This window comes from Solibacillus sp. FSL K6-1523 (genome assembly GCF_038005225.1).
Lineage (GTDB): Bacteria > Bacillota > Bacilli > Bacillales_A > Planococcaceae > Solibacillus.
Genome location: NZ_JBBOSU010000001.1, coordinates 1,263,432 through 1,724,804, shown reverse-complemented (window position 1 = coordinate 1,724,804; position 461,373 = coordinate 1,263,432). Strand labels below are relative to the sequence as shown.

The window sequence follows — 461,373 nt, the reverse complement described above, 5'->3', positions numbered from 1 at the left end:
CTCACAGTAAACGGGAAAGAGTATGGAACGAAACTTTCTCAACTGCATGATGGGAACAATCAGCTTGAAATTTCTCTTTCTCAAGGGGATCTTGATTTATCTTTTAGATAAAAATTCAACGTTACAAAAAGGGCATCCGCTAAAAATGTGGAGAGCCTCTTTTTGTCTTTCTTATAACAAAAATTAATCTGGAAATATATCCACATGCCCATTGTTTCTATTTCCCCAATAGTGTACGATATACACTATAAAGAAAACGGGGTGATTATGTGAATGATTTATTGAATTCACTCACGACTGAATTGCGAAGAGGCACATTGACACTTGCCGTATTAAGCCAGTTACACGAACCGCAATACGGCTATTCTTTAGTCCAATTGTTAGAAGAGTCTGGTATTGCGATTGACCAAAGTACGCTGTATCCCCTACTCCGCCGTTTAGAAAAGCAAGAATTATTAACGAGTAGCTGGGACACGACAGAAAGCCGCCCGCGAAAATATTATGTACTGAGTGATTATGGAAAAACAGTATTTGGTGCGTTGAAAACCGAATGGGAAAAGACTTCTAATGAGTTAGCCTTACTACTTAAAGGAGCTGAAAAAGATGGAACGGATTAACTTGTACATTTATGAAGTGACAAGAAGATTGCCTGAAAAATTACGTGCAGACATTGAAATGGAATTGCATTCGACGATTTTGGATATGATGCCGGATGACTATACAGCGGATGATGTAGATGCCGTGCTCACAAAGTTGGGTAATCCAGCAAAATTGGCAGATCAGTACCGCGAAAAACCTAATTATTTGATCGGTCCGATGTTATTTGATTCGTATATGTCGATTTTAAAAATGGTAGTACCCATTGCCCTTCTCGTTTATGTGATTGTACTTACTGTTCAATATGTCACAGGTTTTACAATGGATATGCCGCTATACAATTCGATTAATGATGTGATAAGGAACGTTATAACTGGAAGTATCGAAGTTTTAACCCAAGTATTTATATGGGTGACGATTATTTTCGTCATTATTGAACGCACGACCGATGATGGCGCAAAAAAATCAATGCAGTCAAAACCTTGGACTCCAAATGATTTAAAGCATATCGTGCCCGTAGAAAAAAAGAAACGCATTGCCAAAACGGAAGTATTTTTTGCATTACTTTGGGTAATCATTTGGGCTACTTTTTATTTTAAAGCATCCGATATGATTGGCATTTACGAAAAAACCACACATGACCAACTTCAATTTGTCATTCCCCTATTCAATCGAGATGTATTACTCACTTTATGGCCGGTCGTAGGAGCGCTCATTTTATTTGAAATTGGGTTAATTTTGTATAAGTGGGTTATTGGCAAATGGACGTATAAAATAGCGGTGTGGAATATGATTTACCATATTGCGTTCATTATTGTCACGATTGTATTCGTGAAACAAACTGGTTTATTTAATGTTGAATTTATCCGCTATACAGGGAAAGTATTTGATATAGTAAGTGATGCAGCCCTGCTGAATTGGTGGAATAACATCATTTGGGTATTCGTTGCGGTGTCCATCATTATTTCGGTTATCGATATTTTCAATGGTTTTAGAAAAGCAAAAATATAAATCGCAAGGGCCTAGGACATTCTAGGCTCTTTTTTTATTGTTTATAAAGTGCTATTTATATTTCTTCAAAAATATATAAAGAGTAAGGTACAAATATCAATTACGCCAAGGCGTAATTGCGTCCAGATTTTTTCGAGCAAGCTCGAAAAACTTCCCTAAAAAAATCTGTGACATCCGCTGGAGCTTATCTTAAATCAGCAAATACATTTGCAGATTTAAGATAAACAAATCATTAACACTTCAAATTTTAGCAAATGATATAATTATAGAATATTCAGTATATAAGGAGGGGTTCTTTGAAATTAACAAGAGAAGAAAAGTCCTGGATACTTTACGATTGTGGGAACTCTGCGTACTCAATGGCTATAACGACCGCCCTCTTTCCTATTGTCTTTGGCATGTTTGATGGTGTGAACCATATGGATCTTGGGTATTTTAATTCGCTCGCTAGTATTTTAGTTGCTTTATTAAGCCCCATTTTAGGTGCACTTGCCGATTACAAAGATAAAAAAATGCGCTTCTTTACGTTCTTTGCTTTGCTTGGATTTATCGCAACCTTTTCCTTTGCCTTCATTTCTCCAGCTAGTGGTCAGTGGCAATTATTAATTGTCGTCTATGTGATGTCATGTATTGGATTTGCTGGGGCGAATATTTTTTATGACTCCTTTTTAGTCGACGTGACAACGGATGAACGCATGGATAAAGTATCTACAAGTGGTTTTGCTTTCGGTTATATTTCAAGTGTCATTCCATTCGGCATTAGCCTTGCTGTCATATTCTTTATGGGCATGGATTTAGCAATTGGCTATCAAATCGGATTTTTTATTACAGCATTATGGTGGGGATTATTTACGATTCCAATGATTAAAGATGTAAGACAACGTCATTATATCGAACCAGAACCGAATTTAGTTGGCAATAGCTTTAAACGGTTAGCAACGACTTTTTTGCAAATTAAAAATTACAAAATCGTGTTCATTTTTTTAATTGCTTACTTCTGCTACATTGATGGTGTCGATACGATTATAAAAATGGTCGTACCTTATGCGACAAGTGTTTTAGGCTCAGATTCATTCAATACCTTTATGTTACTCGCGATTTTATTAGTCATTCAAATTATTGCGTTCCCATGTGCATTGCTGTACGGGTCTCTCGCTAAAAAATATTCAACTCGGTCCATGATTATTGTAGGTATTTTAACGTATATCGTGGCTTGTATCGCTGCTTTCTTTATTTCTGAAATGTGGCATATATTTGTTCTTGGTGCGATGATCGGTTCTGCACAAGGCGGGATTCAAGCATTAAGCCGCTCCTATTATGGCAAAATTATTCCGAAAGAGCGTTCGAATGAATTTTTCGGCTTTTATAATATTTTCGGTAAATTTGCGGCGATTATCGGACCATTTTTAATGGCATTCACGACAACTGTGACTGGTGTGGCGAAGTATAGTATTTTATCGATTATCCCGCTCTTTATTATTGGTTTACTCGTGTTTTTACTACTTCCAAAAGATCCAGTAGCAAATGTCGAAATAGTGAGGTGATTTTATGCATGCTAAACAAAATTATGTCATCGTCATTTCCTATGATGCTTTTTCAAAAGACAATTGGGACAGTGCAAAAACTTTGCCTAATTTAGCGCAGTTGATTGCAAATGGCGCATCGACCAATCGGGTAAAAAGCATCTATCCAACATTGACGTATGTCATTCACAGTTCCTATGTCACGGGGGTTTATCCGAATAAGCATGGGGTATTTCACAATAACCCGTTTCAACCTTTTGTACTTGAAAACGAACAAAATTGGCATTGGTATCGGGATGATTTGAAAATGCCAACCGTTTATGAAGCAGCGCGCAGCAAAGGCTTAACTACAGCCGGGATTTTATGGCCCGTTACAGGAAAAGCAACGATTCATTATAATATTCCTGAAATAAAAGCCGTTCGAAATGAAAATCAAGCATTGAAAATCATAAAAAATGGCAGTAAACGCTTTACGCTGGCGATGGAATGGAAATATGGGAAAGTACGTCGAGGGATTGCGCAGCCTTATTTAGATGATTTCATTACAAAGTGCGCGGTTGATACGATTTTAAACAAGAAGCCGAATTTATTGCTCATGCATTTAATCGATCTCGATGATTCGAAGCATTTGCATGGCACAAAAGGTCCACATATTGAAGCCGTGCTAAAACGCATGGATTGTCGCATTGGCGAACTGATGAAAGCTGTTGAAGATGCGGGCATTCGCGACGAAACAACCTTCTTAATTGTTGGGGATCATGGACAGCTCGATGTGCGTTATAAAATTTATTTAAATCGGCTATTTTTTGATAATGACCTCATTTATGAAGAAAACGGTGAAATGAAATGGCGCGCCTATGTTCAAGGTGCGGGTGGCGCGGCATATTTGCATATTCAACAAGATGATGAAGAAGCAAAAGCTACGGCATTATCTCTACTGGGAGATTTAGCGAAAAAAGCTGAATACGGGATTGAAGCGATTTATTCTAGAAAAGAACTCGATAAACTACACGTAGATGAGCGGTTCGAATTCATGATTGAAGCACGGGAAGGCTATTGTTTTGAGGATGACTATACAAATGAAGTCATTGTTGATTTACATGCGCGCGGTCAAAAATATGCAACACATGGCTACTCCCCTGAAAAGCCCAATTATACAAGCAATTTAATAATTTCAGGCGAGGGGGTTAAAGCTGGATATGATATCGGTGAAGTGAGCGTTGTCGATATCGGGCCAACGATTGCGCATATGTTAAAGCTCCCGTTTAATAATGTTGACGGGCGCGCTTTAGTAGAGATTTTTAACTAATATGAAGGGCCAGAGATGAATTTTGTCCCTGGCTCTTTTTTTATTCCTTCGCTCTTTCAACAAATGGAATATTTTTTGCGTTTGCCAAATTGTAAATATAACTCGTTACATGTGATTTATTTTCTGGAATGATAAATCGCTGTCCATCCGCCATTTTAAATATATAATCCCCTAAGTCACCCGGAATATATTCAAAGACTACTTCATCCATATCCGCCCATTCCACCGATTCCTCTGACCATACATTTTTCACTTTAATTTGTTCGAAGTCAATGACCGTATACATTTGTGACGTACTATAAAGAGCAAAAATCCCACCTGCTACAATAAGCGTGCTTAGTAAAAATGTCACTTTCTTTCGTTTCCAAAACAATAACAAACACGCCCCTGCAAACAAAACAAAGGCAAAAACAATAATTTTCGCACTTGTGATAAAAGGATAAATATAGAGCCTTGTTGGATCTTTAAAAAATGTTTCGATCAGTATAATTGGCATAAGAATTGCAACAAACGGTGAAATAATGAGCATTGTAATGGCTGCCATCGAAAAGAATAAACGTGGTGAAGTATTTTTAAACATCGTACGCCCCCTAATCCATGTTATTATTTCAATTATATACCAAACGAAATGTTATTTTAAGACAATTCGCGCATCTTTTTTGAATTGATAATTGCGGCATTAATCAAATCCGCTTCCTTTTTTAATTTCAGATAATATACATACCAAATGATAAAGAAAATCACACTTGTCAAAATGAAATATAAGAAGAAATGTAAATAAGACATTGATACGAACTTTAACCAAACAGATACGATTAAAATTGCACTAATTGTTGTGGCATAATGAATGAACACTTGCATTTTATACTTTATGTTAAATTGATAAATGACATGTCCAAATCCTCCTCCAATAAGGGATACGATAAAAATTCCGAGGACGATAAAGTCAAATCTCGTTTGAATTAAATTATATATTTCATCCCCCATTTCCCAATATGACACACAAAGTGATAGCATAAAAATCATACATCCTATCGCAAATGACTGGACTGTCGTTGAAATGGCTTTTTGCATCATTTTACACCCCTAACTTTTTCTTGAAATCTGCTTTGTACTTTCGACTAATAACATCTTCTTGCCCGTTTTCTAACAAAATATCTAACGTTCCACTAAAAGATGCTTTCACCGACTGAACCGCTGATAAATTAACAATGGTGCTTTTGGAAATCCGAATAAAGTTTTCTCCCAATAATTTCTCGAAATCCACTAATGGTGTTTTCGTTTCGTACCACTCCCCTTTCGCATCATAAACAATGACTTTTCCTACTTCTGTTCGTACAAGTTGAATGGACGATTTTTCGATTAGGATAATCTCCTTCCCTTGATAAATGGGTATTTTCCCACCGAAATCTTCTTTCTCTAATAACTCAACTGCTTTTTCGATTGTTGACGTTAATTGATTCGTTTTAATTTCTGCAACTGGTTCAACATACTCTGGCGCAATTAACACTTCTACTTTCACATTTCGCACCTCCTAAAAAAAGTATAGCAAAGTCAATTGCAAAAAAAAGGCATGTTACAAGTAAAAATGGACCACTTAGCATTCAAATAAAGTTGTTTTAACAGGAATAAGTTAGATATCGGAGTTATTTGGAATAATTAATCAGAGTCGAACAATCACTAATTTGAAAAAATGCTTGACCAAAAGGTGTTATCATACTATAATTTCGTTTATTATTCTAAATATTAAATGAGCGATGACGAGAACATATTAAGCCAGATTTCCCTGTTGGCAGAGAGTCAGTGGTTGGTGGAAACTGATACAAAGATCTGTGTGAATTTCATTCTTCGAGCTTTTTTTATACTGCATATATTTTTTTCAAGCGTGTTCGAAAAAAATCTGGACACAACTTTGCCTTGGCATAGTTGATACTACGTGGTATGAAAACGGATTAAACCGTTACTTAATCAAGTGGGAAACGCATTTTGTTTCCAATTAGGGTGGTACCGCGTGAACAGCCACGTCCCTATCGTTATAGATAGAGACGTGGCTGTTTATTTTTTTCTATCTGAAATAATAACAACAGATTGGATTGATTAGCATTCAAACATCACAGCAATGGTCATCAAAAATTGGTTTTATTTTATCTGCTGCTGGATCAGCTATAGGAGTAGGCGCCATTTGGAAGCTTCCCTATGTTACTGGCGTTAGTGGAGGAGGAGCATTCTTTCTTCTATTCATTTTATTCTCATTATTTATTGGTTTTCCGTTATTATTAGCAGAATTCATTATTGGGAGAAGCACACAAAAAGAAGCAGTTAGTGCTTATCGTAGTTTAGCACCGAATACGAAATGGCATTGGATTGGTAAACTCGGCGTATTTACTTGTTTCCTATTATTATCGTTCTATAGTGTCATTGGTGGATGGATTGTCATTTATTTTGTCAAAGGGATGTTTGGTGGCATTATTACTGACAGTGCCGATTATGCTACTGTCTTTAACGAGACAATTGGAAATCCACTTTTAGTGATGGGCGCTCAATTTGCCTTTTTAGCATTTACAGTACTAGTCGTTGCGAAAGGGATTCAAAACGGGATTGAAAAGGCGAGTAAAATTTTAATGCCGGCATTATTTATTTTATTTTTCGTATTAATCGTTCGTTCATTAACGCTTGATAATGCAATGGAAGGTGTTATGTTCTTCTTAGCTCCTGACTTCTCAAACATTACATCAGAAAGTATTCTGTTTGCGATGGGGCAAGCTTTCTTCTCATTAAGCATTGGTGTATCAGTAATGGTTACGTATAGTTCTTATTTATCGAAAAAAGAAAGCCTGATTCAACCAGCGATTTCAATCGTTTCCATGAATTTATTCATCGCTTTATTAGCAGGATTAGCAATCTTCCCAGCTGTTTTCTCACTTGGTTTAGAACCAGATGAAGGACCTGGTTTACTGTTTGTCGTATTACCTGCTGTATTTAATCAAATTATTTTTGGTGAAGCGTTCCTGCTAGGGTTTTTAGCATTATTTTTATTTGCTACATTAACTTCTGCCTTTTCAATGTTAGAAATTATTGTTGCTTCTCTTGTAAAAGGTAAAGAAGAAAATCGTACAAAATATGCGTACATTGTTGGTATTTTAATTTTCGCAGTAGGTGTACCTTCTGCATTGTCATATAGTATTTTTGCAGATGTATCAATTTTCTCGAAAAGCATTTTTGACTCAGCTGACTATTTAGTAAGTAATATTTTAATGCCACTTGGTGTATTTTTAATCGCGATTTTTGTACCAAGAAAGATTGAGAAAAGTAAATTACGCGAAGAACTATTACAGCATTCTCGCTTAGGCGCAACTGCTTTTAATATTTGGTTCTTCATTATGAAGTATATTATTCCACTCGTTATTTTTATCGTATTCCTTGATATTACAGGCATACTCGATAAAATTATGGCATTGTTCTAAAACAAGAGATGAACGCTTGCAGAATTTCTGCCAAACGTTCATCTCTTTTTTTGTTTAAGGATGTAACTGTGCTGTTTTTTGCACATGAAGCGCTTTTCGATATACGAATATACTACTTAACATGACGATTGAAATAATAACATACATCCAATCAACAGTTACAATGAGTAACCACCCACCTACAATAGGACCGATAAAACCACCGATATTTTTTAGTTGCCCTGCCCCTAAGTAAATGCCTTTTTGATCAATTGGTGCAATTTCTTCAATCACGGCGTTCATCATTGGGAAACAAAAAATTTCTCCAATTGAAAAAATCATCATACTGCCAATAAACATCCACGTGTTTTCGGATAATCCAAGCAATAATAAACCAGCTGAAAAAATCACGATGCCGATTTTTAGAGAAGTATAGATGGCCATTTTCTCAATCATAATCGTTAACGGGAGTTGTAATGTTAACACAGTAATCGAGTTGGCTACGATGACGTATGAAAACAGCTTTATCCCGTCCTCTACTCGCATATCAATCAATTGTGGCAATGTCGAATCAAATTGCGCATAACCAAATGTAATCAATATTCCACCTGCGATAAAATAAAGCAATTTTTGGTCTTTTCTCACTGCACTAAAGATGGTCCCGATTCGATGATCTGCCGCTAATTTTTGTTGCTTCATTTCATAACGATTCAGCACAATAATTAAAAAGACTCCGTAAATTGCGTACATAATACCGGTAATCATAAATGGCATCGCTGCGCTCGACATGTTCGAAATCCAAACACCCAACAACGGTCCCATTACCGCGGCAATATTAATCGCAGTGTACCGGACAGAAAACAGTCTGCGCTTTTTGGCGTCCTCGGTAAAATCAATCATTAGCGCTTGTGTCCCTGGCTCAAAAAATGAACGACATAGCCCATTTAACGCATTTAACAAAACAAAATAAAGGGCTGATGGTGCAAAAGCAAATCCGAAAAATGTTAGACTCCAAACAAATACCGTACAAATAATGACATTCTTTCGATCAAAACGATCTGTTAAGTATCCGCCTATAAGACCACCAAACGTAGCAAACAGCGGCGCGATCCCAACTGTTAATCCAATAAGTAAAGGAGAAGCCTGTAGTTGATTATGTAAATATAGGGCTAAAAAAGGGATGGCCATGAAACTAGCCGTGCGAGCAAATATAGTCCCACTTAATATAATCCAAACAAGCGGGTGAAAATAATTGAAGATTGATTTCATTTTGTGGAGCCTCTTTCATCAGATATGACATTTCATTCAATCCATTGCGCTTTGGTATACTTAAAGCCCAAAATGATGGCTATTCTACTAAAACCACTTTAGATTGAGAGTATTAATAAATTTAATAGAATACCCTAAAATTGTCAATGATATTTGAAGGAGTTTCTCTAGTTCACTTATTCAACAATACTTTTCGACTTTTTAAAGTGCCGCGACCAAATTGAGGCTAGCAATGCATTGTCATGTAGCATGTGCGGTTGTTATGGAAAGTTTTAAGAATTGACGTTTTACATTAGTTAGGAATGATATACATCGGAAAGTGTTTTTGAATCGGCGAAATCGGCTCTTAAACGTGGAAATTTGGCTAATAAAACGCGAATTGGCTCTTAACTGCTTTAATTTGGCTAATTATCGATGTATTTTGGCTAGTAATGCTAAAAATTTGGCTATTATTATCTAGTTAATGGCTAATAACAGCAGAAAAATGGCTAATATCCAATACAAATTGGCTTGTATTACCGAGGGAGTTTGAAATCTTAATTACGGAGATCTGTATTAAGAAAATCTAACTAAGCATCCGCCCCTTCCATGGGAGTGGTGCACTAAATACATAAATCCCCAGATTTCCAAACTTAAGAAGGCTGGCTTGCTACATATGCAAAGCCAACCTAAACAAAATCATGATCTAAACTTCTGCAACTTGTTCTTGAAGCTTTGCCGCAAAATATTTACGCGCATCTGCCGTTAAAATCGGTAAACATACAACTTCCTTCCGCTCAAACTCGACAAACATTCCACTTAAATTTTCATATACATTGTGGACTTTGAAACCCTTTTCTAAATAGTCACTGACTTGCTCCATTTCATCCACACTTAATAAATAATCCGACATGCACTCACCTCATCTTTTTTCGTTAATTGTGTCCACCTCGTCTGGCGCGAATTACGGTCACTTATCTTCCGTGACAATATCGTCCCAATCATGCCCTACTGTAATCCCTAAATACTTTTCATCACTCGGATCATCTAGTTCCGCTTGTGGGTACTGTTTGAACCACCAATATTTCGCCAACACATAATAAATGATTGCCCCCGCGAAGAAACCTACTAATGAAGAATAAGTTGGGAATATATTCGCTAAAATACCACCGATTATCCAAGCGATTAACCCTGCTAAATTAAAGCCATTCATATATTTAAATTGACCATCTAATTCGTAAAGTTCTTTTACGTTGACGCGACGTTTACGGATTAAATAATAATCGGCAAATAAAATACCTACAATAGCTGTTAAAATACCACCAATGATTAATAGTGCATCGACCAAAATATCGAATAAGTTCCACGGCTGCGCCAAAATTCCAATAATCCCAGCTATAATAACCCCAACCCAGAAAGGCACTTTTGGTCCACCAATGTTGGAGAAAATTGTTGCTGCTGGAATGACGTTTGCAGATGTATTCGTAGACCATTGCGCTAACACAATCATTAGTAATAAGACCCCTAAAATAAAGCCGCTCGCACTTTGTTGTAACGCATTTACAGGATCAGCTGATGCGACCGCCATATAACAAACTGCTCCGATTGCGACGATAAATGTATTCGTAATCGGCATGACGATTAATGAACCGACTAATTGTGTTTTATTACGTTTGAACCAATTCCGTTCATTTTTTGGTGCTTTAAAGAAACGTGAAAGGGATGGCATATCAGCGGCAAGTGTTGCCCAGAATCCCATGTTTGCCATAATTACGACCATGAAAGCTGTAAATGCGGCCATTCCCGTTGTTGGTGATTCTACCCATGACCAAACATTTTTCCCTTGTGTCGTTGCATGATCTGCTAGTGTGATGTACATCCAGCATGAAATTAAAATAATAATTGGTGCTGCTAAATCTGCAAAGCGTTCAATGGATTTAATGCCGAGAGATGTATTAAATAATTGCAATGCCGCAAAAACTAAGAAACATAAAAACCAATTATCAAAGCCAAATAATAAGTTCAAAATCCCATTGATTGCAAGCGCACCAAAATAAGTGTTAATCCCAAACCAACACGCAGCTGTAACGCCACGAACAAGCGACGGTATATGCGTGCCAATCGTACCGAATGGCGCACGCATATAAACCGGGAAGGATAAGCCATGTTCGATGCCGATATCACCGATTAATGTCATAAATATACCGATTAAAACCGAACCGATGATTGTCGCTAAAATAACCATCGGCAACGACAAACTGATAATTCCTGCTCCACCAATTGCAAAGGCGGCTAATACGATGGCCATCCCAACCCAAATTACTGCAAATCCAAATGTCCCAATACTTCTTTGTTGATGTGTCACTGGAAGTAAATCTGGTGATTTTAAATAATCCCCACCACTTGCCATCCAAGTCTCTCCCTTATTTTAAATTTCCAGTTCACGAACAAACAAACAAACAAACAAACAAACAAACAAACAAACAACCTCTTTTTATTTACCGAAATTACTAATCAATGATTGACGTTCATTCCATGTCATTGGCGCTATATTCGATTTTCTTTCAACCATCGAAATCGCACCGTCCACTGGGCATACAATCGAGCATAAATTACATCCTACACAATCTTGCTCACGAACTTTTAGCATCGGACGACCACTTTCTGTGTACAAATCGATACATTGATGTGACGTATCTTCACACGCAATATGACATTTATTACAGTTAATGCATACATCATTATTAATTTCAGCGACCACTTTATAGTTTAAATCTAAGTCTCCCCAGTCGGAATATCGTGGTACCGACCTGCCGACTAAATCCATGACTGAAGCTATACCTTTATCATCTAGGTAGTTATTTAACCCATCAATCATGTCCTCTACAATACTAAAGCCGTGGTGCATCGCCGCTGTACAAACCTGTACGCCTGTTGCTCCCATCAATATGAATTCCGCAGCATCTTGCCAGTTTGAAATCCCTCCGATACCCGAGATCGGCACATTGAAGAACGGATTGCGCGCACACTCTGCGACCATATTGAGTGCAATTGGTTTTACAGCAGGACCACAATAGCCACCGTGCGCCCCTTTCCCACCAACATGCGGTATCGTGTTCCATGAATCTAAATCTACACCCGCCAAGCTGTTAATCGTATTAATCATACTGATCGCGTCTGCTCCGCCACGTGCTGCCGCTTCTGCTGTCATCGTAATATCAGTAATGTTCGGTGTTAGCTTTACAATGACTGGCGTTTGTGCCACCTCTTTGACCCAAAACGTTTGCTTTTCAACCAATTCTGGGACTTGACCAGAAGCAGCACCCATTCCGCGTTCGGCCATTCCATGTGGACATCCAAAGTTAAGCTCAAGACCATCGACACCAACAGCTTCTACTTTTTTGACAATTTCATGCCATTTTTCTTGCTGTGGCTCTACCATTAACGACACAATAATGGCATGGTCCGGAAACCTTTTTTTCGTTTCATAAATTTCTTGTAAATTGACCTCTAATGGACGATCCGTAATGAGTTCAATATTATTAAAACCCGCTACTCTTTGTCCGTTAAAGCTGACTGCCGCAAAACGTGAAGAAACATTTAGAATCGGTTCACCTAATGTTTTCCAAACCGCGCCACCCCAGCCTGCTTCAAATGCACGTTGTACTTGATAACCTGAATTCGTCGGTGGTGCGGATGCTAGCCAAAATGGATTCGGTGATTTAATGCCTGCTAAGTCAATTCGTAAGTCTGCCATGTCGTATCCCTCCTATGCAATTTCACTCGTCTTTTTTAATTGTTCATGAATGATGTACGCTGCGTCTTTCCCTTGTTGCGCGGCTGTTACAACCATCGCTTCCCCTTGACCGTTTCCGAACACAACATCGCCACAGGCAAATACTTTCGCATTCGATGTTTGCATTGTCGTTTCATCAATATCGACTACACCGTTTATATGCTGTAAACCGAATGCTTCAATGAGCGAAACGAAACGTGTTTGCCCAATTGCTTTAATAACCGCGTCCACTTCCATAATAAATTCAGATCCTTCAACCACTTCAGGTCTTTGTCGACCATCTGCACCTGCTTCGCCTAGCTTCATTTTGACGCATTCAAGCGCCATTACTTTTCCTGCTTCGTCACCGATAATTTTCGTCGGCGCTGTTAGCCACTTAAATCCAACGCCATCTTGCTTAGCAAATTCATATTCAAATTGGTAGGCCGTCATTTCTTTTTCAGTTCTGCGGTAAAGAATTTCTACTTGTTCAGCACCTAATCGTTTCGCACAAGTTGCTCCATCAATCGCTGTATTTCCAGCACCGATAACGACAACCCGTTTACCGATTAAATCTTCAGTAAGAGCGCCAACTTTCGTGTTCTTTACAAACTCGATGGCATCATGCACGCCGTCTAGTGGTTCGCCTTCGATACCAAGATTCGGTACAGCCCCCATCCCAATTGCTAAAATAACACGATCATATTGTGCTAAAATTTCATTAGGTGTAATATCTACGCCAACTGTTGTATTTGTTTTTATTTCCACACCAAGCTTTACAATTTGCTCCACTTCCCAATCCACGACCTCATTTGGTAAGCGGAATGATACGATTCCATAGCTTCCTAAACCGCCTGCTTTTGCTTCAGCTTCAAAAATTGTGACAGCATAGCCAAAACGACTTAGTTCACGTGCTGCAGATAAACCAGCAGGACCCGAACCAATAATCGCTATTTTTTGCCCATTTGTTTGACCTTTTTTAAATAGCTCCACGCCCGATTCGATCGCCCAATCGGTTGCGTAACGTTGTAAGTGACCGATTTTGATTGGTTTTGTAGAAGCATTTAAAACACATGCTCCCTCACACAATTCTTCTGTCGGACAAACTCTCGCACAGCTCGCACCAATCGGATTCGCATCCATAATCGTCATCGCTGAACCTTTCATATTACTTGAAGCAATTTTTTTAATGAAATTTGGAATTGGAATACTTGTCGGACAAGCTGTAATACAAGGTGCGTCATAGCAGTAAAGACAACGGTTCGCCTCTTCAATCGCTTCATTTTTTGTCATCCTGCTATTCATTTCAACAAAGTTTCGCTTCAGTTGTGCAGACATTGCATTTTCTTGAATCGGATTCATTTCCACATCCCCCTTATGCATTCGTTTTTCATTGTTTATTCGCGTTCTAACTAGGCGTTAAATGTTGATTGCTTCTACAGTAGCTGGTGTTAATTGACGTTTAATATATTGTCCACTACCTAACACCCCTACAAATTCTTTATTCTTAATGACGTACTCGCCGCGCACAAGTACACTAATCGGATCACCTGTCACTTCCCAACCTTCATATGGGTTATAATCCACATTCATATGATGTGTATTCGCTGAAATAACTCGTTTTACTGTCGGATCAAAAAGTACGATATCTGCATCAGAGCCAATTGCGATTGTGCCTTTTTGCGGGTATAAACCGAAAATTTTTGCAGCACTCGTCGAAGTCATATCGACGAATTCATTAATTGAAATCTTCCCTTTCGCTACACCTTCTGAATATAAAATGGCACAGCGATCTTCAATAAACGGACCCCCGTTTGGAATTTTAGAGAAATCATTCAAACCTAATTGTTTCTTCCCATTAAAGCTAAATGAACATTGATCCGAGCCGATTGTTTGCAGTTGTTTCGCTTTTAGAGCGTTCCATAAATGCGTTTGATGCGATTTTGGACGAAGTGGTGGTGACCAAACATATTTCGCGCCCTCAAAACCTGGCTGTGCTAAAGCCGATTGATCAAGCGTTAAATAGGGAGGACATGTTTCCCCGTACACGTCATATCCTTTTTCACGCGCTGCAATAATTTCATCTACTGCCTCTTTGCAAGTAACGTGTACAACGTAAAGCTTGGCACCTGCAATATGTGCCAACTCAATTGCACGTTTTGTCGCTTCGCCTTCTAATTCCGCTGGACGCGTCAGTGCATGATAAATTGGCGCTGTATGCCCCGCTTGCTTTGCTTCCTCTACTAGTTCATCGATAACGGAGCCATTTTCACAGTGCACCATTACGATAGCCCCCGCCTCTTTTGCAATTTTAAATGCTTTAAAAAGGGTGCGGTCTGTCGCTTGGAATTCTTTCGCGTAAGCCATAAACACTTTCACCGACGTAATTCCTTCTTGCTCTAGTAATACCGGTAATTCCGCTTCTGTTTCAGGCGTTAAATCACCAATCATCAAATGAAAGCCGTAATCAATCGCCGCGTTGCCTTTTGCTTTTTCATGCCACTTCTCAACAGCTGTTCCCAGTTTCTCTTCACCAGCAGTTAAACAAAAATCTAAAATCGTTGTCGTACCACCGAATGCGGCCGCAATCGTACCAGATTTCCAATCATCGTCTGTCACTGTGTTATTAAACGGCATATCCAAGTGCGTATGTGGATCAATTCCCCCTGGCATAACGTATTTACCAGTTGCATCGATGATTTCTGCACCTTCTGCTAATAGTTTTTTTCCTATTTGAATAACTTTTCCGTTTTCTATTAATAAATCTGCCTCATATACATCTGTTGCCGTTGTAATTAATCCACCTGTAATCAATTTTTTCACGATACCCTCACCCTTCATTTCATTAATTTGTAATGTGTATCTCGCCAATGCTGAACTTTGTTTGCAGTGTCAAAACGGTTGCTAGTAACACATCTGCACCCTTTGCACAGTCTTCAAACGTCGTCTCTTCCTCTTCACAATGACTTTTACCGCTAATGCTTGGCACGAAAATCATCGCGGACGGGATAAAGCTTGCGATATACTGCGCATCATGACCCGCGCCACTAAACATACGATGATAAGAATAGCCAAAATCCTCACATGACTCTTCCACTTCATTACAAATTGCAGCGTCAAAAAATACAGTATCTCTTCCCCATAACTTAGCTGGTTGAATGTTACAGCCATTTTGCTCAGTAGGTAAACCTTTTAAGATTTCTTCCACTTTGCGCATTACTGCTGGATCTTGGTGACGTGAATCGATCGTAAATGTTACTTTATTTGGAATGACTGTATGGATATTTGGCGAAACGTTCATTCGACCAAATGTGTAAACGAGCTGTTCATCTATTTTGCCAAGCTCGTCATGTAAATTTGTAATAATACTTGCCGCTACACGCATTGGGTCTTTGCGCATTGTCATCGGTGTCGTTCCCGCATGATTGGACTCCCCTGTAACCGTCACTTCATAACAAACCATGCCTAACACACCTTCAACGACACCAATCTCCAGTTGCTTCGCTTCTAATACGGGGCCTTGCTCAATATGCAGTTCAATATATGCAAGCGCTTCCGTTAATCGGTTTTCTTTTTCTCCCATATACCCACTACCTAGGAGCGCATCTTTAAAGGTAATTCCATTTTTATCAACCGATTGCAACATTTCGTCTTTGTTAAACTTTGAAGAAATCACACCAGAACTCATCATCGCTGGATCAAAGCGCGCCCCTTCTTCATTCGTAAAATTCACAATCATTAATGGAATATCTAGTTCAATGTCATTTTCTTTTAGCGTTCTAATCACCTCTAATGCGGTCAAAACGCCTAACACACCATCAAACTTGCCCCCTTTTTCCACCGAATCTAAATGCGAACCCATAACAATTGGCGGTAAATCCTTATTCCCAGGTAAAATCGCATAAATATTCGCCATATCGTCTACCTTAATTTCCATACCTAAATCTTTACAGCATTCGCAAAAATAATCTCTCGCTAATACGTCCTCTTTCGATAGAGTTAAACGAGTTACGCCACCATTTACAGTTGCTCCAAATTGACTAAATTGTTCAAGTGACTCTTGCAATCGACTACTGTTACATTTATACATATGCTAGTCCCCACTTTCATATTAGTTAAGATGTATTTAGATAAATTAGAAAGCCTTTACTATATATATCTATAAATCTTTAAAATTATGTGCATATGTATTTTTTATATGGTAAATTATTCCATAATATGAAGTTGGTATAGACATGTTGCTCGGTCTAGGAGGAGGAAGATATGAATGATTTTTCACTTACTGTATCAGAAGTGATGACGAAGAAATTATTTAGTAGCGCTCGGTTAATTGCCGGTGCGAAAGGACAACTCAATGTCATCAAATGGGTGCATATTGTCGAAAGTCTGGATGCTGCCAAGTTATTAAAGGGCAATGAATTAATTTTGACGACGGGTATTCATTTGAAAGATAATGAAGAAATTTTTAAACAGTTCATTCACCAATTAATTGCGTCAAAAGCTGCCGGACTGTGCATTGAACTAGGTAATTCCATTCAAGAAATCCCTCATTTTATTCAACAGATGGCTACAGACTATCAATTTCCACTGATTATTTTTCACAAGGAAGTCGCATTTGTTGAAATTACACAAGACATACACAGCATGTTAATCAATCAGCAATATGAAATGATAAAAAACTTGGAAGACTACGCGCAACAACTGAATAAATATACACTTACAGTTAACAACTACGAACAAATTTTGATGCATTTATATAAACATCTCGGCTTGCAAGTGATCTTTACGTTCAACGGGCAAAAACCTATTTTCATCCCGAATATATATCAGGAAAAGTACGAGGCGATGCAACAAGCAAATCCCGATGATGTAGAAAACCATTTCATACAGTGTGATGTCAATATTTTCAACCAATATTATGGAGAAGTTTGTTTGTTCTCTTCGCAGCGCGTGCTCAATGAATACGATGCACTCATTTTAGATCGTACGGTTATTGCCCTATCACAATATTTGCTGCGAGAATTGTATATTGAAGAGAAGAAAGGTATGGAGGATCGTGAAATTTTAGATAACTGGCTGAATGGAAAAGCGACGATTGAAGAGTTAACGCATTTTATGCAAGACCACCATGCAAGTAGCGCTTCGAATCGATGGATTGTCATGATTCACCAAATTCAAAAAAGGAAAAGTAGTGATGTCACATACTATAAGTTATTTGCGCGCAATGTGCTTGAGAAGTTTGGCTTCTATCCGTTTATTTTAGAAAAAAATAGCCAACTTATTTTTATTTTGGCGGATTTACGCGAGCAAGAATCCTATAAGCAACGCATCGAACAAGCGCTTGCACAAATTCATGATAATAATAGCAAATATAAATATGCCGATTTAAACTTTTTATATGCTGTTGGCAAATACGTTTCACATATACAAACCGTCAAAAATAGCTACACTACAGCAAATGACACGTTAGAAATTCGTTGGAAATCACAAGAGCTTTCCTGTTTCTACGAAGATTTACACCTCCATCATTTAATTTTACACTTACAAAAAAGTCCATCCGTTATGGATATGATTGCTGAAACGATATATCCACTCATTGAATACGATCAAAAACATAACAGTCAATTAGTTGAAACGTTAAAAGTTTATTTGCAAACAAATGGGCTAAAAAAGGAAACGTCTGAGCGCCTTTTTATAGTCAGACAAACGCTGTATCATCGCTTGGAAAAAATCGAGCAGCTACTCGGTCATGATTTCATGAAGCCAGAAAAACGATTAACACTAGAATTGATGCTCTTTGCAAGTGAATTATTACCAGTTGTACATGAATAAAAATCAATTACGCCGAGGCGTAATTGCGTCCAGATTTTTTTCGAGCTCGCTCGAAAAACTTCCCTTAAAAATCTGTGACATCCGCCGGGGCTTAACTTGATTTAGCTGGGGCTTGAACCCCTGCTGAATCAAGTTATAGAATTACCTTTATGTGAAAGGTAATCCTTCATTTATTTGACATTTTGTATAATGCTTATTCCCCTCAAAAATTGAATAATAGAGTTATAGCGAAAAGGGAGTGGTGATTTCCAATGACGAATTTAACAAATCAAAATTGGCAAGTAAAGGATCAACAATATGTTTGGCATTCGATGAAACCGTACAATCCAAATGCAACGATGATCGTCCAAAAATCAAAAGGTGCATGGATTACTGACATCGATGGCAAGCGTTACTTAGATGCGATGGCTGGATTATGGTGTGTAAACGTCGGATATGGGCGAGAGGAAATTGCGAAAGTAGCCTACGAGCAATTACTTGAAAATTCCTATACTCCCCTATCTGTAGGTCACACTCCTGCCATCCAATTGAGCGAAAAAATTAGTGAGTTATTAGGTGATGATTACGTTGTCTTTTTCTCAAATAGTGGCTCTGAGGCAAACGAAACAGCTTTTAAAATCGCGCGTCAATACCATCAGCAAAAAGGGCAAACAGGTCGAACTAAATTTATTTCCCGTTATCGTGCCTATCACGGCAACACGATGGGCGCATTGGCTGCGACTGGTCAAGCACAGCGAAAATATAAATACGAACCGTTAGCAGCGGGCTTCCTCCATGTTGCACCACCTGATGCTTACCGCGCAAATGAAGACCATATTACTGACCCAGCTGCCCTACCATCCGTTCAGGCAATTGATAACGTCATGACTTGGGAATTACCTGAGACGATTGCTGGCGTCATTATGGAGCCGATTATTACGGGTGGCGGCGTTATTATGCCACATGAAGATTATTTACGCGGGGTAAAAGCGGTCTGTGAAAAACACGGCGCCCTTCTCATCGTGGACGAAGTAATTTGTGGCTTTGGACGTACAGGTAAAGCATTTGGCTTCCAAAACTATGGCATTCAGCCGGATATTGTGACGATGGCGAAAGGGTTAACGAGTGCATATATGCCACTTTCGGCAACAGCGGTTCGACGTGAAATTTATGAGGCATTTGCGGGTAGCGATGAATACGACTTCTTCCGCCATGTCAACACATTCGGCGGCTCTCCAGCTGCTTGTGCTGTTGCCCTTAAAAACATCGAAATAATGGAAAATGAAAATTTATTTGCACGTTCTGAAGAAATGGGCGCGATTATCCATGCAGAATTACAAGCACGTTTGAAAGATCATCCTAATGTAGGGGATATCCGCGGCAAAGGCTTACTTATTGGGGTTGAGCTTGTGAGCGACAAAACTAGTAAAGCACCACTAGCCGTTGCTGATGTTAATAAAGTCATTGCATTATGTAAAGAACAAGGTTTAATCATCGGTAAAAATGGTGTAACCGTTGCAGGCTTTAACAATATTCTCACACTTTCACCGCCACTAATCATCTCGTTAGAAGAAAAAGATTTGATTGTGAAAACATTTACCGACGCTTTAAACACGCTTTTGCAACAGTCTTAAATCATATGGAAACTAAGGGGGAATTAGATTTATGGTAACGAATACAGAAGTAAAAGAACTGGGACATTTTATTAACGGGGCAATCGTTCCAGGTAAAAGCGGAAAATTCTCAGATGTTTACAATCCAAGTTTAGGTACAGTCATTGCACGTGTTCCGATTGCTTCTAAAGAAGAAACGCAGCAAGCAATTGCAACAGCAAAAGCAGCATTTCCAGTATGGCGTGCCTTGTCTGTTGGGAAACGCGCTGAAATTGTTCTGAAGTTCCGTCAATTATTAACAGAGCGTTCAGACGAATTAATGGAGTTGATTTGTACGGAAAGCGGGAAAACAAAGGAAGATGCAAAGGGAGAAATTACACGTGGATTAGAGTCCGTTGACTTAGCAATCAATGCTCCTCACCTATTAAAAGGCGAATATTCCGTCAATGTTGGCGGGAATATTAATGCATACTCAACAAAAGCACCACTCGGCGTTGTTGCAGCAATTTCCCCATTCAATTTCCCTGTGATGGTGCCGCTTGCAATTACGAGTATGGCGGTGGCAGTCGGCAATTCAGTTATATTGAAACCGTCTGAGCGCGTTCCTTGCTCTGCACTATTTTTATCGGAACTATGGAAGGAAGCGGGCTTACCAGATGGCATTTGGACGGTCATCAATGGTGATAAAGATACTGTAAACGAACTATTAGAAAGTCCAGCTATTGAAGCGATTTCATTCGTTGGTTCAACACCCGTTGCCGATTATATTTTTGCAACGGGTTCAAAATATGGGAAACGCGTCACAGCATTAGGTGGCGGGAAAAACAATATGATTGTCATGCCTGATGCTGATTTAGAACAAGTGTCAAACGCATTTTTAGGCGCTGCTTACGGGGCTGCTTCCCAACGTTGCATGGCCATTTCAACAATCATACCTGTTGGCGAAAAAACAGCGAATAACCTTGTTAAAGTATTGGCTGATAAAATCTCAAAATTAAAAGTAGGTCCATACACAGATCCAGAGGTTGATTTTGGACCAGTTATTACCCAACACTCAAAAGATACTGTTATTGGTTTTATCGACCGTAGCCTAAAAGAAGGCGCTACGATCGTATGTGATGGCCGTAACCCAGACATCGCGAAAGACTCAAATGGCTTCTATTTAGGACCTACACTTCTCGATCACGTGAAACCTGGCATGGAAATTTACGAACAAGAGGTGTTTGGTCCAGCTCGTAATGTGGTCCGTGTCGATACTTTAGAGGAAGCAATCGAGTTAATTAATGTGCATGAGCTAGGAAATGGCGTCACGATTTTCACAAATAATGGCGCTGCTGCCCGCAAATTCACATCTGAAATCGAAGTCGGCATGGTCGGTGTGAACGTACCCATCCCAATTCCTGTTGGCTACCATAACTTTGCTGGCTGGAAACGCTCGAGATTCGGTGAGGGGCATATGTTTGGACCAGACCAAGTTCGTTTCTTCACAAAAACAAAAACGATTTCAGAAAAATGGTTTGAAGAAGATAGCGAATCGGTATCAACATTTGCATTCCCGAGTAATAATGACTAAATTGCTAGAAATGGATATTCTATATCGGTAGTTACCTTTATTACTAAAATAATTGAATCTTAAAATGCCGAAACGCTGTTAAATCAACGTTTCGGCATTTTTTATTTCGTACTTTTTGAGGCAAGTAGCTCAATTAATGAACCTACGACCTCCATTGGATTTTTCTCGCCCTGTGGATTTGCTTCTGAAATAACATTTTGTGGGTCGAATAAATGAACTTCAATTCCATTGTCTTTCTCTTCTTCTGCAACAGTTTTCATAAGGGATTCAACACCTGCTTTACTTGCTGAATAAGCACTAAATCCGTCCACATAGAATTGAGCCATGCCAGAAGTAACAGAAATGATCTTTCCATTTTCATTATTGCGTAAGGTAGGTAAAAATGCTTTTGTTACTAGAAACTGACTCGTCAGATTTTTGTCCATCACTTGTTGCCATTGTTCTAGCGTCATTTCAGTGATCCTTCCAGTTGCAGGTACCCCACCAACATTATTTACTAGCACATTTAATTTTCCATCTGTTAATTCTAATAATCTACTTTTTAATGCTTGAACGCTTTTCTCATTTGTTACATCAGCTGGAATAACGATAGCCTTATCCTCACCAATCTCTTTTTCTACTTCACGCAATTTTTCTTCACGTCTGCCATTTAAAACAACAATAAATCCTTCATTTGCTAAAGACTTTGCAATGGCTCTACCTAAACCAGTCCCTGCACCTGTAACAAGCGCTACTTGATTCATTAATTTTGTCATTGTGTATAATCTCCCTTACTAAATGATTGAGTATTTCGATTTCCATAATTACTATATAATGTATATTATAAATATATAAGTATGCACATTTTTGTAACTAAGTATCAAAAAGAATACTAATGGGGGATGGATAATATGAAAAATGAAACAAATCCTAATCACTGTCAGGTCGTGACCGCACTTAATACATTTGTAGGTAAATGGAAGCCAATTATTTTGCTTCATTTATTTGTAGATGGAACACTCCGATTTAATGAACTAAGAAGACGAATCCCAGATGTTACGCAACGAATGTTAACACTTCAACTGCGTGAACTTGAAGAACAAGATTTAATAACACGTGTTGTATACGCACAGGTCCCACCCAAAGTAGAATACTCCCTTACAAAGTACGGCGAAACTCTTGGTCCACTTATGATTGCTTTAAATGAATGGGGCGGAAATCACCTAAAGCACCTTGAAAATAGAAAAAGTTCAATTTTACTTGGTGACCTAAATTCGTAACGAAATCGCGCCCTAAAAGGAAAAAGAGCGCTAATCCAAATTCTTGGATTGCGCTCGATCATTATATAATTTGGTTAAAATGACATGGAACGTCCATGCCTTGCTAAATACGCTTCTTTTTCTTTATAATCTGGCATGATACTTCCAACAAGTCTCCAAAATGAACGATCATGATTCATATGACTTAAATGACATAGTTCATGGATTACTACATAATCAATGACTTCGATTGGAGCCATAGCTAATCGATAATTAAACGTGAGCTTTCTCTCTGAACTACAGCTACCCCACTTTGTTTTAGATTCTACAATTTCAAAAGATTTTGGTTTTACTTTTAATTGTTGTCGATATATTTTTATTCGTTCACCTACAATTTTTTTGAGGCTATTAATATAGTACCTTTTGAGATTTTTTTTTAAGTGTTTCTTCATCCAATTCACCTATGTCTATTAATTCATGTAGGAAATACTCTTTCCCGAGGTGTAAAAACTTACCTCCTTCATAAAACCCTCTTGCTTTAGGGTTTTCTCTAGCTAATTCCATTTCATGAATTCTCTCTAATATCAACGTCCCATTACTTTCTATTGCACTTATAATCACTTCTTCACTTGTATTATTGGGCGCTTTAACCGTAATAAAGCCAAAAGAATCAATATGGATCGATAACTTCTTTCTATTTCCATACTGAACGATAAAATCTATTGTTTCATTTTCAAATTCAACTTTCATAACGAACCTCTTTTTCCTAGTGTATTCTAACTAGGATAGTATAAATTTTCTCGCATGCATACTAAAAGTAAGAAATTTAATTTTTCACATACTGAGTGCATCAACAAAAAGAGTAGCACCATCTGGGATTATGAAAAAAGATTAAAGACGAGTCCCATTGCATTGAGCTCGTCTTTAATCTTTAAAATTTTTTCACTATTTATTTTCCTTATCGTATAAAATCTCTTCAGCAAATTGTGCTAATTGTTGAGCTTTTAAGCTTATTTCTTGAATCGTTGCAGAAAACTCATGGATTGAACTAGATTGTGTATTTGTTAATGTATTTACATCGGCGAATGATTGATTCAATGCATTTAAAAGCTGTTGTATGTTAATTGTAATATGATTAATTTGATCTGCATTTTGCTTCGAATTTGTAGCAAGCTTACGGACTTCATCTGCAACGACCGCAAATCCCCTACCATGTTCGCCTGCACGTGCAGCCTCAATTGCAGCATTTAAACCTAATAAGTTACTTTGATCTGAAATTCCTTTTACTACAGAAGATATTTGACCAATTTCCTCCGCACTTGAACTTACATCTTTCATTGAAGTAGTCATATTTTTCATGCGGTCGGATAAATTGCCTACTGAGCCACTAATTTCTTCAATAGAAGCAGCCGTTTGCTCTACAATCGCAGAAAAACTTTCAGCCATTTCAAATAATCTATGCGCCTTTTCCAAACTCGTTCCGATACCAACCCCACCAATTACTTTCCCAGTACTATCATGAAGCGGGATAGCTCTTGCAATAAGCGGGAAGCCGAATAATTCTTTCGGTACAACCGCTGATAAGGATTTATTCGTTTTAATCGCATTTGTGATTACATCGCCTTCAACAAGTGGGTCCCCTGGCTTAACGTTTAAAGAAAATGTCTTCGCTGGAATATTTATGATTAATTTCTCAGTATCGTAAATACCCAAAGTAATATCGTCTTGAATAAGTCCATTTAACAAAGGGGCTACCTTAATAAACGCGCTAATTACATCAGTTTCTTGCATTTCTCCACTCCTATATCCTTAATAAGGTAAATTCCTTTGACCATAGTTTACAGAAATCCATTTTATCGTTGTAAACTCTTCAAGACTCCATTCACCATTTAAGCGACCAATACCTGATTGTTTTTCGCCACCAAATGCAACAGTTGGTTCATCATTGATTGTTAAATCATTTACATGGATCATACCTGTATGTACTTTCTTCGCCATTTCTACGCCACGTTCAAGGTTGGCAGTATGAATGGCACCACTTAATCCAAAGCGAGTATCATTTGCAATTTGAATCGCTTCTTCTTCCGTTTCGAATGGAATAATACAAACAACCGGGCCAAATAGCTCTTCTTGTGCCACACTCATGTCTGTTGTTACATCTACTAAAATAGTTGGCTCTACCATTCTGCCTTTAATATTCCCTTTAAGAATGGCTTTAGCACCTTCCGCAATACCATTTTCAATCATGGCTTCTAGGGTAGCTGCTTGGCGGTCATTAATTACTGGACCAATGATTGTTTCAGGATCTCTTGGATCACCCACTTTAAGTGAAGCAACTTTCGCAACAAACTTATCAAGAAACTCATTATAAATCGACTTTTGCACTAAAATGCGGTTTGTTGACATACAAATTTGCCCTTGGTGTGTGAATCGACTAAATGTCGCAGCATTCACAGCATAATCCATATCTGCATCCTCTAATACGATAAAGGCACTATTGCCACCTAACTCTAATAATGGCTTTTTGAAGTTTTTAATTGCTACTTGACCAATGTAACTCCCTACCTTTGTTGAACCTGTGAAGGAAATAATTCTTGGAATCGGGTGTTCAACAAATGCATCCCCGATTTCTGCAATATCCGTTACAACAACATTTATTAATCCTTTTGGTACACCTGCCTCTTCAAAAATCTTACCAATTAATGTTCCGCCTGAAATAGGTGTATCTTCATGCGGCTTTAACACAACACCATTTCCAGCGCCTAATGCAGGTGCTACAGATTTCATAGATAAAAAGAATGGGAAGTTAAATGGACTGATTACACCTACAACGCCTGCCGGAATACGATACAGTCGGTTTTCTACATCATCGATTGTTGAAGGTAAAATCTTCCCTTCCATACGAATTGGAAACGTTGCAGCCTCTTTAATCATATTTTTAACAAGTCCAATTTCAAAAGCAGCCTTTAATCTTGTTCCACCTAATTCATCCATAATTATCGATGTAATGGCTTCTTCATTTTCTTCAATATATTTCACTGCATTTTCAAGAATATCTCGTTTTTTAAATGGATTTACTTTGTCCCATTCTTGTTTTGCTTGCCAGGCAGCTTGATAAGCATGATCAATATCAGAAACATTTGCTAATTTAATTTCTGTTATTACTTCATTGTTATAGGGATTTATATTATGTAAAAGACTACTACTTTGCCCTTCTCTCCATTCTCCACCTATAAATTGTTTTCCTAAATTATTCATATCCATTTCAAAACCTCCAAATTGAATTAATATGTACAATAGGAATATCGACCAATTTAGTGGAAAATTTATCATATAAGTGGAAATTTTGTTTTTTTATTTTAATTTCTATTCGTTTAGATAATTCTTTGTACTTATTACTAAAATCAATTACACCTCGGCGTAATCGTGCACACATGAGATGTTAATGTATTTATATAAAAATAGAATAGATTCGCTCCTTGTTCGTTTGGAATCTACCCTATTTCTCAATATGTGATTATTCCGTCATTAAACTATAAGCAGAAATTTTCTTGATTTTTAATGATACAAACATCGCAACAATGTAGCCTACTATAAAAATCCCCGTACAAAGGATTAGTATCGTCGGTAAATGAACGGTAAAATCCAAACGTTTGACCCCTACACTTGAAAGTAAGACGGAAAGCATAGGATTTGTATAAAAATAGCCTAGTACTCCACCAATGGCCACCCCTGTAATCATTACAGGTACGAAGCTAATGGATATTTGATGCATCAATTGAATTGTTGAGTAGCCTATTGCTTTCATTACGCCAAACTCTTTTTTACGCTTGATAATCATCATTTTAATGACTAAATACAAAATCATTACTACAACTAGTACCGTAATTGCCAGAACCATTACCATAACTGCAAACACTGCCGTTGTATAAATACCGGTTTGGCTCTCTATATTTTCATCTATATTTAACGTTTCAACGATATAATCTCCGTACTGTTTCTGGACTTTCTTAATAAAGCTTTCGTTGGATATTCCATCTAAATACACATAAAGCGTCATGCCTTTATAATCGGATTGTAGTTGCTGAATTCCATCCATTGTTAATGCGGATATTTGACCTAAATTACCAATCGATTGACTAAGCCCCGTTACGAGAAAACGAGTGGCTTCCGTGCCATATTCTACTTCAACCGTATCCCCAATTCCTTTATTAATTTGGTTTGATACAACCCAAGAGATGGATATTTCATTTTCATATTTCGGTTGACGACCTTCGTAAACAACATTATTTTCTAACTGGTCATAATTATCCGTAACAGTATTATAAACGGTTTGATTATCAATTTTTATTGGGATAAGATCAAATATTTCCGCTTTCCTTACTTGATCCATTTGTTTAATATGACCTAAAAGTTCCTTTGTACTTGCATCTGGCTGAACAGTTATCAAAACATTTCCCGGCTCTGCACCGAATAAGTTAACGAATGCAGTTTTGTCTGAAGCGATGTTGTAATAAAGCACCACTGAAAAAACAGAGGCGAACGTTAATGCGATAATAATGAACAGGATCATGAAGTTCTGTTTTACATTCGACAGCATCGACTTAATCGCAAGTGAAAAATGAAGCCCAGCCCTCATCTTCTCCAATGGAAAATGATTTCGTCTAAAATTATGCGTTTGAATACCGCCACGGAGCGCCATAATCGGTGTAATTTTTCGAACACGGAAGGCGGAAATTAATGTAACGATTACAACACACAAAGTAACAATGAAAATATTCGCTAAATTAATCATCATATCAAATTTCTGATTCCATACTAATCCAGATAAAGATGAAATAATGTTTCCGATAAACGGCATAAGACCATATGACAAAGCAACACCAACCAAACTTGCACTAAGAGCAATTAAAACAAACTGTAAATTTATTGATGATAAAATTTGCCCATTCGTATAACCGATTGCTTTTAAAACGCCTATATTTTTCATTCCGTCTTCTATGCTATTGGACACCCGATACTTAATAACAATTAGTGAAACTAGGACGATAATGGCTGCAAAAGCGACTAGTATCATAGCGATGATGTTAATCGTCAATGTGCTCACATTTTTCACCATATCAATATCTAATGTCCAAAAAAAAGAATTTGTATCACCTGCAGATAACCCGGGATACGCCTTCGTAAAATCATTTATCAAATTTGTCGATTGTATTTTGTCTTCCATCATTGCAGATAGGACTAATCCTTCCATTTGTTTGTCTAGTTCATCTGCAAATATTTCATAAGAAATTGCTGGTAACATGAATTTCATAATTCCAACACTCGTCGTACCCATCATGGCTGTTTCGAAAAAACCAGCAACGCGAAAATCATAGTTCTTATTTTGATAAGTGATTGTAAATTCTTCACCTAACTCATAATTACCATTTGTTTTAAAAATGTTGGGAATAAAAATATCGTTAGTACTTGAATTATTTAGCTTTTCAACCAACTTCAATTTTCCAATAGTACGATGATTTTCTGCATTAAAAATAGCGGCACTACTCGTTAAATCATTATCACCAAAATTATATTTGGCAAGGTTCATGAGGATAGCCTCTTCCGTTTCTGTCTCCGTTACCCCTGGGTAGTTCGTTATAAATTCTCCATATTTTGAATGATAACTTGCATGATCCATCATGATGATTGCATGAGGGTCTTTTAATTGTTCTGCTTTACTATCAAAAAACGCATTTATTTGCGTAATAACCATAAGACCGATATTCAGAAGGAGCGCTGCAACTAAAATAAAAATAAATAAAGAAACTGTTGCAGATTTACTTTTTCTAATATTCGATAAGGCTAGATTCATGATTTTCACCTTACCACCCCATTTCTACTAGGAAATGTTGGAGTTTTTCATGCCGTTCGAGATTATTTTGTTCGCTGTATGCACCTAACTGCAGGTCACCGCAAATGACGCCATCACGTAAATATAAAATTCGATTTCCGCGCAATGCCGTCTTCATATCATGCGTGACCATCACAATACTTTGCCCATTTCGATTTTCATTTGTTAAAACATCTAATACACTATCACCTGATGCAGAGTTTAATGCACCGGTTGGCTCATCTGCAAAAAGTATTTTCGGACTGTTAATCAAAGCACGAACAATTCCAACTCGTTGCGCCTCACCACCAGATAGTTGTGTCGGAAATTTAGCCCAAGCGTTTTCAGTGATCCCTACTTGTATTAATAATTCCTTTGCTTTTTGTACGAGTTCACGCTTATTTTTATTTACTAAAAGACCACTTGCCAGTACATTATCGAGCACACTCATATTATCTAGTAAATAAATTTGTTGAAAGACAAAACCGCAATTATTCCTTCTAAATATCGCTAATTGATCATTGTTTAGTTTGGCTAAATTTTTCCCAGCAAAATCGATTTCACCTAATGTTGGTTTATCCATTCCACTAATCGCATAAAGTAGCGTGGACTTCCCAGAACCTGAACTGCCCATTATAACTGTAAAATCTCCTTCGACTAAACTAATATCTAGATTTTTTAAAACATGCTGTTGAACGCCACCGCTCGAAAAAGTTTTACATAACTTCTCCGTTTTAATAAGGATCTTTGCCATTTGTTCGCACTCTCCCTTTTTAAAGCTCCTATTTGTATTTCCATCCAAAGAAAAAAGACCGTAATGAAGCTTACAGTCTTATCATACAAAATGAATTCTTATTAAATCTTTATGCAATTCTTATCTAATTCTTAATTATTATGCCAGCTTAATTTTCAACACTACTGTAAAACCATCATTTCGGATGGTACAGCTAATATGGCCCCCCATATTTTCCATGAAGTACTTCGATATGAATAGACCAAGGCCCGAACCATTCTTCCCCCCGACATTTTTCCCGCGGTAATATTTATTGAACAGTAGCGGCAATTCATCCTCGCTCATGCCAGTTCCGAAGTCACTCATGTGGAGTTCGAGATAGCCTTGATTAATTTGAGATTTAATCATAATCTCCGTTCCTGCATATTTATAGGAATTGCTAATAATATTGTCGATTACTTGTTGCATACGTACGGGATCTATTAAAATAATACATTGTGGAATGGCGTCATACACAATTTGATGATCATAATTGACATTTTCAATCATTTCAGTAAGTACTTCGCTCGATTGTTCCGTTACGATTAACTCTAACTGTTGCAGTTCTTCTAAAGTAGCGTAAAACATATCCGTAACAAGTAAGTCAATTTGCTCTGCTTTTGAATTGATGATATTCACTTGCTTCATAAGCTTTTCATCCTTAACTTGCATAAGCATCAATTCACTAACTGCTTTGATTGAAGCGACAGGCGTCTTAATATCATGACTTAATGTGGCCACGAGCTCCTTCTTACTACGGTTGGTTTCATACTCTCTTTGACGAGCAGCATCAAGTTCCTCACGCAATAAATCAAAACTTTCTGTGAATGCACCAAAGTAATTGTTCTTGTCCATATTTAAAGGTATATCCAGATTTCCCCTAGCCACATTTACTGCGAAATTCTGAAGCTGCTGAAATGGCTTTAATAATGTTGTGTAAATGTAGATAATATACAGAATACTAATCAGCATGACCACACCAAAAATCAAACTTATCGATGTGATGAGCTCCCTTTTCAGTTGTTCTATTACTTCTCGTTCATTATTACGGATAATTATTTTCCCTACAATTTCATTATTTTGCTTCACATCTATGACTATATCTCTATTTTTTATAGCATCGTAAATCGTATGAAAGTGATTGCCCGGTGTTTGGTAAATGACGTTTTCTGAATGGTCTATAATAGAAAATGATTTTTTAATATCACTGTTATGAAAAGTTTCTTCACGAATTTGTCCCCAATTTTTTTCGACCGTTTTAACGACATCATTTATAGCTACTAAGTCCACTTCTGTACTATTTTTATTGTGAATAATGAGGATTGAAGAAATAATTCCTGCAGTAAAAACAACTAAAATAATCACGATTAGCCATTTTATTCTCATTCGTTTGCATCCTCTAAAACATATCCAGTACCCCATACCGTTTTTATAAATTGCGGGTCCTTTGGATTACGTTCAATTTTCTCACGTAAATGACGGATATGCACATTTAGGGTCCCATCCCCGACAAAGGAATCTTTCCATACGTTGCGAAACAATTCATCTTTTGTAATAATACGATTTTTATTTTTCACCAAATAATGCAGAAGTTTAAATTCCATCGTTTTCAATTGAATTTCAGTACCATCTACTCGAATCCGATGAAGCTGCGTATCAAGTTGAATATGTCCAAACTGTAAAATTTCTTGTTGGTTGCTGGGGCCACTGCTATATCTTTTAAGTACTGCCTTTACTTTTGCTAATAAAATACTTAATGAATATGGCTTTTGTATGTAATCATCGCCACCTATGTTAAGCGCAATGAGAACATCGTCATCGCTGGAACGTGCGCTTATAAACAAGATTGGGATTTGCGTTATTTTACGCAATTTTTTACACAAATCAAATCCTGATTCATCCCCGAGATTGATATCTAAAAGAATTAAGGATGGTTCATGTTCCTCCAAATAACGTTCACACGCCTCTGCACTTGTCACATATGCCGTTTTGACTTCAAATAGATTAAAATATTCACAAGTTGTTTCAGCTAAAGCAATTTCATCATCAACAATTAAACAGTCTAATTTCATCGTCAATCTCCTAGAAAAAATACTTTCCTACCAGTTAAACAGGATACATATAGTATACATTAAATTGGAAATTGTCGTGTAAAATTATGGATGTAATTACTTAATAGAGAGAATACCCCTCTATTTTTATGCTACAATTTACTATAATTGAGGAAGGTGTCTTATGAAAATATCTGTTTATGTTGCAAATGCATTTAGCAAGGATCATAAAGGGAGGAAATAAAGTAGGAGTGGTATTTAATGGTCGGACGGTAGTAAACCATCCAAATCCCAAATAAGGGACAATCGGATGATAAATTTACACTAAAAACACCATTCGAACAATGGTTTTCACCGATTTCCTCCACAAAGATTGCGGATTTTGATTGGTACGACACTAAATCGCGCTGATTGTCTACTGTTTAAATGTACTAGCTCAGCTCAACACGAATAGCCCAAGGACTTACTTCCAAATCTGTCAATAGCTAAAAGCTGCCCCATGAAAACCAGCACATATTTGGATTCGAAAAATAGAAGGAAAAGCCGTCCCATAAAATTTTCTAACTGTTGTCGCACTCGTCAAAAGTTATATTAAAAAATGAATGATTACTACCTCTGCGTAAGTGTCTTCGTTTTCATCTTAAATAGGAAATTAAGATAATGGAAAATTCATTTGGAGTTTATGCGACGGTAGTGGTATTACAAGCCAATTCAATACTTTAATATCTTTTTTAGTTTAATATGATTTCAGCAAAATCATATTATTCACGATATTTTTCCAGTAACATAATACAATTAGCTAGTTCATATTCTAATTTTAGTTTTATTAATTCACGTTTTGAACCTATCCCTACACATATTGGAAGTGTTGATATAAAATTTTTAACTTCTAATAAAGGAACATCTAAATTTTTTCGCAACAAATGCATAGCATTAGATCTTTTTTCACCAATTTGCAAAATGTGCAAACTCCAGATGTTAGTATCTGTAACATTGCAGTCAGTCACTTCATTCTCCATCTTCATAAACAAATCCATCGGTACTAGAGCAATATTATACTCATCAAAATCGCCTTCTAAAATTGCTATTTTCAAGCCAAACTGCCTAACTTGGTTGTCAAAACAATTCAATAATAACGGAATATATTCTCCTCTTTTAACTTGATTATGCTGCAATTTCCTTTTAATAGTTGTATCATTTAATTTTATATTGGAATATCCATATTGTTTTAGTCGTGAATGCAAAAATCTTTTTATTTGACCAGGATATTCTTCACCACTCCAATCCGTTGTTTCAACATACCTAATAATAGACAAATAGAAGATGAGTGTATGTAATTCCAGATTACTATTATTGTTGTCAATGTAAAACTCTTCTGTTTCGGTACGGTTGATAAATCTCCTTTGCTTCTTAATAAATTCATGAGTTTCAAGTTTTTGATAGTCAAATAAAAGTTGCTCCACTTCTTTCTTATGTCCTTCGTTAAGTGACGGGTAAATAGCTTCAAATAATTTCATAATTCCTAGCATTCCTTTCGCTTCACGCAGGGTTATTAATATCATCTACAAAGATATGAACTGGATTTATATTTCAACAGCCTCTATTGCTTCTATTACTTCTAATTGCCCTAGTTCATTTAACAAATTGCTACATTTACTAAATTCGGCTCTATCTAATTCTGATACTATAAAACGTCCTCACCTATTAACTCCTAAAAAAAACAACCTTACTAAACAAACTTCACCTTATCATATTCATTCGAAATTTCAATCACTTTATCGAGACTTTATTCCATTAAATGCCCGTTGTTGAATAAGAAAACACAACCTAAATTTACTTTGAGGTCGTTCTGAAGGAAACGGATCATAAGTAATTAGCCTAATTATAGTTAGTCCAATAATAATGAAATCTTTTCCATTACATTCACCCATAACTTTACATTAATTGTAAATATAAGGAAAGATTAATAGTTATTGTTCGATATTTGAATCTATCTAACTATAATTCACAAATCCTCACTTTCACATGCGCTCCACCAATTTCACGATTATTGACATGAATCTCTCCGCCGTGTTTCTTTACAATTTCCTTTGCAATATACAGCCCTAAGCCTGAGAGTCCATTAACTTCTGATTCCTTACTTTTTTCCTGATAATATTTATCGAACACATCTTGTTTCTGATCACTAGAAAAACCAGGGCCATTATCGAAAATGTCGAACGTGATACTTTGATCTGGATTCATCGTTATCATCCATTCAACATGTCCATTAACAGGTGTGTAACGAATACTATTCGTCACAATATTATCAAGTATTTGTGATATTCTCTCTTGATCAATCATTCTTATGTAGATTTCTTCATTCTTCATCCGATATTGAAAGTCGATACATTTCTTCGCACATAGCCTTTCATATTCTTTACCTTTCATTTGCACAAATTCATTAATTGATGTTCGTTTTGGATTTAAGGTGAACGTTGGCTTCTCAATAAGCGCCATTTCATTTAACTCGGCTATTAAATGGCTCGCATAATTTGTGTTTCGAATAATCGTTTGTAAATACGGCTCTAATCGTTCTGGACGCCTTTTTCCACTTTCTAATAACCCTTCCGCATGCCCTTGAATAATTGTTAATGGATTTCGCAAATCATGGGAAATAGCAGCAATCATTTCTTTTCGCTCTTGCTCTAGCTGTAGTTGACGGTCCAATGACTCTTTTAATGCGGACCTCATATCTTCAAAAGCTTGCACCAGTTGTTCCAATTCAACCGAATAATTAATTCTCGGTAAAGTGAAATCTAAATCCTGTTCTTTAATTTTTTTCGTACTTTCAATCATTTCATTAAATGGTCGTTCAAACTCTCGACTTAGCCTTTTCCCAGAGAAATATGAAAACAGATAAAAAAAGATGAATGGTGCGAAAATGAAAAAAAATATGATACTTAAAAATAAAATCATCCATTGATTATGTGGATTTGAAGTGAGCACGCTAAGGCCATACTTAAAAACAACAGCCCCTTGCAATATTCCTTGATCATTTTTAATCGGATAGAATTTAATAAAACCGCCATCTTTTTTTGCAGATCTAGTTGCAATGTTTCGCTTTAATTCCTCTTCGTTACTTACTAACTTAGCCTGGTAAGTACCATAAACAATCTGACCGTCTAAATCCATTACTTGATAATCCATTCCATCTAAAGGTATGACTGATTCAAAAAGGTTTTGACTATTTGATGAAAGTATAGACGCCCCAGCAGCATCAATATACTTTTCAATCGTAGGCAATTTCTTTTCATAATAGTTCGCAGGGTTTAGCTTATTCGTCGAAAACAACATAGTTATAGAAAAAATTAATACTATCCATGTTAAAATGGTCGCTACAATGCTTTTAAATAACACAAAGTGAAATGAAGTGATAAATTTGCTCCGTAACGTTTGATTATTTCGGTTCACTTTTCCCATCGATAACCTCTTCCCCAAACCGTTGAAATAATGGAATCTTGTTCCCCTGCTTTTTGAAGCTTTGCACGAATATTTTTAATATGCTCATTGATCGTTATCGAATCACCTGTTGCTTCTAATCCCCATACTTTCTCATAAATTTGCTCACGCGTAAGTGCTTGTCCACAATTGATGGCCAAATATTGAACAATTTCAAACTCTCTCATCGTTAAAGACACTTCCCTCGCATCATAAAACAATTGGCAGCTTTTAAGGTCAATATGTATCTTCCCGAAATATAAACATTTTTGCTGATTCCTGCTTTTTCTTTCTTCGCGGCGCAAATGGGCATGTACGCGCATTTTTAATTCTCTGAGGCTAAATGGTTTTACTAAATAATCATCGCCACCAACTAGCAATCCTTGGACACGGTCATTTTCTGTTTGCTTAGCACTTAGAAATAAAATGGGCACGTCTACACTTTTTCTTATTTGTTCACATAACTCAAAACCGCTCATCCCCGGCATCATCACATCCAGAATCAACAAATCTGGTCCATATTTTAATTGTTTGAATGCTTCCTCGCTATTCGCAGCTTTTAAAACTTGGTAGCCCTCATCTTCTAATGCATCATACAAAAAAGTGAGTATCTCTATTTCATCATCAATAATTAAGATTTTCTCATTCATGTTTCATCATCCTATTCATATACTTTTCTCCTTAACTTTACCTTATAAATATCAAGAAAAAATAAAGTACGGTGCTTTATCCTTTCTTGATATTTATCGTTTACAGTTTCATTATTAAATATTTTTCAAAGGATGGATAGTAATGGAACAGAAAGTTTCGCCTATTTCAGGAAAAGATCGCCTCGAAACAATCGATATGCTTAGAGGTTTCGCGCTCCTCGGAATTATTATAGCAAATATTGTTTGGTATCTTTATCCTGCGTATCTACAGCAAGAACCTTCATTTAAAAATGAATGGACCTCTTTCTGGAATCAATCCGATTTCGCCGCGCAATCTGCTCTTGATATGTTTGTTATTGGGAAGTTTGTCTTGCTGTTTTCGATGTTATTTGGTTTTGGGATGGTCATTATGCAGGAAAGAATCGCAATCAAACAGTTAAACTTCTGGGGAATTTATTCTCGCCGACTTATCGCTTTATTCATTTTCGGTAGTATCCATGCGTACTTCATCTGGTTTGGCGATATTTTAACGGACTACGCAATTTTGGGATTCGTACTGCTACTCATGCATAAGTTAAAACCGAAGATACTGTTAATTATAAGCATCACTTTATACAGCTTATTAATTATTCTAATTACACTAGGTTCTCTATCAGGCGATTCTGCTGCGATGTTGGCGCGCATATCAGAAGAAGATCAAAAGCTCATCCAAACAACAATCGAAGTACATCAATCTGGAAACATGGAACAATTGATCGAAGCGAACATCGCAGAAAGAACCTATTATACGATGAGAAACGGACTTTATGCCCTATACTCAGGCATGCCACTTGCTTATTTAATTTCAAATCTTCCTTTTCTACTCATCTTTATGTTTGGAGCAGCCATTGCGAAGAAAAAGTGGGTCCACTATTTCCAACAATATAGAAAAGGGTTTTTCATCACCTGGCTTTTTACTTTATTAACGGGAGGCACGTTAAATTGGATTTTACCATTTATCGTAGAGGATCAATACGCTGTTCAAACGATTCAATATATTAGCTCACCGCTAATCACAATTTTTTATGCCATTAGCCTCCTCTTCATCTATCACACTATAAAAGGAAAGAAAGTTTTACAATGGTTCACTTTCCCTGGAAGAATGGCGTTTACAAACTATATTAGTCAATCCATTATTTGTACATTCCTATTTGGCCCTTTTGCATTCGGTGTGTACGGAAAACTATCATTAACGACCGCTATACTAATTGCGATTACCATCTATATTGTCCAAATGTTCTTTAGTAAATGGTGGTTAGCCAAATTCCGCTTTGGACCTTTAGAATATATTTGGAGAACGATTACTTATTGGGGGATTAGAAGTTAAATAATTTTGGGGCTGCCATTGAGTTAACTTTTGGTACAGCCCCCTTCTTGAATAGCTATACAAAAAACTTACTTTATTAGCTGTTTACTTATTTTTTTATCTTTATCGTTATAAAATGTAGCATAATCGCAGTTCAATCAATATTGCTTTTCTGATTCTTTATACAAAAGAAGCTACTATTTGGTTGAATCGATCTCGCTCCTCTAAAAAAGCGCAATGACCGCTGTATTGAAACGGAACAAGCGTTGAATTTTTGATCAGCTTATTTGTTTCCTCCGCTTGGCTAAACGGAACGATCTTATCATGAATTCCGTGAATAATTAATGTAGGTGCATCGATCTGACCGAGATCATTGTAAACATTTTCATCTCGAAGCGTGACCATAATGGCGGAAGTGGACCAATTCGCCGCTTGTAATCCCATTAAAACAAACCAATCAGATTTCGGTTCGGAAATATTTTGAAAGAAAAAACTTCTCTGTTGGTCTTGCAGCATTTGCGGTCGGTCTTGATTTGTCTCTTCAATGATTTTGTTTGTAAATTCTTTAGGAACGCTAGATGGGGAGGCAGCGTCAATTAGGACAAGTTTAGATACCCCATACCCTTTGTAACGAGCCATATAACGAATCGATATAGCGCCGCCTGTAGAGTGTCCTGCCAATGTTATATTTCTTAACTGTAACGTCTCGATGACTATACGAAGATCATCTGCTAATCTATCGAAACTATACCCGCTAAAAGGTTTATCCGAATTGCCATATCCCCTCCAATCTATTCCAATACAACGATACCCAAGCGTTGGAAGGTAATTGAACTGATATTCAAACTGATTATGATTTAGCGGCCATCCATGAATAAAAAGTATCGTTTTATTTCCCATCGGATTGATGTCTTCTATATATACATTGACACCGGGTTCGACCGTTACATAGTAGCCCATGTGTAACACCTCTTTTTAATAAGTAAATTCCCATTAAGTTATTCACCTATGTCGTAATATGTGCCTAATTTTCACCTTAATCTTAGTTAAGTTCGTACGAAGAGCATTTCCTCATTTGTAGAAAATTTTAGGGTGTCAGATAATAATATATAACCTGTGAATTGAATGATTAATTTTTAAGAAATATAAGAAAAAGACAGAATCATTGAATTAACAACGTTTCTGTCTTTTCAATTTTATGTGAGTTTACTTCAAAAGGGACCTATGATGCATACCCTTTTTCCCACCACTTATCTTACATCATAATATATTTCAAATGCGATATTAAGAGGAAATGATTTTTAAAATGAGCTAGTTATTATCAGAACGTACTAAGCCGCAGTTCATAAAAATACTGGACAATCGGATGCTTTAACTTCATCTTCTTGGCCATGTTTAAAAGTCGTTTTTTTCCAACCCGTCTGTCCACTAAAGCTAAAATATTCAATAGGATATCATTGCTTTCTAAACTTTCTTCTATCGGAGTAGATAAAAACTTAGTCGCTACTACGGTAAAATTGGACTTACTTAATGAGGACTGAGCTGTAAAAATTCCTTTTGCACATTCTGAAAGTTTTCTACTCCTAGCCATTACTTGTAGACGATCTTCCGGGACACTTCCGTTTGTTTCTATTCTTATCGCATCAATTTCCTCATTGTTGATCGGAATTTGGATATTTGAATCGTTCTTAATTTCTTGCTCTGTCTGATACCATTTGATTTGGGTAGTTGTATCGCGCATATTGAGAACATTGTTTTTATCTACTGCAATATAACAAAGTCCTGCTTTATCAGGTAAATAGCGGTATCCAGTTGCACGGTATTCAACCCTTCCATTTAATGCGGGACTAAGGAAACTCTCCAAATTTTGCTTTAATTTGCTCCAGCTCATGTCTTTCTCCTTCATTGTCAATTCTTGAATATTTATTGTGATAGTCGTTCCATTATCTATTGTACAATACCATACGATCAATCATACTAGCCCTTAATATGACTGCTCTTTTCTGGATCCGGCTTGAATTTATCACTAGCTGATACAAGCGGAATGCTCTTAATAAATAATGCAATGATAACTGCAATGAGCATAATGATTGCACCCGATAAAAATACCGTTGTCAACGCATCACTGAAAACCTCTCTTACAATAGTAACCATTTGATCAGCCGTTGGACGAAGGTTCAAAGGCATCTGATTCAATGTTTGTTCCAATTTGGGTTGATCCAGTAAAATTTGGGGATTTAACAGTTCACTCATTTGTTTTGCCTGATCAGAAGCGAGAGTTGGGTATCCTGCTGCAGTGCTATCAAAAAGCAGTTCATTCATCTTCGTAGCCATACGCGAGCTCATAACGATGCCAAATATGCCAATCCCTATCGTGTTGCCCAATGAACGAAATAATTGTGAAGAAGCTGATGCAACACCTAATTGACTTAAAGGAACTGCATTTTGTACCGTCAGTGAAAAAACGGGCATGCTTGCACCAAGACCTATTCCAACGATACACAAGTATATAATAAGCAAGTACACAGGGGTTTCTATATTAATGAAGTAAAGCAAACCGATTCCGACAAATGTAATACTTAAACCAGTGATTGCCAAACCTTTATATTTTCCAGTCTTCGTCATAAATTGACCAGCAAAAGCCGTCGCAAAAACCATAAAAATGGACATTGGCATCATAATATAGCCTGATCCACTAGGTGAAATTCCTTTTATACCTTGAATAAATAAGGGGACATATATCATTACGCCCATCATACCCGCGCCAAGAAGAAAGCCCGCAATATTCGATAACGTTACAATACTATTTTTAAATAAAGAAAGTGGAAGTACCGGAGTTTTTACTTTGGTTTCCGTAAAAATAAACGCCATTAGCCCAAAAAGTGTCAGACCAAACAATCCGATAATCTGCCATGATGTCCATGCATATTTTCCAGTTCCTTCACCAGCTAAACTAAATGCCATTAATAAAGAGACAACGGTGATTGTTATAAACAAGGAGCCAAAATAATCAATGGATTCCCCTTCTCTTTTTGAAACCTTAGGAAATAACACAAAGATCATTGCAAATGCAACAACCCCGAACGGTAGGAATACCCAAAACACCCAATGCCAATCTAGATGATCGACAATATACCCACCCATTAAAGGACCAAGAACACTGGAAATTCCAAATATCCCGCTCATCATTCCTGTCCATCGAGCCCTTTCTCTTGGGAGGTACAAATCACCAATTGCTGTAAAGGATGTTGACATGATCATACCTGCACCGAAGCCTGTTACAGCACGGAAGGCTATTAACTGGAAAATATTCGTTGATAAACCTGACAAAAAGGCACCGATCGTAAATAAACCAATCCCCACTAAAATGAAAGGCTTTCTTCCATATATATCTGAAAGCTTACCAACAAGAATGGTAGCTACAGCCGTTGTTAGCAAATAGATCGTAATTGCCCAAGTATAATAATCCATTCCACCAAGGCTGGCGATAATCCTTGGCATAGCTACACCAATAATTGTTTGATTAATGGCGGAGAAAAACATCGCAACCATTATTGCAATCATAATCATTACTTTTTTCCTCTCAGCTAGATGAATCATTTATCAATCTCCTTTCGAATGTTGTTTAAATTGCTTGCTGCCTGTTCAAACACGTGAACAATATGATCTAAGTCTGTTTCGGATAAATGACTAAACACAGTTCGCATTGCTATTCTGCCTTCATCCCGAACTGTTTTCAGGCTTTCCCCTGCTTTATCCGTCAATTTCAAGTAAACAACCCGACGATCTTCCTCATTTCGAGTGCGCTCAATATATCCTTGGCAAATTAATTTGTCGGAAGCAACAGTAACTGCTCCAGGAGTAAGATTAAGTGAATCAGCTAATTCGCTCATCTTCAGGGGACCACTTCGCTCCAAGACAAACAAAATATGTGACTGTGATCCAGGAAAACGTTGCTCAAAAATATCTTTCCATACGTAACTCATATTTCTATTCAAATGCCAATACAATTTCTCAAATCGAGTAAATAGCTCTTCATCCGATGCCAATTCCCTCACCTCTTCAATCCAATTTACTTTAACAATTTAACACTTTAACTGTTAAAGTATTTTTATTTTAAATCCTTTTTTTTACAGTGTCAATCTTTTTTTAGTGTTCACCTAACCAAAACAAGCACTTCATTTCTAGCGCAAATAACCTCTTCATCCGTACAACAAAAGACCCTTCTGTATGGGATCAGAAGGGTTCGTATTACAAGTATAGTCAATAATAATAGACGCTAGTTATATGTCATAAGCTCGTAAAAAAGGGGAACGATAGAAAGTCTATGAAAATGACTTTCTATCGTTCCCTTTCTTAGTTAGTTCATTTAACTTTGTGAACTAATACTAGGTGAAAAGTAAGATTCAAATTATATTTCTTATTTCGCTTTATCTACATGAAAACGACCACTCAATACATAAGTTAACGTTATAAAGATATAAATCGCTAATGTAATACCTGTAACGATAATAGATGTTGTGAAAATAATTCCAATTAGAATTGCGCTTAAAGCGATAATCGCAATCCAAGTTGTATAAGGGAACCATTTTACTGCATAGGCACTTGGTTTATCTGATTGTTTTTTACGTGATTTCACATGGGCAATCGCAATGATTAACCAAATAAATAATACTGTGTACCCTAGTGAACCCATTAGGAATTCAAATGTTTTCTCCCCTGCAAATAACGAAATAATTACCCCCGTATACATGGCTAACGTACACATTAATATCGCATACACTGGAACTTTCTTTTTCGATAAATAAGCAAAGACTTTCGGGATACGCCCGTCCATCGCTTGTGTATACAGTACGCGTGATGAACCGTATAAACCTGAGTTCATCGATGAAACAATCGCAAGTATTACAACTGCATTCATAATATGGTCCGCGCCTGGAATCCCAATCATTTTAAAGACCATCACAAATGGACTTTCTGGTACCCCGTTTACTTCATTCCAAGGAATTAAACTTACAATAATAAAGAACGGCAGTAAATAAAATGTAATAATGCGCACTAATGTACTGCGAACAGCTTTCGGTACTGCTTTTTCAGGATTTTTCGTTTCAGCTAACGTAATCCCAATAATTTCAGTGCCACCATAAGAGTAAATAACGACAAGCATTGCCGCAATTAAGCCTGTTGGTCCATTTGGTAAAAATCCACCGTGTTCCGTTAAGTTCGAAAATCCAACCGCTGTATGATTACCAAATGTGACAAGTAGTAATGCTAATCCTGCAATAATAAATACGATAATTACAAAAATTTTAATTAACGCAAGCCAAAATTCCGTTTCTGCAAAAACTTTTACAGATAATAAATTAATAGCTGTAACGAATACAGCAACCGTTAAAGCAAGTATCCAAATTGGATATTGTGGTAACCAATATTGAATGAAAATTGCTGCAACTACCGATTCAGCTGCAATATTTAAAACCCACATTTTCCAGTAAATCCAGTCTAAAAAATACGCGGGATATTTTCCTAAAATTGATTGTACTAAATCTCTAAATGTTCTTGCCTCGCTATTACGAACGGCCATTTCTGCTAAGCCTTGCATTACAAATAACAGAATAATACCACCTAGTAAATACGCAATAAGTACTGCTGGACCAGCTAAATCAATCGCTGAACTGCTCCCTTTAAATAACCCTGCACCAATGGCACCACCTAATGCCATCATCGTAATATGGCGCGTGGTCATTGTTCTCTGTAATGTCTTGCTGCTGTTTCCCATGTTATTTTCCTCCTAAATCAACTATCCCTCGGCTTAATCAGTAACCAAAAAAGGCATATCGTCTCTTCCATCATTATCTAATGAAAAAAGAGACGATATGCCTTTAGCAAACCGCGGTACCACTCTAATTGGTCCTTTATGAACCCTACTTAAAAACCTGATAACGAAGGTTAGTCGTTAGTGTAAATAGCATCATTCATTCTATTTACATTACCACTCCTAGGTAAGTTCAAAGTATTATTGGACTGCGTTACACCAACCCGCAGCTCTCTTAACCAAATAATGAACTTTTACTACTCCTACTCATTGCGTTTATTTATCATATTTTAGTTGTCTTCTTCCGCTGAAAAACAAAAAAGCATATCGTCTCTTTCATCATGATCTAATGAAAAAAGAGACGATATGCCTTTAGCAAACCGCGGTACCACTCTAATTGGTCCTTTATGAACCCTACTTAAAACCTGGTAACGAAGGTTAATCGTTAATGCAAATAAAATTGTATAGCCATTTTATTCACTTTACCACTCCTAGGTAAGTTCAAAGTATTACCCGCCTGCGTTGCACCGACCCGCAGCTCTCTTCACCGAATAATGAACTTTTACTACTCCTACTCATTGCGTTTGTTAAAAATAAATTTTTATGTTTTATCTAATATTCATCACTATACGTTCCTGTTATAATTTTGTCAATACTTTATTTTACTATAACTTTCAAAAGATTCGTATTTACGAATTTTATTCATAGTTTTTATAAGCGACCTCAAGGATGAATGATCACTTGTGTCCCAATAGGCACAATTCGAGCTAATTCTTCAACATCCTTATTATGCATACGAATACAGCCATGTGATACAGCGTGACCGATGGAGCTCGGATTATTTGTTCCGTGAATCCCGTAATGTTCTTTCGACAAACTCATCCACATCGTACCGAATGGACCGCCTGGATTTGGCTCTTTGTTGACAATAATATAATTCCCTAATGGCGTTTTAGTAAGCATTTTTCCAACGGCAATAGGATATTGTTTTTGCAACACACCACTTTTATATAAGCGTAACCATCGATTGTTGACAGAAACCTCAATTTGAAAAGGCGTCGTATTTGGAAATCCTGGTATGATGATTTGCTGTCCAACATAAAGAACGTCTGGATTAATCCCTTGATTTGCTTGAATGATTGCCGATAAAGGTGTTCGAAAATCCCTCGCTATTTGCGTTAATGTATCGCCAGCTTTCACCGTATATATCAATAAACTCATCTCCAAAACTAAAAGTTGTTACCGTATATTATGCATAGGATGAGGAAAGTTTTAACGGTTTACATATGTCGTTGCAACAAACAATGATTGCTCCTTTAAACTTTTTATAAATTGTAGTAGTATACATACATACTTAAAAAGTACGTAGTGTATTTTTAGTTACTTTTGAATAATACAGGGGGTTCACGATGCAGAAAGTTTATAATATTGGTGTTGAAGCGACACTCGAAGTAATTGGCGGTAAATGGAAACCTATTATTTTATGTCATCTGAATCACCATGGTCAAATACGTACGAACGAATTTCGTCGATTAATTCCAGGCATTTCACAAAAAATGTTGACGAATCAATTACGAGAATTAGAACAAAGCGGATTAATCAATCGTAAAGTTTTCAATCAAGTCCCACCAAAAGTTGAATATTCATTAACACCATATGGTCATAAGATGGAACCCGTGCTTAACTTACTTTGCACTTGGGGCGAAAATCATATTGAGAAATTAATACATGATGGGGAAGATGTCGTCCTTATGCAGCGAGATGAAGACATTGCTAATAGTTAAAAAAGAAAGCCTTAAGGAATAGTACATAATCCTTAAGGCTTTCTCTGTTACATTTTAAAATCAAACTCTGCTGGGTTTGGACCTACACGTTTTTCTAAATTCATCTCATTTATTACTTGCATTTCTTCATCAGTAAGGCTGAAATCAAAGATGTCTGCATTTTGAATCATGCGTTCTTTACGCACTGATTTTGGAATCGTTACAACACCATTTTGAACATCCCAACGTAAAATAACTTGCGCGTTTGATTTTCCATATTTCGTTGCGATTTCTGCAATTGTAGGATCTTCAAGAAGTCCACCTTGCATTAAAGGCGCCCAAGCTTCTAATTGGATATTGCGCTCTTTACAAAATGCGCGTAATTCCACTTGTTGTAAACGTGGGTGGAATTCTACTTGGTTAATAACCGGTACGACGCGAGCTGTTTTTAATAAATCTTGTAAGTGCGATACGTTAAAGTTACATACGCCGATTGCTTTGATTTTTCCTGCTTTATATAAATCCTCTAGCGCTTTCCAAGATTCTGCATATTTATTGTTACCTGGCCAGTGAATTAAGTATAAATCTAAGTAATCTAAGCCTAATTTTTGTAGGCTATCTTCATAAGCAGCAACCGTTTCGTCGTAGCTTAAACCATCATTCCAAACTTTCGATGTAATGAATAAATCTTCACGTTTTAGTCCAGTAGATGCAAGAGCTTGCTTAATACCTTCACCTACACCCGCTTCGTTACCATAGATAGCTGCAGTATCAATGCTGCGGTAGCCAACTTCAATCCCGTTTTTTACGATTTCTGCTGTTGCATCATTTGGTACTTGGAAAACACCTAGTCCAAATCCTGGCATAGCGATTCCATTATTTAATTGGATTGTATCTTGTAAATTTTTAATCATAATAGTTCCTCCTATTTACGTTGTTTTGTCTTTGCTATTTCATTATGCTCCATTGCATCCATAAATAAAAGTACGCACTTTTTTGTTTCATAGAAACGCATAGGTTCCTATTGTGTAGTATCAATCGTTTTCGCGTGAAAAAGTGTTGAATGGTTTGATTAAAATTCCCTTTCATTCCTTCTCTCAAAAAAATATTATATGGTATGATACTTAGGTTGTTTTATACTAAGGTAAATTTACATTCATCTAAGAAAAGAGGTACTTATGCACTCCACACAATTAACGAAGCGACATTGGTTGCTCATCTTCACACTTACTTTATTAACATTTGTTCTCGGGACAAGTGAATTTATGATTGTCGGAATCTTAACCGATATTTCCTCAAGTTTGCATATAACAAATGCTCAAGCAGGTACGCTTGTTTCTGCATTTGCTATTACGTTTGCCATTGCCACACCGCTCGTGATGTCAACAACAAGTCATTTTCCAAAGCGGAAATGGATGTTGGTATTGCTAGGATTTTTCATCGTCTTCAACGCTTTATGTGTCATTTCAACGAATTACGTTATGCTTCTTGTACTACGAATGATGACAGCGATTGTAACGGGCGTATTAATTTCCCTTGCAATGATTGTTGCTAGTGAAACAATGCCTGATAACAAACGCGGACTTGCAATATCATTTGTTTTCGGTGGCTTTACAATGGCAAATGTCGTGGGAGTACCCATAGGGATTGTCATTGCGAAATCATTCGGTTGGAATGCTACTTTCATGTTAACTACATTCCTAGGCGCATTGGCCTTTTTGATATCCTTTTTCGTCTTGCCTAGCGGACTTAGCCAAATACGCAGTTCAATACGAGATCAAGTCTCTTTATTGACCAACCCAAGAATATTAATGGCCTTTTTCATTCCCGCGCTCGGATTTGGTGCAACGTATACGATTTTTACGTACCTCGTTCCCATTTTACAAGGAATGGAAGTGCCAAATCAATCGGTTAGTTTAGTATTATTTGCATATGGATTTATTTCGATTTTCAGTAATATACTTGCTGGTAAAATCGCCAGCCATAATGCAATCGGTCGCCTTCGATTTGTTTTTCTTGTACAAGCTATTGTTCTGACGAGTTTATTTTGGACGACCAATCATTTTACGTTAGGTCTCATCAATATTGGATTCATGTCGTTAATGGCTATCATGTTAACAACATCTACTCAGCTTTATTTAATCGACCTTGCTGAAATTTATCAGCCAAAAGCAACAGGCCTCGCTGCTTCTCTAATGCCAGTAGCAAGTAATGTCGGGATCGCTTTCGGTTCTGCATTAGGTGGCATTGTCTACCATCAGGGGAATTTAATGAATGTCACATGGGTCGGTGGAATCGTGGCAGTTTGTGCGGCTTTGCTCACATTTATTAGTCACCGTCTAGATCAAAAACAGAAGAAAGTAGCTTAAACAACATGTGGTAAATGGTTGGCTTGCCATCCTATACATTTTCAAAAAGAAGGATCAAGGACGTTTAGCTCCTTGATCCTTCTTTTAATAGCTATACTTTCGATTTCTGTTGAGGTTATAGCTTTTTAGGAAATTATTCGTTTTACAACTTCCATTCCTCACCCTATTTCTTAATTTTTTTTGCATTTATAAAAAATGCTGTTCCTATTATAAATATGCCTAAACAAACGAACATTGCTATCCCTGAATATTCATCATCAAATATTGTTGTGCTAGCCAAAATAACGAACATCATTAATACAAGTGATACATACAAGCCTTTAATGTAATTCAAAACTTACGCCTCCTCATTAAACTTTAATAGCAATTATGTGTAAAAAAATAGTCCGGCCACTATTAAATGAAGTCTTTCCAAAAGCTCGATATTTTCAAATAAGAATATTCTATAAAGGGGACGCGCATATACGCATCTCCATGATCTAAATATACAGGAAAATTCTATCTAATAGCACATACTGAATCAATTACACCTCGGCGTAATTGCGTCCATATTTTTTCAAGCTCGCTCGAAAAACTTACCATCAAATGGTCTAGTTGTAGTTATTTCATCCCCCATAATCGATTATTCACCAGTTTTGTTAACGTCGAACCTTCATTTAAACTTAATAGTAAATAAAGTTAATTTCCCAAAAAAGAATGGATGACGAGTTTTTATTCAGAATTTTTTATCACATTTCAATTAAAATTTGCATTATACTAAATAGGAATTTTTATTCCTAATAACTAATTTTCATACAAATACACATCTTATCATTCTCTTATGTTATATATCATAATTATTATCGCAATATATTCGTTTATAGCAATCCAAATAATTCATTCAACCCTATAAAGATAGCTGTACTAATACAAAAATTTATTCACAACTTCTCAAAAGAATATACAATTTTATTTCCTAAAATAATTTCACACTATTTTTTGTAAGCCTTTTCATTTGTTTAATATTATTCTCATATGCATAATCAAAGTATAAAGTTCATTCAACTTTAAATACGAGATTTATGATAGGAGTTTTATATAATGATTTATTCTAACCCTAACACTGCTGGTGCAGTAGTAAACTTCAAAGAGCAATACGAAAACTTTATCGGAGGCGAATGGGTAGCTCCGGTTGGTGGCGAATACTTTGACGTAAAATCTCCTATAACTGGGAAGGTATATACAAAAGTAGCACGCTCTAAAGAAGCAGATATTGAATTAGCACTTGATGCAGCACATGCAGCAAAAGACGCTTGGGCGATGACTTCAGTTGCTTACCGTGCAAACATTTTAAATAAAATTGCAGACCGCATTGAACAAAATTTAGAAATGATTGCTGTTGCAGAAACTTGGGACAACGGTAAAGCAGTACGTGAAACGTTAAACGCGGATATTCCACTTGCAATTGATCACTTCCGTTACTTTGCTGGTGCAATCCGTGCGCAAGAAGGCGGTATTTCTCAAATTGATAACGATACAGTAGCATACCATTTCAATGAGCCAATCGGTGTTGTAGGTCAAATCATTCCTTGGAACTTCCCATTATTAATGGCTGTTTGGAAAATCGCTCCTGCATTAGCTGCTGGTAATACAATCGTCATGAAACCAGCTGAACAAACACCTGCTTCAATCTTAGTATTAGTTGAATTAATTCAAGACTTATTACCAAAAGGTGTATTTAACATTGTAAACGGTTACGGTGTAGAAGTTGGTAAACCACTTGCTACAAACCCACGTATTAATAAAGTTGCTTTCACTGGATCAACAGGTGTTGGGCGTTTAATTATGCAATACGCTACAGAGAATATTATTCCTGTAACATTAGAACTTGGTGGTAAATCACCAAACGTCTTCTTCCCAGATGTAATGGATGCAGATGATGAGTACTTAGATAAAGCAATTGAAGGTTTAGTCATGTTCGCATTAAACTCTGGCGAAATTTGTACTTGTCCTTCTCGTGCATTAATTCATGAATCAATCTATGACAAATTCATGGAGCGTGTATTAGAGCGCGTAAAAGCTATTAAAATTGGTAACCCACTAGATTCAGAGGTAATGATGGGTGCACAAGCGTCTAACGAACAATTAACAAAAATTCTTTCTTATATTGAAATTGGTAAAGAAGAAGGCGCTGAATTATTAATCGGTGGTTACCAAAATAAATTAGATGAAGATCAAGAAGGCGGATACTATGTTGCACCTACAATTTTCAAAGGTGACAATAAAATGCGTATTTTCCAAGAAGAAATCTTCGGTCCAGTATTATCTGTAACGACATTCTCTAATTTTGAAGAAGCAATGGAAATCGCGAACGATACGGAATTCGGTTTAGGTGCGGGTGTATGGTCTCGTAACATGGATACAGCTTACCGCGCAGTTCGTGGCATCCAAGCGGGTCGTGTGTGGACAAATACGTACCACCAATATCCTGCACACGCTGCATTCGGCGGATTCAAAAAATCAGGTATTGGCCGTGAGAACCACTTAATGATGTTAGAGCATTACCAACAAACGAAATGTATGTTAGTAAGCTACAACAAATCACCACAAGGTTTCTTCTAAGCCGTTAATCTACTAATCTATCCCCCGTTTTTATTAGACGGGGGATTTTTCAACATAATTTCAGGGGGTGAATTCAAATGGAGAAATTAATCGCAACTGAAAAAGCATTGGAAGTGATCGAACTACTAAAAAATAAGCATGGCAATATTTTATTCGAACAATCTGCGGGCTGCTGTGACGGTACAGTTCCAATGTGCTACCAAGCAGACGGGCATTATATAAGTAGTCAAAATGTAGTCGTCGGTGAAATTGCGGGTGTGCCCTACTATATCGATAAAACGCAATATGTGTATATGGAGCATATGCAAATCATTGTCGATGCAATCGAAGGCCAGGGTGCTTCCTTTTCACTTGAAAGCGTTGAGGGCTTTGCGTTTATTGTGCGCTCGAAAGTCCTTAAAAATTAGCAATGAATAAATTATATCTTATATAAAAAAACGCACCTCCGATTTTGGAAGTGCGTTTTTTTATGCCCTTTTCTTTGGTTTACGAAACCATGTAAAAATGATCGTAATAATTAATGCAAATCCTAAATAACCCATCGTTGAATACACTTTTCCAACCAAAGTTGTGAAACCTACTAAACTTACTAAAAGACCAAGTAATCCTACGAAAACGACAGCAGGTTTAAACAGTCGATCTTTTGGTCCAACAAAACGAACTGCAAATGCATAAATCATGCCAACCGCTGTATTGTACATCATACCAAGTAGTACAAACGCCATTAGAACCCCTATTACAGGATGAATTTGTTTTGCCAATTCAAGCGTAGGCATATCCACCCCTGCCACAACATCCATTTTTACTAACATCGTTACATTAATTAATATGATTAAGGCACCTAGCATAATACCACCCAATATACCACCCATGCCGGCTACTTTACGATTTTTTACTGTTCCCCCCATGACAATTAACATCGCCGCACCTGCCGCTAAGTTATACGAAACATAAAGTAATGTACTAACAAACCAGTTAGATGCCGCAGAAGTTTGTGTAAGCGCTATTTCATTTGCCTCAAATAGAGAAATTTCCATTGTAAATAAAGAATAGATTAATATGACAAAAATGATCGTCATTAAATATGGTGTAAGGAGCGCGATTAAATTAATGATACTTTTTACATTTAAAAATAAACTAATGATGGTCACTACTACCATAATAGTGCTGCCAATCTTCGCTTCAATATTAAACATTTGCTCAAATGTAGCGCCCGCGCCAGCAAACATAACAACAGCTACACCAAATAACAAAACTGTAATTAAAAAGTCTAAAATGAGTCCAATATAACGTCCACCTAAATAATAAACGACCTCTTTGTGAGACGTTGTTTGAAAATCTGAACCTAGCTGTGCGAGCGTCATTCCTAACACTGCAAAGGCAATTGTAGCAATTACCCCACCGAGTATCCCCTTAAGCCCGAAGCTTGTAAAATATTGCATGATTTCTTGTCCAGATGCAAAACCCGCACCAACAACCATCCCAACAAATGCTCCACCAATTTGCATACTTTTCTTCATTAGTTCACCTTCTAATCAAGTTAACGAATCCAAAACAACTCATAAGCACCTTATTCGTTTTTAAAGATTTATATGACATTTCCAAGCGCTTTTTATTAGCAAAATAGGTAGCAAATATAGGTTTGTTTATAAAATCAGGCGAATTCCCACTATGCCATTCTTTTTTTCACATAACTTATATGGACCACTAATGAAAGAGGGTATGCATTTTGTATTATAATCCGTATGATGAAAGTCCAGATAGCCAACCTTTTAACCAATTTTCCCGACCAGGTTTCGGTGGACCTAGTTCTCCACCACCAGGATTTGGCGGACCTGGTTATCCACCATCGATGGGCGGAAATACGCCAGCACCAACGGCAGCTCCCCCTAATTTTACACCAGCAATGCCGATGACAAGCGCTTCGTCTCGATCCGGTTCACACCATGGTTCAAGCGGAATTAGACGATGCATTTATCGCAATACATTCATTTGGCAAAGAAATGGCGATAGTTTTTGGTTCTTCCCAACATTTGTATCTAGAAATACCATTTTAGGATTCCGTTGGGGACGATTTGGCTGGGTATTTAGCACGGTTAACCGCAATTCCATTCTGACATTCCAGTGCTTTAATTAATCCATCGGAAGCGCTGTTACAGTTGAGAGATATAATTAACAAAAAAACCAGCAACAAGAATTATGCTAAAATTCTTGTTGCTGGTTTTCAATTTTACAACTTGTCCTCTTACGTTAATTCCAATGCCCTGCTTTTTCTAGCTTCTTTTTCCCTCTAAAAGCGAAGAAAATAGATCCGACATTTAAGAGCAGCATGACAAAAATAGCATATAACACATACGTGTAACTACCCGTTATTTCAAATATAAAGCCATATGCTGGTAACGCAACAATGCCTGCAACTGCTAATCCTGTTATGGCAAGACCGTAAATTTGACTGAACTCTTTATTACCAAATAGCGCTGTTGTCAAAAGCGGCCCCAAAGTTCCAAGTGATGCAACTACAAACCCATAAAGACCCGTAGCAATTGTAAACATGATTGGGTTTTCGGGAATCACGATAAGAATGCCGACTGGAACTAGTCCTAAAAGCATTGCGGAGGTCGCCGTATTTCTCACACCTATTTTATCACTAAGGAAGCCAAAGAATAATGCACCTATGACAACCCCGACCGACCAAGCACCCATCGCATTACCTGCAAACTTAATATCATAGCCTATCCCCATCGCAAATGGCGCAACATGTTGGTTAAATGCGGCGATTGATGTATCAAAAAAGAAGAAAATTAGTAAAAAGATAAATGCACTCGATTTTTTCGCTACAGCCGTAGAAACTCCACTATTTGTTGTTGTAGAAACTTTTAGTAGATCCTTTTGCTTCATATCTTCCATACCATACGGTTGTAAACCTTTTTGTTGTGGAGCCTTTCGAATCGTTATTAACACGATTGGAATAACGACCGCCATAACGCCAACACCTAAAATAATATACGTACTTCTCCAACCCGCACTCGCAATTAAGTTACCCGCGACAGGTTGCAGGAAAGCACCGATTAAACCGCCTGCAGCCACCATAATACCGATAGCTAATCCTCTGTGCTTCTTAAACCAATTATTAATCAGTACAGGACCTGCCAATTGTGTGACGATTACAGAACCCATTGCCATTGGGATTGCGAACAAGTACCAACCCCATACCGAGTTCATGAAACCAAACATTGCAAAAGAGCCTGCCTCTAAAATAACGGCCGCTACTAATAGAACTCTAATATTATATTTTGCAATTAGCTTACCTGCAAATGGTAACGATATCATTGTGACAATGGAGGAAATACTAAAGTACAATGTTAAACTACCCATTCCAATGCCCAGATCTTCTGTAACTGACGTTAAAAATAACCCACCAGTCGTCATAATACCGCCTTTTGCTGCTCCGACCATTACAACTAATCCAAATAATACCCACCAAGCATAGTGGATTTTTTTCCTTAACTCATTCATGATGACGTCCCCAATTCCTATATTTGACTTCTATTTTTCATGCGAAATATTTCGTAATTTGAGAGAATCCTCCATATTTATCTATCAATTAACATAATAGACACTTGGCCTTAAATTAATTTCAATTAAAAGAAAAGAATTCTCACTATTATAACTATTACTCACCTAGTTACTTTTCGTAACAATAATAACTCTATGCGGATTATGTGTCAATAATATGAACTTTACTGATTTTACAAAAAACGAGTTCTTCCAAATTGAAGTCAAAAAAACATACACTGGAGACAAATATTTTCGCGTTTTCTTACATACTCAAATCATTATTCCCATTTATATTTATCATTTCCCGACAGAAGACTTCCACTTCAAGGAATGTGCAGGGCATAGCCCAATAAGTAAGTGGGAGATGAATGGCGGTTGGCGGTAGCCTAAACTTCCCGCTTAAATTTGCGAACGTACATTCCTTTCGGTAGAATGAAAGAAAGGGAGGTGAACAACATGGTAAGGAAGAAAGCCGTTAAAGTGTTACACAAAAAGAAGAAACTCGACAACATTCAACGTTTCACGCAAAAACAAAACATCGGAAGGTCTCAATTGACAGCGAAAGAGTTTCGTTTGCTTCAGCGGATGACACACAGCTCTAAGGCATTGAGAAATGTTGGGTTATACACAATCAAGCAAAGCTTCTTAAATGAGAATCGAATGGCAACTACGAAGGAAATAGACGCTGCCATGAAGCAGGACATTAACTATTGGGGTATTCAATCGAACTCTGTGCAGGCGATTCGCAGAACATTACTAAGCGAGACCAAAAGTTTCTTCAAAGCACTCGAAGCATGGAAAAAAGACCCCAGCAAGTTTACGGGCCGACCGCAGTTTCCGAATTATTCAGGGGCTACGGAAAAACGGATCATCGAAATCTACCAAGTTCCGAAAATAGACAAAGATGGGTATTGGTCGATTCCGATGAATGTTGCATTTCGAAAACGTTTTGGCTCGATTAAGATTCAGATGCCTAAAAACTTATTACAAAGAAAAATCTCCTACATTGATATCGTACCGAAGCAAAACGGTTGGTTCTTTGAGGTGCATTACACGTATGAAGTGCAAGCAGCTCAAATGAAAAAGCAATCCACGACCACAACAAATGCATTAAGTTGCGATTTAGGTGTAGATCGATTCATGAGTTGTGCAACGAATGTTGGCGATACATTCCTAATTAATGGGAAGAAGTTGAAATCCATTAACCAATACTTCAACAAGGCGATTAGTGAGCTCCAACAACGAAATATCAAAAATGGGATTTCAAAGCGGGTTGTCACGAATCAATTGGCTAAACTATGGAGGAAGCGAAACAACCAGATAAACGGCTACATCTCTCAAGCAGTAGGCTTATTATTCAAGAAAATCAAAGCGTTGAACATTGATACAATTATTGTCGGGTATAACGAAGGGTGGAAGCAAAACAGCAACATCGGTAAAAAGAATAACCAACACTTCGTTCAGATTCCGTTCAACAAATTGATAAGTGCCATCGAAAATAAGTGCTTAAAGGAAGGCATCCGCTTTGTCAAACAGGAAGAAAGCTACACATCGAAGGCAAGCTTTCTGGATAAAGATGAACTCCCTGTCTGGTCCCCTCACGACAAGAGAAAGTATGTATTTAGCGGGAAGCGAGTGAATCGTGGGCAATACCAAGCGCTATCAGGAGAGTGTATTCATGCCGACGTCAATGGAGCATTCAATATTTTGAGGAAATCAGACATCGTGGACCTGGACGAGCATCTAGAAGTCAGAAATCCGTTCGTACTCGAAGTTCAAAAACGTAAAACCGTTGCTTAGGCACGGTCTAGTGGGTGCGTCAACCATCCTTGTGTACTCGACTTGTCGGGGCTTGTAGCACACGCCAGCAACGCTGAGTGGTGGCTTCTTTCGCAGGAAAGAACTGCTCTTTTTCGGAAGGGTGGTGCAAGTGGGCAAGCGATCATTCATCGCCAAGCCCAACCAAAAACAGTATTTGGGGAGCGTCTTTTGGATGCTTGTCACACAGAACGTCAAATTGGGCAAGGAAGACCTGTGTGATAAACTCAAGCCCCCCTCTGAAGAGCTTCACCTCAGTGGGGGTATGTTGACTCTCAAAACAAAAAGCAGCATGAGAAAAAATCTTTCTCCGCACACTGCTTTCTTTAAACTTTATATTAAGGAAGAATACTTAAAAACAACACAACTAGATTTTTTCACGGATATTTTATAAGATTTCCCATTTTTTAAAAACTTAAATCCATTTCCTATTCGGTGGAATACTTTGAAGAAACTGAAATACATTTCTCGGATCATATTTTGATTTTACATCTCGCAACCTTCTAAAATTCCTTCCATAATATGCTGTTGGCCAATCTTTAATATAGCGATCTGGAAAATTCACATAATCCCCTGCTGTATAGGGCGATAATGTATTTCTCACTTGTTCAATCCAACGAATATTTTGCTTTTCTTCATCTGGGCATTTCCATATTGTTAAGTACTCTTGAGCAATGAGTGCATTTCGGTAGTAGTATGCGGTGCTATTTGAAGAGACCTGCCCTACCGCTCCCCTAAGCGATTGTTGCCAAATGGATGCATTTTTATTTGGTGCATTTGCTAACAACGCTTTCATTTCGGAGATGGCTTTCCGTGGAAATATTCTTTCAATAAATGATCCAGAGCGTTTCCGGAGTGCAGGTTCGTTGCCGCTCGGTAAGTCAAAAAATTTAGCCGCTTTAATGTACGGCACTTTCTTAATCCAAAAATTCGTCGGGGAACCGGTATCCCTTAAAGGTTTAAGGAGCTTACTTAATTTCGAAGGCGAACCTACAAAGATGCCTTGCGCAACAATTTCGCCCACTTTTTTTGATTTTAATTCAATTTGTGACGTGAGACGTTCATCTGTAAAGGGTGCCCAACGTTGCCATGCATCAAAGGCAACTTCGAAATCCTCCCACCCCCATGTAATAGAGAAGAGTGACACATCTGCAATCGGATGCAGCTTTAATGTAAGTGAAGTGACAATACCAAAATTACCGCCTCCACCCCCGCGACATGCCCAGAACAAATCATGATTGTTATGTTTGTTTGCTCTAATGAGTTCGGCCCCTCTATGACGATTTGCCGTAACAATTTCAACTTCAATCAAATTATCACATGTCAGTCCAAACGGCCGTGACAACATGCCAATTCCACCACCAAGTGTAAGACCTACCATTCCCACACTGCTTTCAGTACCCGCAGGAATCGTCATGCCATGTTTCCATAATTCTTGATACACTTCCCCTAGATTTGCACCCGCTTCGATTTTAGCCGTCATAGCTTTAGGATTCACTACAATTTTGTCCATTTCACTAACATCAATAATCAGACCCTTAGTAACTAACGAGAAATTTTCATAGCTATGGCGCCCACTTCTAATTCGAAACGATTCATTCTTTTCTTGCACCCATCGCAATGCATTAATGACATCCTTCGTCTTTTGACAAAATACAATTTTGCTCGGAAATTTTGGAATGCTTAAGTTATTATTCGTCCTCGCTTGTTCATAACCAGGATCCTCAGGGGTAACAATTCTTCCGGTTAGCTTTACCTTCTTCAATTCACAACCTCTTTCTTAAATGATATTGCTTGTATGTTACATACTATGCAATACGATAAGAAAAGGTTGTTTTTGCGTCATACTTACTAATGAAACATCTAAAAACCCCGTTACAGTTTAATGAACGGGGTAAAACAAACTCTCACATATTATTTACGGCGTTTAACTTAATTCAGCAAATGTATTTGTACCGAAAGCGAAGCGGCAGGTACAGAAGTCACCTACTTATATAAGTGGGGGATGAATGCTAAAAAGGTAAGTTTTTTCAGTGGGAGTTCAAACCCCGGCTGAAGTAGGGGAACAAAGGCTAAACCCGTCACGTCCTGTGACAACGCCTTTGTAATCAACATCGTGTTAACCCAAGCTCCGGCGGATGTCACAGATTTTTTCGAGCTCGCTCGAAAAAATCTGGACGCACTTACGCCGAGGCGTAAGTGATTTAGGCTATTTTTTTCGTTTTACGGAACCATGCAATCACGATTGTAATAATTAATGCAAATCCTATATAGCCCATTGTGGAATATACTTTCCCAACCAATGTTGTAAAACCTACTAAACTAGCGAAAAAACCAAGTAATCCTACAAATACTACAGTAGGTTTAAATTTTTTGTCATCAGCTGCAACAAAACGCACTGTAAATGAATAAAACATCCCAACTGCGGTATTGTACATCATTCCAAGAAGTGCAATTGCCATTAAAACGCCTACTACTGGATGAATGTTATTTGCTAATTCAAGTGTAGGCATATCCACTCCTGCGACAACATCCATTTTCACAAACATCGCTACATTGATTAAAATGATTAATGCACCTAGCATAATACCTCCGAAGATACCACCCATACCAGCTACTTTACGATCTTTTACAGTCCCGCCCATTACAATCAACAACGCTGCACCTGCTGCTAAGTTATACGAAACATAAAGCAATGCACTGACAATCCAGTTAGACGTTGCCGAATTTTGTGTTTGTGCCATTGCATTTGCCTCTAATATAGAAATATCCATTGTAAATAATGAATAGATTAATATTACAAAAATGATTGACATTAAGTATGGCGTAATTAAAGCGATTATATTAATTATATTTTTTACATTTAATAATAGCGTAATGATGGTCGCTACTACCATAATGACACTACCAATCATCGGATTAATTCCAAACATTTGCTGGAATGTAGAGCCTGCACCAGCAAACATAACTACGGCTACACCAAATAAGAAGAACGTAATTAAAATATCTAATATTAATCCAATATAACGTCCACCTATGTAATAGATTACACCTTTGTGCGACGTTGTTTGTAAATCCGAACCTAGCTGTGCAAGTGTCATACCTAAAAAGGCAAAGACGATCATAGCAATAATCGCACCAATCAACCCTTTAAGCCCGAAACTTGTAAAATACTGCATAATTTCTTGTCCAGAAGCAAAGCCGGCACCGACAATAATCCCGACAAACGCGCCCCCTATTTGCACACTTTTCTTCATACATTCACCTACTAAATTAGTTTATTATTTAAATATTCCGACAATTAAGAGCTGAATACATCCTTAAGTACCTAATTCAATACTTAAGGATTGTATGCCATTATTGATACGTTTTTTTCTCAACCGTATATGACTCTATTGTTTCAACATTCACTTGATAACCAATACCAGCTTGTTGTGGTACTGTAATATAACCATGCTCTGCTACAACTTCCGGTTCGATAATATCTTTTTCCCAGTAACGGTTTGAGCTCGCTGTATCCCCCGGTAGGATAAAGTTTGTTAAGGTTGTTAAGGCTACATTATGCGCTCGGCCAATGCCTGATTCCAACATACCGCCACACCATACAGGAATACCTTGCGTTTCACAGTAATCATGAATCTTTTTCGCTTCCGTTAAGCCACCTACACGTCCGATTTTAATATTTATAATTTTTGTAGCCCCGATTTCAACTGCTTTTCGTGCATCCTCTAAAGAATGGATACTTTCATCTAAGCAAATTGGCGTCGTCATTTGCTTTTGCAATGTTGCATGATCGATAATGTCATCCGATGCGAGCGGCTGCTCAACCATCGTTAAATTGAATTCATCCAATTGTTTTAATAGCTCCATATCCGCTAAACGATACGCTGAGTTGGCATCAGCCATTATCGCAACGTCTGGGAATGTTTCGCGCAATGTACGCATTACTTCAATATCCCAGCCTGGCTTGATCTTAACTTTAATACGTTTATAACCTTCTTTGACATATTCATCGACAAGTGCGACTAAATCATCCATTGATTTTTGAATTCCGATACTAATACCGACTTCGATTTTATCTTTTTTGCCTCCAAGCGCAGCAGCAAGTGATTGATTCGTTTGCTGCGCATAGATATCCCAAATTGCGCCTTCGATTGTCGATTTTGCCATATTATTTTTACGAATTGGTTCAAAAATCTCGCTTACTTCATCTGGATGATTAATTTCCTTATTTAAAATAAGAGGGATTAAGTAATCCTCTAACATATGCCAGTTCGTTTTTAGCGTTTCTTCATTGTACCAAGGTGAATGGAAAGCAACAGATTCCCCCCAGCCGATAGTGCCGCTTTCGTCTTTTGCTTCTAATACTAAAAAATCTCTATTTGAAAATGTGCCAAAACTTGTTGTGAACGGTGCTTTTAGCTTCATTTGTAAATGGCGAATTGTGATTTCAGTAATTTTCATATGTATTCCCTCCAAGTGCTAATGTTTCTTTTTTCACAAAAATATAATCATTCCATTGCTCACCAATTGCGATCCGAATAGCTACATAGCCCTGCGAAAAGAGCGCTACAAATGCTTTTCGTGTCATCATGCGCCAATGCATGGCACATTCCGCGCTCGTTTGCTTTAATTGTTGGAAATCTTTCGGGACAGGTAGTGAATACGAATCATTCGTTAAATTTTCTAAAGTTGCTAGTTTTAAAGAAGGTAGCTCATTTTGATCGATAGAAAATTGTCCTATTGGTTGTAAATTCACAATTTCTGGCTGCTGTTGCTGTTCTACGTAATCTGATTCCAAATGCCAATGCACCTCGAAGCGATCTGATGGAAGCCCTTTATTAAAGCCATCTTGCATTTCACCGTAGCAATTTTCTAAATACGTGTCACAAATACCATTTAGCTTAGATAAGTTTAAATAGCCGTTGCGTGTTTCAAGTGGATCAAATGTCCAATGCATCATTGAGTAACCTTTTGTTCGTGCAATTTGGCGTTGTGCATGCTTCAGTTGCTCTCCAATTCGCTGTGAACGATATGCTTCATCGATGCCTAACATGTGTGAGCAAAGATAACTTTGACCATTTTTTAATGCTGGAAAACCATAGCTAAAGCCAACTAATTTTTCACCATCAAACGCACCTATGACAATGCCCCCATTTTTCACAGCCGTTAACGTTTGATGCGTCGGAATTGGACTTATGCCCCAGACGCGCTGCTCTAGCTGTTGAACTTGCTCCATTTCTTGTAATGTTGTTAATTCCTTAATAATCATGCTTGTTCGCTTCCTTCTAATTGCTGATAAGCCAGTTGTATCGCATTTGTAATAATTTGTGCCCCAATCGGTAGCTGTTTATGGTTGAATGTCATTTGTGGATGATGCAATCCTGGCGATACCGCGCACCCAAGTCCTAACATCGTCGCTTTCAAATCGGGTTTCGCAAACGTATAAAAGTGGAAGTCCTCTCCACCTGGCGTCACAATAGCTGGCGCACAATTCGTTACTCCAACTGTATTCGTAATTGCCTGCTTCATTATTTCTTCTGCATCTTTATCTACTTGTGCAGCGACAATATGTGCCGATACCGTCGTCTTAATCGAAGCCCCGTACAAAAGAGCAATTGCATCGACAGCATTTTGAAAGCCAGTCGTTAATTTGTCCATCGTTTCATTTGTTTGTGCTCTAGCATCTATACTAAATGTTGCTGTGCCCGGAATAATATTTGTCGATGTCCCTCCGCTTTGAATTTGCGTCATTTTTATGGAAGCGGACTCCGTTGGGCTAATCCAAATACGTTTTAATGCATCTACCAGTGCTGCAGCTACTTCGATTGCATTAATTCCTTGCTCGGGTCTTGCACCATGTGCTTCTATACCCGTAATTGTGCCAGTAATCAGCTTGGCTGCTCCATGATAAAGTGCGGGGGCATGATGTCCATCTGCTAACTCTACAAGCGGGCGAACATGTGAACCGAATAGGTAAATGAGCGGATCAATGACACCTTGCTCAAGCACTGCCTTTGCTCCTGCTGCTTTTTCCTCTGCCGGTTGGAAAATAATCCGTACAGCGCCTGGCAGTTTCATTTCTTTTAATAATAAAACAACACCAATCGCCATTGTCATATGTCCATCATGTCCACACGAATGGTTCGCTTGAAACTGTCCGTCAATTTCTTGCCATAATGCATCCATATCTGTTCGGAAGCCCACTTTCGGCTCACCTTGGCCAATATCCACATATAAACCTGTCATATTTGAAAATTCTATTGGTTTTAATCCTTCTTTTCGTAATAACTCCACAATATATTTCGTTGTGTTTACTTCCTGCCAGCTAATTTCTGGATGTGTATGCAAATAGTTAAATTCATTTTGTAGACGGGTTTGTAATCGCTCTTCCATGTTTATCATCTCCATCGATTTGCGATAAAACTAGATTGGAAATCATCAAATTTTAACCGCTGTTCATTATAATAAGCTACGTCATGTGACATCATGCCAACAATTAAAGAATTCATAAACGTCACAAGCGCAGGCATTAAATCAATTGTTGATAGCTCCTTTTGTTCCAAAACAAAGCATATATCGATCACTTCATGTAAAGGGGCAACATTTGAATCGGTTATCCCGATTACTTTTGCTCCCCTTGATAATACTTCCTCTGCTAACTGCAACGTGTCATTGTAATAACGATGCAAGGATATGATTAATACAAGTGAGGTATCATCTATTTCTTGTAACTTCCGAATTAAGGTGCTAGTTTCCATCAAAAGCAATTCCACATTTGGTCTTAACATGTTTAGCGTATAGTGCAACCACTGTGCACCAAACCCCGAAGCACCCACACCTGCAATGTATATTTTCTTCGCATCATGCATCGCTTTAGTCGTATTTTTAAAAAGTAGTTCATCTATTTGTTCGGCAATTTTGACAATTTTAGCACTCGATTGACGCATGACCTTTTCACAAAGCGCTGTTTCTTTAAATAGCTCTTCTTTTGATGATACGTAATTTCCTAATGTACTACTTGCATAATCCTCTACTAAAAACTTTGTAATTTCTTTTTGTAGTTGTGCAAACCCTGTCAGCCCCACTGCATAACAAAATCGAATAACGGTAGTCTCACTTGTATTCGCCAATTGACCAATCTCAGCCGCTGCGTGTGTACTAATAAAAGCTGGATTATTTAAAACAACAGTAGCCACTTTTTGTTGAGACTTTGATAACTGATAAAAATGTTGCTCAATACGCTCTTTAATCGTCAATAAAGAAGCCACTCCTTTATTTTTTCTTTTTTGAAGTTTATACTTCATCTGGGTACTACATAATTTAGCATGATTAAATATGAATAGCAAACAATTTTCTGAAATTTCCCAATTAATCAACAAATATAAATCCCCACAATTTGTGATAAAGCGTTTTCAAACAGAAAAAAGTACAAACAAGAAAGGAATTTCGCTCGTTTGTACTTTTGAAATTTATTTTTATACTTTGGGGGCCTTTATAGAAATAGTTTTTATTCCCCTCCAATATCTGTATCCAAAAGGGGCATATTGTTTATGATTGAACAGAGAATATATAAACCTTGTATACAGTTGAACGATTGAATTGACAATACTATGTTGCAAAAATGAGATCAAACGGCACTTTTGCAGGCTTAATAGCTCGGTAGGTGCAAGCTTGATTAGAAAGGAGTTGATTGGAATGTAGGGGAGGCGACTCCTGCGGGAACAGCACGTGCGGAAAGCGTCCGACCCGGAATGGAAATCAATCCCCCCTTTTTAGAGTGGACTATTATTGATAAGTTCTTAATTTAATTATATAATACAATAATTTATTAACTTTCCAACTGCTCAATCATCTCTGTATAGCCTCTTTCTTTAGCATAATCCAATGCCGTCATACCATTGTTGTCACGAAGCTCTTTGTTCGCATTGTAAGCTAATAATTCCTGTACAATTTGTTGATATAGTTTTGAACCATCCGTTAATGCAACTGCTTCAATTAAGGCGGTATAACCAAAATTATTTTGATGATCTATATCCATTTTTCCATCCGCTAAAAGCAACTTAACATTGTCTATATGTCCTTTTTCAGCAGCTGGAATTAGTGCATTGCCACCATAGCGATTGTACACTCCATGATCCGGTATTGTATTTTCAAGCATATAAGCTAGAATCTCAGTTTTACCTTGTGCGCCTGCATATAGATAAGGGCTATCTTGAATGTTGTCCTGTTGGTTAACATCTGCCCCTGCATCGATTAAAGCTTTTGCAATTTCAATATAATTTTTATGCGTTGCAATTAACAATGGTGATTCGTCTTTTTCATTCATTTCATTAATTGAATAGGATGGATCTTTTAGTATGTCCTGTACTTCTTCAAGATTATTTGCTTCAACAGCTTGAATCAATTTACCTGCTTGGTTTCCCATTTCCAATTCCTCCTCGTTATTACAGCCAGTTATTATGAATAAGAAAAAGCTAATCATAAGCCCTTTAAATAATTTCAATTTGAAACCTCCTCCACAAAGAGCAACTTAGTAATTAAAGCGATAACCGCTCTCCCAAATGGTTTCAATCGGTAACTCTGATAGTTTACCCTTTTTTAACTTGTCACGAATCCGCCCAACATGCACAACGACAGTGAAAACATCCCCATCCAAATCATCCATATACCATAATTGGCGGAAAAGCTGTTCTTTCGTCCATACACGATTCATATCACAATTATAATTTCGAAACTATATAAGTTCAACAAAGGAAACCCAGCAATTCTCTCTTATTAAGTTGCTGGGTTTTAAAGGTTTATATATAAATTGATAAAGCTTTCCTTAAATAAGGCTGAACATTTATTTCAACTTATTATTCCGTATTTCTTTATTAATTTTACGAAGGGCTTTTTTCGAGCCTCTTTCGATATCATGATTTAATTTCCTTGTTTTAAAATCAACGAATAGTGTATCTAAATCATAACCTTCTGGATATAATTCTTCCGCTTTGAACTCGAGTGCCAATCGTTTTTCGTTCACCTCGATCAGTTCATTTTGATAAAACACAGAAACATTATGATACTTATCTTTTTCTTTAAACACGATTCCAAAATCATCATGGTCTAGTAGTTTGACACGGTCCCCTTTTTGATAGTCGATACTATTCGCTACTTTCTCAACAATTATTTTCGGTTTTCGAATTTTACTTTCATTTAATCGTTCTAAGCGGTATTCTTTATTTTCCATATATTCTTCTGCTCGTTTTAAAACATTTTCTGGTACATTCATTTTTCTAGAAATCCACAACGCGTTACTGTTTCCTGATTGCCCGATGAGTAATTTAAATAATGGTTCTAATGTTTCATTGTTAAATTGCATAGCCGCATTCATAAAATCACTATGCATTTCGGAATAGCGTTTTATTTCGCCATAATGTGTGGAGGCTACCGTAATACATCCTTTACTATAAAACTCTTCTAAGAGCGAGATAGCTAACGCCGCGCCTTCATTTGGTTCTGTCCCACTGCCAATTTCATCAAACAGTAATAACGTATTATTGTTTACTGCTCGAAGAATTTCAGATAAGTTCTTCATATGAGAAGAGAACGTACTCAGTGCATTTTCTAAGCTTTGATTGTCACCAATATCGACAAAAATGCGGTCAAATACGGCAATTTCGGTATCTTTTGAAGCAGCAATATGAAAGCCAGACATCGCCGCCAAAGTAACAAGGCCAATTGTCTTTAGCACAATCGTTTTTCCACCAGCGTTAGGCCCCGTAATAATTAAGCTTCGATAATCGCTCCCAATTTGAAACTGAAGTGGTACAACATGACCTGATAATAGAGGGTGTTTACAATTAATTAAATTTACCTTCCCGTGATCATTTAGTTTTGGCTCAACCCCATTAACATGTCTACTATATTTAGCTTTCGCAAAAATTAGATCATACTGTGATATAAGTTCCATATTAATATTGATTGCGTGTAGATTTTCCGCCACTAGCCCTGTCAATGTCGCGAGTATTTGATATTCTAACACAGCTTCTTCGGATTTTAATGTTGCTAATTCACCACTTAATTTCCCTACTACACTCGGTTCCATAAAGACTGTCGAACCACTAGACGAAACTTCAATAATCGTCCCTTGCACTTGATTTTTATAGGAAGATTTTATTGGGATTGAGTAGTGATCATTTTTAAAACTAATAATAAATTCTTGAATGTAATTTTTATTTGCGCTATTTGTTAAAAATTTATTTAATCGTTCTTTTATATTTTGTTCAGCTGTTTGAATATGGTGACGCACACGTTTCAGTTCATTGCTTGCTGCTGAATCCACCTGATTATTTTTAATCGAAAAGTTAATTTCCTCTTCAATCGCCATGAATTCTGTCATGGAATTTGCATAGGACGCTAAAGTCGGTGCAAAAAATTCTTGACCCTCCATAAAACTTTTTATTTTTCGGCAACCTCTTAAAAAATCAGAAATGCTTAATAACTCTGATGGGTCTAAAATGATGCCCTTGTCTAATTTATTCACAATATGTTCGATATTCGTAATACCTATGAATGGGATGTTTCCTTCTGCATCGAGAATTTTACGTCCTTCAGATGTTTCCATTAATCGGTGTTGGACGACGTTTAAATTAGTGCTTGGCGTTAACTTATCAAATAATTGTTTGCCTAGCCCGCTAACGCAGTAAGATTTTACAATTTCTTTTAATTCATTGTATTGTAATTTTTCAAAAGTATTTTCATTCATTTTTTCATTCTCCTCAAAGTGATATTTCGTTCAGCAATGAAGAAACCTATTATAAAATTTCAATGAGTTAGGTAAAAACACAAAAAAGCTGCGGTGAATATACCGCAGCTTACGTTTACATGGCAAAAGTGAATTACACAAATAAAACTATTTTGAAAGATAGTCATATTTATGAAAGGATGCACTTGTTTGTAAAGTATAGTAGGTATCTTCATAGGTAGAAATAAGCCATAACAAAATAAAGGGTGCAAAATACGTTACAATTCCCTTAATGTTAATATAACCTTATTCCTGATTTAGTTATCCTATTTAGAAACTACTGCACTCACCAAGTTCACCTCTGCTCATTTATTTTATATACTCATTGAAATTGACCTTACTTTGCTTATTATACTTATTGATAGGCAATTTGTAAAGATTGTTTCATCCTCTTAAAGTTGCAATGATTCTATTTGGTTTCAATAACAGATCAAAAGCATCTTCAATACTTATACATACAATGTCCGCATTCATTAAAGATTTTGCTGAACATCCTTCATCACCGATAACAATAATGGAGATGCTGCATGCTTCAAACATTCGGCCATCATTAAACCCATTTCCAATACATATGCATTGTTCTGCTCCAAGTTTTTCTACAATTGCTCGTTTATTTTCTGCAGCATTTGCGTTATCAAATATTTGGATTTCAACAGGCACACCAGCACATTGATCTTTCACAGTACCGTGCGTATCAGCCGTTACTACTTGTACTTTGACTCCTTTATTATGTATAGCCACTATTTTCTCTTTTACGGAAGGGATGATTTTCCCATCACGAGCGATTGTTCCATTATAGTCTAACAATAGATTTCCAACTTTTATGATACCTCTTCCGGGTATATTTATTTCCACTATTAACTACCTCCATATTGAATTTGATTCCCCATCCAATTATTTACTTCTCTCCAGCTTAGCTTTTTCGCTGCTATCCAACTCACACCATGTTCAGTTCTCTTTCCAGGCTGAAAATTATAGTCGTCTGACCAATAATAATTGTCGTTATCTTTTATAAGAATTGCATCTTGAATAATTGAGTCATTATTTTCTGGAGTCGGAATAATACAAATACCGATCACATTTTCAAAATGTAATTCAATTGCAGAGGGGTAACTATACTGACGTTGAAATAACATTTTTACATTAGTATCTAACTCTCCAGGAACAGTCATAGATAAATCTTCATTTACATATGTTCCTGTCCACATGTGCATTTCCCTCAAGCATCCATCATGAAAATAACCGAATCTCTCTAGTAAATTCTTAATATCCGACTCATCTTTCACTTCAATCCAATTCATTTTTATTGTCCTCCGATAACTTTTGTCCCCTTAGTTTAATACGTCTTCGCGATAAGGAAATCCTCCTCTTTATACAAAAAACCACCTAAAACGCGGCACTGCCTGTCGTTTTTGAGACAGTAATAAAACACCTATTTTAAGCAACCTGTTGTCGGTATTTTACCGGTGACAGGTTGTTTAGTTTCGTTTGGATACGGGTATTATTATAATAATTTATATATTCTTCGACGATACGAATTACACATGCATTAGTCGTGCTGTGTATGTCGTCAAGATAAAACGTTTCTGACTTTAGCGAGGAGTGAAACGTTTCGATTGGGGAATTATCCGCTGGTGTGCCTTTACGAGACATACTCATGGTAATTCCTTTTTCTTTCACTTCTTTTTGATAATCGTAAGACGTATATACAGAACCTTGATCACTATGCAAGATGACGCCTTTTGGCAATTGTTTAAGCTGGTCAAGCGTTTCTAAGACAAACTCTGTATCTTGTGTTGAACCAATTGTATACGCGATGATTTCCCCATTATACAAATCCATAATGCTTGAAAGATATAACATCGACTGTCCAAAAGGCAAGTAAGTAATATCGGTTACGAGCTTTTGTAAAGGAGCTGTTGCGTTAAAGTCACGGTTTAACGTGTTATCAGCTACTTTAGATGGTTGACCAGTCCGTTTACGCTTTTTCACTTTTACCCGACATGACCAATTATATTTCTGCATCACTTTTTGGATAGTCTTTTCACTGATTCCAGAGAATAAGGCTGCTATTTTCCGATAACCATAACGATATTTATGGGTTGCACAAGCTTCACCAATCGCCTGATCTCGCTCGGCTTTTTTAGAAGTATTCCCGGTATTCTTTCGCCAACGATAATAGGACGCACGTGCTACACCCATATGCACACAAATCGATTGAATTGACATAAATCCTTTCAATCTTTCCACTAAATCTACGAATACTAGCCCAACCACTTCCTCTCCAATTCTACATACTTTTTTAAAACTTCGATTTGTTGTTTAAGATAAAGATTTTCAGCTTGTAAACGAGCTTCCTCAGAGTCATATTCTGGCCCTTTTCCGTAGGAATATTGCTTTCCTACCGGTTGATGCAATCGCTGAGTTTCTCCTGCTTTATACCATCGCATCCAAATCATTAATTGTGATTTATTCTTAATTTTTAATTCCTCTAGTATTTCCTTAACTGGAATACCTGCTAATCTCATTTCAATTGCTTTAATTTTAACTTCAGCTGGATAACTTACTCTTCTTCCCATAGAAAAAACACCTCCACGTTAATTTATTGGTATTAAATACCTGATTTAAACGTAAGGTGTTTTTTATTTGTCTCATTTTTTTAGGTCAGTGCGCGCTTTGTTTCAAACGTTTTAGATGGTTTTCTTTAATAAAACCGTACCTACTTATGAAACGGTTCCCCATAATAGGTTTAAATGCGGTTTTACTACTTAATAAAAAATCTGATAATTCACTTCAATTTAAACTATAACCTCAAAATTATATCGATCTATCTTCTTTTATTAATCTTTATTTTAAATTAAAAAGAGAAAATAGGTGCAGAATCTATTTGTTTATATCTAGATCCACTATCCTTTTCCCAAAACTTTCTAAATTTAATCCCTCTTTTTAATTGCTTACCTGTAATATAAAAACTCATATCAATTAGATATGCTGAAAATTGTTCCTTTTTTTGATTTTCAGAAGATACATTTTCCTTAATTAAATGTAAATATCGTGCATTTACTAGATTTCTAAGTAGCCCCTCATATTCTTCCTTTTTTGAATTAGGGAATAAGAATACATTTGTATTTTTATCTACTACAATTTGCTCTTCTATCATTGCTAATGCATTTTCCACCATGTCGGGGGTGATATTTTCACCGTACTCTATATCAGTATCTTTTTCTTCCCTCATAGCTCTTACTACTGAGTAGATTTGAGCTTTTCCAATCCTGTCAGAACCATCTGCTACTGCATTATCTACTGCATCCCTAAACATTAATAAAAAGTCCCTAGGTGTTCCACCTGATGCAATAACTAAATTTAAGATTGATTCTTCATTAACAAAGATGCTTTCTATATCAGACGTCTGAATTTCCAAATCTTTCCTTAATGAGCACAGAATTCTTAGTAAAAATGTTTTTAAGCCTAGAATATCAATTAAATCTCTATCTAATTTCACTATAGAAAAATCATCTTTCACAGAAAGAATCTCATCATTTTCATTATTTAGCTTTATTCTATTTGGTAATGTACACAACTTAAAACAAAATGCGCCATTACTGCTTTGCTTGTACAAATTATGGAAATAATGTATTAACCGTACATGCTTATCCAACTTTATTTGATAAAAATCATCTAAATAGATTGAAATTTCTTCTCCAACTACTTTTTTATAATTAGATAAAAGTATAGCTAATGGTTCAACTAATTCATCTAGCATATTTGTCTTAGTCTTTTTTACAACTTCTTCATATGTTATTTCTGAACTTGTCTCATCTTTAGACTGATTACTCTCACTTACAACCTCATTTCTCAAAACTTGCCTCATTGCTTCAAGTTTGATTCCTACACTTTTAATAGCAGTATTAAAATTCGCTCCCCCACCTAATGTAGAAGAGGCACTTTTTTGGGAACTTGATTCTTCGGTATTTGCTTGTGTATTTACTTGAGTTGTAGATTTTCTATATGTTATTTCTTCTGGATACTCGTAAATCTCATCTAAAATTTTATTTAGAGATTGAAAATATCCATTTAGAGATTCTAATTGTGCTTTCTCTTTCTCAGAAATAGTATTACCGCCACTTTTACCTTTAATAAAAGGTACTCTGGTTTTAGAAGAAGCCAATTGCTTTTCAATTTGAACCAACTTTTCACCGAGCCCTTTTAAAGCAACACCAATAATTTCATTCATTAGCTTAATAATAATCTTATTAACAGGATAATCTCTAATATGCTGACAATCATACTTAATAATAGCACCATTTACTTTTTCTTTTGAAACAGATAGCATTAAAGTTGTTTTTCCTGAACCTCTTCTGCCGATAATAATATTATTATTCGGAATTTTAATTTTCCTTTTATTCGAAAAGGTATCTATATATATTAAATTATCTTGTAAATCATCCTTAATTTTTCTTCTCCTATACAATTCAATCTCATCTAATAGAGATGAAAGTTTCTCTGAATTTATCTCCATATATTTCCCCTTTCAGTTAATATTACCTCTAATTATACCTTATAAATTTATAATTAATAGTTAAAAGGTATCAATATTCCCCCTTTTTCTTAAGAAGAAAAAATCCCATATAAAAAAATAGCAATTCAACTAAATAATTAATTGAATTGCTATTTCTATAAACCGCACCTACTTATGATACGATTCCCCATTTCAAATGTGAGGACGATTTTTCATTTCATTTAAAATTACTTCTTAACAAATCTATTTCTGAAATCGCAAAAAACGAACTATATTACAGATTTCAGTTGGGAATTTAACTGCAAAAATTGAGTTAATTATTCTTCTCTAAATAATCCAAAGTCGCTTGCCCTAACACATTTGCTGCGATGCGCAATGCTCGCTCATCGATATCGAATTTTGGATGGTGATGCGGGTATACTTCCTCCCAAGCTGGATTTTTTGCTCCTGTGAAGAAGAATGATCCTGGAATTTCCTCTAAGTAGTAAGCAAAATCCTCGCCGCCCATAATCGGTTCAATATATTTAACTGCTTCCACACCTGCAACTTTTTCTGCAGATGCCATCACATGCTCTGTTTCCGTATCATGATTCACAACTGGTGGATAACCTCGAACAAATTCGTATTCATAATCTGCCTTCGTTAAATAACATGTCGCTTTTAATAACTCTTCAATTTCACGTTCTAATAAAGCGCGCTCCTCTTCATGGAAAGTACGCACAGTCCCTTTCATATATACTTGGTCTGCAATCACGTTGAAAGGATTTAATGCTTCAATATGTCCAATCGAAACGACTGCTGGGCGCAACGGATTAATACGGCGTGAAACGAGCTGTTGCAAATTGGTAATAAACTGCGCCGCCATCACAATCGAATCTTTCGTATCACTAGGATTCGAACCGTGACCGCCCTTACCTTTAATCGTAATATAAACACCGTCTGCCGCAGCCATTAATGGGCCTTTAGCAGAATGCACTTCTCCAAGCTCAATTGGTGCCCATAAATGCGTGCCGAAAATAACATCTACACCTTCCAAGCAGCCATCCTGAATCATCGCAATCGCCCCACCTGGTGCAATTTCCTCAGCATGTTGATGAATAAACACAATTGTCCCTGCTAATTCATCCTTCATTTGATTGAATGCTTTCGCTAAAATTAACAGTGATGCTGTATGCCCATCATGTCCACAAGCATGCATACGCCCTTTCACTTTTGATTGGAAAGGTAGTCCCGTTTCTTCTGTAATAGCTAAAGCATCAAAATCTGCACGTAGCGCTACTGTTTTCCCTGGTTTGCCGCCTACAAGCTTTGCGACAACACCACTCCCACCAACACCTTCACGCACTTCATGGCCTAACGCGCGATGAAATGCCGCAATTGTTTTTGGCGTTTCAACTTCCTCAAAAGATATTTCAGGATTTTCATGGAAATAACGACGAAGCTGAATCATCTCTTCTTCGTATTCATTTAATAGACTAGCTAGTTGCTCTTGTTGTAAAGCTGTCATGGAAAACACCCCTTATTTTAAGTAAATATAATCACCAGGTCCTAGCGGTAAACCGAGTAAGAACCAAATTGCAAACAGTAAAATCCAACCGATTGCGAAGAACACCGAGAATGGTAATAAAGCCGAAATCAGCGTTCCAATACCGATATTTTTATCATAACGCTTTGCAAACGATAATAATATAGCAAAATACGCAAGCATCGGTGTAATTGGATTTGTAATCGAGTCCCCTACACGGTAGGCCATTTGTGTAATCGCTGGAGAATAGCCTAAATAGAAGAACATCGGCACAAAAATCGGTGCTAGCAATGCCCATTTTGCAGAAGCACTTGCGATTAATAAGTTAATGAACGCACACATTAAAACAAAACCAATCATCAACGGTAAGCCTGTAAAGTTAAGCGCTTGTAATAGTTCTGCACCTTTAATAGCTAAAATCGCGCCGATATTACTCCAGTTGAAAAAGGCGATCATTTGTGAAGCAGCAAATGCTAATACAATAAACGGTGCTAGATCAGCAATTGATTTGAATATTTTCTCCGCAACGTCCTTATCATTTTTAACTTCCTTCGCTGCAATCCCGTATGCAAGACCCGGTAAAAGGAAGAAAAATAACATAATTGGTACAATCCCAGACATAAATGGTGAATCTAAAAAGCCGCCTGTCTCAGGGTCACGTAATAGCCCGTTCGATGGAATGACCGTCATTGCAATAATGATAGCATAAACAAATGCAACGATACTTGCCCATTTTAAACCGCGTTTTTCTAAATCTGTCGCAGGCTCTAGCTTTTCAATTTTCCCTTCAAATTTACCGAAGCGAGGTTCCGTAAACTTTTTCGCAACCCATGTACCGATAACGACGATTAAAAACGTCGAAACAATTAAGAAGTAATAGTTCATCGTTGCACGACCCTTATAATCTGGATCTGCAATTTGCGCTGCTGACTCTGTAATTCCTAATAATAATACGTCGATTGAGTTAATAATAATATTGGCACTAAAACCACCAGCCACCGCCGCATATGTAATAATTAAACCTGCTAACGGATTTCGACCAAGACTCATAAAAATCATTGCCGCAATTGGTGGTAAAATGATAAATGCGGCATCAGCGGCAATGTTACCAACTAAACCTGCAAAAATAACAAACGGCACAATTAATTTTGTAGGGGCCGACATAACAAGCTTTTTCATAACAGCCGAAATAAGTCCCGTTTGCTCAGCTAAACCAATACCAATCATTGTCACAACTACCAATCCTAAAGGAGCGAATCCTGTGAACGTTGAAACCATCTGTGTGACGATCAAAATAAGCCCTTCTTGGCTTAGCAGATTTTTCACTTGAATGACATTGTCTGTACCCGGTTGGACTGCCGAAACACCGAACATTGATAGGATCCATGATAGAACAAGGACTAAGCCCGCTAGAATGACAAATAGCGTAATAGGATCCGGTAATTTATTGCCCGCGTATTCAATCCTATCTAACATTTTGTCAACCCAGGTTTTTTTTCTTTCAGTTTTAAAATTTTCTTCCATGCAATCGCATCTCCTTCTATACTTCATCTGACGACACGAGCGCCGCATTAAAACATTTTTGCGGTATAAATAAAACGAGATTTTCTGTTATATTATTCACACAAAAAAATCCTTTATAATGGTTTGATGGTAATATACCATTCAAAACCAAAACAAAGGACATAAGCATAGCTAAGTTTACATGAAAAACATCATTTAAACAACATTTCTTGTCGATTTTCATTATAAAAGTAACCGTTAACCCTTCAGCCTAATTATGAAATTACTACCGAAATCCTATACATAGAAAAAAGCGGAATGAATTGCAATAGTTTTGGCATATCATTCCACTCATTATTGTCCAATACTAAATTTCTTTCGTTTCCTCCATCAACCATCCGCGCTCTTCTTCATTTAAATAAGGAGCTAGCTTCGTATATACATCCTGATGGTAATTGTTTAACCATTGCTTTTCACTGTTTGTTAGCATTTCTACATCGATACCCGCTAAATCAATTGGACAATAAGTAATTGTTTCGAAATTCATAAATTGACCAAATTCTGTTTTTTCATCTTCCGCGACGATCATTAAATTTTCAATCCGGATGCCATATTTTCCTTCAAGATAGATTCCCGGTTCGTTCGTAAGGATCATACCTTTTTCTAATGGTACATGATTATTACTTCGTATGCTTTGTGGTCCTTCATGAACATTTAAGAAAAAGCCGACCCCATGTCCAGTCCCACATTTATAGTCAATACCATGCTGCCATATAGGTTGTCTCGCTAAAATATCTAAGTTCGCACCTGTCGAGCCATGTAAATATTTTACCGCGCTTAATGCAATAAATCCTTTTAGCACTAGAGTATAGTCTCTTTTTTGTTCTTCCGTTAGTTTCCCTAAAACGATTGTTCGTGTAATATCCGTTGTACCATCATAATATTGGCCACCTGAATCAATTAAAAAGAGTCCTTCATTTTTAAGCGTAAATTGCGTTTCTTCATTCGCTTTATAGTGCATCATCGCAGCATGTTCCCCGTAACCTGCGATTGTATCGAAACTAGTCCCCATGTATCCTTCCAGTGCTTTTCTAAAACTTTCTAATTTTTCTTCTGCCATAATCTCTGTAATTTCTTCGTTGTTTACAGCATTTTTTAGCCATTTAATAAATTTCACCATAGCTACACTGTCATTTATTTGACACCATCTCATATTTTCGATTTCAACTTCATTTTTAATCGCTTTTAAATTTGTTGTAATGTCAGGGCTTTCAACTTTCTTTGTATGGCTATTAATAGCGTTATATAATCTGATATTTAATTTATTCGCATCTAGCATAACAGCATCTTCACTTGAGAGTTTTTCTAGGAATGCTTGTATTTCGTCATTCGCTTTTAACTCGATTCCTTCCGCTTCCAATTCTAATTTAACCGAAGCAGGAACTTTGCAAGCATCGATAAATAAATAACATGTATGTTCGGCTACAATTACATTAGCAATGACAACGGGACTGTTCGGCACATCCACCCCTCGAATATTCAACAGCCACGCAATATCATCAAGAGACGTTAAAATATAATAATTGGCACCTTTATCTTTCATTTCTTCTCTTACTTCATTTAATTTTTCAACTCGTGATTTACCCGCGAATTTTACGTCATGCGTGAATAGTGGTTCTTTAGGAATTTCTGGTCGCTCTTCCCACAGAACATTAATCAAATCTCGATCCATTTTTAATTGGATGTCTTTTGCTTGTAAATCTTTTTCCATCCTTCTAACCAAACTCGTTGAAAAAACATTTCCATCAAAGCCGACAACACTTCCTTCATTTAAAACATCCGCTAGCCATTCTGAATAAAACGGTCCCCCCGGATCAACCATTTTAAATAATCGAATTCCCGAGCCTGCAAGCTGCTTTTCTGCTTGAATATAATATCTACCATCTGTCCATAACCCAGCATCTTCTAATGTAATTACGACCGTACCTGCCGAACCTGTAAATCCTGAAATCCACTGTCTACTTTTCCAATGTTCTGCTACATATTCACTTTGATGTGCATCAAAACTAGGAATAATATATGCATCCATTTGACTTTCTTTCATTAACTGTCTTAACTTTTCAACTCTACCCTTGATATTCATGATAAATTCCTCCATTTTCTTTTACAATCAATTACGCCTTAGCGTAATTGCGTCCAGATTTTTTCGAGCTCGCTCGAAAAACACCTCTAAAAAATCTGTGACATCCGCCGGGGCTTAACTTGATTCAGCCAGGGTTTGAACCCCCACTGAATAGTATTGCATTTTTGGCATTCATCCCCCACTTATAGAAGTAGGAGACTTCTGCTGAATTAAGTTAATTGTATTATTTTCACGCTCAAACAGCCATGCCGCAAGAACGATACTAAGTGCTCCCGCTGTAATTTTTGCGATAATAAACGCCCCTAACATTTCCGGGGCAACTCCTGACACAAATCCAAATTGACCGCCAAATACAAAAGCCCCACTTATCCCAAAAGCCGTACATACCACTTTCCCTTTCGGATTCATTTCCTTAAACGTTCCAAATACCAACAGATTACTCGCTAAACTTCCTAGAATACCTGCTACTGACGCTGAGTTAATACCCAATTTCTCTCCTATTTCTTTAAAACTCTTATTAAAGATTCGATTAATAAGAGCTAGCATTGGATAAGCTCCACCTAAGAAAAGTGCGATTTTGGCTACGATTAAAGTAGATTCTGAAAGCGGTGCTAACCCTGAAACGAGCGTTACACCAAAAATCACATCTATTCCTTGTAAAAGTAAACCTAGAATACTCAAACTGATTATCAGCTTTCCAAATACATTAAATATTTTTATAAAAATAGAAGGAAATTTTAATAAGCCTACTCCTAATAAAAGAGCAAAAACGAAAATCGGTACCATATTCCATACTAAAGTATTAATATTTATTTGTTGCCACAAGCCTGCTGCAAGACATCCGATTGGTATCGTAATAATGCCTATTAACACACCTTTAGAAAAATATTTTTCATCCTCTTTAGAAAGCATTCCTAACGCAACAGGTATGGAAAAACTAATGGTAGCTCCTAAAGTAGAGGCGATAATAATCCCTGAAAATTTCCCCATTTCCTCGGTCAAAGCCAGTTCATTCGCCATTTGAAAAGCTCCCATATCGACTGCTAATAACGCTGCTGGAACGATGGAAGGATCTAAATGAAAAGCCCTGAATATTGGAATAATTTCAGCGGCTAAAAAATTCGTAAAAATAGGGGCTAAAGAAAGAATTCCGATCATGCCAAGTCCTAAAGCCCCCATCGTTTTAATACCTTCCTCAAACTTCTCACCAAGTTTCAAATGATCGCCCGTCATATAATCAATTGCCCCGATGACAAAAAAAGTACCGATTATATACAATACAAGTTTATCCATTGCTATGGTCACTCTCTAGAGAGCCACGATTGTAAAGATAATTAGGCGTATTAACGGCTATTAGCTTGACCTTCTTGTTCGTATAATTTGCCCAATTGTGCGCAATCGTTGAATCCATATGAACACTGTCACCGGGATAAACTTCATGCCTCTTGCCATTTATGTACACCGTTAATATTCCCTCTAAAACATAAACGAACTCCTCGCCCTCATGCTGATAAGATACGATTTCCTCCTCTTGCTTTTGAGGTAGGATTTCGATGAGCCTCGGAACAAGTTGTTTATTTTCCAAATTCGCACTTAAACTATACTTAATAAAACCGCCTTCTACTGCATCCATTATTTCTTGTTCATAGCTTCTCAAAACCATGTCTTTCTTTTTAAGTGGATAATCAAAAAAATGTGTAACATGAACTTCCAAAATATTTGCTAGTTTTTCAAGTGTATCTACCGCTATGGTAGTGAGTCCTCTTTCTAATTGAGATAGAAATCCGATAGATAACTCGCTTTTTTCACTTAATTCTTTTAACGTAATTCCCTTGTCAGTTCTTAACTTTTTTATTTCTACACCTATATTCACGATTCCACCTCTATTTTTCATTATTGTGAATAATATAATATATATTACAGAGATAATCAATATAATATGAAGTTATTTCACGTATATGAAAATTTATAAATTGACTATTTCATCTAGGATAGTCCGTTTGACCCTAAAATCCAGAACAAAAAAGACGCTTGACCTATTAAATCAAAGCGCCTAAGAAATGGTGTTGCTGGCTACTATAGTCCAATTTTAGCCCAGTCCTTTTCATAAGTGATTATTGATAACCAACAATCTATTTTAAATTTTCCGGCAGTTTATGGATTAGTATATCCATCAATCACCGCTATCCCTGTGAATCTAATATGTGACCAGTTATCCTTGATTTCAATTAACGTTAATTCATAGCATTTAACTTTCAATTAAATCATTTACTTTTCAAATTCTGTTTTATATCTTCTTTATGTAATAGAATTTAACATATTATTCATTTCATAGATTTCCTGCAAAACTTCCATTGGACCCGTTTTTGGATTTATCTTTTTTATAATAGTTTGTGTTATAGGTTCCCCATTATATAACGCCTTTACCACATCCACCTCAATATTTGTCTCATAATAATATTTCGCCCAATTACACCATTCATTAGCCGATTTCATAATGTACTGTAGTAGATATTCTTTCCCCCCATCATTACCTAAAATCTCATTTTGTTGCCACTCATCATTTCCATTTATATACCACATACAAAATGTCGTTTCATCTCGTTCATCCACATTTCCTACTAAATCAAGAAATTCAAATGGTATATTATCATATACACACTCAAAGAAAGCATCATCCCACTCATCTGCAGCAAATTGATTTAGTTCATTTTCGTGATCAAACCCTTTCATAAATACCCCATTCTTTGTAATGAATACTATTAAATTATCACCACTCCCATTATCAATTACATACTTACAGCCTTCCTCAATTGCATAACAATTTATAAGCCTTAACCATGCATTACCTTTTGAATTCATAATAATCTAGAGTCACCATGCTATTAAGTACTTTTGGCATTTCTACTTTACTCATATATTTCATCGTATATTTGCCTCCAAATCAAATTCTAATTTCGACTCAAACTATAGTTTCTCTAACGTAGGAAATAGGGGATTTACTATTTCAACATTTAAAGTAGTGACCTCACATAATAAAATTGTTGATAATACCTCCTTTAATTGACCTATGAATATGACAGCTATTTTCCACTACACCAAAAAGCCCTTCGACGAATATTATCGAAGGCCTCTCAATATTGGTATTTAAGACTAAAACATAATTCATGCACATTAATAGTCGTTGCGACAAATGACTTGATCGCCTCTTGCAAAGGCTCATTCCCACCATAAGGGAATTCAATTGGATTGAAATTTAGTCTTCACTCAAATAATGACTATCTAGCATTATTTACACCTTTACAAATAATCGACCGAACACTTTTACATTGACAATCATTTTTGTAATCCAATGAGCTGCAACATATAAAATAATAAAGACAACTACAAGCGGCATGAATAACTTCCAGAATACAAACCAAATAAGTAACGCTACTACTGGCTTAACTTTCATTAACATTTTAGAAGGCACCAAGAGCCATTGGTACACCTTATATTGCTTTTGTAAAATTTCTAAGTACTCTAATCTGTATATCTGATTATCAGGTTCTAATCGAACTGCATTTTCCAAATAGGATAATGACTGCGCGTAATCTCCTCTATGGTTAGCAACCCAGGCTACATACAAAAATACCAACGAATTTTCTGAATCTAGTTGTAACGCTTGTTTTTCTGCTTGAAGAGCAATTTCTTGGTTACCCAAAATACTTTCAATAAAACTATAGTTTGCAAGATATAATGCATTAGATGGTTTCAACTTTAAAGCGACTAGAAAACTTTCTTTCGCCTCTTGATACCTCCCCTTTCTCTCGTAAATATTTCCTTCGAAATAATAAAAATAGGCTCTATCAGGAAACAACGTTAAAGCTTCTTGAATTGCAGCCATTGTCTCGTTTTCCTTACCATCTTCGTAAAGTATTCCTACCCTTAATTCCCATGCAGTTTCATTTTCTGGGTCTTTCTTTAATGATTCGAGTGACCAATGCAAGGCCTTTTTATAGTCCCCTTGTTTTAAATAAACTTTACTCAGTAAGGCATAGCCGTCCGCATCTTCGGGATATTGTTGAATATAGCTTTCCGTCTCACTAATGGCTTCTTTCAAACGGTCCCAATCATATAATTGTTCAATCCGGATGAATTGTGCATATTGCGCCTCTTCATTCATGCATCCCACACCCTATCTAATCTTATTCTCTTTTAAATAATCCAGGACTTGTTGATAGTCTTTATTCACATCACTAAAGGTCGCATAATTTTTAGCTGTTGAAAACCATTCCAAAGTGGTTGGCTTACGTCGACTCAATGCTTCGCTTAAATCATTATTCGTTAACGGTTGCAATTCGCCCATTTCTAGTGAACGTTGTAATACAGACTCAATGGCATCTCCAACAAGTTGTTCAAGATCTGCCCCCGAGAAATGTGCTGTTTTACTAGCAATTTTTTTATGATTTAGTGAATTCTGTGGCTTGTCTTTCAACTTTAGTTTCAGAATAACCTCCCTTTCTTCTACAGCAGGGGGGGAAATAAATAGTAATTGATTGAAACGACCAGGTCTCCTTAATGCGGAATCCAAATACCACGGTGTATTCGTTGCACCGATGACATAAATGCCATGGTTATGGGCATCTAATCCATCTAACTCAAGAAGTAATTGATTGACAAGCATCCGCTCATGATGCTGTCTCATATTTTGACGGTTTCCACCAATTGCATCCAATTCATCTATAAATAAGACACATGGTTTGTTTTTCCGCGCAGCTTCAAATACATCGTGAAGATTATGTTCACTTTCTCCTATATACATTGACAAAATCGCCTGTAATTCCATATGTATAAAGCTAGCGTTTATTTCACCAGCAATCGCTTTTGCTAAAAATGTTTTCCCACAGCCTGGTGGTCCATAAAGCAGTAAACTTCCTCCTGCTTCTTTTCCATATGCTTTAAAAAACTCTGGATTTTTAAGAGGGAGAATAAAATTCATCTGAATCTTTTTCTTAACTTCCTCCAAACCACCAACGTCCGCAAAAGTTTCACTCGGCTCAGTCTTTTCAATAAGCGTATTTCGATCTTTATCAAATTGAATTACTTTTAGCTGTTTTCGTTTTCCTTCATGATCAATTGTCATAACAATCCCCTTTGCATAAACTCATTCTTTATTCCAAGTATATTGGAATAATTATACTGGTTAATTTTAGGTTATAACACAGAAATTGTATACAGGTCCAAAGACACGTTACAAAAGGTGCCAGTCATTCAAACAATTATGTTTGAGTGACTGGCACCACGCTTATATTATTGCCCTTGTACTGGAACCTACAATGAATTTTACATTATAAAAAAAGAGATGAATGCACCTACTAAAAAGGAAAAGATGCTCCAAAGTCTTTAAGCTAAATTCGCTTATATATCTATTTGGAGCCCTTGGACGTAAAACGAATATGCCGATTGGTACACTCATTTTTGGAATTTTTTACGATATTATACCCGCACAATACATTTTATTTGTGAGTGGCAGTATTTTAGTCTTGATTGTTTTAACATTGTTGCGCCGCTCAGTCATTGAAATAGCATACCTAGATTCGAAAAACAACAAGTCGAACAATTAATTGAAAATTAATTGAAATTTTAGATTGGAATAAAACGTAAAAATCCATTAGTACATTTGAACACTTAGAAATCAATAATTCTTGGTGGTTCCTTTAAAAACCGCACTTACTTATGATACGGTTCACCTTAAATTATTCTGATTTTAATATAGGTCGAATCCTCTTTCACAGCTATTTCCCCATAATCTCCCCATAAGCATCCAAAACAAATCGTTTTTCCGGTGTTTCACTAAAATCTTTGCAGCCATCCACGGCATATAAAATATCTCTTTTGGCGTTTTCAATATCCCCCACTTGAAGAAAACATAAAGCACGTACCGCAAAGGCTCGGTAAATTCTTACTAAGTCGATTGGATGATGATGAATTTCAGTAAGCTTTAGTGTTTCTAATTCCTTTTTTGCTTCCTCATATTGCTGCAAATTCCAGTAAGCATATGCATACTCCCCATGGAGAAAAACTTTTAGTGGGCTTAAATAATCTTCAGTTATTGGCGCTTCATCCCGCTTTAAACGTATTACCTCCTCATAATCTTTCTCAATTTGATTTAAATAAATTAAGTTCATTAATTGTTCAATAACGTTTTCTGCTGGTTCCTCTAAAATTTCAGTAAAAGCACTTATTTTTTTCAAATAATAACGGGATTTTTCTGCATCTCCTTTAGAACAATGAATCACAAATAAGAAACGATAAAAATCATTTAAGCGGTATAATATTTGCTTCTCTTTTGCAATTTTTAAAGCCATTTCTAAATACTGTTCCATTTTTTTTTCATTATTCAATGCCGAGTAAACAACGGTAATATTGTAATACAAATCAAGCTTTTCTAACTCATCAATTAAGCCTCCATAGCGCTTTATATACGTTTCCCCTTCTAATAAATAATCCAGCGCTTCTTCATATAAATGTTGTTCAAATTTGATCATGCATAATCCACTATAGACACTTATTATTTTAGAATAAGCATGGACTTTCTCGTACATTTTTATAATTTTTAAAAATGGCGTAATGGATACATCCACTTTTAGAAGGTACCGCATCGAATAATAATTCTCCAATAACCGTATTTCCTCATAATTACTACCATTTAACAGGCCCTCTTCAACAAGTGGCTCAATTAAATGCAAAATGTCCTCGCACTTTTCATCGAGTTTCGTTTTATTCATTTCCCTATATAATTGGGCTCGCAATTGTTCCACTTCAAGTAAAAGAGAACGAATCTTTTCATCATCTTTCCCCTGCAACAAATCTGATACCCCAATATCTAATTGATTCGCGATGTGCTGTAAGCTTTCCATTGAAGGCTGCGCTTTACCATTTTCAATTAAACTAAGCATGCCTTTTGATAAACGATCTCCAGCTACTTGTGCTAATGTCATTTTTCGTTCTTTTCGTAGTTCTTTTATTTTTGTACCGATATTTAACATATTGTCACCTCATTACGGTCAAGTGTATCAAACTCGAGTAAATAAAGGAACTTTTTTAAATCTTATTAAACAAAATCGGAGGGGTAAATTACAAAATTGAATATTTTTTAAATTTAATTAAACTTTATATTGAAATTTCCAATTTATTGTTTTATTATTAGTTTAATAAAATTAAACAAAGGGGTTAGGATTTTATGAATGAACAAGTAATGCACAAAAAAGCAACTTATCATTTATACACTTTCTTAATTAGTAAAATGATTGGTTCACTCGGATCGGGTGTTTATGCGTTTGGGATTAGTATGTATATTCTTTCTATAACAGGCTCGTCTTTAAGCTTTGCTACGAATATTTTACTTAGTATTTTGCCACGAACAATTATTGCTCCGATTGCAGGGTTACTTGGGGACCGGATGCCACGGAAATCGTTAGTTCTTGGGGGGCAAGCTGGGGTTGTCTTATCTGTTAGTGCATTACTACTTTACACGCAAATGGTTGAATTATCTTTAATTGCGATTTATATGGCGACATTTTTTAATAGTATTTTTAGTACGTTTTCAAGCGTTTCGTTCTCCGCGTCCATTGCTAATTTAGTGGATGGTGAACGCCTGCAAAAAGCAATGAGTTTCAATCAATTATCTTACTCACTTTCAGGTATCGGAGGACCCGTATTCGGTGGTATGTTATTTGGACTTGCTTCAATGAACATCTTTTTAGTTATTTTTATTATCGCTTCCGTTATTGCCCTTGTACTCGAATCTACTATGAATTTCACATTGTATAAAAAAGAAATCGATGCGCCTACTGAAAAAGAAACGATGCTCCAAAGTCTTAAAGCTGGATTCGCTTATGTCAATAAAAAGCGTGTCATACGTTCCATCTTATTGACCGCGCTATGGTTAAATTTATTCTTCACTTGTATGAATATTGGCGGCGGGTATATTTTGCTTACGATTTTAAAGCTAGATCCAACACTGATTGGTATTGTTGAAGCAGGTATGGCAGTTGGTATGCTTGTAATGGCAGTTTACTTTGCTACACGTTCCAATGTAAAATTCCCATTATTACTTGTGAAACGCTCCACTTTGCTCATGGCGGTATTAGTACTTTTGGCTTCCTTACCGTTATTCGTTCACTTTTCAAATGGTGTAAATTTCATCTATTATTTCATTCTAATGTTCCTATTTGGGGCTCTTGGCGTTATTACAAATACGCCAATTGGAGTATTATTACAAACTACAATTGAAGAAGAATTTCGTGGTCGCGTTTTCGGCATTGTTGAAATGATGGCTATGAGTATGATGCCGATTGGTACACTCATTTTTGGGATTTTATACGATATCATTCCTGCACAATACATTTTACTTGTGAGTGGCAGCATTTTAGTTCTGATTGTTTTAACATTGTTACGCCGCTCAGTCATTGAAATGGCGCACCCAGAGTTGAAAAAACAACAGGGAGAAAAAACAATACAGGTTTTAGATTAGCACGTAAAAAGCCACCATGTTGAAATGAACCCTAAAAATAAGGCACAGTTATTTCATCAAGTAGCTTGTGTAATTGAGTTCGGTATATTGCCGGACTCAATTTTAATTTTTCTTCCTATTTTACAATATGCAAGGTTGAACAATTTTCGAGTGTAAAGCGTCACCTAAGACTTTAAATCCAACCGGTAATTTTTTTACATATCCCTCCTCATTTTTAATTCAAATTGTGCTAGTTTAGTTGAGCCGTTTCTTTTGAATTCCCCATCTATTTATAAAAATTCATGTGAAATTATCTCCATATCATTCGATAGCTACTGGCTCACCTTCCAACAATACGCTGTTATACATTGAAATTAGTAAATGTCATACCTCTTCAAGCATCCGAATATAACCAACTACTTTCTTTTGATATGCTTACTACATTAAAAATCAGTATCAAATAATCCGATATAATGCAGACCATTATAAAGCTTGTTAACATTAATAATTTCTATTTCCGAATCAAAATAATAAAACATTGTGTTTACTTTGTCTAACCCTCTTTGAATACAGATGTTTTTTATTTCAACCATCGTCTCATCCTCTATTGATAGTTCTTCAATAAATTCATCCACTTCTGTTAATTTATCTTGAGAGTAGACACCAATCCAATCCTCATCATATATTTTTTCATTAATATCCCTACAAAATTCACATATCTTATATTTTGGGTCATCAATATCCCTTTCTGGATCACTATAATCGATTTTAAAATATTCATTAAAGGTATCGTTATCTACGTTGCTTATTCCTATCCAAATATGAACTTTACCCATTATCTCCATTATCTACAACTCACTTTCATAAGTTTTCTATGATATTTTATAATTAATATAATGGAATGAAGTCTTTCACGCCTATAAACTCTTCCACTATGGCTGCATCCGTTCCCTTTGCGGCATTTACTACATTAAATGCTAAACTAACGCCATCTACAATATTGCTATATAAAGTTTCAGGGTAAGAGCAGGACATACTTCAATGAAAAACACCTACAAATGAATTCAGTCTAAATATTTCCCAAATTTTCAAATGTAGGTATGTTATTTCGCTTCACTCATTTTATCTCTAGGGAATATAATCTAGGTACTCTTACTTAGGAAGATAGTTAAAACTGCACGTGCTAATTCGAGGTGACTCGCTCTCAATAATCATTACAAACATGTTAGTCCAACCAGATAAATTTATTTCAGCTAACACATTTATATAAGTGACCACTAGCACCATAAACTTCAAAACAGTTCACTTTCTAAAAGAAAGGATATGGAAAACAATCACGGCCGACTTCTCACTTATATTTCAATTCAAGATCGTCCTACAACAACTATTTTATTGATCAACCTATGAATATTGCCAATATCCTACGATTGGATCCTTTATCGAATTTTCGGTCATCATTGCATACAAATACACAGCACCAAACCCAAATGAGAAGCTTGTGTCTGAATTGAACAACCCACTTGGATAACCATCCTCATCTATTTGACATAAGAAACTATATCCATCTTTCTCTAATTCTGAGTAATAATATTCTTCTTCTTGAATATGAATGGGATCCCCAAAAAATTTAATAAAAAAAGATGTTTCAAATGCTTGTTCTTCATTCACAAATATACCTTCTGAAATATAGTGTTTAACCATTCCAAATTCAGTATAAGTAGAATCCAAGCTTTCTTTTGAGACCGGATGTTCAAACACGTACAATGAGCAGTTTGGATAAATATTTTTTGAAACACGATTTTTGTATTCTTTTGGTATAAAGATAGAAAGCATGTTATTTCTATCTAATGGATTCACAAAACAAAGATAGAAGTGATAATCAGATCCAAGTTCACTAAAAAGTTCACTTTTATCATCAAAATATACTGGTGCATTACCACCAATCCATCCATTACCAACATTCTGGTTTTTATTCAACTGAAATATTACACTTTCTTTTCGCTCAAATAATATGTTACTTTTAATCTCCATATTATTTCTCCGAATAATTTAATTCGGATTTCACTCTCCTTTGCTTCCTGGCTGTTCCAATCGTAACAGCCCATTCATAATGCCATGTGTTCATACGATACGATTTTGACCTTACTATTCCATAAACTTCTTAAATAGCTCAAAATTAAATGTATATTCATCTATTTTTTTGAGGGAATACTTATTCTCGTATGACCTAAGCTCGTATAGAATCAAAAATCATAGCCCAACCCTCCATGGGACTACCATATCCCCATAGAGGGCCTGTCATTGCTTCTAATTGATGAAGTTTTTCTTTATATTGATTCACCATATCTTGACGCTCTTCTTTCGTATACCTATTCAAGCGTTCGTCATGTACTTTCAATCGCATATTATGTAGAAAGTTGATCATATCACAGTAAAGTGCACCGTCCTCGAATGTAATAAAATTTGGAAAACCGGCAATCACTTCGTCAAAAGTATGTTGCATCTGTTGCATGCCAAACTTCGCCAAGACTTCAGAAATATGCGGTACGAGATGTGGTTGATAGGCGATGATGCCATCTCAACCATCACACTGCCAGTTGCCAATCATATTGATAGCAATATGGAGTCGAAATAATTCTGGCGGCACCTTCTCTTTAATAGTATCCAGCTCGCCCAATTCCCAAATTTTATCTGATAGCTCTGCCAACTCGGTTTCATCTGCTGGGATTTTTCCATCCCACATCTCATTCAATCCAATATTCATATTTACACCTCTTCTGGAATTTAAAATTCTGCTCGTTATCGCTTCTCTATTTTGATAGTCCTAAATAACTTCTAATCCATATACGTTCTATTGTCTTAGGGAGTGAATCGTTTTCAAACACCAAGTAATTTCAGAATATTACCCATAAAAATAATCAATAAAATTGCTGACAAGTTCCTCATGAGGATTGATTTCACTTAATCTTTCTTTTAATGCCTCAATAAAGCCTTCAACACATTCACAGGATTCATCATCGATTATTTCTCCAGCATATGTTTCGTGTATGAATGTAAACATAATAGAGAGGTAATCCAGAAAATCGGCAAAAGAATGTGCGATGGGGAAAAGATCACCTGCTTCATAAAACGCCATAACTGGTGAGTGTTCTTGATCCGTGACAACTACGATTGGATCATCATTGATATCTGCAATGACAAGCCAAAATGGATGCCAATCTGGGTTTTCTTTCAGATTTATTCCAATCCAACGATATCCAACTTGTCTATCCACTAGATGTTCGGGAGACCAGAGTTCTAGCAATCCATTCCCCATATCAATACCAGTGCTTTTCAGATTGAAGCCATCATTTCGGACATCACAAACAATTTCACAATGTCCATAAAAAAATTGTAATTCAGGAGAAAGATGAATTTTTTCATCAGTCTGTTGTTTTATTAATTCTGACCGATAGCGTACTCCACCACTCTTAATAATTTGAGATTCTGCTCTCGGATATGTATTCATCACTTGAATAAAATTTACTATCGAATCCTTTAGTTTCTCCACAACGCTACATCCTCTCATTAATTATTCACTGGACCACTATACCTGGTCCTCTCTTTGCAGCACTGTTTGTCTTTAGAAGGTTGTCTTAAATTTCCCCATGTACACTATGCCATTAAACAACTTTTCTGTATCAGTTATGTTTAAATCCGCATCGATATAGAGAAACATGGCATTTACATTTTTTATTCCTTTCCTACCGCATATCGCGTTAATTGCTAATACTGTTTCCTTCGAAATAGCTACGTCCTCTAATGCTTCTGCAACACTTATTAAATGGTCTGTCTTATAGACTTCGATCATATCTTCATCGTACCAATCTTCATGAATATCAACACAAAATGGGCACACTTGATATGCAGGGTCGCCTATTTCTACATCGGTATTGTAGTCCAATTCGAAATATTTCTCGAATGTTTCATCGTTAGAATCATTGATTCCTAGCCATATGTGAACTCTAGACATATCCACTTTTACAATTCACTCTCCTTCGTTTTACAGGACGAATTAAAACCTCATTCTTTGCATTACGAACCTCTAAACAATTGTATTTTTGATTTAGCTCGTTGATGGTTTCACGATAGCGCATTAGTGGAATATCTTTGGCAAGCAAAAATGGGACATCCTCCAACTTTTCTCTAATATCATTAATCGAACAATTTAAATGCAAATATTTTCTAACGGCTACTATAAATGTATTGGTAGAATTAGGTCTGCTTAAAACATACACTTTGATTCCATCTAGCTCATCTGGATCACAATCTTCTTCGCCTATTGTAGGATTATTTTCAAGCCAACTAAACAAATCTATGTCTAAAGAATAAAAAGATGACGACAATGCCCCCAAATCTTGATAATATACGTCTAGGTCGCCACTATTCTTTTTTAAAAATATCCCTTGTCCCCCTCCATCATCTCCTATTAAAATATAATCTGGTGCATAAGCACTTACTTCGTACAACACATTCCTTTCCTTGGCAACGTCAAAACCATAAATTATAACGCCACTTTCAAATGCAACTTCCTCAAAATACTGCCAAAATTCAATTATTTTTGCAGGGAAATTCGTTTGAAAATAGGTATGGATCTCATTTGCATCAATAATTCTTTCTGCCCTAGTAATTTGAAATGTCGATTTAAAATTTAACCTCATGGATTCCCTCCAAACCGGCTTGGCTCATTTCCCCCATGCTCTGTTTTTAATTGCTCCATCATTTCTTCAAATATGTATACCAGCTAAATTTATATCATTCTGATGATGTGCTGCTGATTCTTTGTCTTTTTATGAAACATACTTTATATCTTCCTCTTAACTACTTACTTCAAAATAATTGAAAAGGGTATTTTTTTGAAAGCCCTTTTTTAATCATTTCAATTTCTTCAATGGCTTTCTGTTTCCAAGGCTCCTTTAATCTAAAGGCTTTATCATAAAAATCTTCGTTTTGAAGCTGTGCAATTAGATCTGCTAACTCAAACCACTCTGCTAAATTAATTGAAGTATTCAACATGTTTGCTGGATTAAAATCCTCAACATCATGATCATAAAAAAATACTGTAGGTGGCGATTGATGATCATGAAGATCAATTATCCAAAAATCACCTCCACCTGTTTCGGCGAATATCCAATGGCTTTCCTTAAACTCACTAAAATCTTCGTGATAGTCTTTATTATATTTACTTGCTTTTTCATAAGATAAAAAAACATGATCTGCCTCGATCGCATTATCGGCAAGTTTCTCATATAAAAACAAACAATCCTCCCTCGTAAACTCACTGATTTTAGGGATTCTATTTCGCTGTTTTAAGTTATCGATTATTTCATTAAAGTTTCTTTTCTTTATCATAAGGCTCACGTCTTTTCACAATTTTATAAATTTCCAAATGAAAGCTCCACTTCCGAGTTGAAACACCGTGCTGCACGAGACTATTTCTGCTCAGTTCTTACTTTCGCACCTAACGAAATGAAATAATCAGCTAAAACTAAAGTATTTTCCCCATACCCCTCAGCTACTAGAAAACTATTACTATTTAATCTATTTCGTATTTCATCGAATGATAGACCCGTTTCTTTTTTTACCGCTAAGATCACTTTTGATTTATCGTCTCCTGGATCATCAAGATACACATAATATTTTTCCACTTTTGTTTTAATTCGTTGTTCAATTGGAGGGAAGTTTTATTTCGATTTTAAAATAGGAAGAAATTCGCATATATTCTTAATTTCTTCATTACTTAGATATTCCACTCCATCTCCATTAACTCATAAAAATCAGATTGATATTCTCCACTTTTAAAATATCGATCATCATGTTTATCTAGCCATACAGACAAAAAATAGTCGAATTTCTCAAGTGAATCCACTAGAAGCCTTGGTGAAAATTCTTCTCCGACATAATCATAATAAATTGGCATTTCAACTTTACTTATATCTGCAATTATCGGATTCCCGCTCCAACTCGAGATAACAATCCAATCACTATTCCATTTCATTTCCTTTGAAAAGTCTTTCCAATGTTCACCTTCTCTAATAAATCTGTAACCCTCTAAAGCAATCATCAAATTTTCCATACCAATTATATAGAAATCATTAGTCCAATGAAACATTAGGTCTTTAGATGATTCAGGAAAATAACTATACCATTTCAATAGCGCTTGACTTAAAAGTGGAAGTTTATAATTTTCTTCTAACTCCCGTTTGGTTCCTTCAGATGTTCCTAGATATTTAATCTTACTACCGTTTTCATTTTTAGAAAGCGAATGTGCTAGGAAATTCATCGTTTTTTACAGCCCCCTTCACTATTTTATCGATCTGTCATTTCATGATGATTGTAAAACTTGTTGTAAATATAAGCACTCTACAGTATCTTCTAGAATTTCAATTACATAGCTTCATTCAGATCCTTTTAACTTTATCCAAAGGTTTCTTAATAACCTAATAATTCCGTTCTTCCTCTTCTTCATCCAATAAGAAACTAAAGAAGTCAGAAAAATCATTCCAAACGTCTGGTTTCGAAATAAAATCTTGTTCATCTAATTTAGTTATCTCTATGGAATCAATCCATATGATTGATGGTTTGTTTTCGGTATCCATTACAATAACACTCATATCATGTTCAGCAAGAACAACAAATCTATGCGGCAATCCAACTGTTTTTCTAATTCTTACGGTTTCTCCTATTATATTTGTTGGATCCGTAAATAAAAACGAATGTATATCTTCTCCACTATAAAAGCTAGATATTTCACAAAAGTCATTAGGTAGCTTTATTTGAAGTTCATGTTCAATTTTATCCAAGCTCTCTTTAGAAATTCCATCAACCTCATCATATAAGGAAAGATATTTATTTCGTAATTCATTTATATCATTCATATTCTTTTCACCTCTGAATATATTAATTTCCTTTCTTCCAAACTAGCCATTTAATATATCTTGTCCAAATTTTCAATCTAAAAAATCATTACATAATACTTTTATTTTCTTTAGGATACCGTTGAATACCATTACTTTCATCAACTCCTAATCCTTTGATACCCTAAAAAAATGTCCAAAAGTGTTACCATATCAAATGTAGCTAACTAAATCTCACCCCTTCTAATTTTAAAAATTTATCAAACCTATTTATCAATTCTTCTTTCGTAGTTGAAACTTCTTGAGGCATATAATTAACAAAACTCACCATATCTTCTGGATAGTGATGCTTTCCGTAATACTCTGCAATTTTATTTAATAATTCATTATCTTCTTTACAGCTTTCTTTTATTTTAGATAAACAAACAAATCTGAGTTTTCTATTCTCCTTTATTAATAAAGTACTTTCTTCACCTAATTGAGAGAAATAATTAGTTTTTATTTCTAACATAACTTTATCTAAATCTTCAATAGATACTCCCCATGCAAGTTCACTAACAAACCCACTTTCATCACCAATCTTCATCAACTCTACCGCATAGTCAGAAATAACGTCTTTACTAAAATAATTTTCTTGGACACCTACAAATATAGTTTGCCAGTCATACTTAATAGATCTACTTTTTAAATCTTTTAAGTTCATATTACTCACCTACTAATTTTTGGGTATTTAATGTACTGTACCTGTTATAACACCATTTTCAATGAATCTCCTATGATTCACGTTACCATTTGATGTAAATCGATTTTTGCTCAATCCTCCCCCGCTCGTAGTTGCAGTAGGATTGAATGTTCTCCCAAAATGTTTTCATACACTATATGTAAAGCTTCATCTTTATTCATAAGCGGCTCCTTTAAAATACTTAGTCTTATTGCGAAAGAAGGAATATGCCCCACCTTAAACTCCCTTTGATACCTAATCTAAACCGTTTCTTTTTGATATATGTATAAACAGCTTACTATTACAAAAATAGAGACCCTTGATTTAGCCAAGGGTCTGGGTAGTGAAGCGCTCTAACATAACGGATCACCAATCTCGTTCTCGAATCGCTTCTTCAATCTCAATATTGATGTTGAAATGTTGTAAAATAGCATTAACTGTTTCAGCAATCGATTCGCGCGCAACTGTTTCCAGTTCACTATCATTTGCATAGAACTCATCCTGAAGGTCGTTAATCGCAATAGTCATTTTGTCTAATTGCTCCTGAATTTCCTCCGTTGTATGCTCGCTCGCCTCAATAAAATCGACAACTTCAACAATATGTAATTTGAGTTTGTCCACTAAAACCTTCGGATAATAAGAATCCTCATACATATCAATCAGATAGTTAAAATTAGCATCAAGTTTTTTCATAATTTATCCTCCTTTTCCATTTATACGGATTATACAACATTCTATCATTTAATTGGATAATACAAATCGGAATGTACGTTCTCTTCGTAACAAAATAAGACACTACTTATTTATTTTTTCTACTTTGGATTTTTATAAAGCCTATTAAATTCTCTACGAATTTTAGTTATTATAAATTTGTATGAAATTTACCAATATAATTTAATTCATTATAAAGTTTGTTTTTATCAGCTACTTCTATCTCAGGATCCATGTAGTAAAACATAGCATTAACATTTTTTAATCCTCTTTTAATACAAAGATCCTGTATTTCTAACATTGTTTCCTGTGATACTGATAACTCTTCCAATAATACCCTAACATCTACCATACAATCTTCCTTGTAAACACCAATAAAATCTTCATCATACCATTTATCGTTTATATCTAGACAAAATTGACATACTTTATAAAGTGGGTCATCAATATCCATATCTGGATCATCATAGTCCAATTCAAAGTATTTTTCAAAAGTTTCATCATCAACATTATTAATCCCTATCCAAACATGTACTTTAGACATATCCATTATTGCTTACAACTCACTTTCATATATTTTCTATGATACTGCCCTATTATTATTCTTGCTTCTCTCTTCGTATTTGCTTCTTGAAGTGCATTTGACAATTGTGTATGGAAGTTACTACTTGCTTTACTAGACTGATTACCAACTCTTTTCTTACCATTTGAATGTGGTCCCGAGTGTAGGTTACCCTCTTTATCAGGTACATCGACAAAGGTTAATCGGTCTATATCAATTGCCATCTTTTTTAGTTCTTCTGCTGTGGAACCTAATTTTCTCGCTTTAGTTGCATCTGCTACCGGAAACAGTTCATGTTTACCTCCACCATTTCTCAGTTGTTTTTTTTACAGGTCCTATGTTAACAGTAACCTCTTCTGGTGTAGCATTATTAAACCAAGCATTAAATTGTCCATTTTTCCATGGTGCAAGACCAAAAGGATCAACTTTAATATTCGGATCACCAACATACCCATACAACGTCGGATTCCCACCCGCAAGTCCAATCGGGTCAATCTGCGTATAGTTCCCCTGCTCCGGGTCGTAATATCGGAATCGGTTATAATACAATCCAATTTCTACTTCATCATACTGCCCTTGATAGCGGAATGGAATGAAGTCTTTCTCACCTATAAATTCTTCCACTCGTCCATAAATATCAAGCTCAGCTGACTATACCTTATTACCTACTTCATCATAAGCTTCTACAGGCGTTCCTAGATAGTCACTAATAATACTGTAATTACCTGCATCTGTAATTTTAGCAGAAGGTACGAATCCATCATTAAACACCCATGTGACTAGATTTTCTGGGATTTCGGAGTTGTTTCGTGATTCAGCTAGATTTACTAATTCAACTGAATCATTCTGTGAAAAATACTCATGCAGAATCGTATTCCCATCCCACACAAATTGCATTGTTTTTTCATCAGAACACTTCTCTATCCGTCTACCCATCGAATCATACTTGAACGTAACTTCTGTCTTGTTTGGTTTAATGACTTTCGACATCATGCCAGTGCCATAATACTCGTAGGTCCACGTATCCCCATTCTTTTCGACCTTCTGAACGAGATTTCCTTCTTCATCATAAGAAAATTTGGCATCTCTCGTTTCGAGTAATCTGCTGCCGGCACCATAAACGCGATCAGTCTTTTCTTTCGTTTCATACAAATTCCCAACATCATCGACATTGCGGTGTAAGAAGTCAAATGGATTGCCTTGATTGGACCAAACAAGATTGCTAAATTCGTCATAGCCATAAGTTGTTCGTCCAGCGGTTAACTCATTGACCATAAATTTTAAGCGATGATTGACGTCCCATTGATAGACTCTTCTCCGTGTATGTCGGTTTTGGCTGCTAATTCGATGGTTTGTTGGTCTACCACCTGTTATGTCATATTGCCATTGGCTGATGACATTTCCGGGTAGGATTCGCTCAATTTCTTGGCCGAGTTCGTTGTATTGCATCGCTGCTGTCCACTGCGCTTGATCCGAACGGGAAGCGGTGATTTGCGCAACATTCCCCATTAAATTTCGTTCAACATCAATGTTGGCGCCTAAGCTACTCGTAACCTGTGAACGATTGCCCAGTTCATCATAAATACTCGCAATCCAATGATCATTCTGCCATTCTTTGATGACTTGTCCAGATGAGTCTCGCTCTAGCTTGACCGTCACATGCTCATTGGCAATTTCTAGTAGTGATCCATTTTTGTCATAACCAAACGTTTCCCAAGTATCATCATAATAATCAGTTCGAAAGACATTTCCAAGGGGGTCATGCTCATAAGCAGTCCAACGTTCACCCGGACGTTGAATTTTCTGCACCAAGCCTGCCTGGCTGCGTTCATACGTTTTCGTCAGTCCATCAAAGCCGATTTCTTGGCTAATATTGCCCTTCGTATCCCTTTCAAACTAGGACGCTTCACCTTTTCATTGATGACAGCGGTTAACTGCTCTTCGGTATCATAGGTGGATGTAAAAATTGAAAAAGATAATAAATACGCAAAAAAAATTCGTTACTTATAGAAAAACAAAAAAAAGAACTGCAGCTCTAAACACTAGTTGGCCTTACCTAGCATATGAAGTGCAGTTGTCTTTATATTGGATTTAGTCCACAATATCTACTTCAAACATCCTACTTGACTTTAGATTTTTTTACTTTCCACATTAACTTTTCAGCATCTTTTTGTTTTGAGTAAATGAATATTTCTTCATTAATATATTCGAATCGGAATGTTGTAGTTGCTATAATATTGTTATTTGAATGATAGAAACCATTCCTAATAATTGAATCAATTGTTTCATTACTATTATATGAATAATTATCTACTAAAAATGTTTCTTCATTCAATTCCTCGTCTCCATCCAAGTCAATATCATTTAAATAGAATAATACCTTTTTAATCATGTTCTCTTTTAGAACTACACAATAAATTTGTTCCAAAACTATTTCATCATTATCGTTATTAATAAACCTAAGAAACAGTTTCATTCCATCTTCTTTTATTACAAAAACACTGCCCCATCCCTTATTTTCACTATTATAAGAATAGTACATTTCTCCATCTTTCAACTTATTTACTATAACACCATCTTTAGATTGAGGCTCACTTTTATAAATTTTCGGCCTCTTTAATTGACTTAGTGCATTTTGATTTGGAAAATATTCTAAAAATGTGTCACTCCATATAATTGTATCATTTTCTACGTCTTTAACTCGGTATAACATTTCTTCATAAGTGTCGGAATATTTCCTAAAAATTTCGAGCAGCAAATCGTATTCTTTTTCTATCATCTTGTACACTTCCCTAATGTTTTGTCGTTTTTGTATCCCAAGTCCGTCCTTTGTGTAGTTCTTTTTTTAGCTGCTTTAATTCCTTATTAAATTCCTTTTTACCTTTTCCATTCAATCTATTGAAAAGTTCATCTTTGTAATCTTTTCCGTGTAGACCATCTTGTTGATGAGATGTATTTGCTTCACCTACTACTTTATCATTATCTCTCACAGGTAGCCAAATTCCATTAAGCTTTCCGTCTGGATTGATTCCATGGTTTTTCATCTGCGTAATAAGAGATTTCATTCGTGCATTCTGTTTTCCAGCCATAACAATATGATGAGCAGCAAAATTACCTCCTACTGGAGCAGGACCTAGAGAAGCACCCAAAGCAGCCGAATTTGATTTTAAACCAAACGGATCAATCCAAGTAAGTGGATTATATACATATCCGTACAATGTTGGATTATTCCCTGCAAATCCAATCGGGTCTATTTGCGTATAATTCCCTTGCTCCGGGTCATAATATCGGAATCGGTTATAATACAAACCAATTTCTACATCTTCATACTGCCCTTGATACCTAAATGGAATGAATTCTTGTTCACCTATAAATTCTTCCACACGTCCATAAATATCAAGCTTAGCTGACCAAACCCTTTTCCCCTCTTCATCATAAGCTTCGACAGGTGTTCCAAGATAATCACTAATAATTCTGTAAGCGTACGTCGGTTCCATCGGACAGATTTGCCCGGACAAGCCGGTTTAAAGTATCATAACCATACTTTTCTGTGGCCCCTAGCAGATTGGTGGTGGTTGTACAATTTCTCCGCTGATTATACAATAGTTACCTGTGGTCGATAAGCATTTTAATATCAAGCTCACTGGATTTTTCCTTTTCAAGTCAAGTATCAGATGAAAATAAAAAGCAAATATACAACACAGGTATTAATTACTCTGTCTATTAAAAATAAAACGTCTAAAACCCTCTTATAATTAGGGTTTTAGACGTTTCGTTTTAATACAAATCCTCTTTTCAAAAAATCATAGTTTCTGATGTAAAGTGGAAGGAAACACACGAGATGAAATTGGTTTTAATTTTTCAAACAAACACTTAATGCTATAAATGTTATTTAACCTATTCTAATCTTGGGTAAAATACCACTTATAGTGATATTTTACCTGCCATCATAAGCATCCCCATACGATTCGAAGTTTTCAGCCAACCAAAACCAATTTTCACCTTTACTAGAGTATAAATGCTCTAACAGTTCCGTAAAACTTTTAGCAATAATCTGGCTATCCCCTGGTGTTGCATGAGTTTCCAAAAAACTATCATAGCAATAACCAAAATGGGACTTGCTCATATCAATACTAATGTATTGGTTTATTTGTTCAGACTCAGCAATAAGATACCACTCATTACTAACATCCCCTTCTAGTTCTTCCCAAATAACATCATCCTCTGGGTAAAGCCTTTTACTAGTTGGGATAAAATCATTTGGAGAAACTATTTTTATTCCATAAGGCTTATCTAAAAACATTTCTAGGGAGTCATAATTGCTGAAAAAATAAGCTAAATCTTTTGGTAAAGCTAATTCACTTGTGAAGTCTGTCGCCCTTTTCACTAGTTTGCAATTACTATCTCGCTCAACTTTTTTAATAATCTCTATAATACGCATATTTACTCCTTTATTTTCAAATTTCCCCCACATTTAGTATATATATATATTTATTTATTATATTCTTTGTAAAACTTTTCTCGCACTTCCTTGGGTACTTTAGCTACATCAAACATTAACTCTGATAACTCTTGAGCTTGCCTCGGCGTCATTTCCTTCCAAGTCCCCCTTACCTTTCCGAATGTTTCCTTCATCCACTTCCTTTCAGAAGCATGTCCTGCATCACGCAACTCTTTTGTTAACTGAATTGTGGGTTGTGCAGAAAGACGACTAATATACCCTGGTACATTATTTTTTGCCCATGCATCCATAATGTTATGATGGTTAAATAATCCTTCACTTTTTTTCCCGTATTCAACAATATCATATAAATTTCCCCGAAGTCCCAATGGGTCTATCCATTTGTTTGAATCACTTATGTATCCATAAAGCGTAGAATTTCCACCCGCAAATCCAATCGGGTCTATCTGTGTATAAATCCCTTGCTCTGGGTCGTAATATCGGAATCGGTTGTAATACAAGCCAATTTTCTACATCTTCATACTGCCCTTGATACCTAAACGGAATGGGGTCCTTCACACCTGTAAATTCCTCCACGCGCCCATAAATATCAAGCTCGGCTGACCAAACCTTATTACCTTTTTCATCATTCTCATGCGCTGTCCACCATCATCTTGATGTTTAAAGAAAGAGTAACATAAATCCACATTCCATGGGTTCATGCTATTCTTTCAATGTAGGTATAAAGTTACAATCAAAGCCACGGGTGATTTCTTTGTTCGACCTTAATCATTCATAATTCTAGTTATTGTATTGAAATTACTTAATTCTGTATACCCGTGTACTGAACAAACTTGAACCGATTCAAATCATCTTCAGTTATATCATAATGTTTTTTTAATGTTATATTAGCTTTTTCAAGACCTATTTTTTCAATAATATCTTTCAATAATCCATCCTTAATTGTCGTATTACCAGTGATCATCAACATTTTAAGATTTGGAAGCTCATTTAGGAATGATACCGATTCAATCTCACCACAATCCACTAAGTAAATTTCCTCTAATTTCTTCAAATTAGAAATAATTTTCCAATCAATTATTTTCTTACAGTTCACAATACTAAGACCCCTTAGATTTGTTTTATCTAAATCTTTTATTGTAGTTAAGTTCCTATTATAAGACACACCAAGAAAGTCTATTCTTTGTAATTGAGATATAAACTCAAGGTTCGTCAGATTGAATTGATTTAGATTAAGTCTCTTTATATTTTTTAATTTAGACAAATCATTATGATGTTTCTCTTTATAATTATGAAGAGTAAGGTGCTCTAGTTGCAAATTATTGAAAATCAAATTACAAGTTTTTTTATCGTAATTTATTTCCGCATACCACAACTTTTCAAAATTATTAAATGGAATTAAATCATCACACAAATTTAACATCTGGAAATACTCAAGTTTATGAAACCTTGAAAGTGTATCAACAGAAATATAGTGATGCCTATTTAATGCAATTGCCTTTACTCCACACAAATCGCTCAACTTACTTAAATCCAATATTTCTTCTTGACCATATAGAGAAAGCCCATTGATTGAATACATTTCTATATCTTCATTTTGAAGTGATTCTTCGCCATCTAAATTATACTTGTAGTATTTATAAAGCCGGTCATAATATTTTCTTTCATGAATATTCAAATATACCTGCTCTTGAGTTAACATAGTTTCTCCTTTGTATATGAAATTTTTATGGACAACGTTCTTACTTACAAGTGATTTTCCTGGACTTGCAATTCTATTTGCTAAAGGTTCATCACCAAATCTTTCAATCAACTTACCCTCAAGTATAAAATAATCGCTTGACGATCCCCCAGGATTGATTATTACGCCGATAGTTTCCATAAAATGCTCTTCTAACTTAGAGTTTCTCATGTGATCTGTCAATCTTCTATACAAATCATCCGCTTTGCCTACATACCATTTTTCTTGCCTGTCTTCTGGGTCTATTGTTTCATAAAAAAACCTCCAACTTCATTCATTTTCATGATTGTCTCATGTTCATTGAAATCGTTGAAGGTGTGTTATATTTGGCCCTTACTCTTGTTTAAAAGAAAAAGTAACATTACCAATTCAGCTAAAGGATTTTGCACACTACTCTTTTGATTTGAAATTTATTACAAGTATAGCTACCAAAGATTAGCTCTTTTCTGCAACAAGATTTCGAGTAAAAATGAAAAACCTTTTTGAGACAATTAACCCCCAAAAAATTAGTTTTTAATACCAAAATCATTAAATAAACTCTTTTGTTCAAGTGTTACATCATAGTGATTTTCAATAGGTACATTAAATGCCTTTAAACTTTCCTTATCCATTAACCAAGATAGTTCACCATCTTCTATAAAAGTATCTGATACTAACCATATCGTTTCCAACTTTTTTAGTTTATCCAGAAACTTTAATGTTGGTATTTTCCCACATGAATCAATCTTAAGATGCTTTAAGTTCGGAAGTGTGCTGATAACTTCCCAATCAGTTATCTTCTTGCAGTTTTGAATTCTTAATTCTGTAATCGAAGAGTTGTTTTTAATCCCGTCAATTGACTCTAATTTTCTCAGATATCGTAATTCTAGGCGCTCTATTTCTTTTAAATCTTTTAATCCATCTATATTTTGAATTGGAGACGACCAGATTTCTAACATCTGTAGTTTTTTCAATTTAGTAAACTCGTCTGTATTCTTTTTTTTGTAATGATGAATTACTAAACGTTTTAAATTAACACAGTCAAAAATGTTTTTAATTTTTTTGTTGTACAAAACGAATAAACTTTGTAATTTTAATATCTTTGATAAGTCTAAATCTTCTTCATAAGTAAATAATTAGTACAAGAATTGATACCCTAAATTACTTCTTTTTTCGCGATAATTCTAAAGATCTTTTAACTTCCAGAATATCCGTTATTTCATTAAGACTACATTCATCTTCGCTACATCAAAATTATAATTTTCATTTCTTCAATTATCATTAAAACCTATCAAAAAAATAAAAACCCAAATTTGCATTTGAATAATCTATTTTTTCTATTCCTTGCTCGAAAAGCAGCATCCGTTCTTGTCACATCGATTTTCAATCTGATTGTGTCACGAAAAACCTCCAAACGAATGAATATACTGTGATTATCACATAGCACAAACATCATTAGAAGGAGAGTTGTATTAGGCAATTACGGTTATATAATAAATACACGCGGTAAAACAATTTTATTTTTAACAAAAAACGTGCATAATCTACAAATTCTAAAGTTTATGCTCGTCTTTTCTAGGGTTATATTCTTTAACTTTTTAATATTATTTCTTTCTTTTCCACCATACAACTTCACCAATCATGATTTTTTCTAATTTTTTTGCATTATCGAAGATAAAATCATAACACAATGGTGTCTCTACATCCGAATTACAAGAAACTACCTTTTCGATTCCTCTAAAATCATTATAAATATAGTTCATTGCTGACCAATTTTTGTTCGCACCAATACCTACATCTATCCAATTATGCTCATCTAATGGTTTAAATTCGCTAATAGCTAATAATTTCGCAGGGAAATTATTCTTCGGGTACCATCTTGTTACATAGGTATTCACACTTTTATCTGAATTTATATTATATATTTGGGTTCCTGTACCAAGTTTTATATCATTATCAACTTGCGGATACTGCATAATAATTAGTTGATCTAATTCATTAAATCCGAAAGAATGAATTATTTTTTGACTAAACCTTTCATTTTCCGTTATATTCTTTAAAATTCTCCCCTTTTTAAATTTATTTATCTCGTGAAAATAAGGGAGATGTGTATAATATTCATCCGAAGCATATTTCCAATAAGATATCTCTGACAACTTTTTCGTAATCATACTGTCTATATTCTGTTCTACTTCACTCCACTTATCTAGTAATTCTTTTCGAATTTCAAATACTGTTGATCTCATTCTACTCCTCCATTTAAACTAATGACATTTCACACTATTTTTCCAACTACCATCTTCCATTCTTCTACCTATATCTGAAACAACGTTCCTTATATCTAACCCTTTCTTTGCTTCATCCCTTAAAATACGATAAATATATTTTTCGTTTTGAAGACTATGAATATGTTTTCCTGCGTGATAACTTCCAAGTGTTCTTACTGCATCTCTACCTGAATGAGCTGGTAAACTTATTTGAGATCGCGCTGTTCCCCATAGTCTTGCGCCATTTTCAGCTATATTAGGATTTAAACAATGTCATTCTAATAAATCCCTAGAAAGTTCCTCATATTTAATACCATTATAAGCAGGACGAATAACATTTCCTATACCGTCATGCTCATACACTGACAACGTTCACCTGGGCGATGAATTTTCTGCACTAGCCCTGCCAGCCTTCGTTCATACGTTTTGGCCAGCTCATCAAATCCGATTTCTTGGCTGATGTTCCCTTTCGTATCCTGTTCAAACTGGTACGTTTCGCCTTTTTCATTGATAACAGCGGTTAGTTGCTCCTCGGTATCATAGGTGAACTCAACTTTCTTCCCACCTTGTTTACGAGAGGTCAAGCTGCCGAGAATAGTGTAGGCTAAGGACACTTGTGTATGATTGTCTTTCGCAAGAACCACATCGTCATAAACGTCATACTGTAAGCGAACCGCGTTTCCATCGGATAGATGTGCCCAGACTAGCGTGTTCAAATTGTCATAATGGCCCTTCTTTTTTTCCTCTATTAGTAAACTTTAGGTTATTTATACAAAAGAAAAAGGACAATAAAATCCGTATAATTAGATTTATTGCCCTTCAAAATTGATAAATCAGTAAGTTTTTCACATTTTTGATTTGGATTTTTTTAATTTACTTCTAATGTTGTCTCTTTAAAAAATTTGGTATATATGCAGAGAACAATTCTAAACTATGATATTAATTCGTTAATTACTTTTTCTAAATACTCGTAGAATTGCAACTAATCTAGTCACACTATCATAAACTATAAATTGATCCAATTAAATGGTTCATTAATTCTATCGAAACCTAAAAATTTTTCAGTTTTACTACTAGCCTCATCTGGAGTAAGTAATGCGAAATAACTACCATACCGTGTTTCGCAATTTTTCAACTCCATTTTAACTAAATCGTCCAATTCTTCCAACCATTCATCTTTAAACCACTGATGAAATTTTTTTCTCCAATCAATCAAACAATTTCTTAACTCTTCAATATCAATTTGAAAAAATTCTGCATTTTTTTCATCAACATAAAAATGTGCACTTGAAACATATTCTAATATATTCCTAAATATTGCACCCTCCAAATTTTCTGCATATATAACTCCCTCGTAATCATCATGAAAACATAGTGCAACTAATAATCGATCGGACTCATCTTTCCAAACCCATTTGTCTCCTCTCCCAGTAACTGCGAAAGGGAAAATCGAGTCTATTTCTCCTTCTTCATGTTTATAATTCATCACTTCGGAATGACTTTTCCATTTTATTTCATTTAGCCATAAATAATTTCTATTTTTTACGTCTAACCATCCAAGTTTATTCATTTCCAAATACATTTGAGGTAAATCAAAACCCCTCTTTCTCATTTTATCCCTCCTATTATTTTTAACATCAAATTTTCTAAAGCATTTCCTCAAGAGAGTATAGATTAGGTTATTATTTAAACATTTGTTGTTCTATAGCATGATGAAACAATACTTCCTTTAAGGTCAGGATATTCATTAAAGAAAGTTTTTTTATTCCTTAATATTTTCACCTTTATATATACCCTTATCAAGTTTCTTAACATACTCTGCAAGTTGTTTGAAATCTTGCACTTTGTCCTCCACTTTCTTTGTCGAATTTTTTATGTTTTCTAGAACTTCTTGTTCTTTATTTTTATATTTATTGAAATTTGAGCTTTCTCTTGCTTTTTTGCTTTCATTTATATCTTCTTTAATTTTTGCTTTATCATAGGCCTTTACTGTGTCTTTAGTTACATCTACTACTTTAAATGGCTTACTTATTGGAAACACGGCCATTAAAGCAATTGCTTTCTCTCCCTTAGTGGCTTTAGGGTCAACCAATATAACAAAATCTTCAACAAACAAACTATATAAAAATTGTTCTGCCGCTTTAGGTTTTCTAGTTCCCTCATACTTTCGGTTTGTCCCCCCAATACTCTTTGCATGCCCTTTAACTTTGTCTCAGGTTCGCCATCATGGACCGAATACGTTTTAGCAGGAGGTGAATTTTTGGTCTTTGCTGGTTTCAAAGCAAGTATATCTTTTTTAAATCGTTCCTTAGCTTCCTTTACTTCTTTCTTTGCCTATTTGTAGGTGGTTTCTATTTTCTTTTGTATCTGCTTACCTGTGGCTACAACCTACTTTATCTCTTTTTTTACATTCTTAACTAGTTTACTTTTAGACAGGTTGTTCGCGGCCTTTCGAGCTTTTTCTTCGCCTTTTTTGCCTTCTTCTTGCCTTTCTTTTTGGCGGAACTCGCTGCTTTTTTGGCTTTCTTTGCTGTGGACTTAACTGCTTTCTTCGCTATATCTCCAACACTTGGGATACTGCCGAGAAAACTAGCACTTATTCGATGCTTTGTTGGTCTACCTGTCGCATCATACTGCCATTTTCCGATGACATTTCCTGGTAAGATTCGCTCGATTTCTTGACTAAGTTCATTGTACTGCATGGCTGCCACTGTTCACAGCTACTTACATCCAATGAAAAGACAGTAAGCACGAAATGTAAAAAAACACACCTTTTCGGTACGCACAACAAAAAGCCGTTTATCCGGAAAAAATTCCAGATGAACGGCTTTTTTGCACAATTTACCGATTCATCAGTTTTCAAAGTCCGTGCAGCTGATAACCTAAAATTATATTTCCTATGGATATTTCCGTTGATTACCAATCGTTATTCGAAGTTCATCGAATACTACTCACTAAAATTTCCCTTACACCTTTAGGTATTAATAAATTCAGCCCAGCCATAACTAATCACCTCATCTTCAGTTGGATAATCATATTTTGCATATGTGTTAAATGGCAAACATTGTTCCTGTGTTATTTTATTTGGATTTTTCCATTCAGTCTCACATTCTTTACAACACAAATACAGATTTGATGTTTGAATATCTTTTACAATTATGACCCAGCCTTGATCACACAATGGGCACCAATCCACTTTATATTCTATTATAATTTTACTCTCTTCTTTCATCGTTAGTTATCTTGAAGGAAATGCGGTTACAATTTTATTTGTTCCACCTTCTGTAATAATCGTAACGTTATTTAAAATATCACCTAATCCTCTAGACCCACCTTCTAATCCAGCTTCTGGAGAAGGAATTACATATTTATCATTCCCGTTCGGTTGAGTAACAGGGGTTTCTTTTTTGTCCAAGCATCATTAAAACCATCATCCGTAAATACGCCATGCTTCGGTTTAGTTATATCATCAACGTTATGTAGTTCTACATGCTGTTGAGTAGTGTAACCATCATGCCTTGTTCTGCTCCAATCTGGCTTGTTAATCTCACATTCTTTTAATCCAAAAGGATCGATCATTCTGTTTGGATCTTTTACATAGCCATACAAAGTGGGATTCCCACCCGCAAGTCCAATCGGGTCTATCAGCCTAAATTACCTTGCTCTGGGTCATAATATCGGAATCGGTTATAATACAATCAAATTTCCGCATCTTCATACTGCCCTTGATAACGGAATGGAATAGAATATTTCTTTTCACCACACAAATTGCATGGTTATTTCGTTAGAACACTTCTCTACCCGTCTAACTAACGAGTCATAGTTGAAAGTAACTTTTGAAACAAAGTAAATAAAGGTTTGTATTACATAAAAAAATGAAAGAGTAGCATTACATCCATTTATTAAAGGAGTTAGGCTACTCTTTTTTTACATTGCTCTACATGTTTAATCTGAATCATGCGTGTAGGGGCTCCACGCTAATTTGTAATTACTTCCTTACCTACCTATTAAATTAATTAATAAGAGAAAATATACATGCTTAAACTTATAAAACATATCTTGTTATTTATATGAAATTCATTTATTACGTTCTAGATTGTAAATAGTCAGGCACTAACTCTAAATCAATATATTGAACCCCTTTAAGGTCATCCTTTTCACATAATGATTTGAATCTCTCTGAACAAAACAGATATCTACTCAGTTTCAAATCGCTTAATTGAAATAAATCTAAATCAGTTTCTCTTAACACTAACTTTGTATACTTATCAACGAAACTTCCACCAACTTTTACTTTTGCGTTATTTGGAACTTCTCTTGTAAGATACGCAGATTTATCATAATCAACTAATGAATGCCTTTTGATACATTTAAAAAAGTAAAATAAATCTTTTACTTTTGGTTTACCTTTTGTACTTACAACTTGCAAATTAGCTATAATAAAATCCTCCAATACATCTACTTGATTCATTAAGGATAAAAACTTCTCGGAGACTACATGACCAAAAAAGTTTTCATAGTAGTCAAATTGAACTTTGCTTCTCGTTATTAACCACAGTTCTTTCGGGAAATCTATTTGTTCAATAAATGGTCGATTCCATTTATAGCTCATTCCTTCATCGTATTTCTTTTCAGTAAAATTTTCGTGTAAAACCCCATCTAAATAAATCGGAGAAGTCGCTTCATCATTAACTAACATAAAGTATTTCATATAATTACCCCAATCGTTTACAATTTGGATATTTTCTTGATTGTACATAATCTTTACTATCTAACGGTTATGTCATACTACCATTGGCTGATGACGTTTCTAGGTAAGATTCTTTCAATTTCTTGACTGATTTCATTGTTCTGAATCGCCGCTGTCCAACGATTACCGGGACGATGAATTTTCTGCACAAATCCTGCCTAACTACGTTCATACGTTTTGGTCAGCTCATCAAAGTCGATTTCCTTGACGATATTCCCTTTCGTATCCCGTTCAAATCGGTGCGCTTCGCCTTTTCATCGATAACAGCGGTTAATTGCTCTTCTGTATCAGAGGTGAACCCAACCTTTCTCCCATTTTGCTCACGTTCTGTTAAGCTGCCAAAAATGATGTAGGCAAAGGACTGGTTGTCTTTCGCATAAATCACATTATTTTAAGCATCATATCGCAAACCAGCGTTGTCAATATCTAAATCGTTTACATGTCTAAATCGAAAATATGAACTTATTTTGGTTTACATTTTGATAAATAATATTTCCTAAAATGTAACAGCTTATAAAATATCTAATTACATTTTAATCACCAAAAACACTTCCACTGCGTATATGAAATCGGTTTATTTCACTGTTTCCAATAGAGAGCTAGAAGTGCTTTAATACAGGGGCTTCTAATATTTTCAGATTCTCATATTAAGGATTTTATTCAGGACAAAGATAGAAGTAAGTACATTGGAAACTAAACCCCCAAAAAATAAACATATATAAAGGAATTGTAATATCTTCTATACATATGTTTCGGAAATTTATAATTAGCTTTTATCAAATCATTAAGCAAAGTCAACAAATAATATATCTACTCAAGCCATTTACCACTTTTTCCGAATATAATTGTTCAATAATCCGACATTTGTTTAAATTTAATATAACAAAATTATTTAGTTGTTCGAAAGAATGTATTTTTCATCTCTTCCGATTAAGAATATTGCCAATAACCTTTTATCGGATTCTCAATTGATCCATCTAAAATCCGTGCATATAAATATACAGCACCGAACCCAAAAGGGTAACTCTTTCTTGGCTTAATTAGTGTATCTGGATACCCATCCTCATCAACCTGGAATATAAAACTAAAACCATCATCATGCAACTCCTTATAATAATACTCTTCTTGCTGAATATGCTTTGGAGTTCCACCAAATTTAATAAGAAAACTTTCTTTAAATGATTTTTTATCATTTACAATACTGGCTTCTGAAATAAAATGTTTTACTAAATCAGGATTAGTAAAATTATCAAGTTTACTTTCTTCTGTTTTAGGATGATTAATTATTAATAACGAACAATTTGGATACCTATTTTTAGATATACGTTCTTCATAATTTTTAGGAGCAAAAATGGAGATCATTTCATTTATATCAAAAGGGTTGACTATAGATAAATAAAAATTCATTTCAGTTTCTTTATTAACCACATCTTCCAATTCATCAAAATAAACTGGTGCATTTCCTCCAATCCATCCATTACAACTGTCATTTTCACTCGTTTGAAAAATCATACACTCTTTTCGTTCCCTAAGTGTTTTTAAACAATTCATTTTAATCCTCCTATATTAGTAGTGAGAGCTCTTTCCGATAGTAACTCCAGTTAATCCGGCCCCCCTTGCTCTTAGCTAACCTCTACTTCTATCTTTGTGGTTCAGGATTTGCAACCTATAGTTCATGCGCATACTGGCCGCACCCAAAAAAATATATAAATAAAACCTTCTCTACCAACCAAATTTTTATTTAAGGTCACATTATACCTTTGGAATATCAACCACTTCGCCCGGGGATTTACTAATGGGAAAATCAGGGAGGTTTAGGTTATTTTTTTTCAACTTATACTTTTGAATTTTTGTTAATCCAGGGTCAAAGGAAATATTCTGTGATTTAAATTCTAAGTTTATAAGTTTGTTATAAATCTTACTTAAAAAATCTTTCCATTTCTCTAATGAAGAACTTGAAACTTCGTCAGAATTTTCTAACAAACGGTAGCCGTCTGCATAATGAAACATTAGTAAGCCCGTCCCAAAATCACAAGTCTTATTTTCTAAAATAGCTCTTGGTGCATCAAATCCACTATTCCAATTATAATTCGCTGCATAAAAATGGAGCATTAGTGGGTTATCTACCTTGCTTAACTGACTAATTAGATTATTTTTATCTGTATTATAAAGGAGCTCTTCAAGAAAATTAATATCTTTCTTATCCATGACATTTTACCTCCCACTATACTTTAGAAATTTATTTTTCTAGTCGCCTTAGCTTTCTTTCCCATAGTTCTACTGTTGCGCCTTGACTAGGATAAAGCGGTAGCCCTTTCTCCTGTAATTTCTTTAGATTTTGTTGTAAATCATTCACTTGTTTTTGTAAACCATCAACACTTTGATTAATATCCATTCTATTTAGTGCTCTTTCTACCACTTGGTTATAAACAGAATGTCCTCCATCCATTTTAATCTTAACTTTTTATCACTTGAATTCTATACTCACCTAATTGAGAATTAATCACCTCGAAAAATTTCAAGCAATTCGCAGTGGCTTTATATTTAAACCTTACATCAATAATGTAATATTCAAATACTCTATCTTGATAGGTATCTGAATGCTGATTTGATTCAATAAAACCTAAATATGCATTAATTTTATCTTGTAAAAGAGTTAAATGCTCCGCTTCATTTTTCCAATCCAAATGATCTGCAAGCATTAATATTAAGCCTTCCCCGTCTTTGCTAATACCAATTGCATCTATTTTATCAGTTTCTATTATAGACATATTGCTCTCCTCTCGAATCTGGTCTAATAATCTCAACTTTTGTAAGAGATATAGGAGTACCACCTTTAAGTATTCTTTTTCCTACTACAATTCCTCCACCACTTTGTAATTCAGAGAATCCTTTTGTTTAATTTTTTGTTAATGGTGCTATAGCTGATGATTTATATTCTTGAATTACTATATTGCCTGTAGATTTGCCAATACCAATTGCATCAAACTTAATTTTTGTGACTTGATTTGTAAGCCCGAATTATAAAAAATAGCGGCAGTCAGATTTCCCAACTACCACCATTTTATCATTCATTTAATTAAACTTACTGTACATCTTGAAGGGGAATTTTGTACTCGATTCTAATATTTATACCAGTGGGTACCAAATCCACCTCGGTGAACTCATCTTTTCCAATGAAGGATTATTATCAATGCTCCTTCAATAATTATACAATAACTAATATAAGCCTCTAAAACCATTCTAGTAATATTGCTAATCAAAGCTTTAATTACTAAGGTTTATTTTATCACTCTTTAAATTTGTTATTTATATAATTCTCAACAAACTGTCTATTATTTTTATTTTCAGGTAACAAACCTAAATGTTGATATTCAAAAATCATTTGTCGTTGAGTCGGGAATATTGCTGAATTAATTATGTCTTCATAATCATAATTAATTTTTATTTTTCCAGGATACTTTAAAGTCAGCGTTAAATTCGTCCATGGTTCTTGATCATTATCAATAAATATTTGTCTTAAATCATAAAATTTATTTTGTAATTCTACTAACAAATTGTCATAAATTTTTTCACTCACTTTATATTTTTCAGGAATATCATGAGAGTAAATAAAATCTTCATTCTCCGAAGTATTAAAATAAAAGTACACTATTCTAGAACCTTCTAATATTTCAGCATACAAGTAAATTTCTTGCCAATTACCACCTGGTATCATATCTATAACATGCTCTGCTATCATAGGGTACATCTGATTCATCTGTTGTTCCATATTTGTACTAACCTCCAATTTGACTTTGTATCGTAATCTTTTGTATTCTACCACCATCGATTGAGTAATCAACTATAAAACTATCTAGTCTAGCCTTCATGAGTTATTAATTCAAATTCAAGGATATCTTTAACTGTATACAATTAAAAAACTATTATTTCCTTGTTTATCACCACGAGCTCTGTCATGCTCGTTAGTTTGTTAGCCACTCCATGTAAGAAGTATCCATACTTAACTTGTAACGGCAATTTTGGATTAGCTATATTCGTAGTATTACCCTTATTCAATATAGATATTATCTCTTAGTTGCATAAATTCTTTCTTATAATGTCCCTTACATCGGTACCTGTGATGAAGTGTAGGTGTGAATAGAGTTTGCTTAATGCATTCCTTAGATCCTACTCATTGTTACAAAGTGCCAAGCTAATGCTTGTATTCGCAACATTCAATGCTAAACTGATGTCATCTACAACACTACATAATAAATTTTAAGACAAAGAAGATGTATACCTCAGTAAATATAAAACCACATCATACTATTTCCTCTTAAATATTTCAAAGTGAAAAACACACCTACAAATTAATTCGGTCTAAATCTTTGCCGAACTTTCAAATGTAAGTGTGTTTTTCTACCTCACCCATTTTTTCCTCTGGTGAGTAAAATTAGGTGCTTTTATTTAGGTCTATGATGGCTGCATGCGTTAGTTCAAACAAATCAGATTGTTTGAACTAACGCAACGGTTAAAAAAGGGATGCTATCATTGATTGAATATGTATCAAGATAAAAAACTAAAAATTCACCTTATTATAGCAAAAAACATGTAAAAAAAAGCTGATTGATTCTCCTTTACATATTTTAGAATCATCATTAGCGTTTATCTTTCCCAGTTAACATTTTTAAACTATACTTATGCTGGCCAAGCAAATAATTCTTCTAGTTTTTATTAAAGATTTCCAATTCAGTTTGCACGATATCATAGTCTTTCTTGATAGGTAGAATTAAATATTTCAGGGTCTTATGGTTCATTAGATTTTTTATTTTCCCGTCCCCAATACTGGTTGTTCCTATAATACGAACTTCTTGTAAGTTAGGTAGCTGATGAAGGTAATCTAATGAAGGGATTTCACCACAACTCTCAATCATTATTTTTTCTATACTAGAAACATTCCCAATTGAACTCCAATCCTTAATATTTTTACAATTTTGAAATGCTATCGAAGTTAATGATTTCCCTTCCTCAAGCCACTTTATAGAAGTGATTTTTGAATTATAACCTATTCCTAAGTGTTCTAATAAAGGCATGTACTTAAGAGCTTCAAATTCTAATATTTTATTTTTTACTAACCCTATACTTTTAGCTTTTGTAAATATATTGAATTCTCTGGATGAATCGCCAATATAATTGTCAATAAATAAGTACTCTGGATTCTTGTTTTGAAAAATTGAACTACAAGTTTTTTTATCATAATTTAAGTACACACACCACAATGAATTTAGCTCTGCAAAAGGTATCTCTTCATCAGTTTTTCCTAAAAAATTGAAATATTCTAATGAACTATAATTTTTAAGTTCATTTAAAGATTTATAATCATAAGAGTTTAACCTAAGCCCTCTAATATCTGAAATATCATTGAGTTTTTTTATATTCTCAAACTTGTGTTTTATACTTTCATGAGAAACTGACACACTATCTATTTCTTGCCTTTTTGTATCCTCAATATCAATTACACCCGTGTCTGGATCTATGTTAATAAATCTAAAGTTTCTTTTGAAATAAACTTTGTCGAAAACCATAATATCCTCCTTGAAGAACTATCTATCCTCATATTTATTTGGCTTAAATCAGACTAAATCAAACTCTGTCAGAAGATCATAAACATATCCATACAAAGTCGAATTTCCACCCGCAAATCCAATCAGTCTATCTACGTATAATTAACTTGTTCTGGGTCGTAGTATCGGAATCAGTTGTAATAGAATCCAATTTCCACATCATCATACTGTCTTGATAACGGAATCGAATAAAATCTTATTCACCCGTAAATTCTCCCGCTCGTCCATAAATAACAAGTTCAGCCGACCATACCCTTTTCATCATAAGCTTCGACAGGCATTCCAAGATAATCACTAATAATACTGTAATTACCTTCATCTACAATTTTAGTTGAAGGAACAAACGCATCAGTCAACACCCATTTATCTCAATCTTTTTTAATCATTAAGTGATTGCTGTATTCTCTAAATACGTACTTTTCCTTCATGATACCTTAGGATCCCTACCAAAATGGAATTTTATCGAACAACAGGTATGGCAACTATAAGAAAAGGATAAATGTACAAATCTTCTTAAGATCGAACAGAAAAAATTTCACACAACATCTCATCCAACATAAAAATTAACTTCTTTCGCTATAATTTCAATTAAGGTTTCCCTATTCCAGGCTGGCAATATCTTAAATAGTTTGTAATCAATTGTTGATTCCTGTAGTATGTTACATATTTCTTGTACTTTAACATTATCAGTTTCAACAATAAAATCTCCTACTTCCTCCCCTATAGCATCAAGCGCTTTTACACTAATTGCATCTATAAATACCAGTTTTTTTAACTCTTCCTTCCAATCTAGGTATGTCAAATATAAGTATGTTTCAACCAATTCAAGTTTTACAATTGTGGCATCGTGTAGAGTAATATTTTCATCCATAACAAATCAAAAGTCCCTTCCTATTAATTTATTGCATTTAACTTTAAGTTCATCCTTTACCGCCCAGTGTTAGATCGTTTGGTTTAGTCTCAACATTATAATTCTCCCCATGATGTCTTAGGTTCCAATTCGGATCAATAGAACAAATCCCTTCTGTATGACTTTCAAACCTTATTTTGGTACTACCATCCGGTTCCCAAACACTTCTTATAGTACCATCTTTAGTTACAAATACTTTACTTGGATCTACACCTAGCAGTTTCGTAAAATTATTAGGGTCAGCTGGAAAAGTAGAATATAAACCAAATGCATCCACTTGTATATTAGGATCTTTCACAAAACCATACAATGTCGGATTATTCACCGCAAGCCCTATCGGATCGTACTGAGTATAATTTCCTTGCTCTGGGTCGTAATATCTGAATCGGTTATATTACAATCCAATTTTTGCATCTTCTTTACATGTGTTTTATGGTTCAAGCAATATGGCAATAAATTCATACAATTTGTTACGTATAGTCCAATAGCCTTATATCATAGGTGAATGATTTTTGTTTTATTTACCCTTAAATGTTATACAGCGTCAAATATTCCGATATAAGTTAACTTATTAAAAAGCTTTTCTTTATCTTTCATCTCGATATCACCATCGTAGTACCAAAATATAGAATTCGCTTTTTCAAAACCCTGCTTTATACAAATCTCTCTAATTTTTATTATAGTTTCTGCCGTCACTGATAGTTCATCTTGATTTATAAGAATGTCTAACTCTTTCTCTTGAGGATGCTGGGCATAACCTATCCAATCCTCATCGTAAAATTCATCCCCTATATCTTTACAGAAACCACATACTTTAGAATCTGAATCTCCTATTTCTACATCTTCTCTATAATCTAATTCAAAATATGTCTCATAATCTTTCTCAAAATTATTTCCTACCCAAATATGCACTTTAGATGTGTTTTGTTCCCCATAATTCATTTGCTAATTACACCTCATCTCATATGGTTATCCTGATTTTTATTGATTATTTCAAATGCTTCCCTTTTAGTCTTAGCACCTTTCAATTACCATTTAGAGGAACCATTTCCAACAACTCCTCTGCTGTAAATCCTAATTCCCTTGCTTTTACAGTAATTGCTACTGGAAACATCTAATGAAAACCTCCTCCATTTCGAGGTGCACTTCTAACAGATTGAATATGTTGAGAGACTTGCTCTGAGGTAGCTTTATTAAACCATTCATTAAATTCACCATTTTTCCAAGGTGCTAATCCAAATATGTCTAACTCAACATTAGGATTTTTTACAGATCCATATAGAAGGGGTATTCCCTGCAAGCCCAATTGGATCTATTTGAGTATAGTTCCCTTGCTCTGAGTCGTAATATCTGAATCGGTTATAGTACAATCCTGTTTCAACTGTTGTATTTTTACACGATTAAACTATCCATTTATTGAAAACGGATGATTTAATTATTGTTATATAGTATAACCACTAATATTTTTTGATCTATGAAAACCAAATATCTCTTATGTTCTCTATATTACAAAATCCCAAATTGTATTTCATTTTCAAATGACACATTAATTAGCTTCATGCTATCATTGAAAAGAAAATAATGGTGTTGAGGTATTTCATTTACTAAATAAGGTAGAATCTTTAACAAATCATATAAATAAAATTCATACTCATTGTCAGTTAAACTATCCCCCACATAGACTATTCTTTCATTTTTCGTACAAACGTTATCTTGGATTAACGTACTTACAAAATTCACCACGTCCATAGAAATACTATTCTGATCTGATTCGACATATCGCTTATTTTTCAAACCAACAAAATCAACTTTTCCATCTTTAAAAGGGAATTTTTTATTTATGCACTCAATATAGTTATCTGGGGTTGTAATTACAGTAAACTTTGCAATTCCTATAGTTGTTAGGTGTTCAAATAATTCATTGTCATAATAGCTGCTCATATTGATCTATCCTTTACATTTATAATGACTTTGCAATTTCTTTTCTGTCTTTTCACTATACATATTTCATTTTTTAAAAATCACATGGTTTCGATATAACAACTGTTAAATTTGAAACCTAATAGAGTTCTAACACAAGCTATATTTTGCGCTTCCTCTTCTGAAAGGAAAATATTCAATCCAATTCTGACCGTGAAAATAAATCCTTACTAGTAACATCATCTTCACACATGTTTTTAAACGAAATTGCATACTGCCCTAATGCTTCTTTATCAAAGGAATATGCACAAAACATACTTGCTTCGGAATCAAAATTGACAATACCTTTTAATTCCGGCATTTTTTCTTCAAGAAAAACAAGCGCCAAGGAGTATTTACTCTAGTTTTTCATAAATGTGCTTGCAAATATGAAGGATCTGCAACGATTGCATCCTCAGACAATAATTTTCTTCATAATCCATTTATTAAATTTCTTCTGTTTGAATATCAATCCAAAAATGATTATTAACAATAGGGATATGAAATAGTACATATCTATTAAAAATAAGCGGAGATAAAACAGAATTGCCTGGTTAGTCTCCACTTATTAATTTATTCAATTTGAATTCAAATCATTTCAAAGAGAAAGATAATTATTGAAAGTAGAAATACCCTGCATTTTTTGTTTAAATATTCTACTAACCTTTCAACGACTTTTTAATTGTACGACTTTGTATCAATTCATCAAAAAGCTCATCGGCATTTGCTTTAATTCCTTCTCTATATTTTGAAGGAATTTTTTTATTACACCTTTCATACCAAGCGTCAAAGGTAGACTTCCATTCAAAGATTTTTTCTTTTTTAAGAAGCAAGTTCACATTTACAGGGAATTTTTTTGCGAACATTAGTAAAATGTCAACATGGGTAAGCATTGCTTGGTAAGGCTTATTTGAATTCTCTAGCCATTCCTTACTCTCATCAATTTTTTTAATGGCCAATTTTATGTAATGAGCATTCTCTAATTCGGCTGCTTCATTGCCTTCTGGTGCTGTACTAAATATTTTCATAACTACCTCCAAAATATTAATGACATTTTGTGGATCTTAGCATTCACACATCAAGACTATACTTCATCCGATTTTGTAAAACCTCTTTTTGAAAAATAACTTTTCATAAAATAGCCTCAATATTTTCCGTTCAATTAAAATGTTGAGGCTATTCTCCCTGTTTACACGGATAGGAAGAATTATAGTCATGTAGCAATTTTTCAAGGAAAGCATCAAATTCGCTTACCTTATCCCAAAGTTATTAAATTTGCTAAGGGCTTCAATGCTAATATCATAGTGGTTTTCTATTGGCGTATTAAAATACTTCATACTTTTCTTATTAATCAACCATGACAATTTTCCATCTTCTATAAATGTGTTTGAAACCAATCTTATAGATTCTAGAGACTCTAACTTATCTAAAAAATGCAATGATGGTATATTTCCACAGGCCTCTATAGTTAAAACTTTCAAATTTGATAATGTTCCTAGAACCTCCCAATCATTAACCTTTTTACAATTTTGAATCCATAACTCTTTAATAGAAGTATTATTTTCAATTCCGCTAATTGATTCTAATTTTGGTAGATACCGTAATTCAACTCTCCTTAAAGACCTTAACCCTTGTAGGTCAGCAATATCTTTAATAGGCGATGACCATATTTCCAATGTTTCCAACCTTCCCAGAACTTTAAACTCTTCAACATTATTGTTTTTATTTTTATAGTGATGAATAACTAATCGTTTTAAATTTGTACAAGTAAAAAGGTTTTTAATTTTTTTATCATATAAAACAAGTAAATCTTGGAGTTTTGATAACGAAGATAAGTCTAATTTCCCTTCAAGACTTCCCCTAAAGTTTAGATACTCTAATTCATTTAGATTTAAATCTTCAATAGAGCTTAAATCACTTATATTATTCTTACCCAAATCTAAATATTTTATATTGGGCAGTTGCTTTAAAAAGTCAACATTCGACAAGAAATTACCATTAATCCTAATAGCAAGCCCATCTATTTCCCCACTTCCAATTTTCCCTATTATAATAGGGTCTATAAAAGGCGATCTTTGAACGTATATTTGATATTTACCAAAGTCTGTTTCCACAGTCACCAAATCTTCCACTATATATCACTCCTAGGGTAAGGCATTTGAATTACATTTATTGTTTTTTTCCACCTGAATCTATTTCATAATCCCTCTGTTTAATATACAAACAAAGTTTTTTGGTCGACTATCATTATACTAGACCTGGGAGGTGCTTCCTTTTTGATGTCTCTAAACCCTTGGGGAACAAGGGCTAGGAGTCATGAAATCTAACCATACAAGTAATCAATAAATTTTCCAACAAGTTCATCATCATTATTTATCTTACTTATCGTCATCAGTTTCTTTTTCAGAAAAAGCAATCTAAAGTACGATGAACGAAACATATCCCAATTAAGAATCTCCATCTTAATTCTTCAAAGAATTTAATAAAGAACTATATTCTTTTCTGTTCGGATTTGTTTCATCATTACACAATCGTTCTAACAAGAAAATCGTATACTTTTTAGAGCCACGCTGTAATGATTTTATTAACATCTCTTCATAACCATTACGATAAAACTTTTCCAAGAAAGTTCCAAATGGCCCGGGACCTCCAAAATCAATGTCTGGACTTCTTTCAATTAATAGAAGAATAGGCTCTACAAAATCAAATGAATTACTCAGTTCTTCTATCTCATCCATAATTTCATATGCTGGATCTTGGAAAGTATATTTGTCTTTATTTTGATTAGCTATATTAATTAATTTCTCTAATTCATAAATATAATCATTTAAATCCTTTTTCATATTATTACTCCTTTTAATTTCTTATTTAATTTGGTTGTTAATTAATAATTGCATAATTTTTGTAACAATTATTTACAATGTGACTGCCTCTATCCAAGTTTGTGACAGGATATTTTCTCCCTTGGAACCTCCCCTGCTTTTATCTTACCTTTTAATCTATTTTGCAGCTTTTCCAATCTTTTTATAGTCGCATTATCATTTATCCCTGCGCTCCATTTACTTTCTATTTTATTCACTCGACTATTAACATACTTGCTATATTTAAGATGAGAGCCACGATGATAAACTTCTGTTCCCATTTGCATTCGAAGTGAATTACTACTAGGTAATAAGATTCCATTGGATTTTAGATCCATACCCATTCCTAAATAATCAAACATTGTCTGATGCTTTCTCCATATCTCTTTAGGAATAAGATGAAGTGCTTCCATTCCATCACCTATAGTACCACCTAAATTTTTATTTAATTCAGTACGATCTAATCCAAATGGATCGACTACGAATAAAGGATTTTGGACATATCCATATAAAGTCGGATTTCCACCCGCAAGCCCAATCGGGTCTATCTGCGTATAATTCCCTTGCTCTGGATCGTAATATCGGAATCGGTTATAATACAATCCAATTTCCGCATCTTCATACTGCCCTTGATAACGGAATGGAATAAAGTCTTGTTCACCTGTAAATTCATTCACTCGTCCATAAATATCAAGCTCAGCTGACCATACCTTTTTCCCCTCTTCATCATAAGCTTCGACAGGCGTGCCAAGATAGTCACTTATAATACTAAAATTACCTTTACTCGTAATTTTAGCAGATGGTACGAACCCATCATTAAACACCCTTATAACTATATTATCCGGTATTTCTGAGTTGTTCTGTGAAGAATATTTAGCTATTTCTTCAAACTCTTCCGAATCATTATGCGAGAAATACTCATGTAAAATCGTATTCCCATCCCACACGAATTGTATTGTTTTTTCATAAGAACGCTTTTCTACCCGCCTACCCATCGGATCATATTTGAAAGTAACTTCCGTCTGATCTGGTCTGATGACTTTCGACATCATCCCATTGCCATAATTCTCGTACTTCCACGTATCCCCATTCTTTTCGATCTTTCGAACGAGTTTTCCTTCTTCATCATAAGAAAATTTGGCATCTCTTGTTTCAAATAGTCTACTTCTAGCGCCATAAACGCGATCAGTCTTTTCTTTCGTTTCATACAAATTCCCGACATTATCGACATTGCGGTGCAAGAAATCAAATCGATTGCCTTGATTCGACCAGACGAGGTTGCTAAATTCATCATAGCCATAAGTTGTCCGACCCGCGGTTAACTCGTTGACTATGCCTTTTAAGCGATGATTGACATCCCATTGGTAAACGCGTCTGCGTGTATGTCGGTTTTGGCTACTAATTCGATGGTTTGTTGGTCTACCGGTTATGTCGTATTGCCATTGGCTGATAACATTCCCAGGTAAGATTCGCTCAATTTCTTGACCGAGTTCGTTGTACTGCATTGCGGCTGTCCATTGTGCTTGGTCTGCGCGAGAAGCGATAATCTGCGAGACATTTCCCATTGAATTTCGTTCAACATCGATGTTTGTACAAAGCATTACAAAATCCGAAGAAGTAACGGAATAGAAATGTGGTTTTGTACTTGAATAGGTACAGGAAGGCTATCAAACAAAACATATTCATCAGGCATTAAATCATATACATTATGTGCAAAAGGCTACTACAGAAACTCAGGTGAAAAATACGCTCAAATTTCTGATTGAAGCGTTTTCAACTTCATACAAAAGAGCGTTCGTTTCAATGATTACCAAAAAGGTGATTCCCCATGAAAAAGGGATGTGCAATACAATCATTTCCCCTTTCTTAAACAGCTTCACGGAAAGCAAAAATAATAAAATCAAGCTTCTCAAAGCCGTGGATTTAGCTACCGAAATAATAAATGGCTTTTCCTATGTTTACGTTTGGAACTGGTCTTTGAATTTGTCATCCCCTTTATTGGGTGATGAACCAAAAACACCTACTAATGAATTCGGTCTAAATCTTTAACCGAGCTTTCAAATGCAGGTGTGTTATTTCGTCCTACTTATTGAATTACTGCAATTGCTTAATTCTCCCTACTTTAAAATCTTAATAATTTTTATGAGTAAGGCTCCTGGGCCATGAATTATAATTACCGTACTATTGCTTTAACGAGAGTTTATATATGTTGCTACCTCATCTAATTCAATAAAGTTAAACCCTTTTAAATTTAAGGCAATGCATTGATGCATAAATTTTTCTGAGCAAAACATATATAAACTTAATTTTAAATCCTTTAAGCACAACACATCTAAATCAATGTCTTTAAAAACAACTTTTTGGTATTTTTCAACAAATACCCCCTCTGATTTAAATATCTTATTTTTAGGTACTTCTCTAGAGATATATTCCGATTTATCATAGTCCACTAGAGAAATATTATTATAATACTTAATAAAATAATAATTTTTCTTTACTTTTGGCTTTCCTTTTGGATCAACTATATTTAATCTTGCTATCACATAATCTTGCAACGAATTCGACTCAACTATTAGATTTAAAAAACGTTCTTCAACTATATGACCCAAAAAGTTTCTGTAATAATCAAACTCGATTTTACTTGTTGTGATAAGCCACAGCTCTTTCGGGAATTCATCTTTGTTAAAAAGTGGACGATTCCAACTATACCCCATTCCTTCATTAAACATTGTCTCATCAAAATGTTCATGCAATACCCCATTTAAAAATATTGGCGCTGTATGTTTGTCATTTATAATCATATACTTTTTCAAATTAATTACCCCAATCTCCTGCATTTACACTGATTTATACATTGAGTATTAACTTATATTGAATTATCAGTCCTTCTTAACTGTTCTATAACCTCAATGTAATATTCACGGACAACACTATGAAGATTTTCTTTGTTCGTGAAATTTTCCATTATTGTAATTATATTTTCTTTTTGCTCACTTGGAACTTCATCTATTTTCCTCTTGATAACCCGTCGAAATATATCCATTGATTCTTTTTTAGGTGGAATAGTTGGAATCGATAGTACATAATCCCATTTTTTTTCGTAATAATCAAATTGCGGTAATAAAGGCACACACGAAGCTAATACAAGTTTTATTTTATTATTTTTAGATTCGATATAGCTAATCAAGAAATCATATACGTTTTGCGTTTTAACATCGAACCTCACAGAAATAGTTGTGACAGTTCTAATAGCCTCTTCTAAAATTTTGTCATTATCATTATACTTCTGTCCAATTTTTATTAACCTTTTAGTTATAGTTGGATTTAAAAAAAATGCCTTTGAATCGATACCGATCTCTTGCCTAACCTCTCTTTCTACTTTCTTTATTAGAGGTAATACATTTGTTAATGATGTAGTTTCTAATTCACCAATAATCCCTAGCATTTCTTCATTATACTTGTCAAATCTTAACTTATTTATAATAGTCATATACTGTTCAAAGATACCATCATTTACAGTTTCATTCTCTATCCGAAAAACGAAACTTTCCATCGTTTTAATTACATTCTTCCTAAGTTCACTTGGAATTTCATCTATTCTCTGTTCAATAACCTTTCGAAATATGTGTATAGATTCATTTTTTGGAAGAATCTTTGGAATTGATAGTATATAACCCCACTTTTCATTGAAATCATTAAATTGCGTTAAAAAAGGAAAACATGACGCAATAACATATTTTATTTTATTATTCTTAGATTCGATATAATTAAATAAGAAATCATATAAGTTTTGCGTTTTAATATTAAATCTCTCAGAAATAGTTATTACGGTTCTTATAACCTCTTCTAAAACGTTGTCATCATCTTCATACTTCCTCCCAATTTTTATTAACCTTTTAGTTATAGTTGGATTTGAAAAAAATGCCTCTTTATCAACACCAATCCCCTGGCGTAACTCTTCTTCTATTTTCTTTATTAAGGATATAGCATTTGTTGGTGATGTAGTCACTAACTCCTCAATGATACCTAATATTTCTTCACCATATTTCATCCTGGACATTTAATTTACCCTTTCTTATCCACTGATACCGTGGTTCCTTTTTTTCATTACTTCATCTATTTAAATTTGACTTAAAAGTGTTCAATCACTTAGTTTGTCAGGGTGAGAGCATGATAATATCCTGGAATTACTCTTCTTTGCATTTTCAAATATCTTTAACTGAACAAATGCATGAAACAACGCTTAACCCTAAAGGTTTCTTACAGCTCGTCTGCTCGTCTATTTGATAAATTATCTTCATAGCTTACTTGACTAAATCTTTTTAATTTTGTATTACCTCTTCCTAAAGCATGGTCCTTCATTCGTTCCTTAAAATTGTCCGTAATACCGTGGCAAATTATTTTACTTGTCGCATCTTTAAGCTGATAATAGGTCCATAAGTCAAATGGATTAAGTGAACTATTTGTATCACTATCCCATCTCCATAATAATTGTACTTCCACATGTTCCCATTCTCTTCGACTTTCTGAACGAGATTCCTTCTTCATCATACAACAATTTGGCTTCACTCATTTCGAGTAATCTGCTGCCAGCACCGTAGATACAATCCTTCTTGTCTTTCGTTTCATACAAATTCCCAACATCATCGACACTACCGTATAGGAAATCCAATGGCTTGCCTTGATTGGACCAGACTAGGTTGCTGAATTCATCGCCATAGTAAGTTCGCACAGTTGTGAACTCGTTGACCATACTTTTGATAGATAACACACGCGTTGATTAACCAAACTTATCCAATTTTCACTTGGTATAATCCATGATGAAAATCGAGTATCTCTTTGAGTCCAATCCGCCATTCGATTGGCAGGGTAGCGCAAAGAAGCTGGCGTGTGAAACCAGCGAAAGATAGGCGTTTACAGTTCGTTTTCTTCTGTCCTTCCGTATGTAAAAACTTGAGTAACACATAGGCGATGAGTGCCGCAAAAAGCTGACTAAATACCGCATTTTTGGTCGTGCCAAATAACACAGGCACATTTAAGTTCTGTTTAATCCAGCGAAAAAAAGATTCAATTACCCTCGTTCTTTGTACATGCCGGCGATTTCTTCGGCCGTCACATCACGAAGATTTGTGACAACACGTACAATGGCGCCTTCATAATCGGTAAACTCAACAACACGGTGGCGTTTCTTTGTTTGTTTTGTGACGTACCAAGTGTACACGTAAAATCTGCGACAATGTTCGAGCCTGCAACGGATGTTCTTTTTAATGATTTTTTCCGGTTTAATTGGATATTATCCTTTAAACGAATGACAAAATCCTGTTTCGTTGTTGCATAACAATCTGCCTTATCAATCGAAAAGTAAGCACGGTCTGCGACAAGGACAAAACGCTTATCTTCTAACTTGACGCCAATGGGTCCATCGTTTTTCAAGCCTGTTGTTTCAACCACTTGGAGGGGCATTCCTGTATGATTTGTGAAACTGACGTGCAATTTAATGCCCGAGCGTTCGCCATGGTACAGCGCCCATGGTAAGCGGTTTTTTCCGACTGTAATCGTTGTGGAATCAATAGCCATTAGCTCTTTTTTGAGTTTCAATTTGCGTCTAGCTGCTCGATTTAATCGACTAACAATCAACTCAAAAATTCGTTTGACGATCAGATAATTTAGTTCGCCTAAACGTTTGGAAAGCGTGGAATAATCCACTGATTTCAAGCCCTTCTCTGTCGCCACATCAGCTGCGTAACGTAGGCTTTTCCATTCAAATGTCGCAGCGCCAACTAAATAGTTTAAAAGCGTTGGTACATCACATTTACGAGCCGTATCTTCAAAACTAAATTCAGCGAGAATCCCATCGATTTCTTCCTGAGAAATAAAATTTTGAAGTAACGTGAAAATCGTGGTATTCTTAACCATGAGAGATTCCTCCTCGTAAAAGTTTGTGTGGTAACTTACATTTTACATGGAATCTCTCTTTTTTATTGAATTTTATTGGTAAAAATTAGATAATCAACAAGCGTGGATAGATAATTAATTACGTGCTTCCTCTCTAACACAAAAAAACATAGATAAAGAAGTGTTAAAAGTGCCTTCTTACCTATGTATATATATATCCGCAAGTACCATCTATCTAGTATTACGATGTATAACTAAAATTCTACTTGTAGATATTATTTTTATTCAAAGAACTCTGACCTTCGTACTTCTGATCTTAATACCAAGAAAACATCTCTAATTTTTCCTTTGCATTGTTTGCATTCCGTAGATGAACCATTCAGCTAATTAATCAAAGCTATTGAAGTACCTCACAAACAACGGGAAGAATATATTTATATTTGAGAGGTCTTAATGGGAAATTGGTACAATAATTATTCAGGCAGTAATGTTTATTCCTTTATATTTATATTGCTACCCCAACTTTCTCAAAAGATAAACCTTTAATTTTATTACTTTCAATAAAATCAATAAACTTTTGAGTACTGTAATAATAATTGATTTTAACATCTCTAAAAAGAATTTGATTAGATATTTCGTTTAGATTGAACTTAATGTCTTTATTTCTTAGCATACTAAGAGATTGTTGGGGATCTAAACCATTAAAATCAATAGCAGGAATTACTTTAAGAACATTTATATATATGAAATCCTCCGGTATATTTTTTATTCTTACTGGAAACATTTCAATCTCATTTGAGAGTAATTTCATAAATAGATTTTCAAATTTTTTTTTCATAATTAGAGTAGAACCAAAACAACGTGAATCAAACTCTAAAAGCTCATTTTTTTGTAAATTATCTTTTGATATAGCAAAAATATCTTCTTTCCATTTTAAAGTAATTTTCTGTCCTTTAAAAGTCGAAAAAAGTCCCACGTCTTTTTCATCAATAAAAGTCAAATCAAAGTAATCAAAATCATTCCCAATTTTAAATATATCCATATTAATCCCCCGCTTTGTTTTATTGACTCATCACCATCACTTGGAGTTGCCCTACTAATAATTCTACAATTCCCCAATAATGTATAGAATAAAAGCGAAAACTCATGTATCGTAATTATTGCTAAGACAAACCACGATAAGAGTTTTCGCCCCATACAATTACTTGTCCGATTTCCCAAGGGGCTACAGTTTGTCATGACCGTTCTCTACGACATTTTCGCCACGGTTATACTTGGCGTATCGGGGTTCTTTGAAATGAACTATTTGTACCTCGGCAACGTTGTAAAAATTGTAGATTTACCTTCACATTTGATTATGGATTAGGGCTTGTCCATTCCTCGCCTGAATTCTTTCGTCGTGAAATCATGAAACGTTGTCATGGGCACTCCATTGCGGAAGTCGCACGTGAATATGCACTTCCCTATACAACAGTTGAATGCTGGTTTTATCTGTATGTATTGGATCTGTTAGCTGAAGAACGTACCAAACATGTTTGCTTGGATCAATTCGCTTTACGCAAAGTGTATAACTATACGATATGTACCTTAAACGCTGAAACAGGACGCATTTTAGCGATTGTAGATACAACCATTCACCTTTCTCAAACGGCATTATGGAAGACACAAATAATAAAATAAAACTCATCAAAAGGCGTGGATTTTGCTCCGAATTGATGACCGCCTTTCCCCTCGTTTACGTTTGGAAACAAGTCGTTAAGTGTGTCAACCCCGAAATTTGGAAAAGAGCCCACTTCAAACAATAAAATTTATGATATGTTTTAATCCAACCAACTCTTTAATAACTTTTTAGACAGGATTACCTAATTGACCAAAATTGATATTATAGCTGCTCTCACTTGTAATCTTGTCAATTCGAACTAAACTTTCTGATTAAAAACCTATGCTACTAAATTATCAATGTTTTCATCTATGACTTGTACATCCTTTAACTCGTTTACCACACATTGTAATAAATGATTGGCATCCATAATTTCAATGTCTAATGTTCACAATGCACCTCTTTTGACCGATAGATTTATATAAAAAGCAAATTTAATAACGTAAATTATTACCATACTTCCCTAATTCATCGAAGAGTTCATCAGCATTTTCTTTGATACCTCCTCTAAATTTAGAAGGTATTTTTCTTTCACATCTATTAAACCATTCGTTAAATGTTTCGTTCCATTCTTTTGTTTGGTATTGTTTAATCAATAGGTTTGCATTTACTGGAAATCTCCTTGCGAGTATTAATAAAATTTCAATATGTGTTAGCATTACTTGATAGGGTTTATCCGTACTCTTTAACCATTCATTGCTTTTATTGATTTCTTCAATTGCTAGATTAATGTATCGGGCATTTTCTATTTCCGCTGCATCATTATCTTCAGCTTTAACTCCAAAAATTCTCACTTTCTCATCTCCTACATTGTATTTTTTAGGTTTATCAAACATTTTATCTGCAAAATCTATTAATGGAGCTCCTGAAATTCATCTTTATTTAACCTTTCCTCCTTTCTTATTTAATAAATCAGATTTACTAAGCTGATCTTCAATAGAGTCAGTAAAATCATATTTCCCTCCATTTCCCCCAATTTCTTTCTAATTAAAGCACCTTCTATTGAGCTTGCTTGATCATGCGTAAGATTTCCCGCCGACATTTCTACATTAATGGAAACTCCTTTGTTAGCCGTATGCTCTGCCATCCTTATTAAAGTAGCTCTTCTAATCTATAATAGATAACTTTTTTTGCTTATTAAGTAGCTGATATACTGTTTCTCCACTTAACCCGAATATATCAACCCAATTATTTGTATCATTTGCATATCCATAAAGCGTAGGATTCCCACCCGCAAGTCCAATAGGATCTTACAGAGTATAATTTTCTTGCTCTGGGTCGTAGTATCTGAATCGGTTATAAAACAAACCTATTTCCACATCTTCATACTGCCACTGCCCTTGACAACGGAATGGAATAAAGTCTTGTCCACCTGTAGATGCTTTCACACGCCCGTAAATATCAAGCTCTGCAGACCAAAACCTACTACCTTCTTCATCATAGGCTTCGACAGCGTCCTTAGATAATCACTGCTAAAACTGTAGTTAACTTCACTCGTGATTTTAGCTAATGGGGCGAATCCATCACAAGTGACTAGATTATACCTAATAATTATAAAATCCCATACTAGTTGGTGATGTTCACTAAATACACAACAAAACAACTCATTTTCTAATACAAAAAACACATGTAGGGGGTAGGCTGTTAATACCTCTTACATGTGTTTCGGGTAATTATTAACTGGCTATTTCATTAAGGTATAATGTTATCTGAAATTTAATTTAATTAGTCGGAGTAATTAGTAAATTACCAATCAGCAAAATTCTCCTCGATAAATTTCCCGAAAGACTCAGATAACATCTCTTTATCTGCTGACTCATGATAGTATATTACGACTTCCCCGTTAGCATTTATTGCTATCGGATTACCTGAACCATCATCAGAAAAAATTAAGCTTTCGTTAATTTCAGGAGAAAATTCATCCCCTTCAAATGATTCTCTACACCAATTCGTCAAATTAATAATAGTTTCATTCCCCATGGATGAACCATTAGAAAATGCATGAACTGCTATTCCTGCATAAGAGCCTCCAAATCGCTTAATAAATTCTTTATAATCATCATCTAGCTTTATTTGAAGTTCTTCCTCTGCTTTCGTAATCTCTTTAGGCGTGGCAGGTACTCCTTTTAATTCAGGATGTTTTTCAAGAAAACATTCTATTCTTTTCATTAGTTCTTCTCTCATTTTTCCTTAACTCCTTTTTTTACCCCCGATATCCAACTTGAACATTTATTCGATTTAACAAATACTCAATTAATAATTTTATAAAGCCCTATGACAAGGTATATCTCATACTTCCTCTTCTGAAAATAAAATGTTCAATCCAATTCTGCCCGAGAAAATAAATCCTTACTAGTAGCTCCATCTTCACACATATTTTTAAATGAAATAGCAAATTTCCCTAAGGCTTCTTTATCTGAGGAATATGCACAAAACATACTAGCTTCGGAATCCAAATTGACAATCCCATTTAATTCGGGCATTTTTTCTTTGAGGAAAACAACCGCCAAGGAATTCCAATCATAGCCGCCTCCCTCAAATCCCTCATCAGCTCGCATATCAAAAAGCTCCTGCTTATATTCACCGACATCTAAACATAAGGACGCAGACCCTTCTTCATGGTCTACCCAAATAAACGGAGCGATTTTCTTTTTATCATTAAATAAATCCATCTATTCCACCACCATAAATATTTTTTACAAACGAAGTATCATACCATCACAGAGTACACAATCGCTTACTCATACTTTAAATCACATGATTACCTAGTCTAAGTGACCCAATTTATAGCTTGCTTAATGACCATATCCATTCAATTCATTGAAAAGCTCTACAGCGTTTTCTTTAATTCCATTTCTATATTTTGCGGGGATTTTTTTACCACACCTAATAAACCATTCATCAAACGTATTTTTCCATTCTGAAACCCTATCTTTTTTAATACTTAAGTTTGCGTCTAATTTATACTTTCTAGAAAGCATCAATAAGATATCTATATGGACTAACATAACCTGATATGGCTTCTCAGTTTTCTTCATCCACTCATTGCTTTCTTCAATTTTCTTTATTGCCAAATTAAAATAATGAGTATTTTCTAGCTCTGCAGCTTCATTACCATCAGGTGCTGTACTAAATATTTTCATAATTACCTCCCGTTTCCATCTACATTTCACATTTTTTAGATTTATCATACAGCCAAGTCACTGACTCAAGTTCTAATCGTAACTTTTTCCGTATTATTTTCAAAAAACGCACATCATTCCAGATATACACGTTAAGTACCTATTGTCATGATATGCGTATCTATCGGATATTTTTATCTCAGAGAATATAACGATGATTTAGAGTTCCACAAGAAAACCTTTACTGAATTCAAATTGACTTCAAATCATTTCAAAAAAGTATTTTTTGAGGTTTCGAATATCAACTATCTTTTTCGTATTCTTAATCACCTAACTTCGATTTAACCAACTGCTTAATATGATAATCTCCTAGAATACTAAGACGAGGCAGGTCTCGTGCCTCCTCTTCTGAAATGGAAATTGTATTACCGTATATATCTACTTTTTTACATGATCTCGCAACGCCATAAGTGAAATACACGTTATCTACATTTACTGGCACATAGTTCTCTTCATGTCCGATAATTCTCCACTCCCCCTCTGTTTTCCTATCGAACAATGAGTAAAGATCCAGATTAACAGGGTGAAACATTCTTCCAGATTCCTCTATATTTTCTTTCGAAATAGTCGAATATTCAGATATAAAATTAAATATTTCCACTATGTTCCCAACATCCATTCTCGCAAGGACACGTCCAAAACCATAAATGTTTTCCGCATACTGAAAGCAAAAGATATCTCCTGGCTTAATAAAACGAAGCATTGTTCTTTTTTTCTTTTCCCATCCCCATAATACAAATTCCCCCATTACACTTCATTCCTTTCAATTGACTTGTTCTACTTATGTATATATTTTCAAATTACTTTGCCTATCGAGTTCACATGCTTTACTGATATGATCGAATGAATTTATCTCCTCCCCTTTAAATGGATACTGATTGAGGTTGCGTATGATTGATAATTTCGACAACTCATTTTATACTACGTCGGTCTACTTGTCATATCACACTGCATTTTCTAATTCAGCTACCATCATTTATTTTTCAGTAGCGATTCTGAAAGGCTCTGTGATGTTAATATGCTTGTATCTGTTATGTAACCGTAAATATAAACTGTATCTTTATCGATTCGAAATGGAGTTGATTTATTTATGTTATAATGGTTTATCTCGTGTGAAAATGTTATTGATGTTCAGAATCCCCTTCTTACTATGATTGGTAACTTTGCAAAATCAAATAAACCCATCTTCAGGTTCACCGACATCAAATCCTAAAGTTTTTGTCGCCTCCAATTTAAATCCCTCTATCCAGGAACTCCAATCACTATTACTCATCTGTGCATAAAACGATAATCCACTTGGTTCTACTGAGGCCACAATAAAAACATCATCGCTGTCTTCCCCGAACCAATAGGGAATTCCATTTCTATATCCTATCCAACCTGGCATACGCTCATATATTTGAGTCACTTTATCCCATACCTCATCAGACAGGTCATACCATATATTTAGATTGCATTTTTGAGAGCTTCTATTACTCATTTGTGTCCCTCCTTTAGGCTTAGGGTAATATCAAAACATACACTACTTATACCGATTCCCACATAGAAAATTCCTAATGTAACCTTCTACAATTAAATTTCTTTTACTCGAACCTAAAAATCTAAATACACCCATTTTTCAAAACACTTCTCGAAGCAGGACCTTTACCTCTTTTTCTTTTCGAACTCCTTCTTGGATTGGATCATTTCTTTTTATTTACGCGCCCTTAGAATTTCATTCATAGTCTTGAGTTAGATATTATAAAACCAGTCTTTATTGCTTATCAATATATCAGTTAAATATCGGTAAATTCTCTCTTCACTTTTCCAAATCCATTTATCAATATGATCCATTATGGTTTCATCATTATATTTATTTATCCCCATCGTATACATGGTAAGGATTTCATTTTCCCCTTTTGCTATAAGTCTGCTTATAAGGGTGGCAGCTGAAGAATCATTCACAATTTCATAATATGTCCAAACTCCCGACCTATCGGATTGTGATTGCCAATTCATCATCTCTCTTAATTCAACATACCAATCAGGCAAGGGGCTTTGTTCTCTTAATTCACCAGATGCAATCATAAACAATTCAACCATTGAATGATAATCATTGATGTTGTTAAAGAAGCTATCAATATACGTTTTATTAAATTTCATAATTATATTTCCCCCACAAAAAAGTAAAAAGCCATTAAACTTAAAAACTACTTCTAATATTCAAATACAATTTATTAACAACAGAAGATCCTATAACTCTACGGATTTATCCCTACTCTTCATATATTTTATCTTTGAAAAATCTGGTCTATTAGAAATTTTCGAATTTAGCTTCTTTAAAAATTAGACTCTTTACGAAAATATTCTGCCAACATCATACTATCTTTATTTATCAAGATCTACAGTCCAATCAATCTCTTCATTAAACCAATTACACAATTTTGTTGAACCATTGTCCATTTTCAAAGGGATTTCTCTTGCCCATATTTTAATGTCATTTATGAATATTTCATTCTCAAGCCCGTCAAAACTGTATTTTTCTAACGCAGTGTTTAGGAACTTTAAAAATAGATTCCCCAAATGAAAGCGCTGCTCTAATTTATACATTTTCTCATATTCTTCTACCGTAACTGCAATATCAATTGTCAGGTAGTTATCTTTTTTAGTATATCTAATAAATGATTTTCTTCCATAGGATTCAGGTAAGCATCTAAAAGCTAACCCGATTGAAACATCAACATTACGATATTTTGATTTTATTTTAGAAACCAATGTATTTTTAATTCATTAACTAGCTCAGCAACTCTCGCACCTGCAGTATCTGTAACTATTGAAAAATCCATGCAATCTACTCCCTTATTATTCTTCGCGAACCGTTACATTCTCTGCAATTATTTCACTGGTTCTAGGAATCTTTACAAACCCCTATTGAGGAAAACTCTTATACGCTTTATTTACTATATACACTAGATCAGCCAAAGAACCAGTAGATGGTCTATTATTTTTATATCCATGTTCCTTTAACATCATGAGCTTGTTAATCCCAACATAGGTATGAAAATAATTATTTGCACAAAAGAACATATGTAAAAGGAACTTATAACATTCACTTTACATATGTTTTAATATCTTAATAATAATCTTTTATCATCGTGCGAATAATACAGAATAAGTCACGGTATAACCCTGTATTCTACAAATCGACAAATTCCGGTCGTTGGGTACTCCCCTCTTTAACAAACATTATTCCCTTAACCTTTTCCTCCTTACAGGCTTTTATAAAAATATCATCAACGACGATATTTTCTATACATTCTTTCATTCTCACAATATGATGCCCATTTAGAGAGTTTGGTACATATTTTACAGAAATTAAGTTGATTGGACCATTGGGTAAAGACTTTATTAATGGTCTATATTCCGATTCTTCCATATCTAAACAAGGTACTACATTTAATACATTCATAACAAAAAACGATTCATTGATTTCGCCAGACTCTGCTGAAATTATTACTGCAGGAATGAACTGACAATCTGAACCTAATCGCTCTATTAGCTGTTTTAATTTTAAACTTACTAATTCTCCCTCCATTGTAGGCAAAATATCATACTTTTTTAAATAACTATCAAATTTATCTACTTCATAAAAAAGTTTATCATTCAAAGGATAGACATTACCTTCTTCAAAGTCGAACTCATCAAATGTATTCTTTTCACTATAAGAAAAATAAACATCTCTCCCGTAAACGTTTGACAATCCATAATAACCCATAAATATCACCCTTCACAATGTACTCTAATTCTAACGTGTCTCAATTCTTTCCTTTTCCCATTTATCAAATTCTGCATTGTATCTTGATTCTGTAGAGAGATAAAGACTTGTTATAGGTATAGGTCCTCAAACGAATCCTGCACTCTTTATTTACCAATTTTATTTCTTTTTACAATTCCAAAACACTACATTTTATTTTATAATAAATCAATTCCTCATTTATTATCTTTTCAATCTCACTCCAGTCCCCTCCTGCTAATCCTGACCCTATCTTAGGCATCTGTATCGATAATCTATTTAGCAATGAAAACCTTACGACTTTTCTTAAACATAAACGAAGTGCATCATAATCAATATAAGTTGAATTATCCTTATAATTTTTCCTTACGCCTTTTTGTGCAAGCATATTTGCAATAATAATATTTTTCTGTTGTCCGACACGTACAAATTGAACTTCACCTAATCTAAATGTTGCTTTGTCCTTAGCCCATCTTAAATATTCGCTCTTCGAATAAGGGAATTGCTTTGATAGAGATAGTACAAAACCTTTCCCCCATAATCCTAATATATTAACAACATGAAGAATGATTGTATTATCCTCTAACGGAAAAGAAGCATCACCCTTTAAATAGCTTATTTGAGACTTATTAGCATCATTGAAAATTCCCTTCTGCCACTTACTTTCAAATTCTGTTCTAGTAATCTGTACACTATCACTAAGATCTAAACAATCAATATGCCCGTCGTATAATAAAAAGCCAATATGTTCGTTCCAATCGGTTAACGATGAAGAAACATACATATCGCTATCAATGATGCTTATCTGCCTAGTTGCTATGCCATTTTCAAACTCTGTAAATAATTGTCCATTACCTTTTGCAAAATCAATATTATTACATTTATAATATAATAAGCTATCTTCAATTTTTACATACTGTTCCACAGCTATTCACCAGCCTTTTTGAAATATCCAATTCTGTTACTCCATCAATTAGAGTAGTCCCTAGTTTAAGTTCACGAACATTTAAACCTTTAATAGCCATTTCCGCAAAACGAGGAAGTGTGTGAATTCACATATACATCAATGACAATGGAGGCAGAGCGTTACAGAAGAAAATATTTGTTTCAATTTATGTAGTTAGAAATTAACAAGTATCTACATTCAAAGGGCAATAACCCCTATTAACGGATTCATCGCCCTTTCTAAATTTATTTCTCCAATTCAATTGAATAACCAATAGCACTCGTTGCAATTATATGCGTTACATTTATGCTATATTTAAATATCATCATACAACTTTCGAAGTTCATCAATATCATCCCCTTCCTCAATAGCTAGCCAAATATCCTGCAAATATCCATTTAACTTAATTCAGCAGAAGTCCCCTACTTCTATAAGTGGGGGATGAATGCCAAAAAGGCAATTCTATTCAGTGGGGGTTCAAACCCCGGCTGAATCAAGTTAAGCCCCGGCGGATGCCACAGATTTTTAAGGGAAGTTTTTCGAGCGAGCTCGAAAAAATCTGGACGCAATTACGCCGAAGCGTAATTGATTTTCTTTGTGCTTTTCTCGAATTTGAGTTCTAAATTTTCAGTTTGATTCTCCAAGTAATAAACACCATCCAACCACCCAAAACATTGGAAATTGAATTGTGGATAAGATTAGAAAACAGTCTTTTTTGATTTTCGTTTAGAGATTGATAAAAGCGAACATCTTCAGAAAGCATGTCTGTATTATCTGAAGTAGGAGTATTTAAAGTTCCTGCGTAACTAGAAATATGTTCTAAATATATATCACTTTTAATATCTAATACTAAATCAACTGGATTTAGTTTTTTCTGCATTTTACAAACGCCTCCTCCTACATGTCTTTATTCATTTTTAAAAATTCTCGTAATCTATAATTAGGAATAGCAAATCATTTGGTTTTACCTGCTCTTAATTTGCTAATCAACTCAGATCATTTGTTCTAGTCTTCCATCAACTAAGAGTAATTTTCCATGTGGAATTTTTCCTGCACTATATTCTTTCCATAGCCCATTTAACCAACTATTATTATAATTACATAGTACTGCCTCCAATAATAATGCAATGTCATCTGATAAATACGCTGCAAGGTCGGATGACTGTGAGTGCTCTAATATAGCTTTAAAAGTTCTTTCCCTTAAACTTTCAATTTTTTGTGTGTAATAAATATCGACTGTACTATTCCCCAAAACTCCCCTTACTTCACCGTATACTTCCATCCACTTATTTGAAAACGCATCACTGTCTCTACTATCAAGTAGAGCATCGCATTCTTCTTGTGAAACATTTTTAATAATCTCAATCATTTTTTCCCTGCAAAAAAGATCAATATTCTCGAAAATTTTTTTATTTATTTCCATAACAACTACTCCTCGTTTATTAGTAGTAAGAGCTCTTTCCGCTAGTAATTCCAGTTAATCCCGACAGCTTCGAGATCTGTTAAATTTCCTATAGGAGATGGTCATCATTTGGCTCCCGCACCTTTTTTATATTATATTTCACCTGCTTGCCCCCTACTTTACCGAGGTGGCCAAAAGGAAAAATCATCAATTATCTACTTTCATAAATAAAAACTATCTTACAAGTGCTAATATATTAATTTAAAAGCTTAAAAAACGGGCATTAAGCCACAGATTAATATAGTTGGCATATTGCATACTTTAGCAATCTATATTTACATGTTTTTACCATTATTAATTTTACTTCTATTTCAAAAACTAATAATATATAAATGCTAAAATGAATCTATGGATTATATTTTCTTCTACTTTCATGAGTAGCTAAATCAGCATAACGGGTCGTAATTGGTAATCGGCTATTTTTTTCTATAAAATGTAGCGTTATTTTTATTGAAGTCTCCAAATCAATCCAATTACCACAAGAAATAAAGATGGGCTTTACATCCTTTCTCGTTCTCATTACTGCCCCATATACTTCTCCGTCAATCTCAATATAAGTAAAATCTCCTATTTCATTTTTAGGCATTTGAAAATCGGTATCTTTAATCTTCAAATAACTTTTTGCAACACCTATTGTAGGTTTCTTCAAATAAAAAGAAGCATGTGTTGCAATTCCCATATGCCTATAATGGAGATAGCCATTCCCATCAAACATATAAAGATCTGGTTCACTTTGTAGCTTTTTCACTGCTTCTATTACTAGTGGAAGTTCCCTAAAAGCCAAATATCCTGAAATATATGGTACATCTATTTGTCCCCGATATTCTACTTCTTCTATAATTTGTTTTGTATTAAAATCTAATACGACAATACAACAAACCCCATAATCTAACTCCGCCTCTGTCCAATATGCAATATCAATTCCAGCTACCAAATGAATATCTGCTAACTGAAAATTATTTTTTAATGAAATCTTAGAAATCCATTTTTCTTGTTCTTTTTTAAACAATTCTTCATTATTCATCCGTTTTTCCACCATACGTAAGAGAAGATTCTAGGGATCTGCCCACTTCTTCTAATACGTTACCCTCTATTATTTTTTAAACTCACTAACCTACCTAAAACTCTATATTCAATTAATTTTAAAACATCCCACGTCTGTTGATTAAATAAATTTCCCCATTAAAATCTAAAAAAAAGAGAGATTCCATGTAAAATGTAAGTTACTACACAAACTTTTACGAGGAGGAATCTCTCATGGCTAAGAATACCACGATTTTCACGTTACTTAAAAACTTTGTTTCACAGGAAGAAATTGATGGGATTCTCGCTAAATTTGGTTTTGAAAATACGGCTCTTAAATGTGATGTACCAACGCTTTTAACTATTTAGTTGGCGCTGCGACATTTGAATGGAAAAGCTTACGTTATGCTTCTGATGTGGCGACAGAGAAAGGCTTGAAATCAGTGGATTATTCCACATTTTCCAAACGTTTAGGCGAACTAAATTATCTTATCGTCAAACAAATTTCCGAGCTAATTGTTAGCCGACTAAAACGAGCAGCGAGGCGAAAACTCCGACTAAAAAAGAATTACTAGCGATAGATTCTACAACCATTAAGGTCGGAAAAATCGTTAAAAAGAGTACGTGTATTAACGGATAATGTTGTCGAGCCCGTTTCAAATTAAACATATGTACCTTGTTCCATTTTAATCGGTAACGCTAAAATATCTCGATAAAAATGGATCGTTTTTTCAAAATCATTTACATAAAGAATGACATATTTTAAATAATTGTATCACGATTCCCTTTAAATGTATTTCTTCTGGGAAATTAACTATTCAGCAACCAATCCATTACAAATTGGAATCCTTTAAATGCAAAATACATGGCGACAATCACGAGTAGGATAACTGTTAAGCAAGAAAACAGCCCTGAAAACATGATGAATTTTACATTCGGTCCTTTTCGCTTTCCCCATTCCATCTTATCTTCACTTGTTACAGTATTGATTGTTTCGCAATGTGGACATTTTTCCATATATGTACGACTTTGATGCTTTTTTCCATCTATAATTTGAAGGGCTGTAGAAAATTGCGCTTGATTAAAATCAATCGACATTTCCTCGCCACAATTTTTACATAAAACTTTTACTTTCTTAGCTTCCATCCATGACACTCCTTTATATACGTTCTATTATATCATGTGAAATTTCAAAAAATCCTGCTGGAAGTAGCCGGTTCTCTTCCAATAAACATCCGCATAGGATAATTTTAAAACTGCAAAATGTTCTTCAATTATCTTGATTTTCTCTAATAATCTTTCGCAAATCAAAGTAATTAATTATACGGACTATCCGACTTTCGAAATTTATGTTACGATTCATTTTATTTTATGAAATAATACGAAAGAGTGAAATTAATGGCAAAATCAACAAATGATTTAAGTTTATTTAAACTAACATGGCCACTATTTTTAGAATTATTTTTATTTATGTTGATGGGTCTCGCGGATACATTTATGCTAAGCGCAGTGTCGGATGATGCGGTTGCAGGTGTTGGTACGGCCAATCAATATATCCAAATCGCGATTTTATTACTAGGGGTTATTGGAACAGGCGCTTCTATTGTCGTTTCTCAATATTTAGGCTCCAGGTTAATTGGGGAAGCTTCGAAAATCGCTGCCCTTTCCGTAACATTAAATTTAATGATTGGATTTGTTTTAAGTGGTATTTTTCTTTTACTGTCCGATCAAATTATGAAAATGATGAATTTACAAGGTGCTGTGCTTGAATTTGCGCAAAGCTATTTAGCCATTGTAGGTGGATTTATTTTTGTGCAAGCACTCATCACTTCACTTGCGTCCGTTATTCGAGTGCAAGGTTGGACGAAGCAAACAATGTATGTTTCGCTCGGTATGAATATCGTCCACGTCATTTTGAACTATATTTTAATTTTCGGTAAGTTTGGTGCACCTGCATTAGGTGTAGAGGGTGCTGCGATTTCCTCTGTCATTAGCCGGATGCTCGCTGCCATCGTATTTTTCTGGCTACTCTATCAAGCGTTGGAAGTTCGTATTAAAATTCAAGATTATTATACGTTCACAAAAGAATATATTACAAAAATTTTAAAAATCGGTATTCCTTCAGCACTTGAACAAGTTCTTTATCAAACAAGCCAAATTGTTCTGCTCTATTACGTAACGTATATCGGGGCTGAAGCATTGTCTGCACGGCAATACGCGGTCAATATTTCGATGTTCACCTACCTATTCGCGATGGCAATTGGTATGGGTACGGCTATATTAATCGGACGTTACGTTGGAGCTGGAGAAAAGGAACGTGCGTATCAAAGTGTTTGGTTTAGCGTGAAATCCGCGCTTACTTTTACACTGATTATGGTCGCACTTGTCACTCTTTTCCGCGAACAGTTAATCGGTTTATTTACGGATAATGAGGAAATTATTCAAATTGGTGCAAGCGTGCTTTTATTAAGCATTTTACTGGAAACTGGACGGACGATCAACATTACGATTATCAATTCTTTACGTGCCGCGGGGGATGCTACCTATCCGGTTAGAATCGGTATTGTTTCGATGATTTTTATCGGTCTGTCGCTCGGCTATCTTTTCGTCTTTGTATTCGATTTAGGTTTAGTCGGTGTTTGGCTGGCTATTACTTGTGACGAATGGATACGCGCAATATTAGTTATTTTTCGTTGGAAAAGTCGCAAATGGGAACGCTATGCCATTGTACCTTCAACAAAAGGTTAAAAACTCGAGTCCCTTTCTTACTCAAGAAAAGCAAAAACCACAATTCACTGAAAATGCTTCAGTGAATTGTGGTTTTTTAATTTGTTTCTTCTTTTGTTTCTTCTTTTGTTTCTTCTGGCTGTGCTTGTACTTCTTCTTCAGCCGCGGCTTCTTCTGTTGCAGCTAAAGCCGCTTCTTCTGCTGCTAGTTTAGCTGCCTCTGCTGCTTCAAGTGCTGCCTTTTTAGCCGCTTCTTCTAAAGGTTTGTTAATAATATCTAGGCACCATAAAAATTCTTCCCATGCCATGTTGAAGCCTTTATAAAATTCCTCTGAGTCGTCCCATTTTACTAAGTAAGTAAGACCTTCTTCTGTTTTTACTAAAAATAGTAATAAATCGGCTCCTGCACGATCGCTTACTAATTTAATTTTGCCAGTTTCATCGAAGCGTTCTTCGATATTGTCCTTTTCTGTAAACGCACGACTTTGAGCAATTTCAAATAATGTATTACTATGAATACGATATTTATTCTTTTGCATCTTTTTCCCAACTTCCATCAATAATTAAGTACCTTATATATATTACAACGTTTTCCGAAATTTATCGCCATTTTTTTCGTAATGAGCACTTATTATTATTTTATCATAAAAAGATGCGCATTAACTACAATTAAATGCGTTTTATAGAACGTGCATTCGTAAATTGTGCGTTTTTTTTCATATTTGAAAGAAAAAATCCCGTAAAGTTTAGTCCTAACTTTACGGGACATTGGATTTTTAACGAGAATGCTTATAGTTATTTCTTATTTTTTAGTAATACATACCCGATTGTCGTTTATCCGCAATCTCATAAGCCAATTGAATAATAGAAACAGCTAAATCCGCATATGTGACTTCGTGTGTTGGATTAAAATTGGATTGCTCTAATTTTTGTAGTCCCATCGCTTGTGATAATGCCACATAGCCTTTATATTGCTCAGAAATTTTTTCTTTATCCGCATAGCTTACATTATATATACCACTATGTTTCGCAGCTTGTTCGAGCCCTAATGTACGAATAAACCATACAGCTAATTCTTCACGTGTCATCTTCTCATCAGGATTAAACGTCTCTTGTCCTGGTTTTAAAATCCCATTTGCCGATGCACTTTCAACAACTTGATAAAGCGGGTGCTTTGGATCAATATTATCAAATGATGTTGGCTTTTCAGATGTTTGATTGTAGTCATCATAATAGAAATACGTCAATGATTTAAGAATTGTCTTTAATGCTTGCCCTTTTGTAATCGCTATATCCGCATTAAATTGACTTGCATCCTTCACTTCAATAGCTCCTGCTTGAATTAAATAATTCAATTCTTTTTCTGCTGTTGGATGGGTAACAGTTGGTTTATCTTGTCCGCCATTAATAAAACCATTAACGATTTGACCCGTTTGTGCATCAATATGGTAATATTCTTGACCTTTCACTGTTGGAATATAAACTAATTTATATGCCTCATCTGGATTAGAACTACTCGCTCTTGTATAAACTAACTTGGCAGACAATGCCTCTTTGAATGTTGCGATTGCCTTTGTTTTCTCAATTGCTGAAGCTGCATCTGGCCACTCGTCAATTTGATATGCTGAGCGATTATACGTTTTGAGTTGGCCATCATCTCCAACCATTACAGCTAAGTTATCACCATTTACAATTAATCCATTTTTGATTTTAGGGAAAGTAACATAATGCGTCCCTAATTGTTCGTCATAAATCGGGTCAATAGTTGGCTGAGAGTATTCATGTAATGTAGAAGGTGCCAATTGTTTAACAGCTTCCAATGCGATATTTAATACTTTATCTTTCGCTAATTTTGGTAGTTTGGGCTGTTCATCATCTGAATAACGACTAGAGAATGCTGAAAAGTCAGAGTAATTTATTAGCTCTCCAGTATTTTTATTAAAGTCAATCGACGAACCATAGCTTGTATTCCCTTCTTGATATAAATACATAATGCTAATAATTCCTTGGCCATTTTGCTCATTTTCATAAGCAGAATCCAGCGTTAATTTTCCTTTTCCTACATTTTTATTCACCAAACTATTTGCAATCTCTTTCGCTTGTTCTACGGTGATTGAACTCATCGGCTTTAACGGCGCCGTTGCTAACCTTTCCAGCTTAGCTTGTGTCGGTACAGTTTCAGATAGCCCTGACAATGTATACCATTTATTCGAAGTCGCATGTAGACCGATCATTGTAGTTACTGGTTGATACACAAGCTGCATATATGGCTCTCCTGAATTAAAATTATAATTAATTTGATATTGTAACTCTAATTGAATATTTTCTTTAAGTTTATTGATGGCTTCTTGTGAAGAAATCATCGCTGCCTTATCCTCAAAAGCTAAACGCTTATTTCCATTGACCATTTGATAAAAATTTTGAATTTGACCGTCACCTAGAACGCTCACCATCACGGAATCATCTTGAATTGGAATCCCATTTTCAGTACGAACAAATGAATAATTATACGTAATTGGATCTGTTAAAACGCGGCTTGAATAATAACTTGGTACATCATTTACGATGACATAGTCATTCCCCTTCGCAATTTTTTTCATAAACGTTTCCGCAACTTTTTGCGCTTCTACGCTCGTCACTTTTCCAGGGAACATCGCGTCCTTCAGACTTCCAGGCTGAAAATAATAACTTTCTAAATCTAAATTCCCTCCTGCAAATGTGACACTTCCCGATGTTGATTTTTTATCCACCTTTTTATTGAACATTAACTCATAGCGCGTCACATCATCTCCAATATAATGATGACTCATGCTATTCATTTGGAAATCACTGTCTTTAAACGAACTAAATGTTTCTGGAAGTAACTCTTTTAATTTTTTTATTAATTGCTCTTTTGAAACATCATTTTCATTTAATGCAACTAAAATCGGAACTCTTTCCTCCTGTTGTTGCACTGCAGTTGAAGCCTCTGCTGTTGGTACTAATAATCCTAATGCTAAAATCGACGAGCCTACTGCTACAGACCATTTTTTCATACTAAATCATCCTCCGATCCTCTTATTATAAGACGAGTTTAATTAAGTTAAAGTTTCAAATATTTAGTGAATTTTAAAAATGAATACTTTCACCTACTAACTATTAATGTGATGTATTGAACACGCAGTATTATTGTATTCATATTCACCTCGTGGTAGAATTTTTCCAGAGGTGAAATAATTGAGCATCGTAACAGCAGGGTTTTTAATATCCTTTTCAGGAATTGTCGTAGTTTGTTTAGGGCTATTTGATGTCCTTCCAGAAGCCGGTAAAACATTAAATTATGTTTTCGTTGGCATTGGTTGGGTATTTATCCTTATTGGAATTGTCGTTCGAATTATAGGCATGAAAATTGAAAAAAAACATACTCGGTAATCTCCTTAATAAAATAAAAACAGATGAATTTGGCAATGTCGAATTCACCTGTTTTAGTTTTATGAAATTCGTGAAAATTATAGTGCTACCTTTATGATTTATGATGTGTTGCGTCTTCGTTAATGGATTGAAACTCAGCCATTCGTGCAGTCGCTCGCCAATAATGATACACGAGACGGTCAATCCATAATAATGCCTCCACTTTGGAAACAGCTAAATCTAGCTGCGTTTCATTGGCTACAGAACGTTCAAAGTATTGATTGCGTTTATTTCGACGCTCTTGTGCCATTTCTTGAGAAGTTTGCTCTAATATTAATGAAATATCGAGCAGTTTTTCATCTTGTGAAATTTTATCTTCAATCGTTGTTAAAATTGTCTGCCACTGCTGCATCATTTTTTCTTGTAAATAAATCGCTTCTACTTTTTGCTGTTCTCGTAACACTTTAATTAATCGAGTTAAGTGATCTAACGTATGTAAAATCGAAATAAGCTTTAATCGTTCACGCTTCGATGTTACGAGAATCCCATCTAAAAACGACCGCGTAATATCAATTGCCTCTTCCACTTCTAACATTTTCTTTTCGTATTCAATCGTCACCTTTTTCATCGTAATTAACTGTTGCAATGCTTTCGTCAACTCAATCATAATCTCTCGTAACGTTTTAAAAGAGACATCAATCGCAACAGAAGGCATCGTAACCAAACTGGCATCTAAATTTCGTGTCAGTGCATTTTCGCGTTCTGGTACAATTTTCATTAGTAAATTGGCGAATGGTTGCATCAGCGGTATAAAAATACACGCCCCTACCAAACTAAATAATGTATGGAAAATCGCTAATCCTAATGTTTGTTCAAATTCCCCTGCAATTAAAATTGTAAACCATTTCGTCGCCTGTAAAAAATACGGGAAAACAATCGTAACAATAACGGCCGTAATAATATTGAATAATAAATGCGTCATAGCCGTCCGTTTTGCTGAAACAGAAGCCCCTATCGCCGCAAATAATGCCGTTGCCGTTGTTCCAATATTTTGTCCGATAACTAAATACGCCGCCTGTTCAAAGTCTATCGCTCCTGCAAACAACGCCGCCAACGTTGCCGCCATTGCCGCACTGGAAGCTTGCATAATGACCGTCATCACAATTCCGATGACGATTAGTAAAAATATAGATACAAAAGAATCTGCCGGAATCGCATCAAATGAAATCAAATCTTGTGCGGCGCCCATCCCTTGTTGCAGCATATCAATCCCTAAAAATAAAAGGCCAAATCCAGCGAGGACCCCACCGAATTTTTTCACATCATTCGGTGCGATTAGTGACATGAATACACCGACACCAATGATTGGCAATGCCATCGATTGCAAGCTAATTTTAAAGCCGATTAATGAAATAATCCAACCTGTGCTTGTACTCCCAATATTTGCCCCGATTATCACACCTATGGATTGCATAAAAGTAAGTAAACCCGCACTTACAAAACCAATAGTTAAAAGCGTTGTCGCTGTCGAGGATTGCACGAGCATAGTCATGACTGCACCTGAAATAACGGCACTGATGCGACCTTTTGTAAATGTATTGAGCCAACGCTTTAATGCATCTCCAGCAATTTCCTTTAAGCCATTCGTCAACATGGTCATCCCTAATAAAAAGAGACCAATTCCCCCAAAAATCGTAAGCACTTTATCACCACCAATTTGTATTGATCACCAAATACTCATTATAACATTAATAAAAATAAATTTTAGCAATAATTTTACAATTCAATTGTATATAGCGGGATTCCTAAAATAAAGGATGTACTATTTAATTTTAAAGCATCTTAAGATATAATGGAAAAAACAAGGAATTGTAAGGAGTCGATCACATGTTAACAGCGATCATAATCGTAGGGATTGTCATGACTGTACCAATCACAGCCATTGTTACCGATCATCAACGAAGACTTGCTAAAATTAAAGCCGATATGATGAAGGATGAGATTGAACTTGAAAAAATAAGACAAAAAAACTTCATTATTGAAACAGAGAAGATGAAGATTGAGTTAGATCAAATGCGAGTTGATTTTTCATCGGAAACGAATGACTTAGTGAGACTGAAGAAATTACAATGATTTTACAATCAATTACGTCTCGGCGTAATTGATTATGGACTTCATTTCACGAATGGATTGAACGATAATATCAGGTCTATCCATATGAATACAATGACCAGAATTTTGAGCCACTATCAATTTACCATTTGAAGTAAAATTAACTTGATTTCTAATAAGTTCTTGCCACTTTTCTTCAAACAATCTTACCTCCCACTCCGGTAAACCTTCCATAATCCCTAACCTAATGCAATGCTCCTGATCACGGCCAATCACAATTAAAGGGATATCAAGGTGTTTGATCAAATTTTTGATATTCTCTCCGTCCTTCTTCCAATTGCTAATTTCAGAATGCATTGACTTGTATAAATCCGGATTTAATTGGAAGTTTAGTAAACGTTGTTGAATATCATTTGGAAATTCCTTTTGTTTTTCTGTTAAAGCAGGCTTAATAATTGCACTTAATTCTTCCCTTTTCATTCGAGAATAAGCATGACATTTTTCCATCCAATATTCGTCGGTTGAATCTTCATTTAAAACAAGTAATTCCAAATCATCTAAACTTTTTAAATCTACAGAAGTAGAATCTACTAATACGATTCCAGCAACTTTTTTAGGATGTATTTTCACAAAATGCTGTACACATAGCCCACCATAGGAATGGCCAACTAAAAGGAGAGGTTCACATAATTTAAGTAAATGGATTATCTCATTTATTTCATTAACAACAGCTTGTGTATTGCGTTCTTCATTGCGAAATTCACTTTCTCCAAGCCCCGGTCTATGAATCATAATGACTCGGTTTGATTGACTTAATGTCTCGGTCACTTCATACCATTCGTCAAATGAACAGCCCATCCCTGTTAAAATTATTATCGGAATCCCATTTCTCCCTTTTTGAAGGACCTCAATCTTATTTTGATTTACCGTTAAAAAATGGCGCATTTTAATCCCCCTTTTCGTAATATCCATTAATACTAGGGCTCTCGCTATTTACAAAAAACATCAATAAGTACTTTCCCCTAATTGATGTTTTAGTAATATAGTATTAAATTATTTTAAAGTTGATTGATCCCTTTTAAAACGTCGGAATGGTTGGATTTCTTTTCTCCTCGGCCTTTAAATAGATGACTAATTCCTGGCGATACTCACTATCGACTAAATAATGATCTAACGTATGGCAATCATATTGAAATGTGCCAAAAGGAAATGACACACTATCCCCTTTCACTGCCGCTAATAATCCTGCGACATCATTTGAAACCATTTCTAACACTTCTTCTGCTGTTTCGGTAATGACAAAAACGACGTTCATTCTTTATCTCTCCTATACCCCAATAAATAAAGTTGCTTGCGCGATTGCAATATAAAAGGCTACATTTTGAATCGGCGCCTGCTCAGATAGCTCTAATGTAATGTGAAATCTATTTTGCTCTTCATCATAAACTGCTAACCATCTCGCGACAACTTGTTCGCCGACTAGGAAATTCGACCACGTTTCCATTTCTTTATCGATCTTCATTTTGAAATTTTTATGGGTAATAAATAATTCTGGCACACCAATTCGCCAATTTTCATAATTGATGATGTATTTCTCACCTGTTGCGTGGTCCTTCCCTTCAAACCATACTTTCCCTCGACGGAAAATTTTCTTCACTTCAAATAAACAACTTCCGTCTAAGTTTAATACTTCATATTTCAAAAAATAGCGATGATCAAAATAACCATCTAATAATTTTTTTAACCGATTACTGTAAACACGACGTAAGGATAAAACTGGTTGCAAGCCTTCATTCAAAATTGCTTGCGGTGCCGTTGATGTAATATCCGCTAATGCTTCATAAGTATATTTTTGCATAAATAACCCCTTCTAGATTTCACTTTTTAAGCGGTTCTCAAATGAATAAAGTAAATATTATACCGCACGAACACATATACAACAACACATGACGCGATGAAAACTTCAATTCCCGCAAGCCAATTAAAAGAAGGGATGTTCATGGCATTTGCAGTTGTTACTAAAGCTGTTGCACTAATAACTAACGGAAATGTAAATGCTGCAAAACTTGGATAAAAAGGAAGTTGCAATAATTTCGGCAACTTTACGAGCACAACGATATACATTGCCTGGGAAATGATGAGTAATATAAAGACAAGCCAATTCTCATATGTATCAAATAAATTCAAATAGCCTGCTAGACAAATCGATCCCGGTGCAGCCAAAAGCGTTAACAATGGTTTAGCTGGCTCCCCTAGTTTATGCTTCAACAAACGTACAATAACCATTGGCAGCAATATTATGTAATTGATCAACACAATCCAAAAAATCCACTGCGCAAACTGTGGGTTTTGACTGCTTATCGTATTCGGAATAATACCGAGTCCAACGAAAATAATAAACCAGCTTGGATAAACATCTTGCAAAGTGAATGTTTTCTTCCAAATAAAATTATAACCAAAATAACCGACAATCATTAATTGCATCACAATTGCTACATACCAAATGATTGATGCCATTGGCGCTAATAATGAATAGTTTTCCATAATATTTGCCAAAACCATTGTTCCCATTGGAATTGTTGGCGATATAGATGCAATAATCGGATTTTGCATATCTTGTACAACGGACGGAAATGCAAATAGAATCTTTGCGAATAATAATAAAAATAATGGGAGTCCACATAGGAAAAATACCGCGCTCATAATGGTCATATCCATCAAGCTATATAGTTTAGATAATGACACAAGAGCTAGCATAAGCCCCCCTGTTGCGATAGGTAATTTAGATAGAAATGTCACCTTTGAATAACCTCCTATAACGTTTCAAAACAACTATATCATATTCAGAAAACTATTTATTCATTTATTTTGATGTGACACCCTTGTTTCATAAAAAAATAAAGTCCGATTTCTTATTCCAAAGAAATCGAACTTTATTTTTTATAATGAACAACCATCCTGACCACAAGTAAGGTCATTGCCAGTCACTTCTAATCTTTTGTTTACCACTTGCTGTGCTTGTAATAAAGTTTTTGTGAAAATTTCAATTGGCTCGACACCTTTAATACCATATTGATTTTCAAAAATGAAAAAAGGGACGCTCGTTATTTGAAGTTGTTGCGCATCATAACGGTCATTCGCAAGTTCTTCAGCAAATTGAGTCGAATGTAAAACGTCAATCGCTTGCTGTTTCGGAATATTTACTCGTTCACAAATTGCCAATAATTGCGCTTCATCATTTAAATTAATCCCTTTTGTAAAATACGTTTCCATCATTGTATCTATAAATTGCGTTTCCTTGCCGAGTGTTTTAGCTAATTTACTTAGGCGATGGGCATTTTCTGTATTAGCTAGCTGAATCGCGTCAAAGTTAAACGTGAGTCCAACCTCATCCCCATGAGCTTGAATCGACTCTGTTAATTGCTTCACTTTTTCTGCCCGTTGTCCTTTATTCTCATATAAATCATCATAAAATTGTCGTGCATCTATTTTAGAAGCTCCCGGATCTAATTGATACGCTTTATATTCAATTTCTACCGTATCATCTAAATTTAATTGCTGGATTGCTTGCTGTAATCTTGTTTTTGCAATATAACAAAATGGACAAGCAAAATCCGAAAATAATTCAATTTTCATCGTTTTGTCCCCTTTCATATACCCTCTATCGTATATTTTACATGGAGTTGATTTAAAAATAAACTAAAAAGGTATTTTGACATGTCGCCAAAATACCCCTCCGGTAAATTTATCTAATTTATAAAGATGGAATCGTTGCAAAAAACTCTTGATAAAGGCCTTTTAAAATCTGATTTTCAAATTCAGATCGCACACCGAATACTAAGCTTACTTCTGATGAACCTTGGTTAATCATCTCAATATTAGCTCCTGTTGATGAAATAGCCGATGCTGCACGCGCTGCAAGACCCGTATTATGACGCATACCTTCACCAACAATGACAATCATCGATAAATCATGGCTAAAATGCACATCATCCGCGCATAGCTCATCTTTTACGCGCTGAATAATACGCGCTTCTTTTTCCTTACATAATTGATCTGAACGCATAATAACAGAAATATCATCTAATCCAGATGGTGTATGTTCATACGAAATATTTTCTTCTTCAATAATTTGTAGCAACTTGCGACCAAAACCAACTTCACGGTTCATTAAATATTTGGAAACATATAAAATCGCAAATCCACCATCCGCTGAAATTCCCGTTACCGGACGATTTGATTGCGAACGAGTTGGTAAAATAAGCGTTCCTGGTGCGCTAGGATTATTTGTATTTTTAATATTAACTGGAATTCCCTGCTTGTATACCGGCATTAACGCTTCATCATGGAACACCGAGAAGCCAGCATAAGAAAGTTCACGCATTTCACGATACGTAATTTCTTTTATATCAACTGGATCATTCACAATTTTAGGGTTCGCTGCAAATACACAGTCTACATCTGTAAAGTTTTCATATAAATCTGCGCCAACAGCTGAAGCTAAAATTGAGCCAGTAATATCCGAACCTCCGCGGTCAAATGTACGCAAAATCCCTTCTTTTGTGTAACCAAAAAAGCCAGGGAAAATAATAATTTCTTTTTCATCTTTTAATTTATTTAAATTCACATATGCTTCTCGTATTGCAAACGTACGCTCTGGACGGTCATTCACAATTAGTCTATCTTTTGGACTAACATATTTTGCAGGCATACCAATAGAAGTAAAATAGCTGGCAATCAGTTTGGCATTATTGTCTTCACCACTTGCTTTAATATTGTCAATAAACAATTCCGTATTGGAACGATCCGCAGCAACGCGCTCACGTAAATCTTCAGTAATGATCCCCGACATTGTTAAATCAAGACCTAGCCCATCCGTAATGGCTTGATAACGTGCAACAACAGCTTGAATTTTTTCTTCGATATTTCCATTCGCTAACGCCGTATCCGCTAATTCAATTAATAAATCTGTTACTTTAACATCATCACCTGAACGCTTTCCTGGCGCAGAAACAGCGATAATCTTTCTTTCAGGATTGGACTTCACAATATTTGCCACTTTTTTGATTTGTTCTGCACTCGCAACTGAAGTCCCGCCAAATTTACATACAATCATCTCATCATATCCTTACTGTCAAATTAATATTTGTACTTACCGAAAAAACATTTGGTTTTACCCAGTGTACAAATTCTTGCTATTTACGTCAAGACTATTCTGTGAACTAACTATTCGATTAAATCGAAATATGAACATTTTTCGAATTTGTCAGTCTATTATATGTAATAACATAGAGAATGTCTAAATTTTTTTGAAAATCAGCTGTTTTTTGCGTAAACTTAGCAAGACATGTCCTAAACGACTTAAAATGTATCAATTATTTTAGCTTCATTAGCGTTTTATTAAGTTTTTCTGCAGAAATATGCCTTTTTCATAACGCTCCTTCAATAGATTTCCCATTGTTCCGCGGTAACTAGCCGACTTTTTCCGTAAACTCGCCATTAACTGGTTGAAACTAGCCACTTTTCAGGCGTTACTCGCCCAAATACATCGAAAACTAGCCGAATTGAAGCGGTAACTAGCCAAACTACGTTTTACTCGCCAAATTTCTTCATTTACTAGCCGATTTCCCTGCCATACAAAATGCTATGCAAATTTATTTCAAGAATAGATTTCGTAGTTGACCTAAAAAAACATGCCCTTTTTTGAGCATGCTACGTATGATTAGGATATTAAATTCTACCTTGCTTTCTTAGGGCTTTAATTTATTATATCTATAAAGAGCCATGTGTAATGATTGGATGAAGATTCCCACCTATCGCAAATGAAACTCTTCCTGTTTCTTCAGATACTACGAGTACAAGGGCATCACTTTGCTCAGATAACCCTAATGCAGCGCGATGTCGTGTACCAAGTTTTTTCCCACCTGATAATCGATCTGATAGCGGGAGAACATTTGCCGCGGAAACAATCTGATTACGGCTAACCAATACAGCCCCATCATGAAGTGGATTTCCGGGAAAGAAGATAGATTCTAATAATGAATGGGTTAATTCTGCGCCAATTGTAATACCTGGTTTCATTAAGGATTGAAGAGGGTCCTCCCGTTGAATGACGATTAACCCTCCATGTTTCAATTTAGACATATTTTGAACGCAAGTCGACAATTCCGGGTACTTGTCCGTAAATGGTGACAAATAACAGTTTAAATAAAAGGTAGCAGCTTTCATTTCAATAGACAAAAATTCTTCTTTTATTTTCTCAAAATTTCCAAGAAGGCAATAATTTTCATCCCCCATCATTTCTACATTTTTTTGTAATGCTGTTATGACTTGGCGAATATCTTCTTTGATTGTTAGCTCCATCGGCGAAAAATCACAACCTCCTTTATCCACTAAAACACACCTTCCTTTTTTATCCAAGCATTTTATCAATTACGCCGAGGCGTAATTGCGTCCAGATTTTTTCGAGGGCCCACAGGACGTGGGTCAGTCAGCCGATGTCACACGATGTGACGTTTTTAGGCTGATTTCCTACCCCCTTAAAAATTTGTGACATCCGCCAGAGCTTGGGTCAACACGATGTTGATCACAAAGACGTTGTCAAAGGACGTGACGGGCTTAGCCTTTGTTCCCCCAATTCAGCCGGGGTTTGAACCCTCACTGAATAAAAATTGTGCTGATTCAAGATAAATTTATAGTGATGTGCCTAAAGTTTGTCCATAACAGGATTATTTATTCAACTTTTGTGTTTTAAATCCCACCGAAAATCCATGGTATAACTAGGATTATTGTATGTTCTTATAATAATCCACAATCGCTAAAGCCCCACTATTATCTGGTTGATTGACAAGTAGCGCTTGTGCCTCTTCCAGCCATTTCGAATTTCGGCTCATTTCTTTGATTACTGTTTCAACCGCTAACTTTTCATGAGGTTTCCAATTCTCTTCGAAGCGTTCGTTCCATTCTTCTTCAGATCTATTCATATAGTAAGCGATTTCTATTAATATATAAAAATGATGCAATGTTTGACTATGTGATTTTGCATGTTTTGTGTAGCGCATTAATACTTGGCCGGCATATTCATATTCGTCCATTTGGCGATATTGCGCTTCATACAATAATGCCAATATCAGTTTACTTACACCATCAAATACAGTGTTTGTAATCGTATCTTCATGCAACTCAATGTCAAGTTGACCTTTTTCTGCACAAAGTAGCGGTGCATGATTGCCCTCTACAACACCTTCCACTCCATGCGTTAAAAACCATAGGCGAATTTCTTCACGTCCAGGCTCTAAAAAATTCATCGCCTCTAGCTTGCCCCAGCCTGATGTTTGTTTCGCAACTTCCCAAATATCGTCATTCACATTGCGGCAGCCATTCGTAAGCACAAATAAAGCAACTCCGGTGAATTCCTCATGCAAAGCGATAACCTTTAGGCGTTCCTTTAAATTTTCACAGTTTGTCGTACCGAGTACAAGTAACGCAAATTTCACGACTTCTCGATGTGCCGCATGATCTAATAACCAAATGGCTTCTTTTTGAACAAGCGCTTCATCTTTCTCCGTTTCGATAAACAATGCTAAAAACTCATGAAAATAGCTAATAACCTTTTCATCCTGAATTTTTTCGTACGTTGCTTTACGCGTCGCATCAGATGGATTTTCTACTTGTTGCATAAAAAGTTTGATTAACTTTTTTGTATACGTTGGCAATACGGGTTCATTAACAAGTTGATCGGCTAAACCTGGGGCAAATCTTAGTTGATTTTCGTCGTAAAGAAACTCATCATCTGGTAAATCTTTATTGACAAGCTTCCCGTGCTCGCTAAATTGCTGCTCAAGAAACGGAATAAGAAACTCTTTATTTTTCCAAGGAAATATTTGTAGTGCCATGCTATCTGTTAATAACTTTTGACCATCTACCTTAACCGTTAAATGAAGCTTTATAAAGCCGCCAATTTTTACATGTACTTTATGTTTTTTACCACTTTTTCCGATGAATGTTCCACTTAACGTTGAATATGGGAAAATATGCGACCAAATTGATTTCCGAATATTTTGTGCGATAATTTCACCGTCCACCTTTAATGTTTCTTCAAGCATTTTGTTCATTATTTCAATTGTATGTCCTTCAAAATTAAGTACCCACTGTTTTTCCACTTCCTTGGATACATCATTCGTTGCATTACGCATCTCTCGTTTTAAATCTTCTTTAAAGCCCATTATTTTGCTCCTCTCGTGCTGCATCTATCATTCATCATAACAAGCTTTTTTCTGATCATGTGTAAAGTACTGGAAAAGAATGAAATAACTTAATAAGTGGCCCATTTTTAAATAAAATACAAATTATTATTTTTGTATTTGTACATCAATTCTATTTTTCTTTACTTATCCGTACCCTTCATCTCATTCATCACGAGTTCATAATATAATGATTTATTTTGTAATAATTCATCATGACTACCTTGTTCTACAATTGTCCCCTTATCAAGAACAAAAATGACATCTGAATCTTTAATAGTAGAAAGTCGGTGAGCAATAATAATGGTCGTTTTATTTTCTCTAATTTCGGCAAGGTTTTGTTGAATTATTTTTTCTGTATTTACATCTAATGCGGACGTAGACTCGTCTAAAATTAATACCTCTGGATCTCTCATTAAAGCACGCGCTAATGCTAATCTTTGTTTTTCACCGCCTGAAATCGTTATTCCTCGCTCCCCCAGAGAACTATCATATTGATCTGGCAATTTCTGAATCATGTCATCAATACACATTGCTTTGGCTAAATTGATTATTTGAGCATCTGTCACTTGATTGTATCCCAATAATAAGTTATCCCTTACAGTCCCTGGAAATATGTACGGGTCTTGAAAAACGATATTCACTTTCGATTTCCAGCTCTCTTTTGAAATATCGGTAATCGGAATATTATTTGCCTGTATACTCCCCTCCTCCACTTCATATAAATTTTCAAGTAAACTTCCAATCGTCGACTTCCCACTACCACTAGGTCCAACAATCGCGATTTTCTTGCCCATTGGTATATTTAAAGAAAAGTCTTTTAAAATAAATTTTTCATCTGGATTATACCGAAAAGAAATATTGTTCATTGTTAACGACTCAATTGAGGAAATCGTTTGAGTACGCTCCGTTTTCTTTGAATTTGCATCAAACCAATTGCTAATATTTTCAACGGAAGCCATCTTGCCTGAAAATGAAAAGATCAAATTATATACTTTTACAAATGATTGAAGTAGCTCTAATGTCAGTTGATAAATAACGACTAATAAACCGATGGACATGGCCCCTTTAAAAACAAGGTATCCCCCATAGCCAATGACAATGATTTGCGCAATGGACGTGATTGATTCTAATGAAAATACCATTTTTATCTTTAGCTTGCCTTCCAACATAACACTTTGAAAGTATTGAATAAAACGATTTTGATACCTCGTTTTTTCCCAATCTCCTCGATTATTTGCGATCACATCACGCGTAGAAGTGATACATTCCTCTAATACAATTAGTAGTGAAGATTTTTTCCCTTGAATATCTTTCCAAACTTCTTTTTGCTTCTTTGATAAATTTTTTCCCGATTTTATATAAAAAAGAGACAAAATAAGAATCGATAGAAAAAGGATAGGAGATGCCTTTAAAAATAAGACACCAATTATCATCGTGCTTACTAAGTGCTTTACAATATCCGAAAGATCTTCCCCTATCAATCTTGCTACAATCGGTATTTCATTCGAAAAAAGATGGACATAGCGCGCATTTCTTTCTTTTTGAATCGTATTGATTGGCGTACTATATAGAGTCGACAAACCTTGCTCCACTAATTGATATTTCACACGACCATGAATTTTACTTTGAATATAAGGGTTCACAACAAAAAGTAGGATGAATACTAAATAACATAAAGCGATTAATAGTACGTATTTCAAAATGCCACCAAAATCAGAACCTATAATAATTTGATCAATAATATATTGTTGCAAAGTAATTGAATAAACAAAACTGATTGATTCCAGAATTAATAAAAATATCGCAGAAAAATAGAGTAACTTTTGATTTTTAATGTATTGCCAAATCCAATGCATATTCTTCATAAGAGGCCAGCTTCTTTCGTTTGTTTTATATATTTCTTATAAAGACCATTCTTTTCTAGTAACTGCTCATGCGAACCAGATTCTGTAATCTTGCCATTATCCAGTACGTATATATGATCATAATTTCGAATCGTACTTAATCTGTGCGCAATCGTTATAACAGTCTTACCTACGAGAAAATTATCTAAAGATTTTTGTATATGCGTTTCAGTTATATTATCTAAAGCAGATGTTGGTTCATCCATAATTACGATCGATGGATTCATTAAAAACAATCTTGCCAAACCTACGCGTTGTTTGAGTCCACCTGATAACGTATTCCCTTTCTCATCAACTTTCGTATTATATTGATCTGGCAATTCCATAATATAATCATGCAGATGGGTTGCCTTTGCTGCTTCAATAATCTCTTCTTCTGATGCATTTGGATTTCCAAATAAAATATTCTCTTTAATAGTAGAGCCAAAAATATAAACATCTTGAAAGACAATGGCAATCGATTGTCTAATTGTTCCCAAACTCAATGAAGTGATGGGATGGCTATCAATTGAAACTTCCCCACGATTACAATCATAAAAACGGGTAATCAACTTGGCAATTGTTGATTTTCCACTTCCGGATTCTCCGATAAACGCTATTTTTTCACCAGGATTAATCGTAAAATTCAAATTTTTTACAATTGGATAATCAGGTGTATAACTAAAGGAAACATTTTCAAAATGAATCTTTCCTTCTAGCTCATCTAAATGAATAGCATCAACATTTTCAGAAATTGTTGGTTCTAAATGGGTAAATTCATATAAGTTACTCGCTTGAAACATGAGCATTTTTTGCTCCGTTAAGAGCGTAATGATGGATGTTAATTTATGCATCGTAATTAAATAAAGAAGTAAAAATGAAACAAATTCTCCGGCAGTTATCATTCCTTTTTTAATTAAATAACTGCCTAATACAATGAGCATAATCGCACCAAAATAATACGTAAATCGGCGAATCGATCCTCTTAAATAAGCATACCAATAGCGCTTTGTATATAAACTTGTATTGTTCTCTACTTCTTTTAATGTTTTATTCAAATTCCAATCAAAGCTATTAAACACATGCAATTCTTTTAGTAAAGAGACACTTTCATAATATTTTTGTCCTAAATCGATTTGACTTTTTGCTAGTTTCTTGGCAATATTTGAAGCTTTCTTTTCAATCTTTGGACCGAATAAATAGTAGAGGGAAAAGCAAGGGATGATCACTACACTTAAATAAAGACTAATATCTAACATGAAATAAACAGCAATCGAAACAAACAAAATAAGTTGTATCATTTCAGGGAAATATCGTCTATATAGCTCTTGTAACGCTGCAACTTCCGTGTTTACTAGGGCAAGTATTTTCCCGGTAGAGTTCTTTTCAAGATAACTAACACCTTGAATTCGTAATTTTGATACAATATGCCACTGTAAATCTCTCACACTATTTTCCTGTATGTATCTTTGCAAATATTCTTTCGAAGCGGTAGCGATTAATTTCAGCAATAATATTAAAAATATGGCAAGCAAACAATAAACAAATAAATTGAAGTTGTTATTTTTTAAAACATCATCTATAAAAAAGCCGAACATTTTTGGAATGATTAGTTCGCTTACCGAGATGATTAATCCGCAAATGATTAGTAGTAAAACTCTACCTTTATAAGGTTTTATAAAGGAAATAGCCCATGTATAAACTTTCATCAAACTTATTTCTTTAGCGTTTATATTTTTCATTTTCTCCCTCATTTTTAATATGTACTCAAGTGCAATACTTGGAATGACAACACTAGACCGGATAATTCTATGAGATTTGCCGTTTGAATTGACGTCACATTCATCCCACTTCTTCCTAATTATAACAGTTAGTTTTATAATATTCCAAAAATTCACAAAATATAATTTCGAAACAATTACTCTTAGAACTGAAACTTTCTAACGAGCCCCTTTTAAAATAAAATCAAAAAAACAAGCTAGGTACTTACTACTTAGCTTGTTTTTTGATTAAGTATTTAATTATATTTTTAAAATATCTTGATTAAAAAGACACCTGCTATCATAACGATTAAACCAAATACTTGTATTCGTTTAATTTGATTTTTTAAAGAATGAAACAATCCGAATTTCTCTACCATCAGGCTACCAGTAATTTGGCCAAATAAAGCAAGGATTACAGTTTGTCCAGTTCCGATTTGATTAACGAGAAACACATTGATTAGAACATAAGCCCCGCCTAATATGCCGCCAATCCATATCCACCAAGGAGCTGATTGCTTAAATGGCTCTGTAATATTCGTGTAAGAACGATCCATTACCCCCACAATCACAATTAAAGTAGTCGCACCTACAAAGAACGAAACAAGGGCTGCGTGTGAAGAAGAATGAAGAACTTTTGCTAATTGACCGTTGATAGCAATTTGTATAGCCATTAACATTCCTGCCGTTACGCCTACTACACGCCAAATCCATTGTTTTAACATATTTTCCTTATTCGTTTTAGTAGGAGACTGTTCATTTTTCGTCTCTTTTATCGCTATGGCTAAAAAAACACCTAACAAAACTAGTGCTATCCCTAGAATTCTGTTCCATTCGAATGAGTATTGCATGGAGTTAAACCAACCGTAATGATCGATTAACATACTCATCAAAGTCATGCCCAAAATCGGCATGATCGCTGTTTGCACACTTCCTAATTTAGGAAACAAAAGGATGTTGATTGTTATCGCAATTGCCCCACCAATCCCTCCTAGCCATATAAAGAAAGGTTGACTCAAAAATAAGTCTAATGGAATCCATAATGGCGACCCACTCATGACTAATGTAACCGTTAAGAAAATTAGCCCTACAGTGAATGAAATCATTGAAGCTAAAAAAGGCGAAATCACGAATCTTCTTAATTGGGCATTAATAGCTGTTTGCACAGCAAGAATGGCGCCGATACTTATCCCTAGAAGTATTGCAAACATAAAAATCCACCTCAGTTTTCGTTGACTAAAAGTTTATTTCAAGAAGACACTATCGTTAATATCTTTCTGGTCCTTTATCCATTGGAGCCAGTACGAAAACTCACTTAAATTCCTTCTTTTCTATCGTATCCTAATATGGTTAAGACCAAATTAACCAACCCTTTTTTCGTATCAAGATTCAGCTCTAACTTCTCTGAGTGGGCCACACCGCTAACACCGTGTAAAATAAATTCAGAGGCTAATATTGAGTTATCCGTTTGGAAAATCCCCATTCTTACCCCTTCGTCAATTACCTCTTGGATTTGTGGTTGGATTTGCAAGAATACTTTCTGCTCAAGCTGGAAATGTTGTTCCGTTCGAAACGAACTCACATCTTTATAAGCTACTAATTTTTCTGCAAATATCCAAAACACCTCGAGCGCATCGTTCATCTTTCGCATAATAGACCGTTCATTTGAAGTAAGTATTTGTCCGATTTCTTCCATAGTCTTTAAAATGAAATTATTCAGAATCTCATCAACAAACTCTTCTTTAGATTTAAAATAATAATAAAATAACCCTGTTGCTACATCTGCACGATTAACAACATCCTTTATGCTAAATCCTCGCATACCTTTTTTCATATAAAGTTCAAAACCGATATCCATTAATTCCTGGCGTCTTATATCAGGTTCTTTCGATATTCTCTTCATATGTTATCCCCTAACTGTATTATTCACTACGACTGAATCTGATTCAATCATATTTGACTGAACTGCATTCAGTCAAGTATGATATAAAAAAAGGATGTGAGATGACTATGGATAACAACCCTGAGCCTGATTCAGAATCATTATGTTTACGATTTAAAGAAAATACGAATAATGCTAGGAGTCCATTTTCACCATTCACACATAATGAATTCGACTGACTCCTACATAATAGGAGGAATTATCATCGCTAAATTAAAGAAAAAAGCACGTGAGCAATATACAAAATTGATTTTAGATGCTTTACATGCAGGTGAAAAAGAGCAATTTCGGAATACATTTTTAGAACTCCACCCGTCGGATCAGTTAGATATCTTTATAACCTTAGACAAAGACGCACGCAGCCGGGGCTATTCTTATCTTCTCCCAAATGAGTTTGCAGTAATCTTTGGTCTATTAAAGCTAAGTGATCAAAAGTTATTTTTCCTAGAATTAGATGAAAGCTACTCTTCTACTATGTTTAATCACCTATTCACAGATGATGTCGTTAATTTTTTAACAGAAATTAATAATACTAGAGCACAAGACATATTGCTTAACATGGATAAAGGTAAAGCTGAAAAAGTAAAGAGCCTTCTCTCTTACACAAAGGAAACAGCAGGAGCCATTATGACGAAAGAATTAGTAAGCCTCTCACCTACTAATCTCGTTAGTGATGTCTTAGAGCAGCTTAGGAATGAAGCTCCAAATGCAAAGATTATTTATTATCTATATGTTATTGATGCAGTTGGGACATTAATAGGGGTAGTCTCTCTACGCGATTTGATTATTGCTCAACCAGATGAAGTCATTGAAAATATTATGACTACAAGAATTGTTTCGGTTCCAGATGATATGGACCAAGAAGATGTTGGTAAGCTAATTAAAAAATATGACTTCTTAGCCGCTCCCGTTGTCTCAAGACAAAACCGTCTACTCGGTATTGTTACGTTTGATGACGTAATGGATATACTTGAAGCTGAAGCTACAAAAGATTTTGGAGAGATTTCATCTGCCAAAGGTGCAACAAATATTGATTTAAGTGCATTTACAGCAGCAAAAAAACGTGCTCCGTGGATTATTATACTGATGTTCTTAGGATTAATTACAGGGAGTGTCATTGGGCAGTTCGAGGAAACCCTTGAAGCTGTCGTAATGCTTGCTGTTTTTATTCCAATGATTATGGGATCTGCTGGAAACATCGGCACCCAATCATTAGCGATTGCCGTTCGTGGACTAGCACTCGGGCACATTGAAAGAAGTAATTTTTGGAAAATGATTAGACGTGAATTTAGCACTGGATTCATGATTGGCCTCACTTGTATGATCCTGATTTCCATTATGATAACCGTTCTTTATGGAAATTTAATGTTAGCATTAATTGTTGGTTTTTCTATTCTATGTACGTTCGGTGTTTCAGCAGTCATCGGATCTACCATTCCATTGCTCATTAATAAACTAAAGCTCGACCCAGCAATTGCATCTGGCCCGTTTATAACAACAATCAATGATATTGTCGGCTTACTCATTTATTTCTCAATCGCAACGTCTTTAATGGATTTTTTATAAAATTAAAGCGTAAGGAAATGATAAAATTTCCTTACGCTTGTTTGTCATTCAAAACTTCTTCAAAGTCCATCTACATCCTCCCTCTATTTGTGATAGGTACTTTCAGGTGCCTACATTACTTTAAAGTGCGTACTTCCCAGATTGATCTGTTGGTCTCATAATAACGTAAGTAGGCAGAGAACAAATAGAGAGAAAGTCTATAAACTATCTGTTTCGCCCTGCTATGTCCATTAAAAAACAAGGAGGATTTTTATGAGTTCCACTTCTATAAATACTACAGAAAAAAAGGGTAACACTTTTGCATTAATCGCTTTAGCTATTAGTGCATTCGGAATCGGTACAACAGAGTTCGTGCCCGTAGGATTACTTTCTTCATTAGCCGGAGATTTGAATATTTCAATTACTTTGGCTGGTTTATTAATATCAGGTTATGCGATGGGTGTTGCGATTGGCGCACCGATTCTTACAGCGTTAACAAATAAGATGAACAGAAAAACTTTATTGATGCTATTGATGATTGTTTTTATTGTTGGTAATTCGGTTGCTGCTTTATCAACAAGTTTTGAACTATTGCTCGTGGCAAGATTTATTACAGCATTTTCTCACGGGGTATTCTTCTCAATCGGTGCGACGATTGCAGCAGATTTAGTTCCTGAACACAAACGGGCAAGTGCCATCGCATTTATGTTCACAGGTTTAACCGTTGCTACAGTAACCGGCGTGCCCCTTGGTACATTCATCGGACAAGCCTTTGGATGGAGATCAACATTCTGGGCTGTCGCAATTTTAGGTGTCATCGCCATAATTGCGAGTGCGATTTTACTTCCAAGAAACTTGAAGCAAGGACCACCTGCAATATTTAGTGATAACTTTAAAATTTTGACGAACGGTCCATTACTTTTAGCATTTGCGATTACAGCCTTAGGTTATGGCGGGACTTTTGTAGCGTTCACCTACTTAGCTCCTATTTTAGAGGATATTACACATTTTGCACCAAGTACGATTAGTATCATCTTAGTTATTTATGGTGTTGCAGTAGCTATTGGAAATATAATTGGTGGGAAAGCTGCGAATAAAAATCCGTTAAAAGCATTGTTTTGGATGTTCGTCATTCAAGCAATAATTCTGGTCATCTTAACATTCACAGCACCATTTAAATTTACAGCTATCATCACCCTATTCTTCTTAGGTTTATTCGCATTTATGAATGTGCCTGGCTTGCAAGTTTATGTCGTGCAATTAGCTGAGAAATATGTGCCTTCCGCAGTAAATGTTGCATCCGCTTTAAATATTGCCGCATTTAATGTCGGTATTGCATTAGGTGCAACGGTTGGTGGCCTGATTGTAAATTCTATTGGATTAGTTCATACACCTTGGATTGGCGGTATGATGGTGCTTTGTGCTGCACTTCTTACGTTATGTGGTCCTTCTTTGGAGCGGAGAACAAAGAATTTACAGAACTAATTAAATTAGAATAAAAACCCCTAAAGAATAGATTCATTTCTATCCTTTAAGGGTGCGTAAAAAACTATTTTGTTCGCGTTTGCACGACTACTTTCCCGTTATGCTTCCCTTCGATTACTGCATCAAATGCCATGCCAGCTTGCTCTAATGAATACGTATAGCCCACAACTGGCTGAAGCTGCTTTGACTGTAGTAACGTCGCAACGCCTTCAATTAATGCTTGATGCTCCTCGCTCGTTACATTAAACAGTACCATCCCGCGCACATCGCATTCTTTTTGCATGATGAGGCGCGGGTTTATTGTTACTTCTCCACGATTCCCTACAATAACAATGACCCCATATTTGGCGATAAGTTGTAAGTCTGTTTGTAAATTAACATTTGCTAAAAACTCAATTACTACATCCGGTCCCTTGCCATTTGTAACCGCGAGCACTTCACTTATATTTTCTTCCGTCAAATGATCAAATACAAAATCTGCTCCAGCTTCTTTTACAAGTGCCTTTCCTTCATCACGACTTGCCGTGCCAATAACCGTTGCGCCGATTGCCTTTGCAATTTGAATGGCTTGTAATCCAACCGCACCGCTTGCTCCATGAATAAAAATCGTTTGACCTGCTACAAGTTTTGCTTTTTGTACGATTGCCCGGTAAGCCGTTAATGCAGGAATTCCAAGTGCCGCGCCTTGTTCAAAATGAATATGCTCAGGCAATGGATATACGAATGTTGCATCACAGACGATTTCCTCTGCGAATGTCCCTGAAGTTGTCCCATTTGGCAAGCTTGCGATAAATACGCGGTCCCCCACTTTTACATGGCTCACATCCGCTCCGACCTGTTCCACAATTCCCGCACCATCTAAGCCTGGTGTGTAAGGGAGCGCTGGTTTGATTGCATACGTTCCTGTCGATGTATACACATCACTTGGGTTAACGCCAGCCGCATAGACGTTTACCTTCACTTGTGTTGATGAAATTTCAGGTAATACTACGTGTGCCACTTGTAAATTTTCAGACGTTCCAAAATTACGAATTTGAATTGCTTGCACTTTACTCACTCCTCGTATGTAATAGTTTAACGATAATCAAAATCTGACCGTTTGTATAGTGCCAATTTTCTGCGAATTGATCCCGTTTGGTTAATTGCTCTTTTTTCATCTATAACGTGCATCGCAATAAAAACGGTGGTATTTTTATATTATTTAGAAATAACAAACAAATTGACTTAAAGCGAATTTTCTTATATTGTAAGGGTTATTTCATATAATGGACTTCCTTCTAATTGAAGAAGGTTTTTCATGACTTACCTAACAAAACTTTCTCGATAAATAAAATGCACTCTCGCATATGTAGTGCCTCTTCTTATTGTTTTAGAAGAGGCCTTTATTTGTATAACTTGATTCGGTGGGCGGTTAACCCCCACTGAATTGGGGAACAAAGGCTAAACCCGTCACGTCCTGTGACAACGCCTTTGTGATCAACATCGTGTTGACCCTAGCCCCCGGCGGATGTCACAGAATTTTTAGGAGGCCTGCGTGATGCAGGTCAGTTAGCCGTTGTCGCATGGACGCGACGACCTTAGGCTAACATCCTTAGCTAGCTCGAAAAATTCTGGACGCAAATACGTCGGGGCGTATTTGAATTATTTCGCACTACTTAAAGGAGGACGCAATGCAAAAAGGAAATCCATGGGCATTAATGCCATTTATAGTATTTTTAATTTTGTTCATCGGTTCAGGAATTGTGTTAAACGATTTTTATGCATTTCCCGTAATGGTGGCTATTTCAATTGCAAGTGCGGTTGCCCTTTTCATGAACCGCAAAGAAACAATTACGAAAAAAATCGAAATCTTTACGACCGGTGCTGGAAATTCGAACATCATGTTAATGGTCCTCATTTTCTTACTTGCCGGCGCATTTTCAGAAACTGCAAAAGGAATGGGCGCGATTGAAGCAACCGTAAACTTTGCCCTTTCTATTTTGCCACAAAACTTATTAGTCATTGGCTTATTCGTTATTGCCTGCTTTATATCATTAGCAATGGGTACATCAGTTGGAACGATTGTTGCCCTCGCTCCAATTGGTTTAGGAATTGGCGAGCAAACAGGCCTTTCCATACCACTTTTAATGGCTACCGTTATTGGTGGTGCTATGTTTGGTGATAATTTATCCTTTATTTCGGATACAACGATTGCATCTGTACGCTCACAAGGCGCGGAAATGAAGGACAAATTTAAAGTGAACTTTTTCATTGTGTTACCCGCAGCCATTGCCACATGTGTACTTCTAGCCTTTTTAACGCTGAATTCCACAGCCGAGGTAACACATGCTAGCTTTGATTGGTACAAAATGATTCCTTATTTATTCGTCATTATTTTCGCCTTAATCGGTATGAATGTGTTCACTGTATTAGCAAGTGGAATCGCTCTCGCTGGACTTATTGGCTTTATTGATGGTAGTTATAATGTGATGAGCTTTATTGGCGCAATTGGTGACGGGATGAGCAATATGTACGAAATGGCATTTTTAGCGATGTTAATTGCGGGTATGGTCGAGATCATTAAGCACAATGGCGGCATTGATTTTATCGTGCATATCGCAACACGAAAAATTAAGTCACAAAAGGATGCCGAGTTTGCTATGGCCGGCTTAGTTAGTTTAACCGATCTTTCAACTGCTAATAATACGATTGCGATTATGGTTGCTGGACCATTAGCTAAAAGAATTGCCGATCAATACGAAATTGAGCCACGTAAGTCAGCAAGCATCCTCGACATTTTTTCATGTGTCGTTCAAGGGATGATTCCATACGGTGCACAATATTTAGCCGCTGCTAGTGTCGCTGGCATTTCTCCAATTTTAATTATGCAATATTCGTATTACCCGATTTTGGTAGGTGTATGCGGTGTTATTGCCATTGTTATTGGCTATCCGAAAGCTAAAAATAAACTTATACAAAAAACGTAAATGTGTTATGCGCATTTACGTTTTTTTATCTTGATTTGTCTACGGATGATTTCAATACTTTTTTCAGTGGCGAAGAGTAGAATTGGGACTCCCACTATATTCTATGTTATCTTTAAATTAGATAGTAAACGTTCATACAGCTTAGGAAATTGCGGAGGTATAAAATATGACCGGAAAAGTTCAATTACGCCCTTTAGAAAGAGAAGATTTAAGATTTGTCCATTCACTCAACAATAATGCACTTGTTATGTCCTATTGGTTTGAAGAGCCATACGAAGCATTTGTTGAATTGCAAGATTTATACGATAAGCATATTCATGCACAAGGAGAACGCCGATTCATTGTGGAAAAGAACGGGGAGATGCTCGGATTAGTCGAGTTAATTGAAATCGACTATATTCATCGTAGAACTGAATTTCAAATTATTATTGATCCAAGGTTTCAAGGACAAGGCTACGCAAAAATCGCAACAAGTTTAGCTATGGATTATGCCTTCCTAGTTTTAAACATGCATAAACTTTACTTAATTGTCGATAAAAGTAATGATGTAGCCATTCACGTATACAAAAAAGCCGGTTTTCAAGTCGAGGCAGAGTTTAAAAATGAATTTTTCGTTGAAGGGCAATATCGTGACATTATAAGAATGTGTATTTTCCAAGAGGAATATTTAAGTAAAAGACAATAATTATGTAGGGAAGATTCGATAGAAAGAAAAGCTAGTATCGGTTTCTTAGCGTTAAGAAACGAGTACTAGCTTTATCTCTATTTGCTTATTTCACTTCTGAATATCCGTAACCTTCATACAACTGCAATACCGATTCTAGAGAATACGTATTATTTTTTGTCCTATTTATTCCTTTAATTGCTATAAAAAAACTTTCCATAGGACCGAAATCAACTCAATAAATCTTTATTTTGCTGACGAATACAATAAATAATCGGTAAGCTGAAACTAATTACCAACAAAAGAATTCCCGCATATAATTCAACCATTGGAATCCGTGTCCATTGATACAGTGCATTCTTTAAATAAAACGCTTCTTTCAGCACTCGATTCGCAATGGCGATAAAAATAAAGGCAACTGGAATGACTTTCATGAGTAATGACAAATAATGTTGACTCGTTTGGGAGAGGTATAAGAGAATTCCGCTATATGCCATCCCGATCAAATAAACTAACAATACAACTTTCACTAGCCACTGATCGAATGTCCATGGATAAAAAGAAAATAGTAAAGGTTCTTCGTTATCGACAAAAAATGAATTCAGCCCATTCGAGAAATATTGTGTAAAATCAGTGAGATATAACAGGCTTCCGAAAAATCCTACGACACAAGTGATTAATAGAAAACTCGCTGTCATACCACTCAGCAATTGAGTCCAAAGAATATTTCGTCCATGATGGCTACTCCATTGATTCTTTTGCACCCCTAGCAATCGGTCTTTGACAAAAACAGAAGGGATCAATAAAGATAATAGAAAAATGAGTAGGACAAGAATACTTTCAAAATAAGCAGCAAATGTCGAAGTTAAATAACTCGGTAAAACATTACGCCAACCTTCTTCCTTAAATAAATTTTCTGAAAGTTTCTCTCTTTCTTTTTCCGTATAATGCCCATTATTGAGAAACAGATCTGATGAATCAAATTGCTTCATAGAACTCTGTAAACTATCTAACACGTAAATTTTACTCACCATTGAATGACCTGCATCATCTATTAAATCTTGCTGAATCGCTTCTTTTTGATTAACAGCTTCTTTCTCATCCCCATTCAAGTCACTCCGCGCTACATTTGGAATATTTTCTTCATACCAGAATTTAAACTCAGCATAATTTCCAAGTTGAAGTTGTTGTGCTATAGCATTTTCCGAGATAATCTTATCCGCTTGTTTGACCAAAGTAATATATTCCGCTTCGATTTCCGCGATTTCTCCATCTTCAAGCGTCTGTCCAAATCGATTTTGCCAATCAGAAGCATAATCATAAATAGGAATCATACCGCCATTCGGCCAAAATTTATGGATAAAATTCAAATCTTGATTATAAAATACAATCGTTATTAAGAGTGCTACAAGAAGTAAAATCGGTTGAAATAATTTTTTTAACTCAGCAATAAACACTTTATTTTACCTCCTTTGTTAAATAGAATTTACTTGTGAACAGTCCGCAAACGCCTAAGAGAAGGAAGTTTACGACCATTGCAATGGATTCTTGCCATGGAATTGTTGCATACGGTCCCATTTCCGTAAACCAATAGCATTGAATTTTCCACAGTGAAATAGGATGCCACATTAATAGCGCATGCATATTCCACCAACCAAATTGATTAACGATTTGTTCCAGTCCCAGTAGGACAACATACATGACAACAAATACGACAAATCCTCGAAATAGATGGTCCGTCCATAAACCTATCAGAAAACTAAATCCGTGACAGAGGATGACTAATAAACCACCCAATACAATGGATAGAATCGTATAATTTAACAAGGTCATTGGTTGCCAAAGTATAAATGGAATTTCCAGCAATTGTGGGAAATAAACATTTATGTGAAATTGCGTCGACATACTTGTTTGCCATAGTGCCCCAAGCGGATACATGTGGTTAAAAACACCAAAAATCAACAGAACCATCGTTACATAAAAAAGAATTGTGAGTATTACACTTGCGACATATTTACTCACTTGTGTTTTGCGTCCTGTTTTTGAAGTCATGACTAATACATCTGTTTTCGTTAAGCGCTCAGAGGTACTGCCATACAAACCAAGCAATAGCGCAAAGATTAAACTTTCGCCTAAAATGACTCGAAATAATCGATTTCTTATAAAGGTAAAGTAACTCATGGTTTCTCCCGCCGCACCCACTTCTAATGCGGCTTGCTCTTCTGCCAATTCATAGACAACAGGTGTCAACCTTTCATATTTTCCTTTCATTTTCTCGGCAACCGAACCTTGAATTTGAAAAAAATCAATCATCTGTTGCCCTAATGTTTCTGTTGAATAATGCTGAAAAATATTCATCTGTTCAGCAGTTTCTGTTAATAATCGTTGTTGTTCCCTACTAGTAGATTCACTGGATAGCTTTTCATGGAATTCAGCTGTCATGAAAGTCCCTGTTTTCTCTTCTGTTTCCTGAATATAATGTAAATAAGATTGATCCAATCCCGCTGTCGCAATATAGATGATGTTTAACAATAAACTTGCGACAAAAAACAAGTAAATCATTGGCTGTTCAAATAGTTTACGAATTTCGAAGGGGATAATTCGCAGAAGCATCTGTAGCCACCTCATCTCGATAAATGTACAGAAACGCATCTTCTAAACTCGGACTTACTTCCATCCCTTCCTGTGGGACAAATGGACTTGCGATTCTCAGCAAATGCCCTTCATCACTTTCCCTCTCACTTAATAGCAATTGCTCGGAAGTTATTGGGTAAGTAGCAGGAACTTCAAAAATTTTACCTTGTACCGACCGAGTAATTTGAGAGGGCGTTTCGCAACAATATAAGCGATGATTTTTTATCATAATGATTTGTTTGGCAATCGTCTCAACATCCGAAACAATATGAGTAGATAAGATGACTATCCTGTCTTGTGCGAGGCGATGAATCAAATTACGAAAACGAACGCGTTCTTTTGGATCTAAACCCGCTGTTGGTTCATCCAAAATGAGTAATTTAGGATTATTTAACATCGCTTGAGCAATTCCTACACGTTGGATCATCCCCCCAGAAAAACGTTTCATTTTCGTGTTTTTCACATCAGAAAGTGCTACAAGATCTAAAAGCTCATCAATCTTTTCTTTCGCCTCTTCCTTATTCATTTTTTGTAATGCTGCAATATATAATAAAAACTTTTTTGGCGAGTAATTGCCGTAATAACCAAAATCCTGCGGCAAGTAACCTAATATGCCACGATAATCCGCGCCAAGCTCTTTAATCGCTTGCCCATTCCATAATATTTCACCTGAAGTTGGGAATAAAAGTGTCGTAATCATTTTTAATAATGTCGTTTTCCCTGCACCATTTGGAGACAGTAATCCGTAAACACCATTTTCAAATGTTAAAGTAATATCCTCCAAAATAGGATTGGATTGGAATTCCTTACTGACGTGATTAAGCGTTAACATAAGTAATCGTTCCTTCCTTTTTCATAAAATAGTTGTGACGCAATAAGTAAACAAATAAAAGTAGTAAACCAAAAACGATTACTGTGACAATCGACAGCGGTAAATACAACAGAAGCTGAGCAATCCTTTCTTGTTGCCAAACTAATAGAACACCTACAGCACCCCATATCATTGGCGTTACCCAGTGACTGCAACGCATCGGTATTTTATGTTCTAAAAGGAGTTGAATATTTGCAAATAAAAACAAAGAAGAAAATGACAGACTAAATAATTTCATCAATGAAAGTTCTTGACCAAGCAGTTGCCAAATAAAAACATTACTCCCTACAGACACAATCAAGGAAATACAGCTAAATGCCAACATACGTAAAATGAGTAATTCCTTTAAAGAAACTCGTAGCGTCATTTTTAGTTCGAAAATCCCCAACTGTCTCTCTTTCCAAATTCCGAGAAAATACAAAAATGCATAGCAAAGAGGTGATACCATAAAAACAGTAAAATAAATTCCATCAATATGCCCATTCTCAAATAAATGATTCAATTCCGGAATATACAACATCCCTACACCTATTAATAAAAGACCAACAATAAATAAAATATCGCCCATTCCCCAAAACAAATAACGGAAACCAACTTCCTGAAAATAAGATTGAAGAAAATTTCTAAACGTTACGGGTTGAAGATTGACTTCTTTTAAAATAAACGCAATGCTATTTTCTTTTTCATCCTGTGTAAAGGGGCTATTTTCTCTCTCTTTATTCATGTTCACGAAACTCCTCTCGAATTTTTTTAATCAATCGATAGTACTGGGCTTTGATTCGCTCTTCTTTTTGAGCAAGCAATGAAGCAATCTCTGGAAATGATAGTTCCCCATAGACTCGTAACCGGAAGATTTCCTGTATTTCGGGACGAAAACTTCCAACATATTGATTGATCGTCACCAATAATTCCTTCTGATACAAACGTTCATCAAGATCCTTTTCTTCTATTGACTCTTCATCTTGCAATTCTAACCAAGTCATCTTCACCTTGCGTCGTGCATCAATGACTTTATAAGTGCCAATACGGAAGAGCCACGTCCGGAATGAAGATTTGCGATCATCATAAGAGCCGAGTCCATTTAGAGCAGCGATAAAAACTTCCTGTGTTAAATCAAGCGCGTCATTGCCATTTCCCACTTGACGATAAAGATAAAAATACAGGTCATCGTAATAACGTCGAATCAATTTATCCGCAGCTTGATTCGAACCTTTTTTTATTATGTAACGGATTAAACGCTTGTCAGTTAACACTTTTCTACTCCTTTCGATTTCATTACTCTTATATTCGTAATCTACTATGTAATCGTTGCACTTTTCTACTTTATATTTTTATAATTAATTTTTTAGATTAATTTTCATCTACCTCTACTAGAATTCTCCCTCAACCTATGCAATAACAATAGAACGAATGTTTCTATTTGTCGAAAAAGGTGTTGTCATGAAAATAGTCATCCTATTATGTGGATGATAAGGGGCAAGCAATATTCCCCTATTAAATGAGTGACTGATACCAATGAATTATGAGCCTACCTATTGAGACAATCACCTGAACAAACATATATATGCCCCTAACCTAATAGCGTTATTTGTCGTATAATGAAAATGGAAACTATCATTTATGGAGGTTAAACAATGAATAAAAAGGTAATGAAAAGGGCATCAATTATTACAATAACGATTACGATTCTACTCACTTGTACCTATTTTTTCGTAGGTAATTATTTTTATAATTTTGCAATCAATGCCAACACAAATAAAGATTTTCTAGTGGACGACCCTAATTTGAAAACAAGTAATCTTGTAAATAAGGATAGAGAGGAAGCAGAAAAATTAGCAGATGATAACTTCCTTAAACAATATCCTTCTACAGAAAAATCAATTACCTCCAGCGATAAACGAAATTTAAAGCTCCATGCTGAAGTATTCCAGAACGAGGAGCCTAATTCAAAATGGGCAATTATTGTTCATGGCTATGCAGGAGACATCCAAACTACCACGCGATGGATTCGTAACTTCCATGAAAATGGATATAATGTTCTCGCTCCAGATCTGCGTGGTCATGGTAAAAGTGAGGGAGATTACATTGGTATGGGATGGGACGATCGGTTAGATATCGTTTCATGGATAGATGAGGTGATCAAAATAAATCCAGATGCTGAAATTGCCCTATTAGGTGTATCTATGGGAGGAGCAACGGTTATGAATACATCTGGTGAAAACTTACCTGATAATGTAAAAGTTATTGTCGAGGATTGTGGATTTGTATCTACAAGTGATATATTTGCTTATCAACTAAATGAAATTTTTAGTTTACCAAGTTTCCCAATTTTAAATGCGGCTAATACGATTACAAAACTCCGTGCTGGCTATGACATATTTCAATCGCCAACATTAAATCAAATTGCCAATAGTAAAACACCTATGCTATTTATTCACGGCGATCAAGATACGTTTGTGCCTTTTGACATGTTAGACAAAGCATACAATGCGGCTACTGTCGAAAAAGAAAAGTTAGTCATTCCAGGAGCGGGACATTCGGAATCTTTAAAAGTTAATCCTGAGTTATATTGGAACACGGTTTGGGGATTTGTTGATAAATATATGTAATAAAATAGTTAATATATAGCTGTTCAAGCAAAAAAGATTATAAAGCGAGTATCGGTTTCTTAGCGTTAAGAAACTGATACTCGCTTTATTTTGTAATCTGGTCGCGAATGCATTTTCTTTCCATAGTAATTGTATTTCCTAACTGAGTAATGACATTCGATTCGTATGATTTTTCGATTACGAATTATAATAATTAAATGTTTCATTTGTAAGTATGACTTGGACAACGGATTACTAAGTCTGTCCTTGTCACTGAGATACTCTCCAAAAATACACATTTATCCCTCTCCCATCTAAACAAATCCCATTAGAAAACCGCCCCAATCTATGCGATAATAACAGAACAAGAGTTTCTATTATCGAAACAAAAGAGGTGTTGTTATGAAAACAGTAATCCTAGCCGAAAAACCATCACAAGCAAAAGCCTATGCAGACGCTTTTTCCGTAAAAGCACGTCACAAAACACATATTGATTTAAATCCGTGCAGCACGTTCCCTTCTGGCGCAATCATAACGTGGGGAATCAGACATTTAGTAGAGCTGAAGGAACCAAAAGAATATCAAAAATAATGGACATCTTGGAATTTAGCTTCTTTACCGATTTTACCAAGTCAATATGAACATAAAGTTTCCTATGATAAAAAAGTGCAATTCAATTTTATTAAAAAGTTGTTCAATGATTCTGCTGTTTCAACGATTATAAATGGCTGCGATATTGATATATCACTATAATAATTAGTGTACATAATTAATTATTCTATCCTTACTCATACATTTCGAACATATCTGGAGTGAGTATGATTTGCACGTAAATAAAAAATGTACATAAACAGATTAAACGTCCGGAATTATGTGTATTTCCATATATTCAAATTTAGAAAATCTAAAATACAGACTACTTCGACAGCGCAATTAGAAGATTCTTAGATGGTACTGATATTTCAACCTCTGATATAAATAATATGCATAAAGTTGATAAAAAAGCTTCTAACGAAAATATCTATTCAGAAAACGAACTAAATAATTCTCTACTTTTAAAACTCGCATTAGACATTATTTTTGTATTTAAATTCCAACGTCAATTTCCTCATCTATTGCTAAATCATGATTTACAAAAAATTCCTTTGTCTTATTAACATCCTTAGTATAAATAACAATAGCCAAACTTTCTTTTGCTCGGCTAGCTGCGACATAAAATAACCTTCTAGTTCTTGATAGTGCATTGTCTTTATTCTGTCTAATATTATTTTTGTCAGTGTCACTCAATCCATCTACACCAAATAACTTTTCATAACTTATCTGATTTCCACCCTGCTCGTCATCATTAATAATTACCATTACATTATTATATTCCAACCCTTTAGACCCTTGTTGAGTAACGAATCCATCTACTTTTTCTTTGTATCTAAAATACCTATCGAACTCTGCGCATGTACAGCTTAAAGCAATATTCCAATTTTCCCATTTTTCACTTTTCTTATCTTCCAATAAAAATATTTCTGGTACATCAAATAAATCTAATTTGTGTAATTCAGTAATATAGTCTTTCATTGGCTTATCATTTATGTCATTAAATAAAAGCAGATATTTATTCAAACCTTCGGCAATCCCTAACAGTTCCCTCCATTTTAAATCCTTGACTTTTAAAACTTTTTCTTCTCTAAGCATTTTTAGCATTGAAACTTTATTACAACCTGCCAAAAAAATTTCATGCAATCTAAAAATAACTTTTCTTATGAAGGTTAGTTCCTTCCCACTAGCATCTCGTAAAACATTCACCGTGGGGCCTACATTAAGACTTTCATAAAAGTTTAGAAACCCATTTCTTCTGGCTGCCATTTTGTGTTCTAAAATCAAACTGTTTACTTTTTTATCTTCTATTTGAATCTTTTCTTTGAAATTTTCTAGTATCCCTAATTCAACTTCTCTCACTTTTTCTGGCTTGACAGGTCTTATATATACCATAAAAACTCCATGTCTTTTATCTTTGTTGGGATATTGTATTAACCCATCTTCACTTTTACGAAGCTGATTGTTAAAATTTATAATCCTTTCTTGAGATCGCCAATTCATCTCTTTTATAGGTTTGTTCTCCCAGTGGGCGATTGCATCTTGCAAATCGGCCTTACCTGAGCTATAGACACGCTGCATCATATCTCCAAACAACCCTAAACAAAAATTAACATGTTCCTTTTCCATTTGGATTAATGCTTCCATTAATTTAGTTTCAGTATCTTGACACTCGTCTATTAAAAGAATAGGGTATTTGCTCACAAACAGCTTTCTAAAAAATGACTTGCTTATTAAAAACCCTTGGAAGATGCTAATTACATGCGTATGGCCTAAATAACCAGTAGCACGATTATTTGTATCTGGAGAATAATCGAATTTATTTACTTTCTTCCATTCTACAAGCTGGGCCTCTAGTTTCTCTCTATCTCTTTGCTGTGTTTCTGTAGGCCTTTGACCTCTAAGCTCTCTACTTTCAATTTTTTCTATTAAAATTGTCAATTCCTTTTGCGTGCTATCTATCAAATAGTCTTTGATGTCTCGTTGAAAATAACGAATTATATTCCAAGCAAAGCTATGAATCGTAGAAACTTGAAATACGTCAGTATAACCTAGTCTTCTGTTTATTTCTTCGCTTGCAGCTTTCGTATAGGTAATGACACCTATCTTTTTCCCTTCACACCGCAATTGTTGCCCATGCTCATCGTGAATATGTTGTAAAATAGTAACTAATGATCTTGTTTTTCCAGACCCCGCACCCGCTAAGAGAAAAAAACTTTTAGGTTCATTTAAATTAACATAAGACTTTAATTCTTCGTCCACCAATTGATCACTCTCACGCTTCATCTATCTCTCCTCCTTTGTTTTCATCATTTAGCATTTCTTGAAGCCAATTCAATCCTTCGCTAATATATTGTGGTGTATTGAATTTCTTGTCATTTTCTAATTCCCCATAAATCACGTCTAGAGCAAATTGAGTTTTCCCTTTATTCGTCTCTATGAATAGCTTTTCAGAAACACCGGCTTTCATATTAGGGCTTTTATTCAAAATATCTTTGAATTTCTTGAGTAATCCGGTTGGACTCGCTATTGCATTTATGAACTCTCTATTAGACATTGCAAAATCATCTTCAAACGTTCTAGAGTATGCTCGTCCACCTGGTATCGTGGCATGGTTTATATTTTGATAGACGATTCTAATAAAACCGCTCCTTAATTTGTCGTCTTCCGACTTCTCTAGCAGTTCTTTAGTGTTTACCTCGCCATCAAATACTTTTTTCAATGTTGCATTAGATGTGCGTAAGCTCTGGCTTTTTCTTGTATAGGTCTTATTCCATCTTCCATTTGATCCTTTCTCTACGCTATCTATGTCCGTTATTACTAATACCGGTCGTTCCAAATTCTCTAATAAAGGAAAAAATTTATGAGCATAAGCTCCCCCAACTTCCATAATAGTTAGATACTTACTCCCTAACATAGGGAAATCTTTTTTAATTATTCTTGGTAATAGGATTCTCTCTCCCGCACCTTCAATCATAATTATTCCGTCAGCGAAAAATATATCATGTGCTGCTAATTGTAAATACCTTTCGACAAACCTTTTATTCGTCTCGTTCAAGTCGTCATCAAGCTCGACGTTTTCCAAATTCACAACTTCTATCTCATGTAATAAATCTTCATTTGTTCTTCTTTTAAAATATAGTAAATCATCGAAACAAGCATGGTCAGCTATATGTGATGAATGGGTACTCATTACTAATTGCGTATGTAGATTTTCTCCTTGATTTTCTTTGATGACACTCAAAGCTTTTTCGATAAAAACTTTCTGTGCTTGAGCATGCAAATGTGCCTCTGGTTCTTCAATTAGAATGAGATGCAATGCTTTTACTTCATCGTCACCATCTGCAGCAATCCGCTCCTTTGTAAAATAAATCAGCTCAAAGAACATAGATATCAAGTTTTGAAAACCTAAACCATTATTTCTTTCAGGCAAGTAATAGTGACTGTCTCTTTTATTATCTGGATGGACATTAAATAACACGCTACTTTCATTATCCATTGTTTCTACAACATCGATTACAGGTGCTACCTTTATATGTGGACTGCCGAAACCTGGATAACCAAAATTAAGCAATGGTTTTACCAAAGTAGTTAAAGTCTTATCTAACTGATTTTCCATATTTCGTTCTGCTTTGAAGTTTGTATTAATCAAATCTATTACATCTTGATCAATGTCCGTCTTCATATCAAACTTTTTATAGTAGTTAGTAAATTGTTTAGATAATTTCTTTATTTTTTTTATATTTTCATCGTCATCCTTATCTGACAAACCTCTTTGGGCATAAATTTCATCAACTTTGACTATATTCTTTAATGGATTTCCTCCTAACGCCGTGCTTTCATCAAATGGAAATTCGTCTTCATGTTCTGCAGGATTCGCTAAGTATGCCTGGATTTTGAAATTACTTTTCAACTGACCTTCCCCTTTGAGAAAATCTTGAAAATTCATTGGCCACTGCCTTTCAACTGCTTTCTCTATTTCTGCCTTTTCTGAATGACCGTCAATTATTTTGCTCATTTGATTTATACGCTTTCTCGCTTCGATATACTCTTTGAATAGTTTTTCATAATCCTCAGGCTCAAATCTGAAAAAGACTGCGACCTCACTTAATTCTTTTTCAATGCTTGGAATGATTTCAATAACCTTTTGCAACTCTGGTTCTTCGATACTGATTACTATTTTCATTGAAGGTAGGAGTGACTTTAAATCCTGTTCCGCTTCATCGTACTCACTTTGAATTTCTTCTAACTCGTTCTCATCCGTAGATTGTTCTAACTTTATTTTTAAACTCTGTATTTTTTCAAACGAAGCATTAATTTTTAGCCAATTGTAAATTGTAAAATCATAAAATCCAATTTGACTTTTACGCTTTAAAAACTTAGAGATGGCCTCCATTGCAGAAGTCTTACCGCTATTATTCGCACCAACAAAAATACTTTGCTCCTCGCTCAAATTAATGGTTACATCTTTTAATTTTTTAAAGTTTTTAATTTGTATTGATTTTATTCTCATAAGACCTGCTCCTTCTTTCCATTAACTTATTCTGCAATACTCTTTTAATTTAACTGTAAATATATCACACTTCAATCATTATTATGTAAATATAGAAATAACAAACTTACCAATTTAAAGAGGTTGCTATTGAGGCTTAATTAACAGTTACACAACAATTGAATATTTTAGAGAGCCACTAGCAATAAAGTCTATGGATTTGCATCAGATAAAATAAACTTTGCAGTAATTCCCGAGTCGCTTATTTAGCCAAGGAACGAGCCTTTCAATGTGAATCTGTCTGTTGATCTTTTAGCGATAAACTGCTTAGTATATTCCCTTCAAACTTTATGATAAAATTTAAATACGAAAGCTAGTTCGCAAGTATTTCATCACACATTTGAAAGTTCTTCAGAGTATGAGGAAGAAAAAACTAAAAAATGCACCTAGATTTTCACCATCAGAAACACAAAGAGGTGACTTCGATGACAAAAGTAGTAATCCTAGCCGAAAAACCATCACAAGCCAAAGCCTATGCCGATGCTTTTACAGTAAAAGCACGTCACAAAACACATATAGAATTAAACCCATGTAGCACGTTCCCTTCTGGCGCAATTATTACGTGGGGAATTGGGCATTTAGTAGAGTTGAAGGAGCCGAAAGAATATCGAAAAGAATGGACATCTTGGAATTTAGCATCCTTACCGATTTTGCCGAGTAAATATGAGCACAAAGTTTCTTATGATAAAAAAGTGCAGTTCAATTTCATTAAAAAGTTGTTCAATGATTCTGCTGTTTCAACGATTATTAATGGCTGTGATTGCGATCGTGAAGGCTCTAATATTTTTTATTCCATTCACACGATGACTGGCGCAAAAAATAAACCAATTAAGCGACTATGGATTAATTCATTGGAAGTGGATGAAGTACGAAAAGGATTTAATAATCTTCAAGATAATAAAAAGGACTTGTTACTTTATCATGAAGCGAAAACTCGACAAATTAGCGATTGGCTCGTTGGGATGAATGGCAGCCGACTTTATACCCTACTCTTACAGCAAAAGGGATTCAATGAAAGTCTTTCGATTGGACGCGTGCAGTCTCCAACCGTCTATCTTATTTACCAACGGCAAAAGGAAATCGAAGTTTTTGTTCCGACTCCCTTCTATGAAATTGAGGGAAATTTCAAGGCAAAAAACGGTACATATAAAGGCAAAGTAAAGATTAAAAGCGAGAAAAAAGAGGACATCCTTCAACTGTTGCAACAGCATAACATTTCAGAGCAAAATGAAGGCTTTGTAAAATCGATTACGAAAAAAGAAAAGCGTGCCAAATCGCCAAAATTGCATGCACTTTCTACATTGCAAGCGGTTGCCAATAAAAAGTGGAAATATAGCCCTGCCAACGTGTTAAAAGTGGCACAAAGCTTGTATGAGAAGAAACTAGTTACGTATCCGAGAACTGACACACAATTCATTACGAATAATGAATTTAGCTATCTTGCAAACAATGTGGAAGGTTATCAACGAATCGCCAATGTGTCATTCCCTATCGCTTCTACTCGTCCAAATAAACGATATGTCGATAATTCTAAGGTCCAGGAGCACTACGCCATCGTTCCAACGAAAAGTATCCCGACCGAAAGAAAGTTGCAAGGATTGTCGATTGAAGAGCGCAATCTTTATTTTGAAATACTAAAAACAACGCTTGCCATGTTTCATTCCGATTATATATATGAAGAAACAAAAGTCATTACAGACGTAAATGGACTTGCATTTGAAACGACTGGAAACACGGAAATTAATAAAGGGTGGAAGGAACTTTTCACGGAAGCAAAAAAAGAGGTTACTCAAACTCTGCCTACGCTCACAAAAAATGAAAAGGTACTAGGCGTCATTAAAATGGTCGAAGGAATGACCACCCCTCCCAAGCCATACACAGAAGGTCAATTAATTAACATGATGAAAACATGTGGAAAAGCAATTGAGAATGAAGAAGAGATGGAGATTTTAAAAGAAGTTGAGGGGCTTGGTACGGAAGCAACCCGAAGTGGCATTATCGAAACAATTAAAAGGCATGGCTATATTACTGTGAAACAAAATATTGTGAGCGTCACTCCAAAAGGCGAGATTCTTTGCCAATCGATTGAAGGGAATCTTCTTTCCAGTCCCGCTATGACAGCCAAATGGGAAGCTTATTTAAAGAAAATTGGGAATGGGGAAGGTTCTCCAAAGCACTTTATTGATATGATTGCAAAATTCATCGATAAATTATTACAAGAAGTGCCCCAGCAATTACAAGTTCAAGGGTTAGATCAAAGCATTTCAGATAACCAGGTAATTAGTATCATTGCGCCCTGCCCAGCATGTAAAAAAGGAAATATCATTCAAAGAAAAACGTACTATCGCTGCTCGGAGCATGAAAATGGATGCAAACAATCGTTTCCAGGGCAAATGTTAGGGAAAAAATTATCAGAAAAGAATATTAAAGATTTATGTACGAAAGGCAAAACGGCTGTTATTAGAGGTTTGAAATCGAAAGCTGGGAAGAAGTTTAGTGCTGCGTTATTATTTGATGGAGAAAAAATTACTTTTGAATTTGATAACAATGTTAAAAACTCAAATTTTAAAGGCAATACTACCTATAAAAAGTAAGTTGTTTTTTAAAATAATATTAGAGCAATCCATTTAATGTGTTGAATTACTCCTTTAAGAAAATATAATAGAATAGCCTAATTCACTTTTTTGAAATGAATTAGGCTTACACTCGCCCCTCTCAACCCCAAATGCCATAATTGCAAAGTTTTCACTTCACAACACCACTACTTAAGGCGTATAATTTATATTAGTATAATATTTTTTTGACATTAAAGGAGTTTCAACTATGGCCGAACTATTTGCAACAGGTGCATTTGCTGAACAACTCGGCATTAGTAAAGCATCACTACAACATTACATAACAATTTTAGAGGAGCATGGATACGAAGTTCGACGCAATAGCCGTATGCATCGCCAATTTTCTAACGAAGATTTAATGATTTTACGCGCTTTTTTAGCGTTAAATAAGCACCGTGGTTTAAAATTAAAAGAAGCTGCGCAAACCGTAACAGATCCAAAATTCGAACCAGCACAAATTTTACAGCATGATATTATTCCAACTTCCAATCAATTAACACAATTTGAAGACATTTCAAATTCGATGGAACTAATCGCAACCCACATTTACGGTATCGAGCAAAAAAACGTCCAGCTATTAACTTTAATCGAAGAGCAACGTACACAAAACGAGCTATTAATTGAGCAAAACCAAACGTTAAAACAACAGTTTGGCGTCATGATGCAGCACATTATGGAGCAAGCAAATGAACCGAACAACTCCGCTCAGCAACGCCAACTCGATCGTGTCGAACAGCAAAATAGTGCAATCATGAATGCATTAAATAAACTGAATGTTGCACAACAAGAGCATCACATCACAACCGGACCAGAATCCGAAAAACAGGGAAAAAGTTTGTTTGGGAAGTTGTTTAAATAACATCAAAGTTCCATGAATCGTTAATATTTCTTTAGGCATACGTTCGATATTGAATCGAGCTCATGCCTTTTCATTTTGGTTTATTCCAACACGATGTTAGTTACAAAAGCGTTGTCACAGGACGTGACGGGTTAAGCCTTTGTTCCCCATTTATAGAAATAGGGGACTTCTGCTGAATTTAGTTAAAATTTTGGGATTCATTTGCTATTTTAAGTAGTGCATGTCAAACTTAAATTATAATTAACCATTATATGTATTAAATCACTTACACTTCCTTGTCATTAACAGCTTAATGGTCGATGCGAACTACATGAACCTATTTATTTAGAATTGGAGTGGAAGAAATGAATTGGCGAACACGCATTACTGATTTACTCGAAATTGATTACCCAATTATTCAAGGAGGACTTGCTTATTTAGCCTATGCGGATTTAGCTGCGGCCGTTTCAAATGCTGGTGGCTTAGGTCAAATAACAGCGATGAGCCTCTCCTCTTCTGAAGCTTTACGTGATGAGATTAAACAATTACGCACGCTTACAAATAAACCTTTTGGCGTCAACTTTGCGATCGGTGTACATGGTAAAGGCTATGAAGATCGTGTACAAGTTGCCATTGAAGAACAAGTACCCGTTGTAACAATTACCGGTGGAAATCCTACCCCTATTTTAGAAATGCTAAAATCGACAAATACAAAAACACTCGTTCTTGTTGCCTCAAAAAGACAAGCCCAAAAAGCTGAACAACAAGGTGCACATGCTGTTATTGTCGTTGGACAAGAAGGAGGCGGACATTTAGGCAGAGATGATATAGGTACAATGGTTCTCATCCCTCAAGTAGTTGATGCTGTAAAAATTCCAGTCGTTGCATCTGGGGGTATTGGGGATGGGCGTGGATGGATGGCTGCACAGGCTTTAGGTGCAGAAGGTATCGAAATGGGAACACGCTTTATTGCAACACAAGAATGTATCCATGCTTCACACGCCTATAAACAAGCTTTAGTTGATAGTACCGAATTAGACACTGTCGTTATTAAACGTTCTATTGGGGCACCTGCTAGGGTTATCCGTAATAACTTTACAGATAAAATTTTAAAGATTGAACAAGTAACACCAACATATGATGCCCTAAAAGATTATATTTCTGGTACTGCCAATAAACGCTGGATATACGATGGTTTACATGAAGAAGGATTCGGCTTTGGTGGACAAGTCACGGGTATGATTCAAGATATACCTACCGTTTCGGAATTAATTAAACGAATGGTGGATGAGGCGGTGGCGGTTCGGGGTAAATGGGGGAGCAAATAAATAACCTAATTTTCTGATGTATTTTAAATTTGGAATCATTAGTATTTGGTTTAGATTATTCGTAGTTAGCCATAATAACCGCCATTTAAAATAGATTGCTTGTTTTTGCCATCGGATAATTACAAAATTAAGAGCCGTCCTTTGTTGATATTGTATAATTTCCAATAGATTTGGCAGCTCTTAAACTAGAAAAGGAAAATTTACCTTTCCCCGACAGAATACTCCATCTGATTTGTGTTACGGGCAAAGCCCAACGATTCCGATGGAGATGAAATGCTTTACCTCAGTGGGAAGTTCGTTTACTTTGTTCCGATTACCTAGAAGATAATTATGAGCCTTATTGTTGTTTGTGCACTTAGTTTAGAAGAAAAGGTTCAAAAACCTATTTCACTCCTAACCTCCTGTACCAATTCGATTGGTTGTTTAGCCACACGTGCAATATCAGCATCCGTAAATCCACTTTCGATTAAACAAATAATTACTTCTTTTATTCCTTCTTCCTTTCCAATTTCAATTCCCTCTGTCAGACCTTCTTCTCTCCCTTCCTCAACCCCAATTTCACGTGCATCTGCTAATCGTGCTTCTTCATCAATTAGGAGCTTTAAACGTGACTGGTAGGCAATGATTGTTTCGGGTGTTTGGCTCAAACTTTCCCACTCATTGAATGCTTCTTTCAAGTTTTCATCTTTCATAGCAAGTTCCTCCAGTTCTTTATAAATGTCATTATACACCTTGGTTTTACGAGCATCGACCATTCCAAGTAGCAATAACCAGCGCGCTAAAATATCTTCTAGTGGATTTAGTTGGTTGTCATGCCACGCTTTTAAGAATTTATTCATCTCTATAAAATGAAGTTCTAACACGTCATCTTTTGGCTTTAATCGTCCGTGTATTGTATCCTCGTGTAAATGAAATGTATTATGATATGAAGGATACTCCTCGAAAATCGTAAAGTTACAAATATTGATTGTTATTGTTGGTAATAATTTGCGGTAACCTTGCCCCTTTTGAAGTTGCGCAACATACAAACGAGACCAATAAAATAATGTACGCTTCAACATATCATTTTGATTCGATATTTGCATTTCTATATTGATAAGCTCACTTTTTTGCGTCTTCACAACAATATCAAGCCGCGACTGTTTATCATCTTTGTATTCACCGCCAACTTCTTGGTTGACGAATAATACTTCCTTGATAGTATCACGACCAGTTTTCTGCAAAATCGCATTTAGGAAAACAATCGTAATCTTTTTATTTTGCTCATTTCCAAATAATTGCTTGAACGCAAAATCTACTTTTAAGTCAATAAACTCGGACAGCGGGATACGTTTTAATGCTTTACGGTTAATAGCATTTCACCTCTTGTAGTTGATTTTATTATAGCATAATTGGAAATTAGTACGTGAATCATTGGGGTGGTACTGGCGGCGTTTAATAATGCGAAGTAAGCGATGTTGAGGTAGAAATTCATGATGTTTATTACTCCGAGCATAATAAATTCATCTGCAAAAATCAAACCAGCTCTTACATTGGTAAACGGGGGAAATTGGCTATTTGCGGTAAAAACAAGATAAAAAAAATGCAATTCAAGGCAAAAAAACCTTCGCAAGTTTCTTTTTAATTTATTACGAATCAATTATAATTATTGTAAATCTAAATTATTTCCCCTGCCGAATGCAGAAGGAATATTTCGTTTGTTCGAGAAATTATTATCTTCATGTAGAAAATATAATATTCCGAATGTTATACTAAGAATATAACTAAGGGGGAGTTTTTATGGAGAAAAAGAAGCGGACAATTTTTTGGATTATTCCGATTGCAATTTTAGGTGCCTTTGTTTACTTTTTTGGTCCAAAAGATACGATTACAGACAATGAATACATAACTTATTTGAAAGCTGCACCATTAACGAGTGATAATCTATTAACAACGGAAGTAGCTCTTTCAAATGTTTGTGAAAATGGTGGCTGGGAATATTTCGAAACAAAAATGTTTGAACGTGTTGTTGAATATAAAGGCGAATGTCAGGTAGATGGAAAGCTTGAGCCTATTAATTTACAATTCATTGTGGAAAAAGATAAATCATCTCATATCATTGGCGCTATGCTCGTTAATAGTTCCCAACAAACGGATGAACAGCGAGATGAGTTTATTCAAGCGTTGAATAAGTGATTAAAGTCAGATAAAATGTAGCTCCTAGTAAAACCCGTTCAGCAATCCGAACGGGTTTTACATGTTTTTAAGCAAGAATGAAAACGTAAAGAGAGCCTGACCATCTTTCGGTACGTAGCAGATCTATTTAGATTTGTTGATTCAATTTATCGATTCTTTCGTATGATGCTGTAAAAACAGACAAAGAGGCTTTGATTCCTTTTGGGAGTCAAAAAGTATACTGTACATCAGTTTATCATTATCCAATTTAATCTCTCCAAACTTCCCTAAAAGCACCTGGAACAACTATTTGCTATACTTCATCGCAAATGTAGATGGCGAAAATACAACTTGATACTGCCTATCTAACTCCAGCTTTACTTTTGCCGTCAGTAGAGCGCCTCGTTCATTATGTTGTTGCTCCAACAAGACACCATTTGACATAATCCCGTCATTTTCCCAGTCAATCCATTTGCCATAATCATATATCCAAGCTTGAAGCTCGTTTTTTAATTCATCCGTTAATGTAAAATCCTCTACGTTTAAATTTGAAAGACAGCGGTCACACCATAATGAATCAGCACTAATATCCGCCTCTACTCTTACTTGTTTAATTTTCTGACATCCACAGAGCTGCATATTATTGTTTTTCTTTTCAATTAAAATTTTATTTTGAAATTCTTACAATGTAAAATACCCGCGCATTTTTCACCAAGTTCATAGGGTAATCCTCAGTCCTCCCAATAAAAAATCGCATCCCATATTAAATAATCCCTTTTCTCTCGCAGTATTGTTGGAATATCCGCTTGAAAAGGTAATAAACGTGAAACATCCTCTTTTCTCAAAATAGTATATTGATATTTCATAAAAAGTCGCTCAAGCCTTTGAACAAGTGGTATAAAAGCAGGTTCAATATGTAAATCAGACAGCTGTGAAAAAACTGATCTCCCGCCACTCAAAGATTTCCCGTCCTTCGCGAAAGTATCAGAACGATCCATCCGACCTATTAACACAACTGGTGCGAGTCGACTAATCGCTACTGCGAGCCCTTCAATTTCTACCGTCCTCGTGTGCTCGTCGTCATTCACTGTAACATGCTCATCCCCATAACAACACCACTCAAAATAAGATGCATAACCACTTCCGAAATGAGCAGGCTCTTCAATCACTTGAATCTTTTCACGTTTTACTTCTGCTATGAGTCGTTTTAAATAGTGGTCTACTTCTTGCTCATTGCGACTCGAGTATGGATAAATATCACCAATCATTTCCCCGGCAATAAGCACTTTTAACTCGTCATTTGAAAACATATTTTTTCCCCCCTTGATATTACTACTCGTATTCCGCATGCCCATGCTGTACGCAACCGAATAAATAACAGCTACTCGTCGGATATAAATCGTAGTCATGTTGTGGAACATAACCTTGGGATAGCTGCTCGAATAATGTTTCAAGCATCATTTGTTCAGCCTGTGATTCCTCTAAACTTTCTTGTTTATCAAGCTCCGTCCAATTTACTTCACATGGTTCCTGCTCGATTTCTTGTATTTCTACTTTCTTTAATACAAGCTGCTTATCAATAAATTGTTGGCAGCGTTCCTCTTCTTGAAGTGCCATTAACACATAGGCATAACGCCTAATGATATAGGTTGCAAGATAGCCGTCCTCCAAGGTATATTCAAACCATTTTTTCGCCAATGCTAGCTCATTTAGTTCCACATATACATCTGCAATTTCTATCGCTCCTACATAATCCTCCATGTCAGGTGTCCAACTCGCAAGCATTGCCGCTGCTTTTTCAAATTGACCAGCTTTAACCCATGCAAATACCTCATATAGCCATGCAAAATTCATATATTCCGTAATTTTACTAAATTGATGGGCAGCTTCATCAAAACGACTTTGATTAAAATAAACGATACCAAGATTATAGATCGCTTCATCCGAATGCTGGAACTGTAAGCTTTTCGTCAAATACATTTCGGCTTCCTTGTACTGTTTCTCAGCTAACGCAATTTCACCAAGCATGTTATATGGGAAATAGGACTGTGGATTTAGCACAAGCACTTCCCTAAGTATACGTTTCGCTGCGTCCACATCCTCCTCCTCTCTCAAATACATCCGTGCTAAGTTGTTTAAACTTTGTACACTCGGTTGTTCCTCCGCAAGTTTTTTAAATAGCGCAAAGGCGTCATCATATTCGTTTTGCTCAAACAAGATTAACGCTTTTGCATTTTCAGACAAATTATTATGTAAATAAAGATCGAGCTTTTCGAAATAATCCATTTCATGTAGCTTCTTATTTAATACCGCTAAAAACTTTGTAACCGCATCGATAACATCCACTACTTCAAATGGCTTCTGCAGCTCAACATTTTGTATAGGGGAGGAAAGCCGAATGCCATCCTGTTGCATTACAAATTGAAGTATTACCTCGTTATGATCTAGAGACACATACGCAAATTCTCGCATCACCCCGTGCCGAGCTAAATCGAGCCACTTGCCAAGCTCCGTCGCCAATTCCACTACTTTCATGGAAGATTCGTCAAAATATATTTTCCCATCCACATAAATTTGAAAATCACCTTTAATCGAGCCGTTTTCAAATGGCCATTTCCCGTTAATTAATTTTCTGTCCTCTAATTGATATTGAAAATACATACAATACTCCTACCTTTCTATGTAACAAATGAACGTTTGCTGCTGTTGTACATCATCGTCAATTACTTCTTCATACATTTTTTGCATCCAATGGATTGAAACGAATGAATCGGCTTGATTTTTCATCTCTCGCCATACTTGCCCATGTTTATGCCGATCAAAAAAGTCTCGATACACTGCTTCATCTTCAAAAATAATCAATTCAGAGCGCCAAAAGTTTTCTGGAAATAGTAACACAGCAATCTTATAGGCTGCACTCGGTTTCTTCTTTTTTAAATTCATTGCACATTCCATTAAATAATTGGATACGATTTTTTGTCCCTTCTGATTTAGGGCCGCTATAAATTGTTGGTTAGCTGGTAACTTAAAATTATAAACCCCAGCGTAAAAATCATTTGGAAAGTGCTGCGACCTATCGCTTAGATGCCGTTCAATTATTCGTAACTTTCGTTTGGTACCTCTTATTTTACTCTTGCGCATAAAAATCTCCTTTTTAAACTACTCTTTTATTACCTTCTCTAAATAACCTTGCAACAATGACTCACTCTGATAATCAGCTTGGTTCGTCACTACCGTAAACCCACTCGCATCATGCTCTGCTATGAGGATGGTCATGTCCTTCATTAAATCGACTGCTGCAAAACCATTTTCATAGTAAATAACATCGTCTTGCGTAATCGCCCATAAATGATTATCAAAGGCATTTTGAAACCATAGTTGAAACGATTGATCAAGCAAGACTTGATTTGTAATCGCTACTGTAAATGTAGGTACCTCTGCTTGAAACATCTTTTGACCAGTTTGCGTTAATACAGTTCTTCCTGAAGCCTTATAACGAATATCAAATCCCATTTCTTGTAAAACCCATTCAAGGCTGTCATAATAACTCTCAAAATATAAATAAAATGGGAACGTATACATCGTTTGTGCGAGTTGCCGCAAACGCCTACTTGTCTGTTCCACATAGTTATCCGCCTCTCCTGCAACAGCATACGCAACATATTCTCCTTTCACTTCAATCAAACCTTCGTATTCCTTATCATATTTCAATAGATTAATCATGCATTGGCCCCTGTTCTAATACTAGAGAAATTTCCATTTTCCATCCATAATGGTAGCATACTCAAATAAAGATTGGAGCAACAAATGGAGAATTTAATCGAACAACTTCAAAGCAAAAACATAAAATTTAAAGCCAGCCCATATTGGGGAATTTATTTTCGATGGCGCTGGGAAAAAGCTTTTGCGAGTCATTTAAAACAATGTGAGAAAGAAAAAATACATCTAAATGGAGATCGTTATTTTAGTGGTTATTTGTGGCATGTATTTAGCTATGATAGAAGACCTTATCTCCTTCAAACTGCCGCAAATGACGCTTTTGACGCCGTTAAAAAGTCGAAATGCTACATATTTTATCAACATTCAGCTGACGTTTTAACAGTAGAACAAGCTGACACATTAAAAGCAGCTCAATTCGTAAATGAAGAAGATGTCTATGTTGTAGACGAACATTTCACATGGACATACGTTGTAACACACGAAAACTATTGTGGTCCATATTTTAGTAAAGTAGATAGCTACTAATCTATCTGCTTAAAAATACTTGTTCAAATACATATTTGTGAGGAGCTAATGACAGTATGAATACTGAATTTTACACATGCCCTTGCTGTGGTTATAAAGCGTTAGAACAATACCCTACTGGAACTTATGAAATTTGTTCGATTTGTTATTGGGAAGATGATCATGTACAGTTCAATGACCCATTTTATGAAGGGGGAGCAAATAGCGTTTCTTTATATGAAGCACAAAGGAATTTTATCCAATTCGGTGCTTCTGAGGCGCTTTTCATTGATTCTGTTCGCAAACCTACAACTTCTGATAAACGGGATGTTCAATTTAAATTAGTTGAATTCTGAAATCATTTCAGTTAGTTTTTTTCAGATCCCCTCTTATACTTTCATAAAATTTTATTTCGATAACTGAAACCTTTTAGACCATCATGATGCTCTAAGTATAGAGGAGGCAAACAACATGACAGATTTAGTAACCAAAGCAATAGCTGGTAATGCGGAGGCAATTGAGCAATTAGTTCATATGCATAAGCCGAATTTAATTGCCTCGGCCTTTTCCTATATGAAAAACTATGAGGAAGCGCAAGATATTGTGCAAGAAACGTTTTTGAATGCATTTCAGTCGCTTCATCATTTGAAAGAGCCTAAATATTTTTCAACGTGGCTCTACAAAATATTGATACGACAATGTTTTAGCACACTAAATCAGCAAAAACGAACACGGCTCATCCAAACTGAGCTACAGCAGCTTCAATTGCTCCAACAGGATGAATCCACTACGTATGACCATTTATACGAAGCATTAGAATCGTTACGACAAGATTATCAAACTGCGCTTCTATTGCATTACTTTTACGATTTCAAGCTCCATGAAATTGCAGCAATGACGAATAAGCCGTTAAATACGGTAAAAATTCAACTACATAGAGCGCGCATACAAGTAAAAAAACAGCTTGAAACAATGAGTAAATCTTCAATCAAACAACAGGATGTGAATAAAATGTTGAAAGAACAATTAAAAAATGCAGCTTTAAAGTTTTTTACCATTCCTGCAAAATATGAACTTTGTATCGATGATTTAGAGAATGAAAAAGCGGTGTTCTATTGGAAGGATGCAAACAGTGAAGAAGGGTATTATGTAGAACTAGACATTCATGGTAAACTGCTATCTCTTTCGCAACCCCCGATTACAACAAATATACGTATTTCTGTAGAGGATCAACAGCGCTTGGCGGAACAATTTTTAACATCTCAATACGTAGAAGCACTTGATTACTTCACTTTGTCAAAAGTTACTGAAAATGAAGACCGCACGCGTTTTCAATTCGAACAAGTCATAGGAGGCTATCCATTAGCAGGCTTTTACTGTTCCATTGAAATCGCCCTTAATGGTGAGGTACTTGATTTTAACTTTAGAGGCTATACAAAAAGTCCTCCTCACCTACCCGAGAATTTGGCGCAGACAGAAACCGTTTTAGACAAGCTTTTCGAGTCGGATTGGACAGTTATCCTGTCTTATTTATCGAGCGAATTATATACTGTTCCTACTTCTGGACTTTACGTGCTCTATGAAAGTCCTATTGTTTACCGCACTTTCAACGCCATGACGGGTGCATATACTTATGAAAGTGAGCAGGATGAAGAAGCTGAAAAAGAAGTATTTTCTCCATTTCCAATTGTGACTCCTAATGTACGCGAAGAAACAATCGAGGCTATTATTGGTGTCAATCCTTCCATGGAAATAGTGCGACAATCCGAAGTGGAACAAGGTGAACAATCCATTGTTTGGCGTGAAAAAGATTGGCAAACACCGAATGATAAATCGATGAACAGCTTTATACACGACCGCTTTGAACAAACTGTAAAAGCTAGAATTAACGTTTCAACGAATCAACTAAAGGGATTTGTTTGGTTCAAGAAACGTACCGGGGACCTTGATTTAACATTTGAGGCATGTCGAAAAATTGCCGTATCGTTTATTACTACGTATTATTTTGAATATGTTCCCTATTTACAAATGAAGCTAGAAAAACCTTCGTTTAATGAGTTACACCGCGCCTTCTTTACATTTTCTATAGCGGTCGACGGGCATAGGTTAGAAGGAGAATTATTTTTACTTTCAATCAATAAAACGACAGGCCATATCGATATGCTGATGACACCAAGAGTAGAAATATCTGCAATCGATGCTTATACATCTGCTCCACTATTAGAGCTATCCGAAGCCAAACATGCGTTAAAAGATGTTGATGCGTTTTTAGAATGGGCTAAAAATTATGATTCGGACGAGCCACAAGAAATTTTAAATTATTCCTTTGGTCATTATGAAACGAAGCAAAGCATTAAAGGAATCAATGCAGTTACAGGGGAGTTAATATTGACGAAGTATTAATAGACGAGGGAAATGCATTGAAATAAGCATTTCCCTTTTCTCTTTATTAAATTGGATTCATTACAACCAACTACACCTTATTTCCTAAAGCTAGTAAAAATAAATGCCCCCAATATTAAACCAATAAGCAGTAGTAACAATATCAGCGTAATCCAATGATGTGGTAATAGTTTAATCAGCCGTCAACATATCCCCACTGAGGTGAAGCTTTTTAGAGGAGGCTTGGGTTTATTACACAGGTCTTCCTTGCCCAATTTGACGTTCTGTGTGACAAGCATCCAAAAGACGCTCCCCAAATACTGTTTTTGGTTGGGTTGGCGATATATTATTGCTTTCCCACTTGCACCACCCCTCCGAAGAAGAGCAGTTCTTTCCTGCAAAAGAAGCCACCACTTAGCATTGCTGGTGTGTGCTACAAGCCCCGACAAGTCGAGTACACAAGGATGGTTGACGCACCCACTAGACCGTGCTTAAGCAGCGGCTTTACGTTTTTGAACTTCTAGTACGAACGGATTTTTAATTTCGAGATGCTCGTCCAGGTCCACAATGTTCGATTTCCTCAATATATTGAATGCTCCATTGATGTCGGCATGTATACACTCTCCTGATAGAGATCGGTATTGCCCACGATTAACTCGCTTCCCGCTAAATACATATTTTTGCTTGTCCCTAGAGGACCAGACAGGCAGTTCATCTTTATCGAGAAAACTTGCCCTCGATGTGTAGCTTTCTTCCTGTTTAGCAAAGCGGATGCCTTCTTTTAAGCACTTATTTTCGATGGCACTTATCAATTTGTTGAACGGAATCTGAACGAAGTGTTGGTTATTCTTTTTGCCGATGTTGCTGTTTTGCTTCCAACCTTCGTTATACCCGACAATAATTGTATCAATGTTCAACGCTTTGATTTTCTTGAATAATATGCCTACTGCTTGAGAGATGTAGCCGTTTATCTGGTTGTTCCGTTTCATCCATAGTTTAGCCAATTGATTCGTGACAACCCGCTTTGAAATCCCATTTTCGATATTTCGTTGTTGGAGCTCACTAATCGCCTTATTGAAGTATCGGTTAATGGATTTCAACTTCTTCCCATTAATTAGGAATGTATCGCCAGCATTCGTTGCACAGCTTATCAATCGATTTACACCTAAATCGCAACTTAATGTATTTTTCGTTGTCGTAGGTTGCTGTTTCATTTGAGTTGCTTGCACTTCATATGTGTAATGCACCTCAAAGAACCGACCGTTTTGCTTCCGTACGATTTCAATGTAAGCGATTTGTTTGTGTAATAAGTTTTTAGGCATACGAATCTTAATCGAACCAAAACGTTTTCGGAACGTAGCATTCATCGGGATAGTCCAGTATCCATCTTTGTCCACCTTAGGAACTTGGTAAATTTCAATGATCCGTTTTTCCGTTGATTTTGAATAATTCGGAAACTGTGGTCGACCCGTATACTTACTTGGGTCCTTTTTCCATGCTTCGAGTGCTTTAAAGAAGTTTTTGGTCTCGCTTCGTAATGTTCTGCGAATTGCCTGCACAGAGTTCGATTGAATGCCCCAATAGTTGATGTCCTGCTTCATGGCAGCGTCTATTTCCTTCATAGTTGCCATTCGATTCTCATTTAAGAAGCTTTGCTTGATTGTATATAAACCAACATTTCTCAATGCTTTATTGCTGTGCGTCATACGCTGGAGCAAACGAAACTCTTTCGCTGTCAATTGAGACCTTCCGATGTTTTGTTTTTGCGTGAAACGTTGAATGTTGTCGAATTTCTTCTTTTTGCGTAACACTTTAATGGCTTTTTTCTTTAACATATTGTTCACCTCCTCTTCTTTTATTCTATCAATCAGAATGTATGTTCGCAAATTTAAGTGATAAACTTAGGCTACCGCCTACCAACATTCATCTCCCACTTACTTATTGGGCTATGCCCTACACATTCCTTAAAGTGGGAGTCTTCTGTCGGGAAATGATAAACACGTCATGAGGCTGGCGAAAAACTGTATATTCTTCACTGTTTTTTCAGTTAATTTATGATTACTTACTCGAACTACAATCAACGCAATCGGCGGTAAAATGGCTGCTAATAAAGACAATTGATTTCGTTCAAATAGCCATGGTGATTGTTGTTTATTATTTTTCATGTTTTACTTCCTTCTTTACTTTTTATTTTAGTTCAGATTATCTTCGAGATAAAACCCAACTTACACCTATAGGAATTACCTAACTACTTCTAAATCGCCTGTTTTGTACTTCGTGTAATGGTCCCATCTACATCAAAAATACGATTTAATGTTTCATATATTCCTCTGATAAGTTATAGCTTTCTTAATATTAACATTAATTGAACGAGAAAATCTTAGGTGTTGGCGACATCGATTTAATATTTGGGCTTTAATTTCCTACGTGTTACTCAAGTTATTGCATACTAAGTTTTACATGAATAACAATTGTAAATACTTACCTTTCGCTGATTTTACACGCTAGTTTCTTTGTTCTACCCTATCATTCGAATGACGAATTGGTCTCAGAGAAATTTATCTGGGTTTATTTTTTAAAAAAGGGGTAATAATATGTACAAACATTTGTACATACTTTGTACATATATTATACTAGGAGGTGAAACTATGAGAGAAGAGGGTGAGTTCATGCCGGCATTTATCGAACAACTAGACATTAAACGTATTGAAAACGAATTACCGAATCATAATCGACTTTTAGCATCTGATTTACGTCACAGTAAGAAGTGGAAAGAATTATTACAGAGTTATGCGACAATTGAAATCATCTCTAGTGGTGAAACCATTGCTCAATTAAATACGCCCGACTTAATTCCCACTTTAATCCGTAAAATCAAGCTACTTGAGCAAGAAGTGGAACAGCTAAAAATTGAGCGTTTATATAGCGAACGTTTACAAGAGAAACTGTTACTAAACGGTACAGCTCTTGAAAATGCAACAAACGCATTATTAGATCAGTATTTAGAAAACGGAGAAATAAAATGACGGTTTCTGAACAATCTTTGCGAAATGCCATTTCTACAATTGCAAGCATTAAAGAAATATCCATGAATCCACAGCATTTGCTATTAGATATTTTTGCCCTATCTAAAGTACCTGCATTTGCTGAAGATGAAAAATTCAATTCTGTACTTCACACAATTACAAAGGCTTTACTTGAGATTGTTCAAAATCCTACAATTGGTGAAAGTTTAAAAAATGATTTTGCTGGCTTTAAGTCGCTTCATAAAAAATCAGACTATCCAACAGACCCACCACATGATGATTTACGGATCGTCTATCATCCTGAAACAGGGCAAGTTTGGCTTGTCGCATTCGGTCATCGATACTTACCGGATGATTTTTACACTCGAATTCGAGCAAGTAAAAGGGTATGACAATATAAATGTCACACCTTTTTATTTTATCTACATTTCTATTTAGACAAAACCCCTGCCATCTTCAATTTAACTAATCAATTACGCCTCGTTGGAATACAGGCAGAAGGTTTCCCCCGAAGTTTTTTTCAAAAATAGCAGCTAGTCCTTAGTTTGATAAAAACTTAGTCATTTCCTCCATAACATGTTCCATAACCATTAGCGAATTTCTCGTGTTAGTAGGTACAATTTCTAAGGAATGATTGGCTCCATCGATTTCGATTAATTTCACATTCTCTTTATAGCGTAGTGCATCGATACACTCTTTAATATAATAATTATCTTCAGTACCTATAATGCATAAAATATCCTTTTGACTATCCATTATACTTTCATGAAACCCTTCTATTTGTAGTAATGGTGTTAAAAGAATTAATTTTACATTTTGATAATAAGCACCCTTGCAATATTTAAAAGCAATGGGTAAGGTGCCTAAAGATTTACCAATAAAGATTACTTGCTCATATTTTTTAATAGAAAGAACTTCCACAATGGCAGAATCAACATCCTCAATAATAATGCTAATAAAGTCTAACGGATTTAGTTTAAAGTGGCTCGAATCATAGGAATAGTGAATTTGAACAACATCATAATCCGCCTCAATCATTTGCATAGTTGAGTAATATAACAATAGTTTTTCATATGTATAGGCTGTACCTGATAGCATGATGCAAATCGTCGTTGAATCCCTATTAATATAGGTGTATTCAACATTCCTGGATTTTGATTCTAATTTTGAAACTTTCATTTATATTGCCCCTTTCTCATATACTTAGATCAAAACTTACGCTAAATTCCTGTAACATAGCAGTTACAAAGAATACTATCCAATATGGATTATATGGGCTACATTTTTATATAAAAACATTTTAATAATCGTGTTAATACTCAAATTAATTTAAAGCGCTTTAGTGCCCATACAATACCATCTTCACCAGAATATTCCGTAATAAAATTAGCAATTGACTTTAATTTTTCATTTGCGTTTCCCATCGCAATACCTAAGTTTACATTTTCTAAGATATAAAATGGTCTACCAGTTGCTGCAACCACATGAAAGCCATTGCCTAACAACTTCTCAATCGCCTGTCTTGTATTTTGTGAAATGGTCCCATCTACATCAAAAAATATGATTCTATCTTTCATCCATTCTTTCGATAAGTTATAATTCCCCTAATATTAACATTAATAGAATAGAACGAGGTGCACAATGTTATCTTTATTTCAATACAACTGGCAAGTAAGGGAAAATTGGCTAAATTGGTGCCAGTCTATATGTGCAAAAGAATTCCACAAAGAACGTATTGGTAGGATGAAAAGTATACGCAATACACTTATACATATAGTAGATTGTGAATTACTTTGGCTAAATTCAATGATAGATAAAAACATCCTTTTCGAAACGCGAAATTCTATTAAAGAATTAAAAGATATATTGGCATACTCTGCCTTTGTAAAATCCCATACTGAATCCTTTATTGAACAAGTAGCTTTGAGAAAATTAAATCAAAATTATTGAAGTGAAACGCCGTGATGGTACTCTATTACACTTTACTCAATAAAAGATAATAGCACATATGATTACTCACGAAATTCATCATATTGGACAATTATCTATTTGGGCTAGAGAACTACAGTTAAAACCCGTTTCTTCGGATTTAATTATAAGAAATTATGATTTTTCCGAGGTACATGCTGATCACACTTTGTTAGGAGGAAGCAGCAATGAAAATAATTGATTACGTTACACCTTTTTTAGAAAAGTATGAGGCAACCTCGGATTATTATGAAGCATATTTTCAAAAATACCCGGAAGCATTTGATTTTTATTTTCGATTTCATTGTAAAAATAAAGGAGAAAAGCTATGCATTGCTTTACAGCAGCATTCAAATAAACTCGACGAACTAAACTTTGTAAAAGATCGGATTTTAACGCATCTAAGTGCTATTACAACTATCTATGAAAATATGTTCGATATTACGTTTACAGAAGCTGTCCATATTTTCGTAGGTTTAGGTGGCTCAAATGCTTATACGACGCATTCTATGAATCCCGAAGTAGCATTTTGTGTAGAGCGGATACCATCTTTAGATTCTGGCATTCGTACTTTAATTGCTCATGAATTCGGCCATGCTGTGCATCATATTGTAACACTTCAAAACGGTGTGGAGATTGGTCAAATTGATTGGAGTAGCCCGTATACATGGCTTATCCAAGAAGGTATGGCAACATATTTATCTACCCAAGTCGTTGAAGCAAAAATGGACATTTACTTCGTATTTGAGCGGGATAAAGCTTGGCTAGACTATGCTCAGACGAATAAAGCAAAGATTATTGCCGCCTTTCAACACGATTTAGAGCAGTTGTCTACACAGGAGATTTTTATAGAGTGGTTTTCAATTAATGGTGGAGAGCGTTTTGGTTATACGCGTTTAGCTTACTATATTGGTTATGAAGTCGTTCGTATAGTTGTAGACCACATCGGTACCGATGACACAATATTATTATGGCTGCAACCAAATTTTAAAGAGCGAATAACGAGTTTACTAAAGGAATTAGCAAACTAAAATAATTAATGTTCAAAAGTGTTGCTTTTTAAATAAATGATAATAATAAATGACGACCTGTACCCCATTTTAGACACACTAAATAATGAGGTACAGTTTTTCTATGGAATCTAATAGAAGTAGTCCAAGCAAGTTTGATGCTACTATTTATTAAACATCCATTTTTATTTATCCTAAACTAATAATTGACTCATCACAATTAATTCACCTTTAGGACCTTGGCGGCGCACCCCGTAATCCTTAAATCCACATTTCTTATAAAGATTTTGTGCAGCAGTATTTGCAATATTAACAGCAAGTACGATTTCATTAATATGAGAGTAATTATCTTGAACATACAATGGGAGTAACTGCAATGCTTTTTTGCATAGCCTTTCCCCTGTTCATGAACATCTGTTGAAAACGCTCGTACTAAAATAGCATTACTATTGTCTGAATACGGTGCCACCCCTTCATGTTCATGTAAATCAAAATACGTGACAAGCTTTCCTTCAACTATTGCCAATATAGGCGCTCGACTAGTGCTTAATAACTTTATACATTCACGTGGATGTCCTGTAAATTGTAGCTGACTTTCAACTAATTGATAACCGTTGATTAATTCTTGATACGATGTGTTAAATGATTGTAATTTCATGACTAACCTCCAAAAAAGAACTTATGTTCCTATAATAACTTATTATTCTAAATATTTCAATATCCATTAATGTAATATCTTTGTCTAAACCAAAACCTTTGAAAATTTCATTTAACATCCCTCTTTTTTCGGAAATAGATTTATTAGCGTCATAGTATCCTTTACATATAATACTTTCTGCTAAAATTTCTCCCCAGCTATTTCATTTCACCCATTAACATTTCCCTCACCTTTTTCACTAAGCGCTGCCTCCGCTTTTTAACCGCTTCTTCTGTACTCCCCAGCATTTTCGCAATGTCGCGATTTGTTCTGTCTTCAAAAAAAGCGAGCTTCAACAACACTCTTTCCTGTTCAGGGAGAAGCATCAACCATTCGATTTCTTTGAATTCATCAACTGCTGTGCTCTGTTCATCTAAAGCGAATTGAAATTGCGTTTCCTCTAATACACTTTCAAACTCAGAAATTTGATTCGATTGAGATATTTCTTTCACCATTTTAAATTTAATCATCATAAATGCGAACGGTTCAAATGCCGATTTCTTTGGATCATATTTAATTGTGGCTTCCCAAAGTGCAATTCGTCCCAACTGATAAAACTCCTCGAAATTGCGATAAATTTTTAAATGAAACACCGCTTGATTAATTAGCTTTTCATGTTCTTCAAATACTGTTTCAAAGTTCTGCATTGCAGTTATCCTTTTAGCTGTGCACAACTGATTATTCCTAGGTACCTTTAAAGTAATGGAATGCCCCTCTCATTATCAAAATGCACTTTTTTAAAAAAAGGCCTCAAATAGAAACTTTCGAGGTGAAAAACAGGTGAAATTGTATACCGAGGTGGTAAAAAGTAGAAATAATAGACCTTTTAAAGATAATTATTCCCCCTTTAAAAATTGATCCACTAAACTATTTCTACTATTTAGATATTGACAAAAACCATTAAATCCTTCATGCTATTAGAAAATGTAAAGGCAAATTGAAGAATAGTAAATGGCAATTAGCTATCAAGAGAGCAGATTCCACTGGCTGAAAGAATCGCGTAGCAAAACCCATCGAACCTACTTGAACATGCTCCTATAAAACTAGGCGCCGACTCAGCGTTATGAGACAAAGTGGAATGTATTTTTGCATTCAAATTAGGTGGTACCACGGAAAAGCACTTTTCGTCCTATTTATTTAGGAGGAGAAGCGCTTTTTTTGTTATTTATTGAGTTATTTTGAGGGGGCTAATAAATTGGAAAAGAAACGAATTGTCGTAAAAATTGGGAGTAGCTCTTTAACAAATACTAAAGGCGAAATTGACCAACTAAAAATTACCGACCATATCGCGGCGCTCGCTACACTAAAAAATGCGGGGCATGAAGTGATATTAGTGTCATCTGGAGCTGTCGCTGCGGGGTTTCATAAATTAGGTTATTCATCACGACCAGTCACAATTAAAGGCAAACAAGCCGCTGCTGCTGTTGGGCAAAGTGTATTAATTCAAGCTTACAGCGACGGGTTTGCACAGTTTCAAGTAACGCCCGCGCAAATTTTATTAACCCGCTCAGACTTTAGTGATAAAAAGCGTTACAAAAATGCGACTGCAACACTTTCTGAACTAATGGAGCGCTCCATTTTACCAATCATAAATGAAAATGATACGGTTTCTGTTGAAGAACTGACGTTTGGCGATAATGACATGCTTTCTGCCCTTGTAAGCGGACTTGTTCATGCCGATCAGCTCATCATATTAACGGATGTCAACGGGCTGTACACGGCAAATCCATTAACAAATGCAGATGCCGTTCGGATAAATCAAATTGAAGAAGTGACCGATGAAATGCTCGGCTTTGCGGACGGCACAGGCTCGAAAGTTGGCACAGGTGGGATGGAGTCTAAATTATTTGCTGCCAAACATGCGATGAATGCTGGTGTTGATGTGTTTATCGGAACGGGCGAAGGTTCAAATAAATTACTTGAGATTTCTGAAGGCAATGGGGATGGGACGTATTTCACTCGCAATGAAAAATCAATTCCTCGTCATAAACAATGGGTCGCCTTTACACAAGTAATGGGCAAATTATTTATCGATGAAGGTGCCGTACAAGCGCTTCAACATGGTGGCAAGAGCTTACTACCTGCTGGAATTTATGCCTTTGAAGGACAATTTGAAAAAGGCGATGTTGTCGAAGTGTATGACCGCCATACATGTATCGGTCGAGGTGAAATATTATATTCTGCAAATGAATTGGAACAAGCGATGGGCAAACGAACGAGTGAGCTAGCGAACTTGCCAATCGAGGTCATTCACCGAAATCAATGGGTGGAAATTTAAGGAGGCTTTTATAATGACGAATTTGATAATTGAAAATGAAGTAATTGCAAAAGGAAAGCGCGCAAAATTGGCAAGCTTTGAAACGAATATGAAAACGACTGCTGAAAAAAATGAAGCATTACTAAGCATTGCGGAACAGCTACTTCAAGATACCGAAAATATTATAGTAGAAAATCAAAAAGATATTCAAAACGGGCAAGCAACTGGCTTAAGCGAATCGGTTTTAGACCGCATTTTACTCGATGAAAAACGCATCCTTGCGATGAGTGACGCCATTCGCCAGTTAGTGGAACTTCAAGATCCTGTTGGTGAAGTATTAGAAGAAATCACAAAGGAAAATGGTTTAAAAATTATCAAAAAACGGGTGCCTCTTGGTGTCATTGGCATGATTTATGAGGCCCGTCCAAATGTAACAATTGATGCTGCTACCCTTTCGTTAAAAACAGGGAATGCCGTAATATTACGCGGAAGCTCTTCTGCTAAGCACTCTAATATTGCGTTAGTCGCGTCGATTCATCAGGCACTTAAAAAAGTAAATTATCCTGAAGATGCCGTTCTATTAATCGAGGATACGAGCCGCGAAACAGCGAAAACATTATTTACATTAAATGAATACTTAGACGTACTCATCCCTCGCGGTGGAAAAAACTTAATCGATTTAGTCGTTCGAGAAGCAAGTGTTCCTGTTCTTGAAACAGGCGCTGGGAACTGTCATGTTTTCATAGACCATTCTGCCAACCTTGAAATGGCTCGTAATGTCGTTAAAAATTCAAAAACACAACGTCCATCTGTTTGTAATACTACGGAAAGTGTTTTGATTCATGAAGACTTTTTTGCACAACACGGAAAAGAGTTCCTCCACTATTTATCGAACCTTGGCATTCAAATTTATGGTGATACACATGTATGTAATGTTTTGAAAGAAGCACTACCTGCATCAGATGAGCAATATGCGGAGGAATTTTTAGCGCTGACAGTAAGTGTGAAAGTTGTTGAAAACGTTGTTGAGGCGGTAAAACATATTAATCGATTTGGTACAAAGCATTCAGAAGCCATTCTGACTGAGGATCTACACAATGCAAACGTATTTTTAAACTCAGTGGATGCTGCTGCGGTTTACCATAATGCATCGACGCGCTTTACAGATGGCTTTGAGTTTGGCTACGGTGCTGAAATTGGCATTTCTACGCAAAAATTACATGCGCGCGGTCCAATGGGCTTACCTGCACTTACATCAACAAAATATTTTATTACGGGCAACGGACAAATTAGAAATTAAAGCTTTTTACAACCCCTAAGAAAGTGAGCGTTTCTATATGAATATACAGGCAATTGTTAAACTGAGTATTGCAATGGCGATATTTGGTTCGATCGGATTTTTTACAACGCAAACCGGATTACCCGCTGTTGAGCTCGTATTTATTCGCTGTATTTGTGCAACGCTCTTTTTAGGTAGTCTTTGGATTTTGACTGGTGGACATAAAACAGAAGTGTGGCAAAAGTCGGAAGTATTAAAAACAATCCTTTGTGGTGTTTTTATCGTATTAAACTGGGTATTTTTATTCAAAGCTTTTGAAGTAATGTCGATTTCGGTAGCCATTTCGATTTATAATTTAGCGCCTATTTTTGTTTTAATGCTCGGATCGCTATTATTAGCTGAAAAAATGAGTGTGCGTTCCATAATGGCAACGGTTATTTGTTTCTTCGGTAGTTTATTAATTATCGGTTTAGATAGCTTTACTTCACCGGCGCAATTTCTAAACTCAGGCTTTGTATGGGCGCTACTTTCCGCCATTTTTTACGCACTAACAATGTTTACAAGTAAAACGATTCAAGGGCTATCATCGTATGCGCTAACTTTTATCCAGACAATAGTTGGCATCGTGATGCTGTTCCCGCTCTGTGATTTTACAGCTTTCGAAAGTTTAACGCAGCGCAACTGGCTTTTCATTTTGGGCACAGGCTTTATCCATACCGGCTTTGTTTACTATTTATTTTTTGATAGCATCCGAAACTTATCCACAGTACTCGTTTCGGTACTCGTCTTTGTCGATCCGGTCGTTGCCATTTTATTAGATGCCATTTTATTATCATTCCGCCCTACTTTACTACAAACTTTTGGCATCATTTTAATTTTTGGTAGCATCCTTTATACCGTGTTCGTACCCGAACAGAAGGTGAAGCTAGTCGAACCTTCAACGTAACAGTTAAATTTCCATAATATGCCCTAAATAGGACGCGCTTTAGTTCACTATTTAGGGCTTTTATACGAGTCCCCTTTAGTGAAGTACAGCGCTTTCATCTAGGATAAATACATAATCCGCAAACCAAATTGGTTCTAAAAGTTCGCTTTCCCCAGTATATAAGACTGTAATTTTAATATTTTTTTCACTTTTGAATTTCAATACAGCATTTTTCCAATTTTCTTCTGTTGGGCAATAGTCAAAGAAACGTTCATTGCAGAGCAAATAGATTTTCCCCGAAGCACTAGAAAGTTCAAGTTTTAATAACGTAAAGGCAAAATTAAGTGCTTTTTTAAAACCGATTGCACCATCTCCCCCAATAAAAGAATTATTCATTTCAAAGTATTTCTGAAAATCTAACTTTCCCTTTAAAATTACCGTTTCTTGATTGATTTGATGCGCAAAAGGTAAATACATAAAATCATGATTACTTTGTTTTGATAAATCTACTAACGCTAAAGCAATACTTGTTTGTAAATTTCCAAATGCCTGCATCGATTGATCTTGCTGCACACAAAAAATAAATGTAGAATCCGCACTATTGCCTTCTTTTTTATGAAACGTTACGAACTCAGCCGTACTCATTTTTTCCTTCAATAAATAGATTTCAGAAAAATGGTCGCTCTCTAATATATGAAATAATCGATCAATTTCCGATGGATTTAATTGCACCCAAAATGTTGCTCCGAGTACTTGTTCCGCAGCCTTCAATTGTTCAATTGTATGAACAATTATTTCATCAGTAAAATCAATAAATGGTTGTAAATAGTTATTTTCGATTTGACGGAACCCTTCATTAATGCGTTCATGTTTATGAACAACATCATTTTTCATGAATGACTCTGATTCAATCAGGCTTGAAAAATCCACTTTATTGTAAATCCATTTTTCCATTTTCTTCACAATAATTGAGGCTACGATAAAATTCCTTATTGGCGAAACGCTGAAAAAAGGTATGTTTTTTATGAATTGTTCTTGATATGAGAAAGTTTCAATTAGAAATTGCCTTGGTTCTCTTAAAATACCGTTCTCGTTCATAAATAAGATTTGATGATTTTGACTTAGTTCAAGCAATGACCAAATATCTTGAATAAAATGGAGATAATAATCATTTTTAATTTCTTCTATTACATTTGAGCTATTTTTTTCGAAATATAATAAATAGTTACTGAACAATTTATTTTTTAACGCAACCTCATGATTTAAAATTAGTTCTTGTTCTATCAAATCAATTAACTCCATATTTTCCCCTCCTACTCTATAATATAGATTATATTCCACAAATTTACTATTCATGTTTCACAAATTATCGATATTATATAGTTAAATAAGAAGAATGACATTTCGATACGTGATCAAAATGTCATTCTTCTATTTTTATTGATTTCTTAATTCCGTCATTTGCTTCCAAACCGAACCTTGTGCTTCTTTACCTTGTTCAATTCTTGCTAATGCCATTTTCGCTTGTAGTTTCACTTCAAATTCTTTATCTTCACTTGCAATTTTTAATGCTTCGATAGCTGCGTCTGTTCCTGTTTCAAATAGGTACATCGCTGCACGCCAACGAACTAATTTATTTTTGTCTGCTAAAGCTTCAATCATCGCCTGTTCAAACTCTAGTAAACCTAAGTCACTCATGCAATCTCCAGCCGTACGTCGAACAGCCGCGCTTTTATCTTGTATCGCCTTCGTTAACGCTGGTACAACAGCCACATCTTCAATCATCCCTAAATAAATCGTTGCGAGGCGGCGTACAGACATTTGCTCATCCTTTAGCGCTTCTTCTAAAAGTGGAATATCTTTCACTTCTGGATCAGGAATTTGATCTAATAACTGGAAGCGTTGTTGCCAATCGCTAATTTGCATATATTGTGCTAACGAAACTTCCTTGCGACTTACTGCAACCGTACGAACTGGTTCATTGGCTACTTCGATAATTTTCTCTAAACGTTCCTGCGGATAAAGTGCTTCAACTTCTTTTAATACCTCTTCTGCTACTTGCGTTTTATCTCCATAACGAACACCAAAATCAATCCATTTGCGTTCAAAAATATAGTTTTCGTCTGTTCCGTGCAATTGAAGTTGTTCAAATGCCTCTAAAAAGCGTTTTCCTGCACTAATACGGATTTCTCCCTCACCATCAAAAGCTTTTACTTGTAAAGGAATCCCTTTATACATTTGTACATGCACATTCACTTCACCGAAATGTTCATTTACTTGCTGTTGCTGTTCAGCTTGTGCGTCTTCACCTAACGCCTTGCGAATGCCTGCTAAAATCGTTTCCCACGCAAATTTCGCATTTCTCTCAACAGCCATGAAATTTGCGACGTGATAAATACCCTTTACGCCTTCCACTGCAAATATCGCTTGAATTTCCTTTGAAGCTTGTTCAATATTTTCTTTTGAATAATTAAAACTTTTACCAAACGGTAGCTCTTGATCAATGACAATTTTCATTGAATTAGGACTTGGTGTTGGCTCGATTAGAATAATTTTCATACGTATGTCTCCTTATCCGTTTACAATCTCATCTAAATAGCTCCAACGCTCAATTAATTGCTCGTATTCACTATTGAATAGCTCTAATTGCTCTGTTAATTGCTGTAATTTAGTAAAATCTGAACCTGCAGTAGAGATTCCCTCTTCTGTTTGCATAATGTTTTCTTCCATTTTTGCGATTGTATCCGCTATTGATTCCCACTCTTTTTGCTCTTTAAACGATAATTTTTTCTTCTCGACTTTTGGTTTTTCAACCTTTGTCTTTTCAATTTTATTTTCTCTTGCTGCCTGCTGTTGCTCCGCAGTTACTTTTGCCAAATAATCTGTATATACATCTAAGCTTTCCTCAACACCACCGTGTCCATCCAAAATCCATAGCTTTTTCGCAATCCGATCAAGGAAAAATCGGTCATGTGAAATCGTAATGACAACACCAGGGAAGTTTTCTATGAAATCTTCTAACACACCTAATGTTTCAATATCCAAATCATTCGTCGGCTCGTCCAATAATAAAACATTTGGCTGTTCCATTAACAAACGCAATAAATGCAATCGTTTTCTTTCCCCACCAGATAATTTACTAATTTGCGTGCCATGTGCTTGAGAAGGGAATAAAAAACGTTCTAACATTTGTGATGCAGAGTAACGTACTCCATCCGCATCGGTAATATCATTCGATGCTTCGCGAATATAATCAATAACGCGTGTATTTTCATTCATCGCAGGTATCGCTTGCTTAAAATGCAGTCTTTTTACTGTCGAACCAACGATAACCTCTCCATGATCAGGTTCAATTTCTCCTGCTAACATATTGAGTAACGTCGATTTCCCGTAGCCATTTGCGCCAATAATACCGATACGATCCCCTTGCTGTAACAGGAAGCTAAAATCTTGTATAATTTTTCGTTCCCCATACGCTTTAGAAATGCCCTCTGATTCAAGCACCTTTTTGCCAAGACGAGTTGTCGCTAAACCCATCTCTAAATCTGTTTGATCTACTGAACGATCCAACGTTTCATCCAACGCTTCAAAACGTTGAATTCGTGCTTTTTGCTTTGTCGTTCTTGCTTTTGCCCCGCGACGAATCCATTTTAATTCGGAGCGGTAACGATTTTGTAATTTTGCTTGTGTCGCGGCATTCATCTCTTCACGAAGTGCCCTTGCTTCTAAATAATCTCCGTATGAACCAGTATGGCGATATAATGTTTGATCCGCCAGCTCATAAATATGTGTCGCTGTTTCATCTAAGAAATAACGGTCATGGGTAATGAAAATAACCGCCCCTTTTAAGCGTGAAACCATTTCTTGTAACCATTCAGTCGAAGTGACATCTAAATGGTTCGTCGGCTCATCAAATAAATAAAGATCAGCTGGTTCAATGAGCACTTTTGCAAGAGCTACACGTTTTTGTTGACCTCCTGATAATTCAGTTACGTCTTTCTCGAACATGTCCATGCCCAATTTCGTTAAAGCTTGCTTTGCTAATGCATTGACATCCCAGGCATTTTCTGTATCCATTCGCTGCTGTAAACGGAATAATTCATTTTGAAGCTTTTCTGATTGTGGTTCATTTGATAATGCTGTTACCGCTTCTTCATACGCTCGGTTTAGCTGCAGTATCGGTGAATCTCCTCCGAAAACGGCTTGTAAAACTGTCGTATTCGGCTCAAATTGTGGATCTTGTTCTAAATAAGCGATGCGGTATTTATTCGGGTGATCCATATCCAGTGTATCGGCGTCTTGAATCCCTGAAATAATAGATAACAACGTCGATTTCCCTGTTCCGTTTATCCCGATTAAACCTGCACGCTCTCCTTCATATATCGTAAATTCAATATTTTGAAATAGCGTTTTTTCGCCTACTGTTTTTGTTAAATTCGATACGATTAAATGACTCATAAAATCCCGTCTCTTTCTTGTTTAAGCTGTTCTAAAAATTGTACCATATATTCATGGCGACGTTCTGCCATTTCTTGCCCTTTTTTAGTTACCATTAAATCTTTCAATAATAAAAGTTTTTCATAAAAATGAGTGACGCTTGCTGTGGATTTCGCGCGATAGTCTTCTAATGACATCGCCTCTCTTGCTTCTTCAGCGTCATCATACAACTTGCGCCCCTTTGCACCACCATAAGCAAATGTACGCGCAATGCCCACTGCCCCAATGGCATCTAAACGATCCGCATCGCGCACAATTTCCGCTTCAATGCTTGTTGTAGGTAGCTCATTGCCCCCGTTAAATGAAACTTCTGCAATTACCGCTTGAATATGTTTTTTTTCTTGCTCACTTAAATGGAGTTGTTTTAGAATTCGCTCTTCATCAGACTTATCAACTGCATATTTCGAATCGCTCACATCATGCAATAATACGGCAAGCAAAACAATGAGCTCATTAGCATCCTGTTCTGTTTGCAAAATCGCTTGTGCATTTTGATAAACGCGTTCTATATGTTGGAAATCATGGCTTGCATCCATTTTCCCATAAATTTCTTTAACTAGTGTTTCACACGTTAATAAGATTTCCTTCATCAGCAGTCACCTATTTTCTTTCAATACTTGTGCTACATATACTATTTTAACATGGAAGGGATAGTAGCTCAAAAACCCCCTTTTATTAGATAATTTAAAATTTTGTCTATTTTGTGAACTTAGTTGTTGTTTTTTACAAGATTACGTTATATACTAGAAAAAACGATACAAAACAAAAGACTTTAAGGGGTGTTCTTTATGGAAAAAGTGATTTATCCAACTGTTCAATGTGCCAAAGACAAAGAAAAGAAAGCGCTTATCCTGTTATCACCTATTTTAATTGGTGCTGCAATTTATGCGAGTAGTGTGTCTATCATGATTGCTGGCAATATCGTTAGTATCCTATTTTAAATTTAACCCAATACAAAAACGCCATTTGACTAATTTCAGTCAAATGGCGTTTTTTTTATTATTTACTTCGAGCAATCAAATCCTTAGAACAACCCTAATGCGCTACCATCTTCCGCTACATCCATGCGAAGTGCTGCCGGTTGCTTAGGTAAGCCTGGCATTGTCATAATATCACCCGTTAAGCACACTAAGAAGCCCGCGCCTAATTTCGGAATAATCTCACGGATCGTAACAGTAAAGTCAGTCGGTCTACCTAGTAAACTTGGTTGATCCGATAAAGAATATTGCGTTTTCGCCATACAAATCGGCAAGTTTGCCCAACCATTGTTTTCAATGCTAATTAATTGTTTTTTAGCCGCGTCTGTCAATTGAACACCTTTTCCACCATACACTTGTTGCACAATTTTCGTTAACTTTTGCTCAACTGTTTCTTCATTTTCATATAAATGATGGAAGTTGTTTGGTTTTTCAATCGCTTCTAGCACTTGCTTTGCCAGATCCAATCCGCCTTTACCGCCCTCTTCCCAAACATTTGTAAGCGCGATACGAATTCCTTCTTGTTTTGCCCACTCTAAAACCATATTCACCTCAGCTGCTGAGTCCGTGATGAAACGATTTAATGCGACAACAGGTTCAACACCAAAATTGCGAATATTTGCAACGTGCTGCGCAAGATTCGTAATTCCTTGGCGAAGTGCTTCTACATTTTCATCGATTAACGCTGTTTTTGCAACGCCACCATGCATTTTTAGAGCTCGAACTGTTGCAACAATTACGACTGCACTCGGTGCAAAGCCTGCTTCACGCGCTTTAATGTGCATAAATTTCTCTGCACCTAAATCCGAACCAAATCCTGCTTCTGTAATAACAATATCTGCTAGTTTGCGTGCTGTTTGTGTGGCAATAATAGAGTTACAGCCGTGTGCAATATTTGCAAATGGTCCACCATGAATTAATGCAGGAGTTCCTTCAATTGTTTGCACAAGGTTTGGATTTAACGCTTCTTTTAATAGTAGTGTAAGTGCACCTTCGACCTGTAAATCACGCACAGTAACTGGCTGACGGTCGTACGTGTAACCAATTACGATGTTTGCAAGGCGTTCTTTTAAATCTGTCATACTTGTTGCTAAACAGAATATCGCCATAATTTCTGAAGCAACTGTAATATCAAAGCCATCTTCACGTGGTACGCCTTGTGCTGGACCACCTAAGCCCACTGTTACATGTCGTAGCGCACGGTCATTTAAATCAACGACACGTTTCCAAATAATACGGCGTGGATCAATATTTAAGGCATTCCCTTGATGAAGGTGATTGTCGATAAATGCCGATAATGCATTGTTCGCTGTTGTAATCGCATGGAAGTCTCCATTAAAATGCAAGTTAATTTGCTCCATTGGAAGAACTTGCGCATAACCTCCACCTGTTGCCCCACCTTTTACACCCATAACAGGTCCTAATGATGGTTCACGAAGCGCAATCATAACACGTTGATCTAGTTGCTTCAGAGCATCCGCTAATCCAACAGTTACCGTAGATTTACCTTCCCCAGCTGGTGTTGGACTAATTGCAGTCACTAAAACAACTTTAGCGTTTGCTTGACCTGAAATTTTATTTACATCGATTTTCGCTTTAAAACGTCCGTATTGTTCAATCGATTCTGCAGGTATTCCTGCATTTTCTGCAATTTCTGTAATCGGTTTCATTATTGCATTATTCGCAATATCCAAATCTGTAAGAGGTTTTGTTTTCGTAGTTGTCATTTGTAAACCCTACTTTCAATTATAGTCGTCTTTATTATAGTCTGTTTTAGGTGAAAACATCTATAAAATAATGTGACTTATTCGACAAATTGTTGACATACGTTCCTTAACTAGGATATATTTTATTCGTAATATTCTGTTTTTAATTTCACTCAAAAGAAGTTTGAATGAAATTAAAGCCTTTGGTGGATGTCACAGATATTGAAAGGAGTTAATTGCGCTTAGTCCTGCATGATGTAGGATAGTTATCTATTTCACATGGATACGTTGAATTTAAGGTAACATCCTTAATTAAGCACAATTTAAAATCTGGACGTAATGACGCCAAAGTGTAGATGATTATAATGATCAACTAAATTTGACAGTATCGGAGGAGATCACTAATGCACCAAGGCACTGTAAAATGGTTTGATAATGAAAAAGGTTATGGATTTATAGAATGTGATAATGGTGATGATGTTTTTGTACATTTCACTGGAATAAAAGAAGAAGGTTTCCGAGTGCTCGCTGAGGGACAATCTGTAGAATTCGATGTAATTGATGGAAATAGAGGTCCACAAGCTGCGAATGTCATAAAAAAGTAATTAAAGAAGCTGCAAACATATAGTTGATTTCATATGTTTGCAGCTTTATTTCTCTTTATTTTTCAACTACGATAAAATCTTGTTTACTATTTTTATCACTCAATGTCGCCATTACATTTGTAATCGATCCTATGTAATGAGAAGGTTCATCTGTTCCTTCTTCATAAATGTAAATATTATAATCCGTGCGATTTGCCTTTTTAATAAGGACGTTACCGGTATTTGTCGTAAATCCGATAAATTGATTGTTCTTTAATGCTTGAATTGCTTGTTGTTTTGTTAACGTCATTCGTTACTTAACTCCTTAAAATTTCTGTATCGTTTTTTTATTGCCAGTCTTTACACACATCTATCCAACTAGTTGCACCTGCATACTGTTGTAATTCATCACAACTTAGTTCAATTGCCGAATTGGCACTCCCACATGCCGGAAATACAGTTGCAAAACGTTGTAGTGATTCATCTAAATAAACAGGTAGCTCATTTGCCAGTGCAAACGGGCAAACTCCGCCAATGCGATGCCCCGTTTGGTTCACAACGGACTCCGCATCTAACATTTTTGCTTTCATTCCAAATTGTTGCTTAAATTTAGCGTTATCAATTTTAGTATCCCCTGCTGCGACAATTAAAATTGCCTTATTATCTTGTCCGTGAAACGATAATGTTTTGGCAATTCTTGCGGGAATAACATTTAATACTAGCGCCGCCTCTTGTACCGTTGCACTACTACTGTCAAATTCCAATACGGATTGCTCTTTGCCATGTTGTTTGAAAAATGCCTTTACTTCCTCTAATGCCACTTGAAACACTCCTTCAATATCCTCTATTTTTATATAAAAAGAATATTCAAATTATATCATTCAAATTCAATTTAAAACAAGGAGTTGTTCAATTAACGTAAGCGCCGTTTGCTGTTTGCCATCTGTACGAACAATTTCACCGGATTTATGAACAATGATATGGGGTTCCATGCCGCCATATAATGATTTTGAGCTATTTGCTACCATAAAATCAGCCTGTGCGGAATCCATGCGTAATTTTGCACGCTCGATTAAAAATGCTTCATCCTCTGTCGCTTCTAATTTAAAGCCTATAAGCGTCGATTGTGGCGACCAATTTTTAATTTGCGCTAATATTTTTGGCGCCTTTTTAAAATGAATAATCGGTGGTTCATCTGACGGCATTTTCCCTTTTTCAGTTAATTCATTGCCTGCTTGGTCAAATACTTTATCTACAAGCCAATCTGAACCCGCCACAGCCATAATTATGTAATCTACGTGTTGCTGTCGGGCGATTTCCTTTAACTGATCTCCTAAGTCCTCAATTCCTTCAAAGCGCACAAGACGCATCTCACGTTGATTTTCAGGTAGTTGTGCAAAAACACCATGCATATAAATAACATGCGCACCTTTAGCATAGGCTGCCTCCGCTAAATAACATCCCATCGTTCCTTTTGATAAGTTCGTATGGCCCCTAACATTATCCCATTTTTCAAATGTGCCACCACTTGTAATTAAAACTGTTTTTCCCTTTAACATAAATCACAACCCCCTTTTTTATTCCTTTACTGTAGCTAACCATTGCTTCAATACTTCTACAAACTTTTGAGTAGCTGGTGATAACTTTTGCTTCGTTGAAAGTCCAATCGTTCGAAAACTTTCTTGCTTTAAAGGTAAAGTTCTCACATTATTCATCAAGCCTGCCATCGCAAGTTGCGGTAAAATACTAATCCCTAAATGATGCTCCACCATTGATAAAATGCCCTTTTCATCAATTAAATGAAATCGTACATTTGGACGTACATTATATTTTTCAAAATTCGCGATAACATCATTTGTTCCTTTATAGGAAGGCATGATGAACGGTGTATCCCCTATTTCATTTAAATCAACTTCTCCTTTATCATATAGCGGACTTTTTGAAGACACAATACAAAGTAACGGATCTCTTTTTAACGCTATAAAATCGAACTGTTTAGAACTTGTCCGATTTAAAAAGCCACAATCCACTTCTCCGTTCAGTAACCACTGCTCAATTTCATAATAATCTCCTTCACGTAACTCAATTTGAATACCAGGATATCGCTGTTCCATTAGACGAATAATATTAGGCATCCAATGTGTTGAAATCGTAGAAAATACCCCCACTCGGACCGTCCCTTTGTCTACACCTAAAATATGGGCCGCCTCTTGTCTTAAATGCTCTTCTGCAGATAACACCTTTCTCATCGCGATTAACATCGTCATACCATCTTCCGTTAATGTGACACCCGTTCGGTTACGATGAATTAAATTAAAGCCGAAATCCTTTTCCATACTGGAAATAGCATGACTTACCGCTGATTGCGTCAACCCTAGTAGTTCAGCAGCTTTTGTAAAACTATGTACTTCACCTACCATATTTAATATTTCGTATTTAACTAAGCTCAATGCCTTTCACTCCATACCGACTTTTGACATGAATTTTTTTCATACTAATCATTATAAACATTCGTTTTACTAATCACAATAGCGCCGATATACTGTATTATAACAGTGAGTTTAACTTAATTAAGTTAAGCCCCGGCGTAATTGATTTTAAAGAAATGTGGTGGCATCTTTGAGTTTACAAGGAAAAGCAAATTTATTAATGGTGATCGTAACAATGTTTTGGGGGCTTTCGTATACATTTATGGTCATGGGGTTAGATGTTTTAGAAGCTTATAACGTTGTTGCACTACGATGCTTAATTGCATTTATCATAGCAGGGCTAATCTTTTTACCAAAGATGTTGCGCATTAATAAAAAAACGATTATATACGCATCCATACAAGGTTTTCTGTTATTCGCGCTCTTTGCACTTTCATTATTTGGGTTAAAAACAACATCCGCATCGAATGCTGGGTTTATTTTAAGTTTAACAGTTGTACTAGTACCTATCTTTTCAAGTTTTATCGAAAAGCGCTTACCTTCTCGTGCCGTCAGCTTTGCGATTGTGTGTACGATGATTGGTATTACAGTATTAACATTGAAAGAAACATTAACATTCCAAACGGGCGATATTTTAATGGCGATTGCCGCAGTTTGTTACTCAATCTATTTAATTTTAAATAGTAAATTTACGAAAAGCGTTGAATCCATTTCTTATGGAGTATACCAATTAGGGGTTGCCGGTGTATTTGGTGCCATTTTCACATTATTTTTTGAAACACCACAATTACCTTCGACGAATTTAGGTTGGGTTGCGGTATTAGGATTAGGTGTTATTTGTACAGCGTTTTGCTTTATCGCACAAGCTGTTGTACAACAATATACATCCCCTACGCATACTGGATTAATTTTCTCGCTAGAACCTATTTTTGCGGCAATCTTTGCAATGATCTTTTTAGGTGAAGCATTAACGATCCAATTACTAATCGGTGGTGCTTTTATATTAATTGGAAACTTTGTCGCACAACTAGAACAATTCACAATGCTGAAGAAAATTCCAGCAACCGCGACTTCGGAATCTACTATTTAAATAATTTCTATCTATTAGAATACCCAAAATCAGTTTGTGATTTTAGGGTATTCTTTCTATTGCGCGCCTTTATTCCTTAAATGAGCAAATCTATTAAATATTAAATTTTTTATAGATTTCCGATTCTATTATTAGAACATTCAACATATAATACAATATAGGGCGGATCAGACTTTTCTGAATAGATAATCAGTTTCAAAAATATCATTCTGACGTTATTATTAAGAGTATTGTTGAATTTAAACAAAGTATTAATAAGAGTCAAAAAAGGAAGTGTAACGATGGTTGGACGTAATGATCCATGCCCATGCGGCAGCGGTAAAAAATATAAAAAGTGTTGTGAAGGTAAACAGCAAACAACGACAGCATTAACAGTTATTAATGAGGAAATTGAAAATGTTTTACAAACCTTCTATACGAATTACCCTGAGAGAAAAGATATTCGTGAATTTATGGAATTAGTAAAGGTTTGGGCTCCAAAATTAGAAAAAAAATTGCACCGTGAGTTAGTTGAAGCGGTTGCGCTAGATGAGTATTTCTTCCACAAGCGCCCAGACATTTGGACAGGCTTCTTAAAACGTATGGAAAAGAAATTAATTCGCCCTTCAATAATTGAATTACTACAATCTTGGACAAAGCCAATCTTCTTTATCGGAACGGTTGAAGCGGTTGAAGACAAGTACTTTACAGCGATTTCTGCATTAGACAATCAAACGTATATGATTCAACGAGAAAGCCCTAAAGCGATTCCACTTGGGATGCGTGTGTTCGCATTCTTATTACCAGATGGTTCAAAACAGGTAAATCATGTATTAGCTGCTTCTACGTTAATTTTCTTCCATAAAGAACATGCGATTTCATTTGAGGACTTTACCGCTTCGTATAAAAAAAGCGGTTTAACAATTGAAGAATTCACCGAGAAAAATCACCTTTTACTATGGGAAGGTTTAGTTGAAAATGGCTATGAAGGTGAAGAGTTTACGCCGTTCGAGCAAGATGTATTGGAGCAAGTGAAAGCATTTTTAGTAGAACATGCGATTGAAAATGACAAACTCTTAGTTACAATCGAAGACTATTTAGTAGAGCAACAACCAACTGCCCGTAAAGCAGGTGCGATTGCTGCTGGTGCAATTCGTTTTGCACAAGAACAAAATTACATTGATAAGAAATTTACAGTGAAAGAAATTGCGGATAGCTTCGGCATTTCAGCTTCATCACTAAATAAATATTATCAAGACCTTCTTGCCTTCCAAGTGAAAGCATCTTAATAGTAATGAAAAGGACTTACTTCGCGCTGAATTGCGTGAGGTAAGTCCTTTTAACTGGATTCAGCAGAAATGCCCACTACCATAAGTGGTTAAAGCATATCAAATCTGCATTTCTATTTAGTGGTGGTTTAAACTCTAGCTGAAGTAGAGGGACAAAGGCTAAGCCCGTCACATCCTGTGACAACGCCTTTGTGATCAACATCGTGTTGGCCCAAGCCCCGGCGGATGACACAGATTTTTTTAGGGAAAAGGAAGTCAGCCTAAAAACGTCACATCGTGTGACAACAGCTGACTGACCCACGTCCTGTGGGCCCTCGAAAAAATCTGGACGCAATTACGCCGAGGCGTAATTGATTGGTATTATAAATAGTTTGCCGTAATCGACTCTTTACAGTTTTTTAATTGCTCTGGCGTTCCTTCAAAGATAATCTGACCACCCGCACTTCCGCCTTCTGGTCCGATATCAATGATCCAGTCCGCTTGACGCATGACATCTGTATGATGCTCAATGACAACAACCGTATTGCCTTGCTCTACTAATTGCTGAAGCATATGCACAATTTTCGATACATCCTGCAAATGTAATCCAGTCGTTGGCTCGTCTAAAATGTAAAGTTGCCCTCCTGATTTCATTTCCTTTGCCAATTTCAGACGCTGACATTCCCCACCCGAAAATGTTGATAAAGGCTGTCCTAAAGACATATAGGATAATCCAACTAACTGTAAAATTTGTAGTTTTTTCACTAGGTCTTTTGCGTCAAAGAAATCTAATGCCTGCTCTACATCCATTTCAAGCACTTCGACGATATTTTTTCCATTATACTTATAAGCAAGCACTTCATCTGCATAGCGTCGACCTTGACAAGTAGTACATTCGGTTTCCACTTCATCCATAAAAGATAAATTTAATGTGACAACACCGTTTCCTTTACACTCTTCACAGGCACCTTTTGAGTTATAACTAAATAAAGCGGCATCCACTCCATTTTCCTTTGCGAAAAGCTTGCGGATTTTATCCATCATCCCTAAATAAGTAGCTGCATTTGAGCGAACATTCGTATGGATCGGTCGTTGGTCAATGACAATCGCTTCTTGATATTCCTTTGCGAATACTTCATTCACTAACGTACTTTTTCCAGATCCTGCAACACCTGTCACAACCGTTAATACTTGCTCAGGTATTTTTAACGATACATTTTTTAGATTATATAAGCTGCTGCGCTTACTTTCTATAAATGTTGAGACTGGGCGCGGTTTTGTATTCATAGGAGCTTGTGTGTGTAATGCTTTTGCGGTAATGGAATCACTTTTCGCAAATTCTTCGTACGGCCCGCTAAATAAAATCGTCCCACCATGAGCACCAGCACCAGGTCCTACATCGACAATATAATCTGCAATCGCAATGACATCTGGATCATGCTCTACAACTAAAACCGTATTTCCTTTATCCCGAATTTGACGTAATAAATCATTCAGACGATACACATCTCTTGGATGCAAACCTGTACTCGGTTCATCAAAAATATACAGCATCCCTGTTAATGTACTCGATAAATATTTCACCATTTTGACGCGTTGCGATTCCCCACCCGATAATGTAGCAGTTTGACGATTCAACGTCATATAGCCAAGTCCGATATCGATTAAACTTTGGACACGTTCAGAAATTCGAGATACAATCGTCTGCATTTCTGGTTGCGTAAATGTCTTTAACGCTTCTATTAATTGTGATAACTGCATCGCGCTAAGGTCATGAATTGAATATTGCCCAATTAATGAATGCAACACTTCCTCACGATAGCGCGTCCCAGAGCAATCCTCACATGTTGCGGTCATTAAAAATTGTGCGTTTTGCTTTTTCTCACGTTCGGATGCTTCTTGCTGCTTTTGTAACTTCGAACGTCTAAAACGAACAACAATACCTTCATAAGTCGCTTGAAAGTTGCCTGAACTATGGGTAACTTGTACTTTTTGTGGCTCTGAATATAATAATTGATGCCATTCTTCCTCGTTATAATCCTTTAATGGCTTGTCTATATCGAAAAAGCCACTTTGTGCATATTGGTTCCAGTAATAAGTATCGACCCCATACCCCGGCAATAAAATGGCACCTTGCTGCAATGATTTTTCTCGATCGATAGCGGCATCAAGATTCAATGTCATCATACTCCCAATCCCCTCACATGAAGGGCACATCCCCTGCGGATCATTAAAGGAATACGCATTTGCATAACCTAGAGACGGCGTAGCAAAACGGGAGTACAATACTCTAAATAGTGGGGAAATATCTGAAATCGTCCCTACCGTTGAGCGTGCATTACCTCCCAAGCGTTCCTGTCCGACAACTACAGCAGGTGACAAATGATGAATGCTATCGATTTGTGGTTGCTGATAGCGCGGTAAGTATAAGCGTACAAAGTTACTAAAAGTTTCGTTTAGCTGTCGACCGGCTTCTTGTGCAATCGTATCGAAAACAATTGATGATTTCCCTGAACCTGATACACCCGTAAATACTGTAATTTTTTGCTTTGGAATACGCAGTGAAATATTTTTTAAATTATTTTGACGTGCTCCGATTAATTCAATCCATTGTTGGTCCAAGTGATTCATCCTCTCCATTTAAATGAAGTCATATCATAGCAATAATATGCCCTGTCATGCAACATTTTTGGAAATGTATGTTCGTTTGATTTCAATTTACAAATGAATAGTAAACTCTGCGATTTCAGGTGGAACCATAAAACGAGCAGCAATTCTAGATGTTCCAATTCCTGTATTTACGTAAAGCTGCATCCCGTTATTATTCATACTATAAAATCCTTCAATATACTTTTCAGCCAAAGAAGTAGATATAGGTTGAATAAAAGGAATCTGAATTTGTCCTCCATGACTATGTCCAGCTAAAATTAAATCAACCGAAGTATTTTTTAAAAGGTCTGCCATATCCGGCTCATGCATAAGGACAATTTCATAAACATAATCGTTATCCATATATGTCAACAAACGTTCTACATTCGGGTTTCCAAGTAATCCATCATCTACTCCTCCGATAAAAAGCTTCTTGCCATTTGATAATCGTACATCGACACCACTATTTTTTAATAATGTAAAATCTGCATCCTTTAATAAATCTTCGTACACTCTAGATGCGCCGCCACCGTAATCTCGATTTCCCCAAACTGCGAATTTCCCAAATGGAGCTTTTAAATTTGATAAACTATTTGTTACTTCCTGTAACGGTTGAAACATAGAGTAATTTTCAAATAAATCTCCTGTAAAAACAATTATATCCGGCGATAATTTATTCACCTTTTTCACTAAATTGTTTAGTTGTTCTATTGTATATGTTTCACTCACTTGAATATCTGATAGTTGGACTATTTTGACCGACTCTCCATTATCTTCATTTAAATCATAAGAATGAACTACAGTCATTTTCGGTTCAACTTTAAATGCATATCCTATTAATAAGCCAATTAATATCATCAATAATAAAACTATTTTTACTAGCATTTTAAAAATCTTCATTCTATTTAAATGCCCCTTTCAACTGTATAACTCTTATTATAAAGGAGTTTTGTTACAGTAATTTGTACAATTTTTGGGAGCTCAATTTAATTTCTCACACTACTATATAGATTCAACAAAGCTTCGACTGAATTAAGTTTAATGATTTACTCTTTTCCTCATAACAAAAACACTTCCAATGAGTTAGAGTTTAACTACCAATTGGAAGTGCCCTTAATTGTAATTCTAATTTATCGGGTGTGAATGTATCGCGCTTCGCTAAATTCATCTATTATTATTTTTCATTAATTTTCATCATTTCATTCCCTAGAAACTTTAGTTGCTCCCCTACCGTGCAAGATTCTATACAAAAACGGTGGGCGCCTTGCTTTCCTCTTGTTTTTCTAAGATCACGAATGACAAAACATTCCATACAATACGTATCTGTTAATTCATCCATGTCCTTCATTATATCGACTTTTTTTATCATTTGCGGCCTCCTTTTCGTACATTTCCCCATTGTACAATGAAGTTTTTCTTCACTTCAACTATTCTTCCTCTGCTATACTAAATACAAGGAAAGTTATAACAGGAGTGATTCGATGTTAGAAGTATATATTGATGGTGCAAGCGCAGGTAATCCAGGACCTAGTGGCATTGGGATTTTTTTAAAAGGTGAAGGTATCCTCGAAAAAATTAGCGAACCAATTGGCATAACAAATAATCATCAAGCTGAATTTATTGCCCTTGTGCGTGGTTTAGAAGAAGCAAAAAAAACGGGAACTTCCTTCGTTTCACTGCGTTCCGATTCCAAAATTGTCGTCAATTCTGTTGATAAAGCTTATGTAAAAAATGAAGAATTTAAGCCCTATTTAGAAAAAGCGCTACAACTTATTGAACAATTTGATTTCTTTTTTATTAAGTGGATTCCTGACAAAGAAAATAAAGCAGCCGATGCATTAGCGCGAGAAGCGATTCGAAAAGCGAAAAACGATTGAATTTTATTCATCCAATTATTATAACGGCACACAAATTGTTAGGCCTCTCTAGCATATTGTGTGCTGTTTTTAATTTTCTAAAGGTCTTTTTTTCACAATCCGATAACCCCTCTCTCACCGTCCAAACCATTAGACCTAAAGCATCACTGAAAATTCTATTTCATGCAATTATTATTTACCTAGTCCTTAAGTATAAAATCCTCCTTGAAATTAGTAGTGATTAACTACTCAATTCGAGAATAGCGGAGTTTTTAATTGTTTTATAATTATATTTTACTATACTAAAGGAGTAATAGCCTTTTCAGTTGCATAAAACAAAAACAGTCACTTCTTTTTCTGAATGTTAAAATTCAGGGTTGTTTTCTTTTATTCGTAGGTTAAAGAAAAATTTAGATGGCATAAGCGATCTGCCGAAAAATAGAACGAGAGGAATTGAGGAAGTTATGAATTTAAAGTTAGAAGCAAAAGAAAGACAATTTGGAGCTCGCGCATTATTAACCGAGGTTCGAAATAATGGGGAAGTACCTGGAGTGTTATACGGGTATCAGACCGAAACAACACCGATTGCAATTGATGCAAAAACAATGTTTAAGTTTATTAATGCAAACGGCGTAAACAACGTATTTACTTTGGAAGTCAATAATCAATCTTACAATGCTGTTATTAGTGAAGTACAGCGTTCTGCAATAAGAGGAACTATTACACATGTTGATTTCCAATCGATAAATATGGATACACCTTTAGAAGTAGACGTACCGGTTACATTAGTCGGTAACGCAGCGGGCGTACAAGTAGGTGGAATTTTAATGCAACCAACAACAACAGTTCGCATTAAAGTAAAACCAAATGAAATTCCAGATTCGATCGAAGTAGCTATTGCTGAACTTGAAGTCGGACAAACGATTACATTAGCAGATCTTACTGAAAAGCTATCATTCGAAATCATTAGCGAGCTTGATGCTGTACTTGCGACAATCATGGCTCCTGTTGAAACTGAAGAAGAAGTAGCTGCGACATAATTATATAAAAATAAGCTGTCCCAAGTGCATGTAAATCATGTACTTAGGACAGCTTTTCCATTTTAACTTTTACTATATTCCATCACATTTAACAGTGCTCCGACCGCTCCACAATAGCCATAATCATGTATAAATACAGGCTTGTGCTTTTTCAAAACTGTGTAATGCTCGATTACCTTTTTTAATTGCTCATTATCCGTTAACGTAGAGCCGATATAAACAATATGTTCTACTTGATGATGCTCAGCTAGTTGAATACTTAATGTTGAAATGACTTCCCCAACAAGTCCTTGAACTGTCGCAAGAATATCATTTGGTGCATGGCTGTGCTCTTCTGTAATGCCAACTTGTCCAAAATTACTTGCCGTCAAATCACCCGAAATCGGCGTATCCATTCCTTGATAAATATCTTTTACAAGTAAATCAATACCTTCTCGGTTACCGTCTAACGCTCGATTTTTAATTTCTCTAAAATCCGAAATACCTGTCATTATAGCGGACAGCCCAATTAACGTACCTCCACCAATGCCTGTACCGCCAACACGAACATGTGAATTTCCATCCATAAAATGAACAGAAGTCCCTGTCCCAATATTGGTAATAATACTTTGGTGAATCGATTGCCCCTCTTGTTCTAATAAATACCGTACACCTTTTAAAGTTGCTTCAAATTCTACGATATATTCAATCGATTTCATCGGGTTTAGGACATCACGTAATTGCTCCGTCCGCCCCCCCGTTAAGCCAATTTCGTCTACATGAGGATGTTGTTCTAACCATTCCTTCACTAAATGCATATCAGTTGATGGAAAGACAGTTAGTTTAAGCTCCTTATTCTCATCTAAATAAGCAAGCTTCGTCAACGTACCCCCCGTATCAATCCCAATCCATGTCGACATAAAAGTTCTCCTTTGTACAATCAATTACGCCTCGGCGTAATTGCGTCCAGATTTTTTCGAGCTCGCTCGAAAAACTCCCCTTAAAAATCTGTGACATCCGCCGGGGCTTTACTTGATTCATCTGAATCAAGTTAAAGCTAGTATGATCTTACTCCATATAATAACGCAACCATTGAAAGCAATAAAGAGCAAGTTTCTAACTAAGACTCGTTACACTTCCACCAAAACATCTTCTAGTAAAGCTCGTTTATGAAACTCTTCGATAATCGGTTGCTCAAATTTATTTAATAGACGCATAATTCTCGCCTCATAAGCATGTGTTGACTCTTCTAATAAATTGAATTTCGCCACATAATCCTCGTTTCCCAATAAATTGACGAGCGTCATCACCTCGGTTTTTGGCAATGTCACTTGATGAAGTTTTAATATTTTTGAAATGGAACGCAGTGGTGAGCGTGAAATTAAAATACGACCATGAACAGATTCTGAAATATCCTGCAAAAACGTTTTCGCATTGGCACTTGGTGTAATTTTGGTCACCTCAACCGTTTCCGTCTCCCCTTCTGCAGAAGTCCTTACTTGCTGAATCACCTTAAAAGGTAGCTCCTCTCGTAACGTTATCATACGATGTGTTTGAATTTGACCGTGCTCAATTGAACATTCCGTAGTGGAAATGACAAGCTCATACGTCTCTTCTAACATTCTGAAATTCGTTAACAATAGCATGAATTTTTTCGTTTGCTGTTGCTGGATAAGCACTTCACCGTTCACTTGCTGAAAAATTTGCAGTAAACTCCACGCATCCGCTAAAGCGCGATGCTGTGTATCATTTGTTAAACCGAGCTGTGCCATTAAGCCACCTAAACTTGGTTGCTCCTTAATTGCATTCGCAATCATGTATTTTTGTTGGAAATCAACCATTGGGTAAAGACAATCTTTATTCATATAATTTCGAGTTAATTCTTCCTCTAGCACTTTACGATCAAATTCTCCAAAAGTTAAAAGCAAATAGTCATTTTTGCACCAGCGCTTGAACTTATAAAAAGCTTCCTTGAAACTTGGTGCATCTACTAATTGCTCCGTCTTAATACCCGTCAATTGCTGGATATGTGCATTTAATTTTTTAAATTTATAAGGTTGAATTAGCTGTGTAAATGTTTCGGTTGAACCATCCGGCAACCATTTAACCGCGCCAATTTCAATGATGTATTGCTTCCCTCGAATGAGGGCTGCTTCAACATCGACTGTAATATACGTTTGTACTCGTCCCAAAATTTTCACCTACTACTTTTCTTTCCTTATTTTATCAATTACGCCCCGGCGTAATTGCGTCCAGATTTTTTCGAGGGCCCACAGGACGTGGGTCAGTCAGCCGTTGTCACACGATGTGACGTTTTTAGGCTGACTTCCTTCTCCCCTAAAAAATCTGTGACATCCGCCGGGGCCTGGGTCAACACGATGTTGATCACAAAGGCGTTGTCACAGGACGTGACGGGCTTAGCCTTTGTTCCCTTAATTCAGCTGGGGTTTGAACCCTCACTGAATAGAATTGCATTTTCGGCATTTATCCTCCACTTTATAGAAGTAGGGGGTAAATGCTGAATCAAGTTAGATACAATATTTCCCACAGTTTTAAACATACCCCCATTGTATCGTAAAAAAGAGTTTCTGACTCGGAAATGTTAAGAATAAAGCAGCTTTCTTAGAAAACTATAAAAATTGATACGTAGAGAGTCTAATGTTGGAAGCTCTTAAATAAAAGGATTTTTTGAAAAACAAGGGACAATTGATTTTACTTTTTTCAAATTTGCGATACGATAAGAAAGGAAGCAATTAAGAATGGAGGAACTTTTCCAATGTCCGACAAATTACTACAAAATGAAGCGATGCGTGTCTTAAAGGATACGAGCCGCACTTTTTATATTCCAATAACATTTTTACAAAAAGAATTAAAATTAACAGTAGCTGCCGCATACTTGGCTATGCGTGCAATTGATGAAATTGAAGATCACGAAGAAATTTCAAATGATACAAAACATGATATCCTCATGAAAGTGAGTGAATTATTAGCAGTTACCCCATTTGACGAAGTAGCCTATGCACAAGCTTTAGCACTGAGTGAACAACCTATGCCAGAAGTAACATTACGTTTAGGTGATTGGTTGCGTGTTTGTCCAGCAGAAGCGCGAAAAATTGTGATGGATTCAACAAGCGAAATGGCTACTGGAATGGCGAATTGGGCAAAAGCGAATTGGCAAATCCATACACGCGAAGATTTAGATGAGTATACATACTATGTGGCAGGCTTAGTTGGTGTCATGTTATCCGAGCTATGGGAGTGGAATGCCGGTATTAAAGCAGACCGCGAACTTGCTATTGGCTATGGTCGTGGACTTCAAGCAGTCAATATTTTACGTAATCAACAAGAAGATTTAGATGAGCGCGGTGTAAGTTTCGTACCTGACGACTGGACACGTGATGATTTATTCCACTATGCAGAGGAAAACTTAGCGAAAGCAGACGCTTATATGAAAGTATTAAATAAGCGGTCGATCATCTTATTCTGCCGTCTTCCTCTAGCTCTAGCCCATAAATCACTCAAGGCAATGAAAGATGGCCGCGAAAAAATGTCTCGTGCTGAAGTAGAAGCAACAGTAGAAGAAATTCAAGCAGACTAGACTTTATTTTGAAAGACGATTTTGTATTAGACAGATCCTACAATTAGATCCCAAATAAAAACGAAAGACACAACCATGCAAATCCTGGTTGTGTCTCTTTATTTAGCACATAATACACGCTATATTGACCGTGGTCCTCTTTATGCTTCATTTCCTAGCGTTATAAAAACAATGCAACCGCACCGCTAAATACGCCACATAAAAGTGCATATGTAAAAGATAAAATATGGCGTCGATTATTCCGCTTTACTAAAAACTCTAGCAAACCACGTATTGAAAACAAAAGCATAATAAAAGCAAATAATAATGCATATACCGCTTTTTGCTCAAATAAATTGACCGTCATAAATGTCATGAATAACACACATAAAAACGCTTCTAAAACAAAATGCCAAATGCCAACATATTGGTCTAAAAATTTTTCGTTTTTCGTAATGTTAAACTTTTTACGCAGCTTTAAATCGATTAAGCCTGCTGCGATAAAACCAATAACTAAAATAGCAATTAACAAAATAAAACGTCCCCTCTAAATATCCGTTTGCAAATATTGCTGGCGTAACTCTCTCGGTACAAGATCTCCGCCTGTTGACCAAATAAGATGCGTTGCCAGGTCCATCTTATTTTGTAATTGGTTTTGCTGTAAATAATCGACACCTTGCATCATTAATTCGATTGGACCATACACACCTGCATGTGCTGAAGGCTCCATAAAAATATTTTCCTGCTCATACATCCCTTTTAAGCTTCTATATAAGAAACTATCATCCACTGTATAGCAGCCACTTATGATGGATTCCATTATTGTACCTGCAAATTTAGACGGTCTACCAACAGCCAATCCGTCTGCCTCTGTTTGATTGGATAAGCCAATATCATGCACACTAATTTCATCATGTAAACCCGTCATCATGCCAAGAAGCATACAAGGTGAAGCAAATGGCTCCCCAAAGAAAATATGCACATGCTCCCCGTAAATTTGTTTGATCCCATAAGCAACACCGCCAGGACCCCCACCTACACCACATGGCAAATAAACAAATAAAGGATGTTCTTCATCAACTTTTATTTTCAACTCTTGAAATTGTTTTTCCAGTCGTAACGCCGCCACCGCATAGCCTAAAAATAAATCCACTGAATTTTCATCATCAATAAAGTGACAGTTGGCATCTTGCTCGGCTAACAGTCGCCCTTGTGTTACTGCAGCACTATAATCTGAAGCATATTCAATGACTGTTACCCCTTTTTCACGCAATAACTCTTTTTTCCACTCTTTCGCTTCTGCTGACATATGCACCGTTACTTGAAAGCCTAATTGTGCACTAATAATCCCTATACTTAAGCCTAAATTTCCTGTAGAACCGACGGCAATTTTATAGTTACTAAAGAAATCTTTAAACGCTTTACTATTTATTTTTGCATAATCATCCTGCTCTGTTAACAGCCCTGCATCGATGGCCAGTTTTTCGGCATGGCTTAACACTTCATAAATGCCACCACGCGCTTTAATCGAGCCCGCAATCGGTAAGGAATGATCACATTTCAGCATTAATTGCCCTGGTATATCAAAACCGCGGCGTCCTTCAATTAACTTTTTCATTGCAGGAATTTCGATTACATCGGATTCAATAATGCCATTTGAAAATTTCGTCAATGGAAATGCCTCTATTATATAAGAAGAAAAGCGTTTTAATCTTTTTTCTGCATCCCGAACTATTTCCATTGAAACCTGTTCGAACGTTTGCTTTTCAGCTGACTTTTTAGGATTTATCCAAAATACATACTGTTCATTTTGTAATTTTTCTATTAGTGGAAATTGTCCTTTTAAAGCTTCTACATCGATTGATTGCTGTTTCATTTTATCCTTCCTCCCTTTCCAAAACCGCACGTTCACAAATTTGTCGAAATTCCATTTCAAAAGCCAAATTATTTTCTTCTGTACGCTTTTTAGGTCCCTTTGTACGACCACCTGCACGTCTTATTTTCGCACTTTCATAACGAAATGCCAACAGTTGATCTATATTGTCAGACGTCAGCTCTTTACCGTTATGCGTGATAACTTTCCCACCTTTTGCCAAACACATCGCAGCTAAACCATAATCTCCTGTAATGACAATATCCCCCTTCTTTAACACGCTAAGTAGCTTAAAATCTACCGAATCAGGTCCTTTGTCTACAATAATTGTTATTACATTATCTCTTTCTATTCGATGTGATGTATCGCAGAACAAGATGGGTTTTATCTCATATTGAGATGAAACAAATAGCGCTAAATCAACAACGGGACATGCATCTGCATCAATTAATAATTGTATAATAATTATTCACCCTTTCAAAAATATTGTTCATTTTAATATATCGATATATCGAATTGTAAACGTTTTCACAAGTTTTTTCCATGTTATCTCACGGATATTACAGAAAATAATATTGAATTGCAAGATAATTCATACTAATGTATAACTAACAACAACATAATGGGGGTTACACAATGGAAACAGCAATTAAAAATAACGCACAGCAATATGTCGATGATGTATTTATTAAATTAAAAAAGAAAAACGAACACCAACCGGAGTTTTTACAAGCTGCGGAAGAAATCTTTTTATCATTAGTACCTGTATTTGAAAAAAATCCTGCGTACATCAAACATAATATTTTAGAGCGCATTGTTGAACCCGATCGCATGGTTTCGTTCCGTGTCGCTTGGCAGGATGACCAAAATAATGTGCACGTAAACCGTGGTTATCGTGTTCAATACAACAATGTTATCGGACCTTATAAAGGTGGCATTCGCTTCCATCCAACTGTAGACGAATCAATTATGAAATTTTTAGCTTTTGAACAAATTTTCAAAAACGCACTAACTGGCCAAGCAATCGGTGGCGGTAAAGGTGGTTCAGATTTCGATCCTAAAGGGAAATCTGATGCAGAAATTATGCGCTTTTGCCAAGCATTCATGACTGAATTATACCGCTATATCGGTCCAGATGTCGATGTCCCTGCCGGTGATATTGGTGTAGGTGCACGTGAAGTTGGCTATATGTGGGGACAATATAAACGTATTCGTGGTACCTATGAAGCAGGTGTGTTAACTGGTAAAAAGCCTGGTTATGGTGGTTCATTAGCGCGTACAGAGGCAACTGGTTACGGTTTAATATACTTTGTAGAAGAAATGCTGCGTGAGGAAAAGGATTCCTTCTTAAATAAAAAGGTCGTTGTATCTGGTTCAGGTAATGTAGCCATCTATGCGATTGAAAAAGCACAACATTTCGGCGCACATGTTATCGCATGTTCAGATTCTTCAGGTTATATTTATGATCCAGAAGGTATCGATTTAAAATTAGTAAAAGAAATTAAAGAAGTGCGCGGTGAGCGTATTAAAGCATATGTAAATGAACGACCAAATGCAACATACTCAGAAGGTTGCGAGAATATTTGGTCAATCCCTTGTGATATCGCCCTACCTTGTGCGACTCAAAATGAAATTAATGGTGATCAAGCCCGCATGTTAATTGCAAATGGCGTTCGCGTTGTTGCTGAAGGAGCAAATATGCCATCTGACCTAGAAGCAATTAATGAGTTTTTAAATGCTGGTGTATTCTTTGGTCCTGGCAAAGCGGCTAATGCTGGCGGTGTTGCCGTATCTTCATTAGAAATGGCACAAAACTCCAGTCGGAACTACTGGTCATTCCAAGAAGTCGATGAAAAGCTACATTCAATTATGCAGTCGATTTACAAAGAAAGCTCTGAAGCTGCTAAACAACATGGCTATGAAGGTAATTTAGTAGTCGGTTCAAATATTGCTGGCTTCATTAGAGTAGCTAACGGTATGCTTGTGGAAGGCGTATTTTAAACAATGCAAAAAACCGCAAAATCACTCCATGATTTTTGCGGTTTTTTTATTTTTTTACTTATCTCACAACAAGTACATCACACTTTGAGCTTCGTACAACGTTTTCAGAAACCGAGCCGAGTAAGAAGCGCTCTGCACGGTTTAATCCAGTTGCACCAACAATTATTAAATCCGCTTCTGTTAAACTTGTTAAAATCACTTTTGGTGAGCCTTCTTCCACGACAAGCTGTACATTTTGAATGCCTGCTTGAGTCGCTTCATTTTTATATTGCTCTAATTGTACGATTGCTTTTTCTTTTAACTCTTTAGCGTACTTTAAATCATAGGCTTCCACCGAACCAAATGAATGTGTATCGATGACGCATACTAAATGGAGCTTTGCACCGGTCAATTTTGCGAGATGGACACCGCGCTCAAATGCAATTTTCGCTTTTTCTGAAAAGTCTACTGCAACAATAATATTTTTGTAAGTTTCAACCATTACAACCACTCCTTCTCTTATAATTTATTATATCAAATATTAGGAGTAGTGAGAAATTTCCCTCTTTTAATTCCAGATAGGTCAGACGTCTCTCTTTAAAATACGAACAATATTTTATTTTTCACAAGTAAACATTCGTGTTATAATACGTAATGTAATCGAAATGGAGGTTTTTCATGTGGAATTAGTGTATACAGGTAAAACAAAAGATGTATTTAAATTAGAAGATGGTCATTATTTATTAAAATTTAAAGATGATGTAACAGGTGAAAATGGGGTATTTGATCCAGGTGCCAATACAGTTGGATTAACAATTGATGGTGCTGGACTAGCATGTTTACGCTTAACGTCATTCTTTTACTCTAAATTAAACGAACTGAATGTACCTACTCATTATGTAGATGCAAACTTTGACGATGCAACAATGACAGTAAAACCAGCAACTGTATTCGGTAAAGGTCTTGAAGTAATTTGCCGTTTCAAAGCAGTTGGTTCATTTTTACGTCGTTATGGTGCTTATGCAAGCGAAGGCCAAGATTTAGACGCATTCGTTGAAGTAACGATTAAAGATGATGAGCGCCTAGATCCTCCAATTTCTGAAGATGCACTTGCAATGTTAAGCTTACTAACACATGAAGAGTATGCCATTTTAAAAGAGCGTACAATTGAAATTTCTAAGTTCGTTGCAGCTGAGCTTGAGAAAAAAGGTTTAACTTTATATGATATAAAACTTGAATTTGGCCGCGATGCGAAAACCAATGAAATTATTTTAATCGATGAAATTTCTGGTGGTAATATGCGCGCTTACAAAGGTGATACATATATCGAACCTTTACAGTTAGAAAAAATTATGTTAGCTGACTAATAATTGAAGCCTTCTATGCGCATCATGCATAGAGGGCTTTTTTTACGCCGTTAAGACGATCATTTATACTATTTCATTGCAAGTATTATGTATTTTTCACATAACCCCTTCCCTTTTCATAGTATTCATGTTAGGATTACTTTCTTACTTCAACGCATCAAAGTGCAAAAGCATAAAGGAGTTTTAGATTATGATTCAACAAAAACAGGTGAAAGCAAGTTTTCTTGAAGCTGGTTTATTAACGGTATTCATTATCGCATTAATATCATTTTCAATCATGAAGCTTGAAAGTGTTCCCCATATCCCAATCATTCTTTCTATTATCATCTTAATGACTTATGGGTTAACCAAAAAAGTTCCCTTCCGTCAATTAGAGGAAAGCATGGTGAATTCTGCGAAAACAGGGATTGGCGCGATTTATATTTTCCTTTTAATTGGACTTTTAATAAGTAGCTGGATTATCGGTGGAACAATCCCTACTTTATTGTATATTGGATTTTCTTTTGTTGCAGCGAGCTTCTTTTATGCAAGTGTATTTATTATTACAGGCATAATTGGGACTGCAATTGGGAGTTCTCTCACAACGGTCGGAACGGTTGGCGTTGCTATGCTAGGTGTCGCCACCGCAATGGATGCTTCCCTAGTTATTACAGCAGGCGCAATTGTTTCAGGTGCATTTTTTGGTGATAAAATGTCCCCTCTTTCAGATACGACGAATTTAGCGGCAACGGTTACAGGTATTGATTTATTTACACATATTCGAAATATGATGTATACAACAATCCCTGCCTTTATTTTATCCGTTATTGGCTATGCAATTTTATCACCGAAAGGCACGAGCATTGATGAGCAATTAATTACACAGTATAAAGAAGTTTTACTAAATTCGAATCTTGTGCATTGGTATGCACTTATTCCTCTCGTTATATTAATTATTTGTACGATTTTTAAAGTGCCGAGTTTAATGACTTTAACAATTAGTACAATTAGTGGCGTTGTTCTTTCTTATATGCATAGTGCGATTCCATTTAATGAACTTTTTGAAATTTTATATAGCGGTTATGTTGCAAATACGGGTGTCGAGGCAATTGATTCGTTATTAACGCGTGGTGGGATGAATAGTATGCTATTTACAATCATACTCATCGTACTTTCCCTTTCAATGGGTGGTCTTTTGTTTTCATTAGGCATTATTCAAGCATTACTTGCCTCAATTCAGCAATTGTTAACAAGTATCGGTAAAGCCATTACAGGGGCAGCATTTACAGCCATTGCGATTAACTTTTTAGTTGGCGAACAATATTTATCGATTTTATTAACAGGTGAAACGTACAAAGAAAAGTTCAAAAGCTTAAATATGCATCCGAAAAATTTAGCGCGTGTTATTGAGGATGCTGGTACGGTAATTAACCCGCTCGTTCCTTGGGGTGTATGTGGTTTATTCATTTCAACGGCGTTAAATGTAAGTGTCATTAGTTATATTCCCTTTGCATTTTTCTGCTTGCTTAGCCCAGTCATTACCATCTTATTTGGTTGGTTGAATATTACGATTACGAAGCAAAGTTAAATTTGGGGGCTGAAAAAACCGCTATCTTTCTTAGTTATTACTAAGTAGATAGCGGTTTTTAAATTATGGGATAGCATCCATACAACTATTATTATTTTCAAATAGTTACTTAACCGCTATTACTTCGCTCACTTTAACGATTTAAAGCTATCAATAAGTGAAGTATACTAGTAAAATACTTATAGAATAATAACTTTCCCTTGTCTTTTCATTGACAATCCTAATCTAGAAAATTATGATTAAATTGGAGTAAAAAAATGGATAAAAGGGTGATTTTATGGAATGTTTAGAAAAAGCGAGATTGCTAGATAGTCAAGATCCATTACAACGATATGCAAAAGAATTTTATAAAAACGAAAATCAATATTACTTCGACGGAAACTCTTTAGGGTTGTTATCCAAACGGGCAGAAAACAGTTTATTGACGTTAATAAATTCTTGGAAACAATTCGGCATCGACGGTTGGACGAATGGTGAACATCCTTGGTATTTTTTATCCGAAAACTTAGGAGAGAAATGCGCACCATTAGTTGGAGCGAAAAAAGAGGAAGTTATTTTAACAGGCTCCACAACGACAAACTTACATCAGCTACTCGCAACATTTTTCCACCCCACTGCTGAGCGCAATAAAATATTAGCAGATGAATTAAATTTCCCTTCCGACCTTTATGCAATGGCAAGTCAAATTCAACTACGTAATTTACCAGCTGACCATTTGAAATTCGTAAAAAGTGAAGACAGCCAAACGATTACAACAGAAGCGATTATAAATGCGATGACAGATGATATTGCCGTAGCCATATTACCCGCTGTTTTATATCGTAGTGGTCAAGTGCTAGATATCGCTACGATTACGAAAGCGGCCCATGCGCGCGGCATTATTGTAGGCTTCGATTTATGTCATTCAATCGGCTCTATTCCACATCAATTACATGATATAGGTGTGGATTTTGCGTTTTGGTGCAATTATAAACATTTAAACGGCGGTCCAGGTTCGGTTGCAGGATTATTCGTACATGAAAAACATTTCGGAACGATGCCAGGACTAGCAGGTTGGTTCGGTTCAGATAAAACGAAACAATTTGATTTAGCGGTACAATTCTCTCCAGCAAATGCTTCCGGTGCATATCAAATTGGGACACCACATATTTTAAGTATAGCACCGATAGAAGGCTCTATGTCCATGTTTGATGAAGTTGGTATTGATGCGATTCGGAAAAAATCATTGCAATTAACAGGCTTTTTAATGGACTGTTTACAACAGGAAATCCCTGATGTTTTTCAATTAGGGAACCCTACTGACGAAACACGTGGTGGTCATGTATTTTTAGTGCATGAGGAAGCGGCACGTATTTGCAAAGCACTTAAAGAAGCGGGTGTTATTCCTGATTTTAGAGCGCCGAATGGAATCCGACTTGCACCTGTTGCCTTGTACAATTCATTTGAAGAAGTGTGGAAAGTCGTTCAAATTTTGAAAGATATTATGGAAAACGAAACATACAAAAAGTTTCATAACGAACGGGAAATCATTGCTTAGGAGGAATTGACATGTCGAAACGCTCCATTTCTGAACTCGAGGAAAAAATGAAGCAAGAAAAAGGGATTCATACGGATTTTAAAAATGATATGACGTATGGCGAGTATTTAAGTTTAGAGCATATTTTGTCCAACCAAAATCGGCTATCAAATCACCATGATGAGATGTTATTCATTATTATTCACCAAGTAAGTGAACTATGGATGAAGTTAATTATCCATGAGCTACAAGGTGCTATTGAAGCGATTCAACGAAATGAATTGCAGCCGTCTTTCAAAATGTTAGCGCGCGTTTCTAAAATTCAAATTCAAATTATTCAAGCGTGGGACGTACTCGCAACAATGACGCCAGCCGAGTATTTACAATTCCGGGATACACTAGGCAAAGCTTCTGGCTTCCAAAGCTATCAATATCGCCAAATTGAATTTGCTTTAGGATACAAAACACCTTATATTTTAAAAATCTATGAAAAAGATCAAGAGATTTCAGAAATGTTGCAGAAAGCTTCCAAAGCACCGAGCATTTACGATGTTTCGATTCAAGCATTGGCACGCGCTGGATTACCGATTAATGAAGCACTGTTAAACCGTGATTTTAGTGTCGTTTATGATGGAGATGAATCGGTTGCTGCTGCTTGGAGTACCGTTTATAAAAATATCGATAAATATTGGAATTTATATCAACTTGCTGAAAAATTAGTGGATATTGAAGATTCTTTACAGACGTGGCGATTCAAACATATGAAAACAGTTGAACGAATTATTGGCTTTAAAATTGGGACTGGTGGTTCTTCCGGTGTCAATTACTTACGCCAAGTGTTAGACCACCGTTTCTTCCCAGAATTATGGGATTTACGAACAACCTTATAAAAGATACGGGGGAAATTGAGTGAAAGAAAACAAAGGACAATGGTCCAGTAAAATCGGCTTTATATTAGCATCTACGGGAGCTGCAATCGGCTTAGGGGCCATTTGGAAAATGCCTTACGTAGCGGGTCAAAGTGGTGGAGGTGCATTCTTCTTAATTTTCGTCGTGTTAACCCTTCTCATTGGGCTTCCGATGTTATTATCCGAGTATATTATCGGCCGAAGCTCACAAAAAGAGGCTGTTTCAGCGTACAGATTTTTAGCACCAAATACACCAGCATGGGCATGGATTGGGAAGTTAGGGATAATTGGATGCTTCTTATTACTCTCTTTTTACAGTGTTGTAGGTGGATGGATTTTTATTTATAGTGGCGTTTCAGTTGTGGGTAATGTTATTGAGCCATCATTAGACACGGGCGCATTTTTTGGCCAAGTGACAGGGACACCGTGGATTGCTTTGCTTGGTTTAGCGTTATTTACAATCGCAAACGTAATTGTTATTGCGCTTGGCGTTCAAAATGGGATTGAAAAAGCGAATAAATTTATGATGCCATTATTATTCATCATGTTCTTTATTTTAGTCGTTCGCGCATTAACGCTTGACGGCGCTATGGAAGGCGTCAAGTTTTTCTTATATCCAGACTTCACAAATATTACAGCAACATCGATTTTATATGCATTAGGGCAATCATTTTTTGCATTAGCAGTCGGGTTTTCTTGTTTAGTAACGTATAGCTCTTATTTAAAGAAAGATGTGAGCTTGCCAAACGCTGCTGGATCCGTAGTCGGCTTAAGTATTTTCGTTTCATTTTTAGCGGGTTTAGCAATATTCCCAGTAGTATTCGCATTTGACATGGAAGTTACTGAAGGACCGCCATTACTATTTATGGTATTACCTGCAGCATTTTCGCAAATGCCTTTCGGTGAGCTGTTTTTAGCCCTGTTTTTAATTTTATTCTTATTTGCAACGTTAACTTCTTCGTTCAGCATGTATGAAATTATTGTTGCTGCGACGGTTGAAAAATTCAAAATGACACGTGCGAGATTAACGATCATCATCGGGATTTTTGTCTTTATCGCTTCGATTCCGTCTACTTTAACGTACAGCACATTAAGCGATGTTTCAATCTTTGGCAGAAGCATTTTCGATGCGACAGATTTCGTTGTGTCTAATGTCATTTTACCAATCGGCAACTTGCTCATCGCAGTATTTATTATGCATGTAATGGATAAAAATGTAGTAAAAAATGAGCTTCTTCAAGGAAGTAAAATGGGCGAAGGTTTTTATAAAACGTATCGTTTCTTAATGACAATTGTTGTTCCCTTGGTTATTTTTACTGTTCTAGTGTATTTAATTATTCAATATTAGAGGTGCACTATGTGGATTGATATTACGCAAACATTAAAAGCTGGCATGCCAAACTGGCCAGGTGATACACCATTTCATTTTGAAGTGGGTTATACAAAAGATCAAACAGGTTCAGTTAATATCGGAAAAATGACAACTTCCATGCATATCGGAACACATGCTGATGCCCCTTTTCACTTTAATAATGATGGTGAAAAAATGGATCAGCTCGATGTGAACGTGTTTATCGGGCAATGTTTTGTAATGGATTGTAGAGGAGCTGCAGAAATTACACATGAGATGTTGAGTGCCGTTGATTTTAAAGGCGTTCAGCGGATTTTATTTAAAACAGTTGATGCCATATGTTCGCAGTTTCCAACGACAATCCCTGTAATTCATCCGGACGTCGCGCCTTTTTTACAAGATAAAGGGGTCGTTTTAGTCGGTGTTGACAATCCTTCTGTTGATCCATTAGATAGTAAAGAAGTAAGTGCGCATCATGCTTTATATAAAGCGGGCATTCATATTGTCGAAGGTTTAATACTTGAAACGGTTGAACAAGGTTTTTATGATTTAATTGCCTTGCCTTTAAAAGTAGAAGGCGCGGACGGGGCACCAGTACGAGCTATTATCCGGAAAATACCTTAAATTATGACAGAGCGCAGCAACCCGAGGTAATAGGGATGCTGCGCTTATTTATATTCATGAACAAAATACCTCTTCCTGCTTTTCTGTTAACTCGATCTCAAAGCCGATATCTGTTAGCATTTGGTAATCACTATTCACCTCTTGCCCTGCTGTTGTTAAATAGTCGCCTACAAAAATACTGTTTGCTGCGTACATACCTAGTGGTTGTAATGATCCAAGATTGATTTCTCGCCCACCTGAAATTCTAATTTCCTTTGTCGGGTTCATATAACGGAATAGCGCTAACACTTTTAAACAATAACGTGGGTTTAATTCTTTCGTGCCTTCTAGTTTTGTCCCGTCAATGGCATTTAAGAAATTGATAGGAATAGAATCCGCATCTAGTTCATAAAGCGCTCGTCCAATTTCTACCACATCTTCCTTCGTTTCCTTCATCCCAATAATGGCACCGGAGCAAGGTGAAATCCCATGTTTTTTTACAGTTTCCACTGTATTGATACGGTCCTCATATGTATGAGATGTCGTAATATACGAATGATGGCGCTCCGATGTATTTAAGTTATGATTGTAACGATCTACCCCCGCCTCTTTTAATTGTTGTGCTTGCTCTTCCTTTAATAACCCTAAGCAAGCACAAACTTTTAAACCATATTTTTCTTTAATCTCCGTCACGGCTTCACTTACGACATTCACATCTTTACGCGTCGGGCCACGTCCACTCGCAACGATACAGTACGTCCCAATTTTATTATCAAATGCACGTTTAGCCCCTTCTAAAATCTCTTCTTTTGTAATAAAAGGATACTTATCGATCGGTGCAGTAGATTTAGATGATTGCGAACAATAGCCACAATCCTCTGGGCAATAACCACTTTTCGCATTCATTATCATATTCAATTTTACTTTTTTGCCGTAATAATGTTTTCGAATGGTAAATGCACCATCCATTAATTTTAGTAACTCATCATCATCGCTATTTAAAATGGCTAGCGCCTCATCATTACTTAATAATTTCCCCTCAATAACTTCTTCTGCTAACTGTGTCCAATTCATTATGCAAGCTCCTTTTCCATCTGTTTTATTTCAATTGCTCTTGCCGAACGTAATACTTTATACAATCGTTCCGCTAAAAATGCCGATACGATCGCTAAGCAAAAATCGGCTAGGATACTATTTAAAAATCCAACTAAAAATACATGTGACCAACTCGTTTGCACGCCTAGCCAAAAATTCAACGAGACATATAAATATGGTACCGCGATTGCATAAATAAGTAGAAGACCTACAATATTAACGGCGATAAAATGCCACTTTGTTGGCACTTCTACTTTTTCAAGTAGCTTACCGATAACAAATGCGGCAAGCGCGAAGCCTATTAAAAAACCAAAAGTCGGCTGCATCACGTATGTAATTCCTCCACCTTGCGTAAAGACAGGTAATCCAACTAAACCAATACCGATATACACAAGTTGACTAAGCAAACCATTCCGACTACCGAGTAAACACCCTGCTAAAAAAACAAAAACAATTTGTAATGTAAATGGTACGACTGGCAATGGTACTTTAATAAATGCGCCAATTGCTGTTAATGCGGCAAACATCGCCACCATTACAAGTGATAACGTTTTTTGTCGGTGTTGCATCCCTTACCCCTCCCTCTTTGCAAAAAATTGTTTGATTGTTTCTTTTGTCGTCTGAATCATGAAACGCATTTCCTCATCTGTAATAATATACGGCGGCATAAAATATAAAATATTCCCCAGTGGACGAATGAGTAATCCTTTTGCTAGTGCCATTTTATAAATTTGATAGCCAATCCGCTCCTCGCTCGGCAACGGTTGTTTTGAAACCCGATTTTCTACTAGCTCGATTGCACCAACTAGCCCAACTTGACGATACTCACCTACAAATGGAAGCTCACTAAATGCTTCAATTGCTAACTTTCTCATATAATCACCTTTACGTTGCACAATTTCGATGTAGTTTTCCTCTTCAAATATCGTCAAAACTTCTAGTGCCACCCGACAAGCGAGCGTGTTCCCTGTATAGCTATGCGAATGTAAAAAGGCCTTCATTTTGTTGTAATCATCATAAAAGGCATCGTAAATCGCATCCGTTGTTAATACGACCGATAGCGGTAAGTAGCCACCTGTTAATCCTTTTGACAGGCACATAAAATCTGGCGAAATATTCGCTTGCTCACAGGCAAACATAGTACCCGTTCGACCAAATCCAACCGCAATTTCATCAGCAATTAAATGCACATTGTATTTTGTACACAAAGTTCTAAGTCGTTCTAAATAAATCGGTGGATACATTTTCATTCCAGCGGCTGCCTGAATAAGTGGCTCTATAATAACAGCGGTAATTTCCTCATGATGTAAAATTAATTCCTCTTCCACAAAATGAATACATTGCGCTTGGCAACTTGTCGGTTGTTCATTGAATAGACAGCGGAAACAATCGGGTCCTTGTGCACGTACAGTATCGAGTAAGAGCGGTTGATATACGTCGTTATACAGGTCTACACCCCCGACCGATAGCGCTCCAAGTGTCTCGCCATGATACGCATCTGTTAATGCAAGAAAGCGTTTTTTCTTAGTATCGCCACTTTGCATATGAAATTGAAAGCTCATTTTCAATGCAATTTCAATAGAGGAAGAACCATTATCCGCAAAAAAGACTTTGTTTAAGCCCTCTGGAGTTAAAGCGACTAATTTTTCGGCAACGCGAATGGCAGGCTCATGTGTGAAATTCGCAAATATTGTATGTTCCAGCTGAAAGGCTTGCTCGCTTAACGCTTGGCTTATGCGTGAGTTCGCATGACCAAATAAATTTACCCACCAAGAAGATACGGCATCTAAATATCGATTGCCGTGCTCATCATAAAGCCACACCCCTTCACCCCGTTCAATGACAATTGGCGGAAATTGCTCATAATCCTTCATCTGTGAGCACGGATGCCATACATGTTTTAAATCCCTTTCTTGCAAGTCAGATAATTTTTGTGTCATATTGATACAGCCTTTCATATAATGATGTATTTGTTATGGAATGATCCATGACTTCGGAAAGTTCTTTATACTGTGGAATGATTGCATATGGTTTGGGATGATGCTGTAAAATCGTCTCGATATTATTACGTTCTAATGCGCTTCCTGTGTCGCCATTAAAGGCAATTGCTAGTACTTCAATTCCTCTTGAATATAATGCTTCTAACGTCAACAATGTATGATTAATGGTGCCAAGCTTTGTCCGCGTAACAATCACAACAGGCAACTGACTTTGCTTAATGACATCAAGAAACGTTACCTCTCCGTTTACATCTAGCGGTACAAAAATCCCGCCAGCACCTTCACAAATTACGATATCCATCATTTTTTTTAATCGTTTAATTTGCTCTAAAATGCGCTTCGTATCAATTTTCTGCCCTTCTAGTTGAGCTGCAAAGTGTGGTGATGCAGGCTCTTTAAATGAATAATCGTTTAAATCAGTTCGTTCTAATTGTTGCAAAGAATACGTTTCATACATCGTTGTATCGTAATAATAGGCGTGCCCTTCCTCAATTACTTCCCCTGTTTGGACAGGTTTGTAAGGTGTCACACGAAGCCCCTGCTTTTGTAATTGGCGCATTAATAATACCGTTACACATGTTTTTCCGATATCTGTATCTGTGCCAATTACCCAAAAGTGCTGCATTGTTCATCCCCTCCCTTTTACGTTAACTTAATTATTTTATATGTTAACACATTATTTTTAGTTGTAAATGCTATTTTTTAATTGAGCGGAATTTAATAATAAAAACCCATTTTGAAAAATGACCAAAAAAATCAATTACACCGAAGCGTAATTGATTAGATATTCGATATGTGGATTGAATTGCATATACCTTTTCTCAACAATTTACCAGAAATAATGATGACAAAGCGCAGTACCCCCGATTACAAGGGTTACTGCGCTTTTTTTATTTATTATGCTATTTCTAAAGTCGTATTATTACTTCTAAAATTACTTTTATCTTGTACAATTTTAGTTTAATTCCTACCTTTTTAAGCTTCTTTTCGCATTTTCCATAAAAAGTACAACGTGGGGATAATCAAAATTGCAGAAAAAGCAATACCTCCATTAATCGAAGTATATAGTGCAATGATCCCAACAAGGGGACCTCCAGCTACCTGACCGAGCGCATCTATCTGACCGTACATCGAAATCGCAGTAGCCCTACCTTGTGACTGCAATCGCTCGTTTGTTACTACACTCATTAATGGGTAATTGATGTTTCGCAGTGTTGCAATTGCCCAATATAATAATACTGCAATCAAAAAGTTTTCAGTAAACGCGAAAAACAACATAGCGAAAGATAATAAACTATTCGCCAGCAACAAAATCGTTGTATAGCGCCCTTTCATATTAATCTCTACAACCTTCAGCACTGCAATATTCAGGAGAAACGCAATGGCATAAAACGCTCCAAACCAGTAAATCGAATCTTCCTCTGCTAGACTAAAACTTTCAATAAAATGTGCGCCCCATAAACGGTCAAAACCTTCACTAGCAAGTCCCCAGAATAATGTGATCGCCGCAATCGCAAATAACACTCGATTTCCCTTTATTTGTGACAAGCCACCCTTTAAAGCTAATTCTATTTGTTTAGAACTAGAATGATTTTCTCGGGAAAGTGTTACAAATTTCGTTTCTGGCATAATCATATGTGAGATGATTGCTAATAGAACTAACAATGAGCCCGCAATCAAAATCGTTATTTGTACAGAAAAAACAGTAGCAATGAATACACTAACAAGAATCCCGATAAATGCACCAAACGAACTGTATTGTGCACCCTTTAGAAATACTTGATCCAAACTTTTGTTTTCCAATTCGTCTGTGATCCATGCTTGTTCCGCACCACTTATAAATGTCCAGCCAATCCCCCACAACGCAGAACCGACTGCAATTGCCCAAAATTCAGGAAAACTCCCTTCTAGTAAATGAGCAGCCCCTATAATGAACGTTCCAATAACTAATGACATCTTTCTTCCAAAAAAGTCCGCCACCAACCCAGTTGGCATTTCAAACAATAATATGGTTAATTCTAAAATTGTCCCTATCAAGACGAGTTGTAAAGGATTTAGCCCAGCTTGAGATACATAATAAATCGCGTTCAGCGTAAACACCATCTGGATGATGAATGCACGTGAACTTGTTGTAAAGTAGTAAATATTTTTGATATTCAATGTTTTGTCCTCCGATTTTTAGCAATTCCAATTGGATGCTCAAACCGGAAAATAAGTTCACAAAATTAAGCTAACATACCCTCCGATTTGATGTAGAAAGTAAGTGTTGTGCTTTTCATATTCATCTCTCCCTATTCGTTAATAAATTTAGTATAATTGTATTTTTCCGAATTGTCATTCTTCGTTTTTCTGATATATTTAAGCAAGGGGAGGATGATTTAGAATGAGAATTTTTGATGCACATTTTCACATAATTGATTTTGATTTTCCGATTATCGAGAACCAAGGTTATACACCGCCAAGCTACATTGTCACAAATTATGAACAGGAAACAGCTCACTTGAATGTATTAGGTGGTGCGATTGTATCTGGATCATTTCAAGGTTTTGATCAAGGCTATTTATTAAAGGCACTTAAACAAATGGGACCTGCATTTTGTGGGGTTACACAATTACCTTTTACTGTGACGGATGATGAAATTTTAAACTTACATAATAACGGAGTAAGAGCATTACGATTTAATATTAAACGGGGCGGCTCAGAGGATTTATCAAAGCTCGACTACTTTGCAAGAAGAGTTTATGATTTGGTTGGGTGGCATAGTGAATTGTATATTGATGCAAAAGAGTTACCTGAAATTGCATCAACCATCGAAAAATTACCTGCTATTTCCATAGATCATTTAGGAATGTCTGAAGAAGGACTGCCGCATTTATTGAAATTAGTAGATAAAGGGGTACACGTTAAAGCTACCGGATTTGGGCGTGTAGAATTAAATGTAGAAAATGCCATGAAGTCCATTTATACAACGAATCCTGATGCACTCATGTTTGGAACAGACTTACCATCAACAAGAGCAAAAAGGCCTTTTGAAGTGGCGGATATTGCACTTGTTCAGCAATTATTCGATGAAAAAGCTGCAGATAAAATTTTATATTCTAATGCTTTAAAATGGTATTTCAAGTAATATGACGTGAATACTATTTGAAAAAAAATGAAATGGAGGGAATAACATTGCAGAAAAAAGAAAAAAATGAATTACTGGAATGGTTAAAAGCTATTGTTGTCACGGTCGTATTTGTCATCGGGATACGTACTTTCATTTTCACACCGATTCTTGTAAGCGGAGAATCTATGATGCCGACGTATGAAGATGGGGATCGAGTTATAGTAAATATTATCGGCAAACAAATCTCTGGATTAGAACGTTTTGATGTCATTGTTTTTCACACGACTGAAGAAACCAATTATATTAAACGAGTGATTGGCTTACCTGGTGACCATATTGCATACAAAGATGACGTGCTGTACATAAATGGTACCCCTTATGACGAGCCCTATTTAGATGCATATAAAGCGCAATTAATGGGATACGGTACTTTAACACAGGATTTTACGCTTGAAGATTTAGCGAATGTGTCAACTATTCCTGAAGGCTATTTATTCGTATTAGGTGATAATCGTGTGAATAGTACAGATAGTCGAGATCCAAGAGTCGGATTAATAGCGATAGATACTGTTATTGGTAAAGCGAACATTCGATTTTATCCATTAGATCATATTGGTATTGTGAAATAATTGGTTACAAAAACAAAAGACTGTTCTAGAATTTTACTTCTAGAACAGTCTTTAAAATTAATTTTTTGATCTCATTCCTTCAATTAAAATCGGTCCAGTAGATGTTCTTACAATAAATTTTTCATTATTTAAAACATCATCCAAAACAACACCACCTAAACCTTTCATTTCAATTTGAATATCTAATTTATTTTCACACTGCGATAATTTTGGTTTTAGTGTCTCTAACTTTGAAACCTCTGCAATCGAATCCATATAAATAATGACGTCGATATCACTTTGCTCATGACAAACTTGTATTCCAGTTGCCATTGAAAAACCGACACTCCCACCAATTCCCCATTCGAAATGCTGTAAAATTTCCTTTAATTGTTTTATCGATTTTTCGTGTGATACAGGTGGTACAAATTGTAGAACATCTACCGGTTTGATAATACGTTCAATATTTTGCGCCGATGTGAAAGCCGCAAAACGTTTAGAACGATTATTTCCTCTGAATCCTATTGCCACTTTTTCTCCAGTTACTTTCAAGCGACGAACGACAGCAATTCGGTTTGCCATTTCGTCTGTTAACATCCAGTGGGGTTTCTGTTCGAAAATTTCTACTTCTTCGTTTGAATATAAAAAAACGATATCATGTACATTTACTACCATTGTTCTGCGATTTTTCCACGTACAGCAATCGATGCTTTCCGTCCATTTTCGATTGCAATTTTTGATTGAAGGCGATTGGCTAACGTTACATCGGATGATTGCATTATATTTTCTTTAGCTTTAGCAATCATATTTTTAACTTGCTGTATTTGCTCTAAAGATGGCATATCTGCATTCACCCCTGCAATTAATTCATGTACTGCTCCTAACGAACAGAATGAATGAATATCATACGCCATCGATGGTACCGAATTTGCAAGCTCATCTAGTTCTTCAACCGTGCGCATCGTAACAAGTGCTGCTGATTTTTTAGACATTACATGTACTTGAATGGCGTCATCATCTAAAGAGATGATACGATTCCCTTGCATACCATGTGCTAAAAAAGCGCCTGAAATAGCTTTTCCAACGACACATGTCACAATTGGATGTCCACTTTGACGAGCTACTGCATACGCTTCAACACTTGCTGAACATGCTAAGTAAATCCCAAATAGCTCTTCATGATAGCCAAAAGCCTGCCCTGGCACATCTACAATTGGAACAATTAAACGCTTTTCATCTGCTAATGCATCCTCTTCAATAGCTTGACGAACATATTTAGCAACAGTCCATGCCTCTTGCAAACCAAATTCACCGTTGCGTGCACGATAAAACTTACTTTCGCTATTTGGAACAACTGCAATAAAACGTGCTTTTTTTCCATTTAATTCGGCATCTGCAACTAATACAGACGGTGTTTCAGAAATGGAAGTTGCCCCATTTGTAAAAGCGTCGAACCAAATTCGACCACGACTTACATTTTGCCCATCTTGCGCATTCTCTTTTACCGGTGCATACTCCTGACGACGTTGTAAAGTTCCTTGTGCCTCTTCAGGACTAATTTTCGTCTCCAGTTGTATTTGACTTAGCATATTTAAGAACGCATCATATTGATTCGTACGCTCAGCATATGAAGGGACATTCCATAAACGGCTAATTGCAGCAACATAATTTGGAATATCATCCTCCACCACCTCATCGATCAAATTTGCATTTAATCGACTAGTACCACCTATCATTTGCCAAATAAGTGGTTTCTGCTTAGCATTTAGCTCTCTTACACCTGCTTCTTGCTCCACTACTTCTGGGCCGTTCATCCCTAATCGTCCTTCACGCGTCATAATTAATGCCGAGCAAAGTCCTGCTGTTAAAGACATTCCACCAAATGAGCCAACTTTCCCAGGAATAATCCCGATAACTGGTACATATTTTTTAAGTGCCACAATTACCGAACTAATTTCGGCAATAGATAGCAATCCATAATTTGCCTCCTGTAAACGGACACCACCTGTATCATAAATAATGACTGGATATACAAACTGTCCCGCTTCACATGATTTTAAAGCTCGCTCAAGTGCACCAGCAAACTTTGCACCTGATACCTCTCCAATTCCGCCACCTTGAAAACTACCCTCAATTGAAATGACAAGCGTTTTCCGACCTTTAATCGTTCCCTGCATAATAATCATGCCATCATCACTTTGAGGAACAATATTTTGCGCTTCTAAATGTGGGGATTCAAAGCGATCAAATGGTCCTAAAATTTCCTTTGCCGTCCCTTCATCAAGTAATAAGTACGCTCGCTCTCTCGCCTTACTTTCCACCAAACTGATAGGTAATGTTGCACTATTCACCACTGAATCCCACCTCCGCTGCTTGTGCTAAACGAATGGAAACAACACCAGGCGTTGCACCGAAATCATTAATCGTAATAAATGCTAAAATATTTTGCTGTGCAATAAAACGTTCAATTACCTTTTGCCAACTTTCAGCATACCCTGTAATACCTGTTCGTACCTCAACCTTTGTTTCAGTTCCCTCAATTGGTTCAAGCAAAATTTCTAAATCACCTGAACCTACAACACCAATATGTGCACGCTTAACTATCGGACGTTCCGCTGGAAACGTGTAAGTCAATTTCTCCATTACAAGCACCCCTTTTTGTTTTTGCTTCAATATTTACAATGAACAAAGTCGCTGCTAACAAATCTGCTGATCCACCAGGCGAAAGCCAGCGTTCAATAAATTGTTGATCTAGCCCCTTAATCGCAGACACTGAAAACTGCTGTAGCAACTCTCTAGACTCTGCCTTAGCAAACTGAAGCCCTGCAAGTCCCCCCCGGTGAAGAAGACACGTATCATTTAAATTTGAAATTAACACAAGTAATGTAAAAAGTTTCGCTTCTTTTAATGGCATTTTTCGAATTGCTTGCTTATAGACCGGTAAGCTATATGCGCGAATATGTGGAAAAGCTTGCTGCGCTTCCTCACGTGCCCCAGTAATTCCGTAGTTTCTTTCCACCTCTAAACCATTTGTTTTAATTTGAGGGATATATTTGTCAGGCAATTTCGCGAGCTCCGCAGCATCATGAAAAACTTGCGGAATATTTACTTGTCCTCTTCTTCTCGCAATCGCTGCACATAACAAACCTAATGACCAAATTGCACCTTTATGTGTATTAACATTCTCAGTAACTCGAAACATCCGATTTTCACCATGGCGACCTATAGCCCCAAATGCCTCACGCAACTTTATAGTTGGTTTTTCCCCAAAATTCACCATAGCCATTTGATAAAATGTAGCATGTAAAGCATGTGCTGAATTACGCATTTTTTGAAGCGTTAAATCATCATGAGCACCATTATTTTCTGAATCTACTAAGCCTGGTTTCGGCGTTAGTTCCACCTCTTCAATTAATGCCGCAACTGCTTCATCTGCAATACGTAAACAAATTGCATGTTGCTCCATAATTTCAACCCCTTACCAGCTTCGGAATTTTGCGGGTGGTTCATATAGACCACCTGACCATTGCACAAGCTCGTCAATATTTTTTGCTGCCAATAATGAACGATTCGCTTCTCCACGTAATATATTTAAATCTTCCGGCATCGCAACTAAGCCGCGGTCGCGTAACGATTGTGTACGTTTTACATCATGCTCCATTCCTAACGGGGTTACCCCTGCGATGGATGCAATCATTTCTCGACGCTCTGCTGGGCTGTCTGTTTTATATAAATATGCAATACCTTCCTCCGTTACAATGTGCGTTATATCCTGTGAATATATCATGACAGGTGCTACTGCTAAGTTCGCTTGTTTTTTTACATCAATTGCATCTAAACGCTCAACAAATACCGGTGTATTTGCATCTTGGTATGTCTCAGCAACTTGTACAACTAATTTTTTCCCACGTGCAAGCTCATCTTGACTTGTCATCATGTTGTACCAAGCCTCTGTCGAATGACGTCGCCCTCCTGGATCATGCCCCATATTTGGTGCTCCACCGTAGCCTGCAACACGCCCTTTTGTAACCGTCGAAGAGTTCCCATATGCATCCATTTGCAAGGTAGAACCGATAAATAAATCAACAGCATACTGACCAGCCAATTGGGCAAGTGTACGGTTTGAACGTAGACTTCCATCCTTCCCTGTAAAGAATATATCGCGCCTAGCCTGAACATATTTTTCCATCCCGAGTTCGCCACCAAAGCAATGGACACTTTCAACCCAACCAGATTCTATCGCAGGTATTAACGTCGGATGCGGATTCAATACCCAATTACGACAAATTTTACCCTTCAATCCTAACTTTTCACCATAGGAAGGTAAAAGTAACTCAATCGCAGCAGTATTAAAACCAATGCCATGATTTAAAGATTGAACACCATGCTTTTCATAAATACCACGAATACACATCATTGCCTGTAATATTTGAATGTCCGTAATATGTCGTGGATCACGGGTAAACAATGGCTCCAACTCATATGGCTCATCCGCTTCAACGATGAAATCTACCCACGAACTCGGAATATCCACACGTGGTAACTCATCAACAATTTCATTTACTTGAACTATAACAATGCCATCACGGAATGCTGTTGCTTCAACTATAGTCGGTGTTTCCTCAGTATTAGGCCCCGTGTATAAGTTACCAAAACGGTCTGCCTTATCTGCCGCTACAAGTGCCACGTTCGGAATTAAATCGACGAACAACCGTCCGTATAGCTCCACATAAGTGTGTAAATCCCCTAAAATAAGCCGACCGTCTTCAATCATTTGCGCAATTCGTAAGCTTTGTGGACCGGCATAGCTCATGTCAATACGTTTCGCAATACCTTCTTCAAAAATATCTAAATGCTCTGGTCTTGACACACTGGACATAATCATATGTAAATCATGAACACGGTCAGGATCTACCTTGACTAAAGATTGAGATAAAAACGATGCTTGCTTCTGATTATTTCCTTCAAGTACGACACGATCTCCCGGTTTTAAAACACTTTCAAGAACATCGACTATTTTATTTGTTGGAATAATAACCCCATCTACGAGATGAGCAACTTCTTGTAGTCTTTTCTTTTTCCCATCTAACCTTGTCATCCACGAACGTTCTTGCTGAATAATTACCATACTTACACCCCTTTGTTTTTAGCTAAATATAAGCAATCACTAAATCCATTCTTATCAACTGAATAGCTATCCGCCTCTAAAAAGGCGCTTTGTGCGAGCTTCTTTAACACATCCCCTGGTGGCATTTCAATAAATTGACGTACACCATTTTCAAACAAAATAGAAGTCGCATCATGCCAACGTACCGGCAATGCAATACTTTCTGCTAAATCTTGTGCGATTGCAGTCGGATTTCTTAACACACGCGCATTTCGATTCGCAATTAGTGGATATCTTGGCCGTTGCAACGGTAAATTGGAAAGCTCTGCGGCTAGTCGATTTTGTACTGGTAAGAAAAGTGGACAATGCGATGGTGTTGACACATTTAGCATTTTAGCTATACTTGCACCCTTCCCCTCAACAAAATCTATCACCCGTTGCATCGCTTTCTTATGCCCTGATAAAGTAAGCTGCTGTGGAGCATTTCGATTCGAAACATATACTGGTTTTTGCTCTGTATGGAACTGCTCTACTATTTCTAATAACTGTAGCTCGGGCATTCCAACAATTACTGCCATTCCATAAGCCTCATCCTGTAAAGATTCCATGAGCTCCCCACGCAAACGTACTAATTGCAACGCATCTTCAAAACTCAAAACATCACTTGTAACCGCAGCTGCGAATGCACCTACAGAATGACCTGCTAAATAATCTGGCTCCGTACCCTCATGCAGAAAAGCTCGTGCTGTAGCAACTCCTGCTGTTAGCATCGTAAGTTGAACATTACGTGTGCTCTTTAATGATTCTGCTTCCCCGAGAAATCTAATATCAATATTTAATATTTCGGAAGCTTCTTCTAATGTAGACTGAATGATTGACTGCTTAGGAAGCGCATGCAAGAATCCATCATACTGTGATCCTTGACCTGGAAAAATCCATGCCTTTTTCATCCTGTCACTCCTTATAGTAGCTTGTTTCGGACACTAAATATTACATCTTCCGTATGTTTACGCAAAATGGATTTTAGTTGATCTAAGTCATCTTTTATCAAGCATTCATAAATTTCATTATGCTCCTGAATAGATTTTGCAATGGTTTCATTATTTGAAAAATGAATAATCTGAATACGAAGTAAAGGCAACGCAATTTTACTGTACATATCGATTAAAACGATACTTTTGCTTAACTTTAATAAAATATAGTGAAATTGGTAGTTAAGATGCGTATATTCTGTATAATCTTTAATCTTCGCCATCTTCATTAAGACAACTTTCATATCTTTCAAAAACTCTTTTTCTTTACTTGGCTCTTGTAATCTTTCAGTTGCTAGCATTTCTAGATGGTTACGAACATCTAACAAATCCCTCATATCTTCAAGTGTATATCCTTTAATAAAAGCTCCTTTTCTGGGAACACGTTCAATAATTCCTTCTGTACTTAATAAATAAATTGCTTCACGTACAGGCGAACGACTCGTTTGAAACTGCTCAGCATAAATGGATTCCACCACTTGATCTCCTGGTCTTAGTTCTCCCTCCAAAATTTGTGCTAATAGTTTATTCGCAATAGTAATTGATAGCGCGTTATCTAATGCTTTTTCAAAGTACTCCATTTCATTTTCACCTCATTTATCAATCTAAATTTGGTCGACTGTATACTGCAATATTAAAGTTAAAAGATTCAAAAATCAATCGTAAAATAAATATTTTTCTAGAAAATATCATTTTCTTCTTGAAAAATGCATTTTAATTGTTTATTCTGAAGTTGGAATACAGTCGACTGAAAACTTTGATAAAGGGGTGTTCAAATGGTTATTTATGGTGTCTCAATTTTAGGTGGTTGTTATTTAATTGGTATGTTTTTCGGGGAGCTTATTGGTACTTTGATGGGTATTAATTCGAATGTTGGTGGCGTGGGTATTGCGATGTTATTACTAATTATCATTGTAAGTAAGTTACAAAAATCCGGTAAAATTAGTATACCTACTGAAAGTGGACTAGCCTTCTGGAATGCGATGTATATCCCAATTGTTATTGCAATGGCCGCTAGCCAAAATGTGTTAGGAGCTTTAACAGGGGGGCCCTTAGCAATCGTTGCGGGTATCGCAGTAGTTCTTATTAGTTGGGCAGTTGTTCCAATGCTTAGCGGGAAAAAGGCAAAACAGGCTGCCATTCAATTCAACCAAAAATCCCCTACAATAAGCGAGGTGAACTAATGTGTTTGAGGCTGTTCAAAAAGTTTTAGAAGGTAATGGACTTATTACTGGTTTTGTTATCGTTGGTCTTGCAATGTATGTTGCCTATTTAATTTCGAATAAGTTAACTAGAGGGCTCATTCACGGTTCAGCAATTGCAATTGTCATAGGTTTGATTTTAGCTTATTTTGGAGGCGTTTACAGTGATGGCTCTAAAGGTTTAGCAGATGTTTCATTATTTGCAGGAATTGGTTTTTTAGGTGGTAGTATGTTGCGTGATTTTGCCATTGTTGCTACTTCTTTTGGTGCAAACTTTGATGAAATTAAAAAAGCTGGTATTCGTGGAGTGGCATCATTATTTATTGGCGTATTTTTATCATTCGTTGTAGGTGTGATGTTTGCATTAATGTTTGGTTATACTGATGCTGTTAGTTTAGCAACAATTGGAGCTGGTACGGTTACGTATATTGTCGGTCCGGTTACTGGCGCTGCTTTAAATGCAAGCTCTGAAGTGATTGCAATTAGTATTGCAGCTGGTTTAGTGAAATCTATACTTGTTATGGTAGGTACACCTTTTGTAGCCAAATATATCGGATTAAACAACCCGCTAACTGCCATGGTATATGGTGGATTAATGGGGACTACTTCTGGAGTTACAGGTGGGTTAGCTGCAACGGATGTACGATTGGTCCCGTATGGAGCCGTTACAGCTACTTTCTACACTGGTTTAGGCTGTTTATTATGCCCAACCATACTATTTATTTTAACAGATATGATTTGGTAAGTTAACCATTCGTCTAATATACGGCGTAATTAATTATTACACTTTCATAAAAATGACATATTTCTTTTCTTCTAAACATTCCCCAATGATAGATTGATTGAATTACAATCATAATTGAAAGTAATTAGTATGCCGTATTTAGAAGGTAAGTGGAACGTTAGGGTTTATCTTAATATAAGATTTATTCAATATAATCATCTACTTACCTATAATGAGTTCGGCTTTGTGCCGAACTCATATTTTAATTGAGCATCATCTCGATTGATATTAGCTACCCTCAGCTCAATATCTATCTACTCATCAAAAAAAGTCATCTCTGTATTTTCACTCCATAAATAGTTTCAATCATTTGCTTCATATACTCAAACTCATTTAGACCATCTTCATTAAAACAGCCACCCTCTTTCGTTAAATAGATGGTGTAATAATCAAATTCGCGCCCATCTCCGAAATCAATGGAGCCATTCGCTTGAAACTGTTCACCTTCTGGCAATTGCTCACCTTGCTTCGTATAAACAATGCTGTTATGTGGGCCTGAATGTTTTTCATTCACCCATCCAAATGATTCCGCCGAGCTTGTTGCCAAAATATTTTGCTCATCGAAATGAATATTCATGACCCTTTCATCAATCGTTAATGGAGGCGCGCTGGGCACATCGTAAAATAAGAAGGCATACTTCGTATCATCCGCGCCTAAATAATAATTGATTCGATCAAAGTCTCCACTTTTTGTATCAAGACATCCAACCAGTAACAAGATTGAAATTAGCAATAATCCTACAATCCTTTTCACATTAAACCTCCAAAAAGCCCTTTAGTTCACCCATTCTTTTCGTCGCTTGTTCATAGCCCATCTCATAATTCGCTTTCATTTGGTCCACTTTACTTTCAAAGCTTTTTAACGCATTATCTGGCTTGAAAATAAAAGCATTGCCGTGCTGTTCGATTTCAGAAATTTGCTTTAACGTCTCATTATACCTGTCCACGCGATTATTCAATGCCGCCGCCAATCTTGGATAACGCTTTTTGAATAACCTCATTGTAATGTCACTTGTTTTCGATGCTTCCTTTATATAGCCTGGCTCTCTCGTTAGCACAATTAAATGCTTGTGGAAACCTTTTTCAATCGCACGGTTAATCGGAATCGGATCCGCTAATCCTCCATCATAATAGGGTGCATTGCCAATTTTTATTTCAGGAAACAACACCGGGATTGCACAAGTTGCTTGTAAAATATCACAGCTTTTCGTCATTTGGAAAGCATCTTTAAACTCTACTTTTCCTGTGTACGCATTCGTTACGCCAAATTCTACTTCACCAGGATAGTGATAATACGTATCCCAATCAAAAATTTCTAATTCATTCGGCACAATATTATAAGCGAAATCCAAACCAAAAATACTTTTTTCCTTCCAAAAATTGCGCATCCCCATATAGCGCGGGTCATTACGATACTTCGTCAATACATTCAAAGTGCGCTCTGGCTGATTGGACATATAGGATACCGCATTAATCGCCCCCGCTGAAATTGCCGCGATGTAAGGCATAAAAATCTCTTCTTCCATTAATGCATCTAAAACTCCTGCAGTATATACTGTACGAAATGTCCCACCTTCTAATATAAGGCTACAATTTCCGATTTTTCCCATAAGATCACTCTTTTCATCCAACTTATTTCTTCATATCGTACCAAATAAATGCCCATTTCCCAAATGCCTTCTTCCTAAATATTCAGAAATATGGTACGATTTACTTCGAACATCGGAATATAGGAGGGAATGGCATATGTCAACAATTCAACGTAATGAAGTAGCGATTGATGAAACTTGGAATTTAGAGGATATTTTTAACAGTGAACAAGCCTTTGAAGATGCAATTCGTGAAGTAGAATCGTATGTCGATCAAGCTGTAACAACATTAACAGGTAACATTACAGATGCTCAAAGTGTTGTGAAAGCTATCGCAGCAAATGAAACAATGAACGAAATGTTAGTGAAAATCGGGACATATGCTAATCTTTCACATAGCGTGGAACAAACAAACTCTGACCATCAAATGCGCGCGGCAAAAGTTGGTCAACTTGCGGCAACAATTGCGACGAAATTATCATTCGTAAAAAGTGATTTACTCGCGTTGGATGAAGCGATTCTAAAAGAAGCACAGGAATTAAATCCAACTTTTGCGAATTATATCGACAAGCTACTTATTCAAAAGCCATATCAATTGCATCCAGAAGCTGAAAAAGCGTTGGCAGCATTCGGCGCATCATTTAGCGCTCCGTATGAACTTTACAATACAACAAAGCTAGTAGATATGAATTTCCCTCATTTCGAAGTAGACGGCGAACAATTCCCGCTGAGCTATAATTCATTCGAGGGGGATTGGGAGCTTGAATCCGATACAACTAAGCGTCATGCAGCATTCGATGCTTTTTATACGAAATTAAGCGACTACCAACATACAACGGCGAAAACATACAATACCCATTTAAAAATGGAGAAAACGAAATCAGATTTACGTGGCTATCCTACGATATTTGATTCTTTGCTTCAATCGCAAGAGGTCGATCGTACGTTATATGATCGTCAAATCGATTTAATTATGAACGAGCTAGCACCGCATATGCGCCGTTATGCAAAACTTTTACAAAAAACGCATCAACTTGAAAAAATGACGTTTGCAGATTTAAAAATTTCTTTAGACCCTACATTTGAACCGAAAATTACAGTAGAACAGTCACGTCAATATATGAAGGAAGGCTTAGCTGTGATGGGAGAAGATTACAGCAATATGCTAGATCGTTCATTTGATGAGCGCTGGATTGACTTTGCTCAAAACGCAGGAAAATCAACTGGCGCCTTTTGCTCAAGCCCATACGGCGTGCACCCTTATGTATTAATTTCATGGACGAGCCGCATGAATGAAGTGTTTGTACTAGCCCATGAACTCGGCCATGCAGGTCACTTCTATTTATCAAATGAAGCGCAAAATATTTTTAACGCTCGCCCTTCTTTATATTTCATTGAAGCACCTTCAACAATGAATGAAATGCTAATGGCGAACCATTTATTAAAAAATTCTACAGATCCACGCTTTAAACGTTGGGTCATTTCAACAATCATTAGCCGCACATATTATCATAATTTCGTTACGCATTTACTAGAGGCAGCGTATCAACGTAAAGTGTATGAAATCATTGATGCAGGTGGTAATGTGAATGCACCAAAATTAAATGAATTAAAGCGTGAAATATTAGAGCAATTCTGGGGAGATACAGTCGAAGTGAACGAAGGTGCTGAGCTCACTTGGATGCGTCAACCACACTATTATATGGGGCTTTATCCATATACGTACTCTGCTGGTTTAACAATTTCTACACAAGTGTCACAACGTATTTTAAATGGCGATGAAAATGCTGTTGCCGATTGGATTGACGTATTAAAATCGGGTGGCACAAAAACACCAGTAGAACTTGCAAAAATGGCAGGTGTCGACATTACAACGGAAAAACCTTTGCATGATACAATCGCATTTATCGGTGATATGATTACACAATTAGAGCAGTTGACGGAAGAATTAGTTCATTCATGAAATTCAAAAAGCATTACACTTCGTAATTTTTTTACGTTGTGTAATGCTTTTCTTTTTCTCTTAAATTGCGAGCGTTTGTTTAACGACATCTGGCTGTTGGAATAACACGGATACACCCGATTCAATCGCAGCTGAACCAACTGCTTTTGCAACGACACCAGCCACTCTTTCATCCATTGAGCTTGGCACGATAAAGTCTTCATGCAGTTCCTTTTCTGTCACTAATGATGCAATCGCTTCAACCGCTGCTAACTTCATCGTTTCATTAATATCTGTTGCACGAACGTCTAATGCACCTCGGAAAATACCTGGGAATGCTAGCATATTGTTAATTTGATTGGCATGATCTGAGCGACCTGTTCCAATAATTCGAGCGCCCCATTTCTTTGCATTTTCTGGTGTTACTTCTGGATTCGGGTTCGCCAAGGCAAAAATAATCGGATCTGCAGCCATTGATTGAATATGCGCCTCCGTTAAAAGATCCGCCACAGATACACCAATAAATACATCTGCGCCAACTAACGCTTCACTTAAGCTGCCACGTAATTGATACGGGTTTGTTAAGTTCGCTACTTGGTCTTTAATCGGGTTCATCCCCTCTTTACGCCCTTCATAGATGATTCCTTTTGTGTCACACATAATGACATTCGTATAACCCATTTGAATTAAAATACGTAAAATGGCAATGCCTGCCGCGCCGGCACCATTAATAACAACTTTCATATCCTTCACATTTTTCTTCACAATTTTTACAGCATTAATCAACCCTGCCCCTACTACAATGGCCGTACCATGTTGATCATCATGAAACACAGGGATATTACATTCTGCACGTAAGCGATCCTCAATCTCAAAGCAACGTGGCGCTGAAATATCCTCTAAATTAATCCCACCATATGTAGGTGAAATCGCCTTGACTACTTGCACAATTTCGTCCACATCTTTTGTTGCTAAGCACACTGGCACAGCATCGACATTAGCAAAACGTTTTAATAATAACGCCTTCCCTTCCATGACTGGTAACGCTGCCTCAGGTCCAATATCTCCTAGCCCTAATACCGCTGTACCATCCGTAACAATGGCTACTAAATTCCCTTTCATCGTATAGTCATACACCGTTGAAGGATTTTTCTCAATTTCTAAGCACGGTGCTGCAACTCCAGGTGAATAAGCTAAACTTAAGTCGTATTTGTCTTGAACAGGAACTTTCGAACGGATTTCCATCTTTCCTCCAAAGTGTTCGTGCATTTCTAGTGATTTTTTCATTAAATCCATTTGTATCAATCCTTTCAAATTTTTAGAATTTTCTTTATATTTATGAATGTTATTCGTTTACGTTTTGTTTGTCAACAATAATATTTAATTTTAATAAAAAAGTTAAAAAAACATCAACTAAACCATTAATACCAACACTTTAAAGGTTTTTTCGACGACAATCAAGTTTGTTAAAACCTACACAATCTATTATATTGAAATAACAAGTGTAAGGGTTATCATTTATAAAAAGTTGATTTAACACGGTTATATTTGTGATATTTTGCACGAAGTATTTTTCTAATTGTAATAATATTTTTTTCACAAACTTTATTTCACCCTAAAAAAAATTATAAAAACATTTTCGTCACAATTTCATCACATTTTTTTGCTAAACTAGTAGGAACGGGAGGGAATTTGATGAATGAAAATCCAAAGCAAGAAGAGCTAACAGAAGAGGAGTTTTTAGAACTCGTGTTAGAGGAACAGGAAAAAGCACTCGCCAAGGCTCGAGAGCAACGATTAAACCCAACACGCCAAAAATCGAAAAAACAAAAACCGATTGTGCGGATTTTTGTTTGGTTAATCGCCCTTTCACTCGTTTTTAATACATTTGCCGTTATTTTTAATATGTATTCCATTCCTGCCATTGAATTTTTACGTGTTTCCAGTCAATTATCAGGGCAGGATACAATTCAAACATATAAAAAAGCCGTCGTGACAATCAATACACAAGATAGTAAGGGAACGGGTTTTGGCATTTCTTCAGATGGCTATATATTAACGAATGAGCATGTCATTGATGATGCTTTATCCATTAGTGTTACATTCCCGGATGGACAAATTTATGAAGCCCAGGTTGTCGAAGCGTACGAACAATTTGATTTAGCGTTATTAAAAATTGAGGGTGAAGAGCTTCCATATTTGAAACTTGCGAAGTCGAGCCAATTTGAAGCGAAGGAACATGTTTATTTTATTGGAAACCCACTGTATTTTAGCGGCATTGCCAATGAAGGGAAACTGTTGGACTATACTGCTGCATCCTCGATTGACACGGAAGTCATTATGATGGATGCGCCCGTTTATAAAGGAAATAGCGGTAGTCCTGTAATAAATAAGGCTGGAGAAGTCATTGGTGTCGTATTTGCTACGGGTAAGCGCGACCCATTTGGAAAGGTCGGGTTATTTATTCCAATTGAAGCCGTTCACGAACATTTCTCGGCATTTCTACCGTAGTTCATTTGAAATTGATCAATTCCCCGAAAAAAGCAGAAAACGAGGTTGTCCTAAAATAGGACAACCTCGTTTTTTCAATTAGAAGATTAAACTTAATAAAAAATAGAACATTCCAGCCATTAAAGCCGAAATCGGTAATGTGATGAACCATGTAATGACAATTTTACGTGCCATCGCCCATTTTACACCTTTTACGCGTTGTGCTGCACCTACACCCATTATCGCAGAAGAAATAACATGTGTTGTGGATACTGGTAATGCAATAAGCGTTGCACCAAAAATAATCGATGCTGAAGTTAAATCTGCTGCTACACCGTTTACAGGGCGAATTTTCATAATTTTACCGCCCACTGTTTTGATGATTTTATAACCACCAACTGAAGTACCTATCCCCATTGCAAGGGCACAGGCAAGTCGCACCCAACTCTGTACTTCATCTGTTGATTGTAAGTTTGCAGCGATTAATGCCATTGTAATAATACCCATCGCTTTTTGCGCATCATTCGTACCGTGCGTAAATGATTGTAACGCTGCTGTACCAATTTGAGTTAAACGGAACGCTTTCGTTGTCGTATAAAGCGGTGAACGTTGGAAAATAACTTTGAAAATTTTCATCACGATAAAACCAAGTGTTAACGCTAAAATTGGTGAAATAATTAAAGCTTGTAATATTTTCAAGAAACCTGAGTAATTTAATATATTCATACCTGCAGAAGCAACTGCCGCACCCGCGATTGAACCGATTAACGTATGCGAAGAACTTGAAGGTATCCCAAAATACCAAGTTAATAAGTTCCATGTAATTGCAGAACATAACGCGGCTAATATAACAACTGACCCTGTCACATCACCTTCAAAAGCATTTAATGAGAACGGGTCAACAATGCCAGATGCAACAGCTTTTGCTACTCCAACGAATGTAATGGCACCAACAAAGTTCATGACCGCGGCCATCAAAATCGCAACACGTGGCTTTAACGCACGCGTCGATACCGATGTAGCAATTGCGTTTGCTGTGTCATGGAAACCGTTAATAAAATCAAATGCTAACGCAAAGATGACAACTAATACGGTAATAATTAATAACGTATTCATAGTTTACTCCCTTATTTTCTATGCATTACGCATAATAATCGTTTCAATTGTGTTCGCTACATTTTGACAGTGATCCGCAATATCCTCTAGTTGCTCATATAGATCTTTAAACATAATTAGACGAATTGGATCTTTCTCTACTTGGAATAACTCTGTAACGGATTTACGGAAAATCTCATCACATTCACGTTCATAATCCTTGATTAAAATCGCGTGTTGACGCATCCCAAGTAAATCCTTTTTATTTAATAACTCCATCGCTTTTACAGCTTCATCTGAGCTTTTTGCAATATAATCAACAAATTGACGCATATAATCATTCACTTCTGTAAATGAATACATTTCGAAATGCGCAACCGTATTTTCAACGCCATCTAAAATATCATCTAGTCTGATTGCAAGTGCTAAAATATCTTCACGCTCAATTGGTGTCATGAATGATTCATTCAATTTTACAATCAGTTCATGGATTAATTTATCACCCGCTGTTTCATAGGATTTCATCTTAATCTGAATTTGCTTTAGGTCTGCAACATTGGAAATAGTGGATTCCTTTGCATAGTTTGCACCCTGTTGTACATTTTTAGCTATATTTAATAATCCTTCAAAAAATGGATCTGTCTTTCTCGAGCTAAACATAGATGAATTCCTCCTAAATAATTGTTAATTTTGCATCGTATATTTTTTATAATTTGTAGATAAACCTAAGTTATCATACATCTAGTTTTCAATTCCTTCAACATCTTTTCATGCACTTAATAAAACTTTACATTCCTGTAACTTAACAATTACCCTAATTCGCAATTATCTAATACATTTTCAGGGCGAAATAACTAAGCGAATAATAAAAAAATGTGTTTTTCATTTATTATAATGCCTTTTTCGACAAATTACGACATACACCATATATCTTATGAAATGCAATAAATTTTATTTGTAATCGGATTGTAAAGGAATTGTAAATGTAAATGTCCGAATAATGGCTCATTTTAAGTATCTCCGAAAAATGAAAATCCACCCTTTCAACAATTTGAAAAAGTGGATGAACTATTTTATTCAATTAATTTCCTTTTCCAATCACGGACGTAACAATATGTGCAGAATCCCATTCCCCGAAAGAAACACGAGAAATTGGATATTTTTTTACGAAAAGTTGCTCATTAATTTCCTTAACCGATTGCCCTTCACTTCGTAATGTTTCTATACGATTGCTTAATTCACGTAAATTGTCTAATTTATTTGCCAATACTTTTTTTGCATCTTTCATATAACCTGCATGATTGCAAAAACCCTCTTGAAAATCATATGTAAGCAGGTTTTCAATGGAAGTAATAATGGTTGGAATACTTTCTTCACGTAAAATAACCTTTGTCTTGGGCGAGACATATAAATCACCAGTAAAAATTTGACCCGTAGCTGTATTTAAAAACGCGAGATGGTCTTGCGTATGTCCTGGTGTTTCAATCACTTGCCACGTTGCATTTCTTGATTCAAATGTTGTACCAATCGCTTGCGCATGAAAAGCGGGTCGTCTTCCCCAAAACGCCCTTCGATAAAATGGATAGGTCGCTTTCTCTTTGCATTCTTGAATTTTTAAGTCATTCATATAAATTGGTAACGCATATTTTTGTTGTAAATAGTGTGCACCACCTGAATGGTCCTCATGGTAATGTGTCAAGACAACTTGGTCGACATCCATGTCATTAAAAAACGGCTTAAATTGATCGAGCAGTGATTTTGCACCCGTATCAACTAACACCCCATCTACTTCAAAACAATGTACATTTAAATGAATAGCCTGAAACTTAATTGAACCATTCACCATCCGAACACCCGACTTTTCGCTTCGTTCTATATTTTTCTTAAAAAACACAAATATCCACCCCTTTATGTCATTTTTTCCTATACGGTAACTTTAACATAAAGTGAATGGATATTCATATTACTTATTCAAATTATTAGATTAATTAATCGCTCCAACTTCAACTGGGTAATGGTACACCCAATCACTATAACCAGCCATATAAATTTTTATGTTTTGATAACCTGCTTCAGCAAGTATGCAATACACAGGCGTTGCTGTTACACCTGAGCCACAGTACACAATAATTTCCTCATCTTTTGAGACTGTATCAAGTATAGAAGATGTAATGACCAGTTTATTGCCATCCTTCAATTGTTCCCAATCGTAATTTTTTGCCGTTGGTATATGTCCTGCAATCGGTTCAAACGGCTCGAACTCTCCGCGGAAACGAGCTGCTGCACGAGCATCGAGAAGCGTCGCCTTATGCTTCCCTTCTGTTATGGCAAGTACATCTTCTCGGTTTAATAAGATGGCATCATTCCACTGCAACTGTAATGCTCTCGGTTCATATTTCGTTACTTCCTTCGTTATTTCAAACCCAGCAGCAACGAGACTCTCATAGCCACCATTTACAATATAAACATGCTGGAAGCCCGCATACTTTAACATCCACCACGCTCTTGTCGCATACGGTGCTCCGCCTTGGTCATAAATGTAAATAGCATCATTATAATGTAAACCACTTTTTTCAAATAACGTTTGAAGCTGAACTTTATTTGGTAACGGATGACGGCCATCACGTTTCGACATATCAGATAGATCATGCTCAAGGTCCCAATAAATCGCCCCTTTTACATGCTCCTCTTCAAATAAACGCTTTCCTAAATCAACATTTTGAAGATCAAAACGAGTATCTATAAAGCGACCATCTCGTTCTAATTTAAATGCATCTACAAAAACATTTACCATTTGAATTCCCCCTTATGCTTTTAGTTGTTCGTAAAGTTCTTTCCAAACAGCTAATCGGCTTTCTTCCTGAAGCAATAGTCGTTCTGTATCAATTTGTTCGATTGCCTGTTCTAACATATGTTGACGTAAACTTTCCGCTTCAATTGAAATGAAGTATGCAGCCCATTCGAGAAGTCTCGTCTTTTCTTGATCTAAATAGTTTTGTGCATCTGGTTTTGTTAGTTGCTCTAACGCATCACGTAATTGCTCTTTTTCATTTTTTTCAAAGAATGCTTTTACATTCTTGAAATGGGACTTTACTTGGCTATACGGAGCACTGTCAGTAAATGGACCTGCCATGTCGAGTAGCTGTGGTTCAGATGCCTCATAAGCAATAAATCCAAAGCTTGGATTTAATTCTTTTAAATTTTGTACTTGCTCTTTAAATTGCCCTCTTAATTTCGTATCGATAAATTGAGCTAATCGGAAATTCGTCACGCGAAGCTCCTGTGCAAAGTCAAAGCTCAGTGCTTGTAACACTTCTTTTAATGCTGTCTCTAATGCCGTTTGAGCAGACATTTGCGCGAATGTTGATGGGTTATAGCTTTCACGGAAAAAGTCTGGAAAACGGTAATAAACACGTTGTAGGACATAGTACAGCAATTCATCTAATTCCTGTTTTGCTTCACTTTCAAGCATAGCTGTTTGCGTTGTTTCATAACTTCCACGCACATGCTTTTCTAAATGAACTAATTCATCTAGTCGTTCATCTTTACGCTTTAAGTTATCCTCCGTTTGGACAATTAAATCATGTAATCGCGCTTCTGTTTTATCAACTTCTTCTTGCAATGCTTGGACAGCGATGCCCATGAGCTCGTCATTCAAGAAATGATGGAATGCCCCTTCAAACGGCGCTAGTCCTGACTGATGGTCCTGCTGATCTTGCTTTTCTTTTAATGCTAACAAGCTTGAAACTCCATACAAGCGAGGGAAACGGATACCGAAGCGCTGTAATTCAGAACGCACATAGCCCTTCACCTCTTCCTCTTCTTCCGCCGTAGAAGCTAAGTCGATTGCATTGACGACGAAGAACATTTTATCTAATTCAAATGCATCTTTCACACGTCCTAATTGAATTAAAAACTCACGGTCGGCTTTCGCAAACGCATGGTTATAATATGTGATGAATAAAATCGCATCGGCATTTCGAATATAATCGAACGCTACGCCCGTATGACGTGCATTGATTGAATCCGCTCCTGGTGTATCTACTAACGTAACACCCATTCGCGTAAGCGGTGAATCAAAATAAAAATCAATATTATCAACAAAACATGAACGGTTTTCCTGTGCAACAAACAATTCAAAATCAGGACGATCTACACGAATTGTTGTTCCCAATTGTGGAATATAGCTTTCATACCCTTCAGAGTACGCGCGAATGAAGGATTTATGCACATTTAATCGTTCATCTAGCAACTTAACCGCTAAGCCTTCTTGAGCCTTGTCAAACGCTTCTTTTAATGAATTGACAGTCATGCCAATCGCCGCATAAGAACCTTGAATATCTTCTAATAATTGCGCTTCTGTTTTCAAATGGACATCTGCCGTTTCGTGCGGATGCTCTGGTGTTACTGGGCGAATTTTATTAATGGCCGCTGTTGTTGGGTTTGGTGACACTGGTAATACGCGTTCTCCCATTAATGCGTTCGAGAAGCTTGATTTACCTGCACTAAAAGCACCGAATAATGCAATCGTAAAGTCGCGTTTTTGCAGTCGTTCTACCTTTTTCGTTAAGAAGCTCGCTACTTCTTTAAAGCCTTGTACATTGCCAACTGCTTGCGCTGTTTTTAATGCTTTGGCAACAACATGCTCTGTACTTAAATGAGCCCCAACATTTTCTGTAGCCTGTTGTTCTTCTACTACCACTTCTTCTTTTATGGCAAGCATCGATTCATCAAATGGACGAATATCCTTTAATGCCTGCTCATGCGCACGTTCCCAATTTTCCAATTGGATTTTGGACTCAGCGCGTAGTTCATTCGTTGCTTGTACCATCTGCTTTTTACTAAATTGTTCAAACGCTTCAATTTCTAAAATATGTTGGATTGCTTGAACTCTTTGCGTCATCGCATTAATTTTTAATTTTACTGGAGCAGAAACTTCTGTTGCCACTTGCTCTAATACAGCTTGTTGCTCATTTTTCCATGCATCTGTTGCTTGAATAAAAAAGCGCTTTGTTGCCTCAGAAACACGATTGGCGAAGTTTAATACAGCATCCCCTGTAACAATCGTATTTTTCTGGACTTGCTCTTCTATAACACTAAACGGTAAATCAAAAACTTTTGCATCAATTGCTGCCGCGCGCTCATCTGTTAATGCGCCCACATCCTTTAATGCCGTTTTCATCAGCGCTTTCATATGTCCTGTAATTTGAGATTGTACAACGTGATTAAACGCTTCTAGTGCTTCTGCTGCTCGGCTTTCACGCGCTTCCGCTGTTTTCTTTTTCGCAGTAAATAAGCCGCCCACTTTAAAATCCTCTTGCTTTGATTCTAAATAGCTACGTAATTTTTCACGCACATCCGCTGGCATAATCGCCGCATTTGCTAGTAATTCTTTACGATTTTCATCAAACATTTTATCCCATTGTTCAAATGAAAATAGCTCAGTTTGTAGTGTTAACTTTTCATATTGCTCTAAAATATCTAGACGCGATTCCCAATCATCTGCTGATAAAACCTCTTCATATGATGCAAATCGATCTTGTTTTTCTTCCGATAAATAATTTTCATGTTCATGCTGTAATTTTGTTAACGTATTTTCAGCCGTTAAAATTAATTGCTCTTGCCAGTCATTCATTGAGTTCATAACAATCTTTTTCACTTTTTCAAAATCATTATTTACTAATTCCTTATCGCGTAAAGAAGTGAAGAAAATGTCTTTCGGATAAACGCCCCATGCAGCAAATGAACTATGCACGGATTGTTTAAAGTCCTCAAATGATAGTTCTGATTCACGATGCTTATCAATTTGATTGACGATTAAATACACATTTGGGTTGTATTTCATTAATTGCTTTGTAAATTGGAAATTCAACTCTGATTGGACATGGTTATAGTCCATTGTGTAAAACACCATATCCGCAATATGTAATGCCGATTCTGTACTCATTGCATGTGCATCATCTGTCGAGTCAACTCCTGGTGTATCCATAACCGTTACCCCTTGAGGTAAGCTCGATTTACTATGACCGATTTCAATTTGCGAAACGAGTTCACCGTCTTTACTTAGCGCTTTTACTTGTTTAATATCAAAGCCTGCCGAAAACTTTACTGGCTTATCATGATGCATGTAAACGATTGCAAAATCTTCTTCAGCTTTATGCACTTTAACAATATTTGCACTTGTTGGAATTGGGCTCGCCGCTAAAATGTCTTCACCAGATAGCGCATTAATCATGCTCGATTTACCTGCTGAGAAGTGGCCTGCAAATCCAATGACAAATTCTTTTTGTAATAATTTACGTGCGAATAGATTTAACTTTTCAATTCGCTCCGCATCTTCGTTCTCTTTGTAAATTATGTATTGTACCGCCGATTGCTGTAATAACTGTTGTACCTTTTCATCAAACAAACTCATTTTACTTTCCCCTTTTGTACTAAATTGTTCACAATTATATAGTACCATGATTACATAAGAAAATCGGCTAGTATTTTAATGAAATTATATATTTCGAAATCAATCCGCATTATGATCGATGTTTTTTAGCTTTTAAACGCGGGAAAGTGCCTCTCTTAGTAAAAAATCACCATCTGGGAGTAAGCTCCAAAATGGTGACTTTGTTATATGGAAAGAATTTTGATGATGGATTAATTTACTGTATTTTTTAATACATAGTTTCCAATGACTACATATGCAATTACTGTGACCCCAACAAATATAGAAAGCACCATGTACACCACCTTTATATAGTTGATAATAATTATCACTCTCATTATAATCAAAAAGTATCTCATTCGTCAATTCGGATTGGGTTCTTTTCACTGCATAAATATGAAAATATGTACCCTTCTCCTCTATACATCTACTAAAGTCACATGGTAAGATATAGAAAAAGTAGGATAGAGGTGCAATTACTTTGAGTACTTCAAAGCATATACAAACAATTTTGAACGGGACAATCCATTCTTTAAAAACGATTTTACCAATGGAGATTGATGTGAAATCTCCTTCTGTCATAGTCGAACCTTACATCCAACAAGAGATGGGTGTATTAATTGGGCTTGTAGGTGATTTAAAAGGGCGCATTATTATAGATGGGACACCAGATATATTTGGCGCGATTGGTTCAGCTATGTTCGGAATGCCTTTAGACGGTGCAATGCTTGAATCTTTCACTGGTGAATTTGGGAATATGATTGCAGGTAATTTATGCACGTATGCAGGGCAATATGAACTTGATCTCGATATTACTCCCCCTACAGTAATGGTTGGAAATACAAAATTATACGGTTTCCAACAAGCATTTACCCTACCTGCATCTATTAAAGGTGCCGGGAATATTTCCATTTTGTATACGATTGATGAAGATTAATAACGATTGAAAACACGTAATTAAATTACGTGTTTTTTTTATTTCCTTCGAATTCAAATTACATCCGTTAAAGAAAAATTCCTTCACATTTCCTTCACAATTTTGAACTTTTAAAGTGAGAAAAATCACTTCGCCATCACTTTACTTTTTATATTATGAAAATAGAAATGCAACATATTTCCATTAGGAGTGTGAGAAGATGAGTAAACAAAAAAAAGAAAATGACAATTTAAAAGGGACACTTTATATGACTTTCGGGGTCGGGGCCATCATTATCATTTTGTGGGTCTATTGCTTCGATCTATTTATGGGACGCATGTAAAAAAAGAAAACTGAGAAAGGGGTAACTTCTATGCACTTACACAAGTATGAAAAGTGGTGGCTTGTTTTCGGTTGCGGAACTTTAGTGGCATTCTTAATTATTTTAGGCGTTGGCGCATTCCATAACGGGACTCATCCAAACAACTCGAAAAAAGTGATCAATTACGAGAAAGTCGATGAAATTACACCATTTAATAATCCAGGCGTACATAAAGTAGACGGAAAATCGTGGGATTATGAAGTCGTTATTGTTGCTTCAGCTTTTTATTACGACCCACCTGAAATTATCGTTCCCTTAGGCGCAAAAGTAAAATTCATTGCAACGACAAAAGATGTTATACACGGTTTTCAAGCAGCTGGCACAAACATCAACATGATGCTAGAGCCTGGTTATATTTCTGAATACATTGCAGAAATGAATCAAGCGGGCGAATATTTAATCGTATGTAATGAATATTGCGGTATCGGTCATACAGCTATGCACTCTATGTTAAAGGTGGTGGACGAAAATGCAACAGGCAGTCATTAAAAATGTAGCGCCAAAAGATGCGAAACTGGCAATGGCGAATATTTATGTCGCATTTATTGCATTACTTCTCGGTGGTCTTGCAGGTTTACTACAAGTATTAGTCCGCTCTGGTGAATTTACAATTCCAGGTGGTATTAAAATTGGATACTACCAAGTTTTAACAGTACACGGCATTTTACTCGGTTTAATTTTAACGACATTTTTCATTTTAGGTTTCCAAATCGCTGCGGTCAGTCGTACGGCAGGTCCTTTAACGAATAAGCAGCGCACGATTGGTTGGATTGGTTTTTGGTTGATGGTTCTTGGTACAGCAATGGTTTCTACAATGGTGTTATTAAATAAAGCAACAGTCCTCTATACATTTTACGCACCATTAAAAGCACACTGGATTTTCTATTTAGGGTTAACACTTGTTGTAGTCGGTTCTTGGCTATTATGTATCCCACAAATTATGAAATACTTCCAATGGAAAAAAGAAAATCAAGGGCAAACATCTCCCCTACTAACGTATATGGCGTTAATTAATTCGCTATTATGGATTACTTGTTCTTTAGGTGTTGCTGTTTCCGTTCTATTCCAATTATTACCTTGGTCGCTTGGTATAATTCCTCGCGTGGACGTATTATTAACACGTACATTATTCTGGTATTTTGGGCACGCACTTGTTTACTTCTGGTTATTACCTGCTTACATGGCATGGTATGCAATTGTTCCAAAAATTATTGGCGGGAAAATTTTCTCTGATTCTTTAGCTCGATTTTCATTCATTTTATTCTTATTATTTTCTTTCCCAGTAGGTATTCATCATCAGTTAACAGAACCAGGTATTGATGGATTCTGGAAGTTTGTTCAAGTTACATTAACATTCTTCGTTATCATTCCATCATTAATGACTGCATTTTCTATGTTTGCGACGTTCGAATTACGAGGTCGCGAACTTGGTGGTAAAGGGGTTCTTGGTTGGTTTAAAAAATTGCCATGGGGAGATGCACGTTTCTTACTTCCGTTCATTGGGATGTTAGCATTTATTCCTGGTGGTGCAGGTGGTATTGTCAATGCATCTTACCAAATGAACCAACTGATTCACAATACCATTTGGGTAACAGGACATTTCCATTTAACGGTCGCAACTGCTGTTATTTTAACATTCTTTGGGATTGCATTTTTCTTAATTCCACATTTAACAGGACGCGTGTTAACACCTGCATTAAATAAGCTCGGGATTTACGTTGGGGTATTATGGGCGTTCGGTATGAGTATTATGTCATTATCTATGCACGTTGTCGGATTAATGGGTGCACCTCGCCGTTCGGATTATTCAACATATGGCGGTGCAGAACAAGCGGCACAGTGGATTCCATATGCGATTGCACAAGCAGTTGGTGGTACGATTTTATTCGTAGCGATTATCATCGTTACTTATATCGTAATTCAATTAGCATTCTTTGCGCCAAAAGGGCATGAAGAATTTCCAGTTGCGGAAGTAGCGCATAGTGCGGAAAAAACACCAGCCATTTTAGAAAACTTCAAGCTTTGGGGTGTTATTGTCGCAGCATTAATTATTTTCGCATACACGATGCCAATTTTTGATATTCTGCGTAATTCACCGTTAGGATCTACTGGATTTACACCGTGGTAATTTGAAAACTTACTAAGGTAGTCACAAAAAAGCATCCGCTCTTCTATCTTTCGAGAAGAAGGACGGATGCTTTATTTTATTGTGGCTCTACGGCTAAAATGTCCAAGAAGTTTGATTTTACTTTCGCTTCTTCTTCATTTAATAAAATATGAATATCTCCGTGGTCATTCGATGTACGAATTAATCGACCCATCCCTTGCTGTAAACGAAGCTGCATAAATGGTAGCTCCACTTCCTCAAATGGATTTTGGGCAAACGAGCGCTTCGCATCAAATAACGGATCATGCGGTGGGAATGGTAAATCGAAAATAATGACACGCGTTAACGCTTCCTCCGGTAAATCCAAACCTTCCCATAAATGATAGGAACTTAATGTTTGAATTTCGCCATTTTGGAAATCACGGACAATTGATGAAAGCTCGCGATCCCCTTCAAAAGCCACTGTTAAGCGAGTCATCATACTTAACTGAGATTTAAATTGGTTCATTGCCTGTTTTGACTTAAATAAAATTAATGTCTTTTTCTTATCGAGCAATAACTGTTCGACTTTTGCAACCTTTTTAGATTGCTCCAGATCGTGTAAGTAAATTTTCATTACTTCCTCATAATCAAACGGTGAAGGAACGCTAAAGCTTTGAGATGTTGCAATACCAAGGCTTGATGCAATATAACTGAAGTCTTTTTTGACTGATAATGTTGCGGATGAAAAGACAATCGGCATTTTTTTCGAGAATAATGTTTCTGCCAATACATCCGTAATTAAACGAGGCATAATAACTAATGTTTCTTCACCATCATTATCCTCTAACCAATCAACTGCATCTCCCTGTGCAACAAAAATACGAATTGCCGCTACATAATGTTCTAAAAATTCTTCAGCCATATTCAGTTCATATTCCGGAATCATATAAAGCTCTGATTCAAACACAAATTCCTCTAGTAACTGTTCTACGTTTGCAATGATTTTTTTACCATATGCAATGAGACGCTCTGATTTATTAATGCGTTTACGATCTTCCTCTGACGCCACAACATCTTCACGTAATTGGTCAAAAAACAATTCATGATGGTCTTGTAAATGTTCCATCGTATAGAGCGTACGTTCACGAACTCCATCAACCATTAAACGTTCTAATATTTCAACAAGTGTAAAAGCTTGTACTTTATATGTTAATGCCTTTTGTGCTGCATACTCTAATAAATGCCCTTCATCTAAGACAATCATCGACACTTCTGGAAGTAATGGTAACTGCCCTTCACGTTCACGAGATTCCTTTGTTGCTAAATGCTCCATTAAGAAGTCTTGTGAGCAAATAATCAAGTCTGTCGATTTACGATAATGTGCACGATGAAGCGTTTGTCCACAACGATTGCGCAAGTCACACACAGCACATTGCATAATAGAATTATAGTTGACCTTTTCCCAATCTTCGTCACTCACCGTCGAATAATCCGAACGATCACCATATGGATTTACCGAAATCATACTGCCTTGTGCATATACACCATCTGGAATAGAAAAGGCAATATCGTCAATCCATTCATCCGTTTCATTCTTTTCTGCTTCTTCAAAACGTTTTAAACATAAATATTGATCGCGTGATTTTGCTAAGCGGACGTCGATATCTAAACCGAGTACATCACGCAGCTTATGAATATCACCGCCATCTTTTACGAGTTGATCAATTAACGTTTCATCAGCACATGCAATCAAAGCGGGCTTTCCTGTATAGCGAGCATATGAAACAGCTGGTAATAAATAGGCAATCGTTTTCCCAGTCCCAACCCCAGCTTCAGCAAAAAGGACATTTCTTTCTTTTAATGCTTGTTCGATTTGATACGCCATAAAAATTTGTTCATCGCGACATTCAAATCCCTTTTCAGGTAGTTCATCATAAAGTACATCGCCCATCCAATCGCCTAGCGACTCGAAAAAGGACTTCTCTTTAGAAAGTTCAAATGGTAAAGATTTTCTCAAAATGACGTTGCCCCCTCAATATGAAGCGGAAAGATTTGTCGTTATTTCTTCCGCGCAATGCCTAATCAATAATTAGCTTTATTTGTAAACCGAAAAAATTCCGTACTTTACATTATACTATAAAATGATATGAAATCATACATAGAGAATATGAAAAACAAGAAAAAACTACATTAGTTTATTGCTAATGTAGTCACTTTTGATTAATTTCTATTCTTCACAGTAGCTAGGAACAACTTTAAAATTCGCGTTTTGATTTTTGACCCCAATATTGATAAAAGTCTGTGCGAATAAATCCATTAAACAGCTTACGTTTTTTCGTCGCTTTTTTCCCATAATGGACTTCTAAATCTTCCATTGAAGAAAGTAAATAGACAGACCATGTTGGATAGTTTTGCATTACTTGTCCAAATTGGCGCAACATCTTCTCGATTTCTTCGATTTCACCAATACGCTCACCATACGGAGGGTTTGTCACGATGACACCGTCTGTAGACTGCGTTGTAAAATCAGTCGCTTGCATTTGTTTGAATGTAATGATATCTCCAAAACCAGCTTCGAATGCATTTTCTTGTGCAATGGACACCATACGATGATCTATATCCATACCCATAATCGTTAATTCCTGATCATAATTTGCTAGTTCATCTGCCTCATCACGCGCTTTGTCCCAAATGGCTTGCTTCATCCATGGCCATGTTTCCGAAATAAATTCGCGGTTATAGCCTGGTGCAATGTTTTGACCAATCATCGCAGCTTCTAGTGCAATTGTTCCTGAACCACAAAACGGATCGATGAATGGACGATTCGGTGACCATTTCGAAATTTTGACAAGAGCAGCAGCTAGTGTCTCTTTTAATGGTGCTTCCCCTTGGTGTGTACGATAGCCACGTTTATGAAGACCGACACCTGATGTATCAATCGTAAGTGTTGCTACATCTTTTAATATCGAAATTTCAAGTTTAAACGTTGCCCCTGATTCATCTAAAAAACCAAGTCGTTTGTAAGCAAATTTCATGCGTTCTACAATCGCTTTTTTCGTAATCGCTTGACAATCTGGCACACTAAATAATTTAGATTTTACCGATTTCCCCGAAACAGGGAATGCTGCATCCACAGGTAAAAACTTCTCCCATTCAATGGCTTTTACTCCTTCAAATAATTGGTCAAAAGTATGTGCTGGGAATTGTGCAACGACGATTTTAACGCGGTCCGCTACACGTAACCATAAATTTGTACGTGCAATCGCTAGTTCATCACCTTCAAAATAAACTTTGCCATTGTCTACACGTGTTTCATATCCTAAATCGCGCACTTCATCTGCAACAATGGCTTCTAAACCCATCGCTGCAGTTGCGACTAATTGAAATTTTGTCATAAATTGTTATACCCTTTCCTGTTGGTCGATTTCCCAAAATTGAATAAATTCTAATAGCTCATCCATTGGTAATGGTTTGCTGTAATAATAGCCTTGAATGAAATCGCATCCAAGTTCTTTTAACAATGCTGCTTGCTGCTTCGTTTCAACGCCTTCTGCAACAACTTTCATATTTAAACGGTGCGCCATTTGTATAATGGCATCCACTATGGCTTGCTTATCTGCGAGGATACAAATTTGTTGGATAAAACTTTGATCAATTTTTAATACATCTAATGGGAACTTCACTAAATAACTCAATGAAGAATAACCTGTACCGAAGTCATCCATTGATAACTTAAAACCAAGAAGTTTTAGTTTAACTAGCTTATTCACTGTTTCAGAAGCGTTGTTCATCACGGTACGCTCCGTTACCTCAATTTCGAAATTGAGGGCAGAAGTATTATTTTTTTCTAAAATAGATTGAATTGATTCTAAGAAGCCCTGTTGTTGGAAGTGAATACTTGATACGTTAATGGCAATTGGAATGTTTGAATACCCTGCATGTAATAGATTCATATTTCCTTGGCATGCTAAATCAAAGATGATTTCGCTCAACGGAATGATTAGACCTGTTTCTTCTGCATATGCAATAAATTCCCCTGGTGATACAAAGCCTAGTTTGTCATTTGTCCAACGAACTAATGCCTCAACTCCAACAATTTCATTAGATTGCACACAAATTTTTGGCTGATATGCTAGCGTAAATTCACGATTTTCGATTGCCTTCCGTAATTCACGATCCAATAATAACACACGTTTGGAATCTGTATTTAATTCATCAAAATAAAAAGAGAAACAATTACGCCCGTTATCTTTTGAAAACAACATCGCTTTTTCCGCACGATTTAGTAATTCTTCTGTTGTCATTCCGTCGTCAGGATAAATGCTAATACCAATACTTGTTGATACGAAAATTTCGTGGTTATCCACTGTAATCGGTCGTTCAATCACACGTATAACTTGCTCTGCAAATTTCGCAGCCTCACGCGGATGAACAATATTCGTTAATGTAATAACAAACTCATCGCCACCATAGCGTGCTAACGTATCTTTATTTTTAATTAATCCTTTAATTCGTTTCGACACTTCTACGAGCAATTGATCCCCGACCGTATGCCCAAGCGTTTCATTTATTTGTTTAAAACGATCTAAGTTTAATAAGAAAACCGCATGTTGTACTGGCTGTGTCATTTTTGTTGTTGATTCGAGTAACGCATTCATGCGCTCCGAATAAGCAAATCGATTACTTACGTCTGTCAATATATCACGAAGCGTTCTCTTTTCAAGCTCATTTTCGACGATTTTCCGTTCAGATAAATCCGTAAAAATCCCGCAATAATTCGTCACTTCACCAGTATCATTTTTTAAAGATATAATCGTCAACCATTCAGGATAAACATCCCCAGTTTTTCGACGGTTCCAAATTTCCCCTTGCCACCTACCACATTCATCTATTTCTTCCCACATTTTCAAATAAAAATGTTTTTCTTGCATACCGGATTGTAAAATACGTGGAGTATTCCCGATTACCTCTTCTTTTTTATAGCCTGTCACGAATTCAAATGCTGCATTTACTTTCACAATGCGTTTATTTTTATCCGTAATCATAATACCTTCTGCAATATTTTCAAATATTTTAACAACCGAGTTATCTGGGTAAGAAGCTAACGATAAATCTTGGCTGACTGATACGTTTGCAAATGATTCGCTCAAGTTTTTCACCTTTATTTTCTATAAGAAAGGCTCTCCACAGTAAAATGGAGAGCCTTTTTATGTGTTCAAAAAAGCATCAATAATCAATAAGCCATGTTTTGTTCCTGAGTACTCAAACGGCTTTCGCCTCGTACGACCAGGTAGTAATCATCTATCTACGGTAATGATACCGTCCCTCCATCCGTTCGTTTCCTTCAGGAGAGTGCCCCTACCATAATTTGGGTTTCTCACTCATGGGGTTTACCTCGTTCCACCTTATAACTTTCATTATAAGCTCCGTCACTGTGGCACTTTTCAGGAAGTTTCGTCCATATCAAAATGACTTAGGAGTTCCTTCCGCCGTCAAGCTTTACGCTTGCCTACCCTTATTTTTTCAGGTAGCACGAACACTACGGTCATCACAGAGCCGTGTGAGCATGGACTTTCCTCTACGCCCTTTTGTAGGACGCAGCGATTACCCGAGTATTGATGCATTAATTAGTATACGTGAATCCTATCTAAAACACAATCATTCCTTTAAAAGTCGAACTATTCATATAGTTTACTTCCAAAAACGTGTTTTTCCAAATTGGAAAGTCGTTTTAATATATCAAAATTGGTGCTATTTGTAGCCGGTGCTGGAGCCGGTCTTTTACTCGTGCTATTTAGCTCCTGTTGAAGACGCTCATTCTCCTCTTCTAATACAGCCATTTTCTTAGCAAATGTATCGTAATCTTCACGAATCAAATCCAAAAACTGATCCACTTCGTCAACATTATACCCCTTCATGCTCTTCTTAAATTCTTTTTCTAAAATATAGTCAGATGTAAATTTAATATCCATAATAATCGTCCTTCCGTCACGCAACTTCTTTGTCACTATTATAGCATAGGAAAGACTGTTCATACCTATTGTTACACCTATCTTTAAAAAAAATGTCAAACTTTGCGGTTGCCCGGGAAATATTTCTTCATTTCCTGTTAGCTCCAGCTATTTGCGTAATTTCCCTTGTAAACGGTTTAGTCTTTTATTCCAATTTTGAAGCTGACGTTGCTGTTGGCTATCTTTCGCATAAGAAACCCTTTTAACTACCGCCATTCCAGCCTCTGCATTTTCATGGGCACGTTTATAATCCTTTAGTTGATGTTCATAAAGCATGGCTAACTGTTCGTACGCTTGTACTTGTTTTTTCATCGGTAATGCTGGCAAGGATGTTTGGAAGGCGTTTACCGCAAGCGTATAATCACCGCTACGCTTTAATTCAAATGCTAAATAATAATACGCAAATCCCGCTTCTGACTGTGAAAACTGCTCTGTTACTGCGGTTAAAATTTCTGTACCTGTTTTCTTTTGCTTTAAATCTCCAAACCATTTCCCAATATTCGTATACGTTGTCGCAGATTCCTGTCCCACCTCATCAAGCAGCAATTTCGTGGAATGGATATATAACGTAATGAGCGATAATAAGTCCCATTCATTATGCGTTAAAACTTTCATTAATGTCGTCGCATTGCCACTTTTCACAGCATCAAAATAAATGATAGGCGCTAAATGACCTGGGATATCTCCTTGACGATGAAATCCAAGCTTATCTTGCTCCACTTGTGTCAGTTTCATCTGTTGTAAGTCATCTTTCCATAACCGCTTCGTACTGTGGAGTAAATCAACTTGGCGCTGCATCTTTAATTTCGGGATATGTTGCTTATTTAATGTCCACCGTACTTCTAATTGCGGCCAATCAAAACTTTTGCCATTGTACGTAATCATTGTGACATTTCTTTGCCACAGCTTCGATTCAAATAAAAATGCCGCTTCATTAGACGGATCGGCTAGCACATATTGCGTCAGCACAAATTCCTCTTCTTGCATTTCTAAAAATCCAAGTAAGAAAATATGAGTTCCTGCCCCTTTTAAGCCCGTCGTTTCTGTATCGAAAAAGACCAGTGTTTCATCAAGGCTAAGGGCATACGGATGATCCTCTTGCTGCGTTGACCAGCGTTCCATAGCAGCAAATAATTCACCTAGCTCATAATCGCCGTGTTTATAATCGAGCGCATAACGCACTTCCTTTTTTAAAAGGACACCGAAATCATTTTCTACGATATCAAGACCTGCTTGCTGCCACTGGTGTAAGTAATTTGGTTGTTCTGGTTTTATAAATGCAGGTTTTTCCACTGTTTGATTGGATTTTTTACCGAGCATTTTTTTCATTTGTAATAATTTATTTTCATAAGACATGTCATCACATCATTTCGTTTAGTAACTTGGATAATATTTAATTTTGATTCTAGTTTGTTTCTTCTACAATACCATATTATTAAGTTCCTATTCGCATGTCTAATTTTAAATGAGAGTTTAAGAAAAGGATCGCTTCAAAAAAATAGGTTTACAACGTTTAGAAATATGCATAATTTTATTCATTAAAGTCGGTTGGGTAGTGATATGCTAAACGCTCGCAAACCCTTGCTATAAGTGACTTTCAATCTAACTGCATAAAAAGACGGATAAACAATGTGGCATACAAAAAGCTACAAACATCGTCAAATCAACGTTTGTAGCTTTTCGGTGTATCCCCGAACTTCCATTTGGGAACGTTATAAATCCTAGTTGTATTAAAGAGTTCGTTTCTTTACAAACTTGTCCTTTTAAATTATAAGTATATCGCTCTGCTCCTAAAAGAATGAGATGTCTTACTTATTCAACCTTAACTTTTCCATTCTTAGCAGCTGAAATTACCTTTCAAAAGAAGACTCTCTTTCCATATCCATTTCATCTGTGGTTGCACTTCAATGTAAATTATTTATTACTTTGTTTTATTTAGAAGATAGCCAGTATTGTCTACCACTTCTTTTTTATAATTGTTATTTACAAGATAGATACCGATCAAAATAAATATTCCCCCAGCTATGAGAGAAGAAGATATAGGTTCATTTAGCAATACACTTCCAGTTAAAACACCAAAAAATGGAGCTAAAAATAAATAAGAACTTGTTTTACCTGGTTCGCCCTTTTGTAAAAGAAAATACCAAACCGCAAATTGAACAATAGAAGACATTATGCTTAACCATAAGAGAATAAATAATGAATGTTTATTAATATGAAAGAATGGTTCTTCAAGTAATAGACTTAAAAATATAAGAATGCCTCCGCCAAATAGCATTTGATATGCAGAAAGTACCCATGTGTCAAAATGTTCTCCCCATCTATTAACTAATAACGTGGAAATAGCCCAAAAAACAGCTGAAGCTGCTCCAAACGCTATACCTATTCTAAAATCATTTATCCCGCCTAACGTAATTCCTACACCTATGAAGCCTAAAACAACTCCAATCCATTGATACCATCTATAACGGTTTCCCATAAAAACAGTTCCCAAAATAATGACTAGTAACGGATTCATAAAAGTTAAAATGGAAGATTCACTGGCTGTTATAGTTCTTAGACTTAGAAATATACATCCCATTACTCCTGCCGTTTGTAAAGTTCCTATAATCGCTGCTCTTCCCCAATTTTTCATACCACTAGGGTGTGTTCTTTTTAGTACTTTCACGATAATAGCCATAATAAACCCTGCCAGAAGGAAACGTATTCCAGCCAATAACAAAGGAGAAGAGTAGCCTAATCCTATCTTACCTATGGCAAAAGATGAACCCATTAAAAAAGTAGTTAATATAACTAATGTAAAAAAGATAGATTTTTTCATATATACCGACCTCCCAATCAAATTTTCCTTTTTCCTTTAAAATTAAAAATTGCCACCTCCCTTGCGAAGAGGTTTCTTTAGTATTATTATAAAAGCAATATAATACGATATTCATCGAAGTATGGATTACAGAGGTGTTCAAAATGAGTACATATCCGAATATCTCAGCACTGGCTGCTCTGCTTACAGAAAAGTCAAGAGCAGCCATACTGGCAGCTTTAATGGATGGGAAATTCCATACAGCAAGTGAACTAGCATATATGGCTTCCATTAAACCCCAGACAGCTAGCTTTCACCTTGCAAAACTAGAAGAAAATAACCTTGTAATTTGTGAAAAAAATGGACGGTTTCGATATTTTCGATTAGCAAATGACGAGGTAGCAAATACCCTGGAGATATTTATGTCCATATCTCCTCCACCTGAAGTTCGATCTTTAACCCAATCTAGTCAATTAAAACGATTAGAAAATGCAAGAACTTGTTATGACCATTTAGCTGGACGTGTAGGTGTTAACATAACAAATTTAATGCAAGAGGCAGGATATATAGAGAGAAACAATAAAAAATTTATTGTAACAGCAAAGGGAGAACTTTTTTTTAGAGACTTAGGAGTAGATTTAGTTGGTTTATCTAAAAAGCGTCGTTCTTTTTCTCATGCGTGTCTTGACTGGAGTGAACGTACTCATCATTTAGGGGGTGCTTTAGGAAATGGTTTATTTGAAAGGTATATTGAATTGGGTTGGATAGAAACTAAAGCAAATTCTCGAGAAATCATTATTACTCCCCGAGGAAAATCTGGCTTTAAAGACTTTTTCGGACTAGAAATTTAGATTTCCCCCTTGTTTAATACCAATATTTTACAGACTATAAAAAACACTCTTTTTATGAAGGTGTTGTACTTCTTTATAACGTTATAGTTAATGCTTATTACGCTAATCTGCCCCGTTAGCCACCCATGAAGTACAAGAATTACCACTTCACCACAGAAGATGAAAGATTATTACGTTCTTTCATGGGAGTAGGAGAAAAAAAGCGACCAACGTTTGGTAACATTTCATTGAGATCCTATTTATATGTTGCAGCCATTCAGAACAAGTGAATCGAATAGTCCTCTTTAAAATAATTTTTCACAGCATCTTAGGGTATTATTTTCTAATAAAAAACAGCGACAAACACTGATTTAATAGTGCTTGTCGCTTTTTGAAATGTTACCAATCTTGCATTTGGGAACGTTATTAGGCTTAGTTATATATACGTTATAAATCCTTGTTGCACTAAAGCACTCCGTTACTTCAATAAGTATGTGCTTTAAAAGTAATCGGGGATATCAAGTGATATGGAGTCGATTTTATTTTCTTTTGAGTAATACATACAAACACTGTCTTTATATTTTTGATTATCATTAGGTAGTACAATAAAACCTAATCCTTTGTAAAATTCTATCCCAATATCACTATAAAGGAAAAAGTTGTTACAGTTTTCTTCCTGTTCTAGTTTATTTATCGTTTCTTTGACCAATAAAGAAGCATATCCTTTTTTTCTTAAATATAAAGGAGTAGCGATTGAACCAATCCCTTTTACAATTTGGTCTTCAGAAAGATTTAGTTCATATACGATGAGGGAGCTTAATAATTGCTTTGTATCTGTTGCTTCAAGAACGTACCACTTTCCCTTTTTATACTTATTGGAATCCTGACATATAGTTATATACTCTTCATATGCCTGATTATCTCCCCAAACATCAAAGCCCATCTTATAAATTTCGATCATATCCTCTTTTATTGCTTCCCTAATTTTTCTCAAAGTATCTCTCCTTCTGAAGCCAAACTGTGACATCCTGCTCCCTTAGATAAATTTTAACATTCATGCGGTGTTTGGGGACTTTTTTACTTGAAATTGTTTTAAAGTTTTTCAACAGGAATAAATCATTATAGCTATTGAATTTCACTAATAAAAAGCAAAAGGATGTATCCACCTACAATTATAAAACCTCAAGCAAACAGTATCAAAAAAATCCAGCATACAATCAAGAAAAAATTATGGAACCAATTACTATATAATCATTTCAAGCCTTCTCCCCATTTCTAGAATTGAATAAAAAACGCTCTTAATTTAAATAAAGAACGAAATTCACGGGATAAAGTTACGTTATTTAACAAACTTGATGGCTGATTTACATTTTATCCGATATAAAATTTTAGAACAATAAAAAATGCAGCCTTACTGTGTATACAGGCTGCATTTTATGGTTAAACTATTAAGTTTTAGTATGATTTCCTACCTAGAACAACAAACCCCACACTTAAAGACTCAATTCACTCGCTAAGTTTTCCAATAGTTTAATCGCATCCTTCTTCGGACTATCCGTTAAACTATTTTGCGGTCCAACACATGCAGGACAACCACTTGGACAAGGGCATAACCCTACATGTTGTAATGTCTTTTCAACGAGACTTAATATAATATCGTACACCTTCTCACTTAATCCGATACCACCTGGATAACTATCATAAATAAACAGCGTCGGCTTTTCGTTGTGTGTCGCTTTTACTTGTGGAACGACCGAAACATCCGAACGATCACAATGAATGAACAATGGAATAAAACTTCCAAGTGCTTGTGCTACTCCTTCAAGCGCTTCAGCTAACCTTTCATCATTCCATCCTTCCACTACTTCAAAGCTTAGCCACGCAGCGCTTGTGTGCATTTCCATCGGTGGTAAATTAATTGGTCCTGAACCTATATTTTCATTTTTTTCGTGAAGTTTTATTTTCTTAAAAATCGTTGGAATCGCTAAAATTCCTACATCTCCATAGCTTACAGAAGAATTTTTATAATGGGCGATTTTATCCTCGCTTAACACTTTGAGTTCCACGGCTAAATTGGCATCGGTATAATAATCCACATCTACCTCTCGAACAAACGCCTTTTTCTCTTCCCAATCTAATTTTTCCACTTGGAATTGAATGCCTTGATGTAAATAAATCGCTTCCTCATGAAGTAGTGTCATCGCACTATACGTGTCCATTTCACCAATTACTTTCGTGTTTGCAGGGGTTGAAATATCAATAATGACGACATTTTCCTGAGCTGCTGAACGTAATGAAATATCATGTGCAGGAAAACGGTCACTCATCCAATGCCACTGAGTACTCGTTTTAACAAGTACCCCTTCATCCTCTAAAAACTGCAATAACTCCTGAATTTTAAATTCCCCATAGCTATCCGTCATTGAAAACGGAAGCTCGAATGCGGCACATTTTAAATGGTCCATTAAAATCAGTATGTTTTCTGGGTTAATACGCGCTTCTTCAGGCGAGCTTCCTAACAAAAAGCTTGGATGCTGAATAATATATTGATCCAGCGCAGTTGATTGGGCAACGTAAATAATTAGCGCCTCATCTTGACGTCTCCCCGCGCGACCGGCTTGCTGCCAAGCACTTGCGATATTTCCCGGGTAACCTGTCATAATACAAGCTTGTAATTGACCAATATCAACGCCTAATTCTAAAGCGTTCGTACTGATGACCATTTGGATTGCCCCTTCACGCAAGCCTTTTTCAATCTGTCTTCGTTCACTTGGTAAATAGCCGCCTCGGTACCCTTGAATCGATTCATCTGCTATTTTTTTTGCAGTCAATGATTTTAAATACGACACAAGCATTTCCACTCGGACACGTGATTTAGCAAAAATAATCGTCTGAATACCCGCTTCAAATAAGCGTTTCGAAATATCACGTACTTCTAACACTGCACTGCGCCTCACACCAAATGTAGGATGAATAATTGGTGGGTTATAAAAAATAAATGTTTTCTTACCAACTGGTGCACCCGATTTGGAAATCAACTCATGTTTTGTGTTCGTTAACGACTCTGCTAATTCTTTCGGATTTTTAATTGTTGCGCTCGTACAAATAATGATTGGATTGCTTCCATAAAATGCACAAATCCGCTGCAATCTTCTTAAAACATGGGCAACATGCGAACCAAAGACACCTTTATATGTATGCAGTTCATCAATGACGATGTATTTTAAATTCTCAAATAGCGATACCCACTTTGTATGGTGAGGTAATATTCCTGAATGCAGCATATCGGGATTGGTCATCACAATATGCCCCGCCTTGCGTATCTTTTGGCGGATGCCTGGCGCAGTATCGCCATCATACGTATAACTTAAAATTTCTTCATCCATTTGCTCGATCAATTCATGTAAATCGGATTTTTGATCTTGTGCTAATGCCTTTGTCGGAAATAAATAAATGGCCCGACTTGATTTGTCCTCTAAAATTTTTTGTAACACCGGTAAATGGTAGCAATATGACTTTCCAGAGGCAGTCGGTGTAATGGCTGTGAAGCTTTTCCCTTGCTGAGCCAAATCAAACGCTTCTCGTTGATGTGTATACAGTTGTTCAATCCCTCTTGCTTTCAATGCTTTAATGATGGACGGATGAAGTTGTTGCGGAAATGGGGCATAGTCTGCCTTTTTTTCTTCAAGCGTATGCCAACCTTTAATGTTTTGCTTTAATTCCTCGTCATATTGCCACTCTTGTAAAAGCTCAGGTATCGAACGTTTTTTACTTAACATCCGAATCACCTTCTTCTATTTTTTTTATTACGATTGATAACGTATATTGCACAGACTGTATCGATTGAATAAAACGTTTCTTGCTCGTTCCTTTATAAAAAGATTGCACAACAAATTGCTCCATCGCATCTGCTGCATGGTCAATTTGTTGTACATATAAATTTTTAGGGCGGTTTTCCTTAATCCATAAATGCGCAAGTTGCTGCCACTCTTTAATGGCTGCATGAAGTCGATCCGCATGTGGTTTTACTTCATTAAAAAAATCAGGTTCCTTATCCAAGCGGCGCATCTCCCAAAAACGGTCGAGCGCGTCCTGACATTCATTTTGTAATTGCTCAGTATATATTCGTAGTTCCATAAATTGCACCTCGAGTAGTTTTCATAGTTGCCTTCATTTTATCAAATTCTACTCCATTGCACCACTAATATACGAACAAGTATTCTTTACTTGCATTTGCTTTTCTGCTAAGCTTACTTTCTGATAACCTGCAATCAATTGGGCATAAAATTCATTCGTAACGCGCGCCTCTTCTAATTGTACTTGAACTGTTAATAGTTGCTTTGCAAAATCAATAGTTTGGATAATGGATGAAATTCTCGACATAGGCAAACGCCTCCTTTCTTGTAGATTACTTTATAAAATCGGTAAATCCAAGTCACTCGCAAAACTAGTCATGGGTCGCTAAAAGTTCTTACTACATGTCGATTTAATAGATAAATAAGGATAAAAAATTTATCTTCATTCATCCGCTTTATGGTAAACTAAATAGGTATGAAAATGATCAGAGAGAAGGTGTTTTCATGGTCATACGTTATCCGAATGGAAAAATTTATAATGCCTCACCTGCAAAAAATTCGGAAACTAGCACGCGTGTTCCGAAGAAAAAACGCGAAATTTCTTATAGTAATCGCGGAAAAAGCCTTGAAGATGATTTAAATGAAACAAATCTGTTTTATTTACAGCAAAATTTGGCAAATATTCATAAGAAACCTGTTCCGATACAAATCGTCAAAGTAGATTATCCGGCAAGAAGTGCAGCGGTCATTCGTGAAGCTTATTTCCGTACCCCTTCGACAACGGATTATAATGGCGTATGGAATGGATATTATATTGACTTTGAAGCAAAAGAAACGGAAAGCAAAACATCCTTTCCCCTTCAAAATATTCATGCACATCAAATCGAACATATGAAATCTGTAGAACGCCAAAATGGGATCGCCTTTTTCATCATTCGTTTTTCAAAACTCGGACGTAATTTTGTACTACCTTTCCAAGCAATCGAGCAGTTTTGGACAATGATGCAAAGTGGAAATAGAAAATCGATTCCATTAGCCATTTTTGAGCAGCAAGCAATCGAACTTAAGGAAGGTTACATGCCGCGCCTTGATTACTTGCAAGCTGTAAAAAAGTTCATCGCAAACGAAAATGTTTGTGAAAGTGAGGAGAAATAGCCCCAATAGTGGTACGTTAGGTCTATGGCAAAAACATGTAAACCGAAAGACTTTTCTGAAATGTTAGGAGTAACAGTTAAAACTCTACAGCGTTGAGATAAAGGTGGTAAATTAATCGATTACAGAAAGCCTATTAGAAGATGATTCTATTTACATTCACAATACGAATCATACATGGACATTCAAAGAGAATATCATGGAGGATGATGAAGTTGAAAAAAGCTTTTAAGACTGAAATCCTACTAACTGACGAACAGGCCACTAAAGCGAATCAAACAATAGGTGTCTGTCGTTATGTGTACAACCTATACCTACAAACAGCGCAGAACCACTACAAAGAGACAAAGAAACACATGTCAGGTTACGATTTTTCAAAATGGCTAAACAATGTCCACACGAAAGAAATGGACGAGTGGATTAAAGATGTTTCTAGTAAAGCTGTTAAACAATCGATCATGATTGGTGACAAGGCTTTTAAAAACTTTTTCAAAGGTTTGTCTAAGTTTCCACGCTTTAAAAAGAAGAAAAATCAGGACGTTAAGGTGTATCTACCTAAGAATAATAAAACAGACTTATTGGTAGAAAGGCATCGGATTAAACTTCCTACTTTTGGCTGGGTTCGTTTAAAAGAATATGGTTATATCCCAACGAATCAAAAGGTGACAAGTGTTACAGTTTCACACAGAGCTGGTCGATATTATGTTTCTGTTCTCTGTGAGGTAGAATACACAGACAATCAACAAATCAATACACAAGATGGCATAGGGATAGACTTGGGGATTATTACTTTTGCGGTTTGTAGTCATCATCTTGAGTTTGAAAATATTAATAAAACAGCCGAAGTTAAAAAGCTAGAAAGAAGTTTAAAACGACAACAGCGAAGGTTGAGCCGTAGTTACGAGCAAAATAAAAATCGAAAGAGAGGTGAATTCTGCGCTAAAAACAGGCAGAAACAACTTCAGGTTGTTCGAAAATTGCACGCTAGACTAGCAAACATCCGAAAAGAATACATGCGGTATGTTGTAAGCATGTTGGTGAAAACCAAACCAACATATATTACAATTGAGGATTTAAACGTAAAAGGCATGATGAAAAATCGCCATTTGTCTAAAGTAGTAGCGCAACAAAGTTTTTATGCGTTTAGAGAGTGGTTGCTTATAAAATGTAAAGAGCATGGTATTGAACTTAGAATAGTGGATAGATGGTATCCCTCCTCTAAATTATGCTCTACATGTGGCACAAAAAAAGTCAACCTCAGTTTATCTGAACGCACTTATACTTGTGATCGCTGCGAGACAGTACTAGATAGAGACTTCAATGCTAGTCTAAATCTGAAATATGCACAAAAATATACAGTATTAACGTGACTAAACTGTATATATGTAGGGTGGGCTACATCCAAATTTACGCTTGTGGAGTGTCCTATCAAATTGTAGTAGCGAGCTAGTGGCGAGGCAAGACACGAGGAAGCAAGAATATGTCTAGCGTAGATGAATATCTATGTTTTTAGTAGCAGAAATAACGTGTCAGAACAAAAACGAACTCGTGAAGATTTAAAACGCGAGCGTCAATCACAAAAGAAAAAAGCGCATTCGAAATCTTCTTTCGGTACATGGGCAAAACGAATTTTCTTAACCGTCTTTTTATTGGGGGTTATCGGATTTTTAGGTGGTGCTGGGCTATTTGCCTATTATGTAAGTAGCGCGCCAGATTTAGATGAAGAATTATTAAAGGACCCCATTTCATCAGAATTTTATGATATAAATGGAGAGCTCTTCGCCACTATTGGTGCAGAAAAACGGAACTATGTAAAATATGAAGATATTCCCGTTCAAATGCGAGATGCCATTATCGCGACGGAAGATTCCCGATTTTTCGACCATTTCGGGATCGATATTTGGCGACTCGGTAGTGCAGTCATCGCCAATGTCCGAGATGGCTTTGGGGCACAAGGTGCGAGTACAATTACACAACAAGTTGTGAAAAATTCATTCTTAAAAAATGAGAAAAAATTAAAACGTAAAGCACAAGAAGCTTGGCTTTCGATACAATTAGAACGCAAATATTCAAAAGAACAAATTTTCGAAATGTACTTTAATAAAATACTGATGTCCGGTCGTATTTACGGTTTTGGTACAGCAGCAAAAGAATTTTATGACAAAGAGTTAGATGAATTAACATTGGATGAAGCGGCTTTACTTGCAGGTATCCCGCAAAGTCCGAATAATTATAACCCATATAAAAATCCAGAGCGTGCAGAAAAACGACGTAATATCGTTCTTTCTTTAATGGTTCAACATAATAAAATTTCGCAAACGGAAGCTGATTCAGCGAAAACGGCCAATGTAACAGCTGGTTTAATTCCTGATGAAAAACGTATTGCGAACACAACGACGAAATATCCGGCATTTTTAGATGTCGTATTATCTGAGCTAGAAGCAAAAGGTGAGACAGAATTACTTTCAGAAGGCATTAAAGTATATACAACATTAGATCCAGTGGCACAAAAAATTGTTGAAAATACGATGAACAATGACAAGAACTTCCCGAACGAACAAATTCAAGCAGGTGTTGCTGTCGTTGATACGAAAACAGGAGCATTACGCGCGGTCGGTGGTGGTCGAGATTATTCTGGAAACTTCCCTTATAACCACGCTTACGACTTAACAACGCGTTCACCTGGTTCGACATTAAAACCATTAGTCGATTACGGTCCCGCTTTTGAATATTTAAAATGGTCAACAGGGGAAACAACGGTCGATGAAGCAATTACGTATTCAGGCTCTAAACAAGTCATTACAAACTGGGATAGTAAATATGGCGGTACAATGACTGTTCGTGAAGCACTTTACACTTCTCGAAACATTCCTGCTGTTAAGACATTCCGTGAAGTCGGTGCCGATCGTTCAAAACAATTTTTAGAAAATGTCGGTATTCGTACGGACAAACAACTTGTGGAATCTGATGCTATTGGTGGTGGTCGTATTGCAATTTCACCAATTCAAATGGCTGCTTCTTACGCGGCTTTCGGAAATAACGGAGCTTACACGGATGCACACGCAATATCAAAGGTTGTCTTCCGTGATGGCTCTTCGAAATCTTATGAACCAAAAGAAACAATTGCCATGAGTGACTACACGGCCTACATGGTAACGGATATTTTACGTGATGTTGTCAGTACAAAACGCAACGCCTCAGCATCGAGAGCCATGGTTTCAGGAGTAGACATTGCTGGTAAAACAGGGACAACAAACTACTCTTCTGATGAATTTAAAAAATTTAATTTAAAGAAAAATTCAGTTCCAGACACTTGGTTTGCAGGCTATACAACGAATTATTCGATTGCCATTTGGGGTGGGCATTCACTACGTAAAGATGCCATAACAACATGGGAAGAACGCTGGTTGCCACAAACATTATTTAAAACGATTATGACAGATTTAAATAACCATAACCCATCATCTAAGTTTAAGCAGCCAAGCTCGGTTGTTTCTGCAACGATTGAAGTTGGATCGAATCCGTTAAAATTAGCGAGTGATTATACACCACAATCACATCGTAGAACTGAGTTATTTGTAAAAGGAACAGAACCAAAAGAAGTATCTGAGCAATTTGTTCAAGAAGAAGTGGATGCTCCGACAAATGTGCATGCACTATACAATGAAGCTGCACAGTTAGTCGATTTAACATGGGCACACCCTTCGCTTACACAAGAAGATGGTACTCCTGTAACGTTTGAAGTGACGATGAAAGCAGATGAAGAGGCGCCAACAGTCATTTCTGTCACGAGTTCGCTCGCTCTTCAAATATCCAATATTGAACAAGGGAAAACGTATACTTTCTCAGTTGTTGCACTAGCTGATGATATTCGCAGTGAACCTGCGTCGACTTCGATTTACATCGAGCCTGATACATCACTTGAGGAGCCAATTGTACCTGAAATTCCAGGTTTTGATGATGAAGATTCATTCTTCCCGACAAACCCAGAAGAGCCGAATCCAGATGAAGATAATTGGAATAATGGCAATAACAATTGGAACGGCAATAATGGAAATAACAATAACAATGGCAACGGTAACGGGAATGGGAATGGGAATGGCAATAATGGAAATGGTCACGGGAATGGTAACGGGAATAACAACACCGAACAGCCAGATACCGGAGAAATTCCAGTTACAACCCCTCCATCCCCTCCTACTACGCCAGATCCAGGAGCAGAGGAAGAATCGGTTGTGGACGGAGAATAAGTTCAACTCACTTCCTTATTTAGCCAACACGCATTTATCATATGCGTGTTGGCTTTTTTAATGGAACCAAAAAACCATCTGCACATACATTTCGTATGAGTAGATGGTCTTTTGATTTATAATCTTAGCCTTGCACATCGTTTTTTCGTTTCTTTATACAGTTCGTCTAATTGGCGATATGCCGCATACTGACCTGGGCGCATTTTCACAAAGCTAAGACGCTCCATGCCATTAATCGGCATTAATTCATAAGGTTCTGTTTCAGAAAATACGCTACTTGAATCCGAGCTTGTTACGATAAAGCGCTCAAATTGTTCGATAGCGAGTTGCATTAACTGCCCTACTGATGAATCCCGCGCATCATGAGCGATATGAATTTTTTGCTGTAATTGCTCCCAGCTTTCATACCACTCATTCACTGCCTCTTTGGAAATTTTCTCTTTATTTACAGCGATCATTCTTTCACCAAACCTTTTTTCAAACGTTTTTGCCCTTCTCTACAATCCGCTAATAATGGGCATGTCCCACAGCCTGGATTTTGCGCCTTACAATGATAGCGACCAAAGAAAATAATTTGATGATGTGCACGACTCCAACGATCGATTGGCGTTTTTTTCATAATCGTTTCTTCTACTTCGAGCACATTATCTTTCCAACGGCATAACCCTAAACGCTTCGTTACACGTTCTACATGCGTATCCACAGCCATCGCCGGTACATTAAACGCTACAGATAGTACGACGTTCGCTGTTTTCCGGCCCACTCCAGGCAATGTTACAAGTTCTTCCCTCGTTGCAGGCACTTCCCAGTTAAAATCATTGATCAGCATCGCACTTAATAATTGAATGTTTTTGGCTTTGTTACGAAATAATCCAATCGAGCGAATATCATTTTGCAATTCCTCTATCGAAACATCCAAATAATCTTGTGGTGTTTTATATTTTTGAAAAAGCTCTTTTGTAACTTTATTGACGAGCACATCCGTACATTGAGCAGATAAAAGAGTCGCTATCGTCAGCTCGAATGGATTGTCGTGCACAAGTTCGCAATGTGCATCTGGATACATTTTATCCATCTCATCTAAAAAATTGAGCCATTGAGTCTTTGTTAACATTCGCGTTCCTCTCCTATTCTCTTTCCTCTAACCAATTATAGAACGACACTCTCTTTGAAGTTGGTTGGTGCTGTTCAGGTGGTTGAAATGTGTTCGTTGTTGTCGTATGTTTTCGGTATTGTTCACTATGCTTTTCAACTTGCCCCAGTGTCGTAATGTTTTTCTTTTTCCACTCCATTAAAATGCGATCAATATAACGTAAATTCACTTTACTCGCTAAAACCGCTTCCTTTAACGCTGCTTTAATAATTTCTGGTGAATGCTTATCAATATCAATCCACATACCAATCGTTTCAAGTTCAATCGGTGATAGTAAGCGACCAAACTCTTGTTCAAATAGCGTGAAAATCGTCGCTTCATCCACTTTGTTGGCTGTATCAACTACTTTTTGTTGTTGCGCTTCTAAGTTTTCTAATAGCCTCTCCCATAAAGGATATAATGAATACTTCTCCGCTATTTTTCCTGTGTCATCAGTTGATTGGGAAATTTCTAGCATCCCTTTTTGCATTAAGCGTTGCAATATTTGAGAGAGTTTAGAAACTTGAAAATGAGTGCGTATCATTAAATCATTCGGCGTAGGAAAATCAATTCCCTCCTGCTCAAAGCTTAATAAATGCATAACAATGAGCGCCTCGTCATCCTGAATATTTAACTGTTTATAATGTTGGAAGAAAAGATTGGGCACCGTAATGTTGCGTTGCTGTGTCCAAATGCGGATTCGATTAAAATCATTTCTCATACGGATTCTCCCTCCCTTTATCGTAATAGAAAACGCCCGGTTTTACCCGGACGCTTTGCGGAAATTTATTGAATATCATCTGGACGCAAGTAGCGCCAAGATAAAATATTTTATGGATATAAACGGTTTAACAAACGTGGGAATGGAATTGTTTCACGAATATGTTCTACACCTGAAATCCACGCAACTGTACGCTCTAAACCTAAACCGAAACCTGAGTGAGGTACTGAACCTTGCTTGCTAATATCTAAATACCATGCATAGGCATCTAAAGATAAGCCGTGTTCTTCAATTCGTTGTTTTAATAAATCATAATCGTGGATACGCTCAGAACCACCAATAATTTCACCATAACCTTCTGGTGCAATTAAGTCTGCACATAATACAACATCATCACGCTCTGGATGCGGCTGCATGTAGAATGGCTTAATACCAGTCGGGTAGCATGTAATGAATACTGGCTTATCGTATGCATTAGCAATAGCCGTTTCGTGCGGTGCACCAAAATCATCGCCCCACTGAATATCGTTAAAACCTTGTTCATGTAACATTTTAATCGCATCATCATAAGAAATACGTGGGAATGGTGCTTGAATATTTTCTAATTTTGATGTATCACGACCAAGACGTTCTAATTCTAGCTTACAGTTTTTTAATACCGATTGAACGATATGCGCAACATATTGCTCTTGCACTTCTAAACTCTCTTCATGTTCCACAAATGCCATCTCTGGCTCAATCATCCAAAACTCGATTAAATGACGACGCGTTTTTGATTTTTCTGCACGGAATGTCGGGCCGAATGAAAATACTTTTCCTAATGCCATCGCAGCTGCTTCCATGTAAAGCTGTCCAGATTGAGAAAGGAAAGCATCTTCATCGAAATATTTCGTATGGAATAATTCAGATGTTCCTTCTGGTGATGAACCTGTTAAAATTGGTGGGTCCATTTTTGTGAAGCCGTTGTCATTAAAGAATTCATATGTTGCACGAATAATTTCATTACGTACTTTCATTACCGCATGTTGTTTACGAGAACGTAACCATAAGTGGCGGTTGTCCATTAAAAACTCTGGACCGTGCTCTTTTGGTGTAATTGGGAAGTCTGTAGCAGCATGGATTACTTCAATACCCGTTACATTTAATTCCGCACCGAATGAAGAACGCTCGTCCGCCTTTACTTCACCAATAATGTACATTGAAGTTTCTTGCGTCATGCCTTTTGCTACAGCAAAAAGCTCTTCGCCTACTTCTTCTTTCACGACAACACCTTGAGCAAAGCCTGAGCCATCACGTAATTGTAAGAAAGCTAATTTACCGCTTGCACGCTTATTTGCTAACCAAGCACCTAGTTTAATTGTTTCACCGATATGATTTGGCATATCTTTAATCATAATTTTTTTCATAGTATCCTCCAAAACTTACAGAATCGATCTTATTGTTGCCATTTTTCTTTGACAAAAGTATCAATACGTCGAACTGCTTCTTCTATTAAATCTAATGATGTTGCATATGAAATGCGAATTGTTGCGGGTGCGCCAAAGCCTGAGCCTGGAATTACTGCAACATTAGCTTCTGTTAATAACGCGCTCGCAAAATCATCAACCGACGCGTAGCCTGTTTTTGCAGCGGCTTCCGATACGTCTGGTAATAAATAAAATGCGCCTTGTGGAGCCAATACTTTTACCCCAGGAATAGCGGCAACTTTCGGGAAAATCGCTTCTAAGCGTGATTCAAATGCCAGACGCATTTCTTCCACAGCCGTTTGTGGACCGTTGTAAGCTTCAATTGCTGCATATTGTGCAGTTGTTGTCGCATTTGAAGTAGAATGGGAAGCTAAGTCCGTCATCGCCTTAATAATCGTTGCATCGCCTGCCGCATAACCAATACGCCAACCTGTCATTGAATGTGATTTGGCAACACCATTGATAACAATTGTGCGTGCCTTCATTTGATCTGAAAGTTGTGCAATCGAAAAGTGCTCTACTCCATTGTAAACAAGCTTTTCGTAAATTTCATCTGAAACGATTAAAATATCTTTTTGCTCTGCTACTTTTCCCAACTCAGCTAACTCTTCTTTTGAATAAATCATGCCTGATGGATTCGAAGGTGAGTTAATAATCACTGCTTTTGTTTTAGGTGTAATTGCATCGCTTAATTGTTGAGCAGTAATTTTATAACTTTGCTCCGCTGTGCCTTCCACATAAACTGGTACGCCGCCTGCTAGCTTCACTTGTTCTGGATAAGAAACCCAGTAAGGGATTGGGATGATGACTTCATCGCCCTCATTTAAAATTACTTGGAACAATGTGTACAGTACGTGTTTCGCCCCAACACCAACTAATATTTCATTTGCTTTATATGTAAGACCATTATCGCGAGAAAGTTTATCGATAATCGCTTGCTTTAACGCAGGTAAGCCCCCAGCTGGCGTATACTTAGTTAAACCATCGTCCATTGATTTTTTCGCCGCAGTTAAAATATTTTCTGGTGTATTAAAGTCAGGTTCACCTGCTCCTAAACCAATCACATCAATACCTTGTGATTTTAGCTCTTTTGCTTTAGCTGTAATCGCTAAAGTTGTAGATGGTGTTAAAGTTTTTACACGGTTTGCTAACAATTGTTTCATGTCCATTTCTCCTCTACAAATTCAATATGCGTTTCCACCATTGCCCGTCTTCGAACAAGAGATACACATAGTTTAAACTACCCGACTCGCTCATATACGTAATTTCCCATACAGCGCCTGGTTCCTCAAAACCTAACTTTGTGTGCAGCACCTTTTGTACAGATGTTTCATCACGAAAGGCGGTTAAAGCCTGTTGTTCGGAAATGCCATCTTGCAAAAATACTTCCTGCACTGAATTTTCTTCTAAACTGATCGGGACGAAAATTGCCTTTTCCTTACCATATTCATCTACTCCGAATACAGTAACGTATGGCTTATTTCCATTATAAACATAGGACTCCGAAATAATTGCCAGCGCCTTCGTATCAAGCGCTAGCTCCTCAGCTTGTTGCTCTATGTCATTAAACGGTGCAGTCGCTTTCCAGAATACTATTACTGAAATAACAAGTGACAAAGATAAAATAAAGACTACACCAAATATTAACCAGTTTTTCATGCCGTCACCCGTATACATTCCGTGTAGACACCACATGCATGAAAAGCTACGTTATTTTCTAAAATTCGTTTCATAATTGTCGACCTGCTTCCCTTCCGCATCGTTATTTATTATACCAACTTCCAAGCTGTTGTACCATACTATCAAGTGGCAGTTTTTGTACCGAAATTGGCGGTAATGCCTCGATAAACTCCGAACCATAAGATTTCGCATCAATTCGGCGATCCAGAATGATAAATACGCCACGATCTTGGCTAGAACGAATTAAACGACCGAACCCTTGTTTAAAACGTAATATCGCTTCGGGTAAGGACAATTCAGTAAATGAATTTAGCCCTTGCTGCTGTAAAAATTGTGCACGTGCCTTAAACGTTGGCTCGTCTGGTGAAGAAAACGGCAAGCGAACGACAATGACCGACGATAAGCCATCACCAGGAACATCGACACCCTCCCAAAAACTATTCGTACCAAACAGCACAGAATGGTTGAATTTTTGGAATGATTTTAACAGCCTCATCCGACTGCCCGCAGTAATGCCTTGCGCAAACAGCATATAATCATTTAACAGCTCGCTTTCTTGAATGAGCTCGACTGTTTTACGCAGCATATCTTGGGATGTAAATAGCACGAAGCATCTCCCTTGTGTCATGCGCACCACGTTCGTGACAGCATGGGCCACCTCTTCAATAAAATCATTTTGTGAAACGGTTTGAATATCTGGCATATCAGTGACAATGAATGCTTTTGCCCCTGCATAATAACTCGCTGGTGCTTGAAGCTTTTCAATCGTCACTTGTGGATCAATCCCTAATTGATTCGAAATAAAACGTTCGTTATTTGGCACTGCTAGCGTTCCAGAAGTCCAAATAACCGCGCATTTTTCACGGATAGGCGTAAATAATTCCTTAATTGTTTGTGTCACATCGATTGGTTTTTTAAAGATTTGAATACTTCCTGGAACGCTTCTACAATCCAGTTCTAACCAGCAAGAATAGCTATTTTCATCTTTAAGGAACACTTCATCCCATTCGGCTATTTTCAATTTAAATTCGCGAATCCAATAATTCCATTGTTCGATTAAATAGAGATGCTCTGGTGCTAGCTCTTCTACTCCTGAACAAAATTGGAGCGCTAGTTGCTGTGCTTCATCAATCCATCGTTGTACCGCCATTGTGACGTTCGAAAATACGTCTGTAGGTAAATGAAGTTCAGCTAAAAATACCGTTAATTTCTGCTCTCTTCTATTCATCTTTGTTGATTGCTGAACATGTCGGACAAATACATGAATCGCCTCATCAAATGCAGCGACCATTTGGTTAAAACGCTTTTCAACTTGCTGCAAAGTCGACGGATGAACTAACTGTTTTTTTATAGCGCCTCGCTTTATCCGATAGAAAAGCTGCTCATCCTCCACATTACCAATTTGACCAAATAAATATTTCCAGTTCATATACGTAAAAATCTTTTCATCTTGACTAATGGCTGCTTGAACAAATTGATGCGCTTCATCAATAATCCAACCATCTATTTCATTAAAAATTTGCTCATGTCGCACTAAATCTGCTAACAACATCGCATGGTTCGTCACAATTATTTGTGCTTGTCGACTATTTTGAATGGCACGTGCGTAAAAGTCATACAGTGGCATCGTCGTTTTCGGCAATTCTGTTTTTCGAATTTTATCAATTAATAATTGCCCACCACCTGAAACATTCAGTTCACTGAAATCACCCGTTTCTGTCTTTGTAAGCCATATTAACGTTTGCAGCAATGTAAAAGTTTCATCATACGATTCGTCAGATGCTTTTAACATTTGTTCGAATTTTTCTACATCAATATAATGATTCATGCCTTTTAATAATGAGATTTTAACAGGGTGCCCTAAAATTTGTTCCAAAATCGGAATTTCATTTTGCAGGAGCTGATCTAGTAAATGCGATGTATACGTACTAATACCTACCTTTTTCCCCGTTTGCATCGCATAAAATATCGACGGTAATAAATAGCCCATCGTTTTCCCAATTCCTGTCGAAGCTTCAATAACATGCTCTGATTTGGCATTTAAATGATGCCAAATACTGTCCATCATTTGAAATTGTTGTGGACGTTCTTCTGAATGCGGCATGCCTTTCCGTAAGTATGCCATCTTCTCTTCAATCGTAAACGGATAGGAAATGGTACCATCTTGCATTTTCGGTGTTGGTGCCATTTTACGAATCGCGAGTTTTTTGTAATACACATGGTCTCCCGTATCCGTTGCTTTCATTCGTTTTACATGAAGTGCATCAAAAAACAATTGAGCTAAATTCGTCTTCAAACGAAACGAACGTTTATGCAACTGTTCGAGCGTATTTTGCGGTAACAATAATAACTCTTCCCAGCAGCGCTTCAATAAATACGCTGTTGCAAGAGCATCATCATCTGCCCGGTGCGCGCTTTTAAGTGGAATATTTAACTCACCTGCTAAATCCCCTAACTTGTAACTAAACGACATTGGAAATAAAATTTTTGATAACTCAACCGTATCAATTTTTTTGCCATACCATTTAGGCAATCCGGCACGTTTAAATTCTGCTTGTAAAAAGGACAAGTCAAAATCAGTATTATGTGCAACAAAAATTGTATCTTGTAATAATTCATAAATTTTATGTGCATGCATTTCGAAAGGTTGCGCATTTGCTACATCTGCATCCGTAATATTCGTTAAATCTTGAATAAAAAGGGGTATCGATTTACCTGGATGAATAAAAGTGGAAAACTTTTTTGTCACTTGCCAATCTTCCATAATGACAAGCGCAAATTGAATCATTCGATCGCCATTCATAGGAGAATGCCCTGTCGTTTCGATATCAACAATCGCATATTTTTGACTTTCTTTCATTTTAAGTTCAACTCACTGTTCAAATAATGATAACAAAATTTTATCACAATTCCGTATAAGTAGTCATGTAAATACGAATAAAGGCTAAGGTTATTTTTTATACAAAAAAATCCTAGCACCACATATAATATGCGACGCTAGGATTATTCGTTATGTAAGGTGTGCAGGGGCTCATCTCCCTGCACAATGCAAAAGCTTCCCAGCAAATCCGTGCTGTTGGATGGACGCTTTTGTTGTGAAGTCAAATACTTCACTGAGGTTTTGGCACCTAAAGAATAGAATACAATAAATTAATGCTTTTTACAATCATTAATTATCAATTACGCCTTGGCGTAATTGCGTACAGATTTTTTTGAGTTCTCTCGAAAAACTTCCCTTAAAAATCTGTGACATCCGCCGGGGCTTGGGCCAACACGATGTTGGTCACAAAGGCGTTGTCACAGGACGTGACGGGTTTAGCCTTTGTTCCCCAATTCAGCCAGGGTTTGAACCCCACTGAATAGTATTGCACTTTTGGCATTCATTTGTTGAATCAAGTTATAATTGTTGATTACGGCTACCAAAAATACCTTTTAACATTGGTGGTGTAACAAGTGTTGTTACAATAATAACAATTACCATTGGCGTATAATCTTCCGCTGGTAATAAACCGCTCGATAATCCCATAGCGGCAAGAATTAACGCTACCTCACCACGCGAAATCATTCCCGAACCAATTCCAGCTGAAGATCTCCAATTGAATCCAGCCATTTTCGCACCAAGACCAGAACCAATTAATTTAGATAAGATTGCAACAAATGAGAAGATCACTAAGAACCAAATGTTTTCTGTAATCCCATCAAAAGTTACTGATAAGCCAATACTTACGAAGAAGAATGGAACGAAAATACCACCAGCAAGCGGCTCAACTTTATGTTCAATCGTTTCTTTAAATTCTGTACGACCAATTGCAATCCCCATAAAGAAAGCACCAATAATCGCAGCAATGCCAAAGTAATGCTCACCAATATAAGCAAGTGAGAAACAGGCAATTAATCCACCGCTGAGCACCGCTTCTGTTATTTTTAAACGTGCAAATGCCTTTAAGAATGGCGGAATTACCCATTTTGCTACAACAAATAGTAGAATAAAGAAGAATACTTTACCACCAATTAATGTTGGAATTGACACATCATCTCCAAGTAAGAAGCTCATTGCAACTGCTAGTAAAACGACAACAATAATATCATCTAAAACAGCAGCACCTAACAATACAGAACCTTCCCTACTTTTTAACCAACCGATTTCACTCAATGTTTGAACCGAAATACTAACTGATGTAGCAGCTAGCGTTAAACCGATGAAAATCGCTTGTCCTTGTGTAAGTCCGAATGCTAAAGCGAGCGGATAACTCATTGCAATTGGTAAAATAATACCACCTAATGCAACATATACCGCACCTTTCATATTGGCATTTAATTCATCTAAATCCGTTTCCAAACCTGCTAAAAACATTAATAAAATTACACCGATTTCACTAAATGTTTTCATAATTTCATTGTCAGTAACCCAACCTAACATTGCAGGTCCGATTAAAATACCAATTAAAATTTTCCCTAGAACAGATGGTTGTCCTAATCGAACACTGAAATGTCCGGCAATTTTCGTTGCTAATAATACGATAACAATTTGAAAAATAAACATATTTTTCCCCCTTCTTTTATACAAAAAAGGCATAGCGGTGCCAGTGTTGACTGACTCCTCCATGCCTTGCTTATGTATTAGAATAATCTAATAGTATCAAAAACTTCTTACAAATTGCAACTATTTTTTCCGTTTTTTAAATTTCCTTTTGATTTGTGATCAAAAGAAAATCAAATAGAAGGACCTTTTCTGACATTTTGAATTTACACAAGGCCCATCTCAAATATAATTATACATGATTCTAATAACACATAGATTTCTTGTCCTTAAACTAAAATTAGCATCGATGCAAATAATATAACCGACGTTAGTGTAAGGAGCAACAACGGCCGTATTGCTTTTGCTTGAAGTTGTTTTAAATTAATCGATAAACCTAAGCCCGCCATTGACATTGCTAATAAAAACGATGCAAATGTGGCGATCGATTGTTGCATTTGAATGGACATCCAGCCGTTTTCAAGTGTAATTGTACTAAAGATTGACATCGCTAAAAATCCAAGTACAAAATAAGGAAATGGCGGTTTGGACGTATTTTCCGTTTGTTGCTTACGCGATACAATCCATACAATAATCATCGTAACAGGCACAAGTAATAATACACGACTCAACTTCGCTAAAAATGCTGGTGCTAATGATTCATCACCAAATGCTGCTCCAGCTAAAGCCGCATGTGCAACTTCATGAACACTTAGTCCAACCCATTGTCCATACATTTCAGGCGACATTTGGATAACATTACCTAAAAATGGCATAGTTAGCGCGAACAGCGTCCCAACAAGTGAAATCATTCCCACTGCTAGCGCTGTATCATCATCATCCGCTCGTACAATTGGTGAGATCGCTCCAATTGCAGCTGCACCGCAAATTCCAGTGCCTCCCCCAAGTAATAACGCAAATTTCGTATCTACTTTTAACCATTTCGCTAAGAGAAGCATGACACCTATCCCTATTATAACTGCAAAAATAGCGCGGACTAAATATGGCAGCCCCTCATCGAAAATAACGACCATGTTTAATCGAACACCGTATAAAATAATCGCAAACCGTAGTATTTTTTTAGCTGAAAATGTTATGCCCTTTTGCCATTTAGTCGGATTAAAAAAGAAATTTCTAATGATGATTGCCATGAATATCGCCAATGCAAGTGGGCCGATAATCGATAAAACAGGTAATTTCGCAAGCATATACGAACTACTCGCAATTAAAAAAGTAAGCAGTATCCCGTAAATAAAGTTTTTCTTATCCATAATAATTCCTTTCAAGTTACCTTTCATAGTGACACGGCATCATTTTGAAGGTTTTTCCTACCAAACTTCACACGTTCAAAAAAGCTTCGGTAAATATTCTCGTTTGTAGTGTAAATTTTTCCGTAGCCACAACTGTAATATTTGCCGATGCGTTAATAATCGTTTTTTTCGGTGTTGCCGCTGTTGTGCCTCCTCCAAACTTTCTAGTAAAATTTTTGTTTCGTGCAAACATTGCGCTGGTTCTACTAAAAGTTGTAATGATGAACTAATTAATTGATGCTGCTGCAACGATGCCAATAATTTCGCAAATTGTTGGCTCATCTCTGCATAATTATCCTCCTGCTGTAAATCAATAATATGAACGAATGCGTTTTGTATTTCTTGTTCTAGTAATTCTAAAGTTGCCTTAGACATTTCACACCTCAATCATCTTCTTTTTTTAGAATAGTTTCATTATATAGGACGCTCGGCTTTTACTAAAGGGCAATTATTTTCACTCCTGCTTTCCTCTTCAAAAACACTAAAAAAGCATTTTGATTTAAAATCAAAATGCCTTTTCACAATTATAAGATGCGTGTAAAATAGATAAATTTATGCATGGATTGCTTTGCCGAATACTGACCTTGCCGCATCTCCAACATGCTCACTCACTGTTGGGTGCGGGAAAATCATGCGCGCCAAATCTTTCACAGAACCACCAAGTACTTTCGCCGCAAGCATGGAATTAATCATTTCGGTTGCCCCGTCTCCAACAACACAAGCCCCATAAATATCGCCTTCTGGGCTCGCCACAAATTTCATAAAACCTTGTGTATTCCCTTCTAAAAGGGCTTTTGGGTTTGTAGGCAAGTACATTTTCGTTACAATTGCATCCGTTGGTGCCTCATGCTCTAACATTCCGAATGTCGCAATTTCAGGATGGGTATACACGCAGCGCGGCACTTCCTGTTGGTTAATCACCTTTGGATGTTTTCCTAAAATATAATCCACAGTATGAACGCCTTCCGCACTAGCTGAATGCGCCAATTGGAAGCCTCCAACTAAATCACCAATCGCAAAAATGCCTGGAATGCTCGTTTCATAATGATTACTGACTTGAATTAAACGACCATCCATCTGCATTTCAAGCGCTTCCGCAATTTGTATATTCGCACGACGCCCCGTTGCAAATAGTAAATTCTCATAAGGAAGCACGCCAATAGAAGTTTGAATTTCATTTGCTCGAATTTCTTCAAATGTAAAATCTGTAATTAATTCAATCCCTAACTGCTCCATCTTCTCTTTAATAATAGGACGCGCATCGGGTTCTTCCGTTTGTAAAATATCTTTACTATGATTTAATACCGTCACTTTCGTCCCCATCGGTGCTAAAGCAAAGGCCATTTCAATTGCTATAACTCCACCGCCAATGATTGTTAGTTGTTTTGGTAGCTCTTGTATCGCAAAAAATGTATCCGTTGTATAGTAGTTTGACATTTCTAAACCTTTAAAAGGCGGAACAAACGGACGGCTTCCTGTTGCTAAAATGACGTTCGTCGCTGTAAATGATTCATCGCCAACAATCACTTTGCGCTCCGCTGTCACAGTCGCTTCCCCACGGAACATTGTAATTTGTGCATTTCCGATAAATTCTTCAATATTCGTTAATAGTTGCTCTACTACCTTATCTTTTCGTTGCATCAACTTTGGAAAGTCAATGTTAATTGTAGGAACCGTAATCCCCCAATCTGTTCCTCGTCGGATTTCTTGAACAAGCTTACTATGTTCGAGCATAATTTTAGAAGGGATACAGCCGACATTATAGCAAGCCCCTCCCACTTTATCTTTTTCTACAAGTGCCACTTTTAAGCCACTTTTTGCTGCATGGATTGCTGCCACATATCCCCCGGGACCTGCGCCAATTACTGCTAAATCAAAATTTGTCATATTTTCCACCTCAATTTTCACATTATCATGACAAAATTTGGATTGCAACATAAGATTGTACATTAATTTTCATTTAATAGAACATACTACGTCAAATCAAATTTATTATCAGGTTTTGCTATATCTAATGGACATCACAACAATTGTAAAGTTATTTCAACACAAAGATGTATTTTATATACTTCTTTGTGTCCATTTCGTTAAAGATGTATTTTATATATTGCTTTAAACGATGATTAGGCATATATTTATCACGAAAGGACGTGTTCAGCATGTTAGATCAACATACAATTAACGTTATTAAATCAACAGTACCAGTATTAGAAGTACACGGCGTAGCCATTACAAAAACTTTTTATAGTAATTTATTTAAAGACAATCCAGGATTATTAAATATTTTCAACCATACAAACCAATCACAAGGTCGCCAACAAACCGCATTAGCAAATACGGTATATGCCGCAGCTCAACATATCGATAACTTGGAGCCAATCGTTCCAGTAGTAGTACAAATCGCTCATAAACACGTAAGTCTAGGTGTTTTACCAGAGCATTACCCTATTGTAGGAAAGTACTTACTTGCAGCAATTAAAGAAGTATTAGGAGATGCGGCAACAGACGAAATTATCGAAGCATGGGGCAAAGCATATGGCGTAATTGCTGACATCTTTATTTCAGTAGAGGAAGATTTATATAAAGCAGCCGAGAATAACGGTGGCTGGCGTGCATTCAAACAATTTAAGATTGATCGCACTGAAAAAGAAAGTGATGATGTGACGTCTTTCTACTTTAAACCAGTAGACGGCTCAAAAGTACCGGCGTACAAACCAGGTCAATACGTTACGATTCGTGTAACTGCACCTGGTGAAGAGTACATGCTAAATCGTCAATACACATTATCACAACCAAGTAATGCACAGGAATTCCGTATTTCTGTAAAGCGTGAAAACGACAATAATATTAAAGGGAAAGTATCGAACTTCCTACACGAAGCAGCTGTTGGCACAATCATTGATGTAAGTACTCCAGCGGGTGTCTTCACATACGAACCGACAACAGCACCTGTACTATTCATTAGTGGGGGGGTTGGTGTAACTCCTTTAAACGCGATGTTCCAATCAATTGAAGGGAAAGAAAATGTGACATTCATCCAATGTGCACGTAACGAAAATGTTTTAGCTTTCCATGAAGATATCCAAAATAAAATGAATGCTTTAAACGGCCCAACTGGTTTGAAGAAGCTGTTTAGTGCGTTCAAAAAAGACAGTAATGCACATCATAAAGTATTATACTCTGATAACAATGAGTTCATTGATGCGAATGTATTACGTCCAGTTTTAGCAAAAGATACACAAGTATATCTTTGCGGGCCTGTACCATTTTTAGAAGCAGCGATTAACGCATTACATGAGTGCAATATTCCTGACAGCCAAATTCATTTTGAATTCTTTGGGCCTGCACTACAACTAAATACGAAATAAATGATGGACTAGCCCAGAGTGTTTGGGCTAGTTTTTTAATGGTGTTTAATTATAATGTTGCTCTTTCTTTTGAACGCGAACCTGTTCCAATTGTTCATAAGACACACCATAAATATGTAAAGCTGTATGCACTAGTTCCAAAATGTCCGCAAGTTCTTCTACTGCATCGGTTATGGAGTTTGCTTCTTGAAATTCAAGTGCCTCCTCTTGCATTTTCATTTTCATTTCCCCCAAATGTTCACTCGGCTCTAGCACTTTTGTGACACATTTTTTACCATTCGCTTCAATAACTTGTGGAATCAAATCGCGCACTAATTTATGATATACTGGCATATTTCCCACCCCTTTTTTATCTAAGTTTCTTCTCTATATAGCATATCCTAGAAGAATCATCATTCCATACAAAATATCATAACAGAAAGGGATTTTATTTTTTACGCCCACAAAAAAAAGAAGTCACTGTTTATCCAGCAGGCTTCTCCTTTTTCAAATGTGTTTTTCGGATGGAATTTACGGCTATTAATAATAGAGGTAATGCTACGCCAATCGAATAGGAATAAATTATACCCACTGTTGCGTTCCATTGTTTTTGATACATAACATTGGGATAAAGTATAAGAGAAAGGACTACGACAATTGCTCCTAAAGGCATTATTAAAGGTTTGTAATCTTTTAAATTTAAAATTTGTGCTAATCCTAATACCGATGCATAAAAATAAAGGGTTGTTTTAAAATAAAGGGCAAGAATCCATAAGCCAGCCATCAATGCTTCAATACGTTGTATAAAATCCCCGAAATTTATTCTTTTAGCCAATTCATAGCTCGGATGATATTCAGCTGCCGTACTATAAGGTCCTAATACTGCAATACTTAAAAATGTCAGGATAATGATGACCAATCCACCTATTAAGTATCCGATATAAAAGGAATTTTTAGCTTGTTTTAAATTGTTAATAAAAGCAGGAAAAATCATTAATAACACGACCGCATCGACAGCAGTAACTTCAATTAAAGAGACAGATGATTTAAGGATGGTTAGTGGTCCTGCTTCAAAAATAGGCTGTATGTTTACCAGCTTAATTTCGGGTAAAATAAAAAATACTAAAAGGATAAAAAGAACAGTAAAAAATAAGATAAATATTTCAGCAGAGCGGGCAATCGTCTCTAAACCGAGATAGACACCTATAACAACAACGAGTGCTAAAAGGATATTAAGTGCTATCATTGGGGTATTTGGCATCAAGTGTATGTTTAGGAATGTCCCCGAATAGAACAAAAGACTCGCAGCATAGATAAAAGCCATAAATACAAACACTAGAGAGACCGCTTTTCCAACCCACTTCCCTAATATCTTTTCATTAATTTGAACAAAGGTAAGATTCGGGAACCATTGGGCTAATAAGCAAAATAGCCATATTACGATTATTCCAATTATTGTACCGAAGATTGCGGCAATCCAAGCATCTTGTTTCACTCCCTCAGCTAAAACTGCTGGGATGATTAAAATACTCGTCCCCATTGAAAAAAACGTAACTAAAACTAGAAATTGATACGCGTTTATTTTTATATTTTGCATCATTTCATATCATGGCATCCCTTCCTTAAAGTTCATTTATTTTTTATAAAAGAAAATTCATTCTCTATATTTTAAGCTTAATTTTATTCATTTACCTTCTCCAAAAAAGTTCTATCTGTAGTACCTGTCCTAAGTATCTTCAAATCAACATTAATATTCGTCGTCAAGTTGGGAAATTCTTCATCCCAATTATCTTTTATTTTATCCCACTCTTTTGGGTTCGATCGATGAATGGCTTCACCAAAACCAAAGATGTCTACATTATATTGTTTTTGCAATGTTTCAATCGTCTCTTTTCCATTTGCTACTCCTTTTTTTTCAAAGCTTTTTTCAAGTTCGGCGATTGTTTCCAAGTCATTTAAATCAATTTTACATAGTACCGATCCTACATTTCCTTTTACTTGAACATTAATATTTATTTCAGGCTTACCGTTTTTCACATTCCCTTTTACTTCAGCTTTGGATTTAATAACCTCTATTGTGGCTTCCCCTTCATTCGGGCAAGCAATAGGTCTTACGGTTGTTTTTACAGTGTTTGAGATGTAACTAAATGCTACGGTTTCATTTTCATCTAACCAACCTACCAATTTATCTCCTTTAAAAATCGCTAAATGATCATACTTTAAAGAAGCTGCAGGTGTAATCGATTCTACATTTTGTTTACTTGATCCTAACTTTGGATCGCCTATTAATTTAATTCCCGTAACCGCGGCTTCCTTTCCTTCGCTTATCAAATCTGTTAATAGTTCATCAAGATTAATACTTTTCGTTCCTGCCCAAGCTTCTTCTGATACTTTAAGACTTTTAAACATTTTATTAGCTGGAACGCTTTCAATCGTTGTTGTGACGTTTAAAATTTCAGTAGCAGAAGTTTCTTTAGCAATTACAACATAAAAATCTGGCCGAATTTCAGGATCTCTAGTCAATACGTCCAATGATTCACCGATTCCCTCTTCAGCTAATTCCTCACCAATGACAAGCATTTGTAAATGTCCTGGGTAAATTTTCCGTGGCGATTCCTTTGTCATTTTTCGAAATGCTTCATAAACCGTTTTACCTTTTGCGGTAAAAAGGGTCACTTGCGATTTTCCGGTACCTCCACTTGTGGACATTTCTGAAGGTACAACTACTTGAGCGGATACTAAATATTCATCATCAACTTTATCGAATCCAAATGCCACTGCAATGGCGAGTTGATTTAATTCTCGCCGGTCCCAACATCCCGAAAGAAATAGGCTGAAAAATAGGAGACCAAACATGTACTTTTTCATCGCAAACTCCCTTCATTTCTTTTATTTTTTGGGTGGTGCTGGTTTTGCAGAGGCTGAATCTTGTTGCTTCACCCTATTCTTTTTACCAATTAGGTGAGGTCGAGTCGTCATTTTCCATATAGGTAACACAATAAACGTATCCTTTTGATCGGAAATATTAAATGGCGCTAACGGAGACATATAAGGTACGCCAAAAGAACGTAAACTACATAAATGCAAAACAAGGGCAATTAAACCAATCACAATGCCAAAAATACCAAATGTAGCGGCTAACGCTATGAATAAAAAGCGTATGATCCTTACTGAAATCGCGATTTCGTAAGATGCTGGAACAAAACTAGTTATGGCAGTTATTGACACGACTATGACCATCATAGCTGAGACTAACCCTGCTTCAACCGCTGCTGTGCCTATAACAAAAGCTCCTACAATCGACATAGCTGAACCGATAGAGCGCGGCATTCGGATACCCGCTTCCCGTAAAATTTCAAAGGTGACTTCCATAATGAGTACTTCAATGAATGCAGGAAATGGGACACCTTCTCGCTGGGCTGCCAAACTAATGAGAAGTGACGGCGGTAGCATCGCTTGGTGAAACGTTGTGATGGCAATATATACTGACGGTGCAAGCAAAGAGATGCCAAATGCTATAAATCGCAGGAAACGAACAAGACTCCCGATTATCGTACGTTGATTATAATCTTCAGGCGATTGGAAAAACTGAACAAATAGCGCTGGAACGACTAACACAAAGGGTGTCCCATCCACTACAATCGCTATGCGCCCCTCCAGTAGTTCAGAAGCTACTACATCCGGCCGCTCTGAGTTGAAAATGGTCGGGAAAGGTGAATAGGCTGAATCCTGGATAAGTCCTTCTAAACTACCGCCTCCCAGAACACCATCGATGTCTATTCGATTCAAACGTAAACGAACTTCTTCCACTATTTTTTCATTTGCAATATCCTGAATATAAACGATGGCAATATTCGTTTTCGTACGCATTCCAATTTCCTTTGATTCGATCCTTAGGTTCGGATCCTTAATTCTCCGACGAATGAGGGCCGTATTGACACGTAAATTTTCATTAAATCCTTCTTGAGATCCTCGTACTACCGTTTGGGCTGTCGGTTCACTAACCGCGCGCTCTGCCCATTTTTTATTGGAAATGACTAAAACTTGTGCATATCCGTCGATTAGAAGAATTGTTTCCCCCGATAAAAGGCTCGTAATGATGACCTCAAGATTCGTTACTTCTTTTATTTCTCCTACTGTTAAAGCAACATCTTTTAATACACTAATAAAGTTTTGATTTGGTGAAGTCTTTTCCTGCAAATCTATTTCGTTTAAATCTAACATTAGTGTTTCTAAAATAAAATCCTGTAACGAAGCTGTATCCGTTAATCCGTCTGTATATAAAATACCAACTTTAATGTTTCCTTGTTTTCCAATTCGAATTTCACGCGTAACAATATCCGAACTTTTTCCAAGGGTATTTTGTATCGTTTGTATATTTTGTTGAAGAGACGTTTTTAACTTAATGACCGCTTTTTGATTCGATTCCGCAGCTTGATTCGTTTCCGAGCTTTGAGGAATTGACGCTTTTTGATTTTTATTTTTTGAATACCACATAATTCCTCACTTTCTTCAAACTTCAAAAATCCACTTATTATTTTTTAGCTATGACTATGCTCCATTTGAATGGTGGTACATATTTCTATTTTTCAGTATTACTAACTTTTGGTTGTTTAATACTTCAATTTAGAGTATTTACCAAAATATGTGCGGACAATCTAAAGTGAAATGAGGGATAGGAAGTTGTGGCTAGTATTTGAGAGAGTTTGGATTTTGTTTTACTAGGAGGGGTTACATTTTATAAAAACAAATAAACCTCAACTATTAGAGGTGAATTGATACATTAAGTAGAAATAAAACGTATCGCATTAAATGACAAGTGGACTTTTTAGGAGGAAATCATTATGAGGATACTTTTTTGGCTCGGTTTCATTGTGTCAGGTTTTATCACAATTGCCGCGTTTGCAATAACAAATCTATTAACTGTCCCATTTGATCCGTCAAATTTAAATGGCGGGGGCAATGTTGCGTTGTTCTTTATTGCCTTTCCATTTTTGATCATTTTATATTTCTTTTTTAAATTGATGTTGGTATTTGAAAAAATCCATGATCACTTCCAATTAAATGTTGATATATTGAAAACGATTTACTTTACTTCCTTTGTCTTATTAGTCAGTTTTACCGTTTACCGAATTTTTCAATTCAAACAAAAAATCCAACCATATTTTGAATATGAAATCGGCTATTTAAATCCTTTTACAAATCATCTCTTTTTTAACGTCTGGACATTTTTAGCATGCTTATGTATTTCTGCACTCGGCTCATTTTATTTAAAATTCCGATTGAAACCAGTCGAAATTAGCAATAATAAAGCGGAAAATTAAACATAAAAATACTTGCCACCCATGGTTTGTCATATCCCATAAATGGCAAGTACTTATTTTATTTCCTATCGTAATACTTCATTTATCGCCCTTCAATTTCGTCTGTAAGCTGATTTAATTTTTGTTCGAGCTCATTTAGGATACGTAATTTTACATCCAATTGTTCCTCGAAATCAATGGACTGCTCCAACATCTTCTTCATTTGTGCATCTAAATAGGCAAGTAAATGCGTGTTTTTTGCGTATTTCCCATTTCGAAGGGAAGATTCACTTTGTTGCGGATTTGCATTTTGCTGTTTTAAACTGTTGATTTCATTTTGGAGTTTTGTAATTTCTTCACTTTTTTCTTCGTTTTCTTTCATTAAATATGTGTTTATTTGATTCGACTCGTTTTCTTCTTTCTGAACCCTTTCGAGATTTTTAATAGCAGCTGTCATCTTTTTCCCCGTTTCTTCGGTGAAATGAAACAACTTCTGTTCGAGATTTTCAATAACCGCATTAAAATTAACCTCACTTATGAAGTTTGTACTTTCTTTCTTCGTGCCTAGCTCATCTTGCACTGTCTTTAACTCATCCAACAATTGTTTATTTAACGCCCTTAATTCTTCCTTTTCTTTCAATAAATTTTCTATGGCAGCAATTTGTTTTAATCGTTGTAATTCCTGCGTGTACATAATTTCATTATGATTTTTCGTTTTATTTTCAAATTCTTTTTTTAACTTCAAAATTTCGATGGAATATTCTTTATTTTGATTTTGTAATTGACTATTTTCTTCATCGAGTCTTACTACAAGTGAATAATAATCGCTTTCTTGATGTTTCGTTACTTCATTTTTATATTTGGCTAACTCCGCTTTCAAAAAAATGATTAATTGTTGCATTTGAAAAGTATCATTCATATTGACGCTTTCATTATCCACCGTAGTGCCTCCTAATCATGATAGGTTTTTTAGCTTATTTATGATATCTTCAAATTCCATTTTGTTATTTTCAATCATTTCATCCAATTTTGCCACAATGACTCCCCCAAATTCGTCATTCATCACGGCATTTGCACTTCGCTTATTTCCTGTCAACAGATACTCTAATAGCACATTAAGCGTACTTTTTTCTAAGAACACAAAACTGTTATTTTCTCCATTATTAGATTTTTTCACATGTGTCAACTGCTCCTTCAAAAATTCACCAATCAATCCTTCCGTTTGTTGATTATTTAGTTCACTCATGTTCATCCTCCTGTATAAAACCGCTACCACTTAGATTGATTGGATTAATCGCTGGTACTCCCTCTTTCAATTGATCGCAATACGTAACGCCCGTAATCGTGCCCGCATACGATGTGCTATTCGCCCATTTTAGTTGGAAGTTTGGAAATACAATCGTTTCATTCGGTTCAAGGGACGCATTATTTAATGGTTTTAACCAAAACTCTTCTTTGTTCGCTCGATCATTCATTCGCTCCCAACTCGCCGAATTTTTTAAATTTTGGCTGAAGTGTTCATAAACATACTGCCCTGAGAAGGAAAATGGTGAATTTTCAGGTAACTTCATGCAAAAATATATATTCGTTAATGGCTCATTGCCAATATTACGGATATGGTAATTCCCTAGACATAAGCTCTCCTGTTCTGCATCATGAGAAATATTTACTGATGCCGTAAAATAGCTGATGACATTGGCATTTGAAACTATCGAAAGTCCTGCTATCAATTGCTGAATTTCAAATACATAGGCCGCCGTTTGATTTTGAAGCTCTGCTATTTTCACTTCTACATGATCCTGGTTAATCATCATAATTAACTCCCCCTTTTTTAATTTACAATCATACAATCTAAAGCTTATGTAACGGACATCCATTATTCCATTAAACGAAAAAAATAAAGAGAGGATAATCCCTCTCTTTATCGTATGTTTTTTTTTACTGTGTTAGCACAATTAACAATTAGTACTTGGGAATAGTCCGTGACATTGCTTTGGTCGACCTGTTGGCGAGCATGAACTTGGTAAATCTGCTCGTGGTTCGCAGTAATTTGCTAAAAATTCAACAGTTACTGGGAATGTTGACTGGATACTTTGGCAAACTGACACTGAAATTGATAAAGCAGTAAACGAAATGAATCCTGCTGTAGCAGTAAGCGTTCCTGTCGTACATACGAAGCAATCTAAATCTGTGTACGTAATTTCTACATCTGTCCCTTTAGGCGCGCACAATGTAACTTGTTCACATCGCGTAACAGGAATCGCTGCACTCGTATACATTGTTCCATTCGGTAATGTAACTATAAGAGTAACATCAAAATTCTTTTGAACACTCAGGTGTTGTAAACATACACGTGAACCTTCAATTGTAAATGTGCGATCTTCACGATTCAAAATAACGATTGGATTCGTTGCAGATGGTGTCACTTTACATGTAACAGCTGCTCCAGTAAAGTCTACTGGTGGTGTTACACCTGGAAAAGAAATTGGTCCTGCTGGAGAAAAATCAAACGATAGTTCCTTTACAACCCAGTCGTATACCTTATCAACATTGATACAAATATATTCACGTCGATCATGTGATGGCTTAATCTCTTGCATCTTTTTTGGCACCTCCATTTATTTTTTTTGTCTTTCGTTTGTAGCATATGCGGTTGCAGTTATTGGTGCATGGGCTTTTAAATAACTTCATCTTGTATTTTGCCACTTCCTTTAGAGGAGCGTTTCGAACTGCTAGCTAACAGAAAAAAATACAAAATATCGAGACATTTGTAACATAACGAATACATTTCCAATAAAATATGAATGGACTGGAAGGAGTGAATTACAATGGGAGATACAAAATTGTACTCCACACAAAATATTGAAAGACTGAAACAAAAAATCGCTGTATATAGGGAAACGTTAACGACATTAAAAAAGGGCACTTCTATTGAAGAGTTTCTAACTAAGAAGGAGGAATTCGACGGCTTCAAAATTCAAATCGCACATCTTGAAGGGCTCGCTAAAACAGTAGATGAAAACCAAGGCACACCATTCGATGGTGGATACGGGGAGAAAGTAAAACAAATTGCCAATCAAATTGACATACTGAGCCAAACCGTTGATGAGATGAATCAAGAAATTTCATTGTTGTTAAAAAAGGATTTAAAAGTTGAGATGGATGACCCACCAAACGTAAATAGTAATCAAAGCACCGAGAATCCTCCTTCATTTTTTACCATTCAAGCTTTTAAAAATCATGAGGAAATCCCACAAGTGAAAGAGCCATTTTTACTCAAAAATAATTCACCATCTTATATGCAATTGCAAAAATTAGCTGGGCTCGCTCGTAGCACGAAGCCAGAAGACTTTATCGATAAACCCGTTGCAAGCAATCCAACTACACAAAATCCTCCAGAAGAACGACATTTTAATCATCAATACTTTCAATCCATTGGTACGCACCCAAGCCATATGTATAATGGTTTATATAAAAATATTTCAAATACTTCATCATTTCATTTTAAAAATGAATCTTCTGTTCATGAAATTCCAATTTATAAAAATGAACCTACGCAAAATCCACCAATAGACATAGCTAGTGAAGCGAGTAGTTCCATTGTTCAAATAGTTGATGAAGTAGATCGTAATAATTCGACAGCAGAAGAAATCGTTGATTCAACAGTTCCAATTGTTGAGGACAGTGAAAATTCAATGATGATAGCTGAAAAAATTGATCATCCCACAGTTCAAATAATTGATCAAATGGAAAGCACAACTACTAAGGCTAACGAAATTGTTATTTCCGTTGTCCCAATAATTGATGAACCTATAAATAGTAATTTAATAGCAGAAAAAATAAACATTTCTGCCGCTCCAAAAGCTAATGACGTTGAAATTATGAATACAATAATTGAGGCAACAGATCATTCCGCAGCTCCAATAGATGATGATATCGCTTGTGTTGTTGCGGTAGTAGAAGAGTTTCATGAAGTTCCCTTGGAGTTAACAATTGAAGAAACGGGCGATCAAACCGAATCCTCAGAAATCAATGTTATTCAAGGGGAACCTTTGAATGATTTAGATTTAAATGAAGCGGAACCTGAGGAACACAAAAAAGATGGATTTAGCTCATTTCTTAACCTTTTTAGAAGAAGGAATTAAATCATATAGCATTCAAAACGATAGAACTTAATTTCTCAATACTCTTTTACATTACGAACACCTATATAGCGAAATATAAATGAGTAGATCTTCATGTCAAATATTTTTTTGTTTACATCCATTCATCTTTTTCGACAATAAAACTCCCACCTAGGATTCCTCTAGATTCCGAAGTGGGCGTTTTGTTGTTTTTTTGAAGGCTAAACGATAGCCGCTCCTTTGATTTCTGTAAGATATTCACTTTTATTCTTCCTATTGTATGACATACAATACGATTCAATTGAAGAAAAAAACCGTAATAAGAGAGTTTAAAAATTACCACCCCCTCATAGTTAATAGCCCCTGCCACTTTCATTTTTCAAAATATGATAATGGAGAAAGGAGGTGTTCAAATGTTTTCAAACAATAAAAATCAAGGCGGATGTGGCTGTGGTTGCGGAGGTAGTTGCGGTCGCTCAGGCGGGCAAAATAACTGTCAACAACTTGGTCCATTTTTAGCTATTGATCAAGCTTGTATCGTACCACCAGTTAACAGAGGTTCCATCATCCCATTCTCTTCTGGGCTAACGTCAGTCGTATTAGCTACGGTTGCAGGTGGTTTATTAGGTGTACCTCAACAAATCGGATTTGGTACTGCGACTCCTGCTGTAGCTGTTGTAGGCAATACGTTAGACTTATCTGCAGTTGTAACTGAAGCTTTCGTTGTTCCACGTGCAGGTAATATTACTGCTATTTCTGCTTCCTTTAAAGAGCTATTAGGCGTTGCCCTTGTTGGAACAACTACAATCAATGCTACAATCTATAAAGCTACTGGAACAAGTGCTATCTACACTGCTACTGCTGCATCTGTTGATTTAAGTCCACCAATCACAGGTGCTGTCTCTATAGGTCAAGTTTTTGCTGCTTCAGCAAATCTAACGCCTATCCCTGTAGCACAGGGTGACCGTTTAGTAATGGTGTATTCAATTACTGTGTCAGGAGTTACTGTAGTTCAGGTACTTACAGGTACTGCAAGTGCAGGGATCACTATCGAATAAAGGTACTCCAAAATGGATCTCATTCTCAAGAAGTAAAATAATTAATCAATTGACGAAAGATTTTAAGTAAGTTATTGCATCTGTTCATCCCATTGACATGACCATCTATTTTATAAGAGCAAAACCCTATTGGATTACTCTTTTTGAGTAGTCACATAGGGTTTTGTTTTGTCATTTCATTGTCACCTTATTCTCGTTTCGACTTCATCATAAGTTGGTAATGCCGCAATTGCCCCCACTTTTTCACAAACAATAGCCCCTACATAATTGGCGAATTGCACGAGCTGATACAATGTTTCGAAATCAATTTGCTTTGGCTTTAGAAGTAAACTGAATTGATAGAGCATGGCCCCAACAAATGCATCGCCTGCGCCAGTGGAATCAATTGAATTTATTTGAATTGATGAAATTAGCTCTATACGTTTGCCATTCGATAAAATGCATCCCTTACTCCCTAACGTCACAGCGATTAAGTTCGCGCCCATTTCGTGTAATTTTCCAATAGCCTTATTTCTGTTTATTTCATTCGTTAAAATAAGCAATTCCTCTTCACTCACCTTGATGAAATCCGCTTTCGCAATAAACAGCTTGCACTTTTCAATAAACTCTTCTTGGCGATTTGGCCATAAATCCGCTCGATAATTGGGATCGAATGACACGAAGCGTTGCTGTTGAATAGACTCTTCAAAAACTTCTCGGTATACATCGCAAAATGGTGGAGAGAGCAATGCGGTTGCAGAGCCAAAATGGCAAATCGGATAATCAATCAGTTTTTCTAATGCAATATCCTTTCTGTGCAATTGTTCATCTGCCCCACGAAAAAATTGAAAATCTCGTTCCCCATCTTTTTTGCGCGAAACAAAAGCTAGTGTTGTCGGTACTTGTACATCTTTAACTAAATGGGATACACCTACACCTGCTTCTATTAACGTCCTTTCTAAAAACTGCCCAAACTGATCGGCCCCCACTTTGCCACAAAATTCTGCTTGTCCACCTAATTTAACAATCGTTGCACAAACATTTGCCGGTGCACCTCCTGCATGTTTTTCAAACGTTTTTCCATGCTGTAAATCAGTTTCGACTTGCTGGCAAAAAAAATCAATTAACAATTCCCCGATACATAATACCGTTTGCTTCATTTTATTTCCCTCGAATTTCTTTTTATTTTGATTTTACCAAACTTAGCATTCATTTTACTGTGTTTTCCCACGAATTTAATCGGGAAGTTTGGCTGAGTGATCGTCCTATCCGTCAGATTTCAGTTTCTATCCGTCACTTTCTCCTTTTTATCCGTCACTTTGGTCTTTCTATCCGCCAAAAACAAAAACACAACGAAAGAACGCTTCTTTCGCTGTGTTATATCAATTTATTTTAAAATTTTAATTTCTACTTTTTTTCTGCCCCAATTATATGCGATTGTTTTTGTTTTCACAAAAATATCAATTTTATTCCCTTTAATTGAACCACCTGTATCGCCTGCAATGGCAATTCCATATCCTTCAACCCATACTTTCGTGCCAAGTGGAATCACTTTTGGATCGACTGCGATTAATTTAATGTCTGGATTCTTCTTTAAATCTATACCATATGCCGTTTTACCTCCACAACCCGAACAGTTAGCTGTAAATGCGCTTGCTTCCACATTCAATGTTTTCACTACTTCATAATCTTCAAGTTTTTCTTCTGTAGCTGCACTTGTTGTTTGACCTAATAAAGCCGTACTAACTAAAATTAAGGCTAGGCTTAAAATCATTTTTTTTAGAAACATTTAAGTCTTTTCCCCCATCTCATTTGTACTTTTTACATTTACTAACCCTTCCTATTCTACTCATCTAATATTTCAGAAAGGTTACAGGGATATTTTTTGGAAATTACAGAAACCCATTTTTTATTTCAGTATGTAATATTTGTAATAATCCCAATGGAAAAAGCGCTACTTTGATATTTCATCAAAATAGCGCTTTATTTAGAGTTAAACTAATTTAAAGTACGGTTGCTTCGGGCTCGTAGTCAATCATTTGCTCAATCACATTATTGTCGCCCATAATGGCTACGGTTGGATGGTGGTCAGCTACTTCTTTATTATCGACATACACATAGGAAATAATAATGACAATATCGCCTTTTTGAACAAGTCGTGCAGCGGCCCCATTGACACAAATCACACCCGAACCGCGCGCGCCGGCAATAATATACGTTTCAAATCTTGCGCCATTATTATTATTAACAATATGCACTTTTTCGTTTGGTAGCATTCCAACTGCATCCAAAATATCTTGGTCAATTGTAATCGAGCCTACATAATTTAAATCGGCCTGTGTTACTTGTGCACGGTGAATTTTACTATTCATCATCATTCTAAACATGAGCATGTTCCCCTTTAAATGAAAAGATTAAGTTGTCAATTAAGCGTGTTTTACCAATATATACTGCCACTGCAAGTAGTACTTGATCTGTTTCTGTAGTCACTTCCGCTAAATCTGGATACGATAGAAGGGTTAAATAATCGATGCGTCCCTCCACATTTTCTTCAATGATTTTCTCCGCTAGTTGTATGCTTTTTTCAACATTTCCCGACTTCATTAATTCACGTTTCGCTAATTGCAATGCTTGCTGGATGGCCGGGGCTTGTGATCGCTCAGTCTCTGATAAATACACATTGCGGCTCGATTTCGCTAGTCCGTCCTCCTCACGCACAACGGGTACAATTCGAAGTTCTACAGGAAAATTATAATCGCGCACCATCGTTTGAATGATCGCTACTTGTTGGGCATCTTTTTGACCAAAATACGAAATGTCTGGCTGAATGAGATTAAATAATTTAGCTACGACTTGCAGCACACCATCAAAATGACCAAGGCGACTTGCACCACATAATAATGTCGCTTGATGCCCTGCCAGAATGGATATCCCGCCATCATGTGGATACATTTCTTCAACAGAAGGAGCGAAAATAACATCTACCCCAACCGATGTTGCCAACTTTGTATCTCGCTGTAAATCGCGCGGATATGATTCAAAATCTTCATTTGGACCGAACTGTGTTGGATTGACAAAAATGCTCATAATGACCACATCATTTTCTGTACGTGCTTGCGAGGCAAGTTTTAAATGCCCTTCATGTAAATAACCCATTGTAGGTACAAGTCCTATGCGCTTGCCTTTTTGCTTGTTTTCTAAAATAATCGCTCTTAATGCTTCAATTGTATGGATTACGTTCATTTAATGGCTCCTCCATACAACTGCGTTAATTCCTCTTCCTTCATCGTAAAGCTATGGGCTAAAGTTGGGAAAGTCGCTTCTCTTACCGCATTTGTATATGCTATTATACCGCGCTCAATCTCATCACCAACATGGGCAAATGCCTCAACAAATTTAGGGATATGATGCTTGCCGTATTGCAATAAATCATGGAAAACAAGTACCTGTCCGTCTGCCTCTACTCCTGCACCTATACCGATTGTCGGAATCGTTAAAACGTTGGAAACAGCCTGTGTTAATTGATGTGGAATGCATTCGATGACAACGGCACAAGCACCTGCCTGCTCTACAGCACGGGCATCTTGCAATAATTTTTCTGCTTGCTGTGCTGTTTTTCCTTGCACTTTATAGCCACCTAATACGCCTGCTGATTGTGGAAGCAAGCCTAAATGCGCCACGACAGGAATCCCTGCTTGCGTCAACTTTTCAATTACCTTTAGAACTTCACCAGCACCCTCGACTTTTACCGCATTGGCATTCGTCTCCTGCATGATGCGTACAGCTGTTTTTAACGCCTCATTTGAATCGCCATGATACGTACCAAAAGGCAGATCGACGACGACAAATGTATTTTGTGCCCCACGACGAACAGCTTTACTATGGTGAATCATATCATCCACTGTAACTAACATCGTTGAATCATAGCCAAGAACGACCATCCCTAACGAATCGCCAACTAAAATCATATCGACATCCGCTGCTTCTGCAAATTTCGCTCCCGGATAGTCATACGCTGTAATCATGACGATTTTCTCACCCTGTTCTTTCATTTTGATCAATTGTGTCGTTGTTTTCATTGTTGCTCCTCCTTTTTTATAAGGAAGAAAACAAAAATACCCTTCTATCTAAAATTAAACAGAAGGGTAGCGTCATACGTGAAAAAACTTTTTAAACGCGTGTTTTCTTCCGTCCCTGTCCATACAGATCAAGGCAGATATTTGATTATCTTTTACTCGTCTTGCAAAATAGGTACAATTCTAGTGGATCCCTTAAGGTTCCAATAATTAGATATTGTCCTAAAATCACTATAGCAAGTTTAGAAGAAAACGTACAGTATTTAATTTATTTACAACTGCCACACAATGATTCCGTGGCATCGTTTCTTATTCACCTAAAATTTCAATATCCGCAGAATAAACGCCTTTAATTTCACCGTTTGCTTGGCGAATTTCGAGCACACCATTTTCCGTTATTCGGATGGCCTCCCCTTCAACAACTTCACGCAAACTTGTCGCTTTTACTTGCTTACCAAGTGTCCCAGAAGACTTTTCCCACAGTTCTTTAATAAATTGAAAGCCATGTTTGACATAATGATCGCTATAATTCTCCAAAAACTTCAAAACATTAGCTACTAGTTGGACCCGATCAATTTGTTCCCCTTCGCCAATCGAAACCGATGTGGCAATGGACTGAAGCTCCTCAGGAAAATCGGATATTTGCTGATTGACGTTAATGCCAATGCCAATTAATAACGCTTGCACTTGATCGGCTTCAGCAATCATTTCTGTCAAGATGCCTGTCGATTTTTTCCCATTAATCAAAATATCGTTTGGCCATTTAATTTCGGGTGTAAAGTTTTTGTATAGCGCCTTCATAGCATTCACAATCGCAACAGCTGCCACAAGCGTAAATTGAGGTGCTTGATGTGGTGGAATCGTTGGACGAATAATGATTGTCATCCAAATCCCTTTCCCTTCCGTTGACTCCCACTCACGCAACATACGCCCACGGCCAGTCGTTTGTTGTTCTGCTATAACGATCGTGCCATCTGTTGCCCCTGCACGAACGAGTTCATGGGCAACGAGCTGTGTCGAATCCACTTTATCAAAATAATGAATGGTTTGGCCGTAACGCTCTGTATTTAATAGTTGCTTTAATTGACCAACATCCACTTTATCAGGTACATTCAATAATTGATAGCCACGTTTTTTAATCGTTTCAAATTCGTAGCCTTCCTGTTGGAGCGTTTGCATATGTTTCCAAATTGCAGTACGTGACACTTGAAAATCATCCGCAAGTTGCTGCCCAGAAATTGGCTCACCATTTGCCTTCAAAAAACGTTGCAATATTTCATCCTTCATTGTTAAACGCATGAAACCATCCCTTTAACTGTTCTTTATCATTTTTTATTTGTCCATTGACAACTGCGACTATTGCAGCTTGTAATGCGTCTTGCAACCATGGTCCGGCTTTTTGGGAAGTCCATTGCAATAAATCTTTTCCACTAATGGCAAGTTCACTTTTATGTTGGATTGGCAATGCGTGCTTTGCTTTTTCAATTTGGTCAAAAGAAATCGGTGTCGGGACATATTGCCACGTTGCAAATTGGTGTGCTGTTTGCAAAATTTCCAACTCAAATAATAAGTAATCGATTTGTTGCCAACCTTCATTTTGTAATTTGTCATACGCATGCAACACTTGTTTCACAAATTGCTTATCTTTATTTGAGCAACGATACGCGGATAATAGTGACACGTCCTGCCCATTCACTAAACAAAAATAAGCCCAGCCCACTTGTCGGTTCGCCGTCTGAAACTGCTCCCATTCAATCGCATCAAATTCACCTGGTAAATAATTATCCAGCCCTGCCCATTGAATATAATGAATCGCTCGTACTGGATTTGGTGCAGTCCAAATTTTTGAAATCTCCACCTGGATTCTTTCCATTGCAATAAATTTGATTGACGCTACATGCTCTTGTATCGCATTGAACGTATTTTCTTCAATAGAAAAGTCCATTTGTGCACTAAATCGAATGGCCCTTAACATACGCAGTGCATCTTCCTGAAAACGCTCTGCCGCAATCCCTACCGCTCGAATCACTTTGGCATCAATATCTTGGCGTCCATTAAATAAATCGATGAACACTCCATTATTACGAAGCGCCATCGCATTCATCGTAAAGTCCCTACGTTTTAAATCTTCTGGTAAATCCCGTACGAAATTCACTTCATCTGGTCTACGATGATCGCTATATGTAGATTCTGTGCGGTACGTTGTGACTTCAATTGGCTCTCCACAATCAAGCACTAAAACAGTTCCATGATCAATTCCGACATCAACTGTTTGTGTAAATATGGCTTGCACTTCTTGAGGTAATGCACTAGTAGCAACATCCACATCCGAACTGTCCTTTTGTAAATAATAATCGCGAACGGCGCCACCAACGATAAATGCTTCATAACCGGCATTCTCTATCTTTGTAATGACATCAGTTGCAGATTGCCATTGTTTTGGAAACTTCATTTTGCTGCCGCCAATCGTTCATAAATTTGTTCATACTGTTCAATAATTGAATCTTGATGAAATTTATATTGGACTGCATCAAGTGCAGATTGACGGAATGAGGCCAATTTCTCTTCGTCTTTTAATAATTCGATCGCATAGTTTGCTACGGTGTCTGTATCACCAAGCTCGACTAAATAGCCATTCACCCCATGTTCAATCACTTCTGGAATTCCTCCAATTGCCGTACCTATTCCAGGAACACCACAAGCCATTGCCTCCAGTAAAACTAAGCCAAACGATTCTTTTTCTGATAACAATAGCTTCAAATCACTAATTGCAAATAACTCAGTTATATTTTCTTGCTTCCCTAAAAATAAAATATCACACTCATATGGGGATTCTTTGACAATTTCCAATACGCGTTGTTTTTCAGGTCCATCCCCAACTAATAATAGTTTGGCCGGCATTGCCTCACGAATTTTGAGGAAGGATTCTACAACATCGGGTAAATTTTTTATTTTTCTAAAGTTCGATATATGAATAATGACACGTTCCTCTTTGCGGATGCCAAATTGTTCTTTTAAATTACCTGTATCTACTGGACGAAACACATTGCCATCGACAAAATTATAAATCGTATCAATCGGCACATTCGTATCAATCAATTCATACGTTTGTTGTTTTAATGAATTCGAAACGGCCGTTACCGCATCTGATTGATCAATTCCATATTTGATCGCCGGTGCAAGCGTTGAATCTTCACCTAAAACAGAAATGTCTGTTCCGTGAAGTGTTGTTACAATGCCAATATTTTCGCCACTCATGTCACGTGCCAAAACCGCGCACACTGCATGCGGAATGGCGTAATGTACATGTAAAATATCCAATTGTTCATCCTTAATAACATTCGCCATCTTGCTAGCAAGAGCAATATCATACGGTGGATATTGAAAAACCGAATAATTATTTACTTCCACTTCATGAAAAAAGACGTTTGGATAAATTTTATTCAATCGGAACGGTACGCTCGATGTAATGAAATGAATTTCATGTCCACGTTCAGCTAACATTTTACCCAGTTCAGTTGCAATGACTCCTGAACCACCAACTGTAGGGTAGCATGTAATACCAATTTTTAATTTTCTCATTCGCCTCTTCTTCCTTTCTAACTTTCAAGTGAAATGCTTTGCTTATTGTCTGCGCTCTTGCAGCTTTCTCCAATCAACAAAACCTTCTTGTAAACCTTTTAGAATAATTTCTGCCGTGCCCATATTCGTTGCTAATGGAATATGGTAAAGGTCGCATAATCGAACGAGCGCCATCACATCTGGTTCGTGTGGCTGTGCCGTTAATGGATCACGGAAGAAAAACACCATATCCATCTCATCATTTGCAATCATTGCCCCAATTTGTTGATCCCCACCTAAAGGTCCCGAACGAAATAGCGTGATTGGCAGTCCTGTTTCATCATGAATCATTGTACCTGTCGTACCCGTTGCATATAACTGATGCTGCGCTAAAATATCACGGTATGCGATTGCAAATTGAATTAAATTATCCTTTTTTTGATCATGTGCGATTAATGCAATTTTCATGGGATTCATTCCATTTCTTAAATAATATTTTCTAAACCGTAAATTAATGTTTCTCTTTTCATCACTTCTTCTATACAAAGCGTAATTCCGCCCATGAAACTTTCACGATTTAATGAATCATGTCGAATTGTTAGTAATTCACCATTTCCACCAAATAGTACTTGTTGATGTGCCACTAAACCTGGTAAACGAACAGAATGGATATGCATGCCATCATAATTGGCTCCTCTAGCACCTGTATGTGTTTCTTTTTCGTTCGGGTGACCTTGCTGTTTTTCCGCACGAACTTCACTAATCATTTGAGCTGTTTTAATGCCTGTACCGGACGGAGCATCTAACTTTTTATCATGATGCATTTCAATAATTTCAACATCAGGGAAATACTTGGCAGCTTCTTTCGCAAATTTCATCATTAAAATCGCTCCAATTGCGAAATTTGGCGCAATAATACAGCCTAAATTCTTGTCATTTGCTAAATCAGTTAATTCTTCAAGCTGTTCCTCTGTAAAACCTGTCGTACCAACAACAGGACGAACATTATATTGTAATGCTTGCTTCGTATGTTCATATACAGATTCAGGACTCGTTAAATCTAAAAATACATCTGGATTTGTTTGTGCAACTAACTGCTCAAAATTAGTAAAAATCGGAGCTGTATAATGATTCGGGAATAAATCTAATCCCGCTAATGTTGCCGCACCATTTTTATAATCCAGGACAGCTACTAATTCCATGTTGTCTTGCTTCATTATTGTATGAACAGCTTCTAATCCCATTTTTCCTCTTGCACCGGCAATTGCTACTTTGATTGTCATGACAAAAAACTCCTTTTCAACTATGTATACAATTATTTTTTAATTATTTTAAAATGCTACTTTTTATCGTATCGATTTTACTACTTGTTGTCAAAATTCAAAAAATGAAACATAATAAGGTATATAGCATTTTTCACACTAAAGCATAGAATCACACTCATTTTATATTTTACACTAAATTAGGACCTAGCATTAATGAATTTACTTTTAAATATACCAATGTTTATTTTAGGTGGGCATCTACTTGGTTGGAAATCATTTATTTATTTGTTCAACGGTCCGAGATGTCCCCGGGCAAGCTGAATTCAATAGCAAAAGGGTGTTAGGCATTTAAAATGCCTAACACCCTTTTTTTATTTTCTAGTAGATTAGTCGTCCGAGTTATTCATGCCTGTATAAATTAAAATTAAACGTACTAACTCAAGAACTGCTACTGCAGCCGCAGCTACATATGTCATTGCTGCTGCATTTAATACTTTACGTGCTGAACGTTCTTCATTATTTCCGATAATCCCCAATGAAACAACTTCATTCATTGCACGCTTTGATGCATCAAACTCGACAGGTAATGTAACGATTTGGAATACAACACCTGCTGCTAATAAAGCGATACCAAGTAAAAGGAACGTTGGATTAGTAGCTAAAATACCGATCAGTACAAAGATCCAAGACGCATTCGACGAAATACTTGCTACGGGTACTAATTTTGCACGTAATGTTAAAAACGAATATGCTTCCGCATGTTGAATCGCGTGACCTACTTCGTGCGCAGCAACAGCTGTTCCCGCAATTGAAGAATTATAGTAATTATCTTCAGATAGAGCAACCGTTTTTGTAGCCGGATTGTAGTGGTCCGCTAAAACCCCTTGTGTAGGTACGACACGAACATCTGATAAGCCGTGATGATCTAATATTTGACGTGCTACTTGCGCTCCCGTCATGCCTTTTTGTGCTGGTACTTGTGCGAATTTTTTATACGTACTTTTTACTTTCATTTGAGCGTATAACGGTAGCAACATAATAATCGCAAAGTAAACAATATACATTCCCATTTTTTGAACTTCCCTTCTATTTCTTACAATTCATAAATCAATTATGCCTCGGCATAATTGTGTCCAGATTTTTTCGAGGGCCCACAGGACGTGGGTCAGTCAGCCGTTGTCACACGATGTGACGTTTTTAGGCTGACTTCCTTCTTCCTTTAAAAATCTGTGACATCCGCCGGGGCTTAACTTGATACAGCTAGGTTTTAAAACCACACTAAATAGAATTGAGTTTTCTAGCATTCATCCCCACTTTTTAAAATAGAGGAATTCTGCTGTATCAAGTTAATAGTAAATAGTTTTTATAGTCGTTGCAAATATTCACGCTTGCGACTTTCTAAAAAAGCGAGCATTATACATGCAATAGATAGCCAAAATGTAAAATAACCAATTTCACTTGGATATTGATAGATTACACGATAAAATGGCATCTGACCAAATAAATAGTCAATCACATCATTGTGGAGCGTCCAAACAGCAGCAACCATCACATGCCACAGTTCAAATCGGTACTTCGGTAAATAAAGTACAGCTTGCACAGCCATCATAAAATGTGAAGCAACAAGCATCCATCCCTGCCCGCCTAATGTACCCGTTTCAGCTAATGTGAGTAAATTCATCACGACCGCCCATAGCCCATACTTAATTAACGTAATTAAAGCTAATACTTCCATTAATTTAAAATGCTTTCCAAGTAACCATCCAACAAGAACAAAACAGAAAAAGAGGCTTGCCGTTGGAGAATCAGGTACGAAAATATAGAAAATCGGCTTTGTATCAGCTAGTTGACTGCCATACCAATAATATCCATAGATCGTCCCTAAAATATTAATGACTAATAGTAAAAGTAAAAAAGCTTTGTGATTGATCAAATACCACCACTGCGTCATATATGCTTTCATTATATTCTCCTCTACTTTATACGAAAAAGGTTTCAAGTAAGTTTCATTTTCTCATACATTCGCAGAAAATGCTCCCCTTGGATTCAGCAGAATCAAGTTAAATTTATTATGTACATTGCGCAACTTTTTAACATCCGCTTCGTCCTTATATTATATACGGACAATCATTATTAGCAATTAAAAAAGAGAGCCAAAACTCTGGCCCTCACGTCATGCTTATTTTTCTTTTAAACCTGCAATGAATTCAGATAATACTTGAAGCTCTTCATCTGTACCACCAAATGTTCCTGCTGGCATACCACCACGACCATTAGTGATAACTTCAGATACTTCTTCAGCTGTTAATTCGTTGCCCAATAACATTGGAGCTGACGCAGAACCAGCTAAATCACCACCATGACATCCGATACAAGAAGCTTGTGCTTGGAATATTTCATACCCTACAGAAGTTTCATCAACTTCAACATTAGGCAATAAACCTAAATCCTTGTCTGAAATAACACCTTGCGCTTTAACTGCTTCCCAGTTCGTTGCTGCAACAGATTCCCAAGTTGTATAAATAAGTGCAGCTACTGCTAATAACATGAATGCTGTTGGTAATGGACGTTTAGATGGACGACGCTCTGGCGTTGTATCTAAAAATGGCGCTAATGCTAATGTTCCAAATGCAATACCTGGAATAATTGCTGCTCCGATAAGGTTATATGGACCAGATGCAAATGAATATTTTAATAATTGGTACATTGATAAGAAGTACCAGTCCGGTAACGGAATATATGATGCATTTGTTGGGTCTGCCGGGCCTTCAAGTGGTGAAGGGTGAGCGACAGTTAATAGTAAATATCCAATTAAGAATACAGCACCAACCATCCATTCTTTTAATAAAAAGTCTGGCCAGAACGCTTCTGTTTTACCTGGATACTCGGAATAATCTTTTGGCACATTCGGCATACGATTATTCGCTTTTACACGTGAATCGCCTACGAATTTCATACCTTTTCCGCGTTGCATAGTGTCCCCTCCTTTAGTAAATCATACAGTTAGTATCAGATCAAAGTGGACCTGAAATACCTTGGCGGCGGATCATAATAAAGTGAACTGCCAATAATGCAAATAATGCTGCTGGTAAGAAGAATACGTGAATTGCAAAGAAACGAGTTAATGTTTGTGCACCAAGGATTGTTGCATCCCCTGCTAGCAACGTTTTAATCATTCCACCAATAAATGGCATCGAAGCGGCAATTTCAATACCTACTTTCGTTGCAAATAACGCTTTCATATCCCAAGGTAATAAATACCCTGTGAAACCTAAACCTAACATAACTGCAAAGATACCTACACCTACTAACCAGTTTAACTCACGAGGCTTTTTATATGAACCAGTGAAGAATACACGAAGCGTATGTAAGAACATCATTACAATTACTAATGAAGCCCCCCAGTGGTGCATACCACGAACGATTTCACCAAATGCTACTTCGTTTTGTAAATAGTAAACTGATTTCCAAGCATTTTCTACGTCTGGTACGTAATACATTGTTAAGAACATACCTGATAGAATTTGTATTACTGTAATGAAGAATGTTAATCCACCGAAACAGTAAACGAATGCTGAAAAGTGATGTGCAGGGTTAACGTGCTCTGGCACTTCGTGGTCGGCAATATCACGCCATATAGGAGTAATATCTAAACGTTCATCGACCCAATCATAAATTTTATTTAGCACTGTGTCGTACCCCCTAACTTATTAACTGAAAGTGTTTGCGATTTTTTTCCCAAGCATTAAGTAACCATCTTTTTCTGCCACTTCATATTGATCAAGCGGCCCAAGTGGAGGTGTACCTTTTACGTTTACACCCGTTTTCTCGTAACGTCCCGCATGACAAGCACAGAAGAATTGATTTGCATGCGCTGGGTCACCTTCCCAGTTGACAGTACAGCCTAAATGTTTACATACAGGTGAAAGTGCTACGATCTCATTGCCATTATGATATATCCATGCTGCTTCTGTTACATCTGACTTATACCAGCCGTCCGTTTGTTCGAACGTAAAGTCAACCTTTACTGGTGCATCTGTAATTTCAGCAATTTTCTGACTCGTTAATACAAAATCCCCTTCTTCTTTCGTCTGAAGAACTGGATCAATTGCAAAACGAACCATTGGCATTAACATACCAGCCGCCATAAATCCACCTACGCCAGTAATTGTGTAAGTTAAAAATTGACGTCGTGTAACTCGATTATTACTCATTTTTTTCCCCCCTCTTACTAAAAGGTCAGTCCAACGGACATATACTTTTATAAATAGTAAATAACTAGGACATATATATGATATATCAAGAAAATAGGTTGGTCAATAACGCTTTCATTTCATTTGGCGACTTTGTGAACATTTCATGAAACTATGGAATCATATTATACCCAAGCTTCTGTTAAAACCGGAATAATTTGCTTTAGTTGGTCTTCCAGAATGCGCTGTTTTACTGTTTTATCCATTGATTCCAAGGGTATTGCTGGTAGCCATAATATGTCCAAATCTTCATTATCCTTTTTCCAAGAATGATCACATGTAATAAAAATGACAGATTTAAAACCAGTATTATGTAACTCTTCTTGCAATTGAATTGGTAATAATTCATTTTTTGTTCGGTCTGTATATGAAAATGGCGGCATTAACATTACTCTACCTCTAAACTGCTGTTCGATAAACATCGTTAATGTAATTAAATACTCGACAGCCGAACTGCTTTGTTTCATACCTTCATCCAATAAGTTTAATTGCACTAACGGCACGATAGCTGTATCAATAAATTGTTTTTGTGTTTGAAATTGCTCAATATCCTTTACGGTAAAATTCATTTGATTATCCCTCTTTCTATATACATGTCCACACAAAAAAATAAGGCATTTTTTATGTATACATGCATTTTGAACTGTTTTTTTTAGTGAACACTCGATTGAGTAAGATCTTTTAGAACGGAAAACTTTATACAGGTCTGGCCTTGCATAAAGCACACAGATGAGTCGTACAGATTTGTGCAAACACTGTCTGTGCGCCTCATGTGCTTAGCCAGCCTATACTAGCAAATACTTTATTAGACGTTTTATTAGAACATTTAAATCATAAGATTAGAATCTTTTATTTAACTTATCTAGACAAATCGATTGTGCTGTTGGTACTTATTTTGCCTAGACAAAAAGGACATCTCTTACTAGAATTTACGTAAGGTAATGTCCTTTTATTTGGATTCCCTCAAAGATTATATTTCTCACTTGCTAGAATAAAGCTATTTATTGACAACCTTTAAAGCTTGCAACAAGTTCGATAGCTCAAAAAACTTCTCTTTATCCCCAGCATCCAATGCATCATCAATTTCCCGTAAAAGTTGCTGTTCTTGGAATGCCATCACACTGTTTTCCAATAATCGTTGTGCGGCTAGACGATCTTTTTCATGAATGACTAAATCTTTTGGCATATATGGATTTTCTTCTAAAACTGCCAAATACACAGGGCTTGGTGGGACATTCGGAAAATTTAATTGAACATACATTAATTCTTGCGGATTTAACCGCAAATCATGAAACGATTTTTCTGCATCGGACGTCATAATATTTTTTTTATAAAATCGGAATGGAATAGCGGTTGTTTCCACAGTCGACATGACAATGGCCCTTGGACAATAATGTGCATCATCAACAAAATGAATATTTGTTAGCAGTTCATCGTTACTAAGCAAATAATTTAAAATCCATACCCCTTCCCTGCGCTTTAATTGAAAATTTTTCAAGAACCATTTAATGAATACTTTCTTATCATTTAGTGGTACGGAGTAAGTCACCATTATATCCTCCTTCTATTCAAAGCGATCTAATAAATCAATCCATTGCTGGTCAGTTGGCTGTAATTCCACGAGCTGTCCGGCAACAATTCTTGCTTCCTCTTGCTTGCCATCTTCCAATAAGAATAAGCAATATTTCTCTAAAAATTCCACGTCGTCTTTGAATTCAATATATGCAAGTTTGTAAATTTCATATGCTTTTTCGAACTGTTCATTTATATTATACGCATGTGCAACGAATGGATATAGTGAAACCCACTCAAATTCATTTTGTTGTAGCTGTTCAAATAATTCGAGCACATCGTCATATCTTTCCTGTGAACTATAGACTGACATGAGCACTAAAATTGCTTCCATGTACTCAGAATCCAGCGCAATTGCTTCCGTCAAATAGCCGATTGCCTCATCCGGTTGACTATTTTTTAACGCCATCTTCCCAGCAAATAAGAAGAAGGATTTGTCATACTCATCTCGCTTGATGCCTTCTTTTATTACCGCAAGTGCGCGGACATTGTCATCTTGCATGGCATAACTATCCGCTAATAATAAATACGCTGAAAAATAATCTGGATCTAATTCTTTTAAATCTTCCAGCTGTTTAATCGCTAAATCATATTTTTGAATTTGGAAAGCAGCATAACCCGAACCAAATAGTAAATCCGGTGTTACTTCTTCTTCAAGCGCTTCCATATAATATTCAAGCGCCGTTTCATAGCCCGCACCTGCTCGATAAACTTCCGCTAATCTTTGCGCCAATAAAACGCCGGCAAATTTTTTATCTACTGTATAAAGCTCTTCATATATGCGAGCTGCTTCAGAAAAACGCCCTGTTTCAAAAAGGAGTTCCGCTTTCGCAAATTGTAATAACGGTTCTGTTGGCATTAATTGTAACGCCTCATTAATACGCTGCTCCGCTACTTCAAATAATCCCTGCATTTGATAATAATCTGCAAGAACTAATAATGCTTGTGGGTATTCGGGGGCTTCATCGCTTACCCCCATTAATAAATTAAGTGCCTCGTCTTCTTCACCCATTTCAATAAGAACTGAAGCTTGATCTATCGCAATTTGAGCTTCTTCCGGGAATAAAAATTGCAAATGTTCGAATACACGATTGGCTTCATTCAAAAAACCAAAATGCATCAATGCTTCTGCAATTTCATATTGCTCTGAAGGCTCGCTATTTATTAAAAATGTTTCTAGGAGAAGGTCAATTTGTTCTATGTTTCCTTCTTGGATTGCTTGTAATAATTCATTCATCTAGTCATTCACCTTTTCCTACTTTTTCATTCTAATGCTACATGACCTTTCCTTGCATCACAAGAAAAAGAATCGATTTTGAAGTAAAAATCCGATTTTGAACGACTGTCAATTTAGTATTGCTATTTTTAATATCTAGTACCTATTAAGTATATCTTGTTGTATGTAGCGTAAAAAGCCATCCTGATCTTCATCAACATGACTTTTTATTCGGTTATTTGTTTTTCAATTGATCAATATGTTCAAAAAACGTTGGGTACGACACGGCGATACACTGTGCATCATCCAGCTCGATTGCACCGTCTGTTACCAATGCTGCAATAGCTGCCATCATGCCGATTCGGTGGTCACCGTATGATTTTAAACTGGCACCGTGTAATTTTGTAGGCCCTTCAATAATCATGCCATCACTTGTCGCTTCAATTTGTGCGCCTAGTTTTTTTAATTCCGCCACAACCGCATCAATGCGATTCGTTTCTTTTACCTTTAACTCTTCTGCGTCTTTAATAATCGTTTTCCCCGTAGCTTGAGTTGCTAATAGCGCTAAAATCGGAATTTCATCAATTAATCGAGGAATAATTGCCCCTTCAATCGTCGTTCCTTTTAAAGCGGATTTTGCAATCGTAATCGTTGCTGTTGGCTCCGCAGCTTGTTCGTCATCTACTACGACTTCCATTTTTGCACCCATGTTTTGGAGTACTTCTAGGATACCATTGCGTGTTTCATTCACACCGACATTTTTCAAGGTAATACGGCTATTTTTCGCAATCGCTCCCGCAACTAAAAAGAAGGCCGCAGAAGAAATATCCCCTGGAACGTCGACATGCGTGCCTGTAAGCTGCTGTCCGCCTTCAAAAGATACGACCCCTTGCTTTGTGGTAACTGCCGCACCAAATTGACGTAGCATGCGTTCTGTGTGATCACGGGACACTTCACTTTCGCGCACAATCGTCGTTCCTTGTGCGCGTAAACCAGCAAATAAAATAGCGGATTTTACTTGTGCACTCGCGACCGGCATCGTGTAATCAATCGCTTGCAAAGTTGTTCCTTGAATAGCTAGCGGTGTATATTGGCCATTTTCTCGACCTGCAATTTGCGCACCCATTTGACGGAGTGGATCTGTTACACGGCGCATAGGACGCTTACCAATTGATGCATCGCCTGTCATAATCGTATGCACGTTTGTACCTGCTAAAATGCCGAGCATGAGCCGTGTTGTCGTACCCGAATTACCGGTATATAATACTTCACTTGGCTCTTGCCAGTTATCCATGCCAGGACTTTCAATCGCGACATTCGTTCCATCTACTTGTATGTCAACACCGAGCTTTCGGAAACAATCAATCGTATCTAAACAATCTTCTCCAAGTAAAAAACCGGAAACAGTTGTTTTCCCTTGTGCGATTGAACCCAACATAATAGACCTATGTGAAACAGATTTATCACCCGGTACTGTAATTTCTCCTTGAAGTGCCGGTCCATTATATTGCAATACTTTTGAACTCATAACAATTCCTCCCTAGAAAAAATACATCTCGCAAGTTTATTTAGCGAGATGTGTTGTTCGTTAAGATATATGCGTATCATAATTTGCTTTTTGTGTGATGCACTTTGCCGCACGTTCACGGTCTTCATTTGTTTGGAAGCTGATTACTAAAATACCAAACACATCGACGCGGGTTTCAACAATTCGAATATTTATTATGCTAATATTTTCTTCGGCTAAGTAACCTGTCACTTCAGAAATTACCCCTGGATAATCTGGGATATCCACATATAAATCATATGGCATGTATAAAGCACCATTGGCAATTGGCAACTTATCACGAACATCTCTTGCATCAGAGAAGTAGCGCTCAATTTCTTCCGCGTCACCTTGATCGAGTAGCTGCCTTACACGTCCCATTTCTTCTAACCACGTATCCAATTGACCAACGAGCTCTTTTTGATTTTGTAGCGTAATATCTCGCCACAATGTCGGATTAGAGGATGCGATACGTGTAATATCACGAAAGCCCCCCGCTGCTAAAGAGGATGTCATTGGGAATGCTTTTTTCTCAAAATTCAACTGATGGACTAATGAGGCCGCAACGATATGTGGGAAATGGCTGACAACAGCGGTCATATGATCATGTGCTTTGGCGTCTACTACAACCATTTTCCCGAGCGTAAATTTTAATAAATCATCAAGCGCTGCAATTCGTTCAATTTCTTCACCTTCAGTTGGTGTCAACATATAATAAGCATTTTCCAATAAATACGGCTTCGCTGCTGTGATTCCACTTTTATGTGAGCCCGCCATTGGATGCCCTCCGATAAAGGTGATACCTAATTCTCGTAATTCAAGCGCTTTTTCCATAATACGGGCTTTCGTACTACCAGTATCTGTAATAATGACATTGCGTTTTAAATTCCAACTTTTTAACTGCTCCATAAAATCGAGCGTAATATTGACGGGTGTCCCAAAAATAATAACATCTGCCTGCTCAGCAAATTGTACAGGATCTTCTACCACTTCATGTACAACATTTAATGTGCTCGCTAATTCTCTTGTTTGCTCATGTGCATCATAACCAAACACTTTCGTATGCGGAGCCTTTTGCAGAGCTAATGCAACAGAACCACCAATTAACCCTAGTCCGATTACGAAAACATTCCGTGTCATGCAAAAACCCCTTGCTCTTTCAAAACTTCTGCCAGCAATTGTAGAAATCTTTCATTTTGCTGTTCTGTACCAATCGTTACACGAATAAACCCTTCTAGGCCAAGCGCCGCCCCACTACGAATAATAAATCCGCGCTTCATCATTTCTTCAAAAACAACTTCACTGCTCATCTTCACTTCAAACATGATGAAGTTCGTTTGAGAAGGGAAATATTTCAATCGTTGCGCTTCACAGAATGCGACAAATTGCTGCTTGCCCTTTTCATTCGCTACGCGGCAACTTGCAATGTATTCTTGATCGCCAAGAGCCAATTGCGCAACCTTTTGGCTTAAATTTGTATTGTTAAATGGTGCGCGCACTGGATCGAGCTTCGCAATCACTTCTGCTTGGGCAATTCCATAACCTACACGGAATGAAGCTAAGCCATATGCTTTTGAAAACGTGCGCAATAATATTAAATTCGAATACTCTCGGAAATAATGCAATGTGTCTTCATATGTTGGATCATTGACATACTCTATGTATGCCTCATCTAATACGATGAAAACATCTTTTGGTACTGCCGCTAAAAATGCACGTAATACTTCATCTGAAACAATTGTTCCTGTTGGGTTATTTGGATTACAAACCCACACTACAGAAGTATTTTCATCAATCGCTTCAAGCATCGCATCTAAATTATGCACGCCATCGTTTAATGGAACTTTTCGTACTTCCGCGCCTTCAATTTCCGCGTTATGCCAGTATTGTGAAAACGATGGATCAGCCATGACTGTATTCACTCCTGGATATAATAACGCACGCGTAATAATCGCGATTAAATCATCCGAACCGTTACCGATAATTAACTCTGCTTCTTCTACCCCGTAAAATTTTGCTAGGCTTGTACGTAAGTTTTGTGCATAACCATCTGGATAGATGGCATGATTCGAAGCGTCTGATTGTAAAAATGCTTTTACTTTCGGCGAGCTACCGAATGGATTTTCATTAGATGCGAGTTTTACAACTTCATCTAATCCAAATTGTTTCTTTACTTCTTCTATCGGCTTACCTGGTTGATAAGCTTTCATCCCGTTTAATTGTTGTTTCCACTTCATCCTTGAATCTCTCCCCTTAATTGGCTGTTATTTCACTAAATCTGGTCGTAATTTAACGGCATCTTTTAAGTAAATATGATGAATTTCATGCTGTGGTGTATGCGTATTAACATGTAATAACACACGTATACAAAGCGGAAGTCCACCCGGTACATCCATCTCATGCATACACATGATCGGCACATACTGCCAACCTTCCATTGAACGAACAGACTTCGCAGGGAATGCCGAGCGAATATCTGGTGTTGTCGAAATGGTAACAGAAGCTATATCTGAAGGATCTACTTTATTTTGTTTCACTACTTCTTGTACAAGCTTAGCTGTCTCTTCCCATACTAACTCAGCTCTATCTTCATCAATCGTAATTGCACCACGTATTCCACGAATCATGCTTGCACCTCCAATAGTAATTGTCTTAACTGTTCATCGATTTCTTTACATTCATCTAACTCTATTTTTTGAACGAACGGCTTCCCAACTGTTTCTAACAAAACAAATTGCAACACACCATAGTCCGCCTTTTTATCCTTTAATAAATAGTCCGTCAGCTGTTCAAATGTGAATTGATGAACCGCTTCAAACGGATAGCCACTGTCGATTGCAAATTGTAAAAATCGCTTTGTGAAGGCGTGATCGATTTTCCCATACCGTTCACTTAATAATAAACAATAAATGAGACCGATCATAACCGCTTCGCCATGCGCGACTTTTCCATAACCTGCAGCCGCTTCAATCGCATGACCATATGTGTGACCTAAATTTAAATATTTGCGCACCGATTGTTCAGTCTCATCTTGTTCCACGATGTTGGCCTTTACTTGAATACCTTGTGCTAAATAATCTCCTAACAGCTGCTCCGGTAAATTTGTGATTGAATGACCTTCTACTAATTCTTCCACCCATTTTGCATCGGAAATCAGTGCATGCTTAATAACTTCCGCCATGCCAGAGCGCACTTCTTTTTCACTTAACGTTTTTAAAAACTTTGTATCATAAATAACCGCTTGTGGCTGATAAAAAGTACCAATCATATTTTTCCCTTGTGGATGATTGATTGCCGTCTTTCCACCAACTGCAGAGTCATGCGCTAAAATCGTCGTCGGCACTTGAATAAACGGAATACCGCGCATATAGGTCGCAGCTACAAATCCTGCTAAATCGCCAACAGCACCACCACCAAATGCAATAATTAATGATTTACGTGTACATTTTTTTTCTAATAAAAAAGTTTGTGTTACATGATAATTTTCAAAGCTTTTGCATTGTTCTCCTGCAGGCATGACGAGCACATCAAAGGAATAAGAGAAATTCGCTTCAAAATATTCTTTTTGTTCCGCCCATACAAATTCATCCGTTAATACAATGATTTTGTCTGCAGTTTCAAACAGTGCTTTATGCGATTGTACGACATCTTGTAATATGCCATTCCCAATCGTCACAACATACGAATGTGATGCAGTACGAACTGGAATTTTCATTTTAGTACTCCTTTGTGTACTGACGCATCGCATCAATTTGTGCTTTTAATTGAGGGAATTGGTCGCTGTGGAATTGATCCACAATAACACTCGCTATTTCCCAAGCAATAACATGTTCAGCCACGATTGATGCTGCCGGTACTGCACAGCTATCTGAACGCTCAACACTTGCTTTAAATGGTTCTTTCGTTTCAATATCCACACTTTGTAACGGTTTATAGAGCGTAGGAATTGGTTTCATAACACCACGTACAACGATTGGCATTCCCGTAGACATACCACCTTCTAAGCCACCTAGACGGTTTGTCGTGCGTGTGTAACCATTTTCTTCATCCCATACAATTTCGTCGTGTACTTCCGAGCCTTTTTTGCGTGCCATTTCAAAGCCGATACCGAATTCAACACCTTTGAATGCGTTGATGCTTAACATAGCGGCTGCTAATTTTCCATCTAATTTGCGATCATAATGAACATAAGAGCCAATGCCCGCTGGTAACCCTTCAATAATTACTTCAACGATTCCACCGATTGAATCACCTGCTTTTTTCGCATCATCAATTGCTTCAACCATTTTCGCTGATGCTTCTGGGTCCACACAGTAGCAAGCATCCTCCTCTACAATCGTGCGAATTTCATCTGCTGATTTGCCCTCAACTAGCGCTGTATTCGCTTTAATCCCTACGATTTCCGTCACATGTGCCACAATCGAAATCCCTAGCTCATTTAATAAAGCTTTAGCAACCGAACCTACTGCTACACGCACCGTCGTTTCACGGGCACTTGAGCGCTCTAATACATTGCGTAAATCGCGGTGACCGTATTTCATCCCACCAACTAAATCTGCATGTCCTGGGCGTGGACGAGAAATTTGACGCTTCATTTCAGCTGGATCAATATCTTCTGGCAATTCCGCTGCACCCATAATTTTTGTCCAATGCTTCCAGTCATCATTCGTTACAACTAGTGCTACTGGAGACCCTAATGTTTTTCCGTGACGAACACCTGAAACAATTTCAACTGTATCTGTTTCGATTTGCATACGGCGCCCCCTGCCATGGCCACCTTGTCGTCGTTTTAAATCGTAATTTATTTTTTCTGCAGTCACTGGCAATAGTGACGGTAACCCCTCAATAATTGTAGTTAATTGTGGTCCGTGTGACTCACCTGCTGTTAAATATCGCATTAAACACTTTCTCCCTTCAACTCGCTAAAGTATGTATTTTTCACTATAACATATTTCAATTCAAATATCAGTATCATTTTCATCTGGATACACAGCCATTTTAGAACATTCTGAACATTTAAAGCGAAATACTGTGCATGCACGAGCAATTATCAATTACGCCCCAGCGTAATTGCGTCCAGATTTTTTTCGAGCGAGCTCGAAAAACTTCCCTTAAAAAATCTGTGACATCCGCTGGGGCTTGGCTCAACACGATGTTGATCACAAAGGCGTTGTCACAGGACGTGACAGATTTTAGCCTTTGTTCCCCTACTTCAGCCGGGGGAAACCTCCACTGAGTCAAGTTAAACAAAAAAACGCCTTTCGCCAATTGTACGAAAAGCGCTTTTTTTATTCGTCAGAAAAGTAGATACTTCCCCAAACTTTCGCAACACACATACAGAGCATTATTTTTGTAGTATTATTTTTTTCGGTAAAAGAATGTATCCTCAACTTCAAAACCATAGCGTGCTGGATTAAAAATCTGTTCCGTCGAGCCAACAAACAAAATACCACCTGGACGCAATGCTTTACTAAAGTTTTCATAAATTTGATCTTTCGCCTCTTCTGTAAAATAAATCATGACATTTCGACAAACGATTAAATCAAAATTGGATTCATAATTATCCTTTAATAAATTATGTTTTTTGAATGTAACAGTTCGTTTAATATCATCTTTCACTTTAAAAAATTGGCCCTCTTTTTCGAAGTACTTTGCTTGTACATCTTTTGGGACTTCTGCTAAAGAGCGTTCTGGATACAATGCGAGCTTTGCTTTTTGAATCACATTCTCATCTAAATCTGTTGCTAAAATACCGATTTGAGATAATGATATGTGATGTGATAACACCATTGCTAAGCTGTACGGCTCTTCTCCAGTCGAACAAGCTGCACTCCAAATTTTTGGTCGCTTATTTGTTTGAAGTAACTTTGGGAAAATTTTATTTTGCAATACTTCCCAACGCTTTCCATTGCGATAAAACTCAGAAACATTAATCGTCATACGATCTAAAAATTCATTCATTAAATCTCGGTCTTTTTCTAATGCTTGAAGAAAATCCACAAAATTTTTAAAACCTTTTTTCTCATACAGTGAAGTGAGTCGGCGCTTCATTTGCGCTTCTTTATAAAGTGCTAAATCAATTCCTGTTTTACGTTTAATGCCATCTATGAAACGTTCGTAATCTGACATTCACATCTGTCCCCTCATATATCGTAAACCTATTATATCTGATTATCGCAGCAACTGAAATACCATTCTGCTTTATTTATGAAGGTTTCCTATTTTCTAACAACTGTTGCTTTGAATGTTCTAACTCTAAGCGCATTTTCTCTGTCTCTTTATCATAGTTTTCTAATTTAAGGCGTTCTAATTCAATTTCCTTGTCTAATCTTTTCAATTCTATTTTTTTATTTTTTGTATACGTGTCGGTTAAAATAGCCATGGCAGAAATAATAACAATTGCTCCCCAAAAAACCATCTAATCCTCTCCTTTCTTTTTATATACGTTTTGCCGTTACAATAGTTTCATTATTCTGATATATTTATGTAAAAAAATAGCGTCCACTTTAAAAGTGAACACTATTTATTCATTCCAATTATTCAGCTAAACCTTCGCCGAACCATAAGTTGATTTCGCGCTCAGCAGAAGCTAAAGAGTCAGAACCGTGGATTACGTTGTGAGATAAAGTTACAGCGTAGTCTCCGCGGATTGTACCAGGAGCTGAATCTTCTGGTTTTGTAGCACCCATCATGATACGAGCTAATTGGATAACGTTTTCGCCTTCCCAAACCATACCAAATACTGGACCTGATGTGATGAAGTCTACTAATTCACCGAAGAATGGACGCTCAGCGTGTTCTGCATAGTGATTTTCAGCTAATTCACGAGTAGGAACCATTAATTTTGCTCCACGTAATACGAAACCGCGACGCTCAAAGCGGTCAACGATATCACCGATTACTTGACGTTCTACGCCATCTGGTTTAACCATTAAAAATGTTTTTTCGATTGCCATGTTGTTATACACTCCTTAAGTTTGGGTAAAAGGTTTACACCTACCGATAAATATTACCAAAGACGCGCTCAAACTGCAACAAATATTAGCATATTGCTTAATTTACTAGAATTTTCGCTTACCCATGAACAAAGCAATATCTCGTAATTTTTTCTTCGTCGGATGGTTTGGTAACTTTTCAACTTCAGCTAAAGCCTTTTTTAAATATAAATTACTAATTTTTGTTGCTTCTTTTATCGCATTTGATTTACGTACAAGTTGCAACATTGCTTGGCGCTCTTCTTCCGACAGTTCACCCGTTGTTACTTTTTCTATATACGGCATGATTTGAGGATCTTCTTTCATCAATAATATAGGCAATGTAATATTCCCTTGAATGAAGTCACTGCCTGCTGGTTTGCCTAGTTGCTTGTCCGTAGCCGTGAAATCTAATATATCATCAATAATTTGGAAACTCATCCCAACGAAATAGCCATAGCGCTTTAAATGTCGTGTCGTTATTTCATCTGCTCCACTAACAACTGCTCCTAGTTCACAGCTCGATTCAATTAACAGGGCTGTTTTACGCTTAATACGACGGAAATAATCTTTAATCGTTTGATTTAAACGAAACTTATCTTCAATTTGAATGACTTCACCATTACAAAGTTCAACCATTGTTTTGGCTAAAATTTGATGGGCATGGGGATTTTCAATGATTGTGACATATTCTAATGCTCTCGCAAATATAAAATCCCCTGTATACATCGCGACACGATTGTTCCACTGCGCTTTTACCGTATGTCTACCTCGACGCATGTCTGAATCATCTATGACATCATCATGAACTAATGATGCCATGTGAATTAACTCTAATGGTACGGCGATATTTTTCATTCGCTCGATATTATAGTCACCAAATTTCGCACTTAGTAACGCAAATACCGGTCGAATTCGTTTTCCACCCGCTTGCAATAAATGAAGTGAGGCATCATTCAATAAGTGAGAAGATGAACTTAGCGCATTTTCTAATTCTTTTTCGATGATTTCTATATCTGATTTAATATCAGTGTATAGTATTTTTAGCTTCATCTTTTCCACGCGTCAAAACCCACTCTCACTATTATTCTTTTTTAAAGCCCATATGCACAGCGGCTGCCCCACCACTATAAGCTTTATATGTTACATTTTTTAATCCCGCATCTTTAAACATTTGCGCTAATTTTTTCATACCTGGAAAGTCGTTAGCTGATTCCTGTAACCAAGAATATTCTTTATAGCTTTTCGCAAAGAGCTTTCCAAAAATCGGCATAATATATTTGAAGTAGAAGCGGAAAAGCTGGCGGTACCCCGGGATTTCAGATTGTGATGTTTCTAAACATACAACCATACCACCTGGCTTTACGACACGATGCATTTCACGTAATACTTGCAAATAATCCGGTACATTACGTAAACCAAAACCAATTGTTACAAAGTCAAATGTATTATCTTCAAATGGCAGTTCCATCGCATTTCCATGAATTAACTCTACTTGTGGCATGGCTGCAGTTTTTTGAAGACCTACATTCAACATGTTTTGACTAAAGTCTAGACCTTTGACAACGCCTTCTTCACCAGCAGCTTGTGCTAACGCGATTGTCCAATCCGCTGTGCCACAACAAACATCTAAGCATTTTGAACCTTTTTGAACAGCCATTCGCTTCATTGTATCGTTGCGCCATTTAATATGTTGCTGGAAGCTAATAACTGAGTTCATCTTATCGTAGCTTTCTGAAATGCTCTCAAATACTTCATGCACATGTTGTTCTTTCGATTTTGTCATGTTTTCAAAACCTTTCTTATTCACTTATGAAGTGATCAATTGCTCGATATATTGTTTTAATTCGGGTTGTATTGGTGTGCGCTTCACAATCCCTTGCAATTCATCCTGTTTCTTCTTAAGTTCTTCTTGCAAATCTTTTTGAACGGTCGGTGAGTTGAATGTATCCGTATGTAATTGCTTTTTAAAAAAGCCTTCCTCACCATTTCCAATCAATGAAAACTCTTTTTTCAATCGTAAATAAGTTAACGTTTTTTTCATTAAATTTTTATATTGTGTAAATTCATATGCTTCATAATAGCGTTCAATTAATTCACATTCAATTATGCTTATACTGTCAATCCACTCTTGAAGAGGTCTTTTCACAGGTTCGTAAATTTTAATCTGTTGTTCACAGCGATTGACAATCCCTTTAGACAATTTTTGAATGAGCTGAATATTTTTAGAAAGCGCTAATAATTGGTAATAGCGACCGCTATAATAATCACCAGCGAGCACAGTTAACTGTTGCTGTTTACTCGTCGCATTTTGTTCTTTGATTTTTTCATGCTCAAAAAGGGATGCATGCACAATCCCAACCGTTATTGCACTTGTTTCCCGGTCGTCATCTGATGGTTTTCCATCTAAAAACGGCAATTGAATAAAAAACAATTGTTCATCATTCAACATTGGTTCTCCGACATTTTGTAGTAATGCTCTATGACGAACATGCATGAAAATATTTGATTTTAATTGCTGAATAGATTGTGTAATGTATGTTGCACTCATAGAAATTACTCCATTTCAGTGTTGTTTCAATTCAAATTATTATTTCTTCCCGTTACTTTGAACAATACCGTGTGTCGAATGAATTTTTGCTTTCCCACGAATTTTCATAGCTGATGTATGTTCTGTAAACTGCGCAATCATTACTTCACCTGCATCTAATTTTTCAGAATGGTGAAATTTTGTATCCGTTCCACGTGTCAAACCAATCACATGAACGCCATCTTCTTCTGCTTCGATGATAATATAATCTTGTGCCATTTTTCGCTTCTCCTCACCATTACAATTCCTTCGTTTATCATACCATAAACAACGTCAGTTATGACATTTGAACAAATGTAATAACTTCATTTCGTTTCACATCATCTTGCTCATAAATGCCACGTGCAACGGATGTGATTGTTTTTGCACCAGGTTTTTTTAAGCCACGCATTGTCATACACATATGTTCTGCTTCGATAATGACATAAACACCCTTTGGATCTAACATTTCCATAATTGTGTCCGCTACTGTTGAAGTAATACGTTCTTGTAATTGCGGGCGACGTGCAACCGACTCGACGCAACGTCCTAACTTGCTTAACCCAGCGACTTTACCGTCTTTTGGAATATAAGCAATATGCGCTTTCCCGTAAAAAGGTACTAAGTGATGCTCACACATTGAAAAAAATGGAATATCCTTAACAAGTACTAACTCTTCATGATCTTCATGAAAAACGGTATTAAAGTATTCACGTGGATCTTCGTTTAAACCACTAAACATTTCTGCATACATTTTTGAAACGCGCTTTGGTGTATCGAGTAAACCTTCCCGTTCAACATCCTCGCCAACCGCTTCTAATATCATTTTTACTGCTTCTTCAATTTTTTTTAAATCAACATTCGTCATGAAACTATTTCCTCCTAAATTACCCAAAACGGAATCATTAAGTTTTTATATTATTTTTCGTTTATTTAAGGATCTGTTCTATCTATGTAGATCGCTTTTCGTTTGCATTTCACCAAGTGAATCGTAGCATATCTCGTCAATAAGTTCAAAAACTGTATACTTAATTCGACAAATGCATTTCGACTAGGTGAAAACTCATATGTATAATTGTAGTTCCTTGTTTTTATATTAGAAATACGTGATTTTGTCGTTGTTGTCGCTAAAAAAGAGCAGCCTTCAGAAATTCTGAAGGCTGCTCTATGTAACGCTAGACGGCAAAAATTATTTTACAGCGTCTTTAAGCGCTTTACCTGGTTTGAAAGCAGGTACTTTGCTCGCAGCAATTTCGATTTCCATACCAGTTTGTGGGTTACGACCTTTACGAGCCGCACGTTCACGAACTTCAAAGTTACCAAAACCGATTAATTGTACTTTGTCACCCTTTGCAAGAGCATCTTGAATTGTATCAAATACAGATTCAACTGCTTTAGAAGCATCTTTTTTAGAAAGACCTGCCGCTTCAGCAACAGCGTTTACTAATTCTGTTTTATTCACACCATTCACCTCCTCTCAAAGGGTCATGAATCTAAATCCTGTAAAAAGAGTAACACACAGAAAACCGCGACGCAACTGTATTCATACATGTTTTAACTAAATTTTAGTATTTTGTATGGAAAAACACAAATTACAGGACATTTCACCTATAAAGTGAACTGTCCTGTGCGTTTTTCTTTATTGTTTAAATTCATTTACTGACTAAATAATAAACGTAATTAGACCTTTTTCGCCTTCATTCACCATTCGTTCCATCATTAAGCGCATTCTATTTTTTGCACTTGTTGGCACAACTTGCATTTTATAGCGGATACTTTCCGTTAACACTTCATGTAACGGCGTACCGAATAATTGTGTTTCCCACAAAGCTTGACGGTCATGGTCATATGCATGTTGTAAATCTTTGAGTAAATGTTGGCTGTGGAATTCAGATCCAATGAGCGGTGAAAATTCTGCGTCCATATCGATACGAATAATATGATACGATGGTGCGCTTGCCTTCATACGAACACCGAAAAAGTTATTTTGTTTAATTAACTCTGGTTCACTCGGAACAAATTCATCCATCGCCGGTAATGTAACACCGTAACCTTCCTCTCGCGCATCTGAAATGGCTTCACGGAATCTTTTCTGAGCTTGTTTCGCCTCCGCAGCTTCCTTTATAAATAACAACCAATCTTTTTTCGTATCAACTGGTTTTTCCAGCCATTGTTGGCACACTCTTTTGTATGTCTCGTTATCCACTGTTACCCGGAGCGTCGCAACGCCTGAACCAGGGTCCATTCTTTCCACATTGCAATTTTCAACAAAATCGATTTGTTGTAAAATCGCACTTGCAGAATCCACATCTCGAATTTTCATCAAACCATCCTGCAATTGCTCTATAGCAAATGTTAATGTTTCATTTAATTCATGATGATCATCGAGTATTTCTAACCAATCCGGCTTCTCCACTTCGATTTGATTTACTGGGAACTCAAATAACGCTTCCTGTAAAATATACGCCACATCTGCTGGTTGCATCTTATCGACTGAAATCGCGATTACCGGCACATCATAGCGCTCAATTAGGGCATTACGCAGATTGGTCGTTTCGTTAGAGGTTGGCATCGAGCTATTTAACACTAAAACAAAAGGCTTCCCGATATCCGTTAATTGCTCAATAATTTGCTCTTCCGCTACTTGTGCAGCTGCTCGACTCATACCATTTACTGATCCATCCGTAGTCACGACAATCCCTAAATTCGCATGATCTCGAATGACTTTATCGGTACCCATTTTTGCAGCTTCTTGGAATGCAATCGGTTCATTATGCCAAGGTGTATGCACATATTTCGGGCCAGATTCATCTTGATAACCTTTCGCCCCATCGATGACATACCCAACACAATCGACAAGTCGTATGCGGAATGGCATTTCACTTTCCCCTATCGTCACCGTTGTCCCTTGAGCTGGAACAAATTTTGGTTCAGATGTCATAATAACGGGTCCAGGAGAGCTTTGTGGTAACTCGTCCATAGCACGCATACGATCATCTGCATTTGTAATGTTCGGTAAAATAACGCCTTCCATGACCTTTTTAACAAATGTTGACTTCCCTACTCGAACCGGTCCTACTACCCCAATATAAATATCGCCATTTGTTCGTTCCGCGAGTTGCTGAAAAATTTGATCGCTAATTGCCGTTCCTCCCTTTTCCAAAACTTCACAATCTACATGAACACCGATATGCGTACACAAAAACTCGTTTGATGTTCAAATTTGAAGCACTCTCAACAATACTATATGTTTTCCTCTTACTAAATATGAAAAAGTCTCGCACAACATATGTACGAGACTTTTAAGCATTACTCTTCTATTTTCAACGGATCATACATAATGACCGGTTCGTTATTTTCATCGACTGTGTAAGGCAATGAATAGGCAGGAACGATTGAATAGGCATCCACTAACAGCTCTCGAATGTCCTCTCCTGGTGTCGCAGTAATATTATTGTCCTGCATGTATTGATATAAGTCGATTGAATAATCCACATACAAGTTGCCTTCTGAAGAGACTAAAATCGGCAATTCGTTATTTGAATATGGGCTTGGAACGGTTATATCTTCTTTATAACCAATATTTTTAAAATTAATCGTATACACATGCTCAATTACTTTATCCTTAAACTGTGGATATTTCGTTGCTGAGAAACGAATATTAACTTCGCGTATACGTTCAGGGGCACGTAAATCAACCAGCTTTACTGTTGGATTTTCCTCTGGGTTCCATATCATATATTGGAATATGCCACCTTTTTCGTACGCATTGGCTGGTGGTGAACCTATGTATTTCGGTACAAGCTTGTCGAAATCAATTAAATATTTAATGAAAATATCCGTATCTTGATCTCGTGTTTTAATTGGTAAAACACCCGTATCTTTTTGGAATTCATCTACTGCTCTTTGCACGCCTGCTAACATATCCACATCGGGACGCATGCTTGACTGATCAAAATTAGTCGGCGAACCACAACCAACTAAAATGATTGTTGCTAGCGAAAAAATAAGCCACAATTTAGACCATTTCATGTTGTTTTTCCTCCATCATTAATTTGGCCACGTAAAGATTACGAGCACCATAAGTATTGACCCTATCAAAAACATTCCGAAAGCAATCAATCGGAGTATAAATGATAATAACGCATTATGTACCCATTTACGCACTGCAGAAATCATAATAACAGATAATAACAATAAGCCGATTGAATAAAATGATACCCACATCACATCAAGTGCACTCATCGCATCTAAAGGACCACGTGCTGATGCAAAAATTAAAAACGAAGGATCCATAAACTGCAATATGTGTTGCAACGATAAAACCGCCTTTCATAACTAATTACTTCCACTTCCGCTAATAATTATAGCGTTTTCACAACTAAAAGAATAGGAGGTATGCGCGCATACCTCCTCAATTGTGACAATTAATCATCTTTTTACGCGTAGTTGACACCTTCACTTCGAATTACTGTGTTTCATCGATTTCTCTTTTTTTCATTCGAATCATTAATTGATCAACCGCTTCTTTTGGACCCATATCATTAAAGAGCACTTCATATAAAGCGGATGTAATTGGCATCGTAACGTCATATTTTTGTGCGAGTTGGTAGGCAGCTTTCGTTGTTCGAACACCTTCCACAACCATGCCCATTTCTTCTAACACTTGTGGCAACTTCATCCCTTTACCTAGCATATTTCCTGCGCGCCAGTTTCTCGAATGAACACTTGTACACGTCACAATTAAGTCACCCATACCTGTCAAACCGGCAAATGTAAATGGATTACCGCCCATTTTAACACCTAATCTAGTAATTTCAGCTAAACCACGTGTAATGAGCGCGGCTTTTGCATTATCACCGTATTGCAGACCGTCCGTAATACCTGCAGCTAAGGCGATAACATTTTTTAACGCGCCACCAATTTCTACACCAATCACATCATCATTTGTGTACACGCGGAAATAGTGATTCATAAATAAATCTTGCACTTTTTCTGCTGCCTCTAAATTTTCACATGTTGCAGCAATTGTCGTAGGATGTTGCAAAACAACTTCTTCCGCATGAGAAGGTCCTGATAGCACAACAATATCCCCGAGTATTTCGGGTTTTAAGCTTTCCTTCATAATCTCAGAAATACACATTAATGAATCGGGTTCAATCCCCTTTGATACATGTGTAAATAATGTTTTTTCCGTTAAAAATTGCGATATATTTGCACAAACTTCTCGAATTCCTTTTGTAGGAACGGCCATGACAATTGTTGTAGCATGTTTTGCTGCTTTTTCTAAATCATGTGTCGCGACTAAATTTTGCGGTAAGATTGTGTTAGGCAAATATTTTTTATTTGTTTGTTGCTCATTAATTTCGTTTGCTTGGTCCTCGCGATGAGACCAAATCAATGTGTCATGGCCATTTTCCGCCAAAACAATCGCTAGCGCAGTACCCCACGAACCAGCCCCTAATACTACTACATTTTCCTTCATGATTATCCTCCGTCACTTCCCCATTGTAATTTACGCGTACGATCCTTTATTGTACAAAAACGCTAGTTCATCGAAATAAACTAGCGTCTCTGCTGTAAAAAGGACATATTATTTTACTTGTGATTTAATACTTTCTGGATTCGATTAATTAGTCACGAGCACGTGTAATTAAACGAAGCGGTGTACCTTCGAAATCAAATGTTTCGCGAATACGGTTTTCTAAGAAACGCACATAAGAGAAGTGCATTAACTCTGGTTCATTTACAAAGACAACAAATGTAGGCGGCTTAGTCGCAACTTGTGTTGCATAGTAAATACGTAAGCGGCGTCCTTTATCTGTTGGTGCTGGATTACGTGCAACTGCATCTTCAATCACTTCATTTAAGATTGATGATTGAATACGCATCGCATGATTTTCACTAACGCGTTTAATAATTGGTAAAATTGTTAATACACGCTGTTTCGTTTTAGCTGATACGAAAACAATCGGTGCATAATCTAAAAATAAGAAGTGCTCACGGATTTGCTCCGTATAGAAGTTCATTGTTTTTTCGTCTTTTTCAATAGCATCCCATTTATTCACGACAATAATAACCGCTTTTCCTGCTTCATGAGCATATCCAGCAATTTTTTTATCTTGTTCTTGAATGCCTTCGTCTGCGTTTAAAATAACTAAAACAACATCTGAACGTTCAATCGCTCTAAGTGCACGTAAAACAGAATACTTTTCTGTTGATTCATACACTTTCCCTTTTTTGCGCATACCTGCTGTATCAATGATGACATAATCTTGGTCATCATGCGTATAAGGTGAGTCAATTGCATCACGTGTTGTTCCTTGAATATCACTTACAATAACACGCTCTTGACCTAAAAATGCGTTTACTAATGAAGATTTCCCTACATTCGGGCGTCCAATTAATGAGAATTTAATTGTTTCATCCCCATATTGTTCTTCATCTTGTTGTGGGAAATGCTTAGCACATTCATCAAGCAAGTCTCCTAAACCTAAGCCGTGTGAACCAGAAATTGGCCAAGGCTCTCCGAAACCTAAAGAATAGAAATCATAAATCATATGACGCATATCAGGGTTGTCGATTTTATTGATCCCTAATATGACTGGTTTTTTCGTTTTATACAAAATTTTTGCCACTTGTTCATCTGCTGCAGTTACACCTTCACGACCATTCGTCAAGAATATAATTACATCTGCTTCTTCAATTGCGATTTCTGCTTGCTGACGAATTTGCTCTAAAAATGGCTCGTCTCCTATTTCAATACCACCTGTATCAATGATATTAAATTCATGTGCTAGCCAATCAGCCGAACTATAAATACGGTCACGCGTTACGCCAGGAATATCTTCCACGATCGATACACGTTCTCCAACAATACGATTAAAAATTGTTGATTTACCTACGTTCGGACGTCCTACGATGGCGATTACTGGTTTTGTCATCTGTACTTCATCCTTCCAAACACTTATCTATTATGTATTATACACGAATTTGTCTGTTATATCATTTTTTCACAACATTCAAACTAAAAAACGAATTTAGGAAAAGGTTACCCTTCCTAAATTCGTTTTGGATTATTGTTTATTTAAAGCCCTTTAATTGGTCTCCAATAACATCACTAAATGAGAAGCCTGTTGTTTCAACTGGTAATTCATATTCGAATTCTTCTTCTTTTTCAGGATTCTCTTGTAATGCTTTAATGCTTAATGCTAAACGTTTTTCTTGCTCGTTCACTTCAAGCACCTTCACTTCAACTTCTTGTCCTTCTTTTAAAACTTCATGCGGTGTATTAATATGCTTATGGGCAATTTGCGAAATATGCACAAGCCCTTCTACACCTGGGAACACTTCAACAAATGCGCCAAATGTTACTAAACGCTTTACTACACCATTTAACACATAGCCTTTAGCAGCATTTGCCTCAATATTAATCCAAGGACCAGCTAACGTATCTTTAATTGATAATGAAACGCGCTCATTTAACGGATCTACAGAAAGCACTTTTACTTTCACTTCCTGTCCTTCATGTAAAACGGCTGATACATCATCTACATGCTCATGTGCAACTTGAGAAATATGCACTAATCCATCAATTCCACCAAGGTCGATAAATGCACCAAAACTCGCTAAACGCTGTACTTTACCTGTTAAAATATCGCCTTCTTGGATCGAATTAATCACTTGTTTTTTCTTAGAAGATTTTTGTTCTTCCAAAACGGCACGGTGTGATAAAATTAATCGACCTTTTTCTTTATCTAATTCAGTAATTTTAAAACTCATTGTTTTACCTTTGTAATCATCAAAGTTTTCAACGAAATAATCTTCTACTAATGAAGCTGGTACGAAGCCGCGCACACCTAGATCTACGACAAGGCCGCCTTTTACGACATCTTTGACTTCCGCTTCAAAAATTTCACCTGATGCAAGTTTTGCTTCTAATTGATCCCACGCTTGTAATGCATCCACTTTGCGTTTCGATAAAACAAAATTACTTTCTTCTATCTTTGTAATCATCAGCTCAAGCGTATCTCCTACCGATACTGCATCCGAAGCTTTTTCAATGTGTAAGCTTGAAAGTTCGCTAATCGGTATAATTCCATTAAAAGGCGCACCCTCTATCGAAATTGTTACTGACTTATCCTCAACTTGCTCAGCAACACCTTTCACAATATCTCCTTCACGAAATTCTTGGTTTAACCCTAAATTCATTTCTTCAGACATATGTAACCCTCCTTCGCATATTCCACTTATTAGTTTATTCCAAATGTTCGATAAAAACAAAAAATATCCCTTTATTTTTAGAATTTTTTTACATGTAGGGAAAAATTAAAATTTTTTTTCATGAGCCAATTTTAAAATTGCTTGCGCTGCTTCGTCAATCGTTAAATTAGTCGTATCTAAAAACAAGGCATCTTCAGCTTGAATTAACGGTGACGCTTCACGCTCACTATCTAACTTGTCTCGTCGTGCAATTTCTTCTTGCAATGATTCGATTGTAGAAGCAATCCCGCGACGTTGATTATCCAAATAACGACGTTGTGCGCGTTCTTCAACCGTTGCAGACATAAATATTTTTAACTCTGCCTCCTTCAAAACATGTGTTGCGATGTCTCGACCATCCATAACAACTCCACCATTTGCAGCAAGTTGTTGTTGCATAGCTACTAAAATCTCACGAATATTCGCATGGGCTGCAACTTGTGAAACATTGGATGTAACTTCGTTTGAACGTATTGCTTCAGAAACATTTTCACCATCAACAAATACAAGTTGTCCTTGTGCTGAAGGCTTTAATGTAATTATTGTTGTGCGCAGCATTTTTTCAAGAGCTACCGCGTCATCTAATTGTATGTTTTCATTTATTCCTTTATACGTAACTGCACGGTACATTGCCCCTGTATCGATATAAGTAAAGTTCAATGCTTCAGCGACGATTTTTGCGATTGTACTTTTACCTGCACCTGCTGGCCCATCGATTGCAATTTGAATTTTTTTTATCATAAATAATCCCTACTTTCCGTATATATTGTATCATAATCTGCTTTGACTTTTCATGCACATTGCAGAGGTTACCTTCACTCATCCCATTGAAAAAACCGCCATTTTTTTATGGCGGTTTACATTATATTTCATTCAATTCTTTTTTGCGGAATAGTAATTGACGTTCAAAACAAAAGCGGACAATATGTTGCTGATCCACATCATCGGTATCCGTAAAATGGACAGAAGCGATTCGAATCTCATCTCTGTCAAAAATACGCACAATGATGGCATCTGTTTCTACATAACTCACGTCACCATTTGTAAATGGCAGGACAACAACCATTTTTACTCGATCGCCTTCATCAAATCCAACGGGGGATTTAATATGAATCGCTGTACCACCTGCGCTAATGTCTTCCGCTACGAATTGATAAAATTGATTATTAAATTCAATCGCTACATCCACAGGTGTTTCAATCCGTACATATTCTCTTCGTTGAACCTTAAGAAATCCTTCTTTAGGTGGGAGTGAGAGCATAATCATTTGCACATTGCCCGCTTTACGACCAAGAACTTCTGTATTAAATGCATAATTTTCTTTCGAGTCCGTACTAAAAGTCACTCGAAATTGCGCTCCATCAACTAAAAAAGCTATTTTTTTCGTTAGTACATTTACTGGATAATCAATAAAAATTACATTATCTTGTTGCTCCACAATTCGACAACGAAACTTTTCTACAAGTTCAGTATAAATTGGTTCTAATGTCAAATGAGTACCTATTTTTAGTTCCATCTTATTCTCCTCGTACAATAAAGATTAATAGTGCTATTATCGCATGGTACAATAAAATTAGCTACTATCTCCTCATACTTTTTCCAGAGAATTTACTGCATTTTTTCATTTTTTATAACTCTATGCGTCTCCGCATCAATCACTATTCGGAAGGTGTCTTGGAAGTTATTATCGATTCGAGCAATGACTTCATAGCATTTACGGAGTGTAAATGTATTATCTGCTGTATAAATATTTTTTACTTCCTCAACTTTAACATTGTTAGCAAAAAAATCATCCCAATTAATTGGAAGTGTTGCTTGTTGTGGAATCTTTTCTTCTTGAACATATTCCATCGCATTAATACCTAATATTTCCGCATTATCCTTAGCTATTTTTAGTTGAATGCTGTCTGGATAAACAAGCGCCTTATCTTCACCATAGACGCGTGTAAATACTAAATGCCACGCTTCATGATTTTCACGGGATTCAGATAATTCAACATCTTCATAGCCTACTTTTTTCATGAAACCTTTTGCAGTACTAAGTATTTCTTCATGCGACAATGCACTTTTTGCAACAGGTCTTTCCATTAAGAAGGATAATAGATGCCCTCCTTTTTCTGTAATATCCGCATAGCCAATTCTCGTCCCTCGAATAAATTGAATATGATAGAAAGGATACGGCGCATCATCTCTACTCTTTGTTACGGTAATCGCTGCATCCGAAATTTCTGGGAAATATTTTTTGAATTGTTCTATCGCTTGTTTTTTCGTAATTGGTTGATCCGATAAATGCTCCAAATCACGTTTCTTTTCGTAATCGGACTCACTTGCCGTTAACGGGAAATCCGTTTCGTTATAGGATTTGAGTTGCTTGGATGCCCCTAAAAATGGTGAATCTTTAATTTCCATCGCCTTATTGGCTGGCCATTTATTAAAATCCCCGTTATTTTCATAAAATGAAACGGTTGCCACATTCCACTCTTCGGCAAATGCATTCAAATTGGCTGAAACGGGTTCCATTGTAGCTTTCCAACTATTGAAATCTCCACTATCTGCTGTCAATTTCGCTGCGTTTCCAATCCGCCCTAAATAACGCATCCATTGTGTTTGGACCTCATCTTGTAATGGTAAATTGGATACTGACTTTCTTAATTCACCACTAATCCGCCAAATATTATCTAGCTCTGTCGTTAATGCGCGCTCATCTTGAAACAGTAAAGACTGTGAAACAGATCGATGCAGTGCAGTTAATTTTTCCGTTGCAGTAGATAAATCGTTCGTATAAGCTGCATGCACGCTACGTTCGAGTTGCTTATTTTTATCGTATAAATCATATGCAACAAATGCTAATATGACAACGAATAAACCTAATAAATACGAAAAGTTTCTCATGCTATCACCCTTTTATAAGCAAAAAATATGCTCTCCTATTTGTTTAATTTGTGGTCTCGACCAAATCCATTTACTTGTAGCTGTCACAGGGTTGAAATAATACAGTGCATTTTCAGATGGATCCCAACCGTTGATTGCATCCAATACAGCTTGTTTCGCTCGTTCATTCGGTTGAAGCCAAATTTGACCGTCCGCAACCGCTGTAAATGCTAATGGTTGGAATATTATTTCTGAAATTGTATCCGGAAATTCAGGTGATTCCAATCGATTTAAAATAACTGCCGCGACTGCGACTTGACCTTCATAAACTTCTCCGCGCGCCTCTCCATAAACAGCATTTGCCATAAGTTGTAAATCTTGTTCACTATATTTTGCTGGCAGTTGCATAGAAGATGTCGAATTTGAACCGCCCCCTTTTTTCACTTGCTGGTCTAATGGCATCCCGCCGTAATAAGTAAAACGATTACCTGCTTTAATTTGCTTATCTACATACGCTTTATCGAAATCTGAGTTATTCGCCAGTTTATCCTTCGTTGCTTTTCCGGCAATACCATCTACAGGTAACCCGTATTTTTCTTGGAATTCTCGTAAAGCCCAGTACGTACCGTAGCCAAACTTTCCGTCAATCGCTCCATGATAAAAACTTATATACTGCAAACGAGCTTGTAATTCTACAACATCATCCCCAAATGCACCGCGCTGAATATCTTGATTTGAAAAAGCGGATGCATGAATGGAAAGACTTAATGAAAGAATAGCCAATAAATAAATAACTTTTTTCAAAACTCTTTCACTCCCTTTTCTTAATAGGATGTAAAATTATGCGATTATTATACGCTAAAAGATATATTGGCCTAAAATTTAGGCACAAAAAAAACGCGCGCGACTGAAAATTTCAATCGCACACGTTATTAATTTCGTTCTGTTTTAACTCATAGGCCCCATGCGAGATAAATGTTCCACTAAATGCTCGTGCGCTTGTTTCACCTTTCTTAAGGCAAACCACCATAAAAAGAACATGAATGGCAACATCGCATACAAAAAGTATTCCTTCATCATTAAAATGGAGTTATACGTAATATGTAGGATGACTGGTGCGAGCAATGCTAAAAAAATATATCTTTTCTGAATATCCACTGTCGAAAATTTCCCTTTTCCATAATAATACCCCATCACAACGCCAAATAAAGCATGGCTCGATACAGGTAAAAATGCGCGCATAAACGCTTGGTCTATGCCAAAGGATAATAAATAAATAACGTTTTCAACTGTAGCAAAGCCTAACGAAACAGCTGCTCCATACAAAACCCCATCATAAGGATCATCAAACTCTACATGTTTTAAAATAACTGCAAAAATGACGAGCCACTTAAAAAACTCTTCAATTGTACTCGTAAAAATGACATTTGAAAAAAAGACATTTGAAAACGCCTGCTCTTCCTTTAAGACGAATTGAATGAAAAGGATAGGGAACGTAATGATCGCACCATAAATAAATGATTGAAGAAGCGTTCTTCGAGGTTCTGTGTCCATTTGATTTCTAAGGTAAAAATAACTCAAAAGGGCCAATCCCGGCGCAATTGCTGCGGAAATTAATAATATGAACATTCGGCCGGCTCCTCTCTATAAATCCATTACACCTTGGCGTAATTGCAATAAGTTTTTGAAGTGTGTTTGGACAGAATGTTAACCTAAGTTCCTTGATACAATTGGTATTTGGACATTAACTGTATCAAAAAACAAGTTGTTATTAGTATAACATGTTTAACTTGGTTACAACTGAGTCATTAACAAAATCAAAAAACTCGGCAAAATTTCAGCCGAGTTAAGAAGATATTCGCTTAATGCATGAATGAATCAAAATTTGTTGCGCCGTTTGCAAGCATGAGCATCAATTTAAGTCGTGCTTTTTTCGGATCAAAATCGCCACCCATTACAACACCGATGTCCTTTAAATTATTGGCACTACTAGGATAATCATACGTTGGGAATACACGACCTTCCTCCGTTGATGTCGTCAAAACAACTTTCGTGCCGTTGTGACATAATTGCTCAATCGGCTCAATCATCGCTGGAACAACTTGACCACGCCCCGCACCGATCAATACAACGCCGTCCACCTTCGCTTCATTTAAAGCATTCAATAAAATCGAACTTGCCCCTAAGTATGCATAAATGATTTCAACATTTGGGTAACTTGACTGAATCGAATAAAACTCTCTTTGCGTAGGCTTTTGATAAATTACAACTTCATCATTATCAATATACCCAAGCATGCCATAACCAATTGCACCAAATCCATTAATGCTTGAAGAGTGGATTTTTTTCACATATTTCGAATGAAGTATTTGTTCATTAAACACGACGCATGTGCCAATGTTTTTCCCTTGTTCACTCAAAGCTACTAAAAGTGAGTTTCGTAAATTTGAATACACATCTGTTCCAATATCTTCCGGTGACTTTTGCGAACCTGTCACAATAATCGGACGTTCATCATTCACTGTAAGCTCTAGAAAATAGGCTGTTTCTTCTAAACTATCTGTTCCATGTGTAATAACGATCCCGCTAACCGAAGCATCTTTAAACACTTGATGAACGGTTGTATTTAATAAGTTCAGATGGTCATAGGTCATATGCATCGACGGAATTTGATACAGGTCGATTAACTCGATGTCGATGTCGTTTTCCAACTGACACATCGCTAAAATCGCATCGCCATTTAATTTACCTGATTCTAGTTTATTCTTTTCATTTCTTGTGCTTGCAATTGTACCACCCGTAGTAATTAAAACGACTTTTTTCTTCAAGCGATTCACCTCTTAGTTTTTCTTGTTGGCAATTTTTTGTGCGATTTGACCGCCATGGAAGCGACCATTTTCAATAAATATTTCATTTGCATTATTTCCAGCAGCAATAACTCCTGCAATGAATAAATTTTCCACATTTGTTTCCATCGTTTCTTCATTAAAATGCGGTCTGCCCGATTCATCATCGATTTTGACATGCATCGCACGAATAAAGTCATGATCCGGGTGATAGCCTGTCATCGCAAATACAAAATCATTTGCAATCGTTTGCACTTCCCCGTCAATTGTAATAATCGCCTGTTTATCATGGATTTCCTTCACTGCTGCATTAAAATGAATCGCGATTTCCCCTTCACGCACAAGCCCTAAAAACTCTGGCAATACCCACGGCTTAATGCTTGGAGAATAGTCACTTCCTCGGTAGACAACCGTCACACGCGCTCCAGCTTTATTCAATTCAAGTGCGGCATCAATGGCAGAGTTTTTCCCGCCAACAATGAGCACATCGGTATCAAAATAAGGATGTGCCTCTTTAAAATAATGATGCACTTTCGGCAACTTCTCACCTGGTATGTTCAAATAATTAGGATGATCATAATAACCCGTTGCAATGATGACATACGGTGTTTCATAAGTCGCTTTATCTGTTTGAACAATAAACCTATCTTCTAATTTCTCGACGGTTTGCACCTTTTCAAAACGATTGACTTGAACTTTTTTTGCTTTCACTACTTCACGATAATATACTAACGCTTGATTGCGCTTTGGTTTACGCTCTTCAATGATAAAGGGCACATCACCAATTGCTAACTTTTCACTTGTGCTAAAAAAGGTTTGGTGCGTTGGATAATTGTAAATAGCATTCACCACATTTCCTTTTTCAATAACAATCGGGGATAAGCCGATATTTTGTAGTTCAATCGCTGCTGATAAGCCACAAGGTCCACCACCAACAATGATTGCATCTACCTTTTGCATAAAAACATCTCCTTCAACCTATTTGGGATACTTTTACATATACAGAAAATTGAAAAGTCATTCCCATTATACTGTGAATTATCATGATTTGTTTACATTCTTACTGAATCTAATTTTAATTAAATGACATTCTGGTTTTGCACCAAGCCTAAGCGGCATTAATGTCGTCCCATATCCATTGCTTACAAGCTCATAATGTCCGTCTTTTTTCGCAAAATAGCCATGTGGTTGTATACCGAATTTTCCTATACGAATTTGGCCACCGTGTAGATGTGCCCCTATGCTGAGTAATGGCTTAAACTTCGAATGAACTTTCGGGAATACTTGGGGATTATGGGCAATGAAAATGGTCGATTGCTCGCTACAATTTTGAAATGCTTGCTCAACATTTCTTGATGCAAATTGAAAATCGATTGCACTTATCTTTACATTATTTTTACTTTTAAATGCAATAGACTCATTTTCAATAATCATAATTTCATGTTTATCAAACAATTGGCGAAGTGTGTTTTCACCTTGCTCACGGTCATTATTTCCCCAAATGAAATAAACAGGTCCCAACGTTTTCAATAGTCGAATATTTTCTTGCATGATGTGTTTAGGTGTTCTTCTATCCACAAAATCACCACCAATTACAACACAATCTACCGGCTCGGTAATCGACGCAATCATTTGTTCATTAATTTTTCGCGCATGTGTATCCGAAATAAAAAATAATCGAAAGGTTTCTTCCTCTCCAGCAGTATGAATGGTGTGCATACGTACGTTATTTTCATGTGCTTGTTTGAACATATACACTAAAATGCTCAAGCACAGAGCGATTATTATTGCAATAAAGGTCATTTACTTCCCCCCAATTCAAAAGAAAAAGACGATGCCTTTTTCGGATTCGTCTTTTCTATAGTTATTATACAAAATACTCGACCTTATGGTGCAATAATCAATTTTTGTCCTGAAAAAATATTGTCATTTGGTAAATTATTTGCTTTTATTATTTTTTCAATATTGGCTGGACTTCCATCCCCATAATATTTAATCGCAATTTGGTATAAATTGTCTGTAGGACTAACCAAATGTGTTTTTTGCTGAGCTTTTGCTTGTTCTTCCGCTTTTTTCTTTTCTTCTAATTCTTTCGCTTTTTGAGCAGCAACTTTTTGTTCCTGCATGGCTTTTTCTTCAGCCTTTTTTGCCTCTTCCGCGATTAAACGTTGCTTTTCTTGTTCAGATTTTGCTAAATCCGCCTGTTCTTGCTTTTTAGCTTCGTCATCTTCTTTTGACTCGTCTACATCAACAATAGGTGTTTTTTCTGGGTCCTGTTTTTCAATCACGACTTGTTGTGTATCACTTTCAACAACTTCTTTATCTGAAGGGGCCTTTGCTTGTGGCTCATAAAATAACCAAACATACCCCAACATACTTAATGGTAGCAAAATAAAGAAAACAACAAGTACTGTCATAAGTGGATTTTTTCGTTTTTTAGCACCTGGTTTTCGATGCCGCTTTACACGAGATACTTTAGCTATTTCCTCATTATGTAAATCGATTTCCTGACGATGTTCTTCTACCTTTTCTCGGTAATCTTCCTTTGTCATAGTTGCAATCCTCCAACTCATATCAATTACGCCTACTCATCATATTATGACGAAATTTTACTAAAAAGTAAACGGTTCATCAACAGTTTACAAGTTTCGCAGCAAAATCTGTTGCAATCGAGCTTTCCAATCGGTCATTGAATTTTGACTTTTCGGCTCCACTCGTTCTTTTAATAACGCTGAAATGTCCACACCACAATTACTACAACAGTTTTCATGCTTCTCCTCTACTTGTTGACCAAAATAGTCGATTAAAAGTTCCCGCATACAGGATGTTGTTTCAACAATTTTCAACATCGCCATCACTTCGTCAAACTTTGCCATTTGCATGTTTCCAAGTCTTTCCTTTACTTGTTCAACTGTTTCGCGTTCCATCCAATAATTCACAACACGAAACGCTACTTCCGAAATTTCGCCATTGGATAGCATGACATTAGGTTGCTCCCCATTTGCTTTATACTCTGCATAGCGATCCACATGAAAGTCCTTTGGCAAGTCTTCCGATACGATAAACTTTGCATATTGCTCGTCGCCTTCGCAAAATAACAAAAATGCAACGGCATCCTTGCCATCACGACCTGCTCGACCAATTTCTTGCATATAATTCGCGACAGTTGACGGCATAGATTCATGAATAATTTGTCGCACATTATTTTTATGTATCCCCATTCCAAAAGCATTTGTCGCTACAATCCAGTCCAACTGCCCTGCTAAAAATTGATGCTGAATAAACTGGCGGTCCTGCATCTCTTTTCCTGCATGATACGCTGCAGCTGCAATGCCACGCTGCAATAACTGCGAACTAATACTTTCCGTTTTTGCCCTTGACTGCGTATAAATAATTCCAGGACCAGACGTTTTTTCAACATGCTCTAAAATCCACGCTAATTTATCTTCCTTAACAACGAAAGATCTTTTTACGAGGTGAATATTTGGACGATCGACAGAATGCACATACGTAAAAGGACAATCCATCTCTAAATAATGTTCAATATCGTGCAATACTTTCGTTGTTGCCGTTGCAGATAATGCGAGTACTGGTGGGCGATTCGTCACTTGAATAACTTCACCAATACGTAAATAATCAGGCCGAAAATCATAGCCCCATTGCGAAATACAATGCGCTTCATCCGCAACAATTAATGATAGTTCCATGCTTGACAAGCGCGCTTTTACTTGTGGCTGCAACAGCATTTCCGGTGATATAAAAATAAAACGGTACTCATGCAAAAAATGTAGTGCATAATTTTTTTGCGCAGGCGTTAAAAAAGAATTCAGTGCAATGACGCGCTTTTCACCCATTTGTTTTAACTGATCTACTTGATCTTGCATTAAAGATAACAACGGTGAAATAATTAATACAGGTTTATCAAAAACATAGCCTGGCAGTTGATAGCAAAGGGATTTCCCCATTCCTGTAGGCAATAAGGCAACGACATCCTTCCCTGCAATTAATTGTTCCACCACTTCCTTTTGTCCCGAACGAAATGTTTCATAGCCAAAATATTGGTGTAAATACGACTCCAATTGCATTAATGATTTGCCCCCTTTGCCAATGCTAAACGCAGCTGAAAATAACTCACATGCGGAATAATTTCTCGTAAAACTTTTAACTTTTTTGTTTGATAATCTTCTGACGCATTGATGATTAGTTGTTGATCCTCTATGTTAATAAACGGTTGAATATCAAATTTTCTATCATTCATCGCGAGTTCAACAATATGATCTTCAATTGTATTTAGTTTCAACCTACGTATCGCGCTGATTTGCTCCAGGGAATGCCCTTTGCTATACAATTTCGCCGTTTCATTTGCCGAACTCGTAAGCATGAGGTCGACACGAATTCCCTGAGCAAGTTGATATAAATACGGATAACTTTGCGCATCATCTAAAATTCCATTTAACCATAGATGGAGGCCACTGACGTACATTAACTGAATATCCATTTCTTGCCTATGAAAGCCAAACGCCATTTGCTGCCATGTTAACCCCGGCTCCTGAAAACCTGACAAACGGTATACAATGATTGTTTTTACTTGCTCATCTACTTGAATCTTTTCCAGGCTTCGTTCCATTTCTAAATAAACTTTCATTTGTAAAGATTGCTGTTGAAACTGATTTCCCACTAAAAATTCGCGCACAAATCTTTGGACATCCTCATCTTTTTCGATGGCAATAAATGATTTTATCCCTGCTGCTTGATGCGATAAGCTTTGGAGAACTAAAGACAACCGCGCAAAAAAGACATGTTCATTTCCACGATAATGCCATCCATCAAAATGAAACAATAACACTTCACTCGCTTGCTTTATACCAATTTCGGTCATATGATAATAGCCATTCTCTTCAATAAGAATATAATTTTTCGCAAATAATAAATCAACTTGCTCATCAAATTGCCCTCTCGTAAGTTTTGGTAGTAACCCAAAAAACGGATGTAATTGAAACAATCCGACATCTTGAATCGTCTGTCCTGAGCGTTTCCCTTTTAGCAAATGAAAAGCGGCAGATAATGTGCGTTCATTTTGAAATGTTGTAAAAATTTTCAAAAGAATTTGTTGAATTAGCAAATCAAATCCCTCATTTTCGTAGTATTAGGTTGAAATGTGTTTGAAACACAATTAGAATAAAAAAGAGCTTATTGGAAGCGAACGGAAAAAGGAGAGATAACAATGCCAAAATATACAATCGTGGATGCAGATACATGTATCGCTTGTGGCGCTTGTGGCGCTGCTGCACCAGACATTTATGATTATGATGATGAAGGAATTGCTTTCGTTATTTTAGATGATAACATGGGGACTACTGAAGTTCCAGAAGATCTATTAGAAGACATGCAAGATGCATTCGAAGGTTGCCCAACAGATTCAATCAAAGTTGCAGATGAAAAATTCGACGGCGATTCTTTAAAATTTGAATAGTCGTTTATAAAAAAAGACATCCCTTTGCGCTAAACCGTGCAAGGAGATGTCTTTTTTAATTGAAGTCAATTCCCGTATATAATTAATAAAAGAATCTATCATTATTAATTCCCTCTGAAAAAGGGGGGAGTTAATTTCCATTCCAGTCCGGACGCTTTCCGCGGGCACCTCCTGAGCCTGTAGTCTCAGGCCTCGTGCTGTTCCCGCTGGAGTCGCCTCCCCTCCATTCCAATTAACTCTTTCTATTCAATTTTGCCCCAATACAATTTCTAATCATTTTTTTGAATATGAAGTTAATTTCAGCTACTTAATATCTTTTTTGATATACGCGCTCGACGATAAAATTCTTTCATGCAATATCATTGTGACTGCAAAACAATCCGTTTGCTCGCATTTTTATAGCATATTTTGTCACTTCAAAGGTTCAATTTTGCGCAAAGGTAGTATGATTTTTGATCCTCAATAGCAAAAAATAGGATGGGTTTTTCCTAATGGGATAAAAATCGATTAAAGATAACGCCGCCTCCCACGGTAGCGGCGCAATTAATCCAGAAAGCTACAGTAGATAAAATTTTAAATAGGCTGGCCTTGCACAAAGCACACAGATGAGTCGTATAGATTTGTGCTAACATTGTCTGTGCGCCTCATGTGCTTAGCCAGCCTGAACTAGCACATACTTTATTAGAAAACTTCCCTCATAAGGATATACTCTTTTGGTGAACTTATTTAGTAAGTAAATAAATTCCTCAAACTCCCTATTGCGATACAAATTTCATGATGTTATAGTTATTATTAGTAGCAGGTACTAATAATAACTAATTACTCATAGGGGTGTTTAAATGGATTTATTACAATTACAAGGGAAAAATATCGTCGTAATGGGCGTTGCCAATGAGCGCAGTATCGCATGGGGAATTGCACAACAATTATTTGAAGTTGGAGCAAATGTCATTTTCACATATAGAAAAGAGCGTTCGAAAGGGAAAATCGAAAAAATGCTCGAAAAATTAGACCGACAAAATGTAGCCATCGTTGAATGCGATGTCAATAGTGATGAAAGTATCGCAAAGGCTTTCCAACAAATCGGCGAACAGTTCCAAGTCATTCATGGTATCGTTCACTCTGTCGCTTTCGCACACGCGGAAGATTTAAAAAATCGATTTGTACAAACGACGCGTGACGGCTACGCTTTTGCACAAGATACGAGCGCATATTCTCTAATCGCTGTTAGTAACGCTGCTAAGCCATTTATGACTGAAGGTGGCTCGATTGTTACAATGTCCTATTTAGGCGCAGAACGCGTGCTTGATGGCTATAATGTGATGGGCGTAGCAAAAGCTGCACTCGAAGCATCGATGCGTTATTTAGCGGCTGATTTAGGTGCTGAAAATATCCGTGTCAACGCGATTTCAGCTGGGGCTATTCGTACATTAGCGGCAAAAGGTGTGCCAAGTTTCAATCAAATTTTACACAAAATTGAAGAGACAGCCCCTTTAAAACGCAATACGAATCAAGCAGAAGTTGCGGATATGACAATGGTTATGCTAAGCCATCTATCTCGAGGCGTGACAGGCGAAACAATTTATATCGATTGTGGCTACAATATTATGGGCTAACTTTACAAATTAAAAAGCAGAAATGTTTAGATTTCTGCTTTTCCCTGTTTATAGTTTTCCCAACGCTGAACTCCAGAAATCATTCCGATTCCTGGTTTTTTTCAATAGTTTTCCTTCTATTTTCATCCCTTTTCTTAACAGCTAGTAATTCGCTAATCGTAACAAATTTATAACCTTGCCCTTCGAGATTGGCTAATATCTTTTCTAATGCTTGTACGGTTTGTCTCCGATTTGCCCCGCCATCATGAAAAAGAACAACTTTCCCATTTCCAACTCCATCGATTACTTTCTTGGTAATTATATCAACTCCTGGATTTCTCCAATCCTCCGTATCGAGATGCCAAGACCACATCACCACTTTATACCCTTTTTTTGTAACAGCATCAATCATTTCATCTGTGTATTGTCCTTCCACGGGTCGAAACAGTTCAGGGATTTTCCCAGTCATACTAAACAATACTTCACTCGTCATTTGTATCTCTTCCAATAAATCTGCCGTCTTTATTTTTGTCGGATGAGAATACGTATGATTAGCGATTTCGTGACCTTCTTCGTACATACGTAAAATAACTTCGGGATTTTTTTCTGCATTTTTACCAACAATAAAGAACGTTGCCTTTGCATGATATTTATTTAATAAATTTAAAATTTCAGGTGTATATTTATAATGCGGGCCATCATCGAACGTTAAAGCAACGATTTTTTCGTTTGTATCAACTTCCCATAGTATTTGTTCCGTTTCTTCATAATATTTCCTTCCTTTATCCGAAGAGTAACTATAGCTCGCAAAAAGTAAAAACGCTGCACCAATACAAACAAATATTGTTACGCTCAATTTAAAGTTCAAGCTATTACACCTCCAAATTTTTGATTGTTTTCTTTAGTATTTGCGAGTTGCAAGGATCTATTCGTAATAGCAAACAAATACAAATTGGACGTAAATCTCGCAAAAAAAGGAGCATTTTGACTTATTATCAAAATACTCCTTTATTATTTAAAATAACCTATTCTATTTTTTAGGGACTGGCTCACCTGCTCTTATTAAAGACTTACTCCTAATAATAAGTAGCGTCACAATCAACATGAGTGTTCCTGTTCCTATTAATAATGTCTCCACCGAAATAATATCGGCTAAAGGTCCGAAAATCAACATTCCTAATGGCATCATAGACGTAGAAATCATGCCAAATACCCCGAATATTCGACCTAAATAATCTGGATCTACTTTTTCTTGGACAATCGTCATCGTCGGTGTATTAAAAATCGGCATCGCTACTCCAAAGAGTGCCATCGCAAATAAATATAGCGAAAAAATTGGAAGAATGCCTAATAGAATTGTACAAATTGCCATGACCACACCAGCGAACATCATCGTATAAATCCGATTTCGGAAACCACCCCACGAAGCAATAACAATACCACCAATCATCATCCCGATAGAAAAGGTAATTTCAATCGCTGTAAGGCGCCAATAATCCTCACCAAAGCTTCTCGCTACTTGCAATGGGGTTAAAAATGATACGGGCGCCATTAATACAAAAAGGGCCGCAAAAAATACAAAAAAGCTTTTTAAAAAATCATGTTGTTTAATATATTGGATGCCTAATTTGAAATCACCTAAATAGCTTATTTCTTGTTGCTGTGCCGCTTTCGCATGCAGCGGGATTTTTAATAATGTTAAAAGAACGATAATTGCAATTGCAGCCGTAATAACATCAATAAAGAAAATTACCTTCATAGTGGCGAACGACAATAACGCAGCACTGACCATTGGTGACACAAACATAATAACCGCTTGAATCGTCCCATTAATACCATTGACACGCATCAAATGCTGTTCTGGTACAATTTGCGGCAAGATAGCACCAACAGCAGGCGTTTGAATGCCCGCTCCAACTGCCCGAATAGATGCCATGGCGAATAATAGCCAAATAGAATCATAACCAAGCATAAAAACAATGGCTAAAATTAACGTAGCAAATGCAATCATACCATCCGCAATTATAATTAACTTTTTCCGATTAAATCGATCCGCCCAAACCCCCGCCACTGGGGACAATAAAAAAGTCGGAATAAATCCGCAAATTATATAAAGTGTCATCATCATACCCGATTGAGTAGACAGCGTAATATACCACATCATTGCATACTGAACGAGCGATGAACCAAATAAAGAAATCGTTTGGCTACTTAAAAAAAGTGTAATATCCCGTTTCCATTTTTCATTGCGTATCGTACTTTGCCCTTCCATAACTAACCACCCCTAAATTTCTTAAACTCCCTGCTCAAAAAGCGACTTACACCATTTTAACCGAAAAAAAATCACTTAACCAGTATGTTAAAGAACATATTGATTAAGTAACTTCTTTAGTGGATGTTGCGCTTTTTAAAGTTGCCGCCACGTACTTCTGCTACATCTGTAATAACAACAAACGCATTTGGATCAACTTCTTTAATAATTGTAATAATTTTATTTTCTTCCATTCTTGTAATAACACACGTCACAATATCCATCACTTCATTCGAAAATCCACCGCGTCCCTCCGAATATGTAACGCCGCGTCCTAAACGGTCTTGAATGGTCAAACCAATTTCTTCTGAATATTTACTAACCACTTTAACAGATTTCGACTTCTCTAAACCGACTTGCACGACGTCGATAACTACTTTAGCAATATAATAAGTCGTTGCTGAATATAAAGCACCTTCTAAACCGTAAATAAAGCCTGCACCTGTGAAAATAAAGGCATTAATAAATAATATAATATCCCCTACAGAAAATGGTACATTCCGTGAAATTAGTACCGCTAACACTTCTGAACCATCTAGCGCTCCACCATTACGTAGTACAATCCCAATACCGACGCCTAGCATGACTCCACCTGATAATACAATTAACAGCGGATCATTAGAACTTAAAATCGGCTTAATTCCATGTAATAAACTTGTCGATATCGAAAGTAAAGCTATTCCTACCATCGTTAATATGGCAAATGTTTTCCCGACTTGCTTGTAACCTAAATAAACAAATGGAATGTTTAGTACGAATAGTAACATACCAAGTGGAATCCCAAATAAATAATTCCCCATAATACTTACACCCGTTACTCCACCATCAATTACTGCATTCGGAATTAATATAGCTTCTAATGCATAGGCCGTCATAATTGCACCAATTGCAATCATAACAATGCGGCGAGTCAGATTGAGCGCCTTACTCTTTTTACTAATGTGTTGCTTTGGCATTCAAACACCTCTCCTTTTAACTTAAATAGCAAATACATTTCCTTGTATTTGTTTCAATCCCTGTGTATTAGAACATCCACAGTTTGAAGATCCATAACGATACATCTTTCTCTACTATTATTCCTTATTTTTCATCTATTTGAAAACGATAAATATATATTTTTTTGAAAAAAATATACGTTTATTAATTTTTTTGCGAAAAACAGAAAAATGACACCACGAACGAGTCGTAATGTCATTTTTTTATTTATCTTATAATGGCCATCAATTGCAATAGAACGCCGACCAATTAAGGTTTCATTTAGTTTATTATGCTTTTTTTAGGGATGATTAATCCAATGAGTACGCCAATTATTGCCGGCACAATCCAGCCAAGTCCGATTGAATAGAATGGCAATATATCCGCATAAAAATTAGAAATCGCTGTTAAAAAATTCACTTCAAATGCTGGTACATTCGTAATCAATGCATTATAACCGTCAATCGTACTAATAAAGATTGTCAAAATAATTGCACCTGCGTATACCGATTGCTTATTTTTAAAGTATGTTGAAGCAAGTCCAAGTATAATTAGAACAATTGCTAAAGGATATAAGAACATTAAAACAGGAACTGCAAACGTAATAATATTCGTCAAACCGAAGTTCGCAATTGTAAATGATACTAAACATAATGCAACAACAAATGATTTATAGCTAATTTTCGGGAACACTTCATGGAAAAACTCACTACACGCTGTAATGAGCCCAATACTCGTTTTTAAACAAGCTAACACGATAATGATTGCCAATAAAATGGCACCATATGCACCGAAGTAATGTTCTGCAACAGCCGCAAATATTTGACCGCCATTATCAAATGTCCCGACCATTCCGACACTTGATGCCCCCATATACGTAATTAACCCGTAAATTAGCATCATTAATGCCATCGCAAAAATTCCTGATTTCCAAGTCGCTTTGGCGATTTCTTTTTTATCCGTAATTCCTGCGCGCTTAATGGCATTAATAACGATAATCCCAAATGCTAACGAAGCAAGGGCATCCATCGTATTATAGCCCTCTTTGAAACCAGTCATAAACGCTTCATTCACGTAACTACCTGCTGGACTGAAAAAACTGCCCATCGGAGAGAAAATACTAATCGCAATAAGTATAAATAAAAACACTAAAAAAGCAGGTGTTAAATATTTCCCTATGTAATCCATTACTTTTGCTGGATTTAATGAAAAGTAAAATACAATCGCAAAAAAGACAAAGCTAAAAACAGCTAGCCATAATTTAATTTGATCTGGTGCAATAAACGGCTCAAACCCGACAACAAACGGAACCGTTGCCGTACGTGGGATCGCAAAAAACGGACCAATTGTTAAATACAGTGCAAGTGCGAATAATACGCCAAAAACAGGATGCACACGACTTGCCAAATCCTTTAAACCATTACTTCCCGAAAGTCCAATTGCCAATATTCCTAAAAAGGGTAATCCGATCGCCGTTATTAAAAATCCAATAAGCGCTGGCCAATAATTTGTGCCTGCAAGCTGTCCCATTTGAATCGGGAAAATTAGGTTACCTGCACCAAAAAACATGCCAAATAACATCGTCCCAATGACAGCATACGTTGAAAAGGGTACTTTTTTATCCATTTAAGTCTCTCCTATGATGTTAGTTTAATAGTTGCCATTCTCGAAATAAATTGATTTTTCACAACAATGTACAATATGATACCAGTCTCGTCACTTGATTTCAATCATTAATTTAAATTTATAGAAAAAATAAAAGTCAGCACCCTGTTAATGGCATGCTGACTTCTCTGGTATTACGCTAAAAACTGCGCGCGCTGATTTTCAATCCATACACGCATCGTACGATAAATCATCGTCGCAATGACTACTAGAATAATCCCTTTTACTATATTAAACGGTAAAATACCTAAAATAATCGTTTCGTACATATTAAATTCTGGCATTCCTAATAAATACGTATACATTGGTAAAAACGCGAAGTAATTTAATACCGCCATTCCAAATGACATAGTAAATGTACCAATTACTAATCCGCCAATAAGCCCTTTTACTGTTGGGAATTTTTTATAAATATAATACGCTGGGATCACAAACGAAATACCTGTTGCAAAGTTGGCCATATGCCCCACCGGAATCCCTTCTGGTGCGCCAGTAAAAATCCAATCTAATACGTTTTTAATTAACTCTACTAAAATACCTGCAACCGGTCCCATTGTAATTGCTGCAATTAACGCAGGGATATCACTAAAATCAATTTGCAAAAATACTGGGAACCACGGTAATGGAAAGTTAAGTAACATCAAAATAAACGAAATACTACTCAACATACCAATTGTTACGAATGAACGTAACTTTAAATTTTTCTTACGCATAAAATATCTCTCCTCATTGCTGATTCACTCTTGCAAGAAGAAAGGACGAATCAAAATCATTCCATGAAAAAACCCTTATGCATATAAAGAAGCATAAGGGAGAATAGGCACACTTAAATAAAGGTCTACCCCATGTTTTTCAAAAACATAACCCCATCCTATTTCTTTGTATAGGAAATAGAGCTTTTCTTCTTACTAGAAAAACAAAAATTGTGGTTACAAAAAACACGGTATTTTCATGAAATAACGACCGTACCTCCATCTTCTCCCATCCAGACTATACTGTCGGCTTTGGAATCGCACCAAATCCTGCACACAAAAAAGTGGCTCGCGGGCTCGAAAAGTTGAATGTAGCGTCCTCCAAATAAATGGTCAGAGGCTACAACTTTATATTACCGCCGGTCGGGAATTACACCCTGCCCCGAAGATGAATCAATATTTAATTATGTTACACCTTCATTATAGGATAAAAAAAAGAATTGTAAAGCCATCTGCTTACAATTCTCTTTTGAACTATTCAATTGCACTAAAATCGTAGACAACTAAATTTGCTGCAACTGGTTTAGGCAACGGTTTTGAAAAATGAAAGCCGCCCCAATCTTGCTGCTTGATTTGTTCGAATTTTACTTCTTTATTAAAGCTAGCTGCCGTTAAAAGAATTCCTTCGATCATGCGCATTGCTTGAGTAGAATCATAATTTTCTAAATCCAATAACTCATCAAAAGTAACAATTACTATGTTTTTCTTTACTTTTACTTGAAAGGAAACATCGGGCAAAATTGCCGTATGAAAAATATCATTGGCTTCTGTCGTCATATTTAATAAAGCATCTTTCACATTGCTAAAACTCATTCGAAAATTCGGACTTAAATAAGTTGAACCATCTCGCATTTGATAACTAAAATAATTATAATGTGTCATTTTCCCTGTTAATTCGATCGGATTATTTATTTCTCCCATGTGATTAAGCGTCATTTGTGTTCCTTCTGCATTGGTTAACAGTACTCGGTTATAACTCTCACCAAATGTATCAATTAAAGCTCCTACATAATTCGATAGTGCTGCAGAGCCAATATCATACGTATGGTCATCTGGTAACTGATGCACTAAATCATCACCCTTTTCTGTAAAGCTTCCTTTAATGGGATGATATTCTTTAAAGCCCAATGATTGTTCCTCAATGAATGGCGCAAACTCCTGATACAGCTGTAATTTTGTCGGCGTTTTTGTACCTAATTGACGCTCCACAATTTCATTGGGAATTAAAAAACTAACGGGTACACTTTCTGCATCATCGCCTGCTAACCCAATCGTAAATAATGTGAATCCTTGTAATTGCTGCTCATTAACTACTGTTTGAATCGGTGTTGCAGCCATTTTTGGTGATAGCGTATCATTCTCCATATCCACTGAATGACTTTCCATCATTCTCGTTGTGGCTGGCTCATGTGATGACGTATCTTCCAATTGCGCATCCTCTGTATCCGATGGCAGCGATATTTCAGGTGCATTCCCCATAAAAGTAGAAGCAATAAAAACAAGAACAAAAAGTGAGGCAATCGATGCAATTAAAGGCTTCCAGCTCATCTTTTTCTTCATTTTGATAGGTTGTTTTTCCGTATGAGAATCAAAGACGGCACTTTCCTTTAGTCGTTGCAATACTTCATCTTTTGATCGTTCATCTGTAATTTTCGGTGCTTTTTCTAGTAACTTCTCGATTTGATTTTCATCCCAAAACTCCCTTTTCTTCATGCATTTGCCCCCTCTCCGTCTAATTTTTGTAAAATTTCCCGCAGCTTTTTTAATGCTCTATGTTGTGTCGTTTTTACTTTCCCTTCAGTCCAACCTAATACTTCCGCTGTTTCCTGAATCGTTAGTTCCTGCATATAGCGCATAATGATCACCATTTTTTGATCTCCTGTACATGCCTCTAACGCTTCTAGGAGTTGGCGCATTTGGTCGCTTAATTCCGTAAATTGCTCTGGCGTAGACATAGGAGAAACTAGTTGCTCGTTTTCCCAATCAAAGGTTGTAAAAGAATGACGATCTCGAATTTGTTTTTTACGGAAATAATCAATGGCGACATTTTTCGCGATTGAAAATAGCCAAGTCTTTTCACTGCTTTTCCCTTCAAAACGTTCGTACGATTTGAGGACTCGCACGTATACTTCATGAGAAAGATCCTCCGCAATCGTACGATTTTTAACTAAGTATGTTAAAAAGTTAAAAACATCTTGATGATAAGTATCATATAACCGATGGAAAATGGACTCTTGCACCCATTCCACCTCCGTTCTACTAATTTGTCGTTTTTAAACGCAAAAAGTTGCATGGTAAGTTAATCCATTGTCAAAAAGGTGTGCTATAAAATAATAGCCACACCTTTTGCATTTGATTAATTCTTGTCGTCGATTCATTCAGGTAGTGGTAAATAAAATGTAAATGTCGTACCTTGCTGTTCGCCACTCTCGACTGTAATACTTCCTTTATGCGCCTCGATAATATTACGTGTAATGGCTAACCCTAGACCCGTGCCACCTTTTGAGCGTGTTCTCGCTTTATCTGCTTTGTAGAAACGTTCAAATACATACGGTAGATCCTCTTGAGGTATGCCTTGCCCCGTATCACTCACTTGAATCTTCGCGAACGTCTTCTCCCTTAAAATAGACACAGTAACAGAACCATTTTCAGAAGTATGTCGAATCGCATTATCAATTAAGTTTGTTAAAACTTGTTCAATGCGGTCTTCATCAATCCGAATTGTACTATCAGGTGTAAATTCTGATTCAAACTGTAAACGGACTTGATGTTCTTTTGCTACTTGTCCAAATTTATGCGTCATACGTTCAATAACAGATACTAATGGCACCATTTCCTTGTACAAGGTCATATGCCCTGATTCCATGCGTGCTAAATCGAGTAAATCTGTCACTAAACGTCCCATCCTTTGTGATTCATCATAAATGACACGAATCATCTCTTGTTGCTCTTCCTCAGATGTCACAACCCCATCAATGATCGCTTCCGAATAGCCTTGTAGCATCGCAATTGGCGTGCGTAATTCATGTGATACATTGGCGATGAAATCTGATTTTAACTTCTCTAATTTCGTCTCCTCGGTTTTATCACGAATGACTGCTACTGCACCGCGAATTGCATTTCCACTATATAATGGGCTGAATGTAATGCTGTAATATGATTTTCCAAGCTCTAATTCTTCATCCAATTCGTCTTCAAAGTTTAAAACGTGATCCAACATATGATAAAGTTCTTCAGGTATTGGGCGTGCACTATTTAATCCAATAGTCACGAACCATTTTTGTAATAAACGTTCCGCTGGTGGATTGCTTACTAAAATCGTTTGATCCCGATTAAATGTAATAACCGCATCTGTCATCGAAGTTAATATGCTCGATAATTGTTCTTTTTCTTGATTGATTACTTCTAAATGATGCTTTAATTGTCGCCCCATTTGATTAAAAGCAACTGCAAGCTGCCCAATTTCATCATTTTGTTTCGTATCAAGTTTTGAATCAAAACGTCCTTTAGAAAGTTCAAATGCATGTTCACGCATTTTTCTTAATGGATACGTAATTCGAGAGGACAGGAAAAAAGCAAATATTGTCGTTAATATAAAGGCAATGGCTGCTGCTAAAAAAACAATGGTCGTCGTATTTTTGCTCGCTTGATCTACCGCATCGGGATTTTTATAAATAAAAATTGCCCCGTGAAGCTCCCCATTTCCTTTTAACGGAAATCCAAGAACCATATAGGAACTCTTTTTATCTTCTTCTGTATTAGAAGGAAGGATCAATTCCTTTACAATCGGCTCCGTAATTTTATAAACTTCCTTAAATGCTTTACTAGAAATAATTTCTTGCTGGATTTGCTGTTGGTTGACGCCTTCTTGTTTGGCATAAATAACATCATTTGGATTTTGGGCAACTAACACACTTGTTGTATTCGTCATTAACTCTGAAATAACGGATAGCTTCCTATCATCCAAATCTTCATCATCAACGATACTAGCAATCGCAGCAGCTGTTTGACGTAAAGACTCCTCCGACTGTTCTTTATGATAATTACTTAGAAACTCGAGCATAAAAATCGTGAATATAAAAAGGACAAATGAAACGAGAAGCAAAATGGTTACCCATAGCTTCCCGACAATACTATTCCATATTCTATTCATTAACGATCTCAAATTTATAACCGACGCCCCAAACTGTTACAATCATTTTGGCAGCATTTTCAGAAACTCGGTTTAATTTTTCACGTAAGCGCTTTACATGTGTATCAACCGTACGTAGGTCACCGAAGAAATCATAATGCCATACTTCTTTTAATAATTGCTCACGGTCAAACACTTTATCCGGCGATTTTGCTAAGAAATATAATAATTCATATTCTTTCGGCGTTAAATTTACTTCAGTTCCATCTGCTGTTACGCGGTGTGCATCATGGTCAATTGTTAAGTGTGGGAACACAACTAAATCCTTTGACGTAGAGGTGTTCGCTACTGGCGAAAAGACTGCTGAGCGACGTAAAATCGCTTTCACACGTAATACAACTTCACGTGGGCTAAATGGCTTCACAATATAATCATCCGCGCCTAATTCAAAGCCTTGTACACGGTTCGCTTCTTCACCTTTTGCCGTTAATAAAATAATTGGTGTTGTTTTCTTTTCACGTATTTCTGCACAAACTTCTAAACCATCTTTTTCAGGCATCATAATATCTAATAAAATACAGTGATAATCCTTTTCAAATGCCATTTCAATCGCTTGTTCACCATTTTCAGCTTCATCTACAGAGTAGCCTTCACGCTCTAAATACATTTTTAATAAGCGACGAATGCGGTCCTCGTCATCTACAATTAATACAGAAATATTTTCAGACACTGGTGTTGCCCCTTTCAAATCTCTATTTCTCTTCTCTATTGTACCTTTTAGAACCACAATTGAAAAGAGAAGTTCTACCAAGTTAGGAGGAACTTCTCTTCTATCATGTCATTTCGATCAATTACGCCTCGGCGTAATTGCGTCCAGATTTTTTTCGAACCCTCTCGAAAAACTCCTTTAAAAATCTGTGACATCCGCCGGGAGCATAACTTGCTTCAGCCGGGTTTGAACACCCGCTGAAGCAAGTTACCATTTACGCATATGAATGTAAACCAGCGATTACTAGATTCACGACAATTAAGTTAAACATAATGATTAAGAAACCGACTAATGTTAACCATGCCGTTTTTTTACCTTCCCAACCTTTTGATAGGCGTAAATGTAAAAATGCTGCATAGTATAACCATGTAATTAATGCCCAGACTTCTTTTGGATCCCAGCCCCAGAAGCGACTCCATGCGACTTGCGCCCAAATCATCGCGAATATTAAAGCGCCTAACGTGAATACCGGGAAGCCGATTAATACAGATCGATACGCAATTTCATCCATTAATTCAGAATTGACGCGCTTCACCAATGGCTGAAGCATTGACGAAACCGAACGTCGGAGTAAGAGCCTAATTAATAAATAAAGCACAGAACCGAATAGGATAGACCAAACAACCGTTGTTAATTTGCGTGCATCGATTAATGCAGGCATTTCCATGATTGGTGTCATTTTGTCCTCTGACAGTTCTTTATATTCATTCATCCCAAAAATAGCCGGCATCGTATACGTCATTTGATTGACATTCTCTAATGTATCGACGTATTCGAATTTCGCTTCATAATTCACCGCACTAAACGTCAATGTTGCGACAACGAAACCAAGTACAAGTACACCGAAATACATAACTATTTCAAACATAATACTTTCAAATGAAAGTACTTTTGTATTTACATTTTTCATTAAGTATACTAAACCAGCAGCCGAACTAATCGCTAAAATCGATTGACCAAGTGCGGCGGTAATAACATGAATTGTTAACCAGTGACTTTGTAATGACGGTACAAGTGGACTAACTTCTGTCGGAAACATCGCAGCATAGGCAATGATAAGTAAAGCAATCGGTAACGCTACCACTCCTAATGCCGCAACTTTGTACATGTAATAAATCACAATAAATGACAAGACTATGAACATACCAAAAGCCGTTGTAAACTCAAACATATTACTTACTGGTGCATGTCCTGTGTGAATCCAACGTGTAATAAAGTAAGCTACATGTGAAATAAAGCCGATAATCGTAATGATAATCGCAACTTTACCAAACTTTTCTGCACGACTTGCAGTAGTATCTTTTTTTTCTTTAATAGCACCACTAAAAAGAAATGTACCAATTAAATAACAGAAGAATGCAACGTATAGTAAGTTACCACTAATATCGATTAAACTCATAAAGTTTTACCTTCCTTCTCTGTTTCTTGCTTGTCTTCCAGTTCTTGTTGCTCATCTAGTTTAGATTCTTGTTGATCCACGTATCGTGGTAAATAGGCAGCATCCGTAAGTTTGTCTAAATCTTTCTTCATACTGAACCAGTTTTTATTCGTATGCGCTGCTAAGTGAACCGTGCCATCTGCCGACTGTTCAATCCATATACGGCGGTGATTCCAATAAGAACCCATGACAACACCAATCATAAAGATAATGCCACCAATGAATAAAACTGGCAACGTGCGGTCATAACGTATTGTTAAACCAGTCATGTTTCTCGTTTCTACATTGGCAAATTTCATTTTATAAATATTTTCGCCATTCGGTTCTAACGTTTGTTGAATAGCAACAAAACTCGTTTCCCCATCAGGCTTTTCAGGTGTAAACATTTTGAAAATGAAAGCCGGATTATTTGGTGATGCTGTCGCTGTTTGCGGCACGCCATCTTTAAATCCTGCAAAATCAGGATAATAAGCGAGTAATTTCACTTTTGCACCGTCATTTAACTCATATTCTTCTTCCGGATTTGTTAAATCAACCGTTAATTGCCCAAGTGATTGTTCCGTTTCTTTATGCGTTAAATCAAATATCATACTCTTTAATTCATTTAATCGGTAATCCATTTGATAGAATGCATACCCTTCATATTTTAAAGGATGATTAACTCGAATTTCGTAATCTTTAATTTTTTCCAAATCATCTGCTTGCCCAGCAACCGCATCTTCCTTTTGCTTATACAGCGTCGCATTCGTTTGGAAGTTTTTTGCGACAACATTGACACCTTGCTTCAACTGTTCGCCTTGTGGAACATTATCATGTGTTTCTAATATAAATTTATCGTTCTTTAAGAAATAACCTTCCATCCCTGGAATCGCGCGTGTTTCGCCTTCACGTAACCACATTGAATCATCCACATAAAAGCCTGGTATTAAGTGGAGCATAACCCCCATAATAAATACAATTAAGCCGACATGGTTCACATACGGACCATAACGAGAGAAACGACCACGTTCCGCTAATATTGATTGATCTTCACGGCGCACATTGTAGTTGAGTTCTTTTAATTTCTGTTCTACTAATGCTAGTGTTTCATCACCCTTTTCAGCAGGCTGCCCTTCTGCAATGACGCGTTGGCGCTTCATAAAGCTTGCATGGCGCTTTACACGTTGATTTTTTAACGACTTATGTAATGGAAAACCACGGTCTATACTTGCTATAATAATCGAAACACCTAACATCAATACAAGTATTTGGAACCAAATGGACGAATAAACATCCGATAATCCTAGTGCATAGTAAACCTCACCGAACCATCCATACACATCTGAATAATAAGCTTCTTTTTCTGCATCTGTTGCAACGCTTACATAAAACTCCTGCGGTAAAATAGTACCGATGGATGCTACAACTAAATTAATAATAATTAGTGTAATCCCGACTTTTACACTCGAGAAAAAATTCCAAACTTTATCAATAATCGACTTATTATACGTTTTCGAACGAATGGCTGTTCCTTCATAGCGCATGTCTGCTATTTTATTGTCTTTTTCCTCTGCTGATAAAGGACGTCCACATTTTTGACAGAGCTTTGTGCCTTCTGGATTTTCATGGCCGCATTCACATAGTAATTTATTCATCACGTAAAAACTCCTATTCCGGCTTTATCGATTCTAAATATGATACGATCTGAGATTCACTCATTTCGCCCGTGATAATGCGATCTACTGTCCCGTCTGGCTTAATAAAAATAGAGGTTGGAAGTGGATCAATATTATAGGCTGTAAAAACACTTTTCGTTTTATCAATAGCAACTGGGAAATTCATCCCCATATTATCAACATATTTTCGTACTTCAAAGTCTGATTGTGCAAAGTTTACCGCAATAATTTGTACCCCTAAATCTTTGTACGTTTCATATTGCCTTGTCATAGCAGGGAATTCACGCTCACATGGTGCACACCAAGTTCCCCAAAAATTTAATAGTACGCCTTCCCCTTTATAATCCTCTAATCGATGTCTTTCACCATTTAAATCGATTACCTCAAAATCAGGCGCTTTTGAACCTACATTTACAATTTCAATTTTGTCTTTTGTCCATGCTGCATAAACGGTGTAACCAATCGCTACTGCAAGTACAGCTAAAATAATCCCTCGGGTGATAGAACGTCTTTTTTTCTTATCCAACAAAAAAACCTCCTTCTAGAAGCATTTCCACTATCACCTATTATAGCAAATAAATAGTAGTAACGAGTTTCATCAAATATGAATGATTTATGAACGTTACCACTATTTACTTGTTGTTAATCTAATATTTACTTGAGTTAATCTATTTTGCCTGTTTCAGCAAGAACGCGTAATTGTTTTACTTCATGCTTCGATAATTCTCGGTACTCTCCAGGAGTTAAACCAGCTAAATCTAAAAAGGCAAAGCGTTCGCGTTTTAGCTTTACAACCGGTGTACCAATTGCTTCAAACATGCGGCGCACTTGGCGATTGCGTCCTTCATGAATCGTAATTTCACAAATAGCTTTTCCAGCTGACTCATCGAAACTCGTCATACTTACTTTTGCTGGTGCCGTTTTACCGTCCTCTAATTTAATACCACCTTGTAACTTCATTAAACCTTGCTTCGTCGGAACCCCTTTTACACGCGCAATATACGTTTTATCTATTTTGAATTTTGGGTGTGTCATTAAGTTTGAAAACTCACCATCATTCGTCAATAAAAGAAGACCTGTTGTATCATAATCTAATCGGCCAACTGGGAAAATTCGTTGATGAACATGCTTCTTGAAAATATCCGTTACTGTTTTACGCCCTTTATCGTCTGTTACAGCAGAAATATAAGCACGTGGTTTGTACAGTAAGAAATACACTTTATCTTCTTTTTCAAGCTTTACGCCTTCTACTTCAATTGTATCTGAACTTGAAACTTTTGTTCCTAATTCACGAATGACTTTTCCGTTTACTTTTACTTTACCTTCGACAATTAATTGCTCTGCTTTTCGTCTTGATGCGACACCTGCATAGGCAATCACTTTTTGTAATCTTTCCATAAGTTCACCTCATTGATTGATCAGTTGCCTTGATCGTATACATTCACTGCATTCGATAAAGCATAACTGTGTTAACTATATTAACTGTTGAAAATTATGTCACATTTTGCTTCATTAGAAAAGAGAAATTACTTTTCTTTTCATTTAATCGAAACGCTAGAATGGAGTAACCACACAAAAAAAGACGGCCTTTAGATTAAGACCGCCTCATTTTCTTTCGGCGAGTTTTGCAAAAACCATTTCATCATTCAAAAACACATGCCACACTGCTCGCTTAGACTGACTGTGCCGTGAAAGATAGACGATATGCCGAATTTGCTTCTTTTCACCTTTTTTTAGGAGCATTTTGATTGGGTCCTCTAAAAAAATGGTCACTCCACTTTTTTTATAATTCCCATCATCTGCAACTGTTTCTAATTTATACGTTCGGTCAATTTCATCCGCTAACCCTTGATGAACATTCCAATCATTCGAACTGTTCAATGTCACAACAACGAACTTTTTTTCCCCCCGCTCATAATACGTTGCGAGCGTACGACCAGCGACCTTCGTAAAACCCGTTTTCCCTGCAACTGCGCCATTTTTTAAATGCAAAAGGCGATGTTTATTTCTCCAATGTGCACCCTCATTATATTGTGTCGTAGAAGCAATTTTTTTGAACGTTTCATTTTTCATCGCAATTTGCAACATTTTTGCCGTATCCTTTGCAGAGGATAAGTGATCTGGGTGGTGTAAACCTGTTGGATTTGTAAAATACGTTTGTGTGAGGCCATAATAGTTTGCTTTTTCGTTCATTAATTTGGCGAAACCTTCTACCGATCCACCTACATGTTCCGCAAGTGCCGTTGCTGCATCATTCCCTGATTGCATCATTAAGCCGTACAATAAATATTCCACGGAGTAGCTTTTTCCTTCTTCCACATATATGGAGGAACCTTCTACATAGTCCGCTTCTCTTGAGATAATAACCTGTTCATCCAGCTCACTATTTTCAATGACGACAATGGCAGTCCAAATTTTTGTCAAACTCGCAATCGGTAGCCTTTCATCCACATTTGAACCGAGTAATACACGTCCATTTTCTGCATCAATGACCGCATAGCTACTTCCTTGCGCACTCACGGTCCCATGATTGAACAATAAAAAACTTGCTAAAATTACGACCACAAACCATTTTTTCAACGAGCCACTCCTTTATTTATAGATAAAGTATAACTTTTTTCAAGCTGGAACAGTGTCTAGCTCCAGCACCCTAGCCCCTCGAGGTCACTTACAATCCCTCGGTCAAAAGCTGGAAGAATGCTTTTGATTCGGTACTTCCAGTGCTTGTCGGGGCTGAACGAGGGCGCTTACGCTTTTCTCATTGGGTAAATGTTTCTTGGAATTTCGTTAAAAATAAATCTGTCGGCTGCTCATCATCTTGCTCAATATGCTCCGGTAAGGGTGGCAGCTCATTAATGTTTTTCAAACCAAAATAATTTAAAAATTCCTTCGTTGTCCCATATAAAATGGCACGACCTGTCCCTTCTGCTCGACCTACCTCTTGAACAAGCGCACGTGCTGCTAACGTAGCAATTGGACGCTCACTCTTCACCCCACGTAAATCTTCCACTTCCGCGCGCGTCATTGGCTGTTTGTAGGCAATGATTGCTAATACTTCTAAAGAGGCGCTTGTTAATACTTGATTGGTCGGATTTTCAATCAATTTTTTCAACGTATCGGCAACTTCAGGTTTCGTTGTAATTTGATAAGTACCCGCAAGTTGTTTCAAAGTAATACCGCGTGCCTCTCCTTCATTATATTGCGAAAGAAGCTCACTAAGACCCGCTTCAATATCCATTTGTTCTACTTCTATATATTGAGCAAGCTGTTTTACGGTCATTCCTTCATCACCAGCTACGAATAATAACGCCTCAATTTGGCTCAGTAATTTGTTCGAGTTCATCGCCAATTTCCTCCTTTTGTAACAAAACCGATAAATCATCGAAGTTTTTTTGTTGTTCAACAAAAATGACTTGGCGTTTCATTAATTCTAGTAACGTTAAAAATGTTAACACAAGCATTGATTTATCTTCATAAGTGAAAAGCTCCGAAAACATCACTTTTCCCCCATTATTTTTTAGCACATTTATAACCGCACGCATTTGTTCTTTTACAGATATCTCTTGTCTTGCTACACGCGTTGCTAATGGCTTTTTTAATTGTTTGCGGCGCATTAGCTTTTGAAAAGCACTCAACATATCATAAACATTTACATTTTTATCAAATAACGCAAGTTGCTCATCAGGCATATATTCAGAAAGGTCTGCGGGCGCTTTTGTAAATACTTGGCCTCTCTCACTTTCTAATTCTTGCAATTGAACAGCGGCTTCTTTATATTTCTTATATTCTATTAAGCGCATGACTAACTCGTCACGAGGGTCTGGATCATCTAAATCAATTTCAGGATCATCTATTTCCCCTTCATGTATCGGAATTAACATCCTGCTTTTAATCGCAAGAAGTGTTGCTGCCATGACTAAATATTCACTTGCTTCATTTAGTTCTAATGTTTGCATCGCATGGATATGATCAATATATTGTTCCGTTAGCTCGGCCATTGGAATATCATAAATATCAATTTCCAAACGATGAATTAAATGCAATAATAAATCTAGTGGCCCTGAAAAGGCATCTAGTTTTACTTCGTAGGACATATTACGAAACCACCTGTCATTTCTAGTCGAAATTTATCATAATATGCATCCATTTATGTTATGAATACTTATTACATCTTAATAGTATAGAGGAAAGGTGAGAACAATGCATCCTTTGTTTCATCCGTTGTTTGTCGATTATTGTAGCTATTTTAATGGCAATGAAGACTATTTTGAATGCCACGAGGTGTTAGAAGAATATTGGAAAGAAATTGCCCCTGGCGAAAAACAGCATCCTCTTGTTGGCTATGTACAACTCGCAACAGGTTTGTATCATTGGCGACGAGGTAATTTCGTAGGTGCAAGCCGAATTTTGCAAAAAGCAATGACGATTTTCGAAAAAAATGATCCTTCGCACTTTTATGAATATCTTAATATGTCTGACCTACTAGAGCAAATGCACAACAGTTTACAGCTTATCCAGGAAGCGCAGCATTTTGTTGCGTTTAAACTCCCGATTGTCAATGATGGATTACAACTTCTCGTATCACAAAAAATAACTTCGCTTCCTCCACTTTCGACACAGTTTATTATGAATAAGCATATGCTTCGAGACCGTTCAGATATTCTCGCTGCACGTGAAGCAAAAAAAAGAAGCCAACATTAGTCGGCTTCTTTTAAAATAGGTATGCATTTTTGGATAAACGGCTCTGTCTCTTCATTTGCTTGAATTGTTTCATATCCAAGTTCTCGTAGTTCCTGTAACATTTCCATTGCTACACCTTCCCCACGATATGAAGGAATTACGGTAATATGTTGGATTGTAGCAATGGCATCTTGCTCTACAAGCCCCACTGTCCCCACATATTCGTCATCCTTTTTCCATAAATACAAAACCCAATTTTCATCTTGTTCATAATGTTGAATGGTTTCCATTAAGCGCTTAATTTCTTTTTCCTGCGGCATTAATGAAATTAAGCCCATTGCAATTTTTTCAAGTGCTTTTTTATATCGTACTAACATTTCACATTCCCTCAATTCTACCATTGCAAATCCTATCAAAAGTGAATCAGAAATGCAATAACACAATTTTCCAATGCTCAAATAGACGGCACTTTACTTCGTTGAAAACATGTAAAATAACGGACTGATCACGTAAATGAACAGTAATGACCAAGTAATAACACCCATTAATAAACCAATGCCCCACTTTGCCTGCCTTGAAAGTTTCATAGATTACTCACCCTTTTTCAATGTTAACGAGAGATCATTTATAACAATATCTTCATAACGCTCTCGTTTAATCGCTAATTGATGTTCGCCATCTTCTACAAAGACAACAGCTGGCCTTGGAACACGATTATAATTGGATGCCATTGAATACCCGTATGCGCCCGTACAGAACATAGCTAAAATATCACCTGCTTGTGCCTGTTGTAATGGAGCATCAATAATCAATTTATCACCAGATTCACATAGTTTCCCTGCGACCGTGTATGTACAAGTTTTCGCTTCTTGCGCTTTATTTGCAATAATTGCTTCATATTTCGCATCATACAGAGCAGGACGGATATTATCGCTCATTCCGCCATCTACAGCAATATATTCACGAACATTAGGTACTGTCTTTTGTGAGCCAATCGTATAAAGTGATGTTCCTGCATCTCCTACTAAAGAGCGACCAGGTTCAATCCAAATCTCCGGCATCGCTAACTTCAGCTTCCTACTTTCAGCTTGTACAGTTTTGATCATTTCTTCCACATATTCGTGTGGTTCAAGTGGCGTATCCTCACCTGTATAACGAATGCCAAATCCACCGCCCAAATTCAAAACAGTTGCTTCAAAGTTATGAGATGCTTTCCATGCACCCATTTTTTGCATCACTTTTCCAGCAGCAAGGCTAAAACCATCTGTTTCAAATATTTGCGAGCCAATATGACAATGCAATCCAAGTAATTGGATGTATTCATCTTGTACTACTTGTTCGAACGCTTCATCCGTTTGACCGTTATTTAAATCAAAACCAAATTTTGAATCTGCTTGACCCGTTGTAATAAAATCATGTGTATGTGCTTCCACACCTGGTGTTACACGTAGTAAAACATTCATCTTCTGTTGTCGTGCATGCGCAATTTTTTTCACTAACGCAATCTCATAGAAATTATCAATGACAATACAGCCAACACCCGTTTCAAATGCAAACTCTAATTCTGCCAATGATTTATTATTACCATGAAAATGAATGCGCTCTGCTGGGAAATCTGCTTGGATTGCTGTGTAAAGCTCACCACCTGATACAACATCAAGCGATAAATTTTCTTGCTCTGCTAATTGGTACATCGCAATACAAGAAAAAGCTTTCGATGCATAGGCAACTTGGGCTGTCACACCTAATTTTTCAAATGTTTGAATAAAACCTCGTGCGCGTTTACGAATTAAAGCGATGTCGTATACGAATAACGGCGTTCCGTACTGTTTCGCCAACTCGGTCGTATCGACACCACCAATTGTTAAATGCCCTTGTTCGTTGATGCTCTGTGTTCCGTAAAAATGCATAGCTTTCTCCCCTAACTTTAGCACAGGTGTACTAATTTTCTTAAAAGTCACAAAATATTATATGAGAACTTTAACATAGGAGAGAAAGTCATGCAATGTCGATTCATGAACGTTTTCGCTGTTTTGCACCGACAACATACGGTCTGAGTGCATCATCAGACATAGGGAATCGAATAATGACGCGCGCAAAGGCTTTTGGGAAAAATGGAACGAGCGGCCATAAATACGGCACATTCATCGGTTTTAATGAACATAAATAACTGAATATCAGGAAAATACCGATAAAGAAACCATTCAATCCAAACAATGCGGTAATAGATAATAATATGATTCGGAAAACTTTAACCGAAATACTAAGCTCATAATTGGGAATGGCAAAAGTAAAGATGGCGGTGATTGCTGTATATAACACAACTTCACTTGAGAATAAGCCAACATCAATTGCGATTTGCCCAATGATGATACCGGCAATTAAACCCATCGCGGTCGATAGTGGTGTCGGTGTATGAATCGCTGCAATCCGCAAATATTCAATCCCTATATCCGCGACAATCAGTTGTAAAAACAGCGGTATATGACTCGCTTCTTTCACCCCTATAAAGGCTAACTTTTCGGGGAGTAATTGGTCATTTGTTACTAATAAATACCATATCGGTAGTAAAAGAAAGCTAAATAATACAGCGATATATCTTAATATTCGCATCATCGAACCAATTACTGGTGCTTGGCGATATTCTTCAGCATGTTGCAATAAATGGAACACCGTCACTGGTATGAGCATAACAGATGGTGACGTATCCACAATAATCGCAATATGTCCCTCCAATAAGTGCGCTGCGACAATATCGGGTCTCTCAGAATAACGAACGAAAGGCAAGGGGTGGAATTTTTGTTTAAAAATCCATTCCTCTAATGACTTTTCTCCCATTGTTAATCCGTCATGTTCAATTTGATGTAAACGCTCAACAATCCATTTTAAATGACTGTCATTTACCAAATTTTCCATATACGTAATCGAGACATCGGTTTGCCCATACGTTGTGAGATGGTGTAGTTGGAATCGTAACTTTTCACTTCGTATCCGCCTACGAATAAGTGCGGCGTTTTGAATGATGTTTTCTGCAAAACCATCACGCGCGCCTCGAATGACCTTTTCATTATCAGGCTCTTCCGGGTTACGGCCAGGATATTGCCTAAATTCAGATAAAAAGCAAAAGCCATTCAGCGTAACGAATCCTATTCTCCCACTAAGAACACCTAGTAAAAAGTCATCAAGCGAAGTTACTTCTTCATTGCCATAGTAATTGAAATGAGCATGGAAATAAGCAACTTCATCGTCAATATCCTCTTCTTCTTGCCATTGTAAACTAGCCAAAAGCTCTGTCAATGTATCACCATTGACTAATCCACTAACATAAACCGTAAGCGTTGGTAAATTTCTTATCTTTATTTCTTTTATACAAACATCAAACGTATTTTCTGAATCAAATGTTTTTTCAAAGTGTGCCTTTGCTTGCTCTAGTGTTTTAAACAATTGATTAGTTTTCGTCATTTATTTATTCACCGTCTTTGAAGTCGTTGTTAAATCCATCCAAGTTTTTAGCTGTGCGAGTATTTTCTTTTCAAGACGCGATACTTGTACTTGGGATATTCCGAGTCGTTCCGCAATTTCTGTTTGGGTTAAATCCAAATAATAGCGGAAGTAAATAATGGCTTGTTCTCGTTTCCCTAGCTTTTTGAGTAACTCTTTTAGCGGGATATAGTCAAAAGGTAGTTCCGATTTATCGTCCTTCATCTGATCCATTAATGTAATGGAATCCCCATCATTTTCAAATAACTGTTCATGAAGGCTTGTCGGGTCACGCATCGCATCGGCGGCCATTAAAATTTCATCATGTGTCACATTTAAAATTTGTGCAAGCTCCCCAATCGAAGGCGGTTTTTCATTTGTTTTTAAATATTCATCCGTTGCATGGCGAATTTTAAAATTGAGCTCTCGAATCGATCGACTCACTTTCACCATGCCATCGTCCCTTAAAAATCGTTGAATTTCACCGATAATCATCGGAACTGCATACGTTGAAAATTTCACCTCATAGGATAAATCAAATTTATCAACCGATTTCATTAAGCCGATGCACCCGATTTGAAACAAGTCCTCTAATTCAACACCCCTTGATGAAAATCGTTGAACAATCGACCAAACAAGTCGTGTATTCCCTTCAATCATCGTTTTTCGTGCTTCTTTATCACCGGCTTGCGAACTAGCAATGAGTTTTCTCATTTGTTCTTGCGTTAATAACGTTTCAGATGACTGTTCGATGTTACTCATCCCCCTATTTCGTTACGTAACAAGTGTGCGTGCTGAAGATATTTGTTTCGTAAACGTAATGACGGTTCCAACACCGACATTCGATTCAACTTGCAAAAAATCTGAGAAACTTTCCATAATTGTAAAGCCCATTCCTGAGCGTTCAATTTCTGGCTTTGTCGTGTACAGTGGTTCCCTCGCTTGTTCAATGTCCTCAATACCACATCCTTCATCTTTAATCACAACACTAATTGCTGACCCATCACGAATCGCATGAATCGTGATGATGCCATCTGGATTATTTGCGTAGCCATGAATTATCGCATTTGAAACAGCTTCTGAGACAATTGTTTTGCATTCGGACAATTCTTCAATTGTTGGGTCTAATTGCGCAATAAAACTTGTCACGGCAACTCGTGCAAGTCCTTCATTTTCGCTGCGTGCTATAAACGTTAGTGTCATTTGGTTATCCATTGACAATCCCCCTTGCCTGTAAAATTACCTCTTGCTCTGAGCCCTCCATAATTAAGCCACCTAACCCTGAAAATTGAAATATTTTTTGCATCGTTTCAGATGGATTTAAAATGACTGTTTGCCCATCTACCGCTCGTAGCTCACGTATCCTCCCCAACACGAGTCCAATACCTGAACTATCCATAAAGTGCAATTGCTCTAAATTCCAAATAAGCAACTTCACATTCCCTTGTAAAATCGCCTTGGAAATTTGTGCGCGCACCTTTTCTGTTTGATGATGATCAAGCTCTCCATATAATTTAATGACAAGAACTTGATTTGGATGAAGTGTCATATTAAATTTCACAGTATCGCCCTCCTTCTTGTTCGCAAATTCTCTATTTCTTTCTAGTTTCCTTTACGACTGACAAAACTAGAATAAATTCGCTAAAAGTAGTGTCTGTGCGACAACTGCTAGTAGTATAGGAATATTTCAGTGATTTTATACATTTTTTAGCATAGAAAAAGCCTCGAAACATTGTTCGAGACTTTCAGTAGTTTATCCAATTACTTCAACAACTTCTTTGATTTTCAAAATGGGTTCCTGTAATCTTTTTTGCACTCTTAAAATGCGCAATGCTCACAACCGATTCAATGGTTTGGCTCAATACATTGAAGCGCTGCAGAAATCGCTTCTCCTGTATGTTGATAAAAATATTGCTCCCCGATTTTATGAAGCAACCCATTTCGTTCCAGCATCTCTTTTAAGCTTGGTTGAACCTCACAAATAAACACTTGCCCTCCATGCGCTTTAAAATGCCGAACAATATTTCGGAAATATGCCTCGCCCGTTGAGTCAATAAACGGAACTTTCTCCATCCTTAAAATTAATACGCTCGGCTTAGATTGAACGGTATTCATAATCGCTTGCTCAAATGTTTGGGCAGCACCAAAAAATAGAGGTCCTTCTATTGTATACACACTAATTTGCGGGCAATCATGTGTTTGTGAAACAATATCGGCTTGTAGCTTGCCTTCATTTATATTTAAATCCGGTAAAACTTTCGTCACAATAAGCATTTCACTCATACGTTTCGCAAAAAGAACGACAGCGAGTATTAAACCAACTTGTACAGCAAATGTTAAGCTCATAAAAACCGTTAATAAAAACGTAATAAGCAAAACAAGTGAATCACCCGATTTTTGCTTTAAAATATGTAAAAAATGGTGACGTTCACTCATATTCCATGCGACAATCATCAGTACTGGCGCCAAACTTGCAAGTGGGATATGCACAGCTAATGGCGCTAATACGAGTAGCGTTAATAATACAAAAACACCATGAATAATACCTGACATCGGTGAAGCAGCCCCTGTTTTAATATTAGTAGCTGTCCTTGCAATGGCACCTGTAGCCGGAATTCCACCGAAAAATGGCGTCACAATATTGGCAACCCCTTGCCCAATTAACTCTCGATTACTATGATGCTTATCTCCTGTCATACCATCCGCAACAACTGCCGACAATAACGATTCGATCCCTCCTAGCATCGCAATGACAAATGCTGGGCCAAGTAGTAAATAAATACGTTCCCACGTGATTTCTGGAATTCGAAAGTGTGGTAATGTATTTGGAATCGTACCATATGTCGAACCTATTGTTGCCACCTGATCTTGTAAAAACAATATCGCAATTATCGATGAGAGGACAATTCCTACTAACGCCCCCGGAACTTTTGGTAATAGACGTGGGGTCAATAAAATTAAGACTAAACTAATTATTGCAACGAGCACGCTATACATATTCAACGTTGTAAGATGGGTTGCAATTTCTAAAATGTTTAAATGAAACTTTTCATGCTGTTGCATATTCGAAAGTCCTAAAAAATTCGCGACTTGCCCTGTAAAAATAATGACTGCTATTCCAGCGGTAAACCCTACCGTAACTGGGCGAGGAATAAATTTGATGAGTGTACCTAGCTTAAAAACCCCCATCAAAACGAGCATAATCCCCGCCATTAAGCCCGCAATTAATAGATTTTCATAGCCGTAAACGAGAACGATTCCAAGCAACACAGGCACAAACGCACCTGTTGGCCCGCCAATTTGATATTTAGAGCCTCCTAATAGTGAAATAAGTATCCCTGCAATAATCGCTGTATAAATTCCGTATTCTGGATTCACTCCCGAAGCAATCGCAAAAGACATGGCAAGTGGAACGGCAATAATTCCAACAATAATACCTGATAGCAAATCCTTCTTCAAATGCCCTATCGAATAGCCTTCATACCTACCCGACCACTTAATCTTCATATAATCCTCCTTCAAAAAAGTGCTTAAAGCAGAAAATAGTTGTATTTTATACCCTTATATGAACCATATTAACATATTCATAGGAATGCATAAATGAGTTACAAAAATTCATTCCGTTTTCTTCCACAAAAAAACTATTAGCATTCCAATACCGCGAATGACTAATAGCTTGATCTTGTTATTTATTTTGAAGGCACCTGTAAAATTTTATTCTGTAATTACCGCTTCAATTAGTTTTGGTGCAGTTACTTTATTATTTGAGATGTGAACATGTTTATAAATTTTCTCCAATACAGCATCTACATTTTGTTGATTTGAATAAATCGTCATAAGAGAATCGCCTTGTTTTACTGAATCCCCAATTTTTTTACGTAAAATAAGCCCAACAGCTAAATCGATTTCAGATTCCTTCGTCGCACGCCCTGCACCTAATAGCATCGCTGCCGTACCGATATCATCCGCTTCAATTTTTGAAATATAGCCTGATTCCTTTGCTGGCACTTCGATTTTAAATTGCGCTTGCGGCAGACGTGATGGTTCATCTACTACCGATGCATCACCATCTTGCGCAGTAATAAATTTCTTCAATACTTCTAAAGCAGCACCATTTGCAACAACCTCTTCTAGCATTTTTCGTGCTTCTTCGATTGTTTCTGCTTTTCCACCTAACACAACCATTTGAGCGCCAAGTGCATAGCATAATTCGTTTAAATCTTCAGGACCATTGCCTTTTAATGTGTCAATCGCTTCTTTTACTTCTAATGCGTTACCAATCGCAAATCCTAAAGGCTGACTCATATCCGAAATAATCGCCATTGTTTTACGACCTACATTGTTACCGATTTTCACCATTGCTTGTGCTAACAGTTTCGAATCTTCAACCGTTTTCATGAATGCGCCATCGCCTGTTTTCACATCAAGCACAATCGCATCCGCACCCGCAGCAATTTTTTTCGACATAATGGAACTTGCAATTAACGGGATACTTGATACTGTGCCTGTTACATCCCGTAAAGCGTATAGCTTTTTATCTGCAGGGGTTAAATTTCCGGATTGACCGATAACTGCCATACCAATTTCGTTCACTTGTTTTGCGAACTTGTCATTAGAAATTTCGACATGGAAGCCTTCAATTGCTTCTAGCTTATCAATCGTTCCTCCCGTATGCCCTAACCCACGACCACTCATTTTCGCAACAGGTACACCCACTGCAGCAACCATAGCAGCTAACGGCAATGTCGTTGTATCACCAACACCACCAGTAGAGTGCTTATCTACCTTGATCCCTGCTATTGCAGAAAGATCAATTTGATCACCTGATTCCACCATCGCCATCGTTAAATCCGCGCGTTCTTGGTCTGTCATATCTTGAAAGTAAATGGCCATACACAATGCGCTTGCTTGATAATCAGGAATCGAGCCGTCTGTATATCCTTTTACGAAAAATTGGATTTCTTCTTTTGACAGCTCTCCACCATCACGTTTTTTCTCAATAATATCAACCATTCTCACTTGAAGTATCCCCCTTATTTCAACTCATTTAAAAAGCTTACCCCAAATTCAGGTGCTTCAATGTCAAAGTTTTCTGCAATTGTTGCAGCAATATCCGCAAACGTTTCGCGTAACGGTAATTGTGATCCCTTTTCAAAACGTGGTGAATAAACAAGTAATGGAACAAACTCTCTCGTATGATCTGTTCCTTCAAATGTTGGGTCATTCCCATGATCTGCTGTAACGATTAATAAATCTTCATCTGACAACTCCGCCAAAACTTCCGGTAAACGGCGGTCAAATTCTTCAAGCGCCTCTCCGTACCCAAGTGGATCACGACGATGCCCGAAATTGGCGTCGAAATCAACTAAATTTAAGAAACTCAAGCCGTGGAAATCACGCTTAACGACTTCTACCATTTTATCCATGCCATCAGTATTATTTTTTGTACGAATTGATTCTGTTACACCGTCGCCATTAAAGATGTCCGAAATTTTACCTATAGCAATTACGTCTAATCCTGCATCTTTCATTTCCGCCATTGTTGTGCGACCAAATGGTGTTAATGCATAATCATGACGGTTTGACGTACGTGTAAAGTTGCCTGGTGTCCCTACGAATGGACGTGCAATGATGCGTCCAACTAAAAATTCCGGTTCAAGTGTCATTTCACGTACAATTTCACAAATTTTATATAATTCTTCAACTGGAATGACTTCTTCATGTGCAGCAATTTGTAAAACAGGATCCGCTGATGTGTAAACAATAAGGGCGCCTGTTTCCATATGCTCTTTCGCGTAATCGTCAATTACTTGTGTCCCGCTATATGGTAAATTACAAATAACTTTGCGACCTGTAGCTGCTTCTATTTTTTCAACTAATGCTAGTGGAAAGCCTTCTGGGTATACTTTAAACGGTTTATCAATATTTAACCCCATTATTTCCCAGTGTCCAGTCATTGTATCTTTTCCAACAGACGCTTCTTGCATCATGCCATAAAATGCGCGTGGATTTTCTGCTTTTTCAATCCCTTTTAGTTCATGAATATTCGATAATCCTAACTTGGCCATTGTAGGCATCGTTAATCCATCCATTTTTTCAGCGATATGACCTAACGTATGTGAACCTACATCTCCAAATAGATGTGCATCGGGTGCTTCGCCAATCCCTACTGAATCCATTACAATAACGTGAATTTTTTTAAATCGTTTCATTAAAACTTCCACTCCTCTTTTATCTACTTCATTTTACAAAATTTTTCACAACAAAGAAAGGTCTGACATCCGATAACGCTGGATTTTTAAATTCTTTTCAAATAATTATGCCCTTGGATGGAATTGCTTATAAACTTCCGACAATCTTGTTTTACTTACATGTGTATAAATTTGGGTCGTTGAAATGTCCGCGTGCCCTAATAACTCTTGAACCGCTCGTAAGTCCGCCCCATTTTCAATCAAATGCGTCGCAAATGAATGCCTCAATACATGCGGTGTAATCTCTTTTTGAATCCCTGCTGTTAACGCATGGCCTTTAATAATTTTCCAACAACCTTGTCTTGTAAAACGTTTCCCTCGCTGAGTAATTAAAAACGCATCATTTTTTGGAGCATTTCCTAATAATTCAGGTCTTGCTTCTTCTAAATATTTTGTGCACGAATGAATGGCTCCTCTCCCTAAAGGGATAATTCGCTCTTTACCACCTTTACCAAACACACGAACGAAACCCATCGTAATGTGAACATCCTCCAAATTTAAATCGATTAATTCACTAATACGCATACCTGAACCATACAATAATTCTAATAACGCGATATCCCGCACACCTTGTGGTTTTTCAATTGTTGGCGCAGCTATTAATGCATCGATTTCTTCAATTGATAATACTTTTGGCAATGTTTGCTCCTTTTTTGGCATTTCTAAATGCACTGTCGGATCTTGCTCAGCTACTTTTTCACGCAATAAAAATTGATGAAAGGACCTGATCGACGATATTTGTCTTGAAATGGTTTTAGACGATTTAGAGGCAGCCCGTAAACTATCTAAAAAATTTAAAATATGATGACGTGTAACAACATTAAAGGATTGAATATCTTGCTTGGCATGTAGATGACGTGCATAAGCAATTAAATCCCTTTTATAAGATTGCAGCGTATTCTCAGAAAGTTGACGTTCTACTTTAATAAAGTGAAGATAGTCTTCAATTGGATCTTGTAATGATTGCATCTAATTCGCCCCCAATAAATACTTCTATCTATATATAGTATCATTTTCTATTCCGATGTCGGTACTATTCTCATTAGCTCATTTGTAAAAAATGAGCGTATTTATTTTACATTTTATTTTTCATACGTTATTCTTAAAACCATAACGTGACAGTCTGAGGTGATAATTTTGGGATCGAGAAACTAAAAATTGGTGAGCTTGCCACTGCATCCGGCGTGACAAAGCGTACAATTGACTACTATACAAATATAGGACTTCTTTCAGTTGAGCGTTCCGTAACGAATTATCGCTATTATGATCAGGCGATGATTGAACGCATTCATTGGATTGAAGATCAAAAAAAACGCGGAAAATGCTTGGAAGAAATTCATATCTTATTGTCTCCAATAGCTTCCGTACATGAAGAAATAGATGTGCAAGAAATTCGACTTCAAATGCGCAAACTTGAAAAAGATGTCGCTTTGCTTATGGCGAAATTAGATGACAATGAAAAGCAAAAATTAAAGAAAAAAGTGTCCCTTGAAAGCGCGGCACTTATGCAGTCCCTTATATTAATCTTAAATACCTAGGAGGTGAACGTTCTACTTCGAGAGTAGAACGTCTGATTGACCACAATAATAAACTTAACGATTTTCGCGGTGTTAATCGCTTTAACCGCATTTTTTGTAGCGACCGAATTCGCTATTGTAAAGGTAAGACAATCTCGTATTGATCAACTTGTTGCAGAAGGAAAGTCTGGATCTTTATCTGCTAAAAATGTTACAACTCATTTAGATGAATATTTATCAGCCTGTCAGTTAGGGATTACTGTAACTGCACTTGGTATCGGTATGGTTGGTGAATCGACATTCGAATTCATCCTTAACCCACTATTCAACACAATTGGGATTCCAACTGACTATATTCATTGGTTCACAATTGGTGGAGCTTTCTTCTTAGCTACATTTTTCCACGTAGTTGTTGGAGAATTAGCACCAAAAACGATTGCGATCCAAAAAGCAGAGGCCGTAACATTAGCTTTCTCAAAGCCTATACAAATATTCTATAAAATTATGTTCCCTTTAATTTGGTTATTAAATGGTTCTTCTCGTTTGTTATTAAGAGCTTTTGGTATGCAGCCTGCAAACGAACATGAAATTTCTCATACAGAAGAGGAATTAAGATTATTACTTTCAGAAAGTTACAAATCAGGCGAAATTAATATGAACGAATTAAAGTATGTAAATAATGTATTTGAATTCGATGATAAAATAGCACGTGAAATCATGGTCCCTCGTACAGATATCGTTGGCTTTGATGTGCATGCAACGTTTGAAGAAGTATTAACACAAGTTTCAGAAGAACGCTATACACGTTATCCTGTTTACGATGGTGACCGAGATACGATTTTAGGTTTCTTAAACATTAAAGACTTTTTAACGCTTGGTATGAGTAATCGAATTCATCCTGCAACCTTTAAGTTAGAAGATTTTATTAACCCTGTTATTCGCACTATCGAAACAACACCAATTCAAAATTTATTACAAATTATGCAAAAGAAACGTATTCACATTGCGATTTTATTAGATGAATATGGTGGTACGAGTGGTATGGTGACAGTTGAAGATATTTTAGAAGAGCTTGTCGGTGAAATTCGTGATGAATTTGACGATGATGAAATTCCTGAAATCCGAAAAGTTGGGGATGATCATTACCTCGTTTATTCAAAAGCTTTATTAGATGATATTGCAAAATTATTACATCTTGAATTAGAGGATCCAAATATTGATACAATTGGTGGCTGGTATTTTTCAAATATGCCCGATTTAAATATTGAAGATTCTTTCATTCATGAAGGCTATGAATTTAAAATTAATGAAATTGACGGACACCAAATTCAATATTTAGAAATTAAAAAAGTAGCCCCAGTGGAAATTACAGAAAACGCTTAAATCATTTCCTTTTTTAAAAATAATGTGATTCCATAAAAAATGTCATCTTACTTATTTTTTAGTAAGATGACATTTTTATTTATTATTTTAGGTAGTTGAAATAAATGTATATTGATCTTTCCCCTTGTTTTTAGATTCGTAAAGTGCCTGATCACACCGCATGAAAATACTAACTTCCTCTTCCTGAGGCGTTTCTTGAATCGTCCCCCCAATGCTGACCGTTAATAAATCCCATCCGGAATGTTCTTGCTGTTTCTTTCGGACACATGTTATTACTTCACTCGCCAATTTATGTAGTGCTTGCTCATTGGCATCCTCTACAACAATCGCAAACTCATCCCCACCAAACCGTACGACAGAGCTTTTTTTACTAACAACTTCTTTCAAAATTGCTGCTAATTGTTTGAGCACTTCATCCCCTTTTAAATGCCCATGTTGATCATTTACTTGTTTAAAATTGTCCAAATCAATTAATAATAAGCCAATGTGCGCATTATCTTTCTTCAAAATTAATTGTTCCATATATTGTATATATGAGGAACGATTATATACCCCAGTCAACGGATCGTACGTTGCCGAAAGAATGGTAGTATTCAAAATTTTTAAGATAATTAACAGCAATAAACCCGCCGTTCCCATCGCGATAACTAAAATAATCCAAAAATTTTGTGTATTCTTTTTTAAAAGTTGCAATTCTGTATAATTATTATACTCTATGTAAATGATTCTCTTCGTGGAATTGCCAAGCTGGTCTTTAGCTAAGTATGGAATAAATTGATGTGTTTCAACAATTCCATCTTTTGATTCTATTAAAACTTCAACTTTTTCGCTGTTTTCGTAGGATTCGTTATATGCTATTTTTAACTCCGGACTTAATTGTTGAATCGTCTTTACGTCATCTTTCGCTCCTAATAAAAAACCTTCATCACCTATAATTTCCACATTGTTTAAATCATCATATTTCATCACTAAGTTTTTTACGGTTTCCAAAAAATTGAACGATTCAAAAATAGGGGAATTTTTCAACTCACTACCCATTTCTAATAAATACTTTCGATCTTTCGTTGCTAAATAGCTATATCTCCATAATTCATTCGTAACTGCCGAAATATCTATGCCATCAGAGTAATACTCCCCACTATTTCTTCTGTCATCTAATAATGCGGCGAAATTTACACAGCATTCTGAAAAGTCTAATCCTACGCTCGGTTCATAGGTTGCTATAATAACCTTATTGTGTTCATCAATAATGAAAAAATCCATTCCTGTTCGATTTTTAATTTCATTTATATCCCATGAATAAATATCCGGATTGGATTCGTAATATTTTTGCAAAGAACGCAACTCTACTTCCATACTTTCTGAATAGGAATAATCCAAATAAAGATATGCTTTATCTACCGCTTGCATATCTGATAAAATATGATTTTCGATGAGCGTACGCCCGTCATGCTGTTGCTGCTTTATGTCTTGAATTAATAATTGTCTATTTACTAGTGTGATAACACTTACGATAATGACTGTAAATAATAATAAACTAAGAAGTAATTTTACCCATAAACTTTTCATATAAAAACACCATACCCTATAATTATCACTTACCTTTTCAGCAACCTTTCGTGGGAATATGAATGCTGAAGCAAGTAAAAGTAATCACTTTTACTTAGCGAAAACATGACTTTTACATCATATATTATACACTACAACTCTACCAAATTATAGAAAATAAACCAATACAATTATTATTTTAATAGAATGAGTCTTCTAAAATATCCTCTTACCTTTTTTTCGGTAGGAGGACATTTTTGTTAACTAATTAGGAGTAATGTATGAATATTGATCTTTCCCCATATATTTCGATTGGTAAAGTGCCCGATCACCACGCATGAAAATACTTACTTCTCTTTCTTGAGGTGTCTTTTGTATTGTCCCACCAATACTGATAGATAAATGCTGCCATATCGAATGTTCTTGTTGCTTTTGTCGGACATTTGTTAATATATCATTCGCTAATTGATGTAACTTCTGCTCCGTTGCATCGTCCATAACAATACCGAACTCATCCCCACCAAACCGTACAACAATCCCCTTTTCACCGATAGCTTGCTGCAAAATGTGCGCGATTTCTTTGAGCACTTCATCGCCTTCCAAATGCCCAAATTGATCATTTACTAATTTAAAGTTATCCAAATCAATTAATAATAAACCGATTTGAACTTTATTTTTCTTCTGAACTAATCGATCCATATACTCTATGTAGGAGGTGCGATTATATACTCCTGTTAGTGAATCGAATGTTGCTAAGCGAATAGTCTCTTTTAAAATTCGCATAATAATAACAAACAGTATGCCTGTTGTGACAATCCCTACCACAAGCAACAACCAAAACTGCTGTGTTTTTTTATTGACGAGCTGTAATTCGATGTGATTGCTATATTGTACATAAACAATCCGTTTTGTTGAATTCCCCTGTTCATTTACCGAATGATATGGAATAAACCGGTGCGTCTCCTTTTTTCCACCGTTAAAACGTACAATTACTTCTGTAGGTTGTTCAGTTTCTGTTGCCTTTTGATACACCTTTTTTATTTTAGGGCTTAACTCATCAATCGTTTTAACATCGTTTCTTGTTTGTAGAAAAAAACCTTCATCACTAATCATTTCAATATTATTTAAGTCTTTATATTGCCTAATTAAACTTTCTGCTGTATCAAAAAAGTTAAAGTTTTTAAAAATGGGTGAATCTTCCAATTCGCCCCCTAGTTCTAATATGTATCGATGATCTTTTGTCGGTATAAAACTATATTTCCATAAATCTTTCGTCACTTCTGCATTTTCTATACCGTTTGAATAAAAGTCATCCCGCTGTCTGCTTTCATCTAAAAACGAAGCAAATCTTACACAGCATTTTGTCAAATCCAATCCAATGCCCCGCTCATCTGTTGAAACGACAATTTTATTTTGTACATCGATTATGTTAAGATCCATCCTTGTACGGTCGTATATTTCTTGCATATCCCACGAATAAACATCCGGGTTGGATTCATAATAGTTTTGTAAATAAAATAGCTCGGTTTTCATCTGTTCAAAATAGGTTCGGTTATTATAAGAATGTGCTTCATCAACCTTTTGCATATCCGATAAAATATGACTTTCGATTAGCGCCCGACTTTCATACTGTTGCTGCTTCATATCTTGTACTAATAGATGCCTATTAGTGAGTGCAATAACACTTACAATAATAATCGTAAATAGTAATAAACTAAGAAGTAATTTCGCTTCTAAATATTTCATACAAATACACCATACCTTATAAATATCTCTTACATTTTACTATTGATCAAAATAAATCACGTACTACTCACCTAAATGTAATACTTTTAAACTACTCTATGTATAATACTATTATACTATTAATTGCATCACATTACCAATAAATTATCATCTTTGTATTACATTCATCTAAAATTAGCGTAAAAAAAATGAACAGCCCCTCAGCTGTCCAATTTTTCATAACTTATTCAAATGTTACTAAGCATTACTGTCTCCAACATTGTCTTCTTGATCATGACAACGCCAGCAAATGCCATGGAATGTTAGTCGATGGTCTTTAATGATAAAGTTCCAGCGCTTCTCCACAATGACTTCTACGTCCTCTAATAAATCTTCTTGAATTTCGTCTACCGCGCCACATTCGATACAAACTAAATGATGATGGAAATGTTTTGCACCTTCTTGACGCAAATCATAACGAGATACACCATCACCAAAATTAATTTTGTCAACGACTTTCAATTCTGTTAAAAGCTCCAGTGTGCGATATACTGTCGCTAAGCCAATTTCAGGTGCTTTTTCTTTTACTAATAAGTAAACATCTTCAGCACTTAAATGGTCTTCTTCATGCTCTAATAAAACTGCTACGGTTGCTTCTCGCTGTGGCGTCAGCTTATAGCTCGCACTATGCAGTTGTTTTTTAATTCGATCAATACGGCTCTCCATGCGACGCCCTCCTAAACTTATTCCATTATACCAAAGGAGTAAATACGATTACAAGATAATGATTTTATTTAAAGACATATGATATTACGAAATTTTCTAAGGCAAATACAATCACCATTGCAACGAGTACTACCGCTACTTGTTTCCATGGGACAACCCCTCTCATCGGGCGGCCGAAATTGCTTTTTTGTCCACTTTTATAGAGCGCAATCAATAAAAGACAATACACAAATTGAAAAGGAAACCACCAAAATGCATAAAGTTTAATAGAATGGTGTTGAACAAGTAAAAAGACAGAACTAAATCCTAAAAATGTTACCTTAATCGCGATAAAGATCGGGGCAATCATCGTTAAATATTTATGTGTAGAAAATAATAAGACAATCATAATGGCTGCAATAAATGGGACTGTACTCCAAATAAAATTCGGTTTGTCCACCGACAGTAAACGGCGGTCCCCCCATTCAATAATTTGGGTTACTTGCTGTATGTCAAACAGTTGATAGCAAGCTACCCCGCTAATAAAGCATAGGACAATCATTGTTGCATACTGAACATAAATCATTTTGCGCATGTTGGACTCCCCCTTGTCCATACAATCTATGCTCGTCTACTGCTCATATGCCAACATTTTTAAACTTCCATAATTTCACTTTGTAGTTTACCTACTCATAAAAAAGAGGGGAATTATTGATTCCTAGTCTCCGAAAAAGCGTACTTTATACATATACAAAACCGTTTTAGTACGCAATTATTCCGAAGCACAATTGATTTTCATCCATAGCACAGCAAAAACAGTCTTTGCGTCGAAAATTTGCTGATCATTCACCATTTTTTCCGCCTCATCCAACGAAACTTCCATTAATTCTACAAATTCATCTTCATCTAATTGCACAGGTGTTTTCATTTTTATTAAATGGCGTGCTACATAAACATGAATAATCTCATCTGCAAAGCCAGGAGAGGTTGCAAAGGATTGTAAATAGTGTAATGAATCAGTTGTATAGCCCGTCTCTTCCTCTAACTCTCGACGTGCCGTAACAATTGGCTCTTCATCCTTTTCAATTTTTCCAGCTGGAATTTCAATAATCGAACGCTCCAGTGCTTTACGATATTGTTCGACAAGCAGAATTTTGTTGTTTTCTGTAATGGCAATAATGGCTACTGCACCAGGATGATTAATAATTTCACGCTTACTCGTTGCACCATTAGGCAATAATACGTCATCAACTTTTAACGAAATGATTTTCCCATCAAAAATTTTTTCGGATTGTATCGTTTTCTCTTCGAATTTTCTCATTACTAGGCCCCCTACTTGTTTTGCATGTTCTATCCATTGTACCATTAGTATATCTATTTCTATCATACTGAAGTTCGGAGGAAAATAACCGTGAAAAAAAGAATTTTAGGCACGAGTCAAATTGAAATTTCTGAAATGGGTCTCGGGTGTATGTCATTGCCGCCAAATAAAGACGCAGCAGCGAACGTCATTGCGGCCGCACTTGATTATGGCATGAATTATTTTGATACGGCTGATTTATATGATAAAGGGATAAACGAGGAAATTGTCGGAGCACTCTTAAAGAAAAATCGACACGAAATTGTTTTAGCAACAAAGGGAGGCAATCGTTGGGAAGAAGGCAAGGAAGGCTGGCACTGGGACGCTTCCCCCGCCTACTTGAAACAAGCGGTAAAAGACAGCCTGCGTCGACTACAAACGGATTATATCGATGTTTATCAATTACACGGTGGAACAATTGATGACAACTTTGAAGAAATTATCGACACATTTGATCAACTAAAAAAAGAAGGACTCATTCGCGAATACGGTATTTCATCGATTCGTCCAAATGTGTTCATTCCCTTTTTAAATGATAGTGCCGCTATTAGTAATATGATGCAATTTAATATTTTGGATCAACGGGCGAGCGAATATTTTACGACGATTCAACAGTCAGGTGCTTCCGTTGTGACGAGAGGTTCGATTGCAAAAGGCTTACTGACAAATGATTGGCGTAATCGTCTTCAATCTTATATGGGGTATGAAAAAGAACAAGTTCAAGAAATCATTGCAAAAATTGAGCACAACTACGACGATGTTCATGCGGCTGCTCTTGCTTTTAATTTACATTATGAAACAATTGCTTCTACTGTCATTGGAGCACGAACGGTCGAACAGCTTCAGCAAAATATGTCAGCGTATGAGAAAGCACAACAGTTCGATTCGATTTCTACTTTACTTGAATGGATACAGCCAAAGCGGTATACAGAACATAGATGAAAAAGGGAATTTTACTAACGATTAGTGCGCTGTTCATTGTTTTTTATGCATCTAATATGACCTATGAGCAGCAAACGGTTGTCCCAGAACTCCGCGTACTGTTAAAAGACAAGCCGTTGGAAGACGCTTTAAGTACTCTTGAAATTCCTTATTGGGGAACAATTATTTCGATAGAATCCAGAGGCTATTTTTATTTTATTGAATTTTTAATTCGCAAAGCCACACATTTTATCGGATATGGCATACTTTCGATTATTTTTTATTTTCTATATGTAAAACTAAAATGGCGTTATCCAAGTATATTATCATTTGTCACAATTTTCATGATCGCTTGTTTAGATGAATATCGTCAAAGCCTTATTCCTGGGCGAACAGGCATTTTCGATGATGTGCTCATTGATGCTGCGGGTGCGCTTTTCTTTTTACTATTAGTGAAAATCATTGTTTCCATTAAACGATTTATCACTAAAAAAGCTGGGCACATTTTAAAATAACCGTTCAATTCAGTGGTATTAACATTCAAAATAAGATTGAAACAGGAAATAGTTCGCTTAATGAACTATTTCTTTTTCATTGACTTAACCTATCCAAAGATAAGCAATGATTCGTTCACTGAAAAAGGAAATTTAACCAATCACTTTTAAGAAATATGCATCATTTTATTCATTAATTTTGATTGTGAAGCCGCGTTCTAAATACTACGAAAACATTGTTATGACTTACTTTTAAAGAAAGTGTATAAATTTATGTATAAACAATGTGCAATAAGAAAAGCTACGAAACGTTGATTTAACAACATTCGCAGCTTAATGGCGTATCCCCAAACTTCCATTTGGGAACGTTATTTAGTTTTATTTTTAATACTTTATACAATGAGAAAATGGTACCACAATCCAATCAACCGAAGCGTCTATTGACTAATAAAAGTAGTTTATTTATTCTGTCAATTTTTCTTCTAAAATACTAAAAAATTCATCATCTTTAAAAAGATATTCTTCGTATGAACCTCTATTGTCTCCAACCGCTATTCCTTTATTGATAACATCCATATACATTACATAACCTGTATTCAGAGTGATTTTCATCCAGTAGTCATAAGTTAAATATACTGAACCACCTTTTTTATTTTTCTTAAATTTAGATTTCTCGAAAGCCTTTATCAATTCTTTCTGAGTTTTACCTGTTAATTCAATAGGAACAAGTAATTCTTCCTTATCATAATTAAACTTTAAAAACTCCATAGCTTGTTCTTCTACACTAAAATCGGCACGCTTTAAAACATCCGTCGCAGAATAAGTTGGCTCCGAGTAATATAGATAAATCCCAATTCCAAAAATTCCAACTATAATTATTCCAACTATAATTTGTTTCATTTATTCAATCCCCTCACTAAATTAGATTCAATTAAAACCTTCCAAACCCTTTTTTAAATAAAACATCCCCAAAGCGTCAAGCGTCGTTTGGGGACTTACTGTTCATAAGTAGCCAAAATACCACTTATTCAATTGAATAAGAGGTATTGGTTCCCTAAGTGTCATTTGGGAACGTTTATTTGTATGAGATTGTATATTCTACACTTAGCTAAAAGCGCCGACTAAATCTATAAATTTTCCATTATGGGCGTCTATCACAATCGTTGCATTCATTTCAGGTGCTTTTATTGTCACTTCCCATTGCATTCTATTAAATAATTCATTCAAAAATCCAGATTTTTCGGAAAGGTTTACATGTATATCGTAATCTGGAATCCCTTCTAGCCCATCAAATGAAATCGTTCCCCATTCTTCAGATGGATTTAATAAATATTTTTCCGCATTAATTAAAGCTGCTTCTGCACTAAGTATGGGTGATTTATAAAAATATAAAAAACAAATGACACTAGAAATAATTAAAACTAATGCTATTTTTTTAAAAATAATACCACCTCAAATGAAATTATTATGTTATCTATTCAAATCGCCCTCAAAGTGGCATTTATGTATACGTTATAAATCCTTGTTGAACTAAAGCCCCCGTTGAAGCACAAAATGCAATTACTAACATTCACACATCCATAAAAAAACGAATAATACTCTATTTTTCTCTCTTGTCAACAAAAGTAGTAATTACTTCTTGAGTAATTGTTCGATCTTCATCATATAGTTCTACAATAACTGCCTTATTATTTTCTATATATTTTTTTATTTCACCTATTTTACATTCTCCCTTTATTTCCCTAAAATCTGCTGCGCTAATAAAGTGTACTCCACCTTTTGGTACTGACACCGTTTTGAAAGTTTCAGGAATTTCTATTACTTCGGCGGCAATCAGGTCACTTATATGAGTATCTTGAATAACGAATCTAACATTGTACTCTTGCTCTGGTTCATTTCCATAATCGTTAATTTCTACGCTAAAATGTAGTACCTCAACATCGGAACCCTCAACGGAATTAATTTCAACAGAAGCACTTTCAATAACAGGATACTTTAACTTTTCATTCTCACTTCCACAAGCAGACAAAAAGATAAAAATTATACTTAGATAAGTTAAGAAAATAATTTTATTCCTCAATATCTCATCAATCCCTTCCCTGCTACGTTAATTGAAGTATAACCTTCCCAAAGCGGTGTTTGGGAAGATTATAATGTTTGTTGCACTAAAGCACCCCGTTAGCCATACATGTAGCGCAAAATCAGCGCTACACCACAGAGGATGAAAATGTGTGCAGAACGGGTATAGGATACTACGGCTGGGAGAGGAAGGTCGATCAACTATGGTGCCGTAGAGCCCATCCGTTAGTCTGACTCCAACGACCACGGTGCATCACAGAATGTCGCTCCCTTTCGGGAAGCACTCATGGGAGATTAATCCTACTCTGGTTGTTGCACCAGCCTCCAATACTATTCGCCGTAGAAAGGATGATTACAATGGAAGTAATCATTGAGTATGCATGCGGTATGGACATTCATAAAGATTCGATTACTGCGTGTATTATGACTCCAAAAGGAAAGGAGATTCGAACGTTTTCTACTAAGACTGTATTTCTATTACAGTTAATCGACTGGATTAAGGAGTATGAGTGTACCCACGTAGCAATGGAAAGTACAGGTGTCTTTTGGAAGCCTATTGTTAACATACTAGAAGCTGAGAATATTGAGTTTTTAGTCGTGAATGCCCAGCATATGAAAGCAGTGCCGGGTCGCAAAACCGATGTGAAGGATGCCGAATGGATTGCCAAGTTACTTCGGCACGGACTACTCAAAGCCAGCTTTATTCCTGACCGAAATCAACGGGAACTGCGGGAGTTAGTTCGCTATCGTCGCAGCATTATTGAAGAGCGCGCAAGACAACATAATCGGATTCAAAAAGTATTAGAAGGAGCGAATATCAAGTTAGGCTCCGTTGTTTCCGATATTATGGGTGTTTCAGCTCGTGACATGCTTAATGCCATCGCAGATGGCGAGGATGATCCTATAAAACTTGCGGGCTACGCTCGACGTACTATGAAAAAGAAAAAAGATGATCTTGAACTAGCCCTTCGGGGATACATCAATTCACATCAACGCCTCATGATAAAAACCATTCTCGCTCATATTGATTTTTTAAGTGAACAAATTGAGTTACTAAACCAGGAAGTAGCTTCTAGGCTTTCTTCACACCAAGAAGATATTGAACGGTTGGATTCCATACCTGGCGTTGCCACTCGTATGGCTGAACAAATCTTAGCTGAAGTCGGAACCGATGTCGGCAACCAATTTCCGAGTTCTGCTCATCTATGTTCCTGGGCAGGATTAGTACCTGGACATAACGAAAGTGCTGGCAAAAGGAAATCGACAAATATGAAAAAAGGGAACAAATATCTAAAATCAGCTTTAGTAGAAGCTGCTCACTCTATAAGAGGGTCGAAGACCTATCTTGGAGCAATGTATAGGCGTACAGCGGCACGTAAAGGCAAAAAACGTGCAGGTATTTCTGTCGCCCACGCCATTTTGAGAATCGCCTATTATCTCTTAACGCGCAAAGAAAAGTATGTAGATTTAGGCGAAGATTATTTCGACAAGCAAAAACAACAATCCATTGTACGGTATTCTGTTCGAAGGCTCGAAAACTTAGGATACAACGTTTCAATCACTGAACCAAAAGTCTCCTAATCCAACAAATAACCTGGACCAACAACTAGACGCTACACTCTTTTTTTAAAAATGAGCTGCGGTTTCCTTTAGTGTTGTCATTTTTGCGAAGTCTGGCTTTTAATTTTCATGGGAGTTGAAGAATAAAGTCCCCAAACCATCGTTTGGTAACTATTCTTTTCTTAGCGTTGTAAACAACTTAAATCTGACGTGATCACATAATAGATAAAACCATCTTTATATACATCTGAATCAACAAAGTAATTGCAACTGCTTCATAAAACATTTGTAATTATATTAACATATTTAACAATTATTAGGCGTAATCCTTTTTAAATCTTTTTGTTCTTAACTTCTTTTTCTTTCAATATCTATGTGAAAAGGATAGATGTAAGCAGGTAATCCCCCTGTTCATCTATCCTTTCATTTTAACCCTAAATAATGTGTGACATTGTATTAAATTATTTAGTTATAGAGCTTTATAAACATTTACTTGACTTTTAATAAAATCTTATTGGTCTTTTTTTAAATACTTCAATTAACCTGCTACATAGTTGAAGTATAACCTTCCCAAACCCTCGTTTAATAACTTAATTGAATTATAAACAGCCAAGACGATTTAGTAACAGCGATGTTTTTTAGTTATTTGGATGAAGGTTTTTAAATCCAAACTATGTAGATGTTACATTTGTACAATAACTCCCCATAATTTACCCCTTCTCAAATTCCACTTTAGCATTCGCTAATATCACTGAACCGATAATCTCTGAAATATTTAATCAAGGAGCATATACTACTTCTTTTGTTACATTCCCTTATTCTTTGTTTTTTTCTAATGAAAAATAGACTGCTTATTGTATTGCCAATTTGCAGTCTATTTATGTGTTTAATTCTTATTTTGTACTAGACAACTGAATCGATTAAAACTTCGAACGTTTATCGCCGTACTGATTTAACAGCTCTTCAAAGCTCATATTCTTCTCGCGTTGCTTGCGCTCAAAAGCAGCCTTTGCAATACGCTCCTCTTCTTGAACCTTTTCTTCCGCAAGCATATCCTTCTTAGCTGCCTTTAACTTCGCTAGCACATCGCCACCTAATTGATCGGCTAATGTTGCGGCCTTTTCTTTCGGTAGTTCAAATTCATTGTTCGTTCTTTGTTGTTGTTTTTTTCTTGCCATTTTTTAATCACCTACAATTTTTTTAGCGTTGGACGATTGTTGCGACACCTTGCCCGCCTCCGATGCATAAAGTAGCAAGACCAAGCTTCGCATCTTGCTTTTGCATCTCATGTAAAAGCGTGACTAAAATACGTGCGCCACTCGCGCCAATTGGATGTCCGAGTGCAATCGCGCCACCGTTTACATTTAGTTTATCATGATTGAAGGCAAGTTCGCGATCAACTGCTATTGCTTGGGCAGCAAACGCTTCATTTGCTTCAATTAAATCCATCTGTTCTAACGTTAAATTTGACTTTGACAATACCTTTTTCACCGCTTGAACTGGTCCTACCCCCATAATGGACGGGTCGACACCTGCGCTCGCATTCGCTAAAATTGTCGCCATTGGTGTTATACCAAGTTCCAGTGCTTTTCTTTTCGACATGACAATGACAGCAGCAGCGCCATCATTAATTCCTGAGGCATTGCCGGCTGTAACCGAACCTTCTTTTTTGAATGCAGGTCGTAACGCACTTAGTTTTTCCGCTGTTGAATTAGGCTTCACATATTCATCTTGTGCGAAAATAATTGGCTCCCCTTTACGTTGCGGTATTTCAACGGGCACAATTTCATCTGTAAATTTACCTGCTGTAATGGCTACTGTGGCACGTGCTTGTGAGCGGGCAGAAAAAGCATCTTGCTCTTCTCTTGTAATTTGATGTAAATCACATAAATTTTCAGCAGTAACCCCCATATGGTAGTCATTAAATGCACACCATAGTCCATCTTTAATCATTGTATCCACAACTTTTTGATCGCCCATTCGGAAACCTTCACGTGCATTTTGCAATACATATGGCGCCTGACTCATATTTTCAAAGCCACCTGCAATAATAATGTCAGCATCCCCTACTGCAATAGCTTGGGCAGCTAAATGCACCGCTTTTAAACCTGAACCGCATACTTTATTGATGGTCATTGCCGACACTTCATTCGGTAAGCCTGCATGGATGCTCGCTTGACGTGCCGGATTTTGCCCTAAACCTGCCGCTAACACATTTCCCATAATTACTTCATCTACTAAATTAGGATCTAAATGAATTCGTTGTAACGCCTCTTTCATGACGATTCCACCTAAAACCGGCGCTGCAATATCTTTTAACGTTCCTTGAAATGAACCTATTGCTGTACGTACTGCACTGACAATTACGACTTCTTGTGTCATAAAAATTCCCCCTTTGCTTGGTAGTTCCCTTTGTGAAGCGAATGTTTCAATTTCATTCGTCAGCATAATTTTACCAAACATTCTGAAGTTTTTCGAGATAGGATTTTTGTTTCATTTTGAATATTATAGAATATCTACTGTATTATAAGGTTTCAAATAGGTAACTACTAAAACAAGTGAGGTGCGAATGGTGAAAAAGAAATTTATGTTAGCTTCTAGCATCGCGACAACTTTTTTGGCTACCGCAACGGCTGTTTCAGGATTTATGTTAACGAATCGATTGATGTATATTAAACCAAAAGAAGCAGCCTTTATTTATGACCGCGAAGTGAAAGCAAAAAGATTTGATGAGGCGTGGTATAACGGTTGTTCAAAAGACGAACTAACCGTCCAATCCCCGAATGGCTACACGATAAAAGGAATTTTTCTAAAACCGCTATCAACAAAAAATACAATGATTATTTGTCATGGTGTGACCGAAAGTAAAATGAATTCGGTTAAATATGCACGCATGTATGAAAGACTAGGCTTTAACACAGTCGTTTATGATCACCGCCGCCACGGAGATTCTGGAGGGAAAACGACGAGCTATGGTCATTATGAAAAGTATGATTTACAGGCAATTGTGCAAGCAGTAAAGGCGATTATCGGTGAGGAAGCATTATTAGGCATTCACGGAGAATCAATGGGTGCTGCAACGACTTTGCTTTATGCAGGCACAGTCGAGGATCATGCATCTTTTTATATTTCAGATTGCGCATTTTCAGATTTCCGAGAATTGCTTGCACTTATTATTAAAAATTCCATTTCCATCGATTTTAAATTCGCTATCCATTTTACGAATATTTTCATCCGGATGCGTGAGGGCTATTCTTTTGATCATGTAAATCCAAAATTAGCTGTAAAAAATATAATGAAACCTACTTTATTTATTCACAGTGAACCCGATGATTTTATCCCTTCTTCAATGACAGAACAGCTTTTTGAAGCAAAGCCGGATGCTAAAATGTTGAAAATTTTTAAGGTGGGTGCTCATGCACAATCCTTCAATGATTCTCCATTCGAATATGAACAAGTAATCACTAAATTTTTGCATGACTTTATCGGGAATTATTGGGTTAATTTAGATAGTGATCCAATCGCTTAAATTGAAAAGAGCATGAAAATTCACTCCTAGGTGACCTTCCATGCTCTTTTTATAATTTAATTATTCTGGTTGAAATACTATATGCCATTCATTACGTTTTTCTAAAAATTCCTTTGCTAATGCTTGTGCACCTTCTAAACTATGGCTTGCAGCCCAACCGCATTGGACTTCATTACATGCCGGTACAGCTGTTGCAGCAAGTACATCTTGTGCCGTCTTTTCTAAAATTTCTAAAACGCCTTCATAATCATCATAGTTTAGAAACGACACGTAAAAGCCTGTTTGACAGCCCATTGGTGACAGATCTACAATCGCGTCTGAATGATTGCGGATGCGGTCTGCCATTAAATGTTCTAATGAATGAAGTGCTGGCATTTCCATATGTCCTTTATTCGGTTGCTTAAAGCGAATATCATACTTTGTTACAACATCCCCGTGCTTCCCTTGTTTCGTACCTGCTAAGCGTACATATGGCGCGATCACTTTCGTATGGTCTAAATCAAAGCTTTCTACATTTGTTTGTTCGGTTGTCATAGTTGGTTCCTCCTAATTAATTAATTAATTAATTAATAATGCTGCGAGTTAATTTATATCAGCAAGTGTTTGAACACAAGCTAATTTACATTAGATAAATTGCATTGATTGAATAAATGATTGGATGCGTGCATTGTCATTGTGCTCAAAAAAATGAACTGTTGCACCATCGAATACAATTTCCCCATGCTCTAAAAAAAGAATACGGTCTGCTACTTCGCGAGCAAAATTTAAATTATGCGTCACGATAATCATGGACTTTTCTTCTTCCGAAAGGTCCTTTAACACTTTCAATACTTCCCCTTCAAGCTCTGGATCCAGCGCACTTGTCGGTTCATCAAAAAGTAAAAATTGCGGCTCCATCGCCAAAGCCCTCGCAATCGCCACCCTTTGCTGTTGCCCACCTGACAATTGTGCAGGATAGCTATCTATTTTTTGGCTAAGCCCTACTTTTTCTAACAATAGTTTACCTTTCTCAACAGCATCAATCCGCATTTCTTTTAGCACTGTTAACCGACCTTCGATGACATTTTCTAACACTTTCATATGCGGAAATAAATTAAAACTTTGAAATACCATCGCAGTGCGTTGGCGAATTGCTAATGTATCCTTTTTCGATACAGGCCTCGATAAATCAATCTTAATGTCACCCACAGAGATTGTACCTTTTTCTGGTTTTTCTAACAAGTTAATACATCTAAGCAGTGTGGACTTCCCAGAGCCAGATGGACCTAAAATAACCGTAGTTTCGCCTTTGTGAAAAGTTAAATTAATATTTTTCAACGCTTCTTGCTGTCCGAAATATTTATACACTTGATCAAATTGTACGATATGAAGCCACCCCTCTCTTACACATATTTAGATGCATATTTTTCAAGCCTACCTTGTAAAAACATCAACACACTAATAAAAACTAAATAAATAACAGCACATAATGAATAAATAAGTAAAGGCTCATATGTACGGGCTGTAATTTGTTGACCAATCATAAACATATCCGCAAGCGTTACACTAGCAACAAGCGATGTTCCTTTTACTAAATCAATAAAGTCATTCGTAATAGGAGGCAATGAAATACGAATTGTTTGAGGTGCAATGACACGGCGCAATACTTGCCAATAGGTCATTCCCAACGATTCGGCTGCTTCCCATTGCCCTTTTGGAATCGCTAAAATCGAAGCGCGAATGGATTCCGAAGCATATGCGCCAGTGTTTAAAGAAAATGTAATAATCGCGGCTGTCCATGCATCTAACGTTATACCTGCTTTTGGAAACCCGAAAAACACGATGAATAATTGCACTAGCACTGGCGTTCCACGGAAAATCCACACATAAACTCCAAAAATACCACGTAAAATTTTATAGTTTGATATACGAGCCAAAGCGGTTATTACTGCCACTACTAAGGCAATCGCAAATGCAATAAGCGAAAGCGGGATTGTTACAATAAGCCCCGCTTTCAAAATCGGCCAAATAGAATCAAGTGCTATTTGCATTTCCCTACTCATCCATTCGCACTTCCTTTCTATTTAAAAGGTGGCCCCATCGTTTTTAGTTATTCGAAATAATATTTTCTCCAAAATATTTTTCTGAAATCGCCGCAAACGTGCCATCCTCTGAGCGCATTTGAATGATTTCATCTACCTTTTTGCGGAACTCTTCGTTGTCCTTATTTAAAATTAACGCAATGTCAGATGAACTGGTTGAACCATCTACAATTTTTAATTTCGCACTAGGCTGTTCTTTTAAATACGTTAAAAATGTTACGCGATCATGAATCGTCCCATCTGCACGCCCTTGTGTAACTAATTCAATCGAGCTTGTTAAATCTGTTACCGGTACGATTTCTGCCCCCAAGCCTTCCGCATCTTTCGCAAAATTACTCGTAATCGTTTGAGCCGCTTTTTTTCCATCTAAGTCTTCAATTTTCGTAATATCCGTATTGTCTTTGTTGACAGCGAGTACGGCTACTGACTCCATGTAAGGAATCGAGAAATCATATTTTTCTTTTCGTTCATCAGTAATCGAAACATTATTAATGACAAAATCATATTTATCCGTATCTAAACCCGCAATGAGTGAATCCCATTTTGTTTCAACAAATTGCGCCTTCACGCCTAAGTCTTCTGCAATTTGTGCAGCAATTTCATATTCGAAACCTGTTAAATCACCTGCTTCATTGTGGTAACTAAAGGGTGGGAACGTACCTTCTAAGCCAATTTGAATGACTCCCTCCTCTTCAATTTGCTGCAACTTATTTGTATTCTTTGCTTCGTCTTTCCCTCCGCATGCCGCAAGTACTAATGTTGCCAATGCTAAAGATGTTACTATTTTTTTCATTGTTACTTCCCCCAATCTCAATACCTAGTTATTTGATAAGTTTTATATTATTACAAAGGATTTTAAAAAGCAACACTACATTTAGAAATTTCAGTAAATTATAAATACAATTGATTGTTTGGCGATTAATAGAATTTCATGTGCTTAGCCAGCCTAAACAAGCACGCACTTTATTAAAAACAACAAAAAAACTACCTTTGCAAAATTTCTACAAAGATAGTTTCAGCTTTATTATTTGTCTTGGAACTTGTTCATTTGTGACATCATTTGACGTACTTGCTTTTCAGACGGTTTACGTCCCATTTGTGCCATCATCATACGAATCATTTGTTCATTAATTGGTGGATTCTCTTTTAAATACTTCATCATATATTGACGAGCAGCGTAGAAACCAATTGCTACACCTGCGATTAATGCTACTATAATCCCTAAAATCCATGCCCATGTCATACCTTCCAACCTCCTCCACTACCGATATACCGAGAAAAACTCTCCAAGATGGATTATACACTAAAAAGATAGGCGTTTCTATATATTAATTTAGGACAAATCAGACTTAGTTCCCCTCAGCCTCTAGACCTAGCCAGAAATACAGTTACAGGTCGTTACCCGAAACTGATACACGAGATAAGATAGAGATATCTTAAACGAGGAGGAACAAAACATGAAAAAACTATTTTTATACACAGCAGGTTTCATCGCAGCACTTTTTGCACTTGTGTTACTTGCACCCGTTGCAGGACTTCTAGTTTCCGGCTTATTATTAGCAGCTGGTTTACATTACTACACAGAAAGTAAATCGACTTTCGGGAAAGTAATGAGCTTAGTGTTAGCACTTGCAGGATTAATTAGCGCATTATCGAACATTCCAGGATTTATCGGATTAGTTGCAATCGGTATTCTTTATTACATTTACAAATCTCGTAAAAATGAAAAAGTAGAAATTTTTGCAGCACAACCAAAAGAAGAAGATCCTTTCACAAACTTTGAGCGTGAATGGGCAAAATTAAACAACTAAGGAGCGGATGGAAAAATGAAAAACTTATTAACAAAATTTAAATATTCAATTCAAGCAGATTTACATGATTTATTTGATAAAAAGGTTGAAAAAAATCCTCTTTCCATGTTAAATCAGTATATCCGAGAAGCTGAAAAACAAACCGAACAAACTGGCAAACTTTTAACGCGTCAAGCACAGCTGAAAAAAGAGTTGGAAGCTCAGCTTATTCAAACAGATGAAATGCTTGAAAAACGCGAAAAACAACTAGCACTTGCTACAACAACTGAAGAAGCGGAATTAATCGCTTTTGCAAATGATGAAGTGATCGCTTATGGAACACGAAAACAAGCGTTACTTGCAAGCATGGACGTGGCAAATGAAGAATATTTTGCACTTGAACGCAAGTTTGAAACGATGAAGCATAAAATTAAAGATATGAAAGTACGTCAACTTCAATTAATGGGCAAGGAAAATGTTGTACGTGCCCATCACCAAATGGACAAAGTATTAACGGCAAATAAAACGGAAAACTTCGATGAGTTATCAACTTATATTGATGATTTAGCACAAAATATTGACCGTAAATATGAAGTCACAACGTTTGAAGCTCGTTTAGCACAATTAGAAAAAGAACAAAAAGTTATCGAGCTTTCTTAATTACAGTTATATTTTATATAAAAATCAATGTTATACTGCAATAAGGAGAAAGTCCTCGTACTTTCTCCATTTTGCACGTTTAAGTTATATCAGACGCATTTATGCAAAAGCATAATGGATAAGGAGGTTAGCCCATGTCAAAAATTTCATCCGACCAGCTTGCGGTTATTGCGATTAGTTTTGTGTTAGTTATTTTAGTTGAATTGACACTCTTTAATAATGGGAGTGTTTTCTTATTAATTGCTGGTTTGGCACTTGTTGTTTATAGTTTCAAAAAGAAAAAAACAAAACAAATTCCTCTTTGGCTCGGTGTTACTTTATTATTTCTTGCCATTATCACTTTATGGACACTTCGACTTCTTATAATTGGCGTTCTCGTTTTTGTCCTCTATAAATATTTAACGAAAAAAGAGGAACAAATTGAAATCTTTAAACATCCACTCAATGAGAAGCTTCAGCCAAATACATTAATCGGGACTACTCCAGCTGAAACCGAAGCATTTCAATGGCGAGATATTCAAATTCAACGTTTTATCGGTGATATTACTTTAGATGTGACGCAAACCATTTTACCTCCTGGGAAATCCATTATATCGATTCAACAATCTTTAGGTAAAGTTCGTGTCATTGTCCCTTACGAAGTGACCGTTAAACTCCATTACTCAACACTTTACGGAGAAGTCACTTGTTTTGACCATCATCCAAAACGCCTCATCAATGAGCAATTAGCCTTTGAACATGGGGATTCAGATGCTAAACGAGTGCTTGTCATTTATATTACTTCTTGGATTGGGGATGTGGAGGTGCAACGAGGATGATTGCATTTATCAGCCGACTGTTCACATTATTCATCACCTTTTCTATTACGCTATTTACAATACTATTTTTGATTTTAGGAGAACCAACAGAAGAAAATTGGCGATTTTTATGGGAAGATCTTGTACCTCCCAATCAAGTACCGATCATTGCCATTATGCTCGCCATTTTATTTGCACTTAGCTTTGTCATCTCGCTTTGGATGGGCTTTTCTTTACTATTAAAAGAAAGTACAACAACGCGCTACGTAAGAAAAATTGCTGAGCCGAATTTCTCTCAAACAATTGGAAAGTCAAACAGTTCACTTAATAAGGCAATGCGTGTTGCCAATGAATTAATTGAAACGCAGCGTGCTTCATTACAACGTTTAGCAACAGAAAAAGTACAAACGAATGATGCCATCGTACAAGAACGTCTCCTTGCCGAACGACAACGTCTCGCGCGTGAGCTTCATGACTCGGTCTCTCAGCAACTTTTTGCGGCCTCGATGCTACTTTCTGCTTTAACAGAACAAGAACAAGATCCAAAATCACAAAAACAGCTCGGTCAGGTGGAAAAAGTTGTCCAGCAAGCACAACTTGAAATGCGTGCCCTTCTTTTACACCTTCGCCCTGTCGCCTTGCGCAATAAAACATTAGCAGAAGGTCTTGAAGATTTAATTTTAGAATTACAAGAAAAAGTGTATTTCAATATTGACTACCAAATTGAAGAAATTGCTTTATCTAAAACCGAGGAAGATCACCTTTTTCGCATCGCACAAGAAGCACTTTCGAACACGCTTCGTCATGCTAAAGCGAATGAGGTCGAATTATTATTTATTGCCCGCGATCAATTAGCTATTTTACGCATTCAGGATAATGGCTTAGGCTTTGATGTAGATGGAGACAAAACCTCATCATACGGCTTACGTAATATTGCGGAACGTGCCGTGGAAATTGGTTGCACGTATAAAATTGTTTCCGTACCGAATGAGGGAACGATTGTCGAGGTGAAAGTCCCTTTGAAAATGGAAGTGAGTTTACAAAAGGAGGTGCAGGAAAATGATTAAAGTCGTCATAGCGGATGATCATGAAATGGTGCGAATTGGTGTTTCTTCTTATCTATCAGCGCAACCGGATATTGAAGTGATTGGTGAAGCAACAAACGGTCAAGAAGCAGTCGAAAAAGTGCTCGAATTACGCCCCGATTTAGTGCTAATGGACAATGTGATGCCGATTAAAAACGGTGCACAAGCTACAGCTGAAATTTTACAACAATGGCCTGAAGCAAAAGTAATGATGGTCACAAGTTTTATCGATGATGATAAGCTTTACCCCGCGCTAGAGGCTGGTGCTGTAAGTTATATTTTAAAAACATCGAATGCCCGCCAAATTGCGGATGCCATTCGCAAAACGATGACAGGTGAAACCGTATTAGAACCAGAAGCAACGACAAAAGTAATGGCTCGCATGCGTGGTACAAATGCAGCCCTCCATGACCATTTAACAGAACGCGAAATGGAAGTACTGTTATGTATGGCTGCCGGCAAAGCCAATCAAGAAATTGCCGAACAATTATTTATCGCCTTAAAAACAGTGAAAACCCATGTCAGTAATATTTTAAGTAAATTAGAAGTCCAAGATCGCACACAAGCAGTCGTTTATGCATTTCAGAATGGGCTTGTGAAATAAGAAACTGTAAAAAGGCAGCAACCACTCTGAAATAATGTGGGTTGCTGCCTCTTTTGTAGTTTTTTTATACTACTTTGAAATTACTTATACATGCACGACTTTTTTTGCTTTGATTTTTGCTAATCTTAGTAAATAAACAATGAAAACAACGATAACTACACCTGCACCTGTTAAATAAACAGCAGAATAGCCGGCATTCACCGCCACGATTCCTAAAATGTAGGAACCTAATGCAATCCCAATATCAAACATCGTAAAGTACGTCGCTGTTGCATAGCCACTACGATTATGTGCAGTTGATTGCATAGCTAGTGCTAATAAACTCGTCGTTATAGCCCCATAGCCGAACCCAATAAAAATAGCGGAGCCTAAAAACCAAACCGGTCCTGACACAAATGCTAACATGACTAAGCCTATCGCAAACGTAATGATTCCAGGAATAATCACATATTGAGGACCTTTTGTATCATAAAGCTTGCCTGTATACGGACGTGTAATGAGCATGGATGCCGCGAATACTACATAAAAAAAGCTCGCCACCTCAATTAAATCCTTTTGCTGTGCATACACCGATAAAAACGATAAAACACTTGCATATGCGAAAGCTACTAAACTAGCAATCGCAGCAACTGGCAATGCTTGACGTTCCAGTAAATCACTAATTGTAAATGTTAACCTCACTTTGTTTGCAGGCTTTGGTAAATCATCCGTATGTATGGAAGTCGCTAAAAGTCCTCCAACTAGCACACAAATACTCATCACAATAAATAATAGATCAAAGCTACTATATTGGATTATTAGTAAGCCGAAAAATGGGCCAATAACAACGGCTAAATTTGTAGACATCGCAAAATATCCAAGCCCTGTCCCTTTTCGATTTTTTGGTACAATATCCGCTGCTAATGAACTAACAGCCGTTGTAATAATACTAAAGAAAATCCCTTGGATAAAACGTAAACCTAATAACAGTCCAAATGGATCAATAAATAAATACAAAACCGTACAAACAAAATATCCGACTAAAGAAAGGACTAACAATTTCTTCTTGCCAAAAACATCGAGTAATTTCCCTGAAAATGGGCGTATAATAATGGCAGATAATAAGAAGCTTGAAATTAGTAATCCTGCTTCTTTATCTGTTTGATGAAGTACGCCGATTGCATAAAGCGGTAATGTTGTTACTAAACCATAAAAAACAAAAAACACCGTAATGTTGACTAAAAATAAACTGATGAACCTCGTCGTCCATATTTGAGTACTTTCTTCTTGTTGCAAATCAATCAACCTTTCATTTTTTGCAACAGATTCATAAATTGCTGTTGCTCTTCAAGCGTCATGTCGCCAATCATTTCATCCTCGAAAGCTAAAATTGTTTTTAGAATGATTGGTAATTTTTCTTCTGCCATCTCTGTTAATGTCACAATTTTTTCACGTTTATCTGCCCCATCTACTCGTTGTAACCATCCTAACGTTTCAAGTCTCTTGACAGCTCTTGTAATACTTGGCGCTTCGACATTTAAATACGTCCAAATTTGCGTTAACGTCATTGGCCCATGAACATGTAGACAATATAAAATCGACCATTGTGAACTATACAAATTATGTTGCTTCAATGTTTCATTCAAACAATTCGTTAAATACCTACTTTTTTGGAATAATGCATGGAATACTAGGTTCATGCTCTCACCTCTCCATTTATTTAACTAGTTAAGTAAATACTATACGCCTCGATTTATATCATGTAAAGTATAGCCGCTTACAAATATGAAGAAAGGATACGATTAACATAAAAAGAGGAAACCCAAAATATTCAGGCTTCCTCTTAATTATTATTGTCATGCTACAAATTTCGTCCGAGTGAAAATCACATACTTTGCCTCAACAATGATTGTTATCTATCTGTTTCTTGAAATTCAATTGTCACTATTTTTTCCGTTGTAGCGACAAATATAATGTTGACATATACACCAAATTCTTTGTCGCCCTGTTTTAACCAAAACTTAAATTTCTCGATTATTACGTCCTCTCGCGTTTCCCTACCGCGGTGCAAATAATCAATAATTTGCGCATGCGGATATTGATTTTGCGCTTCCCTCATAGCGAGCGCTCCCCATTTCGCATAGGCAGGCGTTTCTTTTTGTGCATGAACAATAGTTGAAGCATGTGGTGGTATCGATAAAACAGCCGAAAAAACACTAAGTGCAACTATTAATTTTCGCATCATTGAGCTTTTCACCTCATCTATAGCTTGCTCAATTTAAAAGAAATCACTCGATAGCACGCACCATTTTTTTTATAGGACATTTGAAATTAAATATGTAACGATGTAATTAAATTAGCCAGTTAATCTTCGTTAAAGTCAATGCAAGCCCGATTATTCAGTACAGTACCTACAAACTGACTTACGCGCACATGTTCCGGATGAATTTGATATTTTTGCAAGTCCTCTTCACTCTCAAATAAACTATCTAATATCACTTCTCGATTGCTAGAAGATAACGGGTTTATAGTAACATTTAACGATATTATTCCATTAATTACTTTTGTTAAACTTTCCAACTCATCTTTCACATTTTTAGCATTCATTGCTTTCTGTTCATTATTAAATTCTTCCTTATGATTCCACATTACAATATGTCTAATCATTAGAATCAATCCCCCGTAATATAATTTTTAATTTTCAGTTTTCTATTACAAAGTAACATATGTATTTTCAACACTCAATGATTTAAGTTGTATGGACCTAACATTTCTATTTTTAATAGGCATAAATTTGTCATAACAACAAAAAATAAATACGCCAGAAGTTTATATATTTTACTCCTGGCGCATTTCGTTTCGTACCTATTTTATTTACTGCTTCGGTTGTTGAACATTATTATGAATCACTGCATTGAATTCCGCTGAATACTCTTCACGATTGTTGTTATTTTTAGGTTTATCGTCTTTCTTTTTCTTCTTAAAACTTGTTTTCCCCTTCTTCGCCATTACTTGTCCACCTCCAAAAATTAATAAAAATCAGCTAAATTTGACTATTTATTTTTATTAGATTGTTGATTTTTGTCATGGTTCGTTTTATTATTTTTATTTTTTGCTTTCGCATCAAATTCTGGAGCGAATTCTTCGTTTAGGTTGTCATTTGGGTTATTATTATTGCTATTACTGACGTCAAGACTTTTGCTTTTGTACGTATCAAATGGATTATGCGTTCTTGTATTCATTGTTTTGTTGTTGTTTTTATTATTCCCCATGGATTTTCACCTCCTACAAAGTAATGTGCGCAACATAGGAGGAATTATTCTTTAGAGATTAGTGGGAATAAGTCTTAAAAAAATTAATCGTTTATATACCCCATTACTTCATCTATATAACGTTCTAATGGTTAACCTGTATTTACAATGATACAGTTAGTATTGGCAGGCTTTTTGCTACTTTGAAGAGTATTAACGAACCTTCTTTATAGAAAACTGTCATTATAACTATGGTAAAATACAATGTGAAGAAATGGAGGAATTTATGAAGAAATTAATTTACACATTCCTCATAATCACTTTCACCGTTTTATTAGGCCTATTTATTTGGGAGAAAGAAACGGAAGATCCGATTACACGTGGTGAAATTCATGCCCTTTTAGAGCAAGGGGAAACTCAAATTGATTTAACAACAATAACCGATTTGGAATGGACTGAGGTAAGAGCATTTGGACCGTATTCAACGGATGAAATAATTGAAGAGTCAATGGGCGTTAAATTTTTATCAATTGGTGGAATTGATGTAATGGAAACAAATTTTTTATTAGTATTTGCGAAGAATAAAAAAGTAGTCAAAACTGTTTCCATTTCTAGAAATTATGGGGACTATTATATAAAGGATGATAAATTTCTGATTGTGGATAAAGTTAATAATTAATCAGCAAAAATAAAGGAGCACTCTATGGAAACGACTTTTACATACGAAAAATTTGCGGTTGATGGTGTTTTAACATTACTCGATCCACTTTATATACTTGCTTTATTATTTTCGGCATTGCTACTCATTGCTGTTTTGCGCTTTGCCATAAATCCTAAAATTATGCTTTTTATCAGTGCATTTATCATTTTACTCATGGCGCAAATTCATATTATCGGTGGGATTTTAGCAGATGAGCTTAGCTTAGGCAGCTCAAGCAAGAATTTTTACTTTTTAATCGCGATTGTGATCTTACAGTTAAGCGTAATGATTATTTCGTTTAAGAAAAATAAAAAATCTAATTAAACAAGTAGTTAGAGGGCTGTGAAAGAACGTCCCTCTAACACTTTATATACCCATTTAGTGAGACTAATTTAATCGATTTCATCGGTAAAAGTCAGCGTAACTGCCTGAACTAAGTCCATTCCTTCAAATATTGATGGAGAAAAGAAATCTTCCATCTCATAGCTTCTCATACTATCCCCTCCATCATAAACCATCAACGCAACAGGTATTTCTTTATTCAGTTCAATCTTTCGAAAATCTGTTAAAAAACCTTTTAATGATGCCATATTTTCAAAATTGACATTTAGTGCTTCCGTTTGTGAGGTGAATCTTCCGTTAATGTGAATATTGAAATCGATTGCATAGTTCTCTTTAAGCAGCATGGCAAACGTACCTTGTAATCTTTCGTCTGTACCTGTATCTTGCCCTAACGACACTCCTACGCCACCTATATCCTCCCAAGTGCCGTCATTATTCAAAACATAAGCATTAACGTTAAGACCTTTTGCGGTTTTAGGCGCTTTGAAAGATAAAATATTGGCATCCATTTCAAGCCCTAACGACTGCAGGAGGTATGCATCGCTTTCCGATAACTCATATGGCGCAACGCCTTCCTTGCTAAGTAATTTCGTTTTACTTGCATTGTTTGAACAAGCAGCAAGCATGATTATCATAGCCATCATTAAAAATAATACAAAAAACTTTTTCATTTTAATTACCCCTTTCTAAAAAAATCTCTTCCTATTATTTCATTTACAATTTAATACCATTAGTTTACAGTAAAATTACAATTAAATCACTTTACAACAATGTTAATATTTCGCTAAAATCATTTCAATTTATTCATCAAAAAGCATATTCTTACTTTGATATCTATTACGTAACATGCTATATTGATTATCAATACCCCTCGTATTTGACTTTAAGAACAACATCCTTGTTCCTATTCCACCCCACACAGTTTAATTTTAAATATGTAATCCGTTGAGGTAAAATAGTCAAACAACAAGTTAACATTTTTATTACTATAAAAGGAGTCTTTTTCAATTGGAAGTAGTTTCGAGTACCTACCATTTACCTCTAGTATTATTTTCTGTTTTTATCGCCATTTTTGCCTCATTTGCTGCATTAGACTTAGGCATTCGAATAAATAAATCAAAAGGTTTCACCCGTTATATATGGCTTAGTGCGGGCGCATTTGTATTAGGGTTGGGCATATGGGTTATGCATTTTATTGCTATGCTTGCTTTCCATTTATCAATACCCGTCACTTACAATTTAATTTTAATTATCATTTCAATTTTCCCAGCTATTATTTCTTCAGCCATAACATTTTATATAATCATTAAACCTACTATGGGCACTATGAAAATCATATTAAGCGCCCTCTTTATTTCTATTGGAATTGTGTTAATGCACTATATATGCATGAGAGCAATGGAGATGGAAGCGACAATTGTATATAATTACTTATTTGGGCTTCTTACCGCTATCATCGCATTTATTACTTCTTTAGTAGCTTTATATTTATTGTTATTTGTAAGCCAAAATCAAAAAACAACACGAATGGCGTGGAAAAAAACAGGTGGTGCCCTAATTATGGGAATCGGGATTTCAGGCATTCACTATTCAGGTATGGCTGCAGCAAATTTTATATCCGATCACCAGCCTAACTTATCAGAAACAGTCGCTAATAGTACTTTTTTAGCTTATTGTATTGGATTTGGGATGCTCGTCATTTTAGCGGTTGTGTTTATTAGTATTTTTGTTTATAAAAAATTTGTGTCTCAATCTATTAAATCTGAAAGAAAGTTTCGCTCTGTTATAGAGTCTGCTACGGATGCTATTATTTTAGCCGATAGCAAGGGAACGATTATTTCATGGAATAACAGCGCTCAAAGTATTTTCGGCTATCATGAAAAGGAAGCTCTCGGCAAAAAGATACTGTTGATCATACCAGATAAATTTAGAGTGGCTCACCAAAAAGGGATAGAACGATATCTTGCCACTGGAATCCCACACGTAATCGGAAAAACGATTGAATTACAAGGTCTCCGAAAAGATGGCGAAGAATTTCCAATAGAACTTTCCATCGCCACTTGGCATGAAGATGGGAGTATTTACTTCAGTAGTATTATTCGAGATATTACAGAAAGAAAACAGGCAGAAAAAAAAATCAACCAAATGGTATATCGAGACCCTTTAACAGGATTGCCTAACCGACTCTTATTAAATGACCGACTTATACAAGCACTAGAAAAAGCACATGAAAATGAGCATGCTCTTGCTGTCATGTTTATCGATTTAGATCGTTTCAAAAATATTAATGACACGTTAGGACATGCCATAGGAGATCAATTATTAGTTGAAGTTGCAAAGCGAATTCAAAACTGTACGAGCCCAACAGATACAGTTAGTCGTCAAGGTGGAGATGAGTTTATTGTGCTCCTTACATGTACTACACCTGCTGAAGCTACTCAAACCGCTCAAAAAATAGTCAATTTATTTAGTCACGCGATCGAGTTAAATGAACATGAATTATTTGTAACACCATCGATTGGAATTGCCCTATACCCATCTGATGGTAAAGATATAGAGACTTTAATCAAAAATGCAGATACGGCTATGTATCGCGTAAAAGAAGAGGGAAAAAATAATTACCGCTTTTTCACACCCGATATGAATGAATTGATAACTAAAAAGATGACGCTCGAGATTGGATTGCGGAAAGCGTTAGAACGAAAAGAGTTTAGGATTGCTTATCAACCTCAAATCGATGTAAGTTCCTCAAAAGTAACGGGTGTTGAAGCATTAATTCGTTGGCACCATCACGAATGGGGCAATATTTCTCCAGCAGAATTTATTCCACTTGCAGAAGAAACTGGATTAATATTATCAATAGGAGAATGGATACTATATGAAGCGTGTTTACAAAACAAGACTTGGCAAAATGAGGGGTATCCACCTTTAAGAATGGCTGTAAATATTTCTTCTCGCCAATTCCAACAAAGTAATTTCGTTGAGATGGTACGTAAAATTTTATCTAAAACTGGACTTGATCCCAAGTACCTTGAATTTGAACTAACAGAAAGCATTATTCAAAATTCAAAACACGCGATTCTTACAATGCATCAGTTAAAAGAAATGGGCATTCATTTATCTATTGATGATTTTGGAACAGGTTATTCTTCCTTAAGCTATTTAAAAACGCTCCCTATCGATACATTAAAAATTGATCAGGCGTTTACAAAAAATATATTTACAGATCCAAAAGATGCTTCTCTTATGAGCACTATTATTAATATGGCTCATAACCTAGATTTAAATGTTGTTGCCGAAGGGGTTGAGACCCTAGAGCAATTACAATTCCTCCAACAAAGAAATTGTAACGAAGCACAAGGTTACTATTTTAGCCGACCACTATTTGCTGAAGAGCTAACTCATTTTTTTAAAGAACAATAATGAATATCTAAACAGTAGGGCACACAGTCATCATCGTGTGCTTTTGTTATATATTGTAAGATGATTTAAGTGGTCATTATTTTATCTCTATAGGCAATGAGAAAAGGACTAAATTTTTCTGATGTACTTATGGAGTTTTACAACCAAAATACATATAGCTAAGCGTCTTAAATGAATCTTTAGAACCAATAAACTCTTCTACCTCCCCTTTCCTCCCTTTAACCCTTTTTACCAAATTAATATAAATGTCCTACTTTTTTTCAAAAAACGCTAACAAATGATGTTAAACGCCCGATAATTAATAAAGTGGAAGTATAATTACAAAGGAGTAGTAGCATATGAAGAAACTTCAAACAAAAATGTTGCTTTTTATTTTAGTGCCAACCATTCTATTCTTTATCGGACTAGGTACTTATATTTCTCTTACAGTCCAGACAATGACCATAAATGAAGCGGAAGCAAGTCTAGAAACACATGGCGGCTTACTTGCCGAAGAACTTGGTCTTGAATTAGAAAAAAATATAGTAGCACTTCAAACATTATCACAGTCATTTGGTGGTCTACTTGAAAGCGGTGCAACTCTTTCACGAGATGACGCCAATACAATGATGCAACAATTACTAATTAGTAATCCGAACACACTGGCCTCATGGATGTTTTGGGAGCCGAATGCATTTGACGGAAAAGATGCAGAATATGCCAATACATTAGGACACGATGGGACAGGACGCTTCATTCCTATTTGGTCTCAAAATACGGATGGAACATTTGCCATCGAACCGGTAACAGATTACGAAGAGCCTAGTGAATTATGGGCGAGTTTGAAGGATGTATTAGATTCTGGCGACAATACAATCTTTGAACCTTTTATTTATGAAATCAATGACGAATCTGTTTACATCACATCGATTGTGGTTCCTGTTTTCGTAAACGGGAAGGCTGTTGGTTTAACAGCCGTGGATATGGAATTAGGGACATTGAATGAATTAGTGAGTCAGTTTACCTTTTATGACACTGGATTTGCCGGATTATTATCGAATGGTGGAACCGTTATTTCACATCAAAACAACGACCTCATCGGCAATAATTACTTCGATAGTAATGCTATGAACGGCGTGGCTAATGTGGAAGACGTTAAAAATGCAGTACACCAAGGGCAGCAACTCACGATTTCAGGTTTTTCAGAAGCTTCAAATAAAGATGTCTATCGCTTATATTCACCGATTTATGTCGGGGGCGTACAAACACCTTGGAGTGCACTATTAGTCGCTCCTCTCGATGAAGTAACGAAAGAGGCAAAAGCACTCTCTACGAAAATTCTCGTTAGTAGTTTCATCATTATCACAATTCTTGCACTCATTATCTATTTCGTAACAAGAAAAATAACACAAGTTATCCGTGCAACTGTTGGCTATGGACAAATCATGCAACAGGGAGACTTTACTCAAAAAATTTCAGACAAGTATTTAAAACGAAATGATGAGCTAGGTGAATTAGCTTCTATTTTCGCATCTATTAGTGACAATATGAAAAATTTAATTGGCAAAGTTCAAGAGAACGCCCAACTAGTAGATCAATCAGCCAATGCCGTTGATGTTCAAACAAATGAATCAACTCGTGCAGCGAATGAAGTAACAGCCGCAATTGAACAAGTGGCAGCCTCTGCTGAAGTTCAATTGCAAAGCGCTGAAGAAAGTGCAAAAGCGATGGAGGATATGGCCCATGGTGTTCAGGCGATTACACACGCAGCGGCAACTGTTTCCGATACAACGCAAAACATGATCAATCAAGCAAACAACGGCCAAGAAGTGATACAAAATGCCGTGCGACAAATGGATATCATCTCCCAAGGAACGTACGAAACAAAATCAGTAATTGACCATTTGGAATCTGAAGCCCATAAAATTCAAGCAATTATTTCTGTTATTACTACGATTTCAGAACAAACCAATTTATTGGCATTAAATGCGGCAATTGAAGCAGCACGTGCAGGTGAAGCCGGCAAAGGTTTTGCAGTTGTTGCTGATGAAGTACGAAAACTTGCCGATGAAACAAATGTCTCTGCCGCTGATATCCAAAAATTAATTGGCGCAATCCAAGAAGATACCGTAAAAGCAGTTGAATCTATGGATAGAAATGAAAACGGAGTAAATGAAGGAATTAAACGCATGCAGGAAGTAGATATCACATTCAAAGAAATTATTACTTCTGTTGAGTTGATTGTTAAAGAAGCAATCGAACTATCAGCAATTGCTGAAGAAATGTCAGCAGGTTCAGAAGAAATTGCTGCTGCCTCAGAAGAAATCGCAAATAGCGCTAAATCTGCTCATGGTCAAACACACCAAGTAGCAGCGGCGGCTGAACAACAACTCGCATCTATGGAAGAAATCGTCCAAAGTTCAGCTACCCTAAAATCATTATCAGAAGAACTCAACAAAGCGCTAAGTCAATTCAAGGCATAATATCCACAATAAAAGTAAGCTGATTCATAATTTGAATCAGCTTTTTTTACGCAAATAAATGGTGATTATTCATCAAAAATGAGTGAAATAATATAAAAACAAACGTATTTCTCTCCTCTCATAACGTTAAAAAATAAATTAGATAGACCAATAGACTCATACCATTTTTATTAAAAAGCTAAAAACAACCGCACCCCGATAAAAAAAACATATTTTATTCCATCTATTCTTCCCACGCGCATCGTTCTAACTCACTTGAAATGATTGTAATTCACCTCAACCTATCGTCTTCCCTATCATAAGGAATCACTTGATATCCTCACTGCTACGCCTATTTCATTCCTACAAAATAATCGTTGCGCTCTCTTCTTTTTTTACATTAAAACTTTAATTCCAACTTAAATTTACCGCAATTATTCGAATCGTCACTTTTGACATACAACATATTTTTAAATAAGCGCCAATTCGGGACTTTTACATCAATTTGACACATATTTTTAAATATGTAGTATAGCGATTTTGACAAATGGGCTTTTGAGCGTTTAAATACTTTTAGCAAAATAAATTCAGAAACTTTTTTGGGCATACAACGCATAAAATTTTACGGCTTTACCCATAATACAATTTTGCGCTACACATTCATTTGATTGCTCCACAAGAGATTAATCAAAAAATTTTATCAAACCCCTTCAATCGAATGCCCTATCAATTATGTCAAAATTAAGAACAAATTCTTTGACCATTGGAAAAGTCTATTGTATATTATTAATATAGTTTAATGTTAAACCATTTTAAATGTAGATTTTTTTACTAATAAACAAATTTTGAGGAGATGACATTTTATGATGTTAATGGAAGGTAAAGCTGGTTTAGTATCAGCTGCAGGATCAGGAATTGGACGTGCTAGTGCAATAGCTTTAGCAAAAGCTGGCGCAAAAGTAATGATTTCTGACGTAAATGAAGAAGCAGGTCTTGAAACAGTTAAATTAATCGAAGAATTCGGTGGCGTGGCAAAATTCTTTAAATGTAACGTTATGATTGAAGATGAAGTTAAAGCACTTGTTGACGAAACTGTAAACGCTTTCGGTAAATTAGATTTCGCACACAATAATGCTGGCGTAAACTTACAACGCACGAAAATCGGTGAAGCTGATTCGGATGCATGGGATAAAACAATCCAAATTACATTATACGGTACATTCTATAGCATGAAACACCAAGTAAATGCAATGTTGAAAAATGGTGGCGGCTCGATCGTCAACACAGCTTCAGGTGCTGGAATTGAAGGCGCAGTAAACATGGCTGCTTATGTAGCTTCAAAACATGCCGTAGTTGGAATTACGAAAAGTACTGCATTAGAATATGGTAAAGATAAAATTCGTGTAAACGCAATTGCACCAGGTTCTACTGTTACACCAGCAATCGAACGTTGGGCAGAAACTTCACCAGAGCAATATAACGCAGTATTAAAAGCGATGCCTTCAGGTGAAATGACAAGAGCTGAAGACCAAGCGAACGCTGTATTATTCTTATGCTCAGACTTATCTACACAAATCAGCGGTGTAACACTACCAGTTGATGGTGGCTATACAGCAGGTAAATTACCTCTATAATAGTTGTTTATACTCTCCAATACTTCCTACACTGAATGGTGTTGGAGGTATTGGTTTTTTTATTCCAAAGGATCTTTGACAAACATTATGAATTTTTAAAGGAGATAGATATATGACTGAGTTTTGGGAATCAAGCTTTATAGAAAATCAAATGATGTGGGGATTTGAACCTTCAGACTCCGCTATCTTGGCAAAGGATTTCTTTCTTGAGAAGAATGTGAAGGATATTTTAATTCCTGGCATTGGCTATGGTAGAAATGCAAAAGTCTTTATGGATAATGGAATCAAGGTTTCAGGAATCGAAATTTCAAATACAGCGATTGAATTGGCAAGGGAAAATGGGCTAAATTTGAGTATTTTCCATGGTTCCGTAACGGATATGCCTTTCGAGAACAAGCTTTATGATGGCATATTTTGTTATGCGCTGATCCATTTATTGAATCGTGAGGAGCGAGCGAAACTGATTAATGATTGCTATAATCAGTTAAAGCCAAATGGATATATGATTTTTACTACGATTTCAAAAGAAGCCCCTATGTTTGGAAAAGGCAAACAACTCGAAAAGGACTATTTTGAAATTATGGATGGGTTAAAAATGTTTTTTTATGATTTTGATTCAGTCAAACAAGAGTTTGGCAAACATGGACTAATCGATCATTCAACAATTACCGAGCCCCATAAAAATATGGACAGTAAACCCCCCTTTAAATTTATCTTGGTCAAATGTCAAAAGAAATGATATAATCAATCGCTTACTTTTCAATATATATATGTTGAACTTATGAAACTAACATCCCATTAGAATGAAAATCTGACTAAGGATACGTCGCCTCCCACGGCAGCGACGCACTCGATTGAGTAGGATCTTTTAGAACCAAAAACTTTATACAAGGCTGGCCTTGCTACATGCACACACAGATAAGTCGTACGGATTTGTGCAAACATTGTCTGTGCGCCTCATGTGCTTAGCCAGCCTAAACTAGCAAATACTTTATTAGAAGCTTTATTAAAATATTTACATCATAAGGATAGAATCTTTTGTTTAACTTATATGATTAAAAGTAAAAATGCCGTTTCAATTAAGATGACACGGCATTTCGCATTGAAAAATTCCACAGTAATTAGTTAAATATGTATTCCTTCATATTTTCGACAGTTGTATCAATACCATTTTTCAAGGATTTTTGATCCGCACGACAATATTTTTCTGCATCTTCCAAAGCAATGAGTGCACCTTCTAAAAATGACTCTTGCTGCAAGTCTTTATACAGCTGTGTTAAAATCAGTGCCTTATTCCAATACCAACGTGCATTTTCAGGGTCTAGCTCAATCGCACGTTCAATATAAATCATCGCTTCAAATGGCGACCAATTAAATCGATTCATTGTTTGACCTACGATGCCATAAAATACAGCTTTATTTGGATTATGTTTTACTGCTTGTAAAAAGCAATGCACACTTTCATCATAATGATGGGCCATTAAAAAAAGCTGTCCTTGTACAAAAAAGGACTGTGCTTTGCGCTCATCATCTGCTTCTGTCGCATCTTTTTCAAGTTGTTTAATGCGAAGTGTAAACGACTCCTCCTCCTTAATCGAACGGATTTCCTCTACTTCATCTAATTCTTCGTAAGATTCATTACTACGCTCAATACTTTGCGGTACTTTTTTTACTGTTGCTGGGAATTTATCATATTCATACTGCTCAAATAATTGAAGTAATTGTTGGGAAATTATTTCTTCTTTTTCATCTTCATTTTTTTTCGCGGCTTCATAGCAAGCTAAAAACTGGCCATTATAAAAAAAGTTTTCAATCTTTGACATGTCGACTCCCCCTACCTTTTTCATTAATTATTATACATGATTTATTATTGTAAAATCATGTTCCCTATCATTGACCTTGCAAAATGAGCAATTATTAACACAAAATTCGTTAAAATAAAATTACTGCCTCGTACTCAAAAAAATCCCCATCGATTCCCTCAAAATATGTTTAGTTAAAATTTCTCACTTATAACGACAACTTCATTAGATTAATAGGTTTTTACTTGATTATTTTCACAATTGGAGTACACTAACATCATAGATTTTTAATATAAATCTATTTTATGTAAAATCGTGCGCAATGAGTTTCCTTCAATTTAACTACAAATAAAAGAGGTGTTTCTTTCTATGTATCTTACAGTAACAGCAGAACGTAGCCTTTTCTTTGTTGAGGAACATCATGTCGAGAATTTTAAGAAAATGGCAAAAAAGATGGAGAATTTCATCACATTATCGCAAACTGGCGCATTGAATCTTGAAGAAACATGGCTAACGGCATTTAATATTTGGGTATTATTGCAACCAGATGATGAACTTATTATCCAATCTTTTGATAAAACTTTATACTATTCAACGAACCACATTATTATTACTGCACTAACAAATGACTATCAATTTAATTTTATACGTACACACCCAAAATCGACTCCTGAGCTTATTTATACTGCGACAATCTTTTTAACGATGGCATTAAATAGTTGGTATTTGAAATTATTAACCGACAATCATCTAAATGACATTGCTGAACGCATGCTCCATCAAATTTATTTCGAATCTCATCTTGGTGAAGAGGATATGGTTCACTTGTTTATTAATGATCAAGCCCGCGTCGTAAAAGTTTTAGTGTATGAATTATCGCATGCCAATACATTCGAACGCATAATCAAAAGTGCCTGTGATGATGCGAGATTCATTTATAACGACACCTTTCAAAGCCGACAAATAAATAATTCCATTTTAAGTAAAAGCCCACTGTGATCTCCACAGCGGGCTTTCGTTCTTTATTTTGAAACAGATGCAGCTACTTCAGCAACGACAATTTGTGCACCTAGCATTGGTGATTCTGCTTGCTCACCATGTGCACCAGCAGCTGGTCGCTTATGCGATTCTTTAAATGCATCGCTTTCACGCCAAGCCTCAAAGTTTTCCTTTGTCGCCCAATACATAACAACACTCATTTCATCATACTCTTCAAACTGTGTTGAAACTAAAACATCTACCTTTTCAAATCCTTCAAATTGTTGTAAAGGACCTGGTTTGACAAAGTTTGGTGCCAGTTTCATCGCCATGCCTTTTTTCACTTTTATACGGTTCGTTACAGTAATCATTTTGCCATCTCCCTCAAAACTAATATTTTCTATCGGTAGAAAAACACACTTTGTAGCAACATTCGCAACGTCATGCCTTTCCTATGTAGATTCCTTAAATCTTATACTACAAATCCACTAAACAATTTTATTTAATCACTTTCGTTGCACACATGCAATTAATAACTGTTCGCAATTATCTTACAACAATCCTTTTCTTGCAAGAACACGTTATAATAGCCATATGAAATTACGTTACGAGGGAGTTTATAATGAAGTTTTCAATTATTGCAACAAGTGATATTCACGGACATACCGAACGCTTTTCACAACTGGCAAAAATGATTCAAAAGGAAAATCCTGCGTTATTAATTGATAACGGCGATTTTTTACAAGGCAGTCATTTAAGCTATTACTATGAACAAATCAAAAAAGAAATTCATCCGCAAATCACGTTGGCAAACGAAATGCACTATGATGTCGCAATTTTTGGCAATCATGAATTTAATTATCCAATAGACGAAATCGAAAAGATGAGAAAAGCTTGTCATTTCCCATGGATTGCGGCAAATATTCAAGATTTTGCACAGCCTTATTTCATTAAAGAAGTACATGGCATTCGAATTGCTGTCATCGGGGTTGTGACACATTTTGTATCGCAATGGGATGAAGAAGGTTTTACTGCATCGTTATGTTTCGAAAATGCATTAGCAAGCGCAAAAAGAACCGTGCAACATGTTCGAACACATGAAAATGTACAACTTGTTATTTTAAGTTACCACGGAGGCTTTGAGCGGGATTTACATACGGGGCATCAAATCGATTTAGAAGTTGGCGAAAATCAAGGCTATGAAATGCTGCAACAATTCGACGGCATCGATATTTTTATTACGGGGCACCAGCATTTAGAAATCGCGACAACAGTGAATGGTGTTTCGGTCGTGCAGCCCGGTGCAAATGCCCATTGTTTTGCTCAAATTACGGTAACAATTGAGGATGATAAAATAACGCATTCACCTGAACTCATCTATGTAGACGATTCCATTCAACAACAAACTTTTGAAAAATTTATTCAATGGAAAAATACTCAGATTGGTAACAGTAAAATCGATTTATCGTATTTTGATTTCTTCTCCCCTAGGTTCCAAAGCATTCCGTATACACAACTCATCCATCAAATGCAATTACATTATACCGGTGCGCAGCTTTCCGTAACGGAGCTTCCCTATCATTCAATAGGTGGGTTTCCGGAAAATATCCGCAACGGTGATGTGCTCCATAACTTACCACGCGCGAACTATTTAAAAGTGATTGCATTAACTGGGGCAGAAATTAAAGAAGCACTAGAATTATGTGCAGCGGTATTTGCAATAAATGATGCAAATGAAATTGATTTTAGTTCGATGGTTCATTCCCCCGATCCTCAGCCTTACACGTATGATTGCTGGGGCGGGCTCGATTATGAATTAACCATTGCTCAAGCTGTTGGCCAACGTGTTACAAAACTGCATTATCAAGGACGGAAAATCCAGCCAGATGATGTTTTTGAAGTAGCTGTTAATAGTTACCGTGCTACCGGTTCCCACCAGTTTACGATGATGAAAAAACAGGCGATTCGAGAAGTCACTACGATTATTCCTCAATTAATGATGCGCTATATTCAGGAGCAAAGCCCATTGGAAATTACACTGGCGAGCTCTTTCCAAGTTCGAAAATAATATATGCTGATTGTAATGATGTTGTCCTATTTTATGACAACATCTTTTTTTAGTTAATTTCAATCTTTCTGAAACTTTTTACAATCCCATCCGTAAATGGTAGTACATACAAAATGAGGGGGTGTTTACATGCTGTTTGGATTTTCAATAGAGCTCATTTATTTGACCATTTTAATCGGAATCGGCTGTCTCACGGTTGTTTATTTACTTTTTGCAGACGTCGCGGATGGTGCGCTTGATGGTATACCCTTTTTGGATCCCGCTGTTATTTTATCCTTTATTACATTAATTTCAGCTGCAGGCTATTTATTCGAACGCTTTTTCTCTTTTTCAAGCGGAGTAAATCTCATCATTGCAATCATCATTGCGTGTATCTTTACTGCACTCATTTACTATTTTTTACTCGTTCCACTACGCTCTGCCGAAGTTTCTCTCGCCTATACAGATGAGTCTTTAGAGGGGCAAGTCGGGAAAATAATCGTTCCTGTACCGCTAAATGGTTTCGGGGAAATGGTGATTGAATCTGTCAATGGCATTATTTCCAAACGTACTGCTAGCTATCATGGTGTTGAAATTCCGTATGACACGCAAGTATTAATTATTGAAATGAAGGATGGCACGGCTTTTGTAGCAATTTATGAAAAAGAAGGTTTCTAAATTAGAGGAGGATTTTTTATGAATAGTTTATTTATCGTAATTGGCGTTGTCGTATTTTTAGTTTTAGCAATCGTTGCCGTTTATGTAACAAAATATCGTACTGCAGGACCAGATGAGGCATTAATCGTGACAGGAAGCTATTTAGGTTCCAAAAATGTACATACCGACGAATCCGGTAACCGCATTAAAATTATTCGCGGTGGTGGTGCATTCATTTATCCTGTGTTCCAACAAGCACAACCATTAAGTTTACTATCTAGTAAGCTCGATGTGACAACTCCTGAAGTGTATACAGAACAAGGCGTTCCGGTAATGGCAGATGGAACAGCCATTATTAAAATTGGTGGCTCCATCTCTGAAATTGCTACTGCTGCTGAACAATTTTTAGGAAAAGCAAAACAAGAACGTGAAGCTGAAGCACGCGAAGTATTAGAAGGTCACCTACGTTCGATTTTAGGTTCAATGACAGTGGAGGAAATTTACAAAAACCGCGATAAATTCTCTCAGGAAGTACAACGCGTTGCATCTCAAGATTTAGCAAAAATGGGCTTAATTATCGTTTCCTTTACAATTAAAGATGTGCGCGATAAAAATGGGTACTTAGAATCTCTTGGTAAACCACGTATTGCTCAAGTGAAGCGTGATGCAGATATCGCCACTGCCGAAGCGGATAAAGAAACACGTATTAAACGCGCTCAAGCTGCTCAAGAAGCGCAACAAGCTGAGTTAGCACGCGCTACTGAAATTGCTGAGGCAGAAAAAGATAACCAATTAAAAGTTGCCGAATACCGACGCGAGCAAGATATCGCTAAAGCACGAGCGGACCAAGCGTATGAACTTGAATCAGCACGTGCGAAACAGGAAGTAACCGAGCAAGAAATGCAAGTTCAAATTATAGAACGCCAAAAGCAAATTGAACTTGAAGAACGTGAAATTTTACGTCGTGAAAAGCAATATGATTCTGAAGTGAAGAAAAAAGCGGATGCGGAGCGCTATGCTGTTGAACAACGTGCCAGCGCGGAAAAAATGAAGCAATTTGCGGAAGCTGATGCGGAAAAATACCGCGTTGAGACACAAGCACAAGCACAGGCAGAGCGCATTCGTTTAGATGGTATTGCTAAAGCGGATGCCGAACGCGCACAAGGTACTGCGGAAGCAGAAATTATTCGCCTACGTGGTCTTGCAGAAGCCGAAGCGAAACAAAAAATTGCCGAAGCATTCGAGCAATACGGTCAAGCAGCGATTTTAGATATGGTTGTGAAGATGATGCCTGAATATGCAAAAGAAATTGCTAGTCCACTTGCGAATATCGATAAGCTTACAGTAATTGATACAGGTAGTGGTGAAGGCGGTGGCGGTGCCAATAAAGTGACATCATATGCAACGAACCTCATGTCAACTTTGCAAGAAACACTGAAAGAAACATCTGGGCTTGATGTAAAAGAGCTAATTGAAAGTTATGCAGGTAAACATACGCTACGTCCGGAACTAGAGCAAATTGCTATGGGTCTTGAGAAAAAGCACACACCTGTAACAGTTGATGAAGAAGTAAAAGAAACAGTCGAGCAATAGTGGGAACAGCTACCTGGTGCTTTCGTATCGGTTAGTCTAGTAAAGATCAAATTGAATCGTATATAGGGAATACATCACGAAAAATTAGATTCAAAAAAGTCCAATTTATTTCTGGTGTCCTAATTATAATTGCGTTTATAATAAAACAAGCAGGTAGTTTCTTCCACTATCTGTTTGTTTTTTATTTTACTTATTTAGTTATCGTAGCAAGTTCATCTTACTAACCGTTCATAAAGGATGTGTAATTCGTGTCTACTCAAAAATTAAAAAACTTACGCGCTGATTGTGGCAATTGTTTCGGTTTATGTTGTGTCGCCCTCCCCTATGCTAAGTCTGCTGATTTTGCTTTTAATAAGGACAGTGGGACACCTTGTAAAAACTTAAACGCCGATTATCGTTGCAATATCCATCAAAAATTAAGAATAGAAGGCTTTCGAGGATGCACTGTATATGAATGCTTTGGCGCCGGTCAAAAGGTTTCCAAAATAACGTACAAGCAAAACAGTTGGCGAAATAATCTGGATATTGCAAACGAAATGTTTGATGTATTTCCTATTATGCAACAGTTACATGAAATGCTTTACTACTTAGATGAAGCACTTCATTTGAAAGAAGCGCAGCCGCTGTACAAAGATTTACAAGAAGCGATTGCACAAACCGAACAGCTTACAAATTTAAGTCCACAGCAGCTCTTACAGCTTAATATTAAAGCTCATAGAGATGGAATTAATCAATTGCTTTTACAAACAAGTGAGCGCGTTCGGGCAAATGTTAAAAACAATAAAAATCCTGCTAAACATATGACGCGAACAGACTTTATCGGGGCTAAATTAAAAGGAATGGACCTTAGAGGGATGAATTTAAGGGGTGCATTACTTATAGCCGCTGACCTCCGAAATAGCGATATGAGAATAGCAGATTTTATCGGGGCGGATTTACGCGACGCGAATTTAAGTGGGGCTAATCTGTTAGGTAGTATTTTTCTCACGCAAGCACAAATAAACGCCGCTAATGGCGACCGGAATACCGTATTACCTCCTCATTTTAGCGTACCTGAACATTGGTGAATTTAAACATTACGTATCTATAAAACAAAGCAAGCAAGTAGTTTTTTATCACTACCTGCTTGCTTTTCATATCACTGCAATTAATCAATTATGCCTTGGCATAATTGCGTCTGGAATCGGCTTTGTGCTTGCACAAAAAACTCCTTTCCGATTCAATGACATACCGCCGGAGGCTTAACTTAATATAGCGGATGTCTAGACATCCGCTATATTAAGTTATAGTTTAATCGTCCAACCAAATGGATCTTCCATTGTGCCGTATTGGATGCTTGTTAATGTATCATAAAGCATTTGTGTTACTTCACCGATTTGTCCATCATTAATTGTTAAGATTTCATCTAGCCACTTAAATTCTCCTACTGGTGAAATGACTGCTGCTGTACCCGTTCCAAATGCTTCTTCTAATGTCCCATTTTTCGCAGCTTCTACAATTTCAGCAAACTCAATCGCACGCTCTTCGATTGGGATATTTTTTGATTTTAATACGTTAATCATCGAATCTCGCGTAATCCCAGATAAAATACTACCATTAAGTGCTGGTGTAATAACCTTCCCTGCAATTTTAAAGAAGATGTTCATACTCCCAACTTCTTCAACATATTTATTTTCTTTCCCATCTAACCATAGCGTTTGAGAATAACCTTGCTGACTAGCAATCTCTGAACCTTTTAAGCTACTTGCATAGTTTCCTGCCGTTTTTGCTTCTCCTGTACCGCCAACAACTGCACGGACATAGTGTTGTTCCACTAAAATTTTCACGGGATTGATGCCCTCTTTATAATACGAGCCTACTGGTGACATAATAATAATAAATTTATAGTGCTTCGAAGGATTCACACCTAAGTAAGGCTCTATCGCAATAATAAATGGACGAATATATAAAGATGTGCCTGGTGCAGTTGGGATCCAATCGCGATCCACACGAATGAGTTCCTTCAATGCTTCTAATGCAAATTCCTCGTCAATTTTAGGAATGCAAAGACGATCATTGGATGCGTTTAAACGCTTGAAGTTACGATCTGGACGGAATAAATGAATCTCACCTGAAGCCGTTGCATATGCTTTTAATCCTTCAAATACCGCTTGGCCGTAATGGAATACCATAGCAGCTGGGCTTAATTCTAGCGGCTGATAAGGTGAAATTTTTGCATTGTGCCAGCCCTTGCCCTCTTCATAATCCATCACAAACATATGATCTGTAAACACTTGTCCGAAACCGAGCTGATCGGCTTCGATTTTGTCTTTTTTATTGGCTGTTAGCTCTGTTGTAATTTGGTATGTCGTCATGTCCATTGCTCCTTAACAAAAAATTAAACTTGATACACTCTATCATACCACGTTATTTTTAGAATATTTATAATTTTTCACTATTTGTTCATTTTTTTCATTAATCTAGCACAACAAGACTTTTAGTAAGGTTTCTTATACATCTATTTCTATTAGTATCGCTCCTATAAAAAAAGAAAAGAGCAATTTATTCCCTAGGAAATAATTGCTCTCTTTCATTACCTTGCCTCTGAAGAAATACTTACTCAGCCAGGATTTCCAACTTTATTTCAGTTATTGGCGCAGACATTATTTGAAAAAAACGCGAAATATTTTGTTCATTAACCGCAACTAACACCGCACAAGATGGACCTGCTGATTTTTTTAAAGGTAGGTCGACTTCGTACTTGTCACTTCCCGTAAAACGCTCAATTTCAGTGCCAATTCCTTTTGATCCAACGGGCCATATCGCTTGGATAAAACCTTCATTCAATCCAGTATAAAGCTCGCCTAACGAAGCGATCTTTTGCGGATTATTAACAACTTCTTCCCCTACTAATGGCTCGCCAACGACAAAATAGCGGCAATTGGTCGTGTTATTTGCAAATGCTTTTTTTCCGAGCATCGTCAATGAAACAGCGGATTGAAGTGCTTGAAAATTCGTTTCGCTAGAGCCAGTTACTGGTGGCGTCGGTATATTTATTTCATCAAAAACTTGTTGAAAGCCATTAATGTATGGCTGCCATGCGTCGTCTCCTGAAAAGTTGGCTACTACTAGCTGTACTGGCATTGCCCCAGCACACCATTGCTCTAAAATCGCCGTTCTTGCTGTAAAGTAACCAGTAACCTCATGAGGCACCTGTACTTCATCTTGTGGGTTTTCACCAATACAGCCTGAATTATCAATCGTTACAAACAGCTCTCCTACTTGGATTGCATTTCTCATATTTGCGTACCTTGTCGTTGAACAACCATTTTTAATACAGGCATCACAAGCATAGCAACTATGACATTAATGACTGTTGCGATGGACAGTGTAACAATCGAAGCCATGTAAAATTCAGCTGAAATTAAAAAATAAAACGGGAGCGGTGCAATAACCCCGTTCGCAATTACTGCAAAAATCCATTTTGACATATGAAAACCATTTCGGTGTAGTACAGTAAAAATATAAATGATGAAAAACATTTCAACCGCGATTATAACGTGGAATATCCCAAGTGGCATCCCCGAAGTCAAACCTGTTGCAATATGTCCGAGCGCTCCCGCAGCCCCGGCAAAAAGTGGGGGTAAGAAAACAGCACTAATGAATGCTGGTGCGGAATCAAGTGCAGCAGTTGTAATAGGTCCAGGTACTTTTATAAAACTTCCGATTACACAAATTGCGGAAATTAAAGCCGTTAACACCATTAAACGTAATTTATTTTTATCCATGATTAATCTCCCCTTTTAATATTTGAGGAAGCCCGTACCAAACGCGTATGACTGTTTCGGCTTCCTGACAAAGTTTTTGATAAATTCTACCGCATGTGTCACGCATTTGCCGTACGTCTTTTTCAAGTGGTACGACCCCGCGACTCATATCCGTGCATATGCAAATGACTTGAGCTTGCTTATTGAGCTCACATAGCTGCTTGGCAATCTGTTCAGCAACTACTTCTTCTCGTTGCTCTAGCATAGCTTGAACGATTGTTTCAAACTCACTAATTACGACAATATCCTTTTCTGCAATAGCTTTAATGTCTGGAATTTCCCCCGCAATATCATGCACAGCAACATTGCCTCGTTTTTGTAGCATAGTTTCTACATAGTTTCGTTTACCGTTATAGGCGCCTCCGAGAATAACGTACATGCTGTTCCTCCTAAAAATTGTTCTAGCTGTTCCCAGTGCAATGTATAAAGGACCCGGTGCTTAGCGAGCGTATTTTGAAACGATTGCTGCGGCTGTCCAAAATGCGAGAGCAATAGCCGAATTACGCCTCCGTGTACAACAAACGTATAAGCTCCTTGTTGCACGACTAGTTGTTGAAATACCTGTAATACACGCTGTTCAAATGCCTTAAATGACTCGCCATTCGGTGGTGATACTGTATAAGGATCGTCAATCCAAGCGCGATAAATAGACTGCTCTTTTAACTGCTCATATGTATGCATTTCAAAATCGCCAAAATTACTTTCCCGCAGTTGCTGCATCCCAATATAATTTACATTCGGAAAATAGCATGCGGCGGTTTGTTGACAGCGCAGTAAATCACTACCATAGATGATAGTTGGTGCAATGGGCAACTGTGCCGTTACTTCTTGTAAAATCGGTTCATCTGTCCAACCGATGTATTTTCGTTCTACATTCGCTTGCGTTTTTTCATGTCGAATTAAATGAATAGTAACACCACGAGCCATAAAAATACCTCCATCCCTTCACAATGTGCGCCGAGTAAATCGCCACTCACACCGCCAAAGTTTTTTACAATCCACTTGCGGTACAGGAACACTCCTATAAGCAGAGCCACCACAAGGAACACCATATGATAGTCTGCAAGCGCAATACAAATAACGATGTAGCCCACACATAAAAGCACGACACTGATGGCAAGCTGCTTTTTTATAATAATCCCTTTAAAATAGGCTGCTAGTCCCGTTTGTTTTGACGTTTCAGTTGTTAAAAATACAGTTAACACACCAATCCGCGCAAGAAATGGTATGCATAATAAAAATGGAATAATCGCTAAGTTTCCTTGCACAATCGCCTCGTAAACAAAGCCTATTTTCAATAATAGTAAGCACATGACACTAATGACACCAAACGCACCTGTTCGCGGGTCATCTAAAATGGCTAAACGCTTTTCTTTATCTCCGTATGAAAAATAAGCATCACTCATATCAATCCAGCCGTCTAAATGTAAGCCACCTGTCACTACAATCATCCCGACAACGAGAATGATTGCTAATAATAACGGTGAAATATCGCTATATGTAAATAATCCATAAGCCGTTGTCGCATATATGCCGCCCATTAGTAATCCAAGTATCGGTAAAAAGGCATACATCCATGTAACGGTTTTTGCGTTCATCTCAAACGATTTTTTCACGGGAATAGCCGAGAAAAATTGCCACGCTAATAAAAATCCAATTGTACTATTTTTCAACTTGTTCACCTCTTATTTCCATTGTTGTACAAGTTGGTATTGTACTTCATAAGCTGATTCACAATGTGTCACAATCCATTGATGAAATTGTCCGATCAGCTTTCGGTACAGTTCCACTTCATCAAATGGTGAGCGTGGTTCATCCAATATTTCATTCGATACAATGACAACCCGCACTCCTTGCTGTTGCCATGCAAGTAGCTGTTCTTGAAAGGCCAATATATAATCCGCAATCCGCTGCTCACGATTATCAAGCGTTTCTGTATGATACAACACATTGGCCAGCCATGTTGTGACACATTCAAATAATAGCACATGCTGAGCATTAAGCTGCTTCATTGCAGCCGGTATTTCCACTTGCATTTCAACAGTTAGCCAGTGTAACCCTTGCTGTTCGCGGTCTAGCTGATGCCGTTTAATTCGCGCTTCCATTTCTCGGTCAAACGCGACACCTGTTGCAACATAAATATACCGCGCGTCCTGTCCATATCGCTGAACAAACCGCTCTGCAAAGGCGCTCTTCCCACTTCTTACGCCACCTGTAATAAAAATCATTTATTTCTCACCCCTTAAAGCAGTAAAAGAACAAGCCGTTTTCTTAGCCTGTTCTCTAATTATAGATTTATATCAATTACGCCGAGGTGTAATTGCGTCCAGATTTTTTCGAGCTCGCTCGAAAAACTCCCCTTAAAAATCTGTGACATCCGCCGGGGCTTAGGTCAACACGAAGTTGATCACAAAGGCGTTGTCACAGGACGTGACGGGTTTAGCCTTTGTTCCCCAATTCAGCCGGGGTTTGAACCCCCGCTGAATCTAGTTAAATAGCTCTGGATAGACTGTTTCTGCCATGATTTGAACAGCTTGACCTATTCGTGGTGCTGGACGAGACATAATATCTCCATCAACTAAAAACACTTGTTTATTCGTCAATGCACTAATTTTATCCCAGCCAGCGCGTCCCATAATTTCACCGATTGGATCGTCTATATAATTCGTCGTTGTAATAATGATTTCGGGATTACGTAGGATAACATCTTCCTCAGCAACACTTATCCAGCTTTTTTGATCTGCAAAAATATTTTCGACACCTGCTGCATCCATTATTTCTTGTTGGAATGTTTCATTACCTGTTGTCCAAAGATCTGGTGCAGGTGAAATTTCGTAATATACTTTTTTCTTTGTTGCGATTGTAGCTGTTCTATCTTGTACTTCTTTAATTTGAGTTTGAATATCTTTGACGATTTGTTCACCAGTTGGCTTCACACCCATTACTTCTGATAATTGAATAATATCTGAATATACATCCTCAAATTGAGCAGCCGATTCGATAACAAATACTTTTAATCCAGCATCTTCTAGCTGATTAATTTGTGCTTCATCACCAACTGTATAGGCAACTACAACGTCCGGGTTTAATTCTACAATACGTTCTGCATTAATAACAGTAGATGTTGAAACACGCTCAATCTTTTGGGCAGCTTCTGGGTAACTATCATAATCTGTTGCACCGATAATTTTATCTCCTACACCTAATTCAAATAAAATTTCAGTATTGCTTGGTTGTAATGACACAACTGTTTCAGGTACAGCATCAAATGTCACTTCTACACCACGATCATCAATAACTTTATAAGATTCATTCGTATTAGATCCTTGCTGTTCTTGATTTACTTCGCCTTTTGGCTGGCTCGCTGTTTTTTCATCCACTCCACATGCTGTTAGTAAAAGCGCGGCTGCGAGTGGTGCAACCCATTTCATTTTAATTTTCATCGGTGTTCCTCTTTTCTTTTTTTAACTGGATAAGATTTACTAATAAACGGAATTTCATTATAAGCATGTTGTTTGTTCATATAAACAGCCATAACGAAAAATACATTCGCTAAAAGCCCTAAGAAATCAAATAAAATTTCCGGTACATCTCGTTCTTCACTCACTTTATGTAAAGCACGGTATGACTTTTTCGCTTCACTTCGGCAAATATGAAGCCTTACAGCACTTTCTATTCCCTGTGGCAATAAAAACTGTTGAATCACGTCTTCAACATGACTGACATAAAAATCATAGCGCTCACTTAACCAATTTAAATCATCTAAAGTAATCGCCATTTTCCCTCGTACAGAACCATTTACATGATAAGCAAGTGGCTGAATAATTTGCAAGTCTTCTAAAACAATCCTTCCTTTATCATCCTCTACTAATGTTGGTAAGACCGCACCAATTCTAGTCGTCAATGAATCTGTTCGGATTTCATAATCCACTAAAGAAATTTTTTCACGCATAAATGGATAGCACGAATAACGCATGTCCTTTTTCAATGCAAGTCCCTCACTTTTGTTCTAATTATTTGTAACGGCAATAAAAAAATGCCACCCAAGGAAATGGATGGCATCATAAATATCATAATAGAAAACTACGATTATTCCTGCCGCACATTCTCTTTAAATCCGAAGAGTATTTGTTACGATCAGAAAAAGCTTGGTGTCTTGGCTTTGCGCTTATCATACACGTGAAAATATCCCCACTTTTTAGCAGTCTCTTTTCATCAGTATTTATCAGCGCTCACAGTTACGGATATAGCTTCGGATTCACACCGAATTCCCAATTTATGCTTATAGCACTTTTTCCTGCAAACTTATTAAATTGATAAACATACTGTACCATACGAAAGTTCACATGCAAATAAGTATTTAGGTATAACGTTATTTTAACACGTCTGTTGATTGACTAACCTTTCTGTAAAAAAACAATAAAAAAGAGTATTCTCATGTAGATTCGCGTTGAATTGGAAGTTATTAATCTCCACCCCCACCACAGCTTGAGCAAGAACTACCAGACGAGCAACTATTACAAGAGCTTCCAGACCCGCAACTCGTACAACTTGATGAACCGTTGCTGCTTTCATTCATGTAATTATAAAATTCATCATAATGAAAATAGGAAACAGATAGGAAAGGAATGAGCATTGCGTTGTATTTTTGCTGACTTTTCCCTTTCTTCATCATTGCACGTATGGCATTTTTATCATGGTCTTTCACTCTATTTGCCGTTTTTTTCATGGATGCAATCAGTGAAAGGACAACTGGCATACTCTTGGCATCACTCTTAAAATATTTATCTATTAATTCATTTTCCGGGAAATCTTTAAATTCATCAATAATATTGGGAGGCACAGGGAATCTGAAAAAGCCTTTATATAGATGAATGTTCTCCTTTCTTATGTAGAAAAGTTCCGCATATATCCAATCAAAAAAACCACGTAAATTTGGATCTGGTTCCACATTAACATTCGGACTGTGATGAAGTGTTGTCCCTAAATAATTTTTTGAAAAGTCCTCATACTCACGGGTAAACATAAGCATCTCATGCCATAATTCATCGACTTTCTCACTAAACATTGGCGATTCTTTTAAAAGAGAAGTCAAAATAAAATAACGTTTCAAATCCAGAAGACGCCAGCCGTACTCATTTCCCTTTAACTTATTTTGTCTACTTACCCGATCCGCTACATTTTCCATATAACCTTTATTAAGGGATTGCTCCAAGTCGACACTGAGCTTTTTTAATCCTTTAATTGATTTTATATCTAATACTTGTGGAGCTAAACTAAATGTAAATGCGCGTTTTTTGCGTATAAATAATATAAACCAAATTAAAACGACAAGCAGGATTAACCATTCCATTGAACTCCCCCCATTCCTATTTGAAAACATTTCCATAATCTTACCACGGTTTCTTTACTAAGGACCATCCATTATTGTGCTAAATATGGATGTAACCTTGACCAGTTATAGAAATGTGCAAAAAAATATGTAGGGGAAAATCCACTTTCAGATTTCCTCCTACAAAATTAATTAATATTGTAAATATTTAACCTTTATTCAAAATCTTTTTCATTAAATCCAAAAATAAAGTTTTTTCATCTTCTGTAAGATTTTCAGTGAAGACTTGTTCAACCGTTCTCCAAACATTTAGAACTTCCTCTTTTATATCCATACCTGCTTGCGTAAGGGAAACGAGTGTTACGCGTTTATCCAAATCTGAACGTTTCATCGTTACAAGGCCAACATCTTCTAATCGTCGTACGGACTTTGCAACGGTTGAATGATTAATCCCTAATGATTTACAAAGTGCATTTTGTGATTGATTATCCTCTTTCCAAAGCTGCATTAGCATCATTTCTTGTCCTGGAAATAACCCAACCTTTCGTAATAGATCAGTTGCTGTTGCGCGATGGAGGCGAGCGAGTGAGATGATTGCGAAATTAGTAGGGAATTCTGAAGCAGTGAAAATACCATCAACTTCAGATAGCGTTTTAGAACATTGGTTTTCTGACATGAAAAGCTCCCCTTTTATAAATATTGATTGCCACTTTTTGATATTCCACATATCCTTTACGATTTCTCAAAGAATACGCTTTTTAAACCATTATATAATAATACACCATTTGAAAGTCGTTCTACTACGTGCCGGTTTGACAATTGCCAAGTGGAACAACAAAACCAACTTAGTTTTCTATCATAATTCGTTTGAGTTGCATCATCTAAATTTCTGTGATAATTTTATGTTGCCGGCAACTAATATAGTAATCTAAGTTATTTTTTTAGTTAAGAAGGGAATATTGAAATGAAAAATCAAAGTTTATTTTATAAAATTGTTCGAATTATTTTTGGAGTCATGATGGTTGGATCGGGTATCGGCATGATTATATTAGGTGGATTCCCGATTGAATATGAAAATATAGCAGCAAATCAATATATGACAGCATTGGTAGATACGGGATACTTTGTTCTGTTTTTAGCTTTAGTAAAAATTGTTTGTGGTATCGCATTTATTACAAACCGTTATTTACCGTTAGCGTTAATTATCTTTATGCCTGTTTCAGTAAATATGGTCGTTTTCCATATTTTCTTAGAGCAATTAACAGGTTTCGGTGCCTATTTCATTTTAATTATGAACACCTATTTAATGTTCAAAAACATCGATGCTTATCGCCCATTATTAAAAATGAGATAAATTTTTTGTCGATTCTAAGGTAGGGATAGATGAAACTATTGTTCCATTTAATCTCTAAATTGGATGAGGGGCATTGCGTAAGAAAATAATTGAAGGGGCTTATTAGACAGCCCCTCCAATGTACATATTTAATTTGTTCCTACAAAAGCAAAACCAATCCTTTTTTATCTTCAACTTAACTCTAAAATATTTAAACCCTCTGATGCTTCTGGTGCTTCAAAAAATTTAGTAACATGAATAAACGTCTCTTCCGTGTCAAAAGCTGCTCTTTCGGGTTGTTCCTTACGCCTTTGTGCAATTTGACGTAAGCATTGCTCATTATTTAAATTAAGGAAAATGAGTTGGTGGTTTGCATTGATCCCTGACGCTATATCCAAAAACCATTTGCGTTGCTTTTGAGTGTTCCCGGGAAAATCCATCACTACATTTGTACCAACACTTAATATATTTTGGACATGCTTTTTCACCAGCGGCTTGAGTCGCGTTGAGAATTTTAGATAATCCTCAAATGATATAATCTGATTAGGATAAAGTGATTCCAGCCATTCATCCTCAGATAATAGTACTGCATGTTTTTCTATAGCCAATTGTTTTGATTTAGTTGATTTTCCTGCACCCATTTTTCCGCAGAAAAAGTATAGGGTTCCCGTTTCTTTCATAATTTTATCCCCCGAGTTATTTTATTGGTTGTTGGTCCAAGTTATAAAATTATAATTTACAACCTAGATTATTAGTAGTAACTATCTTCATTAAGTATGAGTATACAGTTTCATATATTCAATATCTAAATCGGAACTTTTAATTTTGGATATAAAGATTCAATATAACCTAACTTATTTTTATCTTTATTCAAGAATATGGTCCGATTATTGAATATTAAAAATGCACTTACACAAAATGAATATTATACAAATGCGATACATCATCAAGTGAATCTGGATGCAATGGACTGGAAGAATGAAAAAACTTCTCAAAAGTATAACCAACTCATGAGAAGCCTCGATTATAGTCCTTTATGTTAACATCACACTTCCACCTTACATAAATCCCATTATATCAAAAGATCGAGCGGTTTATTACATCATGCTGCCGCCCATTTAACACCGCTAAAAATACAATAAAACAGGTATTAAAAACCCCTTTGTATCAACGTTCATACTATTGCTCAACCATCCTAAATGGCTATTTTCAAACATGAACATAGTTTATTTTCGGTATAGGTGTCGTGTTTCACAAGGTAGTTTCAAACATTCACACGCTGTACGGACCGTTTTGCGATAACTAACTTTCATCCCGCTTTTCCACTAGTACATGTTCCTTTCTGGTTGATATGCTAATCCTTCAATCTGTGTCGGATTAATTTCTTTTCCCCCTCCTACCATTACAAATTGCCGGAGTCTGTATTTTTTCTTCACCTCGACATCCACAGTGAGGCACTGAATTTGAGGTATGATACGAAACAATGCCTTTATTAATCGTTATCCTCTGCTTAGCCAGGCGGACTACTTTATTCCAAGTTGTATCAACTCCCATTGTGCAGAAAAATTATCCATCACCTTCCATTCACCTCCAGTTGCCCCCCGGACAAAAGGATTTTGCTCGTTATCCGAGTAAATAAGTCTGAATTCCTCATCTACAGACTCGATTTTGTCGTTGACCTCCAAATTAATTTTTACTTTAATCACAGTTACTGCAGGAGCCACATCCTGTATTTCTTGTATCTCGTAATTACTTATGCTAATATTTTTAAACTGTTCCTTTATTTCACTAGCCTTTTTAGCCTTTGACATTTGTCTCGAATCATAAAATATTCTATCCGCTAAATAGCCAAAGTTGTTATCATTAATGTATTTGAACACTTCAATCAAACATTTTTCTGGTGTACCTTCCCCATATTCTTCGACTTTCCCATTCTTCGAGACTGAAACACCGACTACAATGTCCCTTTTTTTCCATTCATCTATCTCGCCTTTCTGCTGACCCATTTTTTCTCTGGTTTCAGCCAACTTCGATAGCGAAGAGGAAATTTCTTCCGAATTAGGGGCTGTATACATCTCTTTCGATTCTCCGGATTTCATTTTCTTTTTAGCTTTTACCCAATCCATAAGTGAAAAGATTACGGCTAATAATTTACTTGAAACAAAGGAATTTGCATAATTCAAATCCCTCCCGTGTAAAATACCATTTCTGTAAGGTATTTTAATTTCTTCAACATTGGTTTTTCTTCTAGTTTTCGACATCAATTTTGACACTTCATTTAGTCCCGTTTCATGACCTACAACTGAATCCCATGCAATTAAATTTGTACTTTCCGCAAAAAAACCGGTTGCCTCTTCTTCGTTAACAAATCCATCAATTATCATCAAAAAGAGCGGTATACATGAATAATATCTCCCACTGAAGTGGTCATCAGTAGCTAACTCAAATAATGACGACCTATCCCCAAGGTTTCTCTTAGCTCGTATACATAAATGTTTTACTTTTTCTCTATTTGTATAATAACTAGCTAAAAATTCCTCTCCAACATCAATTCCCTTATCGTTTGCAATTTCAATACTCTTTTTTATAATTTCAACACTTAGAAACTCGGAAGCAATCCATCCTGTATTTTTGAAAGTTTCATTAAAATTGTCCGGTAAAGTGAAGAGCGAAGTAAATTCCATCTCAATCTTTTTCACTTGATTAGAGAGTTGACTTTTTTGAAGCGGTGTAATTCCCATAGATGTAAGTAAAGTTTTATTGCCCAGCAATTCTTTCATACCTCTTATTTGTGTTCTTAGCTCTGTAATTGATGTAGAATCTTCTATTTTACTCAAAACCCTTCCCCCTTTTCTCTTTTCCCTATGCACTCACTTGATCTTCCCTTAATGTAACAATCCAAATTTTAACACTATTAAATAATAACCCCATTATACCAGTCTATAATAATAGGGCAATCTCGCATTGATGATATAGCTACCAAACTTAATGATTCTTCTCAAAGGGTACGCTCACTCGAGTTCAGACCCAATAGTGTTCCTTAACTAAAAAGGCCTTCCACCAATTCCATAAATTGATGAAAGACCTTCATATTTAGAGTGATTTACTGGCGCTTATGATCAATAAAATGACCACGGTATGATAAAATATACTTTACCCCTTTATTTAACAAGGTTACAGAGCTTTCATCCAACCTGACACTCCGGACACTTCCCATAAATCTCAAACTTATGTGCCTCCACTTCATAACCTGGGAGCTTTTCACCGAGCATTTCCATCGGGCATACCGCAAGCTCCTTTACATTGCCACAGTCACGACAGATAAAGTGATGATGGTGGTGATCGGACTCGCAGTGCATGCGGAAGTTTCGTTCGCCATTGAGCTCGGTTTCCTCTAAAATATCTAACTCTACAAATGTTGCTAAGTTGCGATAAATTGTGTCAAAGCTCATCCCTGGGGAGTCTTTTTTTAATACTGACAACAAATCACGGGCAGTCAAATATTTGTCCGTAGCTGCAAACATATCCAAGATTAGTGCTCGTTTATCTGTCTTTTTATAGCCATTGTCCTTTAATATTTCCCACGCGCGCGTTTCATTCACAGTAAATCTTCCCCTTTCGTTTTAGTTGCCATCTTTAACATTACCTTTTTCAACAATATGACAAACAATAAAATTAAAATCGAAGTGACAACAATTGTTCCACCTGGTGCTAAATTTAAATAGAAGGCGGATACAAGTCCAATAATAACAGCTAGTTCACCGAATATAATCGAGTAAATGATCGCTTCTTTAAAGCCACGAGCTAATCGCATAGCTGCTGCTACCGGTAACGTCATTAAGCTAGAAACGAGTAATATGCCAACAATGCGCATGCTTGCCGCAATGACAAGCGCGACAACTACCATAAATAATAAGTGCACCCATTTTGCAGGTAAACCACTCGCTTTTGCATATTCTTCATCAAATGAAAGCACAAATAACTCCTTGAAAAATAAGCGTAAAAATAACACTACAATAATGGCAATTGCCAAAACGACATACAAATCTTGTCGCGATACAGCTGATACTGAACCAAATAAATAACTCATTAAATCAGTGTTAAAGCCGCTCGCTAGTGAAATTAAAATCGCGCTTATCCCAATACCACCCGACATAATAATCGGAATGGCAAGCTCCTCGTAATGTTTATACACTCGACGCAAGCGCTCAATTAAAATCGATCCACTTACCGATGCCACAATCCCTAAATAAATCGGATTTAATAACGCAAATGCCGCCACCGACTGGCTTAAATAAAGACTCCCTGCAATTCCTGCAAGCGTTACATGTGAAAGTGCATCGGCAATAAGGGATAACCTTCGTACAACAATAAATACCCCAAGTAATGGCGCAATAATCCCAATAATGAGCCCTGAGAAAAAGGCATTTTGTAAAAATTCATAGTTTAATATTGCTTCAATCATCTACGCCTGCTCCTCTTAATGAATCTTTCGCACTGAATGACCATACCATGCATCAATCTGCTCTTGCGAAAGCGTATCAAAATCATTTTTATAACCATGGAAATGAATCGTTTGATTTAAACAAGCAACATGGCTGATACGGTCTGACACAATATCTACATCATGTGTAACTAAAATCATTGTCATTTGGTGTTGAACATTTAAATGTGCGAGCATATCATAAAATGCCTGCACGTTTTCATGATCAATCCCAACGGTTGGCTCATCCAAAATTAACAACTTTGGCTGCGCTACAAGTGCACGTGCAATAAATACCCGCTGCTGTTGGCCACCCGATAGTTGCCCAATGTTTCGTTTCGCAAATGATTCCATTCCGACATCGGCTAATGCACGAGACACAAGTTCATCTGCATTTTTCGGTAAACTTTTAAATAATCCAGTTTTTTTCGCTAAACCACTTTTCACAACTTCTTGTACAGTTGCTGGAAATCCTGAATTAAACGCGTTGGATTTCTGTGAAACATAGCCAATCCTTTCACGATGTTTAAATTGATTCGCATTTTCACCAAATAACTCAATTTCGCCTGTCATCGGCTTTAATAATCCCAATATCAATTTTAATAAGGTCGATTTTCCCGAGCCATTTTGACCAAGTAATGCTAGGAAATCTCCTTCTTCCACGCGCAATGAAATATTTTTTAACACTTGCGTATATTCATATTGAAACGACACATTTTTTAGTTCGATTAAAGGTTTTTTCATTTTCTTCGCTTCTTTCTAATTCAAAATCATTACGATTTACAAGATGTTAGTATAATTTATTTTCCATCAGATGTAAAGTATATCAATTGCGCCCCGGCGTAATTGCGTCCAGTGCGTTTTGAAACACCCTCTGAAAAATTACGAAAACCATATTCACCGTACCACTTCAGTAGTAAGGGACTTCTACTGAACGAAAATAAACTTGAAAGGAATGCATGTTATGAATAAATTAGAATGGTTTGAGAATCTTCAACATATGGATGATCATGAACTACGGAAATTTGCTAAAAAAGAGGACTTAAAATTTTCAATTGAAGAAATCAGGCAGCTACGACTCATCTTTCAAAATGCTTCATTTACCTGGCTTTTCTCTGGGATTCCTGCTGCTGAATTAAAAAAAGCAGAGGCTCTTATTGGAGAAAAACGATTAAAAAAATTAAGAAAAGTAATTGGGATGTGATTGATTTTTTCCACCATCAAAAAGGGTATGGGAAACGTATAAGTGCGTTTTCCATACCCCATTCTATTACTTACTCAGTTTATTTTATTACTTAATAGATTCATTTCCACTTTTCACACATTCTTCGATACAGAGCTCAATACTTGCAAGTAAATCCCGCTCAGACCAGCCTGGTATCTTTCCATGTGCAATCGCAAGTTCAAATGACGCTGGAATATGAAGAAATCCTGCCTTTATATTCGCTTGCTTACTTGCATAACGCAACCCTTCATACATAATATTATTACATAAATACGTGCCCGCTGAATCTGAAATAGCGGCTGGATAACCAGCTTCATTTAAACTGTTGATCATCGCGCGTATTGGCAATGTTGAAAAGTAAGCCGCATTTTCCCCCGCACGAATCGGTTCATCTACAAGCGCCACACCTGCATTATCTGGTTCTCCGTCTTTTATATTAATCGCGATTCTTTCCGGCGTAATTTTCGTGCGCCCCGCTGCTAACCCGAGAGAGATAATAATGCTCGGTTGTACTTCTTCTACATAACTCAAAAATTGTGACGGCGATTTTTCAAAATCCACACTTAAAATACGCCCCTCCACTTGGTAATCTGAAAATCCCTTTCCATGTAGTGCCTTTACAATGTCCATTGTTGGATTGATTGGGTTTGATAGAAATGGCTCAAACCCCGTTAATAATATTTTTTTCATCTACTTTTCCCCTTTATTAATTATAAATTTTTCATAATGTCCGCCATCATCTGGTCTATACGCGCCACTCCATTGGATTCACTTTCTAATAAGACTGTGAAAATATACGTTTTGCCACTTTTGCCTGTTACATAGCCCGCCAATGTATTCACATTTGGAATATAGCCTGTTTTCGCAATAATTTTCCCCTTTACATCACTTGTTGTAAAGCGCTTCCGCAATGTTCCACCAATGAGACGGTCGTCATAACCTGCTACAGGGAGTGATTTGTAAAATGTTTGGAAATACGATTTTTGTTGCACTTCATATAATAAAGAAGACAAGCCATTCGCTGTCACACGGTTTCGATCAGATAAGCCTGAGCCGTCCGCCAATATCCAAGCATCCATTGGAATATTTAATGTATGTCCATATTCTTTCATCGCTTGTAATCCAGCCGTTAAGTTCCCATTCGATTGCTGTTGCTGCCCCATTGATTTCACTAAAATATCCGCAATACTATTATTACTTAACTTCATAAAAGCAGGGAAAATCGTAGACAATGCACGAGATTTATTCATATGAATAAATTTGGCGTCGGCTGGTATAGGAGCTGTTTTAATTTGCGTATTTTTTGCAAATTGAATGCCTGCACTTTGAAGCGTTAGTTGGACTGCCTGTAGCGTATTTTTGGTTGGGTCTTGCAAAGTTACCCACTCTTTTTTGCTACTTCCTTGTGGTAAATTACCCGAAATAATGATGCGATTTGTATTATAGGAGCGTTCAATTTTTATCGTATTTTTTTGTCCTTTTGCAACGGTTTTTGCTTCATTCGTAATGGTCATCCCACTTACATTCGGAATAATTTCATAGCTTGGCTTCGCTCCGACTTTTCCCGCTGTTGCTGTAATAATGATCGTACTTGCATCAAAGTCTGGATTTTGTGACATCGTAATGGCTGACGTCCGCGCACCAAAGTAGAACGTTTCATCGACTTTATCAACACCTGGTGGTAACGTATTTCCAGTAAAGTACGTATCATCCCCTACGATATTTCCGTTAACTTTTTGAATGCCTTGATTTTTTAACGCGGTTGCAAATGCTAGAAAATCATCGTTATTTAATGTCGGATCCCCTGTCCCTTTTATGTAGACATTGCCGTTTAATTCTTTGTTCATGATTACCCCATCAATATATAATTCCGTTGAAAAACGATAATCCTCGCCTAAAATATCAAGCGCAGCTGCACCTGTTAATAATTTCATATTGGAGGCAGGGCGCATCAATTTTTCACCATTATGCTCATAAATTATTTTCCCTGTTTGCGCATCTCGTATTGTTACAGCTGCATTATTATTCCCTAAACCTTGTGTAATCACCTCATTAATAGAAGCAAAAGATTGCAGTGGAAGCGCCATGCATAGTGTGATAAGCATGATTAATGAAACAATTTTTTTCAATTATTTTTCCCTCCGTCCAGATGATGGAATTTTCAGTTATTTTAACGTATGTTGATTATAGCAAATTTGGATAGAAACTTTACATTAAAAAGTATGAAAACCAGCGATCAAAAATAATCGCTGGTTCCCAATAAATAAAACCCTTTGTTATTTATGTTGCATTTATAAAATAGCGCCCATTCTCAGCTTTGATTTCAAATAAATAATTCTCATTCCTTTTCAATTCTTTCAATTTTACACTTGTACCAGGTAATATTTTCAATTCTTCTATTACAATATTACCTTCTTCATCTTTTACTCTTAGCAATATTTCACTTTCATTATTGGCAGTATTAATAATTTCCTTATTCCAAAAAACGCCTTTATACCTCAAGTGTTTTTCCCCTTCAAAGGATAAACTTTTCCACTCTTGCTTATTATCTACTGTATCGATTTCAATAATGGCACTTTTCATCGGGAAAAAAAATTGATTCACTACCCCAACTTCTTGAATAACCATTGCACCTATCACCGTTAAGCTAAAAGTTAAAAGAGTCGCTATAATAACTTGAATCCGTCGTTTTTTATTTATTTTTTTAAAAGGTAAACTTGCTTTTTTATCATATACCGGTGTTTTTTCAACATAATCCGTTTGCATCCCATTTAAATAAGTCTTACATTCTTCACATTTGTGTAAATGTTCTCCAACTACCTCTTTCGTATCTTCACAACAAATTTCATCAACATATGATGGTATTAAATCTTTAATAATATTACATTTCATATTGATCACCTTGCATCCTTTCTGCCAACTTAGTTTTAGCGCGGTAATAAGTGACGCGAGCCCAGTTTTCACTTTTATCAAATATCTCGCCAATTTCTTTAAAGCTCAGGTTAATCGATGTCCTTAACAAAAATATTTCGCGATAAGGTTCTTTTAAAAGATGTATTTCTTTATGTATGGAAATAAGTGTATGCCGGATTATGATTTCAACATCTGGGCTACCAACATTGGATGGAATATCAACTCCACTTTGCATCATCTCTTCTACACTGACAGACTTGTTTTTGCTCTCTTTTTTTAAATAGTTATAATATGTATGCTTTGCAATTTGACATAGCCAAACAGACATTTTACATTCGCCGTTATATCGCCTTATTGATTTTACAGCTTGATAAAAAGTTTCTTGCGTTAGTTCTTCAGCTAAATCTACGTTTGATGTTAAAAGAATAAGAAATGTTTTCACTTCTTTTGCATAAGCCTCGTATAATTCACTTAAATCTTCCACCTCAATCCCCCTTCCTATTTTTCTGTATACTTATATATAGATTTAAACTGTAATTCGTTACAAAAATTTGAAACTATCTTTAAAAATATTAGTTTATGTTTTCATCCTCACGTAACATACCATAATTAACCAAGTAAATCCCCCTGCATTAAAATTTGCAAGGGGATTTTTATTAAACAACCTTATTCAAAACTTTTCTTCCTAGCTTTAAATGCGGCCTCATCCCTCAGTTGCTTTTCCATTGTCTCGATTGAACGTTTGCGGCGCGCATTTTTTTCCTGTAAATGTTCAAGTTCCTCGGGCATCGCGAACTCCATACCTACTTCTGCTTCTTCTATATTCGCCTTCGTATTTTTGATCATCCTTTCAACACTGAGTGCATTCGCCTTACCATTGAATTTTTGCCGTTTTTGATTTTCCATTTACTAACCTCCACAATTATTTTAAATTGCTTTATTAGTTTGGATTTCTTTCTTTAACTTATACAAAATTAAATATGGACATTTTTAAATTTTACATGCTATACACTTCAAGAATTTACTTTTAATTATTCGATAAGAAGCCCAATAATTATTGCATCAAACCTTTCATGGATGAATGAAAAGGATTGATGATATGTAAAAAAGCTGAGTTTACAGAATTGATATCTGTAGTCTCAACTTTTTATTTCGATTAATTAGATTCACTTAGATAAGTACCCATTACAAATTGAAGAAAACAAGTTTCTGAGTCTATATCAATATCATCTTCCAAAAGTATATCTAATCCTTGTATTTCATTAGGTTGTTGTAATTCGTTTTTCATCGATTGCCTCCTCAAGCAGTTATGAATATATGTTATTTAATGAGATGCATTAACTCTTCCATTGAACAAGGAAGTAATGATTGTGGTTGAATTAGCCCCTCATGTAACATCGTTTCATAGCATTTTACGAGCCATGGTTTTTCAATATGTGCTCTTTCTAACAGCGCGTCATTTGAAAACAGCGCATCTCGTTGTCCTGAATAAAGTAATTCCCCTCTATGAAAGACGATAAAATGATCGGCCCATTCATAAATCAAATTGACTTGGTGCGTTGAGTATAAAAATGTTCGCTCTCCATCATCGAGTTCATCTAAATACTTTGTAAGTTGATTGGAAAAATAATAATCTAAACTGCTCGTTGGCTCATCTAAAATATAAACTTTTGGATCCATCGCATAAACGCCTGCAATTGTTACGCGCTTCTTTTGTCCACCACTTAAAAAATGAATAGGACGCTCGGTTAAGTCTTCAAGTTCTGTTAACTGTATGGCACTTGAAACATTATGCTCAATTTTTTCATGTGGCCATTTTAAATTAATAGGTCCATATAAAATGTCTTGTTTAACAGTAGAGGCAAATAACTGATTATCCGTCTCTTGAAAAATAAAGCCAACGCGCTCTCGCAAACTAATTAATTGTTTTTTAGAATAATGTAAGGTTTCATTTAAAAATTGAATTTTACCATTAGTAGGTTTTTCAAGCCCAATGAGTAACTTAAAAAATGTTGATTTGCCTGAACCATTTTCACCTAGAATGGCAACTTTTTTCCCCTTCGGAATAGAAAGTGAAAGCCCATGTAGTGCCTGTGTACCATCGCTATACTGGAATGAGACGTGGTCTAATCTAAAATAGCTTTCAGTCATAATCAAAACCTCCCTCTACAAAGCAAGTATCGTTATACCAACTACGATAAATATCACCGTAAGCCATGTTAACTTTTTGTCCCATTCTTTGTCGTTTAAAAATTGTTGTGGAATAACGAATTGATCAATATTTCTTGCAGCCATCGCATGAGACATCACTTGATAACGGAAGAAAATCGAACGGAATAATGCGTTTATGAGTAAACTTAATGATTGAAAGCTTTTTTTATAAGACCTGTAGCCTAAACGAGCGTGCTGCGCTGTATAAAGCTGCGAAATCATCTCTATAAACAAAAAAATAAAACGATACATAAGCTCAATTATTTCTATAATAATAATTGGCACTTTTAATCTCGTAAGTACCGAACTAATTTCATACATCGGTGTTGTTAAAATTAAAAAATATAAGCAACTGGTCGCACTAATAGAGGTGCAAAATAACGTAATTGCACGTAGTCCATCGTTTGGTAAAATAAATAGTTGCATCGTCAAAAATGAATGGTGCCATAAAGCCTGTGTGGGAACAGACTGTGTAAATGTAACAGAAAACACAATAGCAACTATTCCAGCCAAAATAAAACCTATGGGCGCAATGAGTAATGTGATATACGTTTTCCAAGGGATGTTTGCATAAAAGATGATGACAGCACTTATGAATACCAGTGTCCACACCGAAAAACTATTATTTCGCAATAGCGTGGTTAATAATAACGTAAGGAAACTTAACACCATTTTTTGGCTAGCTGCTACTTTTTGTATCGCATTATGGCTCGCAATAAAATCAATGTTTAGCATGATCTTTCGTATGCTTTCCACGCATAAAGCCGATGAAATAGCCTATAATTAGCGCGCCAATAACACCTTGTAAAACGAATAATAAGCTTTCGATTTCACCACTTGGAGGTTCCCAAATTGCACTAAACCAAGGCTCATAATGTGTTACGATTTCTGTAATTGCTTCTTCAGCCTCACCATCAGCACCGCCAAATTCTGCATCCTGTAAAAATAAGAGTGGTAAAATGGCTAAAATGATAACGCCAATTAGTAAAAGTAGGTTTTTCTTAAACATGTTAGCTCTCCTTTGCCTTTAAAATACGTAGTTGAACTAATTCTTTCATATTATATTTTTGTAAGAAGTTCATAATCATCACAGTTAATAACCCTTCACTTATAGCTAATGGGATTTGCGTTAATGCAAAGATGCTTGCGAATTTTTGGAATGAACCTAAAATACCTCCAACTTCAGAAGGAAATGCTAACGCTAATTGGACAGATGTCATAACATATGTACCAAAATCACCAAGCATCGCAGCTAAAAATACAGCGATACTAAAAGATAATCCCCATTGAGTTGCCAATTTAAAAACACCCACGGCAATAAATGGGCCAACGATCGCCATGGAGAAAATGTTCGCTCCCAATGTTGTAAGACCACCATGTGCAAGTAAAATCGATTGAAATAATAAAACGATTGATCCAAGTACACTCATAACAAAAGGGCCAAATAAAATTGACCCCAACCCAACCCCAGTTGGGTGAGAGCAGCTACCTGTTACTGATGGAATTTTTAATGCGGATAAAACAAATGTAAATGCCCCCGACAAAGCTAATAATAGTTTGCTTTCCGGATTCTCTTTGACGATTACGCGAATGACTTTGAACCCCTTCATAAGAAACGGTAGACATAGTGCAAACCAGAAGATAGCCCAACCTATCGGTAAAAATCCTTCCATAATGTGCATGGCGTGTGCTTGCTTTGGTATAAATAATAAAATGATACCGAAGTAAGCAAGTTTTGGTAATAATTGTTTCATGTTTTTACTCCTTTTTCATATTTGATGAAAAAGTGCATAAAAAAAATACACTTTTTAAGAGTAAAAGTGCATCACAAAACAAGCGCCTATTGCTTGTTTCACGCACCTATCCTCGTAGGTCTGAATCAATAAATTTTTGGTAGGTATCCTGACTTCTCTTCAACGTATTCCATGCCTTCCCACATAAAAAAATGCAGTGACGTAATATGTAATACTCCAAGTTACAGTTGCGGGACAGTACCAGAATCTCACTGGTTTCCCTATTAAGCTTAAAAAGCACCAAAAATCATTCAATTTTCATCATGTGGAAAATAGTATCACGGCGACTAATATTTGTCATTATTATTTTTTGATTATTCTTTAAATAAGGGGGCTAAAAAAGATAATTTTTAATTTTTTTGTTGAATATGAGAATTATGTTCTTCCATAAACGCTTTTCTCTTCCAAATAGTGATAATTTTTAATTAATCACCATTGTAAAAATGGAAATTAAATGATAAAGTTACGTTAATTTCATAATGAATGTAGTAAAGTGCTCTTATTTATTAAGAGGTAAAAGGGAAATTAGTAAAAATCTAATGCAGCCCCCGCTACTGTAATAGCTGATGAAATTACAATAAATCACTGTCAATCTGATGGGAAGATGTAAGAGTAAAATGACGCTTGAGCCAGGAAACCTGCTTTGTTACAGCAACATGACTTTTCGGTGGGAGAAGGGCGGCGACAAATATAGTTTTTGTATTTTAGTATACATTTTTTAGGATGTCTAAGCCTATTTCTAGCTCTTGCTGGAAGTAGGCTTTTTTGTTTTTTAAGGTATTTCGTGTATTAGCACTTAATATAAAACATTTTGAGGGAGAGTTATTTAGTGGGGAAATATGTAAAAACTATAGTTTACGGTTTTTTATTAACCTTTTTACTTGTAGGTTGCTCTAGTGAAGAACCTGCTGAGGTGAATGCAATTGAAGATGTGCAAGAAAAATCAAATGAGATTACTTTCACAGATACAGCAGGAAAAGAAATTACATTATCTTTACCAGTAACAAAGGCAGTTGTCATTAACCGTAATACAGCAGAAGCTATTACATTACTGGGTGCACAAGACGCGATTATCGCAACAGGTGACAATACAATTAAAAATAACGGCTATTTAGGGTTAAATGATTTACCCGATGTAGGGAAAACAGACGAACTAAATATGGAATCAATTTTATCTTTAAAACCTGAAGTTGTCTTTACATTTACAAACCGTCCAGATAATACGCTTGAGGAAAAATTAGAGCCCGTAGGAATTAAGGTGGTTCGTTTAAATAACTATTTAGCAGATCAAATGGATGAGGAACTACGTATATTAGCGAAAATTTTCGGTAAAGAAGAACGCGCTGAAGAGTATATTACGTGGAAGCAAAGTATTGAACAAATATTAGCAGAACGCACAAAAGATATTCCAACTGACCAAAAGAAATCCGTATTAGCATTATCTGCTGGTGCACTCAATACTAATGAAAAATATAATATTTATCCAACGTCAACAATTGACAGGCAAGCTGGACCAGGTGAAGGTTTTGCCACGATTTTAGCAGGGGGTATTGATCCTACGCCAGGTATTTTATGGGAGTCTACAAAGTCATCTACAACTGTAAATGTTGATGAAGAATTTGTCTTAACTGCAAATCCCGACGTCGTTACGTTACATGGTAATTTCTTTGGAGGCTATGATGCGGAGGATGCAACAAGCTATACAGAGGTATTAGACAATGTTGTTACGAATACAGCGGTTAGCCAAATGACAGCCGGAAAGAATAAAGATGTTTATATGTTCTATACGAACTTCTTCGGTTCTGATAAAGGATATATTGGTCGCTTACAATTAGGGAAATATTTATATTCAGACAAATTTGAAGACATTATTGTAGAAGATTACATTCAAGAGTATTTTGAAAATTGGTTAGGAGTTGCAGCAAATGGGATTTGGTTCCATGGTGCAAAATAGTTGGTTAAGACTAGGTGAAGTGAATGTCTAAACAAGGTAACTTGTCTTCTCCAAAATCTTGGTTTGTGCTATTTTTATTAATTATTTTATTGGCGCTTGCCGTATGCTATGCCTCGTTATCAGGCAGTGCAAATATCCCGATTAAGCAGTTAATAGGTCTTGAACCCATGACGGATGAAATCAATCGATACATAATCAAAGAAATTCGAATGCCTCGAATTCTACTAGCAATTATAACAGGCATGTCTTTAGCAGTTGCAGGGGTTGTTATGCAAGTGTTATTGAAGAATCCGTTAGCGAGTCCATTTACATTAGGGGTTTCAAGTGGTGCCTCTTTTGGGGCTGCGTTAGCCATTGTTTTAGGAACGAGTATTTTTGGAATGGATTTAGTTGCCTCTGGTAAATGGCTCATTGCATTTAATGCCTTTTTCTTTGGATGTATTTCTGTTTTTATCGTTTATGGAATTGCCACAATAAAAAATGGCTCAACGACCGTTTTATTATTAGCAGGTGTGGCGATTGGCAATTTATTCTCTGCAGGCGTTTCAGCAATGAAATACTTTTCAGATAACGAAGCATTAAAAAATTTAGTTATCTGGCTTATGGGCGGTTTTTGGGGAGCAAGCTGGGAAGTCGTTTATATACTTGTCCCCTTACTAACAATCGGCTTATTGATTTTACTTCGTTTAAGTTGGAGTTTTAATTCTCTTAATGCAGGTGATGAAGTAGCAAAGACGTTAGGTGTTAATGTAAAGGTACTAAAAATCTGCAGTTTATTACTCGTTACATTACTCGCTTCCAGCTCTATTGCTTTTGTCGGTATTATTGGATTTATTGGTTTAGTTGCGCCGCATATAGGTCGCATGCTTGTTGGTGTAGACTATCGTTTTTTAATTCCTATTTCTAGTCTACTAGGTGCTTTGATCTTACTAGTAAGTGATACTGTGGCAAGAACTATACTAGCTCCGATTGAAATCCCAGTCGGTATTATAACATCTTGTATTGGTGCGCCATTTTTCATTTATATTTTATTACAAAAGAAAAAGGATTATTGGGGGTAAAATCGGTGTTACACGTACAAGATCTATCATTCTCTGCAGGGAAAAAGCAAATTTTACATGCCTTGAACTTAACATTATCACATGGAAAATTTGTGTCAATTATTGGACCGAATGGTGCCGGAAAATCAACTTTTCTCAAATGTTTAGCAGCTGTAACTAAGCCTACATCAGGCACAATTTCAATTGACGGTGTTCTTTTAAATCACTTAAAGGGTGAGGAACGTGCAAAAAAAATTGCATACGTCCCACAACATTTTTTACAGAGTTTTCCGATGACGGTTCAAGAATACGTCATGCTTGGGCGAAAGCCGTATATTAAATGGAATGTCACAGATTTAGATCAACAAGTGGTAAATGAGATGTTACAGTATTTAAAGTTAGAAAGTTTACAACAAAATTATGTCGATGAATTGAGCGGTGGAGAACGCCAAAGGGCATCGATTGCACGTGCATTAGTACAACAGCCAATTATTTTAATGCTTGATGAACCTATATCTGCCTTAGATATTAAACATCAAATACAAGTATTAAATTCTATCAAACAATTAGCAAATGAAGATCGTTTAGTCATTGTCGTACTGCATGATCTGGAACTGGCATCTAGGTATTCAGATTATGTTGTATTAATGAATCAAGGTGAAATTTATAATGTAGGCTGTCCATCTGAAGTCATTACTGAACAAAGTTTACGTGATGTTTATGATGTGCATGCAAAAGTTCATCCAACCGATTTTGGATTATCTATTACGGTGATAGAGGCCGTTTAAAACTATGAAGGTCTTGTACTGCAAATTTTGTGGTACAAGACCTTTATGTTTGGGAGAAATAGACTTATGGAAATTGGTATTTCCAATTTACAATACTTCATTTCCACCCTTGTTTAACATGAATTCCTGCATAAAAAGATACATAATAAAAATTTTGCGATAAACTAAAGTTATCCCCTTTTTTTATAACTTTCACATTTAATAATGTCATTGAATACGCTAGTAAAAAAGCCTATTTTTTTGCAATCAACTATTCAATGAGGCTGTAAAGGAATGATGGAAAAGTGTATCCTTATTACACAAATGATTTTGTTATGAACCCACTTACCGTTTTTTACAACCAACCACACGCGCAATATACTGCACCAGTTCGGCATTTTACGACCCAACAACCGAGCTACAATCAGCAACGTTGTATAAGTCAGGCAGAGGCAGATTTTATGGCGATGAATCGGTTACTGTGGCTGGAGCATGTCAACTGGACTCGAATGACGATTATTAGCATCGTTTTCCAGTTACCCGATTTTCCATTTGTAGAGCAACGTCTTTTACAAAATGCTACCGATTTAGGCAATTGTCTTCGTCCTTTTTATGGCGACCAAATAGCAGATCATTATGCCAAACTTATTCAAGAACATTTAGTACTTGCTGCCGAGCTCGTAACAGCAGCTGCAAAAGGTGATACAGCTACAGCAGAGGCCAAAGAAAAAGCATGGTATAAAAATGCAGATGAAATTGCCTTCTTTTTAAGTAGCATCAATCCATACTTATCTAAAGAAGCTTTACAAAAAATGTTGTATAAGCATTTGGAATTAACAAAAACTGAAGCCGTGACAATGATTCAAAAAAACTACAAGGCAGATGTTGCCATTTTTGATGCAATTGAAGCGGAGGCATTGGCGATGTCGGATATGATTGCCTCAGCGATTGTCCAGCAATTTTTTTATGTATTTAAATGTCCATACATGTGTTGAAAAAGGTTTATTTTAACTTGCAATAGTTGCTTAAAACACTAAAAATGCCTCTAATCCAATCTTCCTTTTCGGATTAGAAGCATTATTTTATGTCTAGCGATTAGGTCTTGGCATAAATTTTTTCCAGATAGTCGGTCATTCGCCGTGCATCTGATAAAGATGCGCATATTTTTTTTCTAACAAAATAATTAAATCGCGACTAGGTAATTTCTATGCCCAGAAAGCTAACGAGCGCTTCTTCATTGCTTCACGATATTGCTCAGTCGAAATTGGTAATGCTTTATTCGATTTGTAATCCATGACTACTCCATATTTTCGTACGACATCCATTTGATTAATGTCGCCCTTATTGTACATTTGCTCCACCACAATCGGATCTTCCTCTAACCAAAGACGACGATTTTTACGAATAGTATCGCGTTCCAAAGCAGTTGCCTCATGATCAATTTCAAATACATCTAAATCACGATCAATTTCACAAATCACTACCCCGTAGTCAATTTTCGCACGTTCAATAGAAACATACTCATCAATGACATCTTCTAAAACGGCATTTACATCTCTCTCTAAAGGATCACCTAAACCACCGCCGCCAGCAGATGGGCGTGTAAAGGAATCTCCTTTTTTCACTTCAACATTGGAGAAAATCGTTCCTAAAAACTCCGCATCCTCTTGCTCTGGATTTAATATAGCCCCTTGAGCGATTGAAGGAAGTCCGCCCATAATGCCCCAAGTAATAGAACGAGAGCGATCACAACAATATGACATAACTGTATTGTTGATATCTGTTAAAATACCACCTTTTTCAACACCACAACCACCACGATATTTTCCCGGACCTGCAGAATCTGTAATAATTTCATGCTTCGTCGTAATGACAGGAGACAAGCGCTCTTGACCTTCACATGGTTGAACACTTAATCCTACTCCGAATACTGGTGATGTCGTATTCGCCCCGTCCCGATCAACACGGCCTCCATGACCACCAGCCATCCAGTCGTACCACATGAAGTATTCATTACTATCTTGTCGCTTATCATACCCACCAATTAGTAAATACTCTAAGTTAAATGAGCAGGCGATGGCACGTTCAGGCATAATGTTCGACCATAGTTCAAAACAGGCATTCATAATTTTCTCAAATGAACCAGAACAATAGCCTGATACAGCAACTGGACTTGGCGCATTCACTACCGAGTTTTCAGGAAGGTATGTTTTTACTACGCGATAAAAGCCTGAGTTCAATGGAATATCTGGGAAAAAGGTTTTTGTGCCTGCATATGTTCCTGATAATGCCGAACCAAATCCAGCATTTAAGAAACAGCTAATGTATGGATGGGAGCCACTTAAATCATATAAAATCTCATCATCTGAAATCGTCATTTTCACACGAATTGGGATTAATCCATCTCCTAGCAGAGGATCCATATCAATATAATCAACCGTTTCCCATTCTCCATTTGGCAATTTTGCAATTTCTGCTCTCGTTAAGCGTTCTACGTAATCTTGCACTTCGGCGAATGCTAATAACACCGTATCTACACCGTACTTTTCAATCATTTCTCTCAGTTGTTTTTCACCAACTTTAGCTGCCTCTACTTGTGAACGTAAATCGCCAATACGTTCCTCTGGAATACGCATATTCATCGTAATAATTTTAACGACATCTGTTAAATATTGCCCTTTACTATAAATACGCACCGGCGGAATACGTAAACCTTCACCGTAATGTTCTTTCGCTGTAATATCAAATGATCCTGGATTTGAACCGCCAACATCCGCCCAATGTCCATTCGTTTGCATAAGGGCAATTAGCTTATCATTATGGAATACAGGTAATACGACCCGGACATCACTAAAATGAGTCCCTCCACGATATGGATCATTTATTAAAAATACATCGCCTGGGTGGATATCACCTGCGAAATCTTCTAATACAGCTTTCGCAGTTAAATGCAGGGTCCCTACATGTACTGAAATATCTTGTGTACCTTGCATGACAGTATTTCCCTGTGCATCACATAAAGCACAGCTAAAATCACGGTTATAAATAACAAACGAATAACATGTACGTAACATTTGCTCAGCCATTTGATCCACTAAATTTACAAAGCCATTTTTTAATACTTCAAATGTTACGGGATCTAGATTTTTTATCCCATTGTGCTCTTTTAATTCTTTTGTTAGCATGGATATCTTCCCCCTTACCGTATATTAGTTTACCGAAATAATAATATTTTTATAAACATCTACTTCCGCTGTAAATCCTGGTGGAATAACTGTCGTCGTATCTAATTGGTCTATAATTGCAGGACCAATTAGTTGAGTTTTGACCGGAATCAAATCACGGTTGTATACTTTCGTGTCTATATACTCACCTTCAAAGTAAACAGGACGCGATTCTTTATAAGCCTCTTCTAACGAGCCTTCTGGTGCAAATTGCGGGAAATCTGGTTTTGGTACTGTTCCGATTGCCGTCACACGTAATCCATAAATTTCAACGACTTGTTCTTTATCAGAAAAAGCAAATTCTCTCTCATGCTCTTTATGGAATGCAACGAGTACATCTTCTAATGATGTAATTTGATTCGGAACGACAACTGCTAATGAACGCCATTGTCCCTTATAACGAAGCTCCATATAGTTCATTAATGTCGATGATTCAGCTGAAATTCCTTCTTCAACTAATAGCTCTTGTGCCTCGATTTGTAATTCATTAAATTGACTAGTTAGTTCTTCAATCGATACATCCGCAAAGTTTTTTACGAATGTTTTAGAAATATCATGTCGCACATCTACAAGTAAACAACCCATCGCTGCTGCTACCCCCGGATGTGGTGGAATAATCACTTTTGGGATATTCAATTCTTTTGCTAAATATGCACCGTGTAGAGGTCCCGCTCCTCCAAATGCTACTAGTGCGAAATCTCGTGGGTCATAGCCTCGACGTACAGAAATTAATCGAACAGCATCACACATATTGGCATTGGCAACTTGGATAATCGCATTAGCCGCATCCTCAATCTGCTGATTAAATTCATCCGCAATTTTTTTAACGGCCTGTGTCGCTGCATCTTTATCCAACTGCATCATACCGTCTAATAAATCGACCCCTAAACGTCCTAAAACTAAATTGGCATCTGAGTTAGTTGGTGCTGTTCCACCTTGACCATAGCAGGCAGGACCAGGCACTGCACCTGCACTTTGCGGACCATTACGTAAGGAACCACCTGCATCTTTCCAAGCTAAGCTTCCACCACCCGCACCAATTGTTAAGATTTCAATACTTGGGAATCCAATTGGGTAACCATATTCAATAGCCCAATCTTTGGTGATGCGAATATCGCCTTCATACATGAGGGAAATATCAGTACTCGTCCCACCCATATCAAGACCAATTGCATTTTCGAATCCACATAATTTTGCAATATGTTTACTAGCAATCGCGCCAGCCGCAATACCTGAACTTGCTAATCGTGCAGCATAACGAGGTACTGTACTCGAAGTCATAACACCCCCACCAGAGTGTAAAACTAAAATTTCTTCTTCATAGCCTTTTTTATTCATTTCTTTACTTAATTTTGCAATATAATTACTCATAATTGGTCCAAGTACCGCGTTAATAATCGTTGTACTCATACGCTCATGTTCGAAAATTTCCGGAAGTACCTCACTTGATATACATACGTATACATCAGGTAGTTCCTCTTTTAAAATTGCTTTTACTTTCGCTTCATTTTCTCCATTTACATACGAATTCAGAAAACAAACAGCAATAGATTCTGTATTACGACGCTTTAGCTTTTTTGCTAACAGACGAACTTCTTCTTCTTGGATTGCTTCTATAACTTTTCCCTCATAATCTACACGTTCAGTGACTTCAAATCGATCACGACGCTGAATATATGGTTTTGCTGTATCTTTATACGTATCCCAAATATCTTCCTTCGTACCACGACGGATTTCAGGTACATCTCGGAAGCCTTTTGTTGTGATAAGTGCAGTTTTTGGCAATTTCCGTTGAATTAAAGCATTTGTACCAACCGTTGTACCATGGGAGAAAATTTTAATATCCTTGCCGTCTAGCTGCGCCTTCTCAATCCCATTTAGAATCCCTTGTTCAGGGTTGGATGGTGTAGACGATGTTTTCGTTACAAACACTTCTCCAGTATTTTCGTTAAAAACAAATACATCTGTAAAAGTTCCACCAACATCAATTGCTAAACGAGTATGTGCCATAGAGATACCTTCTTTCATTTTTTAGTTATAAAGGATTTGTTCAGTAATAATAAAAATATGGATCAAAATAGCGTTAGAAACGTGTTATTTTGATCCATTCTTTAATTACTTCTTTATTTCAAACACATATATTTTCATATGCGCAATTTATTTTGTATTAATCGTCACAGTCTTCATTGTTGTAAAAAACTCTTTAGCAGCCTGACCTTGCTCACGGGCACCAGTACTGGAATTTTTCACTCCTCCAAATGGTGCTTGAGGCTCTGCACCACCTGTTTCATCATTTACTTGAACGAGCCCGACCTCACTACGATTGATAAAATCGAATGCTTTTTGAATGTTGCTTGTATAAATAGAAGCACTTAAGCCAAACTCGGAGTCGTTCGATAATCGAAGCGCTTCCTCATAATCTTTCACCTTTATAACGGCCAAAACTGGTCCAAAAACTTCTTCATGCGCAATCGCCATGTCATGCGTTACATTTGTGAAAACCGTTGGATCAATGAAGTACCCATCTGATTGATCTTTTGTAGGACCTCCGCCAAACACAAGTTTTGCTCCTTCTGATTTTGCTTTTTCAATCGCGGCTAAAATATTTTCATATTGCCCTTGAGATGAAACAGGTCCCATTGTAACGCCTACTTCAATCTTTTGCGCCTCGACTAGTAATTGGTCTAAAGCTTTATCATAAACAGCTTCCTCAATGTACACGCGGCTAGTGGCAGTGCAACGCTGACCTGTTTGCTTCATCGCGCCTTCAATCGTCAACTTAGTAGCTAAGTTTAAATCTGCGTCTGCCAAAATAATGGCGGCATTTTTCCCACCTAGTTCCAGTTGAATTTTCTTATTCGTATGGCCTGCTGTATTTAAAATATTTTGCCCAACACCATTCGAACCCGTGAACGTAATTGCTTTCACTTCAGGCGCTTCCAGTAAAACTTGCCCGACACTGGAGCCACGCCCTTGCACAATGTTTAATACGTTTTTCGGTAAGCCTGCTTGTTCAAATAAATCTGCAATCAGCTGGCCTGTTAATGCGGCTTCAATGGAAGGTTTCCAAACAACGGTATTGCCATATACTAATGCCGGTGCTATTTTCCATAATGGAATCGCTACTGGGAAATTCCATGGCGTAATCGCTGCGACAACACCAAGTGGAACGCGCGTAGAGTACAATATTTTCATCTCACTGGCAGAAGGTAATACTTCACCCGTTGCGCGCATTCCTTCTTGTGCGAAATAACGTAAAATGGAGGCACCGCGTTTCACTTCGCCGATCATTTCATTTTTTGTTTTCCCCATTTCACGCGTTGCTGTTTCAGCTACTGTATCGATATTTTGTTCCAGTAAATCCGCCGTCACACGTAATATTTCTCCACGCGTAACAGAGGATGTATTTTTCCAATTTTCAAAAGCATCATGTGCACCTGCAACAATTGCCTTCGTCTCATCAATTGTAATCATTTCAACCTGACCAACACATTCAGATAATTTCGCTGGATTAAATTGATCTCGAATTGCTCTCGTAATAATTGCCATAAAACCCCTCCTTATATTTTCTCTACAATTGTTTTACGCACGTATTCAAATGTTTCATCTAAAATACGTAACATTTCATCCAATTCGGCTTTCGATAAAATTAAAGGTGGCGAGAAGACAACCGTATCTTGATCATACGTAACCGTTCGTAAAATTAAACCGCGCTTCATCGTTTCCTGTACGAAAATAGGGCTTAAAGGTGTTTCGAATA

461 protein-coding genes, 1 other RNA gene, 5 pseudogenes, 4 riboswitches and 3 other annotated features (2 of these 474 running past the window's edge) are annotated in these 461,373 nt (G+C 36.5%); of the genes and pseudogenes, 113 read left to right on the top strand and 354 right to left on the bottom strand.

Features of this window, described 5'->3' with window-relative positions:
• The 5 genes from MHI10_RS08085 to MHI10_RS08065 all read left to right on the top strand — a co-directional run.
• Positions 1 to 111 carry the final stretch of a DUF4097 family beta strand repeat-containing protein gene (locus MHI10_RS08085; RefSeq protein ID WP_340784530.1) on the top strand. Its footprint begins 723 nt before the window's first position, so the window shows 111 of its 834 coding nt (coding positions 724-834); its start codon lies off the left edge, out of view; the stop codon is at positions 109 to 111.
• Between the two features lie 158 nt (positions 112 to 269).
• Positions 270 to 617, top strand: a complete 348-nt coding sequence (locus MHI10_RS08080) for a PadR family transcriptional regulator (RefSeq protein ID WP_340784529.1) — start codon at positions 270 to 272, stop codon at positions 615 to 617.
• Entirely contained in the window at positions 604 to 1,608 is a 1,005-nt protein-coding gene (locus tag MHI10_RS08075; protein WP_340784528.1) for a hypothetical protein, read from the top strand. Before MHI10_RS08080 ends, MHI10_RS08075 begins: the two co-directional genes overlap by 14 nt.
• Before the next feature lie 359 nt (positions 1,609 to 1,967).
• Positions 1,968 to 3,152 (top strand): MFS transporter, encoded by a 1,185-nt coding sequence (locus MHI10_RS08070; protein WP_340789175.1) that lies wholly within the window; start codon positions 1,968 to 1,970, stop codon positions 3,150 to 3,152.
• A 4-nt stretch (positions 3,153 to 3,156) separates the two neighbouring features.
• The gene (locus MHI10_RS08065; protein WP_340784525.1) at positions 3,157 to 4,440 is read left to right on the top strand and encodes an alkaline phosphatase family protein; all 1,284 of its coding nucleotides are present in this window, start codon (positions 3,157 to 3,159) and stop codon (positions 4,438 to 4,440) included.
• A gap of 40 nt (positions 4,441 to 4,480) precedes the next feature.
• Here the strand turns inward: MHI10_RS08065 and MHI10_RS08060 are convergent, their stop codons facing one another.
• The 3 genes from MHI10_RS08060 to MHI10_RS08050 are packed head-to-tail and all read right to left on the bottom strand — an operon-like array spanning position 4,481 to position 5,962.
• Positions 4,481 to 5,020: an ATP-dependent exonuclease gene (locus MHI10_RS08060; protein WP_340784523.1), complete on the bottom strand. Its 540-nt coding sequence runs from the start codon at positions 5,018 to 5,020 to the stop codon at positions 4,481 to 4,483.
• A gap of 56 nt (positions 5,021 to 5,076) precedes the next feature.
• Entirely contained in the window at positions 5,077 to 5,514 is a 438-nt protein-coding gene (locus MHI10_RS08055; protein WP_340784521.1) for a DUF3021 family protein, read from the bottom strand.
• A gap of 4 nt (positions 5,515 to 5,518) precedes the next feature.
• Complete coding sequence (locus MHI10_RS08050) at positions 5,519 to 5,962, bottom strand: LytTR family DNA-binding domain-containing protein (RefSeq protein ID WP_340784518.1); 444 nt, start codon at positions 5,960 to 5,962, stop codon at positions 5,519 to 5,521.
• A gap of 226 nt (positions 5,963 to 6,188) precedes the next feature.
• Positions 6,189 to 6,472, top strand: a binding site (T-box leader).
• Positions 6,473 to 6,542: 70 nt separating this feature from the next.
• On the opposite strand from MHI10_RS08050, the gene MHI10_RS08045 reads away from it, so the two are divergent.
• Positions 6,543 to 7,904: a sodium-dependent transporter gene (locus MHI10_RS08045; RefSeq protein ID WP_340789173.1), complete on the top strand. Its 1,362-nt coding sequence runs from the start codon at positions 6,543 to 6,545 to the stop codon at positions 7,902 to 7,904.
• A 54-nt stretch (positions 7,905 to 7,958) separates the two neighbouring features.
• On the opposite strand, the gene MHI10_RS08040 is transcribed toward MHI10_RS08045, so the two are convergent.
• From MHI10_RS08040 to MHI10_RS08010, 7 genes are all read right to left on the bottom strand, one after another.
• Positions 7,959 to 9,152, bottom strand: a complete 1,194-nt coding sequence (locus MHI10_RS08040; RefSeq protein ID WP_340784516.1) for an MDR family MFS transporter — start codon at positions 9,150 to 9,152, stop codon at positions 7,959 to 7,961.
• A 685-nt stretch (positions 9,153 to 9,837) separates the two neighbouring features.
• Entirely contained in the window at positions 9,838 to 10,044 is a 207-nt protein-coding gene (locus tag MHI10_RS08035) for a hypothetical protein (RefSeq protein WP_340784515.1), read from the bottom strand.
• A 57-nt stretch (positions 10,045 to 10,101) separates the two neighbouring features.
• A complete protein-coding gene (locus tag MHI10_RS08030) occupies positions 10,102 to 11,541 on the bottom strand; it encodes an NCS1 family transporter (RefSeq protein WP_340784514.1) in 1,440 nt (479 codons plus the stop codon).
• Between the two features lie 84 nt (positions 11,542 to 11,625).
• Positions 11,626 to 12,888, bottom strand: a complete 1,263-nt coding sequence (gene preA, locus MHI10_RS08025; protein WP_340784512.1) for an NAD-dependent dihydropyrimidine dehydrogenase subunit PreA — start codon at positions 12,886 to 12,888, stop codon at positions 11,626 to 11,628.
• A 12-nt stretch (positions 12,889 to 12,900) separates the two neighbouring features.
• On the bottom strand, positions 12,901 to 14,268 hold the full coding sequence (locus MHI10_RS08020) for an NAD(P)-dependent oxidoreductase (protein ID WP_340784511.1): 1,368 nt from the start codon (positions 14,266 to 14,268) through the stop codon (positions 12,901 to 12,903).
• 57 nt (positions 14,269 to 14,325) lie between these two features.
• Positions 14,326 to 15,729 (bottom strand): dihydropyrimidinase, encoded by a 1,404-nt coding sequence (gene hydA, locus MHI10_RS08015; RefSeq protein WP_340784510.1) that lies wholly within the window; start codon positions 15,727 to 15,729, stop codon positions 14,326 to 14,328.
• A 22-nt stretch (positions 15,730 to 15,751) separates the two neighbouring features.
• Complete coding sequence (locus MHI10_RS08010; RefSeq protein WP_340784509.1) at positions 15,752 to 16,996, bottom strand: Zn-dependent hydrolase; 1,245 nt, start codon at positions 16,994 to 16,996, stop codon at positions 15,752 to 15,754.
• A gap of 173 nt (positions 16,997 to 17,169) precedes the next feature.
• Here MHI10_RS08010 and MHI10_RS08005 point away from each other — a divergent pair, with 173 nt between their 5' ends.
• The 3 genes from MHI10_RS08005 (at position 17,170) to MHI10_RS07995 (ending at position 21,903) form a co-directional block, all read left to right on the top strand.
• Positions 17,170 to 18,738 (top strand): PucR family transcriptional regulator, encoded by a 1,569-nt coding sequence (locus MHI10_RS08005; RefSeq protein WP_340784506.1) that lies wholly within the window; start codon positions 17,170 to 17,172, stop codon positions 18,736 to 18,738.
• 251 nt (positions 18,739 to 18,989) lie between these two features.
• The gene (locus MHI10_RS08000; RefSeq protein WP_340784504.1) at positions 18,990 to 20,351 is read left to right on the top strand and encodes an aspartate aminotransferase family protein; all 1,362 of its coding nucleotides are present in this window, start codon (positions 18,990 to 18,992) and stop codon (positions 20,349 to 20,351) included.
• A gap of 31 nt (positions 20,352 to 20,382) precedes the next feature.
• Positions 20,383 to 21,903: a CoA-acylating methylmalonate-semialdehyde dehydrogenase gene (locus MHI10_RS07995; protein ID WP_340784503.1), complete on the top strand. Its 1,521-nt coding sequence runs from the start codon at positions 20,383 to 20,385 to the stop codon at positions 21,901 to 21,903.
• Positions 21,904 to 22,004: 101 nt separating this feature from the next.
• On the opposite strand, the gene MHI10_RS07990 is transcribed toward MHI10_RS07995, so the two are convergent.
• The gene (locus tag MHI10_RS07990) at positions 22,005 to 22,658 is read right to left on the bottom strand and encodes an SDR family NAD(P)-dependent oxidoreductase (RefSeq protein ID WP_340784502.1); all 654 of its coding nucleotides are present in this window, start codon (positions 22,656 to 22,658) and stop codon (positions 22,005 to 22,007) included.
• A gap of 135 nt (positions 22,659 to 22,793) precedes the next feature.
• Here MHI10_RS07990 and MHI10_RS07985 point away from each other — a divergent pair, with 135 nt between their 5' ends.
• Positions 22,794 to 23,162: a winged helix-turn-helix transcriptional regulator gene (locus MHI10_RS07985; protein ID WP_340784501.1), complete on the top strand. Its 369-nt coding sequence runs from the start codon at positions 22,794 to 22,796 to the stop codon at positions 23,160 to 23,162.
• A gap of 74 nt (positions 23,163 to 23,236) precedes the next feature.
• Here MHI10_RS07985 and MHI10_RS07980 read toward each other — a convergent pair whose 3' ends face one another.
• The 8 genes from MHI10_RS07980 to MHI10_RS07945 form a co-directional block, all read right to left on the bottom strand.
• Positions 23,237 to 23,593, bottom strand: a complete 357-nt coding sequence (locus MHI10_RS07980) for a M48 family metallopeptidase (protein WP_340784500.1) — start codon at positions 23,591 to 23,593, stop codon at positions 23,237 to 23,239.
• Positions 23,550 to 23,891 carry a YgjP-like metallopeptidase domain-containing protein gene (locus MHI10_RS07975; protein ID WP_340784499.1) on the bottom strand — a complete coding sequence of 114 codons (342 nt, stop codon included), beginning with the start codon at positions 23,889 to 23,891 and terminating at the stop codon, positions 23,550 to 23,552. The genes MHI10_RS07980 and MHI10_RS07975 overlap by 44 nt, the downstream gene beginning before the upstream one ends.
• A 195-nt stretch (positions 23,892 to 24,086) precedes the next feature.
• Positions 24,087 to 24,932 carry a methyl-accepting chemotaxis protein gene (locus tag MHI10_RS07970; RefSeq protein ID WP_340784498.1) on the bottom strand — a complete coding sequence of 282 codons (846 nt, stop codon included), beginning with the start codon at positions 24,930 to 24,932 and terminating at the stop codon, positions 24,087 to 24,089.
• Positions 24,933 to 24,950: 18 nt separating this feature from the next.
• Positions 24,951 to 26,405 carry an aldehyde dehydrogenase family protein gene (locus MHI10_RS07965; protein ID WP_340784497.1) on the bottom strand — a complete coding sequence of 485 codons (1,455 nt, stop codon included), beginning with the start codon at positions 26,403 to 26,405 and terminating at the stop codon, positions 24,951 to 24,953.
• 253 nt (positions 26,406 to 26,658) lie between these two features.
• On the bottom strand, positions 26,659 to 28,995 hold the full coding sequence (locus MHI10_RS07960; RefSeq protein ID WP_340789172.1) for an ABC transporter permease: 2,337 nt from the start codon (positions 28,993 to 28,995) through the stop codon (positions 26,659 to 26,661).
• Between the two features lie 10 nt (positions 28,996 to 29,005).
• On the bottom strand, positions 29,006 to 29,767 hold the full coding sequence (locus MHI10_RS07955; protein WP_340784496.1) for an ABC transporter ATP-binding protein: 762 nt from the start codon (positions 29,765 to 29,767) through the stop codon (positions 29,006 to 29,008).
• Positions 29,768 to 29,905: 138 nt separating this feature from the next.
• Positions 29,906 to 31,171, bottom strand: coding sequence for a HAMP domain-containing sensor histidine kinase (locus MHI10_RS07950; RefSeq protein ID WP_340784494.1), 1,266 nt, complete (start codon positions 31,169 to 31,171; stop codon positions 29,906 to 29,908).
• Entirely contained in the window at positions 31,168 to 31,857 is a 690-nt protein-coding gene (locus tag MHI10_RS07945; protein WP_340784491.1) for a response regulator transcription factor, read from the bottom strand. The genes MHI10_RS07950 and MHI10_RS07945 overlap by 4 nt, the downstream gene beginning before the upstream one ends.
• A 163-nt stretch (positions 31,858 to 32,020) precedes the next feature.
• Between MHI10_RS07945 and MHI10_RS21410 the strand changes: the two are divergent.
• Positions 32,021 to 32,111 (top strand): annotated as a pseudogene (locus MHI10_RS21410) (phenazine biosynthesis protein PhzF); the annotation flags it as partial.
• Positions 32,112 to 32,597: 486 nt separating this feature from the next.
• On the opposite strand, the gene MHI10_RS07940 reads toward MHI10_RS21410, so the two are convergent.
• From MHI10_RS07940 to MHI10_RS07930, 3 genes are all read right to left on the bottom strand, one after another.
• Positions 32,598 to 33,353, bottom strand: a complete 756-nt coding sequence (locus MHI10_RS07940; RefSeq protein ID WP_340784490.1) for a DUF6630 family protein — start codon at positions 33,351 to 33,353, stop codon at positions 32,598 to 32,600.
• Between the two features lie 481 nt (positions 33,354 to 33,834).
• Complete coding sequence (locus tag MHI10_RS07935) at positions 33,835 to 35,298, bottom strand: HAMP domain-containing sensor histidine kinase (RefSeq protein WP_340784489.1); 1,464 nt, start codon at positions 35,296 to 35,298, stop codon at positions 33,835 to 33,837.
• Positions 35,286 to 35,966 (bottom strand): response regulator transcription factor, encoded by a 681-nt coding sequence (locus MHI10_RS07930; protein ID WP_340784488.1) that lies wholly within the window; start codon positions 35,964 to 35,966, stop codon positions 35,286 to 35,288. Before MHI10_RS07930 ends, MHI10_RS07935 begins: the two co-directional genes overlap by 13 nt.
• Before the next feature lie 142 nt (positions 35,967 to 36,108).
• On the opposite strand from MHI10_RS07930, the gene MHI10_RS07925 reads away from it, so the two are divergent.
• On the top strand, positions 36,109 to 37,332 hold the full coding sequence (locus MHI10_RS07925; protein WP_340784487.1) for a DUF418 domain-containing protein: 1,224 nt from the start codon (positions 36,109 to 36,111) through the stop codon (positions 37,330 to 37,332).
• A 159-nt stretch (positions 37,333 to 37,491) separates the two neighbouring features.
• On the opposite strand, the gene MHI10_RS07920 is transcribed toward MHI10_RS07925, so the two are convergent.
• The 6 genes from MHI10_RS07920 to MHI10_RS07895 form a co-directional block, all read right to left on the bottom strand.
• The gene (locus MHI10_RS07920) at positions 37,492 to 38,271 is read right to left on the bottom strand and encodes an alpha/beta fold hydrolase (RefSeq protein WP_340784486.1); all 780 of its coding nucleotides are present in this window, start codon (positions 38,269 to 38,271) and stop codon (positions 37,492 to 37,494) included.
• Positions 38,272 to 38,632: 361 nt separating this feature from the next.
• Complete coding sequence (locus MHI10_RS07915; RefSeq protein WP_340784483.1) at positions 38,633 to 39,202, bottom strand: SF0329 family protein; 570 nt, start codon at positions 39,200 to 39,202, stop codon at positions 38,633 to 38,635.
• An 86-nt stretch (positions 39,203 to 39,288) separates the two neighbouring features.
• Positions 39,289 to 40,911 carry an MDR family MFS transporter gene (locus tag MHI10_RS07910; protein WP_340784481.1) on the bottom strand — a complete coding sequence of 541 codons (1,623 nt, stop codon included), beginning with the start codon at positions 40,909 to 40,911 and terminating at the stop codon, positions 39,289 to 39,291.
• A complete protein-coding gene (locus tag MHI10_RS07905) occupies positions 40,908 to 41,360 on the bottom strand; it encodes a MarR family winged helix-turn-helix transcriptional regulator (RefSeq protein WP_340784480.1) in 453 nt (150 codons plus the stop codon). The genes MHI10_RS07910 and MHI10_RS07905 overlap by 4 nt, the downstream gene beginning before the upstream one ends.
• 371 nt (positions 41,361 to 41,731) lie before the next feature.
• Positions 41,732 to 43,090, bottom strand: a complete 1,359-nt coding sequence (locus MHI10_RS07900) for an amino acid permease (RefSeq protein ID WP_340784479.1) — start codon at positions 43,088 to 43,090, stop codon at positions 41,732 to 41,734.
• Between the two features lie 85 nt (positions 43,091 to 43,175).
• Positions 43,176 to 43,406 (bottom strand) — a binding site (T-box leader).
• Positions 43,407 to 43,480: 74 nt separating this feature from the next.
• Positions 43,481 to 43,714: a binding site (T-box leader), on the bottom strand.
• Between the two features lie 135 nt (positions 43,715 to 43,849).
• Complete coding sequence (locus tag MHI10_RS07895) at positions 43,850 to 44,347, bottom strand: L,D-transpeptidase family protein (RefSeq protein WP_340784478.1); 498 nt, start codon at positions 44,345 to 44,347, stop codon at positions 43,850 to 43,852.
• Between the two features lie 188 nt (positions 44,348 to 44,535).
• On the opposite strand from MHI10_RS07895, the gene MHI10_RS07890 reads away from it, so the two are divergent.
• Positions 44,536 to 44,910 (top strand): winged helix-turn-helix transcriptional regulator, encoded by a 375-nt coding sequence (locus MHI10_RS07890; protein ID WP_340784477.1) that lies wholly within the window; start codon positions 44,536 to 44,538, stop codon positions 44,908 to 44,910.
• Between the two features lie 47 nt (positions 44,911 to 44,957).
• Here the strand turns inward: MHI10_RS07890 and MHI10_RS07885 are convergent, their stop codons facing one another.
• Complete coding sequence (locus MHI10_RS07885) at positions 44,958 to 45,803, bottom strand: aldo/keto reductase (RefSeq protein ID WP_340784475.1); 846 nt, start codon at positions 45,801 to 45,803, stop codon at positions 44,958 to 44,960.
• 264 nt (positions 45,804 to 46,067) lie between these two features.
• Here MHI10_RS07885 and MHI10_RS07880 point away from each other — a divergent pair, with 264 nt between their 5' ends.
• Entirely contained in the window at positions 46,068 to 47,258 is a 1,191-nt protein-coding gene (locus tag MHI10_RS07880; protein WP_340784474.1) for an MFS transporter, read from the top strand.
• 163 nt (positions 47,259 to 47,421) lie between these two features.
• On the opposite strand, the gene MHI10_RS07875 is transcribed toward MHI10_RS07880, so the two are convergent.
• Positions 47,422 to 47,592 (bottom strand): hypothetical protein, encoded by a 171-nt coding sequence (locus tag MHI10_RS07875; RefSeq protein WP_340784473.1) that lies wholly within the window; start codon positions 47,590 to 47,592, stop codon positions 47,422 to 47,424.
• A 746-nt stretch (positions 47,593 to 48,338) separates the two neighbouring features.
• On the opposite strand from MHI10_RS07875, the gene exaC reads away from it, so the two are divergent.
• A complete protein-coding gene (gene exaC / locus MHI10_RS07870) occupies positions 48,339 to 49,859 on the top strand; it encodes an acetaldehyde dehydrogenase ExaC (RefSeq protein ID WP_340784472.1) in 1,521 nt (506 codons plus the stop codon).
• Between the two features lie 77 nt (positions 49,860 to 49,936).
• Complete coding sequence (locus MHI10_RS07865; RefSeq protein ID WP_340784471.1) at positions 49,937 to 50,266, top strand: DUF779 domain-containing protein; 330 nt, start codon at positions 49,937 to 49,939, stop codon at positions 50,264 to 50,266.
• A gap of 60 nt (positions 50,267 to 50,326) precedes the next feature.
• On the opposite strand, the gene MHI10_RS07860 is transcribed toward MHI10_RS07865, so the two are convergent.
• The gene (locus MHI10_RS07860; protein WP_340784470.1) at positions 50,327 to 51,379 is read right to left on the bottom strand and encodes a YkvI family membrane protein; all 1,053 of its coding nucleotides are present in this window, start codon (positions 51,377 to 51,379) and stop codon (positions 50,327 to 50,329) included.
• 209 nt (positions 51,380 to 51,588) lie between these two features.
• Between MHI10_RS07860 and MHI10_RS07855 the strand changes: the two genes are divergently transcribed.
• Positions 51,589 to 51,996 (top strand): hypothetical protein, encoded by a 408-nt coding sequence (locus MHI10_RS07855; protein ID WP_340784469.1) that lies wholly within the window; start codon positions 51,589 to 51,591, stop codon positions 51,994 to 51,996.
• Positions 51,997 to 52,109: 113 nt separating this feature from the next.
• Here the strand turns inward: MHI10_RS07855 and MHI10_RS07850 are convergent, their stop codons facing one another.
• The gene (locus tag MHI10_RS07850; protein WP_340784468.1) at positions 52,110 to 53,375 is read right to left on the bottom strand and encodes an MFS transporter; all 1,266 of its coding nucleotides are present in this window, start codon (positions 53,373 to 53,375) and stop codon (positions 52,110 to 52,112) included.
• Between the two features lie 498 nt (positions 53,376 to 53,873).
• Between MHI10_RS07850 and MHI10_RS07845 the strand changes: the two genes are divergently transcribed.
• Positions 53,874 to 55,217, top strand: coding sequence for a transposase (locus tag MHI10_RS07845; RefSeq protein WP_340784465.1), 1,344 nt, complete (start codon positions 53,874 to 53,876; stop codon positions 55,215 to 55,217).
• Positions 55,218 to 55,347: 130 nt separating this feature from the next.
• Positions 55,348 to 55,629, top strand: a complete 282-nt coding sequence (locus MHI10_RS07840; RefSeq protein ID WP_340784464.1) for a hypothetical protein — start codon at positions 55,348 to 55,350, stop codon at positions 55,627 to 55,629.
• 21 nt (positions 55,630 to 55,650) lie between these two features.
• On the opposite strand, the gene MHI10_RS07835 is transcribed toward MHI10_RS07840, so the two are convergent.
• From MHI10_RS07835 to MHI10_RS07730, 22 genes are all read right to left on the bottom strand, one after another.
• Entirely contained in the window at positions 55,651 to 57,000 is a 1,350-nt protein-coding gene (locus MHI10_RS07835) for an FAD-binding oxidoreductase (RefSeq protein WP_340784463.1), read from the bottom strand.
• A gap of 439 nt (positions 57,001 to 57,439) precedes the next feature.
• On the bottom strand, positions 57,440 to 58,492 hold the full coding sequence (locus MHI10_RS07830; RefSeq protein WP_340784462.1) for a YkvI family membrane protein: 1,053 nt from the start codon (positions 58,490 to 58,492) through the stop codon (positions 57,440 to 57,442).
• Positions 58,493 to 58,592: 100 nt separating this feature from the next.
• Positions 58,593 to 59,699 carry an o-succinylbenzoate synthase gene (gene menC, locus MHI10_RS07825; protein WP_340784460.1) on the bottom strand — a complete coding sequence of 369 codons (1,107 nt, stop codon included), beginning with the start codon at positions 59,697 to 59,699 and terminating at the stop codon, positions 58,593 to 58,595.
• Complete coding sequence (locus MHI10_RS07820) at positions 59,686 to 60,507, bottom strand: GNAT family N-acetyltransferase (RefSeq protein ID WP_340784459.1); 822 nt, start codon at positions 60,505 to 60,507, stop codon at positions 59,686 to 59,688. The genes menC and MHI10_RS07820 overlap by 14 nt, the downstream gene beginning before the upstream one ends.
• Positions 60,504 to 61,631, bottom strand: a complete 1,128-nt coding sequence (locus MHI10_RS07815) for an amidohydrolase (protein ID WP_340784457.1) — start codon at positions 61,629 to 61,631, stop codon at positions 60,504 to 60,506. Before MHI10_RS07815 ends, MHI10_RS07820 begins: the two co-directional genes overlap by 4 nt.
• Positions 61,632 to 61,636: 5 nt before the next feature.
• Positions 61,637 to 62,494: a MurR/RpiR family transcriptional regulator gene (locus MHI10_RS07810; protein ID WP_340784456.1), complete on the bottom strand. Its 858-nt coding sequence runs from the start codon at positions 62,492 to 62,494 to the stop codon at positions 61,637 to 61,639.
• A 572-nt stretch (positions 62,495 to 63,066) separates the two neighbouring features.
• On the bottom strand, positions 63,067 to 63,741 hold the full coding sequence (locus MHI10_RS07805) for an ankyrin repeat domain-containing protein (protein ID WP_340784455.1): 675 nt from the start codon (positions 63,739 to 63,741) through the stop codon (positions 63,067 to 63,069).
• A 27-nt stretch (positions 63,742 to 63,768) separates the two neighbouring features.
• Positions 63,769 to 63,951, bottom strand: a complete 183-nt coding sequence (locus MHI10_RS07800) for a winged helix-turn-helix domain-containing protein (protein ID WP_340784454.1) — start codon at positions 63,949 to 63,951, stop codon at positions 63,769 to 63,771.
• Positions 63,952 to 64,080: 129 nt separating this feature from the next.
• Positions 64,081 to 65,985 (bottom strand): endonuclease MutS2, encoded by a 1,905-nt coding sequence (locus MHI10_RS07795; protein WP_340784452.1) that lies wholly within the window; start codon positions 65,983 to 65,985, stop codon positions 64,081 to 64,083.
• A 423-nt stretch (positions 65,986 to 66,408) separates the two neighbouring features.
• Complete coding sequence (locus tag MHI10_RS07790; RefSeq protein WP_340784451.1) at positions 66,409 to 66,879, bottom strand: HAD family hydrolase; 471 nt, start codon at positions 66,877 to 66,879, stop codon at positions 66,409 to 66,411.
• A gap of 2 nt (positions 66,880 to 66,881) precedes the next feature.
• Positions 66,882 to 67,325, bottom strand: a complete 444-nt coding sequence (locus MHI10_RS07785; RefSeq protein ID WP_340784449.1) for a hypothetical protein — start codon at positions 67,323 to 67,325, stop codon at positions 66,882 to 66,884.
• A gap of 136 nt (positions 67,326 to 67,461) precedes the next feature.
• Positions 67,462 to 68,603, bottom strand: a protein-coding gene (locus MHI10_RS07780) for an IS3 family transposase (protein ID WP_340782087.1) whose coding sequence is annotated in 2 segments (ribosomal slippage) — positions 67,462 to 68,318 and positions 68,318 to 68,603 — 1,143 coding nt in all. Because the reading frame shifts where the segments join, the coding sequence is not laid out codon by codon here.
• 278 nt (positions 68,604 to 68,881) lie between these two features.
• Positions 68,882 to 70,543 carry a hypothetical protein gene (locus tag MHI10_RS07775; RefSeq protein WP_340784448.1) on the bottom strand — a complete coding sequence of 554 codons (1,662 nt, stop codon included), beginning with the start codon at positions 70,541 to 70,543 and terminating at the stop codon, positions 68,882 to 68,884.
• 313 nt (positions 70,544 to 70,856) lie between these two features.
• Positions 70,857 to 72,050 (bottom strand): M20 metallopeptidase family protein, encoded by a 1,194-nt coding sequence (locus MHI10_RS07770; RefSeq protein ID WP_340784447.1) that lies wholly within the window; start codon positions 72,048 to 72,050, stop codon positions 70,857 to 70,859.
• A gap of 12 nt (positions 72,051 to 72,062) precedes the next feature.
• Complete coding sequence (locus MHI10_RS07765; protein ID WP_340784446.1) at positions 72,063 to 73,592, bottom strand: AbgT family transporter; 1,530 nt, start codon at positions 73,590 to 73,592, stop codon at positions 72,063 to 72,065.
• A 346-nt stretch (positions 73,593 to 73,938) separates the two neighbouring features.
• A complete protein-coding gene (locus tag MHI10_RS07760) occupies positions 73,939 to 75,714 on the bottom strand; it encodes an aminopeptidase P family protein (protein ID WP_340784445.1) in 1,776 nt (591 codons plus the stop codon).
• Positions 75,715 to 75,885: 171 nt separating this feature from the next.
• Complete coding sequence (eutH, locus tag MHI10_RS07755; RefSeq protein WP_340784443.1) at positions 75,886 to 77,007, bottom strand: ethanolamine utilization protein EutH; 1,122 nt, start codon at positions 77,005 to 77,007, stop codon at positions 75,886 to 75,888.
• Entirely contained in the window at positions 77,000 to 77,587 is a 588-nt protein-coding gene (locus tag MHI10_RS07750) for a helix-turn-helix domain-containing protein (protein WP_340784442.1), read from the bottom strand. Before MHI10_RS07750 ends, eutH begins: the two co-directional genes overlap by 8 nt.
• A 425-nt stretch (positions 77,588 to 78,012) precedes the next feature.
• Entirely contained in the window at positions 78,013 to 78,576 is a 564-nt protein-coding gene (locus tag MHI10_RS07745; protein ID WP_340784441.1) for a hypothetical protein, read from the bottom strand.
• 430 nt (positions 78,577 to 79,006) lie between these two features.
• Complete coding sequence (locus tag MHI10_RS07740; RefSeq protein WP_340784439.1) at positions 79,007 to 79,879, bottom strand: tetratricopeptide repeat protein; 873 nt, start codon at positions 79,877 to 79,879, stop codon at positions 79,007 to 79,009.
• Positions 79,880 to 79,891: 12 nt separating this feature from the next.
• Entirely contained in the window at positions 79,892 to 80,839 is a 948-nt protein-coding gene (locus MHI10_RS07735) for an ATP-binding protein (protein ID WP_340784438.1), read from the bottom strand.
• Positions 80,840 to 81,491: 652 nt separating this feature from the next.
• Positions 81,492 to 82,745: a helix-turn-helix transcriptional regulator gene (locus tag MHI10_RS07730; RefSeq protein ID WP_340784437.1), complete on the bottom strand. Its 1,254-nt coding sequence runs from the start codon at positions 82,743 to 82,745 to the stop codon at positions 81,492 to 81,494.
• Between the two features lie 194 nt (positions 82,746 to 82,939).
• Between MHI10_RS07730 and MHI10_RS07725 the strand changes: the two genes are divergently transcribed.
• Positions 82,940 to 84,232: an MFS transporter gene (locus tag MHI10_RS07725; RefSeq protein ID WP_340784434.1), complete on the top strand. Its 1,293-nt coding sequence runs from the start codon at positions 82,940 to 82,942 to the stop codon at positions 84,230 to 84,232.
• 422 nt (positions 84,233 to 84,654) lie between these two features.
• On the opposite strand, the gene MHI10_RS07720 is transcribed toward MHI10_RS07725, so the two are convergent.
• From MHI10_RS07720 to MHI10_RS07490, 48 genes and pseudogenes are all read right to left on the bottom strand, one after another.
• Positions 84,655 to 85,056 carry an immunity 22 family protein gene (locus MHI10_RS07720; protein WP_340784431.1) on the bottom strand — a complete coding sequence of 134 codons (402 nt, stop codon included), beginning with the start codon at positions 85,054 to 85,056 and terminating at the stop codon, positions 84,655 to 84,657.
• 43 nt (positions 85,057 to 85,099) lie between these two features.
• Positions 85,100 to 85,246, bottom strand: coding sequence for a hypothetical protein (locus tag MHI10_RS07715; RefSeq protein ID WP_340784430.1), 147 nt, complete (start codon positions 85,244 to 85,246; stop codon positions 85,100 to 85,102).
• Positions 85,247 to 85,612: 366 nt separating this feature from the next.
• Positions 85,613 to 86,242: a hypothetical protein gene (locus MHI10_RS07710; RefSeq protein WP_340784429.1), complete on the bottom strand. Its 630-nt coding sequence runs from the start codon at positions 86,240 to 86,242 to the stop codon at positions 85,613 to 85,615.
• A 196-nt stretch (positions 86,243 to 86,438) separates the two neighbouring features.
• Positions 86,439 to 86,723: a hypothetical protein gene (locus MHI10_RS07705; protein WP_340784427.1), complete on the bottom strand. Its 285-nt coding sequence runs from the start codon at positions 86,721 to 86,723 to the stop codon at positions 86,439 to 86,441.
• Between the two features lie 66 nt (positions 86,724 to 86,789).
• A complete protein-coding gene (locus tag MHI10_RS07700) occupies positions 86,790 to 86,975 on the bottom strand; it encodes a hypothetical protein (RefSeq protein ID WP_340784426.1) in 186 nt (61 codons plus the stop codon).
• A gap of 138 nt (positions 86,976 to 87,113) precedes the next feature.
• Positions 87,114 to 87,761, bottom strand: a complete 648-nt coding sequence (locus MHI10_RS07695) for a hypothetical protein (protein ID WP_340784424.1) — start codon at positions 87,759 to 87,761, stop codon at positions 87,114 to 87,116.
• A gap of 72 nt (positions 87,762 to 87,833) precedes the next feature.
• Complete coding sequence (locus MHI10_RS07690; protein ID WP_340789171.1) at positions 87,834 to 88,223, bottom strand: immunity 22 family protein; 390 nt, start codon at positions 88,221 to 88,223, stop codon at positions 87,834 to 87,836.
• Positions 88,216 to 88,911 (bottom strand): hypothetical protein, encoded by a 696-nt coding sequence (locus MHI10_RS07685; RefSeq protein WP_340784422.1) that lies wholly within the window; start codon positions 88,909 to 88,911, stop codon positions 88,216 to 88,218. Before MHI10_RS07685 ends, MHI10_RS07690 begins: the two co-directional genes overlap by 8 nt.
• Positions 88,912 to 89,080: 169 nt before the next feature.
• Positions 89,081 to 89,602 carry an SMI1/KNR4 family protein gene (locus MHI10_RS07680; RefSeq protein ID WP_340784419.1) on the bottom strand — a complete coding sequence of 174 codons (522 nt, stop codon included), beginning with the start codon at positions 89,600 to 89,602 and terminating at the stop codon, positions 89,081 to 89,083.
• 80 nt (positions 89,603 to 89,682) lie between these two features.
• The gene (locus tag MHI10_RS07675) at positions 89,683 to 89,883 is read right to left on the bottom strand and encodes a hypothetical protein (RefSeq protein ID WP_340784418.1); all 201 of its coding nucleotides are present in this window, start codon (positions 89,881 to 89,883) and stop codon (positions 89,683 to 89,685) included.
• A gap of 107 nt (positions 89,884 to 89,990) precedes the next feature.
• Positions 89,991 to 90,533, bottom strand: coding sequence for a hypothetical protein (locus tag MHI10_RS07670; RefSeq protein WP_340784416.1), 543 nt, complete (start codon positions 90,531 to 90,533; stop codon positions 89,991 to 89,993).
• A gap of 157 nt (positions 90,534 to 90,690) precedes the next feature.
• On the bottom strand, positions 90,691 to 91,128 hold the full coding sequence (locus MHI10_RS07665) for an SMI1/KNR4 family protein (RefSeq protein WP_340784415.1): 438 nt from the start codon (positions 91,126 to 91,128) through the stop codon (positions 90,691 to 90,693).
• Between the two features lie 202 nt (positions 91,129 to 91,330).
• Positions 91,331 to 91,810, bottom strand: a complete 480-nt coding sequence (locus MHI10_RS07660; RefSeq protein WP_340784413.1) for a DUF2247 family protein — start codon at positions 91,808 to 91,810, stop codon at positions 91,331 to 91,333.
• Between the two features lie 384 nt (positions 91,811 to 92,194).
• The gene (locus MHI10_RS07655; protein ID WP_340784411.1) at positions 92,195 to 92,521 is read right to left on the bottom strand and encodes a DUF5713 family protein; all 327 of its coding nucleotides are present in this window, start codon (positions 92,519 to 92,521) and stop codon (positions 92,195 to 92,197) included.
• Positions 92,522 to 92,690: 169 nt separating this feature from the next.
• Positions 92,691 to 93,089 (bottom strand): immunity 22 family protein, encoded by a 399-nt coding sequence (locus tag MHI10_RS07650; RefSeq protein WP_340784410.1) that lies wholly within the window; start codon positions 93,087 to 93,089, stop codon positions 92,691 to 92,693.
• Positions 93,089 to 93,325: a hypothetical protein gene (locus MHI10_RS07645; protein WP_340784408.1), complete on the bottom strand. Its 237-nt coding sequence runs from the start codon at positions 93,323 to 93,325 to the stop codon at positions 93,089 to 93,091. The genes MHI10_RS07650 and MHI10_RS07645 overlap by 1 nt, the downstream gene beginning before the upstream one ends.
• 73 nt (positions 93,326 to 93,398) lie before the next feature.
• Entirely contained in the window at positions 93,399 to 93,725 is a 327-nt protein-coding gene (locus tag MHI10_RS07640) for an RHS repeat-associated core domain-containing protein (RefSeq protein WP_340784406.1), read from the bottom strand.
• Positions 93,726 to 93,752: 27 nt separating this feature from the next.
• Positions 93,753 to 94,910, bottom strand: a complete 1,158-nt coding sequence (locus MHI10_RS07635; protein WP_340784405.1) for an RHS repeat domain-containing protein — start codon at positions 94,908 to 94,910, stop codon at positions 93,753 to 93,755.
• A 310-nt stretch (positions 94,911 to 95,220) separates the two neighbouring features.
• Positions 95,221 to 95,880 (bottom strand): hypothetical protein, encoded by a 660-nt coding sequence (locus MHI10_RS07630; RefSeq protein ID WP_340784404.1) that lies wholly within the window; start codon positions 95,878 to 95,880, stop codon positions 95,221 to 95,223.
• A gap of 13 nt (positions 95,881 to 95,893) precedes the next feature.
• Positions 95,894 to 96,598, bottom strand: a complete 705-nt coding sequence (locus MHI10_RS07625; RefSeq protein ID WP_340784402.1) for an RHS repeat-associated core domain-containing protein — start codon at positions 96,596 to 96,598, stop codon at positions 95,894 to 95,896.
• Between the two features lie 440 nt (positions 96,599 to 97,038).
• Positions 97,039 to 97,542: an SMI1/KNR4 family protein gene (locus tag MHI10_RS07620; RefSeq protein ID WP_340784398.1), complete on the bottom strand. Its 504-nt coding sequence runs from the start codon at positions 97,540 to 97,542 to the stop codon at positions 97,039 to 97,041.
• 50 nt (positions 97,543 to 97,592) lie between these two features.
• The gene (locus MHI10_RS07615; RefSeq protein ID WP_340784397.1) at positions 97,593 to 98,063 is read right to left on the bottom strand and encodes an RHS repeat-associated core domain-containing protein; all 471 of its coding nucleotides are present in this window, start codon (positions 98,061 to 98,063) and stop codon (positions 97,593 to 97,595) included.
• Positions 98,064 to 98,365: 302 nt separating this feature from the next.
• Positions 98,366 to 99,445: a hypothetical protein gene (locus MHI10_RS07610; protein WP_340784395.1), complete on the bottom strand. Its 1,080-nt coding sequence runs from the start codon at positions 99,443 to 99,445 to the stop codon at positions 98,366 to 98,368.
• A 365-nt stretch (positions 99,446 to 99,810) separates the two neighbouring features.
• Positions 99,811 to 100,257, bottom strand: a complete 447-nt coding sequence (locus MHI10_RS07605; protein WP_340784394.1) for a hypothetical protein — start codon at positions 100,255 to 100,257, stop codon at positions 99,811 to 99,813.
• Between the two features lie 630 nt (positions 100,258 to 100,887).
• On the bottom strand, positions 100,888 to 101,529 hold the full coding sequence (locus MHI10_RS07600; protein ID WP_340784392.1) for a hypothetical protein: 642 nt from the start codon (positions 101,527 to 101,529) through the stop codon (positions 100,888 to 100,890).
• A 362-nt stretch (positions 101,530 to 101,891) separates the two neighbouring features.
• Entirely contained in the window at positions 101,892 to 102,134 is a 243-nt protein-coding gene (locus MHI10_RS07595) for a hypothetical protein (RefSeq protein ID WP_340784390.1), read from the bottom strand.
• A 422-nt stretch (positions 102,135 to 102,556) separates the two neighbouring features.
• Complete coding sequence (locus MHI10_RS07590) at positions 102,557 to 103,162, bottom strand: hypothetical protein (RefSeq protein WP_340784389.1); 606 nt, start codon at positions 103,160 to 103,162, stop codon at positions 102,557 to 102,559.
• A 150-nt stretch (positions 103,163 to 103,312) separates the two neighbouring features.
• The gene (locus MHI10_RS07585; RefSeq protein WP_340784387.1) at positions 103,313 to 103,642 is read right to left on the bottom strand and encodes a hypothetical protein; all 330 of its coding nucleotides are present in this window, start codon (positions 103,640 to 103,642) and stop codon (positions 103,313 to 103,315) included.
• Positions 103,643 to 103,967: 325 nt separating this feature from the next.
• Entirely contained in the window at positions 103,968 to 104,261 is a 294-nt protein-coding gene (locus tag MHI10_RS07580) for a hypothetical protein (protein WP_340784385.1), read from the bottom strand.
• Between the two features lie 263 nt (positions 104,262 to 104,524).
• On the bottom strand, positions 104,525 to 104,782 hold the full coding sequence (locus tag MHI10_RS07575) for a hypothetical protein (protein WP_340784384.1): 258 nt from the start codon (positions 104,780 to 104,782) through the stop codon (positions 104,525 to 104,527).
• Positions 104,783 to 104,788: 6 nt separating this feature from the next.
• On the bottom strand, positions 104,789 to 104,965 hold the full coding sequence (locus tag MHI10_RS07570; RefSeq protein ID WP_340784383.1) for a hypothetical protein: 177 nt from the start codon (positions 104,963 to 104,965) through the stop codon (positions 104,789 to 104,791).
• A gap of 669 nt (positions 104,966 to 105,634) precedes the next feature.
• Positions 105,635 to 106,261 (bottom strand): Imm43 family immunity protein, encoded by a 627-nt coding sequence (locus tag MHI10_RS07565; RefSeq protein ID WP_340784382.1) that lies wholly within the window; start codon positions 106,259 to 106,261, stop codon positions 105,635 to 105,637.
• Between the two features lie 969 nt (positions 106,262 to 107,230).
• Positions 107,231 to 107,851 (bottom strand): hypothetical protein, encoded by a 621-nt coding sequence (locus MHI10_RS07560; RefSeq protein WP_340784380.1) that lies wholly within the window; start codon positions 107,849 to 107,851, stop codon positions 107,231 to 107,233.
• A gap of 201 nt (positions 107,852 to 108,052) precedes the next feature.
• On the bottom strand, positions 108,053 to 108,508 hold the full coding sequence (locus MHI10_RS07555; RefSeq protein ID WP_340784377.1) for a DUF4274 domain-containing protein: 456 nt from the start codon (positions 108,506 to 108,508) through the stop codon (positions 108,053 to 108,055).
• A gap of 31 nt (positions 108,509 to 108,539) precedes the next feature.
• Positions 108,540 to 108,695, bottom strand: coding sequence for a hypothetical protein (locus tag MHI10_RS07550; protein WP_340784375.1), 156 nt, complete (start codon positions 108,693 to 108,695; stop codon positions 108,540 to 108,542).
• Positions 108,696 to 108,756: 61 nt separating this feature from the next.
• On the bottom strand, positions 108,757 to 109,071 hold the full coding sequence (locus tag MHI10_RS07545; protein WP_340784372.1) for a DUF6572 domain-containing protein: 315 nt from the start codon (positions 109,069 to 109,071) through the stop codon (positions 108,757 to 108,759).
• A gap of 518 nt (positions 109,072 to 109,589) precedes the next feature.
• Positions 109,590 to 110,072: an antitoxin YezG family protein gene (locus tag MHI10_RS07540; protein ID WP_340784369.1), complete on the bottom strand. Its 483-nt coding sequence runs from the start codon at positions 110,070 to 110,072 to the stop codon at positions 109,590 to 109,592.
• A 934-nt stretch (positions 110,073 to 111,006) separates the two neighbouring features.
• Positions 111,007 to 111,867, bottom strand: coding sequence for a hypothetical protein (locus tag MHI10_RS07535; RefSeq protein WP_340784366.1), 861 nt, complete (start codon positions 111,865 to 111,867; stop codon positions 111,007 to 111,009).
• Between the two features lie 586 nt (positions 111,868 to 112,453).
• Entirely contained in the window at positions 112,454 to 112,777 is a 324-nt protein-coding gene (locus MHI10_RS07530) for a hypothetical protein (protein WP_340784364.1), read from the bottom strand.
• A gap of 49 nt (positions 112,778 to 112,826) precedes the next feature.
• The gene (locus MHI10_RS07525; RefSeq protein ID WP_340784362.1) at positions 112,827 to 113,141 is read right to left on the bottom strand and encodes a hypothetical protein; all 315 of its coding nucleotides are present in this window, start codon (positions 113,139 to 113,141) and stop codon (positions 112,827 to 112,829) included.
• A 209-nt stretch (positions 113,142 to 113,350) separates the two neighbouring features.
• The gene (locus MHI10_RS07520) at positions 113,351 to 113,758 is read right to left on the bottom strand and encodes an immunity 22 family protein (protein ID WP_340784361.1); all 408 of its coding nucleotides are present in this window, start codon (positions 113,756 to 113,758) and stop codon (positions 113,351 to 113,353) included.
• 314 nt (positions 113,759 to 114,072) lie between these two features.
• Positions 114,073 to 114,195, bottom strand: a pseudogene (locus MHI10_RS21405) (RHS repeat-associated core domain-containing protein); the annotation flags it as partial.
• Positions 114,196 to 114,322: 127 nt separating this feature from the next.
• Positions 114,323 to 114,757 carry a hypothetical protein gene (locus MHI10_RS07515; protein ID WP_340784359.1) on the bottom strand — a complete coding sequence of 145 codons (435 nt, stop codon included), beginning with the start codon at positions 114,755 to 114,757 and terminating at the stop codon, positions 114,323 to 114,325.
• A 175-nt stretch (positions 114,758 to 114,932) separates the two neighbouring features.
• The gene (locus MHI10_RS07510; protein ID WP_340784358.1) at positions 114,933 to 115,124 is read right to left on the bottom strand and encodes an Imm51 family immunity protein; all 192 of its coding nucleotides are present in this window, start codon (positions 115,122 to 115,124) and stop codon (positions 114,933 to 114,935) included.
• A 310-nt stretch (positions 115,125 to 115,434) separates the two neighbouring features.
• Positions 115,435 to 115,803: a hypothetical protein gene (locus MHI10_RS07505; protein WP_340784357.1), complete on the bottom strand. Its 369-nt coding sequence runs from the start codon at positions 115,801 to 115,803 to the stop codon at positions 115,435 to 115,437.
• A gap of 222 nt (positions 115,804 to 116,025) precedes the next feature.
• The gene (locus MHI10_RS07500) at positions 116,026 to 116,907 is read right to left on the bottom strand and encodes a hypothetical protein (protein ID WP_340784354.1); all 882 of its coding nucleotides are present in this window, start codon (positions 116,905 to 116,907) and stop codon (positions 116,026 to 116,028) included.
• 330 nt (positions 116,908 to 117,237) lie between these two features.
• Positions 117,238 to 117,618 (bottom strand): hypothetical protein, encoded by a 381-nt coding sequence (locus MHI10_RS07495; protein WP_340784353.1) that lies wholly within the window; start codon positions 117,616 to 117,618, stop codon positions 117,238 to 117,240.
• An 89-nt stretch (positions 117,619 to 117,707) separates the two neighbouring features.
• Positions 117,708 to 119,237 carry an RHS repeat-associated core domain-containing protein gene (locus MHI10_RS07490; RefSeq protein WP_340784350.1) on the bottom strand — a complete coding sequence of 510 codons (1,530 nt, stop codon included), beginning with the start codon at positions 119,235 to 119,237 and terminating at the stop codon, positions 117,708 to 117,710.
• 79 nt (positions 119,238 to 119,316) lie between these two features.
• Between MHI10_RS07490 and MHI10_RS07485 the strand changes: the two genes are divergently transcribed.
• Positions 119,317 to 119,685 (top strand): hypothetical protein, encoded by a 369-nt coding sequence (locus tag MHI10_RS07485; protein WP_340789169.1) that lies wholly within the window; start codon positions 119,317 to 119,319, stop codon positions 119,683 to 119,685.
• 140 nt (positions 119,686 to 119,825) lie between these two features.
• Here MHI10_RS07485 and MHI10_RS07480 read toward each other — a convergent pair whose 3' ends face one another.
• From MHI10_RS07480 to MHI10_RS07460, 5 genes are all read right to left on the bottom strand, one after another.
• The gene (locus tag MHI10_RS07480) at positions 119,826 to 120,449 is read right to left on the bottom strand and encodes an Imm43 family immunity protein (RefSeq protein ID WP_340784349.1); all 624 of its coding nucleotides are present in this window, start codon (positions 120,447 to 120,449) and stop codon (positions 119,826 to 119,828) included.
• Positions 120,450 to 120,502: 53 nt separating this feature from the next.
• Complete coding sequence (locus MHI10_RS07475; RefSeq protein WP_340784348.1) at positions 120,503 to 121,696, bottom strand: hypothetical protein; 1,194 nt, start codon at positions 121,694 to 121,696, stop codon at positions 120,503 to 120,505.
• Positions 121,697 to 121,896: 200 nt separating this feature from the next.
• Positions 121,897 to 122,187 (bottom strand): hypothetical protein, encoded by a 291-nt coding sequence (locus MHI10_RS07470; protein WP_340784347.1) that lies wholly within the window; start codon positions 122,185 to 122,187, stop codon positions 121,897 to 121,899.
• 561 nt (positions 122,188 to 122,748) lie between these two features.
• Positions 122,749 to 123,552 (bottom strand): IS4 family transposase, encoded by an 804-nt coding sequence (locus MHI10_RS07465; RefSeq protein ID WP_445683179.1) that lies wholly within the window; start codon positions 123,550 to 123,552, stop codon positions 122,749 to 122,751.
• A 484-nt stretch (positions 123,553 to 124,036) separates the two neighbouring features.
• Positions 124,037 to 124,573, bottom strand: coding sequence for a hypothetical protein (locus MHI10_RS07460; protein ID WP_340784344.1), 537 nt, complete (start codon positions 124,571 to 124,573; stop codon positions 124,037 to 124,039).
• 365 nt (positions 124,574 to 124,938) lie between these two features.
• On the opposite strand from MHI10_RS07460, the gene MHI10_RS07455 reads away from it, so the two are divergent.
• Both MHI10_RS07455 and MHI10_RS21400 read left to right on the top strand, forming a co-directional pair.
• The gene (locus tag MHI10_RS07455; RefSeq protein ID WP_340784343.1) at positions 124,939 to 125,211 is read left to right on the top strand and encodes a hypothetical protein; all 273 of its coding nucleotides are present in this window, start codon (positions 124,939 to 124,941) and stop codon (positions 125,209 to 125,211) included.
• Positions 125,166 to 125,290: pseudogene (locus MHI10_RS21400) on the top strand (ISL3 family transposase); the annotation flags it as partial. The gene MHI10_RS07455 and the pseudogene MHI10_RS21400, both read left to right, overlap by 46 nt.
• Before the next feature lie 335 nt (positions 125,291 to 125,625).
• Here the strand turns inward: MHI10_RS21400 and MHI10_RS07450 are convergent.
• From MHI10_RS07450 to MHI10_RS07390, 13 genes are all read right to left on the bottom strand, one after another.
• On the bottom strand, positions 125,626 to 125,985 hold the full coding sequence (locus MHI10_RS07450) for a hypothetical protein (RefSeq protein WP_340784341.1): 360 nt from the start codon (positions 125,983 to 125,985) through the stop codon (positions 125,626 to 125,628).
• A 952-nt stretch (positions 125,986 to 126,937) separates the two neighbouring features.
• Complete coding sequence (locus MHI10_RS07445) at positions 126,938 to 127,375, bottom strand: SMI1/KNR4 family protein (RefSeq protein WP_340784340.1); 438 nt, start codon at positions 127,373 to 127,375, stop codon at positions 126,938 to 126,940.
• Positions 127,376 to 127,509: 134 nt separating this feature from the next.
• Positions 127,510 to 127,863: an immunity 51 family protein gene (locus tag MHI10_RS07440; protein WP_340784338.1), complete on the bottom strand. Its 354-nt coding sequence runs from the start codon at positions 127,861 to 127,863 to the stop codon at positions 127,510 to 127,512.
• Between the two features lie 123 nt (positions 127,864 to 127,986).
• Positions 127,987 to 128,334, bottom strand: a complete 348-nt coding sequence (locus tag MHI10_RS07435; RefSeq protein WP_340784337.1) for a hypothetical protein — start codon at positions 128,332 to 128,334, stop codon at positions 127,987 to 127,989.
• 301 nt (positions 128,335 to 128,635) lie between these two features.
• Positions 128,636 to 129,121: an Imm26 family immunity protein gene (locus MHI10_RS07430; RefSeq protein ID WP_340784336.1), complete on the bottom strand. Its 486-nt coding sequence runs from the start codon at positions 129,119 to 129,121 to the stop codon at positions 128,636 to 128,638.
• A gap of 423 nt (positions 129,122 to 129,544) precedes the next feature.
• A complete protein-coding gene (locus MHI10_RS07425) occupies positions 129,545 to 129,853 on the bottom strand; it encodes a hypothetical protein (protein ID WP_340784335.1) in 309 nt (102 codons plus the stop codon).
• Between the two features lie 251 nt (positions 129,854 to 130,104).
• A complete protein-coding gene (locus MHI10_RS07420) occupies positions 130,105 to 130,515 on the bottom strand; it encodes a hypothetical protein (protein WP_340784333.1) in 411 nt (136 codons plus the stop codon).
• Positions 130,516 to 130,740: 225 nt separating this feature from the next.
• Positions 130,741 to 131,127, bottom strand: coding sequence for a hypothetical protein (locus MHI10_RS07415; protein ID WP_340784331.1), 387 nt, complete (start codon positions 131,125 to 131,127; stop codon positions 130,741 to 130,743).
• Positions 131,128 to 131,548: 421 nt separating this feature from the next.
• Entirely contained in the window at positions 131,549 to 132,127 is a 579-nt protein-coding gene (locus MHI10_RS07410) for an imm11 family protein (RefSeq protein WP_340784330.1), read from the bottom strand.
• A gap of 169 nt (positions 132,128 to 132,296) precedes the next feature.
• Positions 132,297 to 133,070, bottom strand: coding sequence for a hypothetical protein (locus MHI10_RS07405; RefSeq protein WP_340784329.1), 774 nt, complete (start codon positions 133,068 to 133,070; stop codon positions 132,297 to 132,299).
• Positions 133,071 to 133,710: 640 nt separating this feature from the next.
• The gene (locus MHI10_RS07400; protein WP_340784328.1) at positions 133,711 to 133,971 is read right to left on the bottom strand and encodes a hypothetical protein; all 261 of its coding nucleotides are present in this window, start codon (positions 133,969 to 133,971) and stop codon (positions 133,711 to 133,713) included.
• A gap of 111 nt (positions 133,972 to 134,082) precedes the next feature.
• Entirely contained in the window at positions 134,083 to 134,514 is a 432-nt protein-coding gene (locus MHI10_RS07395; protein ID WP_340784327.1) for a hypothetical protein, read from the bottom strand.
• Between the two features lie 385 nt (positions 134,515 to 134,899).
• Positions 134,900 to 135,577 carry an endonuclease V gene (locus tag MHI10_RS07390; protein WP_340784324.1) on the bottom strand — a complete coding sequence of 226 codons (678 nt, stop codon included), beginning with the start codon at positions 135,575 to 135,577 and terminating at the stop codon, positions 134,900 to 134,902.
• 233 nt (positions 135,578 to 135,810) lie between these two features.
• Here MHI10_RS07390 and MHI10_RS07385 point away from each other — a divergent pair, with 233 nt between their 5' ends.
• The gene (locus MHI10_RS07385; RefSeq protein WP_340784323.1) at positions 135,811 to 135,945 is read left to right on the top strand and encodes a hypothetical protein; all 135 of its coding nucleotides are present in this window, start codon (positions 135,811 to 135,813) and stop codon (positions 135,943 to 135,945) included.
• A gap of 292 nt (positions 135,946 to 136,237) precedes the next feature.
• Here the strand turns inward: MHI10_RS07385 and MHI10_RS07380 are convergent, their stop codons facing one another.
• Together MHI10_RS07380 and MHI10_RS07375 are read right to left on the bottom strand one after the other, a co-directional pair.
• Complete coding sequence (locus tag MHI10_RS07380) at positions 136,238 to 136,330, bottom strand: hypothetical protein (RefSeq protein WP_445683214.1); 93 nt, start codon at positions 136,328 to 136,330, stop codon at positions 136,238 to 136,240.
• Positions 136,331 to 136,386: 56 nt separating this feature from the next.
• Positions 136,387 to 136,722, bottom strand: a complete 336-nt coding sequence (locus MHI10_RS07375) for a redox protein (protein WP_340784321.1) — start codon at positions 136,720 to 136,722, stop codon at positions 136,387 to 136,389.
• A gap of 252 nt (positions 136,723 to 136,974) precedes the next feature.
• Between MHI10_RS07375 and MHI10_RS07370 the strand changes: the two genes are divergently transcribed.
• Positions 136,975 to 138,324 carry an MATE family efflux transporter gene (locus MHI10_RS07370; RefSeq protein ID WP_340784320.1) on the top strand — a complete coding sequence of 450 codons (1,350 nt, stop codon included), beginning with the start codon at positions 136,975 to 136,977 and terminating at the stop codon, positions 138,322 to 138,324.
• A gap of 76 nt (positions 138,325 to 138,400) precedes the next feature.
• Here MHI10_RS07370 and MHI10_RS07365 read toward each other — a convergent pair whose 3' ends face one another.
• Positions 138,401 to 138,841 (bottom strand): homoserine dehydrogenase, encoded by a 441-nt coding sequence (locus MHI10_RS07365; RefSeq protein WP_340784319.1) that lies wholly within the window; start codon positions 138,839 to 138,841, stop codon positions 138,401 to 138,403.
• Between the two features lie 270 nt (positions 138,842 to 139,111).
• Positions 139,112 to 141,337, bottom strand: coding sequence for an S-layer homology domain-containing protein (locus MHI10_RS07360; RefSeq protein WP_340784317.1), 2,226 nt, complete (start codon positions 141,335 to 141,337; stop codon positions 139,112 to 139,114).
• Between the two features lie 181 nt (positions 141,338 to 141,518).
• Here MHI10_RS07360 and MHI10_RS07355 point away from each other — a divergent pair, with 181 nt between their 5' ends.
• Entirely contained in the window at positions 141,519 to 141,713 is a 195-nt protein-coding gene (locus tag MHI10_RS07355; RefSeq protein ID WP_340784315.1) for a hypothetical protein, read from the top strand.
• Positions 141,714 to 141,804: 91 nt separating this feature from the next.
• Here MHI10_RS07355 and MHI10_RS07350 read toward each other — a convergent pair whose 3' ends face one another.
• Positions 141,805 to 143,394 carry a Na/Pi cotransporter family protein gene (locus tag MHI10_RS07350; protein ID WP_340784313.1) on the bottom strand — a complete coding sequence of 530 codons (1,590 nt, stop codon included), beginning with the start codon at positions 143,392 to 143,394 and terminating at the stop codon, positions 141,805 to 141,807.
• Positions 143,395 to 143,579: 185 nt separating this feature from the next.
• Between MHI10_RS07350 and MHI10_RS07345 the strand changes: the two genes are divergently transcribed.
• Positions 143,580 to 143,825 carry a hypothetical protein gene (locus MHI10_RS07345; RefSeq protein ID WP_340784311.1) on the top strand — a complete coding sequence of 82 codons (246 nt, stop codon included), beginning with the start codon at positions 143,580 to 143,582 and terminating at the stop codon, positions 143,823 to 143,825.
• Positions 143,826 to 143,837: 12 nt separating this feature from the next.
• Here the strand turns inward: MHI10_RS07345 and MHI10_RS07340 are convergent, their stop codons facing one another.
• The 12 genes from MHI10_RS07340 to MHI10_RS07285 all read right to left on the bottom strand — a co-directional run bounded on the left by MHI10_RS07340 (position 143,838) and on the right by MHI10_RS07285 (position 157,596).
• Entirely contained in the window at positions 143,838 to 144,749 is a 912-nt protein-coding gene (locus MHI10_RS07340) for an alpha/beta fold hydrolase (protein ID WP_340784310.1), read from the bottom strand.
• A 133-nt stretch (positions 144,750 to 144,882) separates the two neighbouring features.
• Positions 144,883 to 145,119, bottom strand: a complete 237-nt coding sequence (locus MHI10_RS07335) for a thymidylate synthase (protein WP_340784309.1) — start codon at positions 145,117 to 145,119, stop codon at positions 144,883 to 144,885.
• Positions 145,120 to 145,131: 12 nt separating this feature from the next.
• On the bottom strand, positions 145,132 to 145,662 hold the full coding sequence (locus tag MHI10_RS07330) for a tubby C-terminal domain-like protein (protein ID WP_340784308.1): 531 nt from the start codon (positions 145,660 to 145,662) through the stop codon (positions 145,132 to 145,134).
• Positions 145,663 to 145,688: 26 nt separating this feature from the next.
• Positions 145,689 to 146,603, bottom strand: coding sequence for a TDT family transporter (locus MHI10_RS07325; protein ID WP_340784306.1), 915 nt, complete (start codon positions 146,601 to 146,603; stop codon positions 145,689 to 145,691).
• A gap of 141 nt (positions 146,604 to 146,744) precedes the next feature.
• A complete protein-coding gene (locus MHI10_RS07320; RefSeq protein ID WP_340784304.1) occupies positions 146,745 to 147,440 on the bottom strand; it encodes a DsbA family oxidoreductase in 696 nt (231 codons plus the stop codon).
• Positions 147,441 to 147,558: 118 nt separating this feature from the next.
• Entirely contained in the window at positions 147,559 to 148,920 is a 1,362-nt protein-coding gene (locus MHI10_RS07315; protein ID WP_340784303.1) for an aspartate kinase, read from the bottom strand.
• A 656-nt stretch (positions 148,921 to 149,576) separates the two neighbouring features.
• Positions 149,577 to 150,197: a sporulation-specific diadenylate cyclase CdaS gene (gene cdaS, locus MHI10_RS07310; protein ID WP_340784301.1), complete on the bottom strand. Its 621-nt coding sequence runs from the start codon at positions 150,195 to 150,197 to the stop codon at positions 149,577 to 149,579.
• 392 nt (positions 150,198 to 150,589) lie between these two features.
• Positions 150,590 to 152,029, bottom strand: a complete 1,440-nt coding sequence (locus MHI10_RS07305) for a hypothetical protein (RefSeq protein WP_340784300.1) — start codon at positions 152,027 to 152,029, stop codon at positions 150,590 to 150,592.
• A 161-nt stretch (positions 152,030 to 152,190) separates the two neighbouring features.
• The gene (locus MHI10_RS07300; RefSeq protein ID WP_340784299.1) at positions 152,191 to 153,915 is read right to left on the bottom strand and encodes an ABC transporter ATP-binding protein; all 1,725 of its coding nucleotides are present in this window, start codon (positions 153,913 to 153,915) and stop codon (positions 152,191 to 152,193) included.
• Positions 153,912 to 155,675 carry an ABC transporter ATP-binding protein gene (locus MHI10_RS07295; RefSeq protein ID WP_340784298.1) on the bottom strand — a complete coding sequence of 588 codons (1,764 nt, stop codon included), beginning with the start codon at positions 155,673 to 155,675 and terminating at the stop codon, positions 153,912 to 153,914. The genes MHI10_RS07300 and MHI10_RS07295 overlap by 4 nt, the downstream gene beginning before the upstream one ends.
• A gap of 287 nt (positions 155,676 to 155,962) precedes the next feature.
• The gene (locus MHI10_RS07290; protein WP_340784297.1) at positions 155,963 to 156,904 is read right to left on the bottom strand and encodes a DMT family transporter; all 942 of its coding nucleotides are present in this window, start codon (positions 156,902 to 156,904) and stop codon (positions 155,963 to 155,965) included.
• A gap of 104 nt (positions 156,905 to 157,008) precedes the next feature.
• The gene (locus MHI10_RS07285; protein ID WP_340784294.1) at positions 157,009 to 157,596 is read right to left on the bottom strand and encodes a TetR/AcrR family transcriptional regulator; all 588 of its coding nucleotides are present in this window, start codon (positions 157,594 to 157,596) and stop codon (positions 157,009 to 157,011) included.
• 171 nt (positions 157,597 to 157,767) lie between these two features.
• Between MHI10_RS07285 and mgtE the strand changes: the two genes are divergently transcribed.
• Positions 157,768 to 159,201, top strand: coding sequence for a magnesium transporter (gene mgtE / locus MHI10_RS07280; RefSeq protein WP_340784293.1), 1,434 nt, complete (start codon positions 157,768 to 157,770; stop codon positions 159,199 to 159,201).
• 252 nt (positions 159,202 to 159,453) lie between these two features.
• Complete coding sequence (locus tag MHI10_RS07275) at positions 159,454 to 160,665, top strand: MFS transporter (protein WP_340784291.1); 1,212 nt, start codon at positions 159,454 to 159,456, stop codon at positions 160,663 to 160,665.
• A 64-nt stretch (positions 160,666 to 160,729) separates the two neighbouring features.
• Here the strand turns inward: MHI10_RS07275 and MHI10_RS07270 are convergent, their stop codons facing one another.
• Entirely contained in the window at positions 160,730 to 161,713 is a 984-nt protein-coding gene (locus MHI10_RS07270) for an NADPH:quinone reductase (RefSeq protein WP_340784288.1), read from the bottom strand.
• A gap of 622 nt (positions 161,714 to 162,335) precedes the next feature.
• On the opposite strand from MHI10_RS07270, the gene MHI10_RS07265 reads away from it, so the two are divergent.
• Positions 162,336 to 163,631 carry a Na+/H+ antiporter NhaC family protein gene (locus MHI10_RS07265; RefSeq protein ID WP_340784287.1) on the top strand — a complete coding sequence of 432 codons (1,296 nt, stop codon included), beginning with the start codon at positions 162,336 to 162,338 and terminating at the stop codon, positions 163,629 to 163,631.
• Positions 163,632 to 163,797: 166 nt separating this feature from the next.
• Positions 163,798 to 164,316 carry a spermidine N1-acetyltransferase gene (gene speG / locus MHI10_RS07260; protein ID WP_340784286.1) on the top strand — a complete coding sequence of 173 codons (519 nt, stop codon included), beginning with the start codon at positions 163,798 to 163,800 and terminating at the stop codon, positions 164,314 to 164,316.
• Between the two features lie 209 nt (positions 164,317 to 164,525).
• Here the strand turns inward: speG and MHI10_RS07255 are convergent, their stop codons facing one another.
• Genes MHI10_RS07255 through MHI10_RS07235 form a run of 5 tightly spaced genes read right to left on the bottom strand, consistent with a single transcriptional unit; the run spans position 164,526 to position 169,053 of the window.
• Positions 164,526 to 165,752, bottom strand: coding sequence for a hypothetical protein (locus tag MHI10_RS07255; protein WP_340784284.1), 1,227 nt, complete (start codon positions 165,750 to 165,752; stop codon positions 164,526 to 164,528).
• Between the two features lies 1 nt (position 165,753).
• Complete coding sequence (locus MHI10_RS07250) at positions 165,754 to 166,908, bottom strand: hypothetical protein (RefSeq protein ID WP_340784281.1); 1,155 nt, start codon at positions 166,906 to 166,908, stop codon at positions 165,754 to 165,756.
• The gene (locus tag MHI10_RS07245) at positions 166,874 to 167,761 is read right to left on the bottom strand and encodes an ABC transporter ATP-binding protein (RefSeq protein WP_340784278.1); all 888 of its coding nucleotides are present in this window, start codon (positions 167,759 to 167,761) and stop codon (positions 166,874 to 166,876) included. The genes MHI10_RS07250 and MHI10_RS07245 overlap by 35 nt, the downstream gene beginning before the upstream one ends.
• Positions 167,748 to 168,524 (bottom strand): hypothetical protein, encoded by a 777-nt coding sequence (locus MHI10_RS07240; RefSeq protein WP_340784275.1) that lies wholly within the window; start codon positions 168,522 to 168,524, stop codon positions 167,748 to 167,750. Before MHI10_RS07240 ends, MHI10_RS07245 begins: the two co-directional genes overlap by 14 nt.
• Complete coding sequence (locus MHI10_RS07235; RefSeq protein ID WP_340784274.1) at positions 168,517 to 169,053, bottom strand: RNA polymerase sigma factor; 537 nt, start codon at positions 169,051 to 169,053, stop codon at positions 168,517 to 168,519. The genes MHI10_RS07240 and MHI10_RS07235 overlap by 8 nt, the downstream gene beginning before the upstream one ends.
• Before the next feature lie 396 nt (positions 169,054 to 169,449).
• Here MHI10_RS07235 and MHI10_RS07230 point away from each other — a divergent pair, with 396 nt between their 5' ends.
• Together MHI10_RS07230 and MHI10_RS07225 are read left to right on the top strand one after the other, a co-directional pair.
• Positions 169,450 to 170,409 carry an alpha/beta hydrolase gene (locus MHI10_RS07230; RefSeq protein WP_340789168.1) on the top strand — a complete coding sequence of 320 codons (960 nt, stop codon included), beginning with the start codon at positions 169,450 to 169,452 and terminating at the stop codon, positions 170,407 to 170,409.
• Between the two features lie 381 nt (positions 170,410 to 170,790).
• The gene (locus tag MHI10_RS07225) at positions 170,791 to 170,979 is read left to right on the top strand and encodes a hypothetical protein (RefSeq protein WP_340784273.1); all 189 of its coding nucleotides are present in this window, start codon (positions 170,791 to 170,793) and stop codon (positions 170,977 to 170,979) included.
• Positions 170,980 to 171,474: 495 nt separating this feature from the next.
• Here the strand turns inward: MHI10_RS07225 and MHI10_RS07220 are convergent, their stop codons facing one another.
• Together MHI10_RS07220 and MHI10_RS07215 are read right to left on the bottom strand one after the other, a co-directional pair.
• Positions 171,475 to 173,265: a UvrD-helicase domain-containing protein gene (locus tag MHI10_RS07220; protein ID WP_340784271.1), complete on the bottom strand. Its 1,791-nt coding sequence runs from the start codon at positions 173,263 to 173,265 to the stop codon at positions 171,475 to 171,477.
• A complete protein-coding gene (locus MHI10_RS07215) occupies positions 173,255 to 175,492 on the bottom strand; it encodes an ATP-dependent endonuclease (RefSeq protein ID WP_340784270.1) in 2,238 nt (745 codons plus the stop codon). Before MHI10_RS07215 ends, MHI10_RS07220 begins: the two co-directional genes overlap by 11 nt.
• A gap of 464 nt (positions 175,493 to 175,956) precedes the next feature.
• Here MHI10_RS07215 and topB point away from each other — a divergent pair, with 464 nt between their 5' ends.
• From topB to MHI10_RS07200, 3 genes are all read left to right on the top strand, one after another.
• Positions 175,957 to 178,125, top strand: a complete 2,169-nt coding sequence (gene topB / locus MHI10_RS07210) for a type IA DNA topoisomerase (protein ID WP_340784269.1) — start codon at positions 175,957 to 175,959, stop codon at positions 178,123 to 178,125.
• A gap of 229 nt (positions 178,126 to 178,354) precedes the next feature.
• Positions 178,355 to 179,005, top strand: coding sequence for a MerR family transcriptional regulator (locus MHI10_RS07205; protein WP_340784266.1), 651 nt, complete (start codon positions 178,355 to 178,357; stop codon positions 179,003 to 179,005).
• A gap of 344 nt (positions 179,006 to 179,349) precedes the next feature.
• Positions 179,350 to 180,312, top strand: coding sequence for an NAD(P)H-dependent flavin oxidoreductase (locus MHI10_RS07200; RefSeq protein ID WP_340784265.1), 963 nt, complete (start codon positions 179,350 to 179,352; stop codon positions 180,310 to 180,312).
• A 374-nt stretch (positions 180,313 to 180,686) separates the two neighbouring features.
• Here MHI10_RS07200 and MHI10_RS07195 read toward each other — a convergent pair whose 3' ends face one another.
• Positions 180,687 to 181,622 (bottom strand): Rpn family recombination-promoting nuclease/putative transposase, encoded by a 936-nt coding sequence (locus tag MHI10_RS07195; RefSeq protein WP_340789166.1) that lies wholly within the window; start codon positions 181,620 to 181,622, stop codon positions 180,687 to 180,689.
• A 469-nt stretch (positions 181,623 to 182,091) separates the two neighbouring features.
• Between MHI10_RS07195 and MHI10_RS07190 the strand changes: the two genes are divergently transcribed.
• Positions 182,092 to 182,487: a glucosamine 6-phosphate synthetase gene (locus tag MHI10_RS07190; RefSeq protein ID WP_340784263.1), complete on the top strand. Its 396-nt coding sequence runs from the start codon at positions 182,092 to 182,094 to the stop codon at positions 182,485 to 182,487.
• 285 nt (positions 182,488 to 182,772) lie between these two features.
• On the opposite strand, the gene MHI10_RS07185 is transcribed toward MHI10_RS07190, so the two are convergent.
• The 5 genes from MHI10_RS07185 to MHI10_RS07165 form a co-directional block, all read right to left on the bottom strand.
• Positions 182,773 to 183,105 carry a hypothetical protein gene (locus tag MHI10_RS07185; protein ID WP_340784261.1) on the bottom strand — a complete coding sequence of 111 codons (333 nt, stop codon included), beginning with the start codon at positions 183,103 to 183,105 and terminating at the stop codon, positions 182,773 to 182,775.
• A 92-nt stretch (positions 183,106 to 183,197) separates the two neighbouring features.
• Positions 183,198 to 183,776, bottom strand: coding sequence for a hypothetical protein (locus tag MHI10_RS07180; protein ID WP_340784260.1), 579 nt, complete (start codon positions 183,774 to 183,776; stop codon positions 183,198 to 183,200).
• Between the two features lie 22 nt (positions 183,777 to 183,798).
• A complete protein-coding gene (locus tag MHI10_RS07175; RefSeq protein ID WP_340784257.1) occupies positions 183,799 to 185,127 on the bottom strand; it encodes a tetratricopeptide repeat protein in 1,329 nt (442 codons plus the stop codon).
• A gap of 9 nt (positions 185,128 to 185,136) precedes the next feature.
• Positions 185,137 to 185,607, bottom strand: a complete 471-nt coding sequence (locus MHI10_RS07170; protein WP_340784255.1) for a DUF3916 domain-containing protein — start codon at positions 185,605 to 185,607, stop codon at positions 185,137 to 185,139.
• Positions 185,608 to 185,625: 18 nt separating this feature from the next.
• Positions 185,626 to 186,189: a hypothetical protein gene (locus tag MHI10_RS07165; protein ID WP_340784254.1), complete on the bottom strand. Its 564-nt coding sequence runs from the start codon at positions 186,187 to 186,189 to the stop codon at positions 185,626 to 185,628.
• An 84-nt stretch (positions 186,190 to 186,273) separates the two neighbouring features.
• Here MHI10_RS07165 and MHI10_RS07160 point away from each other — a divergent pair, with 84 nt between their 5' ends.
• The 3 genes from MHI10_RS07160 (at position 186,274) to MHI10_RS07150 (ending at position 189,093) form a co-directional block, all read left to right on the top strand.
• Complete coding sequence (locus MHI10_RS07160) at positions 186,274 to 186,711, top strand: DUF4275 family protein (protein WP_340784252.1); 438 nt, start codon at positions 186,274 to 186,276, stop codon at positions 186,709 to 186,711.
• 56 nt (positions 186,712 to 186,767) lie between these two features.
• Positions 186,768 to 187,046: a CPCC family cysteine-rich protein gene (locus MHI10_RS07155; protein WP_340784250.1), complete on the top strand. Its 279-nt coding sequence runs from the start codon at positions 186,768 to 186,770 to the stop codon at positions 187,044 to 187,046.
• Between the two features lie 115 nt (positions 187,047 to 187,161).
• Entirely contained in the window at positions 187,162 to 189,093 is a 1,932-nt protein-coding gene (locus MHI10_RS07150) for a sigma-70 family RNA polymerase sigma factor (protein WP_340784247.1), read from the top strand.
• A 470-nt stretch (positions 189,094 to 189,563) separates the two neighbouring features.
• Here MHI10_RS07150 and MHI10_RS07145 read toward each other — a convergent pair whose 3' ends face one another.
• Positions 189,564 to 190,907 (bottom strand): RNA-guided endonuclease InsQ/TnpB family protein, encoded by a 1,344-nt coding sequence (locus MHI10_RS07145; RefSeq protein WP_340784246.1) that lies wholly within the window; start codon positions 190,905 to 190,907, stop codon positions 189,564 to 189,566.
• Between the two features lie 129 nt (positions 190,908 to 191,036).
• A complete protein-coding gene (locus MHI10_RS07140; protein ID WP_340784244.1) occupies positions 191,037 to 191,237 on the bottom strand; it encodes a hypothetical protein in 201 nt (66 codons plus the stop codon).
• 483 nt (positions 191,238 to 191,720) lie between these two features.
• On the opposite strand from MHI10_RS07140, the gene MHI10_RS07135 reads away from it, so the two are divergent.
• Both MHI10_RS07135 and MHI10_RS07130 read left to right on the top strand, forming a co-directional pair.
• Complete coding sequence (locus MHI10_RS07135; protein ID WP_340784242.1) at positions 191,721 to 192,098, top strand: hypothetical protein; 378 nt, start codon at positions 191,721 to 191,723, stop codon at positions 192,096 to 192,098.
• Positions 192,095 to 192,490: a hypothetical protein gene (locus MHI10_RS07130; protein WP_340784239.1), complete on the top strand. Its 396-nt coding sequence runs from the start codon at positions 192,095 to 192,097 to the stop codon at positions 192,488 to 192,490. The genes MHI10_RS07135 and MHI10_RS07130 overlap by 4 nt, the downstream gene beginning before the upstream one ends.
• A gap of 148 nt (positions 192,491 to 192,638) precedes the next feature.
• On the opposite strand, the gene MHI10_RS07125 is transcribed toward MHI10_RS07130, so the two are convergent.
• Positions 192,639 to 193,277 (bottom strand): alpha/beta family hydrolase, encoded by a 639-nt coding sequence (locus MHI10_RS07125; RefSeq protein ID WP_340784236.1) that lies wholly within the window; start codon positions 193,275 to 193,277, stop codon positions 192,639 to 192,641.
• A 140-nt stretch (positions 193,278 to 193,417) separates the two neighbouring features.
• Positions 193,418 to 193,675 carry an HAD family hydrolase gene (locus MHI10_RS07120; protein ID WP_340784234.1) on the bottom strand — a complete coding sequence of 86 codons (258 nt, stop codon included), beginning with the start codon at positions 193,673 to 193,675 and terminating at the stop codon, positions 193,418 to 193,420.
• A gap of 64 nt (positions 193,676 to 193,739) precedes the next feature.
• Between MHI10_RS07120 and MHI10_RS07115 the strand changes: the two genes are divergently transcribed.
• Genes MHI10_RS07115 through MHI10_RS07105 form a run of 3 tightly spaced genes read left to right on the top strand, consistent with a single transcriptional unit; the run spans position 193,740 to position 195,097 of the window.
• Positions 193,740 to 194,048, top strand: a complete 309-nt coding sequence (locus MHI10_RS07115) for a DinB family protein (protein WP_340784233.1) — start codon at positions 193,740 to 193,742, stop codon at positions 194,046 to 194,048.
• Between the two features lie 58 nt (positions 194,049 to 194,106).
• Positions 194,107 to 194,268, top strand: a complete 162-nt coding sequence (locus MHI10_RS07110) for a hypothetical protein (protein WP_340784231.1) — start codon at positions 194,107 to 194,109, stop codon at positions 194,266 to 194,268.
• Complete coding sequence (locus tag MHI10_RS07105) at positions 194,255 to 195,097, top strand: hypothetical protein (protein ID WP_340784229.1); 843 nt, start codon at positions 194,255 to 194,257, stop codon at positions 195,095 to 195,097. The genes MHI10_RS07110 and MHI10_RS07105 overlap by 14 nt, the downstream gene beginning before the upstream one ends.
• Before the next feature lie 199 nt (positions 195,098 to 195,296).
• On the opposite strand, the gene MHI10_RS07100 is transcribed toward MHI10_RS07105, so the two are convergent.
• Both MHI10_RS07100 and MHI10_RS07095 read right to left on the bottom strand, forming a co-directional pair.
• Entirely contained in the window at positions 195,297 to 195,734 is a 438-nt protein-coding gene (locus tag MHI10_RS07100; RefSeq protein WP_445683178.1) for a hypothetical protein, read from the bottom strand.
• 197 nt (positions 195,735 to 195,931) lie between these two features.
• Positions 195,932 to 196,420, bottom strand: a complete 489-nt coding sequence (locus MHI10_RS07095) for a sigma-70 family RNA polymerase sigma factor (RefSeq protein WP_340784226.1) — start codon at positions 196,418 to 196,420, stop codon at positions 195,932 to 195,934.
• 548 nt (positions 196,421 to 196,968) lie between these two features.
• Between MHI10_RS07095 and proB the strand changes: the two genes are divergently transcribed.
• The 3 genes from proB to MHI10_RS07080 are packed head-to-tail and all read left to right on the top strand — an operon-like array spanning position 196,969 to position 200,255.
• Complete coding sequence (proB, locus tag MHI10_RS07090; RefSeq protein ID WP_340784224.1) at positions 196,969 to 198,051, top strand: glutamate 5-kinase; 1,083 nt, start codon at positions 196,969 to 196,971, stop codon at positions 198,049 to 198,051.
• A gap of 13 nt (positions 198,052 to 198,064) precedes the next feature.
• Positions 198,065 to 199,330, top strand: coding sequence for a glutamate-5-semialdehyde dehydrogenase (locus MHI10_RS07085; RefSeq protein WP_340784222.1), 1,266 nt, complete (start codon positions 198,065 to 198,067; stop codon positions 199,328 to 199,330).
• Positions 199,331 to 199,367: 37 nt separating this feature from the next.
• On the top strand, positions 199,368 to 200,255 hold the full coding sequence (locus MHI10_RS07080) for a DMT family transporter (protein ID WP_340784221.1): 888 nt from the start codon (positions 199,368 to 199,370) through the stop codon (positions 200,253 to 200,255).
• 75 nt (positions 200,256 to 200,330) lie between these two features.
• Here the strand turns inward: MHI10_RS07080 and MHI10_RS07075 are convergent, their stop codons facing one another.
• The 4 genes from MHI10_RS07075 to MHI10_RS07060 all read right to left on the bottom strand — a co-directional run bounded on the left by MHI10_RS07075 (position 200,331) and on the right by MHI10_RS07060 (position 205,321).
• Positions 200,331 to 201,536: a hypothetical protein gene (locus MHI10_RS07075; RefSeq protein ID WP_340784219.1), complete on the bottom strand. Its 1,206-nt coding sequence runs from the start codon at positions 201,534 to 201,536 to the stop codon at positions 200,331 to 200,333.
• A gap of 135 nt (positions 201,537 to 201,671) precedes the next feature.
• Positions 201,672 to 202,793: a conserved virulence factor C family protein gene (locus MHI10_RS07070; RefSeq protein ID WP_340784216.1), complete on the bottom strand. Its 1,122-nt coding sequence runs from the start codon at positions 202,791 to 202,793 to the stop codon at positions 201,672 to 201,674.
• Between the two features lie 12 nt (positions 202,794 to 202,805).
• Complete coding sequence (locus tag MHI10_RS07065) at positions 202,806 to 204,692, bottom strand: ABC-F family ATP-binding cassette domain-containing protein (RefSeq protein WP_340784214.1); 1,887 nt, start codon at positions 204,690 to 204,692, stop codon at positions 202,806 to 202,808.
• Positions 204,689 to 205,321 carry an HD domain-containing protein gene (locus MHI10_RS07060; protein ID WP_340784213.1) on the bottom strand — a complete coding sequence of 211 codons (633 nt, stop codon included), beginning with the start codon at positions 205,319 to 205,321 and terminating at the stop codon, positions 204,689 to 204,691. The genes MHI10_RS07065 and MHI10_RS07060 overlap by 4 nt, the downstream gene beginning before the upstream one ends.
• Before the next feature lie 198 nt (positions 205,322 to 205,519).
• On the opposite strand from MHI10_RS07060, the gene MHI10_RS07055 reads away from it, so the two are divergent.
• A complete protein-coding gene (locus MHI10_RS07055) occupies positions 205,520 to 205,672 on the top strand; it encodes a hypothetical protein (RefSeq protein ID WP_340784212.1) in 153 nt (50 codons plus the stop codon).
• A gap of 83 nt (positions 205,673 to 205,755) precedes the next feature.
• On the opposite strand, the gene MHI10_RS07050 is transcribed toward MHI10_RS07055, so the two are convergent.
• On the bottom strand, positions 205,756 to 207,435 hold the full coding sequence (locus MHI10_RS07050; RefSeq protein WP_340784211.1) for a formate--tetrahydrofolate ligase: 1,680 nt from the start codon (positions 207,433 to 207,435) through the stop codon (positions 205,756 to 205,758).
• Between the two features lie 383 nt (positions 207,436 to 207,818).
• Between MHI10_RS07050 and MHI10_RS07045 the strand changes: the two genes are divergently transcribed.
• On the top strand, positions 207,819 to 208,019 hold the full coding sequence (locus MHI10_RS07045; protein ID WP_057982433.1) for a cold shock domain-containing protein: 201 nt from the start codon (positions 207,819 to 207,821) through the stop codon (positions 208,017 to 208,019).
• Between the two features lie 55 nt (positions 208,020 to 208,074).
• On the opposite strand, the gene MHI10_RS07040 is transcribed toward MHI10_RS07045, so the two are convergent.
• The 4 genes from MHI10_RS07040 to MHI10_RS07025 all read right to left on the bottom strand — a co-directional run bounded on the left by MHI10_RS07040 (position 208,075) and on the right by MHI10_RS07025 (position 210,448).
• Positions 208,075 to 208,308, bottom strand: coding sequence for a hypothetical protein (locus MHI10_RS07040; RefSeq protein ID WP_340784205.1), 234 nt, complete (start codon positions 208,306 to 208,308; stop codon positions 208,075 to 208,077).
• 37 nt (positions 208,309 to 208,345) lie between these two features.
• Entirely contained in the window at positions 208,346 to 208,819 is a 474-nt protein-coding gene (locus MHI10_RS07035) for a YbaK/EbsC family protein (protein WP_340784204.1), read from the bottom strand.
• A 66-nt stretch (positions 208,820 to 208,885) separates the two neighbouring features.
• A complete protein-coding gene (locus MHI10_RS07030; RefSeq protein WP_340784203.1) occupies positions 208,886 to 209,557 on the bottom strand; it encodes a phosphopantothenoylcysteine decarboxylase domain-containing protein in 672 nt (223 codons plus the stop codon).
• 18 nt (positions 209,558 to 209,575) lie between these two features.
• Complete coding sequence (locus MHI10_RS07025) at positions 209,576 to 210,448, bottom strand: LysR family transcriptional regulator (RefSeq protein ID WP_340784201.1); 873 nt, start codon at positions 210,446 to 210,448, stop codon at positions 209,576 to 209,578.
• A 169-nt stretch (positions 210,449 to 210,617) separates the two neighbouring features.
• On the opposite strand from MHI10_RS07025, the gene MHI10_RS07020 reads away from it, so the two are divergent.
• The gene (locus MHI10_RS07020; RefSeq protein ID WP_340784199.1) at positions 210,618 to 211,517 is read left to right on the top strand and encodes a DMT family transporter; all 900 of its coding nucleotides are present in this window, start codon (positions 210,618 to 210,620) and stop codon (positions 211,515 to 211,517) included.
• Between the two features lie 281 nt (positions 211,518 to 211,798).
• Positions 211,799 to 212,785 carry a YecA family protein gene (locus MHI10_RS07015; protein ID WP_340784196.1) on the top strand — a complete coding sequence of 329 codons (987 nt, stop codon included), beginning with the start codon at positions 211,799 to 211,801 and terminating at the stop codon, positions 212,783 to 212,785.
• 360 nt (positions 212,786 to 213,145) lie between these two features.
• Here the strand turns inward: MHI10_RS07015 and MHI10_RS07010 are convergent, their stop codons facing one another.
• The 3 genes from MHI10_RS07010 to MHI10_RS07000 all read right to left on the bottom strand — a co-directional run bounded on the left by MHI10_RS07010 (position 213,146) and on the right by MHI10_RS07000 (position 216,782).
• The gene (locus MHI10_RS07010; protein WP_340784195.1) at positions 213,146 to 215,386 is read right to left on the bottom strand and encodes an excinuclease ABC subunit UvrA; all 2,241 of its coding nucleotides are present in this window, start codon (positions 215,384 to 215,386) and stop codon (positions 213,146 to 213,148) included.
• A 96-nt stretch (positions 215,387 to 215,482) separates the two neighbouring features.
• The gene (locus tag MHI10_RS07005; RefSeq protein WP_340784193.1) at positions 215,483 to 216,313 is read right to left on the bottom strand and encodes a metallophosphoesterase; all 831 of its coding nucleotides are present in this window, start codon (positions 216,311 to 216,313) and stop codon (positions 215,483 to 215,485) included.
• A gap of 274 nt (positions 216,314 to 216,587) precedes the next feature.
• The gene (locus MHI10_RS07000; protein ID WP_445683177.1) at positions 216,588 to 216,782 is read right to left on the bottom strand and encodes a zinc-finger domain-containing protein; all 195 of its coding nucleotides are present in this window, start codon (positions 216,780 to 216,782) and stop codon (positions 216,588 to 216,590) included.
• A 112-nt stretch (positions 216,783 to 216,894) separates the two neighbouring features.
• Here MHI10_RS07000 and MHI10_RS06995 point away from each other — a divergent pair, with 112 nt between their 5' ends.
• Both MHI10_RS06995 and MHI10_RS06990 read left to right on the top strand, forming a co-directional pair.
• On the top strand, positions 216,895 to 217,290 hold the full coding sequence (locus MHI10_RS06995; RefSeq protein WP_340784192.1) for a ribonuclease HI family protein: 396 nt from the start codon (positions 216,895 to 216,897) through the stop codon (positions 217,288 to 217,290).
• A gap of 443 nt (positions 217,291 to 217,733) precedes the next feature.
• A complete protein-coding gene (locus MHI10_RS06990) occupies positions 217,734 to 218,309 on the top strand; it encodes a 50S ribosomal protein L25 (protein WP_340784190.1) in 576 nt (191 codons plus the stop codon).
• A gap of 62 nt (positions 218,310 to 218,371) precedes the next feature.
• Here the strand turns inward: MHI10_RS06990 and coaW are convergent, their stop codons facing one another.
• Together coaW and MHI10_RS06980 are read right to left on the bottom strand one after the other, a co-directional pair.
• A complete protein-coding gene (gene coaW, locus MHI10_RS06985) occupies positions 218,372 to 219,208 on the bottom strand; it encodes a type II pantothenate kinase (RefSeq protein ID WP_340784188.1) in 837 nt (278 codons plus the stop codon).
• A gap of 210 nt (positions 219,209 to 219,418) precedes the next feature.
• Positions 219,419 to 220,489 carry a 3'-5' exonuclease gene (locus MHI10_RS06980; protein ID WP_340784186.1) on the bottom strand — a complete coding sequence of 357 codons (1,071 nt, stop codon included), beginning with the start codon at positions 220,487 to 220,489 and terminating at the stop codon, positions 219,419 to 219,421.
• Between the two features lie 575 nt (positions 220,490 to 221,064).
• Between MHI10_RS06980 and MHI10_RS06975 the strand changes: the two genes are divergently transcribed.
• Positions 221,065 to 221,886, top strand: coding sequence for a squalene/phytoene synthase family protein (locus tag MHI10_RS06975; protein WP_340784185.1), 822 nt, complete (start codon positions 221,065 to 221,067; stop codon positions 221,884 to 221,886).
• A 160-nt stretch (positions 221,887 to 222,046) separates the two neighbouring features.
• Here the strand turns inward: MHI10_RS06975 and MHI10_RS06970 are convergent, their stop codons facing one another.
• From MHI10_RS06970 to MHI10_RS06960, 3 genes are read right to left on the bottom strand one after another with little or no spacing between them, the layout of a single operon-like run.
• Positions 222,047 to 222,397 carry a DUF4181 domain-containing protein gene (locus MHI10_RS06970; RefSeq protein ID WP_340784183.1) on the bottom strand — a complete coding sequence of 117 codons (351 nt, stop codon included), beginning with the start codon at positions 222,395 to 222,397 and terminating at the stop codon, positions 222,047 to 222,049.
• Positions 222,398 to 222,412: 15 nt separating this feature from the next.
• Positions 222,413 to 223,741 carry a D-serine ammonia-lyase gene (locus MHI10_RS06965; RefSeq protein ID WP_340784181.1) on the bottom strand — a complete coding sequence of 443 codons (1,329 nt, stop codon included), beginning with the start codon at positions 223,739 to 223,741 and terminating at the stop codon, positions 222,413 to 222,415.
• Between the two features lies 1 nt (position 223,742).
• A complete protein-coding gene (locus MHI10_RS06960; RefSeq protein WP_340789161.1) occupies positions 223,743 to 224,198 on the bottom strand; it encodes a YaiI/YqxD family protein in 456 nt (151 codons plus the stop codon).
• Positions 224,199 to 224,374: 176 nt separating this feature from the next.
• Between MHI10_RS06960 and gdhA the strand changes: the two genes are divergently transcribed.
• A complete protein-coding gene (gene gdhA, locus MHI10_RS06955; protein WP_340784180.1) occupies positions 224,375 to 225,739 on the top strand; it encodes an NADP-specific glutamate dehydrogenase in 1,365 nt (454 codons plus the stop codon).
• Between the two features lie 58 nt (positions 225,740 to 225,797).
• Here the strand turns inward: gdhA and MHI10_RS06950 are convergent, their stop codons facing one another.
• The gene (locus tag MHI10_RS06950; protein WP_340784178.1) at positions 225,798 to 226,220 is read right to left on the bottom strand and encodes a universal stress protein; all 423 of its coding nucleotides are present in this window, start codon (positions 226,218 to 226,220) and stop codon (positions 225,798 to 225,800) included.
• A 178-nt stretch (positions 226,221 to 226,398) separates the two neighbouring features.
• Here MHI10_RS06950 and MHI10_RS06945 point away from each other — a divergent pair, with 178 nt between their 5' ends.
• The 6 genes from MHI10_RS06945 (at position 226,399) to kynB (ending at position 233,051) form a co-directional block, all read left to right on the top strand.
• Positions 226,399 to 227,085: a phosphoribosylaminoimidazolesuccinocarboxamide synthase gene (locus tag MHI10_RS06945; protein WP_340784176.1), complete on the top strand. Its 687-nt coding sequence runs from the start codon at positions 226,399 to 226,401 to the stop codon at positions 227,083 to 227,085.
• 190 nt (positions 227,086 to 227,275) lie between these two features.
• A complete protein-coding gene (nhaC, locus tag MHI10_RS06940; protein WP_340784174.1) occupies positions 227,276 to 228,652 on the top strand; it encodes a Na+/H+ antiporter NhaC in 1,377 nt (458 codons plus the stop codon).
• A gap of 277 nt (positions 228,653 to 228,929) precedes the next feature.
• A complete protein-coding gene (gene kynU, locus MHI10_RS06935) occupies positions 228,930 to 230,189 on the top strand; it encodes a kynureninase (RefSeq protein WP_340784172.1) in 1,260 nt (419 codons plus the stop codon).
• Positions 230,190 to 230,200: 11 nt separating this feature from the next.
• On the top strand, positions 230,201 to 231,058 hold the full coding sequence (gene kynA / locus MHI10_RS06930; RefSeq protein WP_340784171.1) for a tryptophan 2,3-dioxygenase: 858 nt from the start codon (positions 230,201 to 230,203) through the stop codon (positions 231,056 to 231,058).
• A 19-nt stretch (positions 231,059 to 231,077) separates the two neighbouring features.
• Complete coding sequence (locus tag MHI10_RS06925; protein WP_340784170.1) at positions 231,078 to 232,424, top strand: sodium-dependent transporter; 1,347 nt, start codon at positions 231,078 to 231,080, stop codon at positions 232,422 to 232,424.
• 9 nt (positions 232,425 to 232,433) lie between these two features.
• Positions 232,434 to 233,051, top strand: coding sequence for an arylformamidase (kynB, locus tag MHI10_RS06920; protein ID WP_340784167.1), 618 nt, complete (start codon positions 232,434 to 232,436; stop codon positions 233,049 to 233,051).
• A 54-nt stretch (positions 233,052 to 233,105) separates the two neighbouring features.
• On the opposite strand, the gene bioB is transcribed toward kynB, so the two are convergent.
• The 5 genes from bioB to MHI10_RS06895 all read right to left on the bottom strand — a co-directional run bounded on the left by bioB (position 233,106) and on the right by MHI10_RS06895 (position 238,285).
• Positions 233,106 to 234,104 (bottom strand): biotin synthase BioB, encoded by a 999-nt coding sequence (gene bioB / locus MHI10_RS06915; protein WP_340784165.1) that lies wholly within the window; start codon positions 234,102 to 234,104, stop codon positions 233,106 to 233,108.
• Positions 234,104 to 234,694 (bottom strand): biotin transporter BioY, encoded by a 591-nt coding sequence (locus MHI10_RS06910; RefSeq protein WP_340784163.1) that lies wholly within the window; start codon positions 234,692 to 234,694, stop codon positions 234,104 to 234,106. Before MHI10_RS06910 ends, bioB begins: the two co-directional genes overlap by 1 nt.
• Before the next feature lie 3 nt (positions 234,695 to 234,697).
• Positions 234,698 to 236,065: an adenosylmethionine--8-amino-7-oxononanoate transaminase gene (bioA, locus tag MHI10_RS06905; RefSeq protein WP_340784161.1), complete on the bottom strand. Its 1,368-nt coding sequence runs from the start codon at positions 236,063 to 236,065 to the stop codon at positions 234,698 to 234,700.
• The gene (bioD, locus tag MHI10_RS06900) at positions 236,046 to 236,750 is read right to left on the bottom strand and encodes a dethiobiotin synthase (protein ID WP_340784160.1); all 705 of its coding nucleotides are present in this window, start codon (positions 236,748 to 236,750) and stop codon (positions 236,046 to 236,048) included. Before bioD ends, bioA begins: the two co-directional genes overlap by 20 nt.
• A gap of 350 nt (positions 236,751 to 237,100) precedes the next feature.
• A complete protein-coding gene (locus MHI10_RS06895) occupies positions 237,101 to 238,285 on the bottom strand; it encodes an MFS transporter (RefSeq protein WP_340784158.1) in 1,185 nt (394 codons plus the stop codon).
• A gap of 223 nt (positions 238,286 to 238,508) precedes the next feature.
• Between MHI10_RS06895 and MHI10_RS06890 the strand changes: the two genes are divergently transcribed.
• Positions 238,509 to 239,252, top strand: a complete 744-nt coding sequence (locus tag MHI10_RS06890; RefSeq protein ID WP_340784156.1) for an amidohydrolase family protein — start codon at positions 238,509 to 238,511, stop codon at positions 239,250 to 239,252.
• Positions 239,253 to 239,293: 41 nt separating this feature from the next.
• A complete protein-coding gene (gene lepB / locus MHI10_RS06885; protein ID WP_340789158.1) occupies positions 239,294 to 239,863 on the top strand; it encodes a signal peptidase I in 570 nt (189 codons plus the stop codon).
• 57 nt (positions 239,864 to 239,920) lie between these two features.
• Here lepB and MHI10_RS06880 read toward each other — a convergent pair whose 3' ends face one another.
• Genes MHI10_RS06880 through MHI10_RS06850 form a run of 7 tightly spaced genes read right to left on the bottom strand, consistent with a single transcriptional unit; the run spans position 239,921 to position 246,561 of the window.
• Positions 239,921 to 240,517 carry a malonate decarboxylase holo-ACP synthase gene (locus MHI10_RS06880; RefSeq protein ID WP_340784155.1) on the bottom strand — a complete coding sequence of 199 codons (597 nt, stop codon included), beginning with the start codon at positions 240,515 to 240,517 and terminating at the stop codon, positions 239,921 to 239,923.
• On the bottom strand, positions 240,511 to 242,196 hold the full coding sequence (locus MHI10_RS06875) for a biotin-independent malonate decarboxylase subunit beta (RefSeq protein ID WP_340784154.1): 1,686 nt from the start codon (positions 242,194 to 242,196) through the stop codon (positions 240,511 to 240,513). Before MHI10_RS06875 ends, MHI10_RS06880 begins: the two co-directional genes overlap by 7 nt.
• Complete coding sequence (locus MHI10_RS06870) at positions 242,186 to 242,485, bottom strand: malonate decarboxylase subunit delta (RefSeq protein WP_340784153.1); 300 nt, start codon at positions 242,483 to 242,485, stop codon at positions 242,186 to 242,188. The genes MHI10_RS06875 and MHI10_RS06870 overlap by 11 nt, the downstream gene beginning before the upstream one ends.
• Complete coding sequence (locus MHI10_RS06865; RefSeq protein WP_340784151.1) at positions 242,439 to 243,308, bottom strand: triphosphoribosyl-dephospho-CoA synthase; 870 nt, start codon at positions 243,306 to 243,308, stop codon at positions 242,439 to 242,441. The genes MHI10_RS06870 and MHI10_RS06865 overlap by 47 nt, the downstream gene beginning before the upstream one ends.
• A 12-nt stretch (positions 243,309 to 243,320) precedes the next feature.
• Positions 243,321 to 244,970, bottom strand: a complete 1,650-nt coding sequence (gene mdcA, locus MHI10_RS06860; protein ID WP_340784150.1) for a malonate decarboxylase subunit alpha — start codon at positions 244,968 to 244,970, stop codon at positions 243,321 to 243,323.
• 2 nt (positions 244,971 to 244,972) lie between these two features.
• Positions 244,973 to 245,899, bottom strand: coding sequence for an ACP S-malonyltransferase (locus MHI10_RS06855; protein WP_340784147.1), 927 nt, complete (start codon positions 245,897 to 245,899; stop codon positions 244,973 to 244,975).
• A gap of 11 nt (positions 245,900 to 245,910) precedes the next feature.
• Positions 245,911 to 246,561: a GntR family transcriptional regulator gene (locus MHI10_RS06850; RefSeq protein WP_340784146.1), complete on the bottom strand. Its 651-nt coding sequence runs from the start codon at positions 246,559 to 246,561 to the stop codon at positions 245,911 to 245,913.
• 195 nt (positions 246,562 to 246,756) lie between these two features.
• Here MHI10_RS06850 and madL point away from each other — a divergent pair, with 195 nt between their 5' ends.
• Positions 246,757 to 247,164 (top strand): malonate transporter subunit MadL, encoded by a 408-nt coding sequence (madL, locus tag MHI10_RS06845; protein WP_340784142.1) that lies wholly within the window; start codon positions 246,757 to 246,759, stop codon positions 247,162 to 247,164.
• A gap of 1 nt (position 247,165) precedes the next feature.
• On the top strand, positions 247,166 to 247,927 hold the full coding sequence (gene madM / locus MHI10_RS06840) for a malonate transporter subunit MadM (RefSeq protein ID WP_340784140.1): 762 nt from the start codon (positions 247,166 to 247,168) through the stop codon (positions 247,925 to 247,927).
• Positions 247,928 to 248,237: 310 nt separating this feature from the next.
• Here the strand turns inward: madM and MHI10_RS06835 are convergent, their stop codons facing one another.
• Positions 248,238 to 248,720: a hypothetical protein gene (locus MHI10_RS06835; RefSeq protein WP_340784137.1), complete on the bottom strand. Its 483-nt coding sequence runs from the start codon at positions 248,718 to 248,720 to the stop codon at positions 248,238 to 248,240.
• A gap of 1 nt (position 248,721) precedes the next feature.
• Positions 248,722 to 249,576, bottom strand: coding sequence for a patatin-like phospholipase family protein (locus tag MHI10_RS06830; RefSeq protein ID WP_340784134.1), 855 nt, complete (start codon positions 249,574 to 249,576; stop codon positions 248,722 to 248,724).
• Between the two features lie 136 nt (positions 249,577 to 249,712).
• Between MHI10_RS06830 and pepF the strand changes: the two genes are divergently transcribed.
• Complete coding sequence (gene pepF / locus MHI10_RS06825; protein WP_340784131.1) at positions 249,713 to 251,518, top strand: oligoendopeptidase F; 1,806 nt, start codon at positions 249,713 to 249,715, stop codon at positions 251,516 to 251,518.
• A 60-nt stretch (positions 251,519 to 251,578) separates the two neighbouring features.
• On the opposite strand, the gene MHI10_RS06820 is transcribed toward pepF, so the two are convergent.
• Positions 251,579 to 252,793 carry an NAD(P)-dependent malic enzyme gene (locus MHI10_RS06820; protein ID WP_340784129.1) on the bottom strand — a complete coding sequence of 405 codons (1,215 nt, stop codon included), beginning with the start codon at positions 252,791 to 252,793 and terminating at the stop codon, positions 251,579 to 251,581.
• A gap of 399 nt (positions 252,794 to 253,192) precedes the next feature.
• Here MHI10_RS06820 and MHI10_RS06815 point away from each other — a divergent pair, with 399 nt between their 5' ends.
• On the top strand, positions 253,193 to 254,008 hold the full coding sequence (locus MHI10_RS06815; protein ID WP_340784127.1) for a S1C family serine protease: 816 nt from the start codon (positions 253,193 to 253,195) through the stop codon (positions 254,006 to 254,008).
• 78 nt (positions 254,009 to 254,086) lie between these two features.
• Here MHI10_RS06815 and MHI10_RS06810 read toward each other — a convergent pair whose 3' ends face one another.
• From MHI10_RS06810 to MHI10_RS06790, 5 genes are all read right to left on the bottom strand, one after another.
• Positions 254,087 to 255,103, bottom strand: a complete 1,017-nt coding sequence (locus MHI10_RS06810) for an inorganic phosphate transporter (RefSeq protein WP_340784124.1) — start codon at positions 255,101 to 255,103, stop codon at positions 254,087 to 254,089.
• 18 nt (positions 255,104 to 255,121) lie between these two features.
• Positions 255,122 to 255,742 (bottom strand): DUF47 domain-containing protein, encoded by a 621-nt coding sequence (locus MHI10_RS06805; RefSeq protein ID WP_340784123.1) that lies wholly within the window; start codon positions 255,740 to 255,742, stop codon positions 255,122 to 255,124.
• A 421-nt stretch (positions 255,743 to 256,163) separates the two neighbouring features.
• Positions 256,164 to 256,976, bottom strand: a complete 813-nt coding sequence (locus MHI10_RS06800; protein ID WP_340784121.1) for an MBL fold metallo-hydrolase — start codon at positions 256,974 to 256,976, stop codon at positions 256,164 to 256,166.
• Positions 256,977 to 257,066: 90 nt separating this feature from the next.
• Positions 257,067 to 257,876 carry a sulfurtransferase gene (locus tag MHI10_RS06795; protein WP_340784119.1) on the bottom strand — a complete coding sequence of 270 codons (810 nt, stop codon included), beginning with the start codon at positions 257,874 to 257,876 and terminating at the stop codon, positions 257,067 to 257,069.
• Positions 257,877 to 257,888: 12 nt separating this feature from the next.
• The gene (locus MHI10_RS06790; protein WP_340784118.1) at positions 257,889 to 261,497 is read right to left on the bottom strand and encodes a dynamin family protein; all 3,609 of its coding nucleotides are present in this window, start codon (positions 261,495 to 261,497) and stop codon (positions 257,889 to 257,891) included.
• Positions 261,498 to 261,996: 499 nt separating this feature from the next.
• On the opposite strand from MHI10_RS06790, the gene MHI10_RS06785 reads away from it, so the two are divergent.
• The 4 genes from MHI10_RS06785 (at position 261,997) to MHI10_RS06770 (ending at position 264,941) form a co-directional block, all read left to right on the top strand.
• Positions 261,997 to 262,452, top strand: a complete 456-nt coding sequence (locus MHI10_RS06785; protein ID WP_340784116.1) for a chemotaxis protein CheX — start codon at positions 261,997 to 261,999, stop codon at positions 262,450 to 262,452.
• Between the two features lie 199 nt (positions 262,453 to 262,651).
• Positions 262,652 to 262,774, top strand: coding sequence for a hypothetical protein (locus MHI10_RS06780; protein ID WP_340784114.1), 123 nt, complete (start codon positions 262,652 to 262,654; stop codon positions 262,772 to 262,774).
• A gap of 30 nt (positions 262,775 to 262,804) precedes the next feature.
• Entirely contained in the window at positions 262,805 to 263,302 is a 498-nt protein-coding gene (locus MHI10_RS06775; RefSeq protein WP_340784113.1) for a cytochrome B5, read from the top strand.
• Positions 263,283 to 264,941, top strand: a complete 1,659-nt coding sequence (locus MHI10_RS06770; RefSeq protein WP_340784111.1) for a b(o/a)3-type cytochrome-c oxidase subunit 1 — start codon at positions 263,283 to 263,285, stop codon at positions 264,939 to 264,941. Before MHI10_RS06775 ends, MHI10_RS06770 begins: the two co-directional genes overlap by 20 nt.
• 76 nt (positions 264,942 to 265,017) lie before the next feature.
• On the opposite strand, the gene MHI10_RS06765 is transcribed toward MHI10_RS06770, so the two are convergent.
• The 7 genes from MHI10_RS06765 to MHI10_RS06735 form a co-directional block, all read right to left on the bottom strand.
• Positions 265,018 to 266,919, bottom strand: coding sequence for an ATP-dependent DNA helicase (locus tag MHI10_RS06765; protein ID WP_340784108.1), 1,902 nt, complete (start codon positions 266,917 to 266,919; stop codon positions 265,018 to 265,020).
• A gap of 238 nt (positions 266,920 to 267,157) precedes the next feature.
• A complete protein-coding gene (locus tag MHI10_RS06760) occupies positions 267,158 to 268,297 on the bottom strand; it encodes a THUMP domain-containing class I SAM-dependent RNA methyltransferase (protein ID WP_340784105.1) in 1,140 nt (379 codons plus the stop codon).
• 6 nt (positions 268,298 to 268,303) lie between these two features.
• Complete coding sequence (locus tag MHI10_RS06755; RefSeq protein WP_340784102.1) at positions 268,304 to 270,061, bottom strand: sensor domain-containing protein; 1,758 nt, start codon at positions 270,059 to 270,061, stop codon at positions 268,304 to 268,306.
• Positions 270,062 to 270,134: 73 nt separating this feature from the next.
• An RNA gene (rnpB, locus tag MHI10_RS06750) (RNase P RNA component class B) lies at positions 270,135 to 270,518 on the bottom strand.
• 62 nt (positions 270,519 to 270,580) lie between these two features.
• Positions 270,581 to 270,874 (bottom strand): cell division regulator GpsB, encoded by a 294-nt coding sequence (gene gpsB / locus MHI10_RS06745; RefSeq protein ID WP_340784100.1) that lies wholly within the window; start codon positions 270,872 to 270,874, stop codon positions 270,581 to 270,583.
• A 147-nt stretch (positions 270,875 to 271,021) separates the two neighbouring features.
• Positions 271,022 to 272,269, bottom strand: coding sequence for a ribonuclease H-like domain-containing protein (locus MHI10_RS06740; RefSeq protein WP_340784097.1), 1,248 nt, complete (start codon positions 272,267 to 272,269; stop codon positions 271,022 to 271,024).
• Positions 272,270 to 272,834: 565 nt separating this feature from the next.
• Positions 272,835 to 273,734 (bottom strand): DMT family transporter, encoded by a 900-nt coding sequence (locus MHI10_RS06735; RefSeq protein WP_340784096.1) that lies wholly within the window; start codon positions 273,732 to 273,734, stop codon positions 272,835 to 272,837.
• A 143-nt stretch (positions 273,735 to 273,877) separates the two neighbouring features.
• Here MHI10_RS06735 and MHI10_RS06730 point away from each other — a divergent pair, with 143 nt between their 5' ends.
• A complete protein-coding gene (locus MHI10_RS06730; RefSeq protein ID WP_340784093.1) occupies positions 273,878 to 274,564 on the top strand; it encodes an ArsR/SmtB family transcription factor in 687 nt (228 codons plus the stop codon).
• Positions 274,565 to 275,042: 478 nt separating this feature from the next.
• On the opposite strand, the gene MHI10_RS06725 is transcribed toward MHI10_RS06730, so the two are convergent.
• From MHI10_RS06725 to MHI10_RS06710, 4 genes are all read right to left on the bottom strand, one after another.
• Positions 275,043 to 275,537 (bottom strand): GNAT family N-acetyltransferase, encoded by a 495-nt coding sequence (locus tag MHI10_RS06725; RefSeq protein ID WP_340784092.1) that lies wholly within the window; start codon positions 275,535 to 275,537, stop codon positions 275,043 to 275,045.
• Between the two features lie 499 nt (positions 275,538 to 276,036).
• A complete protein-coding gene (locus tag MHI10_RS06720; RefSeq protein WP_340784091.1) occupies positions 276,037 to 278,322 on the bottom strand; it encodes a DEAD/DEAH box helicase in 2,286 nt (761 codons plus the stop codon).
• Entirely contained in the window at positions 278,312 to 278,680 is a 369-nt protein-coding gene (locus MHI10_RS06715) for a YppE family protein (protein ID WP_340784089.1), read from the bottom strand. Before MHI10_RS06715 ends, MHI10_RS06720 begins: the two co-directional genes overlap by 11 nt.
• 48 nt (positions 278,681 to 278,728) lie before the next feature.
• On the bottom strand, positions 278,729 to 278,926 hold the full coding sequence (locus MHI10_RS06710; RefSeq protein WP_340784087.1) for a hypothetical protein: 198 nt from the start codon (positions 278,924 to 278,926) through the stop codon (positions 278,729 to 278,731).
• Between the two features lie 197 nt (positions 278,927 to 279,123).
• On the opposite strand from MHI10_RS06710, the gene recU reads away from it, so the two are divergent.
• From recU to MHI10_RS06690, 4 genes and pseudogenes are all read left to right on the top strand, one after another.
• Positions 279,124 to 279,774, top strand: coding sequence for a Holliday junction resolvase RecU (gene recU, locus MHI10_RS06705; RefSeq protein WP_340784085.1), 651 nt, complete (start codon positions 279,124 to 279,126; stop codon positions 279,772 to 279,774).
• Between the two features lie 24 nt (positions 279,775 to 279,798).
• Positions 279,799 to 279,915 (top strand): annotated as a pseudogene (locus tag MHI10_RS06700) (IS607 family transposase); the annotation flags it as partial.
• Positions 279,916 to 279,986: 71 nt separating this feature from the next.
• Positions 279,987 to 281,141 (top strand): RNA-guided endonuclease InsQ/TnpB family protein, encoded by a 1,155-nt coding sequence (locus MHI10_RS06695; protein WP_340784083.1) that lies wholly within the window; start codon positions 279,987 to 279,989, stop codon positions 281,139 to 281,141.
• A 156-nt stretch (positions 281,142 to 281,297) separates the two neighbouring features.
• Positions 281,298 to 284,021, top strand: a complete 2,724-nt coding sequence (locus tag MHI10_RS06690; RefSeq protein ID WP_340784081.1) for a PBP1A family penicillin-binding protein — start codon at positions 281,298 to 281,300, stop codon at positions 284,019 to 284,021.
• A gap of 116 nt (positions 284,022 to 284,137) precedes the next feature.
• Here the strand turns inward: MHI10_RS06690 and MHI10_RS06685 are convergent, their stop codons facing one another.
• From MHI10_RS06685 to lpdA, 11 genes are all read right to left on the bottom strand, one after another.
• Positions 284,138 to 284,479, bottom strand: coding sequence for a YpoC family protein (locus MHI10_RS06685; protein WP_340784079.1), 342 nt, complete (start codon positions 284,477 to 284,479; stop codon positions 284,138 to 284,140).
• On the bottom strand, positions 284,476 to 285,135 hold the full coding sequence (nth, locus tag MHI10_RS06680; RefSeq protein ID WP_340784077.1) for an endonuclease III: 660 nt from the start codon (positions 285,133 to 285,135) through the stop codon (positions 284,476 to 284,478). The genes MHI10_RS06685 and nth overlap by 4 nt, the downstream gene beginning before the upstream one ends.
• A 13-nt stretch (positions 285,136 to 285,148) precedes the next feature.
• A complete protein-coding gene (locus MHI10_RS06675; RefSeq protein ID WP_340784074.1) occupies positions 285,149 to 285,874 on the bottom strand; it encodes a DnaD domain-containing protein in 726 nt (241 codons plus the stop codon).
• 110 nt (positions 285,875 to 285,984) lie between these two features.
• Positions 285,985 to 287,280, bottom strand: coding sequence for an asparagine--tRNA ligase (gene asnS / locus MHI10_RS06670; protein ID WP_340784072.1), 1,296 nt, complete (start codon positions 287,278 to 287,280; stop codon positions 285,985 to 285,987).
• A gap of 29 nt (positions 287,281 to 287,309) precedes the next feature.
• The gene (locus MHI10_RS06665) at positions 287,310 to 288,503 is read right to left on the bottom strand and encodes a pyridoxal phosphate-dependent aminotransferase (RefSeq protein WP_340784069.1); all 1,194 of its coding nucleotides are present in this window, start codon (positions 288,501 to 288,503) and stop codon (positions 287,310 to 287,312) included.
• 13 nt (positions 288,504 to 288,516) lie between these two features.
• Positions 288,517 to 288,999, bottom strand: a complete 483-nt coding sequence (locus MHI10_RS06660; RefSeq protein WP_340784067.1) for a cell wall elongation regulator TseB-like domain-containing protein — start codon at positions 288,997 to 288,999, stop codon at positions 288,517 to 288,519.
• Between the two features lie 103 nt (positions 289,000 to 289,102).
• A complete protein-coding gene (gene dinG / locus MHI10_RS06655) occupies positions 289,103 to 291,880 on the bottom strand; it encodes an ATP-dependent DNA helicase DinG (RefSeq protein WP_340784063.1) in 2,778 nt (925 codons plus the stop codon).
• A gap of 537 nt (positions 291,881 to 292,417) precedes the next feature.
• A complete protein-coding gene (locus MHI10_RS06650; RefSeq protein ID WP_340784062.1) occupies positions 292,418 to 293,563 on the bottom strand; it encodes a cation:proton antiporter in 1,146 nt (381 codons plus the stop codon).
• A 266-nt stretch (positions 293,564 to 293,829) separates the two neighbouring features.
• A complete protein-coding gene (locus MHI10_RS06645; RefSeq protein ID WP_340784060.1) occupies positions 293,830 to 294,837 on the bottom strand; it encodes a YeiH family protein in 1,008 nt (335 codons plus the stop codon).
• Between the two features lie 48 nt (positions 294,838 to 294,885).
• A complete protein-coding gene (locus MHI10_RS06640) occupies positions 294,886 to 295,224 on the bottom strand; it encodes a transketolase (RefSeq protein ID WP_340784058.1) in 339 nt (112 codons plus the stop codon).
• A gap of 177 nt (positions 295,225 to 295,401) precedes the next feature.
• The gene (gene lpdA / locus MHI10_RS06635; RefSeq protein WP_340784056.1) at positions 295,402 to 296,736 is read right to left on the bottom strand and encodes a dihydrolipoyl dehydrogenase; all 1,335 of its coding nucleotides are present in this window, start codon (positions 296,734 to 296,736) and stop codon (positions 295,402 to 295,404) included.
• Positions 296,737 to 297,008: 272 nt separating this feature from the next.
• Between lpdA and hmpA the strand changes: the two genes are divergently transcribed.
• Positions 297,009 to 298,217: an NO-inducible flavohemoprotein gene (hmpA, locus tag MHI10_RS06630; protein ID WP_340784054.1), complete on the top strand. Its 1,209-nt coding sequence runs from the start codon at positions 297,009 to 297,011 to the stop codon at positions 298,215 to 298,217.
• Between the two features lie 45 nt (positions 298,218 to 298,262).
• Here hmpA and MHI10_RS06625 read toward each other — a convergent pair whose 3' ends face one another.
• The 4 genes from MHI10_RS06625 to MHI10_RS06610 form a co-directional block, all read right to left on the bottom strand.
• A complete protein-coding gene (locus MHI10_RS06625; protein ID WP_340784052.1) occupies positions 298,263 to 298,550 on the bottom strand; it encodes a nucleoside triphosphate pyrophosphohydrolase in 288 nt (95 codons plus the stop codon).
• Positions 298,551 to 298,680: 130 nt separating this feature from the next.
• Positions 298,681 to 299,796, bottom strand: a complete 1,116-nt coding sequence (locus MHI10_RS06620; protein ID WP_340784050.1) for a GerAB/ArcD/ProY family transporter — start codon at positions 299,794 to 299,796, stop codon at positions 298,681 to 298,683.
• Positions 299,797 to 299,876: 80 nt separating this feature from the next.
• Positions 299,877 to 301,064 carry a Ger(x)C family spore germination protein gene (locus tag MHI10_RS06615; RefSeq protein WP_340784048.1) on the bottom strand — a complete coding sequence of 396 codons (1,188 nt, stop codon included), beginning with the start codon at positions 301,062 to 301,064 and terminating at the stop codon, positions 299,877 to 299,879.
• Between the two features lie 21 nt (positions 301,065 to 301,085).
• Entirely contained in the window at positions 301,086 to 302,693 is a 1,608-nt protein-coding gene (locus MHI10_RS06610) for a spore germination protein (RefSeq protein WP_340784047.1), read from the bottom strand.
• A 347-nt stretch (positions 302,694 to 303,040) separates the two neighbouring features.
• On the opposite strand from MHI10_RS06610, the gene MHI10_RS06605 reads away from it, so the two are divergent.
• On the top strand, positions 303,041 to 303,520 hold the full coding sequence (locus tag MHI10_RS06605; RefSeq protein ID WP_340784045.1) for a hypothetical protein: 480 nt from the start codon (positions 303,041 to 303,043) through the stop codon (positions 303,518 to 303,520).
• A gap of 82 nt (positions 303,521 to 303,602) precedes the next feature.
• Here MHI10_RS06605 and MHI10_RS06600 read toward each other — a convergent pair whose 3' ends face one another.
• From MHI10_RS06600 to MHI10_RS06585, 4 genes are all read right to left on the bottom strand, one after another.
• Positions 303,603 to 304,439, bottom strand: a complete 837-nt coding sequence (locus MHI10_RS06600; protein ID WP_340784042.1) for a hypothetical protein — start codon at positions 304,437 to 304,439, stop codon at positions 303,603 to 303,605.
• A gap of 15 nt (positions 304,440 to 304,454) precedes the next feature.
• A complete protein-coding gene (locus MHI10_RS06595) occupies positions 304,455 to 304,745 on the bottom strand; it encodes a hypothetical protein (RefSeq protein WP_340784039.1) in 291 nt (96 codons plus the stop codon).
• Positions 304,738 to 305,313 (bottom strand): hypothetical protein, encoded by a 576-nt coding sequence (locus tag MHI10_RS06590; RefSeq protein WP_340784038.1) that lies wholly within the window; start codon positions 305,311 to 305,313, stop codon positions 304,738 to 304,740. The genes MHI10_RS06595 and MHI10_RS06590 overlap by 8 nt, the downstream gene beginning before the upstream one ends.
• 141 nt (positions 305,314 to 305,454) lie before the next feature.
• Positions 305,455 to 306,099, bottom strand: coding sequence for a hypothetical protein (locus MHI10_RS06585; RefSeq protein ID WP_340784035.1), 645 nt, complete (start codon positions 306,097 to 306,099; stop codon positions 305,455 to 305,457).
• Between the two features lie 228 nt (positions 306,100 to 306,327).
• Between MHI10_RS06585 and MHI10_RS06580 the strand changes: the two genes are divergently transcribed.
• Positions 306,328 to 307,644, top strand: coding sequence for a hypothetical protein (locus MHI10_RS06580; RefSeq protein WP_340784032.1), 1,317 nt, complete (start codon positions 306,328 to 306,330; stop codon positions 307,642 to 307,644).
• A gap of 392 nt (positions 307,645 to 308,036) precedes the next feature.
• Positions 308,037 to 308,681, top strand: coding sequence for an exosporium glycoprotein BclB-related protein (locus MHI10_RS06575; RefSeq protein WP_340784029.1), 645 nt, complete (start codon positions 308,037 to 308,039; stop codon positions 308,679 to 308,681).
• Positions 308,682 to 308,863: 182 nt separating this feature from the next.
• On the opposite strand, the gene MHI10_RS06570 is transcribed toward MHI10_RS06575, so the two are convergent.
• The 10 genes from MHI10_RS06570 to dapB form a co-directional block, all read right to left on the bottom strand.
• On the bottom strand, positions 308,864 to 309,820 hold the full coding sequence (locus tag MHI10_RS06570) for a carbohydrate kinase family protein (RefSeq protein WP_340784027.1): 957 nt from the start codon (positions 309,818 to 309,820) through the stop codon (positions 308,864 to 308,866).
• Positions 309,821 to 310,047: 227 nt separating this feature from the next.
• Entirely contained in the window at positions 310,048 to 310,449 is a 402-nt protein-coding gene (locus MHI10_RS06565) for a 3D domain-containing protein (RefSeq protein ID WP_340784026.1), read from the bottom strand.
• Between the two features lie 214 nt (positions 310,450 to 310,663).
• Positions 310,664 to 311,047 carry an aspartate 1-decarboxylase gene (gene panD / locus MHI10_RS06560; RefSeq protein ID WP_340784024.1) on the bottom strand — a complete coding sequence of 128 codons (384 nt, stop codon included), beginning with the start codon at positions 311,045 to 311,047 and terminating at the stop codon, positions 310,664 to 310,666.
• Positions 311,040 to 311,903 carry a pantoate--beta-alanine ligase gene (gene panC, locus MHI10_RS06555; RefSeq protein ID WP_340784022.1) on the bottom strand — a complete coding sequence of 288 codons (864 nt, stop codon included), beginning with the start codon at positions 311,901 to 311,903 and terminating at the stop codon, positions 311,040 to 311,042. The genes panD and panC overlap by 8 nt, the downstream gene beginning before the upstream one ends.
• Positions 311,900 to 312,739 (bottom strand): 3-methyl-2-oxobutanoate hydroxymethyltransferase, encoded by an 840-nt coding sequence (gene panB, locus MHI10_RS06550; RefSeq protein WP_340784020.1) that lies wholly within the window; start codon positions 312,737 to 312,739, stop codon positions 311,900 to 311,902. Before panB ends, panC begins: the two co-directional genes overlap by 4 nt.
• A 306-nt stretch (positions 312,740 to 313,045) precedes the next feature.
• Entirely contained in the window at positions 313,046 to 314,035 is a 990-nt protein-coding gene (locus tag MHI10_RS06545) for a biotin--[acetyl-CoA-carboxylase] ligase (RefSeq protein WP_340784017.1), read from the bottom strand.
• Positions 314,013 to 315,188, bottom strand: a complete 1,176-nt coding sequence (locus MHI10_RS06540; RefSeq protein WP_340784013.1) for a CCA tRNA nucleotidyltransferase — start codon at positions 315,186 to 315,188, stop codon at positions 314,013 to 314,015. The genes MHI10_RS06545 and MHI10_RS06540 overlap by 23 nt, the downstream gene beginning before the upstream one ends.
• A complete protein-coding gene (bshA, locus tag MHI10_RS06535; RefSeq protein WP_340784012.1) occupies positions 315,185 to 316,318 on the bottom strand; it encodes an N-acetyl-alpha-D-glucosaminyl L-malate synthase BshA in 1,134 nt (377 codons plus the stop codon). The genes MHI10_RS06540 and bshA overlap by 4 nt, the downstream gene beginning before the upstream one ends.
• 42 nt (positions 316,319 to 316,360) lie before the next feature.
• The gene (gene mgsA, locus MHI10_RS06530; protein WP_340784011.1) at positions 316,361 to 316,765 is read right to left on the bottom strand and encodes a methylglyoxal synthase; all 405 of its coding nucleotides are present in this window, start codon (positions 316,763 to 316,765) and stop codon (positions 316,361 to 316,363) included.
• 17 nt (positions 316,766 to 316,782) lie between these two features.
• Positions 316,783 to 317,580: a 4-hydroxy-tetrahydrodipicolinate reductase gene (gene dapB, locus MHI10_RS06525; protein WP_340784009.1), complete on the bottom strand. Its 798-nt coding sequence runs from the start codon at positions 317,578 to 317,580 to the stop codon at positions 316,783 to 316,785.
• 150 nt (positions 317,581 to 317,730) lie between these two features.
• On the opposite strand from dapB, the pseudogene MHI10_RS21395 reads away from it, so the two are divergent.
• Positions 317,731 to 317,859, top strand: a pseudogene (locus tag MHI10_RS21395) (YitT family protein); the annotation flags it as partial.
• Between the two features lie 89 nt (positions 317,860 to 317,948).
• Here MHI10_RS21395 and MHI10_RS06520 read toward each other — a convergent pair.
• The 40 genes from MHI10_RS06520 to MHI10_RS06325 all read right to left on the bottom strand — a co-directional run bounded on the left by MHI10_RS06520 (position 317,949) and on the right by MHI10_RS06325 (position 354,793).
• Positions 317,949 to 318,632 carry a zinc metallopeptidase gene (locus MHI10_RS06520; protein ID WP_340784007.1) on the bottom strand — a complete coding sequence of 228 codons (684 nt, stop codon included), beginning with the start codon at positions 318,630 to 318,632 and terminating at the stop codon, positions 317,949 to 317,951.
• Between the two features lie 293 nt (positions 318,633 to 318,925).
• Positions 318,926 to 319,525, bottom strand: a complete 600-nt coding sequence (locus MHI10_RS06515) for a DUF1405 domain-containing protein (RefSeq protein WP_340784006.1) — start codon at positions 319,523 to 319,525, stop codon at positions 318,926 to 318,928.
• Positions 319,526 to 319,741: 216 nt separating this feature from the next.
• The gene (locus MHI10_RS06510; protein WP_340784004.1) at positions 319,742 to 320,536 is read right to left on the bottom strand and encodes a menaquinol-cytochrome c reductase cytochrome b/c subunit; all 795 of its coding nucleotides are present in this window, start codon (positions 320,534 to 320,536) and stop codon (positions 319,742 to 319,744) included.
• Between the two features lie 40 nt (positions 320,537 to 320,576).
• Positions 320,577 to 321,251, bottom strand: coding sequence for a menaquinol-cytochrome c reductase cytochrome b subunit (gene qcrB, locus MHI10_RS06505; protein ID WP_099423059.1), 675 nt, complete (start codon positions 321,249 to 321,251; stop codon positions 320,577 to 320,579).
• Between the two features lie 21 nt (positions 321,252 to 321,272).
• Positions 321,273 to 321,776, bottom strand: coding sequence for a ubiquinol-cytochrome c reductase iron-sulfur subunit (locus MHI10_RS06500; RefSeq protein WP_340784000.1), 504 nt, complete (start codon positions 321,774 to 321,776; stop codon positions 321,273 to 321,275).
• 164 nt (positions 321,777 to 321,940) lie between these two features.
• On the bottom strand, positions 321,941 to 322,384 hold the full coding sequence (locus MHI10_RS06495; protein WP_340783997.1) for a YpiF family protein: 444 nt from the start codon (positions 322,382 to 322,384) through the stop codon (positions 321,941 to 321,943).
• A gap of 428 nt (positions 322,385 to 322,812) precedes the next feature.
• Positions 322,813 to 323,364 (bottom strand): ReoY family proteolytic degradation factor, encoded by a 552-nt coding sequence (locus tag MHI10_RS06490; protein ID WP_340783994.1) that lies wholly within the window; start codon positions 323,362 to 323,364, stop codon positions 322,813 to 322,815.
• A gap of 15 nt (positions 323,365 to 323,379) precedes the next feature.
• Positions 323,380 to 324,624, bottom strand: coding sequence for a tetratricopeptide repeat protein (locus MHI10_RS06485; protein WP_340783991.1), 1,245 nt, complete (start codon positions 324,622 to 324,624; stop codon positions 323,380 to 323,382).
• A 214-nt stretch (positions 324,625 to 324,838) separates the two neighbouring features.
• On the bottom strand, positions 324,839 to 326,131 hold the full coding sequence (aroA, locus tag MHI10_RS06480; RefSeq protein ID WP_340783990.1) for a 3-phosphoshikimate 1-carboxyvinyltransferase: 1,293 nt from the start codon (positions 326,129 to 326,131) through the stop codon (positions 324,839 to 324,841).
• Positions 326,132 to 326,191: 60 nt separating this feature from the next.
• The gene (locus tag MHI10_RS06475; protein ID WP_340783988.1) at positions 326,192 to 327,289 is read right to left on the bottom strand and encodes a prephenate dehydrogenase; all 1,098 of its coding nucleotides are present in this window, start codon (positions 327,287 to 327,289) and stop codon (positions 326,192 to 326,194) included.
• Positions 327,286 to 328,386: a histidinol-phosphate transaminase gene (hisC, locus tag MHI10_RS06470; protein ID WP_340783985.1), complete on the bottom strand. Its 1,101-nt coding sequence runs from the start codon at positions 328,384 to 328,386 to the stop codon at positions 327,286 to 327,288. Before hisC ends, MHI10_RS06475 begins: the two co-directional genes overlap by 4 nt.
• A 27-nt stretch (positions 328,387 to 328,413) precedes the next feature.
• Entirely contained in the window at positions 328,414 to 328,776 is a 363-nt protein-coding gene (aroH, locus tag MHI10_RS06465) for a chorismate mutase (protein WP_340783983.1), read from the bottom strand.
• The gene (gene aroB, locus MHI10_RS06460) at positions 328,773 to 329,864 is read right to left on the bottom strand and encodes a 3-dehydroquinate synthase (protein ID WP_340783982.1); all 1,092 of its coding nucleotides are present in this window, start codon (positions 329,862 to 329,864) and stop codon (positions 328,773 to 328,775) included. Before aroB ends, aroH begins: the two co-directional genes overlap by 4 nt.
• A gap of 1 nt (position 329,865) precedes the next feature.
• Entirely contained in the window at positions 329,866 to 331,047 is a 1,182-nt protein-coding gene (gene aroC, locus MHI10_RS06455) for a chorismate synthase (protein ID WP_340783981.1), read from the bottom strand.
• A gap of 460 nt (positions 331,048 to 331,507) precedes the next feature.
• On the bottom strand, positions 331,508 to 332,278 hold the full coding sequence (locus MHI10_RS06450) for a CheR family methyltransferase (RefSeq protein WP_340783979.1): 771 nt from the start codon (positions 332,276 to 332,278) through the stop codon (positions 331,508 to 331,510).
• Between the two features lie 76 nt (positions 332,279 to 332,354).
• A complete protein-coding gene (locus MHI10_RS06445) occupies positions 332,355 to 332,567 on the bottom strand; it encodes a hypothetical protein (protein WP_340783976.1) in 213 nt (70 codons plus the stop codon).
• 118 nt (positions 332,568 to 332,685) lie between these two features.
• On the bottom strand, positions 332,686 to 333,105 hold the full coding sequence (gene ndk, locus MHI10_RS06440; protein WP_340783975.1) for a nucleoside-diphosphate kinase: 420 nt from the start codon (positions 333,103 to 333,105) through the stop codon (positions 332,686 to 332,688).
• Positions 333,106 to 333,210: 105 nt separating this feature from the next.
• Positions 333,211 to 334,185, bottom strand: a complete 975-nt coding sequence (hepT, locus tag MHI10_RS06435) for a heptaprenyl diphosphate synthase component II (protein WP_340783973.1) — start codon at positions 334,183 to 334,185, stop codon at positions 333,211 to 333,213.
• 22 nt (positions 334,186 to 334,207) lie between these two features.
• On the bottom strand, positions 334,208 to 334,909 hold the full coding sequence (locus MHI10_RS06430; RefSeq protein WP_340783972.1) for a demethylmenaquinone methyltransferase: 702 nt from the start codon (positions 334,907 to 334,909) through the stop codon (positions 334,208 to 334,210).
• A 24-nt stretch (positions 334,910 to 334,933) separates the two neighbouring features.
• Positions 334,934 to 335,674, bottom strand: a complete 741-nt coding sequence (locus tag MHI10_RS06425; protein ID WP_340783969.1) for a heptaprenyl diphosphate synthase component 1 — start codon at positions 335,672 to 335,674, stop codon at positions 334,934 to 334,936.
• Positions 335,675 to 335,713: 39 nt separating this feature from the next.
• Positions 335,714 to 335,932 carry a trp RNA-binding attenuation protein MtrB gene (mtrB, locus tag MHI10_RS06420; protein WP_057982218.1) on the bottom strand — a complete coding sequence of 73 codons (219 nt, stop codon included), beginning with the start codon at positions 335,930 to 335,932 and terminating at the stop codon, positions 335,714 to 335,716.
• Between the two features lie 58 nt (positions 335,933 to 335,990).
• Positions 335,991 to 336,560: a GTP cyclohydrolase I FolE gene (gene folE / locus MHI10_RS06415; protein WP_340783967.1), complete on the bottom strand. Its 570-nt coding sequence runs from the start codon at positions 336,558 to 336,560 to the stop codon at positions 335,991 to 335,993.
• A gap of 321 nt (positions 336,561 to 336,881) precedes the next feature.
• Positions 336,882 to 337,154 carry an HU family DNA-binding protein gene (locus MHI10_RS06410; protein ID WP_340783964.1) on the bottom strand — a complete coding sequence of 91 codons (273 nt, stop codon included), beginning with the start codon at positions 337,152 to 337,154 and terminating at the stop codon, positions 336,882 to 336,884.
• Positions 337,155 to 337,355: 201 nt separating this feature from the next.
• On the bottom strand, positions 337,356 to 338,855 hold the full coding sequence (spoIVA, locus tag MHI10_RS06405; protein ID WP_340783962.1) for a stage IV sporulation protein A: 1,500 nt from the start codon (positions 338,853 to 338,855) through the stop codon (positions 337,356 to 337,358).
• A 146-nt stretch (positions 338,856 to 339,001) separates the two neighbouring features.
• Positions 339,002 to 339,724, bottom strand: coding sequence for a hypothetical protein (locus MHI10_RS06400; protein ID WP_340783960.1), 723 nt, complete (start codon positions 339,722 to 339,724; stop codon positions 339,002 to 339,004).
• Between the two features lie 18 nt (positions 339,725 to 339,742).
• Positions 339,743 to 340,009: a DUF2768 domain-containing protein gene (locus MHI10_RS06395; protein WP_340783956.1), complete on the bottom strand. Its 267-nt coding sequence runs from the start codon at positions 340,007 to 340,009 to the stop codon at positions 339,743 to 339,745.
• Between the two features lie 151 nt (positions 340,010 to 340,160).
• Positions 340,161 to 341,177 carry an NAD(P)H-dependent glycerol-3-phosphate dehydrogenase gene (locus tag MHI10_RS06390; protein ID WP_340783954.1) on the bottom strand — a complete coding sequence of 339 codons (1,017 nt, stop codon included), beginning with the start codon at positions 341,175 to 341,177 and terminating at the stop codon, positions 340,161 to 340,163.
• A gap of 148 nt (positions 341,178 to 341,325) precedes the next feature.
• Positions 341,326 to 342,636 carry a ribosome biogenesis GTPase Der gene (gene der, locus MHI10_RS06385; RefSeq protein ID WP_340783952.1) on the bottom strand — a complete coding sequence of 437 codons (1,311 nt, stop codon included), beginning with the start codon at positions 342,634 to 342,636 and terminating at the stop codon, positions 341,326 to 341,328.
• 139 nt (positions 342,637 to 342,775) lie between these two features.
• Positions 342,776 to 343,915 (bottom strand): 30S ribosomal protein S1, encoded by a 1,140-nt coding sequence (rpsA, locus tag MHI10_RS06380; protein WP_340783951.1) that lies wholly within the window; start codon positions 343,913 to 343,915, stop codon positions 342,776 to 342,778.
• A gap of 105 nt (positions 343,916 to 344,020) precedes the next feature.
• Complete coding sequence (gene cmk / locus MHI10_RS06375) at positions 344,021 to 344,695, bottom strand: (d)CMP kinase (RefSeq protein WP_340783949.1); 675 nt, start codon at positions 344,693 to 344,695, stop codon at positions 344,021 to 344,023.
• Positions 344,696 to 344,816: 121 nt separating this feature from the next.
• Positions 344,817 to 345,470: a flagellar brake protein gene (locus MHI10_RS06370; RefSeq protein ID WP_340783947.1), complete on the bottom strand. Its 654-nt coding sequence runs from the start codon at positions 345,468 to 345,470 to the stop codon at positions 344,817 to 344,819.
• Between the two features lie 92 nt (positions 345,471 to 345,562).
• Positions 345,563 to 346,846 (bottom strand): PepSY1/2 domain-containing protein, encoded by a 1,284-nt coding sequence (locus MHI10_RS06365; protein ID WP_340783946.1) that lies wholly within the window; start codon positions 346,844 to 346,846, stop codon positions 345,563 to 345,565.
• A 12-nt stretch (positions 346,847 to 346,858) separates the two neighbouring features.
• Positions 346,859 to 347,629: a spore cortex-lytic enzyme gene (gene sleB, locus MHI10_RS06360; RefSeq protein ID WP_340783944.1), complete on the bottom strand. Its 771-nt coding sequence runs from the start codon at positions 347,627 to 347,629 to the stop codon at positions 346,859 to 346,861.
• Between the two features lie 144 nt (positions 347,630 to 347,773).
• On the bottom strand, positions 347,774 to 348,454 hold the full coding sequence (gene prsW / locus MHI10_RS06355; RefSeq protein ID WP_340783942.1) for a glutamic-type intramembrane protease PrsW: 681 nt from the start codon (positions 348,452 to 348,454) through the stop codon (positions 347,774 to 347,776).
• A gap of 233 nt (positions 348,455 to 348,687) precedes the next feature.
• Positions 348,688 to 349,653: an asparaginase gene (locus MHI10_RS06350; protein WP_340783940.1), complete on the bottom strand. Its 966-nt coding sequence runs from the start codon at positions 349,651 to 349,653 to the stop codon at positions 348,688 to 348,690.
• Between the two features lie 12 nt (positions 349,654 to 349,665).
• Positions 349,666 to 350,631: a YpdA family putative bacillithiol disulfide reductase gene (locus MHI10_RS06345; RefSeq protein ID WP_340783938.1), complete on the bottom strand. Its 966-nt coding sequence runs from the start codon at positions 350,629 to 350,631 to the stop codon at positions 349,666 to 349,668.
• An 81-nt stretch (positions 350,632 to 350,712) separates the two neighbouring features.
• Entirely contained in the window at positions 350,713 to 351,474 is a 762-nt protein-coding gene (locus MHI10_RS06340) for a metallophosphoesterase (RefSeq protein WP_340783936.1), read from the bottom strand.
• 83 nt (positions 351,475 to 351,557) lie between these two features.
• Positions 351,558 to 352,223 (bottom strand): LysM peptidoglycan-binding domain-containing protein, encoded by a 666-nt coding sequence (locus MHI10_RS06335; RefSeq protein ID WP_340783934.1) that lies wholly within the window; start codon positions 352,221 to 352,223, stop codon positions 351,558 to 351,560.
• Positions 352,224 to 352,310: 87 nt separating this feature from the next.
• Positions 352,311 to 353,756, bottom strand: coding sequence for a RecQ family ATP-dependent DNA helicase (locus tag MHI10_RS06330; protein WP_340783932.1), 1,446 nt, complete (start codon positions 353,754 to 353,756; stop codon positions 352,311 to 352,313).
• On the bottom strand, positions 353,756 to 354,793 hold the full coding sequence (locus MHI10_RS06325; RefSeq protein WP_340783931.1) for a helix-turn-helix domain-containing protein: 1,038 nt from the start codon (positions 354,791 to 354,793) through the stop codon (positions 353,756 to 353,758). The genes MHI10_RS06330 and MHI10_RS06325 overlap by 1 nt, the downstream gene beginning before the upstream one ends.
• Positions 354,794 to 354,895: 102 nt before the next feature.
• Between MHI10_RS06325 and MHI10_RS06320 the strand changes: the two genes are divergently transcribed.
• Positions 354,896 to 355,144 carry a 4Fe-4S domain-containing protein gene (locus tag MHI10_RS06320; RefSeq protein WP_057982184.1) on the top strand — a complete coding sequence of 83 codons (249 nt, stop codon included), beginning with the start codon at positions 354,896 to 354,898 and terminating at the stop codon, positions 355,142 to 355,144.
• An 839-nt stretch (positions 355,145 to 355,983) separates the two neighbouring features.
• The gene (fabI, locus tag MHI10_RS06315) at positions 355,984 to 356,760 is read left to right on the top strand and encodes an enoyl-ACP reductase FabI (protein ID WP_340783928.1); all 777 of its coding nucleotides are present in this window, start codon (positions 355,984 to 355,986) and stop codon (positions 356,758 to 356,760) included.
• Between the two features lie 79 nt (positions 356,761 to 356,839).
• On the opposite strand, the gene MHI10_RS06310 is transcribed toward fabI, so the two are convergent.
• The 16 genes from MHI10_RS06310 to MHI10_RS06235 all read right to left on the bottom strand — a co-directional run bounded on the left by MHI10_RS06310 (position 356,840) and on the right by MHI10_RS06235 (position 374,530).
• A complete protein-coding gene (locus MHI10_RS06310; protein WP_445683176.1) occupies positions 356,840 to 357,607 on the bottom strand; it encodes a polysaccharide deacetylase family protein in 768 nt (255 codons plus the stop codon).
• A 162-nt stretch (positions 357,608 to 357,769) separates the two neighbouring features.
• The gene (locus tag MHI10_RS06305; protein WP_340783927.1) at positions 357,770 to 359,011 is read right to left on the bottom strand and encodes an MFS transporter; all 1,242 of its coding nucleotides are present in this window, start codon (positions 359,009 to 359,011) and stop codon (positions 357,770 to 357,772) included.
• A 116-nt stretch (positions 359,012 to 359,127) separates the two neighbouring features.
• On the bottom strand, positions 359,128 to 360,006 hold the full coding sequence (locus tag MHI10_RS06300) for a YitT family protein (protein ID WP_340783925.1): 879 nt from the start codon (positions 360,004 to 360,006) through the stop codon (positions 359,128 to 359,130).
• A 301-nt stretch (positions 360,007 to 360,307) separates the two neighbouring features.
• On the bottom strand, positions 360,308 to 361,651 hold the full coding sequence (brnQ, locus tag MHI10_RS06295; protein ID WP_340783924.1) for a branched-chain amino acid transport system II carrier protein: 1,344 nt from the start codon (positions 361,649 to 361,651) through the stop codon (positions 360,308 to 360,310).
• Positions 361,652 to 361,824: 173 nt separating this feature from the next.
• The gene (locus MHI10_RS06290; RefSeq protein WP_340783922.1) at positions 361,825 to 362,403 is read right to left on the bottom strand and encodes an ECF transporter S component; all 579 of its coding nucleotides are present in this window, start codon (positions 362,401 to 362,403) and stop codon (positions 361,825 to 361,827) included.
• Between the two features lie 256 nt (positions 362,404 to 362,659).
• Positions 362,660 to 362,836, bottom strand: a riboswitch (FMN riboswitch).
• Between the two features lie 80 nt (positions 362,837 to 362,916).
• Positions 362,917 to 364,155 carry a hypothetical protein gene (locus MHI10_RS06285; RefSeq protein ID WP_340783920.1) on the bottom strand — a complete coding sequence of 413 codons (1,239 nt, stop codon included), beginning with the start codon at positions 364,153 to 364,155 and terminating at the stop codon, positions 362,917 to 362,919.
• On the bottom strand, positions 364,152 to 364,682 hold the full coding sequence (locus tag MHI10_RS06280; RefSeq protein WP_340783918.1) for an RNA polymerase sigma factor SigX: 531 nt from the start codon (positions 364,680 to 364,682) through the stop codon (positions 364,152 to 364,154). The genes MHI10_RS06285 and MHI10_RS06280 overlap by 4 nt, the downstream gene beginning before the upstream one ends.
• A 134-nt stretch (positions 364,683 to 364,816) precedes the next feature.
• The gene (locus tag MHI10_RS06275; RefSeq protein WP_340783917.1) at positions 364,817 to 366,595 is read right to left on the bottom strand and encodes an ATP-binding protein; all 1,779 of its coding nucleotides are present in this window, start codon (positions 366,593 to 366,595) and stop codon (positions 364,817 to 364,819) included.
• Positions 366,588 to 367,304, bottom strand: a complete 717-nt coding sequence (locus MHI10_RS06270; RefSeq protein WP_340783915.1) for a response regulator transcription factor — start codon at positions 367,302 to 367,304, stop codon at positions 366,588 to 366,590. Before MHI10_RS06270 ends, MHI10_RS06275 begins: the two co-directional genes overlap by 8 nt.
• Before the next feature lie 253 nt (positions 367,305 to 367,557).
• Positions 367,558 to 368,742: a c-type cytochrome biogenesis protein CcsB gene (ccsB, locus tag MHI10_RS06265; protein ID WP_340783914.1), complete on the bottom strand. Its 1,185-nt coding sequence runs from the start codon at positions 368,740 to 368,742 to the stop codon at positions 367,558 to 367,560.
• A complete protein-coding gene (locus tag MHI10_RS06260) occupies positions 368,739 to 370,415 on the bottom strand; it encodes a cytochrome c biogenesis protein ResB (RefSeq protein WP_340783912.1) in 1,677 nt (558 codons plus the stop codon). Before MHI10_RS06260 ends, ccsB begins: the two co-directional genes overlap by 4 nt.
• Positions 370,416 to 370,428: 13 nt before the next feature.
• On the bottom strand, positions 370,429 to 370,962 hold the full coding sequence (resA, locus tag MHI10_RS06255) for a thiol-disulfide oxidoreductase ResA (protein WP_340783910.1): 534 nt from the start codon (positions 370,960 to 370,962) through the stop codon (positions 370,429 to 370,431).
• A 137-nt stretch (positions 370,963 to 371,099) separates the two neighbouring features.
• Positions 371,100 to 371,834, bottom strand: a complete 735-nt coding sequence (locus MHI10_RS06250; RefSeq protein WP_340783908.1) for a pseudouridine synthase — start codon at positions 371,832 to 371,834, stop codon at positions 371,100 to 371,102.
• A 207-nt stretch (positions 371,835 to 372,041) separates the two neighbouring features.
• Positions 372,042 to 373,016 (bottom strand): D-alanyl-D-alanine carboxypeptidase family protein, encoded by a 975-nt coding sequence (locus MHI10_RS06245; protein WP_340783904.1) that lies wholly within the window; start codon positions 373,014 to 373,016, stop codon positions 372,042 to 372,044.
• 178 nt (positions 373,017 to 373,194) lie between these two features.
• Complete coding sequence (gene scpB / locus MHI10_RS06240) at positions 373,195 to 373,779, bottom strand: SMC-Scp complex subunit ScpB (RefSeq protein ID WP_340783903.1); 585 nt, start codon at positions 373,777 to 373,779, stop codon at positions 373,195 to 373,197.
• Positions 373,748 to 374,530: a segregation/condensation protein A gene (locus MHI10_RS06235; RefSeq protein ID WP_340783901.1), complete on the bottom strand. Its 783-nt coding sequence runs from the start codon at positions 374,528 to 374,530 to the stop codon at positions 373,748 to 373,750. Before MHI10_RS06235 ends, scpB begins: the two co-directional genes overlap by 32 nt.
• A gap of 106 nt (positions 374,531 to 374,636) precedes the next feature.
• On the opposite strand from MHI10_RS06235, the gene MHI10_RS06230 reads away from it, so the two are divergent.
• Positions 374,637 to 375,137, top strand: coding sequence for a DUF309 domain-containing protein (locus MHI10_RS06230; protein ID WP_340783900.1), 501 nt, complete (start codon positions 374,637 to 374,639; stop codon positions 375,135 to 375,137).
• On the opposite strand, the gene MHI10_RS06225 is transcribed toward MHI10_RS06230, so the two are convergent.
• From MHI10_RS06225 to xerD, 10 genes are all read right to left on the bottom strand, one after another.
• Positions 375,134 to 375,493: a GNAT family N-acetyltransferase gene (locus MHI10_RS06225; protein WP_340783899.1), complete on the bottom strand. Its 360-nt coding sequence runs from the start codon at positions 375,491 to 375,493 to the stop codon at positions 375,134 to 375,136. The two genes, MHI10_RS06230 and MHI10_RS06225, sit on opposite strands and share 4 nt — an antisense overlap.
• A gap of 213 nt (positions 375,494 to 375,706) precedes the next feature.
• Positions 375,707 to 377,026 carry a diaminopimelate decarboxylase gene (gene lysA / locus MHI10_RS06220; RefSeq protein WP_340783898.1) on the bottom strand — a complete coding sequence of 440 codons (1,320 nt, stop codon included), beginning with the start codon at positions 377,024 to 377,026 and terminating at the stop codon, positions 375,707 to 375,709.
• Positions 377,027 to 377,129: 103 nt separating this feature from the next.
• A complete protein-coding gene (locus MHI10_RS06215; protein ID WP_340783897.1) occupies positions 377,130 to 378,578 on the bottom strand; it encodes a spore germination protein in 1,449 nt (482 codons plus the stop codon).
• On the bottom strand, positions 378,579 to 379,358 hold the full coding sequence (locus MHI10_RS06210) for a SigF/SigG family RNA polymerase sporulation sigma factor (RefSeq protein ID WP_340783896.1): 780 nt from the start codon (positions 379,356 to 379,358) through the stop codon (positions 378,579 to 378,581). It lies immediately after the preceding gene.
• A gap of 12 nt (positions 379,359 to 379,370) precedes the next feature.
• Positions 379,371 to 379,811, bottom strand: coding sequence for an anti-sigma F factor (gene spoIIAB / locus MHI10_RS06205; RefSeq protein WP_340783894.1), 441 nt, complete (start codon positions 379,809 to 379,811; stop codon positions 379,371 to 379,373).
• Complete coding sequence (locus MHI10_RS06200) at positions 379,804 to 380,157, bottom strand: STAS domain-containing protein (RefSeq protein WP_340783893.1); 354 nt, start codon at positions 380,155 to 380,157, stop codon at positions 379,804 to 379,806. The genes spoIIAB and MHI10_RS06200 overlap by 8 nt, the downstream gene beginning before the upstream one ends.
• Before the next feature lie 284 nt (positions 380,158 to 380,441).
• Positions 380,442 to 382,103 (bottom strand): SulP family inorganic anion transporter, encoded by a 1,662-nt coding sequence (locus MHI10_RS06195; RefSeq protein ID WP_340783892.1) that lies wholly within the window; start codon positions 382,101 to 382,103, stop codon positions 380,442 to 380,444.
• Positions 382,104 to 382,310: 207 nt separating this feature from the next.
• The gene (locus tag MHI10_RS06190; protein WP_340783891.1) at positions 382,311 to 383,615 is read right to left on the bottom strand and encodes a pyrimidine-nucleoside phosphorylase; all 1,305 of its coding nucleotides are present in this window, start codon (positions 383,613 to 383,615) and stop codon (positions 382,311 to 382,313) included.
• A gap of 14 nt (positions 383,616 to 383,629) precedes the next feature.
• The gene (deoB, locus tag MHI10_RS06185) at positions 383,630 to 384,808 is read right to left on the bottom strand and encodes a phosphopentomutase (protein ID WP_340783889.1); all 1,179 of its coding nucleotides are present in this window, start codon (positions 384,806 to 384,808) and stop codon (positions 383,630 to 383,632) included.
• Positions 384,809 to 384,913: 105 nt separating this feature from the next.
• Complete coding sequence (gene xerD, locus MHI10_RS06180; RefSeq protein ID WP_340783888.1) at positions 384,914 to 385,816, bottom strand: site-specific tyrosine recombinase XerD; 903 nt, start codon at positions 385,814 to 385,816, stop codon at positions 384,914 to 384,916.
• A gap of 215 nt (positions 385,817 to 386,031) precedes the next feature.
• Here xerD and MHI10_RS06175 point away from each other — a divergent pair, with 215 nt between their 5' ends.
• Together MHI10_RS06175 and MHI10_RS06170 are read left to right on the top strand one after the other, a co-directional pair.
• The gene (locus MHI10_RS06175) at positions 386,032 to 386,385 is read left to right on the top strand and encodes a MerR family transcriptional regulator (RefSeq protein ID WP_445683175.1); all 354 of its coding nucleotides are present in this window, start codon (positions 386,032 to 386,034) and stop codon (positions 386,383 to 386,385) included.
• A 36-nt stretch (positions 386,386 to 386,421) separates the two neighbouring features.
• Positions 386,422 to 387,747: a hemolysin family protein gene (locus MHI10_RS06170; RefSeq protein ID WP_340783887.1), complete on the top strand. Its 1,326-nt coding sequence runs from the start codon at positions 386,422 to 386,424 to the stop codon at positions 387,745 to 387,747.
• Between the two features lie 87 nt (positions 387,748 to 387,834).
• On the opposite strand, the gene MHI10_RS06165 is transcribed toward MHI10_RS06170, so the two are convergent.
• From MHI10_RS06165 to MHI10_RS06145, 5 genes are all read right to left on the bottom strand, one after another.
• Entirely contained in the window at positions 387,835 to 389,316 is a 1,482-nt protein-coding gene (locus tag MHI10_RS06165) for a GGDEF domain-containing protein (protein ID WP_340783884.1), read from the bottom strand.
• Between the two features lie 243 nt (positions 389,317 to 389,559).
• Positions 389,560 to 391,041, bottom strand: coding sequence for a GGDEF domain-containing protein (locus MHI10_RS06160; RefSeq protein WP_340783882.1), 1,482 nt, complete (start codon positions 391,039 to 391,041; stop codon positions 389,560 to 389,562).
• A 237-nt stretch (positions 391,042 to 391,278) separates the two neighbouring features.
• Positions 391,279 to 391,746: a ferric iron uptake transcriptional regulator gene (gene fur / locus MHI10_RS06155; RefSeq protein ID WP_340783881.1), complete on the bottom strand. Its 468-nt coding sequence runs from the start codon at positions 391,744 to 391,746 to the stop codon at positions 391,279 to 391,281.
• Between the two features lie 64 nt (positions 391,747 to 391,810).
• On the bottom strand, positions 391,811 to 392,320 hold the full coding sequence (locus tag MHI10_RS06150; RefSeq protein ID WP_340783880.1) for a hypothetical protein: 510 nt from the start codon (positions 392,318 to 392,320) through the stop codon (positions 391,811 to 391,813).
• Positions 392,321 to 392,497: 177 nt separating this feature from the next.
• The gene (locus MHI10_RS06145) at positions 392,498 to 393,046 is read right to left on the bottom strand and encodes an NUDIX hydrolase (protein WP_340783877.1); all 549 of its coding nucleotides are present in this window, start codon (positions 393,044 to 393,046) and stop codon (positions 392,498 to 392,500) included.
• Between the two features lie 90 nt (positions 393,047 to 393,136).
• Between MHI10_RS06145 and MHI10_RS06140 the strand changes: the two genes are divergently transcribed.
• Both MHI10_RS06140 and MHI10_RS06135 read left to right on the top strand, forming a co-directional pair.
• On the top strand, positions 393,137 to 394,027 hold the full coding sequence (locus tag MHI10_RS06140) for an aldo/keto reductase (RefSeq protein WP_340783876.1): 891 nt from the start codon (positions 393,137 to 393,139) through the stop codon (positions 394,025 to 394,027).
• Positions 394,024 to 394,521: a VanZ family protein gene (locus MHI10_RS06135; RefSeq protein WP_340783874.1), complete on the top strand. Its 498-nt coding sequence runs from the start codon at positions 394,024 to 394,026 to the stop codon at positions 394,519 to 394,521. Before MHI10_RS06140 ends, MHI10_RS06135 begins: the two co-directional genes overlap by 4 nt.
• Positions 394,522 to 394,962: 441 nt before the next feature.
• On the opposite strand, the gene MHI10_RS06130 is transcribed toward MHI10_RS06135, so the two are convergent.
• Positions 394,963 to 395,400 (bottom strand): hypothetical protein, encoded by a 438-nt coding sequence (locus tag MHI10_RS06130; RefSeq protein ID WP_340783872.1) that lies wholly within the window; start codon positions 395,398 to 395,400, stop codon positions 394,963 to 394,965.
• A 700-nt stretch (positions 395,401 to 396,100) separates the two neighbouring features.
• Entirely contained in the window at positions 396,101 to 396,580 is a 480-nt protein-coding gene (locus MHI10_RS06125; protein ID WP_340783870.1) for a hypothetical protein, read from the bottom strand.
• A 356-nt stretch (positions 396,581 to 396,936) separates the two neighbouring features.
• Between MHI10_RS06125 and MHI10_RS06120 the strand changes: the two genes are divergently transcribed.
• Positions 396,937 to 398,160 (top strand): IS110 family transposase, encoded by a 1,224-nt coding sequence (locus MHI10_RS06120; protein ID WP_340783867.1) that lies wholly within the window; start codon positions 396,937 to 396,939, stop codon positions 398,158 to 398,160.
• Positions 398,161 to 399,059: 899 nt separating this feature from the next.
• Here MHI10_RS06120 and MHI10_RS06115 read toward each other — a convergent pair.
• Together MHI10_RS06115 and MHI10_RS06110 are read right to left on the bottom strand one after the other, a co-directional pair.
• On the bottom strand, positions 399,060 to 399,317 hold the full coding sequence (locus MHI10_RS06115; RefSeq protein WP_340783864.1) for a YqkE family protein: 258 nt from the start codon (positions 399,315 to 399,317) through the stop codon (positions 399,060 to 399,062).
• 22 nt (positions 399,318 to 399,339) lie between these two features.
• Complete coding sequence (locus tag MHI10_RS06110) at positions 399,340 to 400,521, bottom strand: acetyl-CoA C-acetyltransferase (RefSeq protein WP_340783862.1); 1,182 nt, start codon at positions 400,519 to 400,521, stop codon at positions 399,340 to 399,342.
• Between the two features lie 187 nt (positions 400,522 to 400,708).
• Here MHI10_RS06110 and MHI10_RS06105 point away from each other — a divergent pair, with 187 nt between their 5' ends.
• Positions 400,709 to 401,668, top strand: a complete 960-nt coding sequence (locus MHI10_RS06105; protein ID WP_340783860.1) for an alpha/beta hydrolase — start codon at positions 400,709 to 400,711, stop codon at positions 401,666 to 401,668.
• Positions 401,669 to 401,728: 60 nt separating this feature from the next.
• Here MHI10_RS06105 and MHI10_RS06100 read toward each other — a convergent pair whose 3' ends face one another.
• From MHI10_RS06100 to MHI10_RS06080, 5 genes are all read right to left on the bottom strand, one after another.
• Positions 401,729 to 402,202 carry an S-ribosylhomocysteine lyase gene (locus tag MHI10_RS06100; protein WP_340783859.1) on the bottom strand — a complete coding sequence of 158 codons (474 nt, stop codon included), beginning with the start codon at positions 402,200 to 402,202 and terminating at the stop codon, positions 401,729 to 401,731.
• A 90-nt stretch (positions 402,203 to 402,292) separates the two neighbouring features.
• Positions 402,293 to 403,033: an amino acid ABC transporter ATP-binding protein gene (locus MHI10_RS06095; protein WP_445683213.1), complete on the bottom strand. Its 741-nt coding sequence runs from the start codon at positions 403,031 to 403,033 to the stop codon at positions 402,293 to 402,295.
• A gap of 17 nt (positions 403,034 to 403,050) precedes the next feature.
• Positions 403,051 to 403,710, bottom strand: coding sequence for an amino acid ABC transporter permease (locus MHI10_RS06090; protein WP_340783856.1), 660 nt, complete (start codon positions 403,708 to 403,710; stop codon positions 403,051 to 403,053).
• Positions 403,711 to 403,753: 43 nt separating this feature from the next.
• Positions 403,754 to 404,542: a transporter substrate-binding domain-containing protein gene (locus MHI10_RS06085; RefSeq protein ID WP_340783854.1), complete on the bottom strand. Its 789-nt coding sequence runs from the start codon at positions 404,540 to 404,542 to the stop codon at positions 403,754 to 403,756.
• A gap of 231 nt (positions 404,543 to 404,773) precedes the next feature.
• Entirely contained in the window at positions 404,774 to 404,992 is a 219-nt protein-coding gene (locus MHI10_RS06080; protein WP_340783852.1) for a YneF family protein, read from the bottom strand.
• A 214-nt stretch (positions 404,993 to 405,206) separates the two neighbouring features.
• Between MHI10_RS06080 and MHI10_RS06075 the strand changes: the two genes are divergently transcribed.
• The 5 genes from MHI10_RS06075 (at position 405,207) to MHI10_RS06055 (ending at position 408,685) form a co-directional block, all read left to right on the top strand.
• The gene (locus MHI10_RS06075; protein WP_340783850.1) at positions 405,207 to 405,560 is read left to right on the top strand and encodes a lmo0954 family membrane protein; all 354 of its coding nucleotides are present in this window, start codon (positions 405,207 to 405,209) and stop codon (positions 405,558 to 405,560) included.
• Between the two features lie 15 nt (positions 405,561 to 405,575).
• Positions 405,576 to 406,199, top strand: a complete 624-nt coding sequence (locus MHI10_RS06070; RefSeq protein ID WP_340783848.1) for a PspA/IM30 family protein — start codon at positions 405,576 to 405,578, stop codon at positions 406,197 to 406,199.
• Positions 406,200 to 406,333: 134 nt separating this feature from the next.
• Entirely contained in the window at positions 406,334 to 407,017 is a 684-nt protein-coding gene (gene liaF / locus MHI10_RS06065) for a cell wall-active antibiotics response protein LiaF (RefSeq protein WP_340783846.1), read from the top strand.
• Positions 407,014 to 408,063 (top strand): sensor histidine kinase, encoded by a 1,050-nt coding sequence (locus tag MHI10_RS06060; protein WP_340783845.1) that lies wholly within the window; start codon positions 407,014 to 407,016, stop codon positions 408,061 to 408,063. Before liaF ends, MHI10_RS06060 begins: the two co-directional genes overlap by 4 nt.
• The gene (locus tag MHI10_RS06055) at positions 408,056 to 408,685 is read left to right on the top strand and encodes a response regulator transcription factor (protein WP_340783842.1); all 630 of its coding nucleotides are present in this window, start codon (positions 408,056 to 408,058) and stop codon (positions 408,683 to 408,685) included. The genes MHI10_RS06060 and MHI10_RS06055 overlap by 8 nt, the downstream gene beginning before the upstream one ends.
• An 84-nt stretch (positions 408,686 to 408,769) precedes the next feature.
• Here MHI10_RS06055 and MHI10_RS06050 read toward each other — a convergent pair whose 3' ends face one another.
• The 6 genes from MHI10_RS06050 to MHI10_RS06025 all read right to left on the bottom strand — a co-directional run bounded on the left by MHI10_RS06050 (position 408,770) and on the right by MHI10_RS06025 (position 411,936).
• Positions 408,770 to 409,960 carry an MFS transporter gene (locus MHI10_RS06050; RefSeq protein ID WP_340783841.1) on the bottom strand — a complete coding sequence of 397 codons (1,191 nt, stop codon included), beginning with the start codon at positions 409,958 to 409,960 and terminating at the stop codon, positions 408,770 to 408,772.
• 5 nt (positions 409,961 to 409,965) lie between these two features.
• Positions 409,966 to 410,364 carry a MarR family winged helix-turn-helix transcriptional regulator gene (locus MHI10_RS06045; protein WP_340783839.1) on the bottom strand — a complete coding sequence of 133 codons (399 nt, stop codon included), beginning with the start codon at positions 410,362 to 410,364 and terminating at the stop codon, positions 409,966 to 409,968.
• 212 nt (positions 410,365 to 410,576) lie between these two features.
• Entirely contained in the window at positions 410,577 to 410,909 is a 333-nt protein-coding gene (locus MHI10_RS06040) for a DUF3889 domain-containing protein (RefSeq protein ID WP_340783838.1), read from the bottom strand.
• Positions 410,910 to 411,028: 119 nt separating this feature from the next.
• Positions 411,029 to 411,331, bottom strand: a complete 303-nt coding sequence (locus MHI10_RS06035) for a Dabb family protein (RefSeq protein ID WP_340783836.1) — start codon at positions 411,329 to 411,331, stop codon at positions 411,029 to 411,031.
• A 207-nt stretch (positions 411,332 to 411,538) separates the two neighbouring features.
• Complete coding sequence (locus MHI10_RS06030) at positions 411,539 to 411,673, bottom strand: hypothetical protein (protein ID WP_340783834.1); 135 nt, start codon at positions 411,671 to 411,673, stop codon at positions 411,539 to 411,541.
• Between the two features lie 44 nt (positions 411,674 to 411,717).
• Positions 411,718 to 411,936 carry a hypothetical protein gene (locus tag MHI10_RS06025; protein WP_340783833.1) on the bottom strand — a complete coding sequence of 73 codons (219 nt, stop codon included), beginning with the start codon at positions 411,934 to 411,936 and terminating at the stop codon, positions 411,718 to 411,720.
• A 265-nt stretch (positions 411,937 to 412,201) separates the two neighbouring features.
• Between MHI10_RS06025 and MHI10_RS06020 the strand changes: the two genes are divergently transcribed.
• Together MHI10_RS06020 and MHI10_RS06015 are read left to right on the top strand one after the other, a co-directional pair.
• The gene (locus MHI10_RS06020; RefSeq protein ID WP_340783831.1) at positions 412,202 to 412,594 is read left to right on the top strand and encodes a hypothetical protein; all 393 of its coding nucleotides are present in this window, start codon (positions 412,202 to 412,204) and stop codon (positions 412,592 to 412,594) included.
• Between the two features lie 24 nt (positions 412,595 to 412,618).
• Positions 412,619 to 412,939: an acyl-CoA dehydrogenase gene (locus tag MHI10_RS06015; RefSeq protein WP_340783828.1), complete on the top strand. Its 321-nt coding sequence runs from the start codon at positions 412,619 to 412,621 to the stop codon at positions 412,937 to 412,939.
• A gap of 68 nt (positions 412,940 to 413,007) precedes the next feature.
• Here the strand turns inward: MHI10_RS06015 and MHI10_RS06010 are convergent, their stop codons facing one another.
• The gene (locus MHI10_RS06010; protein ID WP_340783826.1) at positions 413,008 to 413,628 is read right to left on the bottom strand and encodes a hypothetical protein; all 621 of its coding nucleotides are present in this window, start codon (positions 413,626 to 413,628) and stop codon (positions 413,008 to 413,010) included.
• 337 nt (positions 413,629 to 413,965) lie between these two features.
• On the opposite strand from MHI10_RS06010, the gene MHI10_RS06005 reads away from it, so the two are divergent.
• The 4 genes from MHI10_RS06005 (at position 413,966) to MHI10_RS05990 (ending at position 421,194) form a co-directional block, all read left to right on the top strand.
• Complete coding sequence (locus MHI10_RS06005) at positions 413,966 to 416,380, top strand: EAL domain-containing protein (RefSeq protein WP_340783825.1); 2,415 nt, start codon at positions 413,966 to 413,968, stop codon at positions 416,378 to 416,380.
• 338 nt (positions 416,381 to 416,718) lie between these two features.
• Positions 416,719 to 418,842, top strand: coding sequence for a methyl-accepting chemotaxis protein (locus tag MHI10_RS06000; RefSeq protein WP_340783824.1), 2,124 nt, complete (start codon positions 416,719 to 416,721; stop codon positions 418,840 to 418,842).
• An 842-nt stretch (positions 418,843 to 419,684) separates the two neighbouring features.
• Positions 419,685 to 420,455, top strand: coding sequence for a glucose 1-dehydrogenase (locus tag MHI10_RS05995; protein WP_340783822.1), 771 nt, complete (start codon positions 419,685 to 419,687; stop codon positions 420,453 to 420,455).
• Between the two features lie 112 nt (positions 420,456 to 420,567).
• The gene (locus MHI10_RS05990) at positions 420,568 to 421,194 is read left to right on the top strand and encodes a class I SAM-dependent methyltransferase (RefSeq protein WP_340783820.1); all 627 of its coding nucleotides are present in this window, start codon (positions 420,568 to 420,570) and stop codon (positions 421,192 to 421,194) included.
• 382 nt (positions 421,195 to 421,576) lie between these two features.
• Here MHI10_RS05990 and MHI10_RS05985 read toward each other — a convergent pair whose 3' ends face one another.
• Entirely contained in the window at positions 421,577 to 422,278 is a 702-nt protein-coding gene (locus MHI10_RS05985) for a tetratricopeptide repeat protein (protein ID WP_340783817.1), read from the bottom strand.
• Positions 422,279 to 422,626: 348 nt separating this feature from the next.
• Between MHI10_RS05985 and MHI10_RS05980 the strand changes: the two genes are divergently transcribed.
• A complete protein-coding gene (locus tag MHI10_RS05980) occupies positions 422,627 to 423,256 on the top strand; it encodes a hypothetical protein (RefSeq protein ID WP_340783816.1) in 630 nt (209 codons plus the stop codon).
• 23 nt (positions 423,257 to 423,279) lie between these two features.
• Here the strand turns inward: MHI10_RS05980 and MHI10_RS05975 are convergent, their stop codons facing one another.
• Positions 423,280 to 423,606 carry a heme oxygenase gene (locus tag MHI10_RS05975; RefSeq protein WP_340783815.1) on the bottom strand — a complete coding sequence of 109 codons (327 nt, stop codon included), beginning with the start codon at positions 423,604 to 423,606 and terminating at the stop codon, positions 423,280 to 423,282.
• A 251-nt stretch (positions 423,607 to 423,857) separates the two neighbouring features.
• Here MHI10_RS05975 and MHI10_RS05970 point away from each other — a divergent pair, with 251 nt between their 5' ends.
• From MHI10_RS05970 to MHI10_RS05955, 4 genes are all read left to right on the top strand, one after another.
• Positions 423,858 to 425,303, top strand: coding sequence for a bifunctional metallophosphatase/5'-nucleotidase (locus MHI10_RS05970; RefSeq protein ID WP_340783813.1), 1,446 nt, complete (start codon positions 423,858 to 423,860; stop codon positions 425,301 to 425,303).
• A 129-nt stretch (positions 425,304 to 425,432) separates the two neighbouring features.
• The gene (locus MHI10_RS05965) at positions 425,433 to 425,960 is read left to right on the top strand and encodes a hypothetical protein (protein ID WP_340783812.1); all 528 of its coding nucleotides are present in this window, start codon (positions 425,433 to 425,435) and stop codon (positions 425,958 to 425,960) included.
• 18 nt (positions 425,961 to 425,978) lie between these two features.
• Positions 425,979 to 427,532 carry a flotillin family protein gene (locus MHI10_RS05960; RefSeq protein WP_340783810.1) on the top strand — a complete coding sequence of 518 codons (1,554 nt, stop codon included), beginning with the start codon at positions 425,979 to 425,981 and terminating at the stop codon, positions 427,530 to 427,532.
• A gap of 248 nt (positions 427,533 to 427,780) precedes the next feature.
• Positions 427,781 to 428,599: a pentapeptide repeat-containing protein gene (locus MHI10_RS05955; protein ID WP_340783808.1), complete on the top strand. Its 819-nt coding sequence runs from the start codon at positions 427,781 to 427,783 to the stop codon at positions 428,597 to 428,599.
• 216 nt (positions 428,600 to 428,815) lie between these two features.
• Here the strand turns inward: MHI10_RS05955 and MHI10_RS05950 are convergent, their stop codons facing one another.
• The 11 genes from MHI10_RS05950 to MHI10_RS05900 all read right to left on the bottom strand — a co-directional run bounded on the left by MHI10_RS05950 (position 428,816) and on the right by MHI10_RS05900 (position 437,346).
• Positions 428,816 to 429,886 (bottom strand): branched-chain amino acid aminotransferase, encoded by a 1,071-nt coding sequence (locus tag MHI10_RS05950; RefSeq protein WP_340783806.1) that lies wholly within the window; start codon positions 429,884 to 429,886, stop codon positions 428,816 to 428,818.
• A gap of 241 nt (positions 429,887 to 430,127) precedes the next feature.
• Positions 430,128 to 430,811, bottom strand: coding sequence for a hypothetical protein (locus MHI10_RS05945; RefSeq protein ID WP_340783805.1), 684 nt, complete (start codon positions 430,809 to 430,811; stop codon positions 430,128 to 430,130).
• The gene (locus MHI10_RS05940; protein WP_340783804.1) at positions 430,808 to 431,299 is read right to left on the bottom strand and encodes an ECF transporter S component; all 492 of its coding nucleotides are present in this window, start codon (positions 431,297 to 431,299) and stop codon (positions 430,808 to 430,810) included. The genes MHI10_RS05945 and MHI10_RS05940 overlap by 4 nt, the downstream gene beginning before the upstream one ends.
• Positions 431,292 to 431,717, bottom strand: coding sequence for a bifunctional adenosylcobinamide kinase/adenosylcobinamide-phosphate guanylyltransferase (locus MHI10_RS05935; protein WP_340783803.1), 426 nt, complete (start codon positions 431,715 to 431,717; stop codon positions 431,292 to 431,294). Before MHI10_RS05935 ends, MHI10_RS05940 begins: the two co-directional genes overlap by 8 nt.
• Positions 431,669 to 432,265, bottom strand: a complete 597-nt coding sequence (locus MHI10_RS05930) for a histidine phosphatase family protein (protein ID WP_340783801.1) — start codon at positions 432,263 to 432,265, stop codon at positions 431,669 to 431,671. The genes MHI10_RS05935 and MHI10_RS05930 overlap by 49 nt, the downstream gene beginning before the upstream one ends.
• On the bottom strand, positions 432,238 to 433,020 hold the full coding sequence (locus MHI10_RS05925; protein WP_340783799.1) for an adenosylcobinamide-GDP ribazoletransferase: 783 nt from the start codon (positions 433,018 to 433,020) through the stop codon (positions 432,238 to 432,240). The genes MHI10_RS05930 and MHI10_RS05925 overlap by 28 nt, the downstream gene beginning before the upstream one ends.
• Before the next feature lie 3 nt (positions 433,021 to 433,023).
• Positions 433,024 to 433,566 (bottom strand): bifunctional adenosylcobinamide kinase/adenosylcobinamide-phosphate guanylyltransferase, encoded by a 543-nt coding sequence (locus MHI10_RS05920; protein ID WP_340783797.1) that lies wholly within the window; start codon positions 433,564 to 433,566, stop codon positions 433,024 to 433,026.
• A 258-nt stretch (positions 433,567 to 433,824) separates the two neighbouring features.
• Entirely contained in the window at positions 433,825 to 434,781 is a 957-nt protein-coding gene (locus MHI10_RS05915) for an ABC transporter substrate-binding protein (RefSeq protein WP_340783795.1), read from the bottom strand.
• Positions 434,778 to 435,326 (bottom strand): hypothetical protein, encoded by a 549-nt coding sequence (locus MHI10_RS05910; protein WP_340783792.1) that lies wholly within the window; start codon positions 435,324 to 435,326, stop codon positions 434,778 to 434,780. The genes MHI10_RS05915 and MHI10_RS05910 overlap by 4 nt, the downstream gene beginning before the upstream one ends.
• Positions 435,327 to 435,466: 140 nt before the next feature.
• Positions 435,467 to 435,648: riboswitch (cobalamin riboswitch) on the bottom strand.
• A 155-nt stretch (positions 435,649 to 435,803) separates the two neighbouring features.
• Entirely contained in the window at positions 435,804 to 436,691 is an 888-nt protein-coding gene (locus MHI10_RS05905) for a hypothetical protein (protein ID WP_340783790.1), read from the bottom strand.
• A gap of 187 nt (positions 436,692 to 436,878) precedes the next feature.
• Positions 436,879 to 437,346 (bottom strand): MarR family winged helix-turn-helix transcriptional regulator, encoded by a 468-nt coding sequence (locus MHI10_RS05900; protein WP_340783788.1) that lies wholly within the window; start codon positions 437,344 to 437,346, stop codon positions 436,879 to 436,881.
• Between the two features lie 288 nt (positions 437,347 to 437,634).
• Between MHI10_RS05900 and MHI10_RS05895 the strand changes: the two genes are divergently transcribed.
• On the top strand, positions 437,635 to 438,024 hold the full coding sequence (locus MHI10_RS05895) for a hypothetical protein (protein WP_340783787.1): 390 nt from the start codon (positions 437,635 to 437,637) through the stop codon (positions 438,022 to 438,024).
• Positions 438,025 to 438,194: 170 nt separating this feature from the next.
• On the opposite strand, the gene MHI10_RS05890 is transcribed toward MHI10_RS05895, so the two are convergent.
• The 5 genes from MHI10_RS05890 to MHI10_RS05870 all read right to left on the bottom strand — a co-directional run bounded on the left by MHI10_RS05890 (position 438,195) and on the right by MHI10_RS05870 (position 443,230).
• A complete protein-coding gene (locus MHI10_RS05890; protein WP_340783785.1) occupies positions 438,195 to 438,683 on the bottom strand; it encodes an AAA family ATPase in 489 nt (162 codons plus the stop codon).
• A gap of 843 nt (positions 438,684 to 439,526) precedes the next feature.
• Positions 439,527 to 440,840: a hypothetical protein gene (locus tag MHI10_RS05885; RefSeq protein WP_340783784.1), complete on the bottom strand. Its 1,314-nt coding sequence runs from the start codon at positions 440,838 to 440,840 to the stop codon at positions 439,527 to 439,529.
• A 348-nt stretch (positions 440,841 to 441,188) separates the two neighbouring features.
• Entirely contained in the window at positions 441,189 to 441,605 is a 417-nt protein-coding gene (locus MHI10_RS05880) for a Fur family transcriptional regulator (RefSeq protein WP_340783782.1), read from the bottom strand.
• A complete protein-coding gene (locus tag MHI10_RS05875; protein ID WP_340783781.1) occupies positions 441,602 to 442,468 on the bottom strand; it encodes a metal ABC transporter permease in 867 nt (288 codons plus the stop codon). Before MHI10_RS05875 ends, MHI10_RS05880 begins: the two co-directional genes overlap by 4 nt.
• 15 nt (positions 442,469 to 442,483) lie before the next feature.
• Positions 442,484 to 443,230 (bottom strand): metal ABC transporter ATP-binding protein, encoded by a 747-nt coding sequence (locus tag MHI10_RS05870; protein ID WP_340783780.1) that lies wholly within the window; start codon positions 443,228 to 443,230, stop codon positions 442,484 to 442,486.
• Positions 443,231 to 443,450: 220 nt separating this feature from the next.
• Between MHI10_RS05870 and MHI10_RS05865 the strand changes: the two genes are divergently transcribed.
• The gene (locus tag MHI10_RS05865; protein WP_340783779.1) at positions 443,451 to 443,690 is read left to right on the top strand and encodes an isopropylmalate synthase; all 240 of its coding nucleotides are present in this window, start codon (positions 443,451 to 443,453) and stop codon (positions 443,688 to 443,690) included.
• An 87-nt stretch (positions 443,691 to 443,777) separates the two neighbouring features.
• Here MHI10_RS05865 and MHI10_RS05860 read toward each other — a convergent pair whose 3' ends face one another.
• The 10 genes from MHI10_RS05860 to MHI10_RS05815 form a co-directional block, all read right to left on the bottom strand.
• Positions 443,778 to 444,401: a pyroglutamyl-peptidase I gene (locus MHI10_RS05860; protein ID WP_340783778.1), complete on the bottom strand. Its 624-nt coding sequence runs from the start codon at positions 444,399 to 444,401 to the stop codon at positions 443,778 to 443,780.
• A gap of 20 nt (positions 444,402 to 444,421) precedes the next feature.
• Positions 444,422 to 445,840 (bottom strand): D-alanyl-D-alanine carboxypeptidase/D-alanyl-D-alanine endopeptidase, encoded by a 1,419-nt coding sequence (gene dacB / locus MHI10_RS05855; protein WP_340783777.1) that lies wholly within the window; start codon positions 445,838 to 445,840, stop codon positions 444,422 to 444,424.
• 151 nt (positions 445,841 to 445,991) lie between these two features.
• Positions 445,992 to 446,603, bottom strand: coding sequence for a zf-HC2 domain-containing protein (locus tag MHI10_RS05850; protein WP_340783776.1), 612 nt, complete (start codon positions 446,601 to 446,603; stop codon positions 445,992 to 445,994).
• The gene (locus tag MHI10_RS05845; protein WP_340783774.1) at positions 446,593 to 447,108 is read right to left on the bottom strand and encodes an RNA polymerase sigma factor; all 516 of its coding nucleotides are present in this window, start codon (positions 447,106 to 447,108) and stop codon (positions 446,593 to 446,595) included. Before MHI10_RS05845 ends, MHI10_RS05850 begins: the two co-directional genes overlap by 11 nt.
• A 182-nt stretch (positions 447,109 to 447,290) precedes the next feature.
• A complete protein-coding gene (locus MHI10_RS05840; RefSeq protein ID WP_340783772.1) occupies positions 447,291 to 447,530 on the bottom strand; it encodes a spore protein Tlp in 240 nt (79 codons plus the stop codon).
• Between the two features lie 250 nt (positions 447,531 to 447,780).
• Positions 447,781 to 447,912, bottom strand: coding sequence for a hypothetical protein (locus tag MHI10_RS05835; RefSeq protein WP_340783770.1), 132 nt, complete (start codon positions 447,910 to 447,912; stop codon positions 447,781 to 447,783).
• Between the two features lie 32 nt (positions 447,913 to 447,944).
• Positions 447,945 to 448,775, bottom strand: coding sequence for an energy-coupling factor ABC transporter ATP-binding protein (locus MHI10_RS05830; RefSeq protein ID WP_340783768.1), 831 nt, complete (start codon positions 448,773 to 448,775; stop codon positions 447,945 to 447,947).
• A gap of 15 nt (positions 448,776 to 448,790) precedes the next feature.
• Positions 448,791 to 449,570 carry a cobalt ECF transporter T component CbiQ gene (cbiQ, locus tag MHI10_RS05825; RefSeq protein ID WP_340783766.1) on the bottom strand — a complete coding sequence of 260 codons (780 nt, stop codon included), beginning with the start codon at positions 449,568 to 449,570 and terminating at the stop codon, positions 448,791 to 448,793.
• On the bottom strand, positions 449,557 to 449,844 hold the full coding sequence (locus tag MHI10_RS05820; RefSeq protein WP_340783765.1) for an energy-coupling factor ABC transporter substrate-binding protein: 288 nt from the start codon (positions 449,842 to 449,844) through the stop codon (positions 449,557 to 449,559). The genes cbiQ and MHI10_RS05820 overlap by 14 nt, the downstream gene beginning before the upstream one ends.
• A gap of 1 nt (position 449,845) precedes the next feature.
• On the bottom strand, positions 449,846 to 450,589 hold the full coding sequence (locus tag MHI10_RS05815) for an energy-coupling factor ABC transporter permease (RefSeq protein ID WP_340783764.1): 744 nt from the start codon (positions 450,587 to 450,589) through the stop codon (positions 449,846 to 449,848).
• 121 nt (positions 450,590 to 450,710) lie between these two features.
• A riboswitch (cobalamin riboswitch) is annotated at positions 450,711 to 450,888 on the bottom strand.
• A 214-nt stretch (positions 450,889 to 451,102) separates the two neighbouring features.
• Positions 451,103 to 451,288: riboswitch (cobalamin riboswitch) on the top strand.
• A gap of 169 nt (positions 451,289 to 451,457) precedes the next feature.
• Here MHI10_RS05815 and MHI10_RS05810 point away from each other — a divergent pair.
• The 4 genes from MHI10_RS05810 (at position 451,458) to MHI10_RS05795 (ending at position 455,384) form a co-directional block, all read left to right on the top strand.
• Complete coding sequence (locus MHI10_RS05810; protein ID WP_340783763.1) at positions 451,458 to 452,582, top strand: ABC transporter substrate-binding protein; 1,125 nt, start codon at positions 451,458 to 451,460, stop codon at positions 452,580 to 452,582.
• Positions 452,583 to 452,605: 23 nt separating this feature from the next.
• Complete coding sequence (locus tag MHI10_RS05805; protein WP_340783762.1) at positions 452,606 to 453,643, top strand: FecCD family ABC transporter permease; 1,038 nt, start codon at positions 452,606 to 452,608, stop codon at positions 453,641 to 453,643.
• 5 nt (positions 453,644 to 453,648) lie between these two features.
• Entirely contained in the window at positions 453,649 to 454,410 is a 762-nt protein-coding gene (locus MHI10_RS05800) for an ABC transporter ATP-binding protein (protein WP_340783761.1), read from the top strand.
• A 314-nt stretch (positions 454,411 to 454,724) separates the two neighbouring features.
• Entirely contained in the window at positions 454,725 to 455,384 is a 660-nt protein-coding gene (locus MHI10_RS05795; protein ID WP_445683212.1) for a hypothetical protein, read from the top strand.
• 210 nt (positions 455,385 to 455,594) lie between these two features.
• On the opposite strand, the gene MHI10_RS05790 is transcribed toward MHI10_RS05795, so the two are convergent.
• The 4 genes from MHI10_RS05790 to MHI10_RS05775 all read right to left on the bottom strand — a co-directional run.
• A complete protein-coding gene (locus tag MHI10_RS05790; protein ID WP_340783758.1) occupies positions 455,595 to 457,574 on the bottom strand; it encodes a hydantoinase B/oxoprolinase family protein in 1,980 nt (659 codons plus the stop codon).
• Positions 457,575 to 457,598: 24 nt separating this feature from the next.
• The gene (locus MHI10_RS05785; RefSeq protein ID WP_340783757.1) at positions 457,599 to 459,623 is read right to left on the bottom strand and encodes a hydantoinase/oxoprolinase family protein; all 2,025 of its coding nucleotides are present in this window, start codon (positions 459,621 to 459,623) and stop codon (positions 457,599 to 457,601) included.
• A gap of 147 nt (positions 459,624 to 459,770) precedes the next feature.
• Entirely contained in the window at positions 459,771 to 461,162 is a 1,392-nt protein-coding gene (locus tag MHI10_RS05780) for an aldehyde dehydrogenase family protein (protein ID WP_340783756.1), read from the bottom strand.
• 11 nt (positions 461,163 to 461,173) lie between these two features.
• On the bottom strand, positions 461,174 to 461,373 hold the 3' portion of the coding sequence (locus tag MHI10_RS05775) for an aminotransferase family protein (protein WP_340783754.1). 1,129 nt of this gene lie beyond the right edge of the window; 200 of the gene's 1,329 nt are visible here — the last part of the coding sequence; its start codon lies beyond the right edge, outside the window — the gene reads right to left on this strand; its stop codon occupies positions 461,174 to 461,176.

What these genes read in the sequence shown, in the direction of transcription:
- MHI10_RS06055 (WP_340783842.1), top strand. Translation starts at nt 408,056, where the DNA reads ATGATTAAAGTCGTCATAGCGGATGATCATGAAATGGTGCGAATTGGT.
- MHI10_RS07630 (WP_340784404.1), bottom strand. Translation starts at nt 95,880, where the DNA reads ATGATAGAAAAAGAATACGATTTGCTGCTCGAAATTTTTAGGAAATAT.
- MHI10_RS07085 (WP_340784222.1), top strand. Translation starts at nt 198,065, where the DNA reads ATGACGAATTTGATAATTGAAAATGAAGTAATTGCAAAAGGAAAGCGC.
- MHI10_RS07900 (WP_340784479.1), bottom strand. Translation starts at nt 43,090, where the DNA reads ATGGGAAACAGCAGCAAGACATTACAGAGAACAATGACCACGCGCCAT.
- panC (WP_340784022.1), bottom strand. Translation starts at nt 311,903, where the DNA reads ATGAACGTAATCCATACAATTGAAGCATTAAGAGCGATTATTTTAGAA.
- MHI10_RS06475 (WP_340783988.1), bottom strand. Translation starts at nt 327,289, where the DNA reads ATGACACGGAATGTTTTCGTAATCGGACTAGGGTTAATTGGTGGTTCT.
- MHI10_RS06975 (WP_340784185.1), top strand. Translation starts at nt 221,065, where the DNA reads ATGTCCGACAAATTACTACAAAATGAAGCGATGCGTGTCTTAAAGGAT.
- MHI10_RS07365 (WP_340784319.1), bottom strand. Translation starts at nt 138,841, where the DNA reads ATGCAAAAGAATAAATATCGTATTCATAGTAATACATTATTTGAAATT.
- MHI10_RS07275 (WP_340784291.1), top strand. Translation starts at nt 159,454, where the DNA reads ATGAGTTCCACTTCTATAAATACTACAGAAAAAAAGGGTAACACTTTT.
- MHI10_RS08030 (WP_340784514.1), bottom strand. Translation starts at nt 11,541, where the DNA reads ATGGCAAGTGGTGGGGATTATTTAAAATCACCAGATTTACTTCCAGTG.
- panB (WP_340784020.1), bottom strand. Translation starts at nt 312,739, where the DNA reads ATGAAAACAACGACACAATTGATCAAAATGAAAGAACAGGGTGAGAAA.
- MHI10_RS07660 (WP_340784413.1), bottom strand. Translation starts at nt 91,810, where the DNA reads ATGAACTTAAAAGATTTAAAAAGTAGATCTATTAAGTATGACTGGCAA.
- MHI10_RS06230 (WP_340783900.1), top strand. Translation starts at nt 374,637, where the DNA reads ATGCATCCTTTGTTTCATCCGTTGTTTGTCGATTATTGTAGCTATTTT.
- MHI10_RS06025 (WP_340783833.1), bottom strand. Translation starts at nt 411,936, where the DNA reads ATGGGGAATAATAAAAACAACAACAAAACAATGAATACAAGAACGCAT.
- MHI10_RS06675 (WP_340784074.1), bottom strand. Translation starts at nt 285,874, where the DNA reads ATGAGAAATGATTTTAATCGAATCCGCATTTGGACACAGCAACGCAAC.
- MHI10_RS07970 (WP_340784498.1), bottom strand. Translation starts at nt 24,932, where the DNA reads ATGCAAGAAACTGATGTAATTAGCGCGTTTATTAAGGTAGCCCCTTTG.
- MHI10_RS07680 (WP_340784419.1), bottom strand. Translation starts at nt 89,602, where the DNA reads ATGATAAAGAAAAGAAACTTTAATGAAATAATCGATAACTTAAAACAG.
- MHI10_RS07185 (WP_340784261.1), bottom strand. Translation starts at nt 183,105, where the DNA reads ATGCAGCTCTGTGGATGTCAGAAAATTAAACAAGTAAGAGTAGAGGCG.
- MHI10_RS06105 (WP_340783860.1), top strand. Translation starts at nt 400,709, where the DNA reads ATGGTGAAAAAGAAATTTATGTTAGCTTCTAGCATCGCGACAACTTTT.
- MHI10_RS07135 (WP_340784242.1), top strand. Translation starts at nt 191,721, where the DNA reads ATGAGAGAAGAGGGTGAGTTCATGCCGGCATTTATCGAACAACTAGAC.
- MHI10_RS05985 (WP_340783817.1), bottom strand. Translation starts at nt 422,278, where the DNA reads ATGTCAAAGATTGAAAACTTTTTTTATAATGGCCAGTTTTTAGCTTGC.
- MHI10_RS06495 (WP_340783997.1), bottom strand. Translation starts at nt 322,384, where the DNA reads ATGAATTTTACCGTAAAGGATATTGAGCAATTTCAAACACAAAAACAA.
- MHI10_RS07385 (WP_340784323.1), top strand. Translation starts at nt 135,811, where the DNA reads ATGGCTAAGAATACCACGATTTTCACGTTACTTAAAAACTTTGTTTCA.
- MHI10_RS07205 (WP_340784266.1), top strand. Translation starts at nt 178,355, where the DNA reads ATGGCCGAACTATTTGCAACAGGTGCATTTGCTGAACAACTCGGCATT.
- MHI10_RS07495 (WP_340784353.1), bottom strand. Translation starts at nt 117,618, where the DNA reads ATGAAAAAGGATTTAAATGATTATATTTATGAATTAGAGAAATTAATT.
- speG (WP_340784286.1), top strand. Translation starts at nt 163,798, where the DNA reads ATGACCGGAAAAGTTCAATTACGCCCTTTAGAAAGAGAAGATTTAAGA.
- MHI10_RS07960 (WP_340789172.1), bottom strand. Translation starts at nt 28,995, where the DNA reads ATGAATCTAGCCTTATCGAATATTAGAAAAAGTAAATCTGCAACAGTT.
- MHI10_RS07945 (WP_340784491.1), bottom strand. Translation starts at nt 31,857, where the DNA reads ATGAAATTAGACTGTTTAATTGTTGATGATGAAATTGCTTTAGCTGAA.
- MHI10_RS06425 (WP_340783969.1), bottom strand. Translation starts at nt 335,674, where the DNA reads ATGAGTGCAACATACATTACACAATCTATTCAGCAATTAAAATCAAAT.
- menC (WP_340784460.1), bottom strand. Translation starts at nt 59,699, where the DNA reads ATGAAAATTACTGAAATCACAATTCGCCATTTACAAATGAAGCTAAAA.
- MHI10_RS07795 (WP_340784452.1), bottom strand. Translation starts at nt 65,985, where the DNA reads ATGAATGAAAATACTTTTGAAAAATTACAATACAATGAATTAAAAGAA.
- MHI10_RS06210 (WP_340783896.1), bottom strand. Translation starts at nt 379,358, where the DNA reads ATGAGTAACATCGAACAGTCATCTGAAACGTTATTAACGCAAGAACAA.
- MHI10_RS08075 (WP_340784528.1), top strand. Translation starts at nt 604, where the DNA reads ATGGAACGGATTAACTTGTACATTTATGAAGTGACAAGAAGATTGCCT.
- MHI10_RS05970 (WP_340783813.1), top strand. Translation starts at nt 423,858, where the DNA reads ATGAAGTTTTCAATTATTGCAACAAGTGATATTCACGGACATACCGAA.
- MHI10_RS07645 (WP_340784408.1), bottom strand. Translation starts at nt 93,325, where the DNA reads ATGGCAATTGATATAGACCGATTAACCTTTGTCGATGTACCTGATAAA.
- MHI10_RS05915 (WP_340783795.1), bottom strand. Translation starts at nt 434,781, where the DNA reads ATGAAAATTAAAATGAAATGGGTTGCACCACTCGCAGCCGCGCTTTTA.
- brnQ (WP_340783924.1), bottom strand. Translation starts at nt 361,651, where the DNA reads ATGGATAAAAAAGTACCCTTTTCAACGTATGCTGTCATTGGGACGATG.
- lysA (WP_340783898.1), bottom strand. Translation starts at nt 377,026, where the DNA reads ATGCATTTTTACGGAACACAGAGCATCAACGAACAAGGGCATTTAACA.
- MHI10_RS07535 (WP_340784366.1), bottom strand. Translation starts at nt 111,867, where the DNA reads ATGGTTTTCGACAAAGTTTATTTCAAAAGAAACTTTAGATTTATTAAC.
- MHI10_RS08000 (WP_340784504.1), top strand. Translation starts at nt 18,990, where the DNA reads ATGACGAATTTAACAAATCAAAATTGGCAAGTAAAGGATCAACAATAT.
- MHI10_RS06995 (WP_340784192.1), top strand. Translation starts at nt 216,895, where the DNA reads ATGTTAGAAGTATATATTGATGGTGCAAGCGCAGGTAATCCAGGACCT.
- MHI10_RS05890 (WP_340783785.1), bottom strand. Translation starts at nt 438,683, where the DNA reads ATGAAAGAAACGGGAACCCTATACTTTTTCTGCGGAAAAATGGGTGCA.
- MHI10_RS07030 (WP_340784203.1), bottom strand. Translation starts at nt 209,557, where the DNA reads ATGTTAAAGGGAAAAACAGTTTTAATTACAAGTGGTGGCACATTTGAA.
- MHI10_RS06730 (WP_340784093.1), top strand. Translation starts at nt 273,878, where the DNA reads ATGAGTACATATCCGAATATCTCAGCACTGGCTGCTCTGCTTACAGAA.
- MHI10_RS06580 (WP_340784032.1), top strand. Translation starts at nt 306,328, where the DNA reads ATGGGAGATACAAAATTGTACTCCACACAAAATATTGAAAGACTGAAA.
- MHI10_RS06290 (WP_340783922.1), bottom strand. Translation starts at nt 362,403, where the DNA reads ATGCGTAAGAAAAATTTAAAGTTACGTTCATTCGTAACAATTGGTATG.
- MHI10_RS08070 (WP_340789175.1), top strand. Translation starts at nt 1,968, where the DNA reads ATGGCTATAACGACCGCCCTCTTTCCTATTGTCTTTGGCATGTTTGAT.
- MHI10_RS06345 (WP_340783938.1), bottom strand. Translation starts at nt 350,631, where the DNA reads ATGCAAAAGGTAGATGCAATCATTGTTGGTGGTGGACCTTGTGGCTTA.
- MHI10_RS07360 (WP_340784317.1), bottom strand. Translation starts at nt 141,337, where the DNA reads ATGAAAAAATGGTCTGTAGCAGTAGGCTCGTCGATTTTAGCATTAGGA.
- MHI10_RS07410 (WP_340784330.1), bottom strand. Translation starts at nt 132,127, where the DNA reads ATGGGTTATTATGGATTGTCAAACGTTTACGGGAGAGATGTTTATTTT.
- MHI10_RS07550 (WP_340784375.1), bottom strand. Translation starts at nt 108,695, where the DNA reads ATGGATATTAATCAAAGTGTTGATGGTTTACAAAAACAAGTGAATGAT.
- MHI10_RS07820 (WP_340784459.1), bottom strand. Translation starts at nt 60,507, where the DNA reads ATGATTATTAAGGAATTAACAACATTACAAGAAATGGAGCAAGTTCAA.
- gpsB (WP_340784100.1), bottom strand. Translation starts at nt 270,874, where the DNA reads ATGGATATTAAATTTACATCTGACTATATTTTAGAAAAAGAATTTAAG.
- preA (WP_340784512.1), bottom strand. Translation starts at nt 12,888, where the DNA reads ATGGCAGACTTACGAATTGACTTAGCAGGCATTAAATCACCGAATCCA.
- MHI10_RS07005 (WP_340784193.1), bottom strand. Translation starts at nt 216,313, where the DNA reads ATGAAGATTTTTAAAATGCTAGTAAAAATAGTTTTATTATTGATGATA.
- topB (WP_340784269.1), top strand. Translation starts at nt 175,957, where the DNA reads ATGACAAAAGTAGTAATCCTAGCCGAAAAACCATCACAAGCCAAAGCC.
- MHI10_RS07225 (WP_340784273.1), top strand. Translation starts at nt 170,791, where the DNA reads ATGAAAACAGTAATCCTAGCCGAAAAACCATCACAAGCAAAAGCCTAT.
- MHI10_RS07620 (WP_340784398.1), bottom strand. Translation starts at nt 97,542, where the DNA reads ATGCGTATTATAGAGATTATTAAAAAAGTTGAGCGAGATAGTAATTGC.
- mgsA (WP_340784011.1), bottom strand. Translation starts at nt 316,765, where the DNA reads ATGAAAATTGCATTAATCGCACATGATCAAAAAAAGGATAATTTAATT.
- MHI10_RS06320 (WP_057982184.1), top strand. Translation starts at nt 354,896, where the DNA reads ATGCCAAAATATACAATCGTGGATGCAGATACATGTATCGCTTGTGGC.
- MHI10_RS07425 (WP_340784335.1), bottom strand. Translation starts at nt 129,853, where the DNA reads ATGAGTAATAGAAGCTCTCAAAAATGCAATCTAAATATATGGTATGAC.
- prsW (WP_340783942.1), bottom strand. Translation starts at nt 348,454, where the DNA reads ATGTTCATATTATTAATTTCCGCAGCAATTGCGCCGGGATTGGCCCTT.
- MHI10_RS05805 (WP_340783762.1), top strand. Translation starts at nt 452,606, where the DNA reads ATGTCTAAACAAGGTAACTTGTCTTCTCCAAAATCTTGGTTTGTGCTA.
- MHI10_RS06645 (WP_340784060.1), bottom strand. Translation starts at nt 294,837, where the DNA reads ATGAAAGGTAACTTGAAAGGAATTATTATGGATAAGAAAAACTTTATT.
- aroC (WP_340783981.1), bottom strand. Translation starts at nt 331,047, where the DNA reads ATGCGATATTTAACAGCAGGTGAGTCACACGGACCACAATTAACTACA.
- MHI10_RS07965 (WP_340784497.1), bottom strand. Translation starts at nt 26,405, where the DNA reads ATGGATATGAATAATTTAGGAAAACAATTTATAGGTGGAGAATGGAGA.
- MHI10_RS07515 (WP_340784359.1), bottom strand. Translation starts at nt 114,757, where the DNA reads ATGAGCAGCTATTATGACAATGAATTATTTGAACACCTAACAACTATA.
- MHI10_RS07775 (WP_340784448.1), bottom strand. Translation starts at nt 70,543, where the DNA reads ATGGAGATAAATTCAGAGAAACTTTCATCTCTATTAGATGAGATTGAA.
- aroH (WP_340783983.1), bottom strand. Translation starts at nt 328,776, where the DNA reads ATGATTCGTGGAATACGTGGTGCAATTACGATTGATGAAGATAGAGCT.
- MHI10_RS05920 (WP_340783797.1), bottom strand. Translation starts at nt 433,566, where the DNA reads ATGATTTTTATTACAGGTGGCGTAAGAAGTGGGAAGAGCGCCTTTGCA.
- MHI10_RS06150 (WP_340783880.1), bottom strand. Translation starts at nt 392,320, where the DNA reads ATGCGCAAAATGATTTATGTTCAGTATGCAACAATGATTGTCCTATGC.
- MHI10_RS06030 (WP_340783834.1), bottom strand. Translation starts at nt 411,673, where the DNA reads ATGGCGAAGAAGGGGAAAACAAGTTTTAAGAAGAAAAAGAAAGACGAT.
- MHI10_RS06540 (WP_340784013.1), bottom strand. Translation starts at nt 315,188, where the DNA reads ATGAAGTTTCCAAAACAATGGCAATCTGCAACTGATGTCATTACAAAG.
- MHI10_RS07995 (WP_340784503.1), top strand. Translation starts at nt 20,383, where the DNA reads ATGGTAACGAATACAGAAGTAAAAGAACTGGGACATTTTATTAACGGG.
- MHI10_RS07125 (WP_340784236.1), bottom strand. Translation starts at nt 193,277, where the DNA reads ATGAAAGTTTCAAAATTAGAATCAAAATCCAGGAATGTTGAATACACC.
- MHI10_RS06565 (WP_340784026.1), bottom strand. Translation starts at nt 310,449, where the DNA reads ATGTTTCTAAAAAAAATGATTTTAAGCCTAGCCTTAATTTTAGTTAGT.
- MHI10_RS06195 (WP_340783892.1), bottom strand. Translation starts at nt 382,103, where the DNA reads ATGAAGATTAAGTGGTCGGGTAGGTATGAAGGCTATTCGATAGGGCAT.
- spoIIAB (WP_340783894.1), bottom strand. Translation starts at nt 379,811, where the DNA reads ATGGATAACCAAATGACACTAACGTTTATAGCACGCAGCGAAAATGAA.
- MHI10_RS06870 (WP_340784153.1), bottom strand. Translation starts at nt 242,485, where the DNA reads ATGGAGAAATTGACTTACACGTTTCCAGCGGAACGTCCGATAGTTAAG.
- MHI10_RS07540 (WP_340784369.1), bottom strand. Translation starts at nt 110,072, where the DNA reads ATGGAACAACAGATGAATCAGATGTACCCTATGATAGCAGAGCATGTT.
- MHI10_RS08055 (WP_340784521.1), bottom strand. Translation starts at nt 5,514, where the DNA reads ATGCAAAAAGCCATTTCAACGACAGTCCAGTCATTTGCGATAGGATGT.
- MHI10_RS06720 (WP_340784091.1), bottom strand. Translation starts at nt 278,322, where the DNA reads ATGTTAAGTAAAAAACGTTCGATACCTGAGCTTTTACAAGAGTGGCAA.
- MHI10_RS07285 (WP_340784294.1), bottom strand. Translation starts at nt 157,596, where the DNA reads ATGAAGAGAATATCGAAAGAACCTGATATAAGACGCCAGGAATTAATG.
- MHI10_RS07145 (WP_340784246.1), bottom strand. Translation starts at nt 190,907, where the DNA reads ATGTTAAAGAAAAAAGCCATTAAAGTGTTACGCAAAAAGAAGAAATTC.
- MHI10_RS06625 (WP_340784052.1), bottom strand. Translation starts at nt 298,550, where the DNA reads ATGCCAGTATATCATAAATTAGTGCGCGATTTGATTCCACAAGTTATT.
- MHI10_RS06165 (WP_340783884.1), bottom strand. Translation starts at nt 389,316, where the DNA reads ATGAAAAGTTTATGGGTAAAATTACTTCTTAGTTTATTATTATTTACA.
- MHI10_RS07055 (WP_340784212.1), top strand. Translation starts at nt 205,520, where the DNA reads ATGGAAAAAGTGATTTATCCAACTGTTCAATGTGCCAAAGACAAAGAA.
- MHI10_RS07070 (WP_340784216.1), bottom strand. Translation starts at nt 202,793, where the DNA reads ATGAAAATTATTCTAATCGAGCCAACACCAAGTCCTAATTCAATGAAA.
- MHI10_RS07990 (WP_340784502.1), bottom strand. Translation starts at nt 22,658, where the DNA reads ATGACAAAATTAATGAATCAAGTAGCGCTTGTTACAGGTGCAGGGACT.
- MHI10_RS07830 (WP_340784462.1), bottom strand. Translation starts at nt 58,492, where the DNA reads ATGAAGAAAAGTGTGCAAATAGGGGGCGCGTTTGTCGGGATTATTGTC.
- MHI10_RS06015 (WP_340783828.1), top strand. Translation starts at nt 412,619, where the DNA reads ATGGAAACGACTTTTACATACGAAAAATTTGCGGTTGATGGTGTTTTA.
- MHI10_RS06820 (WP_340784129.1), bottom strand. Translation starts at nt 252,793, where the DNA reads ATGGATTTAATGAAAAAATCACTAGAAATGCACGAACACTTTGGAGGA.
- MHI10_RS06060 (WP_340783845.1), top strand. Translation starts at nt 407,014, where the DNA reads ATGATTGCATTTATCAGCCGACTGTTCACATTATTCATCACCTTTTCT.
- MHI10_RS06500 (WP_340784000.1), bottom strand. Translation starts at nt 321,776, where the DNA reads ATGAGTAATAATCGAGTTACACGACGTCAATTTTTAACTTACACAATT.
- madL (WP_340784142.1), top strand. Translation starts at nt 246,757, where the DNA reads ATGGTTATTTATGGTGTCTCAATTTTAGGTGGTTGTTATTTAATTGGT.
- kynA (WP_340784171.1), top strand. Translation starts at nt 230,201, where the DNA reads ATGTCGAAACGCTCCATTTCTGAACTCGAGGAAAAAATGAAGCAAGAA.
- MHI10_RS07110 (WP_340784231.1), top strand. Translation starts at nt 194,107, where the DNA reads ATGATTACTCACGAAATTCATCATATTGGACAATTATCTATTTGGGCT.
- MHI10_RS07250 (WP_340784281.1), bottom strand. Translation starts at nt 166,908, where the DNA reads ATGCTTCTGCGAATTATCCCCTTCGAAATTCGTAAACTATTTGAACAG.
- MHI10_RS06370 (WP_340783947.1), bottom strand. Translation starts at nt 345,470, where the DNA reads ATGGAACTAAAAATAGGTACTCATTTGACATTAGAACCAATTTATACT.
- MHI10_RS07475 (WP_340784348.1), bottom strand. Translation starts at nt 121,696, where the DNA reads ATGTCCAGGATGAAATATGGTGAAGAAATATTAGGTATCATTGAGGAG.
- lpdA (WP_340784056.1), bottom strand. Translation starts at nt 296,736, where the DNA reads ATGACAAATTTTGATTTAGCAGTAATTGGCGCAGGTCCCGGGGGATAT.
- MHI10_RS07330 (WP_340784308.1), bottom strand. Translation starts at nt 145,662, where the DNA reads ATGCAAAAATATACTTATGAAGCATTAGCGGATATTACATCAACGGCA.
- MHI10_RS06075 (WP_340783850.1), top strand. Translation starts at nt 405,207, where the DNA reads ATGAAAAAACTATTTTTATACACAGCAGGTTTCATCGCAGCACTTTTT.
- dapB (WP_340784009.1), bottom strand. Translation starts at nt 317,580, where the DNA reads ATGACAATCAAAGTAGCAATTGCCGGTGCAAGAGGAAAAATGGGATTA.
- MHI10_RS07170 (WP_340784255.1), bottom strand. Translation starts at nt 185,607, where the DNA reads ATGCGCAAGAGTAAAATAAGAGGTACCAAACGAAAGTTACGAATAATT.
- bshA (WP_340784012.1), bottom strand. Translation starts at nt 316,318, where the DNA reads ATGAGAAAATTAAAAATTGGTATTACATGCTACCCTACAGTTGGTGGT.
- MHI10_RS07400 (WP_340784328.1), bottom strand. Translation starts at nt 133,971, where the DNA reads ATGCAGAAAAAACTAAATCCAGTTGATTTAGTATTAGATATTAAAAGT.
- fabI (WP_340783928.1), top strand. Translation starts at nt 355,984, where the DNA reads ATGGATTTATTACAATTACAAGGGAAAAATATCGTCGTAATGGGCGTT.
- MHI10_RS07315 (WP_340784303.1), bottom strand. Translation starts at nt 148,920, where the DNA reads ATGATTGTATGTAAATTTGGCGGGACTTCAGTTGCGAGTGCAGAACAA.
- MHI10_RS07600 (WP_340784392.1), bottom strand. Translation starts at nt 101,529, where the DNA reads ATGAGATCAACAGTATTTGAAATTCGAAAAGAATTACTAGATAAGTGG.
- MHI10_RS07065 (WP_340784214.1), bottom strand. Translation starts at nt 204,692, where the DNA reads ATGAGTCATTTAATCGTATCGAATTTAACAAAAACAGTAGGCGAAAAA.
- MHI10_RS06020 (WP_340783831.1), top strand. Translation starts at nt 412,202, where the DNA reads ATGAAGAAATTAATTTACACATTCCTCATAATCACTTTCACCGTTTTA.
- MHI10_RS06615 (WP_340784048.1), bottom strand. Translation starts at nt 301,064, where the DNA reads ATGAAAAAGTACATGTTTGGTCTCCTATTTTTCAGCCTATTTCTTTCG.
- MHI10_RS06080 (WP_340783852.1), bottom strand. Translation starts at nt 404,992, where the DNA reads ATGACATGGGCATGGATTTTAGGGATTATAGTAGCATTAATCGCAGGT.
- MHI10_RS07265 (WP_340784287.1), top strand. Translation starts at nt 162,336, where the DNA reads ATGCAAAAAGGAAATCCATGGGCATTAATGCCATTTATAGTATTTTTA.
- MHI10_RS07300 (WP_340784299.1), bottom strand. Translation starts at nt 153,915, where the DNA reads ATGAAGAATATGCATTGGATTTGGCAATACATTAAAAATCAAAAGTTA.
- ccsB (WP_340783914.1), bottom strand. Translation starts at nt 368,742, where the DNA reads ATGAGTTTAATCGATATTAGTGGTAACTTACTATACGTTGCATTCTTC.
- MHI10_RS05875 (WP_340783781.1), bottom strand. Translation starts at nt 442,468, where the DNA reads ATGATTGAAGCAATATTAAACTATGAATTTTTACAAAATGCCTTTTTC.
- MHI10_RS06965 (WP_340784181.1), bottom strand. Translation starts at nt 223,741, where the DNA reads ATGAAACAGCAATCAATCGATGTAGAAGCTTTAAAAGGACAATTTCCA.
- MHI10_RS07445 (WP_340784340.1), bottom strand. Translation starts at nt 127,375, where the DNA reads ATGAGAGAAGAACTAATGAAAAGAATAGAATGTTTTCTTGAAAAACAT.
- MHI10_RS07150 (WP_340784247.1), top strand. Translation starts at nt 187,162, where the DNA reads ATGACAGATTTAGTAACCAAAGCAATAGCTGGTAATGCGGAGGCAATT.
- MHI10_RS05840 (WP_340783772.1), bottom strand. Translation starts at nt 447,530, where the DNA reads ATGGAAAATCAAAAACGGCAAAAATTCAATGGTAAGGCGAATGCACTC.
- fur (WP_340783881.1), bottom strand. Translation starts at nt 391,746, where the DNA reads ATGGAGAGCCGTATTGATCGAATTAAAAAACAACTGCATAGTGCGAGC.
- MHI10_RS06090 (WP_340783856.1), bottom strand. Translation starts at nt 403,710, where the DNA reads ATGAGTAGGGAAATGCAAATAGCACTTGATTCTATTTGGCCGATTTTG.
- MHI10_RS05835 (WP_340783770.1), bottom strand. Translation starts at nt 447,912, where the DNA reads ATGAAAAACGAATTACAACAACCTAATGAAATACAAGGATTAGATATA.
- nhaC (WP_340784174.1), top strand. Translation starts at nt 227,276, where the DNA reads ATGATTCAACAAAAACAGGTGAAAGCAAGTTTTCTTGAAGCTGGTTTA.
- MHI10_RS05990 (WP_340783820.1), top strand. Translation starts at nt 420,568, where the DNA reads ATGACTGAGTTTTGGGAATCAAGCTTTATAGAAAATCAAATGATGTGG.
- cbiQ (WP_340783766.1), bottom strand. Translation starts at nt 449,570, where the DNA reads ATGCTAAACATTGATTTTATTGCGAGCCATAATGCGATACAAAAAGTA.
- MHI10_RS06640 (WP_340784058.1), bottom strand. Translation starts at nt 295,224, where the DNA reads ATGTCTAAGGCAACTTTAGAATTACTAGAACAAGAAATACAAAACGCA.
- MHI10_RS06450 (WP_340783979.1), bottom strand. Translation starts at nt 332,278, where the DNA reads ATGTCAGATTACGAACGTTTCATAGATGGCATTAAACGTAAAACAGGA.
- MHI10_RS07850 (WP_340784468.1), bottom strand. Translation starts at nt 53,375, where the DNA reads ATGAATGAGTTAAGGAAAAAAATCCACTATGCTTGGTGGGTATTATTT.
- MHI10_RS06910 (WP_340784163.1), bottom strand. Translation starts at nt 234,694, where the DNA reads ATGCAACACCGACAAAAAACGTTATCACTTGTAATGGTGGCGATGTTT.
- MHI10_RS07220 (WP_340784271.1), bottom strand. Translation starts at nt 173,265, where the DNA reads ATGAAGCGTGAGAGTGATCAATTGGTGGACGAAGAATTAAAGTCTTAT.
- MHI10_RS05975 (WP_340783815.1), bottom strand. Translation starts at nt 423,606, where the DNA reads ATGATTACTGTAACGAACCGTATAAAAGTGAAAAAAGGCATGGCGATG.
- exaC (WP_340784472.1), top strand. Translation starts at nt 48,339, where the DNA reads ATGATTTATTCTAACCCTAACACTGCTGGTGCAGTAGTAAACTTCAAA.
- MHI10_RS07045 (WP_057982433.1), top strand. Translation starts at nt 207,819, where the DNA reads ATGCACCAAGGCACTGTAAAATGGTTTGATAATGAAAAAGGTTATGGA.
- MHI10_RS07075 (WP_340784219.1), bottom strand. Translation starts at nt 201,536, where the DNA reads ATGGAGTTAATTGATTTGATAGAACAAGAACTAATTTTAAATCATGAG.
- MHI10_RS06595 (WP_340784039.1), bottom strand. Translation starts at nt 304,745, where the DNA reads ATGAGTGAACTAAATAATCAACAAACGGAAGGATTGATTGGTGAATTT.
- MHI10_RS07655 (WP_340784411.1), bottom strand. Translation starts at nt 92,521, where the DNA reads ATGAAAAAACTTGATGCTAATTTTAACTATCTGATTGATATGTATGAG.
- MHI10_RS06865 (WP_340784151.1), bottom strand. Translation starts at nt 243,308, where the DNA reads ATGGAGCAACATGCAATTTGTTTACGTATTGCAGATGAAGCAGTTGCG.
- MHI10_RS06650 (WP_340784062.1), bottom strand. Translation starts at nt 293,563, where the DNA reads ATGTTTATTTTTCAAATTGTTATCGTATTATTAGCAACGAAAATTGCC.
- MHI10_RS07165 (WP_340784254.1), bottom strand. Translation starts at nt 186,189, where the DNA reads ATGATTAATCTATTGAAATATGATAAGGAATACGAAGGTTTGATTGAA.
- MHI10_RS06135 (WP_340783874.1), top strand. Translation starts at nt 394,024, where the DNA reads ATGAAAAAGGGAATTTTACTAACGATTAGTGCGCTGTTCATTGTTTTT.
- MHI10_RS06855 (WP_340784147.1), bottom strand. Translation starts at nt 245,899, where the DNA reads ATGAAAAAGGCATGGATTTTTCCAGGTCAAGGATCACAGTATGATGGA.
- mtrB (WP_057982218.1), bottom strand. Translation starts at nt 335,932, where the DNA reads ATGGCACAAGATTATATTATCATCGAAGCAGAAGAAGATGGCGTTCAT.
- MHI10_RS07785 (WP_340784449.1), bottom strand. Translation starts at nt 67,325, where the DNA reads ATGAATTGGATTGAAGTGAAAGATGAGTCGGATATTAAGAATTTACTA.
- MHI10_RS06010 (WP_340783826.1), bottom strand. Translation starts at nt 413,628, where the DNA reads ATGAAAAAGTTTTTTGTATTATTTTTAATGATGGCTATGATAATCATG.
- MHI10_RS07180 (WP_340784260.1), bottom strand. Translation starts at nt 183,776, where the DNA reads ATGTTTTCAAATGACGAGTTAAAAGTGCTTATTGCCGGGGAAATGATT.
- MHI10_RS07245 (WP_340784278.1), bottom strand. Translation starts at nt 167,761, where the DNA reads ATGTTAACGCTTAATCACGTCAGTAAGGAATTCCAATCCAATCCTATT.
- gdhA (WP_340784180.1), top strand. Translation starts at nt 224,375, where the DNA reads ATGGAAACAGCAATTAAAAATAACGCACAGCAATATGTCGATGATGTA.
- panD (WP_340784024.1), bottom strand. Translation starts at nt 311,047, where the DNA reads ATGTTTAGAATGATGATGAATAGTAAAATTCACCGTGCACAAGTAACA.
- coaW (WP_340784188.1), bottom strand. Translation starts at nt 219,208, where the DNA reads ATGTCGACATGGATTGGGATTGATACGGGGGGTACGTTGACGAAGCTT.
- bioB (WP_340784165.1), bottom strand. Translation starts at nt 234,104, where the DNA reads ATGAATTGGACACAGTTAGCAGAAGAAGTTATTGAGGGGAAATTATTA.
- hisC (WP_340783985.1), bottom strand. Translation starts at nt 328,386, where the DNA reads ATGAAGTGGAAACAACAATTAAACGGGATGAAAGCTTATCAACCAGGT.
- MHI10_RS07955 (WP_340784496.1), bottom strand. Translation starts at nt 29,767, where the DNA reads ATGGCAAAGATCCTTATTAAAACGGAGAAGTTATGTAAAACTTTTTCG.
- MHI10_RS07335 (WP_340784309.1), bottom strand. Translation starts at nt 145,119, where the DNA reads ATGAACGTCGTTTTTGTCATTACCGAAACAGCAGAAGAAGTGTTAGAA.
- MHI10_RS07910 (WP_340784481.1), bottom strand. Translation starts at nt 40,911, where the DNA reads ATGATTCATCTAGCTGAGAGGAAAAAAGTAATGATTATGATTGCAATA.
- MHI10_RS07530 (WP_340784364.1), bottom strand. Translation starts at nt 112,777, where the DNA reads ATGGATGAAAATATTACTCTACACGATGCCACAATTGTAAAACTTGAA.
- MHI10_RS06805 (WP_340784123.1), bottom strand. Translation starts at nt 255,742, where the DNA reads ATGTTTAGCTCGAGAAAGACAGATCCATTTTTTGAAGGATTATTAAAT.
- MHI10_RS06285 (WP_340783920.1), bottom strand. Translation starts at nt 364,155, where the DNA reads ATGAAGAAAAGGGAGTTTTGGGATGAAAATCAAATCGAGAAGTTACTA.
- MHI10_RS07725 (WP_340784434.1), top strand. Translation starts at nt 82,940, where the DNA reads ATGAATGAACAAGTAATGCACAAAAAAGCAACTTATCATTTATACACT.
- MHI10_RS06390 (WP_340783954.1), bottom strand. Translation starts at nt 341,177, where the DNA reads ATGAAGGAAAATGTAGTAGTATTAGGGGCTGGTTCGTGGGGTACTGCG.
- MHI10_RS07490 (WP_340784350.1), bottom strand. Translation starts at nt 119,237, where the DNA reads ATGCTTTGTACAAACATCGATGTTGAACGAAATTCAATGGGAAATGTC.
- MHI10_RS05960 (WP_340783810.1), top strand. Translation starts at nt 425,979, where the DNA reads ATGAATAGTTTATTTATCGTAATTGGCGTTGTCGTATTTTTAGTTTTA.
- MHI10_RS07980 (WP_340784500.1), bottom strand. Translation starts at nt 23,593, where the DNA reads ATGAAGAAACACTTAAAAAAAAATCTCAAAAGGTACTATATTAATAGC.
- MHI10_RS06790 (WP_340784118.1), bottom strand. Translation starts at nt 261,497, where the DNA reads ATGAGTTTGTTTGATGAAAAGGTACAACAGTTATTACAGCAATCGGCG.
- MHI10_RS07860 (WP_340784470.1), bottom strand. Translation starts at nt 51,379, where the DNA reads ATGAAGAAAAGTATGCAAATTGGTGGAGCATTTGTTGGGATGGTTGTT.
- MHI10_RS07080 (WP_340784221.1), top strand. Translation starts at nt 199,368, where the DNA reads ATGAATATACAGGCAATTGTTAAACTGAGTATTGCAATGGCGATATTT.
- MHI10_RS07430 (WP_340784336.1), bottom strand. Translation starts at nt 129,121, where the DNA reads ATGGGGGAATTTGTATTATGGGGATGGGAAAAGAAAAAAAGAACAATG.
- rpsA (WP_340783951.1), bottom strand. Translation starts at nt 343,915, where the DNA reads ATGTCTGAAGAAATGAATTTAGGGTTAAACCAAGAATTTCGTGAAGGA.
- MHI10_RS07100 (WP_445683178.1), bottom strand. Translation starts at nt 195,734, where the DNA reads ATGAAATTACAATCATTTAACACATCGTATCAAGAATTAATCAACGGT.
- MHI10_RS07435 (WP_340784337.1), bottom strand. Translation starts at nt 128,334, where the DNA reads ATGAAAATATTTAGTACAGCACCTGATGGTAATGAAGCTGCAGAGCTA.
- deoB (WP_340783889.1), bottom strand. Translation starts at nt 384,808, where the DNA reads ATGAAACGATTTAAAAAAATTCACGTTATTGTAATGGATTCAGTAGGG.
- MHI10_RS07740 (WP_340784439.1), bottom strand. Translation starts at nt 79,879, where the DNA reads ATGAATGAAGAGGCGCAATATGCACAATTCATCCGGATTGAACAATTA.
- MHI10_RS07770 (WP_340784447.1), bottom strand. Translation starts at nt 72,050, where the DNA reads ATGACAGCTTTACAACAAGAGCAACTAGCTAGTCTATTAAATGAATAC.
- MHI10_RS07710 (WP_340784429.1), bottom strand. Translation starts at nt 86,242, where the DNA reads ATGGAGATTAAAAGTAACATATTATTTGAGCGAAAAGAAAGTGTAATA.
- MHI10_RS06000 (WP_340783824.1), top strand. Translation starts at nt 416,719, where the DNA reads ATGAAGAAACTTCAAACAAAAATGTTGCTTTTTATTTTAGTGCCAACC.
- MHI10_RS07685 (WP_340784422.1), bottom strand. Translation starts at nt 88,911, where the DNA reads ATGAGGTTAAATTTTAAATCGACATTTCAAATTACTAGGGCAGAAAGA.
- MHI10_RS06830 (WP_340784134.1), bottom strand. Translation starts at nt 249,576, where the DNA reads ATGGGAAAAATCGGAAATTGTAGCCTTATATTAGAAGGTGGGACATTT.
- MHI10_RS06275 (WP_340783917.1), bottom strand. Translation starts at nt 366,595, where the DNA reads ATGAATAGAATATGGAATAGTATTGTCGGGAAGCTATGGGTAACCATT.
- MHI10_RS07050 (WP_340784211.1), bottom strand. Translation starts at nt 207,435, where the DNA reads ATGACAACTACGAAAACAAAACCTCTTACAGATTTGGATATTGCGAAT.
- MHI10_RS07440 (WP_340784338.1), bottom strand. Translation starts at nt 127,863, where the DNA reads ATGGATTTATTTAATGATAAAAAGAAAATCGCTCCGTTTATTTGGGTA.
- MHI10_RS06610 (WP_340784047.1), bottom strand. Translation starts at nt 302,693, where the DNA reads ATGTGGTATTCAAAAAATAAAAATCAAAAAGCGTCAATTCCTCAAAGC.
- MHI10_RS08035 (WP_340784515.1), bottom strand. Translation starts at nt 10,044, where the DNA reads ATGTCGGATTATTTATTAAGTGTGGATGAAATGGAGCAAGTCAGTGAC.
- MHI10_RS08065 (WP_340784525.1), top strand. Translation starts at nt 3,157, where the DNA reads ATGCATGCTAAACAAAATTATGTCATCGTCATTTCCTATGATGCTTTT.
- MHI10_RS05795 (WP_445683212.1), top strand. Translation starts at nt 454,725, where the DNA reads ATGAACCCACTTACCGTTTTTTACAACCAACCACACGCGCAATATACT.
- MHI10_RS07730 (WP_340784437.1), bottom strand. Translation starts at nt 82,745, where the DNA reads ATGTTAAATATCGGTACAAAAATAAAAGAACTACGAAAAGAACGAAAA.
- MHI10_RS07040 (WP_340784205.1), bottom strand. Translation starts at nt 208,308, where the DNA reads ATGACGTTAACAAAACAACAAGCAATTCAAGCATTAAAGAACAATCAA.
- MHI10_RS07545 (WP_340784372.1), bottom strand. Translation starts at nt 109,071, where the DNA reads ATGTCTATAATAGAAACTGATAAAATAGATGCAATTGGTATTAGCAAA.
- MHI10_RS06485 (WP_340783991.1), bottom strand. Translation starts at nt 324,624, where the DNA reads ATGAATGAATTATTACAAGCAATCCAAGAAGGAAACATAGAACAAATT.
- asnS (WP_340784072.1), bottom strand. Translation starts at nt 287,280, where the DNA reads ATGAAAAAAATTATGATTAAAGATATGCCAAATCATATCGGTGAAACA.
- MHI10_RS07470 (WP_340784347.1), bottom strand. Translation starts at nt 122,187, where the DNA reads ATGATGAAGAAGGAATCTCGTTCAGAAAGTCGAAGAGAATGGGAACAT.
- MHI10_RS07760 (WP_340784445.1), bottom strand. Translation starts at nt 75,714, where the DNA reads ATGAATATCAAGGGTAGAGTTGAAAAGTTAAGACAGTTAATGAAAGAA.
- MHI10_RS07690 (WP_340789171.1), bottom strand. Translation starts at nt 88,223, where the DNA reads ATGTCTAGAGTTCACATATGGCTAGGAATCAATGATTCTAACGATGAA.
- MHI10_RS06430 (WP_340783972.1), bottom strand. Translation starts at nt 334,909, where the DNA reads ATGACAAAATCGAAAGAACAACATGTGCATGAAGTATTTGAGAGCATT.
- MHI10_RS07155 (WP_340784250.1), top strand. Translation starts at nt 186,768, where the DNA reads ATGAATACTGAATTTTACACATGCCCTTGCTGTGGTTATAAAGCGTTA.
- MHI10_RS07230 (WP_340789168.1), top strand. Translation starts at nt 169,450, where the DNA reads ATGAAAAGGGCATCAATTATTACAATAACGATTACGATTCTACTCACT.
- MHI10_RS06620 (WP_340784050.1), bottom strand. Translation starts at nt 299,796, where the DNA reads ATGATGCAAAATATAAAAATAAACGCGTATCAATTTCTAGTTTTAGTT.
- MHI10_RS05820 (WP_340783765.1), bottom strand. Translation starts at nt 449,844, where the DNA reads ATGTTTAAGAAAAACCTACTTTTACTAATTGGCGTTATCATTTTAGCC.
- MHI10_RS06445 (WP_340783976.1), bottom strand. Translation starts at nt 332,567, where the DNA reads ATGGTTTTTTGGGGAGCAATTGTTATTATTTCTGCCATGGCTATTTTA.
- MHI10_RS08005 (WP_340784506.1), top strand. Translation starts at nt 17,170, where the DNA reads ATGAATGATTTTTCACTTACTGTATCAGAAGTGATGACGAAGAAATTA.
- MHI10_RS06070 (WP_340783848.1), top strand. Translation starts at nt 405,576, where the DNA reads ATGAAAAACTTATTAACAAAATTTAAATATTCAATTCAAGCAGATTTA.
- MHI10_RS06040 (WP_340783838.1), bottom strand. Translation starts at nt 410,909, where the DNA reads ATGATGCGAAAATTAATAGTTGCACTTAGTGTTTTTTCGGCTGTTTTA.
- MHI10_RS06515 (WP_340784006.1), bottom strand. Translation starts at nt 319,525, where the DNA reads ATGAAAGCATATATGACGCAGTGGTGGTATTTGATCAATCACAAAGCT.
- eutH (WP_340784443.1), bottom strand. Translation starts at nt 77,007, where the DNA reads ATGGATAAACTTGTATTGTATATAATCGGTACTTTTTTTGTCATCGGG.
- MHI10_RS07505 (WP_340784357.1), bottom strand. Translation starts at nt 115,803, where the DNA reads ATGAAAATATTTAGTACAGCACCAGAAGGCAATGAAGCAGCCGAATTA.
- MHI10_RS06235 (WP_340783901.1), bottom strand. Translation starts at nt 374,530, where the DNA reads ATGTCCTACGAAGTAAAACTAGATGCCTTTTCAGGGCCACTAGATTTA.
- MHI10_RS07465 (WP_445683179.1), bottom strand. Translation starts at nt 123,552, where the DNA reads ATGGTTAAGAATACCACGATTTTCACGTTACTTCAAAATTTTATTTCT.
- MHI10_RS06045 (WP_340783839.1), bottom strand. Translation starts at nt 410,364, where the DNA reads ATGAACCTAGTATTCCATGCATTATTCCAAAAAAGTAGGTATTTAACG.
- xerD (WP_340783888.1), bottom strand. Translation starts at nt 385,816, where the DNA reads ATGCAATCATTACAAGATCCAATTGAAGACTATCTTCACTTTATTAAA.
- MHI10_RS05965 (WP_340783812.1), top strand. Translation starts at nt 425,433, where the DNA reads ATGCTGTTTGGATTTTCAATAGAGCTCATTTATTTGACCATTTTAATC.
- MHI10_RS06365 (WP_340783946.1), bottom strand. Translation starts at nt 346,846, where the DNA reads ATGAGAAACTTTTCGTATTTATTAGGTTTATTCGTTGTCATATTAGCA.
- MHI10_RS07160 (WP_340784252.1), top strand. Translation starts at nt 186,274, where the DNA reads ATGGAGAATTTAATCGAACAACTTCAAAGCAAAAACATAAAATTTAAA.
- MHI10_RS05790 (WP_340783758.1), bottom strand. Translation starts at nt 457,574, where the DNA reads ATGCTAACAAAAGAATTAAAAGAGCACAATGGGATAAAAAATCTAGAT.
- MHI10_RS06660 (WP_340784067.1), bottom strand. Translation starts at nt 288,999, where the DNA reads ATGAAAAACTGGTTAATATTTGGTGTAGTCTTTATTTTATCTTTGTCA.
- bioD (WP_340784160.1), bottom strand. Translation starts at nt 236,750, where the DNA reads ATGCAGCACTTTTGGGTAATTGGCACAGATACAGATATCGGAAAAACA.
- mdcA (WP_340784150.1), bottom strand. Translation starts at nt 244,970, where the DNA reads ATGGTAATTATTCAGCAAGAACGTTCGTGGATGACAAGGTTAGATGGG.
- MHI10_RS06950 (WP_340784178.1), bottom strand. Translation starts at nt 226,220, where the DNA reads ATGGTTGAAACTTACAAAAATATTATTGTTGCAGTAGACTTTTCAGAA.
- MHI10_RS06130 (WP_340783872.1), bottom strand. Translation starts at nt 395,400, where the DNA reads ATGAAACAAATTATAGTTGGAATAATTATAGTTGGAATTTTTGGAATT.
- MHI10_RS06850 (WP_340784146.1), bottom strand. Translation starts at nt 246,561, where the DNA reads ATGGAGTACTTTGAAAAAGCATTAGATAACGCGCTATCAATTACTATT.
- MHI10_RS06335 (WP_340783934.1), bottom strand. Translation starts at nt 352,223, where the DNA reads ATGACAAAGGAAGATTACCGAGAAAAGGTAGAAGAACATCGTCAGGAA.
- MHI10_RS07745 (WP_340784441.1), bottom strand. Translation starts at nt 78,576, where the DNA reads ATGAATTCAAAAGGTAATGCATGGTTAAGGCTTATAAATTGTTATGCA.
- MHI10_RS05850 (WP_340783776.1), bottom strand. Translation starts at nt 446,603, where the DNA reads ATGAAATGTAATATTATTAAAGATTTAATACCATCATATGTTGATGAA.
- MHI10_RS07190 (WP_340784263.1), top strand. Translation starts at nt 182,092, where the DNA reads ATGGAGAAAAAGAAGCGGACAATTTTTTGGATTATTCCGATTGCAATT.
- MHI10_RS07705 (WP_340784427.1), bottom strand. Translation starts at nt 86,723, where the DNA reads ATGCAACAGATGCAACATACTTTTGACGAAGTGATTGCCGGTTTTCCA.
- MHI10_RS07815 (WP_340784457.1), bottom strand. Translation starts at nt 61,631, where the DNA reads ATGGAAGAGCGATTACAAACCCGTCTACAAAATGAATTTAACTATTTG.
- MHI10_RS07895 (WP_340784478.1), bottom strand. Translation starts at nt 44,347, where the DNA reads ATGAGTTTATTGATATATACGGTGAAAGCTGGCGATACATTAACGCAA.
- dinG (WP_340784063.1), bottom strand. Translation starts at nt 291,880, where the DNA reads ATGAAAGAAAGTCAAAAATATGCGATTGTTGATATCGAAACGACAGGG.
- MHI10_RS06545 (WP_340784017.1), bottom strand. Translation starts at nt 314,035, where the DNA reads ATGCGTTTAACAATGAAGGATGAAATATTGCAACGTTTTTTGAAGGCA.
- MHI10_RS07000 (WP_445683177.1), bottom strand. Translation starts at nt 216,782, where the DNA reads ATGATAAAAAAAGTCGATATAATGAAGGACATGGATGAATTAACAGAT.
- MHI10_RS06715 (WP_340784089.1), bottom strand. Translation starts at nt 278,680, where the DNA reads ATGGAACTACGAATATATACTGAGCAATTACAAAATGAATGTCAGGAC.
- MHI10_RS06585 (WP_340784035.1), bottom strand. Translation starts at nt 306,099, where the DNA reads ATGCAAGAGATTAAGCCATCACATGATCGACGTGAATATATTTGTATC.
- nth (WP_340784077.1), bottom strand. Translation starts at nt 285,135, where the DNA reads ATGTTAACAAAGACTCAATGGCTCAATTTTTTAGATGAGATGGATAAA.
- liaF (WP_340783846.1), top strand. Translation starts at nt 406,334, where the DNA reads ATGTCAAAAATTTCATCCGACCAGCTTGCGGTTATTGCGATTAGTTTT.
- MHI10_RS06740 (WP_340784097.1), bottom strand. Translation starts at nt 272,269, where the DNA reads ATGTCTTATGAAAATAAATTATTACAAATGAAAAAAATGCTCGGTAAA.
- kynB (WP_340784167.1), top strand. Translation starts at nt 232,434, where the DNA reads ATGTGGATTGATATTACGCAAACATTAAAAGCTGGCATGCCAAACTGG.
- MHI10_RS08020 (WP_340784511.1), bottom strand. Translation starts at nt 14,268, where the DNA reads ATGAATCCGATTCAAGAAAATGCAATGTCTGCACAACTGAAGCGAAAC.
- recU (WP_340784085.1), top strand. Translation starts at nt 279,124, where the DNA reads ATGGTCATACGTTATCCGAATGGAAAAATTTATAATGCCTCACCTGCA.
- MHI10_RS06880 (WP_340784155.1), bottom strand. Translation starts at nt 240,517, where the DNA reads ATGGTAGTAAATGTACATGATATCGTTTTTTTATATTCAAACGAAGAA.
- MHI10_RS07575 (WP_340784384.1), bottom strand. Translation starts at nt 104,782, where the DNA reads ATGAAAGAAGAGAGTAAAATTATAATAGAATATAAAGTGGATTGGTGC.
- MHI10_RS05815 (WP_340783764.1), bottom strand. Translation starts at nt 450,589, where the DNA reads ATGAAACAATTATTACCAAAACTTGCTTACTTCGGTATCATTTTATTA.
- MHI10_RS06575 (WP_340784029.1), top strand. Translation starts at nt 308,037, where the DNA reads ATGTTTTCAAACAATAAAAATCAAGGCGGATGTGGCTGTGGTTGCGGA.
- MHI10_RS05935 (WP_340783803.1), bottom strand. Translation starts at nt 431,717, where the DNA reads ATGTACGTTATTCTCGGAGGCGCCTATAACGGTAAACGAAACTATGTA.
- MHI10_RS06815 (WP_340784127.1), top strand. Translation starts at nt 253,193, where the DNA reads ATGAATGAAAATCCAAAGCAAGAAGAGCTAACAGAAGAGGAGTTTTTA.
- MHI10_RS07935 (WP_340784489.1), bottom strand. Translation starts at nt 35,298, where the DNA reads ATGGGAAAAGTGAACCGAAATAATCAAACGTTACGGAGCAAATTTATC.
- MHI10_RS07715 (WP_340784430.1), bottom strand. Translation starts at nt 85,246, where the DNA reads ATGTCCTGCTCTTACCCTGAAACTTTATATAGCAATATTGTAGATGGC.
- MHI10_RS05900 (WP_340783788.1), bottom strand. Translation starts at nt 437,346, where the DNA reads ATGTCAGAAAACCAATGTTCTAAAACGCTATCTGAAGTTGATGGTATT.
- MHI10_RS07800 (WP_340784454.1), bottom strand. Translation starts at nt 63,951, where the DNA reads ATGAATCGTGTATGGACGAAAGAACAGCTTTTCCGCCAATTATGGTAT.
- MHI10_RS07940 (WP_340784490.1), bottom strand. Translation starts at nt 33,353, where the DNA reads ATGAAATTATTTGAAGCTATTTACCCGTCACTTAACGAAGGACATAAG.
- mgtE (WP_340784293.1), top strand. Translation starts at nt 157,768, where the DNA reads ATGCTAGGAGTCCATTTTCACCATTCACACATAATGAATTCGACTGAC.
- MHI10_RS06120 (WP_340783867.1), top strand. Translation starts at nt 396,937, where the DNA reads ATGGAAGTAATCATTGAGTATGCATGCGGTATGGACATTCATAAAGAT.
- MHI10_RS07395 (WP_340784327.1), bottom strand. Translation starts at nt 134,514, where the DNA reads ATGGAAATAAATAAAAAAATTTTCGAGAATATTGATCTTTTTTGCAGG.
- hmpA (WP_340784054.1), top strand. Translation starts at nt 297,009, where the DNA reads ATGTTAGATCAACATACAATTAACGTTATTAAATCAACAGTACCAGTA.
- MHI10_RS07650 (WP_340784410.1), bottom strand. Translation starts at nt 93,089, where the DNA reads ATGGATATGTCTAAAGTACATGTTTGGATAGGGATTAATAATGTTGAT.
- MHI10_RS07670 (WP_340784416.1), bottom strand. Translation starts at nt 90,533, where the DNA reads ATGAATTTCCTAGCACATTCGCTTTCTAAAAATGAAAACGGTAGTAAG.
- MHI10_RS07930 (WP_340784488.1), bottom strand. Translation starts at nt 35,966, where the DNA reads ATGAATGAGAAAATCTTAATTATTGATGATGAAATAGAGATACTCACT.
- MHI10_RS06760 (WP_340784105.1), bottom strand. Translation starts at nt 268,297, where the DNA reads ATGACAAAATTTCAATTAGTCGCAACTGCAGCGATGGGTTTAGAAGCC.
- MHI10_RS07555 (WP_340784377.1), bottom strand. Translation starts at nt 108,508, where the DNA reads ATGGATAAGAAAGATATTAATTTTCTTGAAGAGCTCCTTTATAATACA.
- MHI10_RS06250 (WP_340783908.1), bottom strand. Translation starts at nt 371,834, where the DNA reads ATGGAAAGATTACAAAAAGTGATTGCCTATGCAGGTGTCGCATCAAGA.
- MHI10_RS05980 (WP_340783816.1), top strand. Translation starts at nt 422,627, where the DNA reads ATGTATCTTACAGTAACAGCAGAACGTAGCCTTTTCTTTGTTGAGGAA.
- MHI10_RS07950 (WP_340784494.1), bottom strand. Translation starts at nt 31,171, where the DNA reads ATGAGAATAAAATGGCTAATCGTGATTATTTTAGTTGTTTTTACTGCA.
- MHI10_RS07455 (WP_340784343.1), top strand. Translation starts at nt 124,939, where the DNA reads ATGAAACGTTGTCATGGGCACTCCATTGCGGAAGTCGCACGTGAATAT.
- MHI10_RS07375 (WP_340784321.1), bottom strand. Translation starts at nt 136,722, where the DNA reads ATGGAAGCTAAGAAAGTAAAAGTTTTATGTAAAAATTGTGGCGAGGAA.
- MHI10_RS07345 (WP_340784311.1), top strand. Translation starts at nt 143,580, where the DNA reads ATGTTAACAGCGATCATAATCGTAGGGATTGTCATGACTGTACCAATC.
- bioA (WP_340784161.1), bottom strand. Translation starts at nt 236,065, where the DNA reads ATGACACAAAAATTATCTGACTTGCAAGAAAGGGATTTAAAACATGTA.
- MHI10_RS08010 (WP_340784509.1), bottom strand. Translation starts at nt 16,996, where the DNA reads ATGTATAAATGTAACAGTAGTCGATTGCAAGAGTCACTTGAACAATTT.
- MHI10_RS06145 (WP_340783877.1), bottom strand. Translation starts at nt 393,046, where the DNA reads ATGAGAAAATTCGAAGAGAAAACGATACAATCCGAAAAAATTTTTGAT.
- MHI10_RS06770 (WP_340784111.1), top strand. Translation starts at nt 263,283, where the DNA reads ATGCAACAGGCAGTCATTAAAAATGTAGCGCCAAAAGATGCGAAACTG.
- MHI10_RS07140 (WP_340784244.1), bottom strand. Translation starts at nt 191,237, where the DNA reads ATGAAAAATAATAAACAACAATCACCATGGCTATTTGAACGAAATCAA.
- folE (WP_340783967.1), bottom strand. Translation starts at nt 336,560, where the DNA reads ATGACGAATGTTGATTTAAAAAAAATTGAAGAAGCAGTAAAAATGATA.
- MHI10_RS05865 (WP_340783779.1), top strand. Translation starts at nt 443,451, where the DNA reads ATGAATAAATTAGAATGGTTTGAGAATCTTCAACATATGGATGATCAT.
- MHI10_RS07305 (WP_340784300.1), bottom strand. Translation starts at nt 152,029, where the DNA reads ATGGGCTTTAAAGAAGATTTAAAACGAGAGATGCGTAATGCAACGAAT.
- MHI10_RS06590 (WP_340784038.1), bottom strand. Translation starts at nt 305,313, where the DNA reads ATGATGATTAACCAGGATCATGTAGAAGTGAAAATAGCAGAGCTTCAA.
- MHI10_RS06605 (WP_340784045.1), top strand. Translation starts at nt 303,041, where the DNA reads ATGAGGATACTTTTTTGGCTCGGTTTCATTGTGTCAGGTTTTATCACA.
- cmk (WP_340783949.1), bottom strand. Translation starts at nt 344,695, where the DNA reads ATGATAAAAAAAATTCAAATTGCAATCGATGGGCCAGCAGGTGCAGGT.
- MHI10_RS06890 (WP_340784156.1), top strand. Translation starts at nt 238,509, where the DNA reads ATGAGAATTTTTGATGCACATTTTCACATAATTGATTTTGATTTTCCG.
- MHI10_RS05940 (WP_340783804.1), bottom strand. Translation starts at nt 431,299, where the DNA reads ATGGATAAAAATAAATTACGTTTAATGGTGTTAACGGCTTTAATTTCC.
- MHI10_RS07420 (WP_340784333.1), bottom strand. Translation starts at nt 130,515, where the DNA reads ATGAAATTTAATAAAACGTATATTGATAGCTTCTTTAACAACATCAAT.
- MHI10_RS05945 (WP_340783805.1), bottom strand. Translation starts at nt 430,811, where the DNA reads ATGAGAAATGCAATCCAAGTAGGAGAGCTGTTTGTAACGATTGATAAT.
- MHI10_RS06305 (WP_340783927.1), bottom strand. Translation starts at nt 359,011, where the DNA reads ATGGAAGGGCAAAGTACGATACGCAATGAAAAATGGAAACGGGATATT.
- MHI10_RS05785 (WP_340783757.1), bottom strand. Translation starts at nt 459,623, where the DNA reads ATGGCACATACTCGTTTAGCAATTGATGTTGGTGGAACTTTTACAGAT.
- MHI10_RS07370 (WP_340784320.1), top strand. Translation starts at nt 136,975, where the DNA reads ATGGCAAAATCAACAAATGATTTAAGTTTATTTAAACTAACATGGCCA.
- MHI10_RS06300 (WP_340783925.1), bottom strand. Translation starts at nt 360,006, where the DNA reads ATGCCAAAGCAACACATTAGTAAAAAGAGTAAGGCGCTCAATCTGACT.
- MHI10_RS07130 (WP_340784239.1), top strand. Translation starts at nt 192,095, where the DNA reads ATGACGGTTTCTGAACAATCTTTGCGAAATGCCATTTCTACAATTGCA.
- MHI10_RS07985 (WP_340784501.1), top strand. Translation starts at nt 22,794, where the DNA reads ATGAAAAATGAAACAAATCCTAATCACTGTCAGGTCGTGACCGCACTT.
- MHI10_RS07700 (WP_340784426.1), bottom strand. Translation starts at nt 86,975, where the DNA reads ATGAATATTGGATTGAATGAGATGTGGGATGGAAAAATCCCAGCAGAT.
- MHI10_RS06225 (WP_340783899.1), bottom strand. Translation starts at nt 375,493, where the DNA reads ATGTTAGTACGATATAAAAAAGCACTTGAAAAAATTGCAATGGGCTTA.
- MHI10_RS05950 (WP_340783806.1), bottom strand. Translation starts at nt 429,886, where the DNA reads ATGACGACATACCAAATTACAACAGAGCTAACAGCCAATAAAAAAGAC.
- MHI10_RS07095 (WP_340784226.1), bottom strand. Translation starts at nt 196,420, where the DNA reads ATGCAGAACTTTGAAACAGTATTTGAAGAACATGAAAAGCTAATTAAT.
- MHI10_RS05780 (WP_340783756.1), bottom strand. Translation starts at nt 461,162, where the DNA reads ATGGCAATTATTACGAGAGCAATTCGAGATCAATTTAATCCAGCGAAA.
- MHI10_RS05995 (WP_340783822.1), top strand. Translation starts at nt 419,685, where the DNA reads ATGATGTTAATGGAAGGTAAAGCTGGTTTAGTATCAGCTGCAGGATCA.
- MHI10_RS07665 (WP_340784415.1), bottom strand. Translation starts at nt 91,128, where the DNA reads ATGAATGATATAAATGAATTACGAAATAAATATCTTTCCTTATATGAT.
- MHI10_RS06780 (WP_340784114.1), top strand. Translation starts at nt 262,652, where the DNA reads ATGAGTAAACAAAAAAAAGAAAATGACAATTTAAAAGGGACACTTTAT.
- MHI10_RS06330 (WP_340783932.1), bottom strand. Translation starts at nt 353,756, where the DNA reads ATGCAATTGGAGTCGTATTTACACCAATATTTTGGCTATGAAACATTT.
- MHI10_RS07320 (WP_340784304.1), bottom strand. Translation starts at nt 147,440, where the DNA reads ATGAAAATTGAATTATTTTCGGATTTTGCTTGTCCATTTTGTTATATT.
- MHI10_RS05870 (WP_340783780.1), bottom strand. Translation starts at nt 443,230, where the DNA reads ATGAAAAAACCTTTAATCGAACTAAAAAATGTGTCGTTTCAATATGAA.
- MHI10_RS06115 (WP_340783864.1), bottom strand. Translation starts at nt 399,317, where the DNA reads ATGGCAAGAAAAAAACAACAACAAAGAACGAACAATGAATTTGAACTA.
- MHI10_RS05860 (WP_340783778.1), bottom strand. Translation starts at nt 444,401, where the DNA reads ATGAAAAAAATATTATTAACGGGGTTTGAGCCATTTCTATCAAACCCA.
- MHI10_RS07460 (WP_340784344.1), bottom strand. Translation starts at nt 124,573, where the DNA reads ATGGATATATTTAAAATTGGGAATGATTTTGATTACTTTGATTTGACT.
- kynU (WP_340784172.1), top strand. Translation starts at nt 228,930, where the DNA reads ATGGAATGTTTAGAAAAAGCGAGATTGCTAGATAGTCAAGATCCATTA.
- MHI10_RS07520 (WP_340784361.1), bottom strand. Translation starts at nt 113,758, where the DNA reads ATGAATTATGGGGAACAAAACACATCTAAAGTGCATATTTGGGTAGGA.
- MHI10_RS07295 (WP_340784298.1), bottom strand. Translation starts at nt 155,675, where the DNA reads ATGAAAAATATAAACGCTAAAGAAATAAGTTTGATGAAAGTTTATACA.
- pepF (WP_340784131.1), top strand. Translation starts at nt 249,713, where the DNA reads ATGTCAACAATTCAACGTAATGAAGTAGCGATTGATGAAACTTGGAAT.
- MHI10_RS07120 (WP_340784234.1), bottom strand. Translation starts at nt 193,675, where the DNA reads ATGAAAGATAGAATCATATTTTTTGATGTAGATGGGACCATTTCACAA.
- MHI10_RS07390 (WP_340784324.1), bottom strand. Translation starts at nt 135,577, where the DNA reads ATGAATAATGAAGAATTGTTTAAAAAAGAACAAGAAAAATGGATTTCT.
- MHI10_RS08060 (WP_340784523.1), bottom strand. Translation starts at nt 5,020, where the DNA reads ATGTTTAAAAATACTTCACCACGTTTATTCTTTTCGATGGCAGCCATT.
- MHI10_RS05830 (WP_340783768.1), bottom strand. Translation starts at nt 448,775, where the DNA reads ATGACTGAAAGCTATTTTAGATTAGACCACGTCTCATTCCAGTATAGC.
- MHI10_RS07720 (WP_340784431.1), bottom strand. Translation starts at nt 85,056, where the DNA reads ATGGAGATAATGGGTAAAGTTCATATTTGGATAGGAATAAGCAACGTA.
- MHI10_RS06775 (WP_340784113.1), top strand. Translation starts at nt 262,805, where the DNA reads ATGCACTTACACAAGTATGAAAAGTGGTGGCTTGTTTTCGGTTGCGGA.
- MHI10_RS07865 (WP_340784471.1), top strand. Translation starts at nt 49,937, where the DNA reads ATGGAGAAATTAATCGCAACTGAAAAAGCATTGGAAGTGATCGAACTA.
- MHI10_RS07175 (WP_340784257.1), bottom strand. Translation starts at nt 185,127, where the DNA reads ATGTATTTTCAATATCAATTAGAGGACAGAAAATTAATTAACGGGAAA.
- MHI10_RS07610 (WP_340784395.1), bottom strand. Translation starts at nt 99,445, where the DNA reads ATGGAAACTATCGGCGTAATAATCAATCCTGGGGGATCGTCAAGCGAT.
- MHI10_RS07890 (WP_340784477.1), top strand. Translation starts at nt 44,536, where the DNA reads ATGCAGAAAGTTTATAATATTGGTGTTGAAGCGACACTCGAAGTAATT.
- MHI10_RS07590 (WP_340784389.1), bottom strand. Translation starts at nt 103,162, where the DNA reads ATGAGAAAGAGGGGTTTTGATTTACCTCAAATGTATTTGGAAATGAAT.
- MHI10_RS05895 (WP_340783787.1), top strand. Translation starts at nt 437,635, where the DNA reads ATGAAAAATCAAAGTTTATTTTATAAAATTGTTCGAATTATTTTTGGA.
- MHI10_RS07925 (WP_340784487.1), top strand. Translation starts at nt 36,109, where the DNA reads ATGGAACAGAAAGTTTCGCCTATTTCAGGAAAAGATCGCCTCGAAACA.
- MHI10_RS07880 (WP_340784474.1), top strand. Translation starts at nt 46,068, where the DNA reads ATGCACTCCACACAATTAACGAAGCGACATTGGTTGCTCATCTTCACA.
- MHI10_RS07105 (WP_340784229.1), top strand. Translation starts at nt 194,255, where the DNA reads ATGAAAATAATTGATTACGTTACACCTTTTTTAGAAAAGTATGAGGCA.
- MHI10_RS07920 (WP_340784486.1), bottom strand. Translation starts at nt 38,271, where the DNA reads ATGGGCTACTATGTAACGGTCGAACCCGGTGTCAATGTATATATAGAA.
- MHI10_RS05930 (WP_340783801.1), bottom strand. Translation starts at nt 432,265, where the DNA reads ATGGCTCGTGGTGTTACTATTCATTTAATTCGACATGAAAAAACGCAA.
- MHI10_RS06035 (WP_340783836.1), bottom strand. Translation starts at nt 411,331, where the DNA reads ATGATTAGACATATTGTAATGTGGAATCATAAGGAAGAATTTAATAAT.
- aroB (WP_340783982.1), bottom strand. Translation starts at nt 329,864, where the DNA reads ATGAAAATTCCAGTTCGTACTGCATCACATTCGTATGTTGTGACGATT.
- MHI10_RS07765 (WP_340784446.1), bottom strand. Translation starts at nt 73,592, where the DNA reads ATGGAAGAAAATTTTAAAACTGAAAGAAAAAAAACCTGGGTTGACAAA.
- ndk (WP_340783975.1), bottom strand. Translation starts at nt 333,105, where the DNA reads ATGGCAATCGAAAAAACATTTTTAATGGTTAAACCAGATGGCGTAGAA.
- MHI10_RS06710 (WP_340784087.1), bottom strand. Translation starts at nt 278,926, where the DNA reads ATGTCGAGAATTTCATCCATTATCCAAACTATTGATTTTGCAAAGCAA.
- scpB (WP_340783903.1), bottom strand. Translation starts at nt 373,779, where the DNA reads ATGAACTCGAACAAATTACTGAGCCAAATTGAGGCGTTATTATTCGTA.
- MHI10_RS06215 (WP_340783897.1), bottom strand. Translation starts at nt 378,578, where the DNA reads ATGACGAAAACTAATCAATTGTTTAAAACACTAGAGCAAGCAAAGGCA.
- MHI10_RS06520 (WP_340784007.1), bottom strand. Translation starts at nt 318,632, where the DNA reads ATGGGAATGTATATTGTTTACTTTGCGATTATTATGTTGCTACCGTTA.
- MHI10_RS07200 (WP_340784265.1), top strand. Translation starts at nt 179,350, where the DNA reads ATGAATTGGCGAACACGCATTACTGATTTACTCGAAATTGATTACCCA.
- aroA (WP_340783990.1), bottom strand. Translation starts at nt 326,131, where the DNA reads ATGAGTTCAAAAGTATTGCAATATAATGGACCGGCACTTCAAGGAGAA.
- MHI10_RS07340 (WP_340784310.1), bottom strand. Translation starts at nt 144,749, where the DNA reads ATGCGCCATTTTTTAACGGTAAATCAAAATAAGATTGAGGTCCTTCAA.
- MHI10_RS07240 (WP_340784275.1), bottom strand. Translation starts at nt 168,524, where the DNA reads ATGAATAAAGAGAGAGAAAATAGCCCCTTTACACAGGATGAAAAAGAA.
- MHI10_RS07915 (WP_340784483.1), bottom strand. Translation starts at nt 39,202, where the DNA reads ATGAGCTGGAGCAAATTAAAGCAAAATTTGGAGAGTTTCCTTAGTCCC.
- MHI10_RS06685 (WP_340784079.1), bottom strand. Translation starts at nt 284,479, where the DNA reads ATGATCGCTGTAAATAAAGAGAAAATTTCCAAAGAGGCAGTGAATGAG.
- MHI10_RS07885 (WP_340784475.1), bottom strand. Translation starts at nt 45,803, where the DNA reads ATGATTAAAAATTTACAAGATACAATCCAATTAAATAATGGAATCGCT.
- MHI10_RS07845 (WP_340784465.1), top strand. Translation starts at nt 53,874, where the DNA reads ATGGTAAGGAAGAAAGCCGTTAAAGTGTTACACAAAAAGAAGAAACTC.
- MHI10_RS06100 (WP_340783859.1), bottom strand. Translation starts at nt 402,202, where the DNA reads ATGACAACCGAACAAACAAATGTAGAAAGCTTTGATTTAGACCATACG.
- MHI10_RS06990 (WP_340784190.1), top strand. Translation starts at nt 217,734, where the DNA reads ATGAATTTAAAGTTAGAAGCAAAAGAAAGACAATTTGGAGCTCGCGCA.
- der (WP_340783952.1), bottom strand. Translation starts at nt 342,636, where the DNA reads ATGACAAAACCAGTAATCGCCATCGTAGGACGTCCGAACGTAGGTAAA.
- MHI10_RS07215 (WP_340784270.1), bottom strand. Translation starts at nt 175,492, where the DNA reads ATGAGAATAAAATCAATACAAATTAAAAACTTTAAAAAATTAAAAGAT.
- MHI10_RS07565 (WP_340784382.1), bottom strand. Translation starts at nt 106,261, where the DNA reads ATGAAATACTTTATGTTAGTTAATGATGAAGCGACTTCTCCGATTTAT.
- MHI10_RS06160 (WP_340783882.1), bottom strand. Translation starts at nt 391,041, where the DNA reads ATGAAATATTTAGAAGCGAAATTACTTCTTAGTTTATTACTATTTACG.
- MHI10_RS06795 (WP_340784119.1), bottom strand. Translation starts at nt 257,876, where the DNA reads ATGGTAAATGTTTTTGTAGATGCATTTAAATTAGAACGAGATGGTCGC.
- MHI10_RS07015 (WP_340784196.1), top strand. Translation starts at nt 211,799, where the DNA reads ATGGTTGGACGTAATGATCCATGCCCATGCGGCAGCGGTAAAAAATAT.
- MHI10_RS07735 (WP_340784438.1), bottom strand. Translation starts at nt 80,839, where the DNA reads ATGACAATTGATCATGAAGGAAAACGAAAACAGCTAAAAGTAATTCAA.
- MHI10_RS06340 (WP_340783936.1), bottom strand. Translation starts at nt 351,474, where the DNA reads ATGACCTTTATTGCAATAATAATCGCTCTGTGCTTGAGCATTTTAGTG.
- MHI10_RS06665 (WP_340784069.1), bottom strand. Translation starts at nt 288,503, where the DNA reads ATGAAACAATTGTTAGCAAACCGTGTAAAAACTTTAACACCATCTACA.
- MHI10_RS07290 (WP_340784297.1), bottom strand. Translation starts at nt 156,904, where the DNA reads ATGTTTGCAATACTTCTAGGGATAAGTATCGGCGCCATTCTTGCTGTG.
- MHI10_RS07115 (WP_340784233.1), top strand. Translation starts at nt 193,740, where the DNA reads ATGTTATCTTTATTTCAATACAACTGGCAAGTAAGGGAAAATTGGCTA.
- MHI10_RS06260 (WP_340783912.1), bottom strand. Translation starts at nt 370,415, where the DNA reads ATGAATAAATTACTATGTGAATGCGGCCATGAAAATCCAGAAGGCACA.
- MHI10_RS07560 (WP_340784380.1), bottom strand. Translation starts at nt 107,851, where the DNA reads ATGAATTGTTTAAAAACACTTAGGGAACGAAAAGAGTGTATGATTTTT.
- MHI10_RS08040 (WP_340784516.1), bottom strand. Translation starts at nt 9,152, where the DNA reads ATGAAATCAATCTTCAATTATTTTCACCCGCTTGTTTGGATTATATTA.
- MHI10_RS05905 (WP_340783790.1), bottom strand. Translation starts at nt 436,691, where the DNA reads ATGGAATGGTTAATCCTGCTTGTCGTTTTAATTTGGTTTATATTATTT.
- MHI10_RS07060 (WP_340784213.1), bottom strand. Translation starts at nt 205,321, where the DNA reads ATGAAGGAAATCTTATTAACGTGTGAAACACTAGTTAAAGAAATTTAT.
- MHI10_RS06110 (WP_340783862.1), bottom strand. Translation starts at nt 400,521, where the DNA reads ATGACACAAGAAGTCGTAATTGTCAGTGCAGTACGTACAGCAATAGGT.
- MHI10_RS06810 (WP_340784124.1), bottom strand. Translation starts at nt 255,103, where the DNA reads ATGAATACGTTATTAATTATTACCGTATTAGTTGTCATCTTTGCGTTA.
- MHI10_RS06510 (WP_340784004.1), bottom strand. Translation starts at nt 320,536, where the DNA reads ATGCAACGCGGAAAAGGTATGAAATTCGTAGGCGATTCACGTGTAAAA.
- MHI10_RS06735 (WP_340784096.1), bottom strand. Translation starts at nt 273,734, where the DNA reads ATGAAAAAATCTATCTTTTTTACATTAGTTATATTAACTACTTTTTTA.
- MHI10_RS06400 (WP_340783960.1), bottom strand. Translation starts at nt 339,724, where the DNA reads ATGAAATGGTCTAAATTGTGGCTTATTTTTTCGCTAGCAACAATCATT.
- MHI10_RS07975 (WP_340784499.1), bottom strand. Translation starts at nt 23,891, where the DNA reads ATGAAAGTTGAATTTGAAAATGAAACAATAGATTTTATCGTTCAGTAT.
- MHI10_RS06570 (WP_340784027.1), bottom strand. Translation starts at nt 309,820, where the DNA reads ATGAAGCAAACGGTATTATGTATCGGGGAATTGTTAATTGATTTTTTT.
- MHI10_RS06085 (WP_340783854.1), bottom strand. Translation starts at nt 404,542, where the DNA reads ATGAAAAAAATAGTAACATCTTTAGCATTGGCAACATTAGTACTTGCG.
- MHI10_RS07625 (WP_340784402.1), bottom strand. Translation starts at nt 96,598, where the DNA reads ATGGAACCGACGTACGCTTACAGAATTATTAGTGATTATCTTGGAACA.